Origin of the sequence: Mycobacterium celatum (assembly GCF_002101595.1) — a bacterium.
Classification (GTDB): domain Bacteria; phylum Actinomycetota; class Actinomycetes; order Mycobacteriales; family Mycobacteriaceae; genus Mycobacterium; species Mycobacterium celatum.
This window is the reverse complement of the sequence record NZ_LQOM01000016.1, coordinates 1-350,968: the sequence shown is the minus strand read 5'-3', so window position 1 is coordinate 350,968 and position 350,968 is coordinate 1. Positions and strand designations below refer to the sequence as shown.

At 67.1% G+C, this 350,968-nt stretch carries 338 protein-coding genes, 4 tRNA genes, 1 other RNA gene, 10 pseudogenes and 1 CRISPR repeat array; of the genes and pseudogenes, 158 read left to right on the top strand and 195 right to left on the bottom strand.

The annotated features are described in order from the left end of the window. The 3 genes and pseudogenes from AWB95_RS05440 to AWB95_RS05430 form a co-directional block, all read left to right on the top strand. Window positions 1–83 (top strand): annotated as a pseudogene (locus tag AWB95_RS05440) (type VII secretion protein EsxI); the annotation flags it as partial. 233 nt (window positions 84–316) lie between these two features. Beyond that, window positions 317–823, top strand: coding sequence for a cation efflux transmembrane domain-containing protein (locus tag AWB95_RS05435; protein WP_211279753.1), 507 nt, complete (start codon window positions 317–319; stop codon window positions 821–823). Window positions 824–1,181: 358 nt separating this feature from the next. Further along, entirely contained in the window at window positions 1,182–1,946 is a 765-nt protein-coding gene (locus tag AWB95_RS05430; protein WP_062539137.1) for a GAF and ANTAR domain-containing protein, read from the top strand. 78 nt (window positions 1,947–2,024) lie between these two features. Here the strand turns inward: AWB95_RS05430 and AWB95_RS05425 are convergent, their stop codons facing one another. The 4 genes from AWB95_RS05425 to rplS form a co-directional block, all read right to left on the bottom strand. Further along, entirely contained in the window at window positions 2,025–2,330 is a 306-nt protein-coding gene (locus AWB95_RS05425; protein ID WP_012393608.1) for a DUF2469 domain-containing protein, read from the bottom strand. 5 nt (window positions 2,331–2,335) lie between these two features. After that, a complete protein-coding gene (locus tag AWB95_RS05420; RefSeq protein WP_062539138.1) occupies window positions 2,336–3,076 on the bottom strand; it encodes a ribonuclease HII in 741 nt (246 codons plus the stop codon). Between the two features lie 2 nt (window positions 3,077–3,078). After that, on the bottom strand, window positions 3,079–3,852 hold the full coding sequence (lepB, locus tag AWB95_RS05415) for a signal peptidase I (RefSeq protein ID WP_099539701.1): 774 nt from the start codon (window positions 3,850–3,852) through the stop codon (window positions 3,079–3,081). 133 nt (window positions 3,853–3,985) lie between these two features. Beyond that, window positions 3,986–4,327: a 50S ribosomal protein L19 gene (gene rplS / locus AWB95_RS05410; protein ID WP_045381050.1), complete on the bottom strand. Its 342-nt coding sequence runs from the start codon at window positions 4,325–4,327 to the stop codon at window positions 3,986–3,988. Between the two features lie 348 nt (window positions 4,328–4,675). Between rplS and AWB95_RS05405 the strand changes: the two genes are divergently transcribed. Beyond that, complete coding sequence (locus tag AWB95_RS05405) at window positions 4,676–5,593, top strand: serine hydrolase (RefSeq protein ID WP_062539140.1); 918 nt, start codon at window positions 4,676–4,678, stop codon at window positions 5,591–5,593. A gap of 65 nt (window positions 5,594–5,658) precedes the next feature. On the opposite strand, the gene trmD is transcribed toward AWB95_RS05405, so the two are convergent. From trmD to AWB95_RS05380, 5 genes are all read right to left on the bottom strand, one after another. Then, entirely contained in the window at window positions 5,659–6,336 is a 678-nt protein-coding gene (gene trmD / locus AWB95_RS05400; RefSeq protein ID WP_062539141.1) for a tRNA (guanosine(37)-N1)-methyltransferase TrmD, read from the bottom strand. A 2-nt stretch (window positions 6,337–6,338) separates the two neighbouring features. Beyond that, window positions 6,339–6,860 carry a ribosome maturation factor RimM gene (rimM, locus tag AWB95_RS05395; RefSeq protein WP_062539142.1) on the bottom strand — a complete coding sequence of 174 codons (522 nt, stop codon included), beginning with the start codon at window positions 6,858–6,860 and terminating at the stop codon, window positions 6,339–6,341. A gap of 5 nt (window positions 6,861–6,865) precedes the next feature. Further along, window positions 6,866–7,108 (bottom strand): RNA-binding protein, encoded by a 243-nt coding sequence (locus AWB95_RS05390; RefSeq protein WP_003878715.1) that lies wholly within the window; start codon window positions 7,106–7,108, stop codon window positions 6,866–6,868. 8 nt (window positions 7,109–7,116) lie between these two features. Then, window positions 7,117–7,620 carry a 30S ribosomal protein S16 gene (gene rpsP, locus AWB95_RS05385; protein ID WP_062539152.1) on the bottom strand — a complete coding sequence of 168 codons (504 nt, stop codon included), beginning with the start codon at window positions 7,618–7,620 and terminating at the stop codon, window positions 7,117–7,119. Between the two features lie 130 nt (window positions 7,621–7,750). After that, the gene (locus tag AWB95_RS05380) at window positions 7,751–8,170 is read right to left on the bottom strand and encodes a nuclear transport factor 2 family protein (RefSeq protein ID WP_062539143.1); all 420 of its coding nucleotides are present in this window, start codon (window positions 8,168–8,170) and stop codon (window positions 7,751–7,753) included. Window positions 8,171–8,190: 20 nt separating this feature from the next. Here AWB95_RS05380 and AWB95_RS05375 point away from each other — a divergent pair, with 20 nt between their 5' ends. Both AWB95_RS05375 and AWB95_RS05370 read left to right on the top strand, forming a co-directional pair. Beyond that, entirely contained in the window at window positions 8,191–9,060 is an 870-nt protein-coding gene (locus AWB95_RS05375) for a D-alanyl-D-alanine carboxypeptidase family protein (protein ID WP_085167762.1), read from the top strand. A 179-nt stretch (window positions 9,061–9,239) separates the two neighbouring features. Further along, window positions 9,240–9,632, top strand: a complete 393-nt coding sequence (locus AWB95_RS05370) for an STAS domain-containing protein (RefSeq protein WP_232315570.1) — start codon at window positions 9,240–9,242, stop codon at window positions 9,630–9,632. 4 nt (window positions 9,633–9,636) lie between these two features. On the opposite strand, the gene AWB95_RS05365 is transcribed toward AWB95_RS05370, so the two are convergent. From AWB95_RS05365 to AWB95_RS05340, 6 genes are all read right to left on the bottom strand, one after another. Next, window positions 9,637–10,245: a TetR/AcrR family transcriptional regulator gene (locus tag AWB95_RS05365; protein WP_062539144.1), complete on the bottom strand. Its 609-nt coding sequence runs from the start codon at window positions 10,243–10,245 to the stop codon at window positions 9,637–9,639. A 2-nt stretch (window positions 10,246–10,247) separates the two neighbouring features. Further along, entirely contained in the window at window positions 10,248–12,023 is a 1,776-nt protein-coding gene (locus tag AWB95_RS05360; RefSeq protein ID WP_062539145.1) for an N-acyl-D-amino-acid deacylase family protein, read from the bottom strand. A 55-nt stretch (window positions 12,024–12,078) separates the two neighbouring features. Next, window positions 12,079–13,680, bottom strand: a complete 1,602-nt coding sequence (locus AWB95_RS23925) for a serine/threonine-protein kinase (protein WP_062539146.1) — start codon at window positions 13,678–13,680, stop codon at window positions 12,079–12,081. 37 nt (window positions 13,681–13,717) lie between these two features. After that, a complete protein-coding gene (locus tag AWB95_RS05350) occupies window positions 13,718–14,785 on the bottom strand; it encodes a metal-dependent hydrolase family protein (RefSeq protein WP_085167760.1) in 1,068 nt (355 codons plus the stop codon). A 4-nt stretch (window positions 14,786–14,789) separates the two neighbouring features. Next, complete coding sequence (ffh, locus tag AWB95_RS05345; protein WP_062539147.1) at window positions 14,790–16,319, bottom strand: signal recognition particle protein; 1,530 nt, start codon at window positions 16,317–16,319, stop codon at window positions 14,790–14,792. 81 nt (window positions 16,320–16,400) lie between these two features. Next, on the bottom strand, window positions 16,401–17,627 hold the full coding sequence (locus AWB95_RS05340; protein ID WP_062539148.1) for a class I SAM-dependent methyltransferase: 1,227 nt from the start codon (window positions 17,625–17,627) through the stop codon (window positions 16,401–16,403). 487 nt (window positions 17,628–18,114) lie between these two features. Between AWB95_RS05340 and AWB95_RS05335 the strand changes: the two genes are divergently transcribed. Both AWB95_RS05335 and AWB95_RS05330 read left to right on the top strand, forming a co-directional pair. Next, window positions 18,115–19,023 (top strand): PPE family protein, SVP subgroup, encoded by a 909-nt coding sequence (locus AWB95_RS05335; RefSeq protein ID WP_085167758.1) that lies wholly within the window; start codon window positions 18,115–18,117, stop codon window positions 19,021–19,023. A gap of 67 nt (window positions 19,024–19,090) precedes the next feature. Further along, the gene (locus AWB95_RS05330; protein ID WP_085167756.1) at window positions 19,091–20,293 is read left to right on the top strand and encodes a PPE family protein; all 1,203 of its coding nucleotides are present in this window, start codon (window positions 19,091–19,093) and stop codon (window positions 20,291–20,293) included. 67 nt (window positions 20,294–20,360) lie between these two features. Here AWB95_RS05330 and AWB95_RS05325 read toward each other — a convergent pair whose 3' ends face one another. The 14 genes from AWB95_RS05325 to sepIVA form a co-directional block, all read right to left on the bottom strand. After that, window positions 20,361–20,639: a PE family protein gene (locus AWB95_RS05325; protein ID WP_062541410.1), complete on the bottom strand. Its 279-nt coding sequence runs from the start codon at window positions 20,637–20,639 to the stop codon at window positions 20,361–20,363. 277 nt (window positions 20,640–20,916) lie between these two features. Then, window positions 20,917–23,364: a [protein-PII] uridylyltransferase gene (locus AWB95_RS05320; protein ID WP_085167754.1), complete on the bottom strand. Its 2,448-nt coding sequence runs from the start codon at window positions 23,362–23,364 to the stop codon at window positions 20,917–20,919. A gap of 36 nt (window positions 23,365–23,400) precedes the next feature. Continuing rightward, a complete protein-coding gene (locus AWB95_RS05315) occupies window positions 23,401–23,682 on the bottom strand; it encodes a P-II family nitrogen regulator (protein ID WP_238600932.1) in 282 nt (93 codons plus the stop codon). Then, the gene (locus tag AWB95_RS05310; protein ID WP_180276020.1) at window positions 23,609–25,129 is read right to left on the bottom strand and encodes an ammonium transporter; all 1,521 of its coding nucleotides are present in this window, start codon (window positions 25,127–25,129) and stop codon (window positions 23,609–23,611) included. The genes AWB95_RS05315 and AWB95_RS05310 overlap by 74 nt, the downstream gene beginning before the upstream one ends. A 132-nt stretch (window positions 25,130–25,261) precedes the next feature. Next, entirely contained in the window at window positions 25,262–26,500 is a 1,239-nt protein-coding gene (ftsY, locus tag AWB95_RS05305; RefSeq protein ID WP_085167752.1) for a signal recognition particle-docking protein FtsY, read from the bottom strand. A 30-nt stretch (window positions 26,501–26,530) separates the two neighbouring features. Next, the gene (gene smc / locus AWB95_RS05300; RefSeq protein ID WP_085167750.1) at window positions 26,531–30,118 is read right to left on the bottom strand and encodes a chromosome segregation protein SMC; all 3,588 of its coding nucleotides are present in this window, start codon (window positions 30,116–30,118) and stop codon (window positions 26,531–26,533) included. A gap of 38 nt (window positions 30,119–30,156) precedes the next feature. Then, window positions 30,157–30,447 carry an acylphosphatase gene (locus tag AWB95_RS05295; protein WP_062541774.1) on the bottom strand — a complete coding sequence of 97 codons (291 nt, stop codon included), beginning with the start codon at window positions 30,445–30,447 and terminating at the stop codon, window positions 30,157–30,159. Then, window positions 30,434–30,847 carry an OsmC family protein gene (locus tag AWB95_RS05290; protein ID WP_062541773.1) on the bottom strand — a complete coding sequence of 138 codons (414 nt, stop codon included), beginning with the start codon at window positions 30,845–30,847 and terminating at the stop codon, window positions 30,434–30,436. Before AWB95_RS05290 ends, AWB95_RS05295 begins: the two co-directional genes overlap by 14 nt. Window positions 30,848–30,869: 22 nt before the next feature. Beyond that, window positions 30,870–31,310: a type II toxin-antitoxin system VapC family toxin gene (locus tag AWB95_RS05285; RefSeq protein ID WP_062541772.1), complete on the bottom strand. Its 441-nt coding sequence runs from the start codon at window positions 31,308–31,310 to the stop codon at window positions 30,870–30,872. Further along, the gene (locus tag AWB95_RS05280; RefSeq protein WP_085167749.1) at window positions 31,297–31,578 is read right to left on the bottom strand and encodes an antitoxin; all 282 of its coding nucleotides are present in this window, start codon (window positions 31,576–31,578) and stop codon (window positions 31,297–31,299) included. Before AWB95_RS05280 ends, AWB95_RS05285 begins: the two co-directional genes overlap by 14 nt. A gap of 18 nt (window positions 31,579–31,596) precedes the next feature. Next, the gene (gene mutM / locus AWB95_RS05275; protein ID WP_062541771.1) at window positions 31,597–32,454 is read right to left on the bottom strand and encodes a DNA-formamidopyrimidine glycosylase; all 858 of its coding nucleotides are present in this window, start codon (window positions 32,452–32,454) and stop codon (window positions 31,597–31,599) included. Next, window positions 32,447–33,127: a ribonuclease III gene (rnc, locus tag AWB95_RS05270; RefSeq protein WP_062541770.1), complete on the bottom strand. Its 681-nt coding sequence runs from the start codon at window positions 33,125–33,127 to the stop codon at window positions 32,447–32,449. Before rnc ends, mutM begins: the two co-directional genes overlap by 8 nt. After that, the gene (locus AWB95_RS05265; RefSeq protein WP_062541769.1) at window positions 33,124–33,702 is read right to left on the bottom strand and encodes a YceD family protein; all 579 of its coding nucleotides are present in this window, start codon (window positions 33,700–33,702) and stop codon (window positions 33,124–33,126) included. The genes rnc and AWB95_RS05265 overlap by 4 nt, the downstream gene beginning before the upstream one ends. 26 nt (window positions 33,703–33,728) lie before the next feature. Further along, window positions 33,729–34,466, bottom strand: coding sequence for a cell division protein SepIVA (gene sepIVA / locus AWB95_RS05260; protein ID WP_062541768.1), 738 nt, complete (start codon window positions 34,464–34,466; stop codon window positions 33,729–33,731). 170 nt (window positions 34,467–34,636) lie between these two features. Here sepIVA and AWB95_RS05255 point away from each other — a divergent pair, with 170 nt between their 5' ends. Continuing rightward, entirely contained in the window at window positions 34,637–35,803 is a 1,167-nt protein-coding gene (locus AWB95_RS05255) for a permease (protein ID WP_062541767.1), read from the top strand. A gap of 149 nt (window positions 35,804–35,952) precedes the next feature. After that, window positions 35,953–37,326: a 13E12 repeat family protein gene (locus AWB95_RS05250; RefSeq protein WP_085167747.1), complete on the top strand. Its 1,374-nt coding sequence runs from the start codon at window positions 35,953–35,955 to the stop codon at window positions 37,324–37,326. Between the two features lie 4 nt (window positions 37,327–37,330). Here the strand turns inward: AWB95_RS05250 and coaD are convergent, their stop codons facing one another. From coaD to AWB95_RS05220, 6 genes are read right to left on the bottom strand one after another with little or no spacing between them, the layout of a single operon-like run. Beyond that, window positions 37,331–37,813: a pantetheine-phosphate adenylyltransferase gene (gene coaD / locus AWB95_RS05245; protein ID WP_062541599.1), complete on the bottom strand. Its 483-nt coding sequence runs from the start codon at window positions 37,811–37,813 to the stop codon at window positions 37,331–37,333. Window positions 37,814–37,827: 14 nt separating this feature from the next. Then, window positions 37,828–38,391 (bottom strand): 16S rRNA (guanine(966)-N(2))-methyltransferase RsmD, encoded by a 564-nt coding sequence (rsmD, locus tag AWB95_RS05240; protein WP_062541603.1) that lies wholly within the window; start codon window positions 38,389–38,391, stop codon window positions 37,828–37,830. Then, window positions 38,388–41,771 carry a pyruvate carboxylase gene (locus tag AWB95_RS05235; protein ID WP_062541600.1) on the bottom strand — a complete coding sequence of 1,128 codons (3,384 nt, stop codon included), beginning with the start codon at window positions 41,769–41,771 and terminating at the stop codon, window positions 38,388–38,390. The genes rsmD and AWB95_RS05235 overlap by 4 nt, the downstream gene beginning before the upstream one ends. A 21-nt stretch (window positions 41,772–41,792) precedes the next feature. Beyond that, window positions 41,793–42,419, bottom strand: a complete 627-nt coding sequence (locus AWB95_RS05230; protein WP_062541601.1) for a vitamin K epoxide reductase family protein — start codon at window positions 42,417–42,419, stop codon at window positions 41,793–41,795. After that, complete coding sequence (locus AWB95_RS05225) at window positions 42,416–43,168, bottom strand: DsbA family protein (RefSeq protein WP_062541602.1); 753 nt, start codon at window positions 43,166–43,168, stop codon at window positions 42,416–42,418. The genes AWB95_RS05230 and AWB95_RS05225 overlap by 4 nt, the downstream gene beginning before the upstream one ends. 47 nt (window positions 43,169–43,215) lie before the next feature. Then, window positions 43,216–44,301: an alpha/beta hydrolase gene (locus AWB95_RS05220; protein ID WP_085167745.1), complete on the bottom strand. Its 1,086-nt coding sequence runs from the start codon at window positions 44,299–44,301 to the stop codon at window positions 43,216–43,218. Here AWB95_RS05220 and AWB95_RS05215 point away from each other — a divergent pair. Next, window positions 44,300–45,133 (top strand): aldo/keto reductase, encoded by an 834-nt coding sequence (locus tag AWB95_RS05215; protein WP_062540959.1) that lies wholly within the window; start codon window positions 44,300–44,302, stop codon window positions 45,131–45,133. The genes AWB95_RS05220 and AWB95_RS05215 overlap by 2 nt on opposite strands. A 6-nt stretch (window positions 45,134–45,139) precedes the next feature. After that, a complete protein-coding gene (locus AWB95_RS05210; protein ID WP_099539699.1) occupies window positions 45,140–45,985 on the top strand; it encodes an aldo/keto reductase in 846 nt (281 codons plus the stop codon). 11 nt (window positions 45,986–45,996) lie between these two features. Here the strand turns inward: AWB95_RS05210 and AWB95_RS05205 are convergent, their stop codons facing one another. Genes AWB95_RS05205 through AWB95_RS05195 form a run of 3 tightly spaced genes read right to left on the bottom strand, consistent with a single transcriptional unit; the run spans window position 45,997 to window position 50,599 of the window. After that, window positions 45,997–46,710, bottom strand: a complete 714-nt coding sequence (locus AWB95_RS05205; protein ID WP_062540957.1) for an HNH endonuclease family protein — start codon at window positions 46,708–46,710, stop codon at window positions 45,997–45,999. After that, window positions 46,707–48,956 carry an ATP-dependent DNA helicase RecG gene (recG, locus tag AWB95_RS05200; RefSeq protein WP_062540956.1) on the bottom strand — a complete coding sequence of 750 codons (2,250 nt, stop codon included), beginning with the start codon at window positions 48,954–48,956 and terminating at the stop codon, window positions 46,707–46,709. The genes AWB95_RS05205 and recG overlap by 4 nt, the downstream gene beginning before the upstream one ends. A 2-nt stretch (window positions 48,957–48,958) precedes the next feature. Then, window positions 48,959–50,599, bottom strand: coding sequence for a DAK2 domain-containing protein (locus tag AWB95_RS05195; RefSeq protein ID WP_420799444.1), 1,641 nt, complete (start codon window positions 50,597–50,599; stop codon window positions 48,959–48,961). Window positions 50,600–50,817: 218 nt separating this feature from the next. On the opposite strand from AWB95_RS05195, the gene rpmB reads away from it, so the two are divergent. Further along, window positions 50,818–51,012: a 50S ribosomal protein L28 gene (rpmB, locus tag AWB95_RS05190; protein ID WP_045380948.1), complete on the top strand. Its 195-nt coding sequence runs from the start codon at window positions 50,818–50,820 to the stop codon at window positions 51,010–51,012. Between the two features lie 80 nt (window positions 51,013–51,092). On the opposite strand, the gene AWB95_RS05185 is transcribed toward rpmB, so the two are convergent. The 3 genes from AWB95_RS05185 to AWB95_RS05175 are packed head-to-tail and all read right to left on the bottom strand — an operon-like array spanning window position 51,093 to window position 53,018. Next, on the bottom strand, window positions 51,093–51,776 hold the full coding sequence (locus tag AWB95_RS05185) for a uracil-DNA glycosylase (RefSeq protein WP_062541678.1): 684 nt from the start codon (window positions 51,774–51,776) through the stop codon (window positions 51,093–51,095). After that, a complete protein-coding gene (locus AWB95_RS05180; protein ID WP_062541677.1) occupies window positions 51,773–52,063 on the bottom strand; it encodes a DUF1330 domain-containing protein in 291 nt (96 codons plus the stop codon). Before AWB95_RS05180 ends, AWB95_RS05185 begins: the two co-directional genes overlap by 4 nt. A 4-nt stretch (window positions 52,064–52,067) precedes the next feature. Continuing rightward, on the bottom strand, window positions 52,068–53,018 hold the full coding sequence (locus tag AWB95_RS05175) for a thiamine-phosphate kinase (protein ID WP_274520125.1): 951 nt from the start codon (window positions 53,016–53,018) through the stop codon (window positions 52,068–52,070). 49 nt (window positions 53,019–53,067) lie between these two features. Here AWB95_RS05175 and AWB95_RS05170 point away from each other — a divergent pair, with 49 nt between their 5' ends. After that, window positions 53,068–53,592, top strand: a complete 525-nt coding sequence (locus AWB95_RS05170; RefSeq protein WP_238600931.1) for a DUF3515 domain-containing protein — start codon at window positions 53,068–53,070, stop codon at window positions 53,590–53,592. Between the two features lie 121 nt (window positions 53,593–53,713). Here the strand turns inward: AWB95_RS05170 and AWB95_RS05165 are convergent, their stop codons facing one another. Together AWB95_RS05165 and AWB95_RS05160 are read right to left on the bottom strand one after the other, a co-directional pair. After that, complete coding sequence (locus tag AWB95_RS05165; protein ID WP_062541500.1) at window positions 53,714–54,823, bottom strand: D-alanine--D-alanine ligase family protein; 1,110 nt, start codon at window positions 54,821–54,823, stop codon at window positions 53,714–53,716. A 25-nt stretch (window positions 54,824–54,848) separates the two neighbouring features. Further along, entirely contained in the window at window positions 54,849–55,850 is a 1,002-nt protein-coding gene (locus AWB95_RS05160; RefSeq protein WP_062541501.1) for an NAD(P)H-dependent glycerol-3-phosphate dehydrogenase, read from the bottom strand. 72 nt (window positions 55,851–55,922) lie between these two features. Here AWB95_RS05160 and cofC point away from each other — a divergent pair, with 72 nt between their 5' ends. The 3 genes from cofC (at window position 55,923) to mutT1 (ending at window position 59,845) form a co-directional block, all read left to right on the top strand. Further along, window positions 55,923–56,576, top strand: a complete 654-nt coding sequence (gene cofC, locus AWB95_RS05155) for a 2-phospho-L-lactate guanylyltransferase (RefSeq protein ID WP_062541502.1) — start codon at window positions 55,923–55,925, stop codon at window positions 56,574–56,576. Window positions 56,577–56,639: 63 nt separating this feature from the next. After that, window positions 56,640–58,844 (top strand): RNA degradosome polyphosphate kinase, encoded by a 2,205-nt coding sequence (locus AWB95_RS05150; protein WP_062541505.1) that lies wholly within the window; start codon window positions 56,640–56,642, stop codon window positions 58,842–58,844. Between the two features lie 68 nt (window positions 58,845–58,912). Further along, window positions 58,913–59,845 (top strand): 8-oxo-(d)GTP phosphatase MutT1, encoded by a 933-nt coding sequence (gene mutT1, locus AWB95_RS05145; RefSeq protein WP_062541506.1) that lies wholly within the window; start codon window positions 58,913–58,915, stop codon window positions 59,843–59,845. 65 nt (window positions 59,846–59,910) lie between these two features. Here mutT1 and AWB95_RS05140 read toward each other — a convergent pair whose 3' ends face one another. From AWB95_RS05140 to leuC, 3 genes are all read right to left on the bottom strand, one after another. Continuing rightward, entirely contained in the window at window positions 59,911–60,546 is a 636-nt protein-coding gene (locus AWB95_RS05140) for an HU family DNA-binding protein (RefSeq protein ID WP_062541503.1), read from the bottom strand. Between the two features lie 199 nt (window positions 60,547–60,745). Then, entirely contained in the window at window positions 60,746–61,342 is a 597-nt protein-coding gene (leuD, locus tag AWB95_RS05135) for a 3-isopropylmalate dehydratase small subunit (protein ID WP_062541504.1), read from the bottom strand. 27 nt (window positions 61,343–61,369) lie between these two features. Further along, window positions 61,370–62,782 (bottom strand): 3-isopropylmalate dehydratase large subunit, encoded by a 1,413-nt coding sequence (gene leuC, locus AWB95_RS05130; RefSeq protein WP_232315758.1) that lies wholly within the window; start codon window positions 62,780–62,782, stop codon window positions 61,370–61,372. Between the two features lie 24 nt (window positions 62,783–62,806). Between leuC and AWB95_RS05125 the strand changes: the two genes are divergently transcribed. Then, complete coding sequence (locus AWB95_RS05125) at window positions 62,807–63,508, top strand: IclR family transcriptional regulator (RefSeq protein WP_085167739.1); 702 nt, start codon at window positions 62,807–62,809, stop codon at window positions 63,506–63,508. A gap of 103 nt (window positions 63,509–63,611) precedes the next feature. After that, a complete protein-coding gene (locus AWB95_RS05120) occupies window positions 63,612–64,112 on the top strand; it encodes a pyridoxamine 5'-phosphate oxidase family protein (RefSeq protein ID WP_062540963.1) in 501 nt (166 codons plus the stop codon). A gap of 35 nt (window positions 64,113–64,147) precedes the next feature. On the opposite strand, the gene AWB95_RS05115 is transcribed toward AWB95_RS05120, so the two are convergent. From AWB95_RS05115 to AWB95_RS05100, 4 genes are all read right to left on the bottom strand, one after another. Next, window positions 64,148–64,220, bottom strand: a tRNA-Glu gene (locus AWB95_RS05115). Between the two features lie 72 nt (window positions 64,221–64,292). Beyond that, window positions 64,293–64,364 (bottom strand) — tRNA-Gln (locus tag AWB95_RS05110). 91 nt (window positions 64,365–64,455) lie between these two features. Beyond that, the gene (gene gltX, locus AWB95_RS05105; RefSeq protein WP_062540964.1) at window positions 64,456–65,910 is read right to left on the bottom strand and encodes a glutamate--tRNA ligase; all 1,455 of its coding nucleotides are present in this window, start codon (window positions 65,908–65,910) and stop codon (window positions 64,456–64,458) included. Further along, on the bottom strand, window positions 65,907–66,701 hold the full coding sequence (locus AWB95_RS05100; RefSeq protein WP_062540965.1) for a fumarylacetoacetate hydrolase family protein: 795 nt from the start codon (window positions 66,699–66,701) through the stop codon (window positions 65,907–65,909). Before AWB95_RS05100 ends, gltX begins: the two co-directional genes overlap by 4 nt. Window positions 66,702–66,739: 38 nt before the next feature. Between AWB95_RS05100 and AWB95_RS23230 the strand changes: the two genes are divergently transcribed. The 3 genes and pseudogenes from AWB95_RS23230 to AWB95_RS05090 all read left to right on the top strand — a co-directional run. Beyond that, a complete protein-coding gene (locus AWB95_RS23230) occupies window positions 66,740–66,895 on the top strand; it encodes a hypothetical protein (RefSeq protein WP_157011591.1) in 156 nt (51 codons plus the stop codon). Window positions 66,896–66,913: 18 nt separating this feature from the next. Then, on the top strand, window positions 66,914–68,101 hold the full coding sequence (locus tag AWB95_RS05095) for an MFS transporter (protein WP_099539697.1): 1,188 nt from the start codon (window positions 66,914–66,916) through the stop codon (window positions 68,099–68,101). Between the two features lie 84 nt (window positions 68,102–68,185). Further along, window positions 68,186–69,205: pseudogene (locus AWB95_RS05090) on the top strand (MFS transporter); the annotation flags it as partial. 133 nt (window positions 69,206–69,338) lie between these two features. Here AWB95_RS05090 and AWB95_RS05085 read toward each other — a convergent pair. After that, window positions 69,339–70,349: a 3-isopropylmalate dehydrogenase gene (locus AWB95_RS05085; RefSeq protein ID WP_062539610.1), complete on the bottom strand. Its 1,011-nt coding sequence runs from the start codon at window positions 70,347–70,349 to the stop codon at window positions 69,339–69,341. After that, a complete protein-coding gene (serA, locus tag AWB95_RS05080) occupies window positions 70,346–71,932 on the bottom strand; it encodes a phosphoglycerate dehydrogenase (RefSeq protein ID WP_062539611.1) in 1,587 nt (528 codons plus the stop codon). The genes AWB95_RS05085 and serA overlap by 4 nt, the downstream gene beginning before the upstream one ends. 192 nt (window positions 71,933–72,124) lie before the next feature. Here serA and AWB95_RS24020 point away from each other — a divergent pair, with 192 nt between their 5' ends. From AWB95_RS24020 to AWB95_RS05070, 3 genes are read left to right on the top strand one after another with little or no spacing between them, the layout of a single operon-like run. Next, window positions 72,125–72,349 carry a DUF4262 domain-containing protein gene (locus tag AWB95_RS24020; protein ID WP_338016610.1) on the top strand — a complete coding sequence of 75 codons (225 nt, stop codon included), beginning with the start codon at window positions 72,125–72,127 and terminating at the stop codon, window positions 72,347–72,349. After that, window positions 72,349–72,591, top strand: coding sequence for a DUF4262 domain-containing protein (locus tag AWB95_RS24015; RefSeq protein ID WP_306306553.1), 243 nt, complete (start codon window positions 72,349–72,351; stop codon window positions 72,589–72,591). Before AWB95_RS24020 ends, AWB95_RS24015 begins: the two co-directional genes overlap by 1 nt. A 25-nt stretch (window positions 72,592–72,616) precedes the next feature. Next, window positions 72,617–74,047 carry a phytoene desaturase family protein gene (locus tag AWB95_RS05070; RefSeq protein ID WP_062539612.1) on the top strand — a complete coding sequence of 477 codons (1,431 nt, stop codon included), beginning with the start codon at window positions 72,617–72,619 and terminating at the stop codon, window positions 74,045–74,047. A 249-nt stretch (window positions 74,048–74,296) separates the two neighbouring features. Here AWB95_RS05070 and ilvC read toward each other — a convergent pair whose 3' ends face one another. Genes ilvC through AWB95_RS05055 form a run of 3 tightly spaced genes read right to left on the bottom strand, consistent with a single transcriptional unit; the run spans window position 74,297 to window position 77,688 of the window. Beyond that, entirely contained in the window at window positions 74,297–75,298 is a 1,002-nt protein-coding gene (gene ilvC / locus AWB95_RS05065; RefSeq protein WP_084707060.1) for a ketol-acid reductoisomerase, read from the bottom strand. Between the two features lie 39 nt (window positions 75,299–75,337). Continuing rightward, window positions 75,338–75,844 carry an acetolactate synthase small subunit gene (gene ilvN / locus AWB95_RS05060; protein WP_062539614.1) on the bottom strand — a complete coding sequence of 169 codons (507 nt, stop codon included), beginning with the start codon at window positions 75,842–75,844 and terminating at the stop codon, window positions 75,338–75,340. Then, window positions 75,844–77,688, bottom strand: coding sequence for an acetolactate synthase large subunit (locus AWB95_RS05055; protein ID WP_062539615.1), 1,845 nt, complete (start codon window positions 77,686–77,688; stop codon window positions 75,844–75,846). Before AWB95_RS05055 ends, ilvN begins: the two co-directional genes overlap by 1 nt. A gap of 328 nt (window positions 77,689–78,016) precedes the next feature. On the opposite strand from AWB95_RS05055, the gene AWB95_RS05050 reads away from it, so the two are divergent. Next, complete coding sequence (locus AWB95_RS05050; protein WP_062539618.1) at window positions 78,017–78,358, top strand: PH domain-containing protein; 342 nt, start codon at window positions 78,017–78,019, stop codon at window positions 78,356–78,358. A 106-nt stretch (window positions 78,359–78,464) separates the two neighbouring features. Here the strand turns inward: AWB95_RS05050 and AWB95_RS05045 are convergent, their stop codons facing one another. Together AWB95_RS05045 and AWB95_RS23610 are read right to left on the bottom strand one after the other, a co-directional pair. After that, the gene (locus AWB95_RS05045; protein WP_062539616.1) at window positions 78,465–79,307 is read right to left on the bottom strand and encodes a DoxX family protein; all 843 of its coding nucleotides are present in this window, start codon (window positions 79,305–79,307) and stop codon (window positions 78,465–78,467) included. Window positions 79,308–79,387: 80 nt separating this feature from the next. Further along, window positions 79,388–80,338 (bottom strand): DoxX family protein, encoded by a 951-nt coding sequence (locus AWB95_RS23610; RefSeq protein WP_249025630.1) that lies wholly within the window; start codon window positions 80,336–80,338, stop codon window positions 79,388–79,390. Window positions 80,339–80,465: 127 nt separating this feature from the next. Here AWB95_RS23610 and AWB95_RS05035 point away from each other — a divergent pair, with 127 nt between their 5' ends. Next, window positions 80,466–81,587, top strand: a complete 1,122-nt coding sequence (locus AWB95_RS05035) for a PQQ-dependent sugar dehydrogenase (RefSeq protein ID WP_062540597.1) — start codon at window positions 80,466–80,468, stop codon at window positions 81,585–81,587. A gap of 132 nt (window positions 81,588–81,719) precedes the next feature. Here the strand turns inward: AWB95_RS05035 and AWB95_RS05030 are convergent, their stop codons facing one another. The 3 genes from AWB95_RS05030 to AWB95_RS05020 are packed head-to-tail and all read right to left on the bottom strand — an operon-like array spanning window position 81,720 to window position 83,404. Beyond that, on the bottom strand, window positions 81,720–82,208 hold the full coding sequence (locus tag AWB95_RS05030) for a flavin reductase family protein (protein WP_062540598.1): 489 nt from the start codon (window positions 82,206–82,208) through the stop codon (window positions 81,720–81,722). A gap of 35 nt (window positions 82,209–82,243) precedes the next feature. Beyond that, on the bottom strand, window positions 82,244–82,954 hold the full coding sequence (locus AWB95_RS05025) for a TetR/AcrR family transcriptional regulator (RefSeq protein WP_062540599.1): 711 nt from the start codon (window positions 82,952–82,954) through the stop codon (window positions 82,244–82,246). A 12-nt stretch (window positions 82,955–82,966) separates the two neighbouring features. Next, window positions 82,967–83,404, bottom strand: coding sequence for a hypothetical protein (locus tag AWB95_RS05020; RefSeq protein WP_062540600.1), 438 nt, complete (start codon window positions 83,402–83,404; stop codon window positions 82,967–82,969). Window positions 83,405–83,596: 192 nt separating this feature from the next. Between AWB95_RS05020 and AWB95_RS05015 the strand changes: the two genes are divergently transcribed. Together AWB95_RS05015 and AWB95_RS05010 are read left to right on the top strand one after the other, a co-directional pair. Continuing rightward, entirely contained in the window at window positions 83,597–84,757 is a 1,161-nt protein-coding gene (locus AWB95_RS05015) for an NAD(P)/FAD-dependent oxidoreductase (RefSeq protein ID WP_062540601.1), read from the top strand. Continuing rightward, the gene (locus AWB95_RS05010) at window positions 84,754–85,647 is read left to right on the top strand and encodes an RNA polymerase sigma-70 factor (protein ID WP_062540602.1); all 894 of its coding nucleotides are present in this window, start codon (window positions 84,754–84,756) and stop codon (window positions 85,645–85,647) included. Before AWB95_RS05015 ends, AWB95_RS05010 begins: the two co-directional genes overlap by 4 nt. Window positions 85,648–85,650: 3 nt before the next feature. Here the strand turns inward: AWB95_RS05010 and gatB are convergent, their stop codons facing one another. The 3 genes from gatB to AWB95_RS04995 all read right to left on the bottom strand — a co-directional run bounded on the left by gatB (window position 85,651) and on the right by AWB95_RS04995 (window position 89,404). Beyond that, window positions 85,651–87,159 carry an Asp-tRNA(Asn)/Glu-tRNA(Gln) amidotransferase subunit GatB gene (gatB, locus tag AWB95_RS05005; RefSeq protein ID WP_062540603.1) on the bottom strand — a complete coding sequence of 503 codons (1,509 nt, stop codon included), beginning with the start codon at window positions 87,157–87,159 and terminating at the stop codon, window positions 85,651–85,653. 113 nt (window positions 87,160–87,272) lie between these two features. Continuing rightward, window positions 87,273–88,274: a nucleotide-binding protein gene (locus AWB95_RS05000; RefSeq protein WP_084707281.1), complete on the bottom strand. Its 1,002-nt coding sequence runs from the start codon at window positions 88,272–88,274 to the stop codon at window positions 87,273–87,275. A 98-nt stretch (window positions 88,275–88,372) separates the two neighbouring features. Next, the gene (locus AWB95_RS04995; RefSeq protein ID WP_062541214.1) at window positions 88,373–89,404 is read right to left on the bottom strand and encodes an ATP-dependent 6-phosphofructokinase; all 1,032 of its coding nucleotides are present in this window, start codon (window positions 89,402–89,404) and stop codon (window positions 88,373–88,375) included. Between the two features lie 175 nt (window positions 89,405–89,579). Here AWB95_RS04995 and AWB95_RS04990 point away from each other — a divergent pair, with 175 nt between their 5' ends. Both AWB95_RS04990 and AWB95_RS04985 read left to right on the top strand, forming a co-directional pair. Continuing rightward, window positions 89,580–90,314 carry an ATP-binding cassette domain-containing protein gene (locus AWB95_RS04990; protein WP_428838827.1) on the top strand — a complete coding sequence of 245 codons (735 nt, stop codon included), beginning with the start codon at window positions 89,580–89,582 and terminating at the stop codon, window positions 90,312–90,314. Window positions 90,315–90,316: 2 nt separating this feature from the next. Continuing rightward, entirely contained in the window at window positions 90,317–92,230 is a 1,914-nt protein-coding gene (locus tag AWB95_RS04985; RefSeq protein ID WP_062541213.1) for a YhgE/Pip domain-containing protein, read from the top strand. Window positions 92,231–92,248: 18 nt separating this feature from the next. On the opposite strand, the gene gatA is transcribed toward AWB95_RS04985, so the two are convergent. After that, a complete protein-coding gene (gene gatA, locus AWB95_RS04980) occupies window positions 92,249–93,733 on the bottom strand; it encodes an Asp-tRNA(Asn)/Glu-tRNA(Gln) amidotransferase subunit GatA (RefSeq protein ID WP_085167738.1) in 1,485 nt (494 codons plus the stop codon). Beyond that, window positions 93,730–94,029 carry an Asp-tRNA(Asn)/Glu-tRNA(Gln) amidotransferase subunit GatC gene (gene gatC / locus AWB95_RS04975; protein ID WP_062541212.1) on the bottom strand — a complete coding sequence of 100 codons (300 nt, stop codon included), beginning with the start codon at window positions 94,027–94,029 and terminating at the stop codon, window positions 93,730–93,732. The genes gatA and gatC overlap by 4 nt, the downstream gene beginning before the upstream one ends. A 148-nt stretch (window positions 94,030–94,177) precedes the next feature. On the opposite strand from gatC, the gene AWB95_RS04970 reads away from it, so the two are divergent. Beyond that, window positions 94,178–94,837 carry an ACT domain-containing protein gene (locus tag AWB95_RS04970; protein ID WP_099539788.1) on the top strand — a complete coding sequence of 220 codons (660 nt, stop codon included), beginning with the start codon at window positions 94,178–94,180 and terminating at the stop codon, window positions 94,835–94,837. 1 nt (window position 94,838) lies between these two features. Here the strand turns inward: AWB95_RS04970 and AWB95_RS04965 are convergent, their stop codons facing one another. From AWB95_RS04965 to AWB95_RS04885, 17 genes are all read right to left on the bottom strand, one after another. Next, on the bottom strand, window positions 94,839–95,936 hold the full coding sequence (locus AWB95_RS04965) for a hypothetical protein (RefSeq protein WP_085167734.1): 1,098 nt from the start codon (window positions 95,934–95,936) through the stop codon (window positions 94,839–94,841). After that, complete coding sequence (locus AWB95_RS04960; protein WP_062541520.1) at window positions 95,933–96,997, bottom strand: vWA domain-containing protein; 1,065 nt, start codon at window positions 96,995–96,997, stop codon at window positions 95,933–95,935. The genes AWB95_RS04965 and AWB95_RS04960 overlap by 4 nt, the downstream gene beginning before the upstream one ends. Continuing rightward, a complete protein-coding gene (locus AWB95_RS04955) occupies window positions 96,994–98,085 on the bottom strand; it encodes a hypothetical protein (RefSeq protein WP_062541519.1) in 1,092 nt (363 codons plus the stop codon). The genes AWB95_RS04960 and AWB95_RS04955 overlap by 4 nt, the downstream gene beginning before the upstream one ends. Next, window positions 98,076–98,552 carry a hypothetical protein gene (locus AWB95_RS04950; RefSeq protein ID WP_062541518.1) on the bottom strand — a complete coding sequence of 159 codons (477 nt, stop codon included), beginning with the start codon at window positions 98,550–98,552 and terminating at the stop codon, window positions 98,076–98,078. The genes AWB95_RS04955 and AWB95_RS04950 overlap by 10 nt, the downstream gene beginning before the upstream one ends. Further along, entirely contained in the window at window positions 98,542–99,414 is an 873-nt protein-coding gene (locus AWB95_RS04945; RefSeq protein ID WP_062541517.1) for a DUF58 domain-containing protein, read from the bottom strand. The genes AWB95_RS04950 and AWB95_RS04945 overlap by 11 nt, the downstream gene beginning before the upstream one ends. A gap of 5 nt (window positions 99,415–99,419) precedes the next feature. Next, window positions 99,420–100,427 (bottom strand): AAA family ATPase, encoded by a 1,008-nt coding sequence (locus tag AWB95_RS04940; RefSeq protein WP_062541516.1) that lies wholly within the window; start codon window positions 100,425–100,427, stop codon window positions 99,420–99,422. A gap of 2 nt (window positions 100,428–100,429) precedes the next feature. Next, window positions 100,430–101,344, bottom strand: coding sequence for a DUF4878 domain-containing protein (locus AWB95_RS04935; protein ID WP_169714637.1), 915 nt, complete (start codon window positions 101,342–101,344; stop codon window positions 100,430–100,432). Between the two features lie 405 nt (window positions 101,345–101,749). Then, window positions 101,750–103,837 (bottom strand): NAD-dependent DNA ligase LigA, encoded by a 2,088-nt coding sequence (gene ligA, locus AWB95_RS04930; RefSeq protein ID WP_062538552.1) that lies wholly within the window; start codon window positions 103,835–103,837, stop codon window positions 101,750–101,752. 241 nt (window positions 103,838–104,078) lie between these two features. Then, a CRISPR array of direct repeats spans window positions 104,079–106,429; the repeat unit is 28 nt; unit sequence GGATCATCCCCGCATTCGCGGGGAGCAC. An 83-nt stretch (window positions 106,430–106,512) separates the two neighbouring features. Beyond that, complete coding sequence (cas2e, locus tag AWB95_RS04925) at window positions 106,513–106,914, bottom strand: type I-E CRISPR-associated endoribonuclease Cas2e (RefSeq protein ID WP_232315444.1); 402 nt, start codon at window positions 106,912–106,914, stop codon at window positions 106,513–106,515. An 8-nt stretch (window positions 106,915–106,922) separates the two neighbouring features. Continuing rightward, complete coding sequence (gene cas1e / locus AWB95_RS04920; protein WP_062538250.1) at window positions 106,923–107,870, bottom strand: type I-E CRISPR-associated endonuclease Cas1e; 948 nt, start codon at window positions 107,868–107,870, stop codon at window positions 106,923–106,925. Continuing rightward, window positions 107,867–108,547, bottom strand: coding sequence for a type I-E CRISPR-associated protein Cas6/Cse3/CasE (gene cas6e, locus AWB95_RS04915; RefSeq protein WP_062538251.1), 681 nt, complete (start codon window positions 108,545–108,547; stop codon window positions 107,867–107,869). The genes cas1e and cas6e overlap by 4 nt, the downstream gene beginning before the upstream one ends. Before the next feature lie 3 nt (window positions 108,548–108,550). Further along, window positions 108,551–109,276 carry a type I-E CRISPR-associated protein Cas5/CasD gene (gene cas5e, locus AWB95_RS04910; RefSeq protein WP_062538252.1) on the bottom strand — a complete coding sequence of 242 codons (726 nt, stop codon included), beginning with the start codon at window positions 109,274–109,276 and terminating at the stop codon, window positions 108,551–108,553. Next, window positions 109,273–110,400 (bottom strand): type I-E CRISPR-associated protein Cas7/Cse4/CasC, encoded by a 1,128-nt coding sequence (gene cas7e, locus AWB95_RS04905; RefSeq protein WP_062538253.1) that lies wholly within the window; start codon window positions 110,398–110,400, stop codon window positions 109,273–109,275. Before cas7e ends, cas5e begins: the two co-directional genes overlap by 4 nt. After that, the gene (casB, locus tag AWB95_RS04900) at window positions 110,397–111,050 is read right to left on the bottom strand and encodes a type I-E CRISPR-associated protein Cse2/CasB (protein WP_062538254.1); all 654 of its coding nucleotides are present in this window, start codon (window positions 111,048–111,050) and stop codon (window positions 110,397–110,399) included. Before casB ends, cas7e begins: the two co-directional genes overlap by 4 nt. After that, window positions 111,047–112,690 carry a type I-E CRISPR-associated protein Cse1/CasA gene (casA, locus tag AWB95_RS04895; RefSeq protein WP_062538255.1) on the bottom strand — a complete coding sequence of 548 codons (1,644 nt, stop codon included), beginning with the start codon at window positions 112,688–112,690 and terminating at the stop codon, window positions 111,047–111,049. The genes casB and casA overlap by 4 nt, the downstream gene beginning before the upstream one ends. Then, window positions 112,687–115,479: a CRISPR-associated helicase Cas3' gene (gene cas3, locus AWB95_RS04890; RefSeq protein ID WP_238600880.1), complete on the bottom strand. Its 2,793-nt coding sequence runs from the start codon at window positions 115,477–115,479 to the stop codon at window positions 112,687–112,689. Before cas3 ends, casA begins: the two co-directional genes overlap by 4 nt. 216 nt (window positions 115,480–115,695) lie before the next feature. Further along, entirely contained in the window at window positions 115,696–116,709 is a 1,014-nt protein-coding gene (locus tag AWB95_RS04885; protein ID WP_085167730.1) for a uroporphyrinogen decarboxylase/cobalamine-independent methonine synthase family protein, read from the bottom strand. A gap of 35 nt (window positions 116,710–116,744) precedes the next feature. Between AWB95_RS04885 and AWB95_RS04880 the strand changes: the two genes are divergently transcribed. Beyond that, window positions 116,745–117,365: a sensor domain-containing protein gene (locus AWB95_RS04880; protein WP_085167728.1), complete on the top strand. Its 621-nt coding sequence runs from the start codon at window positions 116,745–116,747 to the stop codon at window positions 117,363–117,365. 50 nt (window positions 117,366–117,415) lie between these two features. On the opposite strand, the gene mnmA is transcribed toward AWB95_RS04880, so the two are convergent. From mnmA to AWB95_RS04865, 3 genes are read right to left on the bottom strand one after another with little or no spacing between them, the layout of a single operon-like run. After that, window positions 117,416–118,498: a tRNA 2-thiouridine(34) synthase MnmA gene (mnmA, locus tag AWB95_RS04875; RefSeq protein ID WP_085167726.1), complete on the bottom strand. Its 1,083-nt coding sequence runs from the start codon at window positions 118,496–118,498 to the stop codon at window positions 117,416–117,418. Further along, window positions 118,495–119,673, bottom strand: a complete 1,179-nt coding sequence (locus AWB95_RS04870) for a cysteine desulfurase family protein (protein ID WP_085167724.1) — start codon at window positions 119,671–119,673, stop codon at window positions 118,495–118,497. The genes mnmA and AWB95_RS04870 overlap by 4 nt, the downstream gene beginning before the upstream one ends. A 21-nt stretch (window positions 119,674–119,694) precedes the next feature. Then, window positions 119,695–120,333 (bottom strand): TetR/AcrR family transcriptional regulator, encoded by a 639-nt coding sequence (locus AWB95_RS04865; protein WP_180275963.1) that lies wholly within the window; start codon window positions 120,331–120,333, stop codon window positions 119,695–119,697. Between the two features lie 72 nt (window positions 120,334–120,405). Here AWB95_RS04865 and AWB95_RS04860 point away from each other — a divergent pair, with 72 nt between their 5' ends. Further along, window positions 120,406–121,245 (top strand): metal-dependent hydrolase, encoded by an 840-nt coding sequence (locus tag AWB95_RS04860; RefSeq protein WP_062541335.1) that lies wholly within the window; start codon window positions 120,406–120,408, stop codon window positions 121,243–121,245. Between the two features lie 59 nt (window positions 121,246–121,304). On the opposite strand, the gene AWB95_RS04855 is transcribed toward AWB95_RS04860, so the two are convergent. Together AWB95_RS04855 and AWB95_RS04850 are read right to left on the bottom strand one after the other, a co-directional pair. After that, the gene (locus tag AWB95_RS04855; RefSeq protein WP_062541334.1) at window positions 121,305–122,261 is read right to left on the bottom strand and encodes an electron transfer flavoprotein subunit alpha/FixB family protein; all 957 of its coding nucleotides are present in this window, start codon (window positions 122,259–122,261) and stop codon (window positions 121,305–121,307) included. Window positions 122,262–122,301: 40 nt separating this feature from the next. After that, entirely contained in the window at window positions 122,302–123,102 is an 801-nt protein-coding gene (locus tag AWB95_RS04850; RefSeq protein ID WP_062541333.1) for an electron transfer flavoprotein subunit beta/FixA family protein, read from the bottom strand. Window positions 123,103–123,309: 207 nt separating this feature from the next. Here AWB95_RS04850 and AWB95_RS04845 point away from each other — a divergent pair, with 207 nt between their 5' ends. From AWB95_RS04845 to AWB95_RS04785, 13 genes and pseudogenes are all read left to right on the top strand, one after another. Next, a complete protein-coding gene (locus AWB95_RS04845; RefSeq protein ID WP_062541332.1) occupies window positions 123,310–124,101 on the top strand; it encodes a class I SAM-dependent methyltransferase in 792 nt (263 codons plus the stop codon). Window positions 124,102–124,118: 17 nt separating this feature from the next. Next, window positions 124,119–125,621, top strand: coding sequence for a 1,4-alpha-glucan branching protein domain-containing protein (locus AWB95_RS04840; RefSeq protein WP_085167785.1), 1,503 nt, complete (start codon window positions 124,119–124,121; stop codon window positions 125,619–125,621). 88 nt (window positions 125,622–125,709) lie between these two features. Continuing rightward, window positions 125,710–126,933, top strand: a complete 1,224-nt coding sequence (locus tag AWB95_RS04835; protein WP_085167783.1) for a glycosyltransferase family 4 protein — start codon at window positions 125,710–125,712, stop codon at window positions 126,931–126,933. Window positions 126,934–126,970: 37 nt separating this feature from the next. Continuing rightward, a pseudogene (locus tag AWB95_RS04830) lies at window positions 126,971–128,331 on the top strand (TIGR01777 family oxidoreductase). Between the two features lie 211 nt (window positions 128,332–128,542). Further along, window positions 128,543–129,643: a polyprenyl synthetase family protein gene (locus AWB95_RS04825; RefSeq protein ID WP_099539520.1), complete on the top strand. Its 1,101-nt coding sequence runs from the start codon at window positions 128,543–128,545 to the stop codon at window positions 129,641–129,643. Further along, window positions 129,640–131,169: a phytoene desaturase family protein gene (crtI, locus tag AWB95_RS04820; protein WP_062540906.1), complete on the top strand. Its 1,530-nt coding sequence runs from the start codon at window positions 129,640–129,642 to the stop codon at window positions 131,167–131,169. Before AWB95_RS04825 ends, crtI begins: the two co-directional genes overlap by 4 nt. Further along, the gene (locus AWB95_RS04815; protein ID WP_062540907.1) at window positions 131,166–132,128 is read left to right on the top strand and encodes a phytoene/squalene synthase family protein; all 963 of its coding nucleotides are present in this window, start codon (window positions 131,166–131,168) and stop codon (window positions 132,126–132,128) included. The genes crtI and AWB95_RS04815 overlap by 4 nt, the downstream gene beginning before the upstream one ends. After that, entirely contained in the window at window positions 132,125–132,448 is a 324-nt protein-coding gene (locus AWB95_RS04810; RefSeq protein ID WP_062540908.1) for a lycopene cyclase domain-containing protein, read from the top strand. The genes AWB95_RS04815 and AWB95_RS04810 overlap by 4 nt, the downstream gene beginning before the upstream one ends. Further along, window positions 132,445–132,756 carry a lycopene cyclase domain-containing protein gene (locus tag AWB95_RS04805; RefSeq protein ID WP_062540909.1) on the top strand — a complete coding sequence of 104 codons (312 nt, stop codon included), beginning with the start codon at window positions 132,445–132,447 and terminating at the stop codon, window positions 132,754–132,756. Before AWB95_RS04810 ends, AWB95_RS04805 begins: the two co-directional genes overlap by 4 nt. After that, entirely contained in the window at window positions 132,743–134,278 is a 1,536-nt protein-coding gene (locus AWB95_RS04800; protein ID WP_062540910.1) for an FAD-dependent oxidoreductase, read from the top strand. Before AWB95_RS04805 ends, AWB95_RS04800 begins: the two co-directional genes overlap by 14 nt. Next, a complete protein-coding gene (locus AWB95_RS04795) occupies window positions 134,275–135,270 on the top strand; it encodes a DUF5914 domain-containing protein (protein ID WP_062540911.1) in 996 nt (331 codons plus the stop codon). Before AWB95_RS04800 ends, AWB95_RS04795 begins: the two co-directional genes overlap by 4 nt. A gap of 7 nt (window positions 135,271–135,277) precedes the next feature. Next, on the top strand, window positions 135,278–135,709 hold the full coding sequence (locus tag AWB95_RS04790; protein ID WP_062540912.1) for a DUF2784 domain-containing protein: 432 nt from the start codon (window positions 135,278–135,280) through the stop codon (window positions 135,707–135,709). Window positions 135,710–135,876: 167 nt separating this feature from the next. Further along, window positions 135,877–136,434: a MarR family winged helix-turn-helix transcriptional regulator gene (locus AWB95_RS04785; RefSeq protein WP_062540918.1), complete on the top strand. Its 558-nt coding sequence runs from the start codon at window positions 135,877–135,879 to the stop codon at window positions 136,432–136,434. Here AWB95_RS04785 and AWB95_RS04780 read toward each other — a convergent pair. From AWB95_RS04780 to AWB95_RS04770, 3 genes are read right to left on the bottom strand one after another with little or no spacing between them, the layout of a single operon-like run. After that, window positions 136,385–137,635 (bottom strand): glycosyltransferase, encoded by a 1,251-nt coding sequence (locus AWB95_RS04780; protein ID WP_062540919.1) that lies wholly within the window; start codon window positions 137,633–137,635, stop codon window positions 136,385–136,387. The two genes, AWB95_RS04785 and AWB95_RS04780, sit on opposite strands and share 50 nt — an antisense overlap. A gap of 4 nt (window positions 137,636–137,639) precedes the next feature. Continuing rightward, window positions 137,640–138,686, bottom strand: coding sequence for a type 2 isopentenyl-diphosphate Delta-isomerase (fni, locus tag AWB95_RS04775; RefSeq protein WP_062540913.1), 1,047 nt, complete (start codon window positions 138,684–138,686; stop codon window positions 137,640–137,642). Further along, window positions 138,683–139,186 (bottom strand): TspO/MBR family protein, encoded by a 504-nt coding sequence (locus tag AWB95_RS04770; protein WP_062540914.1) that lies wholly within the window; start codon window positions 139,184–139,186, stop codon window positions 138,683–138,685. Before AWB95_RS04770 ends, fni begins: the two co-directional genes overlap by 4 nt. Window positions 139,187–139,308: 122 nt before the next feature. Here AWB95_RS04770 and AWB95_RS04765 point away from each other — a divergent pair. Further along, window positions 139,309–141,372, top strand: a pseudogene (locus AWB95_RS04765) (MMPL family transporter); the annotation flags it as partial. Here the strand turns inward: AWB95_RS04765 and AWB95_RS23595 are convergent. Beyond that, complete coding sequence (locus AWB95_RS23595) at window positions 141,296–142,690, bottom strand: cryptochrome/photolyase family protein (RefSeq protein ID WP_084707215.1); 1,395 nt, start codon at window positions 142,688–142,690, stop codon at window positions 141,296–141,298. The pseudogene AWB95_RS04765 and the gene AWB95_RS23595 sit on opposite strands and share 77 nt — an antisense overlap. 84 nt (window positions 142,691–142,774) lie before the next feature. Beyond that, window positions 142,775–143,512, bottom strand: a complete 738-nt coding sequence (locus tag AWB95_RS04755; protein ID WP_062540916.1) for an acyltransferase — start codon at window positions 143,510–143,512, stop codon at window positions 142,775–142,777. 124 nt (window positions 143,513–143,636) lie between these two features. Here AWB95_RS04755 and AWB95_RS04750 point away from each other — a divergent pair, with 124 nt between their 5' ends. Then, window positions 143,637–144,902: an outer membrane protein assembly factor BamB family protein gene (locus tag AWB95_RS04750; protein ID WP_085167781.1), complete on the top strand. Its 1,266-nt coding sequence runs from the start codon at window positions 143,637–143,639 to the stop codon at window positions 144,900–144,902. 5 nt (window positions 144,903–144,907) lie between these two features. Here AWB95_RS04750 and AWB95_RS04745 read toward each other — a convergent pair whose 3' ends face one another. The 8 genes from AWB95_RS04745 to ctaD form a co-directional block, all read right to left on the bottom strand. Continuing rightward, window positions 144,908–145,600 carry an esterase gene (locus tag AWB95_RS04745; RefSeq protein WP_085167722.1) on the bottom strand — a complete coding sequence of 231 codons (693 nt, stop codon included), beginning with the start codon at window positions 145,598–145,600 and terminating at the stop codon, window positions 144,908–144,910. A gap of 66 nt (window positions 145,601–145,666) precedes the next feature. Next, complete coding sequence (locus AWB95_RS04740) at window positions 145,667–146,851, bottom strand: THUMP-like domain-containing protein (RefSeq protein ID WP_238600882.1); 1,185 nt, start codon at window positions 146,849–146,851, stop codon at window positions 145,667–145,669. Beyond that, window positions 146,809–147,777: a class I SAM-dependent methyltransferase gene (locus AWB95_RS04735; protein ID WP_062540315.1), complete on the bottom strand. Its 969-nt coding sequence runs from the start codon at window positions 147,775–147,777 to the stop codon at window positions 146,809–146,811. The genes AWB95_RS04740 and AWB95_RS04735 overlap by 43 nt, the downstream gene beginning before the upstream one ends. Continuing rightward, window positions 147,764–148,513: an enoyl-CoA hydratase gene (locus AWB95_RS04730; RefSeq protein WP_085167777.1), complete on the bottom strand. Its 750-nt coding sequence runs from the start codon at window positions 148,511–148,513 to the stop codon at window positions 147,764–147,766. The genes AWB95_RS04735 and AWB95_RS04730 overlap by 14 nt, the downstream gene beginning before the upstream one ends. Next, complete coding sequence (locus AWB95_RS04725; protein WP_062540424.1) at window positions 148,510–149,304, bottom strand: NUDIX hydrolase; 795 nt, start codon at window positions 149,302–149,304, stop codon at window positions 148,510–148,512. Before AWB95_RS04725 ends, AWB95_RS04730 begins: the two co-directional genes overlap by 4 nt. Further along, window positions 149,301–150,143 (bottom strand): ABC transporter ATP-binding protein, encoded by an 843-nt coding sequence (locus AWB95_RS04720; protein ID WP_062540423.1) that lies wholly within the window; start codon window positions 150,141–150,143, stop codon window positions 149,301–149,303. Before AWB95_RS04720 ends, AWB95_RS04725 begins: the two co-directional genes overlap by 4 nt. A 30-nt stretch (window positions 150,144–150,173) precedes the next feature. Beyond that, complete coding sequence (serB, locus tag AWB95_RS04715; RefSeq protein WP_062540426.1) at window positions 150,174–151,400, bottom strand: phosphoserine phosphatase SerB; 1,227 nt, start codon at window positions 151,398–151,400, stop codon at window positions 150,174–150,176. A 23-nt stretch (window positions 151,401–151,423) separates the two neighbouring features. After that, a complete protein-coding gene (gene ctaD / locus AWB95_RS04710) occupies window positions 151,424–153,169 on the bottom strand; it encodes an aa3-type cytochrome oxidase subunit I (RefSeq protein WP_085167779.1) in 1,746 nt (581 codons plus the stop codon). A 187-nt stretch (window positions 153,170–153,356) separates the two neighbouring features. Between ctaD and AWB95_RS04705 the strand changes: the two genes are divergently transcribed. Further along, window positions 153,357–154,412, top strand: coding sequence for an ABC transporter substrate-binding protein (locus AWB95_RS04705; protein ID WP_085167773.1), 1,056 nt, complete (start codon window positions 153,357–153,359; stop codon window positions 154,410–154,412). Between the two features lie 115 nt (window positions 154,413–154,527). After that, a complete protein-coding gene (locus tag AWB95_RS04700) occupies window positions 154,528–155,571 on the top strand; it encodes an NAD(P)-dependent alcohol dehydrogenase (RefSeq protein ID WP_062541362.1) in 1,044 nt (347 codons plus the stop codon). Here the strand turns inward: AWB95_RS04700 and AWB95_RS04695 are convergent. Next, a complete protein-coding gene (locus tag AWB95_RS04695) occupies window positions 155,560–155,901 on the bottom strand; it encodes a DUF3349 domain-containing protein (RefSeq protein ID WP_084707323.1) in 342 nt (113 codons plus the stop codon). The two genes, AWB95_RS04700 and AWB95_RS04695, sit on opposite strands and share 12 nt — an antisense overlap. Window positions 155,902–156,028: 127 nt before the next feature. On the opposite strand from AWB95_RS04695, the gene AWB95_RS23460 reads away from it, so the two are divergent. Then, a complete protein-coding gene (locus AWB95_RS23460; RefSeq protein WP_084707319.1) occupies window positions 156,029–156,334 on the top strand; it encodes a hypothetical protein in 306 nt (101 codons plus the stop codon). A 3-nt stretch (window positions 156,335–156,337) separates the two neighbouring features. On the opposite strand, the gene nrdF is transcribed toward AWB95_RS23460, so the two are convergent. From nrdF to AWB95_RS04675, 3 genes are all read right to left on the bottom strand, one after another. Further along, window positions 156,338–157,312 carry a class 1b ribonucleoside-diphosphate reductase subunit beta gene (nrdF, locus tag AWB95_RS04685; protein WP_099539517.1) on the bottom strand — a complete coding sequence of 325 codons (975 nt, stop codon included), beginning with the start codon at window positions 157,310–157,312 and terminating at the stop codon, window positions 156,338–156,340. A gap of 233 nt (window positions 157,313–157,545) precedes the next feature. After that, complete coding sequence (locus AWB95_RS04680; RefSeq protein WP_062541364.1) at window positions 157,546–159,084, bottom strand: flavin-containing monooxygenase; 1,539 nt, start codon at window positions 159,082–159,084, stop codon at window positions 157,546–157,548. 38 nt (window positions 159,085–159,122) lie between these two features. After that, window positions 159,123–159,788 carry a TetR/AcrR family transcriptional regulator gene (locus AWB95_RS04675; RefSeq protein ID WP_062541365.1) on the bottom strand — a complete coding sequence of 222 codons (666 nt, stop codon included), beginning with the start codon at window positions 159,786–159,788 and terminating at the stop codon, window positions 159,123–159,125. 101 nt (window positions 159,789–159,889) lie between these two features. Between AWB95_RS04675 and AWB95_RS04670 the strand changes: the two genes are divergently transcribed. Then, a complete protein-coding gene (locus AWB95_RS04670; protein ID WP_085167720.1) occupies window positions 159,890–161,458 on the top strand; it encodes an MFS transporter in 1,569 nt (522 codons plus the stop codon). On the opposite strand, the gene AWB95_RS04665 is transcribed toward AWB95_RS04670, so the two are convergent. The 5 genes from AWB95_RS04665 to AWB95_RS04645 form a co-directional block, all read right to left on the bottom strand. Continuing rightward, entirely contained in the window at window positions 161,455–162,189 is a 735-nt protein-coding gene (locus tag AWB95_RS04665; RefSeq protein WP_062540240.1) for a TetR/AcrR family transcriptional regulator, read from the bottom strand. The two genes, AWB95_RS04670 and AWB95_RS04665, sit on opposite strands and share 4 nt — an antisense overlap. 130 nt (window positions 162,190–162,319) lie before the next feature. Then, entirely contained in the window at window positions 162,320–165,715 is a 3,396-nt protein-coding gene (gene nrdE, locus AWB95_RS04660) for a class 1b ribonucleoside-diphosphate reductase subunit alpha (protein ID WP_084707139.1), read from the bottom strand. Then, complete coding sequence (gene nrdI, locus AWB95_RS04655) at window positions 165,682–166,137, bottom strand: class Ib ribonucleoside-diphosphate reductase assembly flavoprotein NrdI (protein WP_232315685.1); 456 nt, start codon at window positions 166,135–166,137, stop codon at window positions 165,682–165,684. The genes nrdE and nrdI overlap by 34 nt, the downstream gene beginning before the upstream one ends. Window positions 166,138–166,140: 3 nt before the next feature. Then, the gene (locus tag AWB95_RS04650) at window positions 166,141–166,380 is read right to left on the bottom strand and encodes a redoxin NrdH (protein ID WP_062540238.1); all 240 of its coding nucleotides are present in this window, start codon (window positions 166,378–166,380) and stop codon (window positions 166,141–166,143) included. A gap of 418 nt (window positions 166,381–166,798) precedes the next feature. Continuing rightward, a complete protein-coding gene (locus AWB95_RS04645) occupies window positions 166,799–167,344 on the bottom strand; it encodes an NAD(P)H-dependent oxidoreductase (RefSeq protein ID WP_062540237.1) in 546 nt (181 codons plus the stop codon). A 92-nt stretch (window positions 167,345–167,436) separates the two neighbouring features. Between AWB95_RS04645 and AWB95_RS04640 the strand changes: the two genes are divergently transcribed. Then, a complete protein-coding gene (locus AWB95_RS04640; RefSeq protein WP_062540243.1) occupies window positions 167,437–168,039 on the top strand; it encodes a TetR/AcrR family transcriptional regulator in 603 nt (200 codons plus the stop codon). Then, window positions 168,036–169,064 (top strand): DNA polymerase IV, encoded by a 1,029-nt coding sequence (locus AWB95_RS04635; protein WP_062540236.1) that lies wholly within the window; start codon window positions 168,036–168,038, stop codon window positions 169,062–169,064. Before AWB95_RS04640 ends, AWB95_RS04635 begins: the two co-directional genes overlap by 4 nt. A 1-nt stretch (window position 169,065) precedes the next feature. Here the strand turns inward: AWB95_RS04635 and AWB95_RS04630 are convergent, their stop codons facing one another. Together AWB95_RS04630 and AWB95_RS04625 are read right to left on the bottom strand one after the other, a co-directional pair. Next, a complete protein-coding gene (locus AWB95_RS04630) occupies window positions 169,066–169,923 on the bottom strand; it encodes an SDR family oxidoreductase (protein WP_062540235.1) in 858 nt (285 codons plus the stop codon). A 28-nt stretch (window positions 169,924–169,951) separates the two neighbouring features. Beyond that, the gene (locus AWB95_RS04625) at window positions 169,952–170,569 is read right to left on the bottom strand and encodes a TetR/AcrR family transcriptional regulator (RefSeq protein ID WP_062540242.1); all 618 of its coding nucleotides are present in this window, start codon (window positions 170,567–170,569) and stop codon (window positions 169,952–169,954) included. 168 nt (window positions 170,570–170,737) lie between these two features. Between AWB95_RS04625 and AWB95_RS04620 the strand changes: the two genes are divergently transcribed. Together AWB95_RS04620 and AWB95_RS04615 are read left to right on the top strand one after the other, a co-directional pair. After that, entirely contained in the window at window positions 170,738–172,216 is a 1,479-nt protein-coding gene (locus AWB95_RS04620; protein WP_062540234.1) for a cytochrome P450, read from the top strand. A gap of 167 nt (window positions 172,217–172,383) precedes the next feature. Then, the gene (locus tag AWB95_RS04615) at window positions 172,384–173,859 is read left to right on the top strand and encodes a cytochrome P450 (RefSeq protein WP_062539686.1); all 1,476 of its coding nucleotides are present in this window, start codon (window positions 172,384–172,386) and stop codon (window positions 173,857–173,859) included. 3 nt (window positions 173,860–173,862) lie between these two features. Here the strand turns inward: AWB95_RS04615 and AWB95_RS04610 are convergent, their stop codons facing one another. The 5 genes from AWB95_RS04610 to AWB95_RS04590 form a co-directional block, all read right to left on the bottom strand. Then, window positions 173,863–174,342 (bottom strand): hypothetical protein, encoded by a 480-nt coding sequence (locus tag AWB95_RS04610; RefSeq protein WP_062539685.1) that lies wholly within the window; start codon window positions 174,340–174,342, stop codon window positions 173,863–173,865. A 163-nt stretch (window positions 174,343–174,505) separates the two neighbouring features. After that, window positions 174,506–174,913, bottom strand: coding sequence for a DUF302 domain-containing protein (locus AWB95_RS04605; RefSeq protein WP_062539684.1), 408 nt, complete (start codon window positions 174,911–174,913; stop codon window positions 174,506–174,508). After that, the gene (locus tag AWB95_RS04600; protein ID WP_062539688.1) at window positions 174,910–175,833 is read right to left on the bottom strand and encodes an anti-sigma factor RsbA family regulatory protein; all 924 of its coding nucleotides are present in this window, start codon (window positions 175,831–175,833) and stop codon (window positions 174,910–174,912) included. Before AWB95_RS04600 ends, AWB95_RS04605 begins: the two co-directional genes overlap by 4 nt. Window positions 175,834–175,941: 108 nt before the next feature. Next, window positions 175,942–177,279 carry a FadR/GntR family transcriptional regulator gene (locus AWB95_RS04595; RefSeq protein ID WP_428838828.1) on the bottom strand — a complete coding sequence of 446 codons (1,338 nt, stop codon included), beginning with the start codon at window positions 177,277–177,279 and terminating at the stop codon, window positions 175,942–175,944. Window positions 177,280–177,340: 61 nt separating this feature from the next. Next, entirely contained in the window at window positions 177,341–178,489 is a 1,149-nt protein-coding gene (locus AWB95_RS04590) for a thiolase family protein (protein ID WP_062539683.1), read from the bottom strand. 23 nt (window positions 178,490–178,512) lie between these two features. Here AWB95_RS04590 and AWB95_RS04585 point away from each other — a divergent pair, with 23 nt between their 5' ends. After that, a complete protein-coding gene (locus AWB95_RS04585) occupies window positions 178,513–178,890 on the top strand; it encodes a Zn-ribbon domain-containing OB-fold protein (protein ID WP_084707074.1) in 378 nt (125 codons plus the stop codon). Here AWB95_RS04585 and AWB95_RS04580 read toward each other — a convergent pair. Both AWB95_RS04580 and AWB95_RS04575 read right to left on the bottom strand, forming a co-directional pair. Further along, window positions 178,883–181,048: an acyl-CoA dehydrogenase family protein gene (locus AWB95_RS04580; protein WP_062539682.1), complete on the bottom strand. Its 2,166-nt coding sequence runs from the start codon at window positions 181,046–181,048 to the stop codon at window positions 178,883–178,885. The genes AWB95_RS04585 and AWB95_RS04580 overlap by 8 nt on opposite strands. Window positions 181,049–181,172: 124 nt before the next feature. After that, entirely contained in the window at window positions 181,173–181,949 is a 777-nt protein-coding gene (locus AWB95_RS04575; RefSeq protein ID WP_062539681.1) for an SDR family NAD(P)-dependent oxidoreductase, read from the bottom strand. 290 nt (window positions 181,950–182,239) lie between these two features. Between AWB95_RS04575 and AWB95_RS04570 the strand changes: the two genes are divergently transcribed. After that, window positions 182,240–182,443 carry a cold-shock protein gene (locus AWB95_RS04570; protein WP_062539680.1) on the top strand — a complete coding sequence of 68 codons (204 nt, stop codon included), beginning with the start codon at window positions 182,240–182,242 and terminating at the stop codon, window positions 182,441–182,443. Window positions 182,444–182,446: 3 nt separating this feature from the next. On the opposite strand, the gene AWB95_RS04565 is transcribed toward AWB95_RS04570, so the two are convergent. Further along, window positions 182,447–182,992, bottom strand: a complete 546-nt coding sequence (locus AWB95_RS04565; protein WP_232315652.1) for a DUF5994 family protein — start codon at window positions 182,990–182,992, stop codon at window positions 182,447–182,449. A 302-nt stretch (window positions 182,993–183,294) separates the two neighbouring features. Here AWB95_RS04565 and AWB95_RS04560 point away from each other — a divergent pair, with 302 nt between their 5' ends. Beyond that, window positions 183,295–184,836, top strand: coding sequence for an ATP-dependent DNA ligase (locus tag AWB95_RS04560; RefSeq protein WP_062539679.1), 1,542 nt, complete (start codon window positions 183,295–183,297; stop codon window positions 184,834–184,836). A 204-nt stretch (window positions 184,837–185,040) separates the two neighbouring features. Further along, window positions 185,041–186,159: pseudogene (locus AWB95_RS04555) on the top strand (phosphatase PAP2 family protein); the annotation flags it as partial. On the opposite strand, the gene AWB95_RS23590 reads toward AWB95_RS04555, so the two are convergent. The 4 genes from AWB95_RS23590 to AWB95_RS04535 all read right to left on the bottom strand — a co-directional run bounded on the left by AWB95_RS23590 (window position 186,088) and on the right by AWB95_RS04535 (window position 188,476). Then, window positions 186,088–186,972, bottom strand: coding sequence for a D-2-hydroxyacid dehydrogenase family protein (locus tag AWB95_RS23590; protein ID WP_139818457.1), 885 nt, complete (start codon window positions 186,970–186,972; stop codon window positions 186,088–186,090). The pseudogene AWB95_RS04555 and the gene AWB95_RS23590 sit on opposite strands and share 72 nt — an antisense overlap. Before the next feature lie 74 nt (window positions 186,973–187,046). Next, window positions 187,047–187,526 carry a VOC family protein gene (locus tag AWB95_RS04545; protein WP_062539678.1) on the bottom strand — a complete coding sequence of 160 codons (480 nt, stop codon included), beginning with the start codon at window positions 187,524–187,526 and terminating at the stop codon, window positions 187,047–187,049. Window positions 187,527–187,610: 84 nt separating this feature from the next. After that, window positions 187,611–188,021 (bottom strand): VOC family protein, encoded by a 411-nt coding sequence (locus tag AWB95_RS04540; protein WP_062539677.1) that lies wholly within the window; start codon window positions 188,019–188,021, stop codon window positions 187,611–187,613. A gap of 5 nt (window positions 188,022–188,026) precedes the next feature. Then, the gene (locus tag AWB95_RS04535) at window positions 188,027–188,476 is read right to left on the bottom strand and encodes a helix-turn-helix transcriptional regulator (protein WP_062539676.1); all 450 of its coding nucleotides are present in this window, start codon (window positions 188,474–188,476) and stop codon (window positions 188,027–188,029) included. 910 nt (window positions 188,477–189,386) lie between these two features. On the opposite strand from AWB95_RS04535, the gene AWB95_RS04530 reads away from it, so the two are divergent. Further along, a complete protein-coding gene (locus AWB95_RS04530; RefSeq protein ID WP_062539675.1) occupies window positions 189,387–189,692 on the top strand; it encodes a CopG family antitoxin in 306 nt (101 codons plus the stop codon). Window positions 189,693–189,732: 40 nt separating this feature from the next. Here the strand turns inward: AWB95_RS04530 and AWB95_RS04525 are convergent. The 4 genes from AWB95_RS04525 to pgm all read right to left on the bottom strand — a co-directional run bounded on the left by AWB95_RS04525 (window position 189,733) and on the right by pgm (window position 194,025). Continuing rightward, window positions 189,733–189,805: transfer RNA gene (locus AWB95_RS04525), tRNA-Ala, on the bottom strand. 62 nt (window positions 189,806–189,867) lie between these two features. Further along, window positions 189,868–191,109 (bottom strand): NAD(P)/FAD-dependent oxidoreductase, encoded by a 1,242-nt coding sequence (locus tag AWB95_RS04520; RefSeq protein WP_085167716.1) that lies wholly within the window; start codon window positions 191,107–191,109, stop codon window positions 189,868–189,870. Between the two features lie 28 nt (window positions 191,110–191,137). Continuing rightward, window positions 191,138–192,382, bottom strand: coding sequence for an MFS transporter (locus tag AWB95_RS04515; RefSeq protein ID WP_373280764.1), 1,245 nt, complete (start codon window positions 192,380–192,382; stop codon window positions 191,138–191,140). Next, window positions 192,379–194,025, bottom strand: a complete 1,647-nt coding sequence (gene pgm / locus AWB95_RS04510; RefSeq protein WP_062539498.1) for a phosphoglucomutase (alpha-D-glucose-1,6-bisphosphate-dependent) — start codon at window positions 194,023–194,025, stop codon at window positions 192,379–192,381. The genes AWB95_RS04515 and pgm overlap by 4 nt, the downstream gene beginning before the upstream one ends. Before the next feature lie 94 nt (window positions 194,026–194,119). Between pgm and crcB (AWB95_RS04505) the strand changes: the two genes are divergently transcribed. From crcB (AWB95_RS04505) to AWB95_RS04495, 3 genes are read left to right on the top strand one after another with little or no spacing between them, the layout of a single operon-like run. Continuing rightward, complete coding sequence (crcB, locus tag AWB95_RS04505) at window positions 194,120–194,515, top strand: fluoride efflux transporter CrcB (protein WP_062539497.1); 396 nt, start codon at window positions 194,120–194,122, stop codon at window positions 194,513–194,515. Continuing rightward, window positions 194,515–194,871: a fluoride efflux transporter CrcB gene (gene crcB / locus AWB95_RS04500; RefSeq protein WP_062539496.1), complete on the top strand. Its 357-nt coding sequence runs from the start codon at window positions 194,515–194,517 to the stop codon at window positions 194,869–194,871. The genes crcB (AWB95_RS04505) and crcB (AWB95_RS04500) overlap by 1 nt, the downstream gene beginning before the upstream one ends. Then, on the top strand, window positions 194,868–195,947 hold the full coding sequence (locus tag AWB95_RS04495; RefSeq protein WP_062539495.1) for a DUF190 domain-containing protein: 1,080 nt from the start codon (window positions 194,868–194,870) through the stop codon (window positions 195,945–195,947). The genes crcB (AWB95_RS04500) and AWB95_RS04495 overlap by 4 nt, the downstream gene beginning before the upstream one ends. Window positions 195,948–196,033: 86 nt before the next feature. Here the strand turns inward: AWB95_RS04495 and AWB95_RS04490 are convergent, their stop codons facing one another. Both AWB95_RS04490 and AWB95_RS04485 read right to left on the bottom strand, forming a co-directional pair. Then, window positions 196,034–196,387, bottom strand: coding sequence for a DUF488 domain-containing protein (locus tag AWB95_RS04490; RefSeq protein ID WP_062539494.1), 354 nt, complete (start codon window positions 196,385–196,387; stop codon window positions 196,034–196,036). 17 nt (window positions 196,388–196,404) lie between these two features. Beyond that, window positions 196,405–197,265: an oxidoreductase gene (locus tag AWB95_RS04485; protein ID WP_062539493.1), complete on the bottom strand. Its 861-nt coding sequence runs from the start codon at window positions 197,263–197,265 to the stop codon at window positions 196,405–196,407. 91 nt (window positions 197,266–197,356) lie between these two features. Here AWB95_RS04485 and AWB95_RS04480 point away from each other — a divergent pair, with 91 nt between their 5' ends. Next, a complete protein-coding gene (locus tag AWB95_RS04480) occupies window positions 197,357–197,935 on the top strand; it encodes a TetR/AcrR family transcriptional regulator (RefSeq protein WP_062539492.1) in 579 nt (192 codons plus the stop codon). Window positions 197,936–197,954: 19 nt separating this feature from the next. Here the strand turns inward: AWB95_RS04480 and AWB95_RS04475 are convergent, their stop codons facing one another. The 3 genes from AWB95_RS04475 to AWB95_RS04465 are packed head-to-tail and all read right to left on the bottom strand — an operon-like array spanning window position 197,955 to window position 200,994. Next, on the bottom strand, window positions 197,955–198,782 hold the full coding sequence (locus tag AWB95_RS04475) for an LLM class F420-dependent oxidoreductase (RefSeq protein ID WP_062539491.1): 828 nt from the start codon (window positions 198,780–198,782) through the stop codon (window positions 197,955–197,957). A gap of 56 nt (window positions 198,783–198,838) precedes the next feature. Further along, window positions 198,839–199,228 (bottom strand): DUF4267 domain-containing protein, encoded by a 390-nt coding sequence (locus tag AWB95_RS04470; protein WP_062539490.1) that lies wholly within the window; start codon window positions 199,226–199,228, stop codon window positions 198,839–198,841. A gap of 5 nt (window positions 199,229–199,233) precedes the next feature. Then, window positions 199,234–200,994: an N-acyl-D-amino-acid deacylase family protein gene (locus AWB95_RS04465; RefSeq protein ID WP_062539489.1), complete on the bottom strand. Its 1,761-nt coding sequence runs from the start codon at window positions 200,992–200,994 to the stop codon at window positions 199,234–199,236. A 78-nt stretch (window positions 200,995–201,072) separates the two neighbouring features. Here AWB95_RS04465 and AWB95_RS04460 point away from each other — a divergent pair, with 78 nt between their 5' ends. The 10 genes from AWB95_RS04460 to AWB95_RS04415 all read left to right on the top strand — a co-directional run bounded on the left by AWB95_RS04460 (window position 201,073) and on the right by AWB95_RS04415 (window position 210,428). Next, window positions 201,073–202,398, top strand: a complete 1,326-nt coding sequence (locus tag AWB95_RS04460) for an aromatic ring-hydroxylating oxygenase subunit alpha (protein ID WP_062539488.1) — start codon at window positions 201,073–201,075, stop codon at window positions 202,396–202,398. Next, entirely contained in the window at window positions 202,395–202,997 is a 603-nt protein-coding gene (locus AWB95_RS04455) for a TetR/AcrR family transcriptional regulator (RefSeq protein ID WP_062539487.1), read from the top strand. The genes AWB95_RS04460 and AWB95_RS04455 overlap by 4 nt, the downstream gene beginning before the upstream one ends. 114 nt (window positions 202,998–203,111) lie before the next feature. Next, window positions 203,112–203,771, top strand: coding sequence for a DUF1906 domain-containing protein (locus AWB95_RS04450; RefSeq protein WP_099539482.1), 660 nt, complete (start codon window positions 203,112–203,114; stop codon window positions 203,769–203,771). 16 nt (window positions 203,772–203,787) lie between these two features. Beyond that, window positions 203,788–204,576 carry an enoyl-CoA hydratase gene (locus AWB95_RS04445; protein ID WP_062539503.1) on the top strand — a complete coding sequence of 263 codons (789 nt, stop codon included), beginning with the start codon at window positions 203,788–203,790 and terminating at the stop codon, window positions 204,574–204,576. Window positions 204,577–205,102: 526 nt separating this feature from the next. After that, the gene (locus AWB95_RS04440) at window positions 205,103–206,014 is read left to right on the top strand and encodes a histidine phosphatase family protein (RefSeq protein ID WP_062539485.1); all 912 of its coding nucleotides are present in this window, start codon (window positions 205,103–205,105) and stop codon (window positions 206,012–206,014) included. A 41-nt stretch (window positions 206,015–206,055) separates the two neighbouring features. Beyond that, on the top strand, window positions 206,056–207,192 hold the full coding sequence (locus AWB95_RS04435; RefSeq protein WP_062539484.1) for an acyl-CoA dehydrogenase family protein: 1,137 nt from the start codon (window positions 206,056–206,058) through the stop codon (window positions 207,190–207,192). Next, complete coding sequence (locus AWB95_RS04430) at window positions 207,189–208,211, top strand: acyl-CoA dehydrogenase family protein (RefSeq protein WP_062539483.1); 1,023 nt, start codon at window positions 207,189–207,191, stop codon at window positions 208,209–208,211. The genes AWB95_RS04435 and AWB95_RS04430 overlap by 4 nt, the downstream gene beginning before the upstream one ends. Beyond that, window positions 208,208–208,972: an alpha/beta fold hydrolase gene (locus AWB95_RS04425; protein WP_062539482.1), complete on the top strand. Its 765-nt coding sequence runs from the start codon at window positions 208,208–208,210 to the stop codon at window positions 208,970–208,972. The genes AWB95_RS04430 and AWB95_RS04425 overlap by 4 nt, the downstream gene beginning before the upstream one ends. Then, complete coding sequence (locus AWB95_RS04420; RefSeq protein ID WP_062539481.1) at window positions 208,969–209,730, top strand: enoyl-CoA hydratase/isomerase family protein; 762 nt, start codon at window positions 208,969–208,971, stop codon at window positions 209,728–209,730. The genes AWB95_RS04425 and AWB95_RS04420 overlap by 4 nt, the downstream gene beginning before the upstream one ends. 2 nt (window positions 209,731–209,732) lie before the next feature. After that, window positions 209,733–210,428, top strand: a complete 696-nt coding sequence (locus AWB95_RS04415) for a peptidoglycan recognition protein family protein (protein ID WP_238600878.1) — start codon at window positions 209,733–209,735, stop codon at window positions 210,426–210,428. Here AWB95_RS04415 and AWB95_RS04410 read toward each other — a convergent pair. From AWB95_RS04410 to prfB, 10 genes and pseudogenes are all read right to left on the bottom strand, one after another. Continuing rightward, window positions 210,425–211,808 (bottom strand): annotated as a pseudogene (locus AWB95_RS04410) (adenylate/guanylate cyclase domain-containing protein). The gene AWB95_RS04415 and the pseudogene AWB95_RS04410 sit on opposite strands and share 4 nt — an antisense overlap. 13 nt (window positions 211,809–211,821) lie before the next feature. Beyond that, window positions 211,822–212,190: a transfer-messenger RNA gene (gene ssrA / locus AWB95_RS04405) on the bottom strand. 99 nt (window positions 212,191–212,289) lie between these two features. Continuing rightward, on the bottom strand, window positions 212,290–213,105 hold the full coding sequence (locus tag AWB95_RS04400; protein WP_062539480.1) for a maleylpyruvate isomerase family mycothiol-dependent enzyme: 816 nt from the start codon (window positions 213,103–213,105) through the stop codon (window positions 212,290–212,292). Window positions 213,106–213,127: 22 nt separating this feature from the next. Further along, window positions 213,128–213,976, bottom strand: a complete 849-nt coding sequence (locus AWB95_RS04395) for an EamA family transporter (RefSeq protein ID WP_084707043.1) — start codon at window positions 213,974–213,976, stop codon at window positions 213,128–213,130. Then, on the bottom strand, window positions 213,973–214,467 hold the full coding sequence (gene smpB / locus AWB95_RS04390; RefSeq protein ID WP_062539479.1) for an SsrA-binding protein SmpB: 495 nt from the start codon (window positions 214,465–214,467) through the stop codon (window positions 213,973–213,975). The genes AWB95_RS04395 and smpB overlap by 4 nt, the downstream gene beginning before the upstream one ends. A 2-nt stretch (window positions 214,468–214,469) precedes the next feature. Next, window positions 214,470–215,363 (bottom strand): permease-like cell division protein FtsX, encoded by an 894-nt coding sequence (ftsX, locus tag AWB95_RS04385; protein WP_062539478.1) that lies wholly within the window; start codon window positions 215,361–215,363, stop codon window positions 214,470–214,472. Beyond that, window positions 215,364–216,053 (bottom strand): cell division ATP-binding protein FtsE, encoded by a 690-nt coding sequence (gene ftsE, locus AWB95_RS04380; protein ID WP_062539500.1) that lies wholly within the window; start codon window positions 216,051–216,053, stop codon window positions 215,364–215,366. A gap of 45 nt (window positions 216,054–216,098) precedes the next feature. Beyond that, window positions 216,099–216,563 (bottom strand): Rv3103c family proline-rich protein, encoded by a 465-nt coding sequence (locus AWB95_RS04375; protein WP_062539477.1) that lies wholly within the window; start codon window positions 216,561–216,563, stop codon window positions 216,099–216,101. Further along, window positions 216,560–217,516, bottom strand: coding sequence for a mechanosensitive ion channel family protein (locus AWB95_RS04370; protein WP_062539476.1), 957 nt, complete (start codon window positions 217,514–217,516; stop codon window positions 216,560–216,562). Before AWB95_RS04370 ends, AWB95_RS04375 begins: the two co-directional genes overlap by 4 nt. After that, window positions 217,506–218,612, bottom strand: coding sequence for a peptide chain release factor 2 (prfB, locus tag AWB95_RS04365; RefSeq protein WP_062539475.1), 1,107 nt, complete (start codon window positions 218,610–218,612; stop codon window positions 217,506–217,508). Before prfB ends, AWB95_RS04370 begins: the two co-directional genes overlap by 11 nt. A gap of 126 nt (window positions 218,613–218,738) precedes the next feature. Here prfB and AWB95_RS04360 point away from each other — a divergent pair, with 126 nt between their 5' ends. The 7 genes and pseudogenes from AWB95_RS04360 (at window position 218,739) to AWB95_RS04330 (ending at window position 229,248) form a co-directional block, all read left to right on the top strand. Then, window positions 218,739–220,097 (top strand): FAD-dependent oxidoreductase, encoded by a 1,359-nt coding sequence (locus AWB95_RS04360; RefSeq protein WP_062539474.1) that lies wholly within the window; start codon window positions 218,739–218,741, stop codon window positions 220,095–220,097. Between the two features lie 304 nt (window positions 220,098–220,401). After that, the gene (locus AWB95_RS04355) at window positions 220,402–224,076 is read left to right on the top strand and encodes a nitrate reductase subunit alpha (RefSeq protein WP_062539499.1); all 3,675 of its coding nucleotides are present in this window, start codon (window positions 220,402–220,404) and stop codon (window positions 224,074–224,076) included. Then, window positions 224,076–225,650 carry a nitrate reductase subunit beta gene (gene narH, locus AWB95_RS04350; RefSeq protein ID WP_062539473.1) on the top strand — a complete coding sequence of 525 codons (1,575 nt, stop codon included), beginning with the start codon at window positions 224,076–224,078 and terminating at the stop codon, window positions 225,648–225,650. Before AWB95_RS04355 ends, narH begins: the two co-directional genes overlap by 1 nt. Next, window positions 225,647–226,285, top strand: coding sequence for a nitrate reductase molybdenum cofactor assembly chaperone (gene narJ, locus AWB95_RS04345; RefSeq protein WP_062539472.1), 639 nt, complete (start codon window positions 225,647–225,649; stop codon window positions 226,283–226,285). The genes narH and narJ overlap by 4 nt, the downstream gene beginning before the upstream one ends. After that, the gene (gene narI / locus AWB95_RS04340; protein ID WP_238600877.1) at window positions 226,273–227,022 is read left to right on the top strand and encodes a respiratory nitrate reductase subunit gamma; all 750 of its coding nucleotides are present in this window, start codon (window positions 226,273–226,275) and stop codon (window positions 227,020–227,022) included. Before narJ ends, narI begins: the two co-directional genes overlap by 13 nt. Beyond that, on the top strand, window positions 227,009–228,139 hold the full coding sequence (locus tag AWB95_RS04335; RefSeq protein WP_269745726.1) for a tellurite resistance/C4-dicarboxylate transporter family protein: 1,131 nt from the start codon (window positions 227,009–227,011) through the stop codon (window positions 228,137–228,139). The genes narI and AWB95_RS04335 overlap by 14 nt, the downstream gene beginning before the upstream one ends. A gap of 108 nt (window positions 228,140–228,247) precedes the next feature. After that, window positions 228,248–229,248: pseudogene (locus tag AWB95_RS04330) on the top strand (ABC transporter ATP-binding protein). Here AWB95_RS04330 and AWB95_RS04325 read toward each other — a convergent pair. Next, window positions 229,245–229,574, bottom strand: coding sequence for a hypothetical protein (locus AWB95_RS04325; RefSeq protein WP_085167714.1), 330 nt, complete (start codon window positions 229,572–229,574; stop codon window positions 229,245–229,247). The pseudogene AWB95_RS04330 and the gene AWB95_RS04325 sit on opposite strands and share 4 nt — an antisense overlap. Before the next feature lie 23 nt (window positions 229,575–229,597). Between AWB95_RS04325 and hisN the strand changes: the two genes are divergently transcribed. The 4 genes from hisN (at window position 229,598) to AWB95_RS04305 (ending at window position 234,197) form a co-directional block, all read left to right on the top strand. Further along, window positions 229,598–230,380, top strand: a complete 783-nt coding sequence (hisN, locus tag AWB95_RS04320) for a histidinol-phosphatase (RefSeq protein ID WP_085167712.1) — start codon at window positions 229,598–229,600, stop codon at window positions 230,378–230,380. Between the two features lie 20 nt (window positions 230,381–230,400). After that, on the top strand, window positions 230,401–231,489 hold the full coding sequence (gene amrS / locus AWB95_RS04315; RefSeq protein WP_062539757.1) for an AmmeMemoRadiSam system radical SAM enzyme: 1,089 nt from the start codon (window positions 230,401–230,403) through the stop codon (window positions 231,487–231,489). 92 nt (window positions 231,490–231,581) lie between these two features. Beyond that, entirely contained in the window at window positions 231,582–232,964 is a 1,383-nt protein-coding gene (locus AWB95_RS04310) for an acyl-CoA dehydrogenase family protein (RefSeq protein WP_062539762.1), read from the top strand. Window positions 232,965–232,988: 24 nt separating this feature from the next. After that, a complete protein-coding gene (locus AWB95_RS04305) occupies window positions 232,989–234,197 on the top strand; it encodes an acyl-CoA dehydrogenase family protein (protein ID WP_062539756.1) in 1,209 nt (402 codons plus the stop codon). A 79-nt stretch (window positions 234,198–234,276) separates the two neighbouring features. Here AWB95_RS04305 and AWB95_RS04300 read toward each other — a convergent pair whose 3' ends face one another. Next, entirely contained in the window at window positions 234,277–234,564 is a 288-nt protein-coding gene (locus AWB95_RS04300; RefSeq protein ID WP_062539755.1) for a WXG100 family type VII secretion target, read from the bottom strand. 169 nt (window positions 234,565–234,733) lie between these two features. Here AWB95_RS04300 and AWB95_RS04295 point away from each other — a divergent pair, with 169 nt between their 5' ends. From AWB95_RS04295 to AWB95_RS04285, 3 genes are all read left to right on the top strand, one after another. After that, window positions 234,734–234,940, top strand: coding sequence for a hypothetical protein (locus tag AWB95_RS04295; protein ID WP_062539761.1), 207 nt, complete (start codon window positions 234,734–234,736; stop codon window positions 234,938–234,940). Continuing rightward, on the top strand, window positions 234,937–235,320 hold the full coding sequence (locus tag AWB95_RS04290) for a type II toxin-antitoxin system death-on-curing family toxin (protein ID WP_062539754.1): 384 nt from the start codon (window positions 234,937–234,939) through the stop codon (window positions 235,318–235,320). The genes AWB95_RS04295 and AWB95_RS04290 overlap by 4 nt, the downstream gene beginning before the upstream one ends. Window positions 235,321–235,464: 144 nt before the next feature. Next, window positions 235,465–235,902 carry an EVE domain-containing protein gene (locus AWB95_RS04285; RefSeq protein WP_085167710.1) on the top strand — a complete coding sequence of 146 codons (438 nt, stop codon included), beginning with the start codon at window positions 235,465–235,467 and terminating at the stop codon, window positions 235,900–235,902. Here the strand turns inward: AWB95_RS04285 and AWB95_RS04280 are convergent. After that, window positions 235,875–236,474: a TetR/AcrR family transcriptional regulator gene (locus AWB95_RS04280; RefSeq protein ID WP_062539752.1), complete on the bottom strand. Its 600-nt coding sequence runs from the start codon at window positions 236,472–236,474 to the stop codon at window positions 235,875–235,877. The genes AWB95_RS04285 and AWB95_RS04280 overlap by 28 nt on opposite strands. An 83-nt stretch (window positions 236,475–236,557) precedes the next feature. Between AWB95_RS04280 and AWB95_RS04275 the strand changes: the two genes are divergently transcribed. The 4 genes from AWB95_RS04275 to AWB95_RS04260 are packed head-to-tail and all read left to right on the top strand — an operon-like array spanning window position 236,558 to window position 240,439. Further along, entirely contained in the window at window positions 236,558–237,388 is an 831-nt protein-coding gene (locus AWB95_RS04275) for a mycofactocin-coupled SDR family oxidoreductase (protein WP_062539751.1), read from the top strand. Continuing rightward, window positions 237,385–238,188, top strand: a complete 804-nt coding sequence (locus tag AWB95_RS04270; RefSeq protein ID WP_062539750.1) for a mycofactocin-coupled SDR family oxidoreductase — start codon at window positions 237,385–237,387, stop codon at window positions 238,186–238,188. Before AWB95_RS04275 ends, AWB95_RS04270 begins: the two co-directional genes overlap by 4 nt. Continuing rightward, the gene (locus AWB95_RS04265; RefSeq protein WP_062539749.1) at window positions 238,185–238,988 is read left to right on the top strand and encodes a carboxymuconolactone decarboxylase family protein; all 804 of its coding nucleotides are present in this window, start codon (window positions 238,185–238,187) and stop codon (window positions 238,986–238,988) included. The genes AWB95_RS04270 and AWB95_RS04265 overlap by 4 nt, the downstream gene beginning before the upstream one ends. Further along, window positions 238,985–240,439 carry an aldehyde dehydrogenase family protein gene (locus AWB95_RS04260; protein WP_062539748.1) on the top strand — a complete coding sequence of 485 codons (1,455 nt, stop codon included), beginning with the start codon at window positions 238,985–238,987 and terminating at the stop codon, window positions 240,437–240,439. The genes AWB95_RS04265 and AWB95_RS04260 overlap by 4 nt, the downstream gene beginning before the upstream one ends. Here AWB95_RS04260 and AWB95_RS04255 read toward each other — a convergent pair. Both AWB95_RS04255 and AWB95_RS04250 read right to left on the bottom strand, forming a co-directional pair. Next, the gene (locus tag AWB95_RS04255; protein ID WP_062539747.1) at window positions 240,432–241,271 is read right to left on the bottom strand and encodes a mycofactocin-coupled SDR family oxidoreductase; all 840 of its coding nucleotides are present in this window, start codon (window positions 241,269–241,271) and stop codon (window positions 240,432–240,434) included. The genes AWB95_RS04260 and AWB95_RS04255 overlap by 8 nt on opposite strands. 63 nt (window positions 241,272–241,334) lie before the next feature. Further along, window positions 241,335–241,886 (bottom strand): TetR/AcrR family transcriptional regulator, encoded by a 552-nt coding sequence (locus AWB95_RS04250; RefSeq protein WP_232315658.1) that lies wholly within the window; start codon window positions 241,884–241,886, stop codon window positions 241,335–241,337. 135 nt (window positions 241,887–242,021) lie between these two features. On the opposite strand from AWB95_RS04250, the pseudogene AWB95_RS04245 reads away from it, so the two are divergent. Then, a pseudogene (locus AWB95_RS04245) lies at window positions 242,022–242,402 on the top strand (cytochrome P450); the annotation flags it as partial. Between the two features lie 173 nt (window positions 242,403–242,575). After that, a complete protein-coding gene (locus AWB95_RS04240) occupies window positions 242,576–243,778 on the top strand; it encodes a cytochrome P450 (RefSeq protein ID WP_062539745.1) in 1,203 nt (400 codons plus the stop codon). Window positions 243,779–243,784: 6 nt separating this feature from the next. On the opposite strand, the gene AWB95_RS23455 is transcribed toward AWB95_RS04240, so the two are convergent. Both AWB95_RS23455 and AWB95_RS23585 read right to left on the bottom strand, forming a co-directional pair. Beyond that, window positions 243,785–244,372, bottom strand: a complete 588-nt coding sequence (locus tag AWB95_RS23455; protein ID WP_232315657.1) for an amidohydrolase family protein — start codon at window positions 244,370–244,372, stop codon at window positions 243,785–243,787. Beyond that, window positions 244,350–244,496, bottom strand: a pseudogene (locus AWB95_RS23585) (pyridoxamine 5'-phosphate oxidase family protein); the annotation flags it as partial. The gene AWB95_RS23455 and the pseudogene AWB95_RS23585, both read right to left, overlap by 23 nt. A gap of 155 nt (window positions 244,497–244,651) precedes the next feature. Between AWB95_RS23585 and AWB95_RS04230 the strand changes: the two are divergent. Then, window positions 244,652–245,248 carry a TetR/AcrR family transcriptional regulator gene (locus tag AWB95_RS04230; RefSeq protein ID WP_232315656.1) on the top strand — a complete coding sequence of 199 codons (597 nt, stop codon included), beginning with the start codon at window positions 244,652–244,654 and terminating at the stop codon, window positions 245,246–245,248. A gap of 27 nt (window positions 245,249–245,275) precedes the next feature. Here AWB95_RS04230 and AWB95_RS04225 read toward each other — a convergent pair whose 3' ends face one another. Together AWB95_RS04225 and AWB95_RS04220 are read right to left on the bottom strand one after the other, a co-directional pair. Beyond that, a complete protein-coding gene (locus AWB95_RS04225) occupies window positions 245,276–245,713 on the bottom strand; it encodes a type II toxin-antitoxin system VapC family toxin (protein WP_062539744.1) in 438 nt (145 codons plus the stop codon). After that, entirely contained in the window at window positions 245,710–245,964 is a 255-nt protein-coding gene (locus AWB95_RS04220) for a ribbon-helix-helix protein, CopG family (RefSeq protein ID WP_062539743.1), read from the bottom strand. Before AWB95_RS04220 ends, AWB95_RS04225 begins: the two co-directional genes overlap by 4 nt. Before the next feature lie 66 nt (window positions 245,965–246,030). Between AWB95_RS04220 and AWB95_RS04215 the strand changes: the two are divergent. The 9 genes and pseudogenes from AWB95_RS04215 to AWB95_RS04175 all read left to right on the top strand — a co-directional run. Continuing rightward, window positions 246,031–246,708, top strand: a pseudogene (locus AWB95_RS04215) (alcohol dehydrogenase catalytic domain-containing protein); the annotation flags it as partial. 432 nt (window positions 246,709–247,140) lie between these two features. Beyond that, a complete protein-coding gene (locus AWB95_RS04210; protein WP_062539742.1) occupies window positions 247,141–248,232 on the top strand; it encodes a homogentisate 1,2-dioxygenase in 1,092 nt (363 codons plus the stop codon). Next, window positions 248,232–249,419: an alpha/beta hydrolase family protein gene (locus AWB95_RS04205; protein ID WP_062539741.1), complete on the top strand. Its 1,188-nt coding sequence runs from the start codon at window positions 248,232–248,234 to the stop codon at window positions 249,417–249,419. The genes AWB95_RS04210 and AWB95_RS04205 overlap by 1 nt, the downstream gene beginning before the upstream one ends. Further along, window positions 249,416–250,615, top strand: a complete 1,200-nt coding sequence (locus AWB95_RS04200) for a CaiB/BaiF CoA transferase family protein (RefSeq protein ID WP_085167708.1) — start codon at window positions 249,416–249,418, stop codon at window positions 250,613–250,615. The genes AWB95_RS04205 and AWB95_RS04200 overlap by 4 nt, the downstream gene beginning before the upstream one ends. Beyond that, a complete protein-coding gene (locus tag AWB95_RS04195; RefSeq protein WP_062539740.1) occupies window positions 250,612–251,505 on the top strand; it encodes a hydroxymethylglutaryl-CoA lyase in 894 nt (297 codons plus the stop codon). Before AWB95_RS04200 ends, AWB95_RS04195 begins: the two co-directional genes overlap by 4 nt. After that, a complete protein-coding gene (locus tag AWB95_RS04190) occupies window positions 251,505–252,116 on the top strand; it encodes a TetR/AcrR family transcriptional regulator (protein WP_062539739.1) in 612 nt (203 codons plus the stop codon). Before AWB95_RS04195 ends, AWB95_RS04190 begins: the two co-directional genes overlap by 1 nt. A 13-nt stretch (window positions 252,117–252,129) precedes the next feature. After that, a complete protein-coding gene (locus AWB95_RS04185) occupies window positions 252,130–253,377 on the top strand; it encodes an acyl-CoA dehydrogenase family protein (RefSeq protein WP_062539738.1) in 1,248 nt (415 codons plus the stop codon). Further along, on the top strand, window positions 253,374–254,351 hold the full coding sequence (locus AWB95_RS04180) for a phosphotransferase family protein (protein WP_062539737.1): 978 nt from the start codon (window positions 253,374–253,376) through the stop codon (window positions 254,349–254,351). The genes AWB95_RS04185 and AWB95_RS04180 overlap by 4 nt, the downstream gene beginning before the upstream one ends. Then, window positions 254,348–254,683 (top strand): DUF6285 domain-containing protein, encoded by a 336-nt coding sequence (locus AWB95_RS04175; protein WP_062539736.1) that lies wholly within the window; start codon window positions 254,348–254,350, stop codon window positions 254,681–254,683. The genes AWB95_RS04180 and AWB95_RS04175 overlap by 4 nt, the downstream gene beginning before the upstream one ends. On the opposite strand, the gene AWB95_RS04170 is transcribed toward AWB95_RS04175, so the two are convergent. Together AWB95_RS04170 and thiI are read right to left on the bottom strand one after the other, a co-directional pair. Continuing rightward, window positions 254,680–255,387, bottom strand: coding sequence for a hypothetical protein (locus AWB95_RS04170; protein WP_099539480.1), 708 nt, complete (start codon window positions 255,385–255,387; stop codon window positions 254,680–254,682). The two genes, AWB95_RS04175 and AWB95_RS04170, sit on opposite strands and share 4 nt — an antisense overlap. Then, the gene (gene thiI / locus AWB95_RS04165; RefSeq protein ID WP_062539758.1) at window positions 255,384–256,631 is read right to left on the bottom strand and encodes a tRNA uracil 4-sulfurtransferase ThiI; all 1,248 of its coding nucleotides are present in this window, start codon (window positions 256,629–256,631) and stop codon (window positions 255,384–255,386) included. The genes AWB95_RS04170 and thiI overlap by 4 nt, the downstream gene beginning before the upstream one ends. A gap of 252 nt (window positions 256,632–256,883) precedes the next feature. Between thiI and AWB95_RS04160 the strand changes: the two genes are divergently transcribed. After that, a complete protein-coding gene (locus AWB95_RS04160; protein WP_062539735.1) occupies window positions 256,884–257,189 on the top strand; it encodes a DUF4193 domain-containing protein in 306 nt (101 codons plus the stop codon). Window positions 257,190–257,414: 225 nt separating this feature from the next. Then, entirely contained in the window at window positions 257,415–257,882 is a 468-nt protein-coding gene (locus AWB95_RS04155; RefSeq protein ID WP_099539479.1) for an Hsp20/alpha crystallin family protein, read from the top strand. Between the two features lie 323 nt (window positions 257,883–258,205). On the opposite strand, the gene AWB95_RS04150 is transcribed toward AWB95_RS04155, so the two are convergent. Next, the gene (locus tag AWB95_RS04150) at window positions 258,206–258,700 is read right to left on the bottom strand and encodes a thioredoxin family protein (RefSeq protein WP_062538786.1); all 495 of its coding nucleotides are present in this window, start codon (window positions 258,698–258,700) and stop codon (window positions 258,206–258,208) included. A 477-nt stretch (window positions 258,701–259,177) separates the two neighbouring features. On the opposite strand from AWB95_RS04150, the gene AWB95_RS22900 reads away from it, so the two are divergent. From AWB95_RS22900 to AWB95_RS04135, 3 genes are all read left to right on the top strand, one after another. Next, a complete protein-coding gene (locus AWB95_RS22900) occupies window positions 259,178–259,567 on the top strand; it encodes a hypothetical protein (protein ID WP_139818453.1) in 390 nt (129 codons plus the stop codon). A gap of 269 nt (window positions 259,568–259,836) precedes the next feature. Further along, window positions 259,837–260,787 (top strand): PucR family transcriptional regulator, encoded by a 951-nt coding sequence (locus tag AWB95_RS04140; RefSeq protein WP_062538784.1) that lies wholly within the window; start codon window positions 259,837–259,839, stop codon window positions 260,785–260,787. A 224-nt stretch (window positions 260,788–261,011) separates the two neighbouring features. Further along, on the top strand, window positions 261,012–261,332 hold the full coding sequence (locus AWB95_RS04135) for an STAS domain-containing protein (RefSeq protein WP_338016593.1): 321 nt from the start codon (window positions 261,012–261,014) through the stop codon (window positions 261,330–261,332). Window positions 261,333–261,352: 20 nt separating this feature from the next. Here the strand turns inward: AWB95_RS04135 and AWB95_RS04130 are convergent, their stop codons facing one another. Beyond that, window positions 261,353–261,730: a nuclear transport factor 2 family protein gene (locus AWB95_RS04130; protein WP_084706952.1), complete on the bottom strand. Its 378-nt coding sequence runs from the start codon at window positions 261,728–261,730 to the stop codon at window positions 261,353–261,355. A gap of 5 nt (window positions 261,731–261,735) precedes the next feature. After that, entirely contained in the window at window positions 261,736–262,242 is a 507-nt protein-coding gene (locus AWB95_RS04125; protein ID WP_062538789.1) for a DUF5130 family protein, read from the bottom strand. A 288-nt stretch (window positions 262,243–262,530) separates the two neighbouring features. Here AWB95_RS04125 and AWB95_RS04120 point away from each other — a divergent pair, with 288 nt between their 5' ends. Continuing rightward, on the top strand, window positions 262,531–262,758 hold the full coding sequence (locus tag AWB95_RS04120; protein WP_062538783.1) for a hypothetical protein: 228 nt from the start codon (window positions 262,531–262,533) through the stop codon (window positions 262,756–262,758). 204 nt (window positions 262,759–262,962) lie between these two features. Here AWB95_RS04120 and AWB95_RS04115 read toward each other — a convergent pair whose 3' ends face one another. After that, entirely contained in the window at window positions 262,963–263,397 is a 435-nt protein-coding gene (locus AWB95_RS04115; protein ID WP_084706954.1) for an Hsp20/alpha crystallin family protein, read from the bottom strand. A gap of 202 nt (window positions 263,398–263,599) precedes the next feature. On the opposite strand from AWB95_RS04115, the gene AWB95_RS04110 reads away from it, so the two are divergent. The 19 genes from AWB95_RS04110 to AWB95_RS04020 all read left to right on the top strand — a co-directional run bounded on the left by AWB95_RS04110 (window position 263,600) and on the right by AWB95_RS04020 (window position 282,720). Further along, window positions 263,600–264,001, top strand: coding sequence for a nuclear transport factor 2 family protein (locus tag AWB95_RS04110; protein ID WP_062538782.1), 402 nt, complete (start codon window positions 263,600–263,602; stop codon window positions 263,999–264,001). 17 nt (window positions 264,002–264,018) lie between these two features. After that, on the top strand, window positions 264,019–264,552 hold the full coding sequence (locus AWB95_RS04105) for a YceI family protein (protein ID WP_062538781.1): 534 nt from the start codon (window positions 264,019–264,021) through the stop codon (window positions 264,550–264,552). A 68-nt stretch (window positions 264,553–264,620) separates the two neighbouring features. Then, on the top strand, window positions 264,621–265,019 hold the full coding sequence (locus tag AWB95_RS04100) for an Rv3143 family two-component system response regulator (RefSeq protein WP_062538780.1): 399 nt from the start codon (window positions 264,621–264,623) through the stop codon (window positions 265,017–265,019). A gap of 173 nt (window positions 265,020–265,192) precedes the next feature. Continuing rightward, window positions 265,193–265,570 carry an NADH-quinone oxidoreductase subunit A gene (locus tag AWB95_RS04095; RefSeq protein ID WP_062538787.1) on the top strand — a complete coding sequence of 126 codons (378 nt, stop codon included), beginning with the start codon at window positions 265,193–265,195 and terminating at the stop codon, window positions 265,568–265,570. Between the two features lie 8 nt (window positions 265,571–265,578). Next, the gene (locus tag AWB95_RS04090; RefSeq protein WP_062538779.1) at window positions 265,579–266,133 is read left to right on the top strand and encodes a NuoB/complex I 20 kDa subunit family protein; all 555 of its coding nucleotides are present in this window, start codon (window positions 265,579–265,581) and stop codon (window positions 266,131–266,133) included. After that, window positions 266,130–266,822 (top strand): NADH-quinone oxidoreductase subunit C, encoded by a 693-nt coding sequence (locus AWB95_RS04085; protein WP_062538778.1) that lies wholly within the window; start codon window positions 266,130–266,132, stop codon window positions 266,820–266,822. The genes AWB95_RS04090 and AWB95_RS04085 overlap by 4 nt, the downstream gene beginning before the upstream one ends. Next, entirely contained in the window at window positions 266,822–268,123 is a 1,302-nt protein-coding gene (gene nuoD / locus AWB95_RS04080; protein WP_062538777.1) for an NADH dehydrogenase (quinone) subunit D, read from the top strand. Before AWB95_RS04085 ends, nuoD begins: the two co-directional genes overlap by 1 nt. Continuing rightward, window positions 268,120–268,875, top strand: coding sequence for an NADH-quinone oxidoreductase subunit NuoE (nuoE, locus tag AWB95_RS04075; protein WP_062538776.1), 756 nt, complete (start codon window positions 268,120–268,122; stop codon window positions 268,873–268,875). Before nuoD ends, nuoE begins: the two co-directional genes overlap by 4 nt. Further along, on the top strand, window positions 268,872–270,197 hold the full coding sequence (gene nuoF, locus AWB95_RS04070) for an NADH-quinone oxidoreductase subunit NuoF (protein WP_062538775.1): 1,326 nt from the start codon (window positions 268,872–268,874) through the stop codon (window positions 270,195–270,197). The genes nuoE and nuoF overlap by 4 nt, the downstream gene beginning before the upstream one ends. Before the next feature lie 49 nt (window positions 270,198–270,246). Beyond that, complete coding sequence (locus AWB95_RS04065; RefSeq protein ID WP_085167706.1) at window positions 270,247–272,643, top strand: NADH-quinone oxidoreductase subunit G; 2,397 nt, start codon at window positions 270,247–270,249, stop codon at window positions 272,641–272,643. Continuing rightward, on the top strand, window positions 272,640–273,866 hold the full coding sequence (gene nuoH, locus AWB95_RS04060) for an NADH-quinone oxidoreductase subunit NuoH (RefSeq protein ID WP_062539374.1): 1,227 nt from the start codon (window positions 272,640–272,642) through the stop codon (window positions 273,864–273,866). The genes AWB95_RS04065 and nuoH overlap by 4 nt, the downstream gene beginning before the upstream one ends. Beyond that, on the top strand, window positions 273,856–274,383 hold the full coding sequence (nuoI, locus tag AWB95_RS04055; RefSeq protein WP_084707026.1) for an NADH-quinone oxidoreductase subunit NuoI: 528 nt from the start codon (window positions 273,856–273,858) through the stop codon (window positions 274,381–274,383). The genes nuoH and nuoI overlap by 11 nt, the downstream gene beginning before the upstream one ends. Beyond that, the gene (locus AWB95_RS04050) at window positions 274,380–275,135 is read left to right on the top strand and encodes an NADH-quinone oxidoreductase subunit J (RefSeq protein ID WP_062539373.1); all 756 of its coding nucleotides are present in this window, start codon (window positions 274,380–274,382) and stop codon (window positions 275,133–275,135) included. Before nuoI ends, AWB95_RS04050 begins: the two co-directional genes overlap by 4 nt. After that, a complete protein-coding gene (nuoK, locus tag AWB95_RS04045) occupies window positions 275,132–275,431 on the top strand; it encodes an NADH-quinone oxidoreductase subunit NuoK (RefSeq protein WP_062539372.1) in 300 nt (99 codons plus the stop codon). Before AWB95_RS04050 ends, nuoK begins: the two co-directional genes overlap by 4 nt. 4 nt (window positions 275,432–275,435) lie before the next feature. Further along, on the top strand, window positions 275,436–277,310 hold the full coding sequence (gene nuoL / locus AWB95_RS04040; RefSeq protein WP_062539371.1) for an NADH-quinone oxidoreductase subunit L: 1,875 nt from the start codon (window positions 275,436–275,438) through the stop codon (window positions 277,308–277,310). Further along, window positions 277,304–278,917 carry an NADH-quinone oxidoreductase subunit M gene (locus tag AWB95_RS04035; protein ID WP_062539370.1) on the top strand — a complete coding sequence of 538 codons (1,614 nt, stop codon included), beginning with the start codon at window positions 277,304–277,306 and terminating at the stop codon, window positions 278,915–278,917. The genes nuoL and AWB95_RS04035 overlap by 7 nt, the downstream gene beginning before the upstream one ends. After that, window positions 278,914–280,500: an NADH-quinone oxidoreductase subunit NuoN gene (nuoN, locus tag AWB95_RS04030; protein ID WP_062539369.1), complete on the top strand. Its 1,587-nt coding sequence runs from the start codon at window positions 278,914–278,916 to the stop codon at window positions 280,498–280,500. The genes AWB95_RS04035 and nuoN overlap by 4 nt, the downstream gene beginning before the upstream one ends. After that, window positions 280,497–281,258: an enoyl-CoA hydratase gene (locus AWB95_RS04025; RefSeq protein WP_062539368.1), complete on the top strand. Its 762-nt coding sequence runs from the start codon at window positions 280,497–280,499 to the stop codon at window positions 281,256–281,258. Before nuoN ends, AWB95_RS04025 begins: the two co-directional genes overlap by 4 nt. 91 nt (window positions 281,259–281,349) lie before the next feature. Beyond that, window positions 281,350–282,720, top strand: a complete 1,371-nt coding sequence (locus AWB95_RS04020) for a 13E12 repeat family protein (RefSeq protein ID WP_085167704.1) — start codon at window positions 281,350–281,352, stop codon at window positions 282,718–282,720. Here AWB95_RS04020 and AWB95_RS04015 read toward each other — a convergent pair. The 6 genes from AWB95_RS04015 to AWB95_RS03990 form a co-directional block, all read right to left on the bottom strand. Continuing rightward, a complete protein-coding gene (locus tag AWB95_RS04015; protein WP_062539367.1) occupies window positions 282,656–283,126 on the bottom strand; it encodes a hypothetical protein in 471 nt (156 codons plus the stop codon). The genes AWB95_RS04020 and AWB95_RS04015 overlap by 65 nt on opposite strands. Continuing rightward, window positions 283,126–284,379, bottom strand: coding sequence for a DUF58 domain-containing protein (locus AWB95_RS04010; RefSeq protein ID WP_062539366.1), 1,254 nt, complete (start codon window positions 284,377–284,379; stop codon window positions 283,126–283,128). The genes AWB95_RS04015 and AWB95_RS04010 overlap by 1 nt, the downstream gene beginning before the upstream one ends. Then, window positions 284,376–285,335, bottom strand: a complete 960-nt coding sequence (locus AWB95_RS04005) for an AAA family ATPase (RefSeq protein ID WP_062539365.1) — start codon at window positions 285,333–285,335, stop codon at window positions 284,376–284,378. Before AWB95_RS04005 ends, AWB95_RS04010 begins: the two co-directional genes overlap by 4 nt. Further along, a complete protein-coding gene (locus AWB95_RS04000) occupies window positions 285,332–285,814 on the bottom strand; it encodes a hypothetical protein (protein ID WP_062539364.1) in 483 nt (160 codons plus the stop codon). The genes AWB95_RS04005 and AWB95_RS04000 overlap by 4 nt, the downstream gene beginning before the upstream one ends. Next, a complete protein-coding gene (locus AWB95_RS03995) occupies window positions 285,811–286,758 on the bottom strand; it encodes a DUF4129 domain-containing protein (protein WP_085167702.1) in 948 nt (315 codons plus the stop codon). Before AWB95_RS03995 ends, AWB95_RS04000 begins: the two co-directional genes overlap by 4 nt. 79 nt (window positions 286,759–286,837) lie before the next feature. Beyond that, complete coding sequence (locus AWB95_RS03990) at window positions 286,838–287,434, bottom strand: TetR/AcrR family transcriptional regulator (RefSeq protein WP_062538659.1); 597 nt, start codon at window positions 287,432–287,434, stop codon at window positions 286,838–286,840. Between the two features lie 80 nt (window positions 287,435–287,514). On the opposite strand from AWB95_RS03990, the gene AWB95_RS03985 reads away from it, so the two are divergent. Genes AWB95_RS03985 through AWB95_RS03970 form a run of 4 tightly spaced genes read left to right on the top strand, consistent with a single transcriptional unit; the run spans window position 287,515 to window position 291,923 of the window. Then, window positions 287,515–288,924, top strand: a complete 1,410-nt coding sequence (locus AWB95_RS03985; protein ID WP_084706934.1) for an ABC1 kinase family protein — start codon at window positions 287,515–287,517, stop codon at window positions 288,922–288,924. Then, window positions 288,911–290,323 carry an ABC1 kinase family protein gene (locus tag AWB95_RS03980; RefSeq protein ID WP_428838826.1) on the top strand — a complete coding sequence of 471 codons (1,413 nt, stop codon included), beginning with the start codon at window positions 288,911–288,913 and terminating at the stop codon, window positions 290,321–290,323. The genes AWB95_RS03985 and AWB95_RS03980 overlap by 14 nt, the downstream gene beginning before the upstream one ends. Beyond that, window positions 290,320–291,483, top strand: a complete 1,164-nt coding sequence (locus tag AWB95_RS03975; RefSeq protein ID WP_062538657.1) for a cytochrome P450 — start codon at window positions 290,320–290,322, stop codon at window positions 291,481–291,483. Before AWB95_RS03980 ends, AWB95_RS03975 begins: the two co-directional genes overlap by 4 nt. Next, window positions 291,480–291,923, top strand: coding sequence for an SRPBCC family protein (locus tag AWB95_RS03970; RefSeq protein WP_062538656.1), 444 nt, complete (start codon window positions 291,480–291,482; stop codon window positions 291,921–291,923). The genes AWB95_RS03975 and AWB95_RS03970 overlap by 4 nt, the downstream gene beginning before the upstream one ends. Here the strand turns inward: AWB95_RS03970 and AWB95_RS03965 are convergent. Both AWB95_RS03965 and AWB95_RS03960 read right to left on the bottom strand, forming a co-directional pair. Beyond that, entirely contained in the window at window positions 291,917–292,366 is a 450-nt protein-coding gene (locus tag AWB95_RS03965) for an SRPBCC family protein (protein WP_085167700.1), read from the bottom strand. The two genes, AWB95_RS03970 and AWB95_RS03965, sit on opposite strands and share 7 nt — an antisense overlap. Then, on the bottom strand, window positions 292,363–293,019 hold the full coding sequence (locus AWB95_RS03960) for a pyridoxamine 5'-phosphate oxidase family protein (protein ID WP_085167698.1): 657 nt from the start codon (window positions 293,017–293,019) through the stop codon (window positions 292,363–292,365). The genes AWB95_RS03965 and AWB95_RS03960 overlap by 4 nt, the downstream gene beginning before the upstream one ends. Before the next feature lie 38 nt (window positions 293,020–293,057). Here AWB95_RS03960 and AWB95_RS03955 point away from each other — a divergent pair, with 38 nt between their 5' ends. Continuing rightward, window positions 293,058–294,374, top strand: coding sequence for an aminotransferase class I/II-fold pyridoxal phosphate-dependent enzyme (locus AWB95_RS03955; RefSeq protein WP_062538654.1), 1,317 nt, complete (start codon window positions 293,058–293,060; stop codon window positions 294,372–294,374). 96 nt (window positions 294,375–294,470) lie between these two features. Then, on the top strand, window positions 294,471–294,803 hold the full coding sequence (locus AWB95_RS03950) for a hypothetical protein (protein ID WP_232315503.1): 333 nt from the start codon (window positions 294,471–294,473) through the stop codon (window positions 294,801–294,803). On the opposite strand, the gene AWB95_RS03945 is transcribed toward AWB95_RS03950, so the two are convergent. The 3 genes from AWB95_RS03945 to AWB95_RS03935 form a co-directional block, all read right to left on the bottom strand. Then, the gene (locus AWB95_RS03945; protein ID WP_062538660.1) at window positions 294,793–295,128 is read right to left on the bottom strand and encodes a VOC family protein; all 336 of its coding nucleotides are present in this window, start codon (window positions 295,126–295,128) and stop codon (window positions 294,793–294,795) included. The two genes, AWB95_RS03950 and AWB95_RS03945, sit on opposite strands and share 11 nt — an antisense overlap. A gap of 69 nt (window positions 295,129–295,197) precedes the next feature. Then, entirely contained in the window at window positions 295,198–296,052 is an 855-nt protein-coding gene (locus AWB95_RS03940; RefSeq protein ID WP_085167696.1) for an SDR family NAD(P)-dependent oxidoreductase, read from the bottom strand. Next, entirely contained in the window at window positions 296,049–296,651 is a 603-nt protein-coding gene (locus AWB95_RS03935) for a TetR/AcrR family transcriptional regulator (RefSeq protein ID WP_062541583.1), read from the bottom strand. The genes AWB95_RS03940 and AWB95_RS03935 overlap by 4 nt, the downstream gene beginning before the upstream one ends. 37 nt (window positions 296,652–296,688) lie before the next feature. Between AWB95_RS03935 and AWB95_RS03930 the strand changes: the two genes are divergently transcribed. The 3 genes from AWB95_RS03930 to AWB95_RS03920 all read left to right on the top strand — a co-directional run bounded on the left by AWB95_RS03930 (window position 296,689) and on the right by AWB95_RS03920 (window position 300,366). After that, window positions 296,689–297,810, top strand: coding sequence for a phosphotransferase family protein (locus tag AWB95_RS03930; protein ID WP_062541582.1), 1,122 nt, complete (start codon window positions 296,689–296,691; stop codon window positions 297,808–297,810). Further along, complete coding sequence (locus AWB95_RS03925) at window positions 297,810–298,925, top strand: Rv3169 family protein (protein ID WP_062541581.1); 1,116 nt, start codon at window positions 297,810–297,812, stop codon at window positions 298,923–298,925. Before AWB95_RS03930 ends, AWB95_RS03925 begins: the two co-directional genes overlap by 1 nt. Window positions 298,926–299,004: 79 nt before the next feature. Further along, window positions 299,005–300,366, top strand: a complete 1,362-nt coding sequence (locus AWB95_RS03920; protein ID WP_062541580.1) for a flavin monoamine oxidase family protein — start codon at window positions 299,005–299,007, stop codon at window positions 300,364–300,366. Here the strand turns inward: AWB95_RS03920 and AWB95_RS03915 are convergent. Both AWB95_RS03915 and AWB95_RS03910 read right to left on the bottom strand, forming a co-directional pair. Then, on the bottom strand, window positions 300,334–301,290 hold the full coding sequence (locus AWB95_RS03915; RefSeq protein WP_062541579.1) for an alpha/beta fold hydrolase: 957 nt from the start codon (window positions 301,288–301,290) through the stop codon (window positions 300,334–300,336). The genes AWB95_RS03920 and AWB95_RS03915 overlap by 33 nt on opposite strands. Before the next feature lie 79 nt (window positions 301,291–301,369). Further along, entirely contained in the window at window positions 301,370–302,839 is a 1,470-nt protein-coding gene (locus AWB95_RS03910) for a flavin-containing monooxygenase (RefSeq protein WP_062541578.1), read from the bottom strand. 170 nt (window positions 302,840–303,009) lie between these two features. Between AWB95_RS03910 and AWB95_RS03905 the strand changes: the two genes are divergently transcribed. Both AWB95_RS03905 and AWB95_RS03900 read left to right on the top strand, forming a co-directional pair. Continuing rightward, on the top strand, window positions 303,010–303,984 hold the full coding sequence (locus tag AWB95_RS03905) for an NADPH:quinone oxidoreductase family protein (protein WP_085167767.1): 975 nt from the start codon (window positions 303,010–303,012) through the stop codon (window positions 303,982–303,984). A gap of 74 nt (window positions 303,985–304,058) precedes the next feature. Continuing rightward, on the top strand, window positions 304,059–304,757 hold the full coding sequence (locus tag AWB95_RS03900; RefSeq protein WP_062541526.1) for a cutinase family protein: 699 nt from the start codon (window positions 304,059–304,061) through the stop codon (window positions 304,755–304,757). On the opposite strand, the gene AWB95_RS03895 is transcribed toward AWB95_RS03900, so the two are convergent. The 10 genes from AWB95_RS03895 to AWB95_RS03850 all read right to left on the bottom strand — a co-directional run bounded on the left by AWB95_RS03895 (window position 304,752) and on the right by AWB95_RS03850 (window position 318,014). Then, complete coding sequence (locus AWB95_RS03895; RefSeq protein WP_085167694.1) at window positions 304,752–306,194, bottom strand: amidase; 1,443 nt, start codon at window positions 306,192–306,194, stop codon at window positions 304,752–304,754. The genes AWB95_RS03900 and AWB95_RS03895 overlap by 6 nt on opposite strands. Before the next feature lie 109 nt (window positions 306,195–306,303). Further along, window positions 306,304–306,723 carry a PIN domain nuclease gene (locus AWB95_RS03890; RefSeq protein WP_198157784.1) on the bottom strand — a complete coding sequence of 140 codons (420 nt, stop codon included), beginning with the start codon at window positions 306,721–306,723 and terminating at the stop codon, window positions 306,304–306,306. Beyond that, entirely contained in the window at window positions 306,723–306,977 is a 255-nt protein-coding gene (locus tag AWB95_RS03885; RefSeq protein WP_062539963.1) for a type II toxin-antitoxin system VapB family antitoxin, read from the bottom strand. Before AWB95_RS03885 ends, AWB95_RS03890 begins: the two co-directional genes overlap by 1 nt. A 68-nt stretch (window positions 306,978–307,045) precedes the next feature. Continuing rightward, window positions 307,046–308,209 carry a Wadjet anti-phage system protein JetD domain-containing protein gene (locus tag AWB95_RS03880; protein WP_062539964.1) on the bottom strand — a complete coding sequence of 388 codons (1,164 nt, stop codon included), beginning with the start codon at window positions 308,207–308,209 and terminating at the stop codon, window positions 307,046–307,048. After that, window positions 308,206–311,604, bottom strand: a complete 3,399-nt coding sequence (locus AWB95_RS03875) for an ATP-binding protein (protein WP_085167692.1) — start codon at window positions 311,602–311,604, stop codon at window positions 308,206–308,208. Before AWB95_RS03875 ends, AWB95_RS03880 begins: the two co-directional genes overlap by 4 nt. Further along, a complete protein-coding gene (locus tag AWB95_RS03870; protein ID WP_062539965.1) occupies window positions 311,597–312,175 on the bottom strand; it encodes a DUF4194 domain-containing protein in 579 nt (192 codons plus the stop codon). The genes AWB95_RS03875 and AWB95_RS03870 overlap by 8 nt, the downstream gene beginning before the upstream one ends. Next, window positions 312,172–313,614 carry a DUF3375 domain-containing protein gene (locus AWB95_RS03865; protein WP_062539966.1) on the bottom strand — a complete coding sequence of 481 codons (1,443 nt, stop codon included), beginning with the start codon at window positions 313,612–313,614 and terminating at the stop codon, window positions 312,172–312,174. The genes AWB95_RS03870 and AWB95_RS03865 overlap by 4 nt, the downstream gene beginning before the upstream one ends. Before the next feature lie 120 nt (window positions 313,615–313,734). Further along, window positions 313,735–313,808 (bottom strand) — tRNA-Met (locus AWB95_RS03860). A gap of 140 nt (window positions 313,809–313,948) precedes the next feature. Further along, window positions 313,949–316,939, bottom strand: a complete 2,991-nt coding sequence (locus AWB95_RS03855) for a UPF0182 family protein (RefSeq protein ID WP_085167690.1) — start codon at window positions 316,937–316,939, stop codon at window positions 313,949–313,951. A gap of 52 nt (window positions 316,940–316,991) precedes the next feature. Then, complete coding sequence (locus AWB95_RS03850; RefSeq protein WP_062540816.1) at window positions 316,992–318,014, bottom strand: YlbL family protein; 1,023 nt, start codon at window positions 318,012–318,014, stop codon at window positions 316,992–316,994. 117 nt (window positions 318,015–318,131) lie between these two features. On the opposite strand from AWB95_RS03850, the gene AWB95_RS03845 reads away from it, so the two are divergent. The 3 genes from AWB95_RS03845 (at window position 318,132) to AWB95_RS03835 (ending at window position 321,759) form a co-directional block, all read left to right on the top strand. Further along, the gene (locus tag AWB95_RS03845) at window positions 318,132–319,496 is read left to right on the top strand and encodes a zinc-dependent metalloprotease (protein ID WP_169714635.1); all 1,365 of its coding nucleotides are present in this window, start codon (window positions 318,132–318,134) and stop codon (window positions 319,494–319,496) included. Between the two features lie 69 nt (window positions 319,497–319,565). Next, complete coding sequence (locus AWB95_RS03840; protein ID WP_085167765.1) at window positions 319,566–320,372, top strand: cyclodehydratase; 807 nt, start codon at window positions 319,566–319,568, stop codon at window positions 320,370–320,372. Window positions 320,373–320,415: 43 nt separating this feature from the next. Beyond that, entirely contained in the window at window positions 320,416–321,759 is a 1,344-nt protein-coding gene (locus AWB95_RS03835; RefSeq protein ID WP_085167688.1) for a macrolide-binding ATPase MABP-1, read from the top strand. Between the two features lie 69 nt (window positions 321,760–321,828). On the opposite strand, the gene AWB95_RS03830 is transcribed toward AWB95_RS03835, so the two are convergent. Both AWB95_RS03830 and AWB95_RS03825 read right to left on the bottom strand, forming a co-directional pair. After that, complete coding sequence (locus AWB95_RS03830; RefSeq protein ID WP_062540731.1) at window positions 321,829–322,098, bottom strand: WhiB family transcriptional regulator; 270 nt, start codon at window positions 322,096–322,098, stop codon at window positions 321,829–321,831. Window positions 322,099–322,516: 418 nt separating this feature from the next. Then, complete coding sequence (locus tag AWB95_RS03825; protein ID WP_169714634.1) at window positions 322,517–324,595, bottom strand: ATP-dependent DNA helicase UvrD2; 2,079 nt, start codon at window positions 324,593–324,595, stop codon at window positions 322,517–322,519. A 50-nt stretch (window positions 324,596–324,645) separates the two neighbouring features. Between AWB95_RS03825 and mrx1 the strand changes: the two genes are divergently transcribed. After that, window positions 324,646–324,897, top strand: coding sequence for a mycoredoxin Mrx1 (mrx1, locus tag AWB95_RS03820; RefSeq protein ID WP_062540730.1), 252 nt, complete (start codon window positions 324,646–324,648; stop codon window positions 324,895–324,897). Window positions 324,898–324,902: 5 nt separating this feature from the next. Here the strand turns inward: mrx1 and nudC are convergent, their stop codons facing one another. Both nudC and AWB95_RS03810 read right to left on the bottom strand, forming a co-directional pair. Then, window positions 324,903–325,826, bottom strand: coding sequence for an NAD(+) diphosphatase (nudC, locus tag AWB95_RS03815; RefSeq protein ID WP_085167684.1), 924 nt, complete (start codon window positions 325,824–325,826; stop codon window positions 324,903–324,905). Window positions 325,827–325,882: 56 nt separating this feature from the next. Next, window positions 325,883–326,953, bottom strand: coding sequence for a potassium channel family protein (locus tag AWB95_RS03810; protein WP_062540729.1), 1,071 nt, complete (start codon window positions 326,951–326,953; stop codon window positions 325,883–325,885). 33 nt (window positions 326,954–326,986) lie between these two features. Between AWB95_RS03810 and AWB95_RS03805 the strand changes: the two genes are divergently transcribed. After that, a complete protein-coding gene (locus tag AWB95_RS03805; protein ID WP_062540728.1) occupies window positions 326,987–327,376 on the top strand; it encodes a DoxX family protein in 390 nt (129 codons plus the stop codon). Here AWB95_RS03805 and AWB95_RS03800 read toward each other — a convergent pair. From AWB95_RS03800 to AWB95_RS03785, 4 genes are all read right to left on the bottom strand, one after another. Further along, window positions 327,360–330,569, bottom strand: coding sequence for an ATP-dependent helicase (locus AWB95_RS03800; RefSeq protein ID WP_085167682.1), 3,210 nt, complete (start codon window positions 330,567–330,569; stop codon window positions 327,360–327,362). The two genes, AWB95_RS03805 and AWB95_RS03800, sit on opposite strands and share 17 nt — an antisense overlap. Next, on the bottom strand, window positions 330,566–333,697 hold the full coding sequence (locus AWB95_RS03795) for an ATP-dependent helicase (RefSeq protein WP_085167680.1): 3,132 nt from the start codon (window positions 333,695–333,697) through the stop codon (window positions 330,566–330,568). The genes AWB95_RS03800 and AWB95_RS03795 overlap by 4 nt, the downstream gene beginning before the upstream one ends. A gap of 60 nt (window positions 333,698–333,757) precedes the next feature. Further along, window positions 333,758–334,351: a hypothetical protein gene (locus AWB95_RS03790; RefSeq protein WP_238600876.1), complete on the bottom strand. Its 594-nt coding sequence runs from the start codon at window positions 334,349–334,351 to the stop codon at window positions 333,758–333,760. Between the two features lie 138 nt (window positions 334,352–334,489). Continuing rightward, entirely contained in the window at window positions 334,490–335,629 is a 1,140-nt protein-coding gene (locus tag AWB95_RS03785) for a hypothetical protein (protein ID WP_062540495.1), read from the bottom strand. A gap of 127 nt (window positions 335,630–335,756) precedes the next feature. On the opposite strand from AWB95_RS03785, the gene AWB95_RS03780 reads away from it, so the two are divergent. Further along, complete coding sequence (locus tag AWB95_RS03780) at window positions 335,757–336,536, top strand: alpha/beta fold hydrolase (protein WP_062540488.1); 780 nt, start codon at window positions 335,757–335,759, stop codon at window positions 336,534–336,536. Between the two features lie 2 nt (window positions 336,537–336,538). After that, complete coding sequence (locus AWB95_RS03775; RefSeq protein WP_062540487.1) at window positions 336,539–336,850, top strand: MGMT family protein; 312 nt, start codon at window positions 336,539–336,541, stop codon at window positions 336,848–336,850. A 45-nt stretch (window positions 336,851–336,895) separates the two neighbouring features. Here the strand turns inward: AWB95_RS03775 and AWB95_RS03770 are convergent, their stop codons facing one another. From AWB95_RS03770 to AWB95_RS03760, 3 genes are all read right to left on the bottom strand, one after another. Next, complete coding sequence (locus AWB95_RS03770) at window positions 336,896–337,750, bottom strand: TIGR02569 family protein (protein ID WP_062540486.1); 855 nt, start codon at window positions 337,748–337,750, stop codon at window positions 336,896–336,898. 36 nt (window positions 337,751–337,786) lie between these two features. Further along, window positions 337,787–338,965: an adenylyltransferase/sulfurtransferase MoeZ gene (gene moeZ, locus AWB95_RS03765; RefSeq protein WP_062540485.1), complete on the bottom strand. Its 1,179-nt coding sequence runs from the start codon at window positions 338,963–338,965 to the stop codon at window positions 337,787–337,789. 181 nt (window positions 338,966–339,146) lie between these two features. Further along, the gene (locus AWB95_RS03760; protein WP_084707173.1) at window positions 339,147–340,199 is read right to left on the bottom strand and encodes a DUF3152 domain-containing protein; all 1,053 of its coding nucleotides are present in this window, start codon (window positions 340,197–340,199) and stop codon (window positions 339,147–339,149) included. 162 nt (window positions 340,200–340,361) lie between these two features. Here AWB95_RS03760 and fasR point away from each other — a divergent pair, with 162 nt between their 5' ends. Further along, window positions 340,362–341,018, top strand: coding sequence for an HTH-type transcriptional activator FasR (gene fasR / locus AWB95_RS03755; protein ID WP_062540493.1), 657 nt, complete (start codon window positions 340,362–340,364; stop codon window positions 341,016–341,018). Here fasR and AWB95_RS03750 read toward each other — a convergent pair. Next, window positions 341,005–341,247 (bottom strand): DUF3107 domain-containing protein, encoded by a 243-nt coding sequence (locus tag AWB95_RS03750; RefSeq protein WP_045383584.1) that lies wholly within the window; start codon window positions 341,245–341,247, stop codon window positions 341,005–341,007. The two genes, fasR and AWB95_RS03750, sit on opposite strands and share 14 nt — an antisense overlap. 180 nt (window positions 341,248–341,427) lie before the next feature. On the opposite strand from AWB95_RS03750, the gene AWB95_RS03745 reads away from it, so the two are divergent. Beyond that, window positions 341,428–342,087, top strand: coding sequence for an MmpS family transport accessory protein (locus tag AWB95_RS03745; RefSeq protein WP_062540484.1), 660 nt, complete (start codon window positions 341,428–341,430; stop codon window positions 342,085–342,087). A 6-nt stretch (window positions 342,088–342,093) separates the two neighbouring features. On the opposite strand, the gene AWB95_RS03740 is transcribed toward AWB95_RS03745, so the two are convergent. Further along, a complete protein-coding gene (locus tag AWB95_RS03740; RefSeq protein WP_062540483.1) occupies window positions 342,094–342,789 on the bottom strand; it encodes a ferritin-like fold-containing protein in 696 nt (231 codons plus the stop codon). A 312-nt stretch (window positions 342,790–343,101) separates the two neighbouring features. Here AWB95_RS03740 and AWB95_RS03735 point away from each other — a divergent pair, with 312 nt between their 5' ends. Both AWB95_RS03735 and AWB95_RS03730 read left to right on the top strand, forming a co-directional pair. Continuing rightward, a complete protein-coding gene (locus tag AWB95_RS03735; RefSeq protein ID WP_085167763.1) occupies window positions 343,102–344,577 on the top strand; it encodes a DEAD/DEAH box helicase in 1,476 nt (491 codons plus the stop codon). A gap of 23 nt (window positions 344,578–344,600) precedes the next feature. Beyond that, window positions 344,601–345,815, top strand: a complete 1,215-nt coding sequence (locus tag AWB95_RS03730) for an Rv3212 family protein (RefSeq protein ID WP_062540615.1) — start codon at window positions 344,601–344,603, stop codon at window positions 345,813–345,815. A 60-nt stretch (window positions 345,816–345,875) separates the two neighbouring features. Here the strand turns inward: AWB95_RS03730 and AWB95_RS03725 are convergent, their stop codons facing one another. Beyond that, window positions 345,876–346,676: a ParA family protein gene (locus tag AWB95_RS03725; RefSeq protein WP_062541371.1), complete on the bottom strand. Its 801-nt coding sequence runs from the start codon at window positions 346,674–346,676 to the stop codon at window positions 345,876–345,878. Between the two features lie 141 nt (window positions 346,677–346,817). On the opposite strand from AWB95_RS03725, the gene AWB95_RS03720 reads away from it, so the two are divergent. The 3 genes from AWB95_RS03720 to AWB95_RS03710 are packed head-to-tail and all read left to right on the top strand — an operon-like array spanning window position 346,818 to window position 348,981. Further along, window positions 346,818–347,408: an acid phosphatase gene (locus AWB95_RS03720; protein WP_085167678.1), complete on the top strand. Its 591-nt coding sequence runs from the start codon at window positions 346,818–346,820 to the stop codon at window positions 347,406–347,408. After that, complete coding sequence (locus AWB95_RS03715; protein ID WP_085167676.1) at window positions 347,405–348,502, top strand: isochorismate synthase; 1,098 nt, start codon at window positions 347,405–347,407, stop codon at window positions 348,500–348,502. The genes AWB95_RS03720 and AWB95_RS03715 overlap by 4 nt, the downstream gene beginning before the upstream one ends. Then, window positions 348,499–348,981: a GNAT family N-acetyltransferase gene (locus AWB95_RS03710; RefSeq protein ID WP_062541742.1), complete on the top strand. Its 483-nt coding sequence runs from the start codon at window positions 348,499–348,501 to the stop codon at window positions 348,979–348,981. The genes AWB95_RS03715 and AWB95_RS03710 overlap by 4 nt, the downstream gene beginning before the upstream one ends. Here the strand turns inward: AWB95_RS03710 and AWB95_RS03705 are convergent. Further along, on the bottom strand, window positions 348,933–349,388 hold the full coding sequence (locus AWB95_RS03705) for a hypothetical protein (protein ID WP_085167674.1): 456 nt from the start codon (window positions 349,386–349,388) through the stop codon (window positions 348,933–348,935). The two genes, AWB95_RS03710 and AWB95_RS03705, sit on opposite strands and share 49 nt — an antisense overlap. On the opposite strand from AWB95_RS03705, the gene AWB95_RS03700 reads away from it, so the two are divergent. Together AWB95_RS03700 and whiB1 are read left to right on the top strand one after the other, a co-directional pair. After that, window positions 349,387–350,361 carry a diacylglycerol/lipid kinase family protein gene (locus AWB95_RS03700; protein WP_062540708.1) on the top strand — a complete coding sequence of 325 codons (975 nt, stop codon included), beginning with the start codon at window positions 349,387–349,389 and terminating at the stop codon, window positions 350,359–350,361. The two genes, AWB95_RS03705 and AWB95_RS03700, sit on opposite strands and share 2 nt — an antisense overlap. Before the next feature lie 235 nt (window positions 350,362–350,596). Further along, window positions 350,597–350,851 (top strand): transcriptional regulator WhiB1, encoded by a 255-nt coding sequence (gene whiB1 / locus AWB95_RS03695; RefSeq protein WP_023371700.1) that lies wholly within the window; start codon window positions 350,597–350,599, stop codon window positions 350,849–350,851. The last annotated feature ends 117 nt before the right edge of the window (window positions 350,852–350,968 follow it).

The following is a 350,968-nucleotide window of genomic DNA, read 5'->3' as shown; positions in this document are numbered from 1 at the left end:
CCAACGCCCACGGCCAAAAAGTCCAAACCGCCGGATCCAACATGGCCAGCACCGACTCCGCCGTCGGCTCCAGCTGGACCTAATACACCCGCGGTATTGGCACGCAATGGCAAGCCGTGCCAAAACCCACCGCCGCGCCACGACGCGAACCCTCCTGAACGGCCAATGGACGATCTCGGCTTGTGCAAGCTGTATGTGAGACTGGCTCTGATGAGCCACCTCGACGAGGTTGCGCGCCGGTCTCTGCTTCAGCGTGGATTTGCCCTGGAATATGCCACCCTGGCATGGAATGGGGTCGGCATCGTTTGTCCTAGCGGTGGCTGCTATCGAAGCCAAATCGGTGGCGCTGGCTGGGTTTGGTCTGGACTCGCTGATAGAGATTGGCGCCTCACTGGTCGTGATCTGGGAGCTCTCCGGAACCGGAGAGGCCCGTCAACGGTTCGCCTTGCGGCTCATCGGCGCCGGCTTCGGGGCGCTAGCGGTGTATCTGCTCGTGCAGTCAACGATGGTGCTAGTTACAGGCTTTCATCCCGAGCACTCGCGTTTAGGCATAGCTTGGACCGCGATCACTGCAGCGGCGATGTTCGCGCTCGCATCCGGTAAGACTCGAACCGGCGCCACCCTGGGTAATCCAGTGCTTATCGCGGAAGGCCGGGTAACTGTCATCGACGGCTTCCTGGCCGCGGCAGTGCTGCTCGGCCTCCTACTCAACAGCCTCATCGGCTGGTGGTGGGCTGACCCATTCGCCGGCTACCTGCTCGTGGCCTACGCGCTGCGTGAGGTCAGGGAAATTTTCTTCACAACGACGGCGGCGCATCACTGACTCCAACGCACGCAGGCGGACCAACCCAACTAAAAAACAGCCGCCGACCGCGGCAACGAAGGACATGCATGCGAAGCCATCCTGAAGAGGTAGCGAATGCGGGGCGGAGCGATCCGACGAAGACCCCCGCGGTGACTTTGCCGGGCAGCGCTCAGGTAGGGACGTCGACGACCGGGATCAACGACGGCACCATTGGTGACGCGGGCGCGGAGCCGGAAAGGCAGAACCGAAACTGACAAGGATTCCTTGCCAGCCGCCGCATCCGCAATCGCGGCATCCTCTGAAGGCACCTGTCAACCGGGTATAGCGTGGGATCCGACGCACCCGGTGGGCGGGAAGCGCCTGAGATGAGGACACCGTGGCAGACGAAGCACAAACCGGCGCGGAGGGATCGGTCCAACCCGTCAAGGGAGATCCTGCGACGGTGTTCGCCGCGCTGGCCGAGATCATCTATCAAGGCTCGGACCCTGCCGAGTTGTATGCGGCCCTCTGCATCGCCGCGACCCTGGTCGTACCCGGCTGCGACCACGCCAGTCTGCTGACGCGCCGCGGCGAGCGCTACATAACCGTCGGCGCCAGCGACCGCATCGCCAAACGCATCGACGACATGGAGCGCGACGCCGGCGACGGGCCGTGCGTCGACGCCATCGAAGAAGAAGCCCCCCAAATCGAGACCGACCTGACCAGGCCGTCCCAATGGCATAACCTGGCCGCCCGGCTGGTCGCCGAGACGCCGGTGCGCGGGGCGATGGGGTTTCGGATTCTGATCGATAAACGCAAAGCCGGCGCGTTGAACCTGTTCAGCGACACCCCCAACCGCTTCAACAACGAATCGGCCGAGCAGGCCATCGTGCTGGCAGCATTCGCCAGCGTGGCCATCAACGCGATTGCGCAGGGAGAAGACGCCGCCACCCTGCGTCGCGGGCTGCTGTCCAACCGGGAGATCGGCAAGGCAGTGGGCATGCTGATGCTGCTGCACGACATCTCCGAGGACGAAGCGTTCGACCTGCTGCGCCGCAACTCTCAGGAGCTCAACGTCAAACTCGCCGACGTGGCGCGAACGGTCATCGAAAACCGCGGCAAGCTTCAATTCGGCGACGACGAGCTGGCGCTGGGCCGCTGAGTCCTGCGGCGGCGACCCGCCGCGCCCGGCTTCACCGCGCTTGCGATCGCCGCTGAGTCCTGCGGCGGCGACCCGCCGCTACTCGGGTAGCCGCAGCTCGGGCTTTTCCACCTCTTCGATGTTCACGTCTTTGAAAGTGACCACCCGCACCTGCTTGACGAACCGGGCCGGCCGGTACATGTCCCACACCCAGGCGTCGGCCAATCGCAGCTCGAAGTACACCTCGCCGTCGGCGTTGCGCGGCACCATCTCCACGCTGTTCGCCAGGTAGAACCGCCGCTCGGTTTCCACGACGTAGCTGAACTGGCCCACGATGTCCTTGTATTCGCGGTACAGCGAGAGCTCCATCTCGGTTTCGTACTTCTCGAGATCTTCGGCACTCATTGCCCTCAGCCGTCCTTCTGCTCGCCGTTCTGGTCCCATCTTCCTCCATCGGGCTCGCCGGGCTTGCACTCGGCCACCACGCGGGTACCCGATTCGGTTGCCACCCGACGGACATTGATGAAGGAAAAGCGGTGCTGGGAGCATGGGCCCAACTCGGCCAGCGCCGCCGAGTGGGCCGGGGTGGCATAGCCCTTGTGCTCGGCGAACCCGTAGCCGGGATGCTCGGCATCCATCGCCACCATCAACCGGTCGCGGCTGACCTTGGCCAGCACACTGGCGGCCGCGATACAGGCCGCCGCGGCATCGCCGCCGACCACCGGCAGCGACGGCACCGGCAGCCCGGGCACCCGAAATCCGTCGGAGAGCACATAGCCGGGGCGCACCGGGAGCCCGGCCACCGCACGCCGCATCCCCTCGATGTTGGCCGCGTGCACACCGCGCCGGTCGACCTCGATCGACGGGATGAACACCACGTGGTAGGCCAGCGCGTACCGGCGGATCAGCGGGTACAGCTTCTCCCGCGTCTGCTCGGTGAGTTTCTTCGAATCGTCCAGGGCCGCAAGGCTTTCCAACCGGCCCGGACCCAGCACGCAGGCCGCGACCACCAGCGGGCCGGCGCAGGCCCCCCGGCCCACCTCGTCGACCCCGGCAACCGGTCCCAGCCCGCTCCGGTACAGCGCCGACTCCAGGGTGCGTAACCCTGAGGACTTACGAATCACCGTTCGCGGCGGCCAGGTGGTCGCCATGACTACCGATTCTGCTGAGGATTCACCGAACCGACACCACCCCACCGCGACGGCGGCCACACAATGAACCTGGCCTTACCGATCACGTTTCTCACCGGGACGGTTCCCGACATCGGGTCACCGGTGCACAGCAGACCCTTCATCGCGTCGGCCGGGACGCTGGTGCAGTGGGCGCGGGAATCCGCCGAGTGGGTGCGGTTATCGCCCATCACCCACAGCCGGTCGGGCGGAACGGTGACCGGCCCGAACTCGTTGCCCAGGCACGGGTAGACCGACGGATCGGCCATCATCGTCGCCGGATCCAGATAGGGCTCGTCCAGCCGCGTGCCGTCGACAGTCAGACCGGTGTTGGCGCGGCACTGCACGGTCTGGCCCGCCACCGCGATGACCCGCTTGACCAGGTCATTCTCGTCGGGCGGCACGAAGCCGACAAACGACAGCGCGTTTTGCAGCCAGCGCACCACGGGGTTGTCGGACCGGATCGACTTGTAGCCGACGTTCCACGACGGCGGTCCCTTGAACACGATCACGTCGCCCGGCCGGGGCGAGCCGAACCGGTAGCTGACCTTGTCCACCATGATGCGGTCGCCGACGCAGCCCGAGCACCCATGCAGTGTGGGCTCCATCGACTCCGACGGGATCAGGTAGGGCCGGGCCACGAAGGTCAGCATGACGTAGTAAAGAACCACCGCGATCGCCGACAGGATCGCGACTTCCCGCAGCGCGGCACGCTTCTTACCGTGCGGCTCTTCCGGGGTTTCCTGGGTCTGCGGCATGGACGCCGCGGGATCGCGGGTAGCGACGTGTGGCTCGCCCGGACCGGACTCGGGTTGGCTCTCCGGCGACGAGTCGGTGGTGTCGGTCACCAGATCAGCGTAGCCAGGGCGAGGTGCGGCAGCTGCGGCACACTCAGCGCTTCTCCTTGATCTTGGCCTTCTTGCCGCGGAGCTCGCGCAGGTAGTACAGCTTGGCGCGACGGACGTCGCCGCGGGTCACGACTTCGATGTGGTCGACGTTGGGCGAATGCACCGGGAAGGTGCGCTCGACGCCGACGCCGTAGCTTTCCTTGCGCACCGTGAATGTCTCGCGGACGCCGCCGCCTTGGCGGCGGAGCACCACACCCTTGAACACCTGGATGCGCTGCTTGTTGCCCTCGATCACCTTGACGTGCACGTTGACCGTGTCGCCGGGGCCGAAAGCCGGGATGTCGTCGCGCAGCGACGCCTTGTCGACGAAGTCCAGCGTGTTCATGGCGAAGACACTTCCTTGCGGTTCGCGGCTGGCGATTCGACCAGGCATGTAGCGGTCAACCGAGCCGATGGGTTGGGCATCTGGGCGCATCTCGCAGCAGGCGGGGCGCAGCCAGCCGGCCGGCAACTGCTGGAGACAACTGGTCAATTGTGCCAGACCGCCCGCGCGGGAGTGAAATCACATAAAAACGCCGCTCAGCGTGGCCGTCTCGGCTGGGTGCGGATGGTACATATGAACGGGGTCGAACCACACGAACCGGAAAGTCACACGTTAATCTGACGGATCGGGCGGATGGCGGTTGCGGCGAGCCCCGAATCAGTCATTTCTCGGTAACCGGTGAGGAGACGCATGCGAGCGCGGCCCCCGATGCTGCTCATTGCCACCGCGGTGGCGACGCTGCTGGTGGCGGGCTGCGAAGCCAAGGTCTACGGCGCCTCCAACACAAGGTTCCCGGAACACCGGACGAGCCGGGTCGCGCCGCTGGTGCAGGCGATCGTGCCGCCCGAATTGCCGTTGGCAGAGCCGGCCGCCGCGCTGAGCGGGTTACCGGCCCGCATCCAGCAGGCCACCGACGAGGCCGCCGAGAAGGGCGCCACGATCTCGGTAGCGGTGTTCGACCGCGCCAGCAACCAGATGTTCTCCAACGGCAGGGACCACCTGATCGGCATCGCGTCGGTGGCCAAGCTGTTCATCGCCGACGACCTGCTGCTCTCGGAGTCCCAGGGCAAGATCCACCTGTCGTCCGAAGACCGCCAGGCACTCGACTCCATGCTGCGTTCCTCCGACGACGGCGCCGCGGAGAATTTCTGGGCGCAGGGCGGCGGCGAGTCGATCATCACCGAGGTCGCCGGCCGCTACGGGCTGACCTCCACCACGCCGCCCAGCAGCGGGCGCTGGTGGGACACCATGAGTTCGGCCTCCGACCTGATCCGCTACTACGACATGCTGCTGGCCGGCTCCGGCGGCCTTCCCGCGGAGCAGGCCGACATCATCGTCAAGAACCTTGCCCAGTCCACCCCGACCGGCATCGACGGCTACCCGCAGCGGTTCGGCATCCCCGAGGGCTTGTACGCCGAGCCGGTCGCGGTCAAGCAGGGCTGGATGTGCTGCATCGGCAGCGACTGGATGCACCTGTCGACCGGAATCGTCGGCGCCGACAGGCGCTACATCATGGTGATCGAGTCGCTACAGCCCTCCGACGACGCCACCGCGCGGGCCACGATCACCCAGGCGGTCAAGACAATGTTCCCGCAGGGCCGGATCTAACGGGCGAGCAGACGCAGAATCGCACGAATCCGCTTCGCTGAGTGCGATTCTGCGTCTGCTCGCGCCTACTGCAACAGGTCCGGGCGGCGTTCGCGGGTGCGTTGCTCGGCGGCTTGTCGCCGCCACTCGGCGACGCGGGCGTGGTCCCCGGACAGCAGCACGTCGGGCACGTCGAGCCCGCGCCAGGTCGGCGGCCTGGTGTACGACGGGCCTTCCAGCAGGCCGCTGGAATGCGAATCGTCTTGGTGCGACAGCGGATTGCCGATGACCTCGGGCAGCAGCCGGACCACTGCCTCGATCATCACCAGCGCCGCCGATTCTCCTCCGGGCAGCACGTAGTCGCCGATCGAGACCTCCTCGACCCGCATCCGCCGAGCGGCGTCGTCGACGACCCGCTGGTCGATGCCCTCGTAACGACCGCACGCGAACACCAGATGCTTCTCGGTGCTCCACCGCTGCGCGGTCGCCTGAGTGAACAACGCGCCGGCAGGGGTGGGAACAACGAGAAGTGAAGCAGGCGAACAGATTTCGTCGAGCGCCTCACCCCAAACCGGTGCTCGCATCACCATTCCCGGGCCACCTCCGTATGGAGCGTCGTCGACCGAGCGGTGCACGTCGTGGGTCCAGCGGCGCAGGTCATGCACCCCGAGCTCGACCACACCCGATTCGATTGCCTTGCCCGGCAACGACTGTCGTAGCGGGTCCAGGTACGCCGGGAATATCGTGATGACGTCGATGCGCACTGCTACTGCCCCAGTTCCAACAGGCCCTCGGGCGGATCGATCTCGACGGTGCCGGTCTCCAGCGACACCGTCGTCACGATCGCGCCGACGAACGGCACCAGCAGCTCGCCGCCGTCGCCGCGGCGAACCGCAAGCAGCTCACCGGCGGCGGTATGCAGCACCTCGGCGATGGTGCCGATGTCGCTGCCGGACGTCGTGCGCACCCGAAGGCCTTCCAGCTGGTGGTCGTAATAGGTGTCGGGCTCGTCGATGAGCGGTAGGTCCGCGGAGTCGATGACCAACAGGCTGCCGCGCAGCGTGTCGGCGGAGTCGCGATCGGTCACCCCGGCGAACCGGACCAGCAGCTTCGCGCCGTGATCGCGGGCGGTGTCGACGGTGTAGCTGCGCTCGCGGCCGTCAGATCCCTTGGCCCGCAATACCGTTCCCGGCGCGAACCGGGTGTCGGGTTCGTCGGTGCGAACCTCGACGACGACCTCGCCGGTGACGCCGTGCGCCTTGGCCACGCGCCCGACCACCAGGTCCATGACTGCTACTGGTCGGTGTCCACCACGTCGACGCGGATCCCGCGACCACCGATTCCGGCGACCAGGGTGCGCAGCGCGGTCGCGGTGCGCCCACCTCGCCCGATCACCTTGCCCAGGTCGTCGGGATGGACGTGCACCTCGACGGTCCGGCCGCGCCGGCTGGTGACCATGTCGACCCGGACATCGTCGGGGTTGTCCACGATCCCGCGGACCAGGTGCTCGACGGCGTCGACGACGACGGTGCTCATGGCTGGGGTCAGCTTTCGGCTGCCGGCTCGGCCTGCTCGCCGGCGGTGTCGGTGTCGGCGACGGGCTCTTCGGACTTCTCGGCCTGCTCGTCGGCCTTCTCGGCCTTGGCGGCCTTCTTGGCCGGGGCTTTCTTCTTCTTCGGTGTCGCCGCCTCGGTGGTGGGCCCACCCTCGGCGGCGGCCAGCGCGGCGTTGAACAGCTCGAGCTTGCTCGGCTTGGGCTCGGCGACCTTCAGCTTGCCCTCGGCGCCGGGCAGCCCCTTGAACTTCTGCCAGTCACCGGTGATCTTCAGCAGCTTGAGGACCGGCTCGGTGGGTTGGGCTCCCACCGAAAGCCAATACTGCGCGCGCTCGGAGTCGATCTCGATCAGGCTCGGCTCTTCCTTGGGGTGGTAGCGGCCGATGACCTCGATGGAGCGGCCGTCGCGCCGCGTCCGGGCGTCGGCGACGGCGATGCGGTACTGGGGATTGCGGATTTTGCCAAGCCGGGTGAGCTTGATCTTCACAGCCATGAATTGCTCCTGTGGTGTCACGCTGCAATTCAGCGATCCGGGCGGGATGCCGAGATCCGGTTTTGCCTCGCGTGTGCAGCCGCCCATTGTGCCAGAGGCCGCTGGTCCGGAGGAAATCCAGCCGGCAGCCTCAGGGCCGGCGGTCGAAGCACTTGGTCTCGACGCGCCGGCTCATCCGCCAGCCGTCGGCGGTGCGGACGAACTCGTCGTCGTACCACAGACCCAGCAGCATCGTGCTGGGCGCCTCGCCGCCGAACACCATCGGGTTGAAGCAAAAGGTGCGCGCGGTGGCGGTGTCGCCGTCGATGCGGATCGACGGCAGTCCCAGCATGTGGGCGTAGTTGGCGAAGTTCGGCAACACCTCCGCCAGCCAGGCCTTGACCTCCGGATAACGGCCGACGATTCCGTCGAAGGCGCTGTAGTCGATGTGGGCGTCCGGGGTGAACACTGCGTCCAGGTCGTCGAATCGGCGGGTATCGATCGCCGTCGAGTAATCCACCAGCAGCTGCTGGATCTCCAACCTGTCAGAGATCTCGGCTTGGCTCAGCATGCCGGTTAGGCTAATCGCCCATGCGAAGGCTTCTGGCCGCAGTCGCGGCTTTTCTCGCGGTCGTCGGATGCACTGCAACGGCGGCCGCCGATACCAGCGTGCAGCCGGTCGGCTCGGTGCCCATCCCCGACGGGCCGGCACAGACGTGGATCGTCGCCGACCTGGACAGCGGACGGGTGCTGGCCGCCCGCGACGAAAACGTCGGCCACCCACCGGCCAGCACCATCAAGGTGCTGTTGGCCCTGGTCGCTCTCGACGAGCTGAGCCTGGACTCCACGGTGGTGGCCGACGAGAGCGCCACGCATGTCGAGTGCAACTGCGTGGGCGTCAAACCCGGCCGCACCTACACGGCTCGTCAGCTGCTCGACGGCCTGCTGCTGGTGTCGGGCAACGACGCCGCCAACACGCTGGCGCAGATGCTGGGCGGCGCGCAGGCCACCGTGGCCAAGATGAATGCCAAGGCCGCGTCGCTGGGCGCGGTGAACACCCACGCGGCGACCCCGTCGGGCCTCGACGGCCCCGGCGGCTCGGGCTCCTCGACCGCCCACGACCTGGCCGTCATCTTCCGGGCCGCCCTGGCCAACCCGGTGTTCGCCCAGATCACCGCCGAGCCGTCGGCGACATTCCCGGGCGACGGCGGCGACCATCAGATCGTCAACCAGGACGAACTGCTGTACCGGTATCCCGGCGCCATCGGCGGCAAGACCGGCTTCACCAACGCCGCCCGCAAGACGTTCGTCGGCGCCGCGGCCCGCGACGGCCGCCGGCTGGTGGTCGCCATGATGTACGGGCTGGTACACGAGGGCGGTCCGAGCTACTGGGACCAGGCCGCGACCCTGCTGGACTGGGGCTTTGCCCTCGATCCGCAGTCGGGCATCGGGACGCTTTAGGATCGGTGCGCTAATCTACCAATGCCGTGGCATTCTGTTCGGCAGATGTCGAATATGGCTTCCGCGGCACCGCGCCGACACCCGCCGGCGCCGTTCACTTGTGGGTTGAGCTCACAGCCCTTGCCAGCATGCCGACGTCGCGAACAGGCCGCACAGGCGCGCGCAAGGAACGAGGATCGATGATGGCCGAACACCACCACGCCGCAGCGGGTTCTCCTGCTCAACCCGACGACTTCAACGTCGACGAGAAGTGGGCAGATCAGGTCGTCGTGTTGTCGGTGGGCGGCAGTGTGGACATGCTCAGTGCGCCGTGGCTGACCGACGCCATTGAATCCGCACGCGCCAAAAGCCCCACCGGGATGGTCGTCGACTTGTCCCGGGTCGAGTTCTTGGGCTCGGCGGGCATCAGCGTGCTGGTCGCCGCCCACGAAAACATCGGCGACTCTGGCAAGTTCGCTGTGGTCGCCGACGGACCGGCCACCCACCGGCCGCTCACCCTGTTGGGCCTGGGCGAGATCATGTCGCTGTACCGCACCCTGGACGACGCGCTGAGCGCACTCGCCGACCGGTAACGCCTTAGCCCGGCCCGGCGTCAGGGGCATACATTCCGTTCAGCAGCGACGCCAGCAGCCCGATGCGCTGCGCTTCGATGTCGGGTTGCGGCAGCACGGCCCGAACCAGGGCGGCACCGTCGAACGTGTTGGTCATCACCGCGACCAGAGCCGGGAAAACGTCGTCGGGGATGCTGTCGGCCCCGGGCAGTGCGCGCCCGGCGTCGTGGATCTTGGAGCCGTACTCCTGGAGGACTTTCTGCAAAGTGGCTTTGAGTTTTTCGTCGGTGCGTGCAGCGACCATGAGTTCATACATCACGGTATTGGTGGAGTTGGCGGTGAGGTCACGCAGGATGGTCAGCGCTGCCTCCAAAACCGGCTTGTCGCTGGGTATTTCGATAACCTTCTTGCTGAATTCACCGAGCTGGCGGCGCATCACCTCGTAGGCGGTCGCGGCCATGAAGTCGCCCATGGTGTCGAAGTGCCGAAACAATGCGCCCACAGAGACGTTGGCGCGCTTGGTGATTACTGCAGCCGATGCACGCGCGTAGCCGACTTCGGCGATGGTCGCGATGCTGGCATCCAGCAGCCGCGCGACTGTCTCCTCGCGGCGCTGCTGCTGAGTTCTGGCCATCGTCAGACCCGCTGCAGTTGGCGCGCACCGGCGCGCAGGAAACGCCCCGACTTGACGGTGCTGCCGTACCCGTCACGAAATTGCCCGTTGCGGAACACCACAACACCACCGACACCGGTGGCGACGACGGCCGCGTCGTTGCGGTTCACCATGCGGCGCAGCCCGCCGTAGAACGGCACCTCTTCCTCGTAGTAGCCGTCCACGGATTCGTCGAGACCGGCCGGGTCGATTACCGCGAAATCCGCTCGGCCGCCCTCGCGTAAGGTGCCCGCGTCGAGTCCGAACCAGTCGGCCACCTCGGCGGTCAGCCGGTACACGGCGCGCTGCACGGTGAGGAAGGGCACGCCGGTGCGGCTGGCGTCCAGCGTGCGCTTGAGCAGCCGCACCGGGTAGTTGTAGAAGGCCATGTTGCGCAGATGCGCTCCGGCGTCCGAAAACCCCATGTGCACACTGGGTTCGGCGGCCAGCTTGTCGAGTTGTCGAGGGCGGTGATTGGCCAGCACGGTGGTCCAGCGCACGTTGCGCTCGCCGTTGTCGATCAGTACGTCGAGGAATGCATCGAGCGGATGCAGGCCGCGCTCGTCGGCGATCACCCCGAAGCTCTTGCCGATCAGCGCCTCATCCGGGCATTCCACGATCACGGCGTCGTGAAAGTCACGGTGCCACAACGACGCACCCAGCTTGCGGCGGTCGAACTCGCGGCGGAACCTGCGACGATATTCGGTGTCGGCGAGCAGTTGGTTGCGCTCGAGCTGGTCGCGCAGATGCAGCGCCGCGGTGCCCGCGCCGAACTCCTCGAAAACCGGCAGGTCGATTCCGTCGGAGTAGACCTCGAACGGCACCGGGAGGTGTTGGAACCGCACGCTGGAGCCCAGGACGGCGTTGAGCAGCCGCGTGAGCGGGCCGAAGATCGTTGCCGAGCCCGGCATCGACTTGGAGTCCGCCGAGACCAGCAGGCTCATCCGAACGCCCTTGCGCCGCCCGAACATTCGGCTGCTTGACAAGAAGAACAGCAGCCCGGTCAACGGGTTGTCCACGTCGGGTGCGCTCTGCAGAATCCGGCCGCGCCGGCGCAGCACGCCGATCAGCTTGCGGCGTTCGCGCCAGGTCGCAAACGTCGACGGCAGCGCCCGGGAGCGGTACCGGTCGCCATCGAGTTTGTCGATCGCCGCGTCCATCCCCGACATACCCAACAGACCGGCGTCGAGGGCCTCGTCGAGCATGGCCGCCATCCGGTCCAGTTCGGTGTCCGTGGGCCTGACACGGTCATCGGTGGCGCGGCCCAGACCGAGCACCGCGGTGCGCAGATCCGAATGCCCCAGCAGCGAGCCGACATTGGGGCCCAGCGGCAGTTCGTCGAGCGCCCGGACGTAATCGGTCGGCCCCGACCACGTCTTCTTGGCTTCCAGCGCGCCGAGGACGAACTTCCGCGGCACCGCCTCGACCCGGCTGAACAGATCGGCGGCATCCTCGGAGCTGGCATAGATCGTCGACAGCGAGCAGTTGCCCAGCAGCACCGTGGTGACCCCGTGCCGCACCGACTCCCGCAGCCCGGGATCCAGCAGCACCTCCGCGTCGTAGTGGGTGTGCACGTCGATGAAGCCGGGCACCACCCACTTGCCGGCCGCGTCGATCACCTCGCCGCAGCCGGTCTCGTCGAGCCGCCCGGCGGACACCACGGACACGACGCCGTCGCGAATGCCCAGGTTGCGGACCTGCGGCGGGGCGCCGGTGCCGTCGAACCACAAACCGTCGCGAACAATCACGTCGTACGTCATAGCGGCCGACGCTAGCAGAGATAGCGAGTACTTACAATCTTTTTGTGCGGGCTGGTCAGCGGCCTGGCGTCGGCGCCGCGGGGCTTTCGGTGGATGGCGCGGCCGGGGTCGTCGTGGATGGAGCCGGATTGTCGGTGGCCGGCCCCGGGCCCGGGATAGTGATGTCCGGCGGCACAGCACCGACCCGTCCGGCCACCGCCGGGATTGTGATCCGACCGCCCTGCTGGCCACATTCGTTGGTCTCGACGGTCACCGTCATCACGCCGCGCAAGGGACCATGAGCCTGCGGTTGCAACGACAACACCTGCGTCGTGGTCTCGCTGTCCGCCGCTCCCCTCGGCCCGATGCAGGGGAACCGCAGCGTTTCGGGCCGCGATTGCCACGCGCCCTGGCGGAAGTCCAGCGTGAGTGTGCCGGCGGGATTGCTCGCCGTGCGGTGGTCGTTGTCGTCGAGTTGTGTTCCGGCGGCGACACATCCGGTGGAGGTGCACCAGGAACGGAATGCCCACCATGTGGTCACATCGGGCGGTTGCGGGTCCGGGTTGTCGTTGAACGTCTGCTGTGAGCGGTTGATGTCTACTTGGTAGGTGCCGTCGAGCATCTGGTCCCGAGCGGGCATGACGGGGGCGGCGGTGGTCGTAGGGACCGCGGCCGGCACCCGGACCACGCTTGGCGGGACGGCCTGAGTGGCGGTCGGGTGGTGCTTGCGGCCGATCAGGAAGCCGGCCAGCAGGCCCGTCACCAGCAACACAACCGCGGCGGCCGCCGCCCCCAGCAAAAGCCACGGCCGGTTGCGTTTCGCCGGTACAACGTCCGGTTCGGGCTCCGAGTCGTCGGGGTAGTCGACGACGGCGAGGGCGGCATCGGGGCTGCGCTCACCGGTCCAGCCCCCGGCCCGCTCGATGAGTGCCGCGGCGAAGTCGCTGCACCGGCCGAATCGGTCTCCCGGGTTCTTGGCCAGGGCGGTGGCCAACACGTCGTCGAGCGGCGCCAGTTCGGGGCGCCGCGCGCGAAGTCGCGGCGATGCGGCACCGGGCTGCTGGTCCGGCGGCGCACCGGTGAACAGGTGATAGGTGGTGGCGGCCAGCCCGTATTGATCGGCGCGGCCGTCGATGTCGGCGCTCGTCAGTTGTTCCGGTGCCGCGTAGCCAGGCTGACCGGGTCGTCGCGTTATCCCGAAGTCGGTCAACAGGATTCGCTGCTCCCCCGCTTGGGGGTTGGTGAGCAGGATGTTGCTGGGTTTGACGGCGCGGTGCAGGAGCCCGCGCCGGTGTGCGTAGTCGAGCGCGCTCGCGACGGCCGCGACGATCGCGAGCACGTCACCGGCCGGCATGCCGGCCGGATGCCGCTCGGTGACGAGCTGGGCAGCGTTGATCCCGTCGACGTAATCCATCGCAACCCACAGCCGGCCGTCGAACTCGCCGCGATCGTGCACGTCGACGATGTGCGGGTGGTACAGCGTCGTCGCCGCCTCCGTCTCGCGGGTGAACCGCTCACGGAATTCGGTGTCGGCGGTGAGCGCCGCGGGAAGAACCTTGAGGGCGTCGTAGCGGGTCAGAGCGGGGTGCTGCGCCAGATACACCTCGCCCATCCCGCCGAAGCCCAGCATCCGAACAATGGTGTATCCAGCAAACGTCGTGCCGGCGGCCAACGACATCCCTCGATGCTAACGGCCGATCCCCGACCGCGCCGGGTCAGAACACCCGGCCGCGCAGGATCACCAGGTCCGGCCGGTTGAGCACGGCCGCACCCTGACGCGGATCGTCGGTGTAGCACAACAGATCTGCCGAGGCGCCATCGTCCAGACCTGGCCGGCCCAGCCAGCGCCGGGCCTCCCAGCACGCTGCGCCGAGCGCCTCCGTCGGGGTCATCCCGATGCCTTTGAGCGCGTCGACCTCGTCGGCGATGCGCCCGTGGGTGATGCCGCCGCCGGCGTCGGTGCCGGCGTAGATCGGCACGCCGGCGTCGCGCACGACACCGAGTCGCTGCCGGCCGCGGGCATACAGGTCGCGCATATGGTTCGCGTAGACCGGGTAGCGCGAGGCCTTCTCGGCGATGCCGGGGAAGTTCTCGAGGTTGATCAGCGTCGGTACCAGCGCGGTGCCGTGCTCGACCATCAGCTCGATGGTGTCGTCGGTGAGCCCGTAGCCATGCTCGATGCAGTCGATGCCGGCTTTGATCAACCCGGGCAGCGCGTCCTCACCGAACACATGCGCGGTGACGCGGGCGCCGTGGGCGTGCGCGGTGTCGATCGCGGTCTTGAGCACCTTGTCGGACCACAACGGCGCCAGATCACCGACCTCGCGGTCGATCCAGTCGCCGACCAGCTTGACCCAGCCGTCGCCGCGGCGGGCCTGCTCGGCCACCGCCGCGGGCAGCTGCGATTCGTCGTCGAGGTCGATCGGCAACCCTGGGATATAGCGCTTCGGTTTGGCCAGATGCCGTCCGGCGCGAATGATCCGGGGCAGATCGTCGCGGTCGTCGAGGCTGCGGGTGTCGATCGGTGAACCGCAGTCGCGCAGCAGCAGGGCACCGGCGTCGCGTTCGGCCTCGGCCTGACGGATCGCCTCGTCGAGCTCGACGGCGCCGCCGGGGCCGACGCCGACATGACAGTGCGCGTCGACGAGCCCGGGCAGGATCCAGCCTGTGTCGAAGACGGTCTCGGCGCCCGCGACCGGTTCGGCGCTGAGCTTGCCGTCGACGATCCACCACTGCACGGACTCGCCGTCGGGCAGTCGGTTTCCGCGGACGTGGAGCCGCATGCGGCTATTTCTTGCCGGGGAAGTTCAGCTTGGACAAGTCGAGATCGGCCAGGCCGGGAGGCAGCTCGTCGAGGCCGGCCGGCATTTGTGACAGGTCGGGGAAGCCGGCGGGCAGCCCGAGCGGGCTGCGTTTTGGTGTCGGGCCGCGCTTCTTGCCCTTCTTGCCCTTACCACCCTTGGCTTTTCGAGTCGCCGACTTGCGGCCGAGCCCGGGTATGCCCATGCCGCCGACCATCGACGACATCATCTTGCGGGCCTCGAAGAAGCGGTCGACCAGCTGGTTGACCTCCGAGACGGTCACCCCGGAGCCGTTGGCGATCCGCAGTCGGCGCGAGGCGTTGATGATCTTCGGGTCGGCGCGCTCCTCGGGTGTCATTCCGCGGATGATCGCCTGCAGCCGGTCGAGTTGTTTGTCGTCGACGGCTGCCAGCGCCTCCTTCATCTGGCCGGCGCCGGGCAGCATGCCGAGCAGGTTGCCGATCGGTCCCATCTTGCGGATTGCCAGCATCTGCTCGAGGAAATCCTCCAGCGTCAGCTCGCCGGTCCCGATCTTGACCGCCGCGGCCTCGGCTTGTTGCGCGTCGAAGACCTGCTCGGCCTGTTCGATCAGGCTCAGCACGTCGCCCATGCCCAGTATGCGGCTGGACATCCGGTCCGGGTGGAAGACGTCGAAGTCTTCCAGCTTCTCCCCAGTGGAGGCGAAAAGTATTGGGACACCGGTCACTTCGCGGACCGACAGCGCGGCACCGCCGCGCGCGTCACCGTCCAGCTTGGTCAGCACCACGCCGGTGAAGCCGACACCCTCGCGGAACGCCTCGGCGGTGGTGACGGCGTCCTGGCCGATCATCGCGTCCAGGACGAACAGCACCTCGTCGGGGTTGATGGCATCGCGGATGGCGGCGGCCTGCGCCATCATCTCCTCGTCGATGCCCAGCCGCCCGGCGGTGTCGACGATGACGACGTCGAAGTGCTTGGCCTGCGCCTCGGCGAGACCTTGAGCCGCGACGGCGACCGGGTCACCGGGGCCGCTTTCCGGCGACGCTCCCGGGTGCGGCGCGAACACCGGAACCCCGGCACGCTCACCGACGACCTGCAGCTGGTTCACCGCGGCCGGCCGCTGAAGATCGCAAGCCACCAACAGCGGCGTATGGCCCTGATTGCGTAACCACAAGGCCAGCTTGCCGGCCAGCGTCGTCTTACCTGAGCCCTGCAAGCCGGCCAGCATCACCACGGTCGGCGGGGTCTTGGCGAACCGCAGCAGCCGGGTCTCGCCGCCCAGGATGCCGATCAGTTCTTCGTTGACGATCTTGACGACCTGCTGCGCCGGGTTGAGCGCCCCGGAAACCTCCGCGCCCTTGGCGCGCTCCTTGATCCGGTTGACGAAGGCCCGTACCACCGGCAGCGAGACGTCGGCTTCCAGCAGTGCCAGCCGGATTTCGCGGGTGGTGGCGTCGATGTCGGCGTCGGTCAGCCGGCCCTTGCCACGCAGCCCCTGAAGGGCACCGGTCAGCCGGTCGGACAGCGATTCAAACACGCCGCCATGCTAGCCGGGCGATGACGAGCGCCGGCACGACGCAACAATCGCGCCAGACCCGCGACGCGGGATGGCAAACGCCTAAGCAGGTGAGCGCGTATTGATTGCCATCGCAACAAAATCGAGACGCCACAGCGACTGGAATAGCTTCCGGCCAAATGTCTCGCGGTCGATGTCGCCGACTTGGCCCCACTCACTCTGCGCCGCCACGCATTCGGCGATCTCTCGAATCGTGCGTCGGCCGTCGACGTACTGTACAAACGCCGACTGAATCGGGCTCAGGCGCATGCGCGCCCCGGGCCAAAAAATGTCGCTGCCGGAGAAACCGCACCTGGTGCGCATCAGCGGAATGTAATCGAGCGCCCCGGCCGTCCGAAAATCGATTGTGTAACTCTCTTTTGGTCGGTCGGGCCGACAGGCAATGAAAAAATGGCAACCGTTCGACGTCTGCAGGCGCTCCATGACCGACCAGATCCGTTCTTCGGGCAACGTGTCTACGGTCGCATGGAACTTGCTTTTCTGAACCAGCAAGTCGTGCGGGTAATACGGCGCCTTGTGAAACCAGCCCTGGAATTCCAAGCCGGCTGACGCGACCAAGTCGATACATTCTTCGACGGTATAACTACGTGCTCTACCATGCAGGAACGTGTCCACGAAGGCGGCATCGGACTGCAGATCTCGCGCTAGCTTGAGATAGCTTTGGGCGGGATGGTCCGCGGGCAGCAGTGAAAGAGTTTCTTTGACTATTTGTATCGACGCGTCGTCCTGAACCAGTCCCAGGTCGCGAAAGACCGATTCCAGCAAATCGACGCCGAGCCGCCCGTACTTTGCATAGAGCATGACACCCATAGCGCCATACTGTCGCAAGCAGTCGGCGATTGCGTTCATGCCAGTAAGCGGATCCGCCATGTGATGTAATACGCCTGTCGATACCACCAGATCGAAATCGCGGCCCAGGCTCGGCAGGTCTTCGATCGGCATCAGACGCAAATCCAGATTCGACAGCCGGTGTTTTTCTTTCAGATATTTCTGGTGCTCCAGTGAGGACTGGCTGATGTCGACTGCCAGCACGTTCGCATTGGGATTGTTGTAGGCAAAAACCGCCGCCTGGTTAGTGCCACAGCCCGCAATCAAGATGTCGAGATCGGGCTTGTATTCACGGTCCGGCCATAAAACGCGGTGCGCGTGCAAAGGGTCGAACCACTCCCAGTGCCCGGCCGTCCACTCCTCGAGGTCCTGGATCGGAGGCGGGTAGCTCCACCGCTGGTACTGGCGGCCGACCGCATCGGAGCGCGGGTCATCGTTCACGTCAGCGGTGACCCCCTGTCGGTGAGAGGCAACGTCGGTTGATCCCCACAATGGCGCCGGCATGGCCGGGTGGCTGGCTTGGTTGCGATGACCGTACCCGGCCCGAGACGGACGGGCGCCGGCTCCGAGGATGCACGGCGGGCTCGGGGTGCCCGCCACACCGGCGCCGGACCCGGCTGGGACAACTTGGTAACACGCTTTTAACGCTCTGGCCTCCGGTCTGCGTTGATTTTAATGGTGGTGAGCATTCGGTAATCTGTCTGCCTTATAAATGGTGAGAATTTTTTAACAGGCCAGTTACCCCCTCCGGCCGGCCCCCACAAACGAACTGTTAAAAGTTGGCCCGCAGACGTTAAAAGGTCATTAACCCGCTTTGCCGTGGGCCGACAGTTAAGCAAAATAGCGGTGGATCCATTGCCAGACCGCCACACACTCAACTCATAGTCGGCTCCTGAAAGAGTCGATTTATTTTGCTCGGGAGAAATACATGGTGTTCGTGAAGACGGTGCCTGAAGCGATCGCCGCAGCCGCAGCCCAGCTCGAGGGCATCGGCAACTCGTTCTCCGCCGAGAGCGCGGCGGCGGCGCCTCCCACCACAGCCATCCCACCCGCGGCCTCCGACGAGGTGTCAATGCTGCAGGCGGGCGTGTTCTCGACGTACGGCCAGCTCTACCAGTCGGTCAGCGCCCAGGCGCACGCCGTTCACCAGCAGTTCGTCAACCTGCTGGGAACCAGCGCCGGCTCGTACGGAGAGACCGAGGCGGCCAATCAGGTCGCGGCCGCCTCGACGCCGCTGCAGGGAATGGGATCGCTGTTCGGAGCGTCGTCGGCCGCGTCGGCGGCCCCGACACAGTCGACCGGGCTCGGCGACATATTCGAAAACCTCGCCAACATGCTCGGTTCGTCGTCGAACCCGTTCAACAGCAACATCGCCAACCTCGGCAACATCCAGGTCGGGAACTGGGCGTCGGCGGCATCGGACCTGATCGGCATGGGCGGCGGCGGTCTTCTCACCGCGCTACCCGAGGAAGCCGCCGCCGACATCGGGGGCGTCGCGGCCGGCCTGGACGGAGCCGTCTCTCCGGCGGCCGCCGGCGGAGTCGGCGGCCTCGGCGGGGCGCCGGCGGTGCTGGCCGGGGTCGGCCAGGCCTCAGCCGTCGGCGGCCTGTCCGTGCCACCCAGCTGGGCAGCCGGAGTCCCGGGAGCGAGCACGCCCGTCACATTTGCGGCCCAGAACTGGACCACGGCCGCGCCCCACGCAGGAACGGTGACCACCATGCCGGCCGGCATGCCGTCGGTCGCCTCGGCCGGTCGCGGCGGCTACGGCTTCGGAGCACCGCGCTACGGCGTCAAACCCAAGGTCATGCCGGCAATGCCCAAACCGACGGTTACGTAAGGATTTGCGACGGCCAACGGCGGCCGGGTTTACCAACTAGGTCAACTGAGGGACGGGATTCAACGAGATGTTCTTTGACTTCGCAGCGCGACCGCCGGAGGTCAACTCTGCGCTCATGTACGCCGGGGCCGGGGCCGGCCCGCTGATGGCCGCCGCGTCGGCGTTCAGCAGCCTGAGCTCGGAACTGAGCTCCAACGCGGCTTCCTACGAGGCGGTGATCTCCCAGCTCGTCGGCTCGGAGTGGCTTGGACCGTCATCCGCATCGATGGCCGCCGCCGCCCAGCCGTACATCGCCTGGCTGAACACCACCTCGGGGCAGCTGCAGGAAGCGGCCGCCAAGGCGATGGCGTCTGCGGCAGCGTATGAGACGGCGTTCATGGCCACCGTTCCACCGCCGGTGATCGCCGCCAACAGGGCGCAGCTGGCGGCGCTCGTCGCGACGAACATCCTGGGGCAGAACACCCCGGCGATCATGGCGAACGAGGCCATGTACGCGGAGTTCTGGGCGCAGGACGCCGCAGCGCTGTACGGCTACGCGGCCACGTCGGCGGTGAACGCGCAGGTGTCTCCGCTGACCCCGCCGGCCCAGAACACCAACCCGGCCGGAGGGGGCCTGCAAGCTGCCGCGGTCGCCGACGCCGTTAACAGCAATGCGGCGTCGACGGGCCTGAGCGGGCTGCTCGGCAACCTCACCAACGCGCAGGGGGCGCTCGCCAACCCACTGAGTGCGGTGACGTCGAACGCGAGTTCCGGAACGTCGATCTGGCAGGGTCTCAACGACCTCCTCGGCGTGCCGATGGTGTCGAACTCCATCAACTCCGCAGATGTCACAGCGTCGTGGTGCGCGATGATGACCATCTCTGCCGCAGCGACCCTGGGCCACTTCATGGCCAACGCGCCGGCGGGTGTCACGGTCGGCGAGGTCACGCCCGTCGGGGCCGGCGTGGGCATGGGCATGACGCTCGCAGGTTCGGCGGGTCCTGCTACCGGCGGTTTCGGTGCGCCGACGGTGCTGGCGGGAATGGGCTCGGCATCCTCGATCGGCAGCGGACTGTCGGTGCCGGCCAGCTGGTCTGCGGCAACCCCCGCCGGTACCGGCGCCACGCTGGCGGGCACAGGCTGGACGGCGGCCGCCGAAGAGGCGGGCGAGGTGACGGCTCTGCCGGCCGGCATGCCGTCGGTCGCCTCGGCCGGTCGCGCGGGCTACGGCTTCGGGGCGCCGCGTTACGGCGTCAAGCCCACGGTGATGCCCAAGCAGGTGCTCGTCTGACGAGCACCACGGCAAAGGCTGCGGTCACCGCGAATCCAGCGGCAACCGCAGCCTTTTAGCTGACCGCCTAGCTGTCGGCGACGTCAGGCGCTGGCTGCGTGGCAGCGCCTGCAGCCAGGATGCCCACAAACATCTCGTGCATCGCCCGGGCTTGGGCGCTGACCGCCCGATAGGCCTCGCCGTGCAGTGCGAACTGCGTCGCCATCAGCGCCGATACCTCGTCGGTGGCCGCCGGGGGCAACCCGGCCGGCGGGGCGGCGATGGCCGCCTCCAGAGCCTGCAGGGCCGCGCCCCTGTCTTGCAGTTTTGTCAGCGCCGCCGCCAACCGCTCCGGCTGTATGGCCATATCGAACTAACCTTTCTCGACAAATCCACCAGAAAATGGGCCGGCCACTGCGGCGACTGCCCATTCGTCGTTCATTAGTTTTCCCGACACATCGGCCGAAGAACAGGTTCACAACGGCTTTTTAACGGCCGAGTCCGAACCTTTAACACATTTCCTCCGAACATGACGACAACATGAAGAACTTAACAATTCCGAAACATTTGATATGGCCACCCCAGTCGCCAAAAGTGGCAAATTCACATGCGCGGCGCTCTTTCGGAATCGGCGCCCGCATTTCCTAACCCGCGCGGTCGACGGGTCTGTCGGCTGCGCAGCGCAACTCGGCGAGCAGGTCCCGCTCGATCGCGGCTCGCAGCTCCGGGACGTCCCCGGCGTTCCCGTTGGGCAGCACGATGCAGAACACGTCGTCGACCATCGAGCCCCGAGTGGTCACTTTCGCCCAAACGATATCGGCCCCGGCGCGCTCTAACGTGCCGGTGAGCCGGGCGAGCAAGCCGGCGCTGTCGGTGGCGCGAACTTCGATGACCTGCCTGCCGGCCGTGCCGTTGAACCAGACAATGCGTGGCTGGGCGGTCGAATCGTGGACGGGGACTGCGGTCGGCACGTCGCGGACAGGGCTGCGATGCGCTTCGCTGTCGCGCTTTCCGAGCATGCCGAGGACATCGAAATCGCCGGCAAGCGCTCGAGCGAACTGCTGACGCAGCAGGTCGGCCGAGGCCGGAGAGCCGAAGTGCGGCGACACCACGAATTCGTTGATTGCGGCGCCCTCGTGGATGTTCACCGATGCGGAATGCACCCGCAGCGAATTCAGCGCCAACACGCCCGCTGCTTTGGACAACAGGCCGCGCTGGTCCGGGGCGATCATCGCCACGTGGTAGCTGCGCCGGCTGCTGCCGCGCCGCAACTCCACGTGCACCCCGCGGTCCGCCGCCAGCGAAAGATATTCGGGATCAATCGGATCGGCGTGCGGCAGCGGCATCCCGGCCATCACCAGCCGGCAGCGCCGGACCAGGTCGCCGACCAGCGACGCCTTCCAGTCACTCCACACCGCGGGCCCGGTGGCCAGTGCGTCGGCTTCGGTCAGCGCATGCAACACGTCCAACAGCACCGGATCACCGCCGAGGGCCCCGGAGACGGTGGCAATGGTGTCCGGGTCGTTGAGGTCGTGGCGGGTGGCCGTCTTCGCCAGCAGCAGATGGTGCAACACCAGCTTCGAGAGCATCTCGACGTCGGATGGCCACATACCCAGCCTGGTGCCGATCTGCGTTGCCAGCTTGGCGCCGATGACGCTGTGATCGGTGCCCCGGCCCTTGCCGATGTCGTGCAGCAGTGCGGCAAGTACCAGCAGGTCGGGGCGCGCTACTCGGGTCGTGAAAACCCTTGCGCGCACGGCTGTTTCGACCAGGTGCCGGTCCACGGTCCAGATATGGACGACATCATGGGGCGGAAGGTCGCGGACGGCCTCCCATTCCGGGAACAACCGGCCCCACAGCCCGGTGCGGTCGAGCGCCTCGATGGTTGCCACCATGGCTGGTCCCGCCGCCAGCAGGACCAAGAGGTTGTCGCACGCCTCACGCGGCCACGGCGTGCGCAGCTCGGGCGCGGTGTCGGCCAGCCGGGTCAGGGTGGACGCCGCGATCGGCAAGCCGGTGACGGCCGACGCGGCGGCAACCCGCAACACCAGGGCGGGATCGCGTTCCGGTCGCGCGTCGCGGGCCAGAACCACTTCCCCGGCGTACTCGACCACGCCCTCGTCCAGCGGCCGTCGCAGCCGCGGCCGCATGGCCGACATCCCGCGCCGCGGTAGCGCGTTGGCGGCGGTGCGCAGGCCGGCGTCGACCCGGTAGCTGATGGTCCGGGCCATGTCGGAGAGCGTGCGGGCCAGGTCGTACCTGTCCCCGACGTGCAACGCGGCGCTGATCTCGTCGGCGTACTGGGCCAACAACAGGTCATGACCGCGCCCGGAAACGCGGTGCAGCTCCGTGCGGACGTCGAGCAGGGTGAGGTACGCCCCGGTCAGCGAACCGCTATCACGGTCGGCGAGCTGGGCGACGGCCAGTGCCTCCAGCAATTGGACATCGCGCAGCCCGCCGCGACCGCACTTGAGGTCGGGTTCCGCACGGTGCGCGATCTCGCCGCTGCGGCGCCATCGCGACTGGGTGGCTTCGACGAGTTCGCCGAAGCGAGAGCGGATTTCGGCCCGCCACTGCCGCCGCACGCCATCGACAAGCCGCGCCGACAACTTCTCATCACCGGCGATGTGGCGTGCATCCAGCATGGCCAGGCCCGCGGCAATGTCCGCGCCGGCAACCCGCAATGCCTCGGCAACCGTACGCACGCTGTGGTCCAGACGAATGTTGCTGTCCCACAACGGATACCACAACTGCTCCGCGACCTGACCGACGGTGTCTGCGGCCATCTCATCGTGGACCAGCAGCAGGTCCAGGTCAGAATGCGGCAGCAGCTCGCGACGGCCCAGTGAACCGGTCGCGATGACCGCAAAACCGCTCCCGGCCGTGATACCGATTTCGATTGCTTTGGCGGACAGCCAGAATTCGTGCAGCTCCCCCCACGCTTGGCGCAGCGCACCCGAATCCATTTGGTCTGATGCGCTGGCGAGCAGCTGAGCCCTGGCAGCGGATAAACCTGTTGCGGCAGAGTTATTTCCACCTGAGGCGGTGTCCGGCCGGAATGCCCCGGGTGAATCTGGGCCACGTGGTGTCATTACTGCCCAGGTCGGGTCAGGTGCTCACGGGCCATATCAAATCGCATCCACCCCGCGCTCGCCGGTGCGTACCCGCACAACGGTTTCCACCGGGCTGACCCACACTTTGCCGTCGCCGATCTTGCCGGTGCGCGCCGCCCGCACGATGCTGTCGACGACTTTGTCGGCGGCGAAGTCGTCAACCAGGACCTCGATGCGCACCTTCGGCACGAAATCCACCGAGTACTCGGCACCCCGGTAAACCTCAGTGTGACCCTTCTGCCGCCCGTACCCCTTGACTTCGCTGACCGTCATCCCCAGGAGCCCCAGCTCCTCCAGGCTGCGCTTGATATCTTCCAGCGTAAACGGCTTGACGATCGCGGTAATCAGCTTCATTTCTTTGTCCCTCTGCTCCCTCGATGCCGTGATGTGCAGGAACCGAACTGGCGACAACCGCGAAGTCGTAACCGCTCTCGGCGTGCTGAGCTTCGTCGATGCCCGAGGCTTCATCCTCCGCGTTGAGGCGCAGCCCGATGGTGAATTTCACGACCAGAGCCAAGATAGCCGTGCCCACAGCCGAATAGGCAAGGACACTGCCCGCGCCGATGGCCTGCCGCCACAGCTGAGCGAAACCGCCGCCGTAGAACACGCCCGGCGACACTCCCGAGACTCCGGCGATGGCAAGGGACTCCGGCGCCGCGAGCAGGCCCACCAGCAATGTGCCGACGAGACCCCCGACCAGATGCACCCCGACCACGTCGAGGGAGTCGTCAAAGCCGAATCGATACTTCAGCCCGACGGCCAGTGCGCACGCGACCCCGGCCACAAAGCCGATTGCCAACGCGCCCAAGACATTGACCGACGAACACGACGGGGTAATCGCAACCAGGCCCGCCACGATGCCCGACGCTGCGCCCAGCGACGTCGCGCGACCGTCGCGGATGCGCTCGGTCAGCAACCAGGCGAGCATGGCCGCGGCTGTCGCGACCGTGGTGGTGATGAACGTCGAACCGGCGCCGCCGTTGGCGCTGGTGGCCGAACCGGCGTTGAAGCCGTACCAGCCGAACCACAGCAGTCCCGCCCCCAGCATGACGAAGGGCAGGTTGTGCGGCCGCATCGGAGTTGCGGGCCAGCCTCGGCGCTTGCCGAGGATGACGGCCAGCACCAGGCCCGCCACGCCGGCATTGATGTGGACGGCCGTCCCGCCGGCGAAGTCGATGGCATGCAGCTTGTTGAGAATCCAACCGCCGTGGGCCGACGCCGCCTTGTCGGCGGCGAACACCCAGTGAGCGATCGGAAAGTACACGACCGTCGCCCACAGTGCGGCAAACAGCATCCAGCTGCCAAACTTCAACCGGTCGGCCACCGCGCCGGAGATCAACGCGACGGTGATGATCGCGAACATCAGTTGGAACGCCACGAAAACCGTTGCGGGCAAGCTACCCACCAGCGGAATCGCAACCGCCGGTGTCGAGCTGGCCGGGTCAGCGGCGACAGCGTTGACGCCGATGAGCCCCTTCAGACCCCAGTATTCGGTGGGATTGCCCGCGACGTTGCCGACGTCGTCGCCGAAGGCCAGCGAATAGCCGTAAAGCACCCACAGCACCGTCACCACGCCCATCGCGCTGATGCTCATCATGATCATGTTGAGGACGCTCTTGGCGCGGACCATGCCGCCGTAGAAAAACGCCAGCCCCGGCGTCATCAATAGCACCAGCGCCGAGCTGGCCAGCATCCAGGCGGTGTCTCCGGTGTCGGGCACCCCCATCGTCGGGAAATGGTCCACGCGTCCAACCTCCTGTCACTGACCTGGTCAAACAATGAGCAGTGGTTGTTTCGGGTCCGACGCAGCGCGGTTTCGCGGGAGTTACAGGGTGCTCACGGGTGCCTATCGAGGCGAGGTCAGCCGGCGGCCGGCTTAACCCAGCAAGGCGTCGACGAACGCGGCGGGTTCGAACGGCGCCAGGTCGTCGGGCCCCTCCCCGAGCCCGACCAGCTTGACCGGCACGCCCAGTTCCTGCTGGACGCGAAAGACGATGCCGCCCTTGGCGGTGCCGTCCAACTTGGTCAGCACGGCGCCGGTGAGGTCGACGACCTCGGCGAACACCTTCGCCTGCGCCAGCCCGTTCTGGCCGATGGTGGCGTCGAGTACCAGCAGAACCTCGTCGACGGCCGCGCGCCGGCTCACCACCCGTTTGACCTTGCCGAGTTCGTCCATCAGCCCGGTCTTGGTGTGCAGCCGCCCGGCGGTGTCGATGACGACGACGTCGGCGCCGGTCGCGATGCCCTTGTCCACGGCGTCGAACGCCACCGACGCTGGGTCGGCGCCTTCGGCGCCGCGCACCACCTCGGCGCCGACCCGGGCGGCCCAGGTCTGCAGCTGATCGGCCGCGGCGGCCCGAAACGTGTCGGCCGCGCCCAGCACGACGCGGCGCCCGTCGGCGACCAACACCCGCGCCAACTTGCCGACCGTCGTGGTCTTGCCGGTGCCGTTGACGCCCACGACCAGCAGCACCGACGGATGGTCGGCGTGCGGCAGTGCGCGGATGGAGCGGTCCAGGTCGGGCCGCAGCTCGCTGATCAGGACCTCGCGCAGCACCGCGCGGGCGTCGGCCTCGGTGCGCACGTTCTTGCTGGCGAGTTGGCTGCGCAGCTTCGCCACCACGGAGGTGGCGACCACCGGGCCGAGGTCGGCGATCAGCAGGGTGTCCTCGACTTCCTGCCAGGAGTCCTCGTCGAGGTCTCCGCCGCCGAGCAGGCCCAGCATGCTGCGGCCCAGCGCGTTTTGCGACCTAGCGAGCCTTCCGCGCAATCGCTCCAACCGGCCCTCAGGCGGCGCGATCGCCTCGATGTCGGGGGCTGCCCTTTGGGGTTCGGGCAGTTCGATATCGGTGATGGTGCGTTTGGGCGCGTCACGCGGAATGGTCGCGTCGTCGCCGACACCAGGCAGCCCGGTGGTGTCGATGCGCTCCGCCGTCGCGGTTTGGCTGAAGGTGATTCCGGACGACGCGGTGTAGCCGCCGGAGCGGTCGAGGGTCTGCTCGCGGGCCGACAGGCTGATCTGCCGCCGGCGGTAGCGGACCAGGCCGAAGACCAGCGCGGCTATGACGACCAGTGCGGCGACAACCGCTATTGCGATCCAGAGGCTTTCCGACACCCCGCCATTGTTCCAGGGGCGTGGCGGCGGCTATGCGGGGCTGCCGACCAGCTCCTGACCCCGCAGCCGCTGCGAGATGACCGCGGTGATGCCGTCGTCGCGCATGGTGACGCCGTACAGCGCGTCGGCGACTTCCATCGTCGGCTTCTGGTGGGTGATCACGATCAGCTGCGACTGGGCGCGCAACTGCTCGAACAGGTGCAGCAGCCGGTGCAGGTTGGTGTCGTCGAGCGCGGCCTCCACCTCGTCCATGATGTAGAACGGCGACGGGCGGGCCCTGAAGATCGCGACCAGCATCGCCACCGCCGTGAGCGCTTTCTCGCCGCCGGACAGCAACGACAGCCGCTTGATCTTCTTGCCGGGTGGGCGGGCCTCCACCTCGATGCCGGTGGTCAGCATGTCGTCGGGGTCGGTCAGTCGCAGCCGGCCCTCCCCGCCGGGGAACAGGGTGGCGAACACCTGCCCGAACTCGCGTTCCACGTCGGCGTACGCGTCGCTGAACACCTGCAGGATGCGGGCGTCGACGTCGGCGACGACGTCAAGTAGATCCTTGCGGGCCGCCTTGACGTCCTCGAGCTGGGTGGACAGGAAGTTGTAGCGCTCCTCCAGCGCGGCGAACTCCTCCAGCGCCAGCGGGTTGACCCGGCCCAGCTCGGCCAGCTCACGCTCGGCGCGTTTGGCGCGGCGTTCCTGGGTCGCCCGGTCATACGGCATCGGTGCCGGCGCAGTGACCTGTTCGCCGCGTTCGCGGGCCTGCTCGTATTCGGCCATCTCCAGCTCGGACGGCGGCAGTGGGACGTCCGGGCCGTATTCGGCGACCAGGTCGTCGGGCGCCATCCCGAACTGCTCGAGCACCATCTGCTCGAGCTGCTCGATGCGCAGCGCGGCCTGCGCCTTGGCCACCTCGTCACGGTGCAACGACTCGGTCAGCGCGGCGACCCGGTTGCCCAGCGCGTTCACCTCCTCACGCACCGCGGCCAGCGCCGTCGACCGCTGATGACGTTCGGCGGCCAGCGCGTCGCGGTTGCGCGACGCCGCATGCACCACCCGGTCCAGCCTTTCGGCCAACAGCCGCCCGGCGTCGGCAACGGCGGCGGCCACCGCGGCGGCGCGCTCCCGCGCGGCGCGGGCCTGCTGGGCGCGCAGCCGTGCCTCCCGCTCGGCGGCGGCGGCCCGGCGCAGCGAATCCGCCCGTCCGCGAACGGCATTCGCGCGTTCCTCGGCGGTGCGCACCGCCAGTCGGGCTTCCACCTCGGCGGCCCGGGCGGCCTCGGCGGCGGACGCGATCTGCTGACGCTCGACGGGCTCGGTGGCCGACTCCGGCTGGGTCTGCTCGGCGTTGCGCAGCCGGGTCTCCAACTCGCCGAGCTCCTCGAGGGTCTGGGCGCGTCCAGCCTCCAGCTCCTCGCGCTGGTGCAGCAGCCGGCGCCACTCCTCCTCGGCGGTGCGGGCATCCTGGCCCAGCCGCCCAAGTTGCTCGTAGATCGCCGAGATCGCGGCGTCGGATTCGTTGAGCGCGGCCAGCGCCTGCTCGGCGGCGTCCTGGCGGGCGGCCTGTTCGCTCAGCGCCCCGGACAGCGCCGCGGACAGCTGGCCGGCCTGCGCCTCGGCGGCGGCCAGCTCGGCGCGGGCCTTCTCGATCTCGCTGGTGATCTCCAGCGTCGAGGGTTTCCGGTCCGAACCGCCGCTGACCCAGCCGGCGCCGACCAGATCGCCGTCGAGAGTGACCGCGCGCAACTTCGGTTGTCCCGCAACCAGATCCAGGGCCGCGGCCAGGTCGGTGACCACCGCGACGCCGGACAGCATCGCGGTCATCGCACCCCGCAGCCGGGGCGGGGCCTCGACCAGGTCCACTGCCCAGCGGGCGCCGTCGGGCAACGGGCCGGTTTGCGGTGTCTCGGCCGGCCAGTCACCCAGCACGATCGCCGCGCGGCCCCCGTCGGCCTGCTTGAGTGCGGTCACCGCCGAGCGGGCCGCGCCGAAACTATCGGCCGCGACCGCATCAGCGGCCGCGCCGAGCGCCGCCGCCAACGCCGTCTCATAACCGGATCGCACTTTGACCAATTTCGCAAGAGTCCCGAAAATACCCGCGCCACTGCGATTTTCAGTCAGCCAGGCGGCGCCGTCCTTGCGTTCGAGGCCCACCGCCAGCGCGTCGATGCGTGCGCGCAGCGACGCGACCTGTCGCTCGGCGCCGCGCTCGGCGGCCTGCAGTTCGGCGACCCGCTCGTCGGCCAGCCGCAGCGCCGCGACCGTGCGGTCGTGGTGCTCGTCGAGACCGACCTCCCCTTGGTCGAGCTCGCCGACGCGGCCCTGCACCGTCTCGAATTCGGCCTGGGCCTGCTGGGCGCGCGCGGCGGCTTGTTCGATGCGCTCGGACAGCTTGGCGACGCTGTCGTCGATCGACTCGACGCGCGCCCGCATGGTCTCGACCTGGCCGGCCAGCCGGGCCAGCCCCTCGCGGCGGTCGGCCTCGGCACGCACCGCCGCCAGGTGCGCCGCTTCGGCTTCGGCGGCATGGCGTTCGCGGTGGGCCAGCTCCGCGCGGGCGGCCTCCAGCCGGCTGCGCGTACCGGCCAGCTCGCTCAGCAGCTGCTGTTCTTGCGCCGCAACCTGTTCGGCTTCAGCCTCTAGCGCGTCGGGGTCGGGGCCACCGGTGGCGGGCGGCTCGACGTCGAGATGCTGGGCGCGCTCGCTGGCGATGCGTACGGTCGCGCTGACGCGTTCGGCCAACGCGGACAATGTAAACCAGGTCTGTTGCGCCGATTCGGCCTTGTGCGACAACGCGGCCAGCGCCTGCTCGTGGGCGGCCAGCTCCTCCGACGCGACCGCCATCCGGGCCGCGGCCTCGTCGTGCTCGCGGCGCAACGCCGCCTCCGCCTGGTTGGTGTCGTTGAGCTCGGCCTGCCGGGTAACGACGTCGTCGGCGGCCAGCCGCAGCCGGGCGTCGCGCAGGTCGGCCTGGATGGTCGCCGCGCGACGGGCCACCTCGGCCTGGCGGCCCAGCGGTTTGAGCTGGCGGCGCAGTTCGGTGGTCAGATCGGTGAGCCGGGCCAGGTTCGCCGACATCGCCTCGAGCTTGCGGACCGCCTTTTCCTTTCGCTTGCGGTGCTTGAGCACCCCGGCCGCTTCTTCGATGAACGCCCGGCGGTCTTCGGGCCGCGACTCCAGGATTTCGTTCAGCTTGCCCTGGCCGACGATGACATGCATCTCGCGGCCGATGCCGGAGTCGGAGAGCAGCTCCTGCACATCCATCAAACGACAACTGCTGCCGTTGATTTCGTACTCGCTGGCGCCGTCGCGGAACATCCGGCGGGTGATCGACACCTCCGAGTATTCGATCGGCAGCGCGTTGTCGGAGTTGTCGATGGTGACGGTCACCTCGGCGCGGCCCAGCGGCGCCCGCGACGACGTGCCGGCGAAGATGACGTCTTCCATCTTGCCGCCGCGCAGCGTCTTGGCGCCCTGTTCGCCCATCACCCAGGCCAGCGCGTCGACGACGTTGGATTTGCCCGAGCCGTTGGGGCCGACGACGCAGGTGATGCCCGGCTCGAAGCGCAGAGTCGTCGGCGAAGCGAAGGACTTGAAGCCCTTGAGCGTCAGACTCTTGAGGTACACGACGTGTGAGACTACCGCCGAGCCCGATGGGCGCGCGGTTAGCGCGCGCTGAAACCCTCGAAGTCTTTTAGGTCGTCTGGGTCTTGCGACCAGTCGGCGACGACCTTGTCGACGCGGCCGGGCGTGCCACCGCCCTCCAGCAGACGTAGCAGCTGTTCGCAGGCGTCACGCGGCCCCTGCGCAACGACCAGCACCCGCCCGTCGACGCGGTTGGCGACGTATCCGGTCAGACCTAATTCCAGCGCCCGGGAGCGGGTCCACCAGCGGAAACCGACTCCCTGCACCCGCCCGCGAACCCAGGCGGTGAGCCGGACGTCAGGATCCGACATTTACTACCTCGAACGCGACTTTGGTGCCGGACTTCAGTGTGCGCCCGACGGTGCAGACCTGGTCGACCGCGCGCTGGACAACGGTCAGCACGCGCGCCCTTTCGGCGTCGTCGAGGCCGGAGAGGTCGAGCTCCAGGGTCTCCTCCAGCAGCGGGTACCGCTCCTGTTCGCGGTCGGCTGCGCCGGAGACCCGGACCACCGCCTGATAGTCGTCGCCGAGTCGACGGGCCAGCGGCTGGTCGCTGGCCATCCCGCTGCAGGCGGCCAGCGCGATCTTGAGCAGCTCCCCGGGCGTGAACACGCCGTCGACGTCCTCGGACCCAACGAGGACCTGCGCGCCCCGCGAGCTGCGCCCGGTGTAACGCCGTGTACCCGTGCGTTCGACCCACAGTTGCGTCATGGGTTCTTTTCTACCGGGCGGTCTACTCGGTCAGCAGCCGCAGACCGATTCCGCGGTACTGCCTGAAGTCCGTGTCGGTTGTCACCAACTCGAATCCGCCGGTGCGCGCGAAGGCTGCCAAATAGGCATCCATCCAGACCTTCGGTGCGGACGACCGGCGTACTGCGAACGCCTTCCACTGGGCCTCCAGGCCGTCGGGTTCCCGACTGGTTAACACGATGCGGTCGTCCTCCAAGAACGCTGCGCAGGCTGCCCATGCTTGGCTGTTGGTCAGCGGAGGCAGGCCATATGCGCCCAGGACCGTGCGATTGGTCAACAGCCGCAGGAAGGACTGCTGGGTTGCGCGGCAGAAGTGTATGACGCCAGGCTCGTCGATCGTATCCAGCCACCGGCGCGCCACGTCGTGATGCACATGCCCCGAAAGTGCCAGTGCCAGCCATACATTCGTGTCACAGAGCTGCATCGTCGCGCCCGGAAGACCGGGCCTCCTCGCCCAGCAGGACCGCGGCGACGCGCTCCGGCGTCATCTCTTGTCCCTGGGCTGCGCCGCCACAGTGCACGAGCGGAAGCCGCACGCGCCGCGGCTTCCCCGTCGTCATATCAGTTTCCGCTTGCGACAAGCCGCGTCTCAGTAGTTCGGTCACCACGTCTTTGATCTTTCGGTCCTGCTGTGCCGCACGGACCTTGATTGCGCGCATCAATTCGTCGGGCAGATCCAGCGTGGTCTTCATTCGACCAGGATACTGGTTTTATGGTTTTCTGGCTCGCAATGGTTGACAGCGCGGGCAGTAGTACGACGAGCGATTCATGAACTTCTCGCGGCGGATCACCGCGCCGCAACGCCGGCAGGGTTCGCCGTCGCGACCGTAGGCGTCCAGCGAACGGTCGAAGTACCCGGACTGGCCGTTGACATTGACGTACAGAGAATCGAACGACGTGCCGCCGTGCGCCAGGGCGTCGCGCATCACGTCCGCGGCTGCCGCCAGCACCGCGGTCAGTTTCGGGCGGGTCAACGTGTCGGCGAGCCGCGCGCCGTTGACCTTGGCCCGCCACAGCGCCTCGTCGGCGTAGATGTTGCCGATCCCCGACACCACGGTCTGGTCGAGCAGTTGGCGCTTGATTTCGGAATGCTTGCGCCGCAACACTTTAACCACCGCGTCGACGTCGAAGCGCGGGTCGAGCGGGTCGCGCGCCAAGTGCGCCACCGGCGCGGGCACCACGCTGCCGTCGACGGTCACCAGGTCGGCGAGCAGCCACCCGCCGAACGTCCGCTGGTCGACGAAGCTCAGCGCGGTCCCGTCGTCGAGCACCGCGGCAATCCGCAGGTGACCGGTGTTGGGAACCGCGCCGATCAGCATCTGCCCGCTCATGCCCAGGTGCACGACGAGCGCGGTGTCGCCGTCGTCGAGCGTCAGCCACAGATACTTGCCGCGCCGGTCGGTGCCGGTGATCCGCGCGCCCAGCAGTCGCGCCGTCAGGTCGGCCGGGCCGGCCTCGTGGCGGCGCACCGCGCGGGGGTGATGCACCCGGACCGCGGTGATGGTCTTGTCGACCACATGGTCAGCCAGCCCACGCCGCACTACCTCGACTTCGGGCAGTTCAGGCACTGTCGAGAGCGTTCCAGGCCGCTGCCGCGGCTTTCTGCTCGGCTTCCTTCTTGGTCCGGCCCACACCCGAGCCGTATTCGGTGTCCATCACGATCACGACGGCGGTGAATTCCTTGTCGTGGTCCGGGCCGGTCGACGTGACCTGGTATGACGGCGCGCCCAGCCCGCGGGCCGCGGTCAGCTCCTGCAGGCTGGTCTTCCAATCCAGGCCGGCGCCCAATGTGGGCGCCGCGTCGAGCAGACCCCCGAACAGCCGCAGGATCACCTCGCGGGCGGTGTCGATGCCGTGGTGCAGGTAGATCGCGCCCAGCAGCGACTCCATCCCGTCGGCCAGGATGCTGGACTTGTCCGCGCCGCCGGTGTTGGCCTCGCCGCGGCCCAGTAGCAGGTGGGCACCCAGCCCGTGGTCGGTCAGCGCCCGCGCGACCTCGGCCAGCGCCTGGGTGTTGACCACGCTGGCCCGCAGCTTCGCCAAGTCCCCCTCCGAGCGGTCCGGGTGGCGACGGAAGAGCTCGTCGGTGATGGTCAGGCCAAGGACCGCGTCGCCGAGGAACTCCAGGCGCTCGTTGGTGGGCAGGCCGCCGTGCTCGTAGGCGTAGCTGCGATGGGTCAGCGCCAGGGTCAGCAGTTCGTCAGGCAGATCGACCCCCAGCGCGTCGAGCAGATCACTCACGACCGCGCCTCGTCGTCGGGTGGCAGCATCGCCGTCAGTTTGGCCCAGCGCGGGTCGATCTTGTCGTGGTGATGACCGGGTTCAGCGGCCAGCGGCACGCCGCAGTCCGGGCACAGCCCGGGGCAATCGACACGGCACACCGGCGACAGCGGCAGTTCCAGTCCGACGGCATCGATGACGGGCTGTTCGAGGTCGACGATGTCGTCGACGACGCGGCCGACCTCGTCTTCCTCGGTGGTCGCCTCGGTGGCGCTATGCGGGTAGGCGAACAGTTCGGTCAGCTCGACCTGCACATGCCCGGTGACCGTCGTCAGGCAACGGGCGCACTCGCCGGCGGTGGGCGCGTCGAGCGTTCCGGTCACCAACACGCCTTCCGACACCGACTCGACCCGTAGGTCCAGTTGCAACGGGGCACCGCGCTCGATCGCGATCAGGTCCAGCCCGATCCGGGACGGGCTTGCGATCGTGTCGTGCACCGAAAACATCGCTCCGGGGCGGCGTCCCAGTCGCGCAATGTTGATTGCCAGCGGCGAGATCGGATGCCGCTGGGCCGTGGAACTGTGCTGCCTGGGCATGCCCGCAATCCTACGGGCGCAGGACCCTACCGCTGCGCGTAGTCGTGCATGCCGGCCGCGGTCCGCAGCTGGTGGCGACCGCGGTTGACCGAGCGCAGCGTGCCGTTGAGGAATTCTTCGAATTCGGCCAGCTTGCTGTCGACGTAGATGTCGCACTCGCCGCGCAGCCGGTCGGCTTCGGCGTGGGCCGCATCAATGAGCCGGGTGGCCTCCGCGTTGGCCGAGGCCACCACCTCGGTCTGCGACACCAGACGCTGCTGCTCCTTGATGCCCTCTTGCACGGCCTTCTCGTAAGAGATGTTGCCCTCGTCGACCAGTCGGTCGCATTCCGCCTTGGCGCGCCCGGTGGTGGCCTCGTACTCGCGCTTTGCCGCAGCCGCGATGCGGACGGCCTCGTCGCGCGCCTCGGACACCATCCGCTCGCTGTGCTGGCGGGCCTCGGCGACCATCCGGTCGGCCTGCGCCTTGGCGTCGGACAGGATCCGATCCGCTTCCGCGCGAGCGTGGTTGATCATCGACTCCGACTCGGTGGTCGCAGAGGACACCATGGAGTCGGCGTGCGTCTTGGCGTCGTGCAGCAGCGAGTCGCGCGCGTCGAGCACATCCTGGGCGTCGTCGAGTTCGCCGGGGATCGCATCCTTGATGTCGTCGATCAGCTCCAGCACGTCGCCGCGCGGCACCACACAGCCCGCCGTCATCGGCACGCCTCGGGCTTCTTCGACAATGGCGCCCAACTCGTCGAGCGCTTCGAAAACTCGGTACACCGCAACACCCTCCCGGCATCGTTGTTGTTACCAGTGTGCCTGGTGTTGCCCCTGTGACTGCGTTGCCGGGCCCGGTGTGTCGAATATTGTCGGGCCCGAGCCGTGCCGCTCACCTGCACACTTGGCGTCATTATGTCGGCCTGCCCCGGGGTCCGCCAGCGCGCCCCACAATGAGACGGGTGGACGCCGTACTTCGCGCCCTCGGCCTGGCCGGCTCGATGGCGTGGGAAATTCTGTGGGCACTGATCCTGGGTTTCGCACTTTCGGCGGTGGTCCAGTCCCTGGTGCGACGCGCGACGATCGCTGCCCTGCTTGGTGACGACCGACCGCGGACATTGGCCGTGGCGGCGGGGCTGGGCGCCGCGTCATCGTCGTGTTCCTACGCCGCGGTGGCGTTGGCCCGTTCCCTGTTTCGCAAGGGCGCCAACTTCACCGCCGCCATGGCCTTCGAAATCGCCTCGACCAACCTGGTGGTGGAGCTGGGCATCATCCTGGCGCTGCTGATGGGCTGGCAGTTCACGGCGGCGGAGTTCATCGGCGGGCCGTTGATGATTGTCGCTCTGGCACTGCTGTTTCGGCTATTCGTCCGGTCGCGGGTAATCGACGCCGCCCGACGGCAGGCTGAACGCGGTATCGCAGGTTCGATGGAAGGCCATGCGGCCATGGACATGTCGGTGCAGGGCGAAGGCTCATTTTGGCGACGACTGCTGTCCCCGCAAGGGTTTACCGCTGTGTCGCACGTTTTCGTCATGGAATGGGCGGCGATCCTTCGCGACCTGGTCGTCGGCCTCTTGATCGCCGGGGCCATCGCAGCCTGGGTGCCCGAAACATTCTGGCAGCGCTTCTTTTTCGCCGAGGATCCGATGCTCTCTGCGCTATGGGGACCGATCGTCGGACCGCTGGTGGCGATCGCGTCATTCGTCTGCTCGATCGGCAATGTGCCGTTGGCGGCAGTGCTGTGGAACGGGGGCATCAGCTTCGGCGGCGTCATCGCGTTCATCTTCGCCGACCTGCTGATCCTGCCGATCCTGAACATCTACCGGAAGTATTACGGCTTCCGGATGATGTTGACGCTGCTGGGCACCTTCTACGCCGCGATGGTCGTGGCCGGCTATTTTGTCGAATTGCTTTTTGGCACAATGCATCTCATTCCCGGTGAGCGCGCTGCGACGGTGATGCACTCCGGTATCTCGTGGAATTACACGACCTGGCTGAACGTCGTGTTCCTGGCTTTGGCTTTTGGGCTGGTCGCCCGGTTCGTCGCTACGGGCGGCTTACCGATGCTCCGGATGATGGGCGGCTCCCCCAGCGGGCACGACGGCCACGGGCACGCTTAGTGGTTGCTGGTGACCACAGAACCGATGTTCCCTACGCCGGGGCACGGGCGGGCGGATGCTCAGCGAAATCACTGTAACCACTTGTGTCACTTTAGTTTTACTTGTGGAAATCGGTGGCGGTCGTCACACCAGCCTGGTAGCATTCGAACATGCGTTCGAGTTGCCGGGAGGAGATCGTCGAGGTCTTCGACGATCTCAAGGCCGACATGAAACGCGCCCTGGATCTGTCCTTCGACGTGTTGACCACCCCGGAGCGGTTGGCGTTGCTGGAGTGCTGCGAAACGCTGCGCCGCCAGCTGCCCGCTGTCGAGCACCCGTTGATCAACGAGGTCGCCGCGCAGGCCGACAAGGCGGAGTTGGGCGGCACACTGCCCTCGGCGCTGGCCGATCGGCTGCGGATTACTCGCGCGGAGGCGTCGCGGCGCATCCATGAGGCCGCCGATCTCGGAGCGCGCCGCGCGGTCACCGGCGAACCGCTCGCGCCGCTGTTGCCCGCCACGGCGGCCGCCCAGCGCGCCGGAGACCTCGGGGCCGGCCATGTGGCGGTGATCCGCAGCTTCATGCGCCGGCTGCCCGGATTCGTCGACGCCGACACCCGCGAGCACGCCGAAGCCCATCTGGCGGGGCTCGCCGGGCAGCATCGCCCCGACGACTTGAGCAAGTTGGCCGAGCGGCTCACCGACTGTCTGAACCCCGATGGTGATTTCACCGACGACGACCGGGCGCGCCGGCGCGGGCTGATGCTGGGCAAGCAAGGCCCCGATCTCATGTCGCAACTGACCGGCTGGGTGACTCCGGAGTTGCGCGCCACGCTCGAAGCGGTGTGGGCCAAGCTGGCCGCCCCCGGGATGTGCAACGCCGAGGACACGGTCCCCGTCGTCGATGGGCCAGCCGCAGAGGAGGCGGCCCAGCGCGATACACGCAGCGCCGGGCAGCGCAATCACGACGCGCTGCTGGCGGGGCTGCAGGCGCTGCTGGGGTCCGGAAAGCTCGGTCAGCACAATGGGTTGCCGGCCAGCATCATCGTCACCGCCACCCTGCAAGACCTCGAAGCCGGCGCGGGACAAGGCCTCACCGGCGGCGGATCGCTACTCCCGATGTCCGATGTGATCCGCCTGGCCTCCCACGCGCATCACTACCTGTGCATCTTCGACAAGGGCAAGGCGCTGGCGCTGTATCACACCAAGCGCTTAGCGTCGCCCGCGCAGCGAATTGTGCTCTACGCCAAGGATCGCGGGTGCAGCTTTCCCAACTGCCCGGTGCCGGGCTATCACTGCGAGGCCCACCACTGCACCCCGTATGCCACATGCCGCACCACCGACGTCAACGACCTGGCCTGGGGCTGCGGCGGCCATCACCCGCTCGCCGAAGAAGAAGGCTGGACCACCCGCAAGAACTCCAAAGGTGAGACCGAATGGATCCCACCCCCTCACCTGGACCGCGGACAGCCTCGCACCAACACCTACTGGCACCCCGAAAAACTCCTCCGGGAAGACGAAGACGAAGACGACGACGACCCGTAACGAATTACGCTCCGCGCGAAAGCTTCTCGGCCAGCCGCCGGTTCACCGGTTCGGGTAGCAGCTCGGAGACATCGCCGCCCATCGAGGCGACCTCTTTGGCCAATGACGACGACACGAACGAATACCGCGGTGTGGTCGCCACGAAAAACGTGTCCACGCCGGCGATGTGCTTGTTCATCTGCGCCATCTGCAACTCGTATTCGAAGTCGGTGCCGGTGCGCAGACCCTTGACGATGGCGGTCAGCCCGCGGGATCGGACGAAGTCGACCACCAAACCGGATCCGGACTCGACCCGCAAATTGGGCAGGTGCGTGGTGGACTCCTCGATCATCGCGATGCGTTCTTCGACGCTGAACATGCCCCGCTTGTTCGGATTGACCAGCACGGCGGCCACCACTTCGTCGAACTGCGCGGCCGCCCGCTCGAGGATGTCGACGTGTCCCAGCGTCACCGGATCGAATGATCCCGGGCATACCGCGCCGCTCATGGCTCACGACGCTATCAGCCCGCTTCGAACCGTTCGGCCAGCTCCAGCCGGGTGTCGCCGTAGCGGCGCTGCGGCAGCATGACCCAGCCGTCGGGCCAGGCCAGTGGCGCACTGGCAAGGGCACGCTCGAAAACCGCAACAGTGCCGCGCGTTGTCCACCCGTGCGCAGTCAATGCGCCCATCACCGCCTGTATCTCCGCGACGTCGACGTCGTACGGCGGATCGGCCAGTACCAGATCGACCGGCGCGGCAGCGCCGCCGGCCAGGACCGCCGAAACGCTGCCCCGCCGAAGCGTCGCCCCGGCCAGTCCCAACGTCGAGATGTTGCGCTCGATCACGGCCGCGGCGCGCCGATCGGATTCGACGAACAACACCGACGCGGCACCGCGCGACAACGCCTCCAGGCCGAGCGCCCCCGAGCCCGCATAGAGATCCAGCACCGAGATACCGCTGAGATCCAGCCGCGCACTCAACACGTTGAACAGCGCTTCGCGTACCCGATCGGTGGTGGGCCGGGTACCGCGCTGCGGGACCGCAATACGTCGCCCCCCGGCGACACCGGCGATGATGCGGGTCAGCGCAACACCACCAGCAGATCCCCGCCCTCGACCTGGGCGGTGGTGGAGACCGCCACCCGCTCGACGGTGGCATCGACCGGCGCGGTTATCGGGGCCTCCATCTTCATGGCCTCGATCGTGGCGATGGTCTGCCCGGCATTGACCCGATCGCCTTCGGACACACCGATGGTGACGACGCCGGCGAACGGCGCGGCGATATGGCCGGGGTTGGCGCGGTCGGCCTTTTCGGCGGCGGGAATGCTGCTGGCGATGCTGCGGTCTCGCACCTCGACCGGTCGCAACTGCCCGTTGATGATGCACATCACCGTACGCATGCCGCGCTCGTCGGGCTCGGAGATGGCCTCCAGCCCGATCAGCAACTCCACGCCGGGCTCCAGTTGCACCCGATGCTCTTCGCCCTGGCGCAGGCCGTAGAAGAACTGGTTGGCCGACAGCTGCGACGTGTCGCCGTAAGCCTCTCGGTGCGCTTCGAATTCCTTTGTGGGACCGGGGAACAGCAGCCGGTTCAAGGTGGCTTGGCGCTTGGGGCCGGCCAGCGCCAGCGCCGCTTCGTCCTCCAGCGTAAGCTCCGGCGCCGGTTTGGCCGGCGCACGACCGGCCAGCGCGTTGGTGCGCAGCGGCTCGGGCCAGCCGCCGGGCGGATCGCCCAGCTCCCCGCGCAGGAACCCCAGCACCGATTCCGGGATGTCGAATCGCGATGGTTCCGAAGCGAATTCGTCAGCGGTGATCCCGGCGCCGACCAATGCCAGCGCCAGGTCGCCGACCACTTTCGACGACGGGGTCACCTTGATCAGCCTGCCGAGGATCCGGTCGGCCGCCGCATACGCGTCCTCGATCTCCTCGAAGCGGTCACCCAGGCCCAGCGCGATCGCCTGCTGGCGCAGATTCGACAGCTGGCCGCCGGGAATCTCGTGGTCGTACACCCGGCCGGTCGGCGCCGGCAGCCCGGATTCGAAGGGCGCGTACACCTTTCGGAGAGCCTCCCAGTACGGCTCCAGATCGCATACCGCCGACAGCGACAGGCCAGTGTCGTAGTCGGTGTGCGCGGCCGCCGCCACGATCGAGCTCAGCGCGGGCTGGCTCGTGGTCCCCGCCAACGGCGCCGCGGCCCCGTCGACGGCGTCGGCCCCGGCGTGCCAGGCCGCCACATAGGTGCCCAGCTGGCCGCCCGGGGTGTCATGGGTGTGCACATGGATCGGCAGGTCGAAACGACTGCGCAAAGCAGGAATCAACCGCTGCGCGGCGCCGGCCCGCAGCAGCCCGGCCATGTCCTTGATGCCCAGCACGTGCGCACCGGCGTCGACGATCTGCTCGGCGAGTTTCAGATAGTAGTCCAGGGTGTAGATGTTCTCGTCCGGATCGGCCAGATCGCCGGTGTAGCACATCGCGACTTCGGCTATGGCAGAACCTGTTTCACGCACCGCGTCGATGGCAGGGCGCATCGACTCGACATTATTAAGTGCGTCGAAGATCCGGAAAATGTCGATCCCGGTGGCGGTGGCCTCCTCGACGAACGCCGAGCACACAAGCTCCGGATACGGGGTGTAGCCGACGGTGTTGCGGCCTCGCAGCAGCATCTGCAGGCAGATATTGGGCATCGCCTCGCGCAGCGCGGCCAGCCGCTCCCACGGGTCTTCCTTCAGAAAGCGCAGGGCCACATCGTAAGTCGCGCCACCCCAGCATTCCATCGACAGCAGCTGCGGTGTGAGCCGCGCGATGTACGGCGCCACCCTCAGCAGTCCGGCGGTCCGTATCCGGGTAGCGAGCAGCGACTGGTGCGCGTCGCGGAATGTGGTCTCGGTGACCAAAACCGCGGAGGATTCCCGCATCCAGCGGGCAAAGCCCTCCGGCCCCAACTCGACCAGCCGTTGCTTGGAGCCGGGCGGCGGAGGTGCCTCCAGGTCGATGTCGGGCAGCTTGTCGTGCGGGTACACCGCCGACGGCCGAGAACCGTGCGGCTTGTTCACGGTGACGTCGGCCAGGTAGTTGAGGATCTTGGTGCCGCGGTCGGCCGACGACCGCGCGGTCAGCAGTTGCGGACGCTCGTCGATGAACGACGTGGTGATACGGCCGGCCCGAAAATCGGGGTCGTCCAGAACCGCTTGCAGGAACGGGATATTCGTCGAGACACCGCGGATGCGGAACTCGGCGATCGCGCGACGCGCCCGGGCCACCGCCGCCGGAAAATCGCGGCCCCGGCAGGTCAGCTTCACCAGCATCGAATCGAAGTGCGCGCTGATCTCCGCGCCCAGGTTGGTGCCGCCGTCCAGCCGGATGCCCGCTCCGCCGGGGCTGCGGTAGGCGCTGATCCGGCCGGTGTCGGGCCGGAAACCGTTCGCCGGGTCTTCGGTGGTGATCCGGCACTGCAGCGCCGCGCCGTGCGGACGGATCGCCTCCTGCCGCAAGCCGAGGTCGTCCAGTGTCTCGCCGGCGGCAATGCGTAGCTGGCTGGACACCAGGTCGACGTCGGCGATCTCCTCGGTGACGGTGTGCTCGACCTGGATGCGCGGATTCATCTCGATGAACACATGCTGGCCGCTCTCGTCGAGCAGGAATTCCACCGTGCCGGCGCAGCTGTAGCCGATGTGGCGGGCGAACGCCACCGCGTCGTCGCAAATCCGTTTGCGCAACACCGGATCCAGGTTCGGCGCGGGCGCGAGTTCGATGACCTTCTGGTGCCGGCGCTGCACGCTGCAGTCCCGCTCGTAGAGGTGGATCACGCTGCCCTGGGTGTCGGCCAGGATCTGCACCTCGATGTGGCGCGGGTTGATCACCGCCTGCTCGAGATAGACCGTCGGGTCCCCGAACGCCGACTCTGCTTCGCGGCTGGCGGCCTCGATGGCCTCGGGCAGCATGGCCGCGTCGTTGACGCGCCGCATGCCGCGGCCCCCGCCACCGGCAACGGCCTTGACGAACAACGGGAAACGCATGTCCTCCGCGGCGGCCAGCAGCTCGTCGACCGACGCGGACGGCGCCGAGGACATCAGCACCGGCAGACCGGCCTCGCGGGCCGTCGCGATCGCGCGGGATTTGTTTCCGGTCAACTCCAGCACCGCGGCACTGGGGCCGACGAAGGTGATGCCGGCCCGCGCGCAGGCGTCGGCCAATTCCGGGTTCTCCGAGAGGAATCCGTATCCGGGGTATATGGCGTCGGCGCCTGCGCGGAGAGCGGTTTCGACGATCTCGTCGACCGAAAGGTAGGCCCGCACCGGGTGGCCTTCTTCGCCGATCTGGTAGGACTCGTCGGCCTTGAGCCGGTGCACCGAGTTGCGGTCCTCGTACGGGTAGATCGCGACGGTGCCGATGCCCAGCTCGTAGGCGGCGCGGAAGGCGCGGATCGCGATTTCACCGCGATTGGCAACCAGCACTTTGGAGATCATGCGCGCGCCCCTTCAGACCGTTTAGAGAAGTGTCGACCAGTAATCCCAGAACCGCGCCAGGATCATCAGAATGACTGCGGTGAACCACAGTGCGGTAATCGACCACCGCCAATGGTAGAGCCCGCGTAACACCGGATTTCCCTCGATTGCCGGGCGCAGCGCGATCGAGGCGGCCACCACCAGCAGCGGTATGGTCACCGCCCACACCACCATGCAATACGGGCACAGCGCCCCGATGCGATACAGGCTCTGGAAGATCAGCCAGTGGACGAACCCCGCCCCGGCCAGCGTTCCGACCACCAGTCCAGACCAATACCACTGCGGCAGAACGACTTTCGCGACCGCAAGCACGCCGGTGACCACGACGACCATGAACGCCGCGATGCCGATCAGCGAGTTGGGGAAACCCAGCACCGAGGCCTGCGGCGTCGTCATCACCGAGCCGCACGACACCACCGGGTTGATGTTGCACGACGGCACGTACGACGGGTTGAGCAGGATGTTGATCTTCTCCACCGTCAGCGTCACCGAGGCGAGCAGGCCAGCCACCCCGGCGATCAGCACCCACCACGCGCTGCGCGGATCGACCGGTGCCGGAGGCGAATCCGTCAGTGGCTCACCCGGTTGCGCGGACACCGCGGTGGTCACGACGCCGGCGTCGCCGCCGTATCGAGGCCGGGCACGTTCCCGACGATTTCTTTGATCTTGGCGACCAGCGCGTCAGGCGTCGACGGGTCGTAGTCCTGGCCGTTGATGCGGATGGTCGGGGTGGCGTGAATATTGGTGGCCGCTGCCATGCCGTCGACCAGCGGAATGTACTTGCCGCTCTTGACACAGTCGGGAACCTTGCCCACGACGCCGGCCTCGCGGGCGCGTTCGATCAGCTCGGCGTTGTCGGGAAACTTCGAACCGGTCTCCGACGGCTGCAGCTCCTTGGTGAACAACGCGGTGTGGAACCGGCGGAACGCGTCGAGGTTCTCGTCGGCCACGCAGTAGGCCGCCGCCCCGGCACGACTCGAATAGTCGTCGTTGTGCGGGCTGCTCAGGATGCCGACCATGTAGTAGTCGGCGGCGATGGCACCGCTGTCGATCAGCCTGGACACCGTCGGCCCGAACGTCCGCTCGAAGTTCCCGCACGCCGGGCACAGGAAGTCTTCGTAGAACGACACGATCGCCTTGGGATCTTTGGTGCCCTCCTTGGTGACCAGCTTGCTCGACGTCACCCGCACCGCGCGTCCTGCATGCTCGCTCTTCTTATCGTGCGAGATCAGGATGTAGCCGATCACGACGACTGCGAAGACCACCACGATCAGGGTGATTCCGATCTGGAATGCGCGATCGCGTCGGCGGCCCGCAAGCTTGGGGTCGTAGCCGGGGCGTTTCGATTTGTTGGCCACTGGTCGCTGATCCTCCGGTTGTCGATGGCGCTTCTAGCGTAATGTGCTCAAACCCGGCTGAGGTGGGCGCGCAGCGCCGAGACCAGCTCGGCGGTGGCGGTCGCGCTGCCGCCGCCCAGCGGGAAGAGGTTGGCGAACCCGTGCGTCAACGAGCCCAGGCAGCGCAGGTCGACCGCATTGCCGGCGGCCTGCAGCGCCGTGGCGTACCGCTCGCCCTCGTCGCGCAGAGGATCGAAACCCGCGACTGTGATCAGCGCAGGGGGCAGCCCGGACAGCGTTTCGGCCAGCAGCGGAGAGACCCGCGGATCTGCGGCGTCGACGCCGGAGCCGCCCAGATAATTCGCCTCGAACCAGTCGATGTCGTGCTTGGTGAGCAAAAAACCGCTGGCGAACAGCGACAGCGACCGAGTTTGCGCGGTGAAGTCGGTTCGCGGATAGAGCAGCCACTGCAGCGCCGGCTCGGGGCCGCCGTCGTTGCGCGCCAGCTGCGACACCACGGCGGCGAGGTTGCCGCCGGCGCTGTCGCCGCCCACGGCCACCCGGCCGGGGATCGCGCCCAGCTCGCCGGCGTGCTCGTGCGCCCACCGAAACGCCGCGTAGGCGTCGTCGACCGCGGCCGGGGCGGGATGTTCGGGGGCCAGCCGATAGTCGATCGACAACACGTGGATGTCGGCGTCGCGACAGACCAGCCGGCACAACTGGTCATGGGTGTCGAGGTCACCGAGGCACCAGCCGCCGCCGTGGTAGAAGACCAGCAACGCAGTGGGCTCCGCGCAGGCCGGCCGGTAATGCCGGGCGCCGATGTCGCCGGTCGGGCCCGGTATCGACAGGTCGCTGACGGCGACGTGGATCTGCGGGCCCGGAAACGCGGCAGTGAGCTCGCGCATCTGGGTGCGCGACGCGGTCGGGTCGTCTTCGGTTACCAACCCGTCGACGCCCATCACTCGCAGCCCAGACAGCATCAGCTGCAGGGTGGTGTCCAGCGTGTTGCCGTCGATGGTGACCGACCGGCCGCCCGAGAGTAGCCGCTTGGCGCCGGCCGGGATGAACGGAATGACCTTCATACCGAGGTTGGCGGCGGTGTTCTGCATCCGGCTGGTCAGCCCGGGCACGCCTGGCAGACTTTTCGTCATGGCTGCTCCCCTCGTCACGCTCAACGACGGCAATTCCATTCCCGCCCTGGGATTCGGCGTTTTCCAGATTCCACCCGCGGACACCGAGCAGGCGGTCGGTACCGCGCTGCAAGCCGGTTACCGGCATATCGACACCGCGGCGGCCTACCGTAACGAACGCGAGACCGGGCGTGCGGTAGCCAATTCCGGCGTGCCCAGAGACGAACTGTACTTGGTGACCAAGCTATGGAACGCCGACCAGGGCTACGACAGCACGCTGACGGCGTTCGACGCCAGCATGGACCGCCTTGGCCTCGATTACCTGGACCTATACCTGATCCATTGGCCGCTGCCCCAGCAGGGCAAGTTCGTCGACACCTTCAAGGCGTTCGCCCACCTGCGCGACCAGGGCCGCATCCGGTCGATCGGGGTGAGCAATTTCGAGCCCGAGCACTTGCAGGTGCTCATCGACGCCACCGGCATAGTGCCGGCGGTCAACCAGGTCGAGCTGCATCCGCGGCTGCCGCAAACCGCGTTGCGCGAGGTCCACGCACGTCTGGGCATCGCCACCGAGGCGTGGGGCCCGCTCGGTCAGGGTTCGCTGCTGGACCATCCGACGATCACCGCACTCGCCGACGCCCGCGGCCGGACACCTGCCCAGGTGTTGATTAGGTGGCATATCCAGCTAGGTAATATCGTGATCCCCAAGTCGGTGAACCCTGCGCGGATTGCGAGCAACTTCGAAGTGTTCGATTTCGAACTGAGCAACGACGAGATGGCGTCGATCTCCTCGCTCGATGACGGAACACGGCTTGGTCCGGATCCACGAACCTTCGATTTCACAGGCAGGTGAATGACGTTGACTGGCGAGTCGGGCGCCACCGTCCCAGCTATTGCGCTCAATGACGAGAACACGATGCCCGTGCTCGGCCTCGGTGTCGCGGAGCTGTCCGACGACGAGACGGAACGCGCGGTATCGGCGGCGCTGGAGGCCGGCTGCCGGCTGATCGACACCGCCGCGGTCTACGGCAACGAAGCGGCCGTCGGCCGCGCGATCGCCGCTTCGGGCATCCCGCGGGCCGAGTTGTTCGTCACCACCAAGCTCGCCAACGCCGACCAGGGATTCGCCAGGTCACAGGAGGCGTGCCAGGAAAGCTTGGAGCGGCTCGGCCTCGAGTATGTCGACTTGTATTTGATTCATTGGCCCGCGCCACAATTGGGCGAGTATGTGAACAGCTTCGGGGGCTTAATCCAGGTGCGCGGCAACGGTCTTGCCCGTTCGATCGGCGTCGCGAACTTCACCGAGGAACACCTGTCGACGGTCATCGACCTGACCTTTGTCACGCCCGCCGTCAATCAGATCGAGTTGCACCCGCTGCTCAACCAGGCCGAGCTGCGCAGCGCCAACGCCAGCCACAGCGTCGTCACCCAGGCCTACAGCCCGCTGGCCGTCGGCCGGCTGCTGGACAATCCGACGGTGACATCCATTGCCGGGGAATACAGCCGCACACCCGCCCAGGTGTTGCTGCGCTGGAACCTGCAACTGGGCAACGCGGTGGTGTTCCGGTCGGGTAAGCCCGAGCGCATCGCCAGCAACTTCGACGTCTTCGATTTCGAGCTGGCCGCCGAGCACATGGATGCGCTCAACGGCCTCAATGACGGCACCCGGGTGCGCGAGGATCCGCTGACCTACACGGGTATCTGAGCCCGCTCGCGCTAGCCCGCCGGGCACGTGGCCGCGGCCTGCCGCAGCGCGTCGGCCGACGCTTGGTCGACGGGCAGCGCGTAGCCGCGCAGCACCGCGATGAACTGCATGCTGTATTGGCACCAGAACGCGGTGTTCGGCGGCATCCACAGCGCCGGTTGCGAATCACCCTTGTCTTCGTTGGCGTTTCCGGCGACCGCCAGCAGGTTGGCGGGATCATTGGCGAAGCGCACCCGCTCGGGAAACGGCCAGTCGTAGGCGCCCATATCCCAGGCCAACGCCAGCGGGACGATGTGGTCGATCTGGACCGACTCCCCGACCCGGGCGCCGCGGTGGAATGCTACCGTCGCATTGGTGTACGGGTCGTGCAGCGTGCCGGTGGCCACGGCGTCGGGACAGCGTTTGATCGACACGTACGTCTTGTCGACGAGATCCCGGTTGAGGATGTCGTCGCGGGTGTCGCATCCGTTGTGCCCGCCGGGTGCGTCGTTGTCGTCGGTCCAGGCGTCGCCGTATGCGGCGCGGCGATAGTCGTAGCGGTGAATCCTGGCCGGCACCACCACGATTCCGGCCAGTACGTCGACGCCGGGCTGCACGGTCGGAATATCGGCGCGCGCCGCGAACTGCTCCGCGCGATTGCCTGCCGAGGAGGCCATCACCTGATAGGCGACCATCACCGCCAGTACCGCGATCGCCGACAACCACAGCAACGTCTTGCGACTCACGACTTGTCCAGGTACTCGATGCGATCACTGCCGGTGAACGGCGCGGCCAGCAGCGCCATCCCCGGGTGTGCCGGGTTCGCGTCGTACACCCTCTCGCAGAGGTCGCGGGCCGCCTCGATGACTTGCCGGTGCTTGGCCAGTGACAGCAGCCTGAGGGTTATCGGGCGGCCACTTTGGCTGCGGCCCAACACATCTCCCTCGCGCCGTTCCTCGAGGTCCAGGTCCGCCAGCGCGAAACCGTCGAGGGTTTCCGCGACGGCCTGCAGTCGCCGGGCGGCTCGGGAATTCGGCGAAACCCAGCTCGCCAACAGACACAGGCTCGCGTGCGCGCCGCGGCCGATGCGGCCACGCAGCTGATGCAATTGGCTGATACCGAACCGGTCGGCGTCCATCACCAGCATCACGGTCGCGTTCGGGACGTCGACACCGACCTCGATCACGGTGGTGCACACCAGCACGTCGATCTCCCCGGCACGAAACGCCGCCATCACGGCGTCCTTCTCGTCGGCGCCAAGACGACCGTGCATCAGTCCGAGCCGCAGACCCGCCAGTTGGTGCTTGTGCAGTGAGGCGAACAACTCCACCGCTGTCGCCGAAGGTCTTCCGCTGTCCTCGCTTTGCCCGCTGTCGTCGTTCTCGTCGATCCGGGGCGCCACCACGTACGCCTGGCGTCCGGCGGAGACCTCCTCGATGATGCGGCGCCACGCGCGGTCCAGCCACGCCGGTTTGTCCTTGACGAAGATCGTGTTGGTGCTGATCGGCTGGCGCCCGCGGGGAAGCTCACGCAGCGTCGAGGTCTCCAAATCGCCGTAGACGGTCAGCGCCACCGTCCGCGGTATCGGCGTCGCCGTCATCACCAGAAGATGCGGCGTGATCCCGGCAGGGGCCTTGGCGCGCAACTGGTCTCGTTGCTCGACACCGAACCGGTGTTGCTCGTCGACCACCACCATGCCCAGCCGGTGAAACTCGACGGCGTCCTGCAGCAGTGCGTGGGTTCCGACGACGATGCCGGCCTGCCCGCTGCCGATCTCCTCGCGGACCTGTTTCTTCTGCGCCGCCGACATCGAGCCGGTGAGCAACGCCACCCTGGTGGCGTTGTCGGCGCCGCCGAGCTGACCGCCCAGCGCCAGCGGCCCCAGCACGTCGTGGATCGACCGGACATGTTGTGCGGCAAGCACTTCCGTCGGCGCCAACAGCGCGCACTGATAGCCGGCATCGACCATCTGCAGCATCGCCAGCACCGCCAGGATCGTCTTGCCCGACCCCACCTCTCCTTGCAACAGCCGGTTCATCGGACGGCTCGCGCTCAGTTCTGCGGACAACACCTCGAGCACTTCACACTGACCGGAAGTCAGCTCAAACGGCAAGCGGGACAACAGTTCTTGTTTCAAGCCGTCGGGCCGCGGCGGTGCTGCAGGACCGGATTGCGACAGTTCGCCGTGGCGGCGGGACACCAGTGCCCACTGCAAACCCACGGCTTCGTCGAAAGTCAGCCGCTCGCGGGCGCGGCGCCGCTCGGCTTCGTCTTCGGAGAGATGGATCGCGCGCAGCGCGCGGTCCTCGCAGACCAGACCGTGTTCCGAGATAACCTCGTCGGGCAGCGGGTCGTCCACGGGGTCGAGCACCGCGAGCACCTGCCGCATGCAGGCGAATATGTCCCAGCTCTGCAGCTTCGTGCTGGCCGGATAGATCGGGAAGAAGCGACGTTCGAACTCCTCCTGCAGCACCTCGCCGCTGACCGCCTTCGACGCATCGGCGATGTTGCGCAGCGAGTCGCTGCCAAAGTTCCTGCTGCGCTTGGGATCCAGGACGAGGAAGGCAGGATGCGTCAGTTGCATGGTGCCCCGGAAGAAGCCGACCTCGCCCGAGAGCATCACCTTCGTGCCCTTCGTCAGCTCGTACTTGAGGCCGCGCGCGTGAAAAAAAGTGGCGGTCACCCTGTTGCGTCCTGAGCCGAGCGTGATGACGAGGTACTCGTCGTTGCGCCGTTTCTTGTTCTTGTCGGACTGCTGCTTCTTCGTTTTCATCGGGTGCGATACCGCGTCGGTGATCATGTCGACCAGCGTGATGTGCTCCCCCTCTTGCGGCCGCTCGTCACCGGCACCACGCACCGTCGCGCCCTCGACATAGCTGCGCGGGTAGTGGCGCAGCAGGTCGTCGACGGTGCGGATACCGAACACCTCGTCGAGCGGCTTCGCGGATTTCGCCCCGACAAGGTAATCCAGCCGGTCGCTCAGCGTCGCCATCGCTACTCGACCCCGATCAACAACGCGTCGCCGCGGTGCCCGGTCTGATAGGTCACCAGCTCGGTGCCGGGATGCTGGTCGTGCACATGCTGCTGCAGTGCGTCGCCGAGACCCGGATCGACGCCGGCGCCCACCAGCACCGTCACCAGCTCGCCGCCGGCCGCCAGCAGTAAGTCGATCAGACCGATCGCCGCCGACGTGATGTCTTCGGCCACGATCAGCACCTCGTCGCCGGCGATGCCCAGGCCGTCGCCGGACTCACAGGTGCCGGCCCACGTCAGCGCCCGCTCGGTCGCGACGCGCACCGAGCCGTGCCGCGCGGCGCCGACGGCGCGGGCCATCGTGTAGCCGTCGTCGACGGCCTGCCGGTCCGGATCGTGCACAGCCAGCGCGGCCAGCCCCTGCACCATCGACCCGCTCGGCAGCGGCACCACGTCGATGCCCCAGCCGATGGCGGCGGTGCAGCCGGCGACCAATTCCTCGGCCGCGACGTAGCCGTTGGGCAACACCATCACCTGCGCGGCGCCGGTGTCCACCACCGCCCGCAACAGCTGTTGGGCGCTGACCGCGGTGGCCGGGTCGGCGGCATCGGGGTCGGGCCGCAGCACGCAGGCGCCTTCGCCGGCGAACAATTCCGCGGCGCCGTCGCCGTCGGCGACGGCCAGCACCGCCCGCTCGCGGGTCCAGCTGCCCGGGGGCAGGCCGGCGGGGCCGCCGTTGAGCACCGAGATCTGGATCCGGTGCGGGCGGCCGAACACCAAACCGGCCTCGACAGCGGCGCCGGCGTCGTTGGTGTGGACGTGGACCGAGTAGCCGGCCCCGGACGCGTCGGCCGCGGATGTGGCGATGGCCACCGAGTCGCCGAGCTGGCCGAGGCGGTCCCGCAGCGCGTCGGCGCCGTCGGCGTCACAGTCACCGAGCAGGTACATCACTTCGAACTGCGGAGCGGGTTGTTCCGGGGCGGCGTCGGCCGGCTGCCGGCGCGGCGACGGCTCGTACACCGTGCGGGCGGGCGCCTGGCCGGTGATCGTAAAGCGGAGCGCATCGAGCAGGACCAGCAAACCGCGTCCACCGGCGTCGACCACGCCCGCGTCGCCCAGCACGTCGAGCTGTTCGGGGGTTTTCTCCAGCGCGATCACCGCTGCGTCGCCGGCCGCGCTGATCGCCTGGACCAATCCCTCGCCGGCATGCTGCTGGACCGCGTCGGCGGCGGCCTGCAGCACCGAGACGATGGTCCCGGCAACCTCCCGACCGCCCATCGATGCGACGACCAGATCCACGCCATGCCGCAACGCCGAACCGAGGACCGCGGCGTCGATGTGGTTCAGCTCACCGCCGGCCCGGGCGGCGGCCTCGGCGGTGACGTCGGCGATGCCCCGCAGGATCTGCGACAGGATCACCCCGGAGTTTCCGCGGGCGCCGTTGAGCGCACCCACCGACAGTGCTGCCGCCACCCGCGCGACGTCGCCCGACCGCGCTTCGGTGTTGGCCTCGGCCAGCGCCGAGCGCATGGTGAACAGCATGTTGGTGCCGGTGTCGGAATCGGCGACGGGGAACACGTTGAGGCGGTTTATTTCGTCGATGTGAGTGATCAGGTCACTGACAGCGGTGTGTGTCCAATCACGCAGCGCAGCCCCGTCCAGCAGGCGTTCCGGTGTGTGCACTTCAGACACCTGGCCCACCTCCTCGCGCCTCCTGCGGTGGGCGCCAGCCTAACCAGTGGCGGCGACAGGACTGGTCATAAGGTATCCAGCGGGTGTTGATCGTTTTGGCACTTCGGGCCGCCTGCGGCTATCCTGACCAGGTCGTCGTGGCCACCCGAGCTCGGTTGTTGGCCCCAGAGATTTGAGGAGTTTCAGCTATGGCCGCCGTGTGCGACATTTGCGGGAAGAGCCCCGGCTTCGGCAAGTCGGTATCGCACTCGCATCGCCGGACCAGCCGTCGCTGGGACCCCAACATTCAGACGGTGCACGCCGTGACCCGCCCCGGCGGTAACAAGCAGCGGCTCAACGTCTGCACGTCGTGCATCAAGGCCGGCAAGGTCGTCCGCGGCTAGTTTTTAGCGCCAACAGACGCAAAGGTCCCCATTTTCCGGCGTGTCGCGGGCCTTTTTTGCAGCTACTCGCGCAGGGAGAGCTACGGCAGTCGCCAGTCGACGGGCTCGGCGCCCATCTTCTCCAGCAGCTCGTTGGCGCGGCTGAACGGCCGTGAACCGAAGAAACCCCGCGACGCCGACAGCGGTGAGGGATGCGGCGATTCGATCGCCACACACTCCTCGGCGGCCAGCATCGGCTTGAGCGTCGACGCGTCGCGCCCCCACAGGATCGCCACCAGCGGCTTGCGACGATCCACCAGGGCGCGGATGGCGCACTCGGTGACCGCCTCCCACCCCTTGCCGCGGTGCGACGCCGGGTTGCCCGGCTGCACGGTGAGCACCCTGTTGAGCAGCATCACCCCGCGCTTTGCCCATGGGGACAGGTCGCCGCAGGACGGCGTCGGATAGCCCAGGTCGCTGGCGTATTCGGCGAAGATGTTCTCCAGGCTGCGCGGCAGCGGCCGGACCTCCGCAGCCACCGAGAAACTCAGCCCCACTGCATGCCCGGGTGTCGGATACGGATCTTGTCCGACAATCAACACCCGCACCTCATCGAAGGGAAACGTAAAGGCGCGCAACACATTCTGGCCAGCCGGAAGGTAGCCGCGGCCGGCGGCGATTTCTGCGCGCAGGAATTGACCCATCTCGGCGACCTTTTCGCCGACGGGCTCCAGAGCATGCGCCCAGCCGTCCTCGACCAGCTCGCGCAGCGGCCGCGCGGTCACGACAGCCCTTTCGCCAGCAGCACAACGGTGTCGGCGCCCGCTCGGCGGTCCTTCGAGATCTCTTGGTATTCCGGCGATTCGGCCCACTCTCGGAACGCGGCCTCGTCCGGAAACGACGTCAGTACCACCTTCTCGCGGTCCCACTGGCCTTCCACCACCTGAGGCGACTCGTCGGCCGCCAACAGCGTTCCCGAGTGACGGATGAAGACCTCCATGAACTCTGCCTGATACCGGTCGTAGGCAGCGCGGTCGGTGAACCGCAGCAGGGCGATCGCGTAGACGGTCACGGCGTCACCTTAGCGAGCCGAACGATTCCCAGCCCGCGTATCCCTGCCACTCCGCGCCGTCGACGAGCACCCGCGCCGGCCCGTCCAGCACCCGGCCGATGACGCGCCATCCATCCGGGACCGGCCCGGCGAACGCGGCGACCAGCGCGTGGTCTTCTCCGCCGCCGAGCACCCACGACCACGGGTCGGTGGCCATCGCGTCGGCAGCGCCGCGCAGCGCGTCACGATCGGATGTCAGCGCGGCGGTGCTCAGGTCCACGCCGACGCCGGACGCCTCGGCGAGGTGACGCAGGTCGCCGACCAGACCGTCGGAGACGTCGATCATCGCCTGCGCGCCGGCCTCGGCGGCTACGCGGCCCTGCCCGTAGGGCGGCTGCGGCACCAGGTGACGCCGTCGGAAGTTGTCGAAGTCGCTAATTCCGTTGCACCACAGGGCATATCCCGCCGCCGACCACCCGAGTTCGCCGGTCACCGCGACCGCCGAGCCAGGTCGAGCCCCGGAGCGCAGCACAGGGGCGCGGCCGGCCAGATCGCCAAGCACGGTCACCGACACCACCCACTGCGGGCTGCCCACCAGGTCTCCGCCGGCGATGCCGGCGCCAACTCGCTCGGCCTCCTCCCACATGCCGTCCGCCAGCGCGTCGACCTCCGCCACCGGAGTCTCGGGCGGCGCCCCGAAGCTGGCGACGAACGCGGTGGGCCGCGCGCCCATCGCCTCGATGTCGGCGGCGTTTTGCGCGATCGCCTTGCGGCCGACGTCGTGCGGCGTCGACCAATCCAGCCGGAAGTGCCGGCTCTCGACCAGCATGTCCGTCGACACCACAACCCGACCGTCGTCGGCCCGGACCACGGCCGCGTCGTCACCAGGACCCAGCGCCACCGTGGGCGGCTGGCCGCGGCGACGCACCAGCCGGCCGATCATGCCGAACTCGCCGAGTTCACCCAGCGTGCTCACATCGCCTCCCGGCGGGTACGTTCACCAACGACTCCGGGAGTGTACGCACGTGGACAACAACGAGGGCCCGCCGCGCGCCGTGCTGATCGCCGCGCTGCTGCTCGCCGTCGGCGCGATCGGCGCAGTGCTGGCGATCGCGGCCACCCGCCACCCGGCGCAGGAACCGGTGGCCATCGCCGCAGTGCCCGCGCCGCAGGCACAGAATCCGGCTTGCCGAGCACTGCTGGAGGCGCTGCCGCAGCGACTCGGCGACTATCAGCGCGCCGCGGCCGTGCAGCCGGCACCCGCCGGCACAGCCGCCTGGCGAGCCCGGGATGAGCCGGTGGTGCTGCGGTGCGGACTCGACCGTCCGGTCGACTTTGTCGTGGGTGCGCCGATCCAGGTCGTCGACGGCGTGCAGTGGTTCGAGGTTCGCCAGGACGACCGATCGACCTGGTACACCGTCGACCGGCCGGTCTATGTGGCGCTCACATTGCCGCCGGGCTCGGGGCCGACCCCGATCCAGCAACTCTCGGACGTCATCGACCAAACGATGCCGGCCGTGCCGATCAGCCCCGCCCCGCCGCCGGGCTAACCACGGCCTCGGTCATCGAGTGTGCGTCCTTGGATTCCACTGTGCGTCCAGGGCGGAAGAATCGCGAATTTCCCGCCCTCGTCTCACTCTCGGCGCCGTAACCGCACACTCGGCAACGGGTTCAGCGCAGACCGGTGCCGCGCGCCAACGCTGTCTCGACCATCGTCGCGAGCAGGGTGGGATAGTCCACACCGCTGGCCGCCCACATCCGCGGGTACATCGAGATCGTGGTGAATCCGGGCATCGTGTTGACCTCGTTGACCAGCGGCCCGTCGTCGGTGAGAAAGAAGTCCACCCGCGCCAGGCCCTGACAGTCGATCGCGCGGAACGCTCGAATAGCCAACTCGCGCACCGCGTCGGCCACCTCGTCGTCGATCTTGGCGGGCACGTCGAGTTCGGCGGCGTCGTCGAGATATTTGGTCGCAAAGTCGTAGAACTGGTCTTCGCGTCCGCGCACGCCGGCCACCCGGATCTCCCCGATTGTGCTGGCTTGCACTGTGCCATCGGGGAATTCGAGCACCCCGCACTCCAGTTCCCGCCCGGCGACCGCGGCCTCGACGATCACCTTGGGGTCGTGCCGGCGGGCGTCGGCGACAGCTGCCGGGAGCTGATCCCAGGAGCTCACCCGGCTGACCCCGATCGACGAGCCGCCGCGCGCCGGTTTGACGAACACCGGCAGCCCGAGTCGCTCGCGTTCGGCGACGTCGAGCGTGGGCTGTGACGGCCGCAGCACGGCGTACGGGCCCACCGGAAGCCGCTCGGCCACCAGGAGCTTCTTGGTGAACTCCTTGTCCATGCCCGCGGCGCTGGCCAACACCCCGGCGCCGACATAGGGCACGCCGGCCATCTCCAGCAGTCCCTGAATGGTGCCGTCCTCGCCGTAGGGCCCGTGCAACACCGGGAAAACCACGTCGACGGACGCCAGCACGTCGGGGTCGCCGGGCGACAGCGACACCAACTGACCGGCCCGCTGCGGGTCGGCCGGCAGTGCCAGCTCGGTTCCCGACGCCGAGCTCACCCCGGGGAGCTGCCGGTTAGTGATCGCCAACTTGTCCGGGTCGCCGTCGGTGAGCACCCACGAGCCGTCCGGGGTGATGCCGACAGCGGTCACGTCGAATCGTTGCGGGTCCAGGTTGCGCAGGATGCTGCCCGCCGACACGCAGGAGATGGCGTGCTCGTTGCTGCGTCCGCCGAACACGACGGCGACGCGGATACGGTCTCGAGCACTCACAACCTAGAGAGGCTACCCGGCGGCTTTACTCCGGCTTGGTGCTGCGGCCCAGCAGCAGCAGCACCGCCTCGCCGACGGAGAGCCCCTTGTGACAGACCCGGTGCACGGCGTCGGTGAGCGGCATCTCGACGTCGTAGCTCGAGGCCAGTGCCAGCACCGATTCGCACGACGTCACGCCCTCGACGACGTGGCCGTCGGTGGCCTGCAGCGCGGATTCCATCGTCCCGCCGCGGCCGAGGCGCTCACCGAAGGAGCGGTTGCGTGATTGCGGCGAGGTGCAGGTGGCCACCAGATCGCCCACCCCGGCCAGCCCGGCCAGTGTCGCGCCTTTGGCGCCGACCGCGATGCCCAATCGCATGATCTCGGCCAGCCCGCGGGTGATGATCGCCGCGGCGGTGTTTTCGCCCAACCCCACTCCGGCCGCCATCCCGCACGCCAGCGCGATCACGTTCTTGCAGGCACCGCCGATTTCGGTGCCGATCACGTCCGAATTGGTGTACGGGCGGAAGTACCCGGCGTTCAGCGCGCGCTGCAGCGCGACGGCACGGCCGGAGTCGGTGCATGCGACGACGGTGGCGGCAGGCTGTCCGTCGGCGATCTCGCTGGCCAGGTTGGGCCCGGAAACCACTGCCACCTGCGCGGGGTCGACGCCCGTCACCGCGACGATCACCTGGCTCATCCGCATCAGCGTGCCCAGTTCGATGCCCTTGGCCAGGCTGACCAGTGTCGCGCCGTCGCGGAACAGCCCGGCCCAACCCTCGAGGTTGGATCGCATGGTCTGCGCCGGCACCCCCAGCAGCACCGTGGATGCGCCGCCCAGCGCCTCGGCGGCGTCGTCGGTGGCGCGGATGCGCGGCGGCAGTTGGACACCGGGCAGGTAGCCGGAATTGCATCGGGTGGCGTTGATTTCGTCGGCGACATCGGCCCGGCGCGCCCACAGGGTGACGTCGACGCCCGTCTCGGCCAATACCTTGGCCAACGCGGTGCCCCACGCGCCGGCGCCCATCACCGCTACGGCGCCCTCCATGCCGCTCCTTTGCCGTCGAGCCTCGTTGATGCGGCAACATTAGCCTGGACCCGGCTTTGGCAGGATGAAGCAATGAGCGGCAAGCGGGCCGACACCGCTGGTGATGTCGGCTTGATCATTGCCGTCAAGCGCCTGGCGGCCGCGAAGACCCGACTGGCGCCGGTGTTCTCGGCGCAGACCCGGGAAAGTGTGGTGCTCGCCATGCTGGTGGACACCCTGACTGCGGCCAGCGCTGTCACGTCGCTGCGCTCGATCACGGTCATCACACCTGACGACGCGGTGGCGGCCGCCGCGGCAGAGGCGAGCGCCGACGTGCTGTTCGATCCGACTCCGGACGGTCATCGCGACCCGCTGAACAACGCCATTGCCGCGGCCGAACAGGCGGTTTCCGAGTTGACGCCGAATATCGTTGTGCTGCAAGGGGATTTACCGGCGTTGCAGACACAAGAGCTCGCGGAGGCGGTCGGCGCCGCACGCGGCTATCGGCGCAGTTTCGTCGCCGACCGGCTCGGTACCGGAACGGCGGCGCTGTGCGCGTTCGGCAGCCCGCTCGATCCCCAGTTCGGCCCGGATTCCGCGGCGCGGCATCGCCGTTCGGGCGCCATCGAACTGACCGGGGCATGGCCGGGACTGCGCTGCGATATTGACACGCCCGACGATCTGAAAGTTGCGAGGCGACTCGGCGTGGGGCCGGCGACCGCCCGCGCGATCGGCGGCCACCGATAACGCTGAGGTAAACAGCACACCAACTGCGCATCGATGTGGGCCGGCTGGTGGCAGCACCACCCGCTGATGAGTAATGATCGCAGGGTGACCGAAACAGAAGCCAGGGAAGCCACCGCCGCCGCCGAGGCGCGGCCCGACGAAACGGTGTGGCATCCGGGTGACTCGGCGCCGGGGGCGCCGCCCGCCGCAACCGCGGCCGTCATCGAGGATCAACTCCCCGAACACCGCTACCTCAATCGGGAACTGAGCTGGCTCGACTTCAACGCCCGAGTGCTCGCACTGGCCGCCGACACGTCGCTGCCGTTGCTGGAGCGGGCCAAGTTTCTGGCGATCTTCGCCTCCAACCTTGACGAGTTCTACATGGTCCGGGTCGCCGGCCTCAAGCGCCGCGACGAGATGGGCCTGTCGGTGCGCTCCGCGGACGGACTGACCCCGCGTGAACAACTGCGTCGCATCGGCGAGCAAACCCAGCAGATCGCCAGCCGGCACGCGCGAGTCTTCCTCGACTCGGTGCGTCCCGCGCTCGCCGAAGAAGGCATTCACGTCGTCACGTGGGCCGATCTGACCGAGGCCGAACGCAACACGTTGTCGATCTACTTTCACGAGCAGGTCTTCCCGGTCCTCACACCGCTGGCGGTCGATCCCGCTCACCCGTTCCCGTTCGTCAGCGGACTGAGCCTGAACCTCGCAGTCACCGTGAAGCGACCCGACGACGGCGGCACCCACTTCGCCCGAGTCAAGGTGCCCGACAACGTCGATCGCTTCGTCGAACTCGACGGTCAACGCGCAGACGGCACACCGGAAGTCCGGTTCCTGCCGATGGAAGAACTCATCGCGGCGTTCCTGCCGGTGCTGTTCCCCGGGCTGGAAATCGTCGAGCATCACGTATTCCGCATTACTCGCAACGCCGATTTCGAGGTCGAAGAGGACCGCGACGAGGACCTGTTGCAAGCGCTCGAGCGGGAACTGGCGCGTCGGCGGTTCGGCTCGCCGGTGCGGCTCGAGGTGGCCGACGACATGACCGACAACATGTTGGAGTTGCTGCTGCGCGAACTCGACGTGCATCCCGGCGACGTCATCGAGGTGCCGGGGCTTTTGGACCTGTCGTCGCTGTGGCAGATCTACGACCTCGAACGTCCGGCGCTGAAGGATCGGGCATTCGTGCCGGCCACTCACCCCGCGTTCGCCGACAGGGAAACGCCCAAGAGCATTTTCGCCACACTGCGCGAGGGCGATGTGCTGGTGCACCACCCGTACGACTCGTTTTCCACCAGCGTGCAACGGTTCATCGAGCAGGCGGCCGCCGACCCCAACGTGCTGGCGATCAAACAAACGCTGTATCGCACGTCGGGTGATTCGCCGATCGTGCGGGCACTGATCGACGCCGCCGAAGCCGGCAAGCAGGTGGTGGCGCTGGTCGAGATCAAGGCACGGTTCGACGAACAGGCCAACATCCGATGGGCACGTGCGCTTGAACAGGCGGGCGTGCACGTGGTGTACGGGTTGGTGGGCTTGAAAACGCATTGCAAGACTTGCTTGGTGGTGCGCCGCGAAGGATCGGCGATCCGGCGCTACTGCCACGTCGGGACCGGCAATTACAACAGCAAGACGGCGCGGCTCTATGAGGACATCGGTCTGTTGACCGTGGACCCGGATATCGGTGCGGACTTGACCGACTTGTTCAACTCGCTCACCGGCTACTCGCGCAAGCTGTCTTACCGCAATCTTTTGGTGGCGCCGCACGGTATTCGCACCGGCATCATTGAGCGCGTCGAGCGTGAAGTCGCCGCGCACCGCGAAACCGGTGACGGCCGGATCCGGCTCAAAATGAACGCGCTGGTCGACGAGCAGGTCATCGACGCGCTCTATCGCGCGTCGCAGGCCGGCGTGCGCGTCGAGGTGGTAGTGCGCGGAATCTGCGCGCTGCGCCCCGGGATGAAGGGGTTTTCCGAAAACATCGTGGCGCGCTCGATTCTCGGCCGGTTCCTGGAGCACTCGCGGATCCTGCATTTCCGCGCCATCGACGAGTTCTGGATCGGCAGCGCCGACATGATGCATCGCAATCTCGATCGGCGGGTCGAGGTGATGGTTCAGGTCAAAGACCCGCGGCTGGCCGCACAACTCGACGACATCTTCAACTCGGCGCTGGATCCCGCGACCCGATGCTGGGAGCTCGGGCCGGACGGTCAGTGGACCGCGTCGCCGCAAGAAGGTCGCACGGTGCGCGACCATCAGGTATCGCTGATGGAGCGACACCGCAGTACGTGACCGAAATCCCCGTCCCGACCTTCCGGCCGTTGTGCCCGGCAGGCCCGAATTGACTTGCAGGAGTGTGGGTGTCGACACAAACCTCGCCGAATCGCACGGCGGGTAAGACCGTTTGCGCGGCCGGTGCCGTGCTGTGGCGGCCCGGGCACCGCGAGTCCGCGCCCGAGGTTGCGCTGATTCACCGGCCCCGCTACGACGACTGGTCGCTGCCCAAAGGCAAAGTCGATCCCGGCGAGACCGAACCGGTGACCGCGGTGCGTGAGGTCTTCGAGGAGACCGGTCACCGGGCGCACCTTGGCCGGCGCATCACGACGGTGAGCTACCCGATCGAACAAGGCACCAAGAAAGTACGGTACTGGGCGGCATGCAGCCTCGGCGGCAGCTTTACCCCGAATGGCGAAGTCGACGACTTGGTCTGGTTGCCGGTTTCCGCCGCAGCCAAGAAGTTGAGCTATTCGCAGGATCGAAAGGTCTTGCGCCGGTTCGCCAAATTTCCGGCGGACACCCAGACGGTGCTGGTGGTCCGGCACGGCACCGCGGGCAGTAAATCTCGATTCAAAGGTGACGACACCAAGCGGCCGCTGGACAAGAAGGGCCGCGCGCAGGCCGAGGCACTGGTTGGTCAGCTATTGGCATTCGGCGCTACCGACGTGTACGCCGCCGACCGATTGCGTTGCCACCAAACCGTCGAACCGCTGGCCGAAGAGCTGGGCGTGGTCATCTGCAACGAACCCACGCTGACCGAGGAAGCCTACGCGGACAACCCGAAGCGCGCCCGGCGCAGGGTACTGCAGATCGCCGCGCTGAAACGCACACCGGTGATCTGCACGCAGGGCAAGGTCATTCCGGATCTGATCGCCTGGTGGTGTGATCGCGACGGCGTGCGGCCGGATAAGTCCCGCAACCGCAAGGGCAGTACCTGGGTGCTGTCGCTGTCGGACGGGCACCTGGTAGCCGCGGATCACATCGGCAGCGCACTGGCCACCAACGTCGTGACCTAGCACGCAGATTCGCCGCGGCCACCACCAGGACGGGACCGCGACGAATCAGCGTCTATGTGGTTGTGTTACCGGCGACCGCGCCGCACGGTCGCCTTCTTGGCCGGCGACTTCTTGGCAGCAGTCTTGCGGGCCGGCGCCTTTGTTGCTTTCCTGGCGGTCGACTTCGTCGCCTTCCTGGCGGTCGACTTGGTGGCCTTCTTAGCAGGCGCCCGCTTGGTGGCGGCCTTCTTGGCAGCCGTCCGCTTGGTCGCAGCCTTCTTGGCCGGCGCCTTCTTTGCGGCGGCCTTGCGGGCCGGCGCCTTGCTCGCGGCCTTCTTAGCCGCCGACTTGGTGGCCTTCTTAGCAGGCGACTTCTTCGCCGCTTTGCGTGCGCCACTCGCTGTCACACCACGTTTCACGGCAGGTCCTTCCGCTGGGAGGCGCTGTGCGCCAGAGACAACCGCTTTGAATTGAGCACCTGGACGAAATGCCGGCACCGACGTCGGCTTCACCTTCACCGTCTCACCCGTGCGGGGATTGCGAGCCACCCGTGCTGCGCGGCGGCGTTGTTCGAATACGCCGAAGCCGGTAATGGTGACGCTCTCACCCTTGTGCACCGCCCGCACAATCGTGTCGACGACGTTCTCGACGGCGGCGGTGGCCGATCTACGATCCGAGCCCAATTTCTCTGTGAGTACGTCGATGAGCTCCGCTTTGTTCATGCAAACCCTCCGAAACCAGTGGTCCTTGTTGGACCGACTAGTGGACACGGTAAACCCTGACACCACTGATTTCCAAGAGCCACGCGCAATTTCAATGGCTTCTGGCGAACTTTTTTGGAAACCGGTTGCCGCCCTTGGCCGGTGGCCAGCCCGTCAAATAGTCGCGGCACGGGCCCGCAATTCGGCTTCGATCGAGGGCTCAGGAGGCGGGCGAAGTGCGCGGTTTCCAGGTTTGGCGCGACGCCTCGAAAGACTCGATCTGGTCGAGTTTTCGCAGCGTAAGGGCTATATCGTCAAGTCCTTCAGCCAGTCGCCAGGCCGTGTAGTCGTCAATCTTGAACGGCACCACCACCGTTCCCGCGGTCACATTCCGATCTTGAAGATTGACAGTGATTTCCAGCCCTGGGCTTGCCTCGATGAGCTTCCAGAGCAGTTCCACATCATCTTGGGCGACTTCGGCCGCCAACAGCCCCGCCTTGCCCGCATTGCCGCGAAAAATGTCGGCGAAGCGGGATGAGATGACCACCCGGAATCCGTAGTCCATCAGTGCCCACACCGCGTGCTCGCGCGAGGATCCGGTGCCGAAATCGGGTCCGGCGACCAGTACTGAACCCCTGTCGAATGGGCTGAGATTCAGCACGAAAGAGGGGTCGGTGCGCCACGCCGCGAACAATCCGTCTTCGAAACCCGTTCGGGTTACGCGCTTCAAATAGACCGCGGGAATGATCTGATCGGTGTCGACATTCGACCGCCGCAACGGCACCCCGATGCCGGTGTGGGTACGAAACGCTTCCATGCGCTGATCTCCTTCTGGGTGCTCTGCTCAGTCCAAGTCGGCCGGCGCGGACAGTTTTCCGCGGACCGCGGTCGCCGCGGCCACCGCCGGCGACACCAGATGCGTGCGGCCGCCCTTGCCCTGCCGCCCTTCGAAATTGCGGTTGGACGTCGCCGCGCACCGTTCTCCGGGCCCGAGCTGATCCGGGTTCATCCCGAGACACATCGAGCAGCCGGCCTGCCGCCACTCGGCGCCCGCGGCGGTGAAGATCTCCGCCAGCCCTTCGGCTTCGGCCTGCGCCCGAACCCGCATCGATCCCGGCACAACCAGCATCCGCACGCCGTCGGCCAACTTTCGGCCACGCAACACGTCGGCAACCGCACGCAGATCCTCGATGCGACCGTTGGTGCACGATCCGACGAACACGGCATCCACCGCGATATCCCGCATCGGGGTGCCCGGCCGAAGGTCCATGTACGCCAATGCCTTCTCGGCGGACTGACGCTCGCCCTCGTCGGTCATCAGCTCGGGATCCGGAACCGCGGCTGCCAGCGGCACACCCTGGCCCGGATTGGTTCCCCAGGTGACAAACGGACTCAGCGACGCGGCATCAAGATAGACCTCGCTGTCGAATTCGGCGCCGTCGTCGGTGCGCAGCGTCTCCCAATACGCCAGTGCGGCATCCCACTCGGCGCCGGTCGGGGCATGCGGGCGGCCGCGCAAGAACTCGTACGTCGTCGCATCCGGTGCCACCATTCCGGCGCGGGCACCGGCTTCGATGCTCATGTTGCAGATCGTCATCCGGGCCTCCATCGACAGCGATTCGATGGCGCTGCCGCGGTATTCGATGACGTGGCCCTGGCCGCCGCCGGTGCCGATCTTGGCGATCACCGCCAGGATGATGTCTTTGGCAGTCACACCTTGCGGCAGCTCGCCGTCGACGTTGACCGCCATCGTCTTGAACGGCCGCAACGGAAGCGTCTGGGTGGCCAGCACGTGTTCGACCTCTGATGTCCCGATTCCCATTGCCAATGCACCGAATGCGCCGTGGGTCGACGTGTGGCTGTCGCCACAGACGACCGTCATACCCGGCTGGGTCAATCCCAGCTGCGGTCCGACTACGTGCACGATGCCCTGCTCGATGTCGCCCATCGGATAGAGCCGGATGCCGAATTCCTCGCAGTTGCGCCGCAGCGTCTCGACTTGGTTGCGTGACACCGGGTCGGCGATCGGCTTGTCGATGTCGATGGTCGGCACGTTGTGGTCTTCGGTGGCAAGCGTCAGATCGGGCCGGCGCACCGGGCGGCCCGCTAATCGCAGTCCGTCGAAAGCCTGTGGGCTGGTGACTTCATGCACCAGGTGCAGGTCGATGTAGATCAGGTCCGGTTCGGTGCCGTTGCCTGACACCACCACGTGGTCGTCCCAAACCTTCTCGGCCAGCGTGCGCGGCCTTGCTCTCACATTCTGAGACGATAGTATCTCCATGTGAGACAGGATAGCGGCATCGGCGTCCTCGACAAAGCCGTGGGGGTGCTGCACGCCATTGCGGAATCACCCTGCGGGTTGGCCGAATTGTGCGATCGCACCGGGCTGCCCAGGGCGACCGCGCACCGGTTGGCCGTCGGCCTGGAAGTTCATCGGCTGCTGGCGCGCGACGGCGGGGGTCGGTGGCGGCTCGGGCCGGCGGTGAGCGAGCTGGCCGCGCAGGCCACCGACCCACTGCTGGCGGCCGGCGCGGCGGTGCTGCCGCGGCTGCGCGAGCTCACCGGCGAGAGTGTGCAGCTGTACCGACGCGACGGCAGCTGGCGGATCTGTGTGGCCGCCCTGGAACCGCCTGCGGGGCTTCGCGATACCGTGCCGGTCGGCGCACGGCTGCCGATGACCGCTGGGTCGGGCGCCAAGGTGCTGTTGGCCTACAGCGACGCCGCCACCCAGCAGGCCATCCTGCCGTCGGCGAAATTCAGCGAACGTGCGCTGGCGGACGTGCGTCGCCGCGGGTGGGCGCAGAGCGCCGCCGAACGCGAGCCCGGCGTCGCCAGTGTGTCAGCGCCCGTGCGCAACAGTCGCGGTGAGGTAATCGCGGCCATCTCGGTGTCCGGACCGATCGACCGGATGGGCCGACGGCCGGGCGCGCGCTGGGCCGCCGACCTGTTGGCCGCCGCCGACGCACTGACGCGCCGGCTCTAGTTCTTGTGGCGAGCAGACACAGAATCGCATTGCGCCGCGCCCTCGCGTGCGATTCTGCGTCTGCTCGCGGGGCACCCCAGGCCACCTGACACACTTTCAAGCCATGGGAACCAACCAGCGCGCACAGATTGTCATGTCCGAGGCGGAGATCGCGGACTTTGTCGCCACCAGCCGCACCGGCACCTTGGCCACCATCGGGCCCGACGGGCAGCCGCACCTGACCGCGATGTGGTACGGCGTGGTCGACGGCGAAATCTGGCTCGAGACCAAAGCCAAGTCACAGAAGGCGGTCAACCTGCGCCGCGATCCGCGGGTGAGTTTTCTGCTGGAGGGCGGCAACACCTATGACACGCTGCGCGGGGTCTCCTTCGAAGGTGGGGCCGAGATCGTCGAGGATCCCGACGCAATCTTCCGGGTGGGAGTCAGCGTGTGGGAGCGCTACACCGGCCCCTACACCGACGACATGAAGCCCATGGTGGACCAGATGATGAACAAGCGGATCGCGGTGCGCATCGTGGCCCGCCGAACTCGGTCGTGGGATCACCGCAAGCTCGGCCTGCCCGCGATGCCGGTAGGCGGTTCGACCGCGCCCGCCGCGGTCTAGGACGGACGCAAAGCGTCTCCTCGCCGGTGGAAAAGTAGCCCCGATGGGATTCGAACCCACGCTACCGCCGTGAGAGGGCGGCGTCCTAGGCCGCTAGACGACGGGGCCTGAACTGATCCGAGCTGTCAGCATAGCTCACAGCCGGATGCCCACCTAATTGCTTGTGGTGGACAAACTTTGCTGGGGTACCAGGACTCGAACCTAGAATGGCTGAACCAGAATCAGCTGTGTTGCCAATTACACCATACCCCATTGCCGTCCTAAAACCGCTGGTCAGAGTTCTGCACTGCCATCACTGCCAGCCGCCCGAGGACCGACGTGCAGACTACCAAAATATCCGGCCTCAGTGCTCAGCCGCTGCCCGCAGCCGCTGCAGGCTTCTGTCGCGCCCGAGCAGCTCCAGCGATTCGAACAGCGGCGGGCTGATCGACGCCCCGGTGGCGGCCACCCGGACCGGGCCGAACGCCTTACGCGGTTTGAGGCCCAGGCCCTCCAACAGCGCGCTTTTGAGCGCGGCCTCGATGCCCGCCGCAGTCCATTCCGTCACAGCCTCGAGGGCCGTCGTGGCGGCGCCGAGCACCCGGCCGGCATCCGGGCCGAGCTCCTTGGCCGCGGCCTTCGGGTCGATGGTGTACTCGTCGTCGTTGAGAAATTTCAGCAGCGCCCACGCGTCGCCGAGCACCACGATGCGGGTCTGCACGAGTCCCGCGGCCACCGCGAATCCCGCGTCGTCGAGCCCGGTGTCGCGGCCGTGCGCGTCGAAGTAAGCCCGCAGTCTGGCGGTGAAGTCGTCGGGGTCGAGCAGCCGGATGTGCTCGGCGTTGATCGCGTCGGCCTTCTTCTGGTCGAACCTGGCCGGGTTGGCGTTGACGTCGGCCACGTCGAAGGCGGCGACCATCTCCTCGATGCTGAACACGTCGCGGTCGCCGGCGATCGACCAGCCAAGCAGCGCTAGGTAATTCAGCAGCCCTTCGGGAATGAACCCGCGATCGCGGTGAGCGAACAGATTCGACTGCGGATCACGCTTGGACAGCTTGCGGGTACCTTCGCCCAATACCGTTGGCAAGTGCGCGAATTCAGGCACACGATCGGCGACGCCGATGCGAATCAGCGCCTGATACAGCGCAATTTGGCGCGGCGTCGACGGCAACAGGTCTTCACCGCGCAGCACATGGGTGATTTTCATCAGCGCGTCGTCGACGGGATTGACCAAGGTGTACAACGGATCCCCGGTTGCCCGGGTCAGCGCGAAGTCGGGGACGACGCCGGCCGCAAAGCTCGTCGGTCCGCGCACCAGATCGTTCCAGCCAAGGTCCTCGTCGGGCATCCGTAGCCGCACCACGGGTTTGCGCCCCTCGGCCAGATAGGCCGCCCGCTGTTCTTCGGTCAAATCGCGGTCGAAGTTGTCGTAGCCCAACTTGGGGCTGCGGCCGGCCGCGAGATGGCGCGCCTCGACCTCTTCCGCAGTCGAAAAGGCCTGGTATGCCTCACCCGCGGCGAGCAGGCGATCCACCACGTCGCGGTAGATGTCGCTGCGCTGCGACTGCCGGTACGGGCCGTACGGGCCGCCCACCTCGGGGCCCTCGTCCCAATTGAGTCCGAGCCAGCGCAGTGCGTCCAGCAACGCCAGATAGCTTTCTTCGCTGTCGCGTTGGGGATCGGTGTCTTCCACCCGGAAGACGAACGTGCCGCCGGTGTGCCGTGCGTAGGCCCAGTTGAACAGCGCGGTGCGAATCAGCCCGACGTGCGGGACGCCGGTGGGCGACGGGCAGAACCGGACCCGCACGCCTTTGTTCACGACTTTCCTTTGCGCACAACAGGGTTGGTCAACGTACCGATTCCCTCCACGGTGATGCTGACGGTGTCGCCGTCCTCGATCGGTCCGACGCCTTCGGGTGTGCCGGTGAGAATGAGATCACCTGGCAGCAGCGTCATCACGGCCGAGATCCATTCCACGATGGCGCCGACGTCGTGGATCATCATCGAGGTGCGGCTGCGCTGTTTGACCTGCCCGTTGACCTCGGTGCACAGCTCGAGATCGGAGGGATCGACGTCGGTGACGATCCACGGGCCGACCGGACAGAAGGTGTCGTGGCCCTTCGCCCGCGTCCACTGGCCGTCGGACTGCTGTTGGTCGCGGGCGGTCACGTCGTTGGCGATGGTGTAGCCGAGGATGCTGCCGGCTGCCCGGTCGGCGCTGACGTCCTTGCAGGGCCGGCTGATGACCGCGGCCAGCTCCCCCTCGAAATGAACCGGTGATGCGTTGGCGGGCAACCGAATTGGCACATTCGGTCCGATGATGGCGGTGTTGGGCTTCAGGAAGATCACCGGGTCGGCGGGGCCCTTTCCCAAGCCGCCCATCTCGGCGACGTGCGCCGCGTAGTTCTTGCCGACGCAGATCACCTTGCTGGCCAGCATCGGCGCCAGCAGCCGCACATCGGCCAGCGGCCAGGAGCGACCGGTGAACGTCGGTGTGCCGAACGGGTGTTCGGCGATTTCGCGGGCAGTCATCCCGGTCGGGTCCTGCGGCTCGCCTTCGATGCTGACGAAAGCGACGCCGTCCGGGCTGGCGATTCGGCCAAGGCGCATTCGTTGGATGCTAGCGATCGCCGGGACGGCGCCCACCGGTGACCATCGCTATCCGCTGGCTGCGTCCGGGCGCGACGCGGCTCGGCAAAGAATTCGGGCAGTGGTCGCGGCGGCGTTTCGTCGGCCGGAGCCTGCGCGAGACCGGCGGCGACCGTAGCTATCGCCGCCGCGACGCGTTGGCCGCCGCGGGCTGAGACCTGCACCATGGAAGGGTGCCGGCAGCAACGATCAGCGCGACGCGGCGCTGGTCACTGCTGGCGATTTCACTGGCGGCGACGCTGTGCGCCACCGTCTTCATCAACGGCATCGCTTTCCTGATCCCGGCGTTGGACGCGGAACGCGGGATCAGCCTGGCCGAAGCTGGTCTGCTGTCGTCGATGCCCAGCCTCGGCATGGTGCTGACGCTCATCGCCTGGGGCTACCTGCTGGACCTGGTCGGCGAGCGGATCGTGCTCACGGTCGGCCTGTTGCTGACCGCGGCGGCCGCGTTCGGCGCGGCGTCGTTGCACTCCATGCTGACCATCGGAGCGTGTCTGTTCGGTGGCGGTATGGCGGCGGCCAGCGCCAACACCGCCAGCGGCCGGCTGGTGACCGGCTGGTTCCCCAGGGACCAGCGCGGGCTGGCGATGGGCATCCGCCAGACGGCACAGCCGCTGGGAATTGCCTTGGCGGCCTTGGTTCTTCCCGAACTCGGCGAACGCGATTTCTCGGTGGCGCTGCTGTTTCCGGGATCGGTGTGTGCGGGCGCGGCGGTGGCCAGCGCCGTCGGCGTGCTCGACCCGCCGCGGAAGACCCGGGCGGCGGCCAGTGCCGACGAACTCGCCAACCCCTACCGCGGGACCGCGGTGCTGTGGCGCCTGCACCTGGCGTCGGCGCTGCTGATGGTGCCGCAGACGATGGTGTTGACGTTCATGCTGGTGTGGTTGATGCGCGCGCACGGCTGGTCGACCGCGGCGGCCGGCGCGCTGGTCAGCGCCTCCCAACTGCTGGGCGCACTGGGCCGCGTCGCCGCCGGCCGATGGTCGGACCGGGTCGGGTCGCGGATGCGGCCGATCCGCACGATCGCCGTCGCCGCCGCTGTCGTCATGGCGGGGCTGGCGCTGACCGATCACCTGGGCTCGGCGCTCGCCGTGCCGATCATGGTCGTCGCGTCGGTGGTCACGGTGCTCGACAACGGGTTGGCGTTCACCGCGATCCCCGAATTCGCAGGGCCGTTCTGGAGCGGACGCGCGATGGGCGCCCAGAACACCACCCAGCGGCTGACCGCCGGCGCCGGCCCGCCGCTCTTCGGTGAGTTGATCGACGCGAGCGGTTATCCGCTGGCGTTCGCGGTGTGCGCGCTCTTCCCGATCCTGGCGCTGCCGATAGTGCCGGTTGGCGCCCGCCCGCGCGGCACGTGAGTTTTGCCGCCGTCTCCGACAGATGCGTGTGGAACCATTGATCAAGTGGCGGTGGAGTCGATCGGTACCGGAGCTCGCTGGTCGATGGTGGCGATCTCACTGGCCGTCACGGCAAGCGCCTTCATCTTCATCAACGGCGTCGCGTTTCTGATCCCCGCGCTGGAGGCCGAACGCGGTACTGCGCTGGCCGAAGCCGGTCTGTTGGCAGCCATGCCGAGCTTCGGAATGGTGGTCACGCTGATCGCCTGGGGCGCGTTGCTCGATCGTGTGGGCGAGCGAATCGTGCTCACGGCGGGGTCGGCACTGACGGCGGCCGCCGCCTACGCCGCGACGACGGTCCACTCGATGGTTGCCATCGGGGCTTTTCTGTTCGTCGGCGGCATGGCTGCAGCCAGCTGCAACACCGCCGGCGGGCGGCTGGTGTCCGGCTGGTTCCCGCCGCATCACCGCGGGCTGGCGATGGGAATCCGCCAGACCGCACAGCCGGTGGGAATTGCCTTGGGCGCCTTGGTGATTCCGGAGCTAGCCGAACGCGGCCCAGTGGCCGGACTGATGTTTCCGGCGTTGATGTGCACGATTTCGGCAGTGGCCAGCGCGATCGGGGTGATCGACCCACCGCGCAAACTGCGGGCCGCCGCGACCGAGCAAGAGCTGGCCAACCCGTATCGCGGCCGCCCGAAGGTGCTGCGACGCATCCACATCACGTCGTCGCTGCTGATGATGCCTCAGACGGTGACCGTCACGTTCATGCTGGTCTGGTTGATCAACGACCACAACTGGTCGATCGCCTCGGCCGGCGCGCTGGTCACGGTCTCGCAATTACTCGGCGCGGTCGGGCGAATCCTGGCCGGCCGATGGTCGGACCGGGTGGGCTCGCGGATGCGGCCGCTGCGGACGGTCGCGATCGCCGCGGCGCTGAGCATGTTCCTGCTCGGCCTGATCGACCGCGTCGGCTGGCGGATCGAGGTGGTGGTCATGGTCGCCGCAGCGGTGATCGCCGTGCTCGACAACGGGTTGGAGTCCACCGCGATCACCGAGTACGCGGGCCCGTACTGGAGCGGGCGAGCGCTCGGCATCCAGAACACCACGCAGCGACTCACCGCCGCGGCCGGGCCGCCGCTGTTCGGTGCCCTGATCACGGCGGCCGGTTACCCGACGGCGTGGCTGGTATGCGGATTGTTCCCGCTCGCCGCGATTCCCTTCGTCCCGACCCGCGTGCTTCCGCCCGGCCTGGAGACTAGAGCCCGGACGCAATCCGTTCGCCGACTTCGACGGTGGATAGCCGTTCGTTCGGGCGAGTGGCCAGATGGGACTCCACGGCCCGGTCCACTCGCGCGGCGGCAGCGTCTTCGCCGACGTGGGAGAGCAGCAGCGCCACCGACATGATCGCCGCCGTCGGGTCGGCGATCCCCTGCCCGGCGATGTCGGGCGCGCTGCCGTGCACCGGCTCGAACATCGACGGGTTGGTCCGGGTGGCGTCGATGTTGCCGCTGGCGGCCAGCCCGATTCCGCCGCACACCGCGGCGGCCAGGTCAGTGATGATGTCGCCGAACAGGTTGTCGGTGACGATCACATCGAAGCGGCCCGGGTCGGTGACCAGGTGAATGGTCGCCGCGTCGACGTGCTGATAGGAAACCTCGACCTCGGGGTATTTCTCGCCGATCTCCTGCACGGTCCGTGACCACAGTGTCCCAGCGAACGTGAGCACGTTGGTCTTGTGCACCAGGGTCAGCCTCTTTCGCCGCTGCTGGGCGCGTTCGAAGGCGTCCTGGACGACGCGGCGCACCCCGAAAGCGGTGTTGACGCTGACTTCGGTGGCCACCTCGTGGGCGGTCCCGACCCGGATCGCGCCGCCGGTGCCGGTGTAGGGCCCTTCGGTGCCCTCGCGGACCACCACGAAATCGATCTGCGGGTTGCCACGTAACGGACTGTCCACGCCCGGGTAGAGCCGCGCCGGCCGCAGGTTGATGTGGTGGTCCAGCGCGAAGCGCAGCCGCAGCAGCAGGCCGCGTTCGAGCACGCCGCTGGGCACCGACGGGTCGCCGATGGCGCCGAGCAGGATCGCGTCGTGCGCCCGCAGTTCGTCAATCACCGAGTCGGGCAGCACTTCCCCGGTGGCGTGAAACCGCCGCGCGCCCAGGTCGTAGCTCGTCTTCTCCACGCCGGGCAGCACGGCGTCGAGGACCTTGACGGCCTCGGCCACCACCTCCGGGCCAATCCCGTCGCCGGGAATAACCGCCAGTTTCACGACAGGTCAACCACTTCGAGCTTGTTGGCGTCGACGGCCACCGCGATCGCCGACCGCACATCCTCCGGGACGTCGCGGTCCAGGCGCAGCAGGATCGTCGCGCCCGGGCCTTCGGTGTCCTCGGACAGCTGCGCGGCGTGAATGTTCACTCCCGCGGCACCGAGCAGGGTGCCGATCTTGCCCAGCGCGCCGGGCTGGTCGATGTAGTTGATCACCAGGTTGGTGCCCTGGGCGCGCAGGTCGAAGTTGCGCCCGTTGATCTGGACGATCTTCTCCACCTGCTGCGGCCCGGTCAACGTGCCGGCCACATTGACCACCGAACCGTCGGAGGCCACCGCGCGCACGTCGACGACGCTGCGGTGGTTGGGGCTTTCGGTGGCGGTGCTGATGTCGGCGACGACGCCGCGTTCTTCAGCGATTGCCGGAGCGTTGACGAACGTGACCGGGTCTTCGATGACTGCCGAGAACAACCCGCGCAGCGCCGAAAGTCGCAGCACCTCAACGTCTTCGGCGGCGAGCTCACCGCGCACCTGCACCGACAGCGATGCCGGCAGTTCGTCGGACAGCGCGCCGGCGAGCACCCCGAGCTTGCGCACCAGGTCCAGCCAGGGCGCCACCTCCTCGCTCACCACGCCGGCGCCGACGTTGACGGCGTCGGGCACGAATTCGCCCGCCAGCGCCAGCTTCACACTGGCCGCCACATCGGTGCCGGCCCGGTCCTGCGCTTCGGCGGTCGAGGCTCCGAGGTGCGGGGTAACGACTACTTGCGGCAGTTCGAACAGCGGGCTGTCGGTGCAGGGCTCTTTGGCGAACACGTCGATGCCGGCGGCCCGCACATGGCCACTGGACACGGCTTCGGCCAGCGCGTCCTCGTCGACCAGGCCACCACGCGCCGCGTTGACGATGATCACGCCCGGCTTGGTTTTGGCCAGGGCCTCCTTGTCGATCAACCCCGCGGTCTCCGGCGTCTTGGGCAGGTGCACCGAGATGAAGTCGGCGCGGGCCAGCAGCTCGTCGAGGGTCAGCAGCTCGATGCCCAGCTGCGCGGCGCGCGCCGGCGACACGTACGGGTCGTAGGCCACCAGGTAGGCGCCGAAGGCGGCCAGCCGCTGGGCGACCAGCTGGCCGATGCGGCCCAACCCGACGACGCCGACGGTCTTGCCGAAGATCTCGGTGCCGGAGAACGACGAACGCTTCCACTCGTGGGCGCGCAGCGAGGCGTCGGCCGCGGTGATCTGGCGGGCGGCGGCCAGCAGCAGCGCGATCGCGTGCTCGGCGGCGCTGTGGATGTTCGATGTCGGCGCGTTGACCACGAGCACGCCGCGGGCGGTGGCGGCGTCGACGTCGACGTTGTCCAGCCCGACGCCGGCGCGCGCGACGATCTTGAGTTTGGGTGCGGCAGCCAGTACCTCGGCGTCGACGTTGGTGGCCGAGCGCACAAGCAGCGCGTCGGCGTCGGACACTGCGGCCAGCAGCTTCTCCCGGTCCGGGCCGTCGACCCAGCGCACTTCGACCTGGTCGCCAAGGGCGGCGACGGTCGATTCGGCAAGTTTGTCAGCGATCAAGACAACAGGCAGGCTCACCCGGCCAGCCTAAGCGGCGATCGCAAGCGCGGTGGAGCCGGGCGCTGGGGGTCGCCGCCAACACTGATCCGTTGAATCTGCGCTAACCAGGTGAGCTACTCGCACTTTTGCCTGGTAGCCGCAGAGTCAACGGCTCTGTCGGTGCACGGGTGCACGGTGACCGTAAGTCCGACGAGAGAAGGGACGGCACCCATGTGCTGGATGTGCGATCACCCGGGGAGCACCGTTGAGGAATGGTTCGCGGAGATTGAGAAAACAAAGGCAAAACATGGCTGGGCGGTGCAATACGTCGAGAGTGACCGTGCGCCCTACGCCTACACGGCTGGGCTGCATGAACATGGCCTGCCCGAACTGTTGGTGACCGGCCTGCCACCGCTCCCGACGCCCGGCTTCTCAACACCGTCGCCGCGTACCTGATGGATGGCGGACGACCGGTCCCGGGCGAATGGATCTCGGTACATGATGGGCCGATGCTGGCGGTCGTCCAGGTGGACCATCCCGACGCGCATATGGGCGTGGCGGTGGCGTTCTATGGCCGTCAGCTGCACGCCCTGCAACTGGTTTGGGCCGACGATCGTGGCCACCGCCCGTGGTGCCCGGAATTCAGCAACGGCGGGCTGCGGCAGCCGGTCCTCGGTGTACGTCCCGGCATGACCTGAGGGCAGCGGTCCCTACGATCACGGCATGGACGTCACCGTGGTCGGTAGCGGACCCAACGGGCTGACCGCCGCAGTCATCTGCGCCCGCGCCGGGCTTTCCGTGCAGGTCATCGAGGCCCAGCCGACGTTCGGCGGCGGTTCTCGCACCGCCGCCGACCCCGAATTCTCGGGGGTGTCGCACGACATCTGCTCGGCGGTGCACCCGCTTGCGCTGGCCTCGCCGTTCATGGCGCAATTCGACCTGCCCGCGCGCGGCGTGAAGTTGGCTGTGCCGGAGCTGGCGTATGCCAATCCGCTGCCCGACGGTCCGGCGGCAATCGCCTATCACGACCTCGATCGCACCTGCGACGGATTACAGCATGGGGCGTCGTGGCGACGGCTGCTGGGCCCGTTGGTCGAGAACTTCGGCGCGGTGGTCCAGCTGCTGCTCGGCGACAAGCGCTCGGTGCCCCTTACGCCGCTCACCGCGGCGCGGATGGGGTTGCGGATGATTACCCAGGCCACCCCGTTGTGGGGATCGCTGGCCGGCGAGGACGCCCGGGCGTTGTTCACCGGCGTTGCGGCCCATACGATTTCGCGGATGCCCTCGCTGGTGTCAGCGGCTGCCGGACTGATGCTGGCCACGCTGGCGCATTCGGTCGGCTGGCCGATCCCGGCGGGTGGCAGTCAGGCGATCGCCGACGCGTTGGTCGCGGATTTGCGGGCACACGGCGGCGAGCTGACCTCCGGCGTGGAGGTCACCGAACCGCCGAGCGGCGTCGTCCTGTACGACACCGCCCCAACCGCTCTGCTGCGCATCTACGGCGACTTGTTGCCGCCGCGATACGCGAAGGCGTTGCACCGCTACCGGTTTGGGCCCGGCGTGGCCAAGGTCGACTTTGTGCTCAGCGACGACATCCCGTGGTCGGATACCCGGCTGGCCCAGGTGCCGACAGTGCATCTCGGCGGTAGCCGTGAGCAGACGGCGCACGCCGAGGCCGAAGTCGCCGCAGGCCGGCACGCTGACTGGCCGATGGTGCTGGCCGCGACTCCGCACGTCTGCGATCCCAGCCGAATCGACGCCAATGGTCGCCGACCGCTGTGGACCTATGCCCACGTCCCGTCGGGGTCACCGGTGGACCAAACCGAAGCTGTCACTGCGATTTTCGAGCGATTCGCGCCCGGATTCCGCGACGTCGTCGTCGCGGCCCGCAGCGTCCCGGCGGCACGGCTAGCCGACCACAACGCCAATTACGTCGGCGGGGACATCGGGGTCGGTGGAAACTCCGCGTGGCATGCGATCGTCGGCCCGACGCCGCGGCTCAACCCGTGGAGCACCCCGATTCCCAAGGCGTATCTGTGTTCTGCGGCGACTCCGCCGGGCGGCGGAGTGCACGGCATGTGCGGCTACTACGCCGCACGCACTGTACTCAAGCGCGAGTTCGGGATTCGCGAGCTGCCGAAACTGGCACCCTGAATTGCCGTCGTTACCACCATCGTCCGGCGATTAGCCTTGGTTTGTAACGGAACGTAGGTTCGCCGACGTCGCACGGCTTACAGATCGATCCGGATCAGACGTTGCCGGCCAGCGCGGACGGGAGATCGCCCGCCCGCGCGTTGGCCGATGCCGGATACGTGGTCTGGTGACTGTGACCCCGCCGAGCGTGCGCAAAACCGTGGCGCGACACGGCGTGTCGCGCGCGGACACGCACGCTCGGCGCAGACGTCAGGCTGTCTCGGTGATCGGGCGGTCGACCCAGCTCATCAAGTCGCGCAGCTTCTTGCCGGTGACCTCGATGGGGTGTTCGGCATTCTCCTTACGCAGCCGTGCCAGCTCCTTGCCGCCGCTTTCCACGTCGGCGACCAGCTTCTTGACGAAGGTGCCGTCCTGGATTTCGCGCAGAATCTCGCGCATCCGCTCCTTGGTGCCTGCGTCGATCACCCGCGGACCCGACAGGTAACCACCGAACTCCGCGGTGTCGGACACCGAGTAGTTCATCCGCGCGATGCCGCCCTCGTACATCAAGTCGACAATCAGCTTGAGCTCGTGCAGAACCTCGAAGTAGGCCATCTCCGGCGCGTAGCCGGCCTCGACCATCACGTCGAACCCGGCCTTGACCAATTCCTCGGTGCCGCCGCACAACACGGCCTGCTCACCGAACAGGTCGGTCTCGGTCTCCTCCTTAAACGTGGTCTTGATGACACCGGCCCGGGTACCGCCGATGCCCTTGGCGTAGGACAGCGCCAGCGCCTCACCCTCGCCGTTGGGGTCTTGGGCAACAGCGATCAGACATGGCACACCCTTGCCGTCGACGAACTGGCGACGCACCAAGTGCCCCGGGCCTTTCGGGGCGACCATCGCGACGGTGATGTCGGCGGCCGGCTTGATCAACTCGAAGTGGATGTTGAGCCCGTGGCCGAAGAACAACGCGTTGCCCGGCTGAAGATTCGGCTCGATCTCGTTTTTGAAGATGTCGGCCTGAGCGGTGTCGGGCGCCAAGAGCATGATCACGTCGGCCCACTTGGCCACCTCGGCGGGCGTGTCGACCTCGAGTCCCTGCTCGGCGACCTTGGCCCGCGACTTCGACCCCTCCTTCAGGCCCACCTTCACCTGAACCCCGGAGTCGCGCAGGCTCAGCGAGTGCGCGTGTCCCTGGCTGCCGTATCCGATCACGCCGACCTTGCGGCCCTGGATGATCGACAGGTCGGCATCGTCGTCGTAGAACATCTGCACTGCCACTGTGTGATTCCTTCTTTTGTCGTTGAGTTACTTGGTGGTGCCGATGCCGCGCGGACCGCGCGAGAGCGACACCAATCCGGATTGGACGATTTCCCGCACCCCGTAGGGCTCCAGGACCCGCAGCAGCGCTTCGAACTTCGCCGGGGTACCGGTGGCCTCGATGATCAGCGACTCCGGGGAGACGTCGATGACCCTGGCCCGGAACAGGTTCGCCGCTTCGATGATCTGGCCGCGAGTGCTGGCATCGGCGCGTACTTTGATCAGCGCCAACTCTCGGGACACCGAATTGTCGTCATCCTGCTCGACGATCTTGATGACGTTGATCAGTTTGTTGAGTTGCTTGGTGACCTGTTCGAGCGGGGTGTCCTCGGCCGAGACGACGATGGTCATCCGGGACATGTCTTTCTGCTCGGTGGCACCGACCGCCAGCGACTCGATGTTGAAGCCGCGCCGGGAAAACAGCGCCGCGACGCGCGCGAGCACGCCGGGCTTGTCCTCGACCAGTACCGACAGCGTATGGGTGGTTGCGCTCATCAGGCGTGCCCCTCGTTGCCTTCGTCGTCGAAGAGTGGACGGATGCCGCGGGCGGCCTGAATCTCGTCGTTGCTGGTGCCGGCGGCCACCATCGGCCACACCTGAGCGTCGGCGCCCACGATGAAGTCGATCACCACCGGGCGGTCGTTGATCGCCCGCGCCTGGTTGATCACGTCGACCACGTCTTCCTCACGCTCGCAACGCAATCCGACACAACCCAGCGCCTCGGCCAACTTCACGAAGTCGGGGATGCGGTGCGAGTGGGTGGCCAGGTCTGTCTGCGAGTATCGCTCGGCATAGAACAGCGACTGCCATTGCCGCACCATGCCCAGGTTGCCGTTGTTGATCAGCGCGACCTTGATCGGCGCGCCTTCGATCGCGCAGGTGGCCAGCTCCTGGTTGGTCATCTGGAAACAGCCGTCGCCGTCGACCGCCCACACTTCGGCGTCCGGGCGGGCGATCTTGGCGCCCATCGCCGCCGGAATAGCGAAGCCCATGGTGCCCAGGCCGCCGGAATTGATCCACGTGCGCGGCTTTTCGTAGGAGATGAACTGCGCGGCCCACATCTGGTGCTGGCCGACCCCGGCGACGTACACCGCGTCCGGGCCGGCGATCTTGCCCAGCGTTTCGATCACATACTCCGGGCTGAGGCTGCCGTCGCTTTGCGGCCCGTAGCTCAAGGGGTAGGTGTCCTGGACACCGCGCAGGTATTCCCACCAGTCATCGAGCTCGATGCTGGCTCCGTCGTGGCGCAGCGCGGCGATCAAGTCGGTGATGACGGCCTTGACGTCGCCGACGATCGGGACGTCGGCGTGGCGGTTCTTGCCGATCTCGGCGGGGTCGATGTCGGCGTGGATGACCTTGGCCTCCGGCGCGAACGAATCGAGCTTTCCGGTGACCCGGTCGTCGAAGCGGGTGCCCAGCGCGATCAGCAGGTCGCTGCGCTGCAGGCCGGCCACCGCCGCCACCGTGCCGTGCATGCCCGGCATGCCGAGGTGCTGCGGGTGGCTGTCCGGGAAGGCGCCCCGCGCCATCAGCGTGGTGACCACCGGGATACCAGTCAGCTCGGCCAGTTCGCGCAGCTGCTCGCATGCTTCGCCGCGGATAACGCCGCCGCCGACGTAGAGCACCGGTTTGCGGGCGGCCGCGATCAGCTTGGCTGCCTCGCGGACCTGGCGGTTGTGCGGCTTGGTGTTCGGCTTGTAGCCGGGCAGTTCCATCCGTGGCGGCCAGGCAAACGTGCACTGGGCCTGCAGCACGTCCTTGGGGATGTCGACCAGCACCGCGCCGGGGCGCCCGGTGGCCGCGATGTGGAACGCCTCGGCAATCACCCGGGGGATCTCGTCGCCGGCGCGGACCAGGAAGTTGTGCTTGGTGATCGGCATCGTGATGCCGGAGATGTCGGCCTCCTGAAAGGCGTCGGTGCCGATCAGCGAGCGCCCGACCTGCCCGGTGATCGCCACCACCGGCACCGAATCCATCTGCGCGTCGGCGATCGGGGTCACCAGGTTGGTGGCGCCGGGACCGGAGGTGGCCATGCACACGCCGACTTTGCCGGTCGCATGGGCATAGCCACTGGCGGCGTGCCCGGCGCCCTGCTCGTGGCGGACCAGCACGTGGCGTAGCTTTTTCGAGTCGAACAGCGGGTCGTACACCGGCAGCACCGCGCCGCCGGGGATGCCGAAGATGACCTCGACGTCGAGTTCCTCCAACGACCGAATTACCGACTGTGCGCCAGTCATCTGTTGCGGCGCAACGTGTTTCGGTTTAGATGCAGCAGACGCGCCGTTGGCGACGGGCATTGTGGCCGATCGCTCCGTTGGTCGCGTGGTGGGTGCGCTCACTGGATCCTCTTCGTTGGTCTCTCGATGACAACAAAAAACCCCCGCCAGCTCAGCTGCTGCACGAGGGTTGCGCGTTGGTGCTCGAAAACTAGTCAGCCACCAACGCGCCGACCGAGTACTACGAGCATTTCGCGGCTGTCCATAGCGTTCGACGGTAGCCTCCGCACAGGTCAGCCGTCAAATCCTGCTCGGGCGAACCCCGGCGTTGATATTGCACCCAAGGTCGTGATTTCCGCCGCGGCACAGCCCTGAACGCGATGTCAACGGGGAATGACATGATGCCAGCGTGGCTTCTCACTCACCGCCGGTAGTGATCAGGGTGTCGCCGATGGCGCATTTCGCGGTGGGTTTCCTGACGCTGGGTCTGCTGGTGCCGGTGCTGACCTGGCCACTGACCGCGCCGCTGCTCGTGATCCCAATTGTGTTGTCGGCGTTGATCGTTCGGCTGCGCACCGTGGCCGACGACGACGGCGTGACCGTTCGGACGCTGCTGGGTAGCCGGTCGGTGCGCTGGGCCGAGATCGACGGGCTGCGGTTCAGCAAGAGCTCCTGGGGCCGTGCCCGGCTGAAGACCGGTGGCGAGTTGCGGCTGCCCGCAGTCACCTTTGCCACGCTGCCCTTGCTGGCGGAGGCCAGCGCGGGCCGAGTGCCCAATCCGTACGCGGGCTAGCTCAATGGCGGCGACCCGCAGCGCCCGGCTCCGCCGCGCTCGCGATCGCCGCTAGCTCAATGGCGGCGACCCGCAGCGCCCGGCTCCGCCGCGCTCGCGATCGCCGCTAGCTCAATGGGTTGGCGCCGTTGAGCATCACCCACACCGCGACGCCCCCGCCGATGCCCAGCAGCAGCGCCGCGAACGAACCGATGAACGGCCGGCGCGCCCAGCCGCGACCGGCGTCGAACCCGTAGCGGCCGGGGCCGATCAGGATGACGGCGGCCGACACCAGGATCAGCGTGATCTCGTACTCGTGACCGTCGGGCAAGAAGTAGGGAAACGACCGCGAATCCGACTGCCCCGATACCGCCGCGATCAGGCCGTTGATCAGGTAAGCCAGTGCGCCCGCGGCGGCCAGCGGGGTGAACAGCCCCAGCACCAGCAGGACCCCGGCGACGATCTGGCCGCCCGCTGCGACGTAGGTGAGGATGTCCGCGTGCTGGTAGCCGACATCGGACAACGAGTTTTTGAATGCGGTCAGCCCGTGCCCGCCCCACCAGCCGAACAGCTTCTGCAGTCCATGCGCCATCAGCACCGCGCCCAGTCCGACCCGCAGGATCAGCAGCCCGAAGTCCTGGGTGCCGCGGCGGCTGGCCGCGCGGACCCGCTCGTCGTGCTCGGCGGTGTCGGTTTCCGGCGGGCCGAACACCGAGTGGCGCCCGGTGTCCGGCGGCTGGACGTAGGGCAATGGCTGCGACGCACCGATCAGGCCGTATCCGCTGCTGGACACGCGCGCACTGCTGGAGTCGTAGTGCGGAATCGTGGTCGTCTCGAAATCGCCTGCATAGGTGGCTGACGGCAGGTCGTCTTCCGGGTCGACCAGGCTTGCGGTTGCCGGCCGGCCCGGGGTTGGCGCCTCGGAGTCCTCCGGCCGCCGCCAAGGTGCGTCATGCGATTGACTGGTCACGGGTGTCAGGGTAAGGGCAGTTCTGCCGAGATCGGGGATTTGAGCGGCGCTTTTACCAGACTGATGCACGCGGCGATGTTTCACGCCAGCGGATTGGCCCCGTTGAGCAACGCCCAGATGCCGACGCCGGCGCCGATACCCGCCAGCAGCGCCACCGACGACCCGATGAATGGGCGCCGGGCCCAGCCGCGGCCCGCGTCAAGCCCGTACAGTCCGGGGCCGGCCAGCAGGATCGCGACCACCGCAATGATGGCCATGACGTGGTACTCGTTGCCGTCGAGCAGGAACGTGGGGTGCCCGTGCTGACGCTGGGCCGCGATGTTGGCCAACAGGCCGTTGATCAGGTAGGCCAATGCGCCGGCGGCGACCACCGGGGTGAACAACCCCAGGATCAACAGCGCACCTGCCGCGATCTGGCCGCCGGCGCCCACCCAAGCCAGGATGTCGGCGTGCTGAAAGCCGAGATTGGTCAGGGAACGCGTGAATCCGTCGTGGCCCTGGCCGCCCCACAAGCCGAATGCGTTCTGCAGGCCGTGGGCGCCCAGCACCGCGCCGACGCCCACTCGCAGCACCATCAAGCCCAGATGCTGGGTGCCGCGTTGTTTGGCGATTTTCAGCCGGGGGTCGTCGACCAGCCGCGGCTGCACGGACGGCAGCGGATCGCGATCGGCGACCGGCGGCTGCGCGGTGTCATCGCTGACGTCGTCGGCCGGCTCGTCGGGCTCGGTCGCCGTGGTCTCCGAGTCGGCGTTCGCACCGCCGTCGTCCGCGTCCAGATCTTCGCCGGATTCCTCGGCCTGCGCGGGAGCCGACTCCGCGGCCGGCTCCGGCGCCGCGGATTCCTCGGGTTTCGGGACTGCGGGCTCCGGTGCCGGTGGCCGCGGTGCAGCTTCCGGCGCGGGCGGGCGGGACTCGGCCTGCGGCGGAGGCGGGGGTGCCTTGCGGGGCGGCGGAGGGGTCTTCCGCGTCGGCGACGCCTCGGCGTCCTCAAGCCGGTGAAATCGGGTAAAGCCATATGGGTCGCCGGTCACCGTGCCAGCCTAAAGCCAAGCAACTTACGCCCGTGACACTTTGCCGGACGCCTTGATCTCCCCGTGACCCCGCGCATGGGCGGGTCGGCATGGCGGGGACCGCGGCAGTGTCCGTAACCTTGCGGACATGCGGTTACGGCGGTCGGTTCGGTGCGGGTTCGCCGCGCTGTGTGCGGCGCTGCTCGTCGTGAGCGGTTGCGCCCGGTTCAACGACGCCCAGTCCGAGCCGTTCACCACCGAACCCAATCGGCGCCCCCCGCCGACGTCGACGCCTCCCCCGCCGCCACCGCTGCCCGCCAAGCCGTTCCCCAAGCAGTGCCCGGCCCCCGGGGTGATGCAGGGCTGCCTGGAAAGCACCAGCGGGTTGATCATGCTGCCGGACAGCAAGTCGGCGCTGGTCGCCGAGCGCACCACCGGCGCGGTCAAGGAGGTCTCGGTCAGCGCCGAGCCGAAGGTGAAAACGGTGATCCCGGTCGACCCCTCCGGTGACGGCGGGCTGATGGACATTGTGCTGTCCCCGACCTACAAACAGGACCGGCTGATGTATGCCTACGTCAGCACGCCCAGCGACAACCGGGTGATCCGGATCGCCGACGGCGATATCCCCAAAGACATCCTGACGGGAATCCCGAAGGGAGCCACCGGCAACACCGGCGCGCTGATCTTCACCAGTCCGACCACGCTGGTGGTGCTCACCGGCGATGCGGGCAACGCGGCGATGGCCGCCGACCCGGGGTCGCCGGCGGGCAAGGTGCTGCGGATCGAGCAGCCGACCACGCTCAACCAGGCCCCGCCGACCACTGCGCTCTCCGGCATCGGCTCGGGGGGCGGGTTGTGCACCGACCCGGTCGACGGGTCGCTGTACGTGGTGGACCGCGCGCCCACCGCCGACCGGCTGCAGCGCATCACCAAGGACTCCAAGGTGTCCACCGTCTGGACGTGGCCGGACCGGCCCGGCGTGGCCGGTTGCGCGGCCCTGGACGGCACGGTGCTGGTGAACCTGATCAACACCAAACAGACCGTGGCCGTCCATCTCGCTCCGGCGACCGGCGCGGTCACCGGCGAGCCTGACGTGGTGCGTCAGGACACACACGCCCACGCGTGGGCGTTGCGGATGTCGCCGGACGGAAACGTCTGGGGCGCAACGGTGAACAAGACCGCCGGTGATGCGGAGAAGCTTGACGACGTGGTGTTCCCGCTGTTCCCGCAGGGCGGCGGATTCCCGCGGGCGAACGAGGACAAGACGTAGCGGCGATCGCAAGCGCGGCAAAGCCGGGCGCAGCGGGTCGCCGCGCGACAGGCCAAGCGGCGATCGCAAGCGCGGCAAAGCCGGGCGCAGCGGGTCGCCGCGCGACAGGCCAAGCGGCGATCGGGCTCAGCGCTACGCCCCGTGGCCGGGCTCGAGTTCGGTGACATCGGAGAAGCTGACGAGATCATCGCCGCGCTCGGGCGCGTAGCCGGCAACCGGTTCCAGTAGGTAGCCGACATGGTCGCCGAGGTCGATACGGTCGAGCGTCTTGCCTACAAACCATGCCACTGCACCGTCGAGGATCGGCATTCCCTGCGGACCGCTGTGCCAGGAGCACTGCGCGAACTTGTCGACCTCGTCACCGGTTTGGCCGCCGAATAGTCGCGCCAGCTCAATGTCGCTGCGGGCCAACACATGTACGGCCAAATGCGCGGATTGGGTTGCGACGCCGAAGGTGTGGTTGCGCCTGGACATGCCGACCAGAAATCGTGGTGGCTTCAAGCTGGTTTGAGTGGCGAATCCGACCAGGCAGCCCGACGGGTGACCGTCGGCCTGGGTGGTCACCACGAACATCGTGTAGTCCAGCATGCCAATCAGCCGGTCGAACGATTCATCGGCCATCTCACCATCATGGACCAGACCGGCGCACTCGCAGGCTATCCGGCCGGTCGGGGGTTGAGGAGCGCCACCATCGCCTCGACCTGCCTGCGGTTGAGCACAACCGTTGACCCGTCGGGTAAACCGAGGATCCGGTCCGTCGCGATACCGTGGAGCTTGGTGCGCTTCATGCAGTCATCGATGGCCTTGCGTCGGGATTTCGCGTCGTGCGCATTGAGCACTTGAACCATGTACTTCTGCAAACTGGCCGCGAATCCCTGAATGATGTCACCGACGCCCTCGGGATCGAAAGTGTCGAAGATACCCTCGCGTACCCCGTCGGTGATGACTTCGGTTAGTACCGGCCGGAACAGGTCCTCCCAGATCGTCACGATCTTTGCAAACAGCGCCTGGTTGTGCGGCTCGAGCAGTGACGCCATCGCCGCGATCTGTTCGGGAGCGCCCATGGCCATCTTGACCCGATAACTCGCGGCAAGCCCGGTGTTGAGGCGGTCCAGCGCGTTCTTGCCGGCCTGGTCGAAGATCGGACGCACAACGTCGAAGGCTTCCGCAGCGCTGCGTTCGGCGAGCGCGGTGACCAGCGCCTCCTTGGATGGGAAGTAGTGGTAGAAAGCGCCTTTCGAGGTACCTGTCGCGACGAGAAGGTCGTTGAGACTTACATTCTCATAACCACGTTGGAGAAACAGCGCGAGTGCCTGGTCGAGCACTTCGGCTCTCCGGACGTCCTTGGGTTTCACGACACGCGGCATGGCGGTATCGAGTCAGTCGGACTTCTTCAGCCACCCCACGTATGCCAGGTACAGACCGCACAGTGCGAGCAGCCCGAATCCGACGCGCACGACGGCGATGGCAGGACTCGACGTCTCGGTGGCGTTTTCGGCCCCCTTGACTATCAGCTGTGGCATGGCCAGCAATGCGAAACCCCGCAGCAGCAGGAACCAGCCGACGAGCGAGATGATCACGGCCGCACCGCTGCCCCAATACTGGTGGAACGCAACGACGAACAGGCCAGAAAAGAACAGCAACGCGCCCAGCACCCACGGCCACATCGGGTCTGCCGAGAAACTGGACAACTGGCTCCCGAGGCTTCCGGCCCTGATCGCGACGATCGCGGGAACCACGGCGATGAACGGGCCGAGCACGCGTGCAAACGAGCGCGTGCGCTGCGAGCGATCGGCCGGGGTGGCGGGTGTGCGCATGGTTACCAATCCTTTTCGACGTGTGGCGGAGGTTGCTGCCGCCCTTTTAGACCACCGGTCTACAGATTAGACCATCGGTCTAAAATGGTGCGCTCAAGTGTCGGCGGTTGCCGGACATGGCGCGCGTGTCACACATCCACCCGCAGGATCCGTCTGGTGTGCATCAGCAGTTCACACACGAAAGGCAGGACCATGACCGAGATCGTTATCATCGGCGGCGGGTACACCGGCACGGCCGCGGCCGTCAGCCTCGCAGCCCGGGTGCGCCGCCGCGAGGACACCCACATCACGCTGGTCAACCCGGAGCGCCGCTTCACCGAGCGGCTGCGGTTGCACCAGGTGGCCTCCGGCCAACAACTGGCCGAGCTGCAGATCCCCGATCTGCTCCAGGGCACCGCCGTCACGTTCGTCCAGGGCTGGGTGACCGCGATCGACGCGGACGCGCAGACCGTCCGGGTCGACGACATGCGCACGCTGCACTACGACACGTTGGTCTATGCGCTCGGCAGCGTCGCGGACACCGCAGCGGTGCCGGGCGTCGACGAGTTCACGTACACACTGAACAGTGCACACGACGCGGCGTTGTTCGCCGAACAGCTGGACCGGCTCGGCGAAGGCACCGTGGTGGTGGCGGGCGGCGGCCTGACCGGCGTCGAATCCGCTGCCGAAATCGCCGAGCAGCATCCCGAACTGGACGTCGTACTGCTGAGCCGCACGACACCGGGGTCGATGATGAGCCCCAAGGCACAAGCACGCCTGCACGCGGGTCTGGCCCGGTTGGGCGTGCAGGTCCGGTCCGGCGCCGAAATTGTCAAGGTGATGGCCGACGGCGTTGCGCTGGCCGACGGCGACGTGGTCGGCGCGCGGACAGTGCTGTGGACCGCCGGTGTGCGGGTATCACCGCTGGCAGCCGCCGCCGGCTTGCAGGTCGACGAGCGCGGCCGGATCGTCACCGACGAGTCGCTGCGCTCGGTGTCGCACCCCAACGTCTACGCCGTCGGCGACGCCGCTGCCGTCCGGCAGCGTTACGGGGTCATGCACGGCACCTGCCAAAGCGGAATCCCGACTGCGCTGCACGCTGCGGCGTCGATCACGCGGGAACTGAAGGGCAAGCAGCCCAAGAAGTTTCGATTCGGGTACGTTCATCAGCCGGTCAGCTTGGGGCGCCGTGACGCGGTCATCCAGTTCACCCATCCCGACGACAGCCCCACGCGGTTCTACTTGGCCGGCCGGTGGGCTGTCGCGTACAAAGAGACGGTGAGTTCCAGCCCGTGGCCCACCTACCGTCTGCTCAAGTCGGTTCCGTCGGTGGGTACCACGACCTGGCGTCGCGGCGGCCGGTTCACGCGATGAGCACCGACCAGCAGACCTTCGAGCACCACCGCAAGCTGTTGTTCGCGATCGCCTATCGGATCCTGGGCACGGTCGCAGACGCAGAGGACGTGGTCCAAGACGCGTGGCTCAAGTGGTCGGCGGCCGACCGGGGGCAGGTCGCCGACCCGAAAGCCTATCTGGGACGGATCGTCTCCAATCTGTCGATGGATCGGCTTCGGTCCAGCCAGCGGCAACGGGAAACCTATGTGGGGCCGTGGCTTCCGGAGCCGATCCGTACCAGCCCGGACACCGCCGACGACGTCGCCACCGCCGAGTCGGTGTCAATGGCGATGCTGGTGGTGCTGGAAACGCTGAGTCCGTTGGAGCGCGCGGTTTTCGTCCTCAAGGAAGTGTTCGACTTCAGCTACGCCGAGATCGCCGAAGCCCTCGACCGTTCCGAGTCGGCCGTGCGCCAGGCCGGTCACCGCGCCCGCGAACACGTGCAGGCGCGGCGGCCCCGATTCGAGACGGATCACGCCAAGAAGCGCGAGATCACCGAGCGGTTCTTCGCCGCGGCTGCCGGCGGTGACATCAATGAGCTCATGGAACTGCTCGCCCCCGACGTCACGCTCTGGACCGACGGCGGCGGAAAGGTTCGCCAGGCGCTGCGTCCCATCCTGGGCAACGAAAAGGTGGCCGCCTGGATCGCCGGCACGATCAAACGACCTTACGAGGGCGTCGAGATTGCGGACATGGCAGTCGAAGTCGTTGACATCAACGGCGGACCGGGCATCGTCTTCACCGGTGCGGGCCGCGTGATCGCCACCCTGACCGTCGATCTCGACCCCGATGGACGCATCGCCACCATCCACAACGTGGCCAACCCCGACAAGCTCGGCGCCGTCGCCGACGGTGTGGCCCGGATGTAACTGTTAGGCCTGGCCGCAGGCTTTGAGCACCAGTTCACGCACCCGCGCCGCGTCGGCCTGGCCCTTGGTCGCCTTCATCACGGCGCCGACGATCGCGCCCGCCGCCTGCACCTTGCCGCCGCGGATCTTTTCTGCAATATCGGTATTGGCGGCCAATGCCTCGTCGACCGCGGCCTGGATCAGCGAATCGTCGCGAACCACGGCCAGGCCGCGCGCGGTCATCACCTGCTCGGGCTCGCCATCCCCGGCCAGCACACCCTCGACGACTTGGCGGGCCAGCTTGTTGGACAACTTGCCGTCGTCGACCAGTGCGATGACCTCAGCGACCTGCTTGGGCGTGATCGGCAACGCGTCGAGGTCGACACCAGCCTCGTTGGCCTTCTGCATCAGGAAGCTCCCCCACCAGGCGCGCGCCTTGTCACTGGAGGCGCCGTGTTCGACGGTGGCGATCACCAGGTCGACAGCGCCGGCGTTGACCAGATCACGCATCACCTCGTCGGAAACGCCCCACTCCTGCTGAATCTGCCTGCGGCGCAACCACGGTAGCTCGGGAATGGTCTGGCGCAGCCGCTCGACCAGCTCGGTGCTGGGCGCCACCGGCTCAAGGTCGGGTTCGGGAAAATAGCGGTAGTCCTCGGCGGTTTCCTTGGTGCGGCCGGGGCTGGTATAGCCGGACTCGTGGAAGTGCCGGGTCTCCTGGGCGACCCGTCCACCGGACGCCAGAACGGCGCCCTGCCGCTGCATTTCGTAGCGGACGGCGACCTCGACGCTTTTCAGCGAGTTGACGTTCTTGGTCTCGGTGCGGGTGCCGAACTGCGTGGCCCCCGTCGGCATCAGCGATACGTTCGCGTCACAGCGCATCGAACCTTGATCCATCCGCACATCGGAAACACCCAACGCACGCAACAGGTCTCGCAGTGCCGTCACGTAAGCCCGGGCGATCTGCGGGGCCCGCTCACCGGTTCCGACGATCGGCTTGGTGACGATTTCGATCAGCGGCACGCCGGCGCGGTTGTAGTCGATCAGCGACGTCGTCGCGCCGTGAATGCGGCCGGTCTCGCTGCCGATGTGGGTCAGCTTGCCGGTGTCCTCCTCCATGTGCGCGCGTTCGATGTCGACGCGCCAGGTGGTGCCGTCCTCGAGCGGCACGTCGAGGTGGCCGTTGATGGCGATCGGCTCGTCGTACTGTGAGATCTGGTAGTTCTTCGGCATGTCGGGATAGAAGTAGTTCTTGCGGGCGAAGCGACACCACGGCACGATCTCGCAGTTCAGCGCCAACCCGATCCGGATCGCCGACTCGACGGCCGCCTGGTTGAGCACCGGCAACGATCCCGGCAGGCCCAGGCACACCGGGCACACCTGGGTGTTGGCCTCGGCCCCGAAGGCCGTGGCGCAGCTGCAGAACATCTTCGTGGCGGTGGACAGCTCGACGTGGACTTCCAGGCCGAGCACCGGCTCGTAGCGTGCGACGACGTCGTCGTAGTCGAGCAGCTCAACCGCAGCAACTGTCATGCGCTCAATCGTAGTGAGGACCGCGAGCGCGGCGAAGCCGGGCGCGGCGGGTCCTCACCCACGCACCAGTGAGGACCGCGAGCGCGGCGATGGAGCCGGCCGGCTCAGCGACGTTACTGTCCGCGGAACATCTCTGCGAGCGCGGCAGCCATTTCCAGGTAGCGGCGCCTGCTCTCCTGGCTCAACCGCGACGGGACGATCTCGTTGTCGTCGTGCACGTGCCGGTCGAACGGCAACACCACCACGCGCTCGGGCAAAAATCGTTCCGATAACTCCCGGAGTTCTTTGCTCACCCAGGCCCGCGGCTTTCGTTGTTCGGTGCGGTTGATCGCCAGTGTGGCAGACTCGATGAGTCTCTGATACCCGTTGCGGCCCAACCAGTCCAGCATGGTCCTGGTCTTCCTGATCGCGTCTATGGACGTGTTGGTCACCACCACAAGAGCCTCAGACTCCAGCAAAACCGCCTCTGTCACATTGGATTTGAGCGTCTTGCCGCAGTCCACCAATAGCACTCGGTAACGTTTGCGCAGCATCGAGAACGCTTTGACGACGTCGTCGCGCTTGATCTGCCAGTCACTGTGCGCATAGTCCGGATGCCCGAAAACCTCTAAACCAGAACTGTTTCGGTGACCGAGACGATCGGCGAGGCCACCGGTGTCGACGTCGACCACGATCACCCGGTCGTCGCGCGCTTCGGCAAATATCGAGCCGAGCGCCTCGACCACTGCCGTTTTTCCGACACCGCTCTTGGCGCTCACCACCGCGATCGGAAAGGCGCCGCCCACCGGTACGCGGATCCGCTCGCGCAGGCCGAGTTCGTCGGCCCGCGCTTTGCCCTGCCCGGGTTCGCGCCGAGTCAGGTTGGAGAGCATATTGCGCCAGCCGGGTTTGGCTGGGACTTCGACGTCGGGCTCCTCGATGCTGTCGACCAGGTCTTCGTCGGGCTCAGCCTGGACGGGCCCCTCCATGTTGGTCAGCGGAACAGTCGCGCGGATGTCCGCAGGCGACGGCGGCGAGAACGCGCGTGCATCATTGCGTCGCCGCGCCGACGGCCGCCGTCCCGCCAGCGGCTCTGTCTGTTGAAACATGCCGCGATCAGGGCCGCGGTTATTCATGTTCCCGACGGTAGCACCGGTCCGGACGGTCGGAAAACCTTGGCAATGGCCGGAATTCGGTGAAAGGTTAGTGGCCCGCGGGTGAACGCGGGGTAGCGTCAGCCGAAAAACGCAGCGGCGTCGTCGTAGCGACTCTGCGGCACCAGCTTGAGCTGGCGGACCGCGTCGGCCAGCGGCACCCGGCCGATGTCCTGGCCGCGCAGCGACACCATCTGCCCGTACTCGCCGGCGTGCGCGGCGTCGGCAGCGTTCACCCCGAACCGGGTGGCCAGCACCCGGTCAAAGGGCGTCGGGGTGCCACCGCGCTGCACGTGCCCCAGCACCGTCACCCGCACGTCCTTGTTGATCCGCTTCTCCACTTCGGTGGCCAGTTGCGCGGCGACACCGGTGAACCGCTCGTGACCGAACTCGTCGATGCCGCCTTCGCGCAGCATCATCGAACCCGGCAGCGGTTTGGCGCCCTCGGCGACCACGCAGATGAAATGCGAGTCGCCGCGCTGGAATCGCCGCTTGACCAGCCGGCACACCTCTTCGACGTCGAAGGGCTGCTCGGGGATCAGGGTCATGTGGGCGCCGGAGGCCAGCCCGGCGTTCAGCGCGATCCAGCCGGCGTGCCGGCCCATCACCTCCACCAGCATCACGCGCTGGTGCGACTCGGCGGTGCTGTGCAACCGGTCGATGGCGTCGGTGGCGACCGTCAGCGCGGTGTCGTGACCGAAAGTCACGTCGGTGCAGTCGATGTCGTTGTCGATCGTCTTGGGCACGCCGACGACGGGAACGTTCTCTTCGGAGAGCCAGTGCGCGGCGGTCAGCGTGCCCTCGCCGCCGATCGGGATCAGCACGTCGATGCCGTTGTCGTCGAGCGTCTGCATGATCTGCGGCAGCCCGGCCCGCAACTTGTCGGGATGCACTCGCGCGGTGCCGAGCATCGTGCCGCCCTTGGTCAGCAGCCGGTCGTTGCGGTCGTCGTTGTGCAGTTGGATGCGCCGGTTCTCCAGCAGCCCCCGCCAGCCGTCCTGAAACCCGACCACCGACGAGCCGTAGCGGGCGTCGCACGTGCGCACCACAGCCCGGATGACCGCGTTGAGCCCGGGACAGTCGCCGCCTCCGGTGAGAACCCCGATCCGCATAGCCCCATCTTGCCGGGTGAGCGCGGCCGTCGTGGCGAGCAGACGCAGAATCGCACAAAACCTTCCGTTTCAGGGTGCTGGTCCGTTTGCTCGCCGCGAAGGTCAGCTACGTCATATCTGCTTTGATGTGCTCAAGGGCGACGCTCAGCTAGCCGCCGACGCAGAGGGGACACCCGTGCCAGACCAGGAGTCAGCCCAGCAACAGCCGCCGCCAGCGGTCGTGGCGCGCGGTATTTCGATGACCGGACCGTGGGGTCCGGTCTTCGGTCCGCTCGACCTGGACATCGACACCGGCGGGGTCACAGTGCTCACTGCCCCGGCCGGATCGGGGCGTACCGCATTGCTGATGACGGTAGCCGGCCGGATGAAGCCCGCGACCGGAACCATCACGGTGTTCGGTCGCAGCAAAGCCCGCGACATCTTCGCGGTGTCTGCGCTGGCCGGCATCGAGCAACTCGACTCGGTGTTCGAGTCGGTCACCGTCCGCGACCTGATCACCGAGCAGATCCGCTGGGATGCGCCCTGGTATCGGTTGGTCCGCCGCGCCGGTGAAGCCGAACTGGAGACGGTGTGCCGGCCGGTGTTCGGCGATCTGCCGCTGCCGCGCCTCACCGAATACGTCGAAGAACTCGACGAGCTGAACCGGCTGCTGTTGCGCATCGCGCTGGCCAACACCGCCCGGCCGCCGCTGCTGGTGGTCGCCAACCTCGACCAGGTGACCAGCGACCGGAACCGCGAGACGTTGATCGCGCGCCTGGTCGACCTGGGGGAGCAACAGACCGTGGTCACCGCGACGGTAAACGAGCTGCCGACCGGACTGGGCATCCGAAAGCAGCTACCGGTCGAACACCTGGAACGCGCCAACCTCACGCGCACCGGGCACGGCCGACACGAGAAAGGCGACAATTGATCATGCTTGCCGGAATGTCGCTGGGCACCGACCTCAAACGCTATTCCCGCGGCACCATGCCGCGGGTGGCGTTGGTCACGATCATCGTGCTGCCACTGCTGTACGGCGCGATGTACCTGTGGGCATTTTGGAATCCGTTCGCCGCGGTCGACAAGATCCCGGTCGCACTGGTCAACGAGGACCGCGGGGCAATGGTGACGGGACGCGATCTGCACGCCGGCGACGAGGTGGCCAAAGCGTTGCTGCAGTCCCGCCAGCTCGATCTGCATGAGATGTCGGCAAGCCAAGCTGCCAAAGGAGTTTCGGACGGCAGATACTACTTTTCGATCAGCCTGCCGAAGGATTTCAGCGCGGCGGCGGTGTCGCCTGCGGGCGACCATCCCCGGAAGGCGGAAATCGTGTTCCGGTTCAACGATGCCAACAATTACCTGGCCTCGGTGATGGGGCAGAACGCTGCCCGGGAGGTGCTCAACCAAGTCAGCGCCAAGGTCGGTGAGCAGGTCATCGGCACCGCGCTGACCGAGCTCACTGGCGAAGTCAAGAAGGCATCCGACGGCGCGGGCCAATTGTCGAACGGCTCCTGGCAACTCGCAGAAGGCTTGGCGACCGCGCGGGACGGCTCGGCAAAACTCGCAGACGGTACTCGTCAGCTGTCTGCCGGCATCCAGCAGGCCACCGACCCACTGCTGAAAATGTTGAATGACGTCGCCGGGTTGGGCATTGACCCGGACGCGGCCGGCGCCGCGGCGACGCGGCTAAGCGGCAGCATCACGAAGGTGACCGATCGGATTGCGTCCCTGAACGTCAACTATCAGCATGCCGCCGGGATCGTCAACCAGGTGGTGGACGGCTTGCGCGCGAATCCGAACCCGAACGTGCGGGGGCTCGCCGACACGCTGGCCGGTGCGCAGAAGCTGCTGAACGCCGCCGGGATGGACCCGGCCACCGACGAGGGCCTGGCCGAACTGCGCAACAACACCCGACAGCTGGAAAACGATCTGGCCGACCCCAAAAGCCGGCTGCGGACATTGATCACCCAGCTGCTGAACGGCCAGCTGAAAGCCGACCTGGTCAAATTGCGCACCGGCGCAACCGATGTCGACACCGGTGCGCACAAGCTCAACGACGGGCTGGCGGAACTGGCAGACGGCGGGAACCGACTCAACGACGGGGCGCAGCAGTTGGCGAGTGGGCTGGCACAGGCCGACGAGCGAGTATCTACGTTAACCGATCAGCAGCGCGTCCAGGTTTCCCAGATCCTGGCCAGCCCGGTGGGTGTCGAGATGGGTTTCACCCACCACGCCGCCACGTTCGGCGCCGGGTTTGCGCCGTTCTTCCTGCCGCTCGCCCTGTTCATCGGCTCGTTGATCATCTGGATGTTGTTGACGCCGTTGCAAACCCGCGCCATCGTCCACGGGCTCGGCGCGTTGCGAGTGGTGCTGGCCTCGTACTGGCCAGCGCTGCTGCTGGGAGTGGGCCAGGTGGTGCTGATGTATGCGGTGGTGCACTTCGGCGTCGGACTCAACGCCAAGTACGCGGCTGGTATGGTGGCCTTCCTGATCCTGATCACCGCCGCATTCCTGGCGTTGATCCAGGCGTTCAATGCGGTCTTCGGAGTTGCCGTCGGCAGGGTAATTACCCTGGCATTCTTGATGTTTCAGCTGGTGTCGTCCGGCGGCATCTATCCGGTGGAGACCACGGCGAAGCCATTTCAGGTCCTGCACCCTTACGATCCGATGACCTACGCGGTCAACGGGCTGCGACAGCTGACCGTGGGCGGTATCGACGCTCGGCTGTGGATCTCCGTAGGCGTACTGTCTGGGGTTCTCGTTGCGTCGCTGGCGGCGAGCTCGTGGGCGGCGCGGCGCAACCGCCAGTTCACCGTGGAACGACTGTATCCGCCGATCGAAGTGTGACGTGGCCGCCAGCGCGCCCTAAATCGGGGACGGCAGCGGCCCCCGGGCGGCCTCGTAGGCGGCGCCCACCCGGTACAGCCGGTCGTCGGCCAGCGCCGGCGCCATGATCTGCAGCCCGACCGGCAGCCCGTCGTCCGGCGACAAGCCCGACGGCACCGACATGCCGCAGTGCCCCGCCAGGTTCAGCGGCAGCGTGCACAAGTCGAACAGATACATGGCCAGCGGGTCGTCGACCTTCTCCCCCAACCGGAATGCCGTCGTCGGGGTTGCGGGTGACACCAGCACATCGACGGACTCGTAGGCCTCGTCGAGATCCCGGGCGATCAGCGTGCGCACCTTCTGAGCCTGGTTGTAGTAGGCGTCGTAGTAGCCCGCCGACAGCGCGTAGGTGCCGATCATGATGCGCCGCTTGACTTCCGGGCCGAACCCGGCGGCGCGGGTCAGCGCCATCACCTCTTCGGCGCTGTGCGTGCCGTCGTCGCCGACCCGCAGGCCGTAGCGCATCGCGTCGAAGCGGGCAAGGTTCGAGGAGACCTCCGACGGCAGGATCAGGTAGTAGGCGGCCAGCGCGTAATCGAAATGGGGACAATCGACTTCGCTCACCTCGGCGCCGAGTTTGGTCAGCTGCTCGACCGCGTCGTTGAACGACGCCAGTACGCCGGGCTGGTATCCCGCGCCGCTGTGCAGCTGGCGGACCACGCCGATGCGCACGCCTTGGAGATCCCCCGCCGCGCCGGCCTTGGCGGCGCCGACCACGTCGGGCACCGGGGCGTCGACGGATGTGGAGTCACGCGTGTCGTGCCCGGCGATCACCTGGTGCAGCAGCGCGGTGTCGAGCACGGTGCGCGCACACGGCCCGCCCTGGTCCAGCGACGACGCGCACGCCACCAACCCGTAGCGCGACACCGTGCCGTAGGTGGGTTTGACGCCGACCGTGGCGGTCAGCGCGGCGGGCTGGCGGATCGAGCCGCCGGTGTCGGTGCCGATGCCAAGCGGCGCCTGGAACGCCGCCAGCGCCGTCGCAGTACCGCCGCCCGAGCCGCCGGGCACCCGCTCCACATCCCACGGGTTGCGGGTGGGGCCGTAGGCGGAGTTTTCCGTCGACGAGCCCATCGCGAACTCGTCCATGTTGGTCTTGCCAAGGATCGGAATGCCGGCCGCCCGCAAGCGTGCCGTCACGGTGGCGTCGTATGGAGAGCGCCAGCCCTCCAAGATCTTGGATCCGCAGGTGGTGGGCATGTCGGCCGTGGTGAACACGTCCTTGAGCGCCAGCGGCACCCCGGCCAGCGGGGACGGCAGCGCCTCGCCGGCGGCCAGCGCTTTGTCGACGGCGCCCGCCGCGGCCAGCGCCTTATCGGCCGCGACATGCAGAAAGGCGTTGTAGCGTTCGTCGGTGGCCTCGATCTGGTCGAGACAGGCCTGGGTGATTTCGGCCGACGACAACTCCTTGGCGGCGATTTTGGCGGCCAGCGTCGCCGCCTCCTGGCGGATGAGGTCGCTCACTGCTCTTCCCCGAGGATCTGCGGCACGGCGAAACGGCCGTCGACCGCCGCCGGAGCCTGGTCGAGCGCCTGCTGCTGCGTCAGGCCCGGCGCGATTTCGTCGGGGCGGGTGACGTTGACGTCCTTGAGCGGGTTGTCGGTCGCTTCGACGCCGGTGACGTCGACGGCCTGGATCGCGCTCACGTGCGTCAGGATGGCGTCGAGCTGGCCGGCGAAGCTGTCGAGTTCGCCGTCGGTCAACGCCAGCCGGGCCAGCCGGGCCAGGTGGGCCACCTCGTCACGGGAGATCTGGGACACGAGGCAAGAGCTTAATGGGGCGGCGATCGCAAGCGCGGCGAAGCCGGGCGCCGCGGGTCGCCGCCCCATCAGCCGGCGGCGATCGCAAGCGCGGCGAAGCCGGGCGCCGGGGGTCGCCGCCCCATCAGCACTGTGCGACAGTGTGCGCGTGCCTTCCTATCTGCTACGGGTTCAGCTGGCCGACCGACCGGGCAGCCTCGGCTCGCTGGCGGTCGCGCTCGGCTCGGTGGGCGCCGACATCCTCTCGCTCGACGTGGTCGAGCGAGGGTCCGGCTATGCGATCGACGACCTGGTGGTCGAGTTGCCGGCCGCGGCGATGCCGGACACGTTGATCACCGCGGCCGAGGCGCTCACCGGCGTCCGGGTGGATAGCCTGCGGCCGCACACCGGACTTCTGGAAGCACATCGCGAGCTCGAGCTCATCGATCACATCGCGGCCGCCGGCGCCACGCCGGCCAAGCTGCGGGTGCTGGCCGACGAGGCGCCCCGGGTCGTGCGGGTGGGCTGGTGTGCGGTGCTCTGCGATGCGCCGGGAGGGCTGCAGTTGGTCGTCGGGAGTTCCGGAGCCCCGGAAACCCTGCCGGATGCGGCGCCGTGGATGCCGATCGAGCGGGCCGCCGCACTGGACGGCGGCGCCGACTGGGTGCCACCGGTCTGGCGGGAGATGGACACCACGCTGGTGGCCGCGCCGCTCGGCGAGCCCAACACCGCGCTGCTGCTTGGCCGGCCCGGGGGTCCGGAGTTTCGTCCATCCGAGGTCGCGCGCCTTGGCTATCTGGCCGGAATCGTGGCGACGCTGCTGCACTGAGTTATTCGCTGCTCTCGCCGTAGGCGTTCGAGTTGTCCAGCAAGGTGCGCAGCCGGTCGAGCGGGTCGCCGCTGCCGGTACCCAAGCGCGGGGCGGCGCCGGGACTGCCGACGCTGGGCAGCCGGTCGGGGCTGACCGGGTTGATGGCATCGCCTTCGCCCGCTGCTCCCTCGCCGCCGGGGGGCGCTTCGCCGCCAGATCCGGCGGGCGGCGCACCCGAACCGCCTTGCGGCGGCGGGGAACCCGGGTCCTGGCCCGACGGCGGAGGTGATCCAGGTCCCTGCCCCGACGGCGGCGGGGAACCCTGGCCCTGCTGCGGTGGCGGCGTGCTGCCCTCACCTGGCGGCGGAGGTGGGGAGCCCGAGCCGCCGCCCGAGCCACCAGAGCCGCCTTCGCCACCAGAGCCGCCCGACCCGCCCTGGCCACCCGAACCGCCCGACGAATCCGGCGGCGGCGACGGTGGCGGTGACTCCTGGTTGCTCGACGGCGGCGGCTTGTGCAGGTTCGCGACCTTCTGCTCCAGCCTGGGCAGCGCTTCGTGGCGAATGCGGCGACGATTGACATCCGGGTCGTCATTTCCCGCAAAACACCCCTGCGGGGCCTCCTTGACCACGGTGATCGCGCTGTTGTACCGCTGTTCGGACACCTGCACGTTGCCAGCGCGCGCCGCAAGATCCCCGAGCGTCTCGGTCACCAGCTCCAGGTTGACCCTGACCGGACAGGAGTGCGCAAAACCTATGTGCGCCAATGATTCCTGGAAGCCAGCACTGGCGTCATCCAATCGGCCCTCCAGAACAGCCAGATCCGCATCGGCGAACGACGTCTTGGCCGGCTCGAAGACATCGAACGACTTCAGCGCGGAAACGTCGTCGCGCAGCGCGGCAATGTCGTGCGCGGCGAAATCGCCGACTGCCGAATTACTCACCACCGCAACGCTGATCATCTTGGCCGCCGCCAGCAACAACACCAAGACGACCGGCACGGAGAAGGCGTACAGTCGCCACCGCAACCGAATCCGAGACGGCCCCGAGCGCAACCGCGCCAATGATCCTTCCACCCGGGAGCGGATCGCGAAAAGCGGCGCCTTGCGCAGCATCATCTCGACACGTCCTGGCGCGCCATGCGGTTGAGCCGGAACTCGCGAATGGTCAGCACGATCTCGACCAGCAGCAGCACCGTCGACAACGCGGTGAACACCCAGTACAGCTCGCGGCGCTCGATCAGCTTGGATGTCCGCAGCGAGCCGGCCTCGTCGGACGACGCCCCGGGCGGGTCCACGGCCGGCAGCACGGCAGCAATGCCCTGCCCGCTATCCCGGTGGAAATACGGCACTTTCAGATCGCCCGCGACGTTCTTCAGCCTCTGCTCGTCCAGTGCCGAGCTCAACTCGGCGCCGCTCGCCTGATCGGTTTGGTAAACCTTCGCGCCGTTCACCCAGCCCTGCGGGATCGGGCCACCGGCCGCGGTGCCATAGCCAAGCACCGCGCCGCCGGCGATCGCGCCGGGCGGCGGATCGAACGAGGCGGGTGAGACGCGCGAAGCGGCGTCGCCCGCACCGAAATAGAACACCAGGTTCTTGGAGCCGGTAAACAGCTCCGATGCCGATTTGAGTTGCTCGCTCAGGACGCTCCTGGCCGCGGTCGGGTCGGCTTGATATATCGCGTCGGGGGCGGCGACCGTGTACGACGACAGGCCGTGCACCATCGACGCGAGGCTCCAGGCGTCGTCGGAGAGCGGCCAATCCAGCGTCGCCTTCGATGCGAACGAGATGACCGCGAACCGCGCGCGGTGGTACTCCCCGATCAGCGCGTCGATGTCGGAACGGATTCCGCTCATCCGCGATTGGTGGTCGCCGTAATCCTCCACCCGCGAATTCACCGAACGATCCACCACGAAGAACACGTTCAGATTCGGGTCGGCCGCCGTGGTGCGGTTGGGTTGATCGGCCGATCCGCCGGCCAGGTCGATGCCTGGCCGCGCCGCCGCGAACACCAACAGCAAAACGGCCAGCGTCAGACCACACCAGCGCAATACGACCCGGCGATAGCGGCCACTGCCCGTGCGGACCAGCACCCGATACAGCGCCACCATCCGCACCATGATCAACGCGACCGCGATCACGACGAGAACCGCGGGCGCAAAGACCGGGTTGAACGTCATCGCCGCAGCACCGCCAGCGACAGCCCCAGCAGGGCAGCGAACGCAAGCGCAGCCACCAGGGCCAACCGGGGCGAGTCGAACGACTCGATCGACACCACTTTGCCGTTCGGTAGCGTCGCCTGCGGCGGATGGTCGCGGACCTGGTCGAGGATGCGGCTCAGCGTCGCATCGGCTCCGGAATCGCTCGACGCCAACCCAGAGGGGTTGTACAGAAAGAACTTTCCACCACTCGATTCGGCGATCGAGCGCAGGCTGTCGTTGGCTTGCGGTGAGCTCTGCACGACGTCGGAGCGTGAAATGGCATTGATCTGCACACCGGCGTCCCTGGCCATTCTCGCCACCGCCTGCTCGGTGAACAGGGCAGGGCGCTTCTCGTTCGGCGGCCGCGGCGCGCTGTAGCCGATGTAGACCAGCGACCGCCGATGCGTGCTCTTGGCCTCGAACGACGGAAATCCGGTGAGGCACAACGCGAGGTTGTCCTCGAGGCTGGTCGCATAGTCGACGTAGCCGACCCGCTGGCTGAATTCCTCGATGCCGGACTGCAGTGCGCGACGGTCACCCTCGGGCACCGCCTTGTTGGCGGCCAGGTCCTGCTGGGTTCGGGCGAGCTTGGCGAAGTGCTCGAACCGCGCGGCCGCATACACGTTATCGCGGGTCAACGGGACTATCCGCAGGCTGGTCGAGGTCAGCCCGATGCGTTGGGTGCCATACGACTTGGCTTGCTGGGCGTAGTAGCCGAGGAAGTTCGCGGTCGTGGGATCGGTGACGGGTTCTCCGACGCAGAGCATGATGTCGTCAGGATGTTGCACGTCGAATTCCTTTGTCACCGAAGACATTCCCATCGGCCGGGCGCTGGCGACCAGGGCGGTGGCGAAGGTCGCCAGCAGTAGCGCGCCGGTGATGACCATGGACAGGAAATAGATCCGGTAGACCCGCGCATACTCGGGCAGCCGGGTCAGGCGGTCGACATGCGCCAGCGGCCGCAGCTGACGATGGACCTTGGGCATCGGCAGCAAGGCCGCCGCGGCGATACAGCCCGCAAGGCACAGAATGCCCACGGCGATCAGCGGCCACCACCTCAGCCCCATGACCGGATGAGCTCCTCGGTGGATCGGCCGATCGCGCCGACGTCGACGCGGCTGTCGTCGTTGAACTGAATGTCGCCCAGTGCCTCCAACAACGGCCCGGCCGGCGCCAGGTCGCCGGCTGCGATGTCGCCGACATGCAGGTACTGCGCCCGGGTTCCGGTCGCCATGAACAGAAAACTGCGCAAGGTGCGGCTGATCGCTGCGCCGGCCTGCCGCGCCGAGAGGCCGCCGGTGCGGTACTGCCCGCAGATCCCGGCGACCGAGCGTGCGAAACGTCGGCGCAGCAGCCGTGCATGCAGGCCGCCGATCACCGGCATGGCCCGCAGCCGGGCCGGCGGCATGGTCCACACGAAAACACCTGCAAGCCAAGCGATTACCACTACAATGATGCACACCCCGCCCCACAGCCACCACGGCGAGAACGGCAATGGGCCACTCACATATCGCAGCAGGTCTTCAGCTGGCATTGCGGTACGCCTCGGCCATCTCGACGATGCGCGGACGGATCTCGGCGCTGTCGCCGATCTTGGCGAAGCGGACGTGATGTGACGTCAGGAACTGGTCGAGCTGTACGGCCCGCCGCAGCTCGGCAGCCTGGTAGGCCGCAACGACGCGGGGTCCCAGGGTGGCCCCGTTGAGCACGAATTTGCCGCTGGACACGTCGAATCCGTCCTGCTCGCCCTCGTCCGAGCCGACGGCGGGCAGATCGGTGATCATCAGCCAGATCAGCTCGTGCCGCCCGACAAGCTGGTTGAGCACCTCGTCGAGGCGCGCGCTGACGTCGGGTTCGTCGGAGACCACCACCAGCAGCAACCGTCGGCGGTGCGCGCGTGCCACGTATTCCAGCTGGCTGACGATATCGCTGGGGCCGGGATCGGCCGTCGCGCTGCCGTAGTAGAGCTCGAGCATGCTTTCGATGTGCGTCTCACCGCGGCGGTTGCGGATATTGGCGCAGCCGCGCGAATCGCCGTACACCATTCCGATTTCGTCGCTGCGCCCCATCGCGATCAGCCCGATCGCGCCCATCGCGTTGGCGGCGATGTCGCGTTTGATTTCGCCGCCCGGCGCCAGCGCCGACATGTTCCGCCCGGCGTCGGCGACCAGCAGGATCTTGTGGTGCCGTTCGGAGACATAGCGTTTGATCAGCACCGTCCCCGCCCGCGCCGACGCTTTCCAGTCGATGTCGCGCACGTCGTCGCCGGCCACGTACGGTCGAAGGTCGTCGAGTTCGAGGCTGCGGGTGTGCAGCAGCGCGTATCGCCCGCCCTCCAGCATGCCGCGGGTGTCGGTGCCGAAATACAGGCGTGCCCGGTTGAGGTGCTGGCCCATTGGTGTCAGGGAACTCGAACCGAAGCCAGCACAGCGTCGATCACGGTCTCCGGGGTGACCTTGGCCCGGACCGCTTCGAATCCCAGAATCAGCCGGTGGCGCAGCACACGGTAGGCCAGCTTGTGGATGTCGTCGGGAATCACGTGGTTACGCCCGTTCAGCACCGCCAGCGCCCGCGACGCACGGCAAAACGCAATGGTGGCACGAGGACTGGCGCCGTATTCCACCAGTTTGGCCAGATGCGGTGGCAGGAACTGCTCGGAGTTGCGGGTGGCGTGCACCAGCTGGCTGGCGTAGTGCACCAGGACCTGGTCCATGTGCACGTTGCGCACGACTTGCTGCAGACGCCGGATGTCGTCCAGGCCGACCACCGGGCGTGGCTTTCGGTCGCGGTCGTAGACGCCGGCGTCGATGCGGAAGATGACCTCGGCTTCCTCTTGCGGCATCGGGTAGCGCAGCACCTCTTTGAGCATGAACCGGTCGGTCTGCGCCTCCGAGAGCGGGTAGGTGCCTTCCTGGTCGACGGGGTTCTGCGTCGCAATCACCACGAACGGGTCGGGAATCGGGTAGAGCTGACCGGCGATGGTGGTCTGGCGCTCCTCCATGGCCTCCAGCATCGCACTTTGGGTCTTGGCGCTGGAGCGGTTGATCTCGTCGAGCAACACGATGTTGGTGTGCACCGGTCCCAGTTGGGTGGTGAACGAATTGGTCGACGAGTCATAGATTTGCGTGCCGATGATGTCGCTGGGCAACAGGTCCGGCGTGCACTGGATGCGCTGGAATCCACCGGAGATCGAATCGGCGACCACCCGGGCAGCAGTCGTCTTCGCAAGTCCCGGAACGCTTTCCAGCAGGATGTGGCCTCCGGTGAGCAGCCCGATCAGCAGTGACTCGCGCAGATTCTCTTGCCCGACAACCTTGCTGGAGAACACTTGGCTGATCGCGTTGACAACGCGGTAAGCGTTGTCCATGTCCTGGCGGTTGGGCTGAAGTCGAATATGTTCGGTTGTCATCGTCAGTGCCAATTGATCGTCGGTGGGCTTTGCGAAAGATCGGCCTCGCCAATGACAATGGCCGGTGCGCTACCGCTCACGCTCGAGCCGTCCCTGGTTTGAGCCGTGTACCCGAAAGTGGTCTGCATGGTGACGAGCGCCGACATTTTCAACGGTATGAACCGTATTTCGGCATTGTTGGCGTCGGGCGCCTGCCATGTCACGGTCCCGTCGACGATCCCGGGCACAAACATCTTCTGCGGGCATTGTTCGGGCATCGGCGATTTCGATTGCGCACAGGTGTCCAGCCGCTGCTTGACAGCGGCGACGATGTCCGCCCGGCCCGCCTCACTGACCGAGAGCGCAGGAAGTACGGCAGCCCCGGCGGATGACGCCAGCGACTCGAGCAACACCGGCTTACCCTTCACGGCGATGTTCTTGTTGTTCGAGCCCCAGTCGATCCAGCCGGGAAAAACGTAGGCCACCGATTTTCCCGCCGGTTTACCGAACGCGGTCAGGGTCTCCATCGCCTGATTGGTGGCGGTGAAGCGGGTGAAGTCCAGCCGTACCGCGCTGGCGTCGAGTTTCCAACGGCCGTCGGCCTTTTTGACCGCCAGCGTGCTATCGGAACTCTGGTCGCCGAAACTCACCGTCACGTGGACCTGACCCACGCCGGACGCGTCGCTCGCATTGTCGCCGAGGATCCGGATATTGGAGATCGGCATCTTCTCGATTTGCTTCTTGAGGATGTCGTCGTTCAAGAGCTCTTTGGACGCGGGCTGGTCGGCGCCGTCGGCCAGCGCCGCCTCCGCGTCGCCGCGCGCCAGTGCTTCCAGGTAGCCCTTGACCGCGGCGCTCGGACTGCCCGCGCCGCTGCCGCCACCCCCGCCGAACAACGTGAAGGCCCCGACGATGACGATCACCACGATCACCGCCACGCCGGCACCAACCGTCACCAGCAGCGCCTTGCGGTGACGACGCCCGGCGCGCGGTTGCACAGCAAACTGAGGACCCCACTCCGGTGTGCCAACAGGTCCCCAGCCGGGCGGTGGCGGTGACGGCGGTTGCTGGGCCGGTGGGGCCTGCCACTGCCCCGGCGCCTGCGGCGGCGGGGGCGGCACCCAGCCCGTGGGAGGGGCCGGGGCGGGTCCCCCGATCGGGTTGGGACCGCCGTAGTTGCGCCCCGCGCCCGACGAATCCGTCACTGCACTCCTCCCGCTGAAATAGGCGGCGAACACCGCTTGGCGGGCGGCGCCGGCACCGCAGAGCCGGTGAACCCCGAAAGTCTAACCAGACGCCGACGGGCCTCATGACGGGAATTCGGCCACCATCGAGACCGACGGCTATTCGGCGGTTCCCGAAATCCCGGCCGGGCCTTCGGTCAGCAACCGGCGAAAACCGTCCTCGTCGAGGATTGGCACACCCAGTTCGACGGCCTTGTCGTACTTGGATCCGGGCGAATCCCCGGCGACCACGTAGGCGGTCTTCTTCGACACCGAACCGGCGGCCTTGCCGCCCCGGGCGACGATGGCCTCCTTCGCGTCGTCGCGGGAGAAGCCGGTCAGCGACCCGGTGACCACGATCGACAACCCCTCCAGCGTGCGGGGCACGCTGGCGTCGCGCTCGTCGGCCATCCGCACCCCGGCGGCGCGCCACTTGTCGACGATCGCGCGATGCCAGTCGACGGTGAACCACTCTTTGACCGCGTCGGCGATGGTCGGCCCGACTCCCTCGACGGCGGCCAGCTGCTCGGTGGACGCCGACGTGATCGCGTCCAGGCTGCCGAATTCTCCTGCCAGCGCCCGCGCCGCGGTCGGCCCGACGTGCCGGATGGACAACGCCACCAGCACCCGCCACAGCGGCTGCTCCTTGGCCTTGTCCAGGTTGGCCAGCAGCCGCTTGCCGTTGGCCGACAGCGTGCCGGCCTTGGTGCGGAACAAGTCGGTGCGCAGCAGGTCGTCCTCGGTGAGGCTGAACAGATCGCCTTCGTCGGCAATGACTTTGGCCTTCAGCAGCGCAATGCCGGCTTCGTAGCCCAGCCCCTCGATATCGAGCGCGCCGCGGCTCGCGACATGAAACACCCGCTCCCGCAGCTGCGCCGGACACGACCGCGAGTTGGGACAGCGGATGTCGGCGTCGCCCTTTTTGGCCGGGGCCAGCGTCGTCCCGCACTCCGGACACGTTGTGGGCATGACGAATTCGCGTTCCGACCCGTCACGTAGGTCGACGACCGGCCCCAGCACCTCGGGAATCACGTCGCCCGCCTTGCGGATCACCACGGTGTCGCCGATCAGCACGCCCTTGCGTTTGACCTCCGACGCGTTGTGCAGCGTCGCCAGCCCGACCGTCGACCCGGCGACCTTCACCGGCGTCATGTAGGCGAACGGGGTGACCCGTCCGGTGCGCCCGACGTTGACCCGGATGTCGAGCAGCTTGGTCTGCGCCTCCTCGGGCGGGTACTTGTAGGCGATCGCCCAGCGAGGCGCCCGCGAGGTGGAACCGAGCCGGCGTTGCAACGCGACTTCGTCGACTTTGACCACCACGCCGTCGATTTCGTGGTCGACGTCGTGGCGGTGCTCACCCCAGTAGGCGATGCGCTCATGCACGCCGGCCAGTCCGTCCACCCGGGTGGTGTGCTCGGAAACCGGTAGGCCCCAAGCCTTTAGCGCGAGGTAGGCGTCATGCAGGCTGGCCGGCCGGAAGCCTTCGGTGTGCCCCAGGCCGTGACACATCATCCGCAGCTTGCGGCGGGCGGTCACCGCGGGATCCTTCTGTCGCAGTGATCCCGCCGCGCTGTTGCGCGGGTTGGCGAACGGTGTCTTGCCGTCCTCGACCAGCGCGGCGTTGAGCGCCTCGAAATCGGCCAGCCGGAAGAACACCTCGCCGCGGACTTCGAGGACATCGGGGATCGGGTAGTCGGCGCTGGCGTTCAGGCGCTCGGGCACGTCCTCGATGGTGCGGGCGTTGAGGGTGACGTCCTCGCCGGTGCGGCCGTCGCCGCGGGTGGCAGCGCGGACCAGCCGGCCACCCCGGTACACCAGCGACAGCGCGACACCGTCGATCTTGAGCTCGCACAGGTAGTGGGCGTCGCCGCCGATTTCCGCGCGGACGCGGGCCGCCCACGCGTCGAACTCCTCGGCGCTGAAAACGTTGTCCAGCGACAGCATCCGCTCCAGGTGCTCGGCCGGCAGGAAGTCGGTGGCGAAGCCCGCGCCGCCGACCAGTTGGGTCGGTGAATCGGGGGTGCGCAGTTCGGGGTACTGATCCTCGAGAGCCTGCAGGCGGCGCAGCAGCTCGTCGAACTCGGCGTCGGAGATGACCGGCGCGTCGCGCACGTAGTAGCGGAACTGGTGTTCACGCACCTCGTCGGCCAGTTCCCGCCATTGCCGGCGAACGTCGGGCGCAACCGGATCAGCTTCTGCCGAGCTCACCTTGGCAGGCTATCGAAGGTCAGTCCTCGACGTGTTTCCGCAAGTGCGCCGGCGCGACGTAGGTGTCCCGAATCCCTCGGAACATGCGACATCGTGCAAGGGCACTTCTCGTAGTAGGCAGGTTCAACCAGGCACTCGCAGAGGACGTTTATCGGCGGCCCACGCGGCGCGGGCGCGGCCCGGGTCATCCCCGCTTCGCGGGGAACACAACGGTGTGCTGCTGACCATCGTCGAGTCCGGAGGATCATCCCCGCCTGCGCGGGGAGCACGTAAGCCGCCTTCGCCAACGATGTCTTGGTCGGGGATCATCCCCGCATTCGCGGGGAGCACGTTTGCCCAACCTCCTCCGACCATCCGTAGAAGGGATCATCCCCGCATTCGCGGGGAGCACGTTTTCCTCCACTGCCAGGTATGCCGACTTCGCGGATCATCCCCGCATTCGCGGGGAGCACTCCGGGGTGATGTCGATCTGGCCCAAAACCTCGGGATCATCCCCGCATTCGCGGGGAGCACATGCCCCTCATCAAGCATGGCGGCGATCATGCGGGATCATCCCCGCATTCGCGGGGAGCACCACCCTCTGGCAAGGCTTGGCCGTACCGATCAAGGATCATCCCCGCATTCGCGGGGAGCACCCATCCGCAAGTCGGTTGATCCTGACGACATCGGGATCATCCCCGCATTCGCGGGGAGCACCTTCACGCCCCGAATCGCGTTCTGCCGCCGCGCGGATCATCCCCGCATTCGCGGGGAGCACAAACCGTCAGTGATGCGACACAGGTCGGTGCGAGGATCATCCCCGCATTCGCGGGGAGCACATTCGCGTCAAGAGTGCGGCGGTGGCCTGCACTTCGGATCATCCCCGCATTCGCGGGGAGCACCATAACCTCAGTGGCAGGGACCAGCCCCATTACGGATCATCCCCGCATTCGCGGGGAGCACAACTGCCGCAACTGCCAACGCAAGACGCAGCTGGGATCATCCCCGCATTCGCGGGGAGCACAGACCGTCCCTGCCGCGTCGATGAGTCGATCGGGGATCATCCCCGCATTCGCGGGGAGCACAGCAGGTGGGTGTTGTTCACGGTGCCCCCGGGGGGATCATCCCCGCATTCGCGGGGAGCACTACTCTTGCCGTGGAAGTGTCGCAAACCCGCAGGGATCATCCCCGCATTCGCGGGGAGCACAGCACAAGGCGTATGCCCGCCAGTACCGCATCGCGGATCATCCCCGCATTCGCGGGGAGCACCTTGGCCGGCATGATCAGGTCCGGGTCGGTCGTGGGATCATCCCCGCATTCGCGGGGAGCACAAAGTGCGCAACAGTCGCGGCCAGACGGTCTCGGGATCATCCCCGCATTCGCGGGGAGCACTCACGGTCGTAGTTGTCGCGAGTCGCCGCGTCCGGATCATCCCCGCATTCGCGGGGAGCACCCGTTGACCAGCTCGGCGACGAACTGCGCTCACGGATCATCCCCGCATTCGCGGGGAGCACGGCCCAGCGTCTTACGTCCGACCAGGCGCCGGGGGATCATCCCCGCATTCGCGGGGAGCACGGTATCTGCGGAGATGCGCGCCTTCGGGCAGCGCGGATCATCCCCGCATTCGCGGGGAGCACGCCGAGTGGCTGTAGCGCCTGGTTCGCATAGAGGGATCATCCCCGCATTCGCGGGGAGCACAACGGAGTGCAATACAGCCCGGCCGGCTACTTCGGATCATCCCCGCATTCGCGGGGAGCACACTCGACCGACGGCATCCTGTTCGTCTATGGGCGGATCATCCCCGCATTCGCGGGGAGCACACCGCGCTCAACAACACGCGCCAGAACGCCCAGGGATCATCCCCGCATTCGCGGGGAGCACCTCGTCCGACTAGCCGGATACGGGGCACAACCGGGATCATCCCCGCATTCGCGGGGAGCACGAAGTAGAGATCCGTCTAGCCTACGAGCGGGGAGGATCATCCCCGCATTCGCGGGGAGCACGACCTGCTCGATGATCTTGCCCATCTCAATGACGGATCATCCCCGCATTCGCGGGGAGCACCACCCCGGAGAACTGGGCCGCAGCAGAGGCCAGGGATCATCCCCGCATTCGCGGGGAGCACCCCGGCGGGGGAGACCTGTACCCCTTCCAGCAGGGATCATCCCCGCATTCGCGGGGAGCACAACCCGTTCACCGGTGCCTACCAGAAGCGCCAGGGATCATCCCCGCATTCGCGGGGAGCACGGCGCGTTCAACCCGTTGCAGATGGTCCAGATGGGATCATCCCCGCATTCGCGGGGAGCACTTCAATAACCTGTTCACGAATTTCTTTGCGCTGGGATCATCCCCGCATTCGCGGGGAGCACGTTGCGGCGGCGCAGGAGCGCCGGGGTAGACGGGGATCATCCCCGCATTCGCGGGGAGCACACGCACATGTTCGGCGTCGTTGATCGGATAGCGGGATCATCCCCGCATTCGCGGGGAGCACAGAACTCCGGGAACCCATAAGGTCCGAGATCGAGGATCATCCCCGCATTCGCGGGGAGCACTTGTGTGGCGCCAAGGAGACCATCGGTGACGTAGGATCATCCCCGCATTCGCGGGGAGCACACTACTTGACGAGGCCAGTTGCAGAGTTTAACCCAAAACCTCGATCGCTTCGATGGGACGGCCGCCAACCATTACAAATCTCTTCAGTGATTGGGCTTGAACTTCCTCCGAGCCTGCCGCCGCTTCCAGACTGTCTCAGAACCGAAACCAGGGCCCTGTCTTGCGGGTTCCGACGGTCGCTTCACCTCGGCTCGCCCACGTCGCTCAGCTGGGACGTAGTCCGGGACGGTCTGCCGTCGCATCAAGCAGATGCCGTCGTGGTCGATAGGTTCCCAATCATGGCCGTGCACCTCGAACGCCAGCCGCTGTTCGTTGCGCGCCGTGTACACCATCAGTGCGCGGCCGTCGCTGACGTACTCGATCACGCGCTGCCACATCAGTTCTCTGACACGAGCGGAAATATGACCTACGAAGACGCCAGGGCTGATCTCCAGTAGCCAGCGAGTTAGGTGGCCACGCAAGCCCGGTGGAACGGCGGTGAGCACGATGACGGTCAGAAGTCTTCTCCGTATCCGTAGGACGTCCCCGCGGGAACGGCCTGGTGCTCATCCGACAGTGAAAGAACGTCGAAGTCCAGGTAATCCCCGAGGTCGGCATCCGAATCACCCAGTAGCAGCGCCTGAATGTCGGCGGCGCACCGCGCGAGAAGTTTGAGGTCGTACAACCGATCTCGCATACGTCGGCGGGTGTCCGCGCCGATGTCGACGTCGACTTCGACAGCGACGTCGAACGCCACGGGAATGCTCAGCTCGGCCTTGTATAGATCGGCGATGTCATAGACGAACGAGCGGTAATGGCCGACATGGATGAATCCGAGCGCCGGTGAGCAGCCGAGCGCAACGATGACCGAGTGGACGATCCCGTAGAGCGCGGCATTGGCCGCTGACAACGCTTGATTAACGGCATCACCGCCTTCCCAGTCTTCAACGTCGTATGTCCGACGTGCCCATTCCACGCCGGTTCGTCGCGAATGTTCCCGGTAGATGCGGCGGATGCGCGCGCCTTCACGGCCGCGGAGTTGCTGCATGGTGAGGTGGGAAACGTCTTCGTCTGGAAAGCGCATCTGGTACATCGACCGCGCAACCTGTAGGCGGGAGCGTGTGTTCGACACCGCTGCGGCCTGCGCTTCCAACAATCGCGATGACCGCGCGAGCGATTGACCATGGGCATAGTAACGCACGCCGCGCTCCCCGATCCACACCACTGTCGAACCGCTATCCGACATGAGCAAGATGGCTTGATGCGTGATCGTCGTACCAGGTCCAAGCAGCAATACGCCCACAGACGCTGCTGGCACGTGGACCGTCCCTCGTTCATCGGTGGCGGTGATGGCGTTGCTATCTCGATTCACGACACACCGCTCCAAATACAGGAACGAGATCCGATCCGATGCCCGGACAAGCTCTTTGGACTCGGTCGGCCGACGTCCGATCGAGTTCATGGCCGATTGTCGCGGGGGTGGGCCAGAGTCAGCAGCCCGCATCCGTATGACTTGGCCCGCCCGATTCCGCGAGTGAGCGCCCAGCGCAGGGCCTCCGGATCGATGACCTCGAGATGGCCCTCGAAAGTGGCCGTCGCGATGGTCACCTGTCCGCCTTTTCGTCGGAAGCGGCGTATCGACCGATCCACGACCGCGAGGTCGACGTCCGCGTGGTCGCCGGCATGTGTGGACGGAACTAGCCGGAAGCCGGCTTTCTGCGAGCGCTGGATGAGCCAGTACTCCTGCTGCTTGACGGTGACGTGTCCCAGCGGCTTGGTGTCCGACCACCCTGCGCGAAGGCCCGAGCGTACGGGGTTGGCGGTGAGCCGGAATTGCCAGTGTTGGCCACTCCGCAGCGATTCCAGTAACGGGTCATAGCAACGTGTTTCCCACGCTTCGGTGGTTGGCCAGCCCGCCTGCTCGGCGATGTGGGTGAAGTCCGGCGTGTCCGGGCTCACCGCATACAGCACAACTCGATGAGCGCTGTAGACATCCAGCCGCCACAACACCCGCCCATCGTCGGTAGGACGACCATCGGCGAACCCCGCCATCACCGCAGCGTGGAGGGCTTGCGGTGACGCCATCAGCAACCGAGCACCACGCCGACGGGCATTGATCACCATCTTGGTCAAGTACATTTCTCAGCCCTCCAACGCTGACATTGGGTCGTGATACCCGCTTGGCGGATGGATCCCGTGCGGGTTAGCAATTTCGACCTGACGGCGCACGACTCTTCTCCAGGTGTATTGCCGACGGTTCGGGTCGAAGCTCACCGGCACATCGCGGATCAGCTCTGAGCCGTCCGACGCGTCAGAGGCATCACAGACGATGGGCAGCCGCACAACTGTGGTTCGTTGCCGCTTTTGGTGTTGCGGATACGCCAGCCAGGGCTGCGTAGCCAGCGCACCTTCCAAATCATCGTCGAAGACTCCCAATGCAACCGGCCACGATGGTGGGCAGGAGCGGCGACCCAGGTAGAGTGGGAAGTGCGGACTTCGGACAGCGTCGTCGATACCGGCGACAAGTTCATGCTCGCCTTCCAGCACGGCGAGATAGACAGCATCCGACATGTAGTAGCGCTGCGAGAGCGGTAGTGGCCTCCATCGGATGCTTCCGCCGCGCTCCTTTGTTGGCTGCCTCGCCGTCTGGAAATCGCGGACGAGTTGACCGGGTTGATCGATTCGGACACCGAACCGAAGGCCCAACAGGGCTTCCAGCGGGTCGGAGCGGCGAATGCCTCTCGCGGCCGCGACCAGACCCAGCACCCCGCTCTTCGTGGGGGCTGTATCGGTGGCGCGACGAACGAAACGGCTACTCGAGCCCCAAGATTGGAGTGGGCCCGCGAGTCTCAGTGCGACGACGCTCATGGGAGTTCCTCAAGCCTGGTGCGCACGATCTGGCCCACCGCCGACACGAGCTCGGCGAACTGCACGTTGGACCCCAGGTCATCGAGACCGGCGGTGTCGTCACCGACGCGCGTGACCCAACTGGCGATCGGTGTCTCGCCGTAAGCGCGCTCGATCTCGACAACCTCATCGCGCAAGGCCTCACAGGCCCGCTTGACGCGGCCGATACGCTCGGATTCGCGGACGGGACGCTCGAACGCGCCGACCAGATTGATCGGCTGACTGTTGCGGGCCAGCACGACAACGGCCTCGGGCAGCGTGCGATTGGCGAATGTGTTCTGCTTTCCCGTCGGCATTGATCGCACAAATGACCGCACGAAGACTTCGACCGCCCGCTGGGTAGCCACAGTGTCCCCGAGGTTGTCGGCGAGTCGGTTGACGTCGACGGTGGCATACCGGTAAAGCGTCGACGAGTTGAACTCGACGGTGCCGATCATGCCGGCTCCGGTTTCCTCGCCTATGTCCTCGACGTAGTCGTCGACGGCGGTGAAATAATCGAACTCGGTCTCGACGGGGTGGACACTGATCGCATGGGCGACCTGGGCAGCGGCGTCCACGTTCATGTCGGCCTGGTCGGCGACCATGCGGCCGAACAACGCAATGTCAACCGAGTGTTCTCGGTCGGCCAGATTCTTGACGTTCGCATCCCTGAGCGCTGTGGACACGTCGTCTGCATCGGCCCCAGCCACCGCGGCCCTTGCCAGAGCCTCGATCTGGCGTCTGCTGAGGAAGACGAGGTAACCGGCCTCGCCTGGTGCTTCCTTCCGCGGTGATTTGGTGACGATACCGATTTCCTTGAACACTGCCTCGGCCAGCTCATCCGCGCGTTCTTCTAACGTGGGCGCTAGTGCAGTGATTTCGGCTGCAAGCAGCTCGATCACCCGCCTGGTTCGAACGCCGAGATCGGCACGGTCCAGAGTCGCTTCGAAATCGGTTCTCGTCGCGCGTTTCCAGCACTGACTGGAAACCCGCGCGCGCCGAGCTCCGCCATAGGTCGCTGTCTTAGGGCTGCCTGTGTCGTCTCTGTTGAGGTTGCTCGGCGGGACGGTCTGCAGGATGTGAATGTCAACAATAGTGCGGTTCATAGTGTTTCACTCCTCTTGTTATCGGGTTGGGATTCGGTAGCGGCGGCATTGGCCTTGGAGTCGCTGCGGTAGAAGTCGCGACCCCAGGCAATTCGAACGTCCTTTGAACGTCGGGGATTAAGCAGCCACAGGGCGTCATCGGCAAATCGGGCGTAGTCGAATCCTTGACCGACGGAGCGCAACTGCGTGACCAGACCCCGAACGTGGACCAGGATCTCATCAATCGATTGCGCGGTTGCAACCGCCATGAACCTCCTCGTCACCGCATCCGCACTTCGCCCCTCCATGCGGGCAAGTCGCCCCACTGCCCGGCCGAACGAAACCCCGCGCACGTGCGCCGGCCCGGACATGGACTGCAGGTGCAATGCGAATAAGGTCAGTGCGGCGTGGGCGGCTTGCTCGGCATAACTCGGTTCGTCGCGATCCCATTGCAGCGACTCCGGGACCGCCGCGATCGTGTACTCCCAGACTTCGGGAACGCTTCCAGCTGTCTTACCGAGGGCACGCCGCAGCGTGGCTAGGTCTGCTCGGGCACTGGGTGAGCCTGCGAGGTACTCGGATTGCAGGTGATCGAATCTCCAGTCGAGCGCCCGTCCGAGCTGACCCAATATCCTCGACTGCGACGGCGAACCGGCGGTGGATGTGGTCATGGCGCAGCTACCTCCAATGTCGTGATCTTTGGCCTCGCCGGCGGGAACAGGCGGCGAATTGCGGCGTTAAACCATGTCTCGGCGATCGAGACGTTTATGAGATGACCCCGCACCTCTCGCCCCACCCACGCTGAGGGCGGCGCGGCAGATATCAGCTCAGCCGCGATCTGACGGGCTGACTCGCTGACGACCTCCCGCCACCGGCTTCGTGCCGCATCGACGTCGACACCGGGCACCAACGTTGCTACCCAACGCCGATATGGCTCTTCAAGAGCCGCATACAAGAGTTCGCGCGCCGAATCACCCGCCCCCGATTTCGGTTCGGCCCCCGCGGCCTGAGCAACGTTGTCGGCCAATTTCCATGTCTCCGAAGCGGCCTGGTCCGCATCGGCCACCGCCTCAACCGCTGCGCGGCCTACCTCCGGGTGGTCCTCACGCAGAACGAGGATCGACAGCGGCAAGATGTCGTCGACAATGTCGGCGATGGTTGCGTTCTGCTCGGCATAGTCGGCGCCGCAAATCCAGATTCGGGGCTTGTAGTTGTCGGGCAACAGGCCGTTGGCCACGAGGTCACTGATCCACTGCAACACTCCCGGCGCTAGGAACGGTTGTGGCTCGGAGCCTGAACTGCTGCGGCGTCCTGAAACCGACGGGAGCAGCGCCGCCAGACCACGCCACACCGAACGGTTCGGGTCATGCTGGAGCGGCATGTAAACCGTCATCTTGTGTTTCTTCGTCTGCGGATCGCTGTACCGCCACGCGCTGTGCGGCTCCAGACCGTGCAGATTCTGGGGCTGGATCTTGTCGCCGTTAGCCAAGACCACCTGGGAGACACCCTCGCGACTTCCCACAAGCCGAACCCGTCGGGTCTGCCACGTATAAAGATCGATCGTCCCCCGAGGGGGTCGCTCGTGTGACGACGGCCCGTCCGGATCGCGTTCCCACGGCGGCACATCGTCAGGCGCACCGACGCGGACATAGGATTCGACATCGCGGCCGATCAGGTTCAGCACCAGAGTTTCCCGAACGTCACTGCCTTGGAGCAGGATCCCGCCAACTTGGCCGGACCACCCCGTCCCGATCGGATAGCCTCTGCCACCCTTCACCCTCGGATCGCCCACGGCGCCGGACCTGATCCCCGAGGGGTCGAAGGCGTGGACGTGGACAAGCCAGCGCGCCGCCTCAGCGGCGCTGACCCGCTCTAAGCTGGCAGCTGATCGAGTGGTGAAAAACGGTGCGCCATTGGGCACGTCGCTGACGATCTTCTCCAGCCCTGATGCTTCGTTTTTCGCTGTATGCAGCCCAGCCACTTGGAAGAACGGTGCGACCGGGTCGAAGAGGTCGAACCTGTGATGAAATCGATTCGCATACACCCGAATCTGTTCCATCGGAAGTTCATCGGCCGTCCACAGATCAACCCATTCGTCCTGATCGGCTGGGCCGTCCAACGCACGATGCAGGAACGCCAGCAGCATCCGGATGATGGCAAAGGCTTGAGTGGCCAGATCGCCGCCGATCGCGACAAAACGACGAGCGGCGTCAAACAATCCAAGGATAGACACTTCCTGCTCGCGGCCGTTGTTGTCTAACACGGCGATCCACGGCTCGTCGAGCAGATTGAAACCGTTGTGGTCGTTCATGAATCGAGCACCTCCAGACCGCGGTCGGGTGTGTAGCGAATGAGACGGTCATTGATCACTCCGCCGCCGTCGCCATCAACGACTACGACCGGCAGGCGGTAGATGAACTGAGATTGCTCCCAGGTTTCGGGCGTGGCCACCCACAGTGACTCTTCGGCATCAGCGTTGCTGAATTCCAGAGGAAGTCGGATCGAGCATGAGGCCAAGATCGACGCCAGTTCGTCTGGCGGTGTCTGGTCGCGGGGCACCAGCAGGGCCGCCTGGTCTGTGGGAAGCCAAGCGGGTGTCTGCCATTCGCCGGAGGCGTTCTCCTGCACGAGGATTGCCTCGAGGGTGGGCACACCATCGCGGACCTGGCCTTGGCCTTGCGCCTCCTCATCGGCTTCACCGACACTGCCGGACACCCAGCCGAGGATGGCTTTGCCTGCTCGCGGCGGCGCAGCGATTTGGAACTTCTTCGCGTCCGCGATGCGTTGATCGATCTGCTGCAGCCATTTCGCGCGCGCATCCTCGACGGCCTGCTCCCACGATGCGGGCTCGATGGTTTCTGGACCGTATGCCGCCCGAACCAGAGGAGAGATGTCGTCGGGGAGCTCGATGGTTCGGCCCAGCTTGGGTAACAGCACGGCCGCTGAACGCAGCAGCGGATAAGTGCGGTAAACATGTTGCGCCGCCGCTGCCTCCAGCTCAGGAGGCGCTTCGGCAAGATCCACGCCGGTGATATAGGTGTGTGCCGACCGCAACTTCGCCGGCCGATCGCATTGATCGATGCCACGCTGGTGGCGGTGCAGACGCCCCATGCGTTGCAACACCAGATCGATCGGTGCGAGATCGCTGACCAACACGTCAAAGTCGACGTCGAGTGACTGTTCGACGACCTGAGATGACACCACGATCTGCCTAGCCGGGCGGGTTACCCTCGGCCCGGGTGGCCCGAATCGCGCAAGCAGTTCCCCGTCCTTCCGGATTCGGTCCGCCGCGATGAACCGGGAATGAGCGACCGTCACCGCGCCCGGAAACTCCTCTTGAAGCGCCGTTGCCGTCCGCTGCACACGGCGAACGGTGTTGCGCACGATAAGTGCGCACCCGCCGTCGGACAAGAGGTCTCGAAGCAGCGCGACGAGGGCGTCGAGATCATCGTCGGCACCGCCGCCGAGCGCGTCGACGAACACCGTTGTTCGTCGACCCGACGGTGGTACGGGACAGCTGGCACTCCGGCTATCCTCGGTCCACGAAATAATCGGATAGCGGTCGTCGCCGACGTCGTCGGCATTGACTGGCGCTGTTGTGTTTTCGGCAATTGCCTGTCCAGTTTTGTAGGCGTTCAGCAGCTCGTGGCGGCGGTCGGGCGGCAATGTCGCGGACAACGCGACGACGGGGATGCGGTAGGCGCCGAGCCATGTAAGGACTTTCGTCAGATAGGAATTCATGAAGACGTCGTAGGCATGCACTTCGTCCAGCACGACGATCTTCCCGGCCAAAGCCAAGTGCCGCAGCATCAAGTGACGGGCCTTGAGCCCGGCGAACAGCAGCTGATCGATGGTCCCGACCACAAAGTTGGCCAATTGCGACTTCTTCCGGCCGGACAACCACGAGTGCGCCACCACGGCGTGCCCGGGCGTGTGCTGGCCTGAATCGCATTGCTCGTCGCATCCGATCTGCACTGACCGACCGGCGTCGACGAGTCCCTGAAAAAGCCGGTTAAGGCGGGCTTTCCCGTGACTGAGCGTGATGGCACCCACGGCTTCATCATTTGCGTCGAGTGCGTCGAGCCAGGTGACGACGCGCTCGAACATCGCGTCGGTCGTCGCTTGTGTGGGTAACGCAATATGCACTCCACCGCTGCCCCACCGCCGCGCCATTACCTCCACGGCGGCGAGCGCGGCTTCCGTCTTACCTTCCCCCATCGGGGCCTCGATGATCACCAGCCCCGGGCTCGCCATCTCCTCAGCGACTCTGCACGCCGTCTCCTGCATCGGCCGCGGCTTAGCACCCAGAGGCAGGCGGAATCGGGTCGCGAAAACCCGCTCGAGGGTCTCGACGGGGCCCGCGGGCTCCCACGGCGCGGGTAAGGCAAGACGCTCCAACGCCCGACTGGCACGTTCGGGCTCCTCGATTACTTCAGGGAGTTCAACCCCGTAGAACGGGAACAGGGATTCGTTGCTGGCGATCCAATCGGACAGGATCACCAGACCTGTGACCACCACCTGGAACGTGGCCGGCAAATGGACGTTGCGCCACACATCCAGATGTTCTTCGGCGGCGGTCCGGGCGGCCACGCGGTCGGCAAGTTCACGTTGGACCTCGCACCACCGGCCGTCACCGTAGAGCTTCGGCACTTCAGCGGGGTTCGCCCCGTCGAGGGTGTCTCCGTCCGGCGGCACACCATGGTGACCGCCCAATACCACCGCCCAGGCCGCAACTGACCGTGCTGGCCAGCCTCGGTCCAGCAACCATCGGCGCAGTATGTGGTGGCCCGCCACGGAATGGTGCGCTTTATGCCGGTCGGCAAGTTCGGCCTTCGTCGGCGGCATGTAGAGCCCCTGCTCACGCATCCGCTGCGCCAGGTGGTCGCTCTGCACTGCAAACGCCGGCGTGGCTTTACCAAGATCGTGCAGGCCCGCCAGAAACATGATTGCAGTACGCGTTGCGGTGACGTCGTCACCGAATGGGCGCGCCAGCAGGTCGACGACTGGACGTGGTAGCCACCGGTCGAACAGGCCGCACGCAATATCGGACGCGTCGTCCATGTGCCGCCACAACGGCAGCCACGCACCGTCGTCGTTCAACGACTTCGCCCACGCAGAACGAGCTGCGCTGCTCAATCCAATTAGTGCCCTCGTCACTGCTGTACTCCGCTCTCGGACAGTCGCGGCGAGCATTGCACACGTAACCGACAAGCCGGTTGAAATTCACCTACCTGGTGTGATACAAGCCCGCGAGGGGCCCGTTACCCATGGTCGCCAAAATCCGTCCGGCCTGATGCGCAACCTTTCGGTTGCATTTCAGATCGCGTCGGGATCCTCAGCGAATGCCTCGGCGGCCTTGCGGGCAAGCTCGACGGCGGTGCGGGCCCACTCGGCTGTGGCGCCGGCCAGGCCACACGCCGGGGTGACGCCGATCCGGTCGCGCAGCGCGGACCGGGCGAAGCCGAGCCGGTCGATCACCGCGACGGCGGCTTTGGCGACCTCCTCCGCCGACGGCCGGCGCACCGGCTCCGTGGCGGCCACGGCGCCCAGCACCACGGTTCTGCCGGAGTCGACGAACTCCGCGACGCCGTCCAGATCAGCGGGCTGCAGAGTCGACACGTCCACCGACACTGCATGTATCCCGCTGCGCTGCAACACCTTCCACGGCAGGCCCGGCGCGCAGCTGTGCACCAGGACGTCGGCGCCGACGGCGGCCACACACCCGTCGAGCAGCGTGGTAGCCAGCGTCTCGTCGATCGGGTGCACCGGGCTCAGTGCCGTCACTCCGGTCAGCCGTCCGGCCAGCGCCGCCGGCAGCGACGGTTCGTCGAACTGCACGACGACAGCTGTGTCGAGCCGCCGCGCCACCGTCGCCCGATGGGCGGCCACCCCTTCGGCCAGTGAGGCGGCCAGGTCGCGGATCGCACCGGCGTCGGTGATGGCGCGGTGGCCGTTGCCCAGCTCCAGCTCGGCGGCCAGCGTGACGGGCCCGGGCGCTTGCACCTTGACGGCGCGCCCGCTGCCCCGCAGGCCCGCCGTTTCCCAGGCCTCTTCCAGCGCGTCGACGTCCTCGTCGAGCAGGCTGGCCGCTCGGCGGGTCACGGCGCCGGGACGGGCTGCGGCGCGGTATCCGCGCGGCACCGTGTCGATCGCGACGTCGATCAGCAACGCGCCTGCGCGACCGATCATGTCGGCGCCCACTCCCCTGGCGGGCAGCTCGACGATGTGGGCCAGCGCGCCCGCCAGCTCACCGACCACGACCTCCGCGGCCTGCCGCGCAGCGGTACCGGGCCACGATCCGGTCCCGCTGGCCGTCGCGAAAGCAGTCACCGGCCAACCGTACGGTCCCCGGCTAGCCTCGAGGGATGCGGATACCGGCACGCGTGCTGCTGGTGTGTTGCTCGGCGTTACTGAGCGTGGCGTGCACGCGGGTGGTCGGCGGCGTGGCGGTGCCGGCATTTCCCGGGACCCTGTCGTCCGTCGTCGACCACATCCTGCTCGACCAACCGCGGATGCAAGCGATCACCGGCGGTGGCGAGAACCTGACCATCATCCCGTCGATGGACGGCAAGTCGCCGGTGGACCTCGATGAGCTTGCCGAGCATGCGCCGCCGGAATGCCGGTTCATCTATGCCGAGACGGCCACCTTCGGACCCGATGTCGAGGAGTTCCACAAGATCACCTTCCAGTACCCGCCGCGGGGCGGACTGATCTCCGAGGGCGCAGCCGCCTACCGTGACGCCGTCACCGCCCGGCACGCCTTCGACGTCCTGGTGTCAACGGTCGAGAACTGCGCGGACACGTCGGACGGATCGCTCTACATCGGCGACTGGCACGCCGACGACCAGTCGCTAAAGACGCGCCCCGGCAACTGCGGGCGCGACTACCGGCTCAAGTCAGTCGTGTTGGTGGAGGTCACGTTCTGCGGCTTTCCGGAGTCGGTGTCCGACATCGTGATCACGAACATCGCCGCCAATATTCCCTAGCGACGAGCGTGCACTGGTGGCGAGAACCCACCGCCGGATTGTCGCCCTGGTTACACGCTCGGCGATGCGCTGGATATCGTGGCGCTGCCGATCACCTCGTCGCCGTCGGGATCCGGGCGGTAGAGCACCAGGGTCTGGCCGGGCGCTACCCCGCGCAGCGGCGCGCGCAGCCGCACCGCGAGCTTGTCGTCCACCAATTCGGCTACCGCGTCGACGGTTTCGCCGTGGGCGCGCACCTGCACCGCGCATTCGACGGGTCCCGACGGCGCCGCGCCGGTGGTGAAGACGGGCTTCTGCCCGGTCAGCGTCCACACGTCCAGGTCCGCGGCGGCGCCGACTCGCACGGTGCCGCTGTCGGCGTCGATCGCGGTCACATAGCGCGGCCGGCCGTCCGGGCCGGGACCGGCGATGCCCAGCCCCTTGCGCTGCCCGATCGTGAAGCCGTGCACGCCGTCGTGTTCGGCCAGCACGGCGCCTCGCGCGTCGACTACGACGCCACGGCGCACGCCGATGCGGCTGCCCAGAAAGGCGCGGGTGTCCCCGGACGGGATGAAGCAGATGTCGTGGCTGTCCGGCTTTTCCGCGACCGCCAGGCCACGCCGGGCGGCCTCGGCGCGGATGGCCGGCTTGGGGGTGTCGCCGATCGGGAATGCGGCGTGGCGCAGCTGCTCGGCGGTCAGCACCGCCAGCACGTAGGACTGGTCCTTGTCGCGGTCGACCGCGCGGCGCAGCCGCCCGCCGGCCAGCCGGGCGTAGTGCCCGGTGGCCACGGTGTCGAAGCCCAGCGCTACCGCGCGGGCCGCCAGCGCCGAGAATTTGATCCGCTCGTTGCAGCGCACGCACGGGTTGGGGGTCTCGCCTCGCGCGTAGGAGGACACGAAGTCGTCGATCACGTCTTCCTTGAACCTGTCAGCGAAATCCCAGACATAGAACGGGATTCCGAGCACGTCGGCGACTCGGCGGGCGTCGCCCGCGTCCTCCTTGGAGCAGCAGCCCCGCGATCCGGTGCGCAGCGTGCCGGGCGCGGTGGACAGCGCCAGGTGCACGCCGACGACGTCGTGCCCAGCGTCGACCATTCGGGCGGCGGCCACCGACGAGTCGACGCCGCCGCTCATTGCGGCCAGCACCTTCATCGCGACACCCCCGCGGCGGCCAGCGCGGCCTGCCGGGCCCGCGCGACCGCTCCCGGCAGCACCCGCAGTGCCGCATCGACGTCGGTATCAACGCTGGTGTGCCCCAACGACAATCGCAACGACCCGCGGGCACTGGCCACGTCGGCGCCCATTGCCAGCAGCACGTGCGACGGCTGCGCCACCCCGGCGGTGCAGGCCGAGCCGGTCGAGCATTCGATTCCGTTGGCGTCCAACAACATCAGCAGCGCATCACCCTCACAGCCGTCAAAGGTGAAGTGCGCGTTGCCGGGCAGCCTCGCGTCCCGGGGCCCGTTGAGACGCACGTCGTCGATCCCGGTCAGCACACCGTCGATCAGCCGGTCGCGCAGCGCACGAAGCCGCGCGCTGTTGGCCTCCAGCCCGTCGACCGCGATCTGTGCGGCGGTCGCCATTCCGACCGCGCCGGCGACATCGGGTGTGCCGGAACGGATGTCCCGCTCCTGCCCGCCGCCGTGCGAGAGTGGCACACATGTGACGTCGCGGCGCAGCAGCAACGCCCCGACTGCGGGCGGGCCGCCGAACTTGTGCGCGGCCACGCTCATCGCGGACAGCCCGCTGCCGGCGAATACGACCGGTAGCTGGCCGACGGCCTGAACGGCGTCGCTGTGCATCGGAACATCGAATTCCGCTGCGATAGGGGCGAGTTCGCTGATCGGCATGATCGTGCCGACCTCGTTGTTGGCCCACATCACCGACACCAGCGCGACGTCGTCGTGGCTCTCCAAAACATCGCGAAGCGCCGCCGGCGACACCGATCCGTCCGAGGCGGCCGGCAGCCAGGTCACCTCGGCGCCCTCGTGTTCGGCCAGCCACGTGACGGCGTCCAGCACGGCGTGGTGTTCGACCGCGGTGGTGACGATGCGCCGGTGGCGCGGGTCGGCGTCGCGACGCGCCCAGTAGATGCCCTTGACCGCCAGATTGTCGCTCTCTGTGCCGCCCGCGGTGAAGATCACCTCGGAGGGCCGGGCGCCGAGCGTGTCGGCGATCAGCTCGCGGGATTCCTCCATCCGGCGCCGCGCCGCCCGCCCGGCGGTGTGCAGCGAGGAGGCGTTACCGACGGTGCCCAGCACGGCCGTCATCGCCTCGATGGCAGCGGGATGCATCGGGGTGGTGGCGGCGTGGTCGAGGTACACCATGACCCGCCCAGGATACCGACGCTATTCAGTGGCTCCGTCTGCCAGGACGTAGCCGGCCAGGCTGCCCAGCAGCCCGGCGCAGTGCTCGACGAGTTGGTCCGGGGTGTAGTCGAGTTCGCCGTCGGCCCAGCGGCGCAACACTTCGAACACCCCGCCGACGCCCACGATCGCGGCGAGTTGGCCGACCTTGACCGCGGAATCGGGGATGTTCAGGTGCAGCTGGGACTGTTGCCAGACCAGGTCGGCGAAGCTGGCCATCAGCTCGCTGCGAAGGCGGCGCAGGGTGGGCTCGGTGCCCGATTCCACGAACAGAATCCGGGCCAGGCGCGAATTGTCGCGAATGATGGCCAGCAACGCGCGGATCGGGGCTTGCGCCAACGCGTCGGGCGTGGTGGTGCCCTCGGGGATGGCCTTGAGGATGGCGTCTTGGATGGTGGTGCGGAGTTCCTCGGCGACGGCGCGCAGCAACGCGTCGCGGTCGGCGAAGTGCTGGTAGAAGTAGCGCGAAGTGACGCCGGACGTGGCGCAGACCGCGGTCACGGTGGTGTCCGCGGCGCCACGCGTGCCCATCAGCTCGATCGCCGTGTCGATCAGGCGCGCCCGGCGTCCGGCCTCACGCTGCTCGGCTGTCATGCCGCCATAGATCCGCGCCGGGCTCACGGGCTACAGTCTGTCATTCTCATCTGACTAGGGGTAAAGTCACATGTGAGCTTGCCGACAAGGAGAACAACTATGTCCAACCGCCCTGCCCTGAGAGCCCGTCGCGTCCAGTTCACGCTGCCCACGGGCACCCGGAAGCATTACGCCGGCGACGACCTCGTGATGAGCCACTTCCTCGCGATACTGTCTGCCGCGTTCCCGGAGGGTGAGGACTTTTTCATCCGGTCCGTGCGCAACTATCGCGACCAGATCACCGACCCGGAACTGCAGCAGGCGGTCAAGGGGTTCATCGCGCAGGAGGCCACCCACCGCCAGCAACACCGGCTGCTCAACGACCGCCTCCAGGAGATGGGCTATCCCACCGCACGGTTCGACCGCCACGTCGCATGGTTGCTCGCCAAGCTGGAAAAGGTGTTCTCCACGGAGATGGCCTTGGCCGGCACCGCAGCCCTGGAGCACTACACGGCCACGCTGGCGGAGCTTTTACTGACCGACGACGAGATGCTGGACCTGCTCGACCGATCGGACGTGCGCCAGCTACTGCTGTGGCACGCCTTCGAAGAGTGTGAGCACAAAGCGGTGGCCTTCGACGTGTTCCAAGCGGTCGGCGGAACCGAGCGCACGCGGGTGCGGGCCATGCGGATCGCCACCGCGATCTTCCTGGCCGAGGTGGTCTTCCAGACGCTGCGCTCGATGGCCCGCGACCGCGCGTCCTACAACCCGCGGCGGCTGCTGCGCAGCCTCAACGATTTCCGTAAATCGCCGTTGCTGCGCGCCGAGACCCGTCGTCGCATCGCCGACTACATCCGCCCGGGGTTCCACCCCGACGACTGGGACAGCACCGAGGTCCTCGACCGCTGGTCCAAGGAACTCTTCGACGCGGACGGTAACCAGCTCGTGCAGGCGCGTTAACCTGCCGAGCAGACGCGAAAGCCCCCAATTCGCAACGGAATTGGGAGCTTTGCGTCTGCTCAGCCCTTGCGGGCCTTGACCGCCTCGGTCAGCTGCGGGGCAACCTTGAACAGGTCACCGACCACGCCATAGTCGGCGATCTCGAAGATCGGCGCTTCTTCGTCCTTGTTGACTGCGATGATCGTCTTGGACGTCTGCATGCCGGCGCGGTGCTGGATCGCCCCCGAGATGCCCAGCGCGATATAGAGCTGCGGCGACACCGTCTTACCCGTCTGACCGACCTGGAACTGGCCCGGGTAGTAGCCGGAGTCGACGGCGGCGCGCGACGCGCCCACCGCGCCGCCGAGCGAGTCGGCCAATTCCTCGACCACGCTGAAGTTTTCGGCGCTGCCCACACCGCGGCCACCGGACACCACGATGCTGGCCTCGGTGAGCTCGGGGCGGTCGCCGGCCACCGCGGGCTCGCGAGAGGTGACCTTGGCGGCGTTCTCGGCGGGCGCGGGTACCTCGACGGTGACCTGCTCGCCCGCGCCCTCGGCCGGTTCGGCGTCGATTGCGCCGGCCCGCACGGTGATCACCGGGGTGTCGCCGTTGGCCTGCGCCTCCACGGTGAACGCGCCACCGAAGATGGAATGCACGGCCTTGCCGCCTTCCTTCACGTCGACGACGTCGACCAGCAGCCCGGAGCCGATCCGCGCGGCCAGCCGGCCGGCAATCTCCTTGCCGTCGGCGCTGGCGGCCAGCAACACCGCCGCCGGTGACGACGATTCGGCCAGCGCGGCCAGCACGTCGACCTGCGGTGTGATCAGGTAGTTGTCGACGACGTCGGACTCGGCGACGTAGATCTTCGCAGCGCCGGCCGCCTTCAGCCCGTCGACCAGCGGCGCGGCCGTCCCGGGTGTACCGACCACGACAGCCGCGGGCTCACCCAACCGGCGGGCCGCGGTGAGCAGTTCTGAGGTGACTTTCTTCAGCGCGCCTTCGGCGTGCTCGACGAGCACCAGTACTTCAGCCATGAGTGTGTTCCGTGTCTTTCGGGTTTGTGGTTAACGGGGTTTAGATGATCTTCTGCGCAACCAGGTATTCGGCGATCTTGGTGCCGCCGTCGCCCTCGTCGGTGACCTTTTCACCGGCGGTCTTGGGCGGCTTGGGGGTCGCCGAGAGCACCGTCGACCCCGCGTTGGCCAGCCCGACCTCGTCGGGCTCGACGCCGATCTCGGCCAGGGTCAGGACGGTGACTTCCTTCTTCTTGGCGGCCATGATGCCTTTGAACGACGGGAAGCGCGGCTCGTTGATCTTCTCGTTGACGCTGACCACTGCCGGCAGCGACGCCTCCAGCGTGAACACGCCGTCGTCGGTCTCCCGCTCGCCGGTGATCTTGCCGCCCTCGACCGAGAGCTTGCGCAGGTGAGTGAGCTGGGGCAGGCCGAGGTATTCGGCGATGATGGCCGGGACCGCGCCGCCGGTGCCGTCGGTGGACTCGTTACCGGCGATCACCAGCTCGGTGCCTTCGATGGTGCCCAGGGCACGCGCCAGCGCCCAGCCGGTCTGGATAACGTCGGAGCCGCGCATGCCGTCGTCCTTGAGGTGCACGGCCTTGTCGGCGCCCATCGACAACGCCTTGCGGATCGCCTCGGTGGCCCGCTCGGGGCCGGCGGTCAGCACGGTCACCGATCCCTCGACGCCGTCGGCGGCCTCTTTCTCACGGATCAGCAGCGCTTCTTCGACAGCGCGCTCGTTGATCTCGTCCAACACGGCGTCGGCGGCCTCACGGTCGAGTGTCCAGTCGCCTTCCTTGAGTTTCCGCTCCGACCAGGTGTCCGGGACCTGCTTGATCAGGACCACGATGTTCGTCATGAGTGTGCTTCGTCCTCCTCGAGGGAGTCCTGCAGCCGGAGGCGACAGGACCTTGGTCACGTGCTACTCGACCGCAAACGCATGTTACTAGCTGGTAACTTTGTGCGGTTCGCTCTCACACCATAGCGGGTCGTGCTCGCTCGATTGCCCGCCCGTCTGCGGTGACCCATTCGCGTTCCAGCCACTAGGGGCTAGCCTGCCTATCCAATGAGTGCATTCGTCCCCGACGTCCCCGGCACGGCCCCCGCCGATGCCGGATTGATGCTGACCGGCGAGCGCACGATCCCGGGTCTCGACGTGGAGAACTACTGGTTTCGCCGCCACGAGGTGGTCTATGAGCGGCTGGCGCCGCACTGTGCGGGCCGCGAGGTGCTCGAAGCCGGCTGCGGCGAGGGCTACGGCGCCGATCTGATCGCCGGGGTCGCGCGCAGGGTCATCGCGCTGGACTACGACGAGGCGACTGTGGCCCACGTCCGCGCCCGGTACCCGCGGGTGGAGGTGATGCACGGCAATCTCAGCCGGCTGCCGCTGCCTGACGCGTCGGTGGACGTCGTGGTCAATTTTCAGGTCATCGAGCATCTCTGGGACCAGGCGCAGTTCGTCCGGGAATGTGCCCGGGTGCTGCGTCCGTCCGGGCTGCTGATGGTGTCCACCCCCAACCGGATTACGTTCTCGCCGGGCCGCGACACCCCGATCAACCCCTTCCACACCCGCGAGCTGAACGCCGAGGAGCTGACCGAGCTGCTGGTCGACGCCGGATTCGGCGTGGACGGCGTGTACGGGGTATTTCACGGGCCCCGGCTGGCCGAGATGGACGCCCGGCACGGCGGCTCGATCATCGACGCCCAGGTGGCGCGGGCGGTGGCCGACGCACCCTGGCCGGCCGACCTGCTGACCGACGTCGCCGCGGTCACCACCGCGGACTTCGACCTGGTCGACGCTGCAGACCGCGGCATCGACGAGAGCCTCGATCTGGTCGCAATCGCGGTGCGCCCGTGACGAACCGAGTGCCGGGCATGTTCACGCTGGTGCTGCACACGCACCTGCCGTGGCTGGCCCACCACGGCCGCTGGCCGGTCGGCGAGGAATGGCTCTACCAGTCGTGGTCGGCGGCGTATCTGCCGCTGCTGCGGGTGCTGGAGGCCCTCGCGGCCGAGGACCGGCGCGGCGTGGTCACGCTGGGCATGACACCGGTGGTGACCGCGCAGCTCGACGACCCGTATTGCCTCGACGGCATGTACCACTGGCTGGCCAACTGGCAGCTGCGCGCCACCGAGGCCACCACGCTGCCAGAGCCGTTGCGCGCGTTCGGAATTCGCGAGCGTGCCGAAGCCGAGCGCGCTCTCGAGGACTTCGCCACCCGATGGCACCACGGCGGCAGCCCGCTGCTGCGCAGCGTGATCGACGCCGGCACGGTCGAACTGCTCGGCGGCCCGCTGGCCCACCCGTTCCAGCCGCTGCTGGCGCCGCGGCTGCGCGAGTTCGCGCTGCGCGAGGGCCTGGCCGACGCCCGGCACCGCCTCGCGCACATCCCGACCGGAATCTGGGCACCCGAATGCGCCTACGCCCCTGGGATGGAAAACGACTACGCCGCAGCAGGAGTCGGTCATTTCATGGTCGACGGCCCGTCGCTGCACGGCGACACCGCGCTGGGCCGGCCGGTGGGCGAGACCGACGTGGTGGCGTTCGGCCGCGACTTGCAGGTCAGCTACCGGGTGTGGTCGCCGAAATCCGGCTACCCCGGACATGCCGCCTACCGCGACTTCCACACCTACGACCATCGCACCGGGCTGAAACCGGCCCGGGTCACCGGCCGCAACGTGCCCTCGGACGCCAAGGCGCCCTACGACCCCGAGCGGGCCGATCGCGCGGTCGACGGCCACGTCGCCGATTTCGTCGACGTGGTCCGCGACCGGCTGACCAGCGAATCCGAGCGGATCGGCCGCCCGGCGCATGTAATAGCCGCCTTCGACACCGAACTGTTCGGGCATTGGTGGTACGAGGGACCGGTGTGGCTGGCGCGGGTGCTGCGGGCGCTGCCGGAGGCCGGCGTGCGGGTCGGCACCCTGAGCGACGCGATCGCCGAGGGCTTCGTCGGCGACGCGGTCGAATTACCGCCCAGCTCTTGGGGTTCCGGCAAGGACTGGCAGGTCTGGGCCGGCGAGAAGGTGGCGGACCTGGTGCAGCTCAACACCGAGGTCGTCGACACTGCACTGAGCACCGTCGACAAGGCGCTGACCCAGACCGCGTCGCTGGACGGGCCGATCCCGCGCGACCAGGTGGCCGACCAGATTCTGCGCGAGACGCTGCTGACGGTGTCCAGCGACTGGCCGTTCATGGTGAGCAAGGACTCCGCCGCGGACTATGCCCGCTACCGGGCGCACCTGCACGCGCACGCCACCCGGGAGATCGCCGATGCGCTGGCGTCGGGCCGCCGGGAGGTCGCGCAGCGGCTGGCCGACGGCTGGAACCGCGCCGACGGGCTGTTCGGCGCGCTGGACGCGCGGAGGCTGCCATGACTTTCTTCCGCGAGCGTGCGTGTCCCCGGCCCGACACGCCGCCGCCCGCCCGTTTTTGCGCACGCTCGCGCCAAAGGTGGGCCTGCCCGTGAAGATCCTGATGGTCTCGTGGGAGTACCCGCCGGTGGTGATCGGCGGCCTCGGCCGCCACGTCCATCACCTGGCCACCGCGCTGGTCGCGGCCGGCCACGAGGTCGTCGTGCTGTCGCGTCGCCCGGCGGGCACGGACCCGAGCACGCACCCGTCGTCCGACGAGATCAGCGAGGGCGTGCGGGTGGTCGCGGCTGCACAGGATCCGCACGAGTTCACCTTTGCCAACGACATGATGGCCTGGACCCTGGCGATGGGCCACGCCATGACCCGCGTCGGGCTGGCGCTGGACTTCACCCCCGACGTGGTGCACGCGCACGATTGGCTGGTTGCGCATCCAGCGATTACGTTAGCCGAATACTTCGACGTGCCAATGGTTTCCACGATCCATGCCACCGAGGCCGGTCGGCACTCCGGCTGGGTTTCCGGCGCGATCAGCAGGCAGGTACACGCCGTCGAGTCGTGGCTGGTGCGCGAATCCGATTCGCTGATCACGTGTTCGGCATCGATGCGCGACGAGATCACCGAGCTGTTCGGACCCGGGCTGACCGAGATCACCGTGATCCGCAACGGAATCGACGCCGCCCGTTGGCCGTTCGCACCGCGGCGCAATCGCACCGGCCCGCCGGAACTGCTGTATGTGGGTCGGCTGGAATACGAGAAGGGCGTGCACGACGCGATCGCCGCGCTGCCCCGCATCCGACGCACTCATCCCGGTACCACGCTGACCATCGCCGGGGAGGGCACCCAGCAGGACTGGCTCGTCGAGCAGGCCCGTCAGCACCGGGTGCTCAGGGCAACAAGGTTTTTGGGACGGCTCGACCACGAGGAACTTTTGGCGGCCCTGCACCGCGCCGACGCCGCGGTGCTGCCCAGCCACTACGAGCCATTCGGGCTCGCCGCGCTGGAAGCCGCCGCGGCCGGAACCCCGCTGGTGACAACGAACATCGGCGGCCTGGGTGAGGCGGTGATCGACGGGGAGACCGGGATGTCGTGCCCGCCGCGCGACGTGGCCCGGCTGGCCGGCGCGGTGCGCGCTGTGCTCGACGATCCCGCCGCCGCACAGCGTCGCGCGTACGCCGCGCGCGAACGGCTCACCGCCGACTTCGACTGGCACACCGTGGCCGGGGAAACCGCGCAGGTGTACCTGGCGGCCAAGCGTCGCGAACGCCAGCCGCTGCCGAGGTTGCCGATCGTCGAGCACGCGCTGCCGGACCGCTAGATCGGCGCGGGCCCGGTTCGGCCGGTAACGTCGAGCGATGGGTCTGGTCTATTCGAGCGTGGTCGACGCGCCGCGCGACAAGGTCTTCGCTTGGCACGGCCGGCCCGGTGCGTTGGCGCGACTTTCGCCGCCATGGCAGCGGCTGCGGATAGTCACCGAGGCCGACTCGCTGCAGAACGGCCGCGCCGTATTAGCGCTGCCGGGCGGTCTGCGCTGGGTGGCCCAGCATCGGGCGGAGTACTTCGATCCCCCGCGACGTTTCGTCGACGAACTCAGCACTGCCGGTCTGTCCTCGCTGCCGGCGCGCCTTACCGTGCGCTGGCGACACACGCACGACTTCGAAGAAGTCGGCACCAAGGCGACCCGGGTGATCGATCGCGTCGACACGCCGGTGCCGGCGATCGCGTTGCGGGCGATGTTCGCCTACCGGCACCGCCAACTGGCCGACGACCTCGCCGCCCACCAACGAGCGGCCGCGCATGGCCTGGCTCCGGCCACGGTTGCAGTGACGGGGTCATCCGGCCTGGTCGGCTCGGCGCTGACCGCCTTCCTGAGCACCGGCGGTCATCGGGTTATCCGGCTGGTGCGTCACCCGGCAACCAGCGGCTTTGAGCGACAATGGAATCCAGACGATCCCGACCCGGGCATTCTCACCGGGGTCGACGCGGTGATCCATCTGGCCGGCTCCTCGATCGCCGGACGGTTCACCGATGCGCACCGACGCGCGATTCGCCAGAGCCGGATCGGCCCCACCCGGCGACTGGCAGAAACAATCGCCCGCATGAGCGATCGTGGGCCGACCCTGGTGTGCGCCTCGGCGATCGGCTACTACGGCTATGACCGCGGCGACGAAGTCCTGACCGAAGACAGCGACCGCGGCGACGGATTTCTCGCCGACGTCGTTGCCGACTGGGAGGACGCCTGCTCGCCCGCCGAACAAGCCGGTGTGCGGGTGGTGCGGGTGCGCACCGGGATCGTGCAATCCCCCCGCGGCGGCACCTTGGGCCTGCTGCGGCCGCTGTTTCGCGCAGGGCTCGGCGGACGCGCGTGGGCGACGGCTCGCAGTGGCTGTCCTGGATCGGGATCGACGACCTCGTCGACATCTATCACCGTGCCCTGTGGGACACCGAACTGCGCGGACCCGTCAACGCCGTCGCCGCAGAACCGGTCCGCAATGTCGACTACACCCGCACGCTCGCCCACGTCCTGCACAGGCCCGCGGTGTTGCCGGTGCCACCGCTCGGCCCGAAAGTGTTGCTCGGCGAACAGGGGGCACGAGAACTGGCCTGCGCGAGCCAGCGTGTACGCCCGCGCCGCCTGCAGCTCGCCGGGCACCGGTTTCGTCACCCCGAACTTGCACCGGCTTTGCGTCACATGCTGGGCCGCACCGGCGCTTAGCGTCGGGCCGCCACTCCCCAGGCCGTTGAACCCGGAAAAACTAATTTCACTAAATTGATGTTTAAGAAACTGAACTACAGGGCATAGACTGTCGGGACCGTGCGCGTCCGCATAGCCAGAGGAGTAGCACCGCGTGACTTCGATCAGTTCGGGCCGGCGTATCGCGGAAGCCTCGGGGAGAGTGCCAGTGGGCAGGACACCTGCTCTTTCGGTGGTGCCCGCGGCAACCACCACTGTGGACCGCCGGGCAGACATCGACGTGTTCAGCGCCTGGCGAACGGAACTGCGCCGCAGCGTGCTGGCGAAAGTCGGCGAATTCGTCGCCGAACGCGCCGCCGAGCTGGACAGTTCGGGAGTCGACGGGGCGGGCGATGTGTTGATGGAGTTCGTGTCCGGCGGCAAGTGCCTGCGGTCGACATTCATGTATTTGGGTTGGCTGTGCGGCGCGGACCCCAGCGATGCGGCCCTGTCGGCGGCAGCCAGTTTGGAATTGCTGCACGCATTTGCGTTGCTGCAGGACGACGTCATGGATGAGTCGGATTCGCGCCGGGGCAGCGCAGCGGTGCACGTCCAGTTCGCCCGCTGGCATCGCGAGCGTCGGCTCTCCGGATCGTCGCGCCGGTTCGGTGAATCCGCGGCCGTCCTGTTGGGCGACCTGTGCCTGATCTGGGCTGAGCAGATGTTGCGGGAATGCGGTATCGAGAGTCGGCTACTGGGCCTGGCCTGGCCGCGCTACGACGCCATGCGCACCGAACTCGCGCTGGGTCAATTCGCCGATCTGGCAAGCGATATCCGTGACCTTCCGCCGTTCGACGCGGTGCTTGAGGTGGCGCGGCGCAAATCCGGCAACTACACGGTGCGCCGGCCGCTGGAGATCGGCGCCGCGATGGCCGCGTGCGGCGATCGCACGTTGTCACAGCTCGGTCGATACGGTTCGGCAGTCGGCGAAGCGTTTCAGCTTCGCGATGACCTCTTGGGCGTCTTCGGCGCACCGGCAGTCACCGGTAAACCGAGCGGCGGAGATCTGCTGGAGCGCAAGGCAACCAGCGTCATCGTCACCGCACACCGGATGGCCGACGCGCCGACCCGTCGCGAGCTGACCGAACTGATGGACAGCGATGAGCTGCCCGGCGCCGGGCTGGACCGCTGCCGCTCACTGATCCGGGCCACGGGTGCCGTGCAGTGGATCGAAGAGCTGATCAGCGGGAGGGTCGACTTCGCGCGAAATGTGCTGAGCGACATGATGGTCGACGAGTCGGTTCGCACCGCGCTGGCCAGCATGGCCAACGTCTGCACCGAGCGGGCCGAATGAGCAGGACGCACGCCATCCGCGGACGCACCGACCACGTGGTGGTCGTCGGTGCGGGGTTGGCGGGCCTGTCGGCGGCGCTGCATCTAGCCGGCCGGGGCCGGGCCGTCACGGTGGTCGAACGCCACCCGTGGCCGGGTGGACGCGCAGGCCGCCTGGACGTCGACGGCTACCGCATCGACACCGGCCCGACCGTGTTGACCATGCCGGACGTCATCGACGCCGTCTTTGCCGCAGTCGGTGAAACACGTTCCGGGCGACTGGATCTGCAGCCGGTCGAACCCGCCTACCACGCCTCGTTCGCCGACGGCAGCCACATCGACGTCCACAGCGACCAGCAACAGATGACCGCCGCCGTCGAAGAGTTCGCCGGCCACGAGCAGGCCGCAGGCTACCGGCGGCTGCGCGATTGGCTGACCCGGCTGTACCGCATCGAGTTCGACGGGTTTATCGCCGCAAACTTCGATTCACCGCTTTCGCTGCTGACCCCGCAACTGGCCCGGCTCGCCGCGATCGGCGGGTTCCGCAAGTGGGACACCATGGTCAAGCGCTACATCACCGACCCGCGGCTGCGCCGGGTGTTCACCTTCCAGTCGCTGTATGCCGGTGTCGCTCCTCAGGATGCGCTGGCGGCCTACGCCGTGATCGCCTACATGGACACCATTGCAGGCGTCTATTTCCCGCGTGGCGGCATGCGGGCGCTGCCCGATGCGCTGGCGGCGGCGGCGTCCGACGCCGGCGTGCAGTTCTGCTACGGCTCCACGGCCACCGGCCTCGAGAGGGCGGGCCAACGGATCACCGGGGTCAACACCGACCAGGGTCAGCGAATCGACTGCGACGCAGTGGTCCTGACCACCGAACTGCCGCAAACCTACGCCCTGCTGGGACGTACACCCCGTCGGCTGCGCGCGCTGCGCCCGTCACCGTCGGCGGTGGTGGTCCACGTCGGGTGCCGCCGGGTGTCCCCGGCGACCGGGCACCACACGATTCTCTTCGGCGCCGCGTGGCAGCAGACGTTCACCGATATCGTCCGCGACGGACGGCTGATGTCCGACCCGTCACTGCTGGTTACCCGTCCGACCGCGAGCGATCCCGGGCTCGCACCCGCCGGCCGCGACCTGCTGTACCTGCTCGCCCCCGCGCCCAACTTGGCCACCGGCAAGGTCGACTGGGCCCGGGACGGCGCGACGTACGCCGACAGCATCGTGGAGGCGGTGCGCGAGCGACTGTTGCCGGATGTGCGCGACGACGCCGAAGTCCTCGAGGTCGTCACGCCCGAGGACTGGAAGCGTCAGGGAATGGTGGCCGGCACACCGTTCGCGCTCGCGCACACATTCGGTCAAACCGGGCCCTTCCGTCCCGCCAATACGGTGCGCGGCATCGAGAACGCGGTATTGGCAGGGTCTTCGACAGTGCCGGGCGTGGGCGTTCCGACTGCGCTGATCTCCGGGCGGCTGGCCGCCGACCGAATCACCGGCATCGTCGGCTCGTCCATTCGACACCTCGACCTGAAAGCGCGGTCGGCATGATCCGCAGTGAGTTGAACGCCGCCGGCATCGACGGTCCGCGGTTGCGTGACGCGTACCGCCGCTGCCGCGACATCAACGCCAAGCATGGCCGCACCTTCTTTCTGGCGACCCGGTTGTTGGCGCCGGACCAACGACCGCCGGTGCACGCGCTGTACGGGTTCGCGCGTCATGCCGACGACATCCTCGACGACCTCGATCCGGCGCTGGGCACCGAGGTACGGGCCGAACGGCTTGCCCGACTCGCCGAGCAATTCTTCTGCGGCGGCGAGCACTATGACCACCCGGTGCTCGCGGCGGTCAGCGACACCGCGCGCCGGTACGGCATCGACGCCGCACTTTTCGACGACTTCCTGGCGTCGATGCGGATGGACCTGACCGTCACCGACTATCCGGACCGCGATGCGCTCAACACGTATATGCGCGGTTCAGCGGAAGCCATTGGCCTGCAGCTTCTTCCGATACTCGGCACGGTTGTGCCCGCCGAAGAGGCCGCCCCCTATGCGGCAGCACTCGGGAGGGCGTTTCAGCTCACCAACTTCTTGCGTGACGTCGACGAAGACCTGATTCGCAACAGGGTTTATCTGCCCGCTGACGAACTCGCCGCCCACGGCGTCGATCGCGAACTGCTGATGTGGTGCCACGACAACCGTCGCACCGACTCTCGTGTTCGCGGCGCGCTGGCAGCTCAGCACGACATCACCCGGCAGTGCTATCGGCTGGCCGCCGACGGGATTGCCATGCTCGCACCGCGATCCCGGCCTTGCGTGGCGACCGCATTGACGCTGTACTCGGAGATTTTGGACCGCATCGAGGACAGCGGCTTCGCGGTGTTCGGCCGCCGTGCCACGGTTGGCGCCGCGCGACGGCTTCAGGCCGCCGGTGTCGGCCTTGTTCGCGCGTGGCGAGCACGCGCCGGTGCCCCGAACGGATCTGCGAGCCAAAAAGCGGGCGCCGCATGAGCGATCGATGCCAATACCTGTTGGTGCTCGCCGCTTGCCTGGCCATCACCGCACCGTTGGAGGTCTTCGGTCGCGGCGTCTACCGTCAGCCGCGGCGGCTGCTTAAGGCGGTGTTGCCGGTCGCGGCGGTCTTCCTGATATGGGACGAGGTGGCCATCGCCGGCAGGGTATGGACGTACGACTCCGCCTACATCAGCGGCTTGACCGTTCCATTCGGAGTCCCGATCGAGGAGGTGTTGTTCTTCGTCGTGGTCCCGCTGTGCGCACTGCTGACCTACAACGCGGTGAGCACCATTCTCGATCGGGTGAACCGCCGGTGACTGGGTTGGGTTACACCGCGCCGGCCGTCCTGGCCGTTGTCGCCGTCTGCGCGCTCGAATTGATGCTGTTGCGCACCGGGCTGTTTCGCCGCGCCGCCTATTGGCTGTCGATGCTCATCGTGGTCGGCTTCCAAGTCCCGGTGGACGGCTGGCTGACCAAACTCAGTGCCCCGATCGTCAGCTACGACGGTCGGCAGATCACCGGTCTGCGGTTTCCGTTCGACATCCCCGTCGAAGATTTCCTGTTCGGCTTCGCGATGGTCACCGCGGTGCTGCTGCTCTGGGAACGCCAGCGTGCGCGCCGGTAAGGCCGACAGGCGTCGCCAAACCCACCGGGCGCCAACCGGACTGCCCAGCGCCAGCGCGCTCTCGTCGCGGCCGCGCGCCGTGGTGGTCGGTGCCGGGATCGCCGGGCTGGCCGCCGCGACAGGGCTGGCCGAACACGGCGTTGCCGTGGAGATTATCGAACGCGAGACCTACCTCGGCGGTCGGGTGGGCGGCTGGACCGAGAGCCACCACGGGACCGACTTCGCGATGAATCGCGGTTTTCACGCCTTTTTCCGCCAGTACTACAACCTGCGCGCCCTGTTGCGCCGGGTCGACCCACATCTGCGCATGCTGACACCGGTCGACGACTATCCGCTCGTCGACGCCGCGGGCCGGCGCGACAGCTTTCGCGGCCTGCCGCGCACCCCGCCGTGGAACGCCCTGGCGTTCGCGCTACGCAGCCCGACGTTCCGGCTTCGTGACCTGGCCCGGATCGAGGTGCGGGCGGCAGCGCCGCTCGCGACCGTGTCGGTGCCGCAGACCTATCACCGGCTTGATCACGTCGATGCCGAAACCTTCTTGAAGGACATCAATTTCCCCGACGCTGCAAGGCATCTGGCGTTCGAGGTGTTTTCGCGCAGCTTCTTCGCCGATCCGGCGCAACTGTCGGCCGCCGAGCTGGCCACGATGTTTCACATCTACTTTCTGGGCTCCAACGAGGGACTGATCTTCGACGTGCCCACCTCGAACTACGACACTGCGCTGTGGCGACCGCTGCGGCAATACCTGACCGAACGCGATGTGCGGTTCAGGCTGCACACCGAGGTGCTGCGCGTCGAGGCCAACTCAACGAAAACCTTTCGGGTACACATTGACTCCGGCGAACACCTCGACGCCGACGCCGTGGTGCTGGCCACGGATGTCGCGGGGCTGCAACGTATCGTGGCAGCCTCGAGTGACCTGGCCGATGAGTTGTGGCGAGCCCGCATCCGGCGGATGCGCAACGCGCCGAACTTCGCGGTACATCGGCTGTGGCTCGACCGTCCGGTTTCGCCAAACCGGCCGGCGTTCCTGGGCACCGCCGGCCACAAGCCGCTGGACAACATCAGCGTGCTGGAGCGCTACGAACGCGAAGCCGCCCATTGGGCGCAGGAGCAACACGGCTCTGTCGTCGAATTACATTGCTATGCACTCGGATCCAGGGCATCGGGCAAGGCCGCTCTTCGTCGACTGCACGAACTGTATCCCGAAACCACGCAGGCGGAGGTCGTTTTCGAACGTGTGCTGCAGCGCAACGACTGTCCGCTGTTCGCGCCGGGCTCCTACGCTCATCGCCCGACTGTCGTCACTCCGCAACCGGGGTTGGTGCTGGCCGGCGACGCGATCCGCATCGATCTGCCGGTGGCGTTGATGGAACGCGCGGCGACGACGGGATGGTGGGCCGCCAATACCTTGCTGACACGATGGGGCGTCGCCGGCCACCCGCTGGAGACAGTGCCCACCGACGGGCGATGGCGGCCACTGCGATGGCTCGCCAGCCGTGAAATGCAGAGGCTCAGATGACTATTCGCGGTCAATTGCGGAGACGCTGGCCGAAGGACTGGCCGCTGCAGGTCCTTTCCCCCATATCATGGGCAGCGCAGCAACCCACCTATCGCGACGCCCAGCCGGCGATCATCGACGCCGCGCTCGAGCGGTCCCAGCGTCGCGCCACCGGGAACTGGTATGTGTTCGCCGCCAGCCGCGACGTGCGGACCGACCGTCCGCTGGGCGCGACGGTCGCGGGCGTCGAGATTGTCGCGTGGCGTGACCGGCACCGCCGATTGCGGGTCGGCCCGCGCAGCTGCCCGCACCTCGGTGCGGACCTGGCAACTGCCTCCGTGCAAGGCGGAACCCTGATCTGCCGCTGGCACGGCCTGTCCTTCGACGGCGACTCTTGCGACTTCGGCTGGTCCCCGTTGCCCAGCTATGACGACGGGGTGCTGGCGTGGGTGCGACTCGACCGGGCCGGCGGTGAGACGCCGCTGGACCGGCCGGTGCTCCCGCCGCGACCGACCGGCGACACGGTGCACGCGGTGGCCCGGGTAGTCGGTGTGTGCGAGCCGTGCGACGTCATCGCCAACCGGCTGGACCCCTGGCACGGCTCGTGGTTCCACCCGCGTTCGTTCACCCGCCTGCAGGTGCTGACCACGCCGACGCCGGAGGCGGATCGGTTCCTGGTCGGGGTGACGTTCCGCATCGGGCCCCTCGGCGTACCCGTCGTCGCCGAGTTCACCAGCCCCGAGGCGCGTACCATCGTAATGCGTATCGTCGACGGCGAAGGAACTGGCAGCGTGGTCGAAACTCACGCCACCCCAACCGGTTTGGACGAATACGGGCGGCCGCGGTGCACGGTGACCGAAGCCGTCGTCGCACACTCCGCGCGGACCGGCTTCATCAGAGCACGCCGCGCCGGCCCGCTGCTCAGCGCACTGATGGGTTACGCCGCTGCCCAACTGTGGCGCGATGACATCACCTATGCCGAACGGCGTTATCACTTGCGGTCGCGGCAGTGACCACACCATGAGAAGGCTCCATGTCGTCGCCGTCGTGGCCATCGTCGTCGCGCACTTCGCCTACCTGATTTACCTGCCGAGCGGGGGCTTTTTGGCGCTGCGCCGGCCGCGCACCCTCGTGCTGCACGTGCCTGCCGTGTTGTGGGGTGTCGGCGTGGTCTACTTCGGGCTTCCCTGCCCATTGACCCGCCTCGAGCAGTGGGCCCGCGAGCGGGCCGGCCTGGCCCGATTGCCGGAATCCGGATTCGTCGACCGCTACATTGCCGGCGTCTTCTACCCCGCCGACCGGACCGGCACTGCGCAGACCGCCGCGTTCGTCGCGGCCGCCGTTTCTTGGCTGATGCTGGCGGTCCGGCACGGCAGGTTGGAAGTGACGCTGAAAGCAGGGCGGGGCAGAGTCTCCGCCGCCCCGGGGCGGGTATGCCCGCTGGCCACGTAGCGTCACAGCGAATGCAGCCGGCGTCGATCAGGAAGCCGGCGGTTGATCGGTCACCGTGCAGCGGGTGCCGATACGCTGATCGGCACACCGCCGAAGAGGGACGCAGATAAGTGGCCAAGCGTGGCACCGGTAAGACCCCGTCGCGCCGGCAAGAGCTGGAAAAACTGATGTCCGCAGACATGCGGGCAATCACAGCTCAAGCCGACCGCATCGGTCGTCACTTTGCGCGCAGCCACCGGGTGAGCGACAGCGATTTTCATGCATTGCTGCACATCATGGTTGCCGAAACTTCGGGAGTGCCGCTGACCCTCGCCGAACTTCGAAAGCGGATGGGCGTATCGGCGGCCGCTATCACCTACCTGGTCGACAGGATGATCGACGCCGGCCATATCCGCCGCGAGCCCGATCCGGCGGATCGAAGAAAGGCGCTGCTGCGCTACGAGGACAGCGGTATGGCGTTGGCGCACAACTTCTTCAGCCCGCTGGGTGCGCACCTTCGATCCGCGCTCGCCGATCTGCCCGACAAGGATCTGGTGGCCGCACACCGGGTGTTCACCGCAATGATCGCGTCCATGTCGACCTTCGAAGCGGAATTGCATTCCCCCCCAACGGAACCGCGGTCGGACAAACGCGGTTCCGCAGCGGCCGATGGCGGTCGCAAAGCGGCCAAGCGCACTACGGAGCGACCCTCGACACGTTCTGGCCGAGCACCCGCTGCTCGATGAGATCGGCTCCCCGCGCGACGCCGCCGGTCGCGGCGAAACCGGCGGCCACGCGACGTACGCCGTCGGCCATCGTCATCGCCTCGCGGACCTTCGCCCGCAACCGCGCCGGGTTGAGCTTCTTCATCGGCAATCGGGTACCGCAACCGGCCACCTGCACCCGGCGTGCGACCTCCGCCTGGTCCCGCGCGAACGGCACCACACATACCGGCACACCGCGGTCGAGCGCCTTGACGGTGGTGCCCATGCCACCGTGGGTGATTGCGCAACACGCGCGGTCGAAGATCACGCTGTGCGGGGCGAATTCACGCACTGTCGCGTTGGCCGGCCGGGGCAGCCCCGCGGGAACACCCGCCGGGAAGGTCGCGACGACGTGGACCGGCTCGTCGGCGAGCGCCTGCAGTGCGACCCGCCCGAGATCGCTGTCGGCCTGCTTGATCGAAGACGTGCTGACCAACACAATCGGCTGATCAATGTCGGCGATCCAGGCCGGCGGGTCTGCCGGCGCGGGTTCCGACGCACACGCGCCGATGAGGTGCACGCCGTCGCCCCAATCCGGGTGGGGGTATTCGAACGGTTCGCCACCCACCGCCAACAGAAGCGGCGCCCGGCGCATGAGCTCATCGACAGAGCCGACGGCACCGACCCCCAACCGCGCCCGAATAGCATTGACCGGCGGTAAGACTCGGCGATCGAAGAGGCGCGAGACGATCGGGCGCATGCACGCGTCGCGAACAGCGCCGACAACGCCCGGCAGCGGCCGCAGGCCGGGGCCGAACGGCGGTACACCACGCGACCTCACATAGGGAGTGAACGGTGAAAACACCAGCCAGGGACGGTCCTGCGCCTCCGCCAACGACATGGCGCCCCAGCAATTGGCGTCGATGATCACCGCATCGGGCTGTTCACACCGGATTGCCCGCGCTAAGTCGTCGACTTCGAGAACGGCTCGTCGGCACAGCACATCGATCGACATCGTCAGCACGTCGAGCGCGTTGCGCGCCAACCAATCCTGGCCGGCGACGGCTTCGATGCGCGGGTCGACGGGCTCGGCATGCAACCCCATCGTCCGCGCGCGGGCTACGCCCGCCGCCATTGTGCGCAGATGAACCCCGTGACCACGTGCAGCCAGCTCAGACAGCAGCGCGCTGATCGGAAGCAGATGGCCCAGCGCCGGCGAGCCGTAAGCGAGTATTACCGCCATGGTGTCATTGCACGGCAGCCAACCGGATTTGCCGCAAAGCCGCCAGATCGGCGGCACCACATCCGTGCAGGCAGATCGCCAGCTCGTCGATGAACTGTTGCAGCCGATCGACGACGGCCTCCGCGGATTCGGTCGCCGCCTTGAGCAGCGGCCAGGCAATCGCTACCACGTCAGCCCCCAAGGCAATCGCCTTGACGGCGTCCATGCCGGTGCGGATCCCGCCGGAAGCAACCAACGGCATCTGGGGCAACGCTTCACGGACCTCGACGACCGCGCGTGCTGTCGGAATACCCCAGTCGGCCAACTCGGGATAGCGCAGCTCCCCGTAGCGGACTAGCTGCTCGACCGCCGACCACGACGTCCCACCGGCGCCCGCCACGTCGATTGCTGCGATCGGCGGCTCGGTGAACAGCCGGGTCAACTCTGCGACCGCCGACGCGCCGATACCGTGCCCGACCTCCTTGAGCAATAACGGGTAGTCGAGCTCGGCGGCAACATCGCACAGCCGGTTCAGTGAGCCGGAAAAGTCTGTATCGCCGTGGTGCTGCATCGCCTCTTGCAACGGATTCGTATGCACCGCAAGCGCGTTCGCGCCGACGCGGTCGAGCGCCTTGGCGATATCGGGCGCCGCATCCTTCGTCAGCTGAGACAATCCGATGTTGCCGAACAGCAGAACGTCCGGCGCCACGTCACGGACGGTGAAGCTGCCCGCGGCCCGCTCACCGCGTGCACTGTCGAGCATGATGCGCTGCGAGCCGAGCATCATGCCGATGCCCAGCCTTTGTGCTGCCGCAGCAAGATTCCGATTGATGGTGCCCGACAACCTTGCCCCGCCGGTCATTGCACCGATGAGCACCGGCGCGCGCAGCGTCGCGCCCAGAAACTGCACAGACAGGTCGATGTCGGCAAGGCTGGTTTGGGTCAGCGCGTGGTAGGGCAGTCGATAGCGCTCCAGCCCGGTTGTCAGGCTCGGGTAGCCGACGTCCGCGTCGAGGCAGACGTCGATGTGGCGTCGCTTGCGCGTGGTGATGGCTGCGGGATCGGCTGTCATCGAGAACCACGCCTGCGCCGCCGGTTGAGCAGCCAGATGTGGGTGGACAGCACGGTAGCGAAGGCACACCACAGCGGGTAAAGCCCCAGCGCAGCGCCGGTCGCGCCGCGCACAGCCACCGCCCGGCGGGTCAGGTCGGCGCTGCTCGCGGTCAACGCGGCGGCCACGGCTGCGGCCGCGGCCAAGTGGTGGCGATTGAAGAAAATCCACGACCAGCTCCCGTTGAGCACGAGGTTGAGCGCGAGCGCTGCCTGGTAGGCGCGGGCCTTCTCCGCCTGGTGGTCGTCGTGCAGCTGGTCGATGGCGGATGCCGACACCAGCGCGATGTCGGCGTAGAGGGTTGGCCACACCACCGGAAACACTTGTGCCGGCGGTTGATAGGACGGTTTACGCAGACGGGCGTACCACGGCGACCGAACCGACGGTCCGCTGGCCAGGCCACCGACTACCGCGGCGCCGGCCGCAGATACGGCCGTAGCCGTCAGCGTCGAGATGCGCATCTGTTTTCCTTCGGTGTGATCGCGTCACCCGCTGCCGCGAGTTCGCCAGGATAGGAGAATACCCACAAAGCAGCTGGATTATTAAGTTTCTTAATGATTAATTCGATGAAAGGCTGGCCAGAATGCTGCGGGACCGCCACTCCGCTCTCGTGACAACCCGTCGTTCCTGGTTGCTGGCCTCGGCAATCCTCCTGGTCTCGGGTGTCCTCATGGCTTTGGCCGGCGACAACAACGCGGCCGGCCAGTCGCCTGTCTCGTTGCCCGGCTCGTCAGATTCCGCCAAGGCCGCGGCGGCGCTGTCCCGATTTCCCAGCGGCGATTCGGCATCGACGATTCTGGTCAGCACGCGACGCGACGGGGCCGCACTGACGTCCGCCGACCTGGACGCCACCGAGTGGGCACGCGACCGCATGCAACGGGTTGCGCAGGCTCGCCATGGCGCGGCGTCACCCGTGACGGTCTCCGCCGACGGCAAAGCGGCAATCACCGCGGTGCCGTTGAGCGCCGAACTGTCCGGCTTCGGGCTCGACGACGCCGTGAAAGCGCTGCGAACGGCCGCCGCCGACGGGCTGCCACCGGATCTGACCGTGCACGTGACGGGCGGACCGGCGTTCGGCGCCGACATCGCCAACGCTTTCTCCGGCGCCAACATCACCCTGCTGGTGGTGACCGCCATAGTTGTCGCGCTCCTGCTGGTGGTCACCTATCGCTCACCGGTGCTGTGGCTGCTGCCGCTGGCCGTGATCGGGTTCGCCGACCGGCTCGCCGCGGTGGTAGGCACCGTTGTCGCCGAGGCGAGCGGGCTCACCTTCGACGGCGCCACCTCGGGCATCACCAGCGTGCTGGTCTTCGGCGCCGGCACCAACTACGCGCTGCTGCTGATTTCCCGCTACCGCGAAGAGCTGCGCACCGAAGCCGATCACCGCACCGCGTTGCGGCGCGCGGTGCGCGCCGCCGGTCCGGCGATTCTGGCGAGCAACGCCACGGTCGTGCTCGCGCTGCTGATGCTGATGCTGGCGGTGACACCGAGCACCCGAAGCCTGGGTCTCTGTGCGGCCTGCGGCCTGCTGGTGGCGGTGGTCTTCGTGCTGTTCGTCTTACCGCCGCTGCTGGCGTTGTGCGGCCGGCGTGTGTTTTGGCCGTTGATCCCCCACGCCGGTGATACCCGGGCAACCGCGACCGGCGTGTGGCATCGCGTCGCCGATGCGGTGAGCCGCCGGCCCGCCGCGGTGTGCGCGGTCGCGGTCACCGTGTTGGCCGCGTCGAGCGCAGGGCTGCTCGGCACACGCATCGGGCTGTCGCAGACCGAACAGTTCCGGGTGCAAGCCGACTCGGTTTCGGGATTTCAGACACTGGCGGCCCATTTTCCGGGGGGTGCGTCCGACCCCACCGTCGTGATTGCGGCCACGGAACGGGCAACGCAAGTGCAGCAGGCGATCGCCGCGGTTCCCGGCGTCGTCGCGGCGACACCCGCGGGTCGGTCGCCCACCGGTTCGACAAAGTGGTCGGTGGTCATCGACGCGGCTCCTTCCACCGACAAGGCGTTCAGTATTGTTGGTGCCCTGCGTAATTCGGTGCGATCGGCAGATCCGGGCGGATTGGTCGGAGGGGCGGATGCGCAGGCATCCGACATCCGTGCGGCCGCCACGCGCGACCGCGCGGTGTTGATCCCTGCGATTCTGGTGACGGTGCTCGTCGTGCTTTACGTGTTGCTGCGGGCTGTGCTGGCACCGCCGGTGCTGGTCGCGGCCACGGTCCTCAGCGCTCTGGCCGCGCTGGGTCTGGGCGGCTGGGCCAGCATCCACGTATTCGGCTTCCCTGCCCTGGACAACAGCACGCCGCTGTTCGCCTTCTTGTTCTTGGTGGCGCTCGGCGTGGACTACACCATTTTCCTGGTGACCCGTGCGCGGGAGGAGACCCCCGACTACGGCGCGCGCGACGGCATGGTCCGCGCGGTCTCGGCGACGGGCGGGGTGATCACAAGTGCCGGAATCGTTTTGGCGGCGGTGTTTTGCGTGCTCGCCGTGTTGCCGTTGATCGTCTTGACTCAACTGGGCATCATCGTGGGGCTCGGCATCCTGCTGGACACCTTCGTCGTTCGCACCCTCGTCATTCCGGCGCTTTTCGCGATCGTCGGGGTGCGGATCTGGTGGCCGGTTTTCCGTCGATCCCCTGATAGCGGCGAAGCGCCTCCGCGCGTTCCCGACTGTGGTCGACAATCGGATCCGGATAGCCGCGCGGACGCTGTCCGCCCTTCAGGTGGACGTCATCGACGTCAGCCAATTCCGGAACCCAGCGCCGAATGTAATCGCCTGCAGGATCGAACTTCTGACCCTGCGTCGTGGGATTGAACACCCGAAAATAGGGAGCGGCGTCGGTGCCGCATCCCGCAGCCCATTGCCAGCCGTGCTGATTGTTGGCCATGTCGCCGTCCACCAACTGCTCCAGAAACCAGCTCGCGCCCCATTGCCACGGCAGGTGCAGATCCTTGACCAGAAACGACGCGACGATCATCCGCACCCGGTTGTGCAAGAACCCGGTCTGGCGAAGCTGGCGCATGCCCGCATCGACGATCGGGAACCCGGTCTCGCCGTTCTTCCACGCTTGGAAGCTGCGGTCGGCGTCGGGTCCGGTGTCGGTTTCGATGGCGTCGAAATCACGGTTCCAGTTCCACCACGCGCTGCGCGGCCAGTGATGTAGCACCGCTGCGTAGAAGTCGCGAAATGCTAACTGGCGCAAGTATGCTCGTGGGCCGGGACCACGCAGATCGAGGTCGCGCGCCATGGTCCGCGGGTGAATCGTGCCGAACTTCAAGTGGGCCGACATCCGGCTGGTGCCGTCGCGGTCCGGCCGGTTGCGGTCGTCGGCGTACCGCTGCAGGCCGTCCTCGGCGAATCGCTGCCACTGCCGCAGCGCGGCAGCCTCGCCCGCCGAGACGTCGAGTTGCGCCCCCGGGTCGGGAATTGCGGTCGGAGCGGCTACCGTCTTCGGCAGTCGGGCCGGATCGAGCCAGCGTGCCGTGTCGCGCCCCGATTTCGCGGGCGCTCGCCAGCCGACGTCGCGCCACCGACGAAAGAACGGGGTGAACACCTTGTACGGGGTGTGGTCGTCCTTTACCACCCGCCCGGGCGAAACCAGGTAGGGCGATCCCGTCGCCACCAAAGGCACCTTTCCCAGCGCGGCTTGCACCCGGTCGTCGCGGCGCCGCCCGAAAGGCGCGAAATCCTGCGAGACATGCACAGCCGACGCATGGATTTCGTTGGCAATCGCGGGGATTCGCTCTTCTGGTCGTCCACGCGTCACCAGCAGCCGACCGTCGAGGTCGTCGCGCAGTTGGCGTAACGAGTCGCCCAGGAATTGCAGGCGGCGCCGGCCCGACGAGGCTTCCAGTCGTGGATCCAACACGAAGCAGGCGAGCACCTCGTCGTGTTCGGCGGCGGCCGCTGTCAGCGACGGCAGGTCACCCAACCGCAGATCTCTGCGAAACCACAGCACGGTCGGCATCCTGGTCCTGCTCCTATTGACGCCCGGCCCGCGGCGAACGCGGGTTCGGGCAGCAGCCCGGACCCCTGGACCGCCACGTCACAGTCAGCGGGCGGCCTTTTTGCGTTCGATGTCGGCCAGCGCCGCGGCCAGCTCGGCTCGCTGCGCGGCCGACGTCTCCCACGCCAACTGGCGGTTTTTCACCACCTTGGCCGGTGCGCCCACCGCGATCGAGTAGTCCGGGATGTTGCCCTTGACCACCGCGTGCGATCCGAGCACGCAGCCACGGCCGATGGTGGTGCCGCGCAACACCGTCACCTTGGCCGCGATCCAGGTGTCCGGCCCGATGCGGACCGGGCCCTTGACGATGCCCTGGTCTTTGATCGGCATCGTGATGTCGTCCATCCGATGGTCGAAGTCGCAGATGTAGCACCAGTCCGCCATCAGCACCGAATCGCCGATCTCGATGTCGAGGTAGGTGTTGACGACGTTGTCGCGGCCCAGCACCACCTTGTCGCCGAATCGCAGCGAGCCCTCGTGGGCGCGGATGGTGTTCTTGTCGCCGATGTGCACCCAGCGGCCGATCTCGAGCTGGGCCAGTTCCGGGGTGCAGTGGATCTCCACACCCTTTCCGAGGAACACCATGCCGCGCGTGATGATGTGCGGGTTGGCCAGCTTGAACTTCAGCAACCGCCAATAGCGGATCAGGTACCACGGCGTGTAGGCGCGGTTCGCCAGCACCCATTTGAGCGATGCCAGCGTCAGGAACCTGGCCTGGCGTGGGTCACGCAGCCGCGATCCCCGCCACCGGCGATGCAGGGGCGCTCCCCACATGGTCGTCATGGCCGGAGAGCTTAGTCGGGCAGCTATGCGGGACGAAGCCGGGCGTTGCGGCATATGTGGCCGTGCAACCGTTACTCTCAGCACCGTGTTCTGGCGCACCCGCTTTCCGTCGCGTGTGCGGATCATGAACACCCTGGCCGCGGTGGTGTGCTTGACGCTCGCCGGTTGCCGAAACACCGACTCCTGGGTGGAAGCCGCGCCGGCCCCGGGATGGCCGGCGCAATACGGCGACGCGTCCAACACCAGCTACACCGCCACGACCGGTGCGACCGCGCTGAAGCTCGGCTGGACGCGGTCGGTGAAGGGCAGCCTGGCCGCGGCGCCGGCGTTGAGCGGCAGGGGGTGGATGGCGCTCAACGCACAAACCCCCGGCGGCTGTTCGCTGATGGAATGGGAGAACGACGACAACGGCCGGCAGCGTTGGTGCGTTCGCCTGGTGCAGGGCGGCGGCTTTGCCGGCCCGCTGTTCGACGGCTTCGACAACGTCTACGTCGGCCAGCCCGGGGCGATGATGTCCTTTCCGCCCACCCAGTGGACCCGCTGGCGCGCACCGGTGATCGGAATGCCTTCCACCCCAAGGATTCTCAAAGACGGTCAGCTGCTGGTAATCACCCATCTGGGCCAGGTGCTGGTGTTCGACGCGCACCGCGGCACCGTGGTGGGCAGCCCGCTGGATCTGGTGGAAGGCGTCGACCCGACCGATCCCACCCGCGGACTTTCCGATTGCGCTCCGGCCCGATCGGGCTGTCCGGTCGCAGCCGCGCCCGCGTTTTCCGGGGCGAACGGGACGGTGGTGCTGGGCCTGTGGGAGCCCGGCGCGAACGCGGCGGTGCTGGTCGGCCTGAAGTATCACCCCGGGCAAAACCCGCTGCTCACCCTAGAGTGGACCAGCGACGCCGTGGCGGCCGGTGTGCTCGCCAGCCCGGTGCTATCCGCCGACGGCTCGACCGTCTACGTGAACGGCCGCGACCAACGGCTCTGGGCGCTGCACGCCGCCGACGGAAAGCCGAAATGGTCGGTGCCGCTGAAGTTCCTGGCGCAGACGCCGCCCACCCTGACGCCAGGCGGGCTGATCGTGTCCGGCGGCGGTCCCGACACGCAGCTGGTCGCCTTCAAAGACGCCGGCGACCACGCGGAGTTGGTGTGGCGCCGCGACGACGTCAACCCGCTGTCCACGTCGAGCCTGGCCGGAACCGGCGTCGGCTACACCGTGGCCAAAGCCGAACGCGGCATGTCGCTGCTGGTCTTCGATCCCGGTGACGGGCACACCCTCAACAGCTATCCGCTGCCCGAGGCCACCGGCTACCCGGTGGGGGTGTCGGTCGGCCACGACCGCCGGGTGGTCGCCGCCACCAGCGACGGCCAGGTGTACAGCTACTCGCCGGCGTAAGGCCGCTACACCGTCAACGGCGGGATGGCGTTGCGCGGCACCTGCGCCTGGGTGGGGCCGGCGAAGGGCGGCAGCAGCTCGCCGGGGGCGAAGTAGAAGATCAGCGAGTCGTCGGTGATAGCAAAGTTCTGGTAATGCGACGAGTCCAGGCCGGTGCCGGGCGGGATCGCGGCGCCCAGCCCCGTCTGCCGGCTCAGCTCCCGCTGGACGATCGGATAGATGGCGTCCAGCGGCTTGCCCCCGGGCGCGAACAGCGTGTCGAAGGTGACCGGCTGGCGTTTGTCGAGGTCGTAGTTGAAACCCTTGTAGAAGGTCGACGGCCGCGGACCGCCCAAGTCTTCGAACACCTTGAGCACCACGCTCTGGGTGCCCTTCGGGGGTTTGCCCGAGTGGTACTGCTCGGACGTCACTTCCATCTGGTAGGGCTGGTCGCGGATTCCCGACGTCTGCGCGACGTTGACGAACCCGTCGCGGTTCTGGGTGAGGTAGTCAGTCAGGGCCTGCTGGTCGGGATAGTCGACCGGGAACTTCATGTCGAGCGTGTAGGTGGTATTCGAGGTGTGCACGTGACACGTTTGCCCGCTCTCGAGGCTGCCGCCCAGGCTTGCGCAGGACGGGTCGGCGACCGCCCGCGGCCCGCACGCCCAGCCCACCAGGGCTCCGGCCGCCAGCAGCGCGGTCGCGATCACAGTGTGCATCGTCGATGTGTCCTCGCAAACTTAAAAGACGGCGCAGCCGCCGTCCCGGCCAGCCTACCTGGACGGTCATCGCGAGGGACGACAAACGAACACCGCCCTGGCGGCACCGACCCGGGTGACGACGGCCGACAGAGCTTGCCGGCCGCGCAGCCGCAGCCGTTTTCGCAGCGCGTCGGGGTCCACGTCCACGCCGCGGACCAGAATCTCCAGCGCGCCGCAATCCAAAGCTGCCAGCGCCTGACGCAGTCGTCGCTCATCGAGGGACAGCTGCTCGAGGACCTCGAAGCCACGAACTCCCGGCGGCAACCGGTCGCCGGACAGGTAGGCGATGTCGGGGTCGAGTTGCCACAGTCCATGCCGCGCCGCGTAGTGGCGCACCAGGCCGGCCCGCACCACCGCGCCGTCGGGGTCGACGATCCAGCGCCCCGCGGATCGCGCCGGGCAGTTGTCCGGCTCGGCGTCGGTGATCTGTTCGCCGCGGTCCAGCACAGTGGCCCGGCGCCGCACGCCCGGTTCGGCCAATGCACCCGACCACAAGCAGGCTTCCCGAACCGAGCCGCCGTAGGAGGTCACCTCGATCTCGCCGTCGAAGCCGAGACGCCGCGCAGCGTCGAAATCGATTCCGGGAGCGCACTTTACAACCAGCGGACGGCCGCGGTAGACGCCGAACAACGCGTCTAGCGCCGGCTGGTAGTCGCGCGGGTTGAAGCGGCGCCGCCCGCCGCTGCGCCGCCCAGGGTCGGCGAGAACGACCACGTCGCGGGTGACCGGGTGCAGTGCGTCGGCACGACACAGCGCGACATCTCCGACGTTGTGCCGCGCCATCGCCAGCCGCACCGCGTCGATGTCGCTGCCCACCGTGCGCGCGGCGTGGTCGCGCAGCGCCGCCAGTTCGGTGCCGATCGAACAGGTCACGTCGTGCACCACCAAGCCGGCCAGCCGCTGCGCACGATGCTGCGCGACGGGTGCCGCGCTGGCCTGCTGCAGCGCCTCGTCGGTGAACAGCCAGTCGCCGCTGCCCGGCAGCTTGGCGGCCGCGCGCCGGCGCAGCAGCACGGTTTCCACCAGCGCCGGTGTGCGGACGCCGAACCGGGCCCGTATTGCGGCAATGTCGCTGACCAGGTCGGTCAGCGCGAAGCCGGCTACCACGTCCAGCGCCGCGGAGCCCGCGTCCGATGCCAGGTAGGCAACGTCGTCGAGCCCGAAGTTCAGGACGGCTTGACCCCGGTGATCATCACGTTGTAGAACCAGCCCTTCGGCACCACCCACCGGCACAAATTCTCGTCGACCCAGCTGAGCGTCTTCCAGCTGGTGAACGCGAACTTCGCCCAGCCCCAGCCCAGCCGCCCCGCCGGCACCGCGTACTCGAAGGTGCGCAGCGGCCAGCCCAGCATGGCGGCGGTGAACTCCACGGTGGCGGTCTGCAGGTCGACGGCGCCTGCGGACGCGGCCATCCGTTCCAGGTCGCCGGGCGTAAACGTGTGTAAATCGACGACGGCCTCCAGCGCCGCAGCGCGCGAGGACTCGTCGAGCTCGGCCTGCGGACGGCGCCAAGCGCCCAGGCCGGGCAGCTTGGTGACGTTGGTGGCCACCCGCCAGGTCAGCGTGGACAGTGCGCGGGCGTAGCCGTCGCCGACGGTGGTCGGCTCGCCGGCGAACACGAACCGCCCGCCCGGCCGAAGTACGCGCAGCACCTCACGCAGCGAGAGCTCGACGTCGGGTATGTGGTGCAGCACCGCGTGTCCGACCACCAGGTCGAAGGTGTTGTCGTCGTAGGGGATGCGCTCGGCGTCGGCGACCCGGCCGTCGATGTCCAGGCCCAGCGACTGGCCGTTGCGGGTGGCGACCTTGACCATGCCGGGCGACAGGTCGGTGACCGAGCCGCGCCGCGCCACCCCGGACTGGATCAGGTTGAGCAGGAAAAATCCTGTGCCACAACCTAACTCGAGGGCACGGTCATACGGCAGCCGGTGAATCTCGTCGTCGGGGACGACGCCGTCGAAGCAGTCTCGCGCGTAGTCGACGCAGCGCTGGTCGTAGGAGATCGACCACTTCTCGTCGTAGTTCTCGGCTTCCCAGTCGTGGTAGAGCACCTGGGCCAGCTTGCTGTCGCGCCGCGCCGCTTCCACCTGCTCGGCAGTGGCGTGTGGCTGCGGCGCCGGGTCAGTACTGGTCATGGTGGCCCAGCTTAACGGCATGGGCGAACACGTCCAGATAGCGGCGACGCTCGGCGGCCAGCCGCTCGGCGGGGGCGGATTCGTAGACGTCGTCGATGCCGGCCTTGGCCGCGGCCAGCGCATACGGCGGGCCGTCGACAAACCGGCCGGCCCAGGTCGCGGCGGCGTCGTACACGTGGTCCGGGGCGACCATGTCGTCGATCAGGCCCAAGGCCAGCGCCTCCTCGGCGTCGAAGAATCGCCCGCTGTACACCAGCTCCTTGGCCCGGCTGCCGCCGACCGCGCGGGTCAACCGCGCGAGCCCGTCGCCGTCGGGAATCAGGCCGGCCAGGATCTCCGTCGCGCCCAGCCGAACGTTGTCGCCGCTGACTCGCCAATCGGCGGCCAGTGCCAGCGTCAGCCCGGCGCCCAGCGCGTATCCGGTGACCGCGGCGACCGTCGGTTTGGGAATGGCCGCCACGGCGTCGACGGCCTCGCGGCGCACCCGCGCCCACGTCTCGGCCTCCGCCACGCTCAGCGTGCGCAGCGCACCCATGTCGTCGCCGGCCGAGAAGATCTCGTGCCCACCGAACAGGATCACTGCGGCGACGTCGTCGCGGCGGCCCAATTGGGCAGCGGCCCCGGCGATTTCGCGATAAACCTGGCGGGTCATCGCGTTGGTCGGCGGCCGCGACAGCAACAGGGTGGCGACGCCGGGGCGGTTGGCATCGGTGTGGACGCTGACGAACTCGGTCACGGCCACCGCCGGCCCCGCGCCTGGTTGTAGCGGTCGGAGTCGAAGAACTCGAACTCCCAGTTGTCGCCCTTGACCGCCAGGTCCGGTTGCACCGCAACGATCTTGCGCTCCACCGCCAGCACGTCGGCGACGGTGTGGCCGGCCAGCGAGTCCAGCTGCGTCCAGGTCGGCGGCAGCAGAAACGTACGGCCGGCCGAGAAGTCCTCGATCGCGGCCTCCGGGGTGCTCCAGCCCACGTGATCGGATTCGGTGTTCTCGCCGTCGGCGCGCTGTCCCTCCGGTAACGCGCCGACGAAGAAGTAGGTGTCGTAGCGCCGCGTGCGTTCCGCTTCGGGGGTCACCCAGTTGGCCCACGGCCGCAACAGGTCAGCGCGCAGCACCAGGTTCTCGGTGCGCAGAAAGTCGGCGAACGACAGCTCGCCGGCGGCCAGCGCCAGCCGCGATTCCCGGTAGACCGAGGCGTCGCCGACGAAGCCGTGCGGGTCGTCGGCCGGCCCGGCGAACAGCACGCCGGTTTCCTCGAAGGTTTCGCGGGCGGCCGCGCAGACCAGCGCCTCGGCCAGGTCGGTGTCGATGCCGAACCGCTGCGCCCACCACGACGGCGCCGGCCCGGCCCAGGCGATCTCGGCGTTGCGGTCGCGGTCGTCGACCCCGCCGCCCGGAAACACCATCACGCCGGCGGCAAAGTGCATTTTCGAATGCCGTCGCATCAAGAACACGGCGATGCCGTCGTCCGTGTCGCGCACCAGCATCACGGTGGCGGCAGGCCGTACGGGAAGCGGTGTGGTCATGCCCGCCTCCGGTGCGCGGCGCGGGTACGGGTGCGACGGGCGAAGTACCGCCCGTCGAGGACGTCGACGGCGATCGACTGCCCGAACGCCGCAGACAGGTTCTCGGCGGTCAGCACGTCGGGCAGCAGGCCCGACGCCACGACCTGGCCCTCGGAGAGCAGCATGCAGTGCGAAAAGCCCGGCGGGATCTCCTCGACGTGGTGGGTGACCAGCACCAGCGCCGGCGCGTCGGGGTCGGCGGCCAGGTCGGTCAGCCGGGCGACCAGCTCCTCGCGCCCGCCCAGGTCCAGCCCGGCGGCCGGCTCGTCGAGCAGCAGCAGTTCGGGGTCGGTCATCAGCGCGCGGGCGATCAGCACCCGCTTACGCTCCCCCTCCGAGAGGGTCTCGTAGGTGCGGTCCGCCAGATGCTCGGCGCCGAGGCTTTCCAGCATGTCGATCGCCCGGTGGTAGTCGACGTCCTCGTAGCGCTCCTTCCACCGGCCCAGCACCGCATAGCCCGCCGAGACCACCAGGTCGCGCACCACTTCGTGGCCGGGCACCCGCTGCGCCAGCACCGAAGAGCTCAGGCCAACCCTGGCGCGCAGCTCCGACATGTCGACCCGGCCCAGCCGCTCGCCGAGCACATAAGCCACCCCCGACGACGGGTGCTCGGCGGCGGCGGCGATGCGCAGCAGCGACGTCTTGCCGGCGCCGTTGGGCCCCAGGATCACCCAGCGTTCGTCGAGCTCGACCGACCAATCGACCGGCCCGACCAACACCCGCCCGTCGCGGCGCAGCGAAATGTCGTGGAAGTCGATCAGCAGGTCGGGGTCGGCTGCCTCGCTTGCGGTTTCGGGCACCCGACCATCGTGCCGTACCGCAACACCGCGCTACTCCGGGGGTATTTCGACGCGCCGCACCCCGCCGTCCACGGCGTCGGCGGCCTCGATCTCGCCGCGGGTCACCCCGAGGATGAACAGCACGGTGTCCAGGTACGGGTAGGTCAGCGACGCATCGGCCACCTCGCGCAGCGCGGGTTTCGCGTTGAACGCCACCCCCAGGCCGGCCGCGGCCAGCATGTCGATGTCGTTGGCGCCGTCACCGACCGCGACGGTCTGCTCCATGGGCACCCCGGCCTGGGCGGCGAAGTCCCGCAGCGCCTTGGCCTTGCCGGCCCGGTCGATCACCGGGCCGACCACCCGGCCGGTGAGCTTGCCGTCGACGATCTCCAACTGGTTGGCGGCGACGAAGTCGAGCATCAGCTCCTCGGCCAGCGGCTCGATCACCTGCCGGAAGCCGCCGGAGACCACGCCGACGTGAAATCCCAACCGCCGCAACGTGCGCAGCGTGGTGCGCGCGCCCGGCGTCAGTTCCAGCCGTGACGCGACGTCGTCCACCACCTCGACGGGCAGACCCGCCAGGGTGGCCACCCGCTGGTGCAGCGACGCGGTGAAGTCCAGCTCGCCGCGCATGGCGGCATCGGTGATCGCCGCGACGGCGTCCTGCGCGCCGGCCCGGGCGGCCAGCATCTCGATGACCTCGCCCTGGATCAGCGTCGAGTCGACGTCGAACACGATGAGCCGCTTGGCGCGCCGCGACAGGCTGTAATCCTCGACCGCCACGTCCACCCCAGCGTCGGCGGCCACCTGGGTCAGCGCCGCCTGCAGCTGTCCGCCGATGCCCGGCGGCACCGAGACCCGCATCTCCAATCCGGTGACCGGATAGTCGGAGATGCCCCGGATGACGTCGATGTTGACGCCCAGCGTGGCCACCTCCTGGGCAACCGCGCCGAACGCCTCGGCGGTGATCGGGCGGCCGAGCACGACGATGGTGTGCGTCGAGGGCTCCCGAATGATCGGCAGGTCGTCGCTGCGCTCGATCGTGACGTCCAGGCCCTTGGCGTGAACGGCCGCCGCGACGTCTGTGCGCAGCGCGTCGCCCTCGGCCACCGCCGGCGTGGTGGACACCAGCACGCCCAGCGTCAGCCGGCCGCGGATCACCACCTGTTCGACGTTGAGCAGCTCGACCTTGTGCGACGAGAGCACCTGGAACAGAGCGGACGTCACACCAGGCTGGTCGACACCGGTGACGGTGATCAGCACCGACACCTTGGGCACGGTCACCGAAAGTCAGTCACGGACTAGCTGCGAACGCTTACGTCGTCGGCTTCGGTGACGTCGCCGTCGGAGGGATGCGGGCCACGGCCCACATGTGCTTCGGCGCGCATGCGTTCCACCATGTGCGGGTAGTGCAACTCGAAAGCCGGCCGCTCCGAACGGATTCGGGGCAGCTCGGTGAAGTTGTGCCGCGGCGGCGGGCAACTGGTCGCCCACTCCAGCGAGTTGCCGTACCCCCACGGGTCGTCGACCGTGACGACCTCGCCGTAACGCCAGCTCTTGAAGACGTTCCAGACGAACGGCAGCATCGACGCGCCCAGGATGAACGCCCCGATCGTGGACACGACGTTGTACATCTGGAAGCCGTCGGTGGGCAGGTAGTCCGCGTAGCGCCGGGGCATACCGGCGTCGCCCAGCCAGTGCTGGATCAAAAACGTGGTGTGAAACCCGATGAACGTCAACCAGAAATGCAGCTTGCCCAGCCGCTCGTCAAGCAGCCGGCCGGTCATCTTCGGGAACCAGAAGTAGACCCCGGCGAAGGTGGAGAACACGATGGTGCCGAACAGCACGTAGTGGAAGTGCGCGACCACGAAATAGCTGTCGGTGACGTGGAAGTCCAGAGGCGGGCTGGCCAGCAGGACACCGGTCAGACCACCGAGCAGGAAGGTCAGCGCAAAGCCGACCGAGAACAGCATCGGTGTCTCGAACGTCAACTGGCCCTTCCACATCGTGCCGATCCAGTTGAAGAACTTGATCCCGGTCGGCACCGCGATCAGATACGTCATGAACGAAAAGAACGGCAGCAGAACGGCGCCCGTCGCGAACATGTGGTGCGCCCACACCGCGACCGAGAGCACCGCGATCGACATCGTCGCGTACACCAGGGTGGTGTAGCCGAAGACCGGTTTGCGCGAGAACACCGGGAAGATCTCGGTGACGATGCCGAAGAACGGCAGCGCCACGATGTAGACCTCCGGGTGCCCGAAGAACCAGAACAGGTGCTGCCACAACAGAACTCCGCCGTTGGCCGAGTCGTAGACGTGTGCACCCAGGTGCCGGTCGGCGGCCAGCCCCATCAACGCCGCGGTCAGCAGCGGAAAGGCCAGCAGCACCAGGATGGACGTCACCAGGATGTTCCAGGTGAAGATCGGCATCCGGAACATCGTCATACCGGGCGCGCGCATGCAGACGACCGTGGTGATCATGTTGACCGCGCCCAGGATGGTGCCCAGACCGGCGACGGCCAGACCCATGATCCACAGGTCGCCGCCGGCACCGGGCGAGTGGATGGCGTCGGTCAGCGGCGTGTAGGCGGTCCAGCCGAAGTCCGCGGCGCCGCCCGGGGTGATGAAACCGGCCATCGCGATCAGCGACCCGAACAAAAACAGCCAGTAGGAGAACGCGTTCAGCCGGGGAAACGCCACGTCGGGTGCACCGATCTGCAGCGGCATCACCAGGTTGGCGAAGCCGAACACGATCGGGGTGGCGTAGAACAGCAGCATGATCGTGCCGTGCATGGTGAACAGCTGGTTGAACTGTTCGTTCGACAAGAACTGCAGCCCCGGCGCGGCCAACTCGGTGCGCATGAGCAGCGCCAGCAGGCCGCCGATGAAGAAGAAGACGAAACAGGTGACGACGTACATGATGCCGATCAGCTTGTGATCGGTGGTGGTCACCAGCTTGTAGATCAGGTTGCCCTTGGGGCCGGTGCGCGCCGGATAGGGCCGACTGGCCTCGAGTTCTCCCAGCGGGGGCGCTTCGGTTGTCAAGAGCTCCTCCAAATGTGTGGCGGGCAACCGGGAACTTCTGTGAATCCTAACCTTTGAGGGGTGCCATGCAGGCCCCGGTCCTACAAACCGTCGTAATGAGCCCTGAAGTGCGCCGGAACGCGGTGTTACGGTCGGACGCGTGTTGCTGATCCGCCCGCGCCCCGCCGTTCTGTTGGCCGCGGCGGCAATGGCATTTACGGCCGTGGCCTGCACGTCCGGCTCGCCCGGCGGCACGCCGGCGCCGCCGGCGTCGCGGTCGGTGATCACCAGCACCACACAGATCGCCGGCGCGGGGGTTCTGGGCAACCAGCGCCGGCCCGACGAGTCCTGCGCCCCGCAACCCGCCCCGCCGGCTCCGGGGCCGCCGATGCGCCCGGCCCGCAACGCCGCGGGCGTGCAACCCGACGTGGTCGACGTGCACGCCGACCCGCAACGCATCGTCGCGCTCACCGGCGACGCGCTGGACGCGCTGTGTGCGCTGGGACTGCAGTCCCGGGTGGTGGCCGCCGCGCTGCCCGACGGCTCGTCGGGCCAGCCCTCCTATCTGGGCACGATCGTGAACCGCCTGCCAGGCGTGGGCAGCCGCAGCGCGCCGGACCCGGCCGCCATCGCGGCGGCCAAACCGGACCTGATCCTGGGCTCTGCGGGGTTGACGCCGCAGCTGTACCCACGGCTGGCGGAGGTCGCCCCGACCGTGTTCACCGCGGCGCCGGGCGCGGCGTGGGAGGACAACCTGCGCGCTATTGCCGCGGCCACCGGGCGCGCCGGTGCCGCCGACGCGCTGATCAACGACTTCACCGCCAAGGCCCGCGAGACCGGCGCCGCCCACGACGCCGCTCACTACCAGGCGTCGATCGTGCAATTCACCGAGAACGCCGTGCGGGTGTACGGCTCCGACAACTTCCCCGCCACCGTGTTGGCCGCCGTCGGCGTCGACCGCCCGCCGTCGCAGCGCTTCACCGACAAGCCGTACATCGAGATCGGCACCAGCGACGCCGACCTGGCCCGCGGCGCCGATTTCTCGGCGGCCGACGCCGACATCGTCTATGTGTCGTTCGCCTCGCCGGCCGCCAAGAACCGCGCGCCGGCCCTGCTGGACAGCGATCCCTGGCGCAAGCTGTCCGCCTACCGCGACAACCGGGTGTTCATCGTCAACAACGAGATATGGCAGACCGGGCAGGGCCTGATCGCCGCCCGCGGCATCGTCGACGACCTGCACTGGATCAACGCCCCGATCAACTGACCTGCGCTTGTGACGTTGCCCTCATGGGGAAGAAATACATAGCTTACCTAGGCTATTCTGTGGGGCATCCCCTGAATTCCGATTGCTAAGACACGCGCAGGTACGAGGTATTCCGATGAGCACTGTTTCCGCGTATGCCGCCACCTCGGCGACCGCACCATTGACCAAGACGACGATCAACCGCCGCGATCCCGGCCCGCACGACGTGGCCATCGACATCAAGTTCGCCGGCATCTGCCACTCCGACATCCACACGGTCAAGGCCGAATGGGGCCAACCCAACTACCCCGTGGTTCCCGGTCACGAGATCGCCGGCGTGGTATCGGCCGTCGGATCCGAGGTGACCAAGTACAAGGTGGGCGACCGCGTCGGCGTGGGCTGTTTCGTCGACTCCTGTCGGCAGTGCAGCAGCTGCCGCGCCGGGTTCGAGCAGTACTGCACGGGCGGCGGCATGGTCGGCACCTACAACGGCATCGGCCGGGACGGCGAGCCGACCCAGGGTGGCTACAGCCAGGCGATCGTCGTCGACGAGAACTACGTGCTGCGCATCCCCGATGCGCTCCCGCTGGACGCCGCGGCGCCGCTGCTGTGCGCGGGTATCACGGTGTACTCGCCGCTGCGGCACTGGAATGCCGGGCCGGGCAAGCGGGTCGCGGTCGTCGGCCTCGGCGGCCTGGGACACATGGGCGTCAAGCTGGGCAAGGCGATGGGCGCCGAGATCACGGTGCTGAGCCAGTCGCTGAAGAAGATGGAAGACGGCCTGCGGCTCGGCGCCAGCCACTACCACGCCACCAGCGACCCGGCCACGTTCAAGAAGCTGCGCAACGGCTTCGACCTGATCCTCAACACAGTGTCGGCCAACCTCGATCTCGGCGAGTACCTCAAGCTGCTCGACGTCGACGGCACGCTCGTCGAAATCGGCATGCCCGAACAGCCGATGTCCGTGCCGGCTTTCCCGCTGGTGAACATGCGCCGCAGTGTGTCCGGCTCACTGATCGGTGGTATCGCCGAAACGCAGGAGATGTTGAACTTCTGCGCCGAACACGGCACGACGCCCGAAATCGAGGTCATTTCAGCCGACTACGTCAACGAGGCCTACGAGCGGGTGCTGGCCAGCGACGTGCGCTACCGCTTCGTGATCGACACCTCAACTTTGTGAGGCGTCGGCCTCCTCGGCGCTCACCCCGGCCAGCGGCCACCCCGCCGCGGCCAGCGTGGCCGCCACCCGCCTGATGTTTTCCGGGCCGGCGTCGTAGTGGGTCATGTCGGAGATGAACTCGGCGATCTCGTCGTGGTCAATCTCGCTGTCCGCCAACCCGTTTGACTTGCTCGCGGTGATGTTGTGCACCACCTCGGCGAGCTGCTCTTCGGTCAGCGGCGTGCTGCGCAGCAGCGCGAGCAACGGTACCCGGTCGGGTCCGGGAACGCCGTCGGGATAGCCAGCCTGTAGCCAGCGCAGTACCGAACTCAGGAATGACGAGGTGGCCACGAAGTCCAGTGTCGTGCCGGCCGGCCATCGCCGCCACTCGGCGGCGCGCAACTCACAGAACTCATAAGCCGCTCACAGGCATACGCTGAAGTACGCCAAGGTCGGGAATCGTTCGCGGGAGGCAGCGATGATGAGGTTCGTTCGCCGTCTGGCCGCCGGCGCCGCGGTTGTCGTTTCGATGTCGGCTGCGATGGTCGTGACGCCGGGAGTCAGCTCAGCGCAATGCGACCCCAACTGGTCGCACATTGTGGCAACCAACGAGTGCAAACCGCCACCACCGCCGCCATCGTGGTACACGCCCCCGCCGCCGTATGCGCCGATGTATGCCCCGCCTGATGTGCCGCCGCCCCCGCAAACGCCGCCCCCGTCGCCGTGGCCGGTCCACCCGGTATGGGACGGAGGTCGACAGCAGTGGGTCTGGATAGGGATCTGACGTTTAGAAGTCCCAGTCCTCGTCTTCGGTGACGACGGCCTTGCCGATCACGTACGACGACCCCGACCCGGAGAAGAAGTCGTGATTCTCGTCGGCGTTGGGTGAGAGCGCCGACAGGATGGCCGGGTTGACATCGGTCTCGTCGCGCGGGAACAACGCCTCGTAGCCGAGGTTCATCAATGCCTTGTTGGCGTTGTACCGCAAGAACTTTTTGACGTCCTCGGTCAGCCCGACCTCGTCGTAGAGGTCCTGGGTGTACTCCACCTCGTTGTCGTAGAGCTCGAAGAGCAGCTCGTAGGTGTAGTCCTTGAGTTCGGCTTGCTTGGCCGCATCTTCGAGGGCCAGCCCGCGCTGGAACTTGTAGCCGATGTAGTAGCCGTGCACCGCCTCGTCACGGATGATCAGCCGGATCATGTCGGCGGTGTTGGTCAGCTTGGCCCGGCTGCTCCAGTACATCGGCAGGTAGAAGCCGGAGTAGAACAGGAAGCTCTCCAGCAGCGTGGAGGCCACCTTGCGCTTGAGCGGCTCGTCGCCCCGGTAGTACTGCATCACGATCTCGGCCTTGCGCTGCAGGTTGGGGTTTTCCTCCGACCAGCGGAAGGCGTCGTCGATCTCGGCGGTAGAGCACAGCGTGGAGAAGATGTTGCTGTAGCTGCGGGCGTGCACCGACTCCATGAACGCGATGTTGGTGTAGACGGCTTCCTCGTGCGGGGTCAGCGCGTCGGGGATCAGGCTGACCGCGCCGACCGTGCCCTGGATGGTGTCAAGCAGCGTCAGGCCGGTGAACACCCGCATGGTCAGCTGCTTTTCGTGATCGGTCAGCGTGCCCCAGGACGGGATGTCGTTGGACACCGGCACCTTCTCCGGTAGCCAGAAGTTCCCGGTCAGCCGGTCCCAGACCTCGGCGTCCTTCTCGTCTTGCAGACGGTTCCAGTTGATCGCCGAAACGCGGTCGATCAGCTTCAGTTTTTCGGTCACCAGAACCCCACTTCACCAGGACGTATGGTCGGCTGTGCTGAGACTTCAAACACTACCCCTGGGGTCCGACAACCGGCCGCAACACAACACCTTGTGCCGGGGCGTGTCTCCTAGCGTGGCTCTCTAGTGGGGCCGGGGCGCCGAGTGTGCATCCTCGGCGGCGCAGCTCATCGACAGTGCATCCTGGGCGGGAAAATCGCCGAATCCACGCCCTCACCGCACTCTGAAAGCCGTCAATGCACAGTCGACGTCGGCGAAGCGGCGCTTCCCACCCCGAAGAACTGGTACTCGGCGGGCCGAAGCGAGCGGGTGCCCATCCAGTACTGCCAGGTGTAGCCGCCCCACAGCACCCGGTTGTTGCCGTGCTCGTCGAGGTACCAGCTGCTGCACCCGCCGGAGTTCCAGACCGAACCGGCGAGCTTGCGCTGCAGCTCCTCGTTGAACCGGTCCTGGGCGGCGCGGGTCGGGGCCAGCGCCCGCGCGCCGAGCCGGTCGCACGCCGCGATCGCATCAGCGACGTAGCGGATCTGGGATTCGATCATGAACACCACCGAGTTGTGTCCCAGCCCGGTGTTGGGTCCCAGCAGGAAGAACAGGTTGGGCACGTCGGCGACGGTGATTCCGCGGTGTGCGCCAAGGCCTTCGCGGTTCCAGCGGTCGACCAGGTCCTCGCCGTGCATCCCCTTGATCTGGACGTAGGTGTAGGAGTCGGTGACGTGGAAGCCGGTGGCGAACACGATCACGTCGGCGTGACGCTCGGTGCCGTCGGCGGTGACGATGCCGTCGGGCGTGATGCGGCTGATGTGGTCGGTGACCAGCTCGGTCTTCGGGTCGGCCACAGCGCGATAGTAGGTGGAGGAGTTCAGGATTCGCTTGCAGCCGATCCGGTAGCTCGGGGTCAGTTTGCGACGCAGTTCGCGATCCTTGACCGAGCGGCGGATGTTCCACTTGCCCAGTGCCTCGCCGACTTTGAGAAGGCTGGGTCGCTTGGTCATGCCGTAGGCCACCACCTCGTGGCCCCAATACAGTGCGGTGCGCAGCGCAAGGCGCAAACCGGGGATGTTCGCCAGGGCGCGACGCAGCCCTGCGGGCAATTCCTCGTTGGTGCGGGGGATCACCCACGGCGGGGTGCGTTGGTAGAGCTGTAATTCGGCGACCTGATCGACGATCTCGGGCACGATCTGGATGGCGCTGGCTCCGGTCCCGATTATCGCCACCCGCTTGCCGGTCAGGTCGACACCGTGGTCCCACTGCGCGGAATGGAAAGCGGCGCCGCGGAATTCGTCGCGGCCCTCGATGTCGGGAACCGACGGGATGTGCAGCGCGCCGGCGCCCGAGATCAGGAACTGCGCGACGTACTCCCGCCCGTCGGCGGTGAACACATGCCAGCGGTACTCCTCGTCGTCCCAATGTCCGCGCTCGACAAGCGAATTGAACTCGATGTAGCGGCGCAGTCCGTATTTGTCGGTGACACCCTTGAGGTAGTCCCAAATCTCGGGCTGGTAGGAGAACAGGTGCTTCCAGTCCGGCTTGGGCTCGAACGAAAACGAGTACAGATGCGACGGGATGTCGCATGCGCAGCCGGGGTAGCTGTTGTCCCGCCAGGTGCCGCCGATGTCGTCGGCCTTCTCCAGGATCACGAAGTCCACGCCCTGGCGCTGCAGGGCAATCGCCATGCCCAGTCCGGAAAACCCGGTTCCGATGATCACTGCCCGGGTGTGCACCGGCGGTTTGTGTGCTGCCTGCTGCGGCGCCGACTCAGTAATGGTCACGGGGGTGATCCTACCTGGGAACGCTGGTACCGGGTACTTCAGCGCCCCTCGGTCAACAATGCGATCGACCGCCGCAACTCGTGCTCGGGCGGTGCCGCCGGCAGCGGCACCTCGGGCCGGGCGCCGAACGCGTCGACCATCAGCGCCGCGAACCGCCGCCAGGCATCCGGCGCTGCCGAGCCGGTGGTCCTGAGCACCCCGGCGTTGGCCATCAGCATGACGACGATGTCCCCGGCCACCGCGTCGGGCCGCAACTTTTCTTCGGCTTGCGCCCGCCGGACGAGCTCGCGGAGCTTGTCCACGGTCTCGTTGGTGCGCTGCTCGACGGCGCTGGTGGCCGGAAATGCAGTGGTCAACAGGTCACGCAGGCCGGCGTCACCGGCCTGCAGCTCGCACAGCTCGAACACCAGCGCCCGAAAGCCGTCCCAGGCTCTCGGATTGGCCAGCGCGCGATCCACCGCCTCGGTGTAGCGCGACATGTTCCGCTCGAACGCCGCGGCCGCCAGGTCTGCGCGGGTGGGGAAGCGACGATAGAGGGTCGCCACTCCTACCCCGGCCCGGCCGGCGATCTCCTCCAGCGGCACCGAGAGCCCACGCTCGGCGAACAGCTCGGCGGCGGCGGCCAGGATCCGGTCGCGGTTGAGTTTCGCGTCGGCGCGAAGTGGTCTGGCTCCCTTTTCGCCCGGCGCTGCGCCTGAAATCACAGGTCAACCCTACCCGTCGAACTGGAGGGAGGCATCCACTTATGCGTATCTTCGAGACCCGTAAGCGGTAACTACCCTCCACATACGAACGGAGCACACACATGGCCGTCACACTGACTGCCCCGGAGCCGACGCACGCAGGCCGGCACCGGGCGCCCAGCCAGGACGGAATGCGGGGCAACCCGTGGTGGACATTGATCGCCGTCTCGATCGGCGTCGTCATGGTCGGCCTCGACGCCTCGGTGGTGGCCATCGCCAACCCGCGCATCGCCACCGACCTGCACGCGTCGCTGTCGGATCTGCAGTGGATCACCGACGCCTACATGCTCGCGCTGGCGTCGCTGCTGATCTTCGGCGGAAAGCTCGGCGACCGGTTCGGCCGTCGTCAGATGTTCTTCATCGGCGTGGTCGGCTTTGCCGCGACCTCAGTGGGCATCGGGCTGATCGGCACGGTCGGCGGCGTCATCGCCCTGCGCACGCTGCAAGGGGTGTTCGGCGCCCTGCTGATGCCGAGCACGTTGGCGATCGTCCGGGCCGCGTTCCCGCCGGAGAAGCTCAACACCGCCGTCGGGATCTGGGGCGCCGCATCGGGCGTGTCGATCGCGGCCGGGCCCATCGTGGGTGGGCTGCTGGTCGAACACGTCAGCTGGGAGTCGGTGTTCTACATCAATGCGCCGATCGCGGCCGCCGCGCTACTGATCGGTGCGCGAGCGATCGTCGAGACCCGCAGCGCCGGCGAGCACCACCTCGACATCCCGGGCATCGCCACGCTGTCGGGTGGGCTGTTCCTGATCGTGTTCGGGTTGATCAAAGCCCAGAACTGGGGCTGGCTGGCCGGCCGGACGCTCGGCGTGCTGCTGGCGGGCCTGGCGGCGCTGGCGGTGTTCGTGCTGATCGAGTTGCGCGCGGCCGAGCCGTTGCTGCCGATGCGGCTGTTCGCCAATCGGTCCCTGTCGATCGGCACCGCGGTGGTCGTCATCGACTTCTTCGCGCTGTTCGGCGCGGTGTTCTTCTTGTCCCTGTATCTGCAGAACGTGCAGGGCTACTCTCCCGTCGAGACCGGTGTGCGCACGCTGCCGCTGAGCCTGACGCTGATGGTCACGGCCCCGCTCAGTGGCTGGCTCACCGAGAAGTTCGGGCCGCGCCCGGCCATGGTCGTCGGGCTGGGCGCCGTCGCGGGCGGCCTGTTCTCGCTGGCATTCCTGCGCGCCGACTCGGGATACGACGCGCTGTGGCCGGCGTTCGTCTTGCTGGGTGCGGGCATCGGCCTGGTGCTGACCGCCAGTTCCGACGCCATCGTCGGAAACGCCAGCGTCGACGACGCCGGACTGGCTGGCGGTCTGCAGAGCACAGCCGTGCAGCTGGGCGGGGTGCTGGGCACCACGATTCTGGGCTCGGTGGTGTCGAGCCGGGTCGGTTCGGTGCTCGTCGAGCAGCTCAAAGCGGCCGGCACTCCGGCGCCGATCGCGGGCAGGCTGACGGCCGCGAAAGAGCTTGTGGCCCAAGGCGTTACGCCGGCCGTCCCGGGCATGCCCGCCCCGTTGGCGCGTGCGGTGGCGCAGGGCTGCAACGGTGCGTTCATGGTCGGGCTGCACGCGTCGATGGTCGTGGCCGCGGTGGCAGCGGGTGTCGGCGCGGTGCTGGCCCTGTTCGTGCGTCGCGGCGATTAGCTGGCTTCGCGCGGCGCCGCGCTGTGAATCGGCAAGTCGGGATCCATCTCGATGCCGAGTAGCTCTGCGGTGCCGCCGATGACGCCCATCATGATGGTCGTCAGATGCTCGACGAACTTGTCGTGCGGCATGCGGCGCGGGCTGTCGGGCTCCGGGCCGAGCCACCAGTCGGTGGCCGACTGTGCCGAACCGAACGCCGCGAACGCCGCGAGTTCGATGGCGGCACGGTCGAGTTCCATTTCGCGCAGCTCGTTGTTGAACATCTCGGCCATCGCCAGGGTGATCTCGCGGCCCTCGTTGAGTGCCCGCATCGTCGACTCGGAGCGCTCCGGGAAGCGGCCCTGGATGAAAAACCGAAGCACGTTGGGATGCTGTTCGACGAGGTTGACGTACTCCTCGACGCTGCGCCGGATGATGTCGCGAGCAGAGTTGGTGGCGAAGTCGACCGACGGGAAGACCGCCGCCCACAACATGTCGCGCAGGCGTTCGCCGATCGCCTGGAACAGATCGGATTTGTCGTGGAAATGCCGGTAGATCTTGGGTTTGGCGGTGCCGGCCTCTTCGGCGATCTCCCGCACGCTCACATCGGGACCCAGCCGGTCGATGGCGCGGAAGGCAGCCTCGACGATCTCGCCGCGCACCTTCTTGCGGTGTTCGCGCCAGCGTTCGCTGCGCGCGTCGACCTTGCCCCCGGGTCTGGCGCCGGGGTGGGGTCGAGGGATTCTCACCACGTCAAGCACTTTACCGCCTTGCGGTCGCTGACCTGGGAAGACCCGGCTTGTCGGTGCCGCCGAGTGGCCAGCTTTGTCACGCGAAACGCCAAATCGCGTGCCTTAAGTGGCCACTCGGCAGAAAACCCGGCTACAGCATGCAGGACACGCAGCCTTCGACCTCGGTGCCTTCGAGCGCCATCTGCCGCAGCCGGATGTAGTACAGCGTCTTGATGCCCTTGCGCCAGGCGTAGATCTGCGCCTTGTTCACATCGCGGGTAGTGGCGGTGTCTTTGAAGAACAACGTCAGGCTCAGGCCCTGGTCCACATGCTGGGTGGCCGCGGCGTAGGTGTCGATGATCTTCTCGTAGCCGATCTCGTAGGCGTCCTGGTAGTACTCCAGGTTGTCGTTGGTCATGTAGGGCGCCGGGTAGTAAACCCGGCCGATCTTGCCTTCCTTGCGGATCTCGATCTTCGACACGATCGGGTGGATCGAGCTCGTCGAATGGTTGATGTAGGAGATCGACCCGGTCGGCGGCACCGCCTGCAGATTCTGGTTGTAGATGCCATGCGCCTGCACCGACTCCTTGAGCCGCCGCCAGTCGTTCTGGTCGGGGATGCGGATGCCTGCGTCGGCGAAAAGTTGACGCACCTTGGGCGTCTTCGGCTCCCAGACCTGATCGGTGTACTTGTCGAAGAATTCCCCCGACGCGTACTTGGACCGCTCGAAGCCCTTGAAGTGCGTACCCCGTTCAATCGCAATGCGATTCGACGCCCGCAGCGCATGGTAGAGCACCGTATAGAAGTAGATGTTGGTGAAGTCGATGCCCTCTTCGGAGCCATAGAAGATCCGCTCGCGGGCCAGATAGCCGTGCAGGTTCATCTGGCCCAGACCGATCGCATGCGAGTCGTTGTTGCCCTGCTCGATCGAGGGCACCGAGGTGATGTGGGTCTGGTCGCTCACCGCCGTCAGTGCCCGGATCGCCACCTCGATGGTCTGCGCGAAGTCGGGCGAGTCCATGGTCTTGGCGATGTTCAGCGACCCGAGGTTGCACGAAATGTCTTTGCCCACTTTGGCATACGACAGATCATCGTTGAACAACGACGGGGTGGACACCTGCAGGATCTCCGAGCACAGGTTGGAGTGGGTGATCTTGCCTTCAATCGGGTTGGCCCGGTTCACCGTGTCCTCGAACATGATGTAGGGATAGCCCGACTCGAACTGGAGCTCGGCCAAGGTCTGGAAGAACTCCCGCGCCTTGATCTTTGTCTTGCGGATCCGCGCGTCGTCGACCATCTCGTAGTACTTCTCGGTGACCGAGATGTCGGCGAACGGCACTCCGTAGATGCGTTCGACGTCGTACGGCGAGAACAGGTACATGTCCTCGTTCTTCTTGGCCAACTCGAAGGTGATGTCGGGGATCACCACACCCAGGCTCAGCGTCTTGATGCGGATTTTCTCGTCGGCGTTTTCGCGTTTGGTGTCGAGGAAGCGGTAGATGTCCGGATGATGCGCATGCAGGTACACAGCGCCGGCGCCCTGACGCGCGCCGAGCTGGTTGGCGTAGGAGAACGAGTCCTCCAGCAGCTTCATGATGGGGATGACGCCGGAGCTCTGGTTCTCGATGTTCTTGATCGGTGCGCCGTGCTCGCGAATGTTGCTCAGTAGCAACGCAACTCCCCCGCCACGCTTGGACAGCTGCAGTGCGGAGTTGATGGAGCGCCCGATGGACTCCATGTTGTCTTCGATGCGAAGGAGGAAACAATTGTGGACGACAGTGCCACGAATCGTGTAGGTGTGCGTGCCCTCGACGTGGAGGTTGTACACCTTCTCCGGAACTTCCTGTGTGCGCTTCAGTTCGCGGATTCCGTACACGTGCCGGCCATGCACGACCTGATAAGTCTTGCGCGACGTTCCTTTTTGGCCGACGTAGTTGTGCAGGTTCTTGCCAACATCGAAGATGAACTCTTCATTGTCACCGGGCAGCCCGGGTACGAACACCTGTCCCGTCAAGTTGCCTGCTTGATTTACGTACTGACGGACCCTGGACACAATTCCGACCCGGCGCAAAAGGAGTTGGACCTGGTCGATCAATTCCGGGTTCACCAGGTCGAGCACCATCCCGCCGGTGGTGCAGCACCCGTCGCCGCGGAACAGCCCCGCCAGCAGTCCACGCTGGAATTCTTCGTCGGCTGTCAAGACATCGTGGGACAGCCGCTTTGTGTGGTATCCCGTCCCAACCATGGAAAGGAACAGCGAAGCGACCACCATGCTGTTACAGATCATCCGGACCGACTGGTCCGAAAAACTATGGTTGACAGAGAGTTCGGCCGCGAAAACCCGCTTGAATGCCGCCGCCAACTCGTGCTGATATTCGAGTTCGTGTGCGCCGAGCGTGAAGTGAATGCCGTTGGCAATCAGGCCGTCCGAGCCCGATCGCTTGGAGACGTGGCCTTCGGACAGATACCAGCCCAAGATAAGACCGAGGTCGTACGACTCCTCGACATAGCGGTTCACAGACACGAATTTCATTCGATGGCGCTGCTTGCTGCGGTGCTTCAAGTCGGAGTTGACCTTGCGGATGAGCCCGTCGACCTCTTCGTATTCACCTGGGCCGACGTACTTCATCAGGTCGTATACGCGCCGCTCCCGCCCATCCCGCGGTGCTGCGGTCACGATGAAGTCCGAAGGGCGAATGTCCTTGGCAGCTAGCCATACAAATCCATTGAACGGATCGGCGCCGTCGCCTTCAATGAGTGTCTTGACCTCCCGCGTCGTCCACACGAGGATCGGATGTTCCGGAGTGCAGAGGATCGGTTCCTTGTGCCCGAAGTGTGAAATCGACACCAGAGCTTGGTCGTTGGGATTCTCGACAACGGACTCGACAACGGAAAAGGATCCGTCGTGTGAGAGAACGCGGTCACCCACCCGCAGAGACTCGATCGCCTTCGGCCCTTCGGGCGTATCCACCGGCGTTCCTGCTGGAAAACACGAAACTGGCTCTCCCCGTTGCTTTTTGCCCGAGTTGAGGAACGTCGGAGTGGCCGGCTGGAACCGGCCGTCGATGATCTCGTCGACCAGTTTCTCGGCCAGCCCGGTGTCCCCGGCGGCCAAAGTCAGCGCCACCATGACGACGCGGTCCTCGAAGCGCTCCAGATACCGCTTGCCGTCGAAGGTTTTCAGCGTGTAGGAGGTGTAGTACTTGAACGCGCCGAGGAACGTCGGGAACCGGAACTTCTTGGCGTAGGCCCGATCCAGCAGGCTCTTGACGAAGTTACGCGAATACTGGTCGAGAACCTCACGCTCGTAATAGTTCTCGCGGATCAGGTAGTCGAGCTTCTCATCCTGGTTGTGGAAGAAGACGGTGTTCTGGTTGACGTGCTGCAGGAAGAACTCGCGCGCCGCCAGCACATCCTTGTCGAACTGAATCTTGCCGTCGGCGTCGTACAGATTCAGCATCGCGTTCAGGGCGTGATAATCCGTCTCGCCCGGCAACGCGTGCCCGGCGGGCGTTACACGCTCTGCAGTTGCGGCGGTTGGTGGCACGGTTCGTCCTTCCAAAACTCAGCTAGACCCGCTCGGACGGCTTCCACGTCGTCCGGGGTTCCCATCAGTTCGAATCGGTAGAGATAGGGAACGCCACACTTGCGGGACACCACGTCGCCCGCATAGGCGAATTCGGCACCGAAGTTGTTGTTGCCGGCAGCAATGACGCCGCGGATCAACGACCGGTTGCGTTCGTTGTTCAAAAAGGCAATGACCTGCTTGGGGACATAGCCGCCGTCATTGATGTCCGGGGTGGCCCGGCCACCGCCGTAGGTCGGCAGCACCAGGACATACGGCCGGTCCACCTCGATGCGGCCGTGCAGCGGTATCCGTGTGGCGGGAATACCCAGCTTCTGCACGAAGCGATGGGTGTTCTCCGACACCGACGAGAAATACACCAGGCTGCACGACGGCACGGCAATCTCCTAAGCGGTCAGCGCGGCACCGGCGAGCGCCTTGATCCGGTCCGGCCGGAAGCCCGACCAGTGTTCGTTGCCCGCCACCACGACGGGAGCCTGCAGATAACCCAGCGCCATCACGTAGTCGCGCGCCTCGCTGTCGATCGAGATGTCGACCTTCTCGTAAGCGATGCCCTCTTTGTCCAGCGCCTTGTAGGTGGCGTTGCACTGCACGCATGCCGGCTTGGTGTACACGGTGATGCTCATCGGCGTTACGGCTCCTCTGCAGGGAAGGTGACAAGGGACTGGCAACTACTTCGGTACTGCATCTGCACTGTTGGTTCAGCAGACCGTCACGCCCCGGAATTCCCCTGTTCGCCGACCGCTTAGGCCGGCGTATCGATGCCTGCCCTGGCGGTCCGGCTGACCGGGTGAACCCGGGGCCTGTCGGTGTGCTGAAACACTACACCTAGTGGGTGACAATAAGAAGGGATACAACATCTTCTGAACAACATTCATGAAATTCGCTGGTCGTAAGCCTGACTTCCGCATCTCCATCGGCGTGTCGTAGATCACAATTCGGCCGTTTCGGCCATGCCTCGGCGCATGCGCAAAGGTCTACCACCGGCCACCGACAAACGACGCCCGGAAGCTCCCCTCCGGGCGTCGCGCAGCAAACGAAAGGTCAGCTCACTTCGGCGGCCAGCTTGCCCACCACGTCGCGGATGTTGGCGGTCAGCTCGGCATGCTCGCGCGGGTGCTTGCCGTCCAGCGACGCCAGCGGCACCGAGAGCTTGATGGCCTCGACCACGCGCGGACCGGCGATACCGAACGACTTGCGGGTCTCGTCGTGCGCCCACACCCCGCCGTAGCGGCCCAGCGACCCGCCGATCACGGCCAGCGGCTTGCCTTTCAGCGCGCTGTTGCCGAAGGGGCGGGACAGCCAGTCGATCGCGTTCTTGATCACGGCGGGGATGCTGCCGTTGTATTCCGGCGTGACCACCAGTGCGGCGTCAGCCTCGGCGGCGGCGGCGCGCAGCGCGGTGACTCCCGCCGGCACGTCGGCCTCGTTGTCGATGTCCTCGTTGTAGAACGGCAGCTCGCCGAGTCCGTCGAAGACGGTCACTGCCACGCCGTCGGGCGCGATGTCCGCCGCCAACTCCGCGATCTGCCGATTGACCGACGCAGCACGCAGGCTGCCCACCAACGCCATGATCTTGATGTCCGGCATCTTCGAGAATCCCCTTCGGTTGTTGGTCTACATCCTCGCATGGCCAAACCGGACCTTAGTCCGGTTTATTCCGGCCGCGTTACAGTGCAGTGGTGAGCGTTGCCGATCGGTCGGGTGAGCTGCCCGTTTCCGCCCCGCAAGAGCGTGGTGACGCGGCCCGAAACCGGGCGTTGTTGCTGGACGCGGCGCGCCGGTTGATCGCCGAGCGGGGTCCCGACGCGGTCTCGATGGACGACATCGCCGCCGCCGCCGGCGTCGGCAAGGGCACGCTGTTTCGCCGGTTCGGCAGCCGGGCCGGGCTGATGACGGTGCTGTTGGACGAGGACGAGCGCGCCAACCAGCAGGCCTTTCTGTTCGGTCCGCCGCCGCTGGGCCCGGACGGCCCGCCGCTGGACCGCCTGCTGGCGTTCGGCCGCGAGCGGCTGCGCTTCGTCCATGCCCACCACGAACTGCTCTCGGCGGCCAACCGGGACCCGCAGATGCGCTACAACGCGGCAGCCGCTGTGGTGCGCACCCATGTCCGGATGCTGCTGGCGTCGGCCGGGACGACGGGAAATCTCGACGCTCAAACCGACGCGCTGCTTGCCCTGCTCGATGCCGACTACGTCGAGCATCAGCTCCGCGACTGCGGGCACACTCTTAAGACGCTGGGCGACGCATGGGAAAGCCTGGCGCGCAAGCTCTGCGGCACATGACCTGGATCCTGCACGTCGACCTCGACCAGTTCCTGGCGTCGGTCGAACTGCGCCGCCACCCGGAACTGGCCGGGCTGCCGGTCATCGTCGGCGGCAGCGGCGATCCGACCGAACCGCGCAAGGTCGTCACCTGCGCGTCGTACGAGGCCCGCCAGTTCGGGGTGCGCGCGGGCATGCCGCTGCGCAGCGCCGCGCGGCACTGCCCCGGCGCCACCTTCCTGCCCTCGGATCCGGCCGCCTACGACGCGGCCTCCGAGCAGGTGATGGGGCTGCTGCGCGATCTCGGCCACCCCGTGGAAGTCTGGGGCTGGGACGAGGCGTTCGTCGGCGCCGACGTCGACGATCCCGTGGCACTTGCCGAACAGATCCGCGCCGTCGTCTCGAGCGAAACCGGGCTGTCCTGCTCGGTCGGTATCAGCGACAACAAGCAGCGCGCGAAGGTCGCCACCGGATTCGCCAAACCCGCCGGCATCTACCAGCTGACCGACGCCAACTGGATGTCGGTGATGGGTGAGCGACCGGTCGATGCGCTGTGGGGCGTGGGACCGAAGACCGCGAAAAAGCTTGCCACCCTTGACATCGCCACGGTTTGGGAGCTGGCGCACTCCGATGCCGAGCTGCTCACCTCCACTTTCGGCCCGCGAACCGGACTGTGGCTGTTGCTGCTGGCCAACGGGGGCGGCGACGACGTGGTCAGCGCCGAGCCGTGGGTGCCGCGGTCGCGCAGCCACGTCGTCACCTTCCCCCGCGACCTCACTGACCGAGACGAAATGGCCGCAGCCGTGACCCAATTGGCGCGACGAACGTTGAGCGAGGTGGTCGCTGAGTCGCGGATCGTCACCCGGGTTGCCGTCACCGTGCGCACCGCGACGTTCTACACCCGCACCAAGATCCGCAAGCTGGACGAGCCCACGACAGACGCCGGCGTCGTCGTCGCCGCCGCGCTGCGGGTTCTCGACTTGTTCGAACTGGACCGACCGGTGCGACTGCTCGGGGTGCGGTTGGAACTGGCCATGCCGCAATAGTTCAGCGCGGCAACGCGTTTGGCCGCAGCGCCCGGGTGAAGAACACGTTGACCTGACGCATCGCCACGCTGTAGGGCCACCACGCCACCCGCTTGAACGCATACAGCGCACGGATATCCGCCGAGGTGTAGATCAGGTAGCGGTTCTTGGCGACGCCGGCCAGGATCTTCTCGGCCGCCTTCTCCGGTGTCACGGCATGACCGCTGAAGCGGTTGATCCACCGCTGCACCCTGGGGTCCTCACGGTCCACGCCGGCGATCTCGACGGTGTTGACCAACGGGGTGTTGACCGCGCCGGGCACCACCACCGATACCCCGATGCGATGCCGGGCCAGGTCGAAGCGCAGCACCTCCGAGACCCCGCGCAGTCCGTATTTGCTTGCGCTGTAAGCGGCATGCCAGGGCAGCGCGATCAGCCCGGCCGCCGACGACACGTTGACCAGATGCCCGCCCCGGCCGGCTGCGACCATCGGCGGGATGAAGGTCTCGATGACGTGGATCGGGCCCATCAGGTTGATCGCGACCATCTTGCTCCACTGCTCGTGGCTGAGCTGGTCGACGGTTCCCCACGCCGACACACCGGCGATGTTCATCACGATGTCCATGCTCGAGTGCCTGGTGTGGATGTCGGCGGCGAAGGCGGCGACCTGCTCGTAGTCGGCGATGTCCAGCGCCCGGTGTTCGGGCACTTCGGCGCCCAGCGCGCGGGCGTCGGCCACCGTTTCCGCCAGACCCTCGGCGTTGCGGTCGGTCAGATACAGCTCGGCGCCCTGGGCGGCCAGCCGTAAGGCGGTCGCGCGGCCGATGCCGCTGGCCGCACCAGTGAGAAAACACCTTTTACCCGCATAGGTCTGCGCCATGGCGGAGACGATACCGCCGGTACCGCGCCTAGGAGTCCGTCGACCCACCCCACAACGCGTGCAGCCATAACTGCTCGAGCACCCGTATCCCGCGCTGCACGTCACCATCGGGCCCCAGGTAGGCAGTGTCACCGGAGAGCATCTGTGCGGTGGTGACCGACAGTGTGCGGACCAGCGCCGGGATGTCGTCGCTAATCGGATGTGCGGTACCGGCTTTCAGCTCGTCCTCGACGATCCCGATGATCTGCTCGATCACACCGTTGACTTGCTGGTCGAGAATCTCGCGGATCTCGGCATCGGTGTTGCGTGCGACGTTGCACGCCGACATCACCGGGTCGTTGTGCGCGTAGACGGCGGCGGCGCTGCCGACCATCCGCTTGGCGAACGCGGCCGGCGACTCGTCGGCCCCACGCGGGGCGAAGTAGTGCGTGAGCTCTTCGAGCTCGTGGGTAGCCTCGGCCAGAATCTGGGCCAACACAGAGTATTTCGAGTCGAAATAGAAGTAGAAGCCCGATCGGGCCACCCCCGCGCGGTCGCTGATCGTGCTGACCGACAACTCGGCGAACGGCTTCTCTTCCAACAGTTCGCGTACCGCTTGCAAGATCGCCTGGCGCTGCCGGTCCCCGCGCTTGGTCGGGGCCGACAGAGCCGGAGACTGATCGGCCCTGCGCCGCGCGGTCGGCTGGGTGCTCACAGTTCGACCTTGCACCACACAAGGAGAAAACGAAACTTGACAGCCGTCAAGCCCGTCCTGAGGATGGGTTTTAGTGATGGCGGCCACAATCGGTGAGCCACAATCTCCTGAGGAGCGTCGATGGCGACCATCAGCACCCCGCACTACCTGCTCGACCAAGCCAAGCGCCGGCTGACTCCGTCGTTCAACAACTTTCCCGGCATGGCCGCCGTCGAGCGGAAGCTGCTGAAGACCGAGTTTCCGCCGAGAAAGCTCGCCGATCCCCCGCCGGGCAGCGGGCTCAAGCCCGTGATGGGCGATGCCGGGCTGCCGATCCTCGGCCATATCATCGAGATGCTGCGGGGCGGGCCCGACTATCTGATGTTCCTCTACCACACCAGAGGTCCGCTGATATTCGGAGATTCGCCCGTCCTGCCGGGAGTCGCCGCATTAGGACCGGATGCAGCTCAAGTCATTTATTCCAACCGCAACAAGGACTACTCCCAACAAGGCTGGGTTCCGGTGATCGGGCCGTTCTTTCACCGCGGTCTTATGCTGCTCGACTTCGAAGAGCACATGTTCCACCGGCGGATCCTGCAGGAAGCCTTCGTCCGAACACGGCTGGTCGGCTACGTCGAGCAGATGGATCAGGTTGTGTCCCAGGTCATTTCGAACGACTGGGTGTCCAACGACGCGCGCTTCCTGCTCTACCCCGCGATGAAGGAGCTCACTCTCGACATCGCCTCGATGGTGTTCATGGGCCACGAGCCGGGCACCGACCGCGAGCTGGTCACCAAGGTCAACAAGGCCTTCACGATCACCACCCGCGCCGGCAACGCGATCATCCGCACCAGCGTTCCGCCGTTCACCTGGTGGCGAGGACTGCGAGCGCGGCAACTGCTGGAGAACTACTTCGCTGCCCGCGTCAAGGAACGTCGCGGCAAAGAGGGCAACGACCTGCTAACGGTGCTGTGCCAGACCGAGGACGACGACGGCAACAGCTTCTCCGACGACGACATCGTCAACCACATGATCTTTTTGATGATGGCCGCCCACGACACCTCCACGTCGACCGCCACGACGATGGCCTACAACCTGGCCGCCCACCCCGAGTGGCAAGACCGCTGCCGCGACGAGTCGGACCGCCTCGGCGACGGCCCGCTCGACATCGAATCGCTGGAGAAGCTGGAGTCGCTGGATCTGGTGATGAACGAGTCGATCCGGTTGGTGACGCCGGTGCAGTGGGCCATGCGCCAAACCGTGCGCGACACCGACCTGCTCGGCTACTACCTGCCCAAGGGCACCAACGTGATCGCCTACCCCGGCATGAACCATCGGCTGCCGGAGCTCTGGACGGATCCGATGACGTTCGACCCCGAGCGATTCACTGAACCACGCTGTGAGCACAAGCGGCACCGCTATGCGTTCACGCCGTTCGGCGGCGGCGCGCACAAGTGCATCGGAATGACGTTCGGACAGTTGGAGATCAAGACGATCTTGCACCGGCTGCTGCGCCACTACCGACTCGAACTGCCACATCCGGTATACGAGGCGCGCTGGGATTATGCCGGCATGCCCGTGCCGGTGGACGGCATGCCGATCGTGCTGCGCCCGCTGTAGCTTTCGTGCGCAACCCTGGGCGCCGACTGTGCGGTTTTATACGCGACACGCCGACGCGGGCGTATGAATCCGCACAGTCACCCGGATCCGGCCCAACTTGACAGCTGTCAAGTTGGGCCGTCAGGATGGGGCTCAGTGACGGCTGCCACAACCGATAAGGAGCCTCGATGGCGACCATCAGCACCCCGCACTACCTGCTCGACCAGGCCAAGCGCCGCCTGACCCCGACGGTGAACACCATTCCCGGCCTGGGGGTGATCGAGAAGCGGTTGCTGGAGGTCGACTGGAAGCCCAAGAAACTCGCCGAACCGCCGCCCGGGAGCGGATTGAAGCCGGTGATGGGCGATTCCGGGCTGCCGATCCTGGGCCACATCATCGAGTTGTTCCGCGAAGGCCCCGATTTCCCGCTGCACCTGTACCAGACCCGCGGGCCGGTGACCTTTGCCGATTCGCCGATCCTGCCGTCGATCGTCGCGCTGGGCCCCGACGCCACTCAGGCCATCTTCTCCAACCGCAACAAGGACTTTTCGCAGAAGGGCTGGCATCCGGTCATCGGCCCATTCTTCAACCGGGGCCTGATGATGCTCGACTTCGACGAGCACCTCTATCACCGGCGGATCATGCAGGAAGCCTTCACCCGTCCGCGGCTGGCCGGCTACGTCGAGCACATCGACCGGGTGGCGACGGCGGTGGTGGCCGACTGGCCGACCAACGACGCGCGCTTCCTGTTCCACCCGGCGATGAAGGAGCTCACCCTCGACATCGCCTCGATGGTCTTCATGGGTCACGAGCCGGGCACCGACCATGAGCTGGTCACCAAGGTGAACAAGGCCTTCACCACCACCACCCGGGCCGGCGGCGCGATCATCCGCACCAGCGTCCCGCCGTTCAAGTGGTGGCAGGGACTTCGGGCCCGCAAGGTGCTCGAGGACTACTTCACCGAGCGGGTCGCCGAGCGCCGCAAGGCCGAGGGCAACGACATGCTCACGGTGTTGTGCCATACCGAGGACGAGGACGGCAACAGCTTCACCGACACCGACATCGTCAACCACATGATCTTTTTGATGATGGCCGCCCACGACACCTCCACGTCGACGACCACGACGATGGCCTACAACCTCGCCGCCCACCCCGAGTGGCAAGACCGCTGCCGCGACGAGTCGACGCGCCTGGGCGACGGCCCGCTCGACATCGAGGCGCTGGAGAAGCTGGAGACGCTGGACCTGGTGATGGACGAGTCGCTGCGGCTGGTGACCCCGCTGCCGTTCAACATGCGCCAAACCGTGCGCGACACCGACCTGCTGGGCTATTACGTGCCGGCCGGCACCAACGTGGTGACCTGGCCGGGAATGAATCACTGGCTGCCCGAGCTGTGGACCGAACCGCGCAAGTTCGACCCCGAGCGGTTCACCGAACCACGCAGCGAGCACAAGAAGCACCGCTACGCGTTCGCCCCGTTCGGCGGCGGCGCGCACAAGTGCATCGGGATGGTGTTCGGCCGGCTGGAGGTCAAGACCGTCGTGCACCGGCTGCTGCGCCGTTATCGGCTGGAGCTACCGCGGCCCGGCTACCAGCCACGGTGGGACTACGGCGGGATGCCGATCCCGATGGACGGGATGCCGATTGTGCTGCGCCCGCTGTAAGGGCTAGCCGTACAGCCGGTTGGCGCACGCGATCACGGCGCGCAGGGCGGACTGCGTCGCGTCGTCCGACCAGCCCATCGCCCACTCGGCCCGGGTGCCGTCGCTGCCCCGGATGAACGTGGCGATGCTGTCGTCCGAGCGCAGTTGGTGGAATCGCAGCATTTCGACTGCGATGCCGTGCTTGTAGAGCATCTCGGTCAGCGCGGCGACCGGGCCGGTCGCGGTGGCGGTCACGGTCTCGATGCGGTCACCGAAGCCGAGCGTGGCCCGAAACGTGCGGGCCTGCGGTCCCAGTCGAGTGGCGGGCCGCTCGGGGTCGGCGCATTCCCACTGGCCCAGCCGCACCGGGCCCGAGCTCGGTGCATAGGTGGCGGCGAAGGTGCTCCACGACATGGTCTCGGCGTCCTCCCGGAGTCCGCCCGGCAGCGAAACGCCATGGAAACGACGATCGATGCGAGCCGTATGTGGTTCGGGGATTGCCATGTGCGGTCTTCTCTGGTCTGAGGGAGTGACCGACGGGTAGTAGCTTCCGACCCACAGCGGGGGGTCGGTCTTGGATCAGACCCCGCTGCGGGTGCTGGCTACTACGAGAAGATGCTGCACGATCGCCGAGACTAGCCGCTGGTGCGGGGGCGCTGCAAGTTCATTACGCGGGCTGCCCGGACACCTCTTGGAGAGCCTCCCGCAGCAACCCGCGCACCGCGTCGGCGATGTCGTCCAGCCCAGGTTCCTTGGTCACGTCGACCATCAGCCGCGGGTCCATGGCGTCGACGATGATGGTCTCGGGTGCGTCCGGGTCGCGGCGCACCACCACATTGCACGGCAGCAACACCCCGATCTGCCGGCAGACGTTGACGGCCTGGTGCGCGAACCGCGGATTGCACGCGCCCAGAATCAGGTAGTCCTCTATGTCCTCGCCGAGCTTGGCTTTCAGTGTCGCCTTCACGTCGATTTCGGTGAGGACGCCAAAACCCTTCTGCGCGAGCGCTTCCCGGGTGCGGGCGACAGCGTCGTCGAATGAGGTGTGCAGGGTGGTCGATAGCGCGATGCTCACGGCCGACTCCTCTCTTCTACGCCGAGCCGAAGGTACGCCTGGATGGTCGTTCCGGTGGCAGTCGCGTGGGTACGCACCAGGTCCGCCACTGTGTTGACCAGGAACAGCCCGCGGCCGGCGAGGCCGTCGGCGGTCGGGGGGCGACGCCCGGCCAGCGGATCGTCGAGCCGGCCGGCATCGCTGGCCTCGCAAACGATATGGCCCTTGTACTGCCAGAAGGCCAGCCGGCATACGCCACCGGTGTGCTGCAGGCTGTTGGTCGCCAGCTCGGTGGCAATCAGCTGCAGGCTCGCGATGCCCTCCGGCGACAGGCCCAGCCACCGCGCATAGCGGGCGGCAAAGGACCGCGCCGCACTTAGATCCGCCAACTCTCGCACCGTGTAGGCGACTGCCATCGTGTCGCTGGGTAGCGGCCGGTTGTAGCGGGCCAGAGCTTCGTCGGGCGCATAGTCGGCGTTGCGGTCCACCGTCCCGTCCCGCCATAGCAGCGGGTGGGTGCTGCGCGCGTCGGCAAGAACCTCCTGGTCGAGCCCGCAGGCGTCGTAGGGACACAGCGCCGTCACCTCGCGGCCGGCGAACAGCGTATTGGCCAGCGCCTCGTTCTCTACGCAACCGGGGTATTCGTCGGCGCTGCGACCGGGCCACACCGGCTCACCGACCATGCGCACCCGCCGATCGCGGTGCTTCTCGGCGAAGGCGCTCATCGCGCCCATGGCGCGGGCCGGGTTGCGCCCGACGTCGCCCATGTCGGCCATCGTCACCTTGGCGCAGGCCTCGCCCAATCCGTCGCGAAGCAAGCCCAGGTGGCGGGCGGGGACGGCGACCAATACCGGCTCGCCGCGGCGCAATCCGTCCAGGATGAACGGCACCACCCCGGCGAGGTATTCGCGTTCGCCGCGGTAGAACAGCGCGGAATGCATGAAGCCCGCCGAGTCGACGTGTGGCTGATGCACAATTGCCACCTCGATCGCGTTGCCGGTACCCCTGCCGGGGGTGAGACTACCCGGCTCGCCCACCGTCATAAACCGCTAAAGCCACCACGACGCCGCGGCATCCAGGTGACGCCGGACACGATGGCGGGCCAGGCTGTCGTCGCCGTCCGCGATCGCCTCGATGATCCGCCGGTGCGCGTGTTGGACGTCGGCGAAATCGTTGCGGCTCGGTAGCTTCTGCTCGGTGGCTGCCCACTGGCGCCGGAACAGCTCGACGAGGATCCGTAGGAACAAATCCAGCACCGCGTTGCCGGCCAGCTGCGCCATCCCGCTGTGAAACAGAAACTCTTCCATGCCGGCCTTGCGCGGGTCGTCGCCGGTTTCCTCGATGAGCTGTCGGTGCGTGTCGAGAAAGGCCCGCACTTCCCCGGTGTCGTGTCTGCCGACAACCTTTGCCACGTTGTCTATTTCGATGGCATCGCGCACCAGGCGCAGGTCGTCGCTGTTGGGTTGACGGTATTGCAGGTACAGCGCGATGGCGTCAATGCTGGCCTGTGCCTGTGGTTTTCCCACCACCAGGCCGCCGCCGGGCCCCCGGCGCATTCGCGCGATGGCATGGTATTCCAGCAGCCGCACCGCTTCGCGCAGCACCGAGCGGCTGACTCGATAGCGTTCCAGCAACTGGGCCTCGGTGGCGAAGATGGAACCGACCTGCCAGCCGCTGGCGGCGATGTCGTCGCGGATCGCGGCCGCCACCACCTCGGCGCGCTTGGCCGCTGTGGTATCGGGGGTCGGTCTGCGCGGCCGAGACGGCTTGCGGTGTCGCCGCAGCCATGTCGTCACCGATTCGATGTGGCGTTCGCTGAGCGTCTGGGCGCGCGCCGAGTCGCCGGCCGTGACGGCGGCGACGATCTCGGCGTGCTCGGTGCGCGTCCGGTCCAGCGCCGCAGGGTCCGCACGCGAACCGCGGGCAAATTGCGCCGTCAGCCGCATCAGGATGTCGATAAACAGTTGCAGCGCTGGGTTTTTGGATTGCTCGGCCAGCGCCGTGTGGAATTCGCGCTGCGACGCCGTCGACAGCACGGCGCGCAACCGTGCGATGCCAGCCTCGTCGATCCGCTCGGCGGCGAGCACCGCCGCCAACGGCTCGAGCAGCAGGCGCGCGTTCAGCAGAACGTCGATCGTGGTGCCCTGGTACTCCAGGTAGATGACGACGGCCTTGGTTGCCGCGGCGGCGTCCGGCTCGCAGATCAGCAGTCCCCCGCCGGGTCCGCGGCGCATCCGCGCGACTTGATGATGCTCGACCAGTCGCACGGCTTCCCGCAGTACCGATCGGCTGACCTGATAGCGCTCTTGCAGTGCCTGCTCGGATCCCAGCGATTCGCCGATCGGCCAGCCGCGGCGAATGATGTCGGCCTCGATGCGCCGGGCGATCTGGGCAGCCCGCTTGTCGAGACGTGGTTGCGCAGTCAATTGCACAGCGCCCCAACGGTACTCAGCATGTCAGCAGCATGCAGCCAGCGATCGGGCCGCCGCCCGCGGCGACAACCGCCACCTGCGGGCGCCGGGGCACCTGCCTGTCGCCCGCCTGCCCGCGCAGCTGCAGGCAGGCTTCGTGCAGCACCCAGTACCCGTGCATGCGCCCGGCCGACAGTTGACCGCCGTAGGTGTTCAGCGGCAACACGCCGTCGCGGGCTATTCGCTCGGCGCCCTCGACAAACGGGCCGGCCTCGCCGTCACCGCAGAGGCCCAATGCTTCCAGCCACGCCAGGGTGAGAAACGTGAAGCCGTCATATAACTCGGCGATCTCGATATCGGCCGGCGCCAGGTAGGTCCGCGACCACATCTGCGCAGCCGCGTCGGTAGCCGCCATCCTCGGGTAGTCGGGGCGGTGAAACCAGCCACCGGCACCGTCGGACCCGCCGATGGCCTCCACCGCGACCGGCGGCTGCGGGCAGTCGCCGGCGTACTCCGCGGCCGACACCACCACGGCGATCGAGCCGTCCACGGGAACGTCGCAATCCAACAGCCCGAACGGCGAGGAGACCGGCCGCGCGGCCAGGTAGTCGGCCATGGTGAGCGGTTCGCGGTACACCGCAAGCGGATTCAACGCGGCGTTGCGCCTGCTGTTGATCGCCAGCCAGCCCAGCTGCTCCTTGGTGGTTCCGTAGAGGTGCATGTGTCGGCGGCAGTGCATCGCCAGCCAGTTGGCCGCCGAATAAGCATGCACGGCAAGGAGTTCCGGGATGTCGTCCATTCCACCGATGCTGGGCTGTTCGCCCTGCGCGCCGGCCGGCATTGAGCCGCCGATCATCTGGACCGTCCGATAGACCAGCACATGGCGGGCCCGCTTCTCGGACACCGCCCGACAGGCCGCCATCACCGGCGTCAGCAGGCCGGCAGCGCCGAACCCGGACTTGTAGTCGACTGCGTCGATGCCGAGCGCGGCGGTGACTTCGGGCACCGGGGTATCGCCGAGGCTGGCGACGCCGTCGATGTCGGCGGCGGTCAGCCCCGCGTCGGCGATGGCTGCGCGCGCCGCCTCGCAGCTGAGGTCCAGGCCGGGAATGCCGGTGCGACGGCCGATTCGGGAGATGCCGATTCCCGACAGGATCGCGTGCTTCTCGAAGTGTCGGCTTGCCACCAAAAGAGTGTACTGTATTGCCCGTGTCGGACCGGAGGTTACTAGTCGAGCATTGCGACGAATGCGCCCGCTGGGTACATCCCCCGGCCGGCGCCTGCCCGGATTGCGGCGGCCCACTTGCCGGGCGGCCGGTATCCGGGCGCGGCACGGTGTTCACCTACACGGTCAACTTCCACCCGTACAACCCCGACATACCGACCCCGTATGTGATTGCGATCGTCGAGCTGGACGAGCCGCGGGGGCTTCGGCTAGCGGTCAATATCGTTGACTGCGAACCCGATTCGGTGCGGTGCGGAATGCCGGTCGAGGTGCGACCGGCTGCGCGAGCAGACGCAGAATCGCACTCGCGCAGCGGTTTTGATGCGATTCCGCGTCTGCTCGCGGTGCCTACGGCTACTTGATCAGCGGGTCACGCGGCATTCCGAGAATCCGCTCGGCGATCTGGTTGCGGGTGACCTCCGAGGTGCCGCCGGCGATGGCCATGCCACGCGCGCCCATCAGCATCCGGCCGACCAGCCCGCCCGGCCCGTCGGCCAAGGCGATCTCGGGTCCCAGCAGCGCCGCCCCGATCGCGGCCCCCTCCCCCATGTGCTCGGCGAGCGTGAGTTTGGTGATGTTGCCCTCCGGTCCGGGGCCCGCTCCCTCGATACTGCGTGCGGCGCGGCGCAGGTTCAGCAGCCGCAGCGCGTGTTCACCTGCGAGGAAGGCACCGACACGAACAGTCGCGCCCGCCAACCGATCTGCGTGCTGCTGCGCCAGCGCCACCAGTTGCGCGCCCACACCCTGGTAGTACGACGTGCCGCCGCCGATGCTGACCCGCTCGTTGCCCAACGTCGCCCGCGCCACCGTCCATCCGGTGTTGGGCTCGCCGACGACGTCCTCGTCGGGAACGAAGACGTCGTTGAAGAACACCTCGTTGAAGTCGGAGCCTCCGGTGATTTGCCGCAGCGGCCGCACCTCGACGCCGGGTGCCTTCATGTCGACGATCACCGTGGTGATGCCGGCGTGCTTGGGGGCGTCGGGATCGGTACGCACGGTGGCCAGGCCGCGACGGCAGTAGTGCGCGCCGCTGGTCCACACCTTCTGCCCGTTGATCTTCCAGCCGCCGTCGACCCGGGTAGCCCGGGCCTTGATGCCCGCCGCGTCCGATCCGGCGTCGGGCTCGGAGAAGAGCTGGCACCAGACCTCCTCTTGACGCAGCGCCTTCTCGACGAATCTTTCGATCTGCGACGGGGTTCCGTGCTGGATGAGCGTCAGGATGACCCATCCGGTGATCTGGTAGTCCGGCCGCTTGATGCCCGCCGCGGCGAACTCCTGCTCGATCACCAGTTGCTCGACAGCGTCGGCAGCAAGACCCCACGGCTTGGGCCAGTGCGGCATCACGTAGCCGGTCGCAATCAGCCGGTCCAGCTGCCCCTTCTTGTCCAGTGCGGCGATCTCGGCAGCATCGGCACGCACCCGGCCGCGCAGTTCTTCGGCTTCGGGCGGTAGATCCAGGCTGTTGGTCCGGGTGACCCCGGCCGCGGTGCGATCGAAGACGTCCTGGGCGGGCGCGTCGCCGCCGAACAGCGCCCGGGCGGTCAGTGCGCGGCGCAGATGCAGATGCGCGTCGTGCTCCCAGGTGAATCCGATACCGCCGTGCACCTGGATGTTCAGTTCGGCGTTGCGCGCGTAGGCCGGGAACGCCAGCGTGCCGGCGACGGCGGCGACCAGCCGGAACTGTTCTTCGTCTTCGCCAGCGGCCCGCGAGGCGTCCCACACCGCGGCGGTCGCCGACTCGGCGTCCACCAGCATGTTGGCGCAATGATGCTTCACTGCTTGGAAAGTGGCGATGGTACGGCCGAACTGCTGGCGGACTTTTGCGTAGTCGACCGCGGCGTCGACGCAATCCGACGCTCCGCCAACGGCTTCGGCGGCTAGCAGCGTGCGGGCCCGGGCCAGGGCGGATTCCCGGGCGCCCGGCAGGATGTCGTCGTCGCCGACGCGGACGTTTCGCAGATTGACCCGTCCGGAGCGTCTAGTCGGATCGAGGTTGTCTGGCACTTCGATCGACAAACCGTCACGTCCGCGGTCCAGCAGCAGCACGTCGTCGCCCGCGGCGATCAGCAGCAGCTCGCCGAGACCGGCGCCGAAGACGATTCCGGCGTCGCCGCTGGCGACTCCGCCGTCGACCCGGACGTCACCGCCCAGACCGACACCGGCGACGACGGTGCCGTCGATCAGCCCGGGCAGCAGCCGCGCCTTCTGCTCGTCGGTGCCGTCCTTGGCGATGACGGCCGAGGCGATCACGGTCGGCACGAACGGTCCCGGCGCCACCGCGCGGCCCAATTCTTCGATCACCACGACAAGTTCGGGCAGGCCGTATCCCGAACCGCCGTGCTCCTCGTCGATGTGCAGGCCGAGCCAGCCGAGCTCGACGAGGTCCTGCCAGAACGGCGGGCGGGACTCGTCGGCCGAATCCAGCAGCGAGCGCGCCGCCCAGCGCGCCTTCTGTGAAGTCAAGAATGCACGGGCCACCTCGGCGAGTTCGCGATGGTCGTCGGTCAATGCGATACCCATCAGGGGGCCTCCTCGTCGATGTGCGCCGAGTAATAGAGTGTACTTAATCGGGCCGCGAGACAGACGCCTGGGCTGTATCCAAGGCGCGACCACCGCCCTCGCGTCTGTCTCGCGGCCAATCCGGTTACTTAGGCGCGAACCGCTGGCCGGCGTCCAGGCGCAGGCACTGGCCGTTGAGCATCGGGTTGTCCACGATGGCCGCGACCAGCTTGGCGTATTCCTCCGGGCGGCCCAGCCGCTTGGGGAACGCCGCGTCCTTGGTCAGCGCGGTGGCGTACTCGTCGGGAATGCCTTTGGTGAGCCCGGTCGCGAACAGGCTGGGCGCAATCGCGAGCACCCGGATGCCCATCGATCCGAGGTCACGCGCCATGGTCAGGCACATGCCGGCGATGCCGGCTTTGGCCGCGGTGTAGGCGACTTGCCCGATCTGGCCTTCGAACGCCGCGATCGAGGCGGTGTTGATGATGACGCCGCGCTCTCCGGTTTCTTCGGGGTCCTCGGGCTCGTTCTTGGCCATGTGCGCGGCCGCCAGCCGGCTGATGTTGAACGTGGCGACGAGATTGAGATCGATCACCGATTGGAAGGATTCGAGATCGTGCGGGCCGGACTTGGACAGCGTCCGCTTGGCGATACCGCCGCCGGCCGTCGTGACCACCACGTGCAGGCCGCCGAGCGCGTCGACCGCCGCCTGCAGCGTCTCCTCGGTGCCGGCGAAGTCGGTCACGTCGACCGGATAGAACGTGCCGCCTCCTTTGAGGCCCGCGGCCACCTCCTTGCCGTCGGAGCCCTCGCGGTCGAGCACCGCGACGCTTGCCCCTCGCTCGGCCAGCAGTTCTGCGGTGGCGCGCCCCATCCCCGACGCGCCGCCGATGACGACCACCTTCTTGCCGTTGATCTCCATTCAAACCTCCTCGTTGAGTTGCGGCGATCGCAAGCGCGGCGAAGCCGGGCGCCAGGCGCGCACCTGATCGCCGCCAATTGAGCTTGCCCATGAACGCTATCGCGAAGCCGCACACAGTTCTCGGGCAGGCCAACCTCGGGCGCCGACGACGCGGAAACCACGACGGGCGAATTCGGATTACGCGTCGGCAATTTCAAGAAGCACACAACGCGGGCCCCTATTCGCGGCCGTGTACAGTGGAGATCCGGATGTGTTTCGTGCATCCATCTGAATGAGAGAAGTAAATCGATATGACACAGGGAACTGTGAAATGGTTCAACAGCGACAAGGGCTTTGGCTTTATCGCCCCTGACGGCGGCGCAGAGGACGTATTCGTCCACTATTCCGAAATCACCGGAGCTGGCTTTCGGACGCTCGAGGAGAACCAGCGTGTCCAGTTCGAAATCGGGCAGGGCGCAAAAGGACCCCAGGCGATCGGCGTCAGCTCGGTCTGACCTCTAAGTACCGCATGGCCCGGCGGGCTGCAATCCGTCAGGCCATGCGGTTTCTTTCTGGCTGGCAACAAGTTCGGCGCCGGGGTTCGACGAGGCACGTTCTGCGCGCGCGCAGCGCACGATGCAGTCGGCGCTACGGAACGCCCGGCCGGTTCGTTCACTCTCCGGTACCGGTAGCGCGGCCGCCAGGCGTAACACCATCATCGCAAGGGCAGCCGTCGTCCGCGAGGGCACAACCAGCACCTTCGCACAACCGCGCCCACCGGTGACCACCATCAGACGCTGTTGGCCCTGGCGGCGACCCGGAACCGACAATGCCCCGCTGAACTGCACAGAGTCCAGATCCGGCGAACCGTCCGTCGTCGACCAATTGATGCTGATATCGACAATTTCACCCAGTCGTCCATGCAGCGCGTCGATCACCTCAGGCAGCTCTCGAGCCAGGTTCGCCGTATGTGGCCACCACGCCCCGTCGACGTCCCCACCCAGCTCAGACGCCAGGGTGAGCCGAACCGGGCTGGCCAGCCGTCGCGCCGCGCCGACGCTCACGACGTGGGTTTCTGTTCTCCCGGAACTTCCGCCGCAGACCGGTCGGAAAACACCGGGTACTCCGATGGCCGGGCCGAGTCATCTCGTGGCGAAACGGTTTCACGACTTGTGATGTGGGAGAACAGGTTCGAATAATCCATGGGCATTTCCTTCAAGTTCGGGGCCGGCCGGCACACGCTGACGCGAACCGGCCGAAAGAAATTAGGTCGCGCAGTAATCGCCAATTAATCACGATGCGGCCTGCTTTTGACCATACGCCTGCTGCAAGAAGCCCCTGTCGGCGGTGCGTGCGAAGCTGAACTGTGCTCCTCATCGACGTCGCCAGCACCTCGGCTGAGGTGGGCGGCGCCTCGGCGCGGCGCGGCAAGATCGGGCGGATCGCCGATCTGCTGAGCCGCCTCAAGACCGAACCCCAACTGGTCACCATCGTCGTCTCATGGCTTTCCGGAGAATTGCCGCAACGCCAAATCGGTGTCGGCTGGGCCGGCTTGCGCTCGTTACCCGCCGCCGCCGCACAGCCAAGGCTGACTGTCGTAGACGTCGACAGCGCCTTCTCGGTGATACGCGCGACTTCAGGACCGGGATCGCAGGCCCGTCGGGCTGCCCTGGTCTCGGGGCTCTTCGCTGCCGCCACCGACACCGAGCAGACCTTTCTTCGCAGGTTGCTGACGGGCGAGCTGCGCCAGGGCGCGCTGGCCGGCGTGATGGCCGACGCCGTCGCCCAGGCCGCACAGCTTCCGGCCGCCGTTGTTCGGCGCGCGGCGATGCTCGGCGGAGATCTGCCCGCCGTGGCCGCCGCAGCCCTGACCGGCGGCGCGGCGGCGCTGGATGCCTTCACACTGACAGTTGGCCGACCGGTCGGCCCGATGCTGGCGCAGACCGCGGCCAGTGTCGCCAATGCGCTTGAAAGACTCGGCGGCACAGCGGTTTTCGAGGCAAAGCTGGATGGCGCGCGGGTGCAGATCCACCGGGCCGGCAACCAGGTGACCGTCTACACCCGTAGCCTCGACGATGTCACGGCCCGGCTGCCCGAGGTGGTCGAGGCGACGCTGGCGCTGCCGGTCACCGAACTGATCGCCGACGCGGAGGCCATCGCCCTGCGGCCCGACAACCGACCTCAGCCCTTTCAGGTGACCGGGTCGAGGTTCGGCCGCTCGGTCGACGTGGCGGCGGCTCGCGCGGCGCACGAGTTGTCGGTGTTCTACTTCGACGTGTTGCACCGCGACGGTGTCGACCTGCTCGACGCGCCGACCACCGAGCGCATCGCTGTCCTCGACGACATCGCGCCTGCGGAAAACCGGGTCGATCGGTTGATCACCGCCGACCCGGCGGCAGCGGCCGACTTCCTGGACGCGACGCTGGCCGCCGGGCATGAAGGCGTGATGGCCAAGTCGCCGTCGGCGCCGTACGAGGCCGGGCGCCGCGGGGCCGGCTGGCTCAAGGTCAAACCCGTGCACACCCTCGACCTGGTGGTCCTGGCCGTCGAGTGGGGGTCTGGGCGCCGCAGCGGCAAGCTCTCGAACATCCACCTGGGTGCCCGTGATCCGGCGACCGGCGGCTTTGTGATGCTGGGGAAGACGTTCAAGGGCATGACCGACGCCATGCTGGACTGGCAGACCGCGCGATTCCGGGAACTGGCCGTGGGCACCACCGATGGTTACGTGGTGCAAGTGCGGCCCGAACAGGTGGTCGAGATAGCGTTCGACGGGCTGCAACGCTCGTCGCGCTATCCCGGTGGGCTTGCCCTGCGCTTCGCCCGGGTGCTGCGCTACCGCGACGACAAGGGCCCCGCCGACGCCGACACCATCGACACGGTGCGCGCCCTCTACGACCAAAGTCGCTGACGCGGGCGCGTTTTCACAGCCGGCGCACAGGTCCGGCTCATCAGGTAGAAAGTCTGGACCGGTGTGATCGGAGACCGGTCGACACTGTGCCGGGCCCAAATAACGGGCTTGGTCGTCGATTCCTAGCAGAATGCCCTTATGCAGGACGACCGGACGCAGCCAAGATTGCCCTGGTTTCAGTAACGACCCGATCGAAAGGTCCAGGTGTTCACCCGCGAACCGCAGTCGGACGTCGCGCCGTGCGACACCGCCACCACCCGCGAGCGGCGGCTGATCCTGGCCCGGCGTGCGGCAGTGATGGTGTGGGCCCTTGTCGTGGTGTATCGGACACTGACCGCCGGTCTGGCCTTCAACCGCGAACTGCTGCTGCTCTACATCGCCACCGGGCTGATCGCGGCAAGCATCGGCCGCCCCCGCCAGGTACTCGGCGTCGTTCGGGACTGGCTGCCGTTTGCGCTTGTCCTGTTGCTGTACGACCTCAGCCGGGGCGCGGCCGGCCTGGTGGGCGCACCCACGCTGTGGCAGTTCCAGCCCGCGGCGGACCGGTGGCTGTTCTTCGGCACCGAGCCGACGGTGTGGTTGCAGGAACACCTCAAGATGCCGAAACCGCCCTGGTGGGAAGTGGTGATCAGCGGTGTCTACATGTCGTTCTTCGTGCTGCCGTACGTGGTCGCCGGTGTGCTCTGGCTGCGCAATCGTGACGACTGGGCGGCGTTCGTCCGGCGGTTCGTCGCGTTGTCATTCGCGTCGCTGATCGGTTATGTCCTGCTGCCCTCGGCGCCGCCGTGGGCCGCCGCCCGCTGTACCGCCGACGACGTCGCCGGTGGCCCGTCCAACCCGCCGTGCATGTTTCGCAGCCCCGCCGGGGTTCCCGACGGCGGGCTGCTGGGCGCGATGCACACCCACCAGGCCGGTGCCCATCCCTTTGTGGAGCGGATCTCCACCCGCGGGTGGGGCACCCTGCACCTGCAGTCGGCGGGCGCGCTGGTGGACTCCGGGCAGGCCAGCGTGAACCTGGTGGCGGCCATCCCCTCGCTGCACGCCGGATTGTCGGCGATGGTCGCGGTGTTCCTGTGGCGGCGCGTGAAGCCGTGGTGGCGTCCGCTGCTGGTCGGCTACGTGCTGGTGATGGCCTTCACGTTGGTGTATTCGGCCGAGCACTACGTCATCGACATCCTGCTGGGATGGGCGCTTGCCGCGATCGTGATGCTGGTGGTCGCCCGGCTCGAGTCGTGGTGGTCGCGACGGCGATCAGCCGGCGTCGAGCCAGCGGCCGATCTCGGCGGCGGCCTCGCCGTAGAAGGTCCGGTAGACGCGGTCGGCGACGTAGCCGATGTGCGGGGTGGCCACAACACCGTCCATAAAGCGCAGTGGATGATCGGCCGGCAGCGGCTCGGTGTCGAAGACGTCGAGGCCGACGCCCGGGAGCCGGTGGGAGCGCAACGCGTCGATCAGGGCCGCCTCGTCGACGATGGGGCCGCGCGAGGTGTTGACTAGCAGCGCCGTCGCCTTCATCAGGCCCAACTCTGCGGCGCCGACCAGCCCGCGGCTGCGCCCGCTGAGCACCAGATGGATGGTCAGCACGTCGGCGCGGCCGAACAACTCGTCTTTGGTGACGTAGGTTGCCCCGGCCTGCGCGGCAGCCTCGGGGGTCAGGTTGGTGCTCCACGCGATGACGTCCATGCCGAAGGCCGCCCCGACCCGCGCCACCCGGCTCCCGATTCGGCCCAACCCGAGCACACCTAGCACCGCCCCGCCCAGTTGGCGGCCGACCGCCGTCTGCCAGCCGCCGGCGCGCACCGAGAGGGTTTCGTCGACGATCCGGCGGGCCGCGGCCAGGATCAGCGCCCAGGTCAACTCGACCGTGGACTCGATGTAGCCGCCCGTGGTGCTCACGTGGATGCCGCGTTCTTTGGCCGCCGCGACGTCGATAGCTGCATTGAATGGCCCGGTGGATGCGATCATCCTCAGCCGCGGAAGGCGCTCGATGATACTGCGCGGCAAGGGGGTTCGCTCCCGCATCACGCATACGACGTCGAACGGCGCCAACCGTTCGACGACGGCGTCGGGATCGGCGACGTGGTCGGTGAAGACGGTGATGTCGGCGTGCGCCGCCACCTGCGACCAGTCGGCCATGCTCAGCGCGACGTTCTGGTAGTCGTCGAGGATCGCGACCTTCACTGTGTCAATGTCGCATACCCGAGGGCTTATCAGGCCGACGCGGTCCAGTGTTCGCCGAAGGCGCTGCCCGCGGCGGGTTCGTTGACGCCAAAGACGAAGGGCGCGAACACAACCTCGCGGTCATCGGGATCGCGGTAGATGACCGCCCCGGTCGCCGCCCAGTAGGGGTGCGAGTCCACCGGCTGCATTCCCGCCGCCCGCAGCCGGGCCGTCGCTCGGTGTTGCGCCGCGGCGTCGGGAAAGTACAGGCACAGCTGCTCGTGGCTGTCGACGGGGATGTCCCCGGTGGCTTCGACGATTTCGAAGGTGACGGCGGACCCGGGCATTCCGAACACCGCGCCGGTGCTGCCGTAGCTGTCCTTGAACGTCGCGCACAACGGCAGCCCGACGAGGTCGTGGTAGAACCCGACGGTCTGATCGAAATGGGCGGAGCGACGGGCGAAGCGAACAGCGCCTATCGGGGCCAGCTGCTCGGGCCAGCCCGCCGCTCTCGGGGTGAATGTGTTCATGCGTCGACGCTAGGACCTCAACCATAGTTCAGGTCAAGCATCGCGTTGTTTTAACTGGCGACGGTCGGGTGTAAGGGAATCGGGTCAGCGCAGCTGTTGAACACGGATCATGTTGCCTGCGGGATCGCGGAGGGCGAAGTCGCGCACCCCGTACGGCTGCTCGGTCGGCTCCTGCACGATCTCGACGTTGCCGGCCTGCAGCTGCTCGAAGGCGCCATCGAGGTCCTTGGTGGCCAGCAGCAGCATGCCGTAGTTGCCCTTGGCCATCATCTCGGCGATGACGCAGCGCTCTTGGTCGGTGAGGCCGGGGGTGGCGGCCGGCGGGTACAAGACGATGGACGTGTCGGGCTGGTTGGGCGGGCCGAGCGTGATCCAGCGCATCGTGCCGCCACCGACGTCGAGGCGAACCTCGAAGCCGAGGGCGTCGCGATAGAAGGCCAGGGATTCTTCCGGGTCGTCGTGCGGCAGGAAGCTCGAGTGAATGCTGATGTCCATGGCGCTCACGCTAGGTGCAGCGCGGTAATTGGGGCTTCTCGATTCCTGATCGGTCTGGTCACCTGCTTTTCGATGCACGACGGCATACCCTCGCTCAGCCCCGCTGTCCGTTGCCGATAAACGCTGGGCGGCATGCCAACCAGCTCGGCGAAACGGGTGCTGAACGTGCCCAGCGAGGAGCAGCCGACTGCAAAACACACCTCGGTGACGCTCAGATCACCCCGACGCAGCAGCGCCATCGCCCGCTCGATGCGACGGGTCATCAAATAGGAATACGGCGACTCGCCGTAGGCGAGCTTGAACTGACGGCTGAGGTGGCCGGCCGACATGTTCACTCCAAGTGCGAGCGCCTCGACATTCAGCGGGCGCGCGTATTCGCGGTCGATTCGGTCGCGGACGCGGCGCAGCAGCTTGAGGTCATGCAGGCGCTGGGCTGAGGCCGCTCGCGGAGTCACGGGCGGATCTTACCGCGCGGCCTCGCCGAAGGTGGTTGCACGCCAGCAACACTCGCTTCACCAATAGTGACAGCGCGCAGGGGGAGCCACGGCGTCAAAAGCGTCAACGTCGCCACCGCGCCACCTTTTCAGCGCGGCATGCAGATCACGGCGATCGCCGTGGCGAGCGATGCGGTGCTCAGCGCGATGTTGAGGCCCCGCATGGCACATCCAGCATGAACAGACGTTGGTGCCGGTGAAGCGGAATTCCCAACGACATTCGGCGATTCGACGGTTGTTACGTCGATCGGGCAGATCGCATAAAGCATGGCCAGGCGCGTGGACGGGCTTCGCGAGGAGATCGCCTCGGGCGATTTTCACCCAGAACGGGGCATGGGCGTCGGTACGTGACACAAGCTCCTCCGGGAGACAGGCGCGCTAGCCTGCGTAACCCGGATGGCACGCAAACTATCGCGACGGTTTCTCCCGTCTCGCAAACATCGCACTCATGCGGTCAACCTCGCGTCTCTGTACCGAAATTCGGCACCTCGTACCATAGCAACCCGCCGGCTCGTGACGCCCGACGCTGTAGCCAGCGCATGGTCGTCAGCGAACCTTAGGGTTGGGTCGCGTGCTACGCGCGTAGTACGCTGGGCTCTGTGTTTGGTGAAGTGATGTGGACCGAGGACTCCGAGGCTCACATCGCCTGCCACGGTATTCAGGCTGCGGAGGTGGAGCAGGCGCTCTACAGCCGACCAAGGTTGAGGACCGCAGGACGACACGGAACGACATTGGTCCTGGGCACCAGCGATGAAGGACGGCACCTTACTAGTTGTCGTATCCGAGGCCGCGGATGGTCGCGACTTCGTCGTCACCGCCCGCGACATGACCAATAGCGAAAAGCGCCTGTTCCACGAGAGGGACACTAACGATGAACAACAACGACCTCAACGAGCTTCGCGAGTATTACGACAACACCGATGTCACCAGCGAATTCGCCAACGCCGAACTGGATCTGCGCACGACAGACGAGGTCATGGTTTCGACATCGATCCGACTGCCCCAGTCGTTGGTCGACAAGGTAAGAGAACAGGCGGCCACCCTGGGGATCCCGGCGACCACGCTGATGCGGCAGTGGGTCATCGAAAAGGCAACGACACCGCCAAAAACTGCTGTCGTATCCGTCGCCGAGCTGGAGCGGTTCATCGCCGAGCACAATCGGCCCGTCGCATCCTAGGCAGTGATCGCAGCCGAGCCGGCCGGGGAATTCCGATGGGTGGAGCTAAGGGGACTCGAACCCCTGACCCCCACACTGCCAGTGTGGTGCGCTACCAGCTGCGCCATAGCCCCATGAAGTTGCCCATCGAAGCTACACCACCAGCAACTTGCGTTCAAAGCCGCTGATCGGCGTCCTAGCGTGTCGGGTCGAATTCGCGCAACGCGGCGGGCTGCTTGCCGGTGGTGATCCGCTCGGCCAGCAGTCGACCGGTCACCGGGCCGTGTGTCATTCCCCACATGCCGTGCCCGCCGGCGACGAAGACGCCGCCAGACACCTGGCCCACCAGCGGACGACCGTCCGGGGTCAGCGGACGCGGGCCAACCCATTCCTCGCTGCGTTCCTCCCAGCGGACCCCGTCGAAGTACGGGCGTGCCGACTCGGCGATGGCGTCGACCCGCGCGGTAGAGACCGGCGCGTCGGGATCCCGCAACTCCATCGTCCCGGTGACTCGCAGCTTGCCGTTCAACGGCGTGCACGCCACCCGTGCATCGGGGAGGTGGACCGGGCCGAGAACCGGGCGGTCCACCGGCACCGTGAACGAATAGCCGCGGCCGGCCTGAACCGGCACCCGAACCCACCGCCCGACCAGCCGTGACAACCAGGCGCCCGTCGCGATCACGGCAACGTCGGCGGTCAACCACGAGCCGCTGCGGGGTGGCAGGGTGACGCCGTCGGCTCCGCCCACCACATCGGTGATTTCCTCGGGGAGCAGCGTCGCGCCGCGTTCGACGACCGAGCGGCCCAGCGCCTGCACGAAACGGCCCGGGTCGAGGAATCGCTGACCGTTGACCTGGATGCCGACGGCGGCCGCATCCGATGCCAGCGGAACCTGTTCGCGCAGTGCGGCACCCGTCAACTCGGTGATCGACGCGGATTGCCCGCCGGCGCCCTGAAAGCGCTGCAGCTCCTCCAGTAGCTCTTCGGCGTCACGAGAAGTTCGGAACAGCGCAGTGACCGGCGCCTCGTTGAGCGGCGCGTCGACACCGTTGGCCACCAGCACGTCGTAGGCCTCGACGCAGTCAGCACTCAACGCCAGATTGGCGCGCACCGCCCGAGTCCACCCCGAACTGCGGGAGTTCGCCGCGAAGCGCACCAGGAAACGCCAGAGCGAAGGATCGGCGCTCATTCGAATACGCAGTGGCGCAGAGGGTTTCAGCAGCGAACGCAGCGCGTAGCGCAGCAGGTGCGGCTCGTTGAGCGGAATGGTCAGCGCAGGCGCGATATAGCCCGCGTTGCCCCACGACGCGCCCGCAGCCACGCCGACGCGATCGACCACCGTGACGTTCACGCCGCGCTCTTGCAGAAACCACGCCGTCGACAACCCCACGATGCCGGCGCCCACCACGATCGCCGAGCGGGGCCGTCCGTCAGTCATCACAAGTCCATGGTGCCGCAACGGGTTTTCAGGCCAGCTCTTCCGTGGTGCCCACCTCCCATTCGTCGGGCATCGCCGGTTGGCCCATGATCCGGGTTTCCGGCGCCAGTATCCAGCCCACCGCGGCGGCCAGCAGGATGATCCCGCTGACTGCGAAACCCCATCCGAAGCTCAGGTGTTCGGCGATCTGACCGACCGCCAGCGAGCCGACGATGGCGCCGAAGTCGGCCATCATCTGAAACGTCGCCACTGCGGTGCCCGCGCGCGCAGTGCTGCCCAGGATGTCGGCTATCGCGGCCTGCTGCGGTGAGGCGAACACGCCGGAGGCCGCGCCGGCCAGGCCTGCCACCACCAGGAAGACCGGCACTGACATTGTCATGCCCAGCCACACGGTGGTCACACCGCAAGCGATGAGTCCGCCGATCAGCAGGTGGCGCCGGCCGATCCGGTCGGACAGATGCCCGCTGGGCAGCACGACGATCAGGTTGCCGAGCGCGAAGATCGCCAACGCCAGACCCGCCATCCGCGGGCCGCGGCATAACACATCCGAGATGAACAGCGGCACCAACGCGATTCGCAGCCCGAACACCGACCAGCCGGTCGCGAAGTTGGACATCAGCGCAGCGCGATACGCGCGGTGCCGAAGCGCCGCGCCCACCGTCACCGTCGACCGCGCATGTTCCACGGGCGCGGACAGCGTCGACCGCCGCAAGCTGTAGGCCACCGCCAGCGCGGTCACCAGCACCGCTCCCCCATAGATGAGAAATGGTGCCGCCAGGCCAAGACCCGCAGTGAGACTGCCCAGCACCGGTCCGCCCACCGAGCCGATCAAAAACGAAGTGGCGAACAGCCCGGCGACCCGTCCACGAGCGTCGACGGGACTGATCCGAATCATCAGGCCGAGCGCGGAGATGTAGAACATTGTCGACCCGATGCCGCCGATCGCCCGGAAAATCAGCAGCTGCCAATAGCTTTGGGCGAACGCGCACATTCCGGTGGCCACCGAGACGATCAGCAGCCCGGCCACGTAGACCCGATGCTCGCCCAGCCTTTGCACCAGCAGCCCGCTTGGCGGCGCGAAGCACAGCCGCGTCAGCGAAAACACGGTGATCGCAAACGTCACCGCGCCGATGCTGACCCCGAACGTGCGGGCATAGGCAGGCAGCACCGGCGACACCACTCCGTAGCCAAGCGCGGCCACCACGTTCGCCGCGATGAGCGCCCAAGCCGCACGCGGTAAGACTGCCCGCGGGCGCCCGACTTTACAGATCACCCGATGACTGTATCTACGACCTCCTGGGCGGCCTGCTGAACTTCGGCCAAATGCTTTGGCCCACGGAACGACTCGGCGTAGATCTTGTAAACGTCCTCGGTGCCCGACGGCCGCGCAGCAAACCATGCGCTCTTTGTTGTCACCTTCAAACCGCCCAGCGGAGCGCCGTTGCCGGGCGCCGTCGTCAGCTTTGCGGTGATCTGTTCTCCGGCCAACTCGGTGGCAGCCACCTGCTCCGCCGTTAGCTTCGCTAACCGGGCCTTCTGGTCGCGGTCGGCGGGTGCGTCGACACGGGCATACGCCGGCTCTCCGTATTTGCCGGCCAACTCCCGGTAACGCTGCGACGGTGTGACGCCGGTGACGGCCAGGATTTCGGCGGCCAGCAACGCGAGGATGATGCCGTCCTTATCCGTCGTCCACGCCGAGCCGTCGCGGCGCAGAAACGACGCGCCGGCCGATTCTTCGCCGCCGAAACCGATAGTGCCGCCGAGCAGGCCGTCGACGAACCACTTGAATCCGACCGGCACCTCGACGAGCTCGCGGCCCAGGCCGGCGACCACCCTGTCGATGATCGACGAGCTGACCGCGGTCTTGCCGACGGCGACGCTGGCCGGCCAGGCCCGCCGATGCGTGTAGAGGTAGTCGATCGCCACCGCCAGGTAGTGGTTGGGGTTGAGCAGGCCCTCGTCGGGGGTCACGATGCCGTGCCGGTCGGCGTCGGCGTCGTTACCGGTGGCGATGTCGTAGCGGTCCCGATGGGCGGTTATCGCGGAAATAAGCCCAGCCATCGCGTCCGGCGAGCTGCAGTCCATCCGGATCTTGCCATCGGTGTCCAGCGTCATGAACCGCCACGTCGCGTCGACCCGCGGGTTGACCACGGTCAGATCCAGGCTGTGTCGCTCGGCGATCACACCCCAGTAGTCGACACTGGCACCGCCGAGTGGGTCGGCGCCGATTCGTACACCCGCATCACGAATCGCGTTGATATCGACCACGTTTCGCAGGTCGTCGACGTAGGCGTCGAGGTAGTCGTGGCGAAACGTGGTCTGCAATGCCCGCTTTAGAGGCATCCTCTTCACCGCGGAGCACCCGTCGCGCAGAATCTCGTTGGCACGGTTAGCGATCGCGGTGGTGACGTCGGTGTCGGCGGGGCCGCCGTGCGGCGGGTTGTACTTGAAGCCACCGTCGCGGGGCGGATTGTGCGACGGGGTGACGACGATCCCGTCGGCCAGACCGTCGGCGCGGCCGCGGTTGTAGTTGAGGATGGCGTGGCTGATCGCCGGTGTGGGCGTGTACCGGTCGGCGGCGTCGATCATCGCCACCACGTCATTGGCGGCCAACACCTCCAGCGCCGACACCCACGCCGGCTCGGACAGCGCATGCGTGTCGCGGCCGATGAACAACGGTCCGGTGGTGCCCGCGGCGGCGCGGTATTCGACGATGGCCTGGGTGATCGCCAGGATATGGGCCTCGTTGAACGCCCCGTCCAGCGCCGAGCCCCGGTGCCCGGACGTGCCGAACGCCACCTGCTGCGCGACGTCGTCGGGGTCCGGTTCGCATGCGTAGTACGCGGTCACCAGGTGTGGCAGATCGACGAGGTCCTCGGGCTGGGCCGGCTGACCGGCACGCGGGTTGGCCACCATGTCATCAATTCTGCCGATGCCGTGCTCGGCCTGCCGGGCGGCGACCCGCCGCGCCCGGCTCTGCCGCGCTTGCGATCGCCGCTACGCTGCTGGAATGCCTGGCCACGACTACCGCGAGTTGGCCGCCGTCTTCGTCGGAGGCGCGCTCGGTGCCACAGCCCGCGCCGGACTGAACAGCCTGGCCGAGCCGGATCCGACGCGCTGGCCGTGGCCGACGTTCACCGCCAACATCGTCGGCGCGTTCTTGGTGGGCTATTTCACCACCCGGCTGCTGGAGCGGCTGCCGCTGTCGAGCTATCGCCGGCCGCTGCTCGGCACCGGGCTGTGCGGCGGGCTGACCACGTTTTCCACCATGCAGATCGAAACGCTGGAGATGATCGAACACCAGCGATACGGCCTGGCGCTCGGCTATATCGCTGCCAGCATCACGGCGGGATTGCTCTCGGTGTATCTGGCCACCGCCGCGGTGCGACGGGTGCGGGTGCGCTGATGGTCTGGCTCGGCGTGCTGCTTGCCGGCGGCATCGGCTCGGTGCTGCGTTTTGTGGTCGACGGTGCGGTGGGCCGCCGGGCGGCGCGGTCGTTTCCGTTCGGGACGCTGACAGTCAACATCAGCGGCGCGGCGCTGCTCGGCCTCGTCGGCGGTCTGGCGCTGAGCCGGCACGCCGCGCTGTTGGCGGACACCGCGTTCATCGGCTCCTACACCACGTTTTCGACCTGGATGCTGGAAACCCAGCGGCTTGGTGAGGAACGGCAGGTCTGGTTCGCCGTCGCGAATATCGTCGTCAGCATGGTGCTCGGCATGGCGGCTGCTTTGCTCGGCCAATGGGTCGCGGATCGGTTATGAACCAGCCGTGCCTGAAGCTCACCACCTACTTCGGTGAACGCCAGCGCGCAGTGAATGGCGCTGCGGGGCAAGGGTTTCTGGCCGACGCGATGCTGGAGCTTTACGGCCGCCGCGAAGTAGCGACCAGCGTGATGCTGCGCGGCATCGCCAGTTTCGGGCTGCGCCACGTGCTGCGCACCGACGAATCGCTGAGCCTGTCCGAAGACCCGCCGGTGGCGATCGCCGCCGTCGACGTCGAGTCCAAGGTCAGCGGGCTGGTCGACGACGTGGTGGCGATGACCGGTCGCGGTCTGGTGACGCTGGAACGTGCCCGACTGGTCGGCGGCGACTTCAGCACCGACGCACGCGACACCCTCAAGCTCACCGTCTATGTCGGCCGCCAGGAGCGCATCGCCGGGGTGCCGGCCTTCCGCGCGGTGTGCGATCTGCTGCATCGGCAGGGATTCGCCGGTGCCGGAGTGTTTCTCGGTGTCGACGGCACCGCGCACGGGCAGCGTTACCGGGCCCGGTTCTTCAGCCGCAACGTCAACGTTCCGCTGATGATCATCTCGATCGGGACCGCGGCGCAGGTGTCGGCGGCGGTCGCCGAACTCAGCGCGGCGATGCCCAATCCATTGCTGACGGTCGAGCGGGTACGACTGTGCAAACGCGACGGAGAGTTGGTGTCTCGACCGCACCGTCTGCCGGCAACCGACAAGCAGGGCCGCCCGCTGTGGCAGAAGATCATGGTGCACACCAGCGAGGCCACCGCACACGGCGGTGTGCCGATTCACCGCGCACTCGTTCGCCAGCTGCTCGAGTCGGGAATGGCCCGCGGCGCCACTGTACTGCGCGGCATCTGGGGATTCCACGGCGACCATAAGCCACACGGGGACAAGCTGTTTCAGTTGGTGCGCCAGGTGCCCGTCGTCACGATCATCATCGACACGCCGGAGTGGATTGTGCGCAGTTTCGACATCGTCGACGAGCTGACGGCCGAGCACGGCATGGTCACCAGCGAGATGGTGCCGGCGGTGTTGTCGATCGACGGGTCGGGTCGCGACGGCGACGCCGACTTGGCGCAGTACGACTACTGAAGTCAGCGGCGTCAGCGCCGAGCCTGTAGTTAGCGCGCAAAAGTCCGAGTGACCCGCACGATAACTACAGGCTCGGTGCCTCGAGGTCAGCGGCGTTTGAGCAGCTTCGCCAGCACCGCAGCTTGACTGCCCTCGACGTCGCGGGTGGCGGTCACCAGCGTCACGGGCCCGCTTTTCGTCAGCTTCCGGAGGTCCGCTAAAGCGTCGTTGCCCTGCAGTTCCTTCTCGTACCGCTTGGCGAATTCGTCAAAACGCTTCGGCTTGTGCCCGTACCAGTCGCGCAGTTCTTTCGACGGTGCGACGTCCTTGCACCAGGTGCCCACCCGCGGGTCGTCGTTGCGGAATCCACGTGGCCACACTCGGTCCACCAGGACGCGCTGGCCCTCGTCGGGTTCCGGGTCGTCATAGACCCGGGCGATCTGAATGCGGCTCTTGGCCATAGGGCCAGGGTAAGCGTTTACGAGGCCAAGTGCAGTCGCTCGCTGCGGCGGTGGGGTTTCGGCGCTGTCGCCAGCCCGTTCGATTTACGAATTCCCTTGTCCAGCACGGCGGCTGGAGCCAACCGCTTCAGCAACGCCAGCCGACGTGCTAGAGGTCCCGCCGGGTACCGCCGCTTCGGCACACTGCTGGTCGCCGCCTTGAGGACCGCCTGCGCGACCACTGCGGGGTCATCGCCGCGCTGTATCGCCGCGCTGAGAACCTGCCGGAGGTGCTCACGAGTGTTCGAGTAGCTGTCTATCGGTGAATCGGCTTCAACGGCGTTGGCTTCGAAGGAGGTGTTCGTGTAGGCGGGTTCGACGACCGAGACCCGCACGCCGAATTCGCGGGTTTCATGGTCGAGGGATTCCGAGTATCCCTCGACCGCGTGCTTGGTGGCCGCATACAAGGCGGCGTACGGCGCTGGCAGGAACCCCAGCACCGAGCTGATATTGATGATGCGCCCGCTGCCCTGCGCACGCAGAAAAGGCAGCACCTCACGGGTCAACCGGACTAGCCCGAAGAAATTCGTGTCGAAGAGCTGCTGGCCCTGGGTGATAGAGCTCTCCTCCCCGGCGCCGACGACGCCGGCACCGGCATTGTTGACCAAGACGTCGATGCGACCGGCACGCTGGATGACAGTTGAGACGGCTGCGGAAACGGACGAAGCATCGGTGACGTCCAGCCGGACCAATTCCACACCCGCGATGGGCTTGGTGCGTTCCGGGTTGCGGCTTGTGCCGAAGACTTCGAAACCCTGCGCGGCCAAGGCGCTCGCCACTGCCTGGCCGATTCCCGAGGAGACGCCGGTAACCAGCGCCACGGACGTTCGTTTTTTCATGCCTACTCCTAGTAAACCGATTGGTGTACTTCCGTCGCCGCAACCGTACACCGCCCTGACGCTCTTGTAAACCGATCGGTATACTCGCAGTATGGGCAACCAGCGTGCAACGAGCAGGGGTGGCCGTGGTGCACGCCAGCGCATTCTGGACACTGCTGCAGAGCTGTTCTATCGGGAGGGCATCAACGCCACCGGCGTCGAGCGACTCGCCGCTGAATCGTCGGTCTCCAAACGCACCCTGTACCAACACTTTCCGAGCAAGACGGCAGTGGTGGAGGAGTACCTGCACAGCATCAGGGAACGTATCGCGAACCCCGTTGCGCATACAGTCGGCCTGAGACCGCGCGAAAGGCTACTAGCCGTGTTCGACAGACCCACCGCTGCTGAAGCACCCCTGCGAGGCTGCCCCTTCCACAACGCGGCCGTCGAGGCAGCAGGAGCAATGCCGGGAGTTCAACAAATCGTCCAGGCAACCAAACACAACTTCATCGACGGTCTCACCGAGTTGGCCCGGCAAGCAGGCGCCGCCGACCCCCGCCTACTGGGCAGCCAGCTCGCTGTGCTCTACGAGGGTGCAGCCGCACTGACCACGTCACTCGAGGACTCGTCACCGTGGGCGCAGGCTCGCGCGGCTGCCGAGACATTGGTCGACCAAGCACTCACACGGTGATGCTCAGCGCATCCCGCGCTTACCCTAGTTCGGCGAACTCGGTCTGCAACTCATCCAGACGGCGAAGAGTCTGATCGCGCGGCTCGGTCGGCAATTCGATCAACACGTGCTCGACGCCGAGATCACGATACGTTTCGACGTCGTTGGCCTTCGGCTCGCCGGCATGGATGTTGATCACCGGCACGTCGGGGCCGGCAACAGCGCGCAGTTCCTCGAGTTGGCCCGATAACGCGTCTGCCGACGGGGCCATGGAAATCCAACCCGTATTCAGCCGGGCGATGCGCCGGAAAATGGCCGGCCCGCCGCCTATGTACAGCGGCGGATACGGCCGCGTGGTCGGCTTCGGCCAACTGTAGATAGGGTCGAAATCCACGAATTCTCCGTGGAATTCCGCTTTCTCCTGGGTCCAGATCTCGATCATCGCGCGCAACCGCTCTTCGGAGAGGCGGCCGCGAACCGCGGGGTCGACGCCATGGTTGGCGATTTCTTCGCGCAGCCAGCCCACGCCCACGCCGAAGCGAAATCGCCCCTGCGACACCAGATCCAGGGACGCCACCTCTTTGGCCGTCAGGATCGGATCCCGCTGCGGCACTAATGCGATACCGGTGCCCACAACCAGCGTCTTGGTGGCGACCGCCGCGGCGGTCAGCGCCACAAACGGATCCAGCGTGCGGTAGTACTTGGGCGGGATCGGACCTCCGCCCGGATACGGGGTTCGCGCGTCGACGGGGATGTGCGTGTGTTCGGCGAGGAACAGCGACTCAAACCCGCGCTGCTCGAGTGCCGCGCCCAGTTCGACTGGACTGATTCCCTCGTCCGTAACGAAGGTGAGGACACCGATGCCCATGCTTGCTCCCGTCGTCGACATGTGACGACCACACTGAACACCGCGTCGGCGGGAGCTTATTCCGTCGCCTCACCTGACGTTGCGGTCCGCCGCGTCGCGCCCCAGAGCCCGACGGCGATGCCGAGGACCGCGCCGCTCAGGCCGACGAGTTGTGAGCGCTTCATCTCGCGATGAACACTCAGCCCGCCGAGCAGGTCGGCCGCGTCGGCACCGCCGGACGCCAGGAACCACCCGCGGGTGTTCTTACCGCGCAGCGCGGCCGTGGCGAGTAGCCCACCGATCAGTGCGTCCCGGTAACCCATCGACCGCAACAGCAATTGCGCCGTCGGCGTCGGCTCCTCCGGATCACCCCAGAGCCGGTTTGCGCGCAGCGGATCGACGAGAAAATGTACGCCCGAGGCACATCGGACGCTGCCGGCAACGAGCGCGGCTTTATCGATCGTCACGCGACTCAACGCGCTCCGCGCACCAACCGGCCGGGCCGGGCGCCGGTGTCGACGCCGTCGCGGCGCGTCACCACGCCGTTGACGATCGTGGCGCTGTAACCGGAGGCGCCCTGCATGAGCCGGTGTCCGCCGGCTGGTAGGTCGTAGGCCATGCGCGGGGCGTGCAGCGTCAGAGCATTCATGTCGATCACGTTGAGGTCGGCCTTCTTTCCGATACCGATCACCCCGCGATCCGACAGCCCGAACAGCTGCGCGGTCTCGTGAGACTGCTTGCGGATGACGTACTCCAGCGGCAGCTTCTCGCCACGTCGACGATCGCGCGCCCAGTGCGTCAGCAGGAACGTCGGATACGACGCGTCACAAATCATGCTGCAATGCGCGCCGCCGTCGGACAGCCCCAACACACCGGCTGGGTGGGTCAGCATCTCGCGGATCGCGTCGTGGTTGCCGTCGGCGTAGTTGAACAGCGGCAGCATCAGCATTGCGCCGGCGTCGTCTTCCAGCATCAGGTCGTACATGGTCGCCAGCGGATCCTCGCCGCGTTCCCGGGCGATGGCGGCGACAGTGCGGTCGGGCGTGGGCTCGTAGTCGGGTGGCTCGCCCAGCGGGTAGAGCCGGTCGACCGAGTGCTGCGCGAACGCAAACATGGCGTCGAACAACACATTTGGGTCGGGCGGTATGTCGTCTTCGCTCAAGATGGCCGCCCGTACCGCCGGTTCGGTCAGGCGCCCGGCGAGTTCTTCACGGCTGCACTCGGCCTTCAGGCGCTGATAGGTCGGGCGGTGGCTGAAGGCGTGGTGGCCGGGAAACCCGAGCAGCATCCCGAACGGGCGCGCCGCGATCTGCGGATGCAGGCGACTGCCTTCTTCGTGGGCGGCCGCCGAGATGTCGAGCTGCTCGCGCCACAGCTTGGGGTCGGCGTCGACCTGGATCAGCGCGAAGCTCAACGCGACGTCGATCTCGGCGCCCAGCCGTCGCATCCACTCCATCTCCTTTTTCGGCGCGACGATGTCCTCCCCCGCCGCGCCCTGCGGGGCAAGCTCGAACACGGCGCCGCCGCCGGCCGCCATGGCACGGCCGAGCGCGAACAGCTCCTCTTCGGCCGCGAACGTGCCGGGGACGGGTTCGCCGTCCATCGCGCGATGGGCAAGCGTTCGCGACGACGAGAACCCCAGGGCGCCGGCCTCCACCGCTTCCTGCACCACCCGGCTCATCGCCGCGATGTCGTCCGGGGTGGCGGGTTCGTTGCGGGCGCCGCGCTCCCCCATCACATACGCGCGAACGGTGCCGTGCGCGATCTGGCTGCCGACGTCGACGGCAAGCTCGCGTTGGCCGATCACGTCGAGGTACTCCGCGTAGCTTTCCCAGCCCCACGTAATGCCTTCGGACAGCGCGGTTCCCGGAATGTCTTCGACGCCCTCCATCAGCTCGATGAGCCATTGCTCACGCCCGGGCTGTACCGGCGCGAAACCGACACCGCAGTTGCCCATGACGACCGTGGTCACGCCGTGGGTGCTGGAGGGCTCGAGCAGGTCGTCCCAGCTGACCTGACCGTCGTAGTGGGTGTGGATGTCGACGAATCCCGGCGCGACGATCTTGCCGGTCGCGTCGATCGTCTCGGCGGCCTCGCCCTGCAGCGGCGGGTCGCCCGGCCCGCGACGGCGAACTTCGACGATCTTGCCGTCCTTCGCCGCCACATCGGCGTCGAAGCGGTCCGCGCCAGTTCCGTCCACAACGGTGCCACCAGTGATTTTGAGGTCGAACACGATTACTCCCTTGTGTGCCCTAGCCAGCCGCTACAGTGTGCAATGTAACACCGTTACAGAGGTTGCGGGAGGGCTTCGATGACGACACAAGCAACCCGTGCCCGGCGGGAGGACGCGATCGGGATGGCACCGCAACGCCCCACTCGGGTGCCGGCCGAGCGGTACTACTCCCCGGGGTTTGCAGCGCTCGAGGTGGAGCGGATGTGGCCGAAGGTGTGGCAGGTCGCCTGCACGGTCGACCATGTCGCCGAACCCGGTGACTACTTCGAATACCGTTGCGGCCCTTACTCGGTCCTCATTGTTCGCGACGACGACGGTGCGCTGCGCGCGTTCCAGAACGTCTGCCGCCACCGCGGCAACTCGCTGTGCGGCGGCGCTGGTGCGGGCTTGCGTGAGCTGCGCTGCGGCTACCACGGCTGGACATGGGATTTGCGGGGCGCGCTCAAGCGAGTCCCGAATCGCAAGGGATTCGGCGCATTGCAGATGTCGGAATTTCCACTGGTCGCAGCGCGGGTCGACACGTGGGAGCGGCTGGTGTTTGTCAACCTCGACGTCGACGCGATGCCGTTGATCGACTACCTGGAGGCGGTGCCGGACGACATCGCGTGGTGTGGCCTGGGCGACTTCCGCTGCTACGCGACCATGACCATCGACGTCGACGCGAACTGGAAGACGATCGCCGACGGGTTCAGCGAGACCTACCACATCCAGACCTTGCACCCCGAGCTGCACCGCTGCGTCGACGACGTGCATGCGCCGCAGGCGATTTGGGGTCACACCGGCAAGTCCGACCAGCTTTACGGTGTGCCGAGCCCGCACCTCAAGCAAACCCTCAGCGACGAGGAGGTGTGGGACGCGTATGTCACCACCCAGGGAGCGTTGATGGGCGTCGCGGAGGGCACTCCGTTCCCGAGCGAAGAGCGTCAACCCGGCCAGTCAGTCACCGACGTGATCGCCGAGCGCACAAGAGCTTTCGCCGCTGGGCGCGGCGTCAACCTGAGTTGGGCCACTACCGATCAGCTGATGCGGCTGCACCAATACAACGTCTTTCCGAACATGACGCTGCTGACCAACGCCGATCATCTGACTGTCATTACCGCACTGCCGGGACCGGATCCCGACCACGGCGATATGGTGATGATGCTGTGGACGCGGATGCCGCCCGGTGCGCCACGCAGCAAGCCCGTCGACGTTCGGATGACGGCGGGCGAGGCCGAGCCGGGCTTGGTGATGACCCAGGACATCGCGGTGTTGGCTGGGCTTCAGCGCGGCCTGCACCAGCCGGGGTTCACACACGTGGTGCTGTCCAACGAGGAACGGCGCGTGATCAACACGCACCGTAACCTCGAACGCTATCTCGACCTGCCGGCATCGGATCGCATGACCGGAGGTGAGCCCGCTTGACTGCCATCACCGCCGAGCTGATCCTCGACACCGCGGCCCGTCTGATCGAACGGGACGGCGTCGAGGGATTCAGCATGCGCGGCCTCGCCCAAGAACTGGGGGTCGCGGTCACGTCGATCTACTGGCATGTGGGTGGCCGCGACAAGCTTTTCGACAGCCTGGTCGACCGCTTGTTGAGCCAGATGGCGCATCTGCCCATCGAGGGCGGTGATCCCGTCGAACGCATTGCGTCGCTTGCCCGTTCGCAGCGGACTGTGTTGATCGAGCGACAGCACCTTTTACGCATTGCGCACGAACGCGACCGGACACCACAGCTGTTCCTGCCGATTCAAAAGACATTGGCCGGGCAGTTGGCGGATCTGGGTGTGACCGGCCCCGACGCCGCACTCATCCTGCGGGCGGTGGAGGTTCATGTCATTTCGTCGGCGCTGATGCAGTTTTCGGCCGTTCGCGGCCCGAAGCACGATGAGGAAGACCCGTCGCTGTGGGCCGACGCCTGGCCCGACCAAGCTCTGGTCCAGGCGCTGCAATCCCCCACCGACTACGACGCCGTTTTCGAGTACGGGCTCAATGCGTTACTGAGGCCATTGCAAAGCTGATTTTGTTACCATCGCACGGTGGCTGTTTCGAGGCGCGACGTCCTCAAATGCGCTTGCGCCGCACCGGTTCTGTTGAGCCTGCCGGTCAATGCGCCAACGGCGTCGGCCGCCACCATGCGGCTCATCGATTTTTCGGAGCACATCGTCGCGCCGGAGCAGATCAAAGCGGCGGGTTTTGACGGGGCATTGGTCTATGTGGCCGAATCGCGCCCGGGCGCGGACTTCGATTTCAAGCCCGTCACCCGTGAGTACGCGGATGGGCTACGCGCGGCGGGTCTGCAAATCGTCAGCTGCTATCAGTACGGCAAGCCCGGCTGGCCCACTCCGTCGGACTTCACCAGGGGGCACGACGGCGGTGTAGCCGACGCTCAGACAGCAATGCGACTGCATACTGCGGCCGGGGGTCCGAATTCGGCGCCGATCTTCTTCAGCATCGACGAGGATATCGACCTCGATACCTGGAATTCCGTTACTGTCAACTGGTTTCGAGGAATCAACTCGGTGTTGGGAGTGGAGCGCACGGGCATCTACGGGCATTCGCGGGCCTGCGGATGGGCGATCAAAGACAACGTCATCGGGCACTCGCCCACCGCAGGCCACCGGTGGGCGTGGCAGACGATCGGGTGGTCTGCCGGTCAGCGCGAGCCTGCCGCGGTGCTGTATCAGGTTGTGGTCAATACCCCATCGAATCCGGGCGTGCTCGTGGGCGGTACGCACGTGGATGTAGACGACGTCCTCGCAACCGATTTCGGGCAGTGGGATTTGCATCGTTAGTCGTATGCTCGCCTTCATGAGCAGACTCGCGGCGGAGGCGCCCGTCGTAGTTCGCGTGGACGGCCCGGTGGCACGCCTGACCCTCAACCGGCCAGAGAAACGCAACGCGCTGAGCCTCGAGCTGATGGAAGAGCTGATCGCCACGGTGCGCCAACTTGGCGCGGATCCCGACGTGCGGGTGATCGTCGTCGACGCGGTCGGCCCGGCGTTCTCCGCGGGACATGACTTGGCGGAGATGGTCGGCCGCGACGTCCCGTTCTACCAACGACTGTTCGACGTGTGCACCGAGCTCATGGAAACGATCCACCGCCTCCCCCAACCGGTGATCGCCAAGGTGGAGGGAATGGCTACCGCCGCGGGGTGTCAATTGGTCGCGGCCTGCGACCTCGCCGTGGCCGCAGACGGCGCCCGTTTCGCCACCCCGGGAGTCAAGATCGGTCTATTCTGCTCCACTCCGATGGTGCCGTTGTCGCGTGCAATCGGCCGCAAGCGTGCACTGGAGATGTTGCTTACCGGGCAACCGATCACCGCTGAGACCGCGCTCGATTGGGGCCTGGTGAACCGCGTCGTCCCGGCAAAATCCCTCGAAGACGAACTGGGCGCCATCGTCGACGCCATCGTGGCTTCGAGCCCACTGACTGTGGGGCTGGGTAAGGAAACGTTCTACGCCCAAATCGAGCTCGACGAACACCGGGCCTACGACCTGGCCAAGGCCGTCATGGCGATGAATGCCCGCGCCGACGATGCCCAAGAGGGCATGTGCGCATTCCTCGAAAAGCGACCGGCGACCTGGCGTCGGCGTTAGTGGGCTGGATTCGAGGTACCTCACTGCTGCACGGCGAAGATGACCTGACCAGTCGTGCTGAATCCTTCACCCGGAGAGTTCCCTGACGACCGCTTCCTAGTGGAGCAGCTGGGAATCGAAGCCGCCGCTCTACCAGGCAATATGCCATTCTGCGCGGTGAGTTTGTTCGGCATCGTGCCTGTTCAGTCCCATTCGCCGCATGCGGTTTCGTTATCAGTCCTTGACGGCGTCACTGCAAGTTCTCGTCATAACGACACAGTCACGTCATGGTTTCGGACTGTGAAATTCCTTGCGTGGCAACCGTACGAAAGCCAGATACTTTACTTCTGCCACAAGAGTCTATTTCTGCCACAGGACTGATTGACCCCATGGTCGGCCGAAACCGACCACCGGAACCCGAAGTGATTAGCGGAAAGGAGTCTGCCATCGACCGACTGACTGCCGTCTTAACCGCGCCCACCATGCTGCCGTTGTCGGATGCCATCCCGACCTTGACGACAGCCGCCGGCACCGATCCATACGTCCCTTGCTGACAACACAATTCCGCTCTGCTGCTGCAGCGCTGCTTTCGACGGCCCTTCTCTATGTCGGATCGGTGCCAGCCTGGGCCGACGAGTCGATCGTCATAGACTTCGTGCGGCACGCGCAGTCGGTGGACAATGCGGCGGGCGTGATCGACACGGCGGTGCCCGGAACCGCACTCAGTCAGCTTGGTCAGCAACAGGCGCAGGCTGTCGCCAAATTACTTGCACCACAAGGTCCTTTCGGCGGGCTCTTCGCATCGCAGTTGATCAGGACGCAGCAAACCGCTGCGCCGTTGGCCAGCCTGCTTGGCATGAACGTGCAAGTACTGCCTGGGCTGAACGAGATCAACGCCGGCTCTTACGATGGCTTACCGGAATTCAGCTTCCAGGGGCTCCTATATCTCCTAGGCCCGCTGGCGTGGGCGCTCGGAATACCCGCCGCTCCGATGCTGGCCCCGGGCTCCACTGACCCTAACGGGCTGGTGTTCGACAAGCGCTTTCGCGACGCGCTTCAAACGATTTACGCCAATGCCGTGACTCATCCGGTCCGGGCCGCTGACGGCAATATCACCGAAGTCGCATTTTCAAGCGAATTCGTCATCGAGGTCGGGACGATGATGAACGTCAAGAACCCCGATCCGCTGCTCATGGTTTTCGATCCGCTGCCCAACACCGGCATTGTCGTGATCCAGGGCAGTCCTCAGGACGGCTGGAAGCTGATCAGCTGGAACGGGAAACCTGTCTCGCCGCTTCGGAGGGACACAACGATGAGTCCTGAGGCGATGGGCTTATGCATGCTGCTGAAGGTGCCGCCCAGGAACGGGCAGTGCGAGGCCAACCCGCCTTTGGAGGCAAGCGCTACGGCGACGGGAAATCCTCTCATCGACCAACTGCCCGTGGCGTCGTACGGATAAACCCGTTCGTCGGCACGGAGAATGTGGTTAGCCTGCCAAGCATGGCCACATCGCCTACCGCGCTCACCGCGTCAGAACTGCAATTGCGGGAGCAGGTTCGCGCATTCCTGGCCGAGGCGCTGCCCTGGGGCACTTTCGAGCCCGGCCTCGGGATGGGCGCTGAGGTTGATCGGGCCTTCTCCGTCGCGTTGGCCGAGCGTGGCTGGATCGGCATGGCGGTCCCAACTCGCTACGGCGGTCGTGACGCCACCGCCGTCGACCGCTTTGTCGTCGTCGAAGAGCTGCTGCGCTGGGGCGCCCCGGTAGGGCATCACTGGGTCGCCGACCGGCAGATCGCCCCGGTGCTATTGCGTTACGGCACCGAGGAGCAGAAGCAGTGGCTGTTACCCCGAATCTGCCGGGGCGAGTTGTGTTTTTGCATCGGCATGAGCGAGCCCGACGCCGGCAGCGACCTCGCGTCGGTGCGGACGCGAGGTGTGCGCGACACGGACGGCTGGCGAGTGTCGGGCACCAAGGTGTGGACGAGCAACGCCATGCACGCCGACTTCATGATCGCCCTATGCCGAACCGGTGAGGGCGAACGCCATGCGGGACTAAGCAGATTCCTGATCGATATGCGCAGCCCCGGCGTGACGGTCAAGCCGATCCCCTTCCTGAACGGCAGCACCGACCACTTCGCCGAGGTGGTCCTTGACGACGTGGCGGTCTCGGACGAGATGGTGATCGGCGAAATCGGGCAGGGCTGGGCGCAGAACGCCAGCGAGTTGGCCTTTGAGCGCAGCGGCCCGGACCGGTGGATCTCGACATTCCTACTCGTTCAGGAGTTCATCCGCGAATGCCCAGACCTGGCCGCCAGTCCCGCCAGCAGTCGGCTGATCGGCGAACTCGCGGCCCAGTACTGGGTGCTGCGACGGCTTTCGCTGACTGTGGCCCGGACAATCGATGCCGGCGGCACGCCCGCAGCCGAAGCTGCGCTCATCAAAGAGATGGGCACCCGGTTCGAACAGGATGTGGTGAACGCGCTACGCGACCTGTTGGACCGTGAGCTCATCAGCGGGCCACAGCCGTCGCTGTTCGAACGGTTGCTACGTCGCGCCGTGCTGGAGTCGCCGTCGTTCACCATCCGAGGTGGCACCAACGAGATACTGCGCTCTGTCGCAGCCAAAGGGTTGTCATGAGCGACAACGAACTATATAACTCAGCCGCCAAACTCTTTGCCGCGCACAGCCATGACGACCTACAACTATGGAATGCCCTCCAACAGAGCGGTTTCAGCGACGTCCCTGTTCCGGAAGAGCTGGGCGGGGCTGGCGGCAGCGTTGCCGACGCCGTCCAACTGCTTCGGGCCGCGGGAGCACACGCGGCGCCGGTCCCCATGGCTGAGGCAGGACTGGTCGGCGGGTGGCTCCTGGCGTCTGCAGGTCTCGCGCTGCCGGAGGGTGTTCGTACGGTACTGCCGCCTGGCGCCTCGCTCCGTCTCGACGGCGACCGGCTGTTCGGTCCAGTGCCCGCCATCACGTGGGGTCACCGCGCCGAACACGTCGTCGGCCTCGTCGACGGCGTCGTGGTGCTCGCACCCGGACCGGCGGCACCAGCGGGCGGCCCTGCGGTCAGTCGCGGAGTCAACTTTGCCGAGGAGCCCCGTGACACAGTGGTTTTCGACGGCGTGCAGGTAACGGCACGCGCCGACGCGCCGGACGGTGTCACCGAACAAACACTCTGGGAGCGCACCGCGCTGGGGCGTGCCGCGCTAATGGCCGGCGCGATAAGTGCCGTGGCGGCGATGACATTGCGCTACAGCCGCGAGCGTGAGCAGTTCGGGCGCCCCATCGGTCGTTTCCAGGCCGTGCAAACACATTTGGTCACCATCCACCAGCAGGCGGCCGTGGTCGCAGCGGCTGTCGACGGTGCGGTCGAAGCGGTCGAACTTGGCCGAGGCGGATTCGAAATCGCTTGCGCCAAAATGCTCGCCGACCGAGCCGCGCAGCTGGTGACGGCGGCCGCCCATCAGACGCATGGCGCTATCGGCATGACGAAGGAGTACCCCTTGCATTATCTGACCCGTCGACTCTGGGCCTGGCAAGACGAAGCCGGGGGACACCATCGCTGGGCGGACCGGCTCGGCGCGGCGCTGCTGGCCCGTGGACCCGACGCCCTGTACCCGGCCATCCAGTCCGGCTCCGAGGTTCTGCAATGAACCGACTGCTGCGCGATGACGGGGTCACGCTGGCTTTCCAGGTGCACAACGCGCAGGGCTCGGGCGTGCCTGTATTGCTCACGCACGGTTTCGGCGCGACCGCGGGTATGTGGGACCCGAATATCGCTGCCCTGAGCGTCGATCGGCCGGTGATCGTGTGGGACCAGCGCGGCCATGGCAGCAGCGACGCACCCGAGGACATGGACCGCTACAGCGAGGAGATCAGCGTTGCCGACATGGCGGCCATTCTCGACGCCGCGGGCGTCGAGCGGGCCGTGCTCGGCGGAATGTCGTTGGGCGGCTATCTATCTCTGGCCTTTCACCTCGTTCGCCCGCAGCGGGTGGCCGCGCTGGTTCTGGTCGACACGGGGCCGGGCTATCGCAACGACGAAGCCCGCAACAAGTGGAACGCGTGGGTAGAACGACGCGCCACGCAACTCGAGCGGGGCGAAACACCGGCAGACATGTCGGCCGAACTCAAGCAGGCGGTGCACGAGCATCCCGAGGGACTGCCCCGTTCCGCCCTCGGTGTCATGGCGCAAAAGGACGCTCGGGTCATCACGTCGCTCGACACCATCACGGTGCCCACGTTGGTGGTCGTCGGCGCCGACGACACCGACTTCCTGGCCAGTGCCGATTACATGCACCGCCGCATTCCCAATTCCTGCAAGGTCGTCATCGCCGATGCAGGGCATGCGGCGAACATGGACCAGCCCGAGGCGTTCAATGCAGCAGTGCGTGAATTTCTGGAAGAGCTATGACCTCAACGGATGTCACCGTCGAACTCGCCGGCCACGTGGCGGTGGTGGAAATGCATCGACCCCCGAACAATTACTTTGACACTGCTTTGATCAAGGGCATCGCCGATGCCTACGAGCGGCTGGACGACGATGTCGAATGCCGCGCAATTGTGTTGTGCGCAGAGGGAAAGCACTTCTGCGCCGGCGCCGACTTCTCGCGGCCCGCTGAGGATCGCTTGTCACCCGGTGAGCTTTACGCTCAGGCCATCCGGTTGTTCCGTACCGGCAGGCCCGTTGTCGCGGCGGTACACGGCGCCGCGATCGGCGGTGGCCTCGGACTTGCGCTCAGCGCAGACTTCCGGGTGGCCGCACCCTCCTCGAAATTTGCGGCCAACTTCAGTCGGCTCGGGTTTCATCCCGGCTTCGGGATCACGGCAACGTTGCCGCGTGTCGTCGGTCCGCAGAAAGCTCTCGAGTGGGTGCTCACTGGTGAGCGTTTCGGCGGTGAAATCGCCTGTGCGGCAGGGCTGGTCGATGAATTAGCCGCCGACGGTGATGTGCGCCCGGCAGCGATTCGGTTCGCCGAGCGCATCGCCGCATCGGCTCCCCTGGCATTGGTGAGTATCCGTGCCACGATGCGCGCCGGACTCGACGAGGCTGTCGCGGCGGCCATCGCACACGAGCTTGAAGAACAAACCCGACTGCAGGCGACCGCCGACTTCCGCGAGGGTGTGACAGCAGCAGCCGAGCGCCGACCTCCGATGTTCACCGGTCGCTGAACGTGACCAAACGCCCGGATTCCGTCAACCGCCGGCAGTTGATCCAGCTGGCAGGCAGCGTCGGTTTGGCGTCGATGGTCGGCGCCTGCTCAACCAAAGCCCGAGCTGCCACTTCCGCACCCCTGCTATGCCGAGATGCGTGGGGCGCGCGACCCGCCCGCCTCGGCGGCAAACCCCACAAGATCACCCGTCTGACGCTGCACCACGAGGCCGTCGTCCTCGGCGACAACCGTAATGCCCCGGGCCGCCTCAGACAGGACCAGCGATACCACCAAGACCAGCATGGATGGATCGACATCGCGTATCACGTGGGCGTCGACCGCAACGGCAACATCTACGAACTGCGGAGCACCGCGATTGCCGGCGACACTGCGACGGACTACGACACAACAGGCCATTTCCTGGTTCTGTGCCTAGGCGACTTCGATCAAGAGGCTGTCTCGGAGGCCCAGCTTCACGGAACTACTCTCGCGTTCGCTTGGGCCGCGCAGACATTCGGCATCGCGACCGGCACGCTGGCGGGTCATCGTGACTTTGCCCAGACATCTTGCCCTGGCGCGAACCTCTATGCGCATCTTTCTTCGGGTGATCTCAAGCGCCGTATTGACGGCGTGCTTGCCGCCGGCAGAGTGGACCTGCCGCTCTCTTGCGGACCCAACGCTTCCGCGAGAGTCGCGGCTATCGAGACTGGCAATTAACGGCTTTGATCCGTATCGAGAGCGATGACCCGCACCGCGGCTGACTTGCCCTTCAAGGCGTGGGACCCGCGATCGACGAGTCCGGGCGGTCGGGCAGCGAGCGCGTCGACGCAGGATTGCGTCAGAAGAATCGCGTCGCCCGTGGACTTGGTGAGCTGCTCGACGCGGGCTGCCACATTGACGGTGTCGCCGATCAGTGTGAACTTGAGCTTGCCTCCCCCGCCGATGGTGCCGGCGATAACGACACCGGTATTGATCCCGATGCCGATTCGAAGCGCGCCGCCGAATCGCTCCGCGACGAGACGCTGAATCCTAGCGGCGACGGACAACGCCGAGTCGGCGTGATCCGCGGGGTCGTTCGGTGCGCCGAAGACTGCTAACGCACCGTCGCCGAGGAACTTGTTGACATGGCCGCCGACGTCGACGACCGCAGGCACCACGATCTCCAAACAGCGCATTGAGCCGGGCGACCGTGTCCTCGGCGGTGTTCGCCTCGGCGAACGGGGTGAAGTCACGGATGTCGACGAACATCACGGTCACCTCGCGGCGCTCGCCGGTGAACACGTCATCGCCTTGCTCGAGCAGCCGCGAGGCCAGAGCCGGGTCGACGTAGGTGCCGAACGCACTCTGAAGTCGTTGTCGCTCAGCCAAACCCGCCTGCATCCGGTTGAACGACGCGGCCAATGCGCCGAGGTCGTCGTCCTGGACGACCGGCAGGCGCCGGCTGTAGTCCCCTGCGGCAACGCGTTCGGTCCCCTCCGCGAGGTCGCGAATTGGGACCAACGACGCTGCGAAACTCATGCCGAGGGTGAACGGCACCGCGTAGAAAAGCGCCTGCGCAGAAGCGAACACCAGGCACAGAACGGGCACGTCACGGACCCGACCAAACACGGCCGCCAGCATCGCGCCCGTGAGGGCGAACGCGAACCCTGCCGCCAGCAGCGACAAGTTAGCCCAACTGGCGAAAGTTGGACGTGAGCGGGGAAAGGAGTCACCGATCTCGCTGTCACCAGCCAGGGCGATCCTGGCTGGCCGCATGGCGGGTTCAAGGAAGCTGTGCATACCGAACAATGCCGCACCAGATCCGAACGCGGCGCCCAAGATCCCGTACTGGACTAGCCGCATCCCGTTCGCTCCCGCGACCACACCGACAACTATCAAAAGCACTGCGACGCAGACAGTCCTAAACCCCGTCGCTCGAACACCGGCGGCGCGACTCCAGCTGTAAGTGTCGTGCAGCGCCCTTGCACGATCGACCTCATGGCCAGCCGCCCAGCGTTGCGGGAGGCGGAACCGTCGGCTGCCGGGAAGAACCACCATGAACGACAACACCGCCACCGCGGGTCCTGCGAGCACCGGCAAAATGGAGAAGGGCCGCATCTCTGCGGCCCTTTAGTGGAGCTGCCGGGAATCGAACCCGGGTCCTACGGCATTCCCTCAAGGCTTCTCCGTGCGCAGTTCGCTTTGCCCTTACTCGGATCTCCCGGTCTCGCGAACTAGCCGGGACGGCGATCCCAGTCGCTGTTTGATGTCCCGATAGGCCCCGCGACCGAACCTATCGGTTGATCCCTCTAGCTGACGCCAGGCTCCGGGTCGAGGGAGTTCCCGGTCTGACGGACTAGCTGTCGCTTAGGCAGCGAGAGCGTAGTCGCGCTGATGTGAATCGGCGCTTATCTAGTTGCAACGACGCTTACGGTGGTCTCTTGCCTGCACCGGCACGCTTCCCTTGATTCGATGCGCGAAGTCGAAACCGTTCAGCCCCATGTCTTCGAGCATCCCCACCGACTTTCGGCAGGACAATCAATGGTACGCGATCTGTAACAATGGGCAACAGAATTATCATCCGCGCCCAGACGGTTGCTCAGATCACGTAGTTCAGGTGCTCGACGATCCGCGCGCCGACCTCGCGGTCGCCGTCCAGCTCTACGGGAGCGCTGGCCACCCGCCCGCCGGCCAGCCGGGTGAACAACAACCCGTCAACGCGGATCGTCGCCGTCGGCTCCAACCCGCCGAAGTCGTCGACCACCCGCCCGCGCCCGTCGACAACAACACGGATAACCCGCGCCAGCGGACCCGTCAGCTCAATGACAACCCGCGACCCGTCGGGCGCTCCGCCGAGTTTGCCCACCACGTAGCCCATGCTCGCCGCCATCTCGTCCAGCGCCAGCCGCGCCGCCGGCGAAGCCAGCTCCGCCTCGGACGGGGGCAGGCCCAGCGCCTCGCGGATGTCGTGCTCGTGCATCCAGCAGTCGAAGGTCCGGATCCGCATGAACCGGCCGTAGCTGTCCAGCCCCGCCGGCGTCGGCGTCACCGCGTTCCAGTCCTCGTCGGACATGTCCGTCAAACGCTTACGCCGATCCCGCGTCACCGCCAGGAACCGCTGGTGCAGCTCGGCGCCAGGTTCGCCGCTGAAAAACCGCACCCAGCACTCGTTCGTCGCGCCAAAGTCGTTGCGAATGTGCGCAAGCCCCGACACGTCGACGTCGGGCGTGGGCACCCCCGACAGCGTCGACTCGGTACCCACGATGTGCGCGATCACCGCGTGCACATCCCAGCCGGGCAGCGGCGTCGGGCTTCGCCACCGCTCCTCCGACAGCCCGGTCAGCAACCGCTCCAGCGCATCCCACGACGCAAACAGCCCGGCCAGTACGTCGGATTTGTCGAGTTCGGTGACCACGGCACCTGATGCTAGACGTCCGTCAAGAGGCGGTGATCATCGCGACCGCGACCATCGCCAGCACCATGCCGGTCGCCTGCCAGCGAGTCACTCGCTCCCGCAGCACCACCATCGCCAGCACGACGGTGGCTGCGGGGTACAGCGAGATCAGCATGCTCGCCAACGACAGCAACCACGCATGCAACGCCATCAGCATCGCGACGTTGGCGAAGGTGTCCAGCGCCGCGGCGGTCATTGCCAGTCGCAGCGGCGTCTTCGTCGGCAACTGAAAATTTCCGGTCGCCGCCGCCACGGCGAATACCAACACGCTCGCCGATGCTCGCGCGAAAAACAGCGGCCATAGCCGGCATTCCACCGGCGCCTGATGCAGCAGCACGAAGTCCAGGCCGAACGCCACCCCGGCGCCGACCGTCAACCACGCCACCCGTCGGGTGAACCGGTGGGTGCGAACGTCCTCGTCGTCGGGCGACTCCCGGCCGACCAGAAACACCGCGATCATGGCCAGCACGACGCCGACCGACGCCGTCTCGCCCGGTCGTTCCCCGAGCGCCACGCCGACCGCGATCGGCACGGCGGCGTTGAGCACCGCAGCCAACGGTGAGACCACCGAGATGGGTCCGGAACTCATCGCCGCGTAGAACCACCACACGCCGATCGCTTGGCTGAGCCCGTACAGCGAACCCCACAGGATGGCGCCCGGGTGAATCGGACCGCCGGCGTGGACCGCCAGCAGGCCAAGAAAGACGGACGCGACGGGATACGAGACCAGCATGACGCGCAACGCAGCCACGCGCCGCGCAGCTACACCCCCGACGAAGTCGCTGACGCCGTAGCTGACCGCGGACAGCTGGGCGTACGCCGCGCCGATCAGTTCATGCCCCTGGCGCGCCGTCCCAGCGCGCGCGCCACCTCACGTTGCGCGTCGCGCCGGGCCAAATCCTGACGTTTGTCGTGCGCCCGCTTCCCACGTGCCAAAGCGAGTTCTACCTTCACTTTTCCCTCGGAGAAATACAGCGACAACGGCACCAGCGCGAGGTTACCATCACGAATCTTGCCGATCAGGCCATCGATTTGGCGCCTGTGGAGCAACAGTTTGCGGGTACGACGCGGTTCATGATTCGTCCAGGTCCCATGGTGATATTCGGGAATATGCAGGTTGCGGAGCCAGACCTCGCCGTCGTCGACGGTGGCGTAGGCGTCGACCAGCGACGCCTTTCCCTCCCGCAGGCTTTTTACCTCAGTACCGAGCAAAACTATCCCGGTCTCGAACACTTCCAGGATCGAATAGTTGTGCCGCGCCTTGCGGTTGGTCGCGACGACATGCCTGGCTGGCTTAGCGGGCCCTCCCGGCTTCTTGGCCACAGTTACCGCCGCACGTACACGCGCAAGGTTGCATACGCCGTCAACCCCGCCATCGCCACACCCACCAACAGCAGAATCGGCGAGATGTAAAGGATGTCGGCGTAATCGACCGGTGCTATCAGATGGGCTTGGTAGAACTGGCTGAGCGCGTTCTCAAGGAAGAGCGCCCGCACCACCATCAGGCCGACGACGGCGATGACCACACCGACCGTTGCCGCCACCATCGCCTCGACCAGGAACGGCAATTGGGTGTACCAGCGGGTGGCGCCGACCAGTCGCATGATGCCGACCTCGGTGCGCCGGGTGTAGGCCGCCACCTGAACCATGTTGGCAATCAACAGGATCGCCCCGATCGCCTGTACCAGCGCGACAGCGAACGCGGCGTTGGATAGCCCGTCCAACACGGCGAACAGGCGGTCGATCAGGTCCTTCTCGTTGAGCACCTTGAGCACGCCAGGCTGACCCTGCATGGCGGAATCGAACTCCTTGTGCTGCTCCGGGTTTTCCAGTTTGACGATGAACGAGGCCGGAAACGAATCCTTGCCGGCCACGCCTTTGTATTCCGGAAACTTACGGATGGCGTCGTTGTAGGCATCTTCCTGGTTGAGGAACCGCACCGATTTGACGTCGTTACGCGCCTCGATCTTCTCGCGCAGCGCCCTACACGGGGCGCTGTCGCACGTCGAGTCGTTGGCCGAGATATCACCGGAAAGAAAGACCTGCGTCTCCACCCGGTCGAGATAGATGTTGCGGGAATTGTCGGCCAACCGGACGACCAGCAGACCCCCGCCGAACAGACCGATCGAGATGGCGGTGGTCAGGATCATCGCAACGGTCATGGTGACGTTGCGACGAAGACCGGTCAGGACCTCGTTGAGCAGGAATGAAAAGCGCACTCAGCGGTCCATCCCATAGACGCCGCGCTGTTCATCGCGCACCAGCCGGCCCAGTGACAGCTCCACCACCCGCTGGCGCATCGAGTCGACGATGTGATGGTCATGGGTGGCCATCAGCACGGTGGTCCCCGTGCGGTTGATTCGCTCCAGCAAGTCCATGATGTCCTGACTCGTGTCGGGGTCGAGGTTCCCGGTGGGCTCGTCGGCCAGCAGCACCAGCGGCCGGTTGACGAATGCGCGCGCGATCGCTACCCGCTGCTGCTCGCCGCCGGACAGCTCGGCCGGCAGCCGGTTGGCCTTTCCAGACAGACCGACCATCTCCAGCACGTCGGGCACCACCCGGTTGATCGTCTCGGGCTTCTTGCCGATGACCTCCAAAGCGAAGGCGACGTTCTCGAACACCGTCTTCTGCTGCAGCAGCCGGAAATCCTGGAAGACGCAGCCGATCACCTGGCGCAGCTTCGGGATGTGGCGGCCGGGCAACGTGTTGACATGAAACTTCGACACCCGCACGTCGCCGGTGGTGGGATTCTCGGCGCCCAGCAGCAGCCGCATGAACGTGGACTTGCCCGAGCCGGACGGACCGATGAGGAAGACGAACTCACCCTTGTCGATCTTGACGTTGATGTTGTCGAGCGCCGGTCGCGCCGACGACTTGTACTGCTTGCTGACATGGTCGAGGGTGATCATCACGGCACGCCAGTGTAACCGCGAGTTTCGCTGAGGCCGACCACGCTACGGAATGGGCGGTGGCGCAGGCGCCGGGCCGGGCGGTAGCGGCGGTGTCGACGTCGTCGTGCCCGGACCAAAGGGCGGCGGCAGCACGGGCAGTTGGAACGGCGGCGGCGGTGTGGTCGTGGTCGTCGTCGTAGTCGGTGGTGTGGTGGTCGTCGTTGTGGTCGTGGTGGTCGTCGGGGTCCACGTCCGGGTGGGCGGCAGTTGCAATCTGCTGCGCGGCACCCAGGTGTAGTTGGGGTCGGGCACGTAGCCCGGCGGGACCACCTGAGTGGCCGGCACCTGGGTCGGGGTCGACGACTGGGTGGCGTGCTTGTTGGTGTCGTACACCCACCACACCGCCACGAACGCGACGACAAGCACCACCGTGGACGTGCGCACATGGCCACCGAACAAGTAACCCGGCCAGCCGCGCTCGGCGTCCTGGCGGATCTTTTTCAACCGGTCGAGGGAAAAGAACTTCACTTGGTCGGTTCCTGCGTCTCTTGTTCGGCGGTGCTGGCGATCGCGCCGACCGTCGGCCGCGTGTCGACCGCGGTGACGATGCCGGCACGAGCCAGTGCCCGCACAACCAGCACGCGCAGCTCGCGACCCGCCTGGAATTGCTTGCCGGGCAGCGTGCGGGCCACCAACCGCAGCGTGACGGTGTCCACCTCGATGCTCTCCACGCCCATCACCGTGGGGGCGTCGAGCAGCAACTCCCCCAGCACCTCGTCGTCACGGGCATGCTCGCACTCCTGGCGCAGCACGTCGTTGACCAGGTTCAGGTCGGACGTGGTGGATACCGGGATGTCGACGACGGCGCGCGCCCAGTCCTTCGACAGGTTCACCGATTTGACGATCTGGCCGTTGGGCACGGTGAACACCTCGCCGTCCGGCGAGCGCAACTTGGTCACCCGCAGCGTGACGTTCTCGACAGTGCCGGCGGCGTCGGTCGGCGACCCGAGGATGGTGAGCTCCACCAGATCGCCGAACCCGTACTGCTTTTCGGCGATGATGAAGAACCCGGACAGCAGATCCTTTACCAGCTGCTGGGCGCCGAAGCCCAGCGCCGCCCCCACCACCGTCGCGGGCGCCACCAGACCCTTCACCGAAATATTCAGGATGTCGAGGAGCTGGACGGCCACTGCGATCGCGATCAGGACGACCGAAACCCAGGAGATCACCGAGGCCACCGCCTGCCGGTGCTTGGTGGCCTCCGAACGCACCAAGGCATCGCTCTCGGCGAACCCCACGTCGAGGCGCTCAGTCACTTTTTGCGCCAGCCAATTGACGAAGCGGGCCGCCAGCACCGCCCCGATCAGCAGCAAAACAATGCGCAGGCCGCTGGTGAGAATCCATTGGCGGATGTCGCCGCGCCAGATGTCGTGCCACGGCTCAGCTACCGCTATCGCGAGAACTGTTGTGTCAGTCGTCATCTCGCCTGTTGCGCCACCGGATCCCCGCCTCCAGGAATCCGTCGATGTCCCCGTCCAGCACGGCCGTCGGATTACCCACCTCGTATTCGGTGCGCAGATCCTTGACCATCTGGTACGGGTGCAGTACGTAAGACCGCATCTGGTTGCCCCAGGAGCTGCCGCCTTCACCCTTCAGGGCGTCGAGCTCAGCACGTTCTTCTAACCGCTTGCGCTCCAACAACTTTGCCTGAAGAACCCGCATCGCCGCCACCTTGTTCTGCAGCTGCGACTTTTCGTTCTGACAGGTGACGACGATCCCGGTCGGGATGTGGGTCAGTCGCACCGCCGAGTCGGTGGTGTTCACCGACTGCCCGCCGGGACCGCTGGAGCGGTAGACGTCCACCCGCACGTCGCCTTCGGGAATGTCGATGTGGTCGGTGGTCTCCACCACGGGAAGCACCTCGACCTCGGCGAACGACGTCTGGCGCCGGCTCTGGTTGTCGAAGGGGCTGATCCGCACCAGCCGATGCGTGCCCTGTTCGACCGAAAGCGTGCCGTAGGCGAACGGGGCGTGCACGGCGAACGTCGCGCTTTTGATCCCGGCTTCTTCGGCGTACGACGTGTCGAACACCTCGACGGGATAGTTGTGCTGCTCGGCCCAGCGGATGTACATCCGCATCAGCATCTCCGCCCAGTCGGCGGCGTCCACCCCGCCGGCGCCGGAGCGGATGGTGACCAGCGCCTCGCGCTCGTCGTACTCGCCGGACAGCAGGGTGCGGACCTCCATGGCCTCGATGTCGGCGCGCAGCGCCTTGAGCTCGGCGTCGGCCTCGGCCAGCTCGTCCGCACTGCCCTCCTCGGTGGCCAGCTCGTAGAGCACCGGCAGGTCGTCGAGGCGACGGCGCAGCTCTTCGACACGACGCAGCTCGCCCTGGGTGTGGGAGAGCTCGCTGGTCACCTTCTGCGCGCGGGTCTGGTCGTCCCAGAGGTGCGGGTCGGAGGCCTCATGTTCGAGCTTCTCGATGCGACTCCGCAGACCCTCGACATCGAGCACCCGCTCCACGGTGGTCAGCGTGGAGTCAAGGGCGGCGATGTCGGCCTGACGGTCGGGTTCCACAGCTGCTCACGTTACCGGCCCTGGCACTCGCGGCGACCGATGCAGCCCGCGAAGCGGGGTGAGGAGGAGCCGGGCAATGGGCCTTAGCGGGGCCTACGCGGTAGTAGCCGTTTAGCATCGGGGTGTATGCGCCCCTTCCACGTCGCGATCGTCGGCTCCGGCCCGTCGGGATTCTTCGCCGCGGCATCCCTGTTGAAGGCCGCCGACGCGTCGGACCAGCTCGACGTCGCGGTGGACATGCTGGAGATGCTGCCCACCCCGTGGGGGCTGGTGCGCTCGGGCGTCGCGCCCGATCACCCCAAGATCAAGTCGATCAGCAAGCAGTTCGAGAAGACGGCCGACGACCCCCGCTTCCGGTTTTTCGGCAACGTGGTGGTCGGTGAGCATGTAGAAGCAGCAGAGCTCGCCGAGCACTATGACGCGGTGATCTACGCAGTCGGCGCGCAGTCGGACCGATCGCTGAACATTCCCGGCGAGGATTTGCCGGGCAGCATCGCCGCCGTCGACTTCGTGGGCTGGTACAACGCCCACCCGCACTTCGAGAAGATGACCCCGGATCTGTCCGGTGCCCGCGCCGTCGTGGTCGGCAACGGCAACGTGGCGCTCGACGTCGCCCGGATCCTGGTCACCGACCCGGACGTGCTGGCGCAGACCGACATCGCCGACCACGCGCTGGAATCACTGCGCCCGTGCGGCGTCGAGGAAGTGGTGATCATCGGCCGGCGCGGGCCGCTGCAGACCGCGTTCACCACGCTGGAGTTGCGTGAGCTGGCCGACCTCGAAGGGGTGGACGTCGTGGTCGACCCGGCCGATCTGGAGGGCATCAGCGACGACGACGCGGCCGCGGTGGGCAAGACCTGTAAGCAGAACATCAAGGTGCTGCGCGACTATGCGGGCAAGACGCCGCGCCCCGGTCACCGCCGAATCGTGTTCCGGTTCTTCACCTCTCCGATCGAGATCAAGGGCGACGGCAAAGTCGAGCAGATCGTGCTCGGGCGCAACGAGCTGGTGAGCGACGACAGCGGGCGGGTGGTGGCCAAGGACACCGGCGCACGCGAGGAGCTACCCGCGCAGCTGGTGGTGCGCTCGGTGGGCTATCGCGGCGTCCCCACGCCGGGCCTGCCGTTCGACGAACGCAGCGGAACGATTCCCAACACCGACGGCCGGGTGCACGGCAGCCGCAACGAGTACGTCGTCGGCTGGATCAAGCGGGGCCCCACCGGGGTGATCGGCACCAACAAAAAGGACTCCCAGGACACCGTCGATACCCTGCTCGACGACCTGTCGCGGGGCAGCCTCGCCGATTTCGGTCCCGACCACACCGACAAGCTGGCCGAGTGGCTGGCGTCGCGGCAGCCCAAACTCGTCACCGATGCGCACTGGAAGCTGATCGACGAGTACGAGCGCTCTGCCGGCGAGCCGCACGGCCGGCCGCGGGTCAAGCTGGCCAGCCTGGCCGAGCTGCTGCGCGTCAGCCACGGTTAAGCCGCAAGCAGACGCAGAATCGCACGTTCGGCCACGGCATCGTGCGATTCTGCGTCTGCTCGGCGATCCTGCCAGCACAACTGCTCGCGCAGTGGTATCACGGACTCGGAGGCGTAGGCGTAATCCGACGGCAGCCACCACTGAAGGATCCTCACCTGATCCGCCGGAACGGCGTCATCGTCCCGGGTCGGGCTAGGAGCACACGGACGTGGTTGACACGGCAGACGTCAGGAGCAGGAGCCAACCGTCGCCCGGTGATGAGCGTGTCGACGCCGCCACCGCCGGGCAGTCGCCGCGCGCCTTGCTGGCGCCGCTGCTGCCGGGCGGCGAACCCGTCGAATCGCTGCTGCGCAAGGCGCAGTACTTCACCGCCGGCACACCCACTGCCGACCACCGCGAGGTGCACCGGCGCGGCGGTCGCGGTGCCGAGGAGTTCTATCGCGAGCGCTGGCGGCACGGCAAAGAAGTGCGCTCGACACACGGGGTGAACTGCACCGGCTCGTGCTCGTGGAAGGTGTTCGTCAAGGAAGGCATCATCGCCTGGGAGACCCAGGCCACCGACTACCCGTCGGTCGGACCGGACAGCCCCGAGTATGAGCCACGCGGCTGCCCGCGGGGCGCGTCGTTTTCCTGGTACACCTATTCGCCGTCGCGGGTGAAGTTTCCCTATGTCCGCCAGCCGCTGCTGGAGATGTGGCGGGAAACCCGTGCGCGCCTTGGTGATCCGGTCGAGGCGTGGGCCGAGATCACGGCCGACCCGCAGCGCACCGCGCTGTACAAGCAGAATCGCGGCAAGGGCGGGTTCTTGCGGTCGACGTGGAACGAGGTCAGCGAGCTGATCGCGGCCGCCCATGTGCACACGATCAAGACCTACGGCCCGGACCGGGTGGTGGGCTTCTCGCCGATCCCGGCGATGTCGCAAGTCTCCTATGCGGCGGGCACCAGGTTCCTGTCGATGATCGGCGGCACCATCCTGTCGTTCTACGACTGGTACGCCGACATGCCGCTGGCCTCGCCGCAGGTGTACGGCGACCAGACCGACGTGCCGGAGTCCGGTGACTGGTGGAACGCCGCGTACCTGATCATCTGGGGCACCAACCTGCCGATCACCCGCACCCCCGACGCGCACTTCATGGTCGAGGCCCGCTACCGCGGGCAGAAGGTCGTCGTCGTCAGCCCCGACTACTCCGATCACACCAAGTTCGCCGACGACTGGCTGGCGTGTGCGCCCGGCGCCGACGGAGCGCTGGCGATGGCGATGGGCCACGTGGTGCTGTCCGAGTTCTTCCGTGACCGCCAGGTGCCCTACTTCCAGCAGTACGTGAAGACCTACACCGACCTGCCGTTCCTGGTGACCCTGAAAGAGCGCGGCGACGCCTGTGTGCCCGACCGATTCCTGACCGCCGCCGATCTCGGCCATGACGACGAACGCGCCGCGCACCAGACCGTGCTGCTGGATTCGGCGACCGGAGAACCCGTCGTCCCCAACGGCACACTGGCCGACCACTACACCGATGCCGGCAAGGGCAAGTGGAACCTCGACCTTGGTGACGTCGACCCGCAGCTGAGCTTGTACGGCAACGAGGCCGTTGCAATTGACCTGCCCCGCTTCGACATCGGGGACACCGAGGGCGGCGCGGCGATCCGCCGCGGCATCCCGGTGATGCGAATCGGCGACAAGCTGGTGACGACGGTGTTCGACCTGCTGATGGCTCACTACGCGGTGCGCCGCGACGGGCTGCCCGGCGAGTGGCCCACCGGCTACGACGATGCGTCGCAACCGTACACACCGGCTTGGCAGGAGGCGATCACCTCGGTGCCCGCCGCTGCGGCAACACGGGTGGCACGCGAATTCGCCCGCAGCGCAGAGCTTTCCAAGGGCCGGTCGATGATCGCGATGGGCGCGGGCACCAACCACTGGTTCCACTCGGACCAGATCTACCGCACCTTCTTCACGCTGACCATGCTGTGCGGCTGCCAGGGCGTCAACGGCGGCGGCTGGGCCCACTACGTCGGCCAGGAGAAGGTGCGCCCGCTCACCGGGTGGCAACAGGTCGCGTTCGCGCTGGACTGGCAGCGTCCTACCCGGCACATGACCGGCACGTCGTTCTTCTACCTGCATACCGACCAGTGGCGCTACGAGCAGTTCGGCGCCGACGAACTGTCCAGCCCGCTGGGCCCCGGCCTGTTCCGCGGCAAGGCAGTCGTGGACGCGCTGGCCCAGGCCTCCCGGCTGGGCTGGACGCCCACCTTCCCCACCTTCGACCGCAACACCCTGGATTTGGCCGACGCGGCCGCCGAGGCCGGCAAGAGCGTCGCGGACTACGTGGTCGACGAACTACAAGGCGGCCGTTTGCAATTCGCCGGTGAAGACCCGGACAACCCAGTGAACTTCCCGCGGGTGCTGACGGTGTGGCGGGCCAACCTGCTGGGGTCGTCGGGCAAGGGCATGGAGTATTTCATGAAGCATCTCCTCGGCACGCACAACGCGGTGCGCGCCGAGGAGACACCCGAGGAGCTGCGCCCGACCGAGGTGCGCTGGCGAGACGAAGCACCTTGCGGCAAGCTGGATTTGGCCGTCGCCATCGACTTCCGGATGACCAGCACCTGCTCGTATTCCGACATCGTGTTGCCCGCCGCCACCTGGTACGAGAAGCACGACATCTCCACCACCGACATGCACCCCTTCGTGCACTCGTTCAACCCGGCCATTGCCCCGCCCTGGGATGCGCGCACCGACTTCGACGCGTTCGCCACCATCGCCCGCGACTTCTCCCGGCTGGCCGCCAAGCACCTGGGCACCCGCACCGACGTGATCGCCGCGCCGCTGCTGCACGACACCGCCGACGAGCTGGCCCAGCCCGGCGGGGTGGTGCGCGACTGGCGCTACGGCGAATGCGAGCCGGTTCCGGGCACGACCATGCCGAAGTTGGTGACCGTCGAACGCGACTACGGCGCGGTCGCCGAGAAGATCGCCGCGCTGGGCCCGCTTGTCGAGACGGCCGGCACCGCCGTCAAGGGCGTGGCCTGGAAACCCGTTGCGGCCGTGGACTTTCTGGCCCGCAAGAACGGCACCGTGCACGGCGGGGTCGCCGACGGGCGGCCGTCGCTGGCCCGCGACATCCACATGGCGGAGGCCATTCTGGCGTTGTCGGGCACCACCAACGGGGCTGTCGCACTGCAAGGCTGGGAGGCGCTCGAGGAGCGCACCGGCATGCGGCTGGCCGACCTGGCCGAGGAGCGCGCCGGTGAACACATCACGTTCGAGGACACCCAGATCCAGCCGCGCTCGGTGATGACCTCACCGGAGTGGTCGGGCAGCGAGACCGGCGGGCGCCGCTACTCGCCGTTCGTCGTCAACGTCGAACGCAAGAAACCCTGGCACACACTGACCGGCCGGATGCACTTTTTCCTCGACCACGACTGGATCGCCGAATACGGTGAGTGGCTGCCGGTCTACCGGCCGCCGCTGAACTACTCGAGGCACTTCGGCAACCAGGCACTCGGCGAGGAAGGGCGGCCCGACGTCACCGTGCGCTACCTCACCCCGCACTCCAAGTGGTCGATTCACTCGGAGTACCAGGACAACCTGCACATGCTGCGGCTGTTCCGGGGCGGGCCGGTGATCTGGATGAGCCCGGCCGACGCCGCCACCATCGGTGTGGCCGACAACGATTGGATCGAGGCCTACAACCGCAACGGCGTGGTGGCCTGCCGGGCTGTCGTCACCCACCGGATGCCCAAGGGCACGGTGTTCATGTACCACGCCATGGACCGGCATCTGATGACCCCGAAGTCCGAGGTGTCGGGATGGCATGGCGGCGGCGACAATTCGCTGACCCGGTTGGCGGTCAAACCGACCCACATGATCGGCGGATACGCCCAAATGTCGTTCGGTTTCAACTACTACGGCCCCACCGGTAACCAGCGCGACGAGATCACCGTCATCCGCCGCCGCTCGCAGGAGGTGCAGTACTGATGCGGGTGATGGCGCATGTGGCGATGGTGATGAACCTGGACAAGTGCATCGGCTGCCACACCTGCACAGTCACCTGCAAGCAGGTGTGGACCAACCGGCCGGGAACCGAGTACGTCTACTTCAACAACGTCGAAACCAAGCCGGGCATCGGCTACCCCAAACGCTATGAGGACCAGGAACAGTGGCACGGCGGCTGGACACTGGACCGCAAGGGCCGGTTGCAGCTCAAGGCGGGCGGCCGGCTGCGCAAACTGCTGTCCATCTTCTACAACCCGGACTTGCCCAGCATCGACGACTACGGCGATCCGTGGACGTATGACTACCAGACCGTCATCGAGGCGCCGCTGGGCACCGCCAACCCCAGCGCGCATTCGATATCGGCGCTGACCGGACGTGACATGACCGTGCAGTGGGGCAGCAACTTCGACGACGACCTGGCCGGTGCGCCGAAGTTCGCTGTCGACGATCCGAACCTGGCCGGTCTCGAGGACCGGGTGAAGATGGAGTTCGAGCAGGTCTTCATGTTCTACCTGCCGCGCATCTGCGAGCACTGCCTCAACCCATCGTGTGTGGCGTCCTGCCCGTCGGGGGCGATGTACAAGCGCGCCGACGACGGCATCGTACTGGTAGACCAGGACCGCTGCCGCGGCTGGCGGTTCTGCGTGTCCGGATGTCCTTACAAGAAGGTGTATTTCAACCACCGCACGGGCAAGGCGGAGAAATGCACCTTCTGCTATCCGCGCACCGAGCAGGGCATGCCGACCGTCTGCTCGGAAACCTGCGTGGGCCGGCTGCGCTATCTGGGGCTGTTCCTCTACGACGCCGACAAGGTGCTGGCCGCGGCTGCCACGCCCGACGTCCAGGACCTCTACGAGGCGCAGCTCGGCGTGTTCTTGGACCCCAACGACCCGGCCGTGCAGGCCGAGGCGGCCCGTGCGGGCATCCCCCACGACTGGATTCAGGCCGCGCAGCGCTCCCCGGTCTACGAGCTGGCCGTGCGCCATAAGGTCGCGCTGCCGCTGCACCCGGAATTCCGCACCCTGCCGATGGTCTGGTACATCCCGCCGCTGTCGCCGGTCGCCGACGTCGTCAATGCCGCCGGCTACGACGACAACCCCGACAACGTGTTCGCGACCATCGACGCGCTGCGCATCCCGATCGAATACCTGGCCAACCTGTTCACCGCCGGCGACGCCGAGGTGGTGCGCACGGTGTTGCGCAAATTGGCTGCGGTGCGGGCAATTCAGCGCGCCGGGCAGCTCGGGCTCGACGTCGACGAGAACCTGCCCGCCTCGGTCGGCGCCACCACCGACGATCTCGCCGACCTGTATCGGCTGCTGGCCATCGCGAAATACGAAGAGCGTTATGTGATTCCGCCAGCCCACACCGAAGAGGCCGGCAAGCTGATGGGTCAGCACGAGCAGCTGTTCTGCAGCCTCGACACCGACGGCGGGCCCGGCATGGGCGGCGACGGACCACCCGAAGCCGACGGTCGCAGAAGAGGTTTCAACCTACTGAATTGGAACGGCAGGGACCGGCTGCCGGGAATGTTCCCGAAGGCGGACAAGCAGTGAACACCCAGACGATCAAGCTGGCCTCGGTTTTGCTGCAATACCCGACGGCAGCACTGTTCGACGGCCTCGACGCGCTCGAGAAATTCGCCGCCGGCACCACCCCGAAGCCGGCACGGGAATCGTTCGGCCGATTCCTGGGCTGGCTGCGCGCCACCCCACCCAGCGAAGTGGCGCAGCACTACGTGCAGACATTCGACCTACACCGGCGGTGCACGCTGTATCTGACCTACTACCGATACGGCGACACCCGCAAGCGGGGCATGGCCATGGTCATCTTCAAAACCGCCTACCGCGACGCCGGTTTCGTCCCCTCCGACGACGAGTTACCCGACTACCTGCCGATGGTGCTCGACTTCGCCGCACTGTGTCCGCGCGGCCAGCGGCTGCTCGTGGGACACCGTGCAGACCTGGAGTTGTTGCGGCGCAACCTGACGAAGGCCGAGTCGCCGTACGCCGACGTGGTTGCCGCCGTGATCGCCGACCTGCCGGGGCTGGGCAAGCGGGAGCTGGAACAGGTGCGGGCGGCCTGGGACGCCGGCCCCCCGCGCGAAGACGTAGGCCTGGAGCCGTTCGCCCCGCCCGAATATCTGTCGGGCTATGGGACCGGAAGCGGGGGTGCGCCATGGCAACCATGACCACCTGGAACATCTGGTGGTGGGTGATCCTGCCCTACATCGCGCTCGTCGTCTTCGTCGTCGGGCACATCTGGCGCTGGCGCTACGACCAGTTCGGCTGGACCAGCCGCTCGACGCAGCTGCAGGAGCGGCGGCTGCTCAAATGGGGCTCGCCGCTGTTTCACTACGCCACGTTCGCCGCGATCGTCGGGCACATCCTGGGCATCCTGGTGCCCAAAGAGTTCACCGACTGGCTCGGCATCCCCGAGACCTGGTATCAGGACTTCTCCGCCGTCGCCGGGTCGACCGCCGCCGTCGGCATCCTGATCGGGGCCGGGATACTGACGTTTCGCCGCACCGCCATCCCCCGCGTGCGTGCCACCACCAGCGCCGTTGACTACCTGGCGCTGATCCTGCTCGGGATCATCGTGCTGCTGGGCATTTTCCTGACCCTCGGCATCGAGGACACCTCGCACTACGAATACCGCAACACCGTCGGCGTTTGGTTCCGCAGCCTGTTCGCCTTCCACCCGGACGTCAAGGCGATCACCAGCGCGCCATGGCTCTACCAGGTGCACGCCGTCGCGTCGTGGGCGATCTTCCTCGTGTGGCCGTTCAGCCGCCTGGTGCACGCGTGGAGCTATCCGCTGTGGTACTTGTGGCGGCCCTATATTGTCATCCGCAGCCGTGTCGCGAAGCAGCCCCAAGAGCCGGGCACCGGCGGGCGGAAGTGGCGAAAGATTGGTGTCCCCTACTGAGACCGACCGGGCAACCGGTGTCCGCGAAGCGGTACGAACGCTGCATCCCGGCTACTTCGCGCTGGTGATGGCCACCGGCATCGTGTCGATCGGGATGCACAACCACGGCATGTACGCCCTTTCGGTGGTATTGCTGTGGCTGGGCTTTTTGTTCTTCGCCGTCCTGGTGGTGCTTACCACGGCACGAATCATCGTTTTCCGCGCCGACTTCTTCGCGGACCTGCGCGACCCACGTCGCGCCTTCGGGTCCTTCACGTTCGTTGCCGGCGCCGACGTGCTCGGCACCCGGCTGGCCGTCGACACCCATTACCGGATCGCGTTGGTGCTGTTGCTGGTCGGTTCGCTGGCCTGGCTGGTTCTGGGCTATGTAGTCCCCTGGGCCGCGGTGTTGCGCACCACGCACCGGCCGGTGCTGCAACACGCCAACGGCACCTGGTTCATCTGGGTGGTGGCCAGCGAATCGGTCGCGGTGCTCGCGGCCGCGCTGGAGCCCGAACTCGAAACCGGCCGGCGCGAACTGGCATTGCTGGCGGTGCTGTGCTGGTCGGTCGGGGTGTTTCTCTACGGCGCCGCCGGCATCTTCGTCGGCGCGCGGATGCTGCTGTACGGGCTGCGACCCGAGGACCTCACCCCGCCGCTGTGGGTGTCGATGGGCGCCACCGCGATCACCGTGGTCGCCGGCGCCCGGATCGTGGAGATGGCGCACGCGCCCATGGTCGACGCCACCAGCGGCCTGATCGCCGGAATGTCGGTGGTGTTCTGGGCCTTCGGAACCTGGCTGATCCCGCCGCTGATCGGCGCCGGCATCTGGAAGCACGTGGTGCATCGCATCCCGCTGCGCTACGAGGCGCCGCTGTGGAGCGTGGTGTTCCCGCTCGGCATGTACGGGGTGGGCGGCGACTACCTGGGTAAGGCCGACCGCCTGCCGATCGTGGAATACATCGGCGCCGACGAAAGCTGGATCGCCCTGGCGGCGTGGGTCCTCACTTTCGTCGCGATGCTGCACCACCTGGTGACCACGCTCGGCTTCGGTGCGGGCCGTGCCCGTCCCGGGGCCGACGAGCATGGGCCGGACCGGGACTCGCTGGTCGCCACCGACTCCGACACTGCGCGTTAACGCTTTGCTGTTGCAGGCCCCGCCGACTGCGGAATGCGCCGGCCCGTGTTCGCGTTCTTCTGTGATACAGATCACAACAGAGAGGAGCACCCACAGGAGAAGCGAGCCATGGGCATAGCAATCGATGTCGAGGGACTGAGCAAGTCCTTCCGATCCCAGCGAATTTTCGAGGACGTCTCACTGACGCTCCCCGAAGGTGAGGTCAGCGTGCTGTTAGGCCCGTCCGGCACCGGCAAATCGGTGTTCCTGAAGTGTCTCATCGGTTTGCTGAAGCCTGAGCGCGGCAAGATCGTGGTCAACGGCGTCAACATCGTCGAGTGCTCGGCCCGCGAGCTCAACGAGATCCGCACCCTGTTCGGCGTGATGTTCCAGGACGGCGCGCTGTTCGGGTCGATGAACCTCTATGACAACACCGCGTTCCCGCTGCGCGAGCACACCAAGAAGAAGGAAAGCGAAATCCGTGACATCGTCATGGAGAAGCTGGCCCTGGTCGGTCTGGCCGGCGATGAAAAGAAGTATCCCGGGGAGATCTCCGGCGGTATGAAAAGCGTGCCGGGCTGGCCCGCGCGCTGGTGCTCGACCCGCAGATCATCCTCTGCGACGAGCCCGACTCCGGTCTGGACCCGGTACGCACCGCCTATCTTTCCCAGCTGCTCATCGACATCAACGCCCAAATGGACTGCACGATCCTGATTGTCACCCACAACATCAACATCGCCCGCACGGTGCCCGACAACATGGGCATGCTGTTTCGCCGCAAGCTGGTCATGTTCGGCCCGCGCGAGGTGCTTTTGACCAGCGACGAGCCCGTGGTCAAGCAATTCCTCAACGGCCGGCGGATCGGCCCGATCGGCATGAGCGAGGAAAAGGACGAGGCCACCATGGCCGAGGAGCAGGCCCACCTGGAGGCCGGCCACCACGGCGGCGGCGTCGAGGAGATCGAGGGCGTCCCGCCGCAGATCACCCCGACCCCGGGCATGCCCCAGCGCAAAGCCGTCAAGCGTCGCCAGGAGCGGGTCCGCAAGAACCTGCACCTGCTGCCGGAAAAAGCGCAAGAAGCAATCCTGGAGTCGTTCGGGGAGACCCGGACCGAGCAATTGGTGAGCTAGCCGGCCGGCGGCTCGGACGGCGCGAAATTCCAGTTGTCCGGGTTCTTCTGCGAGTACACCACCGGCAGCAGCTGACCCATCGTCGGCCACTCCTCGACATTGACGGCCATGCGCTGATAGACGGGATGCTCGTTGACGGTCGGCCCGTTGATCACCCCGGCGATCGTGACGAACTGCTCGCCGGTGGCGTCGGGCCGCGGGCTGACACCGGTCACGAGGAGGGTGCCGCTCACCGCGTCGGCGGCCCGTCGCTGACGCAACTTGGGCGCCAGGAGCACCAGCACCGCCCCGATCAGCAAAAGCAGCACACCGATGTCCCAGCCCACCTGGCCATGGTAGGACTACCACCATGACGCGCCCCGACGATCTCGCGGTGGCGCTGGCGCTGGCCGATCGTGCCGACGCGGTGACGCTGGCCCGGTTCGGCGCACTGGATCTGCAGGTCGACACCAAGCCGGACCTCACGCCGGTGACGGACGCCGACCGGGCCGTCGAAACAGAGGTGCGCGACGCGCTTGCCCGCGACCGTCCCGACGACAGCATTGTCGGCGAAGAGTTCGGCGGCTCAACGACTTTCAGCGGCCGGCAGTGGGTTGTCGACCCGATCGACGGCACCAAGAACTTCGTGCGCGGCGTGCCGGTGTGGGCCAGTCTGATCGCGTTGCTCGACGACGGCATCCCGCGCGTCGGGGTCGTCAGCGCACCGGCGCTGCAACGGCGGTGGTGGGCGGCCAGCGGCGCGGGCGCGTTCGCGACGGTCGGCGACTCCGCGCCGCGGCGGATCTCGGTGTCCTCGGTGGCCGAGATCAGCGCGGCCAGCCTGTCGTTTTCCAGCCTGTCCGGGTGGGCGCAGCTCGGGCTGCGTGACCGCTTCGTCCAACTGACCGACGACGTGTGGCGGGTGCGCGCCTACGGCGACTTCTGGTCGTACTGTCTGGTGGCTGAGGGCGCCGTGGACATCGCCGCCGAGCCGGAGGTGTCGGTGTGGGATCTGGCCGCACTCGACGTCCTGGTGCGCGAGGCGGGCGGCACGTTCACGAGCCTGGACGGCAGGGCCGGCCCGCACGGCGGCACCGCGGTTGCCACCAACGGTCTACTACACGAGCAGGTGCTGACCCGTCTGCGCGCGTAACCTGAGCGTCGGGAGCACCGATGAGTGATCCGTCCACGATCCCGACGAAGTACTGGCATCGCCTGGGCGACGGCCGGATTCAGTGCGACGTGTGTCCGCGGGCCTGCAAGTTGCACGAGGGCCAGCGCGGCCTGTGCTTCGTCCGCGGCCGCTTCGGTGATCAGATTCAGCTCACCAGTTACGGTCGCTCGAGCGGGTTCTGCGTCGACCCGGTCGAGAAGAAGCCGCTCAACCACTTCCTGCCCGGCTCGGCCGTGCTGTCGTTCGGCACCGCGGGTTGCAACCTCGCCTGCAAGTTCTGCCAGAACTGGGACATCTCCAAGTCCCGCGAGACCGATACGCTGGCCAGCCGGGCCGCGCCGGCAGACATCGCCCGCGTAGCCGACGAATTAGGTTGCCGCAGCGTTGCTTTCACCTACAACGACCCGACCATCTTCTTCGAATACGCCGCTGATGTTGCCGACGCCTGCCACGAGCGGGGCATCAAATCGATTGCGGTGACGGCGGGCTACATGTGTCCCGAACCGCGCGCGGAGTTCTACCGGCACATCGACGCCGCCAACGTCGACCTCAAGGCGTTCACCGAAGACTTCTACCGCAAGGTGTGCGTCGGGCATCTCGACGACGTGCTGGACACCTTGGTCTACCTGTGCCGCGACACCGACGTGTGGGTGGAGATCACCACGCTGCTGATCCCCGGCCGCAACGACAGCGACGCCGAAATCGCCGCGGAGTGCGCATGGATCGCCGAGCACCTGGGCGTCGATGTGCCGGTGCACTTCACCGCATTCCACCCGGACTACAAGATGACCGACACACCGCCGACGCCGCCGGCGACGCTGATCCGGGCCCGCCGGATCGGCTTCGGAGAAGGCCTGCGCTACGTCTACACCGGAAACATCCATGACCCCGACGGCGGAACCACCTCGTGTCCTGGGTGCGGATCGGCGGTCGTGGTGCGCGACTGGTATGCGATGCGCCATTACGCGCTGACCGACGACGGCCGCTGCCGCGAGTGCGGTTTCCGGGTGGCCGGTGTGTACGACGGCCCAGTCGGGCGTTGGGGTCCGCGGCGGCTACCGCTGCTGACCAGCCTGTCCGGGATGTGAAGTATTTAACAGGCGCCTTCTATCTTACTCCAGAGTAAGATCAGCGGTACCGCATTGGCCCAATGACCGTGCTCAATCAAAAGGCTGCTGACATGACCAACACCGCCACCAACGGGCGTCCCAAGCGAACCGGCCGCAAGACCGCCGTCGGCGAGCACAAACACAAGCGAACCGGGATCGACATCAGCCTGGCGCTACTCACCCCGCTCGTCGGCCAGGACTTCCTGGACAAATACCACCTGCGTGACCCGCTGAACAAGACCTTGCGCTACGGCGTCAAGACAATGTTCTCCGCCGCGGGCGCTACCAACCGGCAGTTCAAGAAAGTTCAGGGTCTGCGCGGCGGGCCAACCCGGCTCAAGGCCAGCGGCAAAGACTACTTCGACCTGACGCCCGACGACGACCAGAAGCTGATCGTCGAAACCGTCGAAGAGTTCGCCGAAGAAGTGCTGCGGCCCGCCGCGCACGACGCCGACCAAGCCACCACCTATCCCCCGGACCTGATCGGGAAGGCGGCAGAGCTGGGCATCACCGCCGTCAATGTGCCGGAAGACTTCGAGGGCATCGCCGAACAGCGCTCCAGCGTGACCAATGTGCTGGTGGCCGAGGCACTCGCGTACGGCGACATGGGTTTGGCGCTGCCGATTCTCGCGCCCGCCGGCGTGGCGGCGGCACTGACCCATTGGGGCAGCGCCGACCAGCAGGCCACCTACCTCAAGGAATTCGCCGGCGCCAATGTTCCGCAGGCCTGCGTAGCGATCGCCGAGCCGCAGCCGTTGTTCGACCCGACCAGCCTGAAGACCACCGCGGTGCGCACACCAAGCGGTTACCGGCTCGACGGCGTCAAGTCCTTGGTCCCGGCGGCCGCCGACGCCGAACTGTTCATTGTCGGCGCGCAGCTCAACGGCAAGCCGGCGTTGTTCATCGTCGAGTCGTCGACGCAGGGCCTGACCGTCAAGCCCGACCCCAGCATGGGGATTCGCGCGGCCGCGCTGGGTCATGTCGAGTTGGACAAGGTGTCGGTGCCCTTGAGCGCCCGCCTTGGCGAGGATGAGGCCAGCGACGCCGACTATTCCGAGGCGATCGCGCTGTCCCGGCTGGGCTGGGCGGCGCTGGCGGTCGGCACCTCGCACGCGGTGCTCGACTACGTCGTCCCCTATGTCAAAGAGCGCGAGGCGTTCGGCGAGCCGATCGCCCACCGGCAGTCGGTGGCGTTCATGTGCGCCAATATCGCCATCGAGCTGGACGGCCTGCGGATGATCACCTGGCGCGGGGCGGCGCGGGCCGAACAAGGCCTGCCGTTCACCCGCGAAGCGGCGCTGGCCAAGCGGCTGGGCGCCGACAAGGGCATGCAGATCGGCCTAGACGGCGTGCAGCTGCTCGGCGGCCACGGCTACACCAAGGAACACCCGGTCGAGCGCTGGTACCGCGACCTGCGAGCCATTGGCGTCGCCGAGGGCGTCGTCGTCATCTAAGACCTGCTACCCGAAAGAACCATCATGGCAATCAATTTGGAACTTCCCAAGAAGATGCACGCCGTCATCGACAAGGCGCACCAGGGCGCTGCCGAGATGATGCGGCCCATCGCACGCAAGTACGACCTCAACGAGCACGCCTACCCCGTCGAGCTCGACACGCTGGCCAACCTGTTCGAGGGAGCCGTCGAGTCCAACGGCCTGGGTCTCTCTGGAGCCGAGGCGTTCCGGGCGGGCGAAAGCAAGGACGAAAACCGCAACGGCGCCAACATGGCAGCGGTGCTGCAAGCGTTGGAGGCCAGTTGGGGTGACGCCGCGATGATGCTTTCGATGCCCTATCAAGGGCTGGGCAACGCGGCGATCTCCGGTGTCGCCACCGACGAACAGCTGAAACGCCTGGGCAAGGTCTGGGCGGCGATGGCCATCACCGAGCCGGGATTCGGGTCCGACTCGGCGGCCGTGTCGACCACCGCCAAGCTGGACGGCGACGAGTACGTGATCAACGGCGAAAAGATCTTCGTCACCGCCGGCTCGCGTGCCACACACATCGTTGTGTGGGCGACGCTGGACAAGTCGAAGGGCCGCCCGGCGATCAAGTCGTTCATCGTCCCGCGCGAGCACCCGGGCGTCACCGTCGAGCGGCTGGAGAACAAGCTCGGCATCAAGGGCTCCGACACTGCGGTGATCCGCTTCGACAATGTGCGCATCCCTAAGGAAAACCTCCTTGGCAACCCGGAGATCGAGCCCGGAAAAGGGTTCGCCGGGGTGATGGAGACCTTCGACAACACCCGGCCGGTCGTGGCGGCGATGGCCGTTGGGGTGGCTCGCGCCGCGTTGGAAGAGCTGCGCAAGATCCTGACCAACGCCGGCGTCGAGATCTCGTACGACAAGCCGTCGCATGCCCAAAGCGCCGCGGCTGCAGAGTTTTTGCGGATGGAGGCCGACTGGGAGGCCAGCTACCTGCTGACGCTGCGGGCGGCCTGGCAGGCCGACAACAGCATCCCCAACTCCAAAGAAGCGTCGATGGCCAAGGCCAAGGCCGGCCGAGTGGGCAGTGACATCACCTGTAAGGCCGTCGAATTGGCCGGCACCGCCGGCTATTCCGAGCAGAGCCTGCTGGAGAAGTGGGCCCGCGATTCGAAGATCATGGACATCTTCGAGGGCACGCAGCAGATCCAGCAGCTGGTGGTGGCGCGACGGCTGCTGGGGTTGAGCTCGTCCGAACTCAAGTAAGTTCGCGTGCCCCGCACCCACCAACGTGCGGCTGGCCGCACACTCGACGCCGAACGTGCGTCTGGCCGCACACTCCTGGCTAGCTGAACAGACCGGTGACGGTTCCTTCGGTGTGGGCCATCGCCTGGCCGGCCTCGCTGATCGTGTTCGCGAGGTTCTGCAGCGCGTCGTTCAGCTCCGTTGCGGTGCGATCCCATCTGGTCTGCACCACCTGGTAGGCCTCCGAACCGGACCCGGTCCACGCCGCCATCAGCGTGGTGAGCGAACCCCTGCCCTCGTCGAGCAGGCCGTGGGTGGTCTGGACCGCAGCCTGAAGATCACTGGCTCCGCCTTCGATGCCGGCGAAGTTCCATACCTGCTCACTCATGGTGCTGCTCCGTTGTCTTGCCCAGCGATTGCATCGATCGTACTGTGCGCGACGGCATGCTCATGACGCGTTTTGGGCTGATCTGCACCTAGGCACCGACCGTTGGACCGCCGACAAAACGGGTTGGGCCACGATCCGTCCGGTGGTATCAATCCGGTATCATGCGGTCATGGGAATGACTTTGCGCACCAGTGCCGAGCAGGCGGAAGCGCTGCGCCGGCAGGCGGCCGCCGAGGGACGGTCGATGCAAGCAGTGGCGCTGTCTGCCATCGACGAGTACATCGCGCGGCGCACGCACAAGGCCAAGGTTGCGGCAGCGCTGGAGCGTGTCGTGCGTGAGGAGGCCGGCGTTCTCGAACGCCTCAAGGATGCATGATCGAGTACCTCGATCTCGACGACCTGCTCGACATTGCCCGCGAGGCCATCGGAGCGGACGCCATGGTCAGTGATTATGGCTTGCTTGAATCAGCTCTGGCCCGCCCGCGCGCGTCGGTTTTCGGCGGGGATGCCTATCCAGATTTGCATCTGAAGGCCGCCGCGCTGCTGCACTCGCTGGCGCGAAACCATGCGATGGTGGACGGAAACAAGCGCCTGGCGTGGACAGCCTGCCGGACGTTCCTGGCCATCAACGGCCAATGGATTACTGCACCCGAGGACGACCGCTTCGAATTCGTCATCCGGGTCGCCACCGGTGCACTGTCCGATCTCGACAAGGTAGCGGAGCAATTGCGCACCTGGAGCTATCAGGAAGGCTGAGCGGCCGTCGAGCGGCGATGTCGACAAACGCCCTGCCCGCCGAGTTGACGCGGTCGATGCCGCACGTAGTCCAACCCACGACGTTATCCACAGCCCGACGACAACCGGCGCAGTTCTGTCAGTCGGCCCACTTAGCATGCGGTCATGACGAACTGGATCAATACGGTCAGCCGTGACCATGTCGAACAGGGGGTGCTCGGTCGCTTCACCCAGGCCAACCACGGCAAACCGCATATGCTGCGCAAGATGGCGCGCGGTGACTGGATCATCTTCTACTCACCGAAAACCGCCTACCCCGACGGGGAGCCGCTTCAGGCCTTCACCGCCATCGGCCAAGTCGCCGATGAGGAGCCATACCGAGTGGAAATGACGCCTGACTTTCAGCCGTGGCGCCGCAACGTCGACTTCCTCGAGTGCACCGAGACGCCGATCCGGCCGCTCATCGAGCAACTCGACTTCATCGAAGGCAAGACTCGGTGGGGCTACAAGTTTCGATTCGGGGTGTTCAAGATCGACGATCACGACTTGGAGGTGATCCGCTCGGCGATGACCGGTCAACTCTTAGGGCGCGACGCTTCATAACCTGCCGTCAACCGGAACACGGCACGGTCGATTGCCGGCACGATTTCCGTCACCTCGATCTCGCCGGCGGCAAACCGTCCGACGAGCCCGTACACCAGACTCGATACGACGGTGTCGAGGTCGTGGACGAATTCGGAGTCCACGTCGGCGAGCACTGCCATCGCGACCGGTAGCACAGCGTCGAAACCACGGCGGATCAGTCGCTCGCCGCCGGGCGAGGTCCGTGCCCGGAAATACGCTTCGAGCATGGCGGGATGACGCTCCCACGGCTCGAAGATCGTGCGCAGCACCCGCATCAGCCCGGCATACAGCGACTCGTCGCTGTCGTGTGTCTGTGCGGTCAACCCGGCATACCGGTTCTCGTCCATCCAGCAGTCCAGCGCGGCGAGGATCAGTTCGTCGCGAGTGGCGTATCGCTTGTAGATGGTGGCGAGCGACGTCCGGGCGCGCCTTGCCACTTCTCGCAGTTGAACCGCGTCGTAGCCGTCGGTTTCCAAGATGTCGACGACGACGTCGAGCACCCGGTCGCGCTGCCGGGCCGATTCGTCGCTGCTCAGCGCTGCACTGGTCATTGAAGTGCCCTTGCCCTCTTGGAGTAACCCGGTTACTCTACCCCGGTAACCCGGTTACCCAATACGCAACGAAGCGAGGACCGATGGGCGGTTTGGACGGCAAGGTCGCCTTCATCACCGGCGTGGCGCGCGGACAGGGCCGAAGCCACGCTGTCCGGCTGGCCCGCGACGGCGCCGACATCATCGGCATCGACATCTGCGCCGACATCGAAGCCAACCATTATGCGATGGCCACCCGCGAGGAACTCGACGAAACCATCGAACTGGTGGAGGCCGAGGGCGGCAAGATGCTGGGCACGGTCGCCGATGTTCGTGATTTCCACCAAGTCAAGACGGTGCTGGACGCCGGGGTGGAGCATTTCGGTCGGCTCGACATCGTCTGCGCCAACGCGGGAATCGCGCCGGTGGCATTTCGCCAGCTGAGCATCGAGGAGGAACTCGCGCAATGGAGGGCGGCGATCGGGGTGAACCTCGACGGCGCCTACCACACTGCCTGGGCGGCCATCCCCCACCTGCTCGCCGGCCAGCGCGGCGGCGCGATCGTGTTCACCAGCTCGACGGCCGGGCTGCGCGGCTTCGGCGGCCTGCAGGGCGGCGGGTTGGGTTACGCCGCCTCCAAGCACGGAATCGTCGGGCTCATGCGTACCTTGGCGAACACGTTGGCGCCCTTCAGTATTCGTGTCAATACGGTCCACCCCACCGCGGTACGCACCATGATGGCCGTCAACCCGGCGATGACAGAGTTCCTTGAGAACTATCCCGAAGGCGGTGCGCACCTGCAAAACCCGATGCCCGTAGAGATGTTGGAGCCCGAGGACATCAGCGCGGCGATCGCGTACCTGGTCTCCGATGAGGCCAAATACGTCACCGGGGTGACGTTCCCCGTCGACGCCGGCTTCTGCAACAAATTATGACAGGACGGGTAGCCGGTAAGCGGGTCCTGATCACCGGCGCGGCACGGGGCATGGGCCGCAGCCACGCCGTACGCCTCGCCGAGGAGGGCGCCGACGTGATCCTGGTCGACATCTGCGCGCCGATACCGGAATTGGAATACCCGTTGGCCTCCGAAGAGGATCTCGCCGAGACGGCCAGACTCGTTGAGAAGCATGAACGCCATGCCGTCACCAAGGTCGTCGACGTGCGCGACGCGGCAGCGCTGGGGGCGGCCGTCGACGAAGCGGTCGCCGAACTGGGCGGGCTGGACGGCGCGGTGGCCAATGCCGGTGTGCTGACGGTGGGAACGTGGGACGAGACCACAGCCGAACAGTGGCGCACCGTCGTCGACGTCAACCTGATCGGGACGTGGAACACTTGCGCCGCGGCACTTCCGCATCTTGTCGATCGCGGCGGCAGCCTGGTGAACATCAGCTCGTCGGCGGGCCTCAAGGGCACACCGCTACATCTGCCCTATACCGCGTCGAAGCACGGCGTGGTCGGGCTGAGCCGGGCACTGGCCAATGAGCTTGCCGCACAGAATGTCCGGGTCAACACCGTGCATCCCACCGGCGTCGAAACCGGAATGCGCCCGGCTTCGCTGCAGAGCCTGCTCGCCGAGGAGCGGCCTGACCTGGTCCCGATCTTCCTCAATGCCCTTCCCGCGCTGATGGCCGAGCCCGTCGACATCAGTAATGCGGTGCTGTTCTTGATCTCCGACGAATCCCGATATGTGACCGGGCTGGAGTTCAAAGTCGACGCGGGCGTCACCCTCAGATGACAACGGAACGCTCCGAGCGCGGCAGGCGGCTGTTCACCGAGGTGATGACATTTGCGCCGCCCGATGATTCCAGTGCGACGGCAACCGGGCTGATCGACTTCGTCTTCGGCGACGTCTGGTCTCGCCCCGGACTGAGCCGACGCGACCGGCGGTTCGTCACTCTTCCCTGTGTCGCGGCCGCCGATACCCAAGAACCGCTCGACCAGCACGTCTACGCAGCACTCAACAGCGGTGACCTATCGATCACCGAAATGCGGGAAACCGTCTTGCATTTCGCGGTCTACGCCGGCTGGCCCAAGGCGTCGCGGTTCAACATGGCCGTCGACGTCCAGTGGGACCGCATTCATCGCGAACGCGGGCTACCGGTGCCGCCCGCCGAACCACTGCTGCCGCTGACCACGCCGAGCGAGCCGGAGGCGCGGCTGGCGGGCGGCGAACACTCGTTCCGGGAGATCAACTGCGTGCCCTATGTGCCGCCGCGCGACAACCCCTACTCCGGAGCGGGCATCCTCAATTTCGTCTTCGGCGAGATGTGGCTGCGGCCGGGGCTCGGCATGAAGGAACGCCGGCTGATCACGGTGACGTGCGTCGCGATTCAGGACGCGCCGATTCCGATCATGTCCCACGTCTACGCCGCGCTCAAGAGCAAGGACGTGAGCTTCGATGAAATGGACGAATTAGCACTGCATTTCGCGGCCTACTACGGGTGGCCTAAAGCAATGCACCTCAGCCAGTTCATCGCCGAACAGAAAGAACGTGTTCTCGACGAGGCCGGCAACGACGCGTCGGTGATCCGGTGATCGAGCTTCCGTCCGGTGCGCTGCTCATCGGAGACGAGCGCATAACGGGCGCCTCCGGTGGCACTCACGCGCACATCTACCCGGGGACCGGCCAGCCGAATGCCACTGTCGAGCTTGCCGGTTCCGCTGAGATCGACCGCGCCGTCACCGCCGCCCGCGACGCCCAGCGTCAGTGGGTCGGCTACTCGGTCGACCAGCGTCGCGACCTGCTGATGGGACTGGCCGACTTGGTATCAGAGCACGCCGCCGAGCTGGCAGCCATCAACGCCAGCGACTACGGGGTGCCAATGGCGATGGCCGGCAACTCCATCCTCACCGAGCGGTTTCTGCGCTTTTACGCCGGCTACGTCGACAAAGCCCACGGGCTGAGCACCCCGGTCAGCGGCAGCTTCGACGTCAACATCGTCGAACGCGTACCCTACGGCGTGGTCTCGGTGATCACACCGTGGAACGGATCGTTGGTCGTCATCGGTTCCGGTGTGGCACCGGCACTGGCCGCCGGTAACGCCGTCGTCCTCAAGCCCTCCGAGCTGGCACCGTTGGCGCCGTTACGGTTCGGCGAATTGTGTCTCCAGGCGGGTTTGCCGCCCGGATTGGTCAATGTCGTTCCGGCGAAGGCCGACGGAGGGCAAACTCTGGTCGCTAACCCCGGGATAGGCAAGATCCATTTCACCGGCGGGCATGACACCGCCCGCCGGGTACTGCGGACCGCCGCAGGCAATCTCACCCCGGTGATCGCCGAACTCGGCGGGAAATCGGCCAATATCGTGTTCGCCGACGCCGACCTCGATGCCGCCGCCACCCTGGCCGCGTTCCAGGGGCCACTGACCCAGTCCGGTCAAAGCTGCGCCTGCGCAAGCCGAATCCTGGTGCAGGACAGCATCTACGAGACGTTCCTGGACAAATTCCTGACTGCGGTGCGGTCCGCGCCGATCGGCGATCCGCTGCGCCCCGATGTGGTGTTCGGCCCCGTCGTCAGCGAGTCAGCGGCGGCGCGGATCATGTCGGTCATCGACGACGCAGTCTCGGGCAAGAGCGGCGAGCTCGTCGCGGGCGGGCACCGGATCGGCGGTGAGCTCGCGGACGGCTTCTACATCGCACCGACTGTGTTCGCCGACGTCGACAACCGGTCTGCCCTGGCCCAGGAGGAGACATTCGGACCGGTCGTCTCGGTGATGCGGTTTCGCGACGAGGACCACGCCGTCAACCTGGCCAACGACACCCGATTCGGGCTCAACGCCTTTATCCAGACAGGCGATCTGCGCCGCGCTCACCGCGTCGCGCGGAGACTCGAGGCCGGCTCGATTTGGATCAACACCTTCAGCGACATCCAGCCCCAGGGACCCTACGGCGGTTACAAACACAGCGGTTTCGGTCGCACGGGCGGCCTTGAGGGACTCTACGAATTCCTGCAGACCAAGAACATCCGCATCGGGATGCCTGCTACTTGAGCATGCTGCCCGCGTCGACGGTGACCGGAAGGCCGGTGATGTAACGGGATTCATCGGATGCCAGGAACAACACCGCGTTGCTGATGTCCGCCGGCTCGACCCATCCGATCGGCAGCACGTGCATGAATTGGGCGGCCACTTTGAGGTCGTCCGCGCCGGGGTTTTCCAGGTCCGGCCGGAACAGCTTCATCGTTCCCTCGTTCATGAACATCGGTGTGTTCACGTTGGTGGGGTGAACGGAATTGACCCGGATGAAGTGCTGGCCGAGCTCGACTGCGAAGGTCCGCATCAGGCCCACCACCCCATGTTTAGCCGCGATGTAATGGCCGGTGTGGGGGTACGCCTTGAGGCCACCGACCGAGCTGGTCAGGATGATCGATCCGCCCTGGCCCTGGGAGATCATCTGCGGGACACCGGCTTTCACGGTTTTCCAGACTCCCGACAGGTTGACGTCGATCATGTCGCGCCAGTCGTCCTCGCTGGTTTTGTGCAGGGTCTGCCCGCCATTGCCGATACCGGCGTTGGCGCAGATGATGTCCAGCCGGCCCAACTGCTCGACCCCGCTGTCCACCGCCGCTTTCAGCGCGTCGTAGTCACGCACATCGACCTCCGCGGTCACGACGCGACGGTCAAGCCCCTTGACGAGGTCGGCGGTTTCGGCCAAATCATCCGGCGTGGACGGCGGGATCTCGCTGCTGCTGCTGATCGGCTTGCAGATGTCGACCGCGATGATGTCGGCGCCTTCCTGGGCCAGGCGCACCGCGTGGCTGCGCCCCTGGCCCCGGGCCGCACCGGTGATGAATGCAACCTTGCCCTCGACTCGTCCGCCCATGCCCGCACCTCGCCAATTTATTGGTCGATCGATCAGGAATCATGGCACTAATCAGGCGTAGTGTCAACCGTGTGCCGACGCGGGTGCGGCGGCCTTGAGCAGGTTCAGCTGGCGTTCGACGAATGCACGCAACTCGTCGTGCCCCTGGGTGACACCGACGGCGCTCTCGTTGCACAGGCTGCGGGCCGTCTGTGCGATCAGCATCGAGATCGCCACCGGTGGATACTCGGCGAGATCGATGCCGTTGGCCCGCAGGACCATGGTCACCGCGGCGGTCTCGATGTCGCGCACGCGTTCGGCATATGCCTTGAGTTCAGCGCCAATAGCCTTGCGGTGGTTGGCCAAAGCCATGAACTCGGCATTCAGGGTTGTCGCAGCGGGATCGCTGTTGAGCAGCCACAACGCCCGGATCGGATCGTCGTCGGTCAACACGGCGCGCATCCGCGTCAACGCCGCCTCCGCGCCGGTGCGCAGCACTTCCACGAACAGATCGTCCATCGTCGGAAAGTAGTAATAGACCAGGGCTTGCTTGACGCCGGCCTCGGCGGCTACCCGACGGGAAGTGGCTGCGGCGTAGCCCTCTTCGCGCATGACCCGGGCTGTCGCCTCGATCAGCTTGCGGCGCGCGCCCACCTCCCCGCTCTTCTTGCTCCGCGGACTCGCGGGTTTGCTTGACCGTCGACTGCGATCCGTGGTAGGCATACCTCATCCTAACAATTTGGTCGATCGATCAGTGAAGGGTTTGGGCACATGACCGATCTGGCCGACGTCGACTACTTCACCGACGCCGACATTGCGCAAGACCCGTACGCGTACTGGGATTTTCTGCGCAGTCACGGGCCCGTGTTCCGCGAGCCGCACTACGGGGTGGTGACCGTCACCGGCTACCGGGAAGTGCAGGCGGCGTTCAAAGACGTCGAATCGTTCTCTGCTGTCAACGCGATCGGCGGCCCGTTCCCGCCGCTGCCGTTCACACCGGAGGGTGACGACATCACCGACCAGATCGAAGCACATCGCCACGAATTCCCGATCTTCGAGCACATGGTCGTCATGGACCCACCCGAGCACGACAAGGCGCTGTCGCTGTTAGGCCGTCTGCTGACTCCCCGTCGGCTGCAGGAAAACAAGGACGCTCCTCGACCGGACACGCGACATCGCGATCAGCGAGGCCAAGCACGGCCCGGCCGGCGACCGTCAATACGACTACGCACCGACCTTCTTGCTGCGGGGGCTGACCGAGTTGCACATCGAGTTCACCCCGGCGGGTACGCTACGCCAGTAACCCGGTTACAGGAGAAGTGCTCATGACCATCTCCCACGAGACCGACGTCTACTACGACCCCTACGACGTCGGCATCGTCGCCAACCCCTATCCGGTGTACGCACGACTGCGCGAGGAAGCGCCGATCTATTACAACGAGCGTTACGACTTCTGGGCGCTGTCACGACATTCCGACGTGGAGAAGGCGCTGGCCAACTGGGAGACGTTCTCCAACAGCCGCGGCGACATCCTCGAACTCGTCCAATCTGATTTCGACATGCCGCCCGGCGTCATGATGTTTCAAGACCCGCCGATGCATACGATGCTGCGCGGCCTGATGTCGCGGGTGTTCACCCCGCGGCGGATGGCGGCGATCGAGGACCAGATCCGCCGATACTGTGTGGGCTGTTTGGATCCGCTGGTCGGCTCCGACGGCTTCGACATCATCGCCGAACTGGCCGCGATGATGCCGATGCGGGTGATCGGAATGCTGTTGGGCATTCCCGAGTCTGACCAGATCAGCGTGCGCGACGCCAATGACGCCAATCTGCGCACCAAGGCAGGCGCGCCGATGAAGGTGGCCGACCCCGACCGGATCGCGGACGGGCGCATCTACTCCGACTACATCGACTGGCGCGCCAAGAATCCGTCCGACGACCTGATGACCGCATTGCTCAACGTCGAATTCGAAGACGAGCACGGCGTGACACGCAAGCTGACCCGCGACGAGGTGCTGCGCTACACCCAGGTCGTCGCGGGTGCGGGCAACGAGACGACCGGACGGCTCATCGGCTGGCTGGCCAAGGTGTTCGCCGAGCATCCCGACCAGCGCCGCGACGTATTCCAGGACCGGTCGCTGCTGACTCGCGCCGTCGACGAGACGCTGCGTTTCGAGCCGACCGGCCCGCACGTCGCCCGTTGGATGGCAAGGGATTTCGAGTGCTATAGCACGACGGTGCCGGCCCGCAGCGCGATGCTGCTGCTGTTCGGTGCGGCCAACCGCGATCCGCGCCGATTCAGCGCCCCGGACACGTTCAACATCCACCGCAACGACGGCTCACACCTCACCTTCGGTAAAGGATTGCACTATTGCCTGGGCGCGAACCTGGCGCGTCTGGAAGGCCGAGTCGCGCTCGACGAGTTGCTCAACCGCTGGCCGGAATGGGACATCGACTACGAGACGGCCGAGCTCGCACCGACGTCGACCGTCCGCGGCTGGGAACGGCTGCGCGTCGTCTTGCCCTGAGAAGCTTTACGGGGCAACCGCTTTAAGCTTGCGGGCAAGCCGTTCGCCCGATGCCAGCAGATCGCTCTTGACTTCGTCGACGTTCGCGTCGATCAGGGAATGGTCACGTTTACGCCAACGCCCGGCGATCATCACCGCTTCGATGTTGGCCAGGCCGGCGTGCAGCGCGGTGGCGATGGGATCGTGTGCGGGCCAAAGGTTCAGCGCGCGGGCGTCGATGACGACCAGGTCGGCCTGCATCCCTGACTCCAGACAGCCAACCCTGTCGGCAAGACCGAGTGCTCGTGCGCCCTCGACCGTTGCCCACGACAGCGCCTGCTTGCCGGTGACGGACGCCGTTGCGGACATCATGCCCGTTGTGCGTCGGTGTTGTTGGTGGTCGATACCGCGCTGATGGACCAGTGCGATCCGTGCCGCAGTGAGGATTTCGCCAGATACCGCGGTGTCGGTGTCGGTGCCCAGTGATGGTGCCGCGCCCAGGTGCAGCAGTTTTCCGGTGATCGGGATGCAATGACCGTGACTGAGTTCGTTTTCCGGCGTGCTGGTAAAGCTGACGCCCGCCTCAACAAGTGTGGTAACCGACTGGTCGCTCAGGCCCGCTGCGGCGGTAGCCGAAGATGCACGTGCGATGTGTGCGAACGAATTCGCGCCGCTCCGAAGGGAGCATCTCGCGATCTGTCGGAGCGGTGAATGGCTCCTTGGCAAGTGGTAACAGCATGTAAAGCGTCCTCTCAGCGCTGACCCAGAGTAATGAATACAGCGTTGCCGATATTGCGCCCGCTGTCAAGAGCCGCAATACTGGGGCCCGTGACCACCGCACAAGCTCGTCGCTCCCGCGGGCGCCCCCCGGTTCCGGTCGACCGGATTGTGGACATGGCACTGCAGATCGTGGACGAGCAAGGCGCTGAAGCGTTGTCGATGAGAACGCTTGCGCAGCGGCTGGAGTCAGGGACGGCCACGCTCTACCGCCACTTCGCCAACCGGAGCGAAGTAATCGCACGGGTCGTGGATCGCGCCTTCGGCGAGGTGGATTTCAGCGCCGAAGAGCTCGCCGCCAAGGGGTGGCAACGGGCGTGCGAGTCGTTTGCGCACGCGATGTTCGAGACGTTTCGTCGCCACCCCAACGTGACGCCGCTGCTGAGCGAGCAGGCGCCGATTGGCCCTAACGCCATGGCGCAGCGCGAACGATTGCTAGCGGTGCTGCTCGACAACGGGTTCACGCCGCAGCTCGCCGCGCGCTCGTATGCGACCCTGGCCCGCTATGTATTGGGCTTCGCGATCCAGCTCGCCGGTCACGAATTCGATGATGCGAAGCTGGCGAACCACTTTGACACGCTGGACCCCCAGGCCTTCCCGGCGACACTCACCGTGGCGGACCACCTGCCCGTGCCGTTGGACGAAGAATTCGCGCTCGGACTCGAGCTGATAGTCGACGGCCTCGCCAAGATGCGTCGCCGCGCAAGGCGGTAGGGGCACGCGCACGTTTGCTCCTAAGCTTCAAGACAGCAATGCTTCGGGCGTCGTCCAGCGTGGGCCGTCGAAGCGCCCGAAGTCGCTGTCATAGCTGACGATGCTGGCCCGGTGCTCGACCGCAAGCGCCGCCAGGTGCGCGTCGTTGACCAGGTTCCCGCCGGTGCCCACCTTGGCCAGCAACCCCGCGAGCACGTCGGAGTGCCGCGGCGTCGGATTGACCACGACAGCGCCGGGAGCATGGCACCACTCCGTGACCTGTGCGGTTGCCTCCTCTGGACGAAGCGGTGACGGAAACAGGCCGTGCTTGGTGGCGAGCCGGATGAAGGCGAGCAGCGGAACCCACGCCAGGCCGACGATGTCGCCACCCCCGAGTGCGCCGTCGAGCCAACGCTGGCTGGCTGCGTGATGCTCGGCAGACGAATTCACTGCGTAGAGAAGAACATTGGCGTCGACGATCTTCATGCGCCCCGACGCTGACGGCGGATCAATTCCTCGTCTTCAAGCTCTGCGGCAACCTGGAGTGCCCGGTCAAGGTTCACCGCTGGCACACCCAGGTCGGCGGTGCGGGTCTTGAATGCGGGCGGCTTCACACGCCGCTTGGCGCCTTCGCGGATGGCATCGTTGAGGGCTTTCTTGAAGGACACGCCACGTTCCTTCATCAAGCGGTGCACGAGCGCCACCGTGTCATCGTCGAGCGTCACCGTCGTGCGCATGATGACAGCATAGCATCGAAATTATTGATGCTTTGCTGTCAAACCGGGAGGGACTAGCGTCGAACCATGGACAGCTTTCAGGCACTGATGGCCCGCAAAGAGGGCGACGACATCACCACCTCGGTCGAGACGCTCACCGCAGCCGATCTGCCGCCGGGCGACGTGACCATTCGCGTGCTGTATTCCAGCGTCAACTTCAAGGATGCGCTGGCGCTGACGCCGGGCGGCGGTGTGGTACGCGACTACCCCGTCGTGCCGGGCATCGACTTGACCGGCGAGGTCGTCGAGTCGCAGTCACCAGAGTTCACACCCGGCGATGCAGTACTGGCTCACGGGTACCAGATCGGCACCGGGCATCACGGCGGCTATGCCGAATACGCCCGGCTGCCCGCCGATCAGGTGGTCAACCTCGGCGCGTTGAGTCCTTATGATGGCGCCGCGATCGGCACCGCCGGCTTCACCGCGGCGATGAGTGTGCAGGCGCTCATCGACTGGGGTGTGGCGACAGACGCCGGCCCGGTCGTGGTGACCGGGGCGAGCGGCGGCGTCGGGTCGGTCAGCGTGGACCTGCTCGCCGGCGCCGGTTATCGGGTGGTGGCGTCGACCGGTAAGGCCGACGCTGCCGATCGCTTGAAAAGCCTTGGCGCGGCTGAGGTTATCGGCCGGCTGCCGGACGATCCCGACGCCAAGCCGCGTCCGTTGGCCAAGGCCCGCTGGGCCGCCGGGGTCGACTGCGTGGGCGGCGGCTTCTAGGCTGCGGCAGAACGGGATGCGTTGCGGTAGGCAAGCACTGCCACAACACCAGACGCCAGAACAGGGCCACCGCCACGTTTTGCGGCCGGTCGGCCATCAGGAACGCAGCAGCCAATGTCGCCACTAACGCGGCCCGCAAAGTTGGCACGACGGATTCCCTGGCTGCACCGCTTCGGATGCGCGCTAATTCGGCGGTTTGCACGCCGACGGCGATGGTGAGACCGATCGCAATGGTGATGTGGGTGGCCAGCAGCAATGGGTTGGGCATGGTCCGATGTCCTCCAAATTCGGCGGCGAAACTCTGCCCTTACGACGGGTGGCGGACGCGAAAGGTTACATCCCGCGGGGTCTTGCGCTGCCGAGAAAACAAAAGTAACGTCACTTTCAGTTCTTGCCCGCTTCGACGCCGACCCGGGAGCCTCCATGGAATCGTTCGTCCACCTGCGCAAAGGCAAGACGCCGCGCCGGCTGCATGCTGATCTCGACGGCCTCAAGGACGACGAACTCGGCAGGGGCGGATTCACGGGGCGCACGGCCAACATGTATCGCCGTCACGACCCCACTGCCTACCGCGCGGAAGGCCCGCTGCGGCCCATCGACGTGCTGACGAGCGAGCTCAAACCGAGCGACGCCACCGACGCCCGCGGCGGGCCGTTGCTGATGTTCTCCAATCCCGACTGCCGTATCTCGCTGTCGCGCCGCGGCGATCCGATGCCGTTCTACGTCCGGTACGTCGACGGTGACCTGCTGTGCTTCGTGCATGCCGGCGCGGGGGAACTGCAGACCGAGTTCGGGCCGCTGTCCTACCGCCAGGGCGACTGGCTGTATCTGCCGAAGGCGACGACGTGGCGCCAGCTGCCGGACAGCGAGACCACGTTGTTGATGATCGAGGCCACCGATGAGTTCCGCGTGCCGCCGCCCGGGGCATTGGGACGGCACTTTCCGTTTGACCCGTCGCAGGCCACCATCCCAGAGCCCGCGCCGTTAGACGACGACGGCCGCGACGAGTACGAAGTCCGGCTCGTCCACGACGGCGGCCCGACAACGCTGTTCTACCAACACAATCCGCTGGACGTCGAGGGGTGGCGCGGCGATAATTTTCCATTCACGTTCAACATCGCCGACTACAACGTGGTGACCTCCGACAGCGTGCATCTGCCGCCCACCGTACATTTGTTCATGCAGGCCACCGGCGTCCACGTGATGAACTTCCTACCCAAACCCGCCGAAGGCGTGCCCGGCACCGAGCGCACACCGTGGTATCACCGCAACGTCGACTACGACGAGATCGCCTTCTTCCACGGCGGCTCCCTCTACGGAATACCGATGCCACCGGGCCTGATTTCCCATGCGCCGCAAGGGGTTCATCACGGCGCACCGGAGAAGGCGCGGGAGCGTGCGCGCCGTAAGTTCGACGATTTCCACAGTGTCGACTGGCAGGTGATCGCCGTCGACACCCGCCGCCGTCTCACCCCGTCGGCCGAAGTGCTGGCGCACGACCTAGGACAACACTGATGACCACAGCTATCAAACACGAGTACGACCGGATCCCCTATCTGGTTGCGTTCCAGAACAATTCCGGGGTGCGCGACGTCTACGGCGGGCTGGCCGAGCTGGTGGTGCTGGAGAGCCACCTGCTCAAGCCGCGCACCAAGCCGTCGGACACCGTGCTGGTGTTCATGCACCCGATCGGCGGCGGTGCCTATCTGCCGATGATGAACGCGCTGGCCCGTGCCGGACACCATGTCATCTACTGCAACAGCCGATTCCGCGGCACCGACTCCGCGCTGCTGATGGAGAAGGTGGTGCAGGATCTCGGTGAGTGCATCAAGGACGCCAAGGAGCGGCTGGGGTACGCGAAGGTGGTGTTGGCCGGCTGGAGCGGCGGCGGCTCGCTGTCGCTGTTCTACCAACAGCAGGCTCAGCACCCGACCGTGAGGTCGAGCCCGTCGGGCGACGGCCCCGACCTCACCCAGCTCGACCTGCCCGCCGCCGACGGCATCATGCTGCTCGCCGCACACATCAGCCGGCACGGCACCCTGACCGAATGGCTGGACGCGTCAATCCTCGACGAATCCGACCCCACCAAGCGCGATCCGGAACTGGACCTCTACAACCCCGACAACCCCAACCAGCCGCCGTACAGCGAGGAATTCCTGGCCCGCTACCGGCAGGCGCAGATCGACCGAAACCGCCGCATCACCGCGTGGGTCAAGAACAAACTGGTCGAACTCAAGGCCGCCGGCCGCCCGCACGACGAGTTCGCGTTCGTCGTACACGGCACCATGGCCGACCCGCGCTGGCTGGACCCGACCGTCGATCCCAACGAACGCACCCCGGGAACTTGCTATCTGGGCGATCCCCAAGTGGTGAACATGAGCCCGGTCGGGCTGGCCCGGTTTTCCACGCTGCGCAGCTGGCTCTCGCAGTGGAGCTACGACGACGCGCACGGCGACGGTATCGCCTGCGGCCGCGACATCGCCGTACCGGCGCTGGTGATCGGCAACCTCGCCGACGACGCCTGCACGCCCACCCACACCAGGCGGCTGTTCGAGGCGATCGGCCATTCCGACAAGGAGATGCACGAAATCCCCGGCGCCACCCACTATTACGCAGGTCCAGACCAGCGTGACAAGCTGCGCCAGGCCGTCGACATCGTCACCGACTGGCTGGTGCGTCACGACTTCGCGGAGGCGCAGTGACCGGACCGCTGGAAGGCCTTCGGGTGCTCGAGCTGGGCACCCTGATCGCCGGCCCGTTCGCCGGCCGGCTGCTCGGCGACATGGGCGCGGACGTCATCAAGATCGAGCCGCCGGGCAGCCCCGACCCGCTGCGCACCTGGGGCCAGGCCGAACTCAACGGGCATCACTTCTTCTGGACCGTGCACGCGCGCAACAAGAAAGCCGTCACACTCGATCTGCGCAAGGACCGTGGGCGCGAGCTGTTCCTCGATCTCGTCGAGAAATCCGACATCGTGGTGGAGAACTTCCGTCCGGGCACCCTGGAGAAGTGGAACCTCGGCTACGACGTGCTGCGCCAACGCAATCGAGGCATCATCCTGGTGCGGGTCTCCGGTTATGGGCAGACCGGCCCGGACGCCCACAAGGCCGGCTACGCCTCGGTCGCCGAGGCGGCCAGCGGACTGCGTCACCTCAACGGCTTCCCCGGCGGCCCACCGCCCCGGCTGGCGCTGTCGCTGGGCGACAGCCTGGCCGGCATGTTCGCCGCCCAGGGGGCGCTGGCAGCCTTGTATCGCCGCGGTGTGACCGGCGAAGGGCAGGTGGTCGACGTCGCGCTGACCGAATCCTGTTTGGCCATCCAGGAATCCACCATCCCCGACTACGACGTCGGCGGGGTGGTACGCGGCCCGTCGGGCACCCGGCTGGAGGGCATCGCACCGTCGAACATCTACCGCGCCGCCGACGGCAGCTGGGTGGTGATCGCCGCCAACCAGGACACCGTGTTCGCCCGACTGTGCCGGGCGATGGACCGCCCGGAGCTCGCCGGCGACGACCGGTTCGCCACCCACGGCGCCCGCGGCCGCAACCAGGACCAGCTCGACAAGATCATCGGCGACTGGGCGGCTCAGCGACAGCCGGGCGAGATCATCGAAATCCTCAGCGACGCAGGTGTGATCGCCGGACACATCAACACCGTCGCCGAGGTCGTCGAAGACCCGCAACTGCGGGCGCGGGGGATGATCGCCGAGCACTGGGACGAGCGGGTCGACCGGCCCGTTCTCGGTCCCGGGATCGTGCCGGTGTTCTCCGAGTCCCCGGGCGTCATCCGCAACGCCGGCCCGGCGCGCCCGGGACAGCACAACGACGACGTCTACCTCGGCCTGCTCGGCAAGACCGCCGGACAACTCGACCGGCTGCGCGCCGAGGGGGCGCTATGAGCCAGGTGACGATTCGAGAGGTTGCGCTGCGCGACGGGCTGCAGATCGAGCAGCCAATCCCGTTGTCCGCCAAGCTGGAACTGCTGGAGGCGATAGCCGCCACCGGGGTGCGCGAGGTCGAGGCATGCGCGTTCGTGTCGCCGTCGAAGGTGCCGTCGATGGCCGACGCCGCCGAACTGGCAGCAGAACTGCACCGCTTTCCGGACATCGACTTCTCGGCCCTGGTGGCCAGCCCCAACGGCGCCAAACGCGCCGTCGCCGCCGGCCTGCCGGCGATCGAATACGTGGTGTCGACGTCCGATTCGTTCAGCCACGCCAACGTCGGGCGATCGGCCGCCGAGGCCACCGCGCAGACCGCCGACATCGTGACCATCGCCCACGCAGCCGGCGTGAAAGTCGAAGTCATCGTCGCCACAGCGTGGGACTGCCCGTTCGAGGGACCCACTCCGCCGCAGAGCGTCCTCGACATTGCCTCAGCGGCATGCGAATACGGAGTCGACCGACTGTCGATCGCCGACACCATCGGCACCACCACACCCGGCCGGGTCAGCTCGCTGATCGCGGCGCTGCGCCCAATCATCGGCGACCTCCCCCTGGGCGGGCACTTCCACAACACCCGCGGCGCCGGGCTCGCCAGCGCCTACGCCGCGGTCCGTGCCGGGGTGGACAGGCTGGACTCCTCGGTCGGCGGGCTGGGCGGCTGCCCGTTCGCGCCGGGTGCCACCGGCAACATCGCCACCGAGGACCTGGTCTACCTGCTGACCGACAGCGGCATCGACGTCGACGTCGACCTGGACAAGGCGATCGCCGCCGCCGAGGTGGCGAGATCGGCGGTCGGGCACGACCTTCCGGGTGCACTGCTGCGGGCCGGCGATCGGAAACGTGACTGATGCCCGTGCAAGCGCTGAGCGCCAAAGGCCGCCAGACCCGCCAGGCCATCGAGCAGGCGGCGCGCAAACTGTTCGCCGAGCGAGGCTTTCACGGCACCACCCTGGCCGACATCACCTCCGCGGCCGGCAAGTCGTCGGCGGTGTTCTACCGGTATTTCGCCGACAAGGAGGACCTGCTGGCCGCGTTGGCGGAATCGTTTCTGCACGACGTGGTCGCACCGTCTGGGCTCAGCCTTTCGCTGCCCGAATCACCGGACGACACTGCGTTTTTCACCTCGGTGGTGACCGGCTACTGGAACATGTTCAAGCAGAACATCGGGATTATGATAGCGGTGGCGCAGTTGGCGTCCACTCAGCGGCGCTTCGCCGCGGTGCAGAATGAATTTCGCCGCTTCGGGATGGACATCGTTGCCGCGTCGGTGCGGCGTGCCCAGCAGCAGGGATATGCCGCCGACCTCGATCCCGAGCACACCGCGGCGGCCATCGCGCTGCTCTTCGAAAATTTCACCACGGTTTTCGTGGGCCCGTCCGAGCTGGGGCTGCAAATCAGCGACGACGACGCGATCACTACGTTGTCGAGGATCTGGAAGAAAACCCTCTACGGGTTCTAGAAGGAGTACGGAAGTGGATTTCACTCTGCCCGAACATCTTCCGCGGCTGCTTGCCGAGATGGACGCCTTCATCGAGGCCGAGATCGCGCCGTTGCAGGCCGAGAACACGCAGTACTTCGACCACCGGCGGGAGCATGCCCGCACCGACTGGGACAACGGCGGGATCCCGCGGCGGGAGTGGGAGGATCTGCTGGCCGAGATGCGCCGCCGCGCCGACAAAGCCGGCTGGCTGCGCTACGGGCTGCCCTCGTCGCTGGGCGGGCGCGACGGGACCAACCTGGACATGGCCGTCATCCGGGAACACCTCGCGGCCAAAGGGCTCGGCCTGCACAACGACCTGCAAGACGAGTCGTCGATCGTCGGCAACTTTCCGCAAGTGATCATGATGGAGCGATTCGGCACCGACGCGCAGCGCCGGGACTGGTCGGAGGCACTGATCACCGGGGAACGCTCGATGGCGTTCGGGCTCACCGAACCGGCGCACGGCTCCGACGCGACCTGGCTGGAGACCCGTGCCCAACGCGACGGCTCAAAAGAAGGGGTCTGGGTGATCAACGGTTCCAAGCGGTTCAACACCGGCGTGCACCGGGCCACCCACGACCTGATTTTCGCGCGCACGTCCGGTGAGCCGGGCCAGGCCACCGGCATTACCGCATTCCTGGTGCCCACCGACGCCGACGGCTTCACAGTGCCGTTCTACTGGTGGACGTTCAACATGCCCACCGATCACGGCGAAGTCGAGCTCACCGACGTGCGGGTGCCCGACGACGCCGTGCTCGGCGAGGTGGACCGCGGTCTGGAGGTTGCGCAGACCTTCCTGCACGAGAACCGGATTCGGCAGGCCGCCAGCAGCCTGGGCGCCGCCCAATACTGCATCGACCGCGCCGCCGACTACGCGGGCAAGCGCACGGTATTCGGCAAGCCGCTCTCGGTCAACCAGGCGGTGCAGTGGCCGCTGGCCGAGTTGCAGACCGAGGCCCAAATGGTGCGGCTGCTGGTGTATTACGCGGCGTGGCACCTCGACCGCAACCACCACCTGGAGGTCTCCGACAAGGTGTCGATGGCCAACTATCGCGCCAACAGGCTGGTGTGCGACGCCGCCGACCGCGCCATGCAGATCTTCGGCGGGCTCGGCTACAGCCGTCACGAGCCGTTCGAGCACATCTACCGCCACCACCGCCGCTACCGGATCACTGAGGGCGCCGAGGAGATCCAGATCCGCCGGGTGGCCCAGCGGCTGTTCAAGTTCGGCAAGAAGTGACCGACGGCCGGGAATTGTCCGCGGCGCTGGCCCGGGTGGTGGCGGCGGAGCTCGACGCCGACGTCACGATCGAGAACCTGCGGGCGCTGACCGGTGGCGCCAGCCGCAGCACCTGGTCGTTCGACGCCGTCACACCCGACGATCGCCGGTCACTGATTTTGCGTATCGGACCGCCCGACGACGTGCATGCCCCGATGGAGCTCGAGGCCCGCGTGCAGGCCGCCGCCGCGGCGGCCGGCGCACCCGTCCCACACATCATGGTTGCCTCCAATTCTGCAGCGGCACTGGGTAACCCGTTTCTGATCTGTGGCGAGGTCAAGGGCGAGACGATCGTGCGGCGCATCGAGCGCCAACTGGACGACGAGGGTCGCGAACGGCTGCTGGGCCAATGCGCGCAGGCGCTAGCGGCGATCCACCGGGCCGACCCGCAGGACGTAGCGCTGCAAACCCAGGATCAGCTCGGCGAGTGGCGCGACCGGCTGGACGCCATGGGCGACACGACCGCCACCTTCGAGTGGGCGTTTCGCTGGCTCGGCGCGCACCGCCCGGAGCCGTCGCCGACCCGCCTGGTGCACGGCGACTACCGGATGGGCAACCTCATTGTCGACGGATCCGACCTGGCTGCCGTACTCGACTGGGAGCTCGTGCATTTCGGCGAGGTGTACGAGGACTTGGCCTGGTTCTGCATCCGCGCTTGGCGGTTCGGGGCCCCCGCCAGCCGTGCCGCGGGCGGACTGGGCAGCATCGAGAGCTTTCTTCGCGCCTACGAGAGGGCGGCGGGCACCTCGGTCGACCGCAACGCGTTTCACTGGTGGCTGGTGCTGGCGACCCTGCGCTGGGGGGTCATCTGCCGCTATCAGGCGGAGCGGCACCTGAGCGGACAGACCCGGTCGGTGGAGCTGGCGGCGATCGGCCGGCGGGTCTGCGAGACCGAGTGGGATCTGCTCACGCTGCTCGACGGGGCTGCGTCGTGACCGGCCCGCACGGCCGCCCAACCGCGGCCGAACTGGTCGCGGCCGTCGCAGAGTTCCTGGAAACCCATGTGCGGGAGGCGACTACCGGACAGGTCAACTTCCACGCCAGAGTGGCCGCCAACGCGTTGCGCATCGTCGAGCGTGAACTCCTCGCCGACCCGGGCGACTCCGTCACCGAGGCCCTGAAAGCCCTCGGTGTCGATGACGAGGCCCAGCTGGCGGCGGCCATCCGGGCCGGTGAGCTGGACAACGACGCCGAGAAGGTGATGCCGTGTCTACGGACGCTGGTGCGGTATCGGCTAGCTGTTGCCCATCCCGGTTACGACCGCTAATTGTCGCTGAAAGGCTTCTGCCGCAACGCACTAACGCGGTAGCACTCGACGAAGTCGCCATAACCGCACGTTTCGGCCAGCGCCAGCTCGCCTTCCCGGTCGACCTCCTCGAGGTCGTCCATCCACTGCCGCACGTATACCGCACCGGTCTGGGGCGCCGCCGGCAGGGCCCGCTGCGCGGCGCGCAACCGGCTGAGGCAGCGAATGTACTGGTCGGCAAGCGTCAGCCGATGAACTCCAGTGACCAAATCGATTGCCTCCCCGGCCCATAACCGCACCATGCGGCGATAGGCGGTGATTTCTTCGCCAGGTAGACCGGCGTCGGTGAGAACGAAGCGCGCTTTGCCCACCTCGGCCAGTAACTCGGCACGCCTTCGTTTCAGATTCTCTCGCGACGAAAGCAAATCCGCGCCGATCCGGTCACCGGCGACCGGATCAGCGGGCCTGGTTATCAATGGCGGATGTATCGCGAGGCCGACGTCGACCCGCGCCCACTCGCCGAAACTCTCAGCCCACAGGCCGAACTCGCCGATGGCGACGTTGAGCTCGGCACGGTGAGAGTCGAGGTGCGCGGCGAATTTGCTTCGTCCCTTAGCCCTCATCAACTGTGACGCCTCGACGGCTGCCTGCGTCAACGCGCCGTGCGCCGCGACCAGGGCGCAAATCTGGTCGCGGCCGCGCCGCTTGCTATCGATGTCTATCACTGGTCCTTTACCGCGGTAGTTGCGTCGTGCGTCGCCATGGTCGAAGCGCTTCCCCCGCAGGAATCGAGATCGAATTCTTGGACGTGGCTCAACACATTATCGACCAGCTCGTCAAGGTCGGCGCGGGCCTCGATCTCAGCGAGTCGCCCGGCGTCGCTGTAGGTGGCCACCCGGCGGGGCTGGAAAAGCTGGCAGCAGTCCTGATGCGGCAGGGCGGCGATCTCGGCCGTGCCGATCCGACGTGCCTCCTCGAGAATCTCGAGCTTGTCGAAGGCGAGCAGGGGTCGCAGCACAGGCAAGCCCGCGGCCTGATCAGTGGCTGCCAGATTCGACAAGGTTTGGCTGGCCACCTGCCCCAAGCTGTCACCGGTGACAAGAGCCTGCGCACGGATATGGCGGGCCAGTGCGTCGGCCAGGCGCAGATACAGTCGCCGCTGCGCCACGATTTGTGCCTCGCCGGCACCGCTGGTGGCCAACGTGCGTTGGGCGCGTCCCACAGCCGCCACGTACAAACGCGAACCGCGCTGGAACCGGCTCAGCTGACGCGCCAACGCATAGGCCTTGTACGTCGACGTCGCATCGGTGTAGGGGACGCCGGTGCAATGGAGGAAGTCGCAGCGCAGTCCCCGGCGCAGCGCGCGGTAGGCGGCGACCGGCGAGTCGATCCCACCCGAGAGCAGCACCAGGGCATGACCGCTCGCTCCGACCGGTAGCCCGCCTTGACCGCGGTGCCGCTCCACGCCGAGGAAGATTTCACGCCGGTCGACCTCTACAGTCAGCTCCACATCGGGATGGTTCAAGTCGACCGGCCAGCCGAGCTCGGCGCATACTCGAGCGCCGATGCGGGCCGCCAGCTGCTCCGAGGTCAACCCGAAACGCCTGTCACGTCGCCGGCAGCGCACTGCGAAACTCGGTTTTGCCGGCCCGGCGACGTGCTCGCGAAGCAGCCGCACCGCGGCGTCCTGAGCCACCGCAGCCGATTTGGCAACCCGCCACATCGGTTGCACGACGCTGACGCCGATGACGTCGCGCGCCCGTGCGACCACGTCCGCCTGGGACAACGTCGGCGAGGACACCACCAGAACCCCGCTGCGCCGCCGCAGCCGCACCTGCGGAGCCGCGTCGGAACCGCGGGCCAACGCATGCCTGAGGTTGCGGACCAGGTGCCGCTCGAACCACTCCCGGTTACGGCGTTTGAGCGCCAGCTCGCCGTACTTCAGCAATACGCACGGTTCGATGCGCAGGCCGTTCGCCCTCGAAGTGTGGCCGACCGCAGCCAAATCAGAGGAGGCTGACGTCATTCATCCAGAGTGCCCACATTCGGGCCGATGTTACAAACCACATACCTTGCTTCGTTGGCAGCTCGCGGACGGCTGTGCCATCTGGTGCTGACAGGACGAGCCGAGCAGACCATTTTGGGCACTGCGGGTGCATGCCATCCGCAGCCGGGCGCTGCACACTTCCGACTTGCTGCACCAACACGACGGGACGACACCATGGCTATCGACTACGACGCGCCACGAGGCATCGAGATCGACGATGTCGACGCCGACTCGCTGGATAACTTGGCGGCCCGACGCAGCCAGGCCCAGCCCGGCGCCGAGATCGACGTCGACGAGTCAGAAGCAGCCGAATCTTTTGAACTACCCGGCGCCGACCTCTCGGGCGAGGAATTGTCGGTGCGGGTCATTCCGAAACAGCCAGACGAATTCACCTGTTCCAGGTGCTTTTTGGTCCACCATCGCAGCCGTCTCGTCAAGGACCACGACGGGGCAATGATCTGCCGCGACTGCGCCGCCTAGCCCAGACCTGCCGCCATACTGTCCCACTAATCTATGTGTAGAGGTTTATATTAGCTGCGTCTGAAAGGTACGAGATATCGCAGCGGCTGAGTGCCCGGCTGAATACCCGCGGGCGCCCGGTCGTGCGCGGAATGAGGCTGCTGCGCTTGCGCGACTATACATGTCGTGGTATCACAAAGCTGTGTCTATGGACATAGATTACCTAACTCGACTCTGAGGTGCGAAATGGTGCTGATGCGTACAGAAGCGCCCCGCGAACTCGACCGGTTCGCCCAGCCGGTACTGGGGACCGCCGCCCGGCCGGCGGCCGTGCCGATGGACGCCTGGCGACGCAACGGAGAGGTCATCATCGAATTTGATCTGCCCGGCGTGACGCGCGATTCACTTGATCTCAAGATCGAGCGCAATGTGCTCACCGTCCGCGCCGAGCGCCCCGACATCGGCCAAAACCGCGAGGTCCTTTCCGCGGAGCGAGTGCGCGGCTTGTTCACCCGCCAACTGGTTCTCGGGGAGAACCTCGACACCGACAAGATCCGGGCGCGCTACCACCGCGGCGTGTTGCGGGTGGCCATCCCTCTGACTGAGCGGGCCAAACCGCGACGCATCGAGATCAACCGCCGCCGGGCAGCCGATGGAGGGTCGAGGGCGGTTGGGCGAGCGCCACTGTGGCGGCGCCTGTGGCCGCGGAGGTAGCAGTACTGTTCAAGCGCGGCAGCCTGATTCGGAGCGGTTTCCCGACTCGGTCACCGTGATTCTGCGTGCATTGGCGCTATGTGCCTTGGGCAGCTCGACCTCCACGAGGTAGGCGTCGTTGGTTCGGTGACATCGGCCGCCGGCATCCAGGCGCACTCGTCCGGTCAGCCAGCGAGCGCCGATTGCACTAGGCGATTTGTGCATGCAGCTCGTCGAGCTCGCGCAACGGGCGCCATGTGTAGGGCTGGCCGGAATAACGTCGTACGGGCAACGTCATCGGTCATTTCCTATCTGTATGCGGGGCTTCGGCAACGGGCTTGTCCTCATCCGTGTCTGGTGCCGGCGGCGGTGCCGGAAAGGGCGTGGTCGACCCAGCTGCGCAGCACCGTCGCCGGAGCCGCGCCGGAGTGCCGCGCCAGGATCTGCCCGCGGTCGACAAGCAGCAGGATGGGTACCGATTGCACCGCGAATCGTCGTGCGACCGCGGGTGCCGCGTCCACGTCGACCTTGACCAATTTCAACGCGCTGGCGCGCTCGGTGGCGAGCTGTACCAGCGCGGGGCTGACCATGCGGCAGGGCGCGCACCAGCTGGCCGAAAAGTCCACCACGACAGGCACTGTCGAACTCGCGACTACATCGGCGAAGTCGCGGTCGCCCGCTGCGGCGATCCAGGGCAGCCACTGATGGCATTGAGCGCACCGTGGTATCCCGGGGCCGCAGGCGGGCACGCGGTTGCGCTGCCCGCAGTTCGGGCAAGTGGCGACGTTCGTGTCCGTCGTGTGGTCGGGCGGCCGCTGCGGTTCGGGGTAAGGTCCCATGGCTCCTCCTGCGTACCGGAAGTCTGGCAACGGCCACTGCGTGCGCGCGTGCTCCTGCGGAGTCGAAAAACTCCGCGGCGGCTCGTCCTGGCAGCACGAGCCCTAAACCATTCGGGGGTCCCGCGCCGTTCGCCCAAGGCGAACAAACCAGGCGCGGCGCATAGATATGATTTGTTCTGACCCTGCATGCTGGTTGAACTTCCAGCCGCAGCAGTGGGAGCGGCCACAGCGCTCAGTACCGATTCGCTGATCGCGCTGAATTGCTTGACCGAATGCTGGTGTGCCATCAGCAGCAGCGGCTAGCGCCCGGGATGCAAGGGAAACGCGTCGAAGCGGATCGCCCACCGGCTAATTCACGGACAACCATCCATCCGCCACCTCGAGGTCGGCAGCAACCTTCGGGAATGACTCGACGCCGCCGGCCGGATTACCGCCGCCCTCACCGAATGCTCGGCCTCACCCTAGCCAACGAACGAAATGAACACCGAAGCCAATACCGTAAGAGAAGGTGCGGAGATCGTCGATGATTCTCGCGGTCTGGCCGAACTTGCAGCGATCAGCTTCGACCAGCTCGACGCCGAGGAAATTCTGGCGAAGGCCGCCACCGCCGTTTCCGCGCTGACACCGTGCCGGGTAGAAGCCACCTACCGTTGTGTTGGCGGCGCCCCCACCAATTGCCCAGCCGCACAACCACAACGCACGGACATCGAAAGCCAGCTGCCGAAATGCCGGATCGATGGGCGGGTGGCGTTGGCCAACGCGCCAGCACTGCTTACTGCTCACACTGTTGGCTCAGAAGATGGGCGCGGCGTTGGCGTGGGCCGAAAGTCGCGCCCAGGGCGCGGGTTTGGCGCGTCGGCTCGATGAGACCCACGGCATGCTCAACGACGCGCAGCAGCGGCTGCACGGACACACCACCATGCATCAAATGCTCGTCGGCGCCCTGGCTTCCGGTGCCGGTGAGCAAGGCATCACCGCGGCCCTCAACCAGGTAACAGGCCTTGCCATCTGCGCCGAAGACCGCTTCGGCAATCTACTGGCATGGTCTGGGCCCGGCCAGCCCGCACCGTATCCCAAGCCGGACCCCGATCGTCGACAACGGCTGATCACGATGCTGGCGGGGGGCGAACAGCCCGATGCGCTTGAAGAACCGGGTGGCCACGGTGGTGCGCTCGCATGCCGAAGTCCTTGGTGTGCTGTCGCTTATCGATCCGCACCAGCATGCCGGCGACGCACAACTGGAGGCGCTCGAATACGCCAGCACCCTGCTCGCCATGGAGCTTTCTTATCGCCGAAGCCTCGCCGAGCAAGAGCTCGCTCTGCGTCGCGAACTCGTCGACGACCTGTTGGGGGGAACCGACGCGTCGGGGGCCTATGCCCGCGCCGCGGCCCTCGGGCACGATCTGCACGGCCCCCAACACGCGGTGCTGGTGTACCACCCCCACGCCACCGATACGACCTTGGCTGCCGCTGCGCGCCAGGCGGCCACGGCATTGCACCTGCGCTATCTGCATGGCCGGCACGACGGCATGGTGGTGTTGCTCGTCGACAACCGGCCCGATCCGAGCGCGTTCTACGCCGCCATCAGCGATCGGCTGGGCGACGATGCCACGGTGATCGGGATCGGCTCGCCGTGCCAAGATCCGACCGAGATCCCCGAATCTGTTGCGAAAGCTGGTCGCGCACTGAACCTTCGGCTGCACTCCTCGGACCCGCCGGGCGCATCGGCTTACGACGAACTGGGCTTCTATCGCCTGGTGGACGCCGCCCAGCACAGCGGGGCCGTCGAGGACTATGTGCACGAATGGCTGGGTGCACTACTCGAATACGACGAGAACAAAAACTCCGATTTCGTCGCGACGCTCAGCGAGTACCTCGAGCGCGGCGGCAACTACGACGAAACCGCCGCAGCCTTACACATACATCGGAGCACGTTGCGCTATCGTCTGGCCCGCATCGGCGAGGTGACGGGCTATGACCTGCGTGACGTCGACACCCGGTTCAACCTGCACGCCGCCACGCGGGCCTGGCGCTTCCTGCGGCCCCGGCCTTCCAAGCGAGGCGATGCCGGCCGGCTAGGCCGCTGATCCCGTTACGGCTAGGCCTCACAGGTCAATTGCCGCGAATATGGTTGAATCCGACGGGACGGTGTCGCTCACCGCTGCACCGCGCATACTGGGTCCGCACAGCCGGGACGCGTATAGTTCGGCGCACCCACTGAAGCGCGCCAACGGCATGATCCCGGGCCCCGGCCGGAGGCTCGATGAGTCCAGGATGTTACCCGTCAGGGGGAGAGCCCAACCCCCTCACGGTGCAGGTACAACGGCCTGCGGCGGGCACGAGCGTCATCCAGGTGAATGGCGAGCTGGTTTCCGACGGGACAGCAGCGATGCGACGGGCTGTCGCCGACGAGCTGCTCAGCTCACCGGGCTTGCTGGCGCTCGATCTGAGCGGAGTGAACCGCATCGACGGGGACGGAATCGATGCGCTGACATCGGCGGCGACCCAAGCCGGTGAATCCGACATCGGCCTCTGTCTGGTCGGCGCACACAAAGGGCCCAGTGCCGCGGCGCTGGCGGCCGCCGACTTATCGGAACTCGTCGAAATCGTGCCGACGCTCGACGACATCTGACGGTGACGGCCGCTGCGTCGTCAGCCCGCGATCTGGGTCTGCTGGTACAGCACCAGCTTCCAACCATTCTCGGTGCGGTGGTAGACGCTGGACATGGCGGCGACGAAGGCCGGCTCGTCCTCGCCGCGGTAGCCGGTACCCGTGTACACCAGCGCCGCGTTGTCGTCGTCGGCGCGGATCAACCGCACATCGGCGATTTCGTATGTGCGCCAGGGCGGGGACTCGGACAGCGCCGATACCACGGTGTCGCGATCCATCACCATGCCGTTGGCGGCCACCATGACCGCGTCGGGCAGCATCACGTCGCCGTAGAAGCGCGAGCCCGTCCCGTCGCACAGCGAATCCCAGCCTGCCCGTTCAAGTTTCAGCAACGCATCGAGCATGCCGTTGTCAGTCATGCGGCCTAGGGTATCGACTTTCGCGGTGGCTCAACGGGGTAAATTTCGGTGGCGAGCACACGCACCGCGTCGACCAGTCCCCGTGTCAAATCTTTGCCGGACCTGTACGCCGCCGCGGCCGCCGCGACTGCGCGCGGTGCAGCGGTTTGGGCTCCGCGTCCCCGCAGACCTTCTCCGTAGACCACTTCGATCGCATGCCGGTTCGGGTCGACCGCCACCAGCACCGCCTCGTTGGGTGTGGGCACCTTGGCCAGAATTTGGCGGGCACGCGCCGCACTGTGTTCTCCAAGGTCACCGACGTAGACCGCGAGCCGCGCCGTGCAGTCCCGGGTGCCATAGGTCAGCGCATCGTCCAGGGCGACGAGATCCATGGTTTTCAAGGGATAGCGCCGCGTTGCCTGGGCCGGCTCGGCCGCACCCGAGATCCGGCCACTGGCGGTGACCACGAAGCCGGGCGGCAGCTCGCGTTTCTCCATCGCTTCGGTGATGGTGGCCATGTACCCAGTTGCCACAGGCGTCGCCTCCGATCGGTTTGTCTTCCGGGGCCACAGCATTGCGCATTCGGTCAGGTGCGCCACTCACATGCCAGCACGAATCCGGAGCCGCTTTTTAGGCCTTGCGGGAGCACGCAGTCGGCCGACGCGGTTGCCACACTCGGAAGTCATGGTGACCCCACGCGGCATGTCGCCGGCTGACACAGCCGCCACACTCGGCACAGCGACAGCAACCCGATATCGCCAAATCAGCTGCGACCTCGGCATTTACCATGCTCCGCAACGCCATTCAGGAGAATTGAACCCATGCCCACAGGCAAGGAAACCCAAGACGCGGAGGCCGACCGGCTGAACAACGTGTCGCAGCCACTGGGGTACGCGGTGACCTGCCAACCCGGCGGCGGGCAGGGCGATGACGAGACCGGCCATCGCCGGTTCACCGTGCACCGGGTGGACCACCCCGTCGCACATGGCCCCAGCTACGCTGGCCGGCCCACTGTTGGACCGGCCGGCGAGAAACGCCAAAACCGCTGAGCCGCTGCAAGACTGGCCGCCCGCCTTGCCTTTGCCCGCCGATCAGGCGGATGTGCGCGCACCGGTACCCAGTCCGGGCTAGGCACCACAGCCAGGCAGGCCGCGGCCCGGCTCATAGCGGTGATCTGATCACCTCCCCAACCACCCGCAGCGGATGCGCCGTCCGCGCAGACTCGCGCGGACGGCTGCCGCCACCATGATCGGTTAGGCGGCGCTGATGGCTTGCTGAGCGCCTGACTGGATGGCGATCTTGCGCGGCTTGGCTTGTTCTGCCACCGGGACCGCCAGCCGCAGCACCCCGTCGGTGTAGTCGGCGCTGATGGCGTCGGTGTCCAGCTGGTCACCGAGGAACAGCTGTCGACTGAACACCCCGTACGGGCGTTCTGCGGTCACCCAGTCGTGGCCCTCCTCCCCTGGGTAGGGGCGCTCGGCCTTGACCGTCAACGCGTCGTGATCCACGGTGATGTCGATCGAGTCTGGCTTGATGCCCGGCAAGTCGAGCTCCACGACGTACTTGTCGCCTTCACGCCAGACATCCATCGGCATCGCCGCAGGACGGGTGGCGGTGCCGACCGTGGTCCCCCATAGCTGCTGGGTGAGTCGGTCCAGGTCACGGAACAGTGGTTCAAACCTCAGCATCGTTACCACCTCCTTCATCGCCCGAAGATCTGTTCTTTTCGCCACAGAAAACCTCTTACCACAGAGCTATATTCCCGGTGGCACGAGAAAAATCCAAAAATTTTCGCGGCCGGGCCGGGCGCACCGCCGCCCTGGCCGTGCGACGACGGGTACGGTCATGGCTGCGCAGCTTGGTACCACCCGCAACGACACAGGAGCTGCCATGCCCGCAGCCGACGCCGCCACCATCACCGCGGTGGCCGATCAGCTCTTCGCGGCGATCGAGAACAGCGACACGGCGACGGTGGCCCGGCTGTGGAGTGACGACATCGCGGTCTGGCGAGTGGGCGCCGGCCGGGATCGCGACAAGGTGCGTGCGCTGCGAGTCATCGACTGGTTCATCGGCGCGACGGCGCGACGCCGCTACGAGATCCTGGACCGGCAGCTGTTCGCGGGCGGATTCGTCCAACAGCACATCCTGCACGCCACCGGCCACAACGGCGGCTCGATCGCCATGCGGGTGTGCATCGTGATTAAGTTGGGAGCCTCCCCTAACTCTCAAGCTCTGATCAGCCGTATCGATGAGTACTTCGACCCAGCCGAACTCGCCCCGCTGGTGAGTTAGCTGCAACGGAGGCGCAGATGACTACCGTAGAAACGCTGCTGAGCGATCCGGACACCGCCGGGGTGTGGAATCTGGTCCCGGACCGCTCCACCGTCGCCTTCAAGATCAGGAACTTCTGGGGCCTGATGAACGTCAAGGGCCAGTTCACCGACGTCAGCGCCGACGGGCAAGTCACCGGCAAAGGCGCGGTCTTCGGCCGCCTCGACATCCAGACGGCGTCGCTGCGCACCGGCATCCGCAAACGCGACGAGCACCTGCGCTCGGCCGACTTCTTCGATGTCGAGCGTTTCCCGGAGATCAGCGTCGTCGTCACCGCCGTCCAGCCCGGGACCGGCAACGCTGCCGATCTGCGGGCCACCTTCACCATCAAGGGGATCAGTGAGCCGCTGCCGCTGCCGGTCCAGGTCACTGTGCTCGGCGACGGCTCGGTGCGCATCACCACGAAGATCAAGATCGACCGGACGCAGTTCGGCCTCGGCTGGAATCGGCTCGGGATGATCGGCAAGACGGCCACCGCCGCGGCCGACGCCTACTTCGTCCGCGGGCGTTAGCCTGATTGCCCGACTCCTCTTTCGGGCCGTTACCCGGCCCTCATCGTCGTCGGGCTAGGCTCTGCACCGTGGCCGCCACCGACGCGCTCCGGATCCTCGTCTACAGCAACAATGCGAAAACCCGCCAGGACGTGATGCTGGCACTCGGCAAGCGGATCCACCCCGATCTGCCCGAGCTGAGCTACGTCGAGGTAGCGACCGGACCGATGGTGATCAAGCAGGTCGACGCCGGCGGCATCGACCTGGCCATTCTCGACGGCGAGGCCACCCCGGAGGGCGGGATGGGTATCGCGAAACAGCTCAAGGACGAGGTCGCCCACTGTCCGCCGATCGTGGTGCTCACCGGGCGCCCCGACGACGCCTGGCTGGCCAGTTGGTCGCGGGCCGAGGCCGCGGTGCCGCATCCGGTCGATCCCATTCAACTCGGCCGCACAGTGGCGGGCCTGCTGCGTACCCCCGCCGCCTGACGAACGCGAATCACCGTAGCGCCGTAGCTTTTTCGCGGCAGCGCCGCCACATCTGCATGCGCTTGACCGGCTGTGGCCGAGGTCACATCCGAACCCCTGAGCGGAGTGGCACACACGATCGCTAGGCTGTGGTTGAGGTCACAGGAGACAGCCACGAGGAGCAGCGCCGCGCGATGAATCTCTACACGCCGATCCTGGTGCTCGGGGCGATCGCCGCCGCTTTCGCGATCTTCTCGGTGGCCGTGGCGCTGGTGGTGGGCCCGTCGCGGTACAACCGGTCGAAGTTGGAGGCCTACGAGTGCGGGATCGAACCCGCCCACCAGCCGGCAAATGCGCCGCACGCGGGCAGCGGACAGCGGTTCCCGGTGAAGTATTACCTGACCGCGATGCTGTTCATCGTCTTCGACATCGAAATCGTGTTCCTGTATCCGTGGGCGGTCAGCTACGACGCGCTGGGCGTGTTCGCGCTCGTCGAAATGGTGGTGTTCATGCTCACGGTGTTCGTCGCCTATGCGTACGTGTGGCGTCGCGGCGGCCTGACGTGGGATTGAGGTAGGGCGTGGGCCTGGAAGAGAAACTGCCCAGCGGTTTCCTGCTGACCACCGTCGAGCGACTGGCGGGGTATTTCCGGAAGAACTCGTTGTGGCCGGCGACATTCGGATTGGCCTGCTGCGCCATCGAGATGATGTCGACGGCTTCGCCGCGATTCGACATCGCACGCTTCGGCATGGAGCGGTTCTCCGCGACGCCGCGGCAGGCCGACCTGATGATCGTCGCCGGCCGGGTCAGCCAGAAAATGGCGCCGGTGCTGCGCCAGATCTACGACCAGATGGCCGAACCGAAATGGGTACTGGCGATGGGCGTATGCGCGTCGTCGGGCGGAATGTTCAACAACTACGCGATCGTGCAGGGTGTGGACCACGTCGTCCCGGTGGATATCTACCTGCCCGGCTGTCCACCCCGCCCCGAGATGCTGCTGTACGCAATCCTGAAGCTGCACGACAAGATTCAGGAGATGCCGCTGGGCGTCGACAGGGAGCGCGCCATCGCCGAAGCCGAAGAGGCGGCGCTGGCGGCCAGGCCCACGATCGAGATGCGCGGACTGCTGCGATGAGCCCACCCGACCAAACCGGCCGCACCGACGAAGAAGTAATCGACGTCCGGCGTGGCATGTTCGGGGTCTCCGACAGCGGTGACACGTCGGGATACGGCAGACTCATCCGGCAGGTCGCGCTGCCGGGCAGCAGCCCGCGACCCTTCGGCGGCTACTTCGACGAGGTGGTCGACCAGTTGGCCGAGGCGTTGCAGGCCAACGGCGTCAAATTCACCGATGCGATTGAGAAAGTCGTGGTCTACCGCGAGGAGCTGACCCTGCACGTGCGCCGCGAGATGCTGCCGCAGGTCGCCCAGCGGCTGCGCGACGAGCCTGCGCTGCGCTTCGAGCTGTGCCTGGGCGTCAACGGGGTGCACTACCCGCGCGAGACCGGCCGCGAACTGCACGCGGTGTACCCGCTCAAGTCGATCACCCACAACCGTCGCGTCCGGCTGGAAGTGGCTGTGCCGGACGCTGATCCGCACATCCCGTCGCTGTTTTCGATCTATCCCACCAACGACTGGCACGAGCGGGAGACCTACGACTTCTTCGGCATCATCTTCGACGGCCACCCGTCGCTGACCCGCATCGAGATGCCCGACGACTGGCACGGTCACCCGCAACGCAAGGACTACCCGCTCGGCGGCATCCCGGTGGAGTACAAGGGCGCCCAGATCCCCCCGCCCGACGAGCGGAGAGCCTACAACTGATGAGCGAAGCAGGCGAAACGGTATTGATGGCCGGCGGCGACGACTGGGAACAGGTGGTCCAGGCCGCTCGCGATGCAGATCCCGGGGATCGCATCGTCGTCAACATGGGCCCGCAGCATCCGTCCACCCACGGCGTGCTGCGGCTCATCCTGGAGATCGAAGGCGAGACGGTCACCCAGGCCCGCTGCGGAATCGGCTACCTGCACACCGGAATCGAGAAGAACCTCGAATACCGGTACTGGACCCAAGGCGTCACGTTCGTGACCCGAATGGATTACCTGTCACCGTTTTTCAACGAAACCGCGTTCTGCCTCGGCGTGGAGAAGCTGCTCGGCATCACCGATCAGATCCCGGAGCGGGTCAACGTCATCCGGGTGATGATGATGGAACTCAACCGGGTTTCGTCGCACCTGGTGGCGTTGGCGACCGGCGGCATGGAGCTGGGCGCGATGACCGCGATGTTCCTCGGCTTCCGGGAACGCGAACTGGTGCTCAACCTGTTCGAGTCGATCACCGGTTTGCGGATGAACCACAACTACATTCGCCCCGGAGGTCTGGCGCAGGACCTGCCGCCGAACGCGGAGAGCGAGATCGCCGACTTTCTGAAGCTGATGAGCCGTCGGCTCAACGACCTGGAGAACCTTCTCAACGAGAACTACATCTGGAAGGCCCGCACCCAGGGCATCGGCTACCTCGACCTCGCCGGCTGCATGGCGCTGGGCATCACCGGCCCGGTGCTGCGCTCGACCGGGTTGCCGCACGATCTGCGGCGAGCCGAACCGTATTGCGGCTACGAGAACTACGAATTCGACGTGATCACCGACGACGGCTGTGATGCCTACGGGCGCTACATGATTCGCGTCAAGGAGATGAGAGAGTCGCTGAAGATCGTCGAGCAGTGTCTGGACAAGCTCAAGCCCGGGCCGATCAGGGTCGAGGACCGCAAGATCGCCTGGCCCGCCGACCTGAAGGTCGGGCCCGACGGGCTCGGCAACTCGCCCGAGCACATCGCCAAGATCATGGGCAGCTCGATGGAAGCGCTGATCCACCACTTCAAGCTGGTCACCGAGGGCATCCGAGTTCCAGCCGGCCAGGTCTACGTCGCGGTCGAATCACCACGCGGCGAGCTGGGTGTGCACATGGTGTCCGACGGCGGCACCCGCCCGTACCGGGTGCACTACCGGGACCCGTCGTTCACCAACTTGCAGGCCGTCGCCGCGATGTGCGAAGGCGGCATGGTCGCCGACGTGATCGCCGCGGTCGCCAGCCTCGATCCGGTCATGGGCGGGGTCGACCGGTGACGGGGCCACAAGGCGAGCCGGTGTTCCTCCACCTCGGTCCGCCGCCAGAGGAGCCCGGACAGTTCGTGGTGGAGGGTGCCCCCGAGTCGTATCCGCCGGACGTCAAGGCGCGGTTGGAGGTTGACGCCAAGGAGATCATCGGCCGCTACCCCAATGGACGCTCGGCGTTGCTGCCGCTGCTGCACCTGGTGCAATCCGAAGACTCCTATTTGACGCCGGCGGGTTTGGAGTTCTGCGGCGAGCAGCTCGGACTGACCGGAGCCGAAGTGGCGGCGGTGGCGAGCTTCTACACGATGTATCGCCGCGGACCCACCGGCGACTACCTCGTGGGCGTCTGCACCAACACGCTGTGCGCAGTTATGGGCGGCGACGCGATCTTCGAGTCCCTCAAAGAACACCTCGGCATCGACAATGACCAGACCACCGAGGACGGCAAAGTCACACTGCAGCATGTGGAATGCAACGCCGCCTGCGACTACGCCCCCGTGGTGATGGTCAACTGGGAGTTCTTCGACAACCAAACCCCGGCTTCCGCACGGGAACTCGTCGACGGGCTGCGCTCCGGTGAGCCCCCGCGGCCGACCCGCGGCGCGCAGCTGTGTCCGTTCCGGCAGACCGAGCGGATCCTGGCGGGCTTTCCCGACCAGCGCCCCGACGACGGTCAGGGTGGCGCGGGCGCAGCCACGTTGGCCGGTCTGCGCGTCGCCCAGGAGCGCGACATGCAGGCACCCCCCACCGGGGACGGTGAATGATGGCCGCCCCCGTGCGTTTAACGCCGGTGCTCAGCCGCTACTGGGACGACCCCGAGTCGTGGACTCTTGACACCTATCGCCGCCACGACGGCTATCGGGCACTGCAAAAGGCCCTCGAGATGGAGCCCGACGCGGTGCTGCAGACCGTCAAGGACTCCGGACTGCGCGGCCGTGGCGGCGCGGGTTTCGCGACCGGAACCAAATGGTCGTTCATCCCGCAGGGCGACGAAGGGCCGGCCGCCAAGCCGCACTATCTGGTGGTCAACGCCGACGAATCCGAGCCGGGCACATGCAAAGACATGCCGCTGATGCTGGCCACCCCGCATGTGTTGATCGAAGGCAGCATCATCGCCGCCTACGCGATCCGGGCCAGCCACGCCTTCATCTATGTGCGCGGCGAGGTGCTGCCGGTGATACGCCGGCTGCACAACGCGGTCGCTGAGGCTTATGCCGCAGGCTTTTTGGGCCGCGACATCGCCGGCTCCGGCTACGACCTGGAGATGGTGGTACATGCCGGCGCCGGCGCCTACATCTGCGGCGAAGAGACCGCGCTGCTCGATTCGCTGGAAGGCCGGCGCGGTCAGCCGCGGCTGCGGCCGCCCTTCCCGGCGGTGTCCGGGCTGTACGCCTGCCCGACGGTGATCAACAACGTCGAAACCATCGCCAGCGTGCCGCCCATCATTCTCAACGGCGTCGACTGGTTCCGCTCGATGGGCAGCGATAAATCGCCTGGCTTCACGCTGTATTCGCTGTCGGGCCACGTGACCCGGCCCGGCCAGTACGAGGCACCGCTGGGCATCACCTTGCGCGAGTTGCTCGACTACGCCGGCGGGGTCCGCAAGGGGCATCGGCTCAAGTTCTGGACGCCGGGCGGCTCGTCGACGCCGATCCTCACCGACGAGCACCTCGACGTGCCACTCGATTACGAGGGCGTCGGCGAGGCCGGCTCCATGCTGGGCACCAAGGCGCTCGAAATCTTCGACGAGACGACGTGCGTGGTGCGCGCGGTGCGGCGCTGGACCGAGTTCTACAAGCACGAGTCGTGCGGCAAGTGCACGCCGTGCCGGGAGGGCACGTTCTGGCTGGACAAAATCTACGCCCGGCTGGAGACCGGCAAGGGCACCGCCGAAGATTTGGACAAGTTGTTCGACATCTCCGACACGATCTTGGGTAAGTCGTTCTGCGCGTTGGGCGACGGCGCGGCCAGCCCGGTGATGTCGTCGCTGAAGTACTTTCGCGACGAGTACGTCGCGCACGTCGAAGGCGGCGGCTGCCCCTTCGACCCCCGAGAGTCCATGCTCACGAACGGAGCTGATGCGTGACCGCGCCGGCGACGATGCAGAGCGCAAGCGATGGGGAGGAGCGGCGCCAATGACTCAGGCAGCCGACACTCAAACCGGCGGCGGCGTCGCCGAGCCGGAGATGGTGACGTTGACCATCGACGGCACCGAGATCAGTGTCCCCAAGGGCACGTTGGTGATTCGCGCCGCCGAATTGATGGGCGTCCAGATCCCGCGGTTCTGCGACCACCCCCTGCTGGACCCGGTCGGGGCCTGCCGGCAATGCCTGGTCGAGATCGAGGGCCAACGTAAACCTATGGCGTCGTGCACCATTGCGGTGACCGACGACATGGTGGTGCGCACCCAGTTCACCTCCGAAGCCGCCGACAAGGCGCAACACGGGGTGATGGAACTGCTGCTGATCAACCATCCGCTGGACTGCCCGATGTGCGACAAGGGCGGCGAATGTCCGCTACAGAACCAGGCAATGTCCAACGGGCGGCCCGATTCTCGCTACACCGACGCCAAGCGCCACTTCGCCAAGCCGATCAACATCTCCTCGCAGGTATTGCTGGACCGGGAACGCTGCATCCTATGCGCCCGCTGCACCCGCTTTTCCGAGCAGATCGCCGGCGACCCGTTCATCGACATGCTCGAGCGTGGCGCGCTGCAGCAGGTCGGCATCTACGCCAACGAGCCGTTCGAGTCCTACTTTTCGGGCAACACCGTGCAGATCTGCCCAGTGGGCGCGCTGACCGGCACCGCCTACCGGTTCAGGGCACGGCCCTACGACTTAGTGTCGAGCCCGAGCGTGTGCGAGCACTGCGCGTCCGGCTGCGCACAGCGCACCGACCACCGCCGCGGCAAGGTGCTGCGCCGGCTGGCCGGCGACGACCCGGAAGTCAACGAGGAGTGGAACTGCGACAAGGGCCGGTGGGCGTTCACCTACGCCACGCAACCGGACCGGATCACCACTCCCCTGGTCCGCGACACCGGCGGCGCGCTGGTGCCCGCCTCATGGCCGGAGGCGCTTGCCGCGGCGGTCAACGGACTGTCCGAAGCTCGCGCGGGCGTGCTGGTCGGTGGCCGGATGACCTGGGAGGACGCCTATGCCTACGCCAAGTTCGCGCGAATTGCCTTGGACACCAACGACATCGACTTCCGGGCCCGGCCGCACTCGAGCGAAGAGGCCGAGTTCCTGGCGGCCCGGGTCGCCGGACGGCCGGTCAGCGTCAGCTACTCCGACCTGGAATCGGCCCCGGTGGTGCTGCTGGTCGGGTTCGAGCCGGAGGACGAGTCACCGATCGTGTTCCTGCGGCTGCGCAAGGCCGCCCGCAAGCACCGGCTGCCGGTCTACGCGGTGGCGCCGTTCGCCAGCCGCGGGCTGCAGCGGATGAAGGGCACGCTGCTCAAAACCGTCCCAGGCGGCGAGGCGGCGGCGCTGGACGCGCTGAGCGACGAGGTTGGTGAGCTGCTGCGCAAGCCCGGCGCAGTGATCATGGTCGGCGAACGGCTGGCCAGCGTGCCGGGTGGACTGTCGGCGGCGGCTCGGCTGGCCGACACCACCGGCGCGCGGCTGGCGTGGGTGCCGCGCCGCGCCGGGGAACGCGGCGCCTTGGAGGCCGGTGCGCTGGGCGCGCTGCTGCCCGGCGGCCGCCCGCTGACTGACGAGGGTGCGCGCGCGGAGGTGTGCACGGCGTGGCACGTCGCCGAATTGCCTTCTGCGCCTGGGCGGGACACCGACGGCATACTGGCGGCGGTCGCGGACGGCACGCTGGGCGCTTTGCTGCTCGGCGCCGTGGAGCCCGGTGACCTCGCCGATCCGGACGCGGCGCTGGCCGCGCTGGACGCCGCGGGTTTCGTGGTCAGCCTGGAGGTGCGGCACAGCGCGGTCACAGAACGCGCCGACGTGGTGTTCCCGGTGGCGCCCGCGGCGGAAAAGGCGGGCACCTATGTCAACTGGGAAGGCCGCTACCGGGCCTTCCCCGTCGCGCTGCAACAAGGCGCCACACCGGATCTGCGGGTGCTCGACGCGCTGGCCGACGAGATGGGCGTCGACCTCGGTCTGCCGACGGTGGAGGCCGCCCGCGCAGAGCTCAGCCAACTCGGCACCTGGAACGGCGAACGCGGAGAAGGCCCGACATTTGCCGCCGAACAGCCGGTGCGGCCGGGGTCGGGCGAGGCGGTGCTGACCGGCTGGCGGATGCTGCTCGACGCCGGCCGCATGCAGGACGGCGAGCCGCACCTGGCCGGCACCGCGCGGGCCCCGGTGGTGCGGCTGTCGGCCGAGACCGCAGCCGAAATCGGTGCGGCCGAGGGAGATCCGGTCACCGTCAGCACCGCGCGCGGGGCGATCACGTTGCCGTTGGCGGTCACCGACATGCCGGACCATGTGGTGTGGCTACCGCTGAACTCGCCGGGCTCGGCGGTACACCGCCAGTTGGGTGTCGGCCCGGGCGCCGTCGTGAAGATCGGGGTGGGCTCATGACCGGCTTCGGGCACGACACCTGGTGGCTGGTCGCCGCCAAGGCGGTCGCGGTCTTCGTGTTCCTGGTGCTGACCGTGCTGGTGGCGATCCTGGCCGAACGGAAGCTGTTGGGCCGCATGCAGTTGCGGTGGGGACCCAACCGGGTCGGCCCACGCGGATATCTGCAGAGCCTGGCCGACGGGATCAAGCTCGCACTCAAAGAGGCCATCATGCCCGCCGGCGTCGACCGACCGGTCTACCTGCTGGCTCCGATCATCTCGACCATCCCGGCGATCACCGCCTTCGCGTTCATCCCGTTCGGCCCAGAGGTGTCGGTGTTCGGTCATCGGACGATGCTGCAACTCACCGATCTGCCTGTCGCGGTGTTGTTCATCCTGGCGCTGTCGTCGATCGGCGTGTACGGCATTGTGCTGGCCGGCTGGGCGTCGGGCTCCACCTACCCGCTGCTGGGCGGTGTGCGCTCCACCGCGCAGGTGATCTCCTACGAAGTCGCGATGGGCCTGTCGTTCGCGACGGTGTTCCTCTACGCCGGAACGATGTCCACATCGCATATCGTGGCCGCGCAGGACCGCGTCTGGTTCGTGTTCTTGCTGCTGCCCTCGTTTTTGGTGTACCTGGTGTCGATGGTGGGTGAAACCAACCGGGCCCCATTCGATTTGCCCGAGGCCGAGGGCGAACTGGTCGCCGGATTTCACACCGAGTACTCGTCGCTGCCGTTCGCGATGTTCTATCTGGCCGAGTACATCAACATGACCACCGTGTCGGCGCTGGCCGCGACCCTGTTCTTCGGCGGATGGCACGCGCCGTGGCCGCTGAACATGTGGGCCGGCGCCAACAGCGGCTGGTTCCCGTTGATCTGGTTCACGGCCAAAGTGTGGACGTTCTTGTTCGTCTACTTCTGGCTGCGCGCAACGCTGCCGCGGCTGCGCTACGACCAGTTCATGGCGCTGGGCTGGAAGACCCTGATCCCGGTGTCGCTGCTGTGGGTGATGATCGCGGCGGTCATCCGCACGTTGCGCAACAACGGCCTCGAGCACTGGACGGCCGTGTTGGTGGTGGCCAGCGCCGTCACCGCCGTCGGCCTGCTGTTGTATCTGCGAAGACCGCTGTCCGGCTTGGAAACTCGTCCGGAGGAAGCGCCGGAACCGGCCGGGGAACCAGCATTCCCGACGCCGCCGCTGCCGGACAAGGCGCCGACCAAGGAGGGCGCACGTGCCAGCTAAGTTCTTGGAGTCCATCGCCGGATTCGGCGTGACGCTCGGCGCGATGTTCAAACGACCGATCACCGAGGAATATCCGGAGAAGCCGGGCCCGGTGGCGCCGCGGTATCACGGTCGCCATCAGCTCAACCGGTATCCGGACGGTTTGGAGAAGTGCATCGGCTGCGAGTTGTGCGCCTGGGCCTGCCCCGCGGACGCCATCTACGTCGAGGGCGCCGACAACACCGAGGAGGAACGGTATTCCCCCGGCGAACGCTACGGCCGGGTGTACCAGATCAACTACCTGCGCTGCATCGGCTGCGGTTTGTGCGTCGAGGCCTGCCCGACCCGGGCGTTGACGATGACCAACGACTACGAGATGGCCGACGACAACCGCGCCGATCTGATCTACGAAAAGGACCGGCTGCTGGCGCCCCTGGAACCGGGAATGCAGCCGCCGCCGCACCCGCGGGCCCCTGGCACCACCGACGCGGACTACTACCTTGGCAATGTCAAACCCGCCGCCGAGGCCAGCCAATGACCACGCTGCTGGCAGACGGGATCATCCGGACATCCACCGGTGAAGCGGTGATGTTCTGGGGACTCGGCGCGCTGGCGCTGATCGGCGCGCTGGGGGTCGTGATGGCCACCAACGCGGTGTACTCCGCAATGTTTTTGGCGATGACCATGATCATCCTCGCGGTGTTCTACATGGCGCAGGACGCGCTGTTTTTGGGTGTGGTCCAAGTGGTCGTCTACACCGGCGCGGTGATGATGCTGTTCCTGTTCGTGCTGATGCTGATCGGGGTGGATTCCGCGGAGTCACTGGTGGAAACGATACGCGGACAACGGATTGCGGCCGTGGTGGCCGGTATCGCATTCGGCATACTGCTGATTGTCGGCATCGGCGGTGTGGCCATCGGCGGGTTCGCCGGGCTGACCCAGGCCAACGCCCACGGCAATGTCGAGGGCCTGGCGGCGCTGATCTTCTCCCGTTACCTGTGGGCGTTCGAGCTCACCAGCGCGCTGCTGATCACCGCCGCCGTCGGAGCGATGGTGCTGGCCCACCGCGAGCGGTTCGAACGCCGAAAGACCCAGCGCGAGTTGTCGATCGAGCGCTTCCGCAGCGGCGGATACCCGACACCGCTGCCGGGTCCCGGCGTGTATGCCCGCCACAACGCGGTCGACATGGCTGCCCTGCTGCCCGACGGGTCGTACTCGAAACTCTCGGTGCCGCCAATTCTGCAGCAGCGGACGGTCGGCAACGGTTCCGAGCAGGACGGTGAGAGATGAATCCCTCCAACTACCTGTATCTTTCGGCGCTGCTGTTCACCATCGGCGCGGCCGGTGTGCTCCTGCGGCGCAACGCGATCGTGATGTTCATGTGCGTCGAGCTGATGCTCAACGCCGTCAACCTGGCGTTCGTCACCTTCGCCCGGATGCATGGCAGTCTCGACGGGCAGATGGTGGCGTTCTTCACGATGGTGGTCGCCGCCTGCGAAGTCGTTGTCGGGCTGGCCATCATCATGACGATTTTCCGTGCCCGCAGGTCGGCTTCGGTCGACGAAGCCAACCTCCTCAAGGGCTGAAACCATGACGGCATATACCTGGCTGCTTGTGGCTCTGCCGGCGGCCGGCGCGTTGATTCTGCTGCTGGGCGGTCGGCGCACCGACCGCTGGGGCCATCTGCTGGGCTGCGCCGCCGCGCTGGCCGCTTTCGCGGTGGGCTTGGTGCTGCTCTCCGAAATGGTCGGCCGCACGGATCGGCTTATTCACCAGAACCTGTTCAGTTGGGTCCCGGTCGGCGCGCTGCAGGTCGACTTCGGGGTGCAGATCGACCAGCTCTCAATCTGTTTCGTATTGCTGATCACCGGCGTGGGCTCGTTGATCCACATCTACTCGATCGGCTACATGGCCGAGGACCCGGATCGTCGAAGGTTTTTCGCTTATCTCAACCTGTTTCTCGCGGCAATGCTGCTGCTGGTGGTCGCCGACAACTATCTGGGCCTCTATGTCGGCTGGGAAGGCGTCGGTCTGGCGTCGTATCTGCTGATCGGCTTTTGGTATCAGCGGCCGACGGCGGCCACCGCCGCCAAGAAGGCGTTCGTGATGAACCGGGTCGGCGACGTCGGGCTGTCGCTGGCGATGTTCTTGATGTTCGTCAACTTCGGCACGCTGTCGTTTGCCGGCGTGTTCGCCGCCGCGCCGGGTGCCGGCCGCGGGGTGCTGACCGCGATGGGGCTACTGATGTTGTTGGGCGCCTGCGCCAAATCGGCGCAGGTTCCGCTGCAGGCGTGGCTCGGTGACGCGATGGAGGGCCCCACGCCGGTGTCGGCGCTGATCCACGCTGCCACGATGGTGACCGCCGGTGTGTACCTGATCGTGCGATCCAACCCGGTGTTCAACCTAGCCCCCGATGCGCAACTCGCGGTGGTGATCGTCGGCGCGGTGACGCTTTTGTTCGGGGCGATCATCGGCTGCGCCAAGGACGACATCAAGCGGGCCCTGGCGGCCTCGACGATCAGCCAGATCGGTTACATGGTGCTGGCCGCCGGCCTCGGCCCGGCCGGCTACGCGTTCGCGATCATGCACCTGCTCACCCACGGGTTCTTCAAGGCCGGCCTGTTCCTCGGGTCCGGCGCGGTGATCCACGCGATGGACGACGAGCAGGACATGCGCCGCTATGGCGCACTGCGCACTGTGCTGCCAGTCACGTTCGCCACGTTCGGGTTGGGCTATCTGGCGATCATCGGGGTGTTTCCGTTCGCCGGGTTCTTCTCCAAGGACGCCATCATCGAGGCCGCGTTGGGCTCTGGCGGCATCCGCGGCGCCGTCCTGGGCGCAGCGGCGGTCCTTGGTGCCGGAATCACGGCCTTCTACATGACCCGGGTGATGCTGATGACATTCTTCGGCGAAAAGCGTTGGGCGCCCGAGGCGCATCCGCACGAGGCACCGGGGGTGATGATCTGGCCGATGATCCTGCTCGCGGTCGGCTCGGTGTTCTCCGGCGGCCTGTTGGCGATCGGCGGCACCCTGCAGCACTGGCTGGAACCGGTGGTCGGCATCCATGAAGCCGCCCACGCCACCCCGGCGTGGGTGATCAGCGTCGTGGTCCTCGCCGTCGTCGGCGTCGGCGTCGTCGTGGCCTACCTGATGTACGGGCGGAACCCGGTGCCCGAGACGGCGCCGGCCGGTTCGGTGTTGACCGTCGCGGCACGGCGAGATCTCTACGGCGACGCCTTCAACGAGGAGGTGTTCATGCGCCCCGGTGCGCAACTGACCGACGCGATGGTCGCGATCGACAACCGCGGCGTGGACGGCTCGGTCAACGCATTGGCCGCGCTGGTCAGCCGCACCTCGGATCGACTGCGCGGGCTGCAGACCGGGTTCGCCCGCTCTTACGCCTTGTCGATGTTCGTGGGTGCGGCGCTGGTCGCCGCGGCGATTCTGGCGGTGCGACTGTGGTGAGCGTCCCCTGGCTTTCGCTGCTGTGGCTGCTGCCGCTGGCCGGCGCCGTGCTGGTGATCGTCATGCCGCCCGGCTGGCGCCAATTCGCCAAATGGTTCGGGCTGGCGGTCGCCGTCGGTGTGCTGGCCGTGTCGATTGTGATCACCGCCGGGTTCGACACCACCGGGGCCCCCTACCAGTTCACCGAATCCCACTCGTGGATACCGGCGTTCGGCGCCGGCTACACGCTTGGCGTGGACGGCATCGCGGTGGTGCTGGTGCTGCTGACCGCGGGATTGGTGCCGCTGCTGATGCTGGCCGGCTGGAACGACGGTGAAGATGCTGACGACCCGCTGCGCCCGGCTGCGCCGCGCTTGCGATCGTCAGGTGGCTCCCGCAGCCGGGGACCGCACGGATACGTCGCGCTGACGCTGACCGTCGAGTCGATGGTGCTGATCTCGCTGGTGTCGCTGGACGTGCTGCTGTTCTACGTGTTCTTCGAGGCCATGCTCATCCCGATGTACTTCATGATCGGCGGTTTCGGCGAAGGCGCGCACCGGTCGCGGGCCGCGGTGAAGTTCTTGCTGTACAACCTGTTCGGCGGGCTGATCATGCTGGCCGCCGTGATCGGGCTGTATGTGGTGACCGCCCAGCACGGTTCGGGCACGTTTGACTTCCGCTCGATCGTCTCAGCCGTGTCATCGGGTTCGCTGGGCGTCGATCCCGTGGTGCTCAAGGCGCTGTTCCTCGGTTTCATGTTCGCGTTCGCGATCAAGGCGCCGCTGTGGCCGTTCCACCGCTGGCTGCCCGACGCCGCCGTCGAGTCCACCCCGGCGACCGCCGTGTTGATGATGGCGGTGATGGACAAGGTCGGCACGTTCGGCATGCTGCGCTACTGCCTGCAGTTGTTCCCCGACGCCTCAACGTATTTCCGTCCGCTGATCGTCGTGCTGTCGGTCATCGGCGTGGTCTACGGCGCGGTCGTGGCGATCGGCCAGACCGATATCATGCGGCTGATCGCCTACACGTCGATCTCGCACTTCGGCTTCATCATTCTGGGCATCTTCGTGATGACCAGCCAGGGCCAGAGCGGCTCGACGCTGTACATGGTCAACCACGGCCTGTCCACCGCCGCGGTGTTCCTCATCGCTGGCTTCCTGGTCTCCCGCCGCGGCACCCGGTCGATCAGCGCGTTCGGCGGCGTGCAGAAGGTGGCCCCGGTGCTGGCGGGGACGTTTCTGGTAGCGGCGCTGGCGACGCTGTCGCTGCCCGGCTTAGCACCGTTCATCAGCGAATTCCTGGTGCTGATCGGCACTTTCAACCGCTACTGGCTGGCTGCGGCGTTCGGCGCCACCGCCCTGGTGCTGTCGTCGGTGTACATGCTGTGGCTCTACCAGCGGGTCATGACCGGGCTCGTGCACGAGGGCAACGAAAAGATCCGTGACCTGGTCCCGCGCGAGCTCGTCGTCGTCGCGCCGCTGATCGCGCTGCTGGTGCTGCTCGGCTTCTATCCGAAACCGGTGCTGGACATCATCAATCCGGCGGTCGGCCACACCATGACAACCATCAGGCAGCATGACCCCGCGCCGCGGGTGCCGACCGGGACGGCGGAAGGACCGCACCGATGAGCATGCCCACGCCCAGCGTCGAATACGTCCTGCTTTCCCCGATGCTCATCGTGTTCGGGGTGGCGGTGGCCGGCGTGCTGGCCGAGGCGTTCGTGCCCCGTCGATTCCGCTACGGCGCCCAGGTGACGCTCGCGCTCGCCGGGCTGGTGGCCGCATTCGTCGCCGTGATCGCGGTGGCCCGCCGGACCCCACCGTCGGGCGAGACCGCCGTGCTGCGGGCGCTGGCCATCGACGGCCCGACCCTGCTGCTACAGGGCACGATCCTCCTGGTGTCGGTGATGGCTGTCATCTTCATCGCGGAGCGACGTGGCGGTGAGGGCGTTCCCGTCGGGCCCGGTGCAGCCACAGCCGTTGCGGCCGGGCTTGATTCGTTCACGCCGCAGGCGTCGGCGGTGCCCGACAGTGTCGGCGAACGGCACGCGGCCCAGGCCGGGGCGACCCAGACCGAGGTCTTCCCACTGACCATGCTGGCCGTCGGCGGCATGCTGGTGTTCCCGGCCGCCAACGACTTGTTGACGATGTTCGTGGCGCTGGAGGTCCTGTCGCTGCCGCTGTACCTGCTCTGCGGGCTGGCCCGGCATCGCCGTCTGGTGTCGCAGGAGGCGGGGCTGAAATACTTTCTGCTGGGCGCGTTTTCGTCGGCATTCTTCCTTTACGGCGTGGCGCTGCTCTACGGTGCGACCGGCACCCTGAACCTTCCCGGTATTGCCGATGCCCTGGCCAAGCAACCCGACGGCTCACTTGCGCTGGTCGGCGTGGCGCTGTTGGCGGTCGGCCTGCTGTTCAAGGTGGGTGCGGTTCCGTTCCATTCCTGGATTCCGGACGTGTATCAGGGCGCACCGACGCCCATTACGGGGTTCATGGCGGCGGCTACCAAGGTGGCGGCGTTCGGCGCGCTGCTGCGTGTGGTCTATGTCGCTTTGCCGCCGCTGCATGACCACTGGCGCCCTGTGTTGTGGGCGATCTCGATCCTCACCATGGTGGTCGGCACCGTCACCGCGATCAACCAGGACGACGTCAAGCGGATGCTGGCCTACTCGTCGGTGGCGCACGTCGGGTTCATCCTCACCGGCGTGATCGCCGACATTCCCGCCGGTGTCTCGTCGACGATGTTCTACCTGGTGGCTTACAGCTTCAGCACGATCGGTGCGTTCGCGGTCGTCGGACTGGTCCGCGGTGCCAATGGCGATGAGAACGCATCGATGTCCCGGTGGGGCGGCCTGGGTCGGCGTTATCCCGTGGTGGGCCTGCTGTTTTCGATGTTCCTACTGGCGTTCGCCGGTATTCCGTTGACGAGTGGGTTCGTCAGCAAGTTCGCGGTGTTCAAGGCGGCGGCGCAGGGCGGAGCGGTGCCGTTGGTGATCATCGGTGTGATTGCCAGTGGTGTGGCGGCCTACTTCTATGTGCGGGTGATCGTGCTGATGTTCTTCACCGAGCCGCCGGTCGAGGAGCTGCACGTCGTCATGCCGAGCTTCTGGAGCAAGGCGGCGATCGCGGTGTGCGCGGCGGTCACCATCTTGCTCGGTGTGGTTCCGCAGCCACTGCTCGATCTGGCCGAGCAGGCTGCGCAATTGGTGAGATGACCGTTCTTGGCGACGACGTCGGCGCGGTGCGGGTGCTGACCATGAACCGCCCCGATGCGCGAAACGCGTTGAACAGCGAGCTGATCGAAGCGTTGTACGTCGCTTTATGCGAGGCCGATGCGGATCCGTCGGTGCGGGCCGTGGTGCTCACCGGGGTCGATCCGGCGTTTTGTGCCGGGGTCGATCTGAAGCAGGCCCAGCGCGAAGGCCCGGCGTATTTCGAGCGGTACCAGACGCACAACTGCATCACCCGGGTGGGTGAGATGGCCACGCCAATCGTGGGCGCGATCAATGGCCCGGTGTTCACCGGCGGGCTGGAGATGGCGTTGGGGTGCGACTTCCTGATCGCCTCGGAGCGAGCGGTGTTCGCCGATACCCATGCGCGGGTGGGCATTCTGCCCGGCGGTGGGATGACGGCGCGGCTGCCGCAGCTGGTCGGTGCGGCGATGGCGCGTCGGCTGTCGATGACCGGTGAGGTGATCGACGCCGCGCGCGCCTTACAGATCGGACTGGTGACCGAGGTCGTCGCGCATGAGGGGCTGCTGGACCGGGCCGTCGAGTTGGCCGGTCAGATCGCCGAGGTGCCGGCGCCAATCATGGCCGGGCTAAAGCAGATCTACGTTTCCGGGGCTGCCGCCGTGACCGATCCGGCGCTGGCCGCCGAGCAGGCGATCTCCGGCGCGCTGTCGGACACCAGTGATCTCGGTGCCCGCTACGCCGAGATCAGCGAACGCAATCGCCGGCAGATCCGCCGCTGAGTTATCCACAGTTGAGCTTTCATCCACAGGCTCGTGTGGGCGGCGCTTGCCGGCCCCTTGGTTTGTCAGCGTGCCTTCATAGCGTCGGGGCATGGGTTCAGCGGATCAGGCACGGGAGCGGATCAGCGCCGCTCTCGACGCGATCGACGCTGCCCATGACGTGCTCCGTGAAACGTCTTCGTCTATGGTGGGCAACAGCTTTCGCGTCGATGTCGCGGAGCGGTTGGAGACCCAGGAACGCACCAACCGCGGGCTGATGTACCGATATTTCGGCGAGATCGCCGACCCGCCCGACGAGAACGAGTCCACCGCACAAGTGCGCGCGGCACTATGGAAACGGCTGCGCATCACCCCGAACGAAATCACTCGCCGGCTCAAACTCGCGGCCCGAATTCGGCCGCGCCGCTCGTTGACCGGGCCGCCGGTGCCGCCCGAGCTACCCGCGCTGGCCGCCGCCGTCGAGGCCGGCACGGTCGGCGAGGACCACATCCGCGCGGTGTGCCGGGCAGTCGATGTGCTGCCGGCCGCGGTATCCCCGACAGAGGTGGCCAAGGCCGAGCGCAGGCTGGTCCAGGAAGCGACCAAAGTCGATGCCGGGATCGTGACCAAGCTGGGCGAGCGCATCGCTGACTACCTCAACCCCGATGGCAACTTCACCGACGAGGATCGGGCACGCCGCCGCGGGCTGCATCTCGGTTCCCAAGGCCCCGATGGCATGTCGCGGCTGACCGGTCTACTTGACCCGGTGGCGCGGGCCTATTTCGAGGCCATCGAAGCCGCGGTGCGGCCCGGTCGTCACCAACCCGAAGGCAGCGACCCCGAGGCGCGCGACGATCGCACAGCAGCCCAGCGTTGCCACGATGCATTCAAGCTCGCCATGGAGACGGCTATCGCTTCCGGACGACTCGGTATGCATCGCGGCCACCCCGTCACCGTGGTCGTCATCACCACGCTGGGCGAACTCGACCGCGCCGCCCATGCCTTCCACGATTCGTCGATGCCGATGCCGGCACCGGCGAGAACGGGCGGCGGTTCCCGGCTGCCGATGCGGGACCTGATCCGTATGGCTGCCAACGCGATTCACTACCTGGCGGTGTTCGACGACCACATCAAGCGGCCGCTGTATCTGGGCCGGCAGAAACGCGTCGCCACCGCCGACCAACGACTGATCTGCTATGCACGTGATCGCGGCTGCACCCGCCCTAACTGCGTCGTTCCGGGCTACCGGTGCGAGGTTCATCATTCACCGGACTGGGCCCGCGGCGGCCGCACCGACGCCGACAAGCTGCACTTCGCCTGCGGCGGGGACCATGGCGCGACCAGCCGCGGCGAACTGCATACGGTCGTCACGGACAGTGGCCGGCTCGGCTGGACCGACGGCAGCGGTCCACCCGAAATCAACCACGCCCACCATCCGGAGGAGCTCCTGGACGGAGACCCCGATCCCCCGGATCAGCCGTGAACGGACGAATCGCTACCACGTAGATCGCCAAGATGGCCAGCGGCGCCACCAGCGGCAACCACGGCAATTCCAGCGGGAAGGCGGTGGCGACCAAACCGGCGAGCGTAAAGCCCACGGCGCCAAGGATGCTCGCGCCGCTCACCATATCGAGGCCGGTGGCGTGGCGGAGCACGAGGTACCCGGCTGCTGCGAGGCCCGAAACCGCTGCCACGGTGGGCGCGGGATTGGCCAGCACGACGGCCGCGACGGTCAGCAGCACGGCAAGTGTTGCGGCCGGCCGAAACACCGTGCCGGCCACCACCGCCGCCGCGGCCAACACCGCGGCGACCAATGTCTGGCCGTGCGTCCCTATGCCGACGGCCGCCACCATCAGCAAGCCACAGGAGATCGACAGGACGCGGATCATCAGCGGCGTCCCGTCACCGGGCGGCGGCGATCGGGCACCGCGTGCATCGACTGGTCCAGAGTGCGGTCGGGCTGCCAGGCCACCACGTCGACACCGATCGTGGCCATGTCGCGGTACATCGCCGACCGCTGTAACGCCCACAGCCGGCCGATCAGCGGATCCTGGTGTTCTCCGAACGGGGAGCCCTGCAGGACGTCGACCGCCACCACGAGGTGGCCGCGTTTGCGCAAGTCGATCAGCGCCAGCGCGAACTCGGTGTCGAGCAGCGTGGAGAAGGCGACGATGATCGAACCCGGCGGGACCGCAGCGCGCGGTGCGAGAGTGCCTGTGGTGGTTTCGTATTCGTCGCCGGAGCCCAGCACGGTGTCGAGGACCCGATAGAACTGTCGCTGCCCGATGTCGGCGCCCAGCCAGCGCGGCTGGCGGCCGCCCAGTGCCACGATGCCGGCCCGGTCACCGTTGCGCAGCGCGGTCTGCACCACCTGGGCGGCGCCGCGCACAATGCGCTCGGTGGCCTCGCTCGCCGGGCCCGGCGGTTGCGGATACGTGTCGACGAGGACCACCACGTCGGCGGCCCGATCGGTCAACCGTTGCGTCACGTGCAGGCGGCCGCGGCGCGCGCTCACCGGCCAGTTGACCGTGCGCAGTTGGTCACCGGGCACATAGGCGCGGATGTCGGCGTATTCGACGCCGCTGCCGATGTGGCGGGTGAGGTGGGTGCCGATGCGATCCAGCAGCTCGGTCTGCGGAAGCGGTGTCGATTGCGGTGGCGCCAGCGGAAACACGGTGACGTGTGCGGCATCCGCGGTCGCCGTTCCCGTCAACAATCCTCCGTGTGCGACGACGTCGACGGTGGCCCGGACCGGGTAGCGACCCCAGCGGTCGGCCACGGCGGCCACCGTCTGCCGTTGGCGGGAGCTGCGATCGAGAACCTCCAATCGCATGCCTTCCACCGCTGTCACCCTGAGAGCCACTGCGACACCGCCGCTATCCGTTGCCGCCGAGACGTTGACCTGTGTCTGCTCGGTTTCGAAGCATCGTTGCGAACTGAGCTCGGCCTGGATCCGAACTTTCGGCAGCGGCCGCTGCCAGCCGATCGAACTCAGCACGCCGAGCAGCGGCGCCGCGAACGCGAGCAGTTGCCAGCGCGAACTGATCAGCGCGGCGGCCAGCGCCACCCCCGCACAGGTGGCCACCGTCCGCGTCAACGCCGAGGCGCGCCAACGCAATTGCATTTCCTGCGGTTGGGTCACGACCGCGCCCGCGGAACCGGCAGGCGGCGCAGCAGTTCCTCGACGATGTCCGAGCCAACGATTCGCCGCACCCACATCTCGGGTCGGAGCGTGATCCGGTGTGCCACCGCCGGAACCGCGAGCGCCTTGACATCCTCGGGAATCACATAATCGCGGCCCAGGAGCAGCGCGCGGGCGCGGGCCAGCTGCACCAGGTCGAGCTCCGCACGAGGGCTGGCCCCCACGGCGACCTGGGGATGATGCCGGGTCGCGTTTGCCAACGACACCACATAGTGCAGCACGTCTTCGTGCACGCTGACCTGTTCCACGGATTCGCGCATGGCCAGCAGATCATGGGCATCGACCACCTGTTGCACCGTCGGCTCGGTCGAGCCGCGGTCCAGCCTGCGACGCAACATCGATGTCTCGTCGCGCTCGGAGAGGTAGCGCAGTTCCAGCCGAACCGCGAATCGATCCAGCTGCGCCTCCGGTAACGGGTAGGTACCTTCATACTCGATCGGGTTGTCGGTGGCCAAGACGATGAAAGGAGTTGGCAGCCGGTGGGTTTCACCGTCGATACTGACCTGACCTTCGGCCATGGCCTCCAGCAACGCCGCCTGGGTCTTAGGCGGCGTCCGGTTGATCTCGTCGGCGAGCAGCAGGTTGGTGAAGATCGGTCCGGCGCGAAACTCGAAGCGTCCTGACTGCATGTCGTAGACAGTCGAGCCCAGCAGGTCCGCCGGCAGCAGGTCGGGCGTGAACTGCACGCGGGTGAAGTCCAGACCGAGCGCGGCGGCGAAGGACCGGGCGATTAGCGTCTTGCCGAGGCCGGGCAGGTCTTCGATGAGCACGTGACCCCGCGCGAGCACGGTGGTGAGGATGAGAGTGAGCGCGGAACGCTTTCCGACCACCACACGTTCGATTTCGTCGAGCACTGCCTCGCAGCGGGCCGTGGTGACCTCAGCCGGCATCGTCATACCTGCTCCAACCGTTGCAGTATTTCCTCGAGTGCCGCCCGGCCCGGCCCCGGTTCGTGCCCACCGGATTGCGCGACGTTGTTGGGATCGACCAGGGCCCACAGTTGCGGGCCGAAGAGCATGCGGCCGGTGGCGTGAAATGCTTCCGGATCTTTGGACTGCTTTTGCCCCGTGGTCATTTCGAACCGCCGCGCCAATATCGGCCGCAGGTGGCGGTCCCAGTCCCTTCGGGTGGAGTCCGACCAGCGAATCAACGTCTCGGTGCGGGACAGCCAGTCGCGCAACGGCTTTCCCAGCTCGTCGGTGGCCGCGTCTGGCGCCGGTTCGGCGCTATGGGCGAGGAATCGGCGGATGTTGAGCAGAGCGAATGCCACCGCCCCACCCGATATCCACAGCACGAGCCGGCGGTCGTGCACCGGCAGCGCCGCGACCTCGACACCGATGATGCCCAAAACGCTCAAGATCACCAGGCGTCTCATACCGCGCTCCGCAATTCGGCCAGCACAAGATTCAGCACACCTACGGCAGTTTCGCGATGGCTTTCGTTCATCACATGTGGACTGAACCGCGCCTCTTCGAACAGGCTCACCAGCCGCGCGGCGTTATCGGCATGCAGCGCATGGTGTTCGACGGCCCGGGTCAGCACCTCCGTGGGTGTGTCGGAATCTTGCGGGACGGCTTCCGGGACGTGGGCCAATTCGCGCTCCATCGCCGCATAGCACGCGATGATCGCCTCGCGCGGTTCGCGGCTGAGATCACCGATCTCGGCCAGGCCGAGTTCTGCTGCGCGCGCTAGTGATTCGGATGTCGCCGCCGGCGCTGACGGTTCGAACGGTTCGGCGGCGATCGGGCGCGGCTTGGCGTTGCGCCGTCCACGCACGGCGGCGACGGCTCCCACCGCGAGCAGCAGGACCAACGTCACTGCGCTCAGCGCCAGGTAGCCCAGCACGTCGCCGTCGCCGCCGTCGTTGCGCGGCTCGGACGGCGGCGGGGCTTCGGGCCGCGGCGTCGGAGCGGTCGTTTCGGTTGCGCCTGGGAGGTCAGCGGCGCGAAGCCCGTGCGGCCCGATGAACCGCGCCAGCAGCCAGACGATCAGCAGCCAGACCACGAGTACCGCGGCGCCGATCAGCAATATCCGCCAGCCCGGGCGCGCCGTCCCGCGACTCAATCGGTCGGGCAGACCGCCGGCGCTGGGGGCCGGCCTGCGTGGATCACGCAACCGGACGATCAGGGATGCGCCGACGATCGCCAGCGAGACGGCCAGCAGCGCCACCACGTATGGCAGCGACGCCGAACTGCGCGGCGGTTCTTGCGGTGACTGCTGCTCGACGCCGGGCAGGTACCCGCGCAGGGACGCAGCAACCAAGACCAAGAGCACGATCACCGCGACCACGCGGCCCGTCGCCTTGTCGACCCCGGGCATTGGCACACCAATCGACCGGTTACCTGCCGCTGTTGCGGCAGGGGCTTTCCTCATCCTGACACGGCGGCCTCCCGCGCCGCTACCTCAGCGATTCGATCCGACTGGCGAGCATCGCCGTCCACTCCGCGATGTATTGGTCGTCGGACATACCCGCTCCCGACGCATGGAACACGGCGCTTGTTGCCCGTTTGCCATGCAACGCGTTGACGCCGACGGCAGCGATGGCCGCGGCGTCCCGTTGGCTAATCGTTGGGATCCAGCCGGTCACCCAGTCGGCGAGTTCGGCGTAGAGCCCCTCGAACAATGCCGCGTAGGCGTGGGTGAGTCGAGCCGACTGACCCGATGGAATGCGGGACGCGATCCGGAGCAGTTGGGTTTCCTCGTCGAGTACGGTCAGCACGTACCGGCCCAGCATGGTCAGTTCGCTGCGTAGGTCACCGAGCCCGGCGAATAGTTTGCGCATATCGCGCATGGCATGGCGGCGGTCCAGCTGCCGATCGATGCCGGCCTCCAGCAGCGCCTCCTTCGATTTGAAGTGGTGGTAGAGCGCGCCCGATCCCGGTGCGAGGCCAGCCGCAGCTTCAATCTGCGCGACGCTGGTTGCCTGGTAGCCCTGCTCACCGAAGAGTCGCATCGCCTCGGTGACCAGCCGTTCTCGGGTTGGCGTTGCCGGCATTGACCGCTCCCTAAGTTCTCACTTAGTATCCACAAGTGAATACTTTAGCGGTTCCGTCAACGGGCCGCTAGGAGGTCGCTATGGGAGATCCGGTACCCCGCGGGAGGCTCCGCCGCACCATGCCATTGGCGGGCTTCACCGCGCGGGCCGCAGGCGGGCGGATGGTGGCGGCACTGCGGGAGAAGACCGGCGACGGGGCGGCAGTAGAGCGCTTTCACGAACGCACGGCCGACCGGTATGCGGAACTACTGGGTCACTCCAAGGGTGTACTCATGAAGGCCGGCCAGCTGCTATCCATGGTGGACGCCAAAGCTATTGGGAATGGCGGCTTTTCGCCGTATCAGGCGGCGCTCGCTCGGCTGCAGGCCGATGCGCCCCCGATGGATCCGGCTTTGGCTAGAAACGTGCTGGAGGCTGATCTGGGCCAACCCGTCAGGGAGATATTTGCTGAGTTTGCCGACGAGCCGATGGCGGCGGCGTCCATCGGACAGGTCCACCGCGCAGTGCTGCACGACGGCCGCGATGTTGCGGTCAAGATTCAGTACCCCGGTGCCGCGGAGGCGATCCGCGACGATCTGGCCAACACTGAATTGCTCGCGACGTTCTTTCGGTTCGCTGTCTCGGCGTCGGGTAACGCGATGGCGGCCAATCCACGACAGATGACCCGCGAGATCGCTGCCGGCATCGCCGAGGAAATCGACTACCGCCACGAGGCCGCCAACATCACCGCCTTCAGCGAGCTCTACCACGGCCATCCGTTTATACGCGTCCCACAGATCATTGATCAAGCATGCGGTGATCGGGTGCTCACCATGACGTACCTCGACGGAATGGACTGGGCCGCTGCGCAACAGGCCGACCAAGGACTCAAGAACGCTTGGGCAGAGGTGATTCTGCGGTTTGCTTATGGTTCGTACCGGCACGCGAACCTGCTCAACGTCGATCCCCACCCCGGCAACTACTGTTTCGGCCCAGACGGCAGCGTCGGATTCGTCGACTTCGGCTGCGTCAAGGTGCTGCCGGAGCATGTGCGCCGCTCATTTGTTGCGATGGTGCGCGCAACAGTTGACGGACGCAAGCATGAGGTGCGCGACCTGATGGACGAGTTAGGTTATTTCGCTGGAGGTTTCACATTATCCGCAGACGAGGCATACCAGTGGATGGCGGAGCTCTCCCACGAGGTGCTCGCTCCGCAGCCGGTCACCGTTACCCACGACAGCTCATTACGCGTCATCCGCGCCTTGATTGATCTTCGTGCGCCATGCCACCCGGTGCGTCGTATGACTGCGCCCGATGATCTGGTTTTCTTCCCCCGCATTGTGCTCGCTTCTTCGCTGTTCGTCGCGCTGGGCGCCACTGTCTACGCCCGCTCGATATTGGACGACCTTGATGGGGTCGCTGAACCCATCACACCGCTCGGCAAGCTGCACGACGCCTGGGTGCGTGACCGGGGCCTGCACTACGGGATGGAGCCCCATGACGCAGCCTAAGGATGATTCCGTGCCGCGCGGCCGAATCCGGCGCACCATGCCGTTGGCCGGGTTCACCGCGCGGGCGGCCGGCGGACGGATGGTGGCGGCACTGCGGGAGAAGACCGGGGACACTGGCGCCGTCGAACGCTTTCACGAACGCACGGCCGAGCGGTACACGGAGTTACTGGGTCACTCCAAGGGCGTATTGATGAAGGCCGGCCAGATCTTCTCGATGATCGACGGCAATTCCATTGGCAATGGGGAGCTTTCGCCGTATCAGGCAGCGCTGTCCCGGCTGCAAGCCGATGCGCCGCCTATGGACCCGGCATTAGCCGAAGAAGTACTAGAGGCCGACCTTGGTCGCCCCGTCCGGGAATTGTTTGCCGAGTTCGCCGAAGAACCAATGGCGGCCGCCTCCATAGGACAGGTCCACCACGCGGTCCTGCATGACGGTCGCCAGGCCGCCGTCAAGATCCAGTATCCCGGTGCGGCGGAGGCGATCCGCGCCGATCTAGCCAACACCGAACTGCTGGCGACGTTTTTCCGTCTCGCGTCCTCGGCATCGGGCACCGCAATGCCCGATCTCCGAAAGGCGACACAAGAGATCTCCGCGCGCATCTCCGAGGAACTCGACTACCGGCATGAGGCCGCCAACATCTCCGCGTTCAGCGAGCTTTACCGCGACCATCCGTTTATCCGGGTACCCGAGGTTATCGATGAGGCATCCGGGGATCGGGTACTGACCATGACCTATCTCGACGGACTGGACTGGACCGCTGCGCAAGGCGCCGACCAGGTTGTCAAAGATTCTTGGGCAGAGGCGATCTGGCGTTTCAGCACGGGCTCCTACCGGCACGCGAACCTGTTCAACGCCGATCCCCATCCCGGGAACTATCGCTTCGGCTTGGACGGCACGGTCGGATTCGTCGACTTCGGCTGTGTCACGGTTCTGCCCGAGCGCACGCGTCGCACAATTGTCGATCTGGACCGGGCAGTCATTGATGGACGCAAGGAAGACATGTGGGCGCTGATGGCCGAGTTAGGTTATTTTGCTGACGGTTTCACGCTGTCCGTCGACGAGGCATACCAGTGGATAGCCGAACTCTTTTATGAGCTGCTGGTGCCCCAACCGATAACTTTCACCCAGGACACGGCACAACGCGCCATCCGCGGCCTGATTGACATTCGCTCCCCCGAACATCCTGTTCGCCGCGTATCGATCCCCGACAACCAGGTCTTCTTTTCCCGCATCAACCTCGGCATCAACATGATATGCGCAACGCTCGGGGCCACCGTGTACCTCCGCGCGTTGACAGACGACATGGACGGCGTCGCCGAACCGATCACGCCGCTGGGCAAGAAACACGATGCCTGGGTGCGCGAACGCGGCTTGCCATACGGATTGGAGGCCCGATGACCACCCCCAGCGCCACCGCCCCGCGGCTGCCGTGGGACGCCGCAAACCCCTACCCGTTTTATGAAGATCGCCGCCGCGACGGCGACGTGGTGTGGGACGACACCGCGCAAGCCTGGCTCATTCTCGGCTACGACGCCGCGCGAGAAGTGCTGGGCGGATCGGGCTGGACCAGCAATCCGCTGGCGAATCCAAATGCCCGCGCGGCAATCGATTCCATGGGCTCCGATCTGGTCGACCGGTCCATGTTGTTCTCCGACGGCGCCAATCATGACCGGCTGCGCGGATCGGTGCGCGATGTGTTCACTCGTTCGTTTATCACAGGCCTTACCGCCGGCGTCGAAGCCATCGCGGCAGCGGTAGTAGACCATCCGCCGACCTCCACGACATTCGACTTCATGGCCGAAATCGCCTTGCCGTTGCCGATCGCTGTTGCCGGCGAGTGGCTTGGCTTGGATCCCGAGAGCTCTCGGCTGTTGCGTGAACAGTCGCCAGCCATCATTCGGATGCTGGGTACTCTCGCGGACGCCGACGATATCGCTGCAGGCGCAGCGGCATTCGCTGCCCTACTGACCCAGTTTCTCCCCCTCGCAGCCGACCGGCGCTCCAACCCAGCTGACGACCTGATCAGCTTCATCACGTCCGACCCGGATCTCGAGCTGGATGACGTCGTCGTCACCGCGATCCTCATTGCCGTCGCTGGTCATGAAACCACTGCAAACCTGTTGGGTGCGGCAATGCTTCGACTGCTCGCTGTCAAGTCAGGAGGCAACCAGATCGTCGACCCGGCACTGATCAGTGAACTGCTCCGACTCGACGGCCCGGTGCAGGCAACCGCGCGCACAGCAACCGAGGATCAGCGTATCGGCGGCGTTGACATAGCTTGCGGCCAGCAGGCGGTGGCTGTCGTCGCCGCTGCCAATCGTGATCCAGCCGTCTTCGACGAACCCGATCAGTTCCGACCGGATCGCATTGGGCCGGCACCGCTGTCATTTGGATACGGCGCGCATTACTGTCTCGGTGCGGCCTTGGCACGGCTGGAAATTACTGTGGCACTGCGCGAAATCCTCGCCCGCAAGCCGGTATTGGCCGGTCCGGCTGTCTGGCGAGATACCACCGCCATTCGCGGGCCGCTCAATGTTCCGATGGTGTTCCGAAAGTGAGCAAGCTGTATCGGTACCGGGTATCGCGCCACGTTGCAGCCGACCCGGCTACGGTCTGGGATGTCGTCTCCGACCACGCCGGCATGGCCGAGTGGACACCCTTCCGCAAATCCATCGTCGAAAAGCCTGGCGAGCCGCATCCGAACGGAACCGGAACTGTGCGGGCGCTTTACCTCTTGGGACCCCCGACGCGGGAACAGGTTGTCGAATTCGAACCTCCGCGGCGGCTGCGGTACATGCTGCTGTCCGGGTTGCCTTTTCGTGACTACATCGGCGAGGTGACTGTCGAGCCCGAAGGGACGGACACTCGGCTTACCACCGAACTCAGCTTCCGAACACGCATTCCCGGCTCGCAGTTCTTCGGGCCGATCGCCATCCGACGCGGGACGAACGGCGCCGCACGACTCGCGGAGAAGCGCGCGAAGTACCGAAGTTACTGATTCTCGGCGAGCTCCGGGAGCCGGTCCAGTGACGCCAGCAGCCTCTCGGGCGTAGTACGGCGGGCGCGTGGCAGACGGTTCTTGTCCGTCAATCGTGACCAGTCGTAGGTGTGAGTGACCCGGGTGTGGGTGTCGTCGATGGGTTCGAGCTCCCAGCGCCACAGATGCCCGGGTGGTCGCCGTCCCGGTTCAGATGGCAGCCAGGCGATGCGGCGGCCCTCTTCGAACTCCACGACGTGGTTTTCGCGAATGGTGCTGAGCGTGAGCTTCATCTCGAAGACATCGCCGACGCGCCGAACACGCTGTGCTGCAACGGCTTCGGCCAGATTGTCGTTGCCGTCCCAGCGTGGTTGTTGCGAGGGATCGGCAATCAGCTCGAAGATGCGTGCCGCCGGCGCCGCTATCTGACGGCTTGCGCTCACTACCCGAGAATCGTCCACTATCCACCTCTCCGATAGGACGCAAGATACTGCGGCAGCCCAACGGCCGGGTCGAGATCATCGGCCGGCACCGGATGGCCGGCGGTCAGGGTCATCGGCACCACTCCGGCCCAATGCGGCAGCACGATGTCCTCGTCGTCGTCGACCGGTCCACCGCCGCGAACCTTGGCGGAGACCTCGACGAGATCGACCGCGAGGACAGCGGTTGCGGCGAGTTCCCGCGCGTTCGCGGGTCTGCTGTCGGCGGCCCGTCCGGGCGCGACATGGTCGAGAAGGGCGTCCAAGGCCCGCAGTTTCTCCTGCCGGTCGCAGACCAGGCGGGCGGTGCCGTGCACGACGACCGAGCGGTAGTTCAGCGAATGGTGCATCGCCGCGCGTGCCAGCACCAATCCGTCGACCAGGGTGACGGTGACGCAGACCGGGACACCGGACGGCGACCCGGCGAGCATCGGGCTGCTGCCCGTCGATCCGTGCAGATAAAGGACCTCCCCCAGCCGCGCGTGCGTCGTCGGCAACACCACCGGGCGATCCCCGTTGAGGTAGCCGACGTGACAGACCAGGGCCTCGTCCAAGATGCGGTGGACCGTTTCACGGTCGTAGCGGGCACGTTCGCGATACCGGGTGGGCGTGCTGCGTGGGGTAGCGGGGTAATGCACCGTTGCCTCGATCTTTGTAATAGTACATACTGATTTACGTGCTGGTACGATATACCATACGGGGAGCGGGCGCCGAGGCAATAGCGACCAGCGTCGAGGAGGCCATCTCGACCGGCGCGCTGGCACCCGGAGCCGAGCTGCCGCCGATCCGGCAGCTGGCCGCCGAGCTCGGCGTCAACGCGAATACCGTCGCCGCGGCCTACCGGCTGCTCTGCCATCGCGGAGCCGTCGAGACCGCGGGACGCCGCGGCACGCGGGTGCGCGAACGCCCCGCGACCACACCGCGATCCCTGCGTGGACTGGCCATCCCCGAGGGGGTGCGAGACCTTTCGACCGGCAACCCCGACCCGGCTTTGTTGCCGATCGCCGGGCACCGCTTGAACTCGCGGCGCGCCCCCCTGCTGTACGGCGAACCCGCCATGTCGCCCGAGCTGACCGAGCACACCCGGGCGTGGCTGACCGCCGACGGGGTTCCGGCTGAGCATCTCGCGGCGACCGCCGGTGCACTCGACGGCATCGAGCGGGTACTTACCGCCAACCTGCGGCCGGGCGATCGAGTGGCAGTCGAAGATCCCGGTTGGGCAAATCTGCTGGATCTGCTTGCTGCGCTGGGCTTTTCGGTTGAACCGGTCCGAGTCGACGACGACGGGCCGGTGGTCGCCGACGTGGCCAGCGCGCTGCGACGCGGTGCCCGTGCGCTTGTGGTGACCACCCGCGCCCAGAACCCTACCGGTGCCGCGGTCTCCGCCGAGCGCGCCGCGGAGTTGCGCCACTTGATTCGCGACGGCGACCTGCTGCTGGTCGAAGACGACCACTGCGCCGGCATCGCCGGCGTGCCACTGCACACGCTGGCCGGGTCGGCACCCCGTTGGGCGTTCGTGCGATCGGCATCCAAGGCGTACGGCCCCGATCTACGCCTGGCGGTGCTCGCCGGCGACCGTCGCACGGTCGAAAGGGTGCACGGGCGGCTGAGGCTCGGGCCGGGCTGGGTCAGCTACCTGCTGCAGGACCTCGCTGTCGGCATGTGGCGCGACATGGCGGCAACGCGGCTGGTGCGTAAGGCTGAAGCCACCTACAGCCGCAACCGGGCGCTGTTGCAGTCGGCGCTTGCCGATCGCGGTGTGGCGTCGCACGGCCGCTCCGGCCTCAACGTCTGGGTTCCGGTGCCCGACGAGACGGTGGTGATCACCCGGCTGCTCGGCGCGGGTTGGGCCGCGGCTCCGGGCAGCCGGTTCAGGGTCTCCACACCACCCGGAATCCGGCTGACCATCTCGGATCTGGTTGCCGCCGAGGTCGATTCGCTGGCCGACGCGGTCGCCGAGGCGATCCACGCGGTCGGGCGTGCCAGCGTCTAGGGTCGCAGTATGACGAGGCCTAGGCCGGCCCGCTCACGGTTTGTTGACGGGGTGCTGATTGGGTTCGGGGTGTATTCGACGCTCCTCGGGTAGTTCATGCTGATTGCACCGGGCACCTTCTTCGACACGCTGGGCGCGTTCGGGCCACGCAACGACCATTACATCTTCGACAACGCCTCCTTCGAGCTGCCGCTCGGTCTGCTGCTGCTCGCAGCGGTGCGCTGGCGGACGTGGCAGGTGCCGGCATTGGCGTTCGCGACGCTGCATTGGGCGCTGCATTCGCTCAGCCACATCGTCGACACCGGCCTCGCCGACGGCAGGCTGGTCGGAGTGCTCGAGTTCATTGCGTTGCTGCTCGGCACGACGTTGCTCGCCGTCGCCCTGCGCGCCGCGGCGACCGCGACCAGGCGGGCCGGGCCTACCCCTTAGGCCGCCACACCCCGAACCGGTTGCCCTGCGGGTCCTGCAGGTGGGCGAACTCCAGCGGGCCGTTATCGGTCAACGGCACCACCACCTGCGCGCCCAGTTCGGCCGCCTTGTCGATGGTGGCCTGCACGTCGTCGACATGGACATAGAAGATCGCCCACGACCCGCCCCCGGTCTTCGAGCTGTCCCACACCCCACCCTTGTCGCCGTCGATCATCCGGTAGTCGCCGGAGTCAGCGATGTCCCAGCCGAACAACCCGCCGTAGAAATCGCGCGTGGCGTCGGCGTCGGGGGTACCGATCTCGAAATAGTTCACGACATTGCTCATGCTCGCCATCCCTTCGCGTCACGATTTGGACCAACGACAGAAGTATTGCGCCGCGGTCCGACAAGTGCGTCAAGCCGACGTGAAGCTGCCGTCGAGCACCTGCAGATGTCCGATCGTGCGCCCGGTGACCGCCGCCGCGTCGACCAGTGCCAATTCCACCGCCGCCCGCGCGAATTCCTCGGCCGTCGCCACCTCGTCGAACTCGCGGGCGTAATACGAAAGTCCCGGCGTCAGAATCGGTTTGGACGGCGATAGGGCGTTGACCGCGATGTTGCGGTCCTGCAGGTCGTATGCCGCACACCAGGTCAGGTGCTCCAGCGCGGCCTTGGATCCGCCGTAGCCGGGCAGCACGCCGCCGCTGCGGTCGGCGTACGGCCCGTCGCCGGGCAGCCGGGACGCGATCGAGGTGACGTTGATGATCGATCCGTAACCGGCGGCGATCATGTCGGGGCACACCAGTTGCATCAGTTCGTAGGCGGCGAACACCGAGATCTCGAAGTGCCGCCGATACGCGACCAGCGGCGTGCCGAGCAGCGGCGGCCAACCCGGCTTGGCGGCGGCCGCCTTTGGTTTGGCTTTGGCAGGAGCGCCGGCTCGCGGCGGGCGGCCCGGCGCGGTGAACGCCGCATTGTTGACCAGTATTGTGATGGGGCCCAATGTTTTTCGCGCCTCGTCGACAAGCCGAGTGATGTCGTCGTGATCGAGCAGGTCAGCGCGCACCGCGACCGCTCGGCCGCCGGCCGCCTCGAGGTCGGCGACGGTCTCACTGATGGTGCCGGGCAGCCGCTGGTCCCACACCTCCTCGGTCCGCCCGACGACGGCCACCGCCGCGCCCTCGGCCGCGATCGCCAACGCGATCGCCCTGCCCAGGCCGCGGCTGGCGCCGGTGACGATCGCAGCCCGCCCGTCAAGTCGACCGGTCATTGCGCCACCCCGTGCACGAGGATCGCCGCGGTCTGGTCCACCCACACGTCGTCGAGCTCTTCGTCCGGACGCAACAGCAACCGCAACAGCGTCGCGCCGCCGATCAATTCGACCAACCGATCGGGGTCCACGTCGGGATGCACCTCCCCACGCTCGACGGCCTCGATCAGCCGCACCCGCACCGCGGTGAACACATCGGCGAACCGCGCCACCACCCTGGCGTTGAGCTCAGAATCGGCGGTCATGTCGGCGACCAGCCCGGGCAGCGCGGCGCGCACCACCGGGCTGGTGAACACGTCGCGCGCGGCGGCGATCATCGCCCGCACATCGGCGGCAATGTCGCCGCCGGGGCCGGCCAGCGCGGTGGGCGCCACCGGGAACGCCGCCTCGTGCACCAGTTCGGCCTTGCTCGACCAACGCCGGTACAGCGCCGTCTTGGTTGTCCCGGCCCGCTCGGCGACCGCGGCCAGGGTTAGGTTCGAATAACCGATTTGCACAAGCAGTTCCGCGGTCGCCGCCAGTATGGCAGCGTCGATACGCGGATCCCGCGGCCGCCCGGCGGCCGGGGCCTTGTCAAACGTGGACTGGTCTGCTTTCATAACGCTACCCATCGTATCGTAATTGCCGGAGGCGCACGTGGCCAACCAACCAGCAGTCGAAGACGTCGGCCGACTCCAGCGGTCCAGTCGCGACTTCAGCACGGTGCCCGCGGTGATGGCGCAATGGCTTGCCACCGTGCTGCCCGCCACGCCGCAGGTCACCGTCGAAAGCGGCGTCGACGCCACCGGCATGTCGTCGGAGACAATCATCCTGACCGGCCGCTGGGACGAGGCCGGCACGCCGGTCGAGCAGCGCTGGGTCGCCCGGGTGGCACCGAGCGCCGAGGACGTGCCGGTGTTCCCGTCGTATCGGCTCGACCATCAATTCGAGGTGATGCGGCTGGTCGGCGAGCTCACCGACGTGCCCGTCCCGCGGGTGCGCTGGATCGAGACCACCGGCGACGTGCTCGGCAAGCCGTTTTTCCTGATGGACTACGTGGAGGGCGTGGTGCCGCCCGACGTGATGCCGTACACGTTCGGCGACAACTGGTTTGCCGACGCGCCCGCCGAGCGGCAACGCGAACTGCAAGACTCCACCGTCGACGTGCTGGCAAAGCTGCATTCGATTCCCAACCCGGAGAAGACTTTTGGGTTCTTGTCCGATGACGGGGGCACCGCGCTGCGCCGGCACTTCGACTGGGTGCGGTCCTGGTACGACTTCGCGGTGCCGGGCATCGGCCGCTCGCCGCTGCTGGAGCGAACCTTCGACTGGCTGGAGGCCCATTGGCCGAAGCAGGCGGACGCCGGACGGCCGGTGCTGTGCTGGGGCGATGCCCGGGTGGGCAACGTGCTCTACCGCGACTTCCGGCCGGTGGCGGTGCTCGACTGGGAGATGGTGACGCTGGGTCCGCGCGAGCTCGACGTCGCGTGGATGATCTTCGCGCACATGGTTTTCCAGGAACTCGCCGGGCTGGCTGGGCTACCGGGACTGCCGGAGGTGATGCGCGAGGACGACTTTCGCGACACCTACCAGCGCCTCACCGGGGTGGAAGTCGGTGACCTGCACTGGTTTTACGTGTACTCGGGCGTGATGTGGGCGTGTGTGTTCATGCGCACCGGCGCGCGCCGGGTGCATTTCGGTGAGGTGGAAAGGCCCGACGATGTCGAGTCGCTGTTCTACCACGCCGCGTTGCTGAAAAGACTTATAGGAGAAGAGTAATGCTCGGACCGCTCGACGAATTTCCGGTTCACCAGATCCCGCAGCCGATCGCCTGGCCGGGGTCGTCGGACCGCAACTTCTATGACCGCGCGTACCTCAACGCCCACGACCGCACCGGCGACATCTTCCTGATCACCGGCATCGGCTACTACCCCAACCTCGGCGTCAAGGACGCGTTCGTGCTGATCCGCCGCGGCGACACCCAGACCGCGGTGCACCTCTCGGACGCCATCGACCAGGACCGGCTCAACCAGCACGTCGGCGGCTACCGGATCGAGGTCAGCGAGCCGCTGCGCAAGCTGCGGGTGATCCTGGAGGAAACCGAGGGCATCGCCGTCGACTTGTCCTGGGAGGGCCTGTTCGACGTCGTGCAGGAGCAGCCGCACCTGATGCGCTCCGGCAACCGGGTGACGCTCGACGCGCAGCGCTTCGCCCAGCTGGGCGCCTGGAGCGGGCGGATCATGCTGGACGGCGAGGAGATCGCCGTCGACCCCGCCACCTGGATCGGCAGCCGCGACCGGTCCTGGGGCATCCGCCCGATCGGCGAACCGGAACCGGCCGGCCGACCGGCCGACCCGCCGTTCGAGGGCATGTGGTGGCTGTACGTGCCGATGGCGTTCGACGACTTCGCCGTCGTGATGATCATCCAGGAGGCGCCCGACGGGTTCCGCTCGCTCAACGACTGCACCCGGATCTGGCGCGACGGTCGCGTCGAGCAACTGGGCTGGCCGCGGGTGACCACCCGTTACCGGTCCGGCACCAGGATCCCGACCGGGGCGACGATCGAGGCCAGCCGGCCCGACGGCACGCCGGTGCACTTCGAGGTGGAGTCCAAACTGCCGGTGCCGATCCATGTCGGCGGTGGCTACGGCGGCGACTCGGACTGGCTGCACGGCATGTGGAAGGGCGAGAAGTTCACCGAGCGGCTGACCTACGACATGGCCGACCCGGCGATCGCCGCGCGGTCGGGCTTCGGGGTGATCGACCACGTCGGCCGGGCGATTTGCCGCGACGGCGACGCCGAGCCTGTGGAGGGCTGGGGTCTGTACGAGCACGGCGCGCTGGGCCGCCATGACCCGTCCGGCTTCAAAGACTGGTTAGCGGTCGCGCCTTAGGTGCCTCGAATGTGGACTTGATACACGCGGTTCACCACAAACCGTGACATAAGTCCACAGTCGACGGTAGTGATGAGGTATGGAGTCCGCCGACGTCGTAATCGTGGGAGCCGGGTTCGCCGGGCTCACCGCCGCCCGTCAGCTCAAGCAATTCGGACACGACGTGCTGGTCCTCGAGGGGCGTAACCGGGTCGGGGGACGTTCGCACACCGGCCATGTCGCCGGCATCCCGGTCGACATGGGCGGCACCTTCGTCGGGCCGACGCAGGATGCAATGCTGGCGCTGGCCGGCGAACTCGGCATCGACACCGTCCCGACCTATTACGACGGCGCCAACCTGATCCGGTGGCGCGGCATGGTCCGCCGGTATTCCGGCACCATCCCGCGACTGTCTCTGGGCGGACTGCTCGACATCGGAAGGGTGCGTTGGCAATTCGAGCGCATCTCCCGGCGGGTTCCGCTGACCGAGCCGTGGACGGCGCGACGCGCGGAGCGGCTGGACTCCCAGTCGCTGGGCCGGTGGCTGCGCTCGGTGCACACCGGAGCCACCGCGCGCGACCTGCTGGCCATCATGGCGCGGGTGACCTGGGGGTGCGAGCCCGACGACGTGTCGATGCTGCACGCCGCCCGCTATGTGCACGCCGCCGGCGGTCTGGACCGGCTGCTGGACGTGGAAAACGGTGCGCAGCAAGACCGTTTCGCCGCCGGCACTCAGCAGATCGCCGACGCCATGGCGGCCGAGCTCGGCGACCGGGTGGTACTGGACGCCGCGGTGCGCCGCGTCGACCGGCACGATGGCGGCGTGACGGTCAGCTGTGAAAAGGGCTGCGCCGAAGCCCGTTTCGCCATCATCGCGGTCCCGCCGGAACATCGCGCGGGCATCGAGTTCACTCCCCCGCTGCCCGACGCGTACCACCAACTCGCCGGAGCCTGGCCGCAGGGCCGGCTGTCCAAGGCGTATGCGGCCTACCCGACGCCGTTTTGGCGGGGCAACGGATTCTCCGGCCAGGCGTTGTCCGACGAGGGCCCGGTGTTCATCACGTTCGACGTCAGCCCGCAGCCCGACGGACCGGGCATCCTGCTGGGATTCGTCGACGCCCGCAGCTTCGACAAGCTGCCCGCCGATCAGCGCCAGAAACGCGCGCTCGATTGCTTCGCCTCGCTGTTCGGCGAGGAGGCGCTCAAACCGCTCGACTATGTCGACCATCGTTGGGGCGCTGAGGAATTCGCACCAGGCGGCCCAACCGCCGCGGTGCCGCCGGGGTCCTGGACGCGCTACGGGCCGTGGTTACGCCGCCCAGTGGGTCCGATTCACTGGGCAGGCACCGAGACGGCGGACGAGTGGACCGGGTTCCTGGACGGGGCGGTGCGCTCCGGGCAGCGGGCCGCCGCGGAGGTCGCGGCGCGGTTACGAGCTGATCCGCCTGTCGCCCGCGACTAATTCGGCGAGCGCCCGCAATTCCCGGTTGACGTCGGCGGGACGTTCCAGCATCGCGCAGTGTCCGCCGGGCAGCACGACGAGCCCGACGAGATTCGGTGCGGCCGCAGCGATCCGGCGCGACTGGCTCAGCGGCGTCAGCCGGTCGCGTTCGCTGCCGATAACCAGCGTCGGCACCGTCAAACCGGACAGGCTGATGTGCCGCGAACCCAGCGAGTCGACAAGCGCCTTGCCGCAGCCGCCGCGCACCGCCGGGGACGTGGTGTCGAACAGCTCGTAGATCAGTGCGCCGACATTGGGGTCCGCATCGGCACCGACCGCCAGCAGCGAAACCATCTCGCGGCTGGCGCGCCGCACCGCGGGCGGCACCGTGAACGAACCGAAGATGCTGACCAGTGCACGCCCGCCCAACACCCGGACCGCGGCGAATGGCGCCGGCACCGGCAGGAACCGCACCTCGCGCAGCAGGTCACCGGTGGTGGTGTTGACCAGGGCGACCGCGTCCGCGCGCTGGGACACCTTGTGCCGGTACCGCTCCGACCAGGCGGCGATCGCGATGCCGCCCATCGAGTGCCCGGCGATGACGGCACGTTCACCCGGCGCGAGAGTGGCCTCGAGCACCGCGTCGATGTCGGAGGCCAGGTGATGCAGGCCGTAGTTCCGGCGCGGCGGAACGCCACTGCGTCCGTGGCCGCGATGATCGAACGCGATCACCCGGTAGTCGCCGGCCAGTTCGGCGATCTGATAAGCCCATACCCGGATGGCGCAGGTGATGCCGTGCGAAAGCACAATCGGATAGCCATCTTCCGGGCCGAACACCTCGGTGTGCAGACGGGTGCCGTCCGGGGCCCGTACGGAAAACACGCGGCTCGGCGGCAATTCGGCGGGTATCGGCGCAGGCGAACGTGGCGGTTGTCGAGAACCCATCGCCGCTCCCCTCCCGTGCGGGCCGCACTCCTGAGTCTACCGAGTGGGCCAGCGACTTGCGGACACCAAAACCCGGCGCCTAGGCGGTTTGTCGGCGGTCGGCGTCCACCCTACCGAACACCATCTGCTCGTCAATGGGGCGCAACCGATGGTCAATCACGTCACGCAGGAAGTGGTGGCTGACCACCCACGGACGCCGGGTACCCGACTTCGGCAGCACATCCAGGGCGCGTAACACGTAGCCCGCCTGCAGGTTCAGAGTCGGCTGCTCGGGCATGTCGGTGTCGCCGAGATGCGGATAGGCGTGTGTGTAGCCGTGAATCCTCATGTACTCCAACAGCTTTGCGACCGATTGCGCGGTCAGATCGGCGCCCAGGGTCCACGACGCGTTTGTGTAGCCAACGCACCAGGCCATGTTGGGGACGTCGTCGAGCATGTGGCGCTTGTAGACGAATCGATCATGCGGGTTGATCTTTTCGCCGTCGAGGCTGACCGTGATTCCGCCCAGCGCCTGCAATTGCAGCCCGGTGGCGGTGATGATGACGTCGGCGTCGAGGTGCCGACCGGACTTGCAGACGATGCCGGTGGCGTCCATGTGGTCGATGTGGTCGGTGACGACCTCCACGCGTCCGTCGCTGATCAGCTTGTACAGGTCGGCGTCGACGAGAAAGCACATCCGCTGATCCCACGGGTCATACGGCGGGGTGAAGTGGGTGTCGATGTCGAAGCCCCAGGGCAGATTACGTTCGGCGATGCGCCGCAGCAGTCTTTTCATGAACTCCGGCGCCCGGCGCGACACCTCCCACAGCAACACACCGATGAGCGCGTTGCGCCATCGGACAATCCAGTGAGCCACGTTCAGCGGCAACCACTTTCGAGCGAGTACTGCTGTCGGCTCGACCTTGGGCGCAGTAATCATGTACGACGGTGTGCGCTGCAACATGGTCACGCGCTGCGCCTGCTGCGCCAGGGTCGGGATCAGGCTGACGGCGGTTGCGCCGCTTCCGATTACCACGCAGCGCCTGCCGGTGCAGTCGAGCGTCTCAGGCCAGTGTTGGGGATGGACCACCTCGCCGGTGAAGTCCTCGATGCCGGGGAACGCCGGCCGGTAGGGGTTGTCGTAGTCGTAGTAGCCGGTGGCGAAGAACACGAACCGGCAACGGTAGGTCTGCTCCTGGCCGTCCCGGTCGGCGCGGATCGTCCAGGTGTCGGTGCCCGAATCCCAGTCGGCCGAGCGGACATGGGTGTTGAACCGGATGTGCTCGGCGATGTGGTGCTTGCGTGCGGTGTCGGAAAGATACTGCCAGATGTGGGTGCCGTCGACGATCATCTCCGGCCGCGTCCACGGCTCCCACGGGAAGCACAGCGTGTAGATGTCGCTGTCGGACCGCACACCCGGGTAGCGAAACAGGTCCCAGGTACCGCCGAGCTGCTCCCGTCGTTCCAGGATTGCGAAGCGCAGCTGCGGGTTGCGCTCCCGGATCCGGTAGGCGGCGCCGATCCCCGAGATCCCGGCACCGATGATCACCACGTCGAAGAACGGGTCCATGGCAGTAGCTCCTCTCGCGTGACTACCAGACTAGGCCCGATGGTCCGGCTTCTCCCCGGGCTTTACAGCCCGCATCGGCGCCGGACTAGGTCCGATGGTCCGGCTTCTCCCCGGGCTTTACAGCCCGCATCGGCGCCGGACTAGGTTCGTCTTGACAGAAAGAGGTGGCGATGCGCGCGGTACAAATTTCCCGGCTCGACGGGCCGGAGGCGGTGCAGGTGGTCGAGGTCGACGAGCCCGGCGGTGACGGCGCCGTCGTCGTCGACGTCCATGCTGCCGGGGTGGCATTTCCCGACGCGCTGCTCACCCGCGGCCTCTACCAGCACAAACCGGACCCGCCGTTCATTCCCGGCGGCGAGGCGGCCGGCGTGGTGCGCAGCGCCCCCGCCGAGGCGCCGGTGGCGGCCGGCGACCGAGTGGCGGCGTTGACGATGCTGTCCGGCGGCATGGCCGAAGTCATCGCGTTGCCGGCCGAGCAGGTGTTCAAGCTGCCGGACACCGTGTCGTTCGAGGCCGGCGCCGGACTGCTGTTCAACGACCTGACCGTGCATTTCGCGCTGTCCGAACGCGGCCGGCTCCGCGACGGCGAGACGGTGCTGGTACACGGCGCGGCCGGCGGCATCGGCACGTCGGCGCTGCGGCTGGCGCCCGCACTCGGGGCGGCCCGGACCATCGCGGTGGTCAGCACGCAGGAGAAGGCCGACATCGCCCGGACCGCCGGCGCCACCGACGTGGTGCTCGCCGACGGCTTCAAGGACGCGGTGCGCGACCTGACCGGTGGGCGCGGCGTGGACATCGTGGTCGACCCGGTCGGCGGCGACCGCGTCACGGACTCGCTGCGGTCACTGGCCCAGGGCGGCCGGCTGCTGGTGATCGGCTTCACCGGCGGCGACATCCCGACGGTGAAGCTGAACCGCTTGCTGCTCAACAACATTGACGCGGTCGGGGTCGGGTGGGGTGCGTGGGCGATGTCGCATCCGGGTTCTTTGGAGCGGCAGTGGTCGCAGCTCGAGCCGCTGCTGGCCTCGGGCGCAGTGCCACCCCCGCAGCCGGAGGTCTATCCGCTGGAGCGGGCCGGCGAGGCGATCGCGGCGCTGGAGAACCGCACCGCCAAGGGCAAGGTCGTGCTGCGGATGCGGGATTAGCTCGTTTTGCTGGGGCCTCTGCTGGGCACTCCACTCAGGCAATGGTCGGGATGGTACGACGCGGTGAGGTAGCGATGGACGTCATCAAATTGCTCGTGGCTGGTGTGGTGACCGTTGGTGCCCTGCTCAGTGCGCCGGTGCCGGTTGCGTCCGCCCAGCCGTGTCCGGACGTCGAGGTGGTGTTCGCCCGCGGAACGGCCGAGCCACCCGGTGTCGGCGGGGTCGGGCAGGCCTTCGTCGACGCACTGAATGCCCGGGCCGGCGGCAGGTCGGTCAGCGTCTATCCGGTCAACTACCCCGCCAGCAGCGATTTCGGCGCCGGCATCGAGTTCGCCCGAACTTTCGTCGACGGGATTCGCGACGCCGGCGGTCACATCGAGTCCACGGCGGCGAACTGCCCCAACACCAGGATCGTGCTCGGCGGATACTCCCAGGGCGCGGCGTTGGCCGGTTTCGTCACCTCGGCCGCGATACCGAAGGAAGTGCCGGCCGAATACGCCTCGTACGTGCCCAAGCCGATGCCGGCCGAGGTTGCCAACCACGTCGCCGCGGTGACGCTGTTCGGCACGCCGTCGAATCAGTTCCTCACCGAAAACGGAGCGCCGCCCATCAGAATCGGCCCGCTGTACGCGCCCAAGACCATCCAGCTGTGTGCGCCCGACGACACCATCTGCAATGGCGCTCCCAGCGCGCCACCCACCTTCGCGCATATGGCGTACCTGACGAACGGCATGACGGACCAGGCCGCGGATTTCGCGGTGAGCCACCTATAGGTTCGCTGGGTGCTGTGATGACCACGGACGGGCCGATTCCAGTTGGGACGCAACGCGAATCAGGACATCCTCGCGGCCGTATGCGGCGGCCAGCTGGACGCCGATGGGCAGGCCCTCGGCGTTGCGGTGCAGCGGCAGGCTGATCGCCGGCTGCCCGCTCATGTTGAACGGCGGCGTGAACGCGGCGAACCGCCCGGCTCGGCGCATCGGCGCCGTCGGATGCTCCGGGTCGTTCTCGAACTCCGTCAGGAAAAGCGGCGGCTCGGCCAGTGTCGGGGTGAGTAGCAGGTCCCAGCCGTCGGCCCACCATTGCTGCAGTTCCCGCCGGAATGTCCAGACCGCGGCCTGTGCCGCGGCATAGTCGACGGCGGTCAGTCGCTGCGCCTGCTCGACCAGCGCCCAGTTCACCGGCTCGACGTCGTCTTTGGTCATTTCGCGGCCGAGCGTCTCGCCGAACCCGCGCACCGCCATCGCCATTCCCGTCGCCCACAGCGCCATGAACTTTTGCGGCAGTGTGGTGTCGGCGAGGCATTTTGGCCATGCCGGCTCGACGATGTGGCCGAGGCCCTCCAGCATCGACGCCGCTGCGCGCACCGCCGCGACGCAGTCCTGGTGCAGGAAGTCGCCGCGCGGATGGACGTCGAGCAGCCCGATGCGCAGCCGTCCGGGGTCGGCGCCCACCTCGTCGAGGTAGGGCCGCTGCGGCGGCGGCGCAATGACGCTGTCGCCGATCCCGGGACCGCGCACCGCATCCAGCAGGCCCGCAGTGTCGCGCACCGTACGGCTGACGCACAGTTCGACGCCGAGGCCCGCCTCGGCGCGCGCCGGGCCGACCGTGATGCGTCCCTGGCTCGGCTTGAGTCCGACGACCCCGCAACACGACGCCGGGATACGGATGCTGCCGCCGCCATCGGAGGCGTTGGCGAACGGGACCATGCCGACGGCTACCGCGGCGGCCGCACCACCGCTGGACCCGCCCGGCGTCCGGTCCGGCGCCCACGGGTTACGGGTCGGGCCCCAGGCCAGCGGCTGTGTGGTCGGCAGGCTGCCCAGCTCCGGGGTGTTCGTCCGCCCGGCGATGACGAGTCCGGCCGCTTTGAAGCGGGCGACCAGGGTCGTGTCGGCGGTGTCGATTATGCGGGCTTCTTTCAGGGCCACGTTGCCGTTGGACAGAGTTTGGCCGGTGAAGCTGGTGTAGAGGTCCTTGAGCAGAAAAGGGACGCCGCGAAACGGGCCATTGGGAAGGTTCGGATCGGCGGCTACTTGGCGGGCGTGGTCGAACCATTCGATGACGACGGCGTTCAGCGACGGGTTCGTCCGCTCGATCCGCTCGATCGCCGCCTCGAGGAGCTCGCCCGGCGTGACGTCGCCGTTGGCCACCAGCCTCGCCTGGTCCGTGGCATCCATCCACCGCGTCTCGTCGGCAAGACTGCTCATGGCTCACGGTTGTACCACGGCCGGCGGCGCGAAAACGGCCGGCGGCGCGAAAACGGCCGCCGACTCGAACCCTCGGTTATCCGCTCCAGACGGTGCTGGCCGAACCCGGTTAGAGCGACCCCTTGGCTGCCACCCACTCTGTGGCCTGGCCGGTCACGGCGGCGATACGGTCGTAGTCGGCGTCGTAATGCAGGACGGTCGCCCCATTGAGTTCCGCTGTCGCAGCGATGATCAGGTCGGGTAGACGGAAATGGCGGTGCTGGCTCGTCTTGGCGAGTTCTCGGTGCACATCCAATGCCCGGTTCATGGCCTCCGAGGTCACGTTCATCCAGCGATGTCCATGCAGCGCGCCCCAGACGATCTCGTAACCCTTCGGATCCGGGGCACCGTTGAGGTACTCCAGAGCCGACATCTGGCATCCTGCGAGTCGCCCCTCTGCCAATAGCGATTCGAATCGGCGGCGCACGACGTCGTGGCGACCCTGCAACACGTAGACCGTTGTGTCTGCCAAGTACACGACACCGGCCATCAGAACGCTTCGGGTTCCAGCGCCTCTTGTTCGAGTCGAGTCAGGTCGCGGCCGGCGCCGTAACGCCACGAGGAATCGGAGTCGGTGAAGTCCATCGGGACACTGTTGAGGGTGGCGACGATCTTGCCGGCTTGGGTGCGCAGCGCGAAAGAGCGCAGCGCGGCGTTGATGGTGGCGACCTTGGTGTCGGTACCCAGGACCTCTTTGGCGGCGTCGAGCCACTCGTCGTTCACGTCGACCGTGATGCGTGTCATTGGTGAAATGATACACCAATCTCATGGGCAGCTATGCACCAAAAGTATGGAAAGCGATACACCATCCGCTAGGTCCGCACCTTGATGCCTGCCGGTAGCCGTTGCTCGACCCACTGCCAGTCGATTCGCTCCTGTTCGAGACGCACTCGCTCGCCCAAACCGTCGGTGACCAGGTCCGAATACAGCTCCTGCTCGTCGGGCGTCAGACGCGTGAGGACCGCCGTCGCCGGACGGTCCTCGGTCACCCAATGATCGCGATGGGTGAGCAGAGTCTCACGGTCCATAAGCACCGACTGTGCCTGCGGCAGCCACGCCCGCAGACGGTCAAGTATGGCGAATCCATGCGTATCGATATCCCCCCAGTAACGGACATCGACTTCGGCCAGCCAACGCAGTCGGCCCACGGCATCGACGTCGAACCCCCTCCCCCAGATGACGACGCCGTTGTCGGGCACCTCCACGCTCAGATAGCTGATCTCGTTCTCGATGATCACAGCCATCCGTGGTTCGACGTTGAGTTGCGTCAACTCCTCGCAGCGCACCGCTATCTCTGTTAGCGGAGCCACCAGGCCGAGCGAGGGGGCGGGCCGTAGCCGAACCAAACCGGGCTTCGATCGAAGGCCAAGGCCAGCCAGAAATCCCGAGGCGCTCGACGACACGCCAAGCATGGCTGCCAGAACCGGGCGGTGCCTTTCGGCGAACTTGGTGTCGACTCCGGGTGCGCTGATCTCGCGCAGATAGCGATGTGATTGCCGGTTACTGTCGAGCCAAATGTAGGCGGCGATCAGCCGCGGCACCTCGGGTGCCAGTTCCAGCGCACGATGCGGATGGTCGACGATCCACTGTCGAACTCGTGGATGTTGCTGCGCGAGAACCAACAGTTCGTCGAACCGGCGAAGCGATGCCGTCACGCCCAAGAGAGCGCAGGCCTGCTCCATCGAGGACACGACCGCCCGTACGGGCAGCTGGTTACGGCCGATCTGTCTGCCGCCGATCGATTGCCATTGCAGCGTGTATCGACGGTCGTCGCGGCGGCCGGCGTCGAGAGCCGCGACCCACCTGCGGGCGGCGGCAAGGTCATCACCGACCTCCGACGGCCTGGGGCCATGGAGTGGCACCTCAATCGGATCGAAGGGGTCACCGTTGGCGTGGGCGCGCAAGAGCGATCCGTCGTCCCACCGGCGTCGGACCCTGGCGGCAATGCCATCTGGTGTGGTCCACCCGCGACTCATGGCCGCCGGCCGTCACGTCGTGTGCGGTACTCCTCGATCGTCATCGTCTGGAGCCGAGAGAAGGTTCCGGTCGGATTGTCGACGAATCCAATTGCCTTGACGTACGGCTCGATGACATGCACCTTCTGCAACGGCGTGATGATGAGAAGTTGCAGCCCGAGCGTCGCGAAGAGCTCCAGCGCATAGCGTGTCGAGATATCCGAGCCGCGCCCAAATGCCTCGTCTATGACCGCGAACCGGAAGTCGCGTGACCGCTGTGCTCCCCACTCGAGCCCGAACTGGTAGGCAAGCGACGCCGCGAGGATCGTGTACGCCAGCTTCTCCTTCTGGCCGCCGGACTTACCGTCGGAGTCGCTGTAGTGCTCCCACTCGAGGTCGGTCTCGACGTCACGCTCGGAAGCCGAGAAAACGAACCAGTTGCGCACATCGGTGACGCGTCGAGTCCAGGTCTTGTCGGATTCGGCGTAGCCGTCCCGACCGCGAAAGCGTTCGATGATCCGCTTGACGTCTCGGAACCGCTGCTCGGAGTACTGGTCGCCATCGATCGCGAGGCTGTCGTTGGTCAGGTTGCGCAAGTCCGAACGGAATTGCGCGACATCCTGATTGGTGGTGGGTTCCTTCTCGAGGCGGATGAAGCGACCCGGGTTGTAGGGCACCGCCCCGAGCGCCTCGTTGATGCGGTCGACGCGCTCGTCGATGGCCGACGCCTGCCTACCCAGCCAGTTGTTGAACCCTGCGAGCTCTTGGATGGCGTTCTTGTTGAGCTGTTCTTTGAACTCGCTTTCGAAACGCGGAAGGTCGTCGGTCGCGACGCGGTTCCGGAACGCCAGAAACTCCTGGCGCGCATCGACATTGGCGTCCATGTCAGCGCGAAGCTCGGGCCAGCGGGTCAACACCGCTGCCATGTGCTGGCCCAGGTTCAGTCCGTGACCGTTCAGTTCGCGGGTCAGCTTTTCGATCCGCCTGTGCAGATCGTCGGACAGAACCGCCTCGGTCTCGGCGCAGTCCGCTGCATGCGTCGGACGGCGCCTCCCCAGGCGCTCGTCCAGGGCAGCGTAGGACTCCCGGGCGGCTTCCAGGTCCTGTTGCTGCTGTGCTGCGATGAAATCGTCGTCGCGCTTCTTGTCGTGTTCGGCCTGCTTTGCCTTGGCGAGAGTGGTGGCGAGTTCACCGGTGAGTTTCCTGATCAGCTCGGCGACCGCACTGTCTTCCTCGGCGTTGCGGTCCAGCGCGCGCGTGATCTCCTGCAGCCGCGACGAGCCTGCCTGCAACCGAATACGTTCAGCGTCATGGTTTTTCGCGCGCGCCTCGGCTTCGTCGACGTCGAGGTCAATCCAGGAGCGAAAGCCCTGAATCCGAAGTAGGGCGTCCAGCCTTTCCTGCAGCGCCTCCCGCTGAGCGCTGAGCCCGGCCACCTCGGAGGCGGCCGCCTCGCGCTCGGCCTCTAGCTGGCCAAGTTCGGCGCGCAGCGCGGCGATCTTGCGTTCGTTGGCCCAGCCCAGCACCCACCGGCGAGGATCGTCGACGCGGTGCCGGTCGTCCTTTTCGTGTCGGTCGCCCGAACGCACCTGACCCTCGCGGGTGACAGCGCGCCGCTCGGCTTGGAACTCGGTTAAGCTTGTTGCGCAACGGAAGTCGGCACGCTTGGTGAGTTCGTTGGCCAGATAGTCCCGGAACGGCCCGTCCTTGATGTCGATGCAGTCGGCGAGCCGCAGCCAGTCGTGGTCGGCCGGTTGCAGCCGGACCTGTTGGCGGGGAACCCTCTCGTAGACCAGCTTCGCTCCGGTCGCCTTACCGCCCCGGCCACGAAACATGAGCCGTCGGCCGTTCACCCATTCGACGACGGCATCGTAATGCTGCTGCGGCACCAGCAGAGAGAGCGCGAACCCGCGCAGCACTCGTTCGGCGGCGCCCCGCCACTCGGCGTGCTCGTCGAACACGTCGAGGAGTTCACCCGCGTAGGGAAGGTCCTCCGGCGTCAGCCCGAGGGCCGCGCACATCTCGGCGCGCACCTCGACCTGCTCGACGGGCAAGTTGCTGGTGCGCTGCTCCAAGCTGGTGACCTCGTCGGTGATGACCTCGCACTTGCGTCGCAGCTCTCGCTCGCGCCCGATCGCGTCGGCGGTGGCTGCGTCGAGGCTTCGCTTTTCGGCGATCAGCCGGGGACGCTCGGTGGAGACCAGCGCGGACAAGGCCGCGAACTCCTCGCTGTCGATGACGGGTTCCAGGCCAGCGCCGGCGACTGCCGCGTCGAACAGAACCCTTGAGCCACGGCGGGTTTCGGCCTGGGCGCGGGCCTCGCTTGCGAGCCGCTCCAGCTCTCCGATGCGGTCCCCGCCCGCCCCGGCGCGCTCCTCGATCAGAGATTCGCGCTCATGCTTGAGCCGTTGCTGCGTCGTCTCGGCAGCTTCCAGTTCCCTCGACCGGGCGGCGCCGTCGGCCTCTAACCGGGCGATCTCGCCGGCCAGCAGACCGGAACGAAGCTCCGCGATGAACAGCCGCACCGCCGATCGCTCTCGCTCCAGCGCGTCACGCTCGGAAAGCGCCGCGTCGTACTTGGCCGCGGTCTGCACAATGGGCTCGAGCGCTTCGAGTTGCTCTCGCGCCCGTTTGACGGCGTCGTGCGCCTTGGTCAGATCGTCGAAGTGGGCGATGATGTCACGAACACGATCGGCCGAGTCGCTCGGCTCGAGCATGTGGTCGCGGACGAAATCGTTGAGATTGCCAACGGATTTCATCGACACCGTCTGATGGAACAGCTCGAGTGCCTGCTCGGATCGGATGCCGAGCAGCCGGCGCAACGACGTTGCGTACTTGGGGAACTCGTCGAAGATCTCAGCCCCGGACGCCCGCAGCCTCTTGCGAAGGTCGCGAAGGTCGGACCCGAAGTCGGCGAAGTCCGTGGCGATCGACAGTTGTTTGGTCGCAGTGACAAAGAACCGGTAGGGCTGTCCGGTGCTCTCGCGCTGCTGGAAGACCTGGGCCAGGGTGACCGTCTCGTCATAGCCGTGGTTGGTGAACACGCCGAGGATCACCGAGTATGTTCGCCGGTTTTCGCGCAGTCCCTTGGCGCGAGACTTGCCGGTGGCCTCGTTTCGCTCCGACTTGTAGTGGCCTTCCACGTACGAGCGCAGTGTGCGTTCCTTGGCGTCGGCGCCGGCGGCTTTGTTGTAGGCCGCTTTGTGCGACGGCACCAGCAAGGTGGTGAGCGCATCGACGATCGTCGACTTGCCGGAGCCGATGTCACCGGTCAACAGCGCGGTGTCGGTACCCGGGCTGAACCGCCAGACCTGGCCGTCGAAGGTGCCCCAGTTCAACAGCTCCGCATGCGCCAGCCGGTAACCGGCTCCTCGGGTTTCATCGAGTTGCGCTGTGGCAGTGGAGCTTTCAGTCATGGTCGACTACCGTTCCGGCGTATTCGCGCAGTTTGGCCGCGAAGTCCGACAGGGTCTGGGCGTCGACGTAGGCCTTGAGGATGCGCCGCACCTCCCACTGGTCGCGCTGACCGCGCAATTGGCGCAGGAAGCCGAGTTCGGCGGCCTTCTTGATCGTCGTCTCCGCTTGATCCACGACTCGTGCGTCGTTGGTGGATTCGGCCTGAAAGAGCCGAAGCATCTCGACGATCTGCTCGGTGCTGAGCACCAATCGGCCTTCACCGCCACTGGTTTCGAACTCGACGAGCCTCTTGCGCAAGAGCACCAGCAGGAGACTGACGTTGTATGTCAGCGCGCGCCGCCGGACCAGGCGCGGCAGCGCCTCGTCCCCGTCGTCGTCGGGTCGGGACCGAAGGTAGGCGTAGCCCTCCGCGTCGTCGATCACCACGTCGACGCCGATCTTGGCGAAATGGTCTCGGACACCGGCACCCGACCGTTCCAGGGTCAGCCAGGTGTCCTCGTCGGATTCGCGGTAGACGACCCCCTGCATCAACCGGATGATGGCGCTGGCCACCGCGTGCTCGCTGCTCATTGCCGCCGCACCGTCACTTTCGGCAGCCTGGCCCGCTTGGTGAGGTCCGGGTTGGCGGAGTCGCGGTATTCCAGGAGGGTCTCGTCGGCGTCGTCCATGTCGACCGTCAGGTCTTCGTCGCCCAGGGCAAGGTAGCCAACGATTTCTGCGGCTCCTTGCTCGATGGGGTGCACGGCAACGACGTCGGACAGCAGGGCGGAGGAGTTCTCGGGTAGAACGGCGCGGATGATCTCGGCCAGGCGGGCTTGGTCGATGTAGGTCTGGGTGAAGAGTAGGTCGGTGTCGACCTCCTCCGTCGCCGCCGAAATCTCACTTTCGACTTCGGCCGCCACCGGCGCTTGATACAGCGGCCGCTCGAACGGCAAGGTCAGCTCGATGCCCGGCTCGTCGACCTCGAGCCCGAAGGGGGGCGGGGCGTCGCGCAGCTCGAGTGCGGCGCTTTCCACGGCCCGCACCAAGTCCAGTACGCGCCGGTTCTCCAGCCAGATCTGGTCGTCGAGGAAGCGGCGCAGTTGCTCCGATATCTGCCGAACGGTGCGCTGGGCCCGGTCGGCGGCTTCCGACCAGTCGTGGTGGATACCGCGGATCCTCTGGTCCTGTTCGATCATGTCCAGCGCGGACACCTTAGCGAGCAGCCCGGCGAGCTCGGCCTGGCGCGCCTCGGAGAGCAGGAAGTCGTAGAACGCCTGGAAGCTGCGGCCCTGATCCGAGCCAGCGATCTCGGAGCGACTGCCGACCAACTCGGCAAGTAGTTCGCCCTTGGAGCCGTCCCAGGCGGCGATCTTCTCTCGCGCGGCCCGGTCGAGGAGCCGGAAATTGTCTTCGACCTCGCGAAAATCCGAGAGCAGCTCGCGTGCGGTGGCGGCGAGCTGTTGGTAGCGATCGCGGACCGCTGTCGCGTCCAGCAACTGCACGACGCCAGCCTCGACGGCCGCGATCTGCGCGTCGAGTTCGTCGCGACGACGGCGCAACTCTGCCAGCCGGACATCGGGTTCGGTTTCGGTTCCCTGCGCGATCTGTCGCAGCAGCTCGACCACGGTGTGCAGCCGGGACTCAGTACCCACGAAGGACCTGCCCTGAAGCGTCGTGACCCAGCCGTAGGCCTTCTCGAAAGCCGGCGTGACCTCATAGTGGACCTCGTCGTCTCCAGGCGGGTAGAACCGCCGCAGATACGCGGCGTCGGTTGCTGCCCAGTCCTCCAAGTACGCTCGTGGGCTCTTCGGAAATCGTGGCTGCCCGTTTTCGGCGGGTTCGTCGGCGTTGAGCGCATAGAGATGGTCGTCCAAAGCGGCCGCAACTTCGCTTGCTGAGCACGCGCCTCGGTTGCCTTCGACAAAGAACTTTCCGAGAAAGGAGAGGATCAGAGTCGCGTTACCTGCACGCAGTAGTCGCCAAGCAGGGTGTCGATCCCGCAAGGCGCGGATTGCCTCGTACTCCACACGCAGAGCGTAAGCAAGGACACCGACATGTTGGGGCAGCGAATCGCTGTCACCAGATACGGCCGTTGTGGGCGGCGCGAAAACGGCCGCCGACTGATGCCGGCGGCCGTTTCGATTTAGTAGCGGGGACAGGATTCGAACCTGCGACCTCTGGGTTATGAGCCCAGCGAGCTACCGAGCTGCTCCACCCCGCGACGGGTAAATGCAAGGTTACCGAACGCGGGCGGCGCCCACCAAATCGCGGGTCAACATGCCGCGAGCGTGCGCAAACCCGGGAATTATGTCGGCGTGTCGCCCGGGGACGCGCACGTTCGCGGGGAAGGCGACCCGTCGCTTACTTGGCGTTGTTGAACTTGGTGATCGCGTCGTCGACCCGCTGCAGCGCTGCGCCGTAGGCGGCGAAGTCGCCCTTCTTCTGGGCATCGCGCGCCGCGGCGATGGCCGCCTGGATCTCCTTCATCGCGGCGGCCTTGGCCGGCGACAACGTTGTCGCACCGTTGGGCGAGGGCGGGACGGCCGCGGCCGGCGGCGCGGGTGACGCCGGCACCGAATCGGCGGCCGGCGGCGGCGTTCCCGCCGGCGGGCTGGCCGGCGCACCGGCATCGGTCGGCGCGATCTCCGTCGCGGTGGCACCGGCGCCCGGCCCGAACAGTCCGGTCAGCGCATCACCAACGGTGGGCCCGTAGCCGATTTTGTCGTTGTACATCATTGCGACCCGGATCAGCCGCGGATACGACGACGCCGCGTCACTGGAGCCGGGCGAGGCATACACCGGTTCGACATAGAGCAGCCCGCCCTGCGCCACCGGCAGCGTTAGCAGGTTGCCCCACCGGATCCGGTTCTGGTTGTCCCGGCCGATCACACCGAGGTCTTGCGACACCGCGGTGTCGGTGGTGATCGCATTGTTGGCCAGTTTCGGCCCGTTGACCTGGCCGGGAATGGTCAGCACGGTGATCTTGCCGTACGTCGCGGGATCCGAGCTGGCGCTGATGTAGGCCGCCAGATAGTCGCGCTTGAACCTGTTCATCGCGCTCGTCAGCTGATACGACGCCGAATTGTCACCCTTGGCAAGGTTTTTCGCGACGATGTAGTACGGCGGCTGGTAGCTGCTGGCGGTCGGGTTAGGGTCCAGCGGCACATCCCAGAAATCCGACGTGGAGAAGAACGTCACCGGGTCGTTGACGTGGTATTTGGCCAGCAGCATGCGCTGCACCTTGAACAGGTCCTCCGGATAGCGCAGATGCTCGGCCAGCTCGGGGGTGATCTGGCTCTTCGGTTTGACCGTGCCCGGGAACACCTTCATCCACGCCTTGAGCACCGGATCGGCCTCGTCTTGGGCATAAAGCGTGACCGTGCCGTCGTAGGCGTCGACGGTGGCCTTCACCGAGTTGCGGATGTAAGAGACCTGCTTGTCGGGCGCCAGCCGGTTGAACGCCACCTCGTTGGAGTCGGCGGTAGCCGACGACAACGACGTCAGCTCGGAATACGGATAATTGTCCAGCGTGGTGTAGCCGTCGATGATCCACACCAGCCGCTTGTTGACGATCGCCGGGTACACCGCGCTGTCGGTGGTCAGCCACGGCGCCACCGCCTCGACGCGCTGCGCCGGATCGCGGTTGAACAGGATCTTGCTATTGGACCCGATCACGTTGGAGAACAAGAAGTTTCGCTCGGCGAACTTCGCGGCGAACACGCTGCGCGATATCCAGCTGCCGATCGGGACTCCGCCGCTGCCGGTGTAGGTGTAGTTCTTGGTTTCGGTGTTGGTCTCGTAGTCGTATTCGCGGTCGTTCCCGTTCTTTCCGACGATCGCGTAGTCGGCCGGGGTGTTGGCGATCACCGGCCCGAAATAGACGCGGGGCTGATCCAGCCGTGCCGGACCGTCGGACACCACGCCGCCGTTGGCGCCGACGACGTTGACCAGGAACTCCGGATAGCCGCCGTTCTGGTTGGGGTCGTTGGCAATACCGCGCACCGTGTTGGCCGGCGACGCGATGAACCCGTTGCCGTGGGTGTATACGGTGTGCCGGTTGATCCAGTCGCGCTGGTTGTCGATCAGCCGGTCCGGGTTGAGCTCGCGGGCCGCCACCACGTAGTCGCGCAGATTGCCGTCCCGGTCGAGGTAGCGGTCGATGGAGAGCTGGTCGGGGAAGAAGTAGAAGTTCTTGCCCTGCTGGAACTGAGTGAACGCCGGGCTGACGATCGTCGGGTCGAGCAGCCGGATGTTCGAGGTGGTAGCGCGGTCGGAGGCCACCTGCTCAGCAGTGGCGCGACCGTCGCCGCTGTAGTTGCGGTAGCTGACCACGTCTTCGGTCAACCCGTACGCTTGCCGGGTCGCGTTGATGCTTCGGCTGATGTATTCGCTTTCCTTTTGCGCCGCATTGGGTTTGACGCTGATCTGCTCGACGATCAGCGGCCAGCCGGCTCCCACGATCAGCGACGACAACAACAGCAGCACCAGGCCGATGGCTGGAATACGCAAGTCCCGCAACACGATTGCCGAGAACACCGCACCCGCGCAGATCAGCGCGATCGCCAGCAGGATCAGCTTGGCCGGCAGCACCGCGTTGATGTCGGTGTATCCGGCACCGGTGAACGGCTTGCCGGCCCGGGTGTGCGAAAGCAGCTCGTAGCGGTCCAGCCAGTAGGCAACCGCCTTGAGCAGAACCAGCGCACCGACCAGGCTGATCAACTGGATTCGCGCCGAACGGCTCAGCGCGCCGGTACGCCCGGACAGCCGGATGCCGCCGAAGATGTAGTGCGCCACCAGGTTCGCCACGAACGCCAAGAACAGCGCCACGAACAAGTAGCCGACCACCAGCCGGTAGAACGGCAGATCGAAGGCGTAGAAGCCGAGATCCTTGCCGAATTGCGGATCCCTGATGCCGAAGACGCCGCCGTGCAGGAACAGCTGGATACGCACCCAGTAGGTCTGCGCGATGATGCCGGCCAGCAGGCCGATCATCGCCGGGACTCCGATTCCGATCAGCCGCAGCCGCGAAAGCACCACGGTGCGATACCGCGCCACCGGATCGTTGCCGTTGCTCGGCACGAACACCGGACGGGTCCGGTAGGCCAGCGCCAGCCCGCCGAACACGATGCCGCCGACCAGCAGCCCCACCACCAAAAACACCGCGAAGCGGGTCATCAGCACGGTCGTGAAGACCGATCGGTAGCCCAGTTCGCCGAACCACAGCCAGTCGACGTAGGCGTCGATCAGTCGCGGACCTACCAGCAGCAGCAATATCACTACCAGCGCGATCGCGATCAGAATCCGGCTGCGCCGAGTAAGCTTCGGCATTCTCGCCGTGGGCCGCATTCCCACTACTTACGCTCCCTGGCCGTTTGTATCGACGGTCACAACTGTACGCAGGGTTTCAGCAACTCGGCGGCTGCCCACCCGACGTCACCGCGTGCAGCGCATCCACCGCCTGCCCGAGGTTCTCGACCTTCACCAGCTGCAGTCCGGGCAGCTTGTCCGAGCTTGCCTCGTAGCAGTTCTTGGCCGGCACCAAAAACACCGTGGCCCCGGCCGCGCGGGCGGCACTCATCTTGTGCACGATGCCGCCGATGGGGCCCACCTTGCCCTCGGCGGTGATGGTGCCGGTGCCCGCGACGAACTTCGAGCCGGCCAAATCGCCGGTGGTGAGTTTGTCGACGACGGCGAGGCTGAACATCAGCCCCGCGGAGGGGCCGCCGACGTTGGCGAGGTTGAAGTCGATGGCGAACGGCGCCCACGGCGCGTCCAACACCGACACCCCCAAAAAGCCGTAGCCCCGATCGGGGTTGGCGCCTAACGTGATCCGCGCAGTGCCGGGCGGGGCGTTCTTGCGCCGGAAGTCGATGGTGACCGACTGGCCGGGCTTGGTTTTCTTCAGCAGCGACGTGAACTGCTCAACGTTGGCCACCGGTGTGCCGTCGACCGCGTCGAGCGCATCGCCGTCCTGCAGCTTGCCCTTCGACGGTCCCGGGTCGCTCACCGCGGCAACGGTCACCGCCTGCGGGTACTTCAGATACCCGAGGGCGGCGTACTCGGCGCTGTCCTCGGACTGCCGAAAATCCGCGTTGTTGGCCTTGTCGACTTCGTCACGCGACTTGCCCGGCGGGTAAACCAGGTCACGCGGCACCAGCTGCTCCTGCCCGGACAGCCACAGCGTCAGCGCCTCCCCCAGGCTCAGGCCGTCGCGCTGCGACACCGTCGTCATGTTCAGGTGACCGGTCGTGGGATGCGTCTGAGTGCCCTCGATGTCGACCACCTGTTTGCCGTCGACCTCACCGAGCGTGTCAAACGTCGGACCTGGACCCAGTGACACGTAGGGCACCGTCGCCACCGCCAGCAGCACGCCGAACGCCACAATCGGCACCAGCGCGACGATCAGCGTCAGAATCCGCCTGTTCACGTCGCCTACCCTAGGCTGTCGTGGTGGCGACCCGCTCCGCCCTTTGCCGCGCCGGCGATCGCTACCAGGTGCCGTTCACTGTCAGCGTGACGGCGGATCGCTCGCGGCGGTTCGGCGATGAGTACCGTTGGGGGTATGGCTGACCCGCCTTTCGGCTTCTCCGCCGGCGACGACCCCGAGCGCGACAAGCCGGGCAAAGACGACTCGGGCTCCACCGACCCGTTCGGGATGGGCGGCAATTTCGATATGGCCGACCTGGGCCAGATCTTCACCCGTCTCGGGCAGATGTTCAGCGGCGCCGGAACAGTGATGGCGTCCGGGAAGGCCTCCGGCCCGGTGAACTACGAACTGGCGCGTCAGCTGGCATCCAGTTCGATCGGTTTCGTGCCGCCGATCCCGGCCGCCACCCGATCGGCGATCAGCGATGCCGTGCACCTCGCCGAAACCTGGCTGGACGGGGCGACCGCACTACCGGCCGGCACCACCAAGGCCGTCGCCTGGAGCCCCACCGACTGGGTGGACAACACGCTGGAAACCTGGAAACGGTTGTGCGATCCGATGGCTCAGCAGATTGCCACCGTGTGGGCGGCAGCGCTACCCGAAGAGGCCAAGAACATGGCCGGCCCGCTGCTGGCGATGATGTCGCAAATGGGTGGGATGGCGTTCGGCTCGCAGCTCGGCCAAGCGTTGGGCCGGCTGTCCCGCGAGGTGCTGACGTCCACCGACATCGGATTGCCGTTGGGCCCCAAGGGAATTGCGGCACTGCTGCCGGACGCGGTGGAATCCTTCGCCGACGGGCTGGAGCAGCCGCGCAGTGAGATCGTGACATACCTGGCGGCCCGCGAGGCCGCCCACCACCGGCTGTTCAGCCATGTGCCGTGGTTGTCCAGTCAGCTGCTCGGCGCCGTGGAGGCCTACGCCAACGGCATGAAGATCGACATGGCCGGAATCGAGGAGCTGGCAAGGGATTTCAACCCGGCGTCGCTGACCGATCCGTCGGCGGTGGAAGACCTGTTGACGCAGGGCGTGTTCGAGCCCAAGGCGACACCCGAGCAGACCCAGGCACTCGAACGGCTCGAGACACTGCTGGCGTTGATCGAGGGGTGGGTACATACCGTGGTGACCGCCGCACTGGGCGATCGCATCCCGGGTGCGGCCGCACTGGCCGAGACGCTGCGCCGGCGCCGGGCCACCGGCGGACCCGCCGAGCAGACGTTCGCGACGCTGGTCGGTTTGGAACTTCGTCCGCGCAAACTGCGGGAAGCCGCGGTGCTGTGGGAGCGCCTCACCCAGGCCGCCGGCGTGGACGCCCGCGACGCGGTGTGGCAGCACCCCGATCTGCTGCCGGAGGCCGAGGACCTCGACGAGCCCGCCGGCTTCATCGACCGGGTCATCGGCGGCGACACCAGCGGCATCGACGAGGCGATCGCCGAGTTCGAGCGCGGCGTCGACCCCGGCCCCGACGGCTCTGTGGATAGCTGAGCGGAGCGTCGCGCCCGACGTGGCACAGTCGCGACCGTGCCGAGCACGCTGTACGCGCTTGATCCGGCGATGCCGGTGCTGGTACGCCCCGATGGCGCGGTGCAGGTGGGCTGGGATCCGCGCCGCGCCGTGCTGGTCCAGCCGCCACGTGGCCTGACCGCCGTCAAGCTGGCCGCGCTGCTGCGCGGCATGCAGTCGCCGGTGCCCATCAGCGAGCTGCACCGGCGCGCGGACGCGGTGTCCGCGCAGGACCTCGACGATCTCGTCGCGCAATTGGTCGACGCCGGCGTCGCCGCCCGCAGTCGCCCGCGGCCCGGCCGGTCGGCGTCGATCCGGGTCCATGGCCGCGGACCGCTGTCGGATCTGCTGCTCGGGGCGCTGCGCTGCTCGGGTGCCCGGATCAAGCACAGCAGCCAGCCGCATGCCGTGGTGACCCACACCGGCACCGACCTGGTGATCTTGTCGGACTACCTAGTGGCCGACCCGCGGATGGTGCGTGAACTGCACAGCCAGCGCGTCGCACATCTCCCCGTCCGGGTGCGCGACGGCGCGGGGCTGGTCGGGCCGCTGGTTATCCCCGGGGTGACCAGCTGTTTGGGGTGCGCCGATTTGCACCGCCGGGACCGCGACGCGGCCTGGCCCGCCGTCGCCGCGCAACTGCGCGACGCCGTCGGCACCGCCGACCGGGCGACGCTGCTGGCGACGGCGGCGCTGGCGCTCAGCCAGGTCAACCGGGTGATCGGAGCGGTGCGCGGCGGAGACACAGCACGCGATCCGGGGCCGCCCACCGCGTTGAATGCCACCCTCGAATTCGACGTTCATGCCGGCTCGATTGTGGCGCGGCAGTGGCCGCGCCACCCACTGTGTTTTTGTTGACATCGCGCGTTGCCAACTCGATGCGGGCGACGGTCGGGCAGTCATGGATGATGGGTATGTGACAGACATCAAGCGGGGCCGCGCGGCGCGCAACGCGAAGTTGGCCGGCCTGTCGGTGAACATCGCCGGCCGCACAGCGCTCGGCTTCGGCAAGCGACTGACCGGCAAGTCCAGGGACGAAGTCAACGCCGAGCTGATGGAAAAGGCGGCCCATCAGCTGTTCACCGTCCTCGGCGAGCTCAAGGGCGGCGCGATGAAGGTCGGCCAGGCGCTGTCGGTGATGGAGGCCGCCATCCCCGAGGAGTTCGGCGAGCCCTACCGGGAAGCGCTGACCAAGCTGCAAAAGGATGCGCCGCCGCTGGCGGCACACAAGGTGCACCGGGTGCTCGACGCCCAGCTCGGCACCAAGTGGCGCTCCCGGTTCGTCGACTTCGACGACACCCCGGTTGCGTCGGCCAGCATCGGGCAGGTCCACAAGGCGGTGTGGCACGACGGCCGCGAGGTTGCGGTCAAGATTCAGTACCCGGGTGCCGACGAGGCGCTGCGCGCCGACCTCAAGACCATGCAGCGCATGGTCGGCGTGCTCAAGCAGCTCGCACCCGGCGCCGACGTCCAGGGCGTGGTCGACGAGCTGATCGAACGGACCGAGATGGAGCTGGACTACCGGCTGGAGGCCGATAACCAGCGCGCGTTCGCCAAGGCCTACGCCGACGACCCGCACTTCGTGGTGCCTCACATCGTCGCGAGCGCCCCCAAGGTAGTGATCCAGGAGTGGATCGACGGGATCCCGATGTCGGAGATCATCCGCAGCGGCACCGTCGAGCAACGCGACATCATGGGCACCCGGCTGATGGAGCTGACCCTCGGCGCGCCGCGGCGGCTGGAGATGATGCACGGCGACGCCCATCCCGGCAATTTCATGCTGCTGGCCGATGACCGCATGGGTGTCATCGACTTCGGCGCGGTGGCGCCGCTGCCCGGCGGTTTGCCGATCGAGCTGGGGATGACGATTCGGCTGGCCCGCGAGAAGAACTACGACCTGCTGCTGCCGACGATGGAGAAGGCCGGCCTGATCCAAAAGGGTCAGCAGGTGTCGGTGCGCGACATCGACGAGATGCTGCGCCAGTACGTGGAACCGGTCGAGGTCGAGGTGTTCCACTACACCCGCAAATGGCTCCAGAGGATGGCCGGGAAGCAGATCGACCGCTCGGTCACCCAGATCAAGACTGTGCGCCAAATGGACCTGCCGCCCAAGTTGGCCATTCCGATGCGGGTGATCGCGTCGACGACGGCCATCCTGTGCCAGCTCGATGCGCATGTGCCGATCAAGGCGCTGTCGGAGGAGCTGGTGCCCGGCTTCGCCGAACCCGACGCCGCTGTTGTTTAAACCGCCGCGAGGGTGCAACAGCCGACGTTGTCACTCGACAAACGCGTCGGCAGTTGCACTTTCGTGGTGTTAGGCAGCGACGGCGTCCTTGCGCGGACGGCCGCGGGGCCGCTTGCGGCTGACAATCGAACCGCGGTCCAGGATTTCGCCGCCCCACACACCCCACGGCTCGCCGCGTTCCAGCGCCGCAGCCAGGCACTGGGTGCGAATCGGGCAGTCGGCGCACAGAGCCTTGGCGCGCTCCAAGTCGTCGGGACTGTCGGCGAACCACAGGTCGGGATCGCCGACGTGACACGGCAATTCCGGCAGCATTTCGTCGCGGACCGTCTGTCTCGACATGTCCTGGTCACCTGCTTCCTGGTCTGGTTGCGGTCTTTGGAAGATCCGGACCAGGTGGCAGGTTGCCGACCCGAAAACTGTGGCCACGGATCTTGTTTCGAGTCCGTGGCCATTGAGGGGCTATTCCCTAGAACCTAGGTGGAGCCCCGATCCACGGACGCGTTGGTAGCGCCGCCGATGCGGCCGCCGCAGCGGCATGCGCGACATGGCGGGAGCCAGTCTTACGAGCCCAGCCGGCCAGGCCTACGCCGAATGCGTTCATGGTGATCATCGTGGCTCCCTCCTTCCGTGCGCTGCCGTAAGAATTGCGGTTCCAGGCTAAACGGTAGCAGGCCGGCGGGGCAAACGATTTTCTGAGCTGGGGTTTTGTGGCGACCCGCTGCGCCCGGCTTCGCCGCGCTTGCGATCGCCACGGGGTTTAGCCCCGGCTGCGGACCAGCTCCAACACGTCCGGCCCGAACTGCTCGAGCTTGCGGGCACCGATACCGGGGATCGCGACCAGCGCAGCGTCGTCGGCGGGCAGCGTCTCCGCGATCGCGATCAGCGTGTTGTCGCTGAACACGACGTAGGCGGGCACGTTGAGCTCCTTGGCGGTGCGCAGCCGCCAGTCCTTGAGCCGCAGCAACAACTCGTCGTCGATGTCGGCGGCGCACGTTTCGCAGCGGCGCAACATGATGGCCGCCGGCGTGGTCAGCGCCTTGTTGCAAATGCGGCAACGCGATGCGGCGCCGCGGTTGCGCCGCGGCTTACTGGGTGTCGGGTCGGACTGCGTCTGCGGGGCGATCCCGTTGAGAAACCGTGACGGCTTGCGGCTCTGCCGCCCGCCCGGCGTCCGCGACAACGCCCAGCTGAGGGCCAAATGCACACGCGCCCTGGTGATTCCGACGTAAAGCAGCCGCCGCTCTTCCTCCACGGGTTCACTGTCGGCACCGTGCGCCAACGCGTGGCTGATCGGCAGCGTGCCGTCGGCCAGGCCGACCAGAAACACTGCGTCCCACTCCAACCCCTTGGCGGCGTGCAGCGACGCCAGGGTGACACCCTGCACCACCGGCGGGTGACGGGCGTCGGCGCGCATTCGCAGCTCGGCCAGCAACCCGGGCAGGTGCAGTTGCGGGCGGTGCGCCACCTCCTCGTCGACCAGTTCGGCCAAGGAGCTCAGCGCCTCCCAGCGCTCGCGGGCCCGGGTGCCCGCCGGCGGCTGCGCCGTCAACCCCAGCGGTTCGAGCAGCCCGCGCACCACGTCCGGCAGATCGCCCTCGACGCCCTGGTTTGCCGCGCGCTGCAACACCAGCAGCGCCTGGCGGATCTCCTGACGGCTGAAAAACCCCTCGCCGCCGCGCACCTGATAGGGAATGCCGGCCTCGGTCAGCGCCTCCTCGTACACCTCGGACTGGGCGTTGATCCGGTAGAGCACCGCGATCTCCGCCGGCGCAGTGCCCGCTGCGACGAGCTTCGCGATGGCCTTGGCCACTGCGGCGGCCTCGGCGACCTCGTCGGGATGCTCGTGAAACGACGGCACCGGGCCCGGATCGCGCTGGCCGACGAGGTGCAGCTTGCTGCCGGCGACCCGTCCGCGGGCGGCGGCGATCACCCGGTTGGCCAGCGACACCACCTGCGGGGTGGAGCGGTAATCCCGTTCGAGGCGCACCACGGTGGCCTCCGGGAACCGCCGGGAGAAGTCGAGCAGGTAGCGCGGGCTGGCGCCGGTGAACGAGTAGATGGTCTGGTTGGCGTCGCCGACGACGGTCAGGTCGTCACGCTCGCCGAGCCACGCCGAGAGCACCCGCTGCTGCAGCGGGGTGACGTCCTGGTATTCGTCGACGACGAAGCAGCGGTACCGGTCGCGGAATTCCTCGGCGACGGCGGTGTCGTTTTCGATCGCGCCCGCGGTGTGCAACAGCAGGTCGTCGAAGTCGAGCAGCGCGGGGCCGTCGCTGCGGGCCTTGAGCGACTCGTAGCCGCCGTACACCGCGGCGACCCGCGCGGCGTCCAACGGGATGTCGCGACCGGCCTGGGCGACCGCCTCGGGGTACTGCTCCGGGGAGATCAACGACGCCTTGGCCCACTCGATTTCGCCGGCCAGATCCCGCACGTCGTCGGTGCCCAGTTGCAGCCCGGCGCGGTTGGCTGCGCGGGCGACGACGGCGAACTTGGTGTCCAGCAGCTGCCAACCGGTGTCGCCGACGACCCGCGGCCAGAAATAACGCAGTTGGCGGTGTGCGGCCGCGTGGAAAGTCATTGCCTGGACATTGCCGATGCCGAGCGCCCGCAGCCGCGAGCGCATCTCGCCGGCCGCGCGCTGGGTGAACGTCACCGCCAGCACCTGCCCGGCGGAGATGTGGCCGGCGGCGACCAGCTGGGCGATGCGGTGCGTGATGGTGCGGGTCTTGCCGGTCCCGGCGCCGGCCAGCACGCAGACCGGTCCGCGGGGCGCCAGCACGGCCTCGCGCTGCTCCTCATCGAGATCGGCAAGCAAGGCGTCCGCGATCACCGGCATGCCGTCCATCTTGGCAGTGGCAGCCGACAGACGCCGTATATAAACGACGTATGACCGCTGCGCTCACGATGTACACGACGCCCTGGTGTGGCTACTGCCACCGGCTCAAGACCATGTTGAAAGCCGCCGGAATCTCCTACGACGAGGTCAACATCGAGCAGGACGCCGCGGCGGCGGAGTTCGTCGGTTCGGTCAACGGAGGCAACCGGACCGTTCCCACCGTCAAGTTCGCCGACGGCTCGACGCTGACCAACCCGGCCGCCGGCGAGATCAAGGCCAAGCTGGCCGAGCTGGCCGGGTAAGCGGTTCAGCCGGCCGCCGCCCAGGACTCGATGATCACCCGGGCGATCGAAACCGAGCCGGGCAGAAGCAATTTCGAGTCGGAGTTGCTGCCCCAGTCGCCGGCTGCCAGCGCTGCGCGCACCTCGTCGCGGGTGAACCACGCCGCCTCGGCGATCTCGCCGTCGTTGAAAGCGAACTTCTGATCCGGGTCGGCCACCGCGTGGAACCCGACCATCAGCGAGCGAGGGAACGGCCACGGCTGGCTGCCCAGGTAACGCACGTCGCGCACGGTCAGGCCTATCTCCTCGCGGACCTCGCGGGCCACGCACATCTCGAACGACTCGCCTGCCTCGACGAAGCCGGCCAGCAGCGAGAACAACCGCTGCGGCCACACCGTCTGCCGGGCCAGCACCGCGCGGTCCGCGCCATCGTGCACCAGGCAGATCACCGCAGGGTCGATCCGTGGGAATTCCTCGTGCCCGGTCAGCGGGTTGACCCGCGCCCAACCCGCCCGGATCGGCTTGGTCGGCGCGCCGTCGAGGGCCGAAAACCGGGCGCTGTCATGCCAATTCAGCAAAGCCATGGCCGACGACACGAGCTGCGCGCTGACGTCGTCGAACAGCTGACCCGCCCGGCGAAGGTCGGCCACCTCGACACGGGCGTCGGGGTCCTCGGGGGCTTCCAGCGGGCCGCGGACGGCCCACACGTGCCGGTCGCCCTCGATGCGGCCCAGAAACACCGCATCCGGCGGAGGTTTGTCGGCCAGCGTGCGCGCTGCACCTAGCACCACCCGGCCGTCGGCGACCAGCACCTGGTTGCGGTGGTCCACGCGCAGCAGTGCGGCGTCGGCCCAGCCGGCGGTCGCTGCCTCGATGTCGGTGCGCAGCTGGTCGGCGCGGTCCGCGCCGATGCGGGACAGCAGGGGCGCGCTTTGCAATTCGAAATCCACGAGCTAGACCTCCTCGTGCCGACCCGCGGCGCCCGGCTCCGCCGCGCTTGCGATCGTCACTTCCCCACGCTGCGGATGTAGAGCAGCCGGTCGTTGGCCTCGATGGCGTCGACCTCCGGCGCGTCCACCCGCACCAGGTTGCCGTCCCGCACGACGCCCAGCACGATGTCGCTCAGGTGCCGAGGCGAACCGCCGACCTCCGTCGGCTCCACCTCCCGTTCGGCGATGGCGAACCCGGCGTCGGGGGTCAGCAGATCCTCGATCATCTCCACCACGCTGGGCGTGGTGGTGGCAATGCCGAGCAACCGGCCGGCGGTCTCCGAGGACACCACGACCGAGTCGGCGCCCGATTGCTGCAGCAGGTGCTGGTTTTCGGCCTCCCGGATCGACGCGACGATCTTGGCTTTCGGCGCGAGTTCGCGAGCGGTCAGCGTGACCAGCACCGCGGTGTCGTCGCGGCTGGTGGCGACGACGATCGAGGCGGCGTGCTGCGCGCCGGCGAGCCGCAGCACGTCGGATCGGGTGGCGTCGCCGTGCACGGTGACCAGCCCGGCCGCCGTGGCATGGTCGAGCGCGGCCTGGTCGGTGTCGACGACGACGATCTCGCCGGCCGGCACCTCGTCGCCGAGCATCGCGGCGACCGCCGTCTTGCCCTTGGTGCCGTAGCCGATGACGACGGTGTGGTTGCGCACTCTGCTCCTCCAACGCTGGATCTTCAGTGCCTGCCGGGATGTTTCGGTGACGACTTCAAGCGTCGTCCCGACCAACAAGATGAGGAAGGCGATCCGCAGCGGTGTGATGACCAGGACGTTGACCCCGCGCGCGAACTCGGAAATCGGTGTGATGTCGCCGTAACCAGTCGTCGACAGGGTCACCGCGGCGTAGTACATGCAATCCAGCAACGTGAGCTGGTCCCCCCGGGTATCGCGATAACCGCCGCGATCGAGGTAGACGCATACGGTCGCAGCGAACAACGCCACCAGGGCAATGCCTATCCTGCGGAAAATGATGCGAGCGGGGCTCGCTTCCCCCTGGGGGATGCGCAGCACACCGACAAGTGCGTAACTGGGCTGGGCGGTGAGCGTCTCGTCGAGACCGCTCAACCGCCGCCAGCTAGCTCTGGCCACGGTTCATCGGCGGGCGCACGACACAATGTAACCATGACCGCTACCACAGCTCACCCCGACGCGAACCCGGCTCCCGCATACCGCATGGGCGCCCTGCTGATCGGGATGGGTATCACCCACTTTCTGGCGCCCAAACCATTCGACACCATCGTCCCGGTGGAACTGCCGGGCAGCCAGCGGTTCTACACCTACGCATCCGGCATTGCCGAGGCGGCCACCGGTGTGCTGCTGCTCGCCAGGAGCACCCGCCGGTTGGGCGCGCTGGCGGCGGCGGTGCTGTTCGTCGCCGTCTTCCCGGCCAACGTCAACATGGTGCGACTGTGGTGGGCCAGGCCGTGGCCGATGCGTCTGATCGCGCTGGCCCGGTTGCCGCTACAGATCCCGATGATCACCTCCGCTCTCAAGATCAGGCGGACTGCCTAGTCAGCAGCGCCGCCAGCTCGTCGGGTCCCGGCAACACGTCCGGGACGACGGTGACTCCGCTGCGGACATAGTGAAAAGCTGTGCGCACCAAAGACTCCGGACGACCGGATAATCCCGCCCAGGCCAGCCGGTAGACGCCCAGCTGAATCGCCGCATGGCGGGCGGCTTCCGGGCCACGCGGCGCCTCGCCGGTCTTCCAGTCCACCACGGTGGCGCCGCCGTCCGGTTCGGCGAACACCGCGTCGATGCGACCGCGCACCACCGTGTCGCCGACGGCCATCTCGAAGGGCACCTCGACGGCGATCGGGGTGCGCGACGCCCACGGTGAGGCCAGGAACGCCGCCTGCAAGGCGGCCAGCTCCTCGGCGTCGGCCTGCACGGTCTCGGTGTCGGCCGCCCCAGGCAAGTCGGCGAGGTCGAACAGCCGCTCGGCGCCGTAGAACCGCTGTACCCATTCGTGAAACGCGTTGCCCAGCAAGGCATGCGGCTCGGGGCGGGCGGGCAGCCGACGCGTCAGCCGTTGCAGCGCACCATCCGGGTCGCGGGCCAGCTCGACCAGGCCGCTGACCGACAACTGGCCGGGCAGGGCCGGCGCCGGTGGCGTCGCGGCGCGCGAGCATTCGGCCAGCAATGCGTCGACGTCGGGGTCGGTGGGTAAGGCCGTGTCCGCCTCCGACATCGCGGCGGCCACCAGCGCCGCGCCGCGCTCCACGTCTGTGCGCCGCGCACCCAGCGGGTCGACGGGCCATGTTGCTTCGATAGCATTGCCGCGCAAAGGGTTTGGTTCACCAGCGGCGGGTGGTGGCGCCCAGTGTTCGACCGCGCCGCAGCCTTGGCCTTCGATGGCGTCCTTGAGCTCGCACAAGAAATCCGACGGGCCGCGCGGTTTGATCCCGGTGGCACCCCAGTGGTGGGCGGACAGCAGCAGGGTGTCCTGGGCGCGGGTGATGGCCACATAGAGCAAGCGGCGCTCCTCGTCCATGCGGCGTTGCTCCAGCTGGCGACGATGCTCGGAGATCTTGTCCGACAGCTGTTTTCGATTGGTGACGTCTGAGGTGTCCAGGACCGGGACGCCCTGCGCGCCCAACGACGCACGATCGCCACGCAGCAGCGGCGGCAGCTCGGCGGCGTCGGTCAGCCAGGTGCGGGCCGACCCGGTCGACGGGAACACGCCGGCGGACAGGTGAGGAACGGCCACCACCTGCCACTCCAGCCCCTTGGCGGCATGCACGGTGAGCACCTGGACGCGATCCTGGGCGACTGTGACTTGCGCTGGCGGCAAACCGTTTTCGACGTCCGCGGCGGCGTCCAGGTAGGACAGCAGACCCTCGACCGACGCGTTGCCGGCCCGTTCCGCGTAGCCGGCGACCACGTCCCCGAAGACGTCGAGGTGCTCGGTGCCGGTGCACTCGGACGTGGCCGGCTGCGCGGCGCGCACCTCGCAGTCGACGCCCAGCACCCGGCGCAGCTCGGCAACCAGGTCGGGCAGCGGGTGGTCGAGGTGTCCGCGCAACATGGCCAGTTCTTCGGCGAGCGCGACGATGCGCCGATACCCGGCGGACGAATACCCGCTTTCCGGGCCGGGGTCGTCGATGGCGTCGGCCAAGCCGGCGGCGTCGGCGTCCGGGCCGGCCGACGCCGCGATCTGCTCGACCGAATCTGCCTGGCGCACACCATCACCCAGCGTGAGGGCACGCCGCCACAGCGCGGCGATGTCCCGACCGCCGAGCCGCCAGCGCGGGCCGGTGAGCACCCGCATTGCCGCCGAGCCGGCGGCGGGGTCGGCCACCAGCCGCAGCATCGCCACCACGTCGGCGACCTCGGGGACGGACAGCAGGCCGGCCAGCCCCACCACCTCCACCGGGATGCCGCGGGCCCGTAACGCCGCGGCCATCGGAGCGGCGTCGGCGTTACGCCGCACCAGCACGGCGGCGCTCGGCGGCACGACACCCGCCGCGCGGGCTCGCTCATAGTGCTGGTGCAGGTGGTCGGCGACCCACTCGCGTTCGGCGCACACGTCGGGCAGCAGCGCACAGGCCACGGTGCCCGGCGCCGCGTCGGGCCGGGCGCGCAGCGGTCGGACCGCCACCGACCGTCGCCGCGCTTCTGCCGACACCGCATTGGCCACCTGCAGGGTCCGCGGCGGGTTGCGCCAGCTGGTGCGCAGCTCCAGCATGGGCGCCGGCGTGCCGTCGGGCCGCGGGAAGTCGGTGGTGAACCGCGGCAGGTTGGTGGCCGAGGCGCCGCGCCAGCCGTAGATCGACTGGATCGGATCGCCGACCGCGGTCAACGCCAGATCGTCGTCGACTCCACCGCCGAACAGCGACGACAACACCACGCGCTGAGCGTGGCCGGTGTCCTGGTACTCGTCGAGCAGCACCACCCGGTAGCGGCTCCGCAGCTCCGCCCCGACCTGGCCGAACGCCGTCACCAGCCGCGCGGCCGCGGCCATCTGCATGCCGAAGTCCATGACCTTCTCGGCCCGCATCCGCGCATGCAGCTCGTCGACCAGCGGCACAAGTTCGGCGCGCTCGGTCTGCGTCGCCAGCATCCGCAGCAACCACTGGCTGGGGCCGCGGTCCCGCTGGTAGGGCCCGGCCGGCAGGGTATGCACCAGCCGCTCCAGCTCGACGTGGGTGTCGCGCAGCTGCGCGGTGTCGACGAGGTGCTCGGCGAGCTGGCCCGACAGCCGCAGCACCATCGAGGTGACCGCCGCCGGGTTCTTGTCGGTTCGCAGCTCGCCGCGGTACCCGTTGACCACGTCGAACGCCAGCTGCCACAGCTCGGTCTCGGACAGCACCCGGGTATCCGGCTCGACGCCGAGCAGCAGGCCGTGGTCGCGCAGCAGCTGCCCGGCGAAGGCGTGATAGGTGCTGACGACGGCCGCACCCGCGGGTTCTCCGGTGAACAGCCCGGCGCCGGCAAGCCGGGCGAGCCGGGAGCGGACCCGCCGCAGCAGCTGCCCGGCCGCCTTCCGGGTGAACGTCAAGCCGAGCACCTGGTCGGGTCGCGCGTAACCGTTTGCGACCAGCCACACCACCCGTGCGGCCATGGTCTCGGTTTTGCCGGCGCCGGCGCCGGCGATGACCACCAGCGGCCCCGGCGGTGCGGCGATGACCGCGGCCTGCTCCTCGGTCGGTTCGAAAAGCCCAAGGCTGCAAGCTAATTCGGCAGGACTGTAGCGGGGTGTCATGTCGGGGTCCCGTCGGTGTGGGCCGGGCAGCCGGGCCGCAGCGGGCAGTGCGCGCAGCCGTCGTTGATGCGGGCGACAAACTGCGGGCCGGCGGTGGCGGCGGCCGCCAGCCGGATCACGTTGCGCCACTCTTCCCGCGCCGCCGGCGTCAGCGGATCCTGCTCGCGTTCGGTGGCGCCGCCGGCCGTCGTCCTGCCGGGGTACACCAGCCGGGCGCCGCCGGCCTCGTCGCCGTAAGCCAGCAGGCCCTCGGCCACCGCCAACTGATAGGCCGCCAGCTGGGCGTGCCGCTGCGCATCGTCCTTGCTGACCGGAGTCTTGCCGGTTTTGACGTCGACGATCACCAGCCGGCCGGCCGCGTCAAGCTCGACTCGGTCGACCCGACCGCGCAGGCGCACACCGTCGACCACCCCGTCGACCTCGACCTCGACGCCGACCTCGGTGAGCGCGTGCCGCGTCTGGGCCCGCCACTCCAGGAAGTTCTGCAGCATCGCGCGATGGCGGGCCAGCTCGTTGGCGGCATACCAGCGCGATCCGAACGGCAGATGTTCCCATGCCCGGTCCAGCGCGGCCATCAGCTGCGACTCGCCGGCTGTTGCCTCGGCGATCAGCGCGTGCAGCACCGAGCCGATGGCCGACGGCAGGTCGCGCGGATCGGTTCCCCCGTGACGTTCGACCAGCCAGCGCAGCGGACAATCGGTCAGCGTCTGCAGGCTCGACGGCGTCAGCGTGACCACGTGGTCTTCGCCGCTCCACAGCGGCTCGGCGGTGCTGACCGGGGCCATGCCGTACCACCCGGCCGGGTCGGCACCCGGCACACCGGCCTTGGCAAGGCGGGCCAATTGTCTTGCGGCCCTGGTTCTTTCGGTCTCACTCACCGTTCCGTCGGGCGCACAGACCACACCGCGCAGCCGGCCCACCACCGCCGCCGCCGTCAACACCCGCGGCGCGGTGAGCGGGGTCAGCGCCGATCGCAAGCGCGGCGAGGCCGGGTGCAGCGGGTCGCCATCGGCCCTGTCCGGCTCGTCGGTGGCCCACTGCGCGATCTCGAAGAAGAACGGCGACGGCAACACGCTGTCGCAGCCCGTCTCGCCGCCCTCCCCGTCGACGGCGGTGACCAGCAGACGCTTGCGCGCCCGGCCCATCGCCGCCACCAGCAGGCGCCGCTCCTCGGCAAGCAGTGGCGCCCGTAGCGACGCGTCCTCGCTGACCCCGTCCAGGACGTCGAGCAAACGCTGGGTACCCAGCACCCCACCGCGTGGAATCGTGTTGGGCCACAACCCTTCCTGCAATCCGGCGATGACCACCAGATCCCACTCGTGGCCCAGCGCGGCGTGCGCGCTGAGCACGCTGACCTGTTCGGCGACGCCCGGCTCGGGGCGGACGGCGGGCAGCTGCAGCGCACCGACGTGGTCGAGCAGCCCGCGCAGCGAGGCACCGGCGGTGCGCGACACGTATTGGTCGGTGACCTCGAACAGCGTGGTCACCGCGTCGAGGTCGCGGTCGGCCTGGGCGCCTGCAGCGCCGCCGCGCTCAGCCGCCGCCAGTAAGCGACGCTGCAGACCCGAGCGCTGCCACGCCGCCCACAGCGTGTCGCGCGGATCCTGCCCGTCGCGATGACAGCGAGCGGCCGCGTCGAGCACCGCGCGGACCCGCCGCAGGGGGCGGGCCTGCGCCGCAGACAGCGGTGGCGGATCGCCCGTCAACGCCTCCAGCAGCAGGTCGTCGACGTCCCGCTCGGGTACGCTGCGGCGCAGCGCCCGGCGCAGTTGGCGTAGCGTCACCGGGTCGACCCGGCCGATCGGCCCGGTCAGCAGTGTCAGCGCCCGCCCGCCGTCCAGGCCGTCGACGGTCGCGGCCAGCACCGTCAGCAGCGCCCGTGCCGTGGGCTGCTGCCACAGCAGCCCACCGGACGTCGGCATGGCCACCGGGACGCCGGCCCGGGTCAGCGCATGCGCCAGCCCCGCCGCGGCGCGCGGCACCGATCTGACGATGACCGCCATCTGTGACCACCGCAGCCCGTCGACGAGGTGTGCCCGCCGCAGCGCGTCGGCGATCAGCGCCGCCTCCGCGTGCGCCGAGGCGGCCAGGTGCACCGTCACAGCACCCGAATCGGTTCCGGCGCCGTCGATTTCGCTGCCGCCCGGAAGCCGGCCGGCGATCCCGCAGACGGCGCGCGCCACCGCCGGCGCACAGCGGTGCGACGACGTCAGCCTCACCGCCGGCGCGTCGTCGGCAAGAAGGGCGGCCGGGTCGCCGCCACGAAAGCCGAACACCGCCTGGTTGGGATCGCCGGCAATCACCGTCACCTCGGCACCCGCCGCCAATACCCGCACCAGACGAGCGGCCTGGGGGTCGAGTTGCTGAGCGTCGTCGACGAGCAGGACCCGGATCCGGGCATGCTGGGCGGCCAACAGCTCGGGATCGACAGCAAAGGCCTCCAACGCGGCCCCGACCAGTTCGGCGGCACCCAGCGCCGGCGTGGTCGCCTGCGGGGCCGCCGTCCCGACGGCGGCGCGCAGCAGCATCACCTGCTCGTACTGGCGGGCGAACCGGCCCGCCGCCGCCCATTCCGGGCGCCCGTGCAACCGGCCCAGCCGCTGCAGCTCCCGCGGGTCGACACCGCGTTCGGCGCAGCGCGCCAACAAATCCCGCAACTCCGCGGCGAACCCCGCGGTGCCCAACGCGGGACGCAGCTCGCCGGGCCACGCCGTCGAACCGTCCTGCAGCTCGCCGGCCAGCAGTTCGGCGATGATTGCGTCCTGTTCGGCGCTGGTGACCAACCGCGGAGGCGGCCCGCCGGCGCGTTGTGCGGCCAGCCGCAGCACCGCGAAGGCGTAACTGTGCACAGTGCGCACCAGCGGCTCGCGGATCACGACGGGCCCGGCGGCGTCCGTCCGCGACCGCAACAACTGTGCCGTCAACGCGCTGCGCGCCCGAGTTGCGATGCGGCCCGAACCCGTCAGCAACAGAACCGATTCCGGGTCGGCACCGGCAGCGATGCGGGCGGCTGCGGCGTCGACCAGCAGGCTGCTCTTACCGGTGCCCGGACCTCCGAGCACCCGAATCCGGCCGCGCAGACCCGGATCCAATACCGCGCGCGCCTCGGGACCCCGCCGATGTGCCATAGCGGCATGACATCACGGGGGTCCGACAAGTCGGTCCGGGCTGGTTGGCGACGACCGTCGTCACACCCGCCGAGCGAGGTCCTCCCCGCCGCCGTCGTGGCGGGGCTGCTCGTGCGGGAACACCGGAGGCGGGGTCAAGCCGTGCCGGGTCTCGCCCGGGCCGGCCTGCGGCCCAGCCAGCGCCTGGTCGTCCCGGTCCGCGTCGTGCTGAGGTTCCGGTTGTGCCTGTACCGGGGTCTCGCTGTCGCGTTCTTGCTGCTGTGGACCGGCCATACCGCCGGGAATCTGTCCGGCACCCGCACCGCCGCCGGCTCCCTGCGCCCCGGGCGTCTGTCCCTGTCCGCCATGACCGGCGCCTTGAAACGCCTGCATCATCGGCTGCATCAGCTGACTGAACTGACCGCCCATCTGGCCGAGCATTTGCCCTGGCGCGCCGGCCATTTCACCCATCTGGCCGGCTTGGCCCGCCATCTGGCCCAGCATCTGCACGATCTGCATCACGCCCTGCTCGCCGGACTCCTCGGAACCCTGATAGGCCACGTTCGAGGCGGCCACTTTGCCGGAGAACATCGTCTCCTTGCCCTGCAACATCGCCATGTTGGCCTCCAATGGAGCGGCCAGGGTTGGCAGGGCAGCCGCGATCGTCTGACTCATGAGATCTTCGCCGGGCTGAATGGTCGGCATCGGTGGTAGCTGTATTCCCGACGCCGGATCCCAGGACTGGGGCCCGGATCTCTCAAGTGGCGCTCCCATTAAGACCATCTCCTCTTCATGCTTCGCCGCCCACCGAGCTCACCAGTCATCGTCGCCCTCATCCTCGGAAAGATCGTGGTCGAGCGGGGTCGGAACCGCCAGACCCGCCCGTGAACCCCCGCTGCTCTCACGGTGGCCCATCATGCCCATGCCGCCCATGCCGCCCATGGCGCCGCCGGCAGCCACCGGTGCCGCCCCGGCGGTAGCCGTGCTACCCGCAACCGCGCCCTCTTCCACCGCGGTGGGCGAGACCGTGGTGTGCTTGTCGACCAGTTTGGCCATCAGCGGGGTCCGTGGTGAGCTGCCGCCGGAGCCCGGCACCGATGCCCCGTGCATGAGACCCCCGCCGGCTTTCGGGCCGGAACCACCCGCCGCCGGGTGGTTGCTGAATGCGGCAAACGGCGACGCGCCCGCTCCACCGGCTCCGCCCCCGCCGCCCTTGCCCAGCTGGCCGAACATCGACGAAATCTGCTGCAACGGCTGGGTCAGCTGTTGCAGCCCCTGGCCGCTGACCATCTTGCTGAGCTGCTGCGGGACCTGGCCGATCTGGCCGACCATCCCGCTCATCATCTGCATGATCTGCTGCCCGCCCTGGCCACCGGTCTTTCCGGCCTCCTGCGCATCTTTGCTGGCCTGCCCTGCCCCGGGCACGCCGCCGGGCGGGATGGGTATCCCGGCCGGGTTCACCGCAGGCACCCCGAGTTGGCTGGCGAGCTCGCCGGTGCTGGCCGACACGTCGGCCATGTTCTGCGATTGGCCCAATTTGATCGCGCTTTGCAGCAACTCTTCCTTGTTCTGGATCGGCATGGCTTCGATGGCTTCGCACATGTGCTGAATCTCTTGTGCGGTCGCGTTCACCATCGCTTTGGTTTGGGTCACGGCGGCCGCCATGGCGTGCAGCTGCATGGCAATGGCCTGCGCCTGGGCGGCGTTCATCTCGTGGCCGCTGATGATCGTGCTGGCCTCGCCCAGCGCCGCCGTCGCCGCTGCCCCCGACCAGCTGTTGGACATGTTGGTCCATTGGCCCTGCAGCTGCGGTACCACAGTCCCGGTCAGGTGCATCGCCAGCTGCTCGTACTGCTCCGCGGCGGCCGTGAGTTGTTCCTCATCGACATTCGGCCAGCCGGGACCCATCACGGTCTGGGACCCATAAGGGGTGCTATCAGGCGGGACGCCCATCACGCGACCTCTCTCGATGTGTGCCGGGTGTGTAGATCAACATTACTGTGCAGCTCACCTGCTTATTGACACATTTTCGACGGCAGGCCCGTTCGGGCGGCCGCGGCCGGCTGGCACCATTCGACGGGTGACCGCCCTGCACGTACACCGCTACGGCCCGCCCGGCCCGGTGCAGCTGTTGGCAATCCACGGTCTGACCGGTCACGGGCGCCGCTGGCAGCCATTGGCAACGGGCCATCTGCCGGAGGTCGCCGTGGCGGCGCCCGACCTGCTCGGGCACGGCCGGTCGTCGTGGGCCGCACCGTGGAGCATCGACGCCAACGTCGCGGCGCTGGCCGCGCTGCTCGAGGCGCAGGCCAAGGCCCCGGTGGTGGTGGTCGGGCATTCGTTCGGCGGCGCGGTCGCGCTGCATCTGGCCGCGACGCACCCGGACCGGGTGGCGGGCCTGGTGCTGCTTGACCCCGCGATCGGTTTGGACGGCGCATGGATGCGCGAGATCGCCGACGCGATGCTGGCCTCCCCCGACTACCCGGACGCCGCGGAAGCCCGCGCGGAGAAGGCGACGGGCTCGTGGGCGGACGTGGACCCCGCGGTGCTCGACGCCGAACTCGACGAGCACCTCGTCGCGCTGCCCGGTGGACGCTACGGCTGGCGGATCAGCCTGCCGGCCATGATGTCCTACTGGAGTGAGCTGGCCCGCCCGATTGTACTGCCGCCGAAGGGAATTCCGACGACGCTGGTGCGGGCGGCGTGGACGTCGCCGCCCTATGTCGGCGACGAGCTCATCACCGGCCTGCGTGACCGGCTGGGACCCGAGTTCCGGCTGGTCGATCTCGACTGCGATCACATGGTGGCGCAGGCCAAGCCGACCGAGGTGGCCGCACTGATTCGCGAGCGGCTGCACTGACCATGGCACCAGTGACGGACGAACAGGTCGAGCGGGTGCGGGCCCTGGTGACCGCAATACCGCCCGGTCGGGTTGCCACTTACGGTGATATCGCTTCTGCCGCAGGGCTTTCCAGCCCACGCATTGTCGGCTGGATCATGCTCACCGATTCCTCTGACCTGCCCTGGCACCGGGTGATCACCGCATCCGGCCGGCCCGCAAGACATCTGGCCACCCGCCAGCTGGAACTGCTTCGCGCCGAAGGGGTTCTGGCTCACGACGGCAGGGTCGCGCTGGCCGAGGTTCGGCACCACTTCCCGCGAGAGTGTAAGTAGCGACGACTCATCTCGGGAAACACGTCGCCAGTTGCACTTTCGCGCTCAGAGCACCAGCCGCACCAGCGCTGCCGTGCGGGCCAGACCCGGGAAGGCCTCTGCCGTCGAACGCGGGTGCAGTGCATGGACTGCGAGCCGAAACATCAAGGCCCGCAACAACATCTGCGGCCACTCCGGCAGCGCGTTCCAGCGTTCGATGAGCCCGTCGTCGGCTTCGCCCCATGACAACGCGTCGACGACGACCACTCCCGCGGCCCACGACGCCGGCCGCCAGTACGGGGTGATGTCCGTGATTCCCGGCGCGGCCGCGCCCGCGAAAAGCACTGTCCCGTAGAGGTCCCCGTGCACCAGCTGGCTCGGACTCTTGGTACGTCGCCGCAGACCGGCCAGCTGGTGGATCAGCTCGATCGACCGCTGCCCGTCGGCCGACGGCGGCGCGATCCGCGCGTTCGGCGGCACCGAGGCCAGCGGCCGGTCTTCCCAGGCGGCGCGGTCGGCGGCGATGAACACGTCGACGTCAGCCCACGGCGCGGTGGGGCCCTGGGTCAGGAATCGGGGGCGTTCCAGTTTGCCGGTGGCCTCGTGTAGCCGGACCGCCGCGGAAACGACTTCGTCGTGCCGGGGTTCGGGTGTGCCGGCGACGAACGTGTCGGCGCGCCACCCGGCGACCACGTAGCGCCCGTCGGTCGAGCGGACGGGACGGGCCAGGCGTATCCCGTCGACGAACAGGGTTTCGCGTACCTTGGCCGACCAGGCCGCACGGGCATGGTCGGCCACCATCGACAGCACGACTTCGCCGCACCGCCAGCCGCCTTCCCAGCTGGCGCCCAGCGGCACGGGACGTACACCGCTCAAACCGAACGCCGCCAACACATGCTCAGGCGGCGGCTCGACAGTCACGCGACCAGCCTAATCGCCGTTAGCTGGGGTTCTCGGTCAGTACATGACCATGTCGGGCTGCATTTGCTGCGCCCACGCGACGATGCCGCCCTGCAGGTGGACCGCGTCGGAGAAACCGGCCTTCTTCACCGCGGCCAACGCCTCGGCTGAGCGCACACCGGTTTTGCAATACAGCACCGGGATCCGGTCCTGCGGCAGCTTGGCCAGGCCCTCGCCGGAGTTGATCGACGACTGCGGGATCAGCTGGGCGCCGTCGATGTGGTTGATGTCCCACTCCACCGGCTCGCGCACGTCGATCAGCGCCACCTTCTTGCCGGATTCCAGCAACTCGCGCAGTTCGCGCGGTGTGATCGTGGCATCGGCCGCGGCGTCGGCGGCCTCGTCGGACACCACGCCGCAGAACTCCTCATAGTCGATCAGTTCCGTGATCTTCGGTGTCGACGGGTCTTTGCGGACGTTGATCGTGCGATAGCTCATCTCCAGCGCGTCGTAGACCATTAACCGGCCGAGCAGCGGCTCACCGATCCCGGTGATGAGTTTGATCGCCTCGGTGCCCATCACCGACGCGATCGACGCGCACAAGATGCCCAGCACCCCGCCTTCCGCACACGACGGCACCATGCCGGGCGGCGGGGGCTCCGGGTACAGATCGCGATAGTTGAGACCCCGCCCGTCGGGGGCGTCCTCCCAGAACACCGAGACCTGGCCCTCGAAGCGATAGATCGAGCCCCACACGTAGGGCTTGTGCGCCAACACCGCGGCGTCGTTGACCAGATACCTGGTGGCGAAGTTGTCGGTGCCGTCCAGGATCAGGTCGTATTGCTCGAACAATTGGACCGCGTTGTGCGGCTCGAGGCGGACCTCGTGCAACCGCACGTCGACCAGCGGGTTGATCTCGGCGATCGAGTCGCGGGCGGACTGTGCCTTGGAGCGGCCGATGTCGGACACGCCGTGGATGATTTGGCGCTGCAAGTTGGATTCGTCGACGACGTCGTAGTCGACGATGCCGATGGTGCCGACCCCGGCGGCCGCCAGGTACAGCAACGCCGGCGCGCCAAGCCCTCCGGCGCCGATCACCAACACCCGCGCGTTTTTGAGCCGCTTCTGCCCGTCGACCCCCACGTCGGGAATGATCAGATGCCGGCTGTAGCGCGCGACTTCCTCCCGTGTCAGCTCGGCGGCCGGCTCAACCAGCGGCGGCAACGACGTCGACACCGATATCTCCTAGCGTTGCTTTTCGATTGCTGTCTGTTAATCACAGCAGTTGCCCGGATCAACGGCAAACAGCGACAGAAGCTTCCCTGCCCTTTGCGTGCCCCTGCGCCGAGATTGACGTTTCGCAGGCCGGTACTCGCACTTACCCTGCACAACGGGGATCTCGGCGAAGACTCGCTGCTCAGGCGATCGGGTAGGGCCAGGGATTGAATCGGCAGGTCTTACCGTCCGGCTTGACCCACTCCGGGTCGAACTTCGCGGCGTCGTTGTCCGATGTGGAAAACGTCTGCTGCATCATCACCGGCGCCAGGCCGTCCTGCGCATCACACGACTCGTGACGCAGATAGCCGATGGCGTGGCCGACTTCGTGGTTGATCACGTACTGCCGGTAGGAACCGACATCACCCTCGAACGGCACGGCACCGCGTACCCATCTGGCCTCGTTGATGAATACTCGCGGCTGCCCCTCGGGGCCGTACGACGGGTTGTAACAGGATGTTTCGAGGGGGAACTCGTAGCCGCAGCCCTCGCGTACCGTCATCGGAGAGCTCAGCGAGATCCGGAAGTCGGGACTGCTCGGGGCGCTCCCGTCGATCCGGATGAAGGCGAATTGCGGATTGTGCGTCCAGCTCTTGGGATTGGCCAACGTCTGGTCGACCATTCGGGCGAACGCGTCGTCACCGCCGAACGCGGCCGGGTCGATCCCGTTTTCGACCTCGACGGTGTAGCGGAACACCTTCGCGGCGCCTTGACCGACCTGGGGTGTGGTACCCGGCAGGATGCGCCAGGTCTTGTCGCCGGCCTGGGTGAACGCGCCGCCGTCCGGCAGCATCCCGGTGGGCAGATTGGCGTCGAACACGGTCAGGCCCCGCGGCGGCGCATCGATGATCGCCGTGCCCACCGACCCGATCGCCGGGGGGCCCTGAGCCGGATCCTTCGAAGCTGGAGGTGGCGCACTGGTCCCGGTCGCCGTCTGGTAGAGCACCACCGCGGTCAGCGCTGTCAGCACGGGCAGTGCATAGGCACGCCACCCGTAGGTCGACACGAACCGGCCCAGCCAGGTTTGTTTGCGCCAGCGGCGCGGTCTATCCCGGTTGGAACGGGCCCGCCCGGAGCTCCAGGCGAGCGGATCCCGCTGGGCGCGCAACGGTTCTCGCCAGTCGTCGCGGAGGACCGGTACGGGACCGCCCCCGCGTCGCTCCGGGTCGTACGTCACCGCCTCAGGATCGCACATTCCCTGTTGAGGATGCCGCTAGCTGGGACTCTTGGCGTGCCCGAGGTCGGTCCGGTAAAGCGTTGGCAGCATCAATAACAGGCGCGTGGAGGTGCGGGTAGTAGTGTCGTTGCGACGAGCGTGGCCGACGATATGTGGCCAACCAAGCAGATTGAGGACTTGATGAGCGATCTCGCCAACGCGGCCGCAAGGCGGACGGCGGACCCTGTCGCCCCCGCCAAGCGTGGTAATCGGCTGCCCCGTGATGAGCGCCGTGGCCAATTGCTCGTCGCCGCCAGCGAGGTTTTCGTCGACCGCGGCTATCACGCAGCCGGCATGGATGAGATCGCCGACCGCGCTGGTGTCAGCAAACCCGTTCTCTACCAACACTTTTCGAGCAAGCTTGAGCTCTATCTGGCGGTGCTGCAGCGGCATGTCGAGAATCTGGTGTCCGGCGTGCGGCAGGCCCTGCGCACCACCACCGACAACCGGCAGCGGTTACGCGCTGCGGTGCAGGCGTTCTTCGACTTCATCGAGCACGACGGCCAGGGCTACCGGCTGATCTTCGAAAACGACTATGTCACCGAGCCGCAGGTCGCTGCCCAGGTGCGGGTGGCCACCGAATCGTGCATCGACGCGGTGTTCGATCTCATCAGCGCCGATTCGGGGCTGGATCCGCACCGGGCCCGGATGATCGCGGTGGCCCTGGTCAGTCTCAGTGTCGATTGCGCCAGATACTGGCTGGACACCGACCGGCCGATTTCCAAGGAAGACGCCGTGGAGGGCACTGTGCAGTTCGCCTGGGGCGGGCTGTCACACGTGCCGCTCACCCGCTCCTAGCGGCACCGATTCCGAATCCGACGCGGCGGGCGTCGGCAACCCCGATTTCGACATAGGCGATCTTGGCGGTCTGAATCAGGAAGCGACGGCCCTTCTCGTCGGTCAGGCTCAGCACGTCGGAGTCTTTGCGCAGCGCGGCGCTGACCAGTTCTTCAACCTCGCTGGGCGTCTGCGCACTGGTGAAGACCAGCTCCCGCGGGCTGTCCGTGATACCGATCTTGACCTCCACGCCGGCCCCTTCCTTGTAGACGTTCTCAGCATGCAGGCTAGTGGACGGTTCCGAGTAGTCGTGAAAGCCGGTCAGCGCCAAGCGTTCGCGAGCACGAGTGTCGCCAAATCGTGACCAACACACCGGGCGCTGCCCGACACCAGTGCAGTTGACATCGATAACATCTGCACCATCAGCACCATGAATCACTTGGATACCGAGATCCAGGACTACCCAGACGAGCTGGTCTACGAGACCTACCCGGACGACGATCTGGTCGAGCCGGTCGATCAACGCTGGCGTCCGGTCGCCCTGATCGCCGCCGCCGTGTTCGTGCTGGCCGTGATCGCCACCGTCGTGATCCTCAACGGCGGCGACAGCACCTCGACGACGGCCACGGTGGCGCCGCCCACCCGCACGGTGATCGCCACGCCGCGGCCGTCGTCTCCGCCCAGCGCGTCGCTGCCACCCGAGACGGTCACCACAGTGACGCCGCCTCCGCGGGAACCCAGCGTCACGGCCAGCCCCACCGAGCTACCCACCGCGGCCCCGCCGCCGCAGGCCGCCCCGGCGCCATTGCCACCGGCGAGCCCGAACACCGTCGTCTACCGGGTGACCGGCACCAAGGGGATGCTCGATCTGGTCAGCATCGTCTACACCGACGAGCAGGGCCTGCCGCGCACCGACCTGAACGTGTCGTTGCCCTGGTCGAAGGCCGTGGTACTCAACCCCGGAGTGCAGACGAAATCCGTTGTGGCGACAAGTCTTACGGGTCGACTCAACTGTGAAATCACCGATGCGCAGGGCCAGCCGGTGGCCGTTTCGGCCAACAACACGATGATCGCGACCTGCGCCCGCTAGGTCCCGTTAGGCAAGACCCAGTTCTCGCATCCGCTCATCGTGGGTGCGCTGCAGCCGGTCGAAGAAGCCCGTCAGTTGCGTCAATCCGTCGGTCCCCGACACCACCAGGTCGACCAGTTCGTCGTGATCGGCCAGCACGTATTGCGCCTGGGTGATCGCTTCGCCCAGCAGCCGGCGCGACCACAGCGCGAGCCGGCTGCGCTGCCGGGCGCTGCTGTTCACCGCGGCGCGCACCTCGGCGACCACGAACTGGGAGTGCCCGGTCTCCGACAGCGTCGCGCGCACCACGTCGGCCACCTCGTCGGGCAGCCCGTCGGCGATCTCCAGGTAGAAGTCGGCGGCCAGCGCGTCGCCGACATAGGTCTTGACCAGTGCCTCCAACCAGGTGCTCGGCGTGGTCAGCCGGTGATAGTCATCGAGCGCGGAGGCGTATCTCGACATCGCCGGCACGACGTCGACGCCGCGGCGTTCCAGGGCTTCGCGCAGCAGCTCGTAGTGGCCCATCTCCGCGGCCGCCATGCGGGCCATCGAAATCCGGCCACGAAGGTCCGGCGCCATCCGGGCCTCGTCGGTGAGCCGGTAGAAAGCGGCAACCTCGCCGTAGGCCAGTAGCGCGAACAATTCGTTGACGCCGGGGTGGTCGGCCGGCAGTCGCGGCGGGGGCGGGTCGGCCAATTCGTCGGCGCGCGAAAGCGAGGACATGGCAACACTGTAGGCCGTACAGGTGGCGACTTGTCCCCCTAGCCGCTCCGCGGCCGGGGGTGCCCCCAGCGCCCGGCACAAGCCGCGCTGGCGGCGATCCGGGGTCGCGAGGCGCGACCAGCTATCATGGACAGCGGTAGTGACTGTAGAGCCTTACTGCCGCTACCGGCGAAATGTGCGTGCACGCAGTCGGCCCGCCTCATCGGAGCGCAGGGCCCCGCGAATCGGCAACGGATTCGGCACTCAGCTCGTGCGCGCGTGACCCGCAACGAACTGACCGAAACCGACACCGAGAGGCGCACCCCCACACGCATGTCACCCTTACTTCACACACCTCATCTCACGTTTGCCAGTCTTGGAGTTCGCGACGAAATAGTGCGCGCACTCGCCGAGGAAGGCATCGAGCATCCCTTTGCCATCCAAGAGCTCACCCTGCCGCTGGCGCTCGCCGGCGACGACGTGATCGGCCAGGCGCGTACCGGCATGGGTAAGACCTTCGGCTTCGGCGTGCCGCTGCTGCAGCGCATCACCACCGCCGGCGCCGACCGGCCGCTGAGCGGCATTCCGCGGGCGCTGATCGTGGTCCCCACCCGCGAACTGTGCCTGCAGGTTTCCGGCGACCTGGCCACCGCGGCCAAATATCTGCACGCCGACGAAGGCCGTCGCCTCTCCGTCGTCTCCATCTACGGCGGCCGGCCCTACGAGCCGCAGATCGAGTCGCTGCGCGCCGGTGCCGACGTGGTGGTGGGCACTCCGGGCCGGCTGCTGGACCTGGCCCAGCAGGGCCACCTCCAGTTGGGCGGATTGTCGGTGCTGGTGCTCGACGAGGCCGACGAGATGCTGGACCTCGGCTTCCTGCCCGACATAGAGCGCATCCTGCGCCAGATTCCCGACGACCGGCAGGCAATGCTGTTCTCGGCGACCATGCCGGACCCGATCATCACGCTGGCCCGCACCTTCATGAACCAGCCCACCCACATCCGTGCGGAGGCGCCGCAGGCATCGGCGGTCCACGACGCCACCGAGCAGTTCGTCTACCGCGCGCACGCGCTGGACAAGATCGAATTGGTGAGCCGGATCCTGCAGGCCCGCGGCCGCGGCGCCACCATGATCTTCACCCGTACCAAGCGCACCGCCCAGAAGGTGGCCGACGAGCTGGCCGAGCGCGGATTCGCCGTCGGCGCCGTGCACGGCGACCTCGGCCAGATCGCTAGGGAAAAGGCGCTCAAGGCATTTCGCACCGGCGGCATCGACGTGCTGGTCGCCACCGACGTGGCCGCCCGCGGTATCGACATCGACGACGTCACCCACGTCATCAACTACCAGTGCCCCGACGACGAGAAGACCTACGTGCACCGCATCGGCCGCACCGGGCGGGCCGGGCGCACCGGCGTCGCGGTCACCCTGGTCGACTGGGATGAGTTGGCCCGCTGGGCGATGATCGACAAGGCGCTCGACCTGGGCTGCCCCGACCCGGCGGAAACCTACTCCAGCTCGCCGCACCTCTACACCGAGCTGGACATCCCGACCGAGGCCCGCGGCACGGTCGGAGCGCCCCGCAAATCGCAAGCCAAGAAAGCCGCGGCCAAGGCGGACAAGCCGGCCCGCAAGAGCACCCGGTCGCGGCGACGCACCCGCGGCGGCAAGCCGGTGACCGGGCACCCCGTCGCCGCCACCAACGGTGACGCGCCAGCCGACGCTCCCGCCGGCGAAGGCTCGCACAGCGGTCGCCGCCGTCGGCGCCGTCGGCCCCGCAAAGCGGCAGAGGTCGCCGCCAGCGCCAACTGAGTCGGGCCGCCGCCAGCCGCCTGATGGTCAAACCCGAACGCCGCACGAGGGCCGATATGGTGGCGGCCGCCGCGATCGTGACGGTGGTCGCGGTCGTGGCGGCACTGATCTGGTGGACCAGCGACGCCCGGGCCACCAACAGCCGACCCGCGGCGGTGCCGGCACCCACCCCGAGCACGGCTCGTGCGGTTCCCGCGTCGCTCAAACAGCTCTGGACCGCCCCCAGCGCGGCGACCAGCCTTCCGGTGGTGGTCGCCGGGTCGGTGGTCACCGGCGACGGCCAGTCGGTGCAAGGGCGTGACCCGGCCAGCGGCGACGTGCGCTGGAGCTACTCGCGAAACCGCCGACTGTGCGCGGTGTCCTGGGTCTACCGCTACGCCGTCGCTGTCTATACCGACGACCGGGGGTGCGGGCAGGTCAGCACCATCGACGCCTCTACCGGTCGCCGCGGGCCCGCACGCACCAGCTACGCCGACAAGCACGTCGACGTCTCCTCCGACGGCACGACCGTGCTGTCGGCGGGTAGGACGCGGCTGGAGCTGTGGCGCTCGGACATGGTCCGGATGCTGTCCTACGGCGAGATCGACGCCCGGGTGAAGCCGTCGTCGCAGGGGCTGCACACCGGATGCGCGCTGACGTCGGCGGCGGCCAGCTCGTCGGCCGTGTCGGTGCTGGAAGCATGCCCCAAGCAGGCCGATCTGCGGCTGACGCTGCTGCGGCCGAGCAAGGAAGAAGACGAACCGGAGCAGCGGTATGTGCCCGAAGCCGGAATCGGCGCAGGGTCGGGCGCGCGGGTGCTGGCCGTCTCGGACAGCAGCACAGCCGTGTACCTGCCGTCTCCGCAGCCCCGGGTCGAGGTGGTCGACGCGTCTGGCGCCACCGTGGCGAGCACGGTGCTGCCCAAGCAGCCGATGCCGTCGAACGTGGTGTCGCGGCTGGGCAACCTGGTGAGCTGGTGGACCGGCGACGCGGTGCTGGTGTTCGACGCGGCCACGCTGACCTTCCGCTACACGGTCACCCCCGACGGGCCGGCCGTCCCGGTGGGTCCGGCGACGGTCATGGCAGGCCGGTTGCTGGTCCCCGTCGCCGGCGGGATCGGTGTCTATGACCCGGCCACCGGCGCACACGAACGCGATATCCCGGTCGACCGGCCACCGGGTACGGCGCCGGTGATTCCCGCCGTGTCCGGCTCGCAGATTCTCGAGCAACGCGGCGATACCGTGGTCGCCCTGGGCTGATTGGCGGCGACCCGCCGCACTCGGCTACGCCGAGTTTGCGATCGCCGCGGGGCGAGACCGCTAGATCTCAGGTGTGAACGTCGGCAACGGCTTACCGGACTTCCAGTGCTTGAGCAGCGCGTTGGCCAGCTCGCGGTAGGCCTCTGAACCTTTGTTCTTGCGCGCCGCTAGCACCGACGACCCCGACGCGCTGGCCTCGGCGAAGCGCACCGTCCGCGGGATCGGCGGCGCCAGCACCGGCAGGTCGTAGCGGTCGGCGACGTCGAGCAGCACGTCGCGGGTGTGGGTGGTGCGCGGGTCGTACAGCGTCGGCAGCGCACCCAGCAACCGCAGGCCCGGGTTGGTGATCTGCTGGACGTCGGCGACCGTGCGCAGGAACTGCCCGACGCCGCGGTGCGCCAGCGTCTCGCACTGCAGCGGAACCATCACCTCGTCGGCGGCGGTCAGCCCGTTGAGCGTGAGCACCCCCAGCGACGGTGGGCAATCGATGACGACCACGTCGAACTGGTCGGCGAGTTTGTCCAGGGCGCGCTTGAGCGCGTACTCGCGGCCGGCCCGCATCAGCAGCATCGCCTCGGCGCCCGCCAGGTCGATGTTGGCCGGCAGCAGCGTCATGCCCTCCGCCGTGTCGACCAGCGCGGCGTTGGGCTCGACCTCACCGAGCAGCACCTCGTGCACCGACACCGGCAGCTTGTCGGGATCGTGGCCAAGCGAAAAGGTCAGACAGCCCTGGGGATCGAGATCGACGAGCAACACTCGCCGTCCCTTGGCCACCATCGCGGCTCCCAGCGAGGCCACCGTCGTCGTCTTGGCCACCCCGCCCTTCTGGTTGGCCACCGCCAGCACACGAGTCCCTGCCATAAACGCCGCTCCTCCTCATCGCTTCGTCCCCGGCTCGCGGGGACCCCTGCATCGTCGCCGGCGCAGCACACGGCCATCCTGGCATCTTCCCCATCCTGCCCGCGCGTCAATGGCGATGCGTTTCAGGCAGAATCGGTCGGCATGGGCGTAGAGAACCATCGACTGGTACTGCTGCGCCACGGCGAAACCGAATGGTCGAAGTCCGGCCGGCACACCAGCCGCACCGATCTTGAGCTCACCGCCGACGGACGCCGCCAGGCCGCGGCGGCCGGCCGGGCACTCGCCGACCTGCAACTGGATAGCCCGATGGTGATCACCAGCCCGCTTCGGCGGGCGGTGTCGACCGCCGAACTGGCGGGACTGACCATCGAAGACAAGTCGCCGCTGGTCGCCGAGTGGGATTACGGATCCTACGAGGGCCTGACGACCGCTCAGATCCGCCGATCAGAGCCGGAGTGGCTGGTCTGGACACACGGCTGCCCCGGCGGCGAGAGCGTCGCCCAGGTCACCGCGCGTGCCGACACGGCCGTCGCGCTCGCACTCGGGCACATGGCGACGCGCGACGTGCTGTTCGTCGGACACGGCCACTTCTCCAGGGCGGTGATCACGCGCTGGCTCGAGCTGCCGCTGTGCGAGGGGATCCGATTCGGCATGATCGCCGGCGCGATCGCGGTGTGCGGTTTCGAGCATGGAATCCGGCAGCTCGGCGCGCTCGCCCTTCCGCGGCCATGACCGCCGAGCCGCCGTTTGTGCTGTGCGGCCCGGACGGGGTTCTGGTTGCCGACGGCGTACGCACGGCCTATCACGAGGTGCCCGCCGCGCGGGCCGCGCTGCGCTCGGGTGCGGCGCCAATCGTGATGGGCGCGTTGCCTTTTGACCTCACCCAGCCCGCCGCATTGATGACGCCGCAAACCGCGGAGCACGCCGCCACGCTGCCCGACTGGCCGGGCGGCCCGCTGCCGGGGGTGCACATCGCCGAGGAGGTTCCCGCACCCGAGGAACACCGCGCCCGGGTGCGACGCGCCTGCGATCAACTGATGTCACCGGGCAGCGCCCTGCACAAGGTGGTGCTGGCCCGCGCATTGCGCCTGGCCGCCGACGGCCCGCTGGACGCCCGCGTCATCCTGCGCCGGCTGGTCGCGAAAGATCCTGCCGCCTACGGCTATCTCGTCGATTTGACGCCGGCGGGCGGCCGGTATGCGGGCATGGCGCTGGTCGGCGCCAGCCCGGAGCTGCTGGTGGCGCGCGACGGCGACCGGGTGACGTGCCGGCCGTTCGCCGGGTCGGCGCCGCGCTCCGCTGATCCCGGACTCGACACCGCCGCGGCTGCCGCACTGGCCGATTCGGGCAAGAACCGCCACGAGCATCAACTGGTCATCGACGCGATGGCCGAAGCGCTACGGCCGCTGTGCACCGAGCTGACGATCGCGCCCACGCCGCAGCTGAGCCGTACCGCGGCACTCTGGCATCTCAGTACACCGGTCAGCGGTCGGCTGCGTGATACGTCCACCAGCGCAATGGATTTGGCGTTGGCGCTGCATCCCACCCCGGCGGTCGGCGGTGTGCCGGCCGATGCCGCCGCCCGGCTCATCGGCGAACTGGAAGGCGACCGGGGCTTTTACGCCGGCGCGGTCGGCTGGTGCGACGCCCGCGGCGACGGACGGTGGGTAGTGTCCATCCGCTGCGCGCAACTGTCCGCCGACCGCCGTAGCGCGCTCGCCCACTCCGGCGGCGGCATTGTCGCCGAATCCGATCCTGAAGACGAACTCGCCGAAACGACAACAAAATTCGTCACCATCCTGACCGCGCTGGGAATTCAGCCGTGACCACGCGCATTCGGCGCGCCGCACCTGCCGACACCGCGGCCATCACAGCGATGATCCACGAGCTGGCTGACTTCGAACGAGCCGCGGACCAGTGCACGGTCACCGAAACACAAATCCGTACAGCGCTTTTCAACGAGCCGACGACGCTGTACGCACACGTCGCCGAGGTGGACGTTGTCGTGGCCGCGACGGCTCTGTGGTTCCTCAACTTCTCCACCTGGGACGGCGTTGCGGGAATCTATTTGGAGGACTTGTACGTTCGCCCGGAGTTCCGCCGTCGCGGACTGGCCCGAGCGCTGCTGTCGGCGCTGGCGCGCGAATGCCTCGACAACGGCTACAGCCGGCTGTCGTGGGCGGTACTGAACTGGAACACCGACGCGATCGCGCTGTACGACGGCATCGGTGGCCGGCCGCAGTCGCAGTGGACCACCTACCGGGTATCGGGCCCGGAGCTGGCCGAGCTGGCCGGACCTCGCTGATCCCCGGAGATCCAGCGCAGGGCGGGCGGGCTGAACAGCAACGCCAACGCGGCCAGCGACACGATGCCCACCGGAATTCCGGCCAGCGGGCGGTGCGAGCCCACCGCGACGTACCACGCGACCGGCAGCAGCAACAATTCGGCGAACACCGCGGGTCCGCGGCCCCAGCGCCGGCCGACCAGCAGCGCGCCGCCGGCGGCAAGCACGCCGCCGCCGATCAGCGCGAACCACACCGCCGTGCCGAAACCGTTGACCACTCGCTGGTCGGCTCCGCCGAGGCCCCGCAGCACCAGGACCGCGGCCACCACCAACGCCGCCGCGCCCTGCAGCGCCACGATCAGTCCCGCGCCTCGCACGCTGGCCGGAACGCTCACAGCGTCAGCGTAGCCACTAGGCTCATGCGTCATGCGCGCCGTGCTGATCGTCAATCCCACTGCGACGTCGACGACCCCGGCAGGGCGCGACCTGTTGGCCCACGCGCTCAAGAGTCGTCTGCAGTTGCGGGTCGAGCACACCACCCATCGCGGTCACGGCGGCGAAATCGCCCAGGCCGCCATCGAAGAGGGAATCGACCTGATCGTCGTGCATGGCGGCGACGGCACGGTGAGCAACGTGGTCAACGGCTTGCTCGGGCGGCCGGGCAGGTTGCCGACGGGCCATGTCCCGGCGCTGGCCATCGTGCCGGGCGGCTCGGCCAACGTGCTGGCCCGCTCGTTGGGGATCTCACCGGACCCGATCATTGCGACCAACCAGCTCATCGGGCTGCTCGACCAGCACGGCCACCAGCAGAACTGGCGCCGGATCGGGGTGATCGACTGCGGCGAGCGGTGGGCGGTGCTCAACGCCGGGATGGGCGTCGACGCCGAGGTGGTGAAGGCAGTCGAGGCGCAACGCGACAAGGGCCGCAAGGTCACGCCGGCGCGCTATATTCGCGCCGCGGTGCCGGCCGCGCTGGCCACCACCCGCCGCGAGCCGACACTGACCCTGCACTTGCCGGGCCGCGAGCCGGTGTCCGGCGTCCATTTCGTGTTCGTGTCCAACTCCAGCCCGTGGACGTATGCCAACAACCGGCCGATCTGGACCAACCCCGACTCCAGCTTCGAGACCGGCCTGGGGGTGTTCGGGGTCACCAGCATGAAGGTCATCCCGACCTTGCGGATCGTCCGGCAGATGTTCGCCAAGCGGCCCAAGATGGAGGCCAAGCAGCTCATCCGCGACGACGACGCGGCCTGTGTGCGGGTCACCTGCAACGGGCCGCCGATCGCCAGCCAATTCGACGGCGATTACCTCGGTGTGCGCGAGGAGATGACGTTCCGGGCCGTCCGCGACGCGATGGCCGTCGTCGCGCCACCGGCGAAAAGGCCGTCTGAACTGCGTTAACCTCAAAATCGCCGAGGCAAATGCGCCGCCATACTAGTACACCGGGTTAAGGGTTTTGGTCACAGATCCTCAAAGTGAGATTGCCCACGGACGAACGCGCGCTATTGACATTTGTTGAGCCTGTGAAACGATCGAATGATCGCGTGCAACGGTACGGAAATTTTCTTGTGCCCGCGTTAACAGCCGAAGAAAAACCGGTGCGCTGTGCTGCGCACTTAGTGAGGAGTAACAACGTATGGATTGGCGCCACAAGGCGGTCTGTCGCGACGAGGACCCGGAGCTGTTCTTCCCGGTGGGAAACAGCGGGCCGGCGCTCGCCCAGATCGCTGACGCGAAACTGGTCTGTAACCGCTGCCCGGTGACCACCGAATGCTTGTCCTGGGCACTCAACACGGGCCAGGACTCCGGCGTGTGGGGCGGAATGAGCGAAGACGAACGTCGCGCGCTGAAGCGCCGCAACGCCCGGACGAAGGCCCGCAGCGGAGTCTGACGGAACCCGGTTTAACCCTCGCGGCCCCGACGGTGTCGGGGCCGCGAGCTTGCGTGGGGGCGTCGTGGCGATCGCGAGCGCGGCGAAGCCGGGCGCGGCGGGTCGCCACGCAAACTC

Coding starts and splice junctions, on each gene's coding strand:
- AWB95_RS05425 (WP_012393608.1), bottom strand. CDS start 2,330: ATGAGTGCCGAAGATCTCGAGAAGTACGAAACCGAGATGGAGCTCTCG.
- AWB95_RS05420 (WP_062539138.1), bottom strand. CDS start 3,076: ATGGCGACCACCTGGCCGCCGCGAACGGTGATTCGTAAGTCCTCAGGG.
- lepB (WP_099539701.1), bottom strand. CDS start 3,852: ATGCCGCAGACCCAGGAAACCCCGGAAGAGCCGCACGGTAAGAAGCGT.
- rplS (WP_045381050.1), bottom strand. CDS start 4,327: ATGAACACGCTGGACTTCGTCGACAAGGCGTCGCTGCGCGACGACATC.
- AWB95_RS05405 (WP_062539140.1), top strand. CDS start 4,676: ATGCGAGCGCGGCCCCCGATGCTGCTCATTGCCACCGCGGTGGCGACG.
- rimM (WP_062539142.1), bottom strand. CDS start 6,860: ATGGACCTGGTGGTCGGGCGCGTGGCCAAGGCGCACGGCGTCACCGGC.
- AWB95_RS05390 (WP_003878715.1), bottom strand. CDS start 7,108: ATGAGCACCGTCGTCGTCGACGCCGTCGAGCACCTGGTCCGCGGGATC.
- rpsP (WP_062539152.1), bottom strand. CDS start 7,620: ATGGCTGTGAAGATCAAGCTCACCCGGCTTGGCAAAATCCGCAATCCC.
- AWB95_RS05380 (WP_062539143.1), bottom strand. CDS start 8,170: ATGCTGAGCCAAGCCGAGATCTCTGACAGGTTGGAGATCCAGCAGCTG.
- AWB95_RS05375 (WP_085167762.1), top strand. CDS start 8,191: ATGCGAAGGCTTCTGGCCGCAGTCGCGGCTTTTCTCGCGGTCGTCGGA.
- AWB95_RS05370 (WP_232315570.1), top strand. CDS start 9,240: ATGATGGCCGAACACCACCACGCCGCAGCGGGTTCTCCTGCTCAACCC.
- AWB95_RS05365 (WP_062539144.1), bottom strand. CDS start 10,245: ATGGCCAGAACTCAGCAGCAGCGCCGCGAGGAGACAGTCGCGCGGCTG.
- AWB95_RS05360 (WP_062539145.1), bottom strand. CDS start 12,023: ATGACGTACGACGTGATTGTTCGCGACGGTTTGTGGTTCGACGGCACC.
- AWB95_RS23925 (WP_062539146.1), bottom strand. CDS start 13,680: ATGTCGTTGGCCGCCGGCACGACGTTTGCTGGATACACCATTGTTCGG.
- AWB95_RS05350 (WP_085167760.1), bottom strand. CDS start 14,785: ATGCGGCTCCACGTCCGCGGAAACCGACTGCCCGACGGCGAGTCCGTG.
- AWB95_RS05335 (WP_085167758.1), top strand. CDS start 18,115: ATGGTGTTCGTGAAGACGGTGCCTGAAGCGATCGCCGCAGCCGCAGCC.
- AWB95_RS05330 (WP_085167756.1), top strand. CDS start 19,091: ATGTTCTTTGACTTCGCAGCGCGACCGCCGGAGGTCAACTCTGCGCTC.
- AWB95_RS05325 (WP_062541410.1), bottom strand. CDS start 20,639: ATGGCCATACAGCCGGAGCGGTTGGCGGCGGCGCTGACAAAACTGCAA.
- AWB95_RS05320 (WP_085167754.1), bottom strand. CDS start 23,364: ATGACACCACGTGGCCCAGATTCACCCGGGGCATTCCGGCCGGACACC.
- AWB95_RS05295 (WP_062541774.1), bottom strand. CDS start 30,447: ATGTCGGATCCTGACGTCCGGCTCACCGCCTGGGTTCGCGGGCGGGTG.
- AWB95_RS05290 (WP_062541773.1), bottom strand. CDS start 30,847: ATGACGCAACTGTGGGTCGAACGCACGGGTACACGGCGTTACACCGGG.
- AWB95_RS05285 (WP_062541772.1), bottom strand. CDS start 31,310: ATGCAGCTCTGTGACACGAATGTATGGCTGGCACTGGCACTTTCGGGG.
- AWB95_RS05280 (WP_085167749.1), bottom strand. CDS start 31,578: ATGAAGACCACGCTGGATCTGCCCGACGAATTGATGCGCGCAATCAAG.
- AWB95_RS05265 (WP_062541769.1), bottom strand. CDS start 33,702: ATGCCCAGGCAGCACAGTTCCACGGCCCAGCGGCATCCGATCTCGCCG.
- AWB95_RS05255 (WP_062541767.1), top strand. CDS start 34,637: ATGAGACGGGTGGACGCCGTACTTCGCGCCCTCGGCCTGGCCGGCTCG.
- AWB95_RS05250 (WP_085167747.1), top strand. CDS start 35,953: ATGCGTTCGAGTTGCCGGGAGGAGATCGTCGAGGTCTTCGACGATCTC.
- coaD (WP_062541599.1), bottom strand. CDS start 37,813: ATGAGCGGCGCGGTATGCCCGGGATCATTCGATCCGGTGACGCTGGGA.
- AWB95_RS05235 (WP_062541600.1), bottom strand. CDS start 41,771: ATGATCTCCAAAGTGCTGGTTGCCAATCGCGGTGAAATCGCGATCCGC.
- AWB95_RS05215 (WP_062540959.1), top strand. CDS start 44,300: ATGGCTGCTCCCCTCGTCACGCTCAACGACGGCAATTCCATTCCCGCC.
- AWB95_RS05220 (WP_085167745.1), bottom strand. CDS start 44,301: ATGACGAAAAGTCTGCCAGGCGTGCCCGGGCTGACCAGCCGGATGCAG.
- recG (WP_062540956.1), bottom strand. CDS start 48,956: ATGGCGACGCTGAGCGACCGGCTGGATTACCTTGTCGGGGCGAAATCC.
- rpmB (WP_045380948.1), top strand. CDS start 50,818: ATGGCCGCCGTGTGCGACATTTGCGGGAAGAGCCCCGGCTTCGGCAAG.
- AWB95_RS05160 (WP_062541501.1), bottom strand. CDS start 55,850: ATGGAGGGCGCCGTAGCGGTGATGGGCGCCGGCGCGTGGGGCACCGCG.
- cofC (WP_062541502.1), top strand. CDS start 55,923: ATGAGCGGCAAGCGGGCCGACACCGCTGGTGATGTCGGCTTGATCATT.
- AWB95_RS05140 (WP_062541503.1), bottom strand. CDS start 60,546: ATGAACAAAGCGGAGCTCATCGACGTACTCACAGAGAAATTGGGCTCG.
- leuD (WP_062541504.1), bottom strand. CDS start 61,342: ATGGAAGCGTTTCGTACCCACACCGGCATCGGGGTGCCGTTGCGGCGG.
- AWB95_RS05120 (WP_062540963.1), top strand. CDS start 63,612: ATGGGAACCAACCAGCGCGCACAGATTGTCATGTCCGAGGCGGAGATC.
- AWB95_RS05100 (WP_062540965.1), bottom strand. CDS start 66,701: ATGCGCCTTGGCCGAATCGCCAGCCCGGACGGCGTCGCTTTCGTCAGC.
- AWB95_RS24020 (WP_338016610.1), top strand. CDS start 72,125: ATGTGCTGGATGTGCGATCACCCGGGGAGCACCGTTGAGGAATGGTTC.
- AWB95_RS24015 (WP_306306553.1), top strand. CDS start 72,349: ATGGATGGCGGACGACCGGTCCCGGGCGAATGGATCTCGGTACATGAT.
- AWB95_RS05070 (WP_062539612.1), top strand. CDS start 72,617: ATGGACGTCACCGTGGTCGGTAGCGGACCCAACGGGCTGACCGCCGCA.
- ilvC (WP_084707060.1), bottom strand. CDS start 75,298: ATGTTCTACGACGACGATGCCGACCTGTCGATCATCCAGGGCCGCAAG.
- ilvN (WP_062539614.1), bottom strand. CDS start 75,844: ATGAGCGCAACCACCCATACGCTGTCGGTACTGGTCGAGGACAAGCCC.
- AWB95_RS05050 (WP_062539618.1), top strand. CDS start 78,017: ATGGCGCATTTCGCGGTGGGTTTCCTGACGCTGGGTCTGCTGGTGCCG.
- AWB95_RS05035 (WP_062540597.1), top strand. CDS start 80,466: ATGCGGTTACGGCGGTCGGTTCGGTGCGGGTTCGCCGCGCTGTGTGCG.
- AWB95_RS05030 (WP_062540598.1), bottom strand. CDS start 82,208: ATGGCCGATGAATCGTTCGACCGGCTGATTGGCATGCTGGACTACACG.
- AWB95_RS05025 (WP_062540599.1), bottom strand. CDS start 82,954: ATGCCGCGTGTCGTGAAACCCAAGGACGTCCGGAGAGCCGAAGTGCTC.
- AWB95_RS05020 (WP_062540600.1), bottom strand. CDS start 83,404: ATGCGCACACCCGCCACCCCGGCCGATCGCTCGCAGCGCACGCGCTCG.
- AWB95_RS05015 (WP_062540601.1), top strand. CDS start 83,597: ATGACCGAGATCGTTATCATCGGCGGCGGGTACACCGGCACGGCCGCG.
- AWB95_RS05010 (WP_062540602.1), top strand. CDS start 84,754: ATGAGCACCGACCAGCAGACCTTCGAGCACCACCGCAAGCTGTTGTTC.
- gatB (WP_062540603.1), bottom strand. CDS start 87,159: ATGACAGTTGCTGCGGTTGAGCTGCTCGACTACGACGACGTCGTCGCA.
- AWB95_RS05000 (WP_084707281.1), bottom strand. CDS start 88,274: ATGAATAACCGCGGCCCTGATCGCGGCATGTTTCAACAGACAGAGCCG.
- AWB95_RS04995 (WP_062541214.1), bottom strand. CDS start 89,404: ATGCGGATCGGGGTTCTCACCGGAGGCGGCGACTGTCCCGGGCTCAAC.
- AWB95_RS04985 (WP_062541213.1), top strand. CDS start 90,317: ATGCTTGCCGGAATGTCGCTGGGCACCGACCTCAAACGCTATTCCCGC.
- AWB95_RS04965 (WP_085167734.1), bottom strand. CDS start 95,936: ATGATGCTGCGCAAGGCGCCGCTTTTCGCGATCCGCTCCCGGGTGGAA.
- AWB95_RS04960 (WP_062541520.1), bottom strand. CDS start 96,997: ATGACGTTCAACCCGGTCTTTGCGCCCGCGGTTCTCGTCGTGATCGCG.
- AWB95_RS04955 (WP_062541519.1), bottom strand. CDS start 98,085: ATGGGGCTGAGGTGGTGGCCGCTGATCGCCGTGGGCATTCTGTGCCTT.
- AWB95_RS04950 (WP_062541518.1), bottom strand. CDS start 98,552: ATGCCAGCTGAAGACCTGCTGCGATATGTGAGTGGCCCATTGCCGTTC.
- AWB95_RS04945 (WP_062541517.1), bottom strand. CDS start 99,414: ATGGGCCAGCACCTCAACCGGGCACGCCTGTATTTCGGCACCGACACC.
- AWB95_RS04940 (WP_062541516.1), bottom strand. CDS start 100,427: ATGACAACCGAACATATTCGACTTCAGCCCAACCGCCAGGACATGGAC.
- cas1e (WP_062538250.1), bottom strand. CDS start 107,870: ATGAACTCGATCGGACGTCGGCCGACCGAGTCCAAAGAGCTTGTCCGG.
- cas6e (WP_062538251.1), bottom strand. CDS start 108,547: ATGTACTTGACCAAGATGGTGATCAATGCCCGTCGGCGTGGTGCTCGG.
- cas5e (WP_062538252.1), bottom strand. CDS start 109,276: ATGAGCGTCGTCGCACTGAGACTCGCGGGCCCACTCCAATCTTGGGGC.
- cas7e (WP_062538253.1), bottom strand. CDS start 110,400: ATGAACCGCACTATTGTTGACATTCACATCCTGCAGACCGTCCCGCCG.
- casB (WP_062538254.1), bottom strand. CDS start 111,050: ATGACCACATCCACCGCCGGTTCGCCGTCGCAGTCGAGGATATTGGGT.
- casA (WP_062538255.1), bottom strand. CDS start 112,690: ATGAACGACCACAACGGTTTCAATCTGCTCGACGAGCCGTGGATCGCC.
- AWB95_RS04880 (WP_085167728.1), top strand. CDS start 116,745: ATGCGGATACCGGCACGCGTGCTGCTGGTGTGTTGCTCGGCGTTACTG.
- mnmA (WP_085167726.1), bottom strand. CDS start 118,498: ATGAAGGTGCTGGCCGCAATGAGCGGCGGCGTCGACTCGTCGGTGGCC.
- AWB95_RS04870 (WP_085167724.1), bottom strand. CDS start 119,673: ATGGTGTACCTCGACCACGCCGCCACCACCCCGATGCATCCCGCTGCC.
- AWB95_RS04860 (WP_062541335.1), top strand. CDS start 120,406: ATGTCCAACCGCCCTGCCCTGAGAGCCCGTCGCGTCCAGTTCACGCTG.
- AWB95_RS04855 (WP_062541334.1), bottom strand. CDS start 122,261: ATGGCTGAAGTACTGGTGCTCGTCGAGCACGCCGAAGGCGCGCTGAAG.
- AWB95_RS04850 (WP_062541333.1), bottom strand. CDS start 123,102: ATGACGAACATCGTGGTCCTGATCAAGCAGGTCCCGGACACCTGGTCG.
- AWB95_RS04845 (WP_062541332.1), top strand. CDS start 123,310: ATGAGTGCATTCGTCCCCGACGTCCCCGGCACGGCCCCCGCCGATGCC.
- AWB95_RS04840 (WP_085167785.1), top strand. CDS start 124,119: ATGTTCACGCTGGTGCTGCACACGCACCTGCCGTGGCTGGCCCACCAC.
- crtI (WP_062540906.1), top strand. CDS start 129,640: ATGAGCAGGACGCACGCCATCCGCGGACGCACCGACCACGTGGTGGTC.
- AWB95_RS04815 (WP_062540907.1), top strand. CDS start 131,166: ATGATCCGCAGTGAGTTGAACGCCGCCGGCATCGACGGTCCGCGGTTG.
- AWB95_RS04810 (WP_062540908.1), top strand. CDS start 132,125: ATGAGCGATCGATGCCAATACCTGTTGGTGCTCGCCGCTTGCCTGGCC.
- AWB95_RS04795 (WP_062540911.1), top strand. CDS start 134,275: ATGACTATTCGCGGTCAATTGCGGAGACGCTGGCCGAAGGACTGGCCG.
- AWB95_RS04790 (WP_062540912.1), top strand. CDS start 135,278: ATGAGAAGGCTCCATGTCGTCGCCGTCGTGGCCATCGTCGTCGCGCAC.
- AWB95_RS04785 (WP_062540918.1), top strand. CDS start 135,877: ATGTCCGCAGACATGCGGGCAATCACAGCTCAAGCCGACCGCATCGGT.
- AWB95_RS04780 (WP_062540919.1), bottom strand. CDS start 137,635: ATGGCGGTAATACTCGCTTACGGCTCGCCGGCGCTGGGCCATCTGCTT.
- fni (WP_062540913.1), bottom strand. CDS start 138,686: ATGACAGCCGATCCCGCAGCCATCACCACGCGCAAGCGACGCCACATC.
- AWB95_RS04770 (WP_062540914.1), bottom strand. CDS start 139,186: ATGCGCATCTCGACGCTGACGGCTACGGCCGTATCTGCGGCCGGCGCC.
- AWB95_RS23595 (WP_084707215.1), bottom strand. CDS start 142,690: ATGCCGACCGTGCTGTGGTTTCGCAGAGATCTGCGGTTGGGTGACCTG.
- AWB95_RS04755 (WP_062540916.1), bottom strand. CDS start 143,512: ATGACGACCATGTGGGGAGCGCCCCTGCATCGCCGGTGGCGGGGATCG.
- AWB95_RS04750 (WP_085167781.1), top strand. CDS start 143,637: ATGAACACCCTGGCCGCGGTGGTGTGCTTGACGCTCGCCGGTTGCCGA.
- AWB95_RS04745 (WP_085167722.1), bottom strand. CDS start 145,600: ATGCACACTGTGATCGCGACCGCGCTGCTGGCGGCCGGAGCCCTGGTG.
- AWB95_RS04735 (WP_062540315.1), bottom strand. CDS start 147,777: ATGACCAGTACTGACCCGGCGCCGCAGCCACACGCCACTGCCGAGCAG.
- AWB95_RS04725 (WP_062540424.1), bottom strand. CDS start 149,304: ATGACCACACCGCTTCCCGTACGGCCTGCCGCCACCGTGATGCTGGTG.
- AWB95_RS04705 (WP_085167773.1), top strand. CDS start 153,357: ATGGCATTTACGGCCGTGGCCTGCACGTCCGGCTCGCCCGGCGGCACG.
- AWB95_RS04700 (WP_062541362.1), top strand. CDS start 154,528: ATGAGCACTGTTTCCGCGTATGCCGCCACCTCGGCGACCGCACCATTG.
- AWB95_RS23460 (WP_084707319.1), top strand. CDS start 156,029: ATGATGAGGTTCGTTCGCCGTCTGGCCGCCGGCGCCGCGGTTGTCGTT.
- AWB95_RS04670 (WP_085167720.1), top strand. CDS start 159,890: ATGGCCGTCACACTGACTGCCCCGGAGCCGACGCACGCAGGCCGGCAC.
- AWB95_RS04650 (WP_062540238.1), bottom strand. CDS start 166,380: ATGAGCATCACCGTGTACACCAAGCCGGCATGCGTGCAGTGCAACGCC.
- AWB95_RS04645 (WP_062540237.1), bottom strand. CDS start 167,344: ATGCCGGACATCAAGATCATGGCGTTGGTGGGCAGCCTGCGTGCTGCG.
- AWB95_RS04635 (WP_062540236.1), top strand. CDS start 168,036: ATGACCTGGATCCTGCACGTCGACCTCGACCAGTTCCTGGCGTCGGTC.
- AWB95_RS04630 (WP_062540235.1), bottom strand. CDS start 169,923: ATGGCGCAGACCTATGCGGGTAAAAGGTGTTTTCTCACTGGTGCGGCC.
- AWB95_RS04620 (WP_062540234.1), top strand. CDS start 170,738: ATGGCGACCATCAGCACCCCGCACTACCTGCTCGACCAAGCCAAGCGC.
- AWB95_RS04615 (WP_062539686.1), top strand. CDS start 172,384: ATGGCGACCATCAGCACCCCGCACTACCTGCTCGACCAGGCCAAGCGC.
- AWB95_RS04610 (WP_062539685.1), bottom strand. CDS start 174,342: ATGGCAATCCCCGAACCACATACGGCTCGCATCGATCGTCGTTTCCAT.
- AWB95_RS04600 (WP_062539688.1), bottom strand. CDS start 175,833: ATGCATTCCGCGCTGTTCTACCGCGGCGAACGCGAATACCTCGCCGGG.
- AWB95_RS04580 (WP_062539682.1), bottom strand. CDS start 181,048: ATGGGTATCGCATTGACCGACGACCATCGCGAACTCGCCGAGGTGGCC.
- AWB95_RS04575 (WP_062539681.1), bottom strand. CDS start 181,949: ATGGAGATCAACGGCAAGAAGGTGGTCGTCATCGGCGGCGCGTCGGGG.
- AWB95_RS04570 (WP_062539680.1), top strand. CDS start 182,240: ATGACACAGGGAACTGTGAAATGGTTCAACAGCGACAAGGGCTTTGGC.
- AWB95_RS23590 (WP_139818457.1), bottom strand. CDS start 186,972: ATGGCCGACTGGTCGCAGGTGGCGGCGCACGCCGACATCACCGTCTTC.
- AWB95_RS04545 (WP_062539678.1), bottom strand. CDS start 187,526: ATGAACACATTCACCCCGAGAGCGGCGGGCTGGCCCGAGCAGCTGGCC.
- AWB95_RS04540 (WP_062539677.1), bottom strand. CDS start 188,021: ATGGACATCAGCATTCACTCGAGCTTCCTGCCGCACGACGACCCGGAA.
- AWB95_RS04530 (WP_062539675.1), top strand. CDS start 189,387: ATGAACAACAACGACCTCAACGAGCTTCGCGAGTATTACGACAACACC.
- AWB95_RS04520 (WP_085167716.1), bottom strand. CDS start 191,109: ATGACTGACGGACGGCCCCGCTCGGCGATCGTGGTGGGCGCCGGCATC.
- pgm (WP_062539498.1), bottom strand. CDS start 194,025: ATGGTGGCCAACCCGCGTGCCGGTCAGCCGGCCCAGCCCGAGGACCTC.
- crcB (WP_062539497.1), top strand. CDS start 194,120: ATGCCTGGCCACGACTACCGCGAGTTGGCCGCCGTCTTCGTCGGAGGC.
- crcB (WP_062539496.1), top strand. CDS start 194,515: ATGGTCTGGCTCGGCGTGCTGCTTGCCGGCGGCATCGGCTCGGTGCTG.
- AWB95_RS04495 (WP_062539495.1), top strand. CDS start 194,868: ATGAACCAGCCGTGCCTGAAGCTCACCACCTACTTCGGTGAACGCCAG.
- AWB95_RS04490 (WP_062539494.1), bottom strand. CDS start 196,387: ATGGCCAAGAGCCGCATTCAGATCGCCCGGGTCTATGACGACCCGGAA.
- AWB95_RS04485 (WP_062539493.1), bottom strand. CDS start 197,265: ATGAAAAAACGAACGTCCGTGGCGCTGGTTACCGGCGTCTCCTCGGGA.
- AWB95_RS04480 (WP_062539492.1), top strand. CDS start 197,357: ATGGGCAACCAGCGTGCAACGAGCAGGGGTGGCCGTGGTGCACGCCAG.
- AWB95_RS04475 (WP_062539491.1), bottom strand. CDS start 198,782: ATGGGCATCGGTGTCCTCACCTTCGTTACGGACGAGGGAATCAGTCCA.
- AWB95_RS04460 (WP_062539488.1), top strand. CDS start 201,073: ATGACGACACAAGCAACCCGTGCCCGGCGGGAGGACGCGATCGGGATG.
- AWB95_RS04450 (WP_099539482.1), top strand. CDS start 203,112: ATGCGGCTCATCGATTTTTCGGAGCACATCGTCGCGCCGGAGCAGATC.
- AWB95_RS04445 (WP_062539503.1), top strand. CDS start 203,788: ATGAGCAGACTCGCGGCGGAGGCGCCCGTCGTAGTTCGCGTGGACGGC.
- AWB95_RS04435 (WP_062539484.1), top strand. CDS start 206,056: ATGGCCACATCGCCTACCGCGCTCACCGCGTCAGAACTGCAATTGCGG.
- AWB95_RS04430 (WP_062539483.1), top strand. CDS start 207,189: ATGAGCGACAACGAACTATATAACTCAGCCGCCAAACTCTTTGCCGCG.
- AWB95_RS04425 (WP_062539482.1), top strand. CDS start 208,208: ATGAACCGACTGCTGCGCGATGACGGGGTCACGCTGGCTTTCCAGGTG.
- AWB95_RS04420 (WP_062539481.1), top strand. CDS start 208,969: ATGACCTCAACGGATGTCACCGTCGAACTCGCCGGCCACGTGGCGGTG.
- ftsE (WP_062539500.1), bottom strand. CDS start 216,053: ATGATCACCCTCGACCATGTCAGCAAGCAGTACAAGTCGTCGGCGCGA.
- AWB95_RS04370 (WP_062539476.1), bottom strand. CDS start 217,516: ATGACGACTGACACAACAGTTCTCGCGATAGCGGTAGCTGAGCCGTGG.
- AWB95_RS04360 (WP_062539474.1), top strand. CDS start 218,739: ATGCGCCCCTTCCACGTCGCGATCGTCGGCTCCGGCCCGTCGGGATTC.
- narH (WP_062539473.1), top strand. CDS start 224,076: ATGCGGGTGATGGCGCATGTGGCGATGGTGATGAACCTGGACAAGTGC.
- narI (WP_238600877.1), top strand. CDS start 226,273: ATGGCAACCATGACCACCTGGAACATCTGGTGGTGGGTGATCCTGCCC.
- hisN (WP_085167712.1), top strand. CDS start 229,598: ATGACGCGCCCCGACGATCTCGCGGTGGCGCTGGCGCTGGCCGATCGT.
- amrS (WP_062539757.1), top strand. CDS start 230,401: ATGAGTGATCCGTCCACGATCCCGACGAAGTACTGGCATCGCCTGGGC.
- AWB95_RS04310 (WP_062539762.1), top strand. CDS start 231,582: ATGACCAACACCGCCACCAACGGGCGTCCCAAGCGAACCGGCCGCAAG.
- AWB95_RS04305 (WP_062539756.1), top strand. CDS start 232,989: ATGGCAATCAATTTGGAACTTCCCAAGAAGATGCACGCCGTCATCGAC.
- AWB95_RS04300 (WP_062539755.1), bottom strand. CDS start 234,564: ATGAGTGAGCAGGTATGGAACTTCGCCGGCATCGAAGGCGGAGCCAGT.
- AWB95_RS04295 (WP_062539761.1), top strand. CDS start 234,734: ATGGGAATGACTTTGCGCACCAGTGCCGAGCAGGCGGAAGCGCTGCGC.
- AWB95_RS04290 (WP_062539754.1), top strand. CDS start 234,937: ATGATCGAGTACCTCGATCTCGACGACCTGCTCGACATTGCCCGCGAG.
- AWB95_RS04285 (WP_085167710.1), top strand. CDS start 235,465: ATGACGAACTGGATCAATACGGTCAGCCGTGACCATGTCGAACAGGGG.
- AWB95_RS04280 (WP_062539752.1), bottom strand. CDS start 236,474: ATGACCAGTGCAGCGCTGAGCAGCGACGAATCGGCCCGGCAGCGCGAC.
- AWB95_RS04275 (WP_062539751.1), top strand. CDS start 236,558: ATGGGCGGTTTGGACGGCAAGGTCGCCTTCATCACCGGCGTGGCGCGC.
- AWB95_RS04270 (WP_062539750.1), top strand. CDS start 237,385: ATGACAGGACGGGTAGCCGGTAAGCGGGTCCTGATCACCGGCGCGGCA.
- AWB95_RS04265 (WP_062539749.1), top strand. CDS start 238,185: ATGACAACGGAACGCTCCGAGCGCGGCAGGCGGCTGTTCACCGAGGTG.
- AWB95_RS04255 (WP_062539747.1), bottom strand. CDS start 241,271: ATGGGCGGACGAGTCGAGGGCAAGGTTGCATTCATCACCGGTGCGGCC.
- AWB95_RS04240 (WP_062539745.1), top strand. CDS start 242,576: ATGACCATCTCCCACGAGACCGACGTCTACTACGACCCCTACGACGTC.
- AWB95_RS04230 (WP_232315656.1), top strand. CDS start 244,652: ATGGCACTGCAGATCGTGGACGAGCAAGGCGCTGAAGCGTTGTCGATG.
- AWB95_RS04225 (WP_062539744.1), bottom strand. CDS start 245,713: ATGAAGATCGTCGACGCCAATGTTCTTCTCTACGCAGTGAATTCGTCT.
- AWB95_RS04220 (WP_062539743.1), bottom strand. CDS start 245,964: ATGCGCACGACGGTGACGCTCGACGATGACACGGTGGCGCTCGTGCAC.
- AWB95_RS04210 (WP_062539742.1), top strand. CDS start 247,141: ATGGAATCGTTCGTCCACCTGCGCAAAGGCAAGACGCCGCGCCGGCTG.
- AWB95_RS04205 (WP_062539741.1), top strand. CDS start 248,232: ATGACCACAGCTATCAAACACGAGTACGACCGGATCCCCTATCTGGTT.
- AWB95_RS04195 (WP_062539740.1), top strand. CDS start 250,612: ATGAGCCAGGTGACGATTCGAGAGGTTGCGCTGCGCGACGGGCTGCAG.
- AWB95_RS04190 (WP_062539739.1), top strand. CDS start 251,505: ATGCCCGTGCAAGCGCTGAGCGCCAAAGGCCGCCAGACCCGCCAGGCC.
- AWB95_RS04160 (WP_062539735.1), top strand. CDS start 256,884: ATGGCTATCGACTACGACGCGCCACGAGGCATCGAGATCGACGATGTC.
- AWB95_RS04155 (WP_099539479.1), top strand. CDS start 257,415: ATGGTGCTGATGCGTACAGAAGCGCCCCGCGAACTCGACCGGTTCGCC.
- AWB95_RS04150 (WP_062538786.1), bottom strand. CDS start 258,700: ATGGGACCTTACCCCGAACCGCAGCGGCCGCCCGACCACACGACGGAC.
- AWB95_RS22900 (WP_139818453.1), top strand. CDS start 259,178: ATGAACACCGAAGCCAATACCGTAAGAGAAGGTGCGGAGATCGTCGAT.
- AWB95_RS04140 (WP_062538784.1), top strand. CDS start 259,837: ATGCGCTTGAAGAACCGGGTGGCCACGGTGGTGCGCTCGCATGCCGAA.
- AWB95_RS04130 (WP_084706952.1), bottom strand. CDS start 261,730: ATGACTGACAACGGCATGCTCGATGCGTTGCTGAAACTTGAACGGGCA.
- AWB95_RS04120 (WP_062538783.1), top strand. CDS start 262,531: ATGCCCACAGGCAAGGAAACCCAAGACGCGGAGGCCGACCGGCTGAAC.
- AWB95_RS04115 (WP_084706954.1), bottom strand. CDS start 263,397: ATGCTGAGGTTTGAACCACTGTTCCGTGACCTGGACCGACTCACCCAG.
- AWB95_RS04110 (WP_062538782.1), top strand. CDS start 263,600: ATGCCCGCAGCCGACGCCGCCACCATCACCGCGGTGGCCGATCAGCTC.
- AWB95_RS04105 (WP_062538781.1), top strand. CDS start 264,019: ATGACTACCGTAGAAACGCTGCTGAGCGATCCGGACACCGCCGGGGTG.
- AWB95_RS04095 (WP_062538787.1), top strand. CDS start 265,193: ATGAATCTCTACACGCCGATCCTGGTGCTCGGGGCGATCGCCGCCGCT.
- AWB95_RS04085 (WP_062538778.1), top strand. CDS start 266,130: ATGAGCCCACCCGACCAAACCGGCCGCACCGACGAAGAAGTAATCGAC.
- nuoD (WP_062538777.1), top strand. CDS start 266,822: ATGAGCGAAGCAGGCGAAACGGTATTGATGGCCGGCGGCGACGACTGG.
- nuoF (WP_062538775.1), top strand. CDS start 268,872: ATGATGGCCGCCCCCGTGCGTTTAACGCCGGTGCTCAGCCGCTACTGG.
- AWB95_RS04065 (WP_085167706.1), top strand. CDS start 270,247: ATGACTCAGGCAGCCGACACTCAAACCGGCGGCGGCGTCGCCGAGCCG.
- nuoH (WP_062539374.1), top strand. CDS start 272,640: ATGACCGGCTTCGGGCACGACACCTGGTGGCTGGTCGCCGCCAAGGCG.
- AWB95_RS04050 (WP_062539373.1), top strand. CDS start 274,380: ATGACCACGCTGCTGGCAGACGGGATCATCCGGACATCCACCGGTGAA.
- nuoK (WP_062539372.1), top strand. CDS start 275,132: ATGAATCCCTCCAACTACCTGTATCTTTCGGCGCTGCTGTTCACCATC.
- nuoL (WP_062539371.1), top strand. CDS start 275,436: ATGACGGCATATACCTGGCTGCTTGTGGCTCTGCCGGCGGCCGGCGCG.
- nuoN (WP_062539369.1), top strand. CDS start 278,914: ATGAGCATGCCCACGCCCAGCGTCGAATACGTCCTGCTTTCCCCGATG.
- AWB95_RS04025 (WP_062539368.1), top strand. CDS start 280,497: ATGACCGTTCTTGGCGACGACGTCGGCGCGGTGCGGGTGCTGACCATG.
- AWB95_RS04020 (WP_085167704.1), top strand. CDS start 281,350: ATGGGTTCAGCGGATCAGGCACGGGAGCGGATCAGCGCCGCTCTCGAC.
- AWB95_RS04015 (WP_062539367.1), bottom strand. CDS start 283,126: ATGATCCGCGTCCTGTCGATCTCCTGTGGCTTGCTGATGGTGGCGGCC.
- AWB95_RS04005 (WP_062539365.1), bottom strand. CDS start 285,335: ATGACGATGCCGGCTGAGGTCACCACGGCCCGCTGCGAGGCAGTGCTC.
- AWB95_RS04000 (WP_062539364.1), bottom strand. CDS start 285,814: ATGAGACGCCTGGTGATCTTGAGCGTTTTGGGCATCATCGGTGTCGAG.
- AWB95_RS03995 (WP_085167702.1), bottom strand. CDS start 286,758: ATGCCCGGGGTCGACAAGGCGACGGGCCGCGTGGTCGCGGTGATCGTG.
- AWB95_RS03990 (WP_062538659.1), bottom strand. CDS start 287,434: ATGCCGGCAACGCCAACCCGAGAACGGCTGGTCACCGAGGCGATGCGA.
- AWB95_RS03985 (WP_084706934.1), top strand. CDS start 287,515: ATGGGAGATCCGGTACCCCGCGGGAGGCTCCGCCGCACCATGCCATTG.
- AWB95_RS03980 (WP_428838826.1), top strand. CDS start 288,911: ATGACGCAGCCTAAGGATGATTCCGTGCCGCGCGGCCGAATCCGGCGC.
- AWB95_RS03975 (WP_062538657.1), top strand. CDS start 290,320: ATGACCACCCCCAGCGCCACCGCCCCGCGGCTGCCGTGGGACGCCGCA.
- AWB95_RS03950 (WP_232315503.1), top strand. CDS start 294,471: ATGCTGATTGCACCGGGCACCTTCTTCGACACGCTGGGCGCGTTCGGG.
- AWB95_RS03945 (WP_062538660.1), bottom strand. CDS start 295,128: ATGAGCAATGTCGTGAACTATTTCGAGATCGGTACCCCCGACGCCGAC.
- AWB95_RS03940 (WP_085167696.1), bottom strand. CDS start 296,052: ATGACCGGTCGACTTGACGGGCGGGCTGCGATCGTCACCGGCGCCAGC.
- AWB95_RS03935 (WP_062541583.1), bottom strand. CDS start 296,651: ATGAAAGCAGACCAGTCCACGTTTGACAAGGCCCCGGCCGCCGGGCGG.
- AWB95_RS03925 (WP_062541581.1), top strand. CDS start 297,810: ATGCTCGGACCGCTCGACGAATTTCCGGTTCACCAGATCCCGCAGCCG.
- AWB95_RS03920 (WP_062541580.1), top strand. CDS start 299,005: ATGGAGTCCGCCGACGTCGTAATCGTGGGAGCCGGGTTCGCCGGGCTC.
- AWB95_RS03915 (WP_062541579.1), bottom strand. CDS start 301,290: ATGGGTTCTCGACAACCGCCACGTTCGCCTGCGCCGATACCCGCCGAA.
- AWB95_RS03910 (WP_062541578.1), bottom strand. CDS start 302,839: ATGGACCCGTTCTTCGACGTGGTGATCATCGGTGCCGGGATCTCGGGG.
- AWB95_RS03905 (WP_085167767.1), top strand. CDS start 303,010: ATGCGCGCGGTACAAATTTCCCGGCTCGACGGGCCGGAGGCGGTGCAG.
- AWB95_RS03900 (WP_062541526.1), top strand. CDS start 304,059: ATGGACGTCATCAAATTGCTCGTGGCTGGTGTGGTGACCGTTGGTGCC.
- AWB95_RS03895 (WP_085167694.1), bottom strand. CDS start 306,194: ATGAGCAGTCTTGCCGACGAGACGCGGTGGATGGATGCCACGGACCAG.
- AWB95_RS03890 (WP_198157784.1), bottom strand. CDS start 306,723: ATGGCCGGTGTCGTGTACTTGGCAGACACAACGGTCTACGTGTTGCAG.
- AWB95_RS03885 (WP_062539963.1), bottom strand. CDS start 306,977: ATGACACGCATCACGGTCGACGTGAACGACGAGTGGCTCGACGCCGCC.
- AWB95_RS03880 (WP_062539964.1), bottom strand. CDS start 308,209: ATGAGTCGCGGGTGGACCACACCAGATGGCATTGCCGCCAGGGTCCGA.
- AWB95_RS03875 (WP_085167692.1), bottom strand. CDS start 311,604: ATGACTGAAAGCTCCACTGCCACAGCGCAACTCGATGAAACCCGAGGA.
- AWB95_RS03870 (WP_062539965.1), bottom strand. CDS start 312,175: ATGAGCAGCGAGCACGCGGTGGCCAGCGCCATCATCCGGTTGATGCAG.
- AWB95_RS03845 (WP_169714635.1), top strand. CDS start 318,132: ATGAGTACCGTTGGGGGTATGGCTGACCCGCCTTTCGGCTTCTCCGCC.
- AWB95_RS03840 (WP_085167765.1), top strand. CDS start 319,566: ATGCCGGTGCTGGTACGCCCCGATGGCGCGGTGCAGGTGGGCTGGGAT.
- AWB95_RS03835 (WP_085167688.1), top strand. CDS start 320,416: ATGGATGATGGGTATGTGACAGACATCAAGCGGGGCCGCGCGGCGCGC.
- AWB95_RS03830 (WP_062540731.1), bottom strand. CDS start 322,098: ATGTCGAGACAGACGGTCCGCGACGAAATGCTGCCGGAATTGCCGTGT.
- AWB95_RS03825 (WP_169714634.1), bottom strand. CDS start 324,595: ATGCCGGTGATCGCGGACGCCTTGCTTGCCGATCTCGATGAGGAGCAG.
- mrx1 (WP_062540730.1), top strand. CDS start 324,646: ATGACCGCTGCGCTCACGATGTACACGACGCCCTGGTGTGGCTACTGC.
- AWB95_RS03805 (WP_062540728.1), top strand. CDS start 326,987: ATGACCGCTACCACAGCTCACCCCGACGCGAACCCGGCTCCCGCATAC.
- AWB95_RS03800 (WP_085167682.1), bottom strand. CDS start 330,569: ATGACACCCCGCTACAGTCCTGCCGAATTAGCTTGCAGCCTTGGGCTT.
- AWB95_RS03795 (WP_085167680.1), bottom strand. CDS start 333,697: ATGGCACATCGGCGGGGTCCCGAGGCGCGCGCGGTATTGGATCCGGGT.
- AWB95_RS03790 (WP_238600876.1), bottom strand. CDS start 334,351: ATGAGTCAGACGATCGCGGCTGCCCTGCCAACCCTGGCCGCTCCATTG.
- AWB95_RS03785 (WP_062540495.1), bottom strand. CDS start 335,629: ATGGGCGTCCCGCCTGATAGCACCCCTTATGGGTCCCAGACCGTGATG.
- AWB95_RS03775 (WP_062540487.1), top strand. CDS start 336,539: ATGGCACCAGTGACGGACGAACAGGTCGAGCGGGTGCGGGCCCTGGTG.
- AWB95_RS03760 (WP_084707173.1), bottom strand. CDS start 340,199: ATGTGCGATCCTGAGGCGGTGACGTACGACCCGGAGCGACGCGGGGGC.
- fasR (WP_062540493.1), top strand. CDS start 340,362: ATGAGCGATCTCGCCAACGCGGCCGCAAGGCGGACGGCGGACCCTGTC.
- AWB95_RS03745 (WP_062540484.1), top strand. CDS start 341,428: ATGAATCACTTGGATACCGAGATCCAGGACTACCCAGACGAGCTGGTC.
- AWB95_RS03740 (WP_062540483.1), bottom strand. CDS start 342,789: ATGTCCTCGCTTTCGCGCGCCGACGAATTGGCCGACCCGCCCCCGCCG.
- AWB95_RS03735 (WP_085167763.1), top strand. CDS start 343,102: ATGTCACCCTTACTTCACACACCTCATCTCACGTTTGCCAGTCTTGGA.
- AWB95_RS03730 (WP_062540615.1), top strand. CDS start 344,601: ATGGTCAAACCCGAACGCCGCACGAGGGCCGATATGGTGGCGGCCGCC.
- AWB95_RS03725 (WP_062541371.1), bottom strand. CDS start 346,676: ATGGCAGGGACTCGTGTGCTGGCGGTGGCCAACCAGAAGGGCGGGGTG.
- AWB95_RS03720 (WP_085167678.1), top strand. CDS start 346,818: ATGGGCGTAGAGAACCATCGACTGGTACTGCTGCGCCACGGCGAAACC.
- AWB95_RS03715 (WP_085167676.1), top strand. CDS start 347,405: ATGACCGCCGAGCCGCCGTTTGTGCTGTGCGGCCCGGACGGGGTTCTG.
- AWB95_RS03700 (WP_062540708.1), top strand. CDS start 349,387: ATGCGCGCCGTGCTGATCGTCAATCCCACTGCGACGTCGACGACCCCG.
- AWB95_RS03705 (WP_085167674.1), bottom strand. CDS start 349,388: ATGACGCATGAGCCTAGTGGCTACGCTGACGCTGTGAGCGTTCCGGCC.
- whiB1 (WP_023371700.1), top strand. CDS start 350,597: ATGGATTGGCGCCACAAGGCGGTCTGTCGCGACGAGGACCCGGAGCTG.